Origin of the sequence: Galactobacillus timonensis (assembly GCF_900240265.1) — a bacterium.
Classification (GTDB): Bacteria; Bacillota_I; Bacilli_A; order Erysipelotrichales; family Erysipelotrichaceae; genus Bulleidia; species Bulleidia timonensis.
In genome coordinates, this window is sequence record NZ_LT964740.1 from 1 (window position 1) to 461,373 (window position 461,373).

At 48.2% G+C, this 461,373-nt stretch carries 452 protein-coding genes, 12 tRNA genes, 4 pseudogenes and 1 riboswitch (1 of these 469 only partly in view); of the genes and pseudogenes, 77 read left to right on the plus strand and 391 right to left on the minus strand.

Translation table 11 applies throughout. The features are described from left to right. The 14 genes from C1714_RS10450 to C1714_RS10515 all read right to left on the minus strand — a co-directional run. A partial coding sequence (locus tag C1714_RS10450; protein ID WP_135567932.1) for a metallophosphoesterase family protein occupies nucleotides 1-451 on the minus strand: 451 nt, incomplete at its 3' end. Between the two features lie 92 nt (nucleotides 452-543). Further along, on the minus strand, nucleotides 544-963 hold the full coding sequence (locus C1714_RS10455) for a hypothetical protein (protein ID WP_102343214.1): 420 nt from the start codon (nucleotides 961-963) through the stop codon (nucleotides 544-546). Nucleotides 964-1,242: 279 nt separating this feature from the next. Then, nucleotides 1,243-1,500 carry a transposase-like zinc-binding domain-containing protein gene (locus C1714_RS14705; protein WP_425349064.1) on the minus strand — a complete coding sequence of 86 codons (258 nt, stop codon included), beginning with the start codon at nucleotides 1,498-1,500 and terminating at the stop codon, nucleotides 1,243-1,245. A 660-nt stretch (nucleotides 1,501-2,160) separates the two neighbouring features. Beyond that, the gene (gene recD2 / locus C1714_RS10465) at nucleotides 2,161-4,365 is read right to left on the minus strand and encodes an SF1B family DNA helicase RecD2 (RefSeq protein ID WP_102343216.1); all 2,205 of its coding nucleotides are present in this window, start codon (nucleotides 4,363-4,365) and stop codon (nucleotides 2,161-2,163) included. Further along, nucleotides 4,362-5,501 (minus strand): tRNA 2-thiouridine(34) synthase MnmA, encoded by a 1,140-nt coding sequence (gene mnmA / locus C1714_RS10470; protein ID WP_102343217.1) that lies wholly within the window; start codon nucleotides 5,499-5,501, stop codon nucleotides 4,362-4,364. Before mnmA ends, recD2 begins: the two co-directional genes overlap by 4 nt. 35 nt (nucleotides 5,502-5,536) lie before the next feature. Beyond that, complete coding sequence (locus tag C1714_RS10475) at nucleotides 5,537-5,983, minus strand: Spx/MgsR family RNA polymerase-binding regulatory protein (RefSeq protein ID WP_102343218.1); 447 nt, start codon at nucleotides 5,981-5,983, stop codon at nucleotides 5,537-5,539. A 79-nt stretch (nucleotides 5,984-6,062) separates the two neighbouring features. After that, nucleotides 6,063-7,424, minus strand: coding sequence for a magnesium transporter (gene mgtE / locus C1714_RS10480; RefSeq protein ID WP_102343219.1), 1,362 nt, complete (start codon nucleotides 7,422-7,424; stop codon nucleotides 6,063-6,065). A gap of 167 nt (nucleotides 7,425-7,591) precedes the next feature. Further along, a complete protein-coding gene (locus tag C1714_RS10485; RefSeq protein ID WP_102343220.1) occupies nucleotides 7,592-8,464 on the minus strand; it encodes a YitT family protein in 873 nt (290 codons plus the stop codon). Then, nucleotides 8,461-8,913: a competence protein ComK gene (locus C1714_RS10490; protein WP_102343221.1), complete on the minus strand. Its 453-nt coding sequence runs from the start codon at nucleotides 8,911-8,913 to the stop codon at nucleotides 8,461-8,463. The genes C1714_RS10485 and C1714_RS10490 overlap by 4 nt, the downstream gene beginning before the upstream one ends. Next, on the minus strand, nucleotides 8,879-9,085 hold the full coding sequence (locus C1714_RS10495) for a hypothetical protein (protein WP_102343222.1): 207 nt from the start codon (nucleotides 9,083-9,085) through the stop codon (nucleotides 8,879-8,881). Before C1714_RS10495 ends, C1714_RS10490 begins: the two co-directional genes overlap by 35 nt. Nucleotides 9,086-9,120: 35 nt before the next feature. Next, a complete protein-coding gene (locus C1714_RS10500) occupies nucleotides 9,121-9,834 on the minus strand; it encodes a TIGR01906 family membrane protein (RefSeq protein ID WP_167850023.1) in 714 nt (237 codons plus the stop codon). Further along, complete coding sequence (gene rdgB / locus C1714_RS10505) at nucleotides 9,815-10,408, minus strand: RdgB/HAM1 family non-canonical purine NTP pyrophosphatase (protein ID WP_102343224.1); 594 nt, start codon at nucleotides 10,406-10,408, stop codon at nucleotides 9,815-9,817. The genes C1714_RS10500 and rdgB overlap by 20 nt, the downstream gene beginning before the upstream one ends. Before the next feature lie 2 nt (nucleotides 10,409-10,410). Then, nucleotides 10,411-11,394 (minus strand): HD domain-containing protein, encoded by a 984-nt coding sequence (locus C1714_RS10510; RefSeq protein ID WP_102343225.1) that lies wholly within the window; start codon nucleotides 11,392-11,394, stop codon nucleotides 10,411-10,413. A gap of 90 nt (nucleotides 11,395-11,484) precedes the next feature. Beyond that, nucleotides 11,485-11,560 (minus strand) — tRNA-Gln (locus C1714_RS10515). Nucleotides 11,561-11,724: 164 nt separating this feature from the next. Here C1714_RS10515 and gltX point away from each other — a divergent pair. After that, nucleotides 11,725-13,188, plus strand: a complete 1,464-nt coding sequence (gltX, locus tag C1714_RS10520; RefSeq protein WP_102343226.1) for a glutamate--tRNA ligase — start codon at nucleotides 11,725-11,727, stop codon at nucleotides 13,186-13,188. Nucleotides 13,189-13,266: 78 nt separating this feature from the next. On the opposite strand, the gene C1714_RS10525 is transcribed toward gltX, so the two are convergent. The 11 genes from C1714_RS10525 to truB form a co-directional block, all read right to left on the minus strand. Beyond that, the gene (locus C1714_RS10525; protein WP_167850024.1) at nucleotides 13,267-14,877 is read right to left on the minus strand and encodes an ATP-binding cassette domain-containing protein; all 1,611 of its coding nucleotides are present in this window, start codon (nucleotides 14,875-14,877) and stop codon (nucleotides 13,267-13,269) included. Nucleotides 14,878-15,150: 273 nt separating this feature from the next. Beyond that, nucleotides 15,151-16,371 (minus strand): IS110 family RNA-guided transposase, encoded by a 1,221-nt coding sequence (locus C1714_RS10530; RefSeq protein WP_102342365.1) that lies wholly within the window; start codon nucleotides 16,369-16,371, stop codon nucleotides 15,151-15,153. 379 nt (nucleotides 16,372-16,750) lie between these two features. Continuing rightward, a tRNA-Glu gene (locus C1714_RS10540) sits at nucleotides 16,751-16,828 on the minus strand. A 51-nt stretch (nucleotides 16,829-16,879) separates the two neighbouring features. Next, nucleotides 16,880-17,236 (minus strand): 50S ribosomal protein L20, encoded by a 357-nt coding sequence (gene rplT / locus C1714_RS10545; RefSeq protein WP_102343228.1) that lies wholly within the window; start codon nucleotides 17,234-17,236, stop codon nucleotides 16,880-16,882. A 16-nt stretch (nucleotides 17,237-17,252) separates the two neighbouring features. Continuing rightward, on the minus strand, nucleotides 17,253-17,477 hold the full coding sequence (gene rpmI / locus C1714_RS10550) for a 50S ribosomal protein L35 (protein WP_102343229.1): 225 nt from the start codon (nucleotides 17,475-17,477) through the stop codon (nucleotides 17,253-17,255). 19 nt (nucleotides 17,478-17,496) lie between these two features. Next, nucleotides 17,497-18,036, minus strand: coding sequence for a translation initiation factor IF-3 (gene infC / locus C1714_RS10555; RefSeq protein ID WP_102343230.1), 540 nt, complete (start codon nucleotides 18,034-18,036; stop codon nucleotides 17,497-17,499). Between the two features lie 193 nt (nucleotides 18,037-18,229). Further along, entirely contained in the window at nucleotides 18,230-18,553 is a 324-nt protein-coding gene (locus C1714_RS10560; RefSeq protein WP_102343231.1) for an Asp23/Gls24 family envelope stress response protein, read from the minus strand. Nucleotides 18,554-18,587: 34 nt separating this feature from the next. Next, nucleotides 18,588-19,958, minus strand: coding sequence for a nucleotidyltransferase family protein (locus tag C1714_RS10565; protein ID WP_167850025.1), 1,371 nt, complete (start codon nucleotides 19,956-19,958; stop codon nucleotides 18,588-18,590). An 11-nt stretch (nucleotides 19,959-19,969) separates the two neighbouring features. Next, a complete protein-coding gene (locus tag C1714_RS10570) occupies nucleotides 19,970-21,301 on the minus strand; it encodes an NOL1/NOP2/sun family putative RNA methylase (RefSeq protein WP_102343233.1) in 1,332 nt (443 codons plus the stop codon). Continuing rightward, nucleotides 21,298-22,209: a riboflavin biosynthesis protein RibF gene (gene ribF, locus C1714_RS10575; RefSeq protein WP_167850026.1), complete on the minus strand. Its 912-nt coding sequence runs from the start codon at nucleotides 22,207-22,209 to the stop codon at nucleotides 21,298-21,300. Before ribF ends, C1714_RS10570 begins: the two co-directional genes overlap by 4 nt. 14 nt (nucleotides 22,210-22,223) lie before the next feature. After that, a complete protein-coding gene (gene truB / locus C1714_RS10580; protein WP_102343235.1) occupies nucleotides 22,224-23,072 on the minus strand; it encodes a tRNA pseudouridine(55) synthase TruB in 849 nt (282 codons plus the stop codon). A gap of 48 nt (nucleotides 23,073-23,120) precedes the next feature. Between truB and C1714_RS10585 the strand changes: the two genes are divergently transcribed. From C1714_RS10585 to C1714_RS10600, 4 genes are all read left to right on the plus strand, one after another. After that, nucleotides 23,121-23,885, plus strand: a complete 765-nt coding sequence (locus C1714_RS10585) for a tRNA 2-thiocytidine biosynthesis TtcA family protein (RefSeq protein WP_342587475.1) — start codon at nucleotides 23,121-23,123, stop codon at nucleotides 23,883-23,885. Between the two features lie 360 nt (nucleotides 23,886-24,245). Further along, complete coding sequence (locus tag C1714_RS10590) at nucleotides 24,246-25,103, plus strand: transporter substrate-binding domain-containing protein (RefSeq protein ID WP_210115328.1); 858 nt, start codon at nucleotides 24,246-24,248, stop codon at nucleotides 25,101-25,103. Between the two features lie 2 nt (nucleotides 25,104-25,105). Beyond that, nucleotides 25,106-25,876, plus strand: a complete 771-nt coding sequence (locus tag C1714_RS10595) for an amino acid ABC transporter permease (protein ID WP_102343236.1) — start codon at nucleotides 25,106-25,108, stop codon at nucleotides 25,874-25,876. Beyond that, nucleotides 25,863-26,606 carry an amino acid ABC transporter ATP-binding protein gene (locus C1714_RS10600; RefSeq protein ID WP_102343237.1) on the plus strand — a complete coding sequence of 248 codons (744 nt, stop codon included), beginning with the start codon at nucleotides 25,863-25,865 and terminating at the stop codon, nucleotides 26,604-26,606. Before C1714_RS10595 ends, C1714_RS10600 begins: the two co-directional genes overlap by 14 nt. Nucleotides 26,607-26,707: 101 nt before the next feature. Here C1714_RS10600 and C1714_RS10605 read toward each other — a convergent pair whose 3' ends face one another. From C1714_RS10605 to C1714_RS10635, 8 genes are all read right to left on the minus strand, one after another. Next, a complete protein-coding gene (locus C1714_RS10605) occupies nucleotides 26,708-27,112 on the minus strand; it encodes a DUF2304 domain-containing protein (RefSeq protein WP_102343238.1) in 405 nt (134 codons plus the stop codon). Beyond that, nucleotides 27,112-27,807 (minus strand): glycosyltransferase family 2 protein, encoded by a 696-nt coding sequence (locus tag C1714_RS10610; RefSeq protein ID WP_102343239.1) that lies wholly within the window; start codon nucleotides 27,805-27,807, stop codon nucleotides 27,112-27,114. The genes C1714_RS10605 and C1714_RS10610 overlap by 1 nt, the downstream gene beginning before the upstream one ends. Nucleotides 27,808-27,900: 93 nt before the next feature. Further along, nucleotides 27,901-28,071, minus strand: a complete 171-nt coding sequence (locus C1714_RS14090; protein ID WP_167850027.1) for a hypothetical protein — start codon at nucleotides 28,069-28,071, stop codon at nucleotides 27,901-27,903. 119 nt (nucleotides 28,072-28,190) lie between these two features. Beyond that, the gene (locus C1714_RS10615) at nucleotides 28,191-28,370 is read right to left on the minus strand and encodes a hypothetical protein (RefSeq protein ID WP_135567933.1); all 180 of its coding nucleotides are present in this window, start codon (nucleotides 28,368-28,370) and stop codon (nucleotides 28,191-28,193) included. Further along, nucleotides 28,336-32,067, minus strand: a complete 3,732-nt coding sequence (locus C1714_RS10620) for a type VII secretion EssC family protein (RefSeq protein ID WP_102343241.1) — start codon at nucleotides 32,065-32,067, stop codon at nucleotides 28,336-28,338. The genes C1714_RS10615 and C1714_RS10620 overlap by 35 nt, the downstream gene beginning before the upstream one ends. Continuing rightward, the gene (locus tag C1714_RS10625) at nucleotides 32,064-34,067 is read right to left on the minus strand and encodes an Ig-like domain-containing protein (RefSeq protein ID WP_102343242.1); all 2,004 of its coding nucleotides are present in this window, start codon (nucleotides 34,065-34,067) and stop codon (nucleotides 32,064-32,066) included. Before C1714_RS10625 ends, C1714_RS10620 begins: the two co-directional genes overlap by 4 nt. Beyond that, nucleotides 34,045-34,344: a pore-forming ESAT-6 family protein gene (locus C1714_RS10630; RefSeq protein ID WP_102343243.1), complete on the minus strand. Its 300-nt coding sequence runs from the start codon at nucleotides 34,342-34,344 to the stop codon at nucleotides 34,045-34,047. The genes C1714_RS10625 and C1714_RS10630 overlap by 23 nt, the downstream gene beginning before the upstream one ends. Next, nucleotides 34,344-34,646, minus strand: a complete 303-nt coding sequence (locus tag C1714_RS10635; RefSeq protein ID WP_102343244.1) for a WXG100 family type VII secretion target — start codon at nucleotides 34,644-34,646, stop codon at nucleotides 34,344-34,346. Before C1714_RS10635 ends, C1714_RS10630 begins: the two co-directional genes overlap by 1 nt. A gap of 143 nt (nucleotides 34,647-34,789) precedes the next feature. On the opposite strand from C1714_RS10635, the gene C1714_RS10640 reads away from it, so the two are divergent. Continuing rightward, complete coding sequence (locus tag C1714_RS10640; protein WP_102343245.1) at nucleotides 34,790-36,331, plus strand: nucleotide sugar dehydrogenase; 1,542 nt, start codon at nucleotides 34,790-34,792, stop codon at nucleotides 36,329-36,331. A 130-nt stretch (nucleotides 36,332-36,461) separates the two neighbouring features. On the opposite strand, the gene tnpB (C1714_RS10645) is transcribed toward C1714_RS10640, so the two are convergent. The 18 genes from tnpB (C1714_RS10645) to C1714_RS10730 form a co-directional block, all read right to left on the minus strand. Then, nucleotides 36,462-37,622: an IS200/IS605 family element RNA-guided endonuclease TnpB gene (gene tnpB, locus C1714_RS10645; RefSeq protein WP_210115329.1), complete on the minus strand. Its 1,161-nt coding sequence runs from the start codon at nucleotides 37,620-37,622 to the stop codon at nucleotides 36,462-36,464. A 173-nt stretch (nucleotides 37,623-37,795) separates the two neighbouring features. Next, nucleotides 37,796-38,206, minus strand: a complete 411-nt coding sequence (gene rbfA, locus C1714_RS10650; RefSeq protein ID WP_102343247.1) for a 30S ribosome-binding factor RbfA — start codon at nucleotides 38,204-38,206, stop codon at nucleotides 37,796-37,798. Nucleotides 38,207-38,210: 4 nt separating this feature from the next. Continuing rightward, nucleotides 38,211-40,106 carry a translation initiation factor IF-2 gene (gene infB / locus C1714_RS10655; RefSeq protein ID WP_102343248.1) on the minus strand — a complete coding sequence of 632 codons (1,896 nt, stop codon included), beginning with the start codon at nucleotides 40,104-40,106 and terminating at the stop codon, nucleotides 38,211-38,213. Nucleotides 40,107-40,194: 88 nt separating this feature from the next. Further along, complete coding sequence (gene rnpM, locus C1714_RS10660; protein WP_102343249.1) at nucleotides 40,195-40,449, minus strand: RNase P modulator RnpM; 255 nt, start codon at nucleotides 40,447-40,449, stop codon at nucleotides 40,195-40,197. Further along, the gene (gene nusA, locus C1714_RS10665) at nucleotides 40,449-42,320 is read right to left on the minus strand and encodes a transcription termination factor NusA (protein ID WP_102343250.1); all 1,872 of its coding nucleotides are present in this window, start codon (nucleotides 42,318-42,320) and stop codon (nucleotides 40,449-40,451) included. The genes rnpM and nusA overlap by 1 nt, the downstream gene beginning before the upstream one ends. A gap of 23 nt (nucleotides 42,321-42,343) precedes the next feature. Further along, nucleotides 42,344-42,805 carry a ribosome maturation factor RimP gene (locus C1714_RS10670; protein WP_102343251.1) on the minus strand — a complete coding sequence of 154 codons (462 nt, stop codon included), beginning with the start codon at nucleotides 42,803-42,805 and terminating at the stop codon, nucleotides 42,344-42,346. Between the two features lie 194 nt (nucleotides 42,806-42,999). Beyond that, entirely contained in the window at nucleotides 43,000-47,382 is a 4,383-nt protein-coding gene (locus C1714_RS10675; RefSeq protein WP_102343252.1) for a PolC-type DNA polymerase III, read from the minus strand. A 241-nt stretch (nucleotides 47,383-47,623) separates the two neighbouring features. Continuing rightward, nucleotides 47,624-49,051: an ATP-binding protein gene (locus C1714_RS10680; protein WP_102343253.1), complete on the minus strand. Its 1,428-nt coding sequence runs from the start codon at nucleotides 49,049-49,051 to the stop codon at nucleotides 47,624-47,626. A 134-nt stretch (nucleotides 49,052-49,185) separates the two neighbouring features. Further along, nucleotides 49,186-50,463 carry a galactokinase gene (locus C1714_RS10685; protein WP_245305119.1) on the minus strand — a complete coding sequence of 426 codons (1,278 nt, stop codon included), beginning with the start codon at nucleotides 50,461-50,463 and terminating at the stop codon, nucleotides 49,186-49,188. 21 nt (nucleotides 50,464-50,484) lie between these two features. Beyond that, on the minus strand, nucleotides 50,485-51,165 hold the full coding sequence (gene rnc, locus C1714_RS10690) for a ribonuclease III (RefSeq protein WP_210115330.1): 681 nt from the start codon (nucleotides 51,163-51,165) through the stop codon (nucleotides 50,485-50,487). Between the two features lie 30 nt (nucleotides 51,166-51,195). Beyond that, nucleotides 51,196-53,139: an ATP-dependent DNA helicase RecG gene (locus C1714_RS10695; RefSeq protein WP_245305120.1), complete on the minus strand. Its 1,944-nt coding sequence runs from the start codon at nucleotides 53,137-53,139 to the stop codon at nucleotides 51,196-51,198. Between the two features lie 53 nt (nucleotides 53,140-53,192). Continuing rightward, a complete protein-coding gene (locus C1714_RS10700; RefSeq protein WP_102343254.1) occupies nucleotides 53,193-54,815 on the minus strand; it encodes a DAK2 domain-containing protein in 1,623 nt (540 codons plus the stop codon). A gap of 21 nt (nucleotides 54,816-54,836) precedes the next feature. After that, nucleotides 54,837-55,196, minus strand: coding sequence for an Asp23/Gls24 family envelope stress response protein (locus tag C1714_RS10705; protein ID WP_102343255.1), 360 nt, complete (start codon nucleotides 55,194-55,196; stop codon nucleotides 54,837-54,839). Nucleotides 55,197-55,273: 77 nt separating this feature from the next. Further along, nucleotides 55,274-56,416, minus strand: a complete 1,143-nt coding sequence (locus C1714_RS10710; RefSeq protein ID WP_102343256.1) for a cell division protein FtsQ/DivIB — start codon at nucleotides 56,414-56,416, stop codon at nucleotides 55,274-55,276. After that, entirely contained in the window at nucleotides 56,407-57,303 is an 897-nt protein-coding gene (murB, locus tag C1714_RS10715) for a UDP-N-acetylmuramate dehydrogenase (protein ID WP_102343257.1), read from the minus strand. Before murB ends, C1714_RS10710 begins: the two co-directional genes overlap by 10 nt. Continuing rightward, nucleotides 57,290-58,366: an undecaprenyldiphospho-muramoylpentapeptide beta-N-acetylglucosaminyltransferase gene (murG, locus tag C1714_RS10720; RefSeq protein WP_102343258.1), complete on the minus strand. Its 1,077-nt coding sequence runs from the start codon at nucleotides 58,364-58,366 to the stop codon at nucleotides 57,290-57,292. Before murG ends, murB begins: the two co-directional genes overlap by 14 nt. 36 nt (nucleotides 58,367-58,402) lie before the next feature. Next, nucleotides 58,403-60,700: a YfhO family protein gene (locus C1714_RS10725; RefSeq protein WP_102343259.1), complete on the minus strand. Its 2,298-nt coding sequence runs from the start codon at nucleotides 60,698-60,700 to the stop codon at nucleotides 58,403-58,405. Nucleotides 60,701-60,725: 25 nt separating this feature from the next. Then, nucleotides 60,726-61,736, minus strand: a complete 1,011-nt coding sequence (locus C1714_RS10730; RefSeq protein ID WP_102343260.1) for an acyltransferase family protein — start codon at nucleotides 61,734-61,736, stop codon at nucleotides 60,726-60,728. A 236-nt stretch (nucleotides 61,737-61,972) separates the two neighbouring features. Between C1714_RS10730 and C1714_RS10735 the strand changes: the two genes are divergently transcribed. Further along, nucleotides 61,973-62,965, plus strand: a complete 993-nt coding sequence (locus tag C1714_RS10735; RefSeq protein ID WP_102343261.1) for a DUF362 domain-containing protein — start codon at nucleotides 61,973-61,975, stop codon at nucleotides 62,963-62,965. Between the two features lie 596 nt (nucleotides 62,966-63,561). Here C1714_RS10735 and C1714_RS13870 read toward each other — a convergent pair. The 14 genes from C1714_RS13870 to C1714_RS10805 form a co-directional block, all read right to left on the minus strand. Continuing rightward, the gene (locus tag C1714_RS13870) at nucleotides 63,562-63,768 is read right to left on the minus strand and encodes a hypothetical protein (RefSeq protein ID WP_167850028.1); all 207 of its coding nucleotides are present in this window, start codon (nucleotides 63,766-63,768) and stop codon (nucleotides 63,562-63,564) included. Between the two features lie 542 nt (nucleotides 63,769-64,310). Then, nucleotides 64,311-64,916, minus strand: a complete 606-nt coding sequence (locus C1714_RS10745; protein WP_102343263.1) for a recombinase family protein — start codon at nucleotides 64,914-64,916, stop codon at nucleotides 64,311-64,313. 178 nt (nucleotides 64,917-65,094) lie between these two features. After that, the gene (locus tag C1714_RS10750; RefSeq protein ID WP_102343264.1) at nucleotides 65,095-66,447 is read right to left on the minus strand and encodes an ATP-binding protein; all 1,353 of its coding nucleotides are present in this window, start codon (nucleotides 66,445-66,447) and stop codon (nucleotides 65,095-65,097) included. 22 nt (nucleotides 66,448-66,469) lie between these two features. Then, nucleotides 66,470-66,700 (minus strand): helix-turn-helix domain-containing protein, encoded by a 231-nt coding sequence (locus tag C1714_RS10755; RefSeq protein ID WP_342587478.1) that lies wholly within the window; start codon nucleotides 66,698-66,700, stop codon nucleotides 66,470-66,472. Between the two features lie 100 nt (nucleotides 66,701-66,800). Beyond that, entirely contained in the window at nucleotides 66,801-67,022 is a 222-nt protein-coding gene (locus tag C1714_RS10760) for a hypothetical protein (RefSeq protein ID WP_210115331.1), read from the minus strand. 428 nt (nucleotides 67,023-67,450) lie between these two features. Beyond that, nucleotides 67,451-67,729 carry a hypothetical protein gene (locus tag C1714_RS10765; protein WP_102343265.1) on the minus strand — a complete coding sequence of 93 codons (279 nt, stop codon included), beginning with the start codon at nucleotides 67,727-67,729 and terminating at the stop codon, nucleotides 67,451-67,453. A gap of 176 nt (nucleotides 67,730-67,905) precedes the next feature. After that, entirely contained in the window at nucleotides 67,906-68,172 is a 267-nt protein-coding gene (locus tag C1714_RS10770; RefSeq protein WP_210115332.1) for a hypothetical protein, read from the minus strand. A 328-nt stretch (nucleotides 68,173-68,500) separates the two neighbouring features. Further along, complete coding sequence (locus C1714_RS10775; RefSeq protein ID WP_245305121.1) at nucleotides 68,501-70,168, minus strand: ABC transporter permease; 1,668 nt, start codon at nucleotides 70,166-70,168, stop codon at nucleotides 68,501-68,503. 4 nt (nucleotides 70,169-70,172) lie between these two features. Further along, nucleotides 70,173-71,303 carry an ABC transporter ATP-binding protein gene (locus C1714_RS10780; RefSeq protein ID WP_102343266.1) on the minus strand — a complete coding sequence of 377 codons (1,131 nt, stop codon included), beginning with the start codon at nucleotides 71,301-71,303 and terminating at the stop codon, nucleotides 70,173-70,175. Nucleotides 71,304-71,336: 33 nt separating this feature from the next. After that, nucleotides 71,337-72,419: an extracellular solute-binding protein gene (locus C1714_RS10785; RefSeq protein ID WP_102343267.1), complete on the minus strand. Its 1,083-nt coding sequence runs from the start codon at nucleotides 72,417-72,419 to the stop codon at nucleotides 71,337-71,339. Nucleotides 72,420-72,546: 127 nt separating this feature from the next. Then, nucleotides 72,547-73,137: a ribosome biogenesis GTP-binding protein YihA/YsxC gene (gene yihA, locus C1714_RS10790; protein ID WP_102343268.1), complete on the minus strand. Its 591-nt coding sequence runs from the start codon at nucleotides 73,135-73,137 to the stop codon at nucleotides 72,547-72,549. Then, complete coding sequence (gene lon, locus C1714_RS10795) at nucleotides 73,137-75,452, minus strand: endopeptidase La (protein WP_102343269.1); 2,316 nt, start codon at nucleotides 75,450-75,452, stop codon at nucleotides 73,137-73,139. Before lon ends, yihA begins: the two co-directional genes overlap by 1 nt. Nucleotides 75,453-75,533: 81 nt before the next feature. Then, nucleotides 75,534-76,826: a trigger factor gene (gene tig / locus C1714_RS10800; RefSeq protein WP_102343270.1), complete on the minus strand. Its 1,293-nt coding sequence runs from the start codon at nucleotides 76,824-76,826 to the stop codon at nucleotides 75,534-75,536. Between the two features lie 103 nt (nucleotides 76,827-76,929). Next, nucleotides 76,930-77,592, minus strand: a complete 663-nt coding sequence (locus C1714_RS10805; protein ID WP_102343271.1) for a DUF3196 domain-containing protein — start codon at nucleotides 77,590-77,592, stop codon at nucleotides 76,930-76,932. Nucleotides 77,593-77,700: 108 nt separating this feature from the next. Here C1714_RS10805 and C1714_RS10810 point away from each other — a divergent pair, with 108 nt between their 5' ends. Further along, nucleotides 77,701-80,064: an HAD-IC family P-type ATPase gene (locus C1714_RS10810; protein WP_102343272.1), complete on the plus strand. Its 2,364-nt coding sequence runs from the start codon at nucleotides 77,701-77,703 to the stop codon at nucleotides 80,062-80,064. Between the two features lie 107 nt (nucleotides 80,065-80,171). On the opposite strand, the gene C1714_RS10815 is transcribed toward C1714_RS10810, so the two are convergent. The 4 genes from C1714_RS10815 to C1714_RS14300 form a co-directional block, all read right to left on the minus strand. Beyond that, nucleotides 80,172-80,903, minus strand: coding sequence for an ABC transporter permease (locus C1714_RS10815; protein ID WP_102343273.1), 732 nt, complete (start codon nucleotides 80,901-80,903; stop codon nucleotides 80,172-80,174). Next, nucleotides 80,897-81,592 carry an ABC transporter ATP-binding protein gene (locus C1714_RS10820; RefSeq protein ID WP_102343274.1) on the minus strand — a complete coding sequence of 232 codons (696 nt, stop codon included), beginning with the start codon at nucleotides 81,590-81,592 and terminating at the stop codon, nucleotides 80,897-80,899. The genes C1714_RS10815 and C1714_RS10820 overlap by 7 nt, the downstream gene beginning before the upstream one ends. Further along, on the minus strand, nucleotides 81,589-81,963 hold the full coding sequence (locus C1714_RS10825) for a GntR family transcriptional regulator (RefSeq protein ID WP_102343275.1): 375 nt from the start codon (nucleotides 81,961-81,963) through the stop codon (nucleotides 81,589-81,591). Before C1714_RS10825 ends, C1714_RS10820 begins: the two co-directional genes overlap by 4 nt. A 73-nt stretch (nucleotides 81,964-82,036) precedes the next feature. Next, on the minus strand, nucleotides 82,037-82,174 hold the full coding sequence (locus tag C1714_RS14300; RefSeq protein WP_210115333.1) for a hypothetical protein: 138 nt from the start codon (nucleotides 82,172-82,174) through the stop codon (nucleotides 82,037-82,039). Nucleotides 82,175-82,204: 30 nt separating this feature from the next. Between C1714_RS14300 and C1714_RS10830 the strand changes: the two genes are divergently transcribed. Together C1714_RS10830 and C1714_RS10835 are read left to right on the plus strand one after the other, a co-directional pair. Further along, nucleotides 82,205-83,452, plus strand: coding sequence for an AAA family ATPase (locus C1714_RS10830; protein ID WP_102343276.1), 1,248 nt, complete (start codon nucleotides 82,205-82,207; stop codon nucleotides 83,450-83,452). Next, on the plus strand, nucleotides 83,430-84,059 hold the full coding sequence (locus C1714_RS10835) for an RloB domain-containing protein (protein ID WP_167850029.1): 630 nt from the start codon (nucleotides 83,430-83,432) through the stop codon (nucleotides 84,057-84,059). The genes C1714_RS10830 and C1714_RS10835 overlap by 23 nt, the downstream gene beginning before the upstream one ends. Before the next feature lie 41 nt (nucleotides 84,060-84,100). Here the strand turns inward: C1714_RS10835 and C1714_RS10840 are convergent, their stop codons facing one another. Further along, a complete protein-coding gene (locus C1714_RS10840) occupies nucleotides 84,101-84,733 on the minus strand; it encodes a plasmid pRiA4b ORF-3 family protein (protein WP_167850030.1) in 633 nt (210 codons plus the stop codon). 57 nt (nucleotides 84,734-84,790) lie between these two features. Continuing rightward, on the minus strand, nucleotides 84,791-85,069 hold the full coding sequence (locus tag C1714_RS10845) for an IS1096 element passenger TnpR family protein (protein WP_102343279.1): 279 nt from the start codon (nucleotides 85,067-85,069) through the stop codon (nucleotides 84,791-84,793). A 249-nt stretch (nucleotides 85,070-85,318) separates the two neighbouring features. Here C1714_RS10845 and C1714_RS14445 point away from each other — a divergent pair, with 249 nt between their 5' ends. Then, entirely contained in the window at nucleotides 85,319-86,740 is a 1,422-nt protein-coding gene (locus C1714_RS14445; RefSeq protein ID WP_102343280.1) for a helix-turn-helix domain-containing protein, read from the plus strand. Between the two features lie 228 nt (nucleotides 86,741-86,968). Here C1714_RS14445 and C1714_RS10855 read toward each other — a convergent pair whose 3' ends face one another. From C1714_RS10855 to C1714_RS10875, 5 genes are all read right to left on the minus strand, one after another. Continuing rightward, the gene (locus C1714_RS10855; RefSeq protein ID WP_102343281.1) at nucleotides 86,969-87,202 is read right to left on the minus strand and encodes a hypothetical protein; all 234 of its coding nucleotides are present in this window, start codon (nucleotides 87,200-87,202) and stop codon (nucleotides 86,969-86,971) included. After that, on the minus strand, nucleotides 87,199-89,391 hold the full coding sequence (locus C1714_RS10860) for an NUDIX hydrolase (RefSeq protein WP_102343282.1): 2,193 nt from the start codon (nucleotides 89,389-89,391) through the stop codon (nucleotides 87,199-87,201). Before C1714_RS10860 ends, C1714_RS10855 begins: the two co-directional genes overlap by 4 nt. Before the next feature lie 27 nt (nucleotides 89,392-89,418). Further along, nucleotides 89,419-90,498: a dTDP-glucose 4,6-dehydratase gene (gene rfbB, locus C1714_RS10865; protein ID WP_102343283.1), complete on the minus strand. Its 1,080-nt coding sequence runs from the start codon at nucleotides 90,496-90,498 to the stop codon at nucleotides 89,419-89,421. Between the two features lie 53 nt (nucleotides 90,499-90,551). Then, nucleotides 90,552-91,946, minus strand: a complete 1,395-nt coding sequence (locus C1714_RS10870; RefSeq protein WP_210115334.1) for a sugar transferase — start codon at nucleotides 91,944-91,946, stop codon at nucleotides 90,552-90,554. Between the two features lie 179 nt (nucleotides 91,947-92,125). Next, nucleotides 92,126-93,475, minus strand: coding sequence for an O-antigen ligase family protein (locus C1714_RS10875; protein WP_102343285.1), 1,350 nt, complete (start codon nucleotides 93,473-93,475; stop codon nucleotides 92,126-92,128). Nucleotides 93,476-93,719: 244 nt separating this feature from the next. On the opposite strand from C1714_RS10875, the gene C1714_RS10880 reads away from it, so the two are divergent. Together C1714_RS10880 and C1714_RS10885 are read left to right on the plus strand one after the other, a co-directional pair. Continuing rightward, nucleotides 93,720-95,006: a hypothetical protein gene (locus C1714_RS10880; protein ID WP_102343286.1), complete on the plus strand. Its 1,287-nt coding sequence runs from the start codon at nucleotides 93,720-93,722 to the stop codon at nucleotides 95,004-95,006. Nucleotides 95,007-95,153: 147 nt separating this feature from the next. Further along, nucleotides 95,154-96,641 carry an IS1182 family transposase gene (locus tag C1714_RS10885; protein ID WP_102341589.1) on the plus strand — a complete coding sequence of 496 codons (1,488 nt, stop codon included), beginning with the start codon at nucleotides 95,154-95,156 and terminating at the stop codon, nucleotides 96,639-96,641. 330 nt (nucleotides 96,642-96,971) lie between these two features. On the opposite strand, the gene C1714_RS10890 is transcribed toward C1714_RS10885, so the two are convergent. Beyond that, a complete protein-coding gene (locus tag C1714_RS10890; RefSeq protein WP_102343287.1) occupies nucleotides 96,972-97,229 on the minus strand; it encodes a helix-turn-helix domain-containing protein in 258 nt (85 codons plus the stop codon). 369 nt (nucleotides 97,230-97,598) lie between these two features. Here C1714_RS10890 and C1714_RS10895 point away from each other — a divergent pair, with 369 nt between their 5' ends. The 3 genes from C1714_RS10895 (at nucleotide 97,599) to C1714_RS10905 (ending at nucleotide 101,840) form a co-directional block, all read left to right on the plus strand. Further along, entirely contained in the window at nucleotides 97,599-99,149 is a 1,551-nt protein-coding gene (locus C1714_RS10895; protein WP_102343669.1) for a nucleotide sugar dehydrogenase, read from the plus strand. A gap of 17 nt (nucleotides 99,150-99,166) precedes the next feature. Next, on the plus strand, nucleotides 99,167-100,282 hold the full coding sequence (locus C1714_RS10900; protein ID WP_102343288.1) for an NAD-dependent epimerase/dehydratase family protein: 1,116 nt from the start codon (nucleotides 99,167-99,169) through the stop codon (nucleotides 100,280-100,282). Nucleotides 100,283-100,709: 427 nt separating this feature from the next. Next, nucleotides 100,710-101,840, plus strand: coding sequence for an IS110 family RNA-guided transposase (locus C1714_RS10905; protein ID WP_102342366.1), 1,131 nt, complete (start codon nucleotides 100,710-100,712; stop codon nucleotides 101,838-101,840). Between the two features lie 410 nt (nucleotides 101,841-102,250). On the opposite strand, the gene C1714_RS10915 is transcribed toward C1714_RS10905, so the two are convergent. From C1714_RS10915 to C1714_RS14450, 5 genes are all read right to left on the minus strand, one after another. Next, on the minus strand, nucleotides 102,251-102,658 hold the full coding sequence (locus C1714_RS10915) for an ATP-binding protein (RefSeq protein ID WP_102343289.1): 408 nt from the start codon (nucleotides 102,656-102,658) through the stop codon (nucleotides 102,251-102,253). A gap of 119 nt (nucleotides 102,659-102,777) precedes the next feature. Continuing rightward, entirely contained in the window at nucleotides 102,778-103,803 is a 1,026-nt protein-coding gene (locus C1714_RS10920) for a tyrosine-type recombinase/integrase (protein ID WP_102343290.1), read from the minus strand. Beyond that, nucleotides 103,793-104,746 (minus strand): tyrosine-type recombinase/integrase, encoded by a 954-nt coding sequence (locus C1714_RS10925; RefSeq protein WP_102343291.1) that lies wholly within the window; start codon nucleotides 104,744-104,746, stop codon nucleotides 103,793-103,795. Before C1714_RS10925 ends, C1714_RS10920 begins: the two co-directional genes overlap by 11 nt. Beyond that, entirely contained in the window at nucleotides 104,743-105,987 is a 1,245-nt protein-coding gene (locus C1714_RS10930) for a site-specific integrase (protein ID WP_102343292.1), read from the minus strand. Before C1714_RS10930 ends, C1714_RS10925 begins: the two co-directional genes overlap by 4 nt. A gap of 124 nt (nucleotides 105,988-106,111) precedes the next feature. Further along, nucleotides 106,112-106,516, minus strand: coding sequence for an ATP-binding protein (locus C1714_RS14450; protein WP_102343293.1), 405 nt, complete (start codon nucleotides 106,514-106,516; stop codon nucleotides 106,112-106,114). Nucleotides 106,517-106,788: 272 nt separating this feature from the next. Here C1714_RS14450 and istA (C1714_RS10940) point away from each other — a divergent pair, with 272 nt between their 5' ends. Both istA (C1714_RS10940) and C1714_RS10945 read left to right on the plus strand, forming a co-directional pair. Continuing rightward, nucleotides 106,789-108,393, plus strand: a complete 1,605-nt coding sequence (gene istA / locus C1714_RS10940) for an IS21 family transposase (RefSeq protein ID WP_102343294.1) — start codon at nucleotides 106,789-106,791, stop codon at nucleotides 108,391-108,393. Beyond that, nucleotides 108,368-108,667 (plus strand): hypothetical protein, encoded by a 300-nt coding sequence (locus tag C1714_RS10945; protein ID WP_102343295.1) that lies wholly within the window; start codon nucleotides 108,368-108,370, stop codon nucleotides 108,665-108,667. Before istA (C1714_RS10940) ends, C1714_RS10945 begins: the two co-directional genes overlap by 26 nt. 87 nt (nucleotides 108,668-108,754) lie before the next feature. On the opposite strand, the gene C1714_RS14100 is transcribed toward C1714_RS10945, so the two are convergent. Further along, complete coding sequence (locus C1714_RS14100) at nucleotides 108,755-108,916, minus strand: hypothetical protein (RefSeq protein ID WP_167850032.1); 162 nt, start codon at nucleotides 108,914-108,916, stop codon at nucleotides 108,755-108,757. A gap of 221 nt (nucleotides 108,917-109,137) precedes the next feature. Here C1714_RS14100 and C1714_RS10950 point away from each other — a divergent pair, with 221 nt between their 5' ends. Next, nucleotides 109,138-109,752: an ATP-binding protein gene (locus tag C1714_RS10950; protein ID WP_167850033.1), complete on the plus strand. Its 615-nt coding sequence runs from the start codon at nucleotides 109,138-109,140 to the stop codon at nucleotides 109,750-109,752. 131 nt (nucleotides 109,753-109,883) lie between these two features. Here C1714_RS10950 and C1714_RS10955 read toward each other — a convergent pair whose 3' ends face one another. The 11 genes from C1714_RS10955 to C1714_RS11005 all read right to left on the minus strand — a co-directional run bounded on the left by C1714_RS10955 (nucleotide 109,884) and on the right by C1714_RS11005 (nucleotide 118,307). After that, a complete protein-coding gene (locus tag C1714_RS10955) occupies nucleotides 109,884-110,687 on the minus strand; it encodes an acyltransferase family protein (RefSeq protein ID WP_102343297.1) in 804 nt (267 codons plus the stop codon). A 6-nt stretch (nucleotides 110,688-110,693) separates the two neighbouring features. Continuing rightward, complete coding sequence (locus C1714_RS14585; protein WP_135567935.1) at nucleotides 110,694-111,134, minus strand: Na+/H+ antiporter NhaC family protein; 441 nt, start codon at nucleotides 111,132-111,134, stop codon at nucleotides 110,694-110,696. After that, a complete protein-coding gene (locus C1714_RS14590) occupies nucleotides 111,119-111,379 on the minus strand; it encodes a Na+/H+ antiporter NhaC family protein (protein WP_102343299.1) in 261 nt (86 codons plus the stop codon). The genes C1714_RS14585 and C1714_RS14590 overlap by 16 nt, the downstream gene beginning before the upstream one ends. A gap of 71 nt (nucleotides 111,380-111,450) precedes the next feature. After that, entirely contained in the window at nucleotides 111,451-111,759 is a 309-nt protein-coding gene (locus tag C1714_RS14595; RefSeq protein ID WP_135567936.1) for a Na+/H+ antiporter NhaC family protein, read from the minus strand. Continuing rightward, entirely contained in the window at nucleotides 111,743-112,183 is a 441-nt protein-coding gene (locus C1714_RS10975; RefSeq protein WP_102343301.1) for a hypothetical protein, read from the minus strand. Before C1714_RS10975 ends, C1714_RS14595 begins: the two co-directional genes overlap by 17 nt. Continuing rightward, nucleotides 112,183-113,025 carry an ATP-grasp fold amidoligase family protein gene (locus C1714_RS10980; protein WP_102343302.1) on the minus strand — a complete coding sequence of 281 codons (843 nt, stop codon included), beginning with the start codon at nucleotides 113,023-113,025 and terminating at the stop codon, nucleotides 112,183-112,185. The genes C1714_RS10975 and C1714_RS10980 overlap by 1 nt, the downstream gene beginning before the upstream one ends. Before the next feature lie 17 nt (nucleotides 113,026-113,042). Beyond that, on the minus strand, nucleotides 113,043-113,606 hold the full coding sequence (locus C1714_RS10985) for an LbetaH domain-containing protein (RefSeq protein ID WP_102343303.1): 564 nt from the start codon (nucleotides 113,604-113,606) through the stop codon (nucleotides 113,043-113,045). Beyond that, the gene (locus C1714_RS10990; RefSeq protein WP_102343304.1) at nucleotides 113,603-114,517 is read right to left on the minus strand and encodes a glycosyltransferase family 2 protein; all 915 of its coding nucleotides are present in this window, start codon (nucleotides 114,515-114,517) and stop codon (nucleotides 113,603-113,605) included. Before C1714_RS10990 ends, C1714_RS10985 begins: the two co-directional genes overlap by 4 nt. Next, nucleotides 114,514-115,971, minus strand: a complete 1,458-nt coding sequence (locus C1714_RS10995) for an oligosaccharide flippase family protein (RefSeq protein WP_102343305.1) — start codon at nucleotides 115,969-115,971, stop codon at nucleotides 114,514-114,516. Before C1714_RS10995 ends, C1714_RS10990 begins: the two co-directional genes overlap by 4 nt. Nucleotides 115,972-115,979: 8 nt before the next feature. Beyond that, entirely contained in the window at nucleotides 115,980-116,915 is a 936-nt protein-coding gene (locus C1714_RS11000; protein ID WP_210115335.1) for an O-antigen ligase family protein, read from the minus strand. A gap of 300 nt (nucleotides 116,916-117,215) precedes the next feature. Next, complete coding sequence (locus tag C1714_RS11005; RefSeq protein WP_102343307.1) at nucleotides 117,216-118,307, minus strand: glycosyltransferase family 4 protein; 1,092 nt, start codon at nucleotides 118,305-118,307, stop codon at nucleotides 117,216-117,218. Nucleotides 118,308-118,555: 248 nt separating this feature from the next. Here C1714_RS11005 and C1714_RS11010 point away from each other — a divergent pair, with 248 nt between their 5' ends. Further along, entirely contained in the window at nucleotides 118,556-119,665 is a 1,110-nt protein-coding gene (locus C1714_RS11010) for an IS1595 family transposase (RefSeq protein ID WP_102343308.1), read from the plus strand. Between the two features lie 21 nt (nucleotides 119,666-119,686). On the opposite strand, the gene C1714_RS11015 is transcribed toward C1714_RS11010, so the two are convergent. The 11 genes from C1714_RS11015 to C1714_RS11065 form a co-directional block, all read right to left on the minus strand. Further along, the gene (locus tag C1714_RS11015; protein WP_102343309.1) at nucleotides 119,687-120,331 is read right to left on the minus strand and encodes a DUF1919 domain-containing protein; all 645 of its coding nucleotides are present in this window, start codon (nucleotides 120,329-120,331) and stop codon (nucleotides 119,687-119,689) included. Between the two features lie 2 nt (nucleotides 120,332-120,333). Continuing rightward, nucleotides 120,334-121,464 (minus strand): glycosyltransferase family 1 protein, encoded by a 1,131-nt coding sequence (locus C1714_RS11020; RefSeq protein WP_102343310.1) that lies wholly within the window; start codon nucleotides 121,462-121,464, stop codon nucleotides 120,334-120,336. 33 nt (nucleotides 121,465-121,497) lie between these two features. After that, nucleotides 121,498-122,664: a Coenzyme F420 hydrogenase/dehydrogenase, beta subunit C-terminal domain gene (locus C1714_RS11025; protein WP_102343311.1), complete on the minus strand. Its 1,167-nt coding sequence runs from the start codon at nucleotides 122,662-122,664 to the stop codon at nucleotides 121,498-121,500. Continuing rightward, complete coding sequence (locus tag C1714_RS11030) at nucleotides 122,655-123,764, minus strand: polysaccharide pyruvyl transferase family protein (RefSeq protein ID WP_102343312.1); 1,110 nt, start codon at nucleotides 123,762-123,764, stop codon at nucleotides 122,655-122,657. The genes C1714_RS11025 and C1714_RS11030 overlap by 10 nt, the downstream gene beginning before the upstream one ends. Continuing rightward, on the minus strand, nucleotides 123,764-124,273 hold the full coding sequence (locus tag C1714_RS11035) for a glycosyltransferase (protein ID WP_102343313.1): 510 nt from the start codon (nucleotides 124,271-124,273) through the stop codon (nucleotides 123,764-123,766). Before C1714_RS11035 ends, C1714_RS11030 begins: the two co-directional genes overlap by 1 nt. Nucleotides 124,274-124,426: 153 nt before the next feature. Beyond that, a complete protein-coding gene (gene pssD / locus C1714_RS11040) occupies nucleotides 124,427-124,915 on the minus strand; it encodes a PssD/Cps14F family polysaccharide biosynthesis glycosyltransferase (RefSeq protein ID WP_102343670.1) in 489 nt (162 codons plus the stop codon). Between the two features lie 319 nt (nucleotides 124,916-125,234). Next, complete coding sequence (locus C1714_RS11045) at nucleotides 125,235-126,071, minus strand: hypothetical protein (RefSeq protein WP_102343314.1); 837 nt, start codon at nucleotides 126,069-126,071, stop codon at nucleotides 125,235-125,237. A 920-nt stretch (nucleotides 126,072-126,991) separates the two neighbouring features. After that, nucleotides 126,992-127,519: a transcription termination/antitermination NusG family protein gene (locus C1714_RS11050; RefSeq protein ID WP_102343315.1), complete on the minus strand. Its 528-nt coding sequence runs from the start codon at nucleotides 127,517-127,519 to the stop codon at nucleotides 126,992-126,994. 35 nt (nucleotides 127,520-127,554) lie between these two features. Next, nucleotides 127,555-128,907, minus strand: coding sequence for a DDE-type integrase/transposase/recombinase (locus tag C1714_RS11055; protein WP_167850035.1), 1,353 nt, complete (start codon nucleotides 128,905-128,907; stop codon nucleotides 127,555-127,557). A 172-nt stretch (nucleotides 128,908-129,079) separates the two neighbouring features. Beyond that, nucleotides 129,080-129,156 (minus strand) — tRNA-Arg (locus C1714_RS11060). A 38-nt stretch (nucleotides 129,157-129,194) separates the two neighbouring features. After that, complete coding sequence (locus C1714_RS11065; RefSeq protein ID WP_102343317.1) at nucleotides 129,195-129,659, minus strand: metallophosphoesterase family protein; 465 nt, start codon at nucleotides 129,657-129,659, stop codon at nucleotides 129,195-129,197. Nucleotides 129,660-129,715: 56 nt separating this feature from the next. Between C1714_RS11065 and C1714_RS11070 the strand changes: the two genes are divergently transcribed. Further along, a complete protein-coding gene (locus tag C1714_RS11070; protein WP_102343318.1) occupies nucleotides 129,716-130,093 on the plus strand; it encodes a hypothetical protein in 378 nt (125 codons plus the stop codon). 81 nt (nucleotides 130,094-130,174) lie between these two features. On the opposite strand, the gene C1714_RS11075 is transcribed toward C1714_RS11070, so the two are convergent. Genes C1714_RS11075 through C1714_RS11090 form a run of 4 tightly spaced genes read right to left on the minus strand, consistent with a single transcriptional unit; the run spans nucleotide 130,175 to nucleotide 136,160 of the window. Further along, a complete protein-coding gene (locus tag C1714_RS11075; protein WP_167850036.1) occupies nucleotides 130,175-131,314 on the minus strand; it encodes a M15 family metallopeptidase in 1,140 nt (379 codons plus the stop codon). A 25-nt stretch (nucleotides 131,315-131,339) separates the two neighbouring features. After that, complete coding sequence (gene uvrC, locus C1714_RS11080) at nucleotides 131,340-133,124, minus strand: excinuclease ABC subunit UvrC (RefSeq protein ID WP_102343320.1); 1,785 nt, start codon at nucleotides 133,122-133,124, stop codon at nucleotides 131,340-131,342. Between the two features lie 10 nt (nucleotides 133,125-133,134). Next, entirely contained in the window at nucleotides 133,135-135,507 is a 2,373-nt protein-coding gene (locus C1714_RS11085) for an endonuclease MutS2 (protein ID WP_102343321.1), read from the minus strand. Continuing rightward, the gene (locus C1714_RS11090; RefSeq protein ID WP_102343322.1) at nucleotides 135,504-136,160 is read right to left on the minus strand and encodes a CvpA family protein; all 657 of its coding nucleotides are present in this window, start codon (nucleotides 136,158-136,160) and stop codon (nucleotides 135,504-135,506) included. The genes C1714_RS11085 and C1714_RS11090 overlap by 4 nt, the downstream gene beginning before the upstream one ends. A 52-nt stretch (nucleotides 136,161-136,212) precedes the next feature. Here C1714_RS11090 and rnhC point away from each other — a divergent pair, with 52 nt between their 5' ends. From rnhC to C1714_RS11110, 5 genes are all read left to right on the plus strand, one after another. Further along, a complete protein-coding gene (gene rnhC, locus C1714_RS11095; protein WP_102343323.1) occupies nucleotides 136,213-137,112 on the plus strand; it encodes a ribonuclease HIII in 900 nt (299 codons plus the stop codon). Between the two features lie 365 nt (nucleotides 137,113-137,477). Further along, nucleotides 137,478-139,064: an asparagine synthase B gene (gene asnB, locus C1714_RS11100; RefSeq protein WP_102343324.1), complete on the plus strand. Its 1,587-nt coding sequence runs from the start codon at nucleotides 137,478-137,480 to the stop codon at nucleotides 139,062-139,064. 94 nt (nucleotides 139,065-139,158) lie between these two features. Beyond that, nucleotides 139,159-139,243: transfer RNA gene (locus C1714_RS11105), tRNA-Leu, on the plus strand. Nucleotides 139,244-139,440: 197 nt separating this feature from the next. Next, nucleotides 139,441-139,617, plus strand: a complete 177-nt coding sequence (locus C1714_RS14105; protein ID WP_167850037.1) for a hypothetical protein — start codon at nucleotides 139,441-139,443, stop codon at nucleotides 139,615-139,617. Nucleotides 139,618-140,208: 591 nt separating this feature from the next. Then, nucleotides 140,209-140,949 (plus strand): DUF3800 domain-containing protein, encoded by a 741-nt coding sequence (locus C1714_RS11110; RefSeq protein WP_102343325.1) that lies wholly within the window; start codon nucleotides 140,209-140,211, stop codon nucleotides 140,947-140,949. A 250-nt stretch (nucleotides 140,950-141,199) separates the two neighbouring features. Here C1714_RS11110 and C1714_RS11115 read toward each other — a convergent pair whose 3' ends face one another. The 12 genes from C1714_RS11115 to surE form a co-directional block, all read right to left on the minus strand. Further along, nucleotides 141,200-141,691 carry an HAD domain-containing protein gene (locus C1714_RS11115; protein ID WP_102343326.1) on the minus strand — a complete coding sequence of 164 codons (492 nt, stop codon included), beginning with the start codon at nucleotides 141,689-141,691 and terminating at the stop codon, nucleotides 141,200-141,202. Beyond that, the gene (locus tag C1714_RS11120) at nucleotides 141,688-142,626 is read right to left on the minus strand and encodes a carbohydrate kinase family protein (RefSeq protein ID WP_102343327.1); all 939 of its coding nucleotides are present in this window, start codon (nucleotides 142,624-142,626) and stop codon (nucleotides 141,688-141,690) included. The genes C1714_RS11115 and C1714_RS11120 overlap by 4 nt, the downstream gene beginning before the upstream one ends. A 36-nt stretch (nucleotides 142,627-142,662) precedes the next feature. Then, complete coding sequence (locus C1714_RS11125) at nucleotides 142,663-143,001, minus strand: hypothetical protein (protein WP_102343328.1); 339 nt, start codon at nucleotides 142,999-143,001, stop codon at nucleotides 142,663-142,665. An 86-nt stretch (nucleotides 143,002-143,087) separates the two neighbouring features. Continuing rightward, nucleotides 143,088-143,163 (minus strand) — tRNA-Phe (locus C1714_RS11130). 1 nt (nucleotide 143,164) lies between these two features. Then, nucleotides 143,165-143,241 (minus strand) — tRNA-Met (locus tag C1714_RS11135). A 28-nt stretch (nucleotides 143,242-143,269) separates the two neighbouring features. Beyond that, a tRNA-Ser gene (locus C1714_RS11140) sits at nucleotides 143,270-143,360 on the minus strand. A 2-nt stretch (nucleotides 143,361-143,362) separates the two neighbouring features. Continuing rightward, nucleotides 143,363-143,439 (minus strand) — tRNA-Ile (locus tag C1714_RS11145). Nucleotides 143,440-143,468: 29 nt separating this feature from the next. Next, nucleotides 143,469-143,545 (minus strand) — tRNA-Met (locus tag C1714_RS11150). Between the two features lie 12 nt (nucleotides 143,546-143,557). Beyond that, a tRNA-Pro gene (locus tag C1714_RS11155) sits at nucleotides 143,558-143,634 on the minus strand. 9 nt (nucleotides 143,635-143,643) lie between these two features. Further along, a tRNA-Arg gene (locus tag C1714_RS11160) sits at nucleotides 143,644-143,720 on the minus strand. A 90-nt stretch (nucleotides 143,721-143,810) separates the two neighbouring features. After that, a complete protein-coding gene (locus tag C1714_RS11165) occupies nucleotides 143,811-146,363 on the minus strand; it encodes an LTA synthase family protein (RefSeq protein WP_167850038.1) in 2,553 nt (850 codons plus the stop codon). Nucleotides 146,364-146,411: 48 nt separating this feature from the next. Next, nucleotides 146,412-147,197, minus strand: coding sequence for a 5'/3'-nucleotidase SurE (surE, locus tag C1714_RS11170; RefSeq protein WP_102343330.1), 786 nt, complete (start codon nucleotides 147,195-147,197; stop codon nucleotides 146,412-146,414). A gap of 35 nt (nucleotides 147,198-147,232) precedes the next feature. Between surE and C1714_RS11175 the strand changes: the two genes are divergently transcribed. Continuing rightward, entirely contained in the window at nucleotides 147,233-148,255 is a 1,023-nt protein-coding gene (locus tag C1714_RS11175) for a hypothetical protein (RefSeq protein WP_102343331.1), read from the plus strand. Here C1714_RS11175 and C1714_RS11180 read toward each other — a convergent pair. The 15 genes from C1714_RS11180 to C1714_RS11250 all read right to left on the minus strand — a co-directional run bounded on the left by C1714_RS11180 (nucleotide 148,241) and on the right by C1714_RS11250 (nucleotide 168,076). Beyond that, nucleotides 148,241-149,836: a glycoside hydrolase family 36 protein gene (locus tag C1714_RS11180; protein ID WP_167850039.1), complete on the minus strand. Its 1,596-nt coding sequence runs from the start codon at nucleotides 149,834-149,836 to the stop codon at nucleotides 148,241-148,243. The genes C1714_RS11175 and C1714_RS11180 overlap by 15 nt on opposite strands. Continuing rightward, entirely contained in the window at nucleotides 149,805-151,190 is a 1,386-nt protein-coding gene (locus C1714_RS11185; protein WP_102343333.1) for a glycoside-pentoside-hexuronide (GPH):cation symporter, read from the minus strand. The genes C1714_RS11180 and C1714_RS11185 overlap by 32 nt, the downstream gene beginning before the upstream one ends. Before the next feature lie 2 nt (nucleotides 151,191-151,192). Continuing rightward, a complete protein-coding gene (locus C1714_RS11190) occupies nucleotides 151,193-153,556 on the minus strand; it encodes a glycoside hydrolase family 2 protein (protein WP_102343334.1) in 2,364 nt (787 codons plus the stop codon). Continuing rightward, complete coding sequence (locus C1714_RS11195; RefSeq protein ID WP_102343335.1) at nucleotides 153,534-154,112, minus strand: TetR/AcrR family transcriptional regulator; 579 nt, start codon at nucleotides 154,110-154,112, stop codon at nucleotides 153,534-153,536. Before C1714_RS11195 ends, C1714_RS11190 begins: the two co-directional genes overlap by 23 nt. 135 nt (nucleotides 154,113-154,247) lie before the next feature. Beyond that, the gene (locus C1714_RS11200; protein WP_102343336.1) at nucleotides 154,248-156,695 is read right to left on the minus strand and encodes an LCP family glycopolymer transferase; all 2,448 of its coding nucleotides are present in this window, start codon (nucleotides 156,693-156,695) and stop codon (nucleotides 154,248-154,250) included. A gap of 2 nt (nucleotides 156,696-156,697) precedes the next feature. Beyond that, nucleotides 156,698-157,501: a hypothetical protein gene (locus C1714_RS11205; protein WP_102343337.1), complete on the minus strand. Its 804-nt coding sequence runs from the start codon at nucleotides 157,499-157,501 to the stop codon at nucleotides 156,698-156,700. Nucleotides 157,502-157,513: 12 nt separating this feature from the next. Next, on the minus strand, nucleotides 157,514-158,437 hold the full coding sequence (locus tag C1714_RS11210; RefSeq protein ID WP_102343338.1) for a glycosyltransferase family 2 protein: 924 nt from the start codon (nucleotides 158,435-158,437) through the stop codon (nucleotides 157,514-157,516). 60 nt (nucleotides 158,438-158,497) lie between these two features. Then, nucleotides 158,498-159,472 carry a glycosyltransferase family 2 protein gene (locus tag C1714_RS11215; protein WP_102343339.1) on the minus strand — a complete coding sequence of 325 codons (975 nt, stop codon included), beginning with the start codon at nucleotides 159,470-159,472 and terminating at the stop codon, nucleotides 158,498-158,500. Continuing rightward, nucleotides 159,460-161,043 (minus strand): O-antigen ligase family protein, encoded by a 1,584-nt coding sequence (locus C1714_RS11220; RefSeq protein ID WP_102343340.1) that lies wholly within the window; start codon nucleotides 161,041-161,043, stop codon nucleotides 159,460-159,462. Before C1714_RS11220 ends, C1714_RS11215 begins: the two co-directional genes overlap by 13 nt. 12 nt (nucleotides 161,044-161,055) lie before the next feature. Continuing rightward, nucleotides 161,056-162,219 (minus strand): glycosyltransferase, encoded by a 1,164-nt coding sequence (locus tag C1714_RS11225; RefSeq protein WP_102343341.1) that lies wholly within the window; start codon nucleotides 162,217-162,219, stop codon nucleotides 161,056-161,058. After that, complete coding sequence (locus tag C1714_RS11230; protein WP_102343342.1) at nucleotides 162,209-163,180, minus strand: glycosyltransferase family 2 protein; 972 nt, start codon at nucleotides 163,178-163,180, stop codon at nucleotides 162,209-162,211. The genes C1714_RS11225 and C1714_RS11230 overlap by 11 nt, the downstream gene beginning before the upstream one ends. A 10-nt stretch (nucleotides 163,181-163,190) precedes the next feature. Next, nucleotides 163,191-164,645, minus strand: coding sequence for a hypothetical protein (locus C1714_RS11235; RefSeq protein WP_102343343.1), 1,455 nt, complete (start codon nucleotides 164,643-164,645; stop codon nucleotides 163,191-163,193). A gap of 1 nt (nucleotide 164,646) precedes the next feature. Continuing rightward, entirely contained in the window at nucleotides 164,647-166,020 is a 1,374-nt protein-coding gene (locus tag C1714_RS11240) for an MBOAT family O-acyltransferase (RefSeq protein WP_102343344.1), read from the minus strand. Continuing rightward, nucleotides 166,017-166,574: a haloacid dehalogenase-like hydrolase gene (locus C1714_RS11245; protein WP_102343345.1), complete on the minus strand. Its 558-nt coding sequence runs from the start codon at nucleotides 166,572-166,574 to the stop codon at nucleotides 166,017-166,019. Before C1714_RS11245 ends, C1714_RS11240 begins: the two co-directional genes overlap by 4 nt. Nucleotides 166,575-166,576: 2 nt before the next feature. After that, complete coding sequence (locus C1714_RS11250; RefSeq protein ID WP_102343346.1) at nucleotides 166,577-168,076, minus strand: DUF6056 family protein; 1,500 nt, start codon at nucleotides 168,074-168,076, stop codon at nucleotides 166,577-166,579. 70 nt (nucleotides 168,077-168,146) lie between these two features. Between C1714_RS11250 and C1714_RS11255 the strand changes: the two genes are divergently transcribed. After that, nucleotides 168,147-170,426, plus strand: a complete 2,280-nt coding sequence (locus C1714_RS11255) for a YfhO family protein (RefSeq protein WP_167850040.1) — start codon at nucleotides 168,147-168,149, stop codon at nucleotides 170,424-170,426. A 293-nt stretch (nucleotides 170,427-170,719) separates the two neighbouring features. Here C1714_RS11255 and C1714_RS14600 read toward each other — a convergent pair whose 3' ends face one another. From C1714_RS14600 to tnpB (C1714_RS14710), 3 genes are all read right to left on the minus strand, one after another. Further along, complete coding sequence (locus C1714_RS14600) at nucleotides 170,720-171,118, minus strand: IS66 family transposase (protein ID WP_102343348.1); 399 nt, start codon at nucleotides 171,116-171,118, stop codon at nucleotides 170,720-170,722. Then, on the minus strand, nucleotides 171,102-172,220 hold the full coding sequence (gene tnpC / locus C1714_RS11265) for an IS66 family transposase (RefSeq protein WP_102343349.1): 1,119 nt from the start codon (nucleotides 172,218-172,220) through the stop codon (nucleotides 171,102-171,104). The genes C1714_RS14600 and tnpC overlap by 17 nt, the downstream gene beginning before the upstream one ends. A gap of 327 nt (nucleotides 172,221-172,547) precedes the next feature. After that, complete coding sequence (gene tnpB, locus C1714_RS14710; protein WP_135567956.1) at nucleotides 172,548-172,820, minus strand: IS66 family insertion sequence element accessory protein TnpB; 273 nt, start codon at nucleotides 172,818-172,820, stop codon at nucleotides 172,548-172,550. A 109-nt stretch (nucleotides 172,821-172,929) separates the two neighbouring features. Here tnpB (C1714_RS14710) and C1714_RS11275 point away from each other — a divergent pair, with 109 nt between their 5' ends. The 5 genes from C1714_RS11275 to C1714_RS14115 all read left to right on the plus strand — a co-directional run bounded on the left by C1714_RS11275 (nucleotide 172,930) and on the right by C1714_RS14115 (nucleotide 177,793). After that, entirely contained in the window at nucleotides 172,930-174,060 is a 1,131-nt protein-coding gene (locus C1714_RS11275; protein WP_102342366.1) for an IS110 family RNA-guided transposase, read from the plus strand. A gap of 954 nt (nucleotides 174,061-175,014) precedes the next feature. Beyond that, nucleotides 175,015-175,488 (plus strand): DUF6431 domain-containing protein, encoded by a 474-nt coding sequence (locus tag C1714_RS11285; RefSeq protein ID WP_102342704.1) that lies wholly within the window; start codon nucleotides 175,015-175,017, stop codon nucleotides 175,486-175,488. 34 nt (nucleotides 175,489-175,522) lie between these two features. Further along, on the plus strand, nucleotides 175,523-176,938 hold the full coding sequence (locus C1714_RS11290) for an ISL3 family transposase (RefSeq protein WP_167849870.1): 1,416 nt from the start codon (nucleotides 175,523-175,525) through the stop codon (nucleotides 176,936-176,938). After that, nucleotides 176,935-177,234 (plus strand): hypothetical protein, encoded by a 300-nt coding sequence (locus tag C1714_RS11295; protein ID WP_102343350.1) that lies wholly within the window; start codon nucleotides 176,935-176,937, stop codon nucleotides 177,232-177,234. The genes C1714_RS11290 and C1714_RS11295 overlap by 4 nt, the downstream gene beginning before the upstream one ends. Nucleotides 177,235-177,646: 412 nt before the next feature. Next, entirely contained in the window at nucleotides 177,647-177,793 is a 147-nt protein-coding gene (locus C1714_RS14115; protein ID WP_167850042.1) for a hypothetical protein, read from the plus strand. A gap of 119 nt (nucleotides 177,794-177,912) precedes the next feature. Here the strand turns inward: C1714_RS14115 and tnpA (C1714_RS11300) are convergent, their stop codons facing one another. Next, a complete protein-coding gene (gene tnpA, locus C1714_RS11300; RefSeq protein ID WP_102343351.1) occupies nucleotides 177,913-178,239 on the minus strand; it encodes an IS66 family insertion sequence element accessory protein TnpA in 327 nt (108 codons plus the stop codon). Between the two features lie 117 nt (nucleotides 178,240-178,356). Here tnpA (C1714_RS11300) and C1714_RS14715 point away from each other — a divergent pair, with 117 nt between their 5' ends. Then, nucleotides 178,357-178,656: a helix-turn-helix domain-containing protein gene (locus C1714_RS14715; RefSeq protein ID WP_425349065.1), complete on the plus strand. Its 300-nt coding sequence runs from the start codon at nucleotides 178,357-178,359 to the stop codon at nucleotides 178,654-178,656. Between the two features lie 72 nt (nucleotides 178,657-178,728). Here the strand turns inward: C1714_RS14715 and C1714_RS11310 are convergent, their stop codons facing one another. The 9 genes from C1714_RS11310 to C1714_RS11350 all read right to left on the minus strand — a co-directional run bounded on the left by C1714_RS11310 (nucleotide 178,729) and on the right by C1714_RS11350 (nucleotide 190,428). Beyond that, nucleotides 178,729-180,936: an SLC5/6 family protein gene (locus tag C1714_RS11310; RefSeq protein WP_102343352.1), complete on the minus strand. Its 2,208-nt coding sequence runs from the start codon at nucleotides 180,934-180,936 to the stop codon at nucleotides 178,729-178,731. Between the two features lie 17 nt (nucleotides 180,937-180,953). Further along, nucleotides 180,954-182,123: an EpsG family protein gene (locus C1714_RS11315; protein WP_102343353.1), complete on the minus strand. Its 1,170-nt coding sequence runs from the start codon at nucleotides 182,121-182,123 to the stop codon at nucleotides 180,954-180,956. Then, nucleotides 182,120-183,319: a glycosyltransferase gene (locus C1714_RS11320; RefSeq protein WP_102343354.1), complete on the minus strand. Its 1,200-nt coding sequence runs from the start codon at nucleotides 183,317-183,319 to the stop codon at nucleotides 182,120-182,122. The genes C1714_RS11315 and C1714_RS11320 overlap by 4 nt, the downstream gene beginning before the upstream one ends. A 180-nt stretch (nucleotides 183,320-183,499) precedes the next feature. Continuing rightward, a complete protein-coding gene (locus C1714_RS11325; RefSeq protein WP_102343355.1) occupies nucleotides 183,500-183,943 on the minus strand; it encodes a GtrA family protein in 444 nt (147 codons plus the stop codon). Nucleotides 183,944-184,010: 67 nt separating this feature from the next. Continuing rightward, nucleotides 184,011-185,570 carry a lipopolysaccharide biosynthesis protein gene (locus C1714_RS11330; RefSeq protein ID WP_167850043.1) on the minus strand — a complete coding sequence of 520 codons (1,560 nt, stop codon included), beginning with the start codon at nucleotides 185,568-185,570 and terminating at the stop codon, nucleotides 184,011-184,013. Beyond that, on the minus strand, nucleotides 185,563-186,804 hold the full coding sequence (locus tag C1714_RS11335; RefSeq protein ID WP_102343357.1) for a glycosyltransferase family 4 protein: 1,242 nt from the start codon (nucleotides 186,802-186,804) through the stop codon (nucleotides 185,563-185,565). The genes C1714_RS11330 and C1714_RS11335 overlap by 8 nt, the downstream gene beginning before the upstream one ends. Next, the gene (locus C1714_RS11340; protein WP_102343358.1) at nucleotides 186,797-187,762 is read right to left on the minus strand and encodes a glycosyltransferase family 2 protein; all 966 of its coding nucleotides are present in this window, start codon (nucleotides 187,760-187,762) and stop codon (nucleotides 186,797-186,799) included. The genes C1714_RS11335 and C1714_RS11340 overlap by 8 nt, the downstream gene beginning before the upstream one ends. Nucleotides 187,763-187,769: 7 nt before the next feature. Beyond that, nucleotides 187,770-189,332 carry a glucosyltransferase domain-containing protein gene (locus C1714_RS11345; RefSeq protein WP_102343359.1) on the minus strand — a complete coding sequence of 521 codons (1,563 nt, stop codon included), beginning with the start codon at nucleotides 189,330-189,332 and terminating at the stop codon, nucleotides 187,770-187,772. A 16-nt stretch (nucleotides 189,333-189,348) separates the two neighbouring features. Continuing rightward, nucleotides 189,349-190,428, minus strand: a complete 1,080-nt coding sequence (locus C1714_RS11350; RefSeq protein ID WP_102343360.1) for an acyltransferase — start codon at nucleotides 190,426-190,428, stop codon at nucleotides 189,349-189,351. Nucleotides 190,429-190,778: 350 nt separating this feature from the next. Here C1714_RS11350 and C1714_RS11355 point away from each other — a divergent pair, with 350 nt between their 5' ends. Continuing rightward, nucleotides 190,779-191,711, plus strand: coding sequence for a glycosyltransferase family A protein (locus C1714_RS11355; RefSeq protein ID WP_102343361.1), 933 nt, complete (start codon nucleotides 190,779-190,781; stop codon nucleotides 191,709-191,711). Between the two features lie 33 nt (nucleotides 191,712-191,744). On the opposite strand, the gene C1714_RS11360 is transcribed toward C1714_RS11355, so the two are convergent. The 25 genes from C1714_RS11360 to istA (C1714_RS11480) form a co-directional block, all read right to left on the minus strand. Beyond that, entirely contained in the window at nucleotides 191,745-192,851 is a 1,107-nt protein-coding gene (locus C1714_RS11360) for a glycosyltransferase (protein WP_167850045.1), read from the minus strand. A gap of 141 nt (nucleotides 192,852-192,992) precedes the next feature. Next, entirely contained in the window at nucleotides 192,993-194,294 is a 1,302-nt protein-coding gene (locus C1714_RS11365) for a phenylacetate--CoA ligase family protein (protein ID WP_102343363.1), read from the minus strand. A 41-nt stretch (nucleotides 194,295-194,335) separates the two neighbouring features. Then, complete coding sequence (locus C1714_RS11370; protein ID WP_102343364.1) at nucleotides 194,336-195,397, minus strand: NAD-dependent epimerase/dehydratase family protein; 1,062 nt, start codon at nucleotides 195,395-195,397, stop codon at nucleotides 194,336-194,338. Between the two features lie 10 nt (nucleotides 195,398-195,407). Beyond that, the gene (locus C1714_RS11375; RefSeq protein WP_102343365.1) at nucleotides 195,408-196,403 is read right to left on the minus strand and encodes a glycosyltransferase; all 996 of its coding nucleotides are present in this window, start codon (nucleotides 196,401-196,403) and stop codon (nucleotides 195,408-195,410) included. A gap of 12 nt (nucleotides 196,404-196,415) precedes the next feature. Continuing rightward, nucleotides 196,416-197,228 (minus strand): glycosyltransferase family 32 protein, encoded by an 813-nt coding sequence (locus tag C1714_RS11380; protein ID WP_102343366.1) that lies wholly within the window; start codon nucleotides 197,226-197,228, stop codon nucleotides 196,416-196,418. Nucleotides 197,229-197,504: 276 nt separating this feature from the next. Next, entirely contained in the window at nucleotides 197,505-199,034 is a 1,530-nt protein-coding gene (locus tag C1714_RS11385; protein ID WP_167850046.1) for a lipopolysaccharide biosynthesis protein, read from the minus strand. Then, nucleotides 199,034-200,206 carry a CapA family protein gene (locus C1714_RS11390; protein WP_102343368.1) on the minus strand — a complete coding sequence of 391 codons (1,173 nt, stop codon included), beginning with the start codon at nucleotides 200,204-200,206 and terminating at the stop codon, nucleotides 199,034-199,036. The genes C1714_RS11385 and C1714_RS11390 overlap by 1 nt, the downstream gene beginning before the upstream one ends. A 277-nt stretch (nucleotides 200,207-200,483) precedes the next feature. After that, nucleotides 200,484-201,767 (minus strand): ATP-grasp fold amidoligase family protein, encoded by a 1,284-nt coding sequence (locus C1714_RS11395; protein ID WP_102343369.1) that lies wholly within the window; start codon nucleotides 201,765-201,767, stop codon nucleotides 200,484-200,486. A gap of 282 nt (nucleotides 201,768-202,049) precedes the next feature. Beyond that, nucleotides 202,050-202,307, minus strand: coding sequence for an SIS domain-containing protein (locus C1714_RS14720; RefSeq protein ID WP_425349066.1), 258 nt, complete (start codon nucleotides 202,305-202,307; stop codon nucleotides 202,050-202,052). After that, nucleotides 202,196-203,038 carry a glycosyltransferase gene (locus C1714_RS14315; protein ID WP_102343371.1) on the minus strand — a complete coding sequence of 281 codons (843 nt, stop codon included), beginning with the start codon at nucleotides 203,036-203,038 and terminating at the stop codon, nucleotides 202,196-202,198. Before C1714_RS14315 ends, C1714_RS14720 begins: the two co-directional genes overlap by 112 nt. A gap of 42 nt (nucleotides 203,039-203,080) precedes the next feature. After that, a complete protein-coding gene (locus tag C1714_RS11410; protein WP_102343372.1) occupies nucleotides 203,081-203,662 on the minus strand; it encodes an SIS domain-containing protein in 582 nt (193 codons plus the stop codon). Between the two features lie 4 nt (nucleotides 203,663-203,666). Beyond that, nucleotides 203,667-204,980, minus strand: a complete 1,314-nt coding sequence (locus tag C1714_RS11415; protein ID WP_102343373.1) for an HAD-IIIA family hydrolase — start codon at nucleotides 204,978-204,980, stop codon at nucleotides 203,667-203,669. A 1-nt stretch (nucleotide 204,981) separates the two neighbouring features. Next, complete coding sequence (locus C1714_RS11420) at nucleotides 204,982-205,932, minus strand: NAD-dependent epimerase/dehydratase family protein (protein ID WP_102343374.1); 951 nt, start codon at nucleotides 205,930-205,932, stop codon at nucleotides 204,982-204,984. Between the two features lie 7 nt (nucleotides 205,933-205,939). Then, complete coding sequence (locus C1714_RS14465) at nucleotides 205,940-206,152, minus strand: serine O-acetyltransferase (protein ID WP_245305122.1); 213 nt, start codon at nucleotides 206,150-206,152, stop codon at nucleotides 205,940-205,942. 272 nt (nucleotides 206,153-206,424) lie between these two features. Further along, on the minus strand, nucleotides 206,425-207,420 hold the full coding sequence (locus C1714_RS11430) for a GHMP family kinase ATP-binding protein (protein ID WP_102343376.1): 996 nt from the start codon (nucleotides 207,418-207,420) through the stop codon (nucleotides 206,425-206,427). Then, a complete protein-coding gene (locus tag C1714_RS11435) occupies nucleotides 207,417-208,238 on the minus strand; it encodes a glycosyltransferase (RefSeq protein WP_102343377.1) in 822 nt (273 codons plus the stop codon). The genes C1714_RS11430 and C1714_RS11435 overlap by 4 nt, the downstream gene beginning before the upstream one ends. Nucleotides 208,239-208,291: 53 nt before the next feature. Then, nucleotides 208,292-209,674 carry a sugar transferase gene (locus C1714_RS11440; protein WP_102343378.1) on the minus strand — a complete coding sequence of 461 codons (1,383 nt, stop codon included), beginning with the start codon at nucleotides 209,672-209,674 and terminating at the stop codon, nucleotides 208,292-208,294. Nucleotides 209,675-209,734: 60 nt separating this feature from the next. Further along, entirely contained in the window at nucleotides 209,735-210,907 is a 1,173-nt protein-coding gene (locus C1714_RS11445) for a glycosyltransferase family 4 protein (protein WP_102343379.1), read from the minus strand. Nucleotides 210,908-210,979: 72 nt separating this feature from the next. Continuing rightward, nucleotides 210,980-212,395 (minus strand): lipopolysaccharide biosynthesis protein, encoded by a 1,416-nt coding sequence (locus C1714_RS11450; protein ID WP_102343380.1) that lies wholly within the window; start codon nucleotides 212,393-212,395, stop codon nucleotides 210,980-210,982. Nucleotides 212,396-212,482: 87 nt separating this feature from the next. Next, the gene (gene groL, locus C1714_RS11455; RefSeq protein WP_102343381.1) at nucleotides 212,483-214,096 is read right to left on the minus strand and encodes a chaperonin GroEL; all 1,614 of its coding nucleotides are present in this window, start codon (nucleotides 214,094-214,096) and stop codon (nucleotides 212,483-212,485) included. Nucleotides 214,097-214,121: 25 nt separating this feature from the next. Continuing rightward, on the minus strand, nucleotides 214,122-214,409 hold the full coding sequence (locus C1714_RS11460) for a co-chaperone GroES (RefSeq protein ID WP_102343382.1): 288 nt from the start codon (nucleotides 214,407-214,409) through the stop codon (nucleotides 214,122-214,124). 130 nt (nucleotides 214,410-214,539) lie between these two features. Continuing rightward, on the minus strand, nucleotides 214,540-215,301 hold the full coding sequence (locus C1714_RS11465; RefSeq protein WP_102343383.1) for a glycosyltransferase: 762 nt from the start codon (nucleotides 215,299-215,301) through the stop codon (nucleotides 214,540-214,542). Between the two features lie 2 nt (nucleotides 215,302-215,303). Then, nucleotides 215,304-216,182 carry an AraC family transcriptional regulator gene (locus tag C1714_RS11470; protein WP_102343384.1) on the minus strand — a complete coding sequence of 293 codons (879 nt, stop codon included), beginning with the start codon at nucleotides 216,180-216,182 and terminating at the stop codon, nucleotides 215,304-215,306. Nucleotides 216,183-216,347: 165 nt separating this feature from the next. Continuing rightward, nucleotides 216,348-217,160: an ATP-binding protein gene (locus C1714_RS11475; protein WP_167849987.1), complete on the minus strand. Its 813-nt coding sequence runs from the start codon at nucleotides 217,158-217,160 to the stop codon at nucleotides 216,348-216,350. Next, on the minus strand, nucleotides 217,147-218,739 hold the full coding sequence (istA, locus tag C1714_RS11480) for an IS21 family transposase (protein ID WP_102342730.1): 1,593 nt from the start codon (nucleotides 218,737-218,739) through the stop codon (nucleotides 217,147-217,149). The genes C1714_RS11475 and istA (C1714_RS11480) overlap by 14 nt, the downstream gene beginning before the upstream one ends. 411 nt (nucleotides 218,740-219,150) lie before the next feature. Between istA (C1714_RS11480) and gmd the strand changes: the two genes are divergently transcribed. From gmd to C1714_RS11515, 7 genes are all read left to right on the plus strand, one after another. Beyond that, nucleotides 219,151-220,206 carry a GDP-mannose 4,6-dehydratase gene (gmd, locus tag C1714_RS11485; RefSeq protein WP_102343385.1) on the plus strand — a complete coding sequence of 352 codons (1,056 nt, stop codon included), beginning with the start codon at nucleotides 219,151-219,153 and terminating at the stop codon, nucleotides 220,204-220,206. 15 nt (nucleotides 220,207-220,221) lie between these two features. Beyond that, nucleotides 220,222-221,199, plus strand: a complete 978-nt coding sequence (locus C1714_RS11490; RefSeq protein WP_280952022.1) for a GDP-L-fucose synthase family protein — start codon at nucleotides 220,222-220,224, stop codon at nucleotides 221,197-221,199. A gap of 3 nt (nucleotides 221,200-221,202) precedes the next feature. Next, nucleotides 221,203-222,519 (plus strand): sugar phosphate nucleotidyltransferase, encoded by a 1,317-nt coding sequence (locus tag C1714_RS11495; protein WP_102343386.1) that lies wholly within the window; start codon nucleotides 221,203-221,205, stop codon nucleotides 222,517-222,519. After that, the gene (locus tag C1714_RS11500; RefSeq protein WP_210115337.1) at nucleotides 222,512-223,489 is read left to right on the plus strand and encodes a type I phosphomannose isomerase catalytic subunit; all 978 of its coding nucleotides are present in this window, start codon (nucleotides 222,512-222,514) and stop codon (nucleotides 223,487-223,489) included. The genes C1714_RS11495 and C1714_RS11500 overlap by 8 nt, the downstream gene beginning before the upstream one ends. A gap of 11 nt (nucleotides 223,490-223,500) precedes the next feature. Then, entirely contained in the window at nucleotides 223,501-225,183 is a 1,683-nt protein-coding gene (locus C1714_RS11505; protein ID WP_102343388.1) for a phospho-sugar mutase, read from the plus strand. Nucleotides 225,184-225,266: 83 nt separating this feature from the next. Then, a complete protein-coding gene (locus tag C1714_RS11510) occupies nucleotides 225,267-225,794 on the plus strand; it encodes a hypothetical protein (protein WP_102343389.1) in 528 nt (175 codons plus the stop codon). Nucleotides 225,795-225,926: 132 nt separating this feature from the next. After that, nucleotides 225,927-227,540: a transposase gene (locus C1714_RS11515; protein WP_102341520.1), complete on the plus strand. Its 1,614-nt coding sequence runs from the start codon at nucleotides 225,927-225,929 to the stop codon at nucleotides 227,538-227,540. 205 nt (nucleotides 227,541-227,745) lie between these two features. Here C1714_RS11515 and C1714_RS11520 read toward each other — a convergent pair whose 3' ends face one another. Genes C1714_RS11520 through parE form a run of 7 tightly spaced genes read right to left on the minus strand, consistent with a single transcriptional unit; the run spans nucleotide 227,746 to nucleotide 235,108 of the window. After that, nucleotides 227,746-228,165 carry a hypothetical protein gene (locus C1714_RS11520; RefSeq protein ID WP_102343390.1) on the minus strand — a complete coding sequence of 140 codons (420 nt, stop codon included), beginning with the start codon at nucleotides 228,163-228,165 and terminating at the stop codon, nucleotides 227,746-227,748. After that, entirely contained in the window at nucleotides 228,162-228,524 is a 363-nt protein-coding gene (gene rsfS, locus C1714_RS11525; protein WP_102343391.1) for a ribosome silencing factor, read from the minus strand. Before rsfS ends, C1714_RS11520 begins: the two co-directional genes overlap by 4 nt. A 4-nt stretch (nucleotides 228,525-228,528) precedes the next feature. Further along, nucleotides 228,529-229,335, minus strand: coding sequence for a bis(5'-nucleosyl)-tetraphosphatase (symmetrical) YqeK (gene yqeK, locus C1714_RS11530; RefSeq protein WP_102343392.1), 807 nt, complete (start codon nucleotides 229,333-229,335; stop codon nucleotides 228,529-228,531). Beyond that, complete coding sequence (gene yhbY / locus C1714_RS11535; protein WP_102343393.1) at nucleotides 229,332-229,622, minus strand: ribosome assembly RNA-binding protein YhbY; 291 nt, start codon at nucleotides 229,620-229,622, stop codon at nucleotides 229,332-229,334. Before yhbY ends, yqeK begins: the two co-directional genes overlap by 4 nt. Then, nucleotides 229,622-230,665, minus strand: a complete 1,044-nt coding sequence (locus tag C1714_RS11540; protein WP_102343394.1) for a GTPase — start codon at nucleotides 230,663-230,665, stop codon at nucleotides 229,622-229,624. The genes yhbY and C1714_RS11540 overlap by 1 nt, the downstream gene beginning before the upstream one ends. Then, nucleotides 230,658-233,180 carry a DNA topoisomerase IV subunit A gene (gene parC / locus C1714_RS11545; RefSeq protein WP_102343395.1) on the minus strand — a complete coding sequence of 841 codons (2,523 nt, stop codon included), beginning with the start codon at nucleotides 233,178-233,180 and terminating at the stop codon, nucleotides 230,658-230,660. The genes C1714_RS11540 and parC overlap by 8 nt, the downstream gene beginning before the upstream one ends. Further along, nucleotides 233,180-235,108 (minus strand): DNA topoisomerase IV subunit B, encoded by a 1,929-nt coding sequence (gene parE, locus C1714_RS11550; RefSeq protein ID WP_102343396.1) that lies wholly within the window; start codon nucleotides 235,106-235,108, stop codon nucleotides 233,180-233,182. Before parE ends, parC begins: the two co-directional genes overlap by 1 nt. Nucleotides 235,109-235,222: 114 nt before the next feature. Between parE and plsY the strand changes: the two genes are divergently transcribed. Genes plsY through C1714_RS11565 form a run of 3 tightly spaced genes read left to right on the plus strand, consistent with a single transcriptional unit; the run spans nucleotide 235,223 to nucleotide 237,843 of the window. Beyond that, nucleotides 235,223-235,852, plus strand: coding sequence for a glycerol-3-phosphate 1-O-acyltransferase PlsY (gene plsY, locus C1714_RS11555; protein WP_102343397.1), 630 nt, complete (start codon nucleotides 235,223-235,225; stop codon nucleotides 235,850-235,852). After that, nucleotides 235,839-236,633, plus strand: coding sequence for an alpha/beta hydrolase (locus C1714_RS11560; protein WP_102343398.1), 795 nt, complete (start codon nucleotides 235,839-235,841; stop codon nucleotides 236,631-236,633). The genes plsY and C1714_RS11560 overlap by 14 nt, the downstream gene beginning before the upstream one ends. Before the next feature lie 10 nt (nucleotides 236,634-236,643). Then, entirely contained in the window at nucleotides 236,644-237,843 is a 1,200-nt protein-coding gene (locus C1714_RS11565) for a hypothetical protein (protein WP_102343399.1), read from the plus strand. 170 nt (nucleotides 237,844-238,013) lie between these two features. Here C1714_RS11565 and C1714_RS11570 read toward each other — a convergent pair whose 3' ends face one another. The 5 genes from C1714_RS11570 to C1714_RS11590 are packed head-to-tail and all read right to left on the minus strand — an operon-like array spanning nucleotide 238,014 to nucleotide 243,566. Next, nucleotides 238,014-239,381: an aminopeptidase gene (locus tag C1714_RS11570; RefSeq protein WP_102343400.1), complete on the minus strand. Its 1,368-nt coding sequence runs from the start codon at nucleotides 239,379-239,381 to the stop codon at nucleotides 238,014-238,016. A 30-nt stretch (nucleotides 239,382-239,411) separates the two neighbouring features. Then, complete coding sequence (locus C1714_RS11575) at nucleotides 239,412-240,986, minus strand: amidohydrolase (protein ID WP_102343401.1); 1,575 nt, start codon at nucleotides 240,984-240,986, stop codon at nucleotides 239,412-239,414. After that, complete coding sequence (locus C1714_RS11580) at nucleotides 240,983-241,981, minus strand: Gfo/Idh/MocA family protein (protein ID WP_102343402.1); 999 nt, start codon at nucleotides 241,979-241,981, stop codon at nucleotides 240,983-240,985. Before C1714_RS11580 ends, C1714_RS11575 begins: the two co-directional genes overlap by 4 nt. Next, the gene (locus C1714_RS11585) at nucleotides 241,978-242,751 is read right to left on the minus strand and encodes a GNAT family N-acetyltransferase (protein WP_102343403.1); all 774 of its coding nucleotides are present in this window, start codon (nucleotides 242,749-242,751) and stop codon (nucleotides 241,978-241,980) included. Before C1714_RS11585 ends, C1714_RS11580 begins: the two co-directional genes overlap by 4 nt. Continuing rightward, nucleotides 242,751-243,566 carry an enhanced serine sensitivity protein SseB C-terminal domain-containing protein gene (locus C1714_RS11590; protein WP_102343404.1) on the minus strand — a complete coding sequence of 272 codons (816 nt, stop codon included), beginning with the start codon at nucleotides 243,564-243,566 and terminating at the stop codon, nucleotides 242,751-242,753. Before C1714_RS11590 ends, C1714_RS11585 begins: the two co-directional genes overlap by 1 nt. A gap of 74 nt (nucleotides 243,567-243,640) precedes the next feature. Here C1714_RS11590 and C1714_RS11595 point away from each other — a divergent pair, with 74 nt between their 5' ends. After that, nucleotides 243,641-244,210: a rhomboid family intramembrane serine protease gene (locus C1714_RS11595; protein ID WP_102343405.1), complete on the plus strand. Its 570-nt coding sequence runs from the start codon at nucleotides 243,641-243,643 to the stop codon at nucleotides 244,208-244,210. Between the two features lie 116 nt (nucleotides 244,211-244,326). Continuing rightward, nucleotides 244,327-245,787, plus strand: coding sequence for a S1C family serine protease (locus C1714_RS11600; RefSeq protein ID WP_245305123.1), 1,461 nt, complete (start codon nucleotides 244,327-244,329; stop codon nucleotides 245,785-245,787). A 155-nt stretch (nucleotides 245,788-245,942) separates the two neighbouring features. Here C1714_RS11600 and C1714_RS11605 read toward each other — a convergent pair whose 3' ends face one another. Next, nucleotides 245,943-247,412: an ArnT family glycosyltransferase gene (locus C1714_RS11605; protein WP_167850047.1), complete on the minus strand. Its 1,470-nt coding sequence runs from the start codon at nucleotides 247,410-247,412 to the stop codon at nucleotides 245,943-245,945. Nucleotides 247,413-247,514: 102 nt separating this feature from the next. Here C1714_RS11605 and C1714_RS11610 point away from each other — a divergent pair, with 102 nt between their 5' ends. Further along, nucleotides 247,515-248,228, plus strand: a complete 714-nt coding sequence (locus tag C1714_RS11610) for a glycosyltransferase family 2 protein (protein ID WP_102343407.1) — start codon at nucleotides 247,515-247,517, stop codon at nucleotides 248,226-248,228. On the opposite strand, the gene C1714_RS11615 is transcribed toward C1714_RS11610, so the two are convergent. Beyond that, nucleotides 248,229-249,767 carry a glucosyltransferase domain-containing protein gene (locus C1714_RS11615; protein ID WP_102343408.1) on the minus strand — a complete coding sequence of 513 codons (1,539 nt, stop codon included), beginning with the start codon at nucleotides 249,765-249,767 and terminating at the stop codon, nucleotides 248,229-248,231. Nucleotides 249,768-249,878: 111 nt separating this feature from the next. On the opposite strand from C1714_RS11615, the gene C1714_RS11620 reads away from it, so the two are divergent. Further along, a complete protein-coding gene (locus C1714_RS11620; RefSeq protein ID WP_102341427.1) occupies nucleotides 249,879-251,150 on the plus strand; it encodes a DDE-type integrase/transposase/recombinase in 1,272 nt (423 codons plus the stop codon). Between the two features lie 229 nt (nucleotides 251,151-251,379). On the opposite strand, the gene C1714_RS11625 is transcribed toward C1714_RS11620, so the two are convergent. The 7 genes from C1714_RS11625 to C1714_RS11655 all read right to left on the minus strand — a co-directional run bounded on the left by C1714_RS11625 (nucleotide 251,380) and on the right by C1714_RS11655 (nucleotide 260,351). Continuing rightward, complete coding sequence (locus C1714_RS11625) at nucleotides 251,380-252,264, minus strand: hypothetical protein (protein WP_135567938.1); 885 nt, start codon at nucleotides 252,262-252,264, stop codon at nucleotides 251,380-251,382. A 228-nt stretch (nucleotides 252,265-252,492) separates the two neighbouring features. Beyond that, the gene (locus C1714_RS11630; RefSeq protein ID WP_102343410.1) at nucleotides 252,493-253,917 is read right to left on the minus strand and encodes an MBOAT family O-acyltransferase; all 1,425 of its coding nucleotides are present in this window, start codon (nucleotides 253,915-253,917) and stop codon (nucleotides 252,493-252,495) included. 277 nt (nucleotides 253,918-254,194) lie between these two features. Continuing rightward, on the minus strand, nucleotides 254,195-255,754 hold the full coding sequence (locus C1714_RS11635; RefSeq protein ID WP_102343411.1) for a glycosyltransferase family 39 protein: 1,560 nt from the start codon (nucleotides 255,752-255,754) through the stop codon (nucleotides 254,195-254,197). Between the two features lie 104 nt (nucleotides 255,755-255,858). After that, a complete protein-coding gene (locus C1714_RS11640; RefSeq protein ID WP_102343412.1) occupies nucleotides 255,859-256,224 on the minus strand; it encodes a DUF1667 domain-containing protein in 366 nt (121 codons plus the stop codon). 1 nt (nucleotide 256,225) lies between these two features. Further along, nucleotides 256,226-257,482, minus strand: a complete 1,257-nt coding sequence (locus C1714_RS11645; protein ID WP_102343413.1) for an NAD(P)/FAD-dependent oxidoreductase — start codon at nucleotides 257,480-257,482, stop codon at nucleotides 256,226-256,228. A gap of 1 nt (nucleotide 257,483) precedes the next feature. Then, the gene (locus C1714_RS11650; RefSeq protein ID WP_102343414.1) at nucleotides 257,484-258,914 is read right to left on the minus strand and encodes an NAD(P)/FAD-dependent oxidoreductase; all 1,431 of its coding nucleotides are present in this window, start codon (nucleotides 258,912-258,914) and stop codon (nucleotides 257,484-257,486) included. 75 nt (nucleotides 258,915-258,989) lie between these two features. Further along, the gene (locus C1714_RS11655) at nucleotides 258,990-260,351 is read right to left on the minus strand and encodes an SGNH/GDSL hydrolase family protein (protein ID WP_102343415.1); all 1,362 of its coding nucleotides are present in this window, start codon (nucleotides 260,349-260,351) and stop codon (nucleotides 258,990-258,992) included. A 74-nt stretch (nucleotides 260,352-260,425) separates the two neighbouring features. Between C1714_RS11655 and C1714_RS11660 the strand changes: the two genes are divergently transcribed. Continuing rightward, complete coding sequence (locus C1714_RS11660; protein ID WP_167850048.1) at nucleotides 260,426-261,049, plus strand: tetratricopeptide repeat protein; 624 nt, start codon at nucleotides 260,426-260,428, stop codon at nucleotides 261,047-261,049. A gap of 170 nt (nucleotides 261,050-261,219) precedes the next feature. On the opposite strand, the gene C1714_RS11665 is transcribed toward C1714_RS11660, so the two are convergent. The 9 genes from C1714_RS11665 to C1714_RS13875 all read right to left on the minus strand — a co-directional run bounded on the left by C1714_RS11665 (nucleotide 261,220) and on the right by C1714_RS13875 (nucleotide 268,928). Next, nucleotides 261,220-261,310, minus strand: a tRNA-Ser gene (locus tag C1714_RS11665). 113 nt (nucleotides 261,311-261,423) lie between these two features. Continuing rightward, nucleotides 261,424-262,272, minus strand: coding sequence for an SAM hydrolase/SAM-dependent halogenase family protein (locus C1714_RS11670; RefSeq protein WP_102343417.1), 849 nt, complete (start codon nucleotides 262,270-262,272; stop codon nucleotides 261,424-261,426). Continuing rightward, nucleotides 262,269-263,129 carry an SAM hydrolase/SAM-dependent halogenase family protein gene (locus C1714_RS11675; protein WP_102343418.1) on the minus strand — a complete coding sequence of 287 codons (861 nt, stop codon included), beginning with the start codon at nucleotides 263,127-263,129 and terminating at the stop codon, nucleotides 262,269-262,271. Before C1714_RS11675 ends, C1714_RS11670 begins: the two co-directional genes overlap by 4 nt. 13 nt (nucleotides 263,130-263,142) lie before the next feature. Further along, entirely contained in the window at nucleotides 263,143-263,976 is an 834-nt protein-coding gene (locus C1714_RS11680) for an energy-coupling factor transporter transmembrane component T family protein (protein WP_102343419.1), read from the minus strand. Next, entirely contained in the window at nucleotides 263,973-265,679 is a 1,707-nt protein-coding gene (locus C1714_RS11685; RefSeq protein ID WP_102343420.1) for an ABC transporter ATP-binding protein, read from the minus strand. Before C1714_RS11685 ends, C1714_RS11680 begins: the two co-directional genes overlap by 4 nt. Nucleotides 265,680-265,782: 103 nt before the next feature. Further along, entirely contained in the window at nucleotides 265,783-266,343 is a 561-nt protein-coding gene (locus C1714_RS11690) for an ECF-type riboflavin transporter substrate-binding protein (RefSeq protein ID WP_102343421.1), read from the minus strand. Nucleotides 266,344-266,414: 71 nt separating this feature from the next. Further along, nucleotides 266,415-267,140: an SDR family NAD(P)-dependent oxidoreductase gene (locus C1714_RS11695; protein ID WP_102343422.1), complete on the minus strand. Its 726-nt coding sequence runs from the start codon at nucleotides 267,138-267,140 to the stop codon at nucleotides 266,415-266,417. Then, a complete protein-coding gene (locus C1714_RS11700) occupies nucleotides 267,137-268,153 on the minus strand; it encodes a spore photoproduct lyase family protein (RefSeq protein ID WP_102343423.1) in 1,017 nt (338 codons plus the stop codon). Before C1714_RS11700 ends, C1714_RS11695 begins: the two co-directional genes overlap by 4 nt. Continuing rightward, nucleotides 268,119-268,928 carry a hypothetical protein gene (locus C1714_RS13875; protein ID WP_167850049.1) on the minus strand — a complete coding sequence of 270 codons (810 nt, stop codon included), beginning with the start codon at nucleotides 268,926-268,928 and terminating at the stop codon, nucleotides 268,119-268,121. Before C1714_RS13875 ends, C1714_RS11700 begins: the two co-directional genes overlap by 35 nt. Before the next feature lie 39 nt (nucleotides 268,929-268,967). Between C1714_RS13875 and C1714_RS11710 the strand changes: the two genes are divergently transcribed. Further along, nucleotides 268,968-270,953 carry a phospholipid carrier-dependent glycosyltransferase gene (locus C1714_RS11710; protein WP_167850050.1) on the plus strand — a complete coding sequence of 662 codons (1,986 nt, stop codon included), beginning with the start codon at nucleotides 268,968-268,970 and terminating at the stop codon, nucleotides 270,951-270,953. Further along, complete coding sequence (locus tag C1714_RS11715; RefSeq protein WP_167850051.1) at nucleotides 270,950-272,653, plus strand: hypothetical protein; 1,704 nt, start codon at nucleotides 270,950-270,952, stop codon at nucleotides 272,651-272,653. The genes C1714_RS11710 and C1714_RS11715 overlap by 4 nt, the downstream gene beginning before the upstream one ends. Here the strand turns inward: C1714_RS11715 and C1714_RS11720 are convergent. The 6 genes from C1714_RS11720 to C1714_RS11745 form a co-directional block, all read right to left on the minus strand. Then, nucleotides 272,643-273,932, minus strand: coding sequence for a hypothetical protein (locus C1714_RS11720; RefSeq protein WP_135567940.1), 1,290 nt, complete (start codon nucleotides 273,930-273,932; stop codon nucleotides 272,643-272,645). The two genes, C1714_RS11715 and C1714_RS11720, sit on opposite strands and share 11 nt — an antisense overlap. A gap of 218 nt (nucleotides 273,933-274,150) precedes the next feature. Further along, on the minus strand, nucleotides 274,151-275,764 hold the full coding sequence (locus tag C1714_RS11725) for a transposase (RefSeq protein WP_102341520.1): 1,614 nt from the start codon (nucleotides 275,762-275,764) through the stop codon (nucleotides 274,151-274,153). Nucleotides 275,765-275,931: 167 nt separating this feature from the next. Further along, complete coding sequence (gene pheT, locus C1714_RS11730; RefSeq protein WP_102343428.1) at nucleotides 275,932-278,319, minus strand: phenylalanine--tRNA ligase subunit beta; 2,388 nt, start codon at nucleotides 278,317-278,319, stop codon at nucleotides 275,932-275,934. A gap of 17 nt (nucleotides 278,320-278,336) precedes the next feature. Next, complete coding sequence (gene pheS / locus C1714_RS11735) at nucleotides 278,337-279,368, minus strand: phenylalanine--tRNA ligase subunit alpha (protein ID WP_102343429.1); 1,032 nt, start codon at nucleotides 279,366-279,368, stop codon at nucleotides 278,337-278,339. A gap of 273 nt (nucleotides 279,369-279,641) precedes the next feature. Continuing rightward, nucleotides 279,642-280,550, minus strand: a complete 909-nt coding sequence (locus C1714_RS11740; RefSeq protein WP_102343430.1) for a diacylglycerol/lipid kinase family protein — start codon at nucleotides 280,548-280,550, stop codon at nucleotides 279,642-279,644. A gap of 34 nt (nucleotides 280,551-280,584) precedes the next feature. Next, nucleotides 280,585-281,271, minus strand: a complete 687-nt coding sequence (locus C1714_RS11745) for a type 1 glutamine amidotransferase family protein (RefSeq protein ID WP_102343431.1) — start codon at nucleotides 281,269-281,271, stop codon at nucleotides 280,585-280,587. 34 nt (nucleotides 281,272-281,305) lie between these two features. Here C1714_RS11745 and C1714_RS11750 point away from each other — a divergent pair, with 34 nt between their 5' ends. Beyond that, nucleotides 281,306-281,584, plus strand: a complete 279-nt coding sequence (locus C1714_RS11750) for an acylphosphatase (RefSeq protein ID WP_167850052.1) — start codon at nucleotides 281,306-281,308, stop codon at nucleotides 281,582-281,584. On the opposite strand, the gene C1714_RS11755 is transcribed toward C1714_RS11750, so the two are convergent. Beyond that, nucleotides 281,578-282,306 (minus strand): TrmH family RNA methyltransferase, encoded by a 729-nt coding sequence (locus C1714_RS11755; protein WP_245305124.1) that lies wholly within the window; start codon nucleotides 282,304-282,306, stop codon nucleotides 281,578-281,580. The genes C1714_RS11750 and C1714_RS11755 overlap by 7 nt on opposite strands. A gap of 43 nt (nucleotides 282,307-282,349) precedes the next feature. Between C1714_RS11755 and C1714_RS11760 the strand changes: the two genes are divergently transcribed. Continuing rightward, on the plus strand, nucleotides 282,350-282,604 hold the full coding sequence (locus C1714_RS11760; RefSeq protein WP_245305125.1) for a DUF1294 domain-containing protein: 255 nt from the start codon (nucleotides 282,350-282,352) through the stop codon (nucleotides 282,602-282,604). Nucleotides 282,605-282,656: 52 nt separating this feature from the next. Here the strand turns inward: C1714_RS11760 and C1714_RS11765 are convergent, their stop codons facing one another. Genes C1714_RS11765 through C1714_RS11780 form a run of 4 tightly spaced genes read right to left on the minus strand, consistent with a single transcriptional unit; the run spans nucleotide 282,657 to nucleotide 287,204 of the window. Continuing rightward, a complete protein-coding gene (locus tag C1714_RS11765) occupies nucleotides 282,657-284,381 on the minus strand; it encodes a phosphoenolpyruvate carboxykinase (ATP) (RefSeq protein WP_102343433.1) in 1,725 nt (574 codons plus the stop codon). Between the two features lie 30 nt (nucleotides 284,382-284,411). Next, nucleotides 284,412-285,140: a TrmH family RNA methyltransferase gene (locus C1714_RS11770; RefSeq protein WP_102343434.1), complete on the minus strand. Its 729-nt coding sequence runs from the start codon at nucleotides 285,138-285,140 to the stop codon at nucleotides 284,412-284,414. After that, nucleotides 285,137-286,366 carry a peptidase U32 family protein gene (locus tag C1714_RS11775; protein WP_102343435.1) on the minus strand — a complete coding sequence of 410 codons (1,230 nt, stop codon included), beginning with the start codon at nucleotides 286,364-286,366 and terminating at the stop codon, nucleotides 285,137-285,139. Before C1714_RS11775 ends, C1714_RS11770 begins: the two co-directional genes overlap by 4 nt. After that, a complete protein-coding gene (locus C1714_RS11780) occupies nucleotides 286,344-287,204 on the minus strand; it encodes a U32 family peptidase (RefSeq protein ID WP_167850053.1) in 861 nt (286 codons plus the stop codon). Before C1714_RS11780 ends, C1714_RS11775 begins: the two co-directional genes overlap by 23 nt. A 64-nt stretch (nucleotides 287,205-287,268) precedes the next feature. After that, a riboswitch (THF riboswitch) is annotated at nucleotides 287,269-287,369 on the plus strand. A 60-nt stretch (nucleotides 287,370-287,429) separates the two neighbouring features. On the opposite strand from C1714_RS11780, the gene C1714_RS11785 reads away from it, so the two are divergent. Then, entirely contained in the window at nucleotides 287,430-288,014 is a 585-nt protein-coding gene (locus C1714_RS11785) for a folate family ECF transporter S component (protein WP_167850054.1), read from the plus strand. A gap of 15 nt (nucleotides 288,015-288,029) precedes the next feature. On the opposite strand, the gene C1714_RS11790 is transcribed toward C1714_RS11785, so the two are convergent. Further along, a complete protein-coding gene (locus C1714_RS11790; RefSeq protein WP_102343437.1) occupies nucleotides 288,030-289,061 on the minus strand; it encodes a CapA family protein in 1,032 nt (343 codons plus the stop codon). Between the two features lie 59 nt (nucleotides 289,062-289,120). Between C1714_RS11790 and C1714_RS11795 the strand changes: the two genes are divergently transcribed. The 3 genes from C1714_RS11795 to C1714_RS11805 are packed head-to-tail and all read left to right on the plus strand — an operon-like array spanning nucleotide 289,121 to nucleotide 291,774. After that, nucleotides 289,121-290,356 (plus strand): pyridoxal phosphate-dependent aminotransferase, encoded by a 1,236-nt coding sequence (locus C1714_RS11795; RefSeq protein ID WP_102343438.1) that lies wholly within the window; start codon nucleotides 289,121-289,123, stop codon nucleotides 290,354-290,356. Next, nucleotides 290,356-290,904: an HD domain-containing protein gene (locus C1714_RS11800; RefSeq protein ID WP_102343439.1), complete on the plus strand. Its 549-nt coding sequence runs from the start codon at nucleotides 290,356-290,358 to the stop codon at nucleotides 290,902-290,904. Before C1714_RS11795 ends, C1714_RS11800 begins: the two co-directional genes overlap by 1 nt. Beyond that, nucleotides 290,905-291,774, plus strand: a complete 870-nt coding sequence (locus C1714_RS11805; RefSeq protein WP_102343440.1) for a zinc dependent phospholipase C family protein — start codon at nucleotides 290,905-290,907, stop codon at nucleotides 291,772-291,774. Here C1714_RS11805 and nrdG read toward each other — a convergent pair. From nrdG to C1714_RS11845, 8 genes are all read right to left on the minus strand, one after another. Next, entirely contained in the window at nucleotides 291,759-292,325 is a 567-nt protein-coding gene (gene nrdG / locus C1714_RS11810; RefSeq protein ID WP_102343441.1) for an anaerobic ribonucleoside-triphosphate reductase activating protein, read from the minus strand. The genes C1714_RS11805 and nrdG overlap by 16 nt on opposite strands. 239 nt (nucleotides 292,326-292,564) lie before the next feature. After that, nucleotides 292,565-294,763 carry an anaerobic ribonucleoside-triphosphate reductase gene (gene nrdD, locus C1714_RS11815; RefSeq protein ID WP_102343442.1) on the minus strand — a complete coding sequence of 733 codons (2,199 nt, stop codon included), beginning with the start codon at nucleotides 294,761-294,763 and terminating at the stop codon, nucleotides 292,565-292,567. 203 nt (nucleotides 294,764-294,966) lie between these two features. After that, nucleotides 294,967-297,423: an amidohydrolase family protein gene (locus C1714_RS11820; protein WP_102343443.1), complete on the minus strand. Its 2,457-nt coding sequence runs from the start codon at nucleotides 297,421-297,423 to the stop codon at nucleotides 294,967-294,969. Nucleotides 297,424-297,614: 191 nt separating this feature from the next. Beyond that, a complete protein-coding gene (locus tag C1714_RS11825; RefSeq protein WP_102343444.1) occupies nucleotides 297,615-297,959 on the minus strand; it encodes a hydrogenase maturation nickel metallochaperone HypA in 345 nt (114 codons plus the stop codon). Next, the gene (locus C1714_RS11830; protein WP_102343445.1) at nucleotides 297,952-300,840 is read right to left on the minus strand and encodes an FAD-dependent oxidoreductase; all 2,889 of its coding nucleotides are present in this window, start codon (nucleotides 300,838-300,840) and stop codon (nucleotides 297,952-297,954) included. Before C1714_RS11830 ends, C1714_RS11825 begins: the two co-directional genes overlap by 8 nt. 78 nt (nucleotides 300,841-300,918) lie before the next feature. Next, complete coding sequence (locus C1714_RS11835; protein WP_102343446.1) at nucleotides 300,919-302,298, minus strand: FAD-dependent oxidoreductase; 1,380 nt, start codon at nucleotides 302,296-302,298, stop codon at nucleotides 300,919-300,921. Nucleotides 302,299-302,564: 266 nt separating this feature from the next. After that, nucleotides 302,565-303,518: a DUF4349 domain-containing protein gene (locus C1714_RS11840; RefSeq protein WP_167850055.1), complete on the minus strand. Its 954-nt coding sequence runs from the start codon at nucleotides 303,516-303,518 to the stop codon at nucleotides 302,565-302,567. Beyond that, nucleotides 303,502-303,783: a DUF1653 domain-containing protein gene (locus tag C1714_RS11845; protein WP_245305126.1), complete on the minus strand. Its 282-nt coding sequence runs from the start codon at nucleotides 303,781-303,783 to the stop codon at nucleotides 303,502-303,504. The genes C1714_RS11840 and C1714_RS11845 overlap by 17 nt, the downstream gene beginning before the upstream one ends. Nucleotides 303,784-303,840: 57 nt before the next feature. Between C1714_RS11845 and C1714_RS11850 the strand changes: the two genes are divergently transcribed. Beyond that, on the plus strand, nucleotides 303,841-304,560 hold the full coding sequence (locus C1714_RS11850) for a TVP38/TMEM64 family protein (RefSeq protein WP_102343448.1): 720 nt from the start codon (nucleotides 303,841-303,843) through the stop codon (nucleotides 304,558-304,560). Nucleotides 304,561-304,602: 42 nt separating this feature from the next. On the opposite strand, the gene C1714_RS14120 is transcribed toward C1714_RS11850, so the two are convergent. Together C1714_RS14120 and C1714_RS11855 are read right to left on the minus strand one after the other, a co-directional pair. Beyond that, on the minus strand, nucleotides 304,603-304,752 hold the full coding sequence (locus C1714_RS14120) for a hypothetical protein (RefSeq protein WP_167850056.1): 150 nt from the start codon (nucleotides 304,750-304,752) through the stop codon (nucleotides 304,603-304,605). 126 nt (nucleotides 304,753-304,878) lie between these two features. After that, on the minus strand, nucleotides 304,879-305,661 hold the full coding sequence (locus tag C1714_RS11855) for a ZIP family metal transporter (protein ID WP_102343449.1): 783 nt from the start codon (nucleotides 305,659-305,661) through the stop codon (nucleotides 304,879-304,881). Between the two features lie 132 nt (nucleotides 305,662-305,793). On the opposite strand from C1714_RS11855, the gene C1714_RS11860 reads away from it, so the two are divergent. Continuing rightward, entirely contained in the window at nucleotides 305,794-306,726 is a 933-nt protein-coding gene (locus C1714_RS11860) for a DUF1848 domain-containing protein (RefSeq protein WP_102343450.1), read from the plus strand. A gap of 42 nt (nucleotides 306,727-306,768) precedes the next feature. On the opposite strand, the gene ygiD is transcribed toward C1714_RS11860, so the two are convergent. The 7 genes from ygiD to C1714_RS11895 all read right to left on the minus strand — a co-directional run bounded on the left by ygiD (nucleotide 306,769) and on the right by C1714_RS11895 (nucleotide 311,435). Then, on the minus strand, nucleotides 306,769-307,551 hold the full coding sequence (gene ygiD / locus C1714_RS11865; protein WP_102343451.1) for a 4,5-DOPA-extradiol-dioxygenase: 783 nt from the start codon (nucleotides 307,549-307,551) through the stop codon (nucleotides 306,769-306,771). 17 nt (nucleotides 307,552-307,568) lie between these two features. Then, on the minus strand, nucleotides 307,569-307,910 hold the full coding sequence (locus C1714_RS11870) for a phenolic acid decarboxylase (RefSeq protein WP_102343452.1): 342 nt from the start codon (nucleotides 307,908-307,910) through the stop codon (nucleotides 307,569-307,571). Nucleotides 307,911-307,924: 14 nt separating this feature from the next. Beyond that, on the minus strand, nucleotides 307,925-308,329 hold the full coding sequence (locus tag C1714_RS11875; protein ID WP_245305127.1) for a pyridoxamine 5'-phosphate oxidase family protein: 405 nt from the start codon (nucleotides 308,327-308,329) through the stop codon (nucleotides 307,925-307,927). Beyond that, nucleotides 308,316-308,789 (minus strand): Rrf2 family transcriptional regulator, encoded by a 474-nt coding sequence (locus tag C1714_RS11880; RefSeq protein WP_102343453.1) that lies wholly within the window; start codon nucleotides 308,787-308,789, stop codon nucleotides 308,316-308,318. The genes C1714_RS11875 and C1714_RS11880 overlap by 14 nt, the downstream gene beginning before the upstream one ends. Before the next feature lie 58 nt (nucleotides 308,790-308,847). Next, nucleotides 308,848-309,297, minus strand: coding sequence for a GNAT family N-acetyltransferase (locus C1714_RS11885; protein ID WP_102343454.1), 450 nt, complete (start codon nucleotides 309,295-309,297; stop codon nucleotides 308,848-308,850). A 32-nt stretch (nucleotides 309,298-309,329) separates the two neighbouring features. Next, complete coding sequence (locus tag C1714_RS11890) at nucleotides 309,330-310,355, minus strand: YdcF family protein (RefSeq protein WP_102343455.1); 1,026 nt, start codon at nucleotides 310,353-310,355, stop codon at nucleotides 309,330-309,332. A gap of 99 nt (nucleotides 310,356-310,454) precedes the next feature. Beyond that, nucleotides 310,455-311,435: an acyltransferase family protein gene (locus tag C1714_RS11895; protein WP_167850057.1), complete on the minus strand. Its 981-nt coding sequence runs from the start codon at nucleotides 311,433-311,435 to the stop codon at nucleotides 310,455-310,457. Nucleotides 311,436-311,617: 182 nt separating this feature from the next. Here C1714_RS11895 and C1714_RS11900 point away from each other — a divergent pair, with 182 nt between their 5' ends. Next, nucleotides 311,618-312,298: a beta/alpha barrel domain-containing protein gene (locus C1714_RS11900; RefSeq protein WP_102343457.1), complete on the plus strand. Its 681-nt coding sequence runs from the start codon at nucleotides 311,618-311,620 to the stop codon at nucleotides 312,296-312,298. A gap of 120 nt (nucleotides 312,299-312,418) precedes the next feature. Here C1714_RS11900 and C1714_RS11905 read toward each other — a convergent pair whose 3' ends face one another. Then, nucleotides 312,419-312,691 (minus strand): zinc ribbon domain-containing protein, encoded by a 273-nt coding sequence (locus C1714_RS11905; protein ID WP_342587482.1) that lies wholly within the window; start codon nucleotides 312,689-312,691, stop codon nucleotides 312,419-312,421. Between the two features lie 25 nt (nucleotides 312,692-312,716). On the opposite strand from C1714_RS11905, the gene C1714_RS11910 reads away from it, so the two are divergent. Then, a complete protein-coding gene (locus C1714_RS11910; protein WP_102343458.1) occupies nucleotides 312,717-312,980 on the plus strand; it encodes a YoaK family protein in 264 nt (87 codons plus the stop codon). A gap of 352 nt (nucleotides 312,981-313,332) precedes the next feature. Here the strand turns inward: C1714_RS11910 and C1714_RS11915 are convergent, their stop codons facing one another. Beyond that, entirely contained in the window at nucleotides 313,333-313,992 is a 660-nt protein-coding gene (locus C1714_RS11915; RefSeq protein ID WP_102343459.1) for an IS200/IS605 family accessory protein TnpB-related protein, read from the minus strand. Nucleotides 313,993-314,210: 218 nt separating this feature from the next. Between C1714_RS11915 and C1714_RS11920 the strand changes: the two genes are divergently transcribed. Further along, entirely contained in the window at nucleotides 314,211-315,419 is a 1,209-nt protein-coding gene (locus C1714_RS11920; RefSeq protein ID WP_102343460.1) for an IS110 family RNA-guided transposase, read from the plus strand. On the opposite strand, the gene C1714_RS11925 is transcribed toward C1714_RS11920, so the two are convergent. Continuing rightward, nucleotides 315,324-316,280 carry a hypothetical protein gene (locus C1714_RS11925; RefSeq protein WP_102343461.1) on the minus strand — a complete coding sequence of 319 codons (957 nt, stop codon included), beginning with the start codon at nucleotides 316,278-316,280 and terminating at the stop codon, nucleotides 315,324-315,326. The two genes, C1714_RS11920 and C1714_RS11925, sit on opposite strands and share 96 nt — an antisense overlap. Nucleotides 316,281-316,344: 64 nt before the next feature. Here C1714_RS11925 and tnpA (C1714_RS11930) point away from each other — a divergent pair, with 64 nt between their 5' ends. Then, nucleotides 316,345-316,953 (plus strand): IS200/IS605 family transposase, encoded by a 609-nt coding sequence (gene tnpA, locus C1714_RS11930; protein WP_167850058.1) that lies wholly within the window; start codon nucleotides 316,345-316,347, stop codon nucleotides 316,951-316,953. Here the strand turns inward: tnpA (C1714_RS11930) and C1714_RS11935 are convergent. Further along, the gene (locus C1714_RS11935; protein ID WP_102343462.1) at nucleotides 316,950-317,396 is read right to left on the minus strand and encodes a uracil-DNA glycosylase family protein; all 447 of its coding nucleotides are present in this window, start codon (nucleotides 317,394-317,396) and stop codon (nucleotides 316,950-316,952) included. The two genes, tnpA (C1714_RS11930) and C1714_RS11935, sit on opposite strands and share 4 nt — an antisense overlap. Before the next feature lie 182 nt (nucleotides 317,397-317,578). Here C1714_RS11935 and C1714_RS11940 point away from each other — a divergent pair, with 182 nt between their 5' ends. Together C1714_RS11940 and C1714_RS11945 are read left to right on the plus strand one after the other, a co-directional pair. Beyond that, nucleotides 317,579-318,073 carry a hypothetical protein gene (locus C1714_RS11940; protein WP_102343463.1) on the plus strand — a complete coding sequence of 165 codons (495 nt, stop codon included), beginning with the start codon at nucleotides 317,579-317,581 and terminating at the stop codon, nucleotides 318,071-318,073. After that, on the plus strand, nucleotides 318,070-318,279 hold the full coding sequence (locus C1714_RS11945; RefSeq protein ID WP_102343464.1) for a helix-turn-helix transcriptional regulator: 210 nt from the start codon (nucleotides 318,070-318,072) through the stop codon (nucleotides 318,277-318,279). The genes C1714_RS11940 and C1714_RS11945 overlap by 4 nt, the downstream gene beginning before the upstream one ends. Before the next feature lie 45 nt (nucleotides 318,280-318,324). Here the strand turns inward: C1714_RS11945 and gltS are convergent, their stop codons facing one another. The 22 genes and pseudogenes from gltS to C1714_RS12045 form a co-directional block, all read right to left on the minus strand. Then, the gene (gene gltS / locus C1714_RS11950) at nucleotides 318,325-319,497 is read right to left on the minus strand and encodes a sodium/glutamate symporter (protein WP_102343465.1); all 1,173 of its coding nucleotides are present in this window, start codon (nucleotides 319,495-319,497) and stop codon (nucleotides 318,325-318,327) included. Then, nucleotides 319,497-320,444 carry a TAXI family TRAP transporter solute-binding subunit gene (locus tag C1714_RS11955; RefSeq protein ID WP_167850059.1) on the minus strand — a complete coding sequence of 316 codons (948 nt, stop codon included), beginning with the start codon at nucleotides 320,442-320,444 and terminating at the stop codon, nucleotides 319,497-319,499. Before C1714_RS11955 ends, gltS begins: the two co-directional genes overlap by 1 nt. Nucleotides 320,445-321,531: 1,087 nt before the next feature. After that, complete coding sequence (locus tag C1714_RS11965; RefSeq protein ID WP_102343468.1) at nucleotides 321,532-321,855, minus strand: type II toxin-antitoxin system RelE/ParE family toxin; 324 nt, start codon at nucleotides 321,853-321,855, stop codon at nucleotides 321,532-321,534. Further along, nucleotides 321,848-322,108 carry a type II toxin-antitoxin system Phd/YefM family antitoxin gene (locus C1714_RS11970; RefSeq protein ID WP_102343469.1) on the minus strand — a complete coding sequence of 87 codons (261 nt, stop codon included), beginning with the start codon at nucleotides 322,106-322,108 and terminating at the stop codon, nucleotides 321,848-321,850. The genes C1714_RS11965 and C1714_RS11970 overlap by 8 nt, the downstream gene beginning before the upstream one ends. Nucleotides 322,109-322,687: 579 nt before the next feature. Continuing rightward, complete coding sequence (locus C1714_RS11975) at nucleotides 322,688-323,044, minus strand: type II toxin-antitoxin system RelE/ParE family toxin (protein ID WP_102343470.1); 357 nt, start codon at nucleotides 323,042-323,044, stop codon at nucleotides 322,688-322,690. Next, nucleotides 323,031-323,345: a type II toxin-antitoxin system RelB/DinJ family antitoxin gene (locus C1714_RS11980; protein ID WP_102343471.1), complete on the minus strand. Its 315-nt coding sequence runs from the start codon at nucleotides 323,343-323,345 to the stop codon at nucleotides 323,031-323,033. The genes C1714_RS11975 and C1714_RS11980 overlap by 14 nt, the downstream gene beginning before the upstream one ends. A gap of 642 nt (nucleotides 323,346-323,987) precedes the next feature. Further along, nucleotides 323,988-324,242: a helix-turn-helix domain-containing protein gene (locus C1714_RS11985; RefSeq protein WP_102343472.1), complete on the minus strand. Its 255-nt coding sequence runs from the start codon at nucleotides 324,240-324,242 to the stop codon at nucleotides 323,988-323,990. Continuing rightward, on the minus strand, nucleotides 324,242-324,643 hold the full coding sequence (locus C1714_RS13880; protein ID WP_135567943.1) for a hypothetical protein: 402 nt from the start codon (nucleotides 324,641-324,643) through the stop codon (nucleotides 324,242-324,244). Before C1714_RS13880 ends, C1714_RS11985 begins: the two co-directional genes overlap by 1 nt. After that, nucleotides 324,603-325,340, minus strand: coding sequence for a carboxymuconolactone decarboxylase family protein (locus C1714_RS11990; RefSeq protein ID WP_102343473.1), 738 nt, complete (start codon nucleotides 325,338-325,340; stop codon nucleotides 324,603-324,605). The genes C1714_RS13880 and C1714_RS11990 overlap by 41 nt, the downstream gene beginning before the upstream one ends. Nucleotides 325,341-325,364: 24 nt before the next feature. Then, entirely contained in the window at nucleotides 325,365-325,907 is a 543-nt protein-coding gene (locus tag C1714_RS11995; protein WP_102343474.1) for a flavodoxin family protein, read from the minus strand. Nucleotides 325,908-325,933: 26 nt separating this feature from the next. After that, nucleotides 325,934-326,431: a cyclophilin-like fold protein gene (locus C1714_RS12000; protein ID WP_245305146.1), complete on the minus strand. Its 498-nt coding sequence runs from the start codon at nucleotides 326,429-326,431 to the stop codon at nucleotides 325,934-325,936. Nucleotides 326,432-326,563: 132 nt separating this feature from the next. After that, nucleotides 326,564-327,469 carry an alpha/beta hydrolase gene (locus C1714_RS12005; protein WP_245305128.1) on the minus strand — a complete coding sequence of 302 codons (906 nt, stop codon included), beginning with the start codon at nucleotides 327,467-327,469 and terminating at the stop codon, nucleotides 326,564-326,566. Between the two features lie 19 nt (nucleotides 327,470-327,488). Next, nucleotides 327,489-328,652 (minus strand): iron-containing alcohol dehydrogenase, encoded by a 1,164-nt coding sequence (locus C1714_RS12010; protein ID WP_102343475.1) that lies wholly within the window; start codon nucleotides 328,650-328,652, stop codon nucleotides 327,489-327,491. 24 nt (nucleotides 328,653-328,676) lie between these two features. Then, nucleotides 328,677-329,519: an aldo/keto reductase gene (locus tag C1714_RS12015; protein ID WP_102343476.1), complete on the minus strand. Its 843-nt coding sequence runs from the start codon at nucleotides 329,517-329,519 to the stop codon at nucleotides 328,677-328,679. Between the two features lie 10 nt (nucleotides 329,520-329,529). Next, nucleotides 329,530-330,051 (minus strand): flavodoxin, encoded by a 522-nt coding sequence (locus C1714_RS12020; RefSeq protein ID WP_102343477.1) that lies wholly within the window; start codon nucleotides 330,049-330,051, stop codon nucleotides 329,530-329,532. Nucleotides 330,052-330,061: 10 nt separating this feature from the next. Beyond that, complete coding sequence (locus C1714_RS12025; RefSeq protein ID WP_102343681.1) at nucleotides 330,062-330,457, minus strand: MerR family transcriptional regulator; 396 nt, start codon at nucleotides 330,455-330,457, stop codon at nucleotides 330,062-330,064. A gap of 95 nt (nucleotides 330,458-330,552) precedes the next feature. Then, nucleotides 330,553-330,882, minus strand: a complete 330-nt coding sequence (locus C1714_RS14320) for a hypothetical protein (protein ID WP_210115339.1) — start codon at nucleotides 330,880-330,882, stop codon at nucleotides 330,553-330,555. A gap of 12 nt (nucleotides 330,883-330,894) precedes the next feature. Then, the gene (locus tag C1714_RS14325; protein WP_210115340.1) at nucleotides 330,895-331,527 is read right to left on the minus strand and encodes a hypothetical protein; all 633 of its coding nucleotides are present in this window, start codon (nucleotides 331,525-331,527) and stop codon (nucleotides 330,895-330,897) included. 236 nt (nucleotides 331,528-331,763) lie between these two features. Next, a complete protein-coding gene (locus C1714_RS12035; protein WP_102343478.1) occupies nucleotides 331,764-332,234 on the minus strand; it encodes a hypothetical protein in 471 nt (156 codons plus the stop codon). Then, complete coding sequence (locus C1714_RS14470; RefSeq protein ID WP_245305129.1) at nucleotides 332,231-332,494, minus strand: RNA polymerase sigma factor; 264 nt, start codon at nucleotides 332,492-332,494, stop codon at nucleotides 332,231-332,233. The genes C1714_RS12035 and C1714_RS14470 overlap by 4 nt, the downstream gene beginning before the upstream one ends. 24 nt (nucleotides 332,495-332,518) lie before the next feature. Next, a pseudogene (locus C1714_RS14630) lies at nucleotides 332,519-332,695 on the minus strand (sigma factor); the annotation flags it as partial. Nucleotides 332,696-332,807: 112 nt separating this feature from the next. Continuing rightward, entirely contained in the window at nucleotides 332,808-333,065 is a 258-nt protein-coding gene (locus C1714_RS12045; RefSeq protein WP_102343479.1) for a hypothetical protein, read from the minus strand. A gap of 169 nt (nucleotides 333,066-333,234) precedes the next feature. Between C1714_RS12045 and C1714_RS12050 the strand changes: the two genes are divergently transcribed. The 5 genes from C1714_RS12050 to C1714_RS13885 all read left to right on the plus strand — a co-directional run bounded on the left by C1714_RS12050 (nucleotide 333,235) and on the right by C1714_RS13885 (nucleotide 336,454). Beyond that, nucleotides 333,235-334,020, plus strand: a complete 786-nt coding sequence (locus C1714_RS12050; protein ID WP_102343480.1) for a class I SAM-dependent methyltransferase — start codon at nucleotides 333,235-333,237, stop codon at nucleotides 334,018-334,020. A gap of 10 nt (nucleotides 334,021-334,030) precedes the next feature. Further along, nucleotides 334,031-334,663 (plus strand): class I SAM-dependent methyltransferase, encoded by a 633-nt coding sequence (locus C1714_RS12055; RefSeq protein WP_425349061.1) that lies wholly within the window; start codon nucleotides 334,031-334,033, stop codon nucleotides 334,661-334,663. Next, nucleotides 334,660-334,968, plus strand: coding sequence for a hypothetical protein (locus C1714_RS12060; RefSeq protein ID WP_102343482.1), 309 nt, complete (start codon nucleotides 334,660-334,662; stop codon nucleotides 334,966-334,968). Before C1714_RS12055 ends, C1714_RS12060 begins: the two co-directional genes overlap by 4 nt. Further along, nucleotides 334,931-335,458, plus strand: a complete 528-nt coding sequence (locus C1714_RS12065; RefSeq protein WP_102343483.1) for a hypothetical protein — start codon at nucleotides 334,931-334,933, stop codon at nucleotides 335,456-335,458. Before C1714_RS12060 ends, C1714_RS12065 begins: the two co-directional genes overlap by 38 nt. Before the next feature lie 135 nt (nucleotides 335,459-335,593). Further along, nucleotides 335,594-336,454, plus strand: coding sequence for a hypothetical protein (locus tag C1714_RS13885; protein WP_135567944.1), 861 nt, complete (start codon nucleotides 335,594-335,596; stop codon nucleotides 336,452-336,454). 102 nt (nucleotides 336,455-336,556) lie between these two features. On the opposite strand, the gene C1714_RS12075 is transcribed toward C1714_RS13885, so the two are convergent. Together C1714_RS12075 and C1714_RS12080 are read right to left on the minus strand one after the other, a co-directional pair. Further along, entirely contained in the window at nucleotides 336,557-337,159 is a 603-nt protein-coding gene (locus C1714_RS12075) for a hypothetical protein (protein WP_135567945.1), read from the minus strand. Between the two features lie 64 nt (nucleotides 337,160-337,223). Beyond that, the gene (locus C1714_RS12080) at nucleotides 337,224-337,505 is read right to left on the minus strand and encodes an ATP-binding protein (protein ID WP_210115341.1); all 282 of its coding nucleotides are present in this window, start codon (nucleotides 337,503-337,505) and stop codon (nucleotides 337,224-337,226) included. Nucleotides 337,506-337,542: 37 nt separating this feature from the next. Between C1714_RS12080 and C1714_RS12085 the strand changes: the two genes are divergently transcribed. Beyond that, nucleotides 337,543-337,854: a hypothetical protein gene (locus tag C1714_RS12085; RefSeq protein ID WP_210115342.1), complete on the plus strand. Its 312-nt coding sequence runs from the start codon at nucleotides 337,543-337,545 to the stop codon at nucleotides 337,852-337,854. A gap of 51 nt (nucleotides 337,855-337,905) precedes the next feature. Here the strand turns inward: C1714_RS12085 and C1714_RS12090 are convergent, their stop codons facing one another. The 4 genes from C1714_RS12090 to C1714_RS12100 all read right to left on the minus strand — a co-directional run bounded on the left by C1714_RS12090 (nucleotide 337,906) and on the right by C1714_RS12100 (nucleotide 340,889). Further along, a complete protein-coding gene (locus C1714_RS12090; RefSeq protein ID WP_102343486.1) occupies nucleotides 337,906-338,346 on the minus strand; it encodes a helix-turn-helix domain-containing protein in 441 nt (146 codons plus the stop codon). A 7-nt stretch (nucleotides 338,347-338,353) separates the two neighbouring features. After that, a complete protein-coding gene (locus C1714_RS12095) occupies nucleotides 338,354-339,418 on the minus strand; it encodes an alpha/beta fold hydrolase (RefSeq protein WP_102343487.1) in 1,065 nt (354 codons plus the stop codon). Between the two features lie 481 nt (nucleotides 339,419-339,899). Continuing rightward, on the minus strand, nucleotides 339,900-340,025 hold the full coding sequence (locus C1714_RS14605; RefSeq protein WP_280952030.1) for a hypothetical protein: 126 nt from the start codon (nucleotides 340,023-340,025) through the stop codon (nucleotides 339,900-339,902). A gap of 9 nt (nucleotides 340,026-340,034) precedes the next feature. Next, entirely contained in the window at nucleotides 340,035-340,889 is an 855-nt protein-coding gene (locus C1714_RS12100) for an SIR2 family NAD-dependent protein deacylase (RefSeq protein WP_245305130.1), read from the minus strand. 173 nt (nucleotides 340,890-341,062) lie between these two features. Between C1714_RS12100 and C1714_RS12105 the strand changes: the two genes are divergently transcribed. Continuing rightward, nucleotides 341,063-342,037 (plus strand): IS1595 family transposase, encoded by a 975-nt coding sequence (locus C1714_RS12105; RefSeq protein WP_102343488.1) that lies wholly within the window; start codon nucleotides 341,063-341,065, stop codon nucleotides 342,035-342,037. On the opposite strand, the gene C1714_RS14475 is transcribed toward C1714_RS12105, so the two are convergent. The 4 genes and pseudogenes from C1714_RS14475 to C1714_RS12120 all read right to left on the minus strand — a co-directional run bounded on the left by C1714_RS14475 (nucleotide 342,034) and on the right by C1714_RS12120 (nucleotide 345,074). Continuing rightward, nucleotides 342,034-342,531, minus strand: coding sequence for a macro domain-containing protein (locus C1714_RS14475; protein WP_245305131.1), 498 nt, complete (start codon nucleotides 342,529-342,531; stop codon nucleotides 342,034-342,036). The genes C1714_RS12105 and C1714_RS14475 overlap by 4 nt on opposite strands. A 562-nt stretch (nucleotides 342,532-343,093) precedes the next feature. After that, nucleotides 343,094-344,332 (minus strand): annotated as a pseudogene (locus C1714_RS14480) (recombinase family protein); the annotation flags it as partial. 46 nt (nucleotides 344,333-344,378) lie between these two features. Further along, on the minus strand, nucleotides 344,379-344,549 hold the full coding sequence (locus C1714_RS14130) for a hypothetical protein (protein WP_167850060.1): 171 nt from the start codon (nucleotides 344,547-344,549) through the stop codon (nucleotides 344,379-344,381). A gap of 114 nt (nucleotides 344,550-344,663) precedes the next feature. After that, a complete protein-coding gene (locus C1714_RS12120; protein WP_245305132.1) occupies nucleotides 344,664-345,074 on the minus strand; it encodes a type II toxin-antitoxin system PemK/MazF family toxin in 411 nt (136 codons plus the stop codon). An 855-nt stretch (nucleotides 345,075-345,929) separates the two neighbouring features. Here C1714_RS12120 and istA (C1714_RS12125) point away from each other — a divergent pair. Both istA (C1714_RS12125) and istB read left to right on the plus strand, forming a co-directional pair. Continuing rightward, entirely contained in the window at nucleotides 345,930-347,471 is a 1,542-nt protein-coding gene (gene istA, locus C1714_RS12125; protein WP_167849950.1) for an IS21 family transposase, read from the plus strand. Then, nucleotides 347,452-348,207, plus strand: a complete 756-nt coding sequence (gene istB, locus C1714_RS12130) for an IS21-like element helper ATPase IstB (protein ID WP_102342368.1) — start codon at nucleotides 347,452-347,454, stop codon at nucleotides 348,205-348,207. The genes istA (C1714_RS12125) and istB overlap by 20 nt, the downstream gene beginning before the upstream one ends. Nucleotides 348,208-348,557: 350 nt before the next feature. Here istB and C1714_RS12135 read toward each other — a convergent pair whose 3' ends face one another. The 13 genes from C1714_RS12135 to C1714_RS12195 all read right to left on the minus strand — a co-directional run bounded on the left by C1714_RS12135 (nucleotide 348,558) and on the right by C1714_RS12195 (nucleotide 368,575). Continuing rightward, complete coding sequence (locus C1714_RS12135; protein WP_102343490.1) at nucleotides 348,558-348,725, minus strand: helix-turn-helix domain-containing protein; 168 nt, start codon at nucleotides 348,723-348,725, stop codon at nucleotides 348,558-348,560. Between the two features lie 179 nt (nucleotides 348,726-348,904). Next, nucleotides 348,905-350,272: an AfsR/SARP family transcriptional regulator gene (locus C1714_RS12140; protein ID WP_102343491.1), complete on the minus strand. Its 1,368-nt coding sequence runs from the start codon at nucleotides 350,270-350,272 to the stop codon at nucleotides 348,905-348,907. Nucleotides 350,273-350,502: 230 nt separating this feature from the next. Further along, nucleotides 350,503-350,880: a helix-turn-helix domain-containing protein gene (locus C1714_RS12145; protein ID WP_167850061.1), complete on the minus strand. Its 378-nt coding sequence runs from the start codon at nucleotides 350,878-350,880 to the stop codon at nucleotides 350,503-350,505. A gap of 130 nt (nucleotides 350,881-351,010) precedes the next feature. Continuing rightward, complete coding sequence (locus C1714_RS12150) at nucleotides 351,011-352,465, minus strand: ATP-binding protein (RefSeq protein ID WP_102343493.1); 1,455 nt, start codon at nucleotides 352,463-352,465, stop codon at nucleotides 351,011-351,013. After that, on the minus strand, nucleotides 352,462-353,634 hold the full coding sequence (locus tag C1714_RS12155; protein ID WP_102343494.1) for an SIR2 family protein: 1,173 nt from the start codon (nucleotides 353,632-353,634) through the stop codon (nucleotides 352,462-352,464). Before C1714_RS12155 ends, C1714_RS12150 begins: the two co-directional genes overlap by 4 nt. Beyond that, a complete protein-coding gene (brxL, locus tag C1714_RS12160) occupies nucleotides 353,635-355,695 on the minus strand; it encodes a protease Lon-related BREX system protein BrxL (RefSeq protein ID WP_102343495.1) in 2,061 nt (686 codons plus the stop codon). It lies immediately after the preceding gene. 26 nt (nucleotides 355,696-355,721) lie between these two features. Beyond that, nucleotides 355,722-358,244, minus strand: a complete 2,523-nt coding sequence (gene pglZ / locus C1714_RS12165; protein WP_102343496.1) for a BREX-1 system phosphatase PglZ type A — start codon at nucleotides 358,242-358,244, stop codon at nucleotides 355,722-355,724. Then, nucleotides 358,244-359,746: an ATP-binding protein gene (locus tag C1714_RS12170; RefSeq protein ID WP_102343497.1), complete on the minus strand. Its 1,503-nt coding sequence runs from the start codon at nucleotides 359,744-359,746 to the stop codon at nucleotides 358,244-358,246. Before C1714_RS12170 ends, pglZ begins: the two co-directional genes overlap by 1 nt. Before the next feature lie 13 nt (nucleotides 359,747-359,759). Continuing rightward, nucleotides 359,760-363,440, minus strand: a complete 3,681-nt coding sequence (gene pglX, locus C1714_RS12175) for a BREX-1 system adenine-specific DNA-methyltransferase PglX (protein WP_102343498.1) — start codon at nucleotides 363,438-363,440, stop codon at nucleotides 359,760-359,762. A gap of 25 nt (nucleotides 363,441-363,465) precedes the next feature. Next, nucleotides 363,466-367,092 (minus strand): BREX system P-loop protein BrxC, encoded by a 3,627-nt coding sequence (gene brxC / locus C1714_RS12180; protein ID WP_102343499.1) that lies wholly within the window; start codon nucleotides 367,090-367,092, stop codon nucleotides 363,466-363,468. An 18-nt stretch (nucleotides 367,093-367,110) separates the two neighbouring features. Next, entirely contained in the window at nucleotides 367,111-367,740 is a 630-nt protein-coding gene (locus tag C1714_RS12185) for a DUF1788 domain-containing protein (RefSeq protein WP_102343500.1), read from the minus strand. Between the two features lie 3 nt (nucleotides 367,741-367,743). Next, the gene (locus C1714_RS12190) at nucleotides 367,744-368,346 is read right to left on the minus strand and encodes a DUF1819 family protein (RefSeq protein ID WP_102343501.1); all 603 of its coding nucleotides are present in this window, start codon (nucleotides 368,344-368,346) and stop codon (nucleotides 367,744-367,746) included. Between the two features lie 13 nt (nucleotides 368,347-368,359). After that, nucleotides 368,360-368,575: a helix-turn-helix domain-containing protein gene (locus tag C1714_RS12195; protein WP_102343502.1), complete on the minus strand. Its 216-nt coding sequence runs from the start codon at nucleotides 368,573-368,575 to the stop codon at nucleotides 368,360-368,362. A gap of 325 nt (nucleotides 368,576-368,900) precedes the next feature. Between C1714_RS12195 and C1714_RS12200 the strand changes: the two genes are divergently transcribed. Further along, nucleotides 368,901-372,206, plus strand: a complete 3,306-nt coding sequence (locus C1714_RS12200) for a hypothetical protein (RefSeq protein ID WP_102343503.1) — start codon at nucleotides 368,901-368,903, stop codon at nucleotides 372,204-372,206. 25 nt (nucleotides 372,207-372,231) lie between these two features. Here the strand turns inward: C1714_RS12200 and C1714_RS12205 are convergent, their stop codons facing one another. The 61 genes and pseudogenes from C1714_RS12205 to C1714_RS12520 form a co-directional block, all read right to left on the minus strand. Continuing rightward, a complete protein-coding gene (locus C1714_RS12205) occupies nucleotides 372,232-373,620 on the minus strand; it encodes a relaxase/mobilization nuclease domain-containing protein (RefSeq protein ID WP_102343504.1) in 1,389 nt (462 codons plus the stop codon). Nucleotides 373,621-373,700: 80 nt separating this feature from the next. Next, nucleotides 373,701-373,994: a hypothetical protein gene (locus C1714_RS12210; RefSeq protein WP_102343505.1), complete on the minus strand. Its 294-nt coding sequence runs from the start codon at nucleotides 373,992-373,994 to the stop codon at nucleotides 373,701-373,703. Between the two features lie 76 nt (nucleotides 373,995-374,070). After that, nucleotides 374,071-374,418 carry a plasmid mobilization protein gene (locus C1714_RS12215; RefSeq protein ID WP_167850062.1) on the minus strand — a complete coding sequence of 116 codons (348 nt, stop codon included), beginning with the start codon at nucleotides 374,416-374,418 and terminating at the stop codon, nucleotides 374,071-374,073. After that, entirely contained in the window at nucleotides 374,415-374,618 is a 204-nt protein-coding gene (locus C1714_RS12220; RefSeq protein ID WP_102343506.1) for a transposon-transfer assisting family protein, read from the minus strand. The genes C1714_RS12215 and C1714_RS12220 overlap by 4 nt, the downstream gene beginning before the upstream one ends. A 9-nt stretch (nucleotides 374,619-374,627) precedes the next feature. Continuing rightward, entirely contained in the window at nucleotides 374,628-375,245 is a 618-nt protein-coding gene (locus C1714_RS12225; RefSeq protein WP_102343507.1) for a YodL domain-containing protein, read from the minus strand. 13 nt (nucleotides 375,246-375,258) lie between these two features. Continuing rightward, nucleotides 375,259-375,606 (minus strand): hypothetical protein, encoded by a 348-nt coding sequence (locus C1714_RS12230; protein WP_102343508.1) that lies wholly within the window; start codon nucleotides 375,604-375,606, stop codon nucleotides 375,259-375,261. 14 nt (nucleotides 375,607-375,620) lie between these two features. Further along, nucleotides 375,621-377,360 (minus strand): JAB domain-containing protein, encoded by a 1,740-nt coding sequence (locus C1714_RS12235; protein ID WP_167850063.1) that lies wholly within the window; start codon nucleotides 377,358-377,360, stop codon nucleotides 375,621-375,623. Further along, a complete protein-coding gene (locus tag C1714_RS14610; protein WP_280952032.1) occupies nucleotides 377,347-377,472 on the minus strand; it encodes a hypothetical protein in 126 nt (41 codons plus the stop codon). The genes C1714_RS12235 and C1714_RS14610 overlap by 14 nt, the downstream gene beginning before the upstream one ends. 64 nt (nucleotides 377,473-377,536) lie before the next feature. Then, complete coding sequence (locus C1714_RS12245; RefSeq protein ID WP_102343511.1) at nucleotides 377,537-378,235, minus strand: DUF4366 domain-containing protein; 699 nt, start codon at nucleotides 378,233-378,235, stop codon at nucleotides 377,537-377,539. Further along, a complete protein-coding gene (locus C1714_RS12250; protein WP_102343512.1) occupies nucleotides 378,225-378,479 on the minus strand; it encodes a DUF4315 family protein in 255 nt (84 codons plus the stop codon). The genes C1714_RS12245 and C1714_RS12250 overlap by 11 nt, the downstream gene beginning before the upstream one ends. Nucleotides 378,480-378,489: 10 nt before the next feature. After that, nucleotides 378,490-380,268 (minus strand): C40 family peptidase, encoded by a 1,779-nt coding sequence (locus C1714_RS12255; RefSeq protein WP_210115343.1) that lies wholly within the window; start codon nucleotides 380,266-380,268, stop codon nucleotides 378,490-378,492. Next, nucleotides 380,258-382,699, minus strand: coding sequence for a VirB4-like conjugal transfer ATPase, CD1110 family (locus C1714_RS12260; protein ID WP_425349062.1), 2,442 nt, complete (start codon nucleotides 382,697-382,699; stop codon nucleotides 380,258-380,260). The genes C1714_RS12255 and C1714_RS12260 overlap by 11 nt, the downstream gene beginning before the upstream one ends. Beyond that, nucleotides 382,629-383,054, minus strand: a complete 426-nt coding sequence (locus C1714_RS12265; RefSeq protein WP_102343685.1) for a PrgI family protein — start codon at nucleotides 383,052-383,054, stop codon at nucleotides 382,629-382,631. The genes C1714_RS12260 and C1714_RS12265 overlap by 71 nt, the downstream gene beginning before the upstream one ends. A gap of 12 nt (nucleotides 383,055-383,066) precedes the next feature. Next, nucleotides 383,067-383,933, minus strand: coding sequence for a VirB6/TrbL-like conjugal transfer protein, CD1112 family (locus C1714_RS12270; protein ID WP_102343514.1), 867 nt, complete (start codon nucleotides 383,931-383,933; stop codon nucleotides 383,067-383,069). A gap of 19 nt (nucleotides 383,934-383,952) precedes the next feature. Continuing rightward, entirely contained in the window at nucleotides 383,953-384,165 is a 213-nt protein-coding gene (locus tag C1714_RS12275) for a Maff2 family mobile element protein (protein ID WP_102343515.1), read from the minus strand. A 235-nt stretch (nucleotides 384,166-384,400) separates the two neighbouring features. Further along, nucleotides 384,401-384,757, minus strand: coding sequence for a hypothetical protein (locus tag C1714_RS12280; protein WP_102343516.1), 357 nt, complete (start codon nucleotides 384,755-384,757; stop codon nucleotides 384,401-384,403). 211 nt (nucleotides 384,758-384,968) lie between these two features. Continuing rightward, nucleotides 384,969-386,117 carry a glycosyltransferase gene (locus C1714_RS12285; protein WP_102343517.1) on the minus strand — a complete coding sequence of 383 codons (1,149 nt, stop codon included), beginning with the start codon at nucleotides 386,115-386,117 and terminating at the stop codon, nucleotides 384,969-384,971. 62 nt (nucleotides 386,118-386,179) lie between these two features. Next, nucleotides 386,180-387,991: a VirD4-like conjugal transfer protein, CD1115 family gene (locus C1714_RS12290; protein ID WP_102343518.1), complete on the minus strand. Its 1,812-nt coding sequence runs from the start codon at nucleotides 387,989-387,991 to the stop codon at nucleotides 386,180-386,182. Continuing rightward, a complete protein-coding gene (locus C1714_RS12295; RefSeq protein ID WP_102343519.1) occupies nucleotides 387,988-388,476 on the minus strand; it encodes a PcfB family protein in 489 nt (162 codons plus the stop codon). Before C1714_RS12295 ends, C1714_RS12290 begins: the two co-directional genes overlap by 4 nt. 14 nt (nucleotides 388,477-388,490) lie before the next feature. Further along, nucleotides 388,491-389,879, minus strand: coding sequence for a DUF5688 family protein (locus C1714_RS14485; RefSeq protein ID WP_245305133.1), 1,389 nt, complete (start codon nucleotides 389,877-389,879; stop codon nucleotides 388,491-388,493). A gap of 19 nt (nucleotides 389,880-389,898) precedes the next feature. Beyond that, the gene (locus C1714_RS12305; RefSeq protein WP_102343520.1) at nucleotides 389,899-390,435 is read right to left on the minus strand and encodes a hypothetical protein; all 537 of its coding nucleotides are present in this window, start codon (nucleotides 390,433-390,435) and stop codon (nucleotides 389,899-389,901) included. Between the two features lie 93 nt (nucleotides 390,436-390,528). Further along, a complete protein-coding gene (locus tag C1714_RS12310; protein WP_102343521.1) occupies nucleotides 390,529-391,446 on the minus strand; it encodes a ParB/RepB/Spo0J family partition protein in 918 nt (305 codons plus the stop codon). Then, the gene (locus C1714_RS12315) at nucleotides 391,403-392,230 is read right to left on the minus strand and encodes a ParA family protein (RefSeq protein ID WP_102343522.1); all 828 of its coding nucleotides are present in this window, start codon (nucleotides 392,228-392,230) and stop codon (nucleotides 391,403-391,405) included. Before C1714_RS12315 ends, C1714_RS12310 begins: the two co-directional genes overlap by 44 nt. Beyond that, nucleotides 392,227-393,087: an ATP-binding protein gene (locus C1714_RS12320; RefSeq protein ID WP_102343523.1), complete on the minus strand. Its 861-nt coding sequence runs from the start codon at nucleotides 393,085-393,087 to the stop codon at nucleotides 392,227-392,229. The genes C1714_RS12315 and C1714_RS12320 overlap by 4 nt, the downstream gene beginning before the upstream one ends. Next, a complete protein-coding gene (locus C1714_RS12325) occupies nucleotides 393,084-393,851 on the minus strand; it encodes a helix-turn-helix domain-containing protein (protein WP_210115345.1) in 768 nt (255 codons plus the stop codon). The genes C1714_RS12320 and C1714_RS12325 overlap by 4 nt, the downstream gene beginning before the upstream one ends. A gap of 107 nt (nucleotides 393,852-393,958) precedes the next feature. Next, nucleotides 393,959-394,720 carry a protein-ADP-ribose hydrolase gene (locus tag C1714_RS12330; protein WP_245305134.1) on the minus strand — a complete coding sequence of 254 codons (762 nt, stop codon included), beginning with the start codon at nucleotides 394,718-394,720 and terminating at the stop codon, nucleotides 393,959-393,961. Further along, on the minus strand, nucleotides 394,707-395,900 hold the full coding sequence (locus C1714_RS12335) for a helix-turn-helix domain-containing protein (protein ID WP_102343525.1): 1,194 nt from the start codon (nucleotides 395,898-395,900) through the stop codon (nucleotides 394,707-394,709). The genes C1714_RS12330 and C1714_RS12335 overlap by 14 nt, the downstream gene beginning before the upstream one ends. Before the next feature lie 65 nt (nucleotides 395,901-395,965). After that, complete coding sequence (locus C1714_RS12340; protein ID WP_210115346.1) at nucleotides 395,966-396,349, minus strand: macro domain-containing protein; 384 nt, start codon at nucleotides 396,347-396,349, stop codon at nucleotides 395,966-395,968. Nucleotides 396,350-396,353: 4 nt separating this feature from the next. Beyond that, nucleotides 396,354-396,974, minus strand: a complete 621-nt coding sequence (locus C1714_RS12345; RefSeq protein ID WP_102343526.1) for a 4Fe-4S binding protein — start codon at nucleotides 396,972-396,974, stop codon at nucleotides 396,354-396,356. Nucleotides 396,975-397,031: 57 nt separating this feature from the next. Continuing rightward, nucleotides 397,032-397,472, minus strand: coding sequence for an Rrf2 family transcriptional regulator (locus C1714_RS12350; RefSeq protein ID WP_102343527.1), 441 nt, complete (start codon nucleotides 397,470-397,472; stop codon nucleotides 397,032-397,034). Nucleotides 397,473-397,529: 57 nt separating this feature from the next. Then, nucleotides 397,530-398,303: a nuclear transport factor 2 family protein gene (locus C1714_RS12355; RefSeq protein ID WP_102343528.1), complete on the minus strand. Its 774-nt coding sequence runs from the start codon at nucleotides 398,301-398,303 to the stop codon at nucleotides 397,530-397,532. Between the two features lie 216 nt (nucleotides 398,304-398,519). Next, a complete protein-coding gene (locus C1714_RS12360; RefSeq protein ID WP_102343529.1) occupies nucleotides 398,520-399,323 on the minus strand; it encodes a CPBP family intramembrane glutamic endopeptidase in 804 nt (267 codons plus the stop codon). Between the two features lie 290 nt (nucleotides 399,324-399,613). Beyond that, a complete protein-coding gene (locus C1714_RS12365; RefSeq protein ID WP_245305135.1) occupies nucleotides 399,614-400,351 on the minus strand; it encodes a VirB6/TrbL-like conjugal transfer protein, CD1112 family in 738 nt (245 codons plus the stop codon). Between the two features lie 23 nt (nucleotides 400,352-400,374). Next, a pseudogene (locus C1714_RS14330) lies at nucleotides 400,375-400,458 on the minus strand (Maff2 family mobile element protein); the annotation flags it as partial. Between the two features lie 98 nt (nucleotides 400,459-400,556). Continuing rightward, entirely contained in the window at nucleotides 400,557-402,176 is a 1,620-nt protein-coding gene (locus tag C1714_RS12375; protein WP_002571010.1) for a recombinase family protein, read from the minus strand. 111 nt (nucleotides 402,177-402,287) lie between these two features. Then, the gene (locus C1714_RS12380) at nucleotides 402,288-402,476 is read right to left on the minus strand and encodes a transposon-encoded TnpW family protein (protein WP_002571011.1); all 189 of its coding nucleotides are present in this window, start codon (nucleotides 402,474-402,476) and stop codon (nucleotides 402,288-402,290) included. Between the two features lie 14 nt (nucleotides 402,477-402,490). Then, nucleotides 402,491-403,333: an ATP-binding protein gene (locus tag C1714_RS12385; RefSeq protein WP_074754404.1), complete on the minus strand. Its 843-nt coding sequence runs from the start codon at nucleotides 403,331-403,333 to the stop codon at nucleotides 402,491-402,493. Further along, a complete protein-coding gene (locus tag C1714_RS12390) occupies nucleotides 403,330-404,082 on the minus strand; it encodes a phage replisome organizer N-terminal domain-containing protein (protein ID WP_074754406.1) in 753 nt (250 codons plus the stop codon). The genes C1714_RS12385 and C1714_RS12390 overlap by 4 nt, the downstream gene beginning before the upstream one ends. Nucleotides 404,083-404,194: 112 nt before the next feature. Continuing rightward, the gene (locus tag C1714_RS12400; RefSeq protein ID WP_004452819.1) at nucleotides 404,195-404,581 is read right to left on the minus strand and encodes a cysteine-rich VLP domain-containing protein; all 387 of its coding nucleotides are present in this window, start codon (nucleotides 404,579-404,581) and stop codon (nucleotides 404,195-404,197) included. After that, a complete protein-coding gene (locus tag C1714_RS12405) occupies nucleotides 404,571-406,196 on the minus strand; it encodes a relaxase/mobilization nuclease domain-containing protein (RefSeq protein ID WP_102343530.1) in 1,626 nt (541 codons plus the stop codon). Before C1714_RS12405 ends, C1714_RS12400 begins: the two co-directional genes overlap by 11 nt. Further along, nucleotides 406,168-406,566, minus strand: coding sequence for a plasmid mobilization protein (locus tag C1714_RS12410; RefSeq protein WP_002584975.1), 399 nt, complete (start codon nucleotides 406,564-406,566; stop codon nucleotides 406,168-406,170). Before C1714_RS12410 ends, C1714_RS12405 begins: the two co-directional genes overlap by 29 nt. 613 nt (nucleotides 406,567-407,179) lie before the next feature. After that, the gene (locus C1714_RS12420) at nucleotides 407,180-407,470 is read right to left on the minus strand and encodes a hypothetical protein (RefSeq protein ID WP_102341881.1); all 291 of its coding nucleotides are present in this window, start codon (nucleotides 407,468-407,470) and stop codon (nucleotides 407,180-407,182) included. Further along, on the minus strand, nucleotides 407,467-408,882 hold the full coding sequence (locus C1714_RS12425; RefSeq protein WP_167849913.1) for an ISL3 family transposase: 1,416 nt from the start codon (nucleotides 408,880-408,882) through the stop codon (nucleotides 407,467-407,469). Before C1714_RS12425 ends, C1714_RS12420 begins: the two co-directional genes overlap by 4 nt. 34 nt (nucleotides 408,883-408,916) lie before the next feature. Beyond that, a complete protein-coding gene (locus tag C1714_RS12430; RefSeq protein ID WP_102342704.1) occupies nucleotides 408,917-409,390 on the minus strand; it encodes a DUF6431 domain-containing protein in 474 nt (157 codons plus the stop codon). Between the two features lie 336 nt (nucleotides 409,391-409,726). Then, the gene (locus tag C1714_RS12435; protein WP_002586615.1) at nucleotides 409,727-409,939 is read right to left on the minus strand and encodes a helix-turn-helix domain-containing protein; all 213 of its coding nucleotides are present in this window, start codon (nucleotides 409,937-409,939) and stop codon (nucleotides 409,727-409,729) included. Continuing rightward, nucleotides 409,932-410,096 carry a sigma-70 RNA polymerase sigma factor region 4 domain-containing protein gene (locus C1714_RS14725; RefSeq protein ID WP_425349063.1) on the minus strand — a complete coding sequence of 55 codons (165 nt, stop codon included), beginning with the start codon at nucleotides 410,094-410,096 and terminating at the stop codon, nucleotides 409,932-409,934. The genes C1714_RS12435 and C1714_RS14725 overlap by 8 nt, the downstream gene beginning before the upstream one ends. Beyond that, a complete protein-coding gene (locus C1714_RS12440) occupies nucleotides 410,033-410,353 on the minus strand; it encodes a hypothetical protein (protein WP_425349067.1) in 321 nt (106 codons plus the stop codon). The genes C1714_RS14725 and C1714_RS12440 overlap by 64 nt, the downstream gene beginning before the upstream one ends. A 171-nt stretch (nucleotides 410,354-410,524) precedes the next feature. Continuing rightward, nucleotides 410,525-411,292, minus strand: coding sequence for a class I SAM-dependent methyltransferase (locus C1714_RS12450; RefSeq protein WP_005876002.1), 768 nt, complete (start codon nucleotides 411,290-411,292; stop codon nucleotides 410,525-410,527). Between the two features lie 50 nt (nucleotides 411,293-411,342). After that, nucleotides 411,343-413,262 (minus strand): tetracycline resistance ribosomal protection protein Tet(W), encoded by a 1,920-nt coding sequence (gene tet(W) / locus C1714_RS12455; protein ID WP_102343532.1) that lies wholly within the window; start codon nucleotides 413,260-413,262, stop codon nucleotides 411,343-411,345. 641 nt (nucleotides 413,263-413,903) lie between these two features. Continuing rightward, nucleotides 413,904-414,044, minus strand: coding sequence for a Maff2 family mobile element protein (locus C1714_RS12465; RefSeq protein ID WP_102343534.1), 141 nt, complete (start codon nucleotides 414,042-414,044; stop codon nucleotides 413,904-413,906). 359 nt (nucleotides 414,045-414,403) lie between these two features. Beyond that, complete coding sequence (locus C1714_RS12470) at nucleotides 414,404-415,753, minus strand: YcxB family protein (protein ID WP_167850064.1); 1,350 nt, start codon at nucleotides 415,751-415,753, stop codon at nucleotides 414,404-414,406. A gap of 289 nt (nucleotides 415,754-416,042) precedes the next feature. After that, a complete protein-coding gene (locus C1714_RS14490; RefSeq protein ID WP_245305136.1) occupies nucleotides 416,043-416,465 on the minus strand; it encodes an ATP-binding protein in 423 nt (140 codons plus the stop codon). Next, nucleotides 416,465-416,971 carry an AlbA family DNA-binding domain-containing protein gene (locus C1714_RS14495; protein ID WP_245305137.1) on the minus strand — a complete coding sequence of 169 codons (507 nt, stop codon included), beginning with the start codon at nucleotides 416,969-416,971 and terminating at the stop codon, nucleotides 416,465-416,467. The genes C1714_RS14490 and C1714_RS14495 overlap by 1 nt, the downstream gene beginning before the upstream one ends. A gap of 267 nt (nucleotides 416,972-417,238) precedes the next feature. Then, complete coding sequence (locus tag C1714_RS12480; RefSeq protein ID WP_102343536.1) at nucleotides 417,239-419,071, minus strand: VirD4-like conjugal transfer protein, CD1115 family; 1,833 nt, start codon at nucleotides 419,069-419,071, stop codon at nucleotides 417,239-417,241. A 15-nt stretch (nucleotides 419,072-419,086) separates the two neighbouring features. Then, nucleotides 419,087-419,584: a PcfB family protein gene (locus C1714_RS12485; RefSeq protein ID WP_245305138.1), complete on the minus strand. Its 498-nt coding sequence runs from the start codon at nucleotides 419,582-419,584 to the stop codon at nucleotides 419,087-419,089. A 111-nt stretch (nucleotides 419,585-419,695) separates the two neighbouring features. Beyond that, nucleotides 419,696-419,908, minus strand: a complete 213-nt coding sequence (locus tag C1714_RS12490; protein ID WP_135567947.1) for a hypothetical protein — start codon at nucleotides 419,906-419,908, stop codon at nucleotides 419,696-419,698. A 14-nt stretch (nucleotides 419,909-419,922) separates the two neighbouring features. Then, the gene (locus tag C1714_RS12495; protein WP_102343539.1) at nucleotides 419,923-420,732 is read right to left on the minus strand and encodes a DUF5688 family protein; all 810 of its coding nucleotides are present in this window, start codon (nucleotides 420,730-420,732) and stop codon (nucleotides 419,923-419,925) included. 66 nt (nucleotides 420,733-420,798) lie between these two features. Further along, nucleotides 420,799-421,740 carry a ParB/RepB/Spo0J family partition protein gene (locus tag C1714_RS12500; RefSeq protein ID WP_102343540.1) on the minus strand — a complete coding sequence of 314 codons (942 nt, stop codon included), beginning with the start codon at nucleotides 421,738-421,740 and terminating at the stop codon, nucleotides 420,799-420,801. Then, a complete protein-coding gene (locus C1714_RS12505; RefSeq protein ID WP_102343541.1) occupies nucleotides 421,697-422,524 on the minus strand; it encodes a ParA family protein in 828 nt (275 codons plus the stop codon). The genes C1714_RS12500 and C1714_RS12505 overlap by 44 nt, the downstream gene beginning before the upstream one ends. 20 nt (nucleotides 422,525-422,544) lie before the next feature. Then, nucleotides 422,545-423,543 carry a DUF6017 domain-containing protein gene (locus C1714_RS12510; protein ID WP_102343542.1) on the minus strand — a complete coding sequence of 333 codons (999 nt, stop codon included), beginning with the start codon at nucleotides 423,541-423,543 and terminating at the stop codon, nucleotides 422,545-422,547. Between the two features lie 538 nt (nucleotides 423,544-424,081). Further along, nucleotides 424,082-424,372, minus strand: coding sequence for a hypothetical protein (locus tag C1714_RS12520; RefSeq protein ID WP_135567948.1), 291 nt, complete (start codon nucleotides 424,370-424,372; stop codon nucleotides 424,082-424,084). A gap of 334 nt (nucleotides 424,373-424,706) precedes the next feature. Here C1714_RS12520 and C1714_RS12525 point away from each other — a divergent pair, with 334 nt between their 5' ends. Next, nucleotides 424,707-425,381: a hypothetical protein gene (locus tag C1714_RS12525; RefSeq protein ID WP_135567949.1), complete on the plus strand. Its 675-nt coding sequence runs from the start codon at nucleotides 424,707-424,709 to the stop codon at nucleotides 425,379-425,381. A 344-nt stretch (nucleotides 425,382-425,725) separates the two neighbouring features. Here the strand turns inward: C1714_RS12525 and C1714_RS12535 are convergent, their stop codons facing one another. From C1714_RS12535 to C1714_RS12755, 48 genes and pseudogenes are all read right to left on the minus strand, one after another. Next, nucleotides 425,726-426,730 (minus strand): IS1595 family transposase, encoded by a 1,005-nt coding sequence (locus C1714_RS12535; RefSeq protein ID WP_102342037.1) that lies wholly within the window; start codon nucleotides 426,728-426,730, stop codon nucleotides 425,726-425,728. A gap of 300 nt (nucleotides 426,731-427,030) precedes the next feature. After that, nucleotides 427,031-427,312, minus strand: a complete 282-nt coding sequence (locus C1714_RS12540; RefSeq protein WP_102343547.1) for a hypothetical protein — start codon at nucleotides 427,310-427,312, stop codon at nucleotides 427,031-427,033. Continuing rightward, nucleotides 427,287-428,060, minus strand: coding sequence for a hypothetical protein (locus C1714_RS12545; RefSeq protein WP_102343548.1), 774 nt, complete (start codon nucleotides 428,058-428,060; stop codon nucleotides 427,287-427,289). Before C1714_RS12545 ends, C1714_RS12540 begins: the two co-directional genes overlap by 26 nt. 44 nt (nucleotides 428,061-428,104) lie before the next feature. Further along, nucleotides 428,105-428,290 (minus strand): CPCC family cysteine-rich protein, encoded by a 186-nt coding sequence (locus C1714_RS12550; protein ID WP_102343687.1) that lies wholly within the window; start codon nucleotides 428,288-428,290, stop codon nucleotides 428,105-428,107. A gap of 108 nt (nucleotides 428,291-428,398) precedes the next feature. Then, the gene (locus C1714_RS12555; RefSeq protein ID WP_102343549.1) at nucleotides 428,399-428,605 is read right to left on the minus strand and encodes a hypothetical protein; all 207 of its coding nucleotides are present in this window, start codon (nucleotides 428,603-428,605) and stop codon (nucleotides 428,399-428,401) included. Nucleotides 428,606-428,807: 202 nt separating this feature from the next. Then, a complete protein-coding gene (locus C1714_RS12560) occupies nucleotides 428,808-430,364 on the minus strand; it encodes a recombinase family protein (RefSeq protein WP_102343550.1) in 1,557 nt (518 codons plus the stop codon). Then, a complete protein-coding gene (locus tag C1714_RS12565; RefSeq protein WP_102343551.1) occupies nucleotides 430,357-430,782 on the minus strand; it encodes a serine integrase family protein in 426 nt (141 codons plus the stop codon). The genes C1714_RS12560 and C1714_RS12565 overlap by 8 nt, the downstream gene beginning before the upstream one ends. A gap of 1 nt (nucleotide 430,783) precedes the next feature. Further along, on the minus strand, nucleotides 430,784-432,346 hold the full coding sequence (locus C1714_RS12570) for a recombinase family protein (RefSeq protein WP_102343552.1): 1,563 nt from the start codon (nucleotides 432,344-432,346) through the stop codon (nucleotides 430,784-430,786). Nucleotides 432,347-432,406: 60 nt separating this feature from the next. Beyond that, on the minus strand, nucleotides 432,407-432,625 hold the full coding sequence (locus C1714_RS12575; RefSeq protein ID WP_102343553.1) for a hypothetical protein: 219 nt from the start codon (nucleotides 432,623-432,625) through the stop codon (nucleotides 432,407-432,409). Between the two features lie 139 nt (nucleotides 432,626-432,764). After that, nucleotides 432,765-433,103: a hypothetical protein gene (locus C1714_RS14135; RefSeq protein WP_167850065.1), complete on the minus strand. Its 339-nt coding sequence runs from the start codon at nucleotides 433,101-433,103 to the stop codon at nucleotides 432,765-432,767. Further along, nucleotides 433,100-433,384 (minus strand): hypothetical protein, encoded by a 285-nt coding sequence (locus C1714_RS12585; RefSeq protein WP_102343555.1) that lies wholly within the window; start codon nucleotides 433,382-433,384, stop codon nucleotides 433,100-433,102. The genes C1714_RS14135 and C1714_RS12585 overlap by 4 nt, the downstream gene beginning before the upstream one ends. Nucleotides 433,385-433,386: 2 nt before the next feature. Beyond that, entirely contained in the window at nucleotides 433,387-434,718 is a 1,332-nt protein-coding gene (locus tag C1714_RS14500) for a phosphodiester glycosidase family protein (RefSeq protein ID WP_245305139.1), read from the minus strand. Nucleotides 434,719-434,727: 9 nt separating this feature from the next. After that, nucleotides 434,728-435,387 carry a hypothetical protein gene (locus C1714_RS12595; RefSeq protein ID WP_102343556.1) on the minus strand — a complete coding sequence of 220 codons (660 nt, stop codon included), beginning with the start codon at nucleotides 435,385-435,387 and terminating at the stop codon, nucleotides 434,728-434,730. A 12-nt stretch (nucleotides 435,388-435,399) separates the two neighbouring features. Then, nucleotides 435,400-435,996: a hypothetical protein gene (locus C1714_RS12600; protein WP_102343557.1), complete on the minus strand. Its 597-nt coding sequence runs from the start codon at nucleotides 435,994-435,996 to the stop codon at nucleotides 435,400-435,402. 12 nt (nucleotides 435,997-436,008) lie between these two features. Beyond that, complete coding sequence (locus tag C1714_RS12605) at nucleotides 436,009-436,524, minus strand: hypothetical protein (RefSeq protein WP_102343558.1); 516 nt, start codon at nucleotides 436,522-436,524, stop codon at nucleotides 436,009-436,011. Beyond that, on the minus strand, nucleotides 436,521-436,688 hold the full coding sequence (locus C1714_RS14140; RefSeq protein ID WP_167850066.1) for a hypothetical protein: 168 nt from the start codon (nucleotides 436,686-436,688) through the stop codon (nucleotides 436,521-436,523). Before C1714_RS14140 ends, C1714_RS12605 begins: the two co-directional genes overlap by 4 nt. A gap of 19 nt (nucleotides 436,689-436,707) precedes the next feature. Continuing rightward, complete coding sequence (locus C1714_RS12610; RefSeq protein WP_102343559.1) at nucleotides 436,708-439,482, minus strand: phage tail spike protein; 2,775 nt, start codon at nucleotides 439,480-439,482, stop codon at nucleotides 436,708-436,710. After that, nucleotides 439,479-440,192: a hypothetical protein gene (locus tag C1714_RS12615; RefSeq protein ID WP_102343560.1), complete on the minus strand. Its 714-nt coding sequence runs from the start codon at nucleotides 440,190-440,192 to the stop codon at nucleotides 439,479-439,481. Before C1714_RS12615 ends, C1714_RS12610 begins: the two co-directional genes overlap by 4 nt. Next, entirely contained in the window at nucleotides 440,189-442,552 is a 2,364-nt protein-coding gene (locus C1714_RS12620) for a phage tail tape measure protein (protein ID WP_102343561.1), read from the minus strand. Before C1714_RS12620 ends, C1714_RS12615 begins: the two co-directional genes overlap by 4 nt. Next, a complete protein-coding gene (locus C1714_RS14615; protein ID WP_280952034.1) occupies nucleotides 442,552-442,683 on the minus strand; it encodes a hypothetical protein in 132 nt (43 codons plus the stop codon). The genes C1714_RS12620 and C1714_RS14615 overlap by 1 nt, the downstream gene beginning before the upstream one ends. Nucleotides 442,684-443,228: 545 nt before the next feature. Then, entirely contained in the window at nucleotides 443,229-443,393 is a 165-nt protein-coding gene (locus C1714_RS14145; protein WP_167850067.1) for a hypothetical protein, read from the minus strand. Continuing rightward, nucleotides 443,390-443,767, minus strand: a complete 378-nt coding sequence (locus C1714_RS12625) for a hypothetical protein (protein ID WP_102343562.1) — start codon at nucleotides 443,765-443,767, stop codon at nucleotides 443,390-443,392. The genes C1714_RS14145 and C1714_RS12625 overlap by 4 nt, the downstream gene beginning before the upstream one ends. Next, a complete protein-coding gene (locus tag C1714_RS12630; protein ID WP_102343563.1) occupies nucleotides 443,764-444,357 on the minus strand; it encodes a major tail protein in 594 nt (197 codons plus the stop codon). The genes C1714_RS12625 and C1714_RS12630 overlap by 4 nt, the downstream gene beginning before the upstream one ends. A 2-nt stretch (nucleotides 444,358-444,359) precedes the next feature. Then, entirely contained in the window at nucleotides 444,360-444,677 is a 318-nt protein-coding gene (locus tag C1714_RS12635; protein WP_102343564.1) for a hypothetical protein, read from the minus strand. Continuing rightward, nucleotides 444,667-445,056: an HK97 gp10 family phage protein gene (locus C1714_RS12640; RefSeq protein ID WP_102343565.1), complete on the minus strand. Its 390-nt coding sequence runs from the start codon at nucleotides 445,054-445,056 to the stop codon at nucleotides 444,667-444,669. The genes C1714_RS12635 and C1714_RS12640 overlap by 11 nt, the downstream gene beginning before the upstream one ends. Then, nucleotides 445,049-445,387: a phage head closure protein gene (locus C1714_RS12645; RefSeq protein ID WP_102343566.1), complete on the minus strand. Its 339-nt coding sequence runs from the start codon at nucleotides 445,385-445,387 to the stop codon at nucleotides 445,049-445,051. The genes C1714_RS12640 and C1714_RS12645 overlap by 8 nt, the downstream gene beginning before the upstream one ends. After that, complete coding sequence (locus C1714_RS12650; protein ID WP_102343567.1) at nucleotides 445,387-445,662, minus strand: head-tail connector protein; 276 nt, start codon at nucleotides 445,660-445,662, stop codon at nucleotides 445,387-445,389. The genes C1714_RS12645 and C1714_RS12650 overlap by 1 nt, the downstream gene beginning before the upstream one ends. Before the next feature lie 31 nt (nucleotides 445,663-445,693). Continuing rightward, nucleotides 445,694-446,887 (minus strand): annotated as a pseudogene (locus C1714_RS12655) (phage major capsid protein). An 18-nt stretch (nucleotides 446,888-446,905) separates the two neighbouring features. Next, nucleotides 446,906-447,742 carry a head maturation protease, ClpP-related gene (locus C1714_RS12660; RefSeq protein WP_102343568.1) on the minus strand — a complete coding sequence of 279 codons (837 nt, stop codon included), beginning with the start codon at nucleotides 447,740-447,742 and terminating at the stop codon, nucleotides 446,906-446,908. After that, nucleotides 447,666-449,000, minus strand: a complete 1,335-nt coding sequence (locus C1714_RS12665; RefSeq protein WP_102343569.1) for a phage portal protein — start codon at nucleotides 448,998-449,000, stop codon at nucleotides 447,666-447,668. The genes C1714_RS12660 and C1714_RS12665 overlap by 77 nt, the downstream gene beginning before the upstream one ends. A gap of 87 nt (nucleotides 449,001-449,087) precedes the next feature. Then, on the minus strand, nucleotides 449,088-449,282 hold the full coding sequence (locus tag C1714_RS12670; protein WP_102343570.1) for a hypothetical protein: 195 nt from the start codon (nucleotides 449,280-449,282) through the stop codon (nucleotides 449,088-449,090). Between the two features lie 319 nt (nucleotides 449,283-449,601). Continuing rightward, nucleotides 449,602-450,621, minus strand: coding sequence for an IS1/IS1595 family N-terminal zinc-binding domain-containing protein (locus C1714_RS12675; protein WP_102342984.1), 1,020 nt, complete (start codon nucleotides 450,619-450,621; stop codon nucleotides 449,602-449,604). A 225-nt stretch (nucleotides 450,622-450,846) separates the two neighbouring features. Then, on the minus strand, nucleotides 450,847-452,031 hold the full coding sequence (locus C1714_RS12680) for a hypothetical protein (RefSeq protein ID WP_102343571.1): 1,185 nt from the start codon (nucleotides 452,029-452,031) through the stop codon (nucleotides 450,847-450,849). Between the two features lie 228 nt (nucleotides 452,032-452,259). After that, the gene (locus C1714_RS12685; RefSeq protein WP_245305140.1) at nucleotides 452,260-453,867 is read right to left on the minus strand and encodes a terminase large subunit; all 1,608 of its coding nucleotides are present in this window, start codon (nucleotides 453,865-453,867) and stop codon (nucleotides 452,260-452,262) included. Nucleotides 453,868-453,928: 61 nt separating this feature from the next. Continuing rightward, on the minus strand, nucleotides 453,929-454,363 hold the full coding sequence (locus tag C1714_RS12690; protein WP_102343572.1) for a DUF7698 family protein: 435 nt from the start codon (nucleotides 454,361-454,363) through the stop codon (nucleotides 453,929-453,931). 104 nt (nucleotides 454,364-454,467) lie between these two features. Beyond that, a complete protein-coding gene (locus tag C1714_RS12695; protein WP_102343573.1) occupies nucleotides 454,468-454,653 on the minus strand; it encodes a DUF5049 domain-containing protein in 186 nt (61 codons plus the stop codon). A gap of 1 nt (nucleotide 454,654) precedes the next feature. After that, nucleotides 454,655-454,879, minus strand: coding sequence for a DUF4314 domain-containing protein (locus C1714_RS12700; RefSeq protein WP_102343574.1), 225 nt, complete (start codon nucleotides 454,877-454,879; stop codon nucleotides 454,655-454,657). Further along, entirely contained in the window at nucleotides 454,876-455,598 is a 723-nt protein-coding gene (locus tag C1714_RS12705; RefSeq protein ID WP_102343575.1) for a virulence protein, read from the minus strand. Before C1714_RS12705 ends, C1714_RS12700 begins: the two co-directional genes overlap by 4 nt. 88 nt (nucleotides 455,599-455,686) lie before the next feature. Next, nucleotides 455,687-455,974, minus strand: a complete 288-nt coding sequence (locus C1714_RS12710; RefSeq protein ID WP_102343576.1) for a hypothetical protein — start codon at nucleotides 455,972-455,974, stop codon at nucleotides 455,687-455,689. After that, entirely contained in the window at nucleotides 455,949-457,244 is a 1,296-nt protein-coding gene (locus C1714_RS12715; protein WP_102343577.1) for a site-specific DNA-methyltransferase, read from the minus strand. The genes C1714_RS12710 and C1714_RS12715 overlap by 26 nt, the downstream gene beginning before the upstream one ends. Continuing rightward, entirely contained in the window at nucleotides 457,245-457,826 is a 582-nt protein-coding gene (locus C1714_RS12720; protein WP_102343578.1) for a P27 family phage terminase small subunit, read from the minus strand. Between the two features lie 84 nt (nucleotides 457,827-457,910). Beyond that, on the minus strand, nucleotides 457,911-458,303 hold the full coding sequence (locus C1714_RS12725; RefSeq protein WP_102343579.1) for an HNH endonuclease: 393 nt from the start codon (nucleotides 458,301-458,303) through the stop codon (nucleotides 457,911-457,913). Between the two features lie 126 nt (nucleotides 458,304-458,429). Then, nucleotides 458,430-458,855 carry an RNA polymerase sigma factor sigma-70 region 4 domain-containing protein gene (locus tag C1714_RS14505; protein WP_102343580.1) on the minus strand — a complete coding sequence of 142 codons (426 nt, stop codon included), beginning with the start codon at nucleotides 458,853-458,855 and terminating at the stop codon, nucleotides 458,430-458,432. Then, complete coding sequence (locus tag C1714_RS12735; RefSeq protein ID WP_102343581.1) at nucleotides 458,852-459,088, minus strand: hypothetical protein; 237 nt, start codon at nucleotides 459,086-459,088, stop codon at nucleotides 458,852-458,854. Before C1714_RS12735 ends, C1714_RS14505 begins: the two co-directional genes overlap by 4 nt. 74 nt (nucleotides 459,089-459,162) lie before the next feature. Continuing rightward, on the minus strand, nucleotides 459,163-460,551 hold the full coding sequence (locus tag C1714_RS12740; RefSeq protein WP_102343582.1) for a DEAD/DEAH box helicase: 1,389 nt from the start codon (nucleotides 460,549-460,551) through the stop codon (nucleotides 459,163-459,165). Further along, nucleotides 460,548-460,892 (minus strand): hypothetical protein, encoded by a 345-nt coding sequence (locus C1714_RS12745; protein ID WP_102343583.1) that lies wholly within the window; start codon nucleotides 460,890-460,892, stop codon nucleotides 460,548-460,550. The genes C1714_RS12740 and C1714_RS12745 overlap by 4 nt, the downstream gene beginning before the upstream one ends. Further along, nucleotides 460,889-461,176, minus strand: coding sequence for a VRR-NUC domain-containing protein (locus C1714_RS12750; RefSeq protein ID WP_102343584.1), 288 nt, complete (start codon nucleotides 461,174-461,176; stop codon nucleotides 460,889-460,891). Before C1714_RS12750 ends, C1714_RS12745 begins: the two co-directional genes overlap by 4 nt. Nucleotides 461,177-461,304: 128 nt before the next feature. Next, nucleotides 461,305-461,373, minus strand: the 3' portion of a protein-coding gene (locus tag C1714_RS12755; RefSeq protein WP_210115347.1) for a phage/plasmid primase, P4 family. 2,220 nt of this gene lie beyond the right edge of the window; 69 of the gene's 2,289 nt are visible here — the last part of the coding sequence; its start codon lies beyond the right edge, outside the window; the stop codon is at nucleotides 461,305-461,307.

Sequence of the window (461,373 nt, forward strand, 5' to 3'; positions counted from 1 at the left end):
AGCTGTGAATGTTTTCATCCTGCAGAAGAACGCTGATGGCTTCCGGAAAAAGATACGGCATCAGCCAGAATGTCACTGGTCCTGCACCATCAGGATTTTCAAATCGCACATGAACCATTTCTTTCTGCAATGTTCCGGCAATATGCACATTCTGTTTCGCCAGCATTTCATGTGCAAATGCCAGCCGCTGCCCGGAATCATGATTTCCCGCAATCATCATTACAACAATTTTCATCTCAGACAAACTGGTCAGCAGATGGTCAAGCAGTTCCACCGCTGCACCGGAAGGTGTGCTGCGGTCATACACATCTCCTGCAATAACCACAGCATCCGGTCTTTCTTTTCTGCACATGTCCAGGAACTTCTCAACCCAGTTTTTCTGATCATCAATCATAGAAAGTCCGTAAATGTTTTTTCCAAAATGCAGATCCGCAACGTGAATGAATTTCATACTAACAATCTCCTGTAAATTAACACATATCAATAGGATTGCTTATATTTTAAGAAAAAATCGACATTTGCACCAGGGTGGTGACTGCAGGCTTATTCAGCGGAGATTTTAGACATTGCACTTCTATATTTCACCACATGTGGTGAAACTATTGCCCGTCTTATAAAAAGATCAACCTTTTCATATCGATTGCGCTGCCCTGATAAAATAAACCAGATCAGGTTCATCCAGTCCTGGAGATTGTCACGGTCATATCCGCCATGTGCTCTCATGTACCGCTTGGCCAGTGAATGAAGATTGTTGATCGGATCCAGCGGATTGTCTTTATCAGAAAGTCCTTTTGTCTCACTGGAAGTATAAACCTCCTCTGTCAGATTCAGCCGCTCGATCAGGACTGCATGGGAATTGTCGCCATCATGGATTAGTTTGGATCCTGGTTTGATATGATTCCCGAGCGCATCCCATGTAGTCTTCCGGGATGGCTTTGATGTTCTCTCTATGACAAGATACATATGCCCATGGTTATCATAAGCTGCTGCTACACAGATCTTGTTCGTGAAATGCCCCTGAGTTTCTTGCCGTTCACAATCTCAGTCTCGTGCTTGATGACCGGAAAGAACATCTCATCAAAATAGATGTTTCCTTCCAGCATTACATCAGATTGGATTCCTTCAAGTACAGCAAATACCTTGATCATCCAGTATCTGCCTGTGCTTTCTGCATTTCTGTTATCCCGTGCAGCTGTGCTGATCGAGTGAAATTCGAACAGGTAAAGAAGATATTCTATCCACTCAGAAATCGGGATCTTCCGGTCCTGAAAGATTGTCCCTGTAAGAATGCTGAACTTGCTGCCGCAGAAAAAAACAGCGGTAACACTGTGTCCCATCTTTGTAAAATCCGTACTTGATTATGTGTCTGGCTCCGCAGACCGGACAATGATCTGCCGGAAGAGAATTGAGAAACTGAACCTCTGATTTCTTAACTGCAGGATGCTTGGAATCATACCATTCATGTACGGTTTCTGAAATCAGCTTCTGAGAACTGGAAATGCTGGGATTCTTATCCCATGAAAGTGTGCGCAGGGAGTGACCCCACGCATCTTGATCATCATGATTCATTTACTGGCGGTTTGGAGCTTCCAGGAGCCGATTGACGAAACCGCCAAGTCAGCGCCAATCGGTTCCTGGAAACTTCCTGTTGTCCCTTTCTCGGACAGGAAAATTATAGCCGATTTCCGGGTATTCGATCAGAATTTACCATCCTGCTGCAAATGACGATTTTTTCTGAAAAATATGAAGCCGCTAAGATAATCTACAAGGGGGAAAAGCGTATCAGGATAATGGAACAACCAATTATTCTGAACTGGTGATTACAGCGTGAAAATAACTCAAGATTGATTCTATTGCTATTTGCGTATCTTGACATGGCTCGGAATAATCAGTTCTTCAACAATAAAAAGGATAACCGGTGGGGCCGCCTCCGCCATGTCTAAGCATGGCCATCCCACATACGCGGTAGGCGCAGCGAATTTTCCTACTTTGGTAATCCTCACCCACACTATAGATATCTTTATTGGAGTCGTCAATTTTTTCGTCTCACTTATCAAAATAGCAAGATGATTCAACTAGTACAGACGGAAAACGGAGCTGCACAGGAATAATATTTCATTCCTATATCCGATCTTCACGGTTACTGATCTGGTAACTGTCCTAATTGAATTTGTTGATTACGAAGTAGTCTTCAATCCGCTGCTGCAGCGTCGTAAGACGCTCGTGGCCTTCTCCGGTTTCAATGCCATACTGGAACGCATCCAGTTCCCCTAAGAGAATCAAGGAACTCCTGGCCCGGGTCACTCCGGTGTACAGGAGTTTTTTCTGCAGCATCACCCGAAACTGCCACGATACCGGCATGATGACAATCGGATATTCATTGCCCTGACTCTTGTGAATCGAAATGCAGTAGGCAAGCGAAATGTTGGCAAATGTTTCCGGATCATACTCCACGATCGCACCATCATCGAACTGAACAACGATCCTGGGCAGATGATCCTCTGTCTCGCTACGGTCAAAGATCTCGGAAACGACGCCGATATCGCCGTTATACACATCATCATCGGGCTGGTTTTTCAGCTGCAGCACCTTGTCCCCTTCTCTGAAAACCGTATAGCCCGCCTTGATTTCCTTTCGAAAGAGAGATGGCGGATTGAACTCCTGCTGCAGCGCATTGTTTAACACATCAATGCCGGCATTTCCCGAATACATCGGTGAAAGCACCTGGATATCGGAAAGTGTATACCCGCGGCCGATCGCCTCTTCCACGATCTTCAGCACATTGGCCTTGATCGATGTCCTCTGGCAGGGATAAAAGCGTACCGCATCCTGCACCGTCGTAAAGTCGACACTGCCACTGTGAATCTGCCGCGCCAGTGAAATGACGCCGCTGCCTTCCTTCTGACGGTAGATCTGTTCCAGACGGATGAACGGAAGCTGCTTCGACGCAATCAGATCCCGCAGCACGCAGCCAGGAGACACACTGGGCAGCTGATCCTCATCGCCGATCACGCAGATGCGCTGCACATTGGGGCATGCCAGCAGAAGATGATAGAACAGCCACGTATCAACCATTGAAAACTCATCGACAATCAACAGATCCGCCAGCAACGGATCATCCTGGTTCTTGCCGAAGGTATTCGATTCCAGGTCCCATTTCAGCAGCGCATGGATCGTTTCCGAGCGCGTACCGGTCACTTCAGCCAGATGCTTGGCGGCCCGTCCGGTCGGCGCGGCACAGATGACAGTGCTGCCGGGATGAAGCTTCTGCTGCAGGGCGACCATCGCCCGCACAACCGTCGTCTTTCCCGTTCCGGGTCCCCCAGTCAGGATCAGAAAGGACTGATCAAACAATGCCTTGATCGCCTGAATCTGAATCGCGTCATAGGAAATGCCGAATTCCTGTTCAAGATCGCTAATCAGCGGATCAAGATCCGGTTGTTCCTTTTCATCATGAAGCTGATGGGTTTGTTTGTACAGAAACGAAGCGATAAACTGTTCCGCATCATACTGCGTAACGGGATAGATGCGGTCTTCTTCCTGAACAAGGCTGCGCTTTTCCAAAGCCTCCTCGAGCATAGCGTCAAAGTTTCCTTCAACCCCTGCCGTTTCCTTTTCATAACGCTCCTGAAGACGCTGACGCAGAACATAGCTGTCGCCCCCAGCAACACAGAGATTCATGGCAAGCGCCACAAGCAACGCATAAAGCCGCCTTGGATCATCCGAAGAAAAGCCCAGAGCCATGGCAATCTTGTCCGCTGTCGCAAAGCCGAAGCCGTCGACTTCATCAATGACGCGGTAGGGATTTTCCTGAATCTTGTCGAGTGCCTCTTTACCATACGCATGCGAAAGACGGATCATGTTGCGGGTACCGATGCCATGGATGTTGAGAAACTGAACCAGTTCCCCCATGCCGTCTTCTTCTTTGGCAAGTCCCTGTTCGATGACCTTGATCTTGTCGGGACTGAGACCTTTGACCGATTTGAGAACAGAACTGTCCGCCCGGATCCTGGCGAGGCAGTCCTCCCCCAATGTATCGACGATGCGCTGGGCGGTTTTCGTACCGATGCCTTCAAACTGAACACCGGAAAGGTAGCGGATGATGCCTTCCCTCTGGGTCGGCAGCGGCCGCTCCATGGAATGGATTTCAAACTGCATGCCGTAGCGGGGATGTTCCACATATACGCCGAAAAAGCGATAGATCACATCCTTCTCTACCTGGGGAAGAATGCCGCGCATCGTAATGGTCTTTTCGCGGGCATCGTTGATACGTACCTTCAAAACGGTATACATCGTCTCTTCGTTGCGAAAGACGATATAGATCACTTTACCTGTCAGTTCTACCAGTTCCGGTGTTTCGCTCATGCCTTCTCCCGTATTTTCTGCATCAGATCCATGCCGTTCTGTTCGACGGTTTCGATGACACCGCCGCCGAGCATCTCATCGCCAAGATAGAACACGGCTTCCTGCCCCGGTGTCACGGAGCGAATGCCCTGCGGATAGGTCAGTGTAACAGTACTGTCAGAGGTACGGCTGAGATGGACGGGACAGTCCGGCTGCCGGTAGCGGAACTTGGCCATGCAGTCAAGCTCATCGGGAAAATCCGCAAGAACATTGACCTGTTCCACCCGGCAGGCATCGCTGATCAGCCATTCTGGATGGTCGCTGTCCGTGACATACAGTTCATTTTTGTAAATATCCTTGCCGACGCAGAAATACGGTCCCGTGCCGCCGATATCGAGTCCCTTGCGCTGACCGATCGTGTAATACAGAACACCCTGATGTTCGCCAAGCACACTGCCGTCGACGACGGAGATGATCTTCCCCGGCTTCATGGGCAGATAATTGCTCAGAAATTCGCGGAACCTGCGCTCACCGATAAAGCAGATGCCGGTGCTGTCCTTCTTGTGGGCAATGGAAAGATTGAGTTCCTCGGCGATCCGGCGTACTTCGGGCTTATCAATCGTGCCGAGAGGAAAGAGGATATGATCCAGACGCGGCCGTTTCACCTGACACAGAAAATAGGACTGATCCTTGTTGCGGTCATCGGCTTTGAGAATCGCTGATTTTGAGCTGAATGTGTCCGTTCCCATCTTGGCATAATGTCCCGTCGCAACCGTATCAAAGCCATGGCTGTTGGCAAAGTCGAAGAAGGAGTCAAACTTGATGTAGCGGTTGCAGAGGATATCCGGGTTGGGGGTTCTGCCCTTTTCGTACTCCTTCAGGAAGGTGGTAAAGACATCATTCCAGTATTCCTGAATAAAGTCGACTCTCAGCAGCGGAAGATTCAGCCGTTTTGCGACTGATTCGGCATCCGCCCAGTCGACTTCCTGGCTGCAGACGGGATTGGCAAGATCCGGGTTGCCGTTGATGTCGTCATTGGTCAGAGAATCCCAGTTGCGCATGAAGGCGCAGGTGACATCGTATCCCTGCTGTTTTAACAGATAGGCGGCGATCGCCGAATCAACGCCGCCGGACAGTCCTACAAGTACTTTCTTCATACCCCACCTCATTAAAAACAGGCATGAGCCATTGCTCACGCCCGCTGTGCATCATTGCAGCTGCGCACCTTGCCGCAGGCACCGAAATTCGGGCAGTCGCCGGTGCAGCCGGCTTCGGCAATCCGCCGCAGTTCCTGCGGAACAAAGACGCCGATCTCATCCGCATCGTAGCCGACCTGGAAATTGGTCTCGTTGAGGATAATCGGCCGCTTGAGGACGCTCGGATTCTGCTTGATGAACTGGATCAGCTGGTCCGTTGTCATCGCATCGATATCGATGTGCTGTTCCTGGATGATCTTGGAGCGCTTGGAGATGATATCATCCGTACCATTTTCGCTGCGCATCAGCAGATGCTTGATTTCATCATCATTCAGAAGAACCTTGAAGATATTCTTTTCAATAAACGGGAGATTGCGGTCTTTCAGCCACTGTTTCACTTTGCGGCAGGAGGCGCATCCCGGGGATGTGTAAACGACGATCATAAAACCTCCATTTGATTCTGAGATTATAGCATACGAAGTTGAAAACAAATATCAACAAGGAGAAATGTATCTCTCCCCGTCAGTGCAGATGCAGCATCTGGGTCGCAATCGTAAAGTAGATGATCAGGGAAAGAGCATCGATGATCGTTGTCAGCAGCGGCGAAGCGACGACCGCCGGATCCAGGTGCATCTTGTTGACAACCTGCACAAGAATCGATGCGATCAGTTTCGAGAAGAAGACGGCACAGATAATCGTCAGACTGACGGTGGCGGCCACATTGACCGGCTGTCCATCGAGGAAGCGGCATTTGACATACATCGCCGCCGCCAGCGTTCCTCCGCAGAGGACGCCGACCCGCATCTCTTTCCAGATGACCTTGAAGAAGTCGGAGAAATGAATCTGATCAAGCGAGAGGCCGCGCACAACTTCAACCGACGCCTGGGAGCCGGCATTTCCGCCCGTATCCATTAACATCGGGATATAGGAGCTCAGCACAATATAGCGGCTCAGGGCATCTTCAAAGCCCGTAATGATCCGTCCCGTAAAGGTTCCCGAAATCATCAGAAGCAGCAGCCACGGAAAACGCTTCTTCCAGGTCTCAACGACTGTCGTCTTAAGATACGGCTTGTCGTTCGGGATGATGGCGTTCATCTTATCGATATCTTCTGTCGCTTCCTGTTCCATGATGTCCATGACATCGTCGACTGTAATGATGCCGACCATGCGGTTTTCCTTGTCAACGACCGGCATGGAAGTCATGTCGTACTTCCCAAACAGCTGGGCAACCTTCTCCTGGTCTGTCGACGTGGTGACAGAGACGACATCTTCGTCCATGATGTCCGACACCATCTCCTCCGGCTTGGCAAGAATCAGGGTGCGCAGAGACACCGTTCCCAGCAGCAGTCGCTTGTCATTGAGTATGTAGCAGGTGTTGGCTGTTTCCGAGTCCATGCCGATGGAGCGGATGCGGTCAATGGCCTGGGTGACGTTCATGCTTGAGCGCAGATCGACGAATTCGACCGTCATCAAAGAGCCGGCGGAATCGTCGGGGTACTGAAGAAGATGATTGACGTCCTTGCGGGTATCGGGCGAGGCATTTGCCAGCAGCCGCTTTACGACATTGGCCGGCATTTCTTCCAGAAGGTCGGCCGCATCGTCGGCATACAGGTTATCGATGATGACGCCGGCCTCTTTTTCGGACAGTGAAGTGATGATGAACATCTGGCTGTCATCTTCGAGAAGTGCGAAGACATCAGCCGCAAGTTCCTTGGGAAACAGGCGGAACATCTTAAGCATGTCCTCGTCTTCCATCGCTTCCATGATGGAGGCGAGATGTGCCTCGTTCATATCCGCCGCTTTTCCGCGCAGTGCGGTGTACTGCTTGTTTTTCAGAAGGTTGCGAAAAGATTCCAGCTCCTTCTGCTGATTGATTTCTTCCATGGATCGAGGGTCCTTTCTGTGATTTTCATGGTTTCAATGCATAAGGGAACTGTACTTTGGCCGCTTTCGCTCATGAAAATCACCCCCTCTCCCCGGATCATTCTCCATTTATTTTCGTTACAGACGCAGGATGAGTCAATAGAAAAAAAGCGCTGGAGAGATCGTTTTCACTCCAGCGGTTTCTGATAGTAATTGCCGTAAATCTTTTCGACTTCGTTGATCGTAATAAAGGCATGCGGATCGGTGGCGCGGACAATTTCAATCACATCCTTGAGCTGATAGGTATTGACCGTGATCAGCAGCAGCCAGTGGTTCTTGTCCGTAAAACCCCCTTCGCAGGGCACCTTCGTAATGCCATGGCGGCAGGTATGGAAGACGGCGGAACATACTTCATCCGGCATATTGGTAACGACATCGATGCGCGACGACTTGTAGCGCTGATGCATCGCATTGACGACCTGCGTCGATACAAACTGGAAGATGATGGAGTAAAGCGCCTGATTCCATCCGAACAGGAGACCGGCAATGATCAGCACCACCGCATTGCCGGCAAGAATGTAGTTCCAGGTCGGCGTATTGAAGCGGATCGAAAGATAGATGGCGATGAAGTCGGTGCCGCCGGAGCTTGCGTTGTTGCGCAGCGTGATGCCGATGGCAAAGCCGTTGATGATACCGCCGAATACCGCCATCAGCAGCAGATCGCTGGTGATTTCCGTCCGGGGCAGAACAGCCGTAAACAGGGATGTCAGTGTATAGAACAGGATCGAGAGTAAAATGAAGCGATGACCGATCCGCTTCCAGACAAACAGCGTCGTAATTCCGTTCAGAATAAAGTACAGAACAGAGAAGGAAACCGGAAACGGCGTATAGGTGCGCAGAACTTCGGAAATCAGCCGTGAAAGACCGGCATAGCCGCCCGGAAAGAGATTGGCCGAGCTTACAAAGACATTGAAGCCGATGGAATAAATCAGGGCCCCTACAGCGACGGCCAGAATCTGATACCACAGACTATCATGCAGTTTTTGTTTGACGATTGTCATTCGAATGCCTCATGCAGTAATGAAAGATATTTCTGACAGCGTTTCAGCTGTCTTCCGACGGCTCTTGCGGACACATTGACCGTAACCTTCTGACCGCCATCCAGAAGGATTTCCGTGCCCTGCGCAGATTCTCGACCGATGCTCAGGACCGTGTTATAGCAGAGCCAGTAGTCGCCAAGCCGGACAAAAATACGGCCGCTGGTTTCGGAAATCAGCACGGGTGGCTTTTCGATCCGCCGGCCAAGATAATATCGTGCCGCATCCTGTCGGCCAGAGAGTGAGCTGCCGAATTTCAGGCACCAGCCACTGATCAACGCAAGCGCAGTCTCATCTGCTGGAATGCGTCTTCCGTCGTCTTTAAGAAGCGTGCAGCCCTGCGGTTTTGGTTCGATGGCAAGGATATGAAAGGGATCCTCATTCGTCATAGTCGGGGCTGCCGGGATTTTCATCGTCCTCCATGTCGCTCTCCATGCTTTCGTAGAGGCGGTAATAGCGGGCTTCTCTCCGCTTCTGTTCCTTTTCACGATGCCGCACGGACACCACAAAGAGGATGTAAATAAAATAAACTGCAATCGCTGCGGTAACCGCAAGCGCTAAAAAGTCACCAACTGTTTCTATCATCCGTCCTCGATTATACAGAAGCCTGTGGCGCTTGTCTAATTGCCCCGCGGTCTGGATCGGGCAGCGTTGTGCACAAGCAGGCGGCGCAGAATCAGCTCCGCCGCGATCTGCAGCAGAAACCATACGACCAGGGAAAGAACAATGACCTGAAACCAGTATCCTTCCGGGAACATATTGATCATAATCGAGATATTCGGATCCATGAGCCAATAGGTATTATTCGGGAAAAGAACAGTATGGATCCTATACCAGAAGGCATCAAAATCCACCAGGGCAAACAGGATGACAGCTATCAGAATACAGCCGTCGCTCAGGGCGCCGCGATGAAAGCCGGATAGCACCATAGATGTGCGATAGCCGTGTGCTGTGCGTACAAAGGCAGACCCCAGCAGAACAACGCCCGCCAGCAGAAAGGCAAAGAAAACGGCAGTGGAGCGCTGAAAGAGGACCTTTACATCGGCCATGTGAAGTTCTTCGCTCGGAAGATAGACTTCCTGTGTGTAGCCGTTGACTGCTTCGTAGACGGTGATGTCGTCGCGCTGGCCGCTCACATAATCGAGCAGTACTTCATAGGCCTCCACTCCGCTGTCAGTGCTCATTCCGGTATCTGCACTGAGATCGTGAGCTTCATAATAATGCCGGTACAGTGGGCTGCTGAAGAAGAAGGCAATGAGCAGCGCCGCAAGAGCCGCGGCGATTAACAGGCAGGTGCCGATCGTGGCCGAAATCTTAGCGCTCTTTGGAATCAAGATAGGCCTCCAGCTTGCGAAGTGCCTTGCCACGGTGCGAGATGGAGTTCTTTTCTTCCTTGGTCATCTCGGCCATCGTCTTATGCAGCGGCGGATAATAGACGATCGGATCGTAGCCGAAGCCGTTGCTGCCTTTGGGTTCCTGGGCAATCTCTGCCTCGACGATGTCTTCGAAGACGATCGGTTCCTTGCCAGGCTGTGTCCAGGCGATGGCGCATGTGTAGTGGCAGCCACGGTTGGTGACACCCTTCATCTTTTCGAGAACGATGCGGTTCTTTTCGGAATACGGTGTATCGTGACCGAGCCAGCGGGCGCTGTAAACGCCGGGCTTTCCGTCAAAGGCATCGATCGAAAGTCCGGAGTCATCCGCCAGGGCGGCGATATGGAACTGATCCGTTACAGCCTGAGCCTTGATAATGGCATTGTCATGGAAGGTGGTGCCGGTTTCTTCGGGTTCCCTGTACCCGTCGAGGTCCTTGATGGTGCGTATGGTATAGCCGTACGGTTCGAGCATCTCTTTAAATTCGCGGATTTTGCCGGCGTTGCCGCTGGCGATGACGATTTCTTTATTCATCCCTATTCTCCTTTGATGTAATAATCGCAGGTTTCGCTCAGATATTCCTGGAGACGTGCCTCATAGGCCGGCTCGAGTTCACGGATCCTGCCCTGCCCCTGCACCATCGGATCAATGTAACGGTGCTTGGCATTGATCTTATAATAGCCTTCCTGCGGCTGTCGTGCGCGAAGGATCCGGCTTAGACCTGTGAAATGATACCACGCGGAACGCAGCGGGCTGTCGATGATCCGCCGGATCGCTTCCTCTTCATTAAGGCTGTAGAAATCATCTTCGCTGAGAATCTCATTCCGGATCGCCGCCTTCAGCAGGCGGGCTAGATACTCCATCGCATAGCGGTCCGCATCCGATGTATAAACATGCGAACACTGCAGTGAAAGATAGGCAAAGGCAGCTGCCCTGTCCCGATGGCGAAAAACAAGTTCATCCTGAGTGTCATTGACGATGAGATCATCAAGGAAGCTGCGAACCGTATCAAAACCGGCAAATCCATAGTTCAGGATATTGCCGAGCGTATACTCGAGGCGGTCGCAGCTCAGACGCGGTGATGGATTGTCGGCGAGAGGATAGCGGTGATAGTCCGCCACATCTTCCGTTGAAAGACCGGAACGGCCGAGAATGATCTGCACATCCGGATCCTGCTGAATCATGGCAGCCGTTCTTTCTTCCGTACTTTCCTGAACCATATAATCGCCATGCAGAAAGTCAACGGAATGGGAAAAGACAGGCGTCGCACAATCATGAAAGAGACAGGCAGTGACAGCTGCCGGTGAAAGCCCGAAGTGCAGCGCCAGCCGGGCACAGGAAAGGCTGTGCTCTCCCCGCGAATACCAAGAAAGATCCGCAAACAGAGGAAAGGAAGTATAGTTGACGCCGCAGTTCATATCGATGCCGCAGATCCGCCGCAATAACGGTGTCTGATACAGATCCCAAAGATAAGCGGGAAGCGGCTCAGCATAAAGCCGGTTCTGGGTTTCAATGTCCATAGAGAAAGTATACTTCCGAAATCCCGGTATTCCCGTTCAACATCAAAAAACCACCCGCCGTATTTCCGGTGAGTGGCTGTCGATTCAACATGGCTGGGATAGAGAGATTCGAACTCCCGAAATGACTGGTTCAGAGCCAGTTGCCTTACCGCTTGGCTATATCCCAATGCGCAGATATTATTCTACCGCAACGTTTTTCTTTTGCAAGCGTATTTTATCTGATTCCGCGACAATTCGTGCCGGATTTTGCTTGAATCACAATACGGGAGCGTTCCGTTTCTTTTCCCTTTGCGGTAAAATTAGGGCCGTAAATCAAAGGAGTTTTTTAGTATGGCTATTCGAACACGCTTTGCCCCGAGTCCTACGGGGTATATGCATATCGGCAATCTGCGGACGGCTCTGTGGGCTTATCTGATTGCCAAGAAGGACCCGGAAGGAAAATTCATTCTGCGAATTGAGGATACGGACCAGAACCGCCTTGTCGAAGGTGCGACGGACATCATCTATCAGACACTTGCACAGTGCGACCTGAAACATGATGAGGGCCCGGATGTAGGCGGCCCCTATGGCCCCTATGTGCAGTCGGAGCGGGTCAAGAGCGGCATCTATATGAAGTATGCCAGGGAGCTGATCCGCATGGGTGGTGCCCACTACTGCTTCTGTGATGAGGATATGATCAATGCGCAGCGCGAAGTTCAGGAAGCCCGCGGCGAAAGCTTCAAGTACGATGATCCGTGCAAGAAGCTGACGATTGAGGAGGCTGAAGCACGCATTGCCAATGGCGAGAAGTTTGTCATTCGTCAGACGATTCCGGAAACCGGTACAACGTCGTTTGATGATGAAGTATTCGGTCACATCACTGTCGACAATGAGACGCTGGATGAACAGATCCTGATCAAGAGTGATGGTTTCCCTACCTACAACTTTGCCAATGTCATTGATGACCATTTCATGGACATTACCGATGTTGTCCGCGGCATGGAGTATCTCTCCTCGACGCCGAAGTATACGCTGATGTACAACGCCTTCGGATGGAAGGAGCCGCGCTACATCCACTGCCCGCCGGTCATGAAGGATGAGCACAACAAGCTGAGCAAGCGCAATGGCGATGCGTCATTCCAGGATCTGGTTGCCAAGGGCTATCTGCCTCAGGCGATTCTCAATTACATTGCAATGCTCGGCTGGTCGCCGGAAGACAACAAGGAAATCTTTACGCTTGATGAACTTGTGCAGGCCTTCAATGTGAAGCACATCGGCCAGTCCGGTGCGATCTTTGATCCGATGAAGCTCAAGAGCATCAACGGTATCTGGCTGCGCAATATGGATCTGGATTCGTATTACGAACTTGTGAAGCCTTATATTGATCAGGCCGTTAAGGGTGACTTCGATAAGAAGGCCATTGCAAAGGTTGTTCAGCAGCGTGCCGATACGCTTGTTGAAATTCCGGAAATGCTCGACTTCTTCGACACCTTCCCTGCCTATGATTCTTCTCTCTATGTAAACAAGAAGATGAAGACTGATGAGGCCATTGCCCTGGAATCCCTGAAGGCAGGGCGCGATGTTCTGGCAGGCTGCGATGACTGGTCTGAGGAACATCTTCATTCTGTACTGATGGAACTTCCTGCAAAGCTGGGGCGCAAGAACGGACAGGTTCTCTTCCCTCTTCGCCTGGCGATTACGGGCAAGCAGTTCACTCCGGGCGGAGCGATTGAGATTGCCGCAATTCTTGGCAAGGATGAGACGCTGCGTCGTCTGGATCTCTCCATTGCACAGCTTGAAAATAAAGCAGCGTAAAGAAACTCCGCAGCTGTATCCACAAAATGAAATCTCAGGATAGCGCAAAGTCTAATTCGCCTCCTGAGATTTTTTAAATCATCCGCTGACTCTGACCAGAGTTCCGTCTTTGATCTTCAATACCGTGTCATACGCCCTTCTGTCTTCTTCGCTGATCTTATGAGAGACCGAAATGACGATATCGCACTGAATGCTGGCAATTATCTGTTCCACGATCCGGGTATTCACCGGATCCAGGGAAGCCGATATTTCATCGAGCAGATAAACTTTTTTTTCGCGGTACAATCCTCTGGCCAGCGATATTCTTTGTTTTTCGCCGCCGGAAAGCGTAGCTTTGAGCCTGCCGGTTTCTGTATCCTTTTCCATCAGATAAGTAATGTGCAGCTGATCCGTAATCCGGGCCAGCTTTTCTTCTTCCGTCTTTGCATAGAAACAGATGTTTTCCTTCGCCGAGGCATCAAAGATATACGGCGTCTGCTCAATGTACTGAACATAGCGGGAAACAACATCCCGGTTCAGGGTGCGGATGTCAGTATCATTGATCAGGACACGTCCCGTATATCTGTCTTCGGCCATCGAAAGAATCCTCAGCAGCGTCGTTTTCCCGCTTCCGGAAGCACCTTCCAGTAAATACCGGTTCCCGGCTGTAAATTCATAATTCACATTGTCCAAGATGCAGTCGCTGCCGATGGTGAATGTCACGTTTTCCAGCCGGATGGAGTGGATCTTTTCAAAGCCCGGATCCATAGCGTCCGGCTCCGTTTCTTCGGCCAGATAGCGCTTCTGCAGCTTGTGCAGCACGGCTCTGGCGCCAAGGAGTCTGGAAATGTAATCCGAAATCTGATGAAGCGGAGTCGCCAGCGTATTGGTTAACTGGACAATAGCAACCATGTTCCCGTAGGAGATGGCATGAATCATAACCAGGTACGAGCCGAAGATGAAGCCCGCTGTCCCAAGCAGCGTAACTAACAGGTGCATCACTTCTTCCAGGCGGCTGCTGACAGTTTCAAAGCTCTCATTTTCCTGACAAAGATCCGCAGACAGATCCGTTGCCTTCTGAAGCATCGCTCCGGCTGCGCCATAACTTTTAGCCACATCAAAGCCGGAAAAATGATCTTCCAACGTGTTCATGAATTCCGCATTCTTTGCGGTAATATCCATCTGTTTTTTCTCGATGACCTTTTTCATCAGCGCCGGAAGAACCAGCACAAGAATGACAATGCCATAAATCACGAGAGTGACCGCCACATTCAGGCGGAACAATAAAATGGATGAAAGAACGATAGACACCAGACTGGAAAGAATGGAAGGAAGAATATCGCACAGGTTCTGTTTCACGGTCTGCAGATCATTGGTCAGAATGGAGATTTCTTCGGCCGGCTTCGGGATCCCCTTTCTTGCATAGTCATAGGCAAGAAACTGATCACGCATATATTGAACGGTACGGTTGGAATACCGGCTCAGCAGCCTCTTATAGAAATACGAAAGCAGCCTGACCGCCGCCACATAAAGAACGGACATCAGCGCAAATTTCAGATACACCTCACGATCATTAGCAGCGATACTGTCGACAAGACGCGACATCATCATCGCAAAATAAACCCAGAGAACCGTGGAAGCGACGCTGAAAAGCGAAGAAAGAAGCAGCTGCCATTTATATTTGAAAAGCCATTTTTGCGTGGTTTCCATACGTGTTTCCTGTTGATCCATACTGAGATAATGATGCGCCTTACACATCCATCTCTATGCTTTGTATGTATTGTACAGGATTTGCCGAAAAATATTATCACTGTCCGAACGAAAGACGGACCAAGACAGATAGAAACAAAAATTTGATAACTTAAATCAAGCCTTTTTTGGAGATTTCTTCGATAAATTCATAAGCTTCAGAATTTTTCTGATCGGGCACCACGAAAAGAGGAGACAGGCTCCCCGGTTTTGAAAATTTGTTCTATAATCTGCTCAGGAACGGAAAGTTGAGCCGTTCTTCATAAGCGAATAAATTACTACCAATAGTTTATCCGCCGCAGCGATATTGGCAGCTTTGGGCTTTAATGGAGATGCAGCCTGCTGCCTTTTCTTTTGGTTGAACTGATAAATAGAATCTCCCTTTTTCAGTCTGTAGTTGCACGTGACTGCCAGATAAAGAAGACACCTCAGATGTCTGTTCCCTTTCTTGGATATAGCCAGGTGGGTTCCATCCTTCTCACCTGACTGATTGATCTTCGGATTCAGTCCTGCATATGCTACGATGCCCCGTGCATTTCTGAAACGTGTGACATCGCCGATTTCCGCGATGATCCGTGCCGCGATGTTCCTGCCAATTCCAGGAATACTGAGCAGAATCGCAAAGGAAGGAAGCTTACTGGCATCTTCGATCAGTTCCTCAAGGTATGTATTGCAGAGCTCCATCTGCTCCATGAGTTCATTGATCATCTGAGGAAACTGCTGTACTTCCACACTGTCCGCATCCACGCCGGAATAACATTCCTCTGCACACTGATACATCTTGTGAACGATATTTTCAGTGAAGCCTTTCTTATGACCTGCGGGCTTCCGGATCGCTTTCACAATGGTTTCCTCCCTGTGCCTGAGAAGTAATGATGGATGCGGATATTTCTTCAGCACCTCCATCGGAACCGAATCGTAAAGGCTTGCATGCCCTTTGAAGCACTTATCCATGCGCGGATAGATCACATCCAGCATTGCCCGGAACGTGCATTTCCGCTGACGCAGGATCTTCAATTCGCTCTCATACATGCGATTCTTTGCCCGCAGACGTGCATATGTATCCGATTCATTCTGGTGGCACTGGAGATGTTCTTCCTGGTAATACACTTTGGCGATATGGGCACAATCCGCATTGTCTGTCTTATTGCCATGAAGGTTCGTCTTCCGATAAGCTGCAGACAGCAGTGGCGGAACGACAATGTAAGGATTTCCTATATCATCAAGATACTTCTGGAGACAGCGATGGTAGACGCCGGTCGCCTCGAATACTACCGGGACTGTATCAGCTTCGCTCTTCTCCTTCACCATCTCAATGGTTTCAGACAATGCTTCAAAGCCATCTTTCGTATCGTTCAGCACTTTCGGCTTCCGCAGGGAATGGCCTGCTGTCAGCCACGGCTGATAGTGGCAGTTGCCTTTTGAGACATCTACCGTGATAATTGGTCCGTCCATAAAAGAGCCTCCTCTGGCATAAATGTCTGCGGTAAAGCTTCCCTGAACCTTTGCGATAGCTGATTTTTCTGGATTAGATACGGCATGCCTGAATACTTCCGGCTGCACATTTTGATTAAGCTGGCTATATCACAAAAGGGAAGCAGGACGTTTTTTGTTACTGGCTTATCGTTCGATAGCTTAAAAAAAGCGGCGTCCTTACTTTTACCCAGACCTTTCCGGTATATGCCTATACGCAGGAAAGGCCAGGAATACATCCAGGTAATCCTGACCTTACCATTGTAGATTCATATGCTCATGACAGCTCAATCAGGACTGGATTCTTCCTGATTTCATAATAGAAAGAAAAAGCAGGCCTTTCGGCCTGCGGAATGTGCAATGGTGACGAGTACGGGATTCGGACCCGTGAAATGCTGCCTTGAGAGGGCAGTGTGTTAAGCCGCTTCACCAACTCGCCAGTCAGAACGTGTTCTTATCGAACGCGTTCTTAATAATACCCGATATTTAATTAAGCCGCAAGTGCTTTTTTAGCAGTCTCGGCAAGATCAGCGAATCCCTTTTCATCATGGATTGCCATCTCGGAGAGCATCTTACGGTTGATGTTAACGCCGGCCAGCTTCAGACCGTGCATCATCTGCGAATAGCTCAGTCCGTTGAGACGGGCACCCGCATTGATACGAGCGATCCAGAGGCGGCGCATATCGCGCTTGGTCTGCTTGCGTCCGATGTAGGAATACTTCATCGAATGCATGACCTGCTCATTGGCGGTTCTGTAGAGCAGATGCTTGCTGCCGAAATAGCCCTTGGCGAGCTTTAATACCTTCTTACGACGATTGCGCGTCGGTGTCGATCCTTTTACTCTCATCTTGTGCCTCCTCTAATTAACCCTGCAGCAGCTGGGAATCACGCTTTGCATCGGTCGCGTTGAGGAGCGTTGCCTTGCCGAGGTGCTTCTTCTGCTTGTGCGACTTGTTTGCCGCAAAATGCGAAACATAGTTGTGATGAACAGCAACCTTGCCGGAACCCGTAACCTTGGTACGCTTGGCATAGGTCTTCTTTGTCTTCATCTTGATCTTGTTCTTGGGCTTTCTTGCTTTTGCCTTCATAGTTGATTCCTCCTGTTCCTTACTTTCCTTTCTTCGGCGACAGCACGACAGACATCGTGTTGCCCTCCATGGCAGGCTTCTTGTCCACCTGCGCAATATCAGACATCTTGTCAATGAACTCGTTCATGACGCTTTCACCGACTTCCTTGCGGGTAATCATACGTCCGCGGAATTTCATGTCGATACGAACCTTCTGGCCGTCCTCGATCCATTCCCGCGCATGGCGGAGCTTCGTCTCGAAATCGCCGACATCAACGACCGGCGACAGACGCAGGGGTTTCACCTCCGTCACATGCTGATTGCGCTTGGCTTCCCTTGCCTTCTTCTGCTCGTTGAAATGGTACTTGCCATAATCCAGAATCTTGCATACGGGCGGCTGAGCATTCGGAGCGACGCAGAACAGATCCAGTCCCTCGTCGGCAGCCTTGTCCAGCGCCGCGCGGCGGCTCATGACGCCAAGTCTGTTTCCATCGGAGTCAATGACCATGACTTCGCGGAAGTGAATGTTCTCGTTGACCAGTTCTTCCGGGACATTCCGTTTCGGTTTGATATACCTCAAGTAAGACCTCCTGACTGTAAATAAAAGCAGGCACAGAATTCACCGCACCTGCTCATAAAAGATCATATTCACTGATCAATCGGCTGGCTGCCCAGGTCCCTGAGGTCCTCGGGTGAGAAGCGGTGGCTTCTGCTTTCCGTTTTCGTTACGCCAAATATATTAACAATATCCGGCTCAGTGTGCAATACAATTTTCAGATTTCGAAGCCAACAACGTTGACCGTAATATCCGATGTCTTGAATCCGGTCATAAACAGGATATTTTCATAGATGTGATTCTGAACCTGCGAGCTGACCGTACCCGCATTGGCACCATACTTCACACGTACATCGGCGGAAATCTTCAGTTTGTTATCCTCAATCGAAACGCCGACGCTCTTGGCAAAACGGCTCTCGACCGGAACGATATCCTCCACATCCTTGAGAGAAATCTCCGCAATCGACTGAAACACGGTCTTATTGATGGCGATGCGGCCCATTTCGCCGCTCTCTTTTAATACGACATATTCCTGTGCCATAAGTATTACCTCTTTGCCTCATTATAGCAGTCCGTTACGCCTGAAACAAACGCAGAACCGCATCCGAAAGATCGCTGCCAAGATCCTCCAGACGCGCCGAAAGCAGCGCATAGTCCGAATACATTGCACTGATGCGGTCCGCCTCATGACGGAACAGTTCCTTGACCTCATAGAGCTTTTCATCGTGAATCGTATCGATCGTATCGGCCCTGATCAGCGCATCCGCAAGACGCTCCAGCAGACTGTTGCGCACCCTGTCAGCCTCTTCTTTGCCAAACTGCGTAAACAGCGAAGCGTACCAGCCGGGCTGCACCAGCAGCAGCGCGATGACATGGGCAAAGTCCTGCACATCCTCCTTCAGGGATCCGGTCTGGATATTGAAGAGAACCGTGAAGAACGCATGCCACTCATAGTCGGAATTGATCTTCGAAAGCCAGTACGTAATAAGTCTCTGCTCCAGAACATTGCCGGAAGAAGGAAGTTCATCCAGCGGCAGCGCGCTGCGGAAATCGATGCCCCGCGCATTGAGTTCATTGAGATACTCCAGAAATTCGACCATCCGCGTCTCATTGTGCTCCCCGTTGAGGAAGTAGCGGATATAGATGTACTGGGAAAGAATCGAGGCATCCTTGCGGAAGTCCGACGTGTAGCCGATGCTGTCCTTCATCTTGGCGTTGACAAGCTCATTGATCGACGTCGCCACCAGCAGCTTGAAGCTGTGCTCGTTCATGCCGATGGATGCCTGACTGCTCGTATCGGAGAGCTTCGTATAGAGAATATCCATCTGATGATCCACGACATCCAGCGAGTCGCGTACCGAGCCGAGCATCTGCTGAACGAAGGAGTCGTTGACGATCAGCTCATTGTTCTTATAGACGATCTCGTGCTCGATTTCACTCCAGAAGCGGTGAACAAGTGACTTGATCTGCAGTTCAAAGGCAATCGGCCCCTCCGCTTCCATGATCGATCCGTCGATGCGGTAAATCGTATAGCCGTTGCGCTGCAGCTGCGGCTGCACCATGCGCAGATTCAGTTTCACTTCGGGATGCTGAATGCAGGAAAACATGTTCCCGTTGACTTCGAACCAGTGGAACAGGTTCTGATAGATCTCCGTCTCGCTGCGGATGAAGCGACACTCAATCGTAATACCGATCAGATCGTGCATGTTCTTCAAAGCATCTTCCGGCGACGAGAAATGCAGATAGTACTTATTGCGCAGCAGCTTCTCGCGCAGAGAGTCGCGGCTTTTGACCCTTGTATGCAACGCAATGACATCGTGCGAAGAAGAATCGACGATCTCGCTGAATACATTCTTCAGATCCTCCTCCGCCTTTTGATAGCGCGGCTGATGCGCATCATAGACAGTCAGCGTATCTTCAATAAAGTGAAACAGTTCCAGCTCCAAGACATTACCTCCTAACGGGTCCGAAGATTTTTCGGATATCTGTTTTTCAATATGGAACCATCCCCCTTGCCGAATCCGATCCGGTGCCCATGCCAGCTGACGGCTGCCCAGCCTTTGCTTCCTGTAGCACTCAGCGTCTCTCCCCTTAAGAAACGCGCCGTCTCTTCGTCGCTGACATCAACCGTTTTACCCTGATACGCAAACGGCGTCATATAGACTGCGTGCGCCGGTTCAAAGCGCCCATTCTTCATTTCCCCCAGCAGTACCTGATGGCGGATGATCCGGCATTTCCCCGGATCAATGAATGGAAAGCTGCCGCCATACACCGAATCCCCATGGCTGTAAACATAGGGAATCGAAGGAAACGTTTCCGAAAGAAATGCGAAAGCCTCCTTTTTGATCTGTTCCGTCTTCAAAAGAGGAACTTCAGCCTTTTGTTCCGATGTTCCGTCCTTGACAAACTTCGCCGCAAAATGACCTTCGCCGCCATCCATCGGATAAATCCGCCGGCAGAGATGCGTCCCGCAGCCAAGTTCCATACCGGGCCTGCCAAAGGAAACACCGGCATCCACCAGCTTCAGATCCGGATGCGCCTGCAGCAGCCATTGCACATTTTCTTCATTTTCAGCCAGTGCGAACGTGCAGGTACTGTATACCAGTGTCCCGCCGGACGCCAGACACTGATACGCCGCCTCAAGAATCGGTCTTTGCCGCTGGGCACAGAAATCTTCCGTATCTTCGTTCCATTGCCGGATCGCGTCGGGATCCTTGCGGAACATCCCTTCCCCGGAACATGGCGCATCGCAAAGCACCGCATCAAAGTATCCCGCAAACTGCTTGGCAACTACAGAAGGATCCGAATTCAGAATCAGACAGTTCGTCAGACCGAAGCGCTCCACATTTTCCTTAAGTACAGCAGCTCTACGGCCATTGATTTCATTTGCGACCAGCAGCCCCTGATTCTTCATCAGAGCACCGATCTGAGTTGTCTTGGAGCCGGGTGCCGCACAAAGATCAAGCACGCGCATGCCCGGTTTTGGATCGAGAATCGTCACGGCACAGGAAGCACTCGGCTCCTGCAGATAGAACATTCCCGCGGCATGCGCAGGTAGGGCCCCGACGCCGCCGATATCATCGATTAGATAATATCCATCCACGGCAAACGGCGACGGGGATGGCGTAAACGGCGTCAGTGAGAAGAATTCATCCCGATTTGTCTTTAACGGATTGATCCGGAAACCGCGGCAGGCAGGTACAGAAAACGATTCCAGATAGGAATCATATTCATCGCCCAGCAACGCTTTCATCTTCTGCCGGTAGGCTTCGGGAAGCTCGATGTTCATGCCAGCAGCTCCCGTACCGTTTCCTGATCCTTCTTCAGCTGCGCAATCAGATCATCGATACTGTCAAACGTCTTCTCGGGACGCAGGTACTTCTTGAACTGCAGTGATGCCTTCTGACCATAAAGATCGCCTTCAAAGTCAAGAATATTGGCCTCCAGCGACATATGGCTCTGCCAGACAACGGTAGGATTATGGCCGAAGTTGATCATCGCCTTGTACTTTTCACCATTATGAATAAAGTACCCTGCATAGACACCGCCCCTGGGGCGAACATATTCCACAGGACAGGAAAGATTGGCAGTCGGAAAGCCGAGTTTGTGTCCGTTGGCAAGGCCGTGGACAACGGTTCCTGCCGTTTCAAAGGGACGGCCCATCAGCTGTTCCGCCTTCTCCATTTCCCCTGCCTTGACCAGTTCGGTGATGCGTGTGGAGGAAATCTTGATCCCGTCTTCACTGACTTCGCCGACTTCGATGATCGCAAAGGGCGCGTTGGCCTTCAGATAGGCACCATCCCCCTTGCCGAAGGCACCAAAATGAAAATCATATCCGCAGACAAGACACTGCAGATTCAATTGTCCCAGAATCCGGCTCAGAAAATCATCCGGCGACAGGGTGGCCACCTTTTTGGAAAAGTCCAGAACAAACACCTTATCGATGCCGTATTCATGGGCAAGCGCGATTCTCTGCTGCATCGTGGTCAGATGTTCCTCTTCATTGGGCCGGATCCCCTTCAATGTAACCCAGGGATCTGGCGAAAAGGTAATCAGACCGGACGCGCAGCCGCGCTTCTTCGCTTCTTCAATCGTTGCATGGATCAGTGCCTGGTGTCCCTTGTGAAGCCCGTCAAAATATCCGATGCACGCAACCAAAGGCGTACGGTCTACCTGTTTACGATCCAGACTGATCATTCGAAATCCACCCGTCATCTAAGCCCCCGCTGACAATGAAAATGTCCATCTTCTCTTCTCTCATATGCCGCAGCCGGCACTTCCCCGTCCATCAGAATCACCCTGTCTTCCGGATAAGGAAGATCAACCGTCATTCCGTTATCAATCATTCTGCGAAGCGGCTCATCCAGCGGACAGGCATGCCAGCAGGGATCCATAACATCCCGAAACGGCACAAATACAGGCGTCTCTGCCATTTCTTCCAGCGTCTGTGCCCAGGCAAGATCCAGCGCTCCGATGCCAGTACGCACCAGTGACGTCATCAATGCCTCTTCCCCCAGCAGCTTTCCATAGTCGATGATCAGCGTACGGATATAAGTGCCGGAAGAGACGGACGCATCCATTGTAAAGCTGTTTTCACCGGTCTGATGCACGCGCAGGGAATCAATGACCGCATGACGCGGCTTGCGTTCCACGGTCTGTCCTTTACGGGCTAGTTCATACAGTTTCGTACCGTTGTAATGAATGGCGGAATACATGGGCGGCGTCTGCAGGATGTCACCCGTCAGCCTTGCGGCTGCCGCATCGAGCTGCTCTTGGGAATGTACACCATGTACCACGGTATCGGTGACCTTCCCCCAGATATCCTCCGTATCCGATACCTTGCCCAGACAAAACTCGGCATGGTAACGTTTGGGAGATGTGACAATATAGGGACCAAGCTTCGTCGCACTGCCCAGCAGCACGATCAAAAGACCCGTCGCATTGGGATCCAGCGTGCCGCAGTGGCCTGCCTTCTTTTCGCCAAAAAGATGGCGGACATGATTGGCCGCCTGAAAACTTGTCATGTTTTGTGCCTTGTTCAGAAGTACAATCGCATTCATAACAAACCCGAATTATTATACAAGAAAAGCAAATGGAGGACGTGCAGAGTGCTGAAAACAATCCTTGGAAAAATACATCAGGCCGATCTTGACTATCAGATGATCGAAGACGGCGATACGGTCGCCGTCGGCGTCTCCGGCGGCAAGGACAGCCTGCTTCTGCTGTATGCGCTCTACCGGTACCGTCACTTTGTGCAGGTTCATGATCACAGGGCCTTCAGAGTCATCGGCATTCATCTTGAGATGGGATTCGGTAATATGGATTTTGAACCTGTCCGCTCCTTCATGAAGAAGTATGACATCCCCTACTATGATGAGCCGACGCAGATCTATGACATCCTGAAGCTGTATCCGGAAAAAAACGGCGGCATTTCCTGTTCCCGCTGCTCGCAGTTGAAAAAAGGTGCCATGATCGAGGCGGCCAAGCGCTATGGCGCCACCAAGACTGCCTTCGCCCACCATGGGGATGATGCCGTTGAGACGCTGTGGATGAACATGATGTTCGGCGGAAGACTGAGCACCTTTGAACCGAAAATGTACCTGACCAAGTCACAGATGACGTTTATCCGTCCCCTCATCTACTGCTATGAGGATGAAATCCGGGATACGGCCGTCAATGAGCTGCATCTTCCGGTTGTCAAAAGCACCTGTCCCAACGACGGTTATACGAGACGTGCCGAGGCGAAGGCATTTCTCAATCAGCTGTACAACGAATATCCCACCGCGCACGCCAACTGTCTCAAGGCGCTGCATAACAAAGATCAGCTGAAGCTGTTCGATATTTCCGGCAAGGATCAGGGAAACAACGAATAAATAGAACAGACAAAAAGAAGAAGAAACAATATAAAAATTGTGAAAATGTTTTCATTATATTGACATTTCTTTCAATACAGATAGTATTAAAACCGTAAAACAAAACAAGTAGAGGTAGCTGTGCAGATGAGTACACCGCTGAGCCGGCAGGCGTTGAAGCGTGTGGAAAGGCAATCACAGCCGAACGGAGGGCTTCGGCGGAAGCGTTCCGTGGGGATACGGTAAACAGCCGTATCACTCCTTCAGTTTCTGAAGAGGCGCTATTGCTTATGGGAGAGGATGAACCCGTATGTAATAGGCATACGGGTTTTGTTTTATGACATTGGACACCGGTAAAACCGGTGAGGAAAGGAAAATGATATGAATTGCAATCCACGTTCCATTCTCTCTCTGACATTGGGGTTGTGCCTGCTGGCAGGCTGCGGCTCCTCTTCTTCCGCTGCTGCGACGGCAGCCGCATCTTCTGCATCAGCGACTGACTCTTCCCGGAAGACACTCCGCGTAGGCATGGAGTGCAACTACGCTCCGTTCAACTGGACGACAACAGAGTCTGGCGGAACCGCACAGCCGATCTCGGATGTTGACTATTGCGACGGCTACGATGTCGTCATCGCTGAAAAGGTAGCGGAAGCCAATGATATGGATGTTCAGATTGTGAAGCTGGACTGGGACAATCTGATCCTTTCGCTTCAGAACAATGAAATCGATGCTGTCATCGCGGGCATGACCGATACCCCGGAGCGTGAGCAGGAAGTAGACTTCACCTCCCCTTACTATGAGTCCGAGGAAGTCATGATCGTCAAGGCTGACAGCGATTATGTCAATGCCACGAGTATCCAGGATTTCGCCGGTGCCACGATTCAGGGCCAGATGAACACCGTCTATGATGAAGTCATCGATCAGATCAACAACGTTGTTCATCAGCCGGCGGCAGAAACCTTCCCGGCAGCGATTCAGGCTTTGGAATCCGGCGTCGTTGACGGCGTTGTTTCGGAGCTTCCGGTAGCCAACGGTGTTGTTGCGGCGAATCCGGATCTTGCGATTGTCCGTTTCGCGGAAGGTCAGGGATTTGACGCCGATACGACAGTTTCCATTGCTGTACGCAAGGGCGATGATGAGCTGAAGAACCAGCTGGAAACGGCTCTTGCCAACATTTCTACTGATGAGCGCAATCAGCTGATGGAAGAGGCGGTTGAACGTCAGCCGGCAGGCAACTGAGCATGTTCTTTACCAATATTGCCGATATCTTCAGCCGTTACAGTGCCAGTATCTGGCTGGGCATCCGTACAACTCTCTACGTATCCACAATCGGTACGGCCTGCGGCTTTGTGATCGGCCTGTTTGTCGGGGCGCTTCGGGCATCGAAGCCGGATACCAATGCCTCGAAAGCCTGGTGTATTACAAAGAAGATTCTCGATGTCATTGCCAATATCTACATTGCGATCTTCCGCGGTACGCCGATGATGGTTCAGGCTCTGTTTATCTACTACTCACTTGTCAATGTGATTCACTGGTCGAATATGGGTGCTGCCCTGTTCGTCATTTCCATCAATACCGGTGCCTATATGTCGGAGATTCTGCGGTCCGGCATCCAAGCCGTTGATCCGGGGCAGAATGAAGCCGCCCGTTCCCTTGGCATGACATCATCGCAGACGATGATGAGCGTCATTCTGCCGCAGGCGGTCAAGAATGCGTTCCCTGCCATCGGCAATGAATGGATCGTCAATATCAAGGATTCTTCGGTTCTGATGATCATTTCGATTACAGAGCTGATGTTCCAGTCCAAGAGTATCGCCGGTTCCACCTATCACTTTACGGAAATGTACTTTGTCGAGGCATTGATCTACTTCATCATGACAACGATTGCGTCCCTGATTCTCAATGCGATTGAAAAGAAGATGCGTCAGAAGAAGACCAGCCTTCCGCAGAGCGACACGGATCCGACCAGTATGTCATTGGCCCAGGGAGGAAACAGCGATGTCACTCGTTGAACTTGATCACATTGAAAAAAGCTTCGGATCCAATCATGTCCTCAAGGGTGTCAGCTTCCATGTTGAGGAAGGCGAAGTCGTTACCCTGATCGGTAAATCCGGTTCAGGAAAGAGTACCCTTCTTCGCTGCATCAACCTGCTTGAAACACCGGACAGCGGAACGATCCGCGTCTTCGGAGAAGATGTGCTGAAAATCCATGACATCAATGCCTATCGGGCAAAGGTCGGGATGTGCTTTCAGTCCTTCAACCTCTTTTCGAACATGAACGTACTGGCTAACTGCATCGTTCCTCAGCAGAAAGTACTTGGCCGCTCCAAAAATGAAGCACTTGGCACGGCGCTGCAGCTGTTGGACAAGGTCGGCATGAAGTCCTTTGCGGATGCCGATGTCAGTACCCTCTCAGGCGGCCAGAAGCAGCGTGTTGCCATTGCCCGTGCACTGTGCATGAATCCAAGACTGATGCTGTTTGATGAGCCGACGTCGGCACTGGATCCGGAAATGGTGCAGGAAGTTCTGCAGGTAATGAAGCAGCTGGCCGATGACGGTCTGACGATGATCATCGTGACGCATGAGATGAACTTTGCGCGCCATGTCAGTGACCGGATTGTCTTCATGGATCAGGGCGTCATTGAAGAAGAAGGCACACCGGAACAGATGTTCACCTCCCCTCGCTCGGAGCGTACCAAAGCGTTCCTGAAGGGCTATACCTATCAGATGGATGCGCAGTAATCATCGTAGCCATTCGTAACAAACCAATACAGCTATATAAGAATCAAAACAGCGTACGGATCTGCACAACTGCAGTCTGTACGCTGTCTTTGTTTTTCGATTCAATGTTGCTCGGAAGACTTCTCTGTGGAAGAGGTCTCCTTTTTTTCAAGATCATCTTTGGTCTTTAAGCCAAGAAAGGACTTGTCACGCAATGCCACTTCCTGTGCCAGCTCGTTGATCCTGCTTTCCAGAGCGGAAATCTTCAGCGAAGAGAAGAAGAGCTTCAATAACAGCAGGAAGATGACGATCAGGTAAACCATATTGATGGAGGAGATGAAACCAAGTTTCCTTGACAGCGAATAGATGATTTCAGGCCAGACACTGATGATGATGAAGAAAATCGACAGCAGCACCCAGGAGAATCCGTCAATCAGCCGCAGCTTTGCCTTGCGGATATTGCGGATAATGAACAGCAGCGTCAGCACGGACGCAAAAATCAGAAGAATACGAAGCGAATACGGCATCAGAGTTCCTCCTTTTTACGCACCCACTGCATAAACAGAATGGATGAACAGATCCGGGTCATGTAGGCAACGATCGAAGAAAAATGGAAATAGCTCTCGCCTGCCTTACGCGGACGCATCTGAACCTGCACTTCTTCTACCTTTGCGCCGCACCGAATCAGGAAGGCAATTGTATCTGGTTCCGGTTCAAAGTTGATGTATTTAGCAAACCAGGCCAATAGCCGCCTACCATACAGACGGAAGCCTGAGGTAGAGTCACATATCTTCTTTCCCGTCGTAAGACGGATAAAGAAGCTGATCAGAGAATTGCCGGCCGAACGCATGCCTGGTCCCTTTTTATGTTCCAGATAACGTGAGCCAATGACAATATCGGCACCGGTTTTATTCATCTGCTCCACCATGGCAGGAAGATAGCGTGGATCATGCTGACCGTCCGCATCAAACTGAACCGCACAGTCATAGCCATTACGGTAGGCAAACTTCATCCCGGTACGGAACGCGCCGGAAAGACCAAGGTTCAGAGGCAGCGAAATGAGATGAAACCCATGTTCCTTGCAGATGCGGGACGTACGATCCGAAGAGCCGTCATTAATGACGACATAATCATACTGAGGACACACCTGTTGCAGCTCAGTAACCGTAGAAACAATATTGTCCTGCTCGTTATAGGCAGGAATAATGATGAGAACTTTCATAACCTTACCTATTTTACACATACGTAAGGAATAAATCAGCCACAAAAAAGGTGCCGGCATGGGCACCCTTCATTACCTCAATGGAAACACCGCTTATGCGGCTTCGCGCAAAGGCTCGTAGTGATTCATGATTCTGACATTGCCAGACTCTTCCTGGGCCTGCAGACGTGCGAAATCGTCTGCACTCATAAATTCATGAACCACCGCCGAACCCTTGAGGTAATCGACCAGTACAATGGCCGTACGCTCAGAATTCTGATACATGTGATCCACCTTTCTATCGTCACTCTTTCTGTGACAATTGTATTCTAGCATATTAAGTATTCGATTCAACGGTTTCATGTGAACAGTTGATGAAATTTAACAAGCTAACCGGTTTCAATTCAATAGACAAGCAGCCGTGTACCTTCCACAAGATGCAGAAGACGGACCGGAAGTTCTGGATTCAGAAACATGTCCCGATCCAGGTCATAGACGGCGCACAACTGCTTTCCCAATAGATGAATGCTTTCGGATATCGTTGCCCTCTCATCCAGCCTGCATTCCAGCCAGCCTTCGTCCATTGGAAGAATCAGATGAACACGGACCATTGACAAGACGGATCACCTCCTTTCGTGTCCCCTGAAACAGTATGCCCTCGTGTTTTGTGAGCGGATGGCCCCGGTGCATACGGAAAACAAACTGTTCCTGGAAACCTTCGCCGACAAATAAAACAGGAATCGTTGACAATTGACGATCATTGCTTTTCTTCCGCTCATAGTCGAAGAAAGAAAGGAAACTGAAACAATCATTCTTAAGAATCGCTTTCAGGCTTTCCAGCTCCTCATCGTAGTAACCAAGTACGATCAGACTCTGTTCGCGGTTCCAGAACACTTTTTCCTGTGTTTTTAACGAGTAGCCAAGCAGAATCGAATCTCCGCTTTCTTCGCCGCAAATCACTTCCGGTATTTCTTCCAGAAGACACGTGCCCAGAGCGGCTTCTTCCATTGTCTCCAGCAGTACAAAGCGGCAGATCATGCCTGTTGTCCCGATCCGTACCAGGCCATCGGAATGCGCAGGCATACGATCCACAGCTCCCCCGATCATACGCATCGCCTGTTCACGATCATTGCGGCAGAACGAGATCCGCTCCAAAAGACGGGATGCGACCGCATGCGGAATGGCTTCGATCGTGTCTGTAAATACAATGGCCGCGGTATGATCCGACTCCTTCTGCAATAGATGCAGAAACAGTTCCCGGTTTGACTCATCCGCAAGAAAGGAACCGCCACAAATGACAATCAGCCAGAAAAAACGGGAGCGCTCCGATTGAACGATATCCACCAGCCATTCCATACGATCCGTATCTTCACTGCCGAGAGTCAAAAAATCGTGGCCAAATACGGATTGGCAATTCCTTTTATGATCTTCATCCCGAAACAGAACGATGACATCACTGGCTTCAGAATCTTTGCCAAGTACACTCAGCACAGTGTTCAGCACCTGTTTCCGGATCGATGCGTCTAGACTCTGCACCAGTGTTCCTTCCTTTTTCAGGCAGTACCATGGAAGACGGCAGTGATCAATGTCATCCAGCATCCCGATTCCTAATGGCGGCCGCTCCGGAGCACACAGCGGAACGGATGCCGGCATCTTTTTCCATAGGGGCCGTGGATAATAGCTGCCATCTTCCTCAAGGATCGCTTCAAGTACTTTCTTTGCCTGAAGAGGAAGAGGTGTGTGCGGTTCACGGATGGATTTCTTGATGTTCATTTCTTCATCAAGAATCAGGACTTCCTTCGGAAGAGTTCCATAAGGAGCACTGCTGTAGGCGGCTCTGCCTTTTTGAAGATGCTGATCGCAAAGAAAATAAAACTCACCCGGTCTCAGCAGATCTGCAGCGTCGGGATGCGAGAGCACCTCCAGACTGTCCGAGCGGCTTTGAACTTTGAGACAGATGCGGAAGCGGCAGTTGGACTGGATCTGCTCATCAATGATGCCTCCCGGTTTCTGGGTCGCCAGCAGTAAGTGGAGACCGAGCGACCGGCCCGTCCTGGCGAGTGACATCAGTTCATGCAGAAATTCCGGATGTTCCTTTTTGAGCTGAGCAAACTCATCCACAACAACAATAAGATACGGTAACGGCTCCATGCCGTATTCTTCTGCGATCTCGCGGTACATGCGCAGATGAAAGACCGGTTTCTGACTCAGGCGGCCAAGCTCCTGAAAACATTCCTCCCGATAGCGGCACTCCTGCGCAAGTCCTGCCAATGCCCTCTCCATTTCAGAGGTCTGCAGATTATCCAGCGCCGCCGCAATATGCGGGGCCCTCTGTTCACCCTTTTCCAGCATCTGCACCAGTCCGCCTCCCTTGAAGTCGATCAGCACAAACTGCAGATCCTTTGGCGAATGAGAAACCATCAGGGAAAGAATGATCGTCAGTAACAGTTCACTTTTTCCGGATCCTGTCATTCCTGCAATTAGACCGTGGGGCCCATGCCTGTCTTCACTGAGATCCAGCACCATCGTTTCACCTTCATGGTTCCAGCCAATCGGTGCCGAAAGAAGAGATGCCCTCTTCCGTATCTCGTTCAGGTTCAGATCCGGATACAGATCGAGAAACGATTCCCTAAGCACGTGCCGGTGTTCATGCAGATAGGGTTTCAGCCGCCGCATCCAGAGCCATGGATCCTGTGTCAGCTGATGGATCTCAAAGCGGCGCTGTCGGTCTGCTTCGATCAGAATGTACCCATCCGGATTCTTCTGAATCCGGAAAAAGGATGAGCAGGAATGGATGTCTTCCACCTTCAAAACGCTGACATGGTCAGTATTGATATCGATGCCGAAATTTCTGGACTCGATCAAAAGAAAGTGTTTCTCGGGATGGGCCGCAATCCGGTCTCGAACACGCCGGGCAGCCGCGTCATTGACAGCGATCAAACGCATCCCGTCCAGCCGGCACTGCGGCGCTTCGAGCAGCCAGCAATGATCATTCAGCCAATCTTGGCTCACAAGCAAAGCAATGCCTGCGTCCGAAGGTGAAAAATACCAGCAGTACTGCAGCACAATGGTTTCAAGAAGTGCATCATCCTCTGGAATTGAGATGCCGGAATGATCTTGAAGTGAAATCAATAGCGGCGTATCCCTGCGCTCGGCACAGTCCTCCTGCAGCGCCCTTGTTCGAAAGGCAAGCGAATCGCCATGGCGGAAGCGGAAGTGGTGCTGAAACTGAAGATCAAAGTATTCCGTGCCTCTTCCAATACATACAAACATCCAGTCACCATGATGGGACCCTTTCTGAAACGGCGGAAACGAAGAGCCGCTGCCGCTAAGAAACTGGGTCTCGGCAGATCTGGCATAGGCATCTTCAAAGTCGGTGATGTCTTTGCGAACGCTTGATAAATAGGCCGCATACTGCTGGTAACGGTGATTCATCTGCTTTTTCATACGGCGCTTGTCATACACCCGCTGCAATGGATGCCACAGCAGCGTACTGACAAGCATCGTCAACGGCAGTATCAGAGATGGCATCACCTGGATCCACGCTCTTCCGCTGTCCACTGCCTGCTGAACCGTCAGAATGCCGGCCGCACACGAAGCCAATGCCATGGTCAGTGCCGGTCCCATCTGAAACGCCAGCGGACTCATCGCCGGATCATGGACCTCTAACGGCTCTTCCAAAGGCACAACCATCGTTCTTGAAAACGATGCCATCCGTGCCTGCGGCACAGAAACAAGCGCCGCTATACCGGAATACTCTGCAGGATACGAAGGCAGTTCTCGCTTCAGGCGGCAATGAACGGCCGCTCCCTTTTTCAGAATCAGGAAATGATCCACAATACAAAAGCGGATGGCCGCAAACACGAACACATCGCGGCCCGAATACCGGCAGCTTTGATGGACGCGCTTTCCGTTTCTGCCAAGTATCGTTCCTTCCCGGAGGGAGATTTCATCCGCCTGAATCGAAATGCATGCCTGGGAAAGACGGCGGTCGATGATGTAAAGATCATCCTCAATCGAATTTCCAATTGTCATCACTGCCGGAAGATCAAACACCTCCACCGTATCAAAACCATCATCCATGCCGAATATCTGCAGCACGATCCGTTCCGTCAGCTGAACCGTCAGCCCTGGCGTTAACGGGACTTCTCTGTTTTGAAAGACAAGATCCGGCGGCTGCCCCTGCTTCAATGAAAAATGAATCCCTTCAAAGTCAAAGGAAGAACTGTGTCCGTCCTGAACCTGCAGAACATGTTCGCCGCCTGCCAGAACAAGAATCATGTACCACGCACAATCACGGAACAAACAGCCCGATACCGGCCATCCGCCGTTTCAAGACTCACGATGGCACTTCCCTCTGCAACTCCGGTCACTTCTCCGCCGGCCGATACGCGAACAGATGGCTGCGAAGAGCGGAAGCGCAGCTGATCAAGGCCTGTTCCCTCCGGCAGTGATACGATCGGCAGTTTCTTTGACTCACCGTTTCTCAGAAACAGAACATACTGTTCCAGCTGGATTGCACCATCATCGACCGCTTCGCGGTGGATGCCAGTGTCTCTTTCACCGCGTGTACACTTTGTCACCAGCATTCCGCTTTCCAGATGCCCCGTCAGAGCGTCGATTGTAATCTTTCCTTTCCCGCCCAACAGATCAAACGTTTTGGAAAAACCGAATTTTCCGGCGAGGGTGGAAGAAGAATTGATCACGGTCTTCAGAATTGTTTCTGCCGTAAGATCGGCACAGATCAGCTGACGCTCATTTTCTTCAAACAGTTCGCTGGAAACCGGCAGTGCCTGCGCCGAATGCCTTTGATTGGAATCATAGAGATGCAGCGTCGTTTTGCACTGGGTTTTGATGCCCGTATGCAGGGCAACATCTGCAAGTCTCTTTTTTCCCATGGCAAGAGCCGCATTCACCCCTCCGCTCAGCCAGGCATTTGCCCGTGCCTGCGCCTGAACCGTGCCTTCCGTACTGTTCAAAGAGCGCATCGATCCGTTGCGCACTTCAAAGCCAAGCGCATGATTCTGCGTCAGCACCAGTTCCGCCCGCCCATCCGCTCCCAGCTGCAGCTCCAGCCGCAGAACAAGATTCAGCCCCGGAATCTCAGGCAGAGGGATGCGCAGCGTCGCCAGCGGGATGGTCGTTTCCATGGCACTCTTCTTTTCGCTTAAAAACGAGCGGAGGTTTTCAGGCAGCTGCGAAAAGTCGCCGTAGCGCTTCACGGATGCCTTTGCCCCGACGCTTTCCGTCGTTGTAAAGCTGATCTTCATACAACTGTCATCGAGCTTTCCGCCCTTCATTTTCCAGCGGATCACGGGCCGGATATGATGAAGGCTGAACGCTGCAAACGTTCGGCCTCCCTTGTCATATTCCTTGTAAATCTCCGCCCGTACACCGGAGCTTTGAATGCTGGTGCGTACCTTCCAGTCCTCATAGGAAAAGGTATTGACCAGCGGGGTGAAGCCCCCTGGAACAAAACTCTGCTCCAGGGGTTCCACCTGCGCATTGCTGAGATCCAGCTCACCGGCATATTCGTAGTCGATATCGCCAAACACCTCATCTTCATCCAGCGCCCTGGCCTGCTGACCGTTTTCAATCCGGTAAAACGTATCATCCGGATAGGAATAGATCGTATCTCCCTCTTCATAGATCCGCTGATCCTGATAACTTCCATCTTCCTGAATCCGAAAGTCCTCACTGTAGAGAGGCTCTTCGCCATTGATCCATTCCACTTCGGCAGTGGTTTCCTCAGGTACCCAGGCATCCATCCAGGAAACAACCTGCTTTAATGCCGCCATGGCCTGCGCCGTGTCCATCGCTTCTTTCGGGTGAAAGCGGCTCTGTTCATCAAGATCAAGGAGTCCGATACGGACCGCATACTTCACTTCCTTTGGAAACAGGGAACGGGAAAGATCAACAATCGAAGAATCCGCAACATCCGGCAGATCCGCCTCCTTCAACCGGCTCAGGGTATAGGCGGCCCATTCCCTTGTCAGGATCTGATCGGGATCAAAGCCATCCGAAGGATCAAGGATACCCCAGTCCACAGCACTCTGCACCGCGGCATAACACGGCTGATCACCAGTGATGGAAAGGTAGTAGGGCGCCGTTTGATCGCTCTCTGCCAGACCGGCTTCTTCATAGATGTGCTGAATCCAGTCGCCAAGCTTCATCGTATTTTCAGCAGCACTCTGCTTTGGAGTGCATCCGCTGAGTACAATGACCGCCGCCAGAAGAAAGGCAAAGATCAGCCGGTAGTCAGGCCTGAATTCCTGCCGCATTGGAAATGATCGTTGACTCAAGCGAGTCGTAGCTTTCTACCGTACGTTCGAGAAACTGAGCATAGGATTCCATCATCTGCCGCTGATTTTCAAAGCGGCCGGCGAAGGTCTGGAAACGGGTACGGATCGCTTCTCCACCTTCCGAAATCCAGCTGCCCGAAGTAGCCGACACTTCTCTGCGCATCCGCTCCAGCGCATCGGCCATCACCTGGGAACAGGAGCGAATCTCACTGGCGCACTGGGAAACCTGAGACAGCGATATCTTCAGTCCTTCCATCACACACCTCCCAGCGTACCGGCTCTTGCCGCGAGATCTTCCTGCATCGCCCGATAGGAAGCTGCACTTGTACGCAGAAAATCGGCGTATTGCGCACACAGCGCCGCCATCTGACGGAAGTCTGTCTCAAACTGCGCGATCCGGCCGCTGAAGGCAAGATTGTCCTTCCCCTGCCAGCCGGCCTTCATCGCATCAACACTCTGGTAAAGACGGGAAACTGCCTGCAGATAGGTGTCATGAGCCTCGTTGATTCTTGTTGCAGCCGCTTCCAGCTGCTGGCAGGAAACCTGAATTGAACGCATATTCTTACGTCCTCCTTTCACCTTTCTTTAGACAGTGAAAACGGATATTCCCGAAGGCAGGTATAACATTTTTGTTGCTGTTGGTAACACACTATTTTAATTGTTCCAATGTCATGCCATAATGATGTTGCTCAGGAGAACATATGCAGACATTCAATCAGAATAAATTCGCGGAAGATGTAGCCGAATTCCGCAAAGCGAAACAGATGAACCAGCAGAAACTGGCTGATCAGGCGGGATTAAACCGCAGCGTCCTTTCCCATCTTGAACAGGGCATCTATCAACCTTCGCTGGATCAGTTTCTGAACCTTTGCGGCGTATGCGGACTTGTACCGTCGGATTATTTCTATGATCCCTCGCAAAAGACTGAAAAACCGGCGGTTCCACGTCAGAGAATCGTCGTCGCTGGTACGGGCTATGTAGGACTTTCGCTGGCTTCACTGCTGGCGGTGCATCACACGGTGACAGCGCTCGATATCATTGGCGAAAAGGTGGAAATGATCAACGCCCGCAGATCACCGATCCAGGATGAATGGATCGAAAAGTACTTCGCCGCCGACCTTGAAGGCAGCCAGAAACTCGATCTCAACGCAGTGCTCAACGATCAGACAAAGGCACCTTCCAACCCCTCCTGGAAGTATCTGCAGCAGGCGGATTATGTCATCATTGCCGCACCAACCAACTATGATTCTTCGAGAAACTTCTTTGATACAAGCGCTGTCGAGGAAGTCATTGAACTGACCCTTGCGGCAAATCAGGATGACACGCATCTTCCCTGGATCATCATCAAGAGCACGATCCCGGTCGGTTATACCGAAAGCGTACGCCGGAAGTACCATTGCGATCACATTCTGTTTGCGCCGGAATTTCTGCGTGAATCGAAGGCGCTCTATGACAACCTGTATCCTTCCCGCATCATCGTCGGAACAGATCTTTCCAACGCGGAAGAAAAACAGGCAGCAGAAACCTTTGCGGATATGCTCGATCAGGGTGCACGGAAGGAAAACATCCCGATTCTCTTCATGGGTTTTACGGAAGCCGAGGCCGTCAAGCTGTTTTCCAACACCTATCTCGCCCTGCGCGTTTCCTACTTCAATGAGCTTGATACCTATGCCGAAACGAAGAATCTCGACTCCCGCTCCATCATCGACGGCGTCTGCCTCGATCCGAGAATCGGAACCCATTACAACAATCCTTCCTTCGGCTATGGCGGCTATTGCCTGCCAAAGGATACGAAGCAGCTGCTGGCCAACTACCGGGATGTGCCGGAAAATCTGATTCAGGCCATCGTCGATTCCAATCGTACCCGCAAGGATTTCATCGCCGACCGTGTCCTTGAAAAAGCCGGCTACTACAACTATTCCGATGAGATTGACTACCAGCCGGAAGCGGAACACACGGTTACGATCGGGGTGTACCGTCTTACGATGAAGGCCAACAGTGACAACTTCCGCCAGAGCTCGATTCAGGGCGTCATGAAACGGATCAAGGCCAAAGGCGCCAATGTCATCATCTATGAACCGACACTCAATAACGGCGACACCTTCTATGGCTCCAGAGTCGTCAATAACCTCGATTCCTTCAAGAAACAAAGCGCCGTGATCCTTGCCAACCGCTACAGTGCCAAAGACCTCGACGACGTGAAGGACAAGGTCTATACCCGCGACCTGTTCCGCCGCGATTAATTGCCATATTGACACTCCCACGGCTAAAGCCTGTGGGATTCTTGCTTCGCTGAGAACTGCGGCATTGCGCCGTCTTACACTCTCTCCGCAAGCGTTACTTCCCGTGTGCCCCACGGTACGAATATTTATTTCAGATTACAGAAACTGCAGTCTGCGGTTCGTTGAAGATTCGAATCCCTTCTGAAAGAATATTCCGCGCAGCGTTCTGATCACGATCATGCACGGCTCCGCACTGAGAACAGATCCATTTCCGCACTTTCAGATCTTTCACAGCTGGGTTCTTATATCCGCACTCATGGCAGATCTGCGAGCTTGGATAGAACGTATCGACTTTGATCAGAAAGCCGTTACGTTCTTTTACTTTGTATTCCAGCATCTGAAAGAACGTACTCCAGCTCACATCGCTGATTGCCTTTGCCAGCTTGTGGTTTCTGACCATTCCGCGGATATTCAGATACTCGGCATAGATGATTTGGTTTTCATCAGCCAATGCCGTGCTCTGCTTCTGCAGAAAGTCGGTTCTGGTGTTGACAATACGTTCATGGATCTTTGCGACCTTGATCCGCTGCTTCTGATAATTACGGCACTCACGCAGGCGACGGCCTGCTTTCTTTGCGGCTTCATACATTCTCGAAAGCTTCCTCTGTTCCCGGGCAAGCTTCTTGCTTAGCTTTGCAAGAATACGTGGATTCTCGACAATGCGGCCCTTGGAATCTGTGTAGAACTCGGCCAGCCCTACGTCAATGGCAATCTCTCCGCCTGCGGATTTCTTTGAAACTGAAATTTCGTCCACGCAGAAAGAAACTTCATATTTGCCCGTCGCAGTCAGCGAGATTGCTGCATTCTTGATTACGCCATGCGGAAACCTTGAAATGCGGGCCCGGACAACGCCAAGCTTCGGAAGTTTTACATGGTGCTTATCAATAATCTGAATGCAGTTTTTCTGATTGCGTGTGCGATATGCAGACTTATACGCATGCTTCTTGGTCTTGAACTTCGGATACTTTGCACGTCCGGCAAAGAAATTCTGAAATGCTTCATCCAGATCTTTCAGCGCAGTCTGCAGTGCCATACTGTCAGCCTGCTTCAGCCACGGATATTCAGGGTCGAGCTTCAGATCCGTCAATAGTGAGCACATCATTGCATATGAAAGATGGATGCCTTCTGTCTGATATGCATACTCGTTCAGATCCAGAAAACGATTGTACACAAAACGAGCAGAATCCAGCGTTTCCTGAATCTGCTTCTTCTGTGTTTCGTTCGGTTCTAATCTGAACTTGTATCCCTTCATCACTGTGTTCCTATTATATGATACGCAACAGAAAGAGTGTTTCTGCTGTGCACGGTCCGGCTTTCATCCCAAGGCTGAAGCACTTGGGCTTTCTCGCCGGTTATTTGTAAAAAGCTGCGATCAGCGACGATTTATCATCGTCAGCGACCGCAGCCTTTTTTCTTTTCTACTGTTTACTGTTGTGGATCCGCACCGGTTTCTTCGGTATCTTCCGGCTGGTCAGCTTTCTTGAGCTCATCATCCTTATGAATCTCACGGATAATTTCATCAATGCGCTGACCGCGTTCCTCACTCTTGTCAATCTTGAAGATCAGCTCCGGGCAGCGGCGGATATCCAGCTGTGCGGCAAGCTGCGAACGAATGTATCCCTTTGCCCGCTCCAGTGCCTCCATGCCTTCCTTCTTCTGATAGCCCTTGCCGATGAAGGTGACATAGATCGTCGCATAGGAATGGTCATTGGATACCTTGACGTCCGTCACCGTAAGGAAACCGACATTGGGATCCTTGACATCATACTGAATGATCTCGGAAATATCGCGGCGGATGATCGCTTCCAGACGCTTCTGCTTAATGGATGAACTCATAGACTCAGTCCTGCTTTACTTCCTGTTCCACGTAGGCTTCAATCGTATCGCCGACTTTGATGTCGTTATAGTTCTCGATCATGATGCCGCATTCATAGCCCTGGTTCACTTCCTTGGCGTCGTCCTTGAAGCGCTTGAGCGAAGAAAGCTTCCCATTGTAGATGACGATGCCCTCACGGATCAGACGAACACCGCAGCCTGCCGTCAGCTTGCCATCCGTAACCATACAGCCGCCGACCGTACCCACCTTGGAAATCTTGTAGATCTGACGCACCTCGGCCTGACCGATGACGACTTCGGAGTATACCGGATCCAGCATACCCTTCATCGCGTGTTCCATTTCCTCGGTCACCTTGTAGATGATGTCGTGCAGACGGATCGTCACGCCGACTTCTTCCGCCTTGCGGCGGATGGCCGCATCCGGGCGAACGTTGAAGCCGATGATCATCGCCTTCGACGCATCTGCGAGCATGATATCGCCCTCATTGATGGCACCGGCTGTCGAATGAATGACATTGACCTTAACGCCTTCAACCTCGATCTTCTCGAGAGCAGACTTCACAGCTTCCGCAGAACCCTGCACATCGGCCTTGATGATGACCGGAATTTCCTTGATCTCACCGGCCGCAATTTCCTTCGAAAGATCTTCCAGCGTCATGGCCGAACTCTTGCGCCGGCCAAGCTCCACTGCCTTGCGCTTGCGGCGGTCCGCAATGGCACGGGCATCACGCTCATTATCATAGGCACGGAAATGATCGCCTGCCTGCGGCACATCATTGAGACCGATGATCTCAACCGGCGTCGAAGGCGGAGCCGCCTTCAGCTCATGACCGTCTTCATCGCTCATGCGGCGGATCTTGCCGAAGCAGTTGCCGACGACGACCGGATCCCCGTGATGCAGTGTACCGTTCTGAACCAGAACCGTCGCCACCGGGCCGCGGCCCTTATCAAGACGAGCCTCAATGACTGTACCGGTCGCCAGCTTCTTCGGATTTGCCTTGAGTTCAAGGACATCCGCAACCGTCAGAATTGTTTCGAGAAGTTCCGGAATGCCGGTTCCCTTCTTTGCCGAAATGTTGACGAAAATCGTATCGCCGCCCCATTCCTCCGGCATAATGCCCAGGTCAGCCAGCTCGCTGCGAACACGATCCGGATTGGCATCCGGCTTATCAATCTTATTGACCGCGATGATCATCGGAACCTTGGCGGCCCGCGCATGGTCAATCGCTTCCTTGGTCTGCGGCATCACACCGTCATCCGCCGCAACGACAATGACCGCAACATCGGTCACCGCGGCACCGCGGGCACGCATGGCCGTAAAGGCTTCGTGACCCGGCGTATCAAGGAATGTAATCTTGCGGCCGTTGACGGTGACCTGGTAGGCACCGATGGCCTGCGTAATACCGCCGGCTTCTCCGGAGGCGACCTTGGTCTTGCGGATCGAGTCGAGCAGCGTCGTCTTGCCATGGTCAACATGACCCATGACCGTCACGATCGGAGCACGCGGCTTCAGAAGTTTCGGATCATCCGGTTCCTCATCTTCGAGGGAATCTTCATCCTTCGGCTTTACCTTGGTCGGCTCAATGTCATATTCAAGGCAGATGGTATCGACCAGATCATCGTCCAGCGTACTGTTGATGGTCGCCATCTTTCCCTGCATGAACAGAACCTTGATCAGCTCCGAAGGAGTGCGGCCGCATTTCTTGGCAAGTTCACCAAGCGTAATGCCGTCGCTGTACTCGATCGCATGAATATCCGGCGCAGCCTTCTTGGCAGCAGCCGGGTTATTGAACGGGCGCTGATCCTGACGCTGCGGACCGCGGTTCTTATTCTGCGACCGGTTCTTGTTATTGTTGGAATTGCTGTTGTTGCGTTTTGCAGGAGCTTTTTTTCCTGGCATAGTTATCTTCTCCTTTCCTGGAAGTACGCCGTGCGTACTTTCGATTCAGCTGTTTCGGACATCACCTCTTTCCATTTTGTTTAACTGACTACTTCATTGCGTTGAGCACCTGATCCCAGAACTCGTCCGGGATCCTGGTTTCCAATGCCTTTTCAAGGGCCCGGTTTTTTTTGGCCACAGCAATCACAGCCGGATCTTTCTTCAAATAGGCGCCATGTCCATTCATCCGTCCCGTCAGGTCCACTTTCAGTTCTCCCTCCGGCGTACGGACAATGCGGAGCAGCTCCTTCTTGGGAAGCTGCTCACCTGTGGCCACACAGCGGCGCATCGGAATCTTACGCATCACTTCGTCTCGTCGTCCTTGTAGTAATCCTCATACTCATCGTAATCGATATCGTACTGGGATTCTTCATCGGCTTCCTGCTGCGCCTCAATTTCCGCAAGCTCTTCTTCCGTATAAACCGGCTTGACAGAATTGTCCTGCAGCGACTTGTTCTTTTCCGCAAGCTGCTTCATCAGCTCGGCATTGGTCAGCTTCACGCCCTCATCTTCGCTCTTGCGCTTGGAATACTTCTTCTTCGGACGCGTATCGCCATGCGGCTTCGACGTATCGGCAAGTTTCTCAAAGACAGACACATAATCATTCTTCTGTGCCATCTCTTCCAGATCCACCTTCCGCTTCTTCGAAGCGGCCTTAGTCTTCTGTTCTTCCTCGTTCATGACTGGCTGTGAGGTTTCCTCTTCTTCCGTTTCCTCAGATGCTGCGGTGTTTTCCTGTTCTACCGCTTCTTCGTTCACTTCCGGTTCCGCTGCTTCCTTGACATCTTCTGCTTCCGCAGGTGTTTCCTGGGCTGCCGCTTCTGCAGTTTCATCCTTCTTCGCTGCATCTGCCGGCTCCTCACTCGAGAACACTTCATCGCGAGCACGATCGCTCAGCGTTTCCTGCATTTCTTCCGGAATCAGCTCATCGCCAGCAGCTTCCAGAGCCTGCTTCGCCTGCTCACGGGCAGCCGCAAGTTTAGCCTGCGCCTTCTGTTCCTCTTCGCTGAGAACAGCTGTATCTTCAGCCTTCTTTTCGGCCTGACGCTTTGCCTTGGCAGCCGCCAGCTCAGCCCGCTTTTTGGCAGCCAGCTCAACCAGAGCATCATAGTCGACGCCGTTGGCAATCAGTTCCGCCTTGGTCTTGATATCAATCTTGCGACCCGTCAGCTTCACGGCAAGACGTGCATTCTTGCCCTTCTTGCCGATGGCAAGGGAAAGCTGATCCTCATCGACGACAACGATCAGACTCTTATCATCCTCGCCCGGCAGAACCTCTTTGATCTCAGCCGGAGCCAGTGCGTTCTTCACAAGTACCGAAACATCTTCGCTCCACTCAAAGATATCGATCTTCTCACCATGGAGTTCTTCAATGATCTGCTGCACACGCTGACCACGCTGACCGATGCAGGCACCGATCGGATCGACTTCCGGATTGTAGGACACAACCGCCATCTTGGTACGGTCACCCGGATCACGGGCAATGGCCTTGATCTCAACAATGCCCTGCGCAATCTCCGGGACTTCCTTCTCAAACAGACGCTTCACCAGCATCGGATCCCCGCGGCTCACAACAACCTGCGAACTCTTGGAATCCTTGTTCACTTCCGTAATCACGACACGGATCCGCTGACCCTCGACCAGCCGCTCACCGGGAATCTGCGCCGCCTTGGGCAGAAGAGCCGTCGTCTTGCCGAGGTTGATCAGCGCAAACGTCGACTTCACCGATTCAACAATACCGATCGTCATATCGTACAGCTGATCGATATAGGCGTTGTAGATCGCATCCTTCTCCGCCTCCCGGATCTTCTGGCGCAGAACATTGTGGGCCAGAGAAACGGCCGCACGCGTCATATCGTCAACATTGACATCGACCTTGCGGCGGACCTGATCATTGAGGATCGCATCACGCTTCCATTTGCGCGCCTCTTCCAGATCCATCTCAAGCTCATCGTCCTGCACATCTTCAACGACGTTGTAGATCTGATAGATGTCAAAGGTGCCTTTCTTCGGATTGAACTCCACTTCTACATTAATGTCATCGAGCCCCATCGTCTTCTTATATGCCTTGCCATAGGCATCTTTCAGCGCATCGATGATGATGTCCTCCGAAATACGGGTTTCATCTTCAACAGCACTGAGGGCTTCCGTTAACTGTTTTACATTGATTGGCATACTTAGAAACTTCTTTCTCCTTTTTAAAATTGAACTGCATAGCGGATGAAATCAATTTCAGTGTCCGCAAACGAAACATGTTTTTTGACTGCCTTATCCCGATAGCTCAGCGTCACTGTGCCGTCCTGGTAAGACTCCACCTGTCCGGTAAACTCAAGCAGATGCGATACCGGATGCTTGAGCCGCACGTAGACATACGGAAGAGAGGCAAGCTCCGAAAGATCACGGATCTTCCGCTCCGCACCCGGGCTGCATACTTCCAGCGTATAGGCCGACGCGATCACATTGGCACTGTCAAGCGCCTCGGACAATCGTTCACTCACCGCTGCACACGTATCCAGATCCATCGTCCCATCGTCCCGAATGATCGAAATCTGAAGCGTACGGTCTTTCCCGTTCTGTACCCACTCGATGTCATACAGATGTACGCCGCATTCTTCGATGACCGGCTCCGCAAGTGTTCTGATTTTCTCAGTATCTTCCATAGTCCTCCCGAACAAGCCTGAACAAGAATGAAGGAGTGCTTGCGCACTCCTTTGAACATCACAACTATAGCAAAGCAAAATCGCTGTTTCAAGCGATTTTTCATACTTCCAAGGCTGTTTCACTTGAGCCATATTTTATGTCGCCTAACCAATGATTGAAATACGTTGGCTTGCGGCGGCGGAAATTCTGTCAATCAGAACAGTGAAATCTGATTGGTTTCATCAAGGCCTTGCAGGCAGCCCATTGCCTCCAGCTTATGGATATGGGTATCACTCAGCTTCGTACGCTTCCTCAGATCTTCCTTGGAAAGGAACGGTCCCTGTTCGCGTGCCTCAATCACACTCTGGGCGACGGATGCACCAAGACCGTCAATGGCCGTAAACGGCGGAATGATCGTCTTCGTATCGGGCTTAACGACACGGAAGACGGTGGCTTCCGACTTGTACAGATCAACCGGCGCAATCGAATAGCCGCGGGCATACAGCTCCTCGCACACTTCGAGCGTATCGTAGAGAGACTTTTCCTTCGCGCTCGCCGGATTGGCGGCACCGCGTTCCATCCGCATACTGATGTCACTCATACGGGCACGTACCGCGGCGAGACCTTTGGTCATCGTCTCCAGCTCATATGCATCACAGCGCAGCGAAAAATACTGGATATAGAAGTTCCACGGTTCGTGGACCTTATACCAGGCAATGCGGACGGCCATCATGACGTAGGCAACGGCATGCGCCTTCGGGAACATGTACTTGATCTTCTTGCACGAATCAATGTACCAGTCCGGCACATCATGGGCCCGCATATCGGCTTCCTCTTCCTCCGTCAGGCCTTTGCCCTTACGGACATGTTCCATGATGTGGAAGGCATTGATCGGCTCCAGCTTCTTTTCCAGAAGGTAGGTCATGATATCGTCACGGCACGCGATCGTTTCCGACAGCGGATGCCCCGCCTGCACAAGTGCTTCCGCGTTGCCCGCCCAGACGTCCGTACCATGGGAAAGACCGGAGATCATCACGAGCTCCGAGAAATGATGGGGCCGCGTCTCTTCAAGAACGCGCCGCGTTGTGCGGGTACCGAATTCCGGAAGGCCAAGCGCCCCGGTCTCCTTCTTATAGACGCGGGGATCCGCTTTCAGCGCATCGTCGCAATAGAACAGCGACAGCGTCTCGGGATCATTCATCGGAAGCGTCATCGGCTTGCGGTCCGCAACTCTCTGCAATAAGCGCATGGCGGTCGGATCAACGTGGCCGAGAATATCGAACTTCAGGACATTGTCATGAATATCATGGAAGTCGTAGTGGGTTGTAAGCCAGTCTGCGGAAGGATCGTTGGCCGGATACTGCACCGGCGTAAAGTCCTCCGCCTCATAGCCGTCCGGAATAATGATGATGCCGCCGGGATGCTGACCGGTTGTACGCTTGACGTTCTGACAGTTCTTGGCAAGATAGTCGCGCATCGGCCGGCGCATGTCTGAAATTTCAAGCTTTTCGCAATAGCCTGACACATAGCCGTACGCGGTCTTTTCCGCAACGGTGCCGATCGTACCGGCACGGAAGGCGTGACGGTCGCCGAACACCTCCTTGATGAAGGCATGGGCGCGCCACTGGTATTCATTGGAAAAGTTCAGGTCGATATCCGGAACCTTGTCCGCATTGAAACCGAGAAAGGTCTGGAACGGAATGTTGTGTCCGTTGCCCTTCATCGTGGCGCCGCACTTGGGACATACCTTGTCCGGCAGATCGAAGCCCGACTTGATTTTGGGATCATCGAAAAATTCACTGTAATGGCATGACGGGCACAGATAATGCGGCGGCAGCGCGTTGACCTCCGTGATGCCTGACATCGTTGCGGTAAAGGAGGATCCGACGGATCCACGGGAACCGACGACGTAGCCGTCCATGTTGGACTTCTTGACGAGCAGATGGGCGATGTAGTAATGGACATCGAAGCCGTTGCGGATGATGTTCTCCAGCTCCTCTTCGAGACGGTTGTGAACAATGTCCGGCACCTTGCCTTCAAACTCATACATCGCATGTTCCGTCCGGTAGCAGATGTCACGCAGATGCTGGGCGGAATCTTCCAGCGACGGCGGAAAGGTTCCGGAAGGAACCGGACGGGTCTTCGGATCGAGCATCGCCATGATTTTTTCCGGATTTTCAAAGACAATTTCATGGACAAGAGCGGGATCGTTGAGCCACGCGAAATCCTCCACCATCTCATCGCCGAAACGGATGTGCTGGTCCGGGTTCTTCGTACGCATGCGCAGCGCATCATCGCGGATGTACAGCGGATGAGCGGCACCGCCGACGCCCTGGTTCATGATGTAGACGTCGCGGAAGATCTTCTGATCTTTGCTGCAGTAGTGGGCATCGCTGTCCGCCACGACCGGAATACCCAGCCGGCGCGCCATGGTGATCATGCGGCGCAGAACGCTCTTGAGGCGGTCGACGCTGGGCAGATTGCCCATGGCAATATAGGTCCCGTAGTTGCTCAGCGGCTGCACTTCGACATAGTCATAGAACATCATTGCCTTCATGAGGCGCTCATCGTCACCATTGCAGGCAAGTTCAAACACCTCATTGTTGAGGCAGCTTGTCCCGATCAAGAGATTCCTGCGGTCCTTTTCAATCTCGCAGCGGAGGACACGGGGCTCAGCGGTAATTTCGCCGCCGTCCTTTGAAGTCTTGCCCATGACCGCCAGTGTCTTTGTCATGGACTGAGAAACAAGCTGGTAGAGCCGCTTCATGCCTTCACGGTTGCGGGCCATGACAATAACATGGGAGCGGCGGACTTTCTTATAGGCCTGATCATTCTGCAGCGAATACTGCAGATCGGAAACGGTTTTGGCCCCCTTCCTGCCCGCATCACGCAGAAGGCACAGGAAAACCAGTGCCAGACACTCGGCATCGTAGTTGGCACGGTGGGCAGACTCTTCATCGTAGGCAACACGATAGTAACGGGCAATGTTGCCAAGACGATACGCCCGCCGATCCGGCATAAGTGCCCGGGCCATATCCAGGGTATCGATCGTGCAGTTCTTCAGTTTCGGGCGGCCGATGCGGCGCAGCTCCTCATTGAGGAAATTGTAGTCGAAGGTCGCATTATGGGCGACAAGCACAGCATCCCCGAGCCATGCCAGAAGTTCGTCGACGACTTCCGGAAACGTCTGCGCCTGGGCAACCATTTCATTGGAGATGTTGGTCTTCAGCGTAATGTAGGGAGGAATGGGATGCGGCGGTTTGACGAAAAACTGCTTCGTCTCCACGACTTCGCCATTGCGGATCCGGGCGCCGCCGAATTCAATGATCGAGTCATAGTATGCGGAAAGGCCGGTCGTCTCAAGGTCGAAGGCAATGTACTCTCCTTCCGACAGCAGGGTATCCACCGGGTTGCGCACAATGCACAGCCGGCTGTCGGCCATATTCATTTCACATCCGAATCCGACCTGGAACTTCCGCTCAGGATCGCTCTTCTTGAGTTTGGCTGCCGTGTTATAGGCCTTGACGAAGGACTGCACGTCGCAATGGTCCGTGATGCAGATGCCGGGCATGCCGAGATTCCATGCATATTTGACGACCTTCTCCGGTTCGCAGATGCCGTCCATTTCGCTCATGTTCGTATGCATGTGCAGTTCGATGCGCTTTTCCCTGGAAGGATCCGTGACGGAAACGGCTGGAAGCTTATCCAGATGATCAATCAGAAGAACAAGATCTTTGGCATAGGTATCCATACTGATGGATCCGGTAACGGCGACACGATCCCCTTCGCTGACTTCCCCCATTTCTTCGATCGTGCAGCGCTTGCCTTCGAAGCGCTTGGCCAGAATGGCCGAAGTGCCGTCATACAGCGAAAGTGTCTGAATATGGCGGCCGGTCTTGGTTTCGATCGTCTCAAGCGCAAAAACCGTGGCTTCAAAGCGCACGTTGTCAATCGGATCCTGAACATTCTTCAGCTCGACCGGCGTATAGTCTTCGGCTTTGCGTCCGGCGTATTTCCGCCTGGGATAGTCGCCGCCGCCATTGGAACCGTTGGCTTTGTTGAATGGATGTGCACTGGAAGAAGGAGCCGGTTCCGCGGCAGCCATGGCCGCCGCCGATGCCTTCACCGTTTCCACCTTGACACCGTCTTGCGCCAGGAGTTCCCCATGCATCGATACACCCGGCAGGCCGATGTCACTTAAAAACGGCGTCAGGGCATCAAAGGCTTCCGCAGAGGAGGCGATCAGCTGCTGACTGGCAAAGCGGAAGGTCAGATGCGTTTCATTTGCCTTATAGGATACCGTCGCATCCGCAAGAAACTGAAACCTGCCGTGCGAGGCACACCAGGCACCGATGTATTTCTGCAGTTCAAAGTCGCTGATGGCATTGGAAGCAGCTTCAATAATCAGCCGCACCGGAATGCCGCTCCACTGTTTCAGTCCCTGCAGCAGGTGCATGTAATCGCTGTATGTGAGAATAGATGGAGCCGCAAGCGTCACTTCCATCCGTTTATCGGCCCGATAAAAACGGACTCCTTTCAGAGTCAGCGAGGTACCGATGGAATTTTCTTCCTGCAGCAAATCGAGAATCGCTGTCATACGTGCGCATTGTAGCACGAAAAAGAAAGATATCAGCTCTTGACATCTTCATCCGAAGTGATGCCGGCCTTTTCCTCTTCGTCCTGTATCTGCGCCTGCTGACGTTTCAGAGCATACACAGCCAGATTCATGATCCGGATTTCCGAACCGTCCACAATAAATGTTACAGCAGGCCAAATCTCTGAAAGATGATCCACAGTCGCAAAGAATACAGGCTACCTGTTATTCCTTAACAGAGCAATTAGAAGTTTTGCCTGTATAAATCCGTCATGGAAACAAGCTCAAGAGAAGAATCCTCTGCCGCCTGAGCCATCACCCATTTCGTAAAACCATTCAGCGAAAACAGGAGAAAATGTTCAACATGATAAGGTGAAATCAATCTAGCACGTTCGTGAAGAGTTTCATATTCCTGACGGCCGACCGGCTCGTTTTTGAATTTGCATTCACCAATGACAGCCTTTTTTTCTGCATCACCGATTCCAACTACATCGATGTCTGTCTGTTCTTTCCGGACCGGATCTGAGCCGCGCCATTTTCCTACACGGTTAACGATGAAACCATAGCCGTTCGTCATTCCGCAGGCAGCCGTATAATCCTGACAGATCAGTTCAAATACCGGTCCCATATATTCATGGAGAAACGGCCGTACGGCATTTTCATAGTATTCTTTTCCAAATCCACGTTCGATCGTATTCAACCCTTTTGGAAGAAAACGGAACCAGAAGCGGAACATACCATCCTGAATGACATACTGGCTGAGCTTTCTGTTTTTTTCATTCAAAATCGGTATGTCTTTTCGAATGATCCGGACCACCTCCAGCTTCTGAAGAGCTTGAACCACCTTTTCGGAATTAAATCCGGTCTTGCTGGATATTTCATTTACCTGACAACTGCCGCTGCCAATGGCGTTAAGAATAGCAAAGTACAAAGAGATATCCCGGAACTCCTGACGAAGCATGTTCTGCGGCTCTTCATAGAAATAGCCTGAAGGATCGAAATACTGCTGACTCAGATTTTCATCCAACGACTTCTGCGGATCGAACATAGAGAGATACTTAGGTACGCCTCCTGTAACTCCATAAACGATCGCCTGATCCTCAGGAGGATACTCAGGAACAAACCGCGCAGATGTCAGATAGTCGAATGGCTTCAGATCCATCTGGCCCGTTCGCCTTCCATAAAGCGGCGATTTAGCCCCGAGAACTTCTTCTTCCATGAATGTAATGGAAGAGCCGCAGAGAACCAGCATGATATTCATGCGGCTCCAGTCATGATCAATAACTCTTTGAAGCATTGAGGATACTTCTTTTGCACCGGCAGCTATGTAAGGATATTCATCCAGAATGATCAGTTGTTTTCCGGCACCCTTTTTCTTTCCGATTTCGGCAGTCATATAGTCGAAAATATCACTAAAGGATGCGAAGCTCATTCCGGCGTCACTTCCGCTGAAATAGGAAAAAACAGTCCTTCCAAGCCCCTTCAGATTCTCATCATCCTTGCTTTCAACACCCGTGTAAAAGATCGGATTCTTATCTTTGGAAAATTCGTTCAGAAGCGTCGTTTTCCCAATCCTGCGCCGCCCATAAAGAATCAGCATTTGAAAATTCTCAGAAGCATACATCCTCTTCAGCGTACTCAACTCCCGCTCACGTCCGATGAACATTGTCATGATGTCCTCCTTTTTACTAATCTGTACATTACTAATCTATAGATTAGTATATATAAATTATTGGACCGGTCAATCCAGGGCAAAAAATGGGCCCTCCTGCTGTAGGAGAAGCCCTTTTCGATCACAGAAAACTATCAGGCGATTTTCACGCCGCCGCAGTCACGAATGCGCAGAACGTAGCAGCATCCTTCACCAAACGTATGTTCCATCGTTGCCTTGTAGATTTCAACAAGACTGTTTGGAACAAAGGCCTGAATCGTTCCGGCAAAGCCGCCGCCATGAACGCGCCATGCGCCGCCCTTCCCCTTGAGAAGCTCCTGGGACAGGGCAAGACCGACCGCAAGGCTCTCATGTTTCGAATCATTGGGCGGATACACGTTCTGCAGGAACATGAAGGAGGATTCGCCGCTTTCAATGACAAGCTGCAGGAAACGGTCCGTATCCTTTGCGGCCAAGGCTTCCTTTTCTTTCTTTGCCCGCTCGGTCTCATGGAAGAAATGGAAGGCTCTTAAGAAGGCACGGTCACCGCACTGCTCACGGATCGTCCTGGCATTGGCAATCAGATCCGCCAGACTGCACTGGGAAAGCACCTCGTGCCCCAGCACCTTCGCAACCGCCTTCATCTCGGCCGGCATTTTGGAATACTCATCCGAAAGCTCCGCATGCGACTGGCGGCAATCCGTCAATACAAGCGAAAGGCCGCTGGCATCAAAGTCAAAGTCCACCTTCTCTACGACCGGATTTTCTTTGTCCGCAAAGTCAATCGCCGCAAAGCCGCCGACTGCGCAGGCGGTCTGATCCATTAATCCGCTTGCCTTTCCGAAGTAGACATTCTCGGCATACTGGCCGATCTTGGCCTGCTCGACCGGATCGACTCTATCATCGTTGTAGAGGAGGCTGAAGATCTTGGCGATCAGAATCTCAAAGGCGGCCGAAGAGCTCATGCCCGATCCGGGCAGCACGTCGCTTTCTGCATAGGCCTTGAAGCCGCCGACTGCATAGCCCTTTTTCTTCAGGCCGTCGGCGATGCCGCGGATCAAAGCGGCCGAAGTATTGACTTCGCTGCTGCGAATCGCAAGATCATCGAGAACAACCGGCGCCACGGCAAAGGCATCCGCCGCATAGCTGACCGTATTGTCATCGGTTGGAACGACTACCGCCAGGGCATCCAGATCAATCGAAGCCGCCAGAACCCTTCCCAGCTGATGATCCGTATGGTTGCCGCCGACTTCGGTACGGCCCGGTGCCGAGACAAGAATTGCCTCAACATCGCCAAAGCGCGAGATCCCTTCCTGAAGGATCTTCTCATAGCGCTGTTTCTGCTGATCAAGGCGGTGCTCACCATAAAGGTGGAGCAGCGTCGAATCCAGTGTTCCGTCATGGAGCTTTGCGAGCATGGCTGAAATGATCATATTGTATTTTTCCCCCTGGTCTCATCGGACCATTTTTTCAAACGCATCCCTGGCGGCATTTTCCTCCGCCTGTTTCTTGGACGGGCCGACACCCGTTCCCATCACAAGATTGTCGACCACGGCATTCATCGTAAACTGCGGCGCATTGGAAGGGCCGACTTCTTTGACCAGCTCATACCGCACATTGCGGCGGCTGTCCGTCTGCACATATTCCTGCAGAAGGCTCTTGTAGTCTTTGAAGGCATTGGACTCCGAAGGATGAACGATGTCCGGCTTCATGATCGCAGTCAGCCAGCGGTCCACCGTGTCCCATCCTGAATCCAGATACAGTGCGCCAAGAACCGCTTCGAACATATCGCCGCAGATTGTATCCTTCATCCTTCCGCCGCTTTTCTCTTCTCCGCTGCCCAGCCTGAGCATCTGATTGAGACCGATTCTGCGCGCATAGGCGGCAAGTGTCTCCTCCCGTACCAGACGCGAGCGCAGACGGGTCATTTCACCTTCGGAAAGGGCCGGTTTCAGAGGATAGATTTCCTTTGAGCTCCAAAGCTGCAGCACCGCATCGCCCATGAACTCGAGCCGCTCATTGTCGTAGCCCGTATGATGTTCATTGGCATAGCTGGTATGGGTAAAGGCCTCCACAAGCAGCTGTTCATTATGTATTTCAACGCCATGCCGGCGGAACCATTCGGTAATTGTCACAGAAAAATTCTCCCCGTCCAAGATCTGTTTCTATTCTAACGAAGACACATGATACTCGGACTGTACATGCTCCAGAAGCGGCACATAATCCGGATTTTCCGGATCCAGAACAACCGTCTTTGCGTCCAGCCGCGCCTGCTCAAGAATCTTTGTGTCCTCCGCAAGCGAGCCGATGCTGAAGCCGGGCAGGCCGCTCTGCCTCGTTCCAAGTATATCACCCGGTCCGCGCAGCCGTAAATCCTCCATGGCAATCGCAAAGCCGCTCGTTTCACAGGCCAGAACGTTCAGTCGCTTACGGGCATTGGAATCCTTCGTATCACTTAAAAGCCAGCAGATTCCCTGCTCACTGCCGCGCTGGATGCGTCCCCGCAGCTGATGGAGCTGGGAAAGGCCGAAGCGGTCCGCATCATAGACGATCATGCCCGTCGCATTGGGCACATTGACACCGACCTCGACCACCGTCGTCGATACAAGAACCTGCACCTCATTGTGCAGAAAGCGCTCCATGACGGCATCCTTCTCTTCCGATTTCATTGAGCCGTGCATCGCGGCAACCGTATAGCCCGCAAACAGCTTCGTAAGATTCTTTTCAACGACGGAAACCGGACGGACTGGAAAATCATCGTTGGGATCAATCGAGGCACAGATGACATACAGCTGCCTGCCCGATGCAAGCAATGCCTGAACATCGCTCAGGACGCTGCGAAAGCTGTTTTCCTTCAGCACATAGGTCAGTACGGGCTTTCGTCCCGGGGGCATCGATTCGATCGTACTCACATCCATGTCGCCGAATAAGGCAGACGCAAGCGTTCTTGGAATCGGGGTAGCGCTCATCAGTAAGCAGTCGACCCCCTCCGCCTTCTTCCAGATTGCGCGCCGCTGTTCGACGCCGAAGCGCTGCTGCTCATCGATGACCAGAAGGCCCGGCTTTTTAAACTGCACCGTATCTGAAAGCAGCGAATGGGTTCCAATCAGAAGATCCACGGTTCCTTCCGCTGCTTCCTTTCTTACTTCCTCCTGCTCGTCTGCAGGCATGCCCGCATACAGGCAGCGGACATGAAAATCATCAAACAGAGCGCGGATCGTCTCCATGTGCTGGCGCACCAGCAGTTCCGTGGGTGCCAGCAGGATGCCCTGGCAGCCGGCAGTCATGCACGCATAAAGAGCGATGGCGGCGACCATCGTCTTTCCACATCCCACATCCCCCTGCAGCAAACGGTGCATCACATGGTTGCTTTCGATGTCCTTGAGAATGTCACGGACCGCTTTTGCCTGATCCCTGGTCAGCTCGTAGGGCAGCGATTTGAGCAGTTTCAGGACACGCTGTTCATCGACGTGACGCGGCGTCTTGTAGGCTCCGCCTCCGTTTTCATTCTTCATGAGCTCTGCGGTCGTAAAAAACTGCAGAAACTCCTGGTACTTGAGGGTGCGGGATGCGAGCTGTACATCCTGCATCGACTTCGGTTCATGGATCCGGTGCAGTGCCTGGCCGCGGGTCATGAGGCGGTAGGCGCGCTGAAAGCGGATGGGCGTTACATCGGGGATCTCTGTTTCCAGAGCTTTGTGGATGCAGGCACGGATCGTGCGCTGCTGGATCTCAGCTTTGGCGGAGTAGACCGGTGTTACCGCCTCCTGTTCCTCGAGAGGCTTATTGTTATAGGTCATGGCCGTTACTTTGTGACGGCCTTTGTAAATGCCGGTGACGGTGATCGGGGTGCCGTCAGACATGTTGGATGCCCATGGCCGGTTGAAAATCGTCACTTCTGCATAACCGTCCTGAAGCTGTACCTGGAAATGGGATACCAGCTGATTGCGGCCATAGCGAAAGGAGCGGACGGCGCCGGCCACATGGCCGAAAAACGTGATCCGCTCTCCTTCTTCCCATTCGTCCGGGTTTTTGGCATTGAGCACTTCGTAGCGAAGCGGATAATACGAAAGAAGCGATTCCGTATCGGTCAGCCCGAGTGCGTGCATCGCTTCGATTCTTTTTGGTGTAAGTTTCAGCCGAGGATCTTCCAGCCGCATGATCACTCGACACCGATCACAAAACTGTAAACCGGCTGATCGCCTTTTTCCGCGTCAATGTCGACGTCGTATTTGGACTCGATGTATTTCTGAACAGCTGCCATCTCTTCATCGCTTGCGTCTTTGCCCTGCAGGAGCGTGATGATTTCGCTGTCGTCATCGCACATGGCGTCGATCAGGCTGCAGGCAGCCTTGACCTTGTCCTTCTCGGTGAGAATGATGTTCTTGTCCAGGATGCCCATGAAGTCGCCCTGATGAATCTCACGTCCATCGACGACTGTATCCTTGATGGCATAGGTGACGGAACCCGACTTGACGTGTTCAATGGCCTCTTCCATCGCCGCGGTATTGTCAGATACCTCCGCTTCCGGATTGAAGACGATGCAGGCACTGAGACCCTGCGGAATACTCTTGGTCTCAAGGACGATGACATTCTTGCCTTCGGTAACTTCGGCCGCCTGCTTGGCTGCCATGATGATGTTGGAATTGTTGGGAAGAATGTAAATGTTCTCCGCATTCAGCTTTCCGACAGCCTTGACAAAGTCTTCCGTCGAAGGGTTCATCGTCTGGCCGCCGTTGACAACGATGTCAGCACGGTAAGACTGGAACAGCCTGCCAAGACCGTCGCCGGCGCATACGGTGATGATGCCGAACTTTTTGGCAGCCTGTGGCGCTGCGGGCTCTTCTTTGGCTTCTTCCTTTTCTTCAAGGATCGAATCCTTGAGATCAGTCATCAGATTCTCAATCTGGATTTTGTCAAATTCGCCATAGCGCTGGCCAAGGTTCAAAACTTCTCCCGGCTGCATCGCATTGACGCGGACCTTCACCAGATTGTCATCGTTGACGATCGTGATATGATCGCCCAGCTTGGCCAGCGAGTCACGGAAACGGCCGCTCTGGAACAGATGGACGCCCTGCTCGGAAAGACGGAGGATAAACTCGGTCCGGTAGCCCGAAACCTTGACTTCTTCACTCTTGTTTTCTTCTCCGCAACCTTCTACGATCGGTGCTCCTTCCAGATAGGCATGGAAACCGTCGAATACATTCTTGAGGCCGCAGCCGCCCGAGTCGACGACCCGTGCTTCCTTCAATACCGGTAACAGTTCCGGTGTACGGTCCAGGGAAGCCTTGGCTTCCTTGCACAGAATGTCAAAGTAGGCTTCAAAGGAGGTTCCAGCATGTTCCTTGACATAGATCGAAGCATATTCGCTCGATTCACGGGCAACCGTCAGAATGGTTCCCTCGACCGGGCGCATGACCGCCTTGTATGCCTTCATCGCACCCTGCAGAAGCGCATCTGCGAACTCTTCAACGCTCAGCTGCTGCTTATCGCCGACAGCACCGTTGAAGCCGCGGAAAATCTGAGAAAGGATGACGCCGGAATTGCCGCGTGCCCCCATCAACATGCCTCTGGCAAGGGTCTTGGCAACCGTCGGCAGATCTTCGCTGCCGCTCTTACGCACCTCGCTCATGCCGCTGGTAAAGGTCAGCGACATATTCGTTCCCGTGTCACCGTCCGGTACCGGGAATACATTCATCGCATCCACTTCCTTTCGGCGGTTGTTGAGATTGGCGCATCCGCTCTCAAGCATGCCGCGAAAGATCTTTCCATCAATCGTATCCATACCTGTTCCTACTGTCCTTCCTTACTCAATGACCTGAACGCCCTGTACATAGACGTTGACAGCTGCCACTTCGGTGGACAGCGATTTTTCAAGCACATACTTCACTTTCTTCTGTGCTTCCTGTACAACTTCGGAAATGCGAACGCCGAAGCTGACAATGATATACAGATCCACTTCCAGGCCGTTCTCCGTATTCCGTACGGCGACGCCGCGGGAGAAGTTTTCTCTTTTCAGAAGTTCCGCATACGTATCCTTGAACAGCTTCCGGGAAGCCATTCCCACGACGCCATAGCACTCGGTAATGACGCCGCCGGCCAGAGACGCCACTGCATCTTCGGTCACATTAATTGTGCCGTAATTGGTCTTTTTCGCAACTGTCATACTTAAAAACAGCTCCTTTATTTGCGCTTCAATTATACCGGATCAGGCTCCTTTTGCAAAGAAACTGGAAAACAGGCTCAGCCATTGCCGCCCGATGCAGCGTTACCGGCGTTGTCCTGCGTGCCGGTGTTATCCGTGGTCGTGTCATTGGCTGTGCTGCCGCCGGTATCGGTGCCGCTTTCGCCCGTATTCTCGTCGGGAATCACAAGCGTGCCGGTATCATAGTAGCCGGAGAGATAGTGGTCGAGGAAATCGGGATCCGGATCATCGGCGCCGGTAGTGTCAATCGGGATCAGAATCCAGTTGCCCGACTTATCGAGATAGTAGTTGCCGTTTTCATCCTGGTAGTAATGCTTGACGACGCGGTCGCCCCACTTGTTGGTGACATAGGTGCCGTCATCGTTCATCCAGTAATCGTAGCTGACGGTTTCCTGATCCCACGGGCAGGCGGCGGAATAGGCAACGCTTCCCCCTTCACTGGCATAAAGGCAGTAGCTCTTGTTAGTCAGATACGCCGCAAACTGATCATACTCATTGAGACAGGAAAGCGTGTAGTAGCTGGCAAACAGAATTCCTCCGTCGGCCATCCGTACTTCAAGCGCCTCATCATCGTAGCTGAGGGAATACTGCGACACTTCCGAGATGGAACTGATTGTCGAGGCGGAAAGGCTGGAAAAGGCATTCGCCAGAAGATGCGTCTGCTGGTCTTCATCAAAGCCCGTAACAAACGGGATCCGCGACAGCATTGACATGTAGTCACTGGTCAGATCCGCCGTCGTGCCATCGGTGCAGAGAATCACCGGCGTATCGCCGTCATAGCGGTAGCCGAAGGGCTGACGCTCGGTGACGGTGATCTCGATGACGTTGTCCTGTACCATCGAGACGGTGCAGTCGGAGATCAGCGGATCACTTTTGACCCTGGCGGCGATGCCGTCCGGAAACTGGAGATAGTAGAAGCTGTTCAGCGTTACGCCGGAGATGGAGCGGATGTAGTCAATGGAAAGATAGTTGTTGCCCTTGACTGAGATTGCCCGTACCCGCGACAGCGGCGAAAGGCCATAGAGCACAGCGATCAGAGCCAGTGCAGACAGGATGCCGAGCAGATACCATTTCTTCCAGCCGCGTTCAAAGTCGCGGTTGTCATTGATGGCCGCGCGCTCCTCAAACAGGCTGTCGACGCCTTCCATCGGATGGAGTTCTGTAGGATCGTTTACTTCCAATTGAATTTCTCCACTTCCATATGCAGGTCAATCTGATACTGGTCCCGCACCTTCTGCTGGATCTCTTCCACAAGCTGAAGGAAATCGTCTGCCGTCGCATTGCCGGCGTTGACGATGAAGTTGCTGTGCTTTTCGGATACCTGAGCGTCACCGCACCTGTGTCCCCGATACCCGATGCCGTCGACAAGCTTCCATGCCTGCAGGCTGTCCGGGTTGCGGAAGACGGAGCCGGCACTGGGCATATTGAGCGGCTGGGAAGCCATGCGGCGTTCACGTCTTGAATCCATGAGTTCATGAATTTCGGTCGGATCTTCGCTCTGCAGTACCATGCGTACGGCAATGATGACCCAGTCGGAATGCGACTGGAACAAAGATGTCCGATAAGCAAAGCCGCATTCGCTGGCCGGGATCCATTCAAAGCGTCCGTCACGGTATACAAATACGGCATCAAGAACGTGGCTCATGTCCGACCGGTAGGCACCGGCGTTCATGAACGCAGCGCCGCCGACGGTGCCGGGAATGCCGCTGGCAAATTCCAGGCCGCTGAGCCCCTTCTCCATCGCCTTGTAGCTGAGGGCGATGATGGAACAGCCGGCCTCGGCCAGGACACAGTTATGGACAAAGGAAAAGTTGTTGAATTTCTTGAGGCGGATCACGGCGCCATGAAACGGTTCATCGGAACACAGCAGATTGGAGCCGTTGCCGAAAATCTTGAAGGGAACACCGGCATGACGCAGAATCCGGATCACCGCATCGAGGGCAACCATGTTGTCAGGATAAATGACATAATCCGCAGGTCCGCCGATATGCAGGGTCGTTAACTCTGCCAGAGGCTTATCCACCTCTACGGTGGCAATCTGGGAAAGGATCTTCTCAAGCTCTTTCATGTGCTATCTCCATCAGCCAGTCGGCTGTCGTTTCGGCCGCAGCGGGGCGGGCCAGAGTCTTTGCCTTGAGGGACATGGCGGTACGTGCCGCTTCGTCCTTCATCAGGCGGTTGACGGCGTCAGCCAGACGTTCGCCGCTGAGATCCTTTTCTTCGATCATCTCGGCAGCGCCGGCATTGACGAATTCCCGGGCGTTATAGACCTGGTGGTTGTTGGGTACGTAGGGGGAAGGGATCAGGATCGCCGCTGTCCCGAGCGCAGACGCTTCGGCCAGCGTCGTCGCTCCCGCTCTCAATACGGCAAGGTCACACTGCCGAAGCATGGCGGAGCCGTTGACAAATTCAACGATGTGGACATTCGCATTCTGGGCATGGACAAAGTGATAATCATTTGCCTTGCCCGCTGCGATCAGCACCTGAAAATCCGGATCCAACAGACCCAGGGCATCATCGACAGCCGCCGAGACGGAATCCGAGCCAAGTGACCCCATCATGACAAACACAAAGGGCCGCAGCGGATTGAGGCCGTAGGCTTCAAGAAGCTCGGGATGAGGCGCCTGACGGACGGCATGCGTCGCCTGCGGGTTGCCAAGACACCTTGCCTTTGCAATGCCTTCGATGCTGGAGGGATAGGCCGCCTCCACGGCATCCGCATAGCGTACAAGATACCGGTTGGCTTTGCCCATGAACGAATTCTGTTCGCTGATCATCGTCGGAATATGAAGACGATGGGCGGCGGTGATCACGGGGACGCTGATGTAGTTGCCAAAGCCGACCACCGCATCGGGCTTTTCCTTCTGCAGGATGTCAGCACATTCCCTTTCCTCTTTGATCATGGAAACAGCACTTTCAACCTTGTTCCAGAGGCCGCCATAGGTGCTTTTGACTTCAATGCCGATGAAGCGGTAGCCTGCCGATGGGATCAGGGTCGCTTCCATGCGGGACGAGGAGCCGATGAATACGACTTCAAGCCCCGGATTCTTTTCAATCAGTACTTCGGCAAGGGCGAGACCGGGATAAATATGTCCGCCGGTTCCCCCTGCCGCAATCATTACCTTTTTCATAAGCACCGCAATTCTATCACACCGCCTGTGCCCTTATCAGTGCCTGGTTGCATGGGAATTGGTGCGGCGATGATGACATAAAACAAGGCCGGCAAGAACAATCCCGCTGCAGAAACTGATCACAACGCCTTCTTTGAACATTGGAACCGCATACTGAAACAAAATATCAGATGTACCGGCCGGCAATACGAGGCCGATGAAGCCGCCGTCGCTGACAATCGTTTGTGCCGCCTGCCCGTTGACGGCAACGCTCCAGCCCTGCGCTGCCGGTACGCTGAATACCCAGAAGGCATCCGCGTCATTGGTAATTGTAAATGACAGCGACGTACCGCTGTACGTTACCGGCGAAGCAGACATTGGTACCTCTGAACATGTGTCCAAAAGATCTTCATACATGTCATCCGGTACGACCGCTGTAGTTTCCAGCAGTGAAAGGATCCGTTCATGGTTTTCTTCGGGCTGCTCGGCAAGCTGGTCGAGAAGCGAAGCTCTGCTCAGATCCCTGACGCGGAATGCCATACCCTCTACACTGTCATTTTGATAGACGTTGAAGTGCTCGCTTGAAAAGAACGGCTCATCGCTTCGTACCGAAGAATACTTGGGTGAACAGATGGAATACTTCGTATCGAGCAATGCAAACTGGCCCGCATCCTGCAGATTGAACTGCCAGCTGACATCCGGATAGAGGCCATACCAGGAGAGATAATCATGCAGTGAGGGTTCATAGAGGCTGTCGTAGCTTGAAAGCGAAGGAATGCCATAGTACATGCCCGCATTGGCAAGGGCGTTCTGATCACTCTGAATACCGGTTTCAAGATCGACGCGGAAGAATGAGGAGTCCATCTCTTTCAGCTGCGTCATGATGAATTGAATCTCTTCATCATAGGCAAGATATTCGGCTTCACTTCCTTCGCTGATGGCACTGCGCATGGAATAATTTCCGAGTAACAGCGCTTCCGAAACAGCAAGAACCATGACAGCCTTCTTCCTTCCACGAATCAGAAGAACCGTTTCCAGGATCACAAAGACGGCCCCCGCCGCTAACATCAGCCGTTCCGGATAATGATCATGAAAAGAAATGCCGCTGCATGCCGGAATCACTACGCCAAGACATGCGATTATCAGCACCAGGACAGCAGCACTCCGTTTCAGCACAGCCGGCTCCAGCGCATTTTCAAAAGCTTCAGAGCCAAGCAGCACCAGGCAGAGTACCGCCATGAACGAATAGCGCAACGAATACGTCAGATGAAAGAACAGTCCGATCTGCGGAGAGGCAAACATGGCGAGTGTCACAGCGAAAATCATCCGGTTCCACTTCTTCCCCCTGAAAGCCTGAGGCACCAGCAGCAGAGAAAGCGTCCCGGCATAGGTACCGATCTGATAGAAGTAGTACCAGTAATCGTGATACAGGAGATTGCTGCCGCGGATCACCGGAATGAAAAAGCTCATCACAATGGCGCAGATATTGGTAAGGCTCCAGTGACTGTAATGATTCAGCGACGTGGAAAGACGCGGACTGTTGAGCATCGCGTGAAGAGTTGGAACGACAAGGAAGCCGGCAAGGCCGATGCCAAGCAGAATCAGAACCAGTGACTGCAAGGCAGTACCAACAAACGAGGAGGAAAAGCTCCCTGAACGAGTCTGTTTACTCTCTTTCCAGCGGACAATGAAGTAAAGGATGCCGAATACACCCAGCGGCCAGAGAAGATAGAAATTGATGCATGAAAGAAGAGCGCTCGCAAAGGCGAGCAGATAAGGCCGCCGTTTCTGGATCATGTCTTCCAGACCCGCCAGAAACAGCGGAAGGAAGGCATAGAAGCTCAGAAACTGAACCTGCTCAAGAAAGACATCACTCCAGCCGCTGAACATGAACAGGATGCTGAAAAGAGCGACGGAGCGATCCGAGCGGTGCAGGCGACGCAGCCATACAGAACAGCAGACACATGCCGTAAGCAGGCGCAGTCCGGTGAGAAGAAACTGTACCGTTGGAAGATAGGAAATCACCTGAAACAGCAGATAGCCAAACCAGGCAAACGGATCCCCGATCAGAAACAGAGCCTTTGAAGTATAGAACGAATTGCCGAGAAAGCTGTTCCAGCTCCAGAAGATCTGTCCGCTGTCGATCAGACGATAGAACTCACGGTAATACGGCAGCGACTGGCGCACATAGTCATAGGAAATCAGATACGTATCTTCCAGAGACAGACTCTGATGCCTCAAAAGCGAATATACAAGCTTCCAGCTGTACGGCAGAAAGTACACAAAAAGAAGGCAGACCGCCAGCAGCGCAAGCCGTAAATAAAAACGGGTCGAAGAATGATTCACATGTTTCATCGGTAAAATTCTAGCAGAATACACCTTATTTCGTTTTATCTTCTAATTTTTTGTTTTTCTGAATTGAAATATGATTTTTGCAATAGATATAAAGCCAACTGAAAATACTGCACATTAGGACTGTGAAAAGGAACGTCTGAATGATCTTTTCAGGAGAACTCCATAACGCATAAAAATACATATGGCTGTAATAAAACAGTCTGCTTGCTTTCCTTGCTGTGCTGGCAGATCTGACAGGCCTGGAGACGCTTAAGCTCCATGCAGAAATCCAGAGAATGGAAAAGTACGCCGGGAATGAAACGGTTGAATATCCGATGTGAAACACAAACGAAATCGTAATAGCGGCCGCAATCACAACTGCTCCATATGGCCATTTCTTTATGAGGGTATTGAGATTTTTATAAACCAGTCCGCCAAGCAACAGGTAAGCCGGGGCTGTGAACAGTCTGCCGTTCCGGATGGTATCGATCATGATCTGCTTATACGAAATCTGATTCAAATACGCCGCGAACACAAAGAAAAGAATGCTTGTGATTACCATCAAACTCTGCTTTTCACTGCCACTGTGCGTGCAAAAAAAGTGAAGAAAAATCAGGCCGTAAATCATCGCCAGAAGATACCACAGCTGCCATGAAAGATTCTGCTCACCGGCAAAGAGATAATTCCGAAGCACTAATAAAATGACGTCCGTCAAACTGGTCCCTGTTGAATACTTGAAAATCCAGCCTTTGATCGATAAGGGAAGATATATAACAGACAACAGAACATAAAGACGAAGAAATTTTTTCAGCTCATTAATAATCACCTGACGATTTCCTGTTTCATGGATCCTTTTGAAAATGAAAAAGCCGCTGAACGTAAAGAAAAAAGGAACAGCCAATGCTTCTAAATAAGCAAAAATGGTGATCGCCAGAGCAGACGAAAAGACTTTAATAAGGTCGGTATGGATTGCTATCACAAGAACTGCGGCAAGGAATTTGATCCAGTCCGCAATGTAGTATTGTCGCCGATTCAAATCTTCAATCTCCCCTTTCATTGTTTTCGTTTCATTCTCTTAAGTCCAGTAAAATAGAGTCAATTTGCCGCTTTATCGCTTTCTTCTTCACAAAGAAGGACCTTAACCCGAAAAAATTACGGACGGATCGAAGAATGATGCACGTGTTTCATCTGTAAAATTCTAGCACAGAGCCGCGAGAGACAATCCGGACGGGATTGTGTTTTCGCTTCCAAAAGCATATACATTGGTACAATAGTCATATAGGAGGTTTCATCATGTCAGAAACCAGAGACGGCAGTGTTTATGTTCCGTATGATCAGCGTACGGGCGGTGAATCCATCGTTTACTTTACGAGAGATCTTTCGGCAGCGGGGCTGAAGAAAGCCTATGAAAAGGTCAATTCGGTCATTCATGGAAAGATCGCGATCAAGCTCCACACCGGTGAGAAAAACGGTCCGAACATTCTTCCCCGTCCCTGGGTTGAGGAACTGATCAAGGATGATATTCCGGGCGGTACGATCGTTGAGACCAATACGTATTATGAAGGCGACCGCTATACAACTGAGCAGCACCGTGAAACCCTGAAGGTCAACGGATGGACCTTCTGTCCGGTCGACATCATGGATGCGGACGGTACGGCGGATCTTCCGGTCAAGGGCGGCAAGTGGTTCGACCACATGAGCGTCGGAAAAAATCTGTTGAACTATGATTCGCTTGTGGTTCTCACCCATTTCAAAGGTCATACCCAGGGCGGCTTCGGCGGCTCCAACAAGAACATCGGTATCGGCTGTGCTGACGGCCGCATTGGTAAAGCCATGATCCATACCTATCCGGGCAAAGATCAGTGGTCCATTGGTGAAGAAGAGTTCATGGAGCGGATCGCGGAATCCAGCAAGTCGGTCGTGGATCATTTCGCTCCTTCGATCTGCTTTGTCAATGTGATGCGCAACATGTCAGTTTCCTGCGATTGCGAAGGCCTCGCTGCCCAGCCAGTCGTAACACCAAACGTTGGTATCCTTGCCTCGCTGGATATCTGTGCCATTGACTCAGCAAGCGTCGACATGATCTTCGCAATGAGCGAGCGTGACAAGCACGACATGGTCGAGCGTATGGAAAGCCGTCACGGTCTGCGTCAGCTTTCTTACATGCATGAGCTTGGCATGGGCAACCGTAAGTATGTCCTGATCGATCTTGACAACAACGAGGTTCGCATCACCGCAAAAGATGCGGTCAAAGATGTGAAGCCATTCAAGGTGCGTCCGATCTGAGCATCGTTATTTACAGAAAACAGCTCCTGCATTTGCGGGGGCTGTTTCTTTTTTAAGAGATTTCATTAAACAAATCAGTTTCACAGGTTCTCACACCGAGCTAAAGCGGATGTTTTCTCTTGCAATGATGCACTGTAGAAATGCCGGTGTAGACTCACCCGTATCCTGGGCGCGTTGCAATATCCTTCCGAATGCCTGAAAAGTCTTGCATTGATTACCTGCTGCAAGAACAGTACAGCTTTCCCTTCCGCCACAGAAGCATTTCAATCCACTCTGCTAATATCAATTGCACTCAATGATTACAAACTACCAGGAGGACATCTGCGCCTTCAGCCTCCCGCGTGCTGAGCGACACAATGACAGAATAGTATACAGGCTGAATCCTTTGTCACGGTTTGTATTTGCAGTTTTATTCTGCTTTTCTGCGCCATTTTTCAAATGTACTTCTATCAAGTGATTCAGCTAACCGCTAGTCAGCAGATTCAATTGTACCTGAGGTACTTTCTTTTTCTTTACTGTTCCTGTTACTGGTGCCGGGGCTGTCACGAAAAAATTCACGGGAAACGTGACGACAGGAAGAATGAGATGGAATAAAGTCATGACAAAGAATCGAGAATACTGAGAAGAAGATCAATGTCTGTGGAAAACGGCAGCCGGTGCCCATTTGAGTAATCGTCGAGATATTTCTGGCATTCGGTTACAATGCGCTTTTCATTCTTATCAATCACAGTCTGAATCGTCGTGGCAAATACATTGCCTTCGGTCCGGTATCTGACGAGGTACTTCTTAGTAACTGGAAACATCTTGATGTAATGCAAACCGTGATGATTTCCCGCACGAGTTGTCGGCCTCGTTGGGAGCGCGAAATACTGGTCTTTCGGTGTGTTGGAAGAAATATTGGATCGCAGAGGAACAGCAAAGGACCTGTTCACGCCCTTATATTTTAAGCGGATGATTAGAACGCATGGGCGTGCTGTCTTCCTGAGCACCTCTGGGTCTTTTTGGAATTCCTTCAGCAGCGTCTGGTTGACCGTAACAATCTTCATAGCATTACCAATCCTTAAAAAATGGAAGCCTGCCAACAGGCAAGCTTCCTTACACGTAAACGATATTCTACGCCGAAGCACCCCGTCGTTTGCGGAGGCTGAACATACACGTTCATAATATTCTGGCCGTTATGACCGGCAAGCCATTGGCTCACCCATAAAATAGCACAGAAAGTAGCAAGACGCCAGCGCATTTTTCTTAGTAAGGGACATAAAATTCTAACGGCTTTACAAGATAAATTTGCCCTCTGTTATAAGCCTCCAAAAGTACACTTTTCCAAATTATTGACTGGTTTTCCTTAACCAGAGTTTTCGAATTTCCGAGCCTTTCCATAGAAGGTTCCTTCCGGCATTCCGCAGGCATCAGCAGCCTGTCGGAGTGTTATTTTTTTGTTTCGCCATGCCTGATGGATCTCATGAAAGTTTTCTGGAAGAGGGCGCGGCGGCCTGCCAAATTTCACTTCCTTGGCATTTGCTGCCGCTATACCTTCCTGCTGGCGTTTCTTGATGTTCTCGCGCTCAGACTGTGCCACAAATGATAGGATCTGCAATACCAGGTCCGCGATAAAGTTTCCCATCAGATCTTTACCGTTTCTGGTATCCAGGAGCGGCATGTCCAGAACGCAGATGTCAATCCCGATCTCTTTTGTCAGGATACGCCATTGATTCTGGATTTCTTCATAATTGCGGCCCAGACGGTCGATGCTGAGGATATAAAACAAATCTCCCGGTTTCAACTTTCTTACCAGCTTCTTGTACTGCGGTCTGTTGAAATCTTTGCCGGAGAGTTTATCCATATAGATGTTCTTCACCAGAACGTTCACCTTGCTTAAAGCCATTAGTTGCCGATCCTCATTCTGATCAACGCTGGACACCCTGACGTATCCATAAATCTTGTTTTCCATAATGCCTCCTCATTTTGCTCATTAACGCAAAAATGACCGAACTGGCGGCATTACTCCGTCATTCCGGTCATTTCTTAAGACAGAGAAAGCGCCGACAATAACGCCGACGCTTCCATCATCTTTAATATTCAGTTTTCGATGCTTATTACAAGCCGCAAATCAAACAGGGAATGCTTTCTCACTTTGTGATTCGCCAATACCCTTTACGGTCAGAACCGATTCTTTCAATCAATCCCTTTTCTTTTAAAGTCTTCAGGTATTTTGTCACAGAGACTCTGCTGACATTCAGTTTCTCCGCTATCTGCGGAGAAGTATAGCCAGGATCTTCTATAAGTATCTCAAGAGTTTTCTGCTCCTTTTCAGAAAGCTTTTCTGATAACTTTTCTGATAACTTTTCTGATAACCGGCCAGACACCCTGATTATACGATCCTCCGGGCCCGTGAACTTGATCATGATATCACCGGAATTTACTGTATACTCAGGCATCGGTAAGTTGTCAGCGTTCAGAGCATTACAGATCTTCTCAACTCCGCGTCCCCAGCTTTCAATGAATCCGGCAAGGTAAAAGACGTAAGCGATATTCGGGTTGTACGGCTTTGAGGTATGCTTGTTCATCAATTTCTCAAGCGTCCAGTCCTCCGGAAGGCTTCCGACATTAGCAACATATAGCCTGTCTTCATATACGCTGATCTGAACAGGGATTCCGGACTGGTACTGTTTATGGCATACCGCATTCAACAAGGCCTCGCGAAGCGCAGCTTCCGGCACAAAGTACCGCTCGATCCTCTGTATCCCCTCATAGGTTATCTTTGCCCGCATATACTTCAGATAAATCAGCTCGATTGCCTTGTCCACCTGCTCCAGAAGGGATCCATGAACTTCATCCTGGTAAAGAAGATCGGCATCCGTCTTAAAATAGCCGATCTTCAGGAAAGCCCCGAGTTGATACCTTTCCGGATCTTTGCTGAAAAGAAGCATCGCGGCATTGGTCAGATAGTCCCCGTTGATAAGATGCAGCCGGTCCAGCAGAACTTCCTTCGGTTCATCCAGCAGGCTTGAATCAATGCGGCCCTTCTTAGCTGCAAGCTTCTTGAATGCCGCAACAACATTATCATCGACATCATCCATTGTAAAAGCAGGCATCGGGGAGTTATCCCAGGTCGCTCCATGCTTTCTGAGAAGGAACGCTTCCAGCGCCGGACCGGTGAGGATCTGCTTTGTGCTGCCGCTACGATAATGATATACGCCCTTGCAGGAGATCCCGACCGGATAGGAAGGCACATCGATCTCAATATACTCTTTGCCGCCTTCCGTCAGAAGATTAACGCCTACGATGATTCCCATGGCATCACGAACCTTATTCGGGATGTCCTCTAAGAGCTTCTTGGAATTATCGATCCCGACAACATTGCCGTTATCATCACAGCCAATATAAAGCTTGCCTCCTTGCGCATTCGCAAAGCCGCAGATCCATTTCAGATATTCATCCCGCCAGGATTCTTTCCATTCGATATTCTGCTGTTCAGGCATAAGATACCACCTTCCAGTTTTATTATTTCGCTTCCTTTATCTCCGGAAGCTCATCGGTCAATTCGATAACATCTGTGATTTCACACTTCAGAGCTTCACAGATCTTCTCCAACGTTTCCATGCTGATACCTTTGTTCTTACCCATATTAGCAATCATGTTCGTGGTCAATCCAGCCGCAATTCGGAGATCTTCTTTTTTCATGTCTCGATCCAGAAGTGTGTGCCACAAGGGTTTATAGCTGATATGTCTCATAGATATCTCCATTTTCTTCGAGAAGCAAATCTTCCTATAGCACAGGAAACTTATCATAAATCTTGTTATTCAACAAGATTTCCTTGCTTATTTCTGGAGATTATACTGTGTTTTTTGCATATTCACTGGCCGCCTTGCGTCTGCCCTCACTACACGGTGCAAGAAGCGGGATCGAGACACGTGATTTCTGAATTGTATCAGAGACGCTGCCGTGTTCCTTGTTCTCTTCCTTCAGGCTGCAGAGATCCGGGTGCTGAGCTGCAAATATCTTCAGTCTGTTCTTAAGATCGGTATTGAAAGTATAGATATCCCCATGTGTCATCACCCTCTGATGTCAGAAGGATCGTTTCCCGTTCGTACTTGTTTAAGCGGTGCTTTCCCATTTTCGTTTCTCCCTTCATTTTTGCAGGTGAAAAGCCGTCCTTCTGCAACAGAGGGGCGGCTTTGATAATCTGTATCAATGGATACAGATTGTGTTTACTTATGGAAGCCTGCCAACAGGCAGGATTCCTTACACGTAAACGATATTCTACGCCGAAGCGCCCCGTCGTTTGCGGAGGCTGAACATACACGTTCATAATATTCTGGCCGTTATGACCGGCAAGCCATTGGCTCACTCATTAAATAGCACAGAAAGTAGCAAGACGCCAGCGCATTTTTCTTAGTGAGGGGCGGCCTGAATCTCTAAAACCGCTTGCCAAAAGACCGATGCCCCCTCACGCGTGCGTTTTTCTAAATTCAAACAGGGTATTAATCCCTTGCCGCCTGCGGAAAGGAAGTGTAAGTGTAGCAAAAGACGGAACCTACCGCGCGGCAGGTGACAACGCTCTTCATGTTGACTGTCAGAACAGCAGCCGGAACACCGAGTCTCAGGAATGCATGGATCATTCCGATGAACAGGTTCTCCTGCTTGGCATTCGGAAAAAACTCGATGTAGCGGGATCCGCAGTGATGGCACATCATCGCGAAGCACGCTGCGCGGTATGATCCTCCCTTATCACTTTCGACATTCACGAAGCCCCTGTCCATTTGGAACTGTTCACCTGGAGCAGACGTATAACGTTGCCCCCGGCTGCCCTGAGGAGCAACTGCCTTACGTTTTGCCGGAATAAGGTTTCTGTGGTCACTGATTTAGTTCTTAACTCTGGTAAGAACGCCCTTGTATCCATTCTCCTGCAGGCGTTCGAGGATGACATTGGAATTCGTCACTCCCTTACGGAGCAGGTTGTCGATGATCCCGTGTAGCCGATGAGGACCGCATTGCCTTTTTCCCGGCCTGTGTTCCCATGAGCGAAGATCCGGAGTCCATGCTTCTTTGCATTACGCAGTCTCTTGCGGCTGATGCCAGTCCTCCGGAAGAGTTCTGCAAGGTTGACCTTCTTCAAAGAGAACGTATCACCCCGCTCAGCTTTCATCTGTTGCAATGCTTTTGCTACAGTTTCATTGAGGTTATCGATTTCATTTGAACTCATAATCCTCCTTCCGGTATTGGTGTAGTGGTCAACATAACCTCTTATCATTCATTTACGCACGATTGGCCCTTTTAATCCGACTGAAAATGGCCCTTTCTTTCCGACTCGAGAGTGGCTCTTATTGCCCGACCCTAACATCCGTGCCTGTGATTGGCAGCTCCCTGTCACCCTGTAAATGTTACAGGAAATTGCATTTCACTCATTGCAAATCGATATTCGCCCATCGATTCCTTTCATCGCTGCAAAGGCGGGTGAAAAAAAAACGGCGTGACAACTTTCGTCAGGCCGTTTTACTGTAGTTTGAGCGCTGCGTATGACAGCAGCTGTGTTAGAAGGAAATCTCCTTGGTTTTCGAAAAACGCATAAACAACAGCAGCGAAATGATGGTTGTCGCCGTCAAGATGGTCGCATACGCCGCCGCGACACCATAACTTCCGCGCGTCACATTGATATAAACTTCGAGCGTCAGCGTCACGGTCTTGAGGTTGTAAAGAATAATTGCCGTGGACAGCTCCGTAATGATCGTAACCCAGGACAGGATCGCTCCCGAAAGAATTCCGTTTCCCATCATCGGAACAGTAATCTGGAAGAAGGCCTTCATCTTGGAAGAGCCAAGAGAAATCGCCGCCTCTTCAATCGACATCGGAATCTGCTGCAAAATCGCAACCGAAGAGCGGATCGTATACGGCATACGGCGGATCACAAGCGCAATCACCATGATCACGGCTGTTCCCGTCAATACTAACGGCTTCGAGCTGAAGGCAATGACCAGCGCAATACCAATGACCGAACCAGGAATAATATAAGGAACCATCGACAGCGTATCAATGACCTGGTTGGTCTTGTTTTTGCGGCGCACCACAAGGTAAGCGATCAAAATAGCGATCAGCACCGTAATCGCCAAAGCCTCCAGGCCAATGATGAACGTATTTGGAATCGCCCTGTCGACCGAAGCAAACGCTGTCCGGTAACTGTCAAGCGAATAGCCAGGCGCAAACAGCTTGCCCGACGTCTTGCGGAACGATGTATAGATCACATACACCTGCGGCATAAATGAAATTAACACCACCGCCCAGGCGAAGAAATTCATCCAGAAGCTCTTTGCCCCGGAGCATGGATGGCGCTCAATCGGATGCAGCGCATTCATCGTAAACTGAAACTTGCTGTTGGCATAATTCTGCAGCAGGAAGATCAGTGTCGTAATCACGATTGCAATCACGCTGACCGCAGCGCCGAAGCTGTGATTGGTCCCGACTTCCGAAAAATAGGCATTGTAAATAATGACCGGGAAGGTACGGTAGCCTTCACCGATTAATAGCGGCGTACCAAAATCAGCAAATGCACGCATAAATACCAGCAGCGCACTGGCCAGAATCGTCGGCATGCATAGCGGAATCACAACCGTAAAGAACCGCTTCGCACTGGTGCAGCCAAGATTTTCCGACGCCTCCAGCAGCGACTGATCCACATTCTTTAACCCGCCGCACACATACAGAAAAACAAGTGGAAACAGCTGTAATGCCTGCACAAGGAAGATGCCGCGGAACCCGTAGATCGTTGGCAGCGTAATACCGACTGCCTTAAACCAGCCCGTCACCAGACCATTGCGGCCAAGCAGAAGGATCCAGGAATAAGCACCGATAAACGGCGCCGACATACTGCAGAGAATAATTAATACCTGCAGCACACGCTTTGCCTTCAGATCATAGAGCGTATAAAAGTAGGCCAGCGGAACACCGATGACTAACGAAACAAGAGTCACCATAAAGCTGACCTTTAATGAATTCCAGATGGTGGAAGTATAGTATTTTTTCGCAAAGAACTGCCCAAAATACTCCAGCGTAAACTGCCCGTCCACATAGATTGCACTGAATAACAGGCGAACCAGCGGATACAGCAGAAACAGCCCGTACAAAGCCAGAATGCCCCAGGAGATCGCCTTCCAGATATCAAACGGGCTGCGGGCAGAAGAGGATTTCATTTCCATTGCCCTCATGAAACTATTCCCCCTTCTTCAGAAGATCAAGATCATTGACAACGCCCTTCATCAGGCTGCGGCTGCCGTCCTCGTTAAACAGATTCAGCTTCTCCGTCTTCAGCATCAGATGAACATCCGTCCCCTTTTCAATCATGGAGTCGATGCTGGACTCCTGAATAATGACCGCCTTCTCACCATCCGTGAAATGGACAAAGTACGTCGTATTCAAGCCCAGGAACACAGCGTCATCCACCACTGCCTCAACGCCCTTACCATCATTGGATGGATCAACGACCATTTCCTCCGGACGAATGGACGCAATCACATCGCGATCAAAGATTTCTTCCTCGCGGATTGTATCCATGGCCACTTCAAAACCAGCCTTCAGCTGAAGATATGGCACACCGTCCCGCACCGCCAGATGAGCTTTCATCATATTCGTGCGGCCGATAAAGTTCGCCACAAATTGGTTGGCAGGACGCTGATATAAAATCTTCGGCGTTCCCACCTGCTGAATATCCCCATGGTTCATGACGGCAATCCGGTCACTGACCGCCATCGCCTCCTCCTGATCATGGGTCACATAGACCGTCGTAATACCGACGCTGTGCTGAATCTCCTTGATGACCGAGCGCATCTCAACGCGCAGTTTCGCATCGAGATTGGAAAGCGGCTCATCCATCAACAGAACATCGGGCGTAATGGCAAGTGCCCTGGCCAGGGCAACGCGCTGCTGCTGACCACCGGAAAGACGTTCCGGCATCCGGTCCGCATACTGATCTATCTGCATCAGCTTCAGAAACTTCTGTGTCTTCTGTTGAATTTCCTCTTTCGGAAGCTTGCGCTGTTTCAAGCCGAAGGCAACATTTTTTTCAACAGTCATATTCGGAAAAACGGCATAGTTCTGAAATACCATGCCGATATTCCGCTTTGCCGGATCCATATCATTGATCCGGACATCATTAAAAAAGAAGTCACCGCCCTCAATGGAATTGAAGCCCGCAATCATCCTCAGCAGCGTCGTCTTACCGCACCCGGATGGACCAAGGAGGGTGAAGAACTCACCCTCCCTGATATCCAGCGATAAGTCGGAAATGATTGTATGATCACCGTATTTTTTGACGGCATCCTGAATCTTGATGTTTACACTCATATTCGACGATCCCCCGGAAAAACCTGAAGCAGCTTACTCAACGCTGCTCGTAAAGATATCTGTCCAGCGCTGCTGCCACTCAGCCTTGTGCTGTGCACAATAATCAATGTCCTCGTAAGCCACATTGATTTCCGAGAACGGTGTCATCAGATCCGTCGTATTCGAAATCTTCGTATTGGCCGGACGAGCCGTTGTCGTCGCAATGGCCTGCTGTCCCTCATCACTCAGCAGGAAGTCGATAAACTTCTTCGCATTTTCTTCATGCGGAGCGCCCTTGATGATCGCAACACCGGCAGGCAGCCAGACAGCACCTTCCGAAGGATAAACAAGCTTCAGATTCGTTGCCCCATCGACCAGAAGACCAACGCACGGATCCTCATAGGAAACGCCAACGGCATACTCACCATCCGCAACACCCTTATAGATCTTGGAAGAAGAATCCAGCATAATGCCATCCAGGTTCTTGGCAAAATCCTCAACAAACTTCCAGGCGTCTTCGTCATATTCGCCCGGTGTTCCCATCACCAGCAGCATATTCGTTAACTCTGCCCAGGCACTGGAAGAGTTTGCCGGATCACCCATGGCAATATGGCCCTTCAGTTCCGGCCACAGAAGATCTTCATACGAGGTGAAATCATCCGGATTCAAGCCGAGTTCCGCAAAGACATCCTTATTTACCAGCAAAGCCGCCGAACCATCGAGGCAGTAATGCGAAATGATGCCTTTATAAACCTGATACTGCTCAGGCAGCAGCTTATCATTCGGTGAAGTATATTCCTCAAAGTTGTCCGGATACTTTTCCAGCTGCGCAGGATTCATACCGCCGAACATGATATCGCCCTGCGGATTTTCCTTTTCTGAATCGATACGGGTCTGCAGATCCCCGGTTCCTGCCGAAATGACTTCAACCTTGATCCCGGTCTCCTTTTCAAACGCAGGAATCGTAGCATTGATCAAAGAATCCGTATTCGGAGAATAAACGACCAGCGTATTATCTCCCGCTGCCGCTGCGGCAGCCGTTGCACTGCCGGAAGATCCTGAAGCGGATGATGAGCCACATCCCGCCAGGCTTACCGCCATCGTAAGCCCAAGAGCGATACTGAAGATACGTTTCATTATCTTTTCCCTCCATCGCCTGCCTGTGCAAGCGCTTTCTATCTCTATTATCTCACGCTAGCATGGTGGTTTCAATAAATTCAGCATATCTGAAAAACAGCTCCCGCACACCGCAGGAGCCATTTCCTCATTCTTTATTCGTTACCGCCTGTAACAATGCCTTTTCAAAGGCCTCAATTCCGCTTTTTGCCGTATTCGATACCGGATACAGATGCGAAATCGGGATGCCTGTTTCAGCCGCAATCCTGCGCAGCTGGTTGTTGGCCTCATTCTTCGAAACTTTATCCGCCTTGGTGCAGGCAGCTAACACGGGAAGATGGGCCTTTTTCCCCGCCTCGATCATCGTCAGGTCATCGTCATTGGGAATGCGGCGAATATCCAGCACCAGCACCAGCGCCTTCAGCTGCTCACGCTGCTGAAAGTAAGGCTCCAGAAGCCCGCCGAAATCAACCGCCCGCTTCGTTCCGCCTTTGGCATAGCCATAGCCCGGAGCATCGGTATAAACCACCTTCTGATCGATCAGAAAGAAGTTGAGAAGCACCGTCTTGCCCGGTGTCTTGCCGGTCCAGGCGGCGTTCTTACGGTTGGTCAGCGCATTGATGAGACTGCTTTTGCCCGCATTCGAGCGTCCGCAGAACAGTATTTCCGGCACATCCGTCGCCGGCCACTGGGAGCGGTCGGCGGCAGATCCGAGAAATTCAACCTCATGGTACTGCATCAGTGCACCAGCGCTTCCTTCAGAACCTGGGAAACATTTTCCACCGGCGTAAAGGTCACGGCCTTGCGCACTGATTCCGGAACATCCTCAAGATCCTTGACGTTTTCCTTCGGAATCAGGATGTGATCGATGCCGGCACGGTTGGCTGCCAGCGACTTTTCACGCAGGCCGCCGATCGGAAGCACGTTGCCGCGCAGCGTTACTTCTCCTGTCATCGCAAGATCCGCATAGACAGGCGTCGAGGTCAAAGCCGAGACAATGGCTGTCGTCAGCGTGACACCGGCCGAAGGTCCGTCTTTCGGAACAGCGCCTTCCGGTACATGAATATGGATGTCGTGGGTCGAGAAGAACTTCGGATCGATGCCGAGCTCCTTGGCATGGGCCTTGACATAGTCCATGGCGATGGAGGCACTTTCCTTCATCACGTCGCCCAGCTTTCCGGTCAGGATCAGATGTCCCTGTCCCTTGAAGTAGTTGACTTCAATCTCCAGAACATCTCCACCGAACGAAGTATAGGCAAGACCCGTGACGCAGCCGATCTGGTTCTTCTTTTCCTTGACGCCGTAGTCAAACTTCTCGCGGCCGAGCCACTGGACGATCAGCTTGTTGGTGATGGTCACCGACTTGCGGCCGTCATTCAGAACGGCAAGCACCGTCTTGCGGCAGAGGCTTGCGATCAGACGTTCCAGCTGACGGACACCGGCCTCCCGCGTATAGTGACGGATCAGATACAGCACCTGCTCATCCTTGAGATGGAACTGGGACGGCTTCAGACCGTTTTCCTTCAGCTGCTTGGGAATCAGATGTTCCGCCGCAATATGCAGCTTGTCAACTTCGGTGTAGGACGGCAGCTCGATGATCTCGAGACGATCCTGCAGCGGAGCCGGAATGTTGTCGAGGTAGTTGGCCGTCGCAATGAACATGACCTTGGAGAGGTCATACGGCTCTTCAAGATAGTGGTCGGAGAAGAATTTGTTCTGTTCCGGATCCAGCACTTCGAGCAGCGCATCGCTCGGATCGCCCTTGTAGTCGGCGCCGAGCTTGTCGATTTCATCAATCAGGAAGACCGGATTGACGACGCCGGCCTTCTTCATGCCCTGGATGATGCGTCCCGGCATCGAGCCGATATAGGTACGGCGATGGCCGCGGATCTCTGCCTCATCCCGTACGCCGCCAAGGCTCATCTTGACAAACTTGCGGTCAAGGGCACGGGCAATGGAGCGGGCAAGCGACGTCTTGCCGACACCGGGAGGACCGACCAGGCACAGAATCGGAGCCGAAAGAGAACCGGTCATCTGCTTGACGGCGAGATATTCCATGATGCGGTCCTTGACCTTCTCGAGGCCGTAGTGGTCCTCATCAAGGATCTGACGCACCTTCTTGAGATCTTCTGAATCTTTGGTTTCCTGATACCAGGGAACCTTGAACATCCAGTCCAGATAGCTGTACTGGACATTGGCTTCAGCCGATCCCGGCTGCAGCATCTCATACCTTCTCAACTCCTCTGTGAGGCGGTCCTTGACGTGCTGCGGATACGGGTTGTCCTTGATCATCTGGCGCATCTTTTCGATGTCGCTGGCGTTGCCGGCAGTGTCGCCGAGTTCTTCCTGGATCGTCTTGATCTTTTCGCGCAGGAAGTATTCCTTCTGGCTTTCGTCGATGTGCTCCTTGACCTTCTGATTGATCGTGGAGTCGATCTCGGCCATGCGCTGCTGCTTTTCCAGCTCCGTGATGATCAGGATCATGCGCTCGTTGACATCGGCGGTCTCAAGGATCTTCTGCTTGGCAGGCACCGACATCGGGAAGTACTGGGCAAACTGATCCGTTAACATCTCGGCGGATACACCCTTCGTCAGACGGGCGACGACTTCCGGCGGGAAGGACGCCGAGAGATTGGACAGCTTCTCAAAGGAGCTGATGATCTGCTTGACAAGTGCCTCTTCCTCGACCGGATCCCCCAGCACGTCTTCCATCGGCTCGACGTCTGCCATCATGATGGCAGAGGTATCGTCGAGGTTCTTCAGGGTGGCGCGCTGAACGCCGGAGAACGTGACGCGCATGAAGCCTTCCTTGCGGCGGACGATCTTGATCGTGCTCAGGGTTCCTACCTTGTAGAGGTTGGCCTCGGTGGGGTTATCGACCATGATGTCGTTCTGGCATACGATCCAGACCTTGGAGTCATAGGACGCAGCTGCTTCGTTGACGGCATTGATGGACTTCTGACGGCCGACTTCGATCATCACGTCCTGTCCCGGAAATACGACGATTCCGCGGGTGCAGACAACGGGTACACGGGTCCAGTTTTCTTTGTTCATAAAACCTCCTTTTACTAAGGACAAAATAAGACGCACTTAGGAATAAGCCGCGTCTTATTGGATATTACTGCTTTTGTTAGCTTACTTGGCTTCTTCCACAGCGCCCTTGGCATTCTTCTTGACGAAGTCCATGGCCAGCTGGCTGCGGAGACCTTCCGTGATGTAGGACTTATCTACAAGCTTCTTGACGGTGTCGATATCCATCTGGTAGGCATCCGCAATGTTCTTGTATTCCTTCTCGTAATCCTCATCCGTCGGCTCGAGTTTCTCCAGCTCAGCGATCTTCTCAAGCGCCAGGCGCATACGAACCGTACGCTCCGCATCCGGGCGCAGGCTCTTCTTGAAGGCATCCAGATCGGAGCCGGTGTACTTAAGGTACATATCCAGCGTCAGACCCTGCTGCTTGAAGTAGTTCTCACGGTTGGAAACCATGTCTTCCACTTCGTTGTCAATCATGACTTCCGGAAGGTCAACCTTCTCAGCGGCGATCAGCTGATCGATGAGCTTCTCCTCCGCTTCATCTTCCGCCTTGGACTTCTTGCTCGAAGCGAGACGGTCCTTTACGAGCTTCTTGAGATCTTCCACATTCTCGACACCAGGGGCGTTGACATCCTTGGCAAAGTCATCATCGAGCTCCGGCAGAACTTCATGCTTCACTTCGTTGACATGTACCTTGAAAACAACGGACGCTCCGCGCAGATCCTCGTGGTAGTAGTCTTCCGGGAACGTCAGGTTCAGTTCCTTGTCTTCGCCGGCCTTGACACCGACCAGGCCCTCTTCGAAGCCCGGGATGAAGGAATGCGAACCAAGCGTCAGATTGTAGTTCTCTGCCTTGCCGCCTTCAAATGCGACGCCGTCACGGAAGCCTTCATAGTTGATGTTGACAGTGTCACCATCGGCTGCTTCGCCATCCTTGACTTCCATATCCGCATACTGCTTGCGCATACGGTCAAGCTCTGCATTGAGCTCATCATCGCTCACTTCGGAATCAGCAACCGTATAGTCGAGGCCCTTGTATTCGCCCATTTCAACTTCCGGACGAACCGCGAAGTCGTAGGTCACGGCAACATGGTCCGCGTCCATATCCTTGACATCGAGCATCGGGCGGGAAATCGGCTCGAGCTTCTTGTCATCGAGACCGGCGCGCAGCCATTCGTTGGCATTGTCATTGACAGCCTCGATCCAGCGCTCACGCTCCGGGATGATCTTTTCCAGCATCTTTGCCGGTACCTGTCCCTTGCGGAAGCCCTTGATCTCCGCCTTGGAGCCAAGCTTGCGGAATGCCTTATCAACGGCCTTCTTCCAGTCTTCACCATCAACGGTAACGGTCATCGTCCCCGTGGACTTTTCTTTTAATTCCCATTCGGTATTCATTTACGTACTCTCCTCTTTGGTCAATTCTTCGATAGTATAGCAGAAATCGGAATTTCGTGGGAATATTCGCTCTATCAACACCATTGACACAGCTTCGCCGCTGTCAATTCAGGTCATCATGCATGTGCATCAGGGTCTCCACTTCCTGGATGCATTGCTGCACCAGTTCTTCGCTCTCCTCTTCTTCATAGGAAAGCGGCAGATACAGATAGGCCTTCTGGATCATGAGACTCTTGGCCATCTGATAAAGAGACGGCTGATTGAGCAGCTCCTTCTGCAGAAGGCTCAACCCCTTCCGTAACCCGGCAGAAGATGCGACGGGCGTCACGCTGTCGCCGTAAAACGTATATTCGACGTCTCCTTTGCGGTAGACGAACTCTTCCTGAATTTCCTGCTGGGCGAGAGCGTCAATCACAAGAGCAGCCGCCATCGGTGCGGGAGAGGAGGAAAGATACTGTTGCAGAGGTACAACGGCTTCGCGCAGATTGGCATCGGCCAGCTCCCCTGCCGCAGCCAATTGATTCTCCGGGGTGCCATGGAGCCCTTTCAGAAGATGCTCAAGCGAGGGACGGGAATGGTCCCGGTCACTTTCCTGATCCCGTCTTTTTCCCTGCAGTGTGCGGGCAAGGCCATGGAGCTTCTCCTCCACTTCGGGCGGGATATACGGCATCGACAGTTCCCGTTTCAGCAGGTACTGTGCCTGCTCAAGATCGCCCTGATTGAGGCTGTCTTCAATTTCCTTCAGTATTTCGTCGTAGTAGTTCATCCGAATTCATTCTAGCAGATAACAAGCGCTGCCATCGAATAGCGGCCAATATACGATGCGGCGGATTAGTTTATTGATCTACCCCCGTTTTCCGCTATCATTTGTTACATGGATAAAACGGAAATTACAGGGTTGAGCGAAAAGGAAGTCAGGCAGAGAACGGCAAAGGGCCTTTCCAATCGAACCAGCGGCAGCGAGGAGAAGACGGCGAAGGACATCATCAAGGAAAATGTCCTGACCTACTTCAACCTGATCTTTCTGGTGCTCGGCATCCTGCTGATCATTGCCGGGGGCTATAACAATCTGACGTTTCTTCCGGTGGTGATCGCCAATACACTGATCGGTACGATCCAGGAACTGTCGGCCAAGAAGGTGCTGGACAAGCTGACCCTTCTCCATGCGCCGAGCGCAAGCGTGATCCGCGACGGCAGAGAGCAGTCGGTGGCGGTAGCGGATCTGGTGCAGGGCGATGTGATTCAGCTCAAGAGCGGCAGCGAGATCCCTGCCGATGCGACCGTTGTCTATGGCGAAGTGTCAGTCAACGAAGCGATGTTAACGGGTGAGACGGACGAGATCAAAAAGCCGGCAGAGGCAAAGCTGCTTTCGGGCAGCTTCGTGGTATCGGGCGAGTGCTGCGCGGTGCTGACGGCGGTCGGTGATAAGTCGTACGCTTCGCAGCTGGCCCGCAAGGCAAAGGATATGAAAAAAGCGGAGCAGTCGGAGATGATCCGCAGTATTGACCGTCTCGTCAAGATTGCGGGCATTCTGATCATTCCGGTGTTTGCGGGACTGATGTATGAGGAAATGGTCGTCAACGGTTCCCCGTTCAGCACAGCCATTACGGGCAGCGTTGCCGCGGTCATCGGCATGATTCCGGAAGGTCTCTACCTGCTGGTATCGGTGGCGTTAGCGATGAGTGCGATGCGGCTGGCAAAGAAAAACGTCATGCTGCATGACATGAAGTCGATCGAGACGCTGTCACGTGTCAACGTCATCTGCGTCGATAAGACCGGAACAGTCACGGAACCTGAGATGCACGTGGAGGAAGTTCACGCGGCCGCTGACGAGATCGATCAGAGAAATGCAGAGCTTCTATTAGGAGACTACATTCGTGCCGTAACGGATACCAACGAGACAATGAAGGCCCTGAGGCAGCACTTCGTTGATCATACGACACGGCACGCCCTGGTCATTTCGGCGTTTTCCTCTGCACTCAAGTACAGCCGGGTCAAGCTCAGTGACAATACGGTTTATGCGCTGGGGGCGCCGGAGATTCTGACAAAGAATGATCCCGCCTACCAGGAGCAGCTGAAGACCTGGGCGTCGGGTGGATACCGTGTTCTGCTCTTTGCTGAGACGCGTGATCGGGATGTCTATGAAGACGGTCTGCACGGGACGGTGAAACCGCTGTTATTTATTCTGTTGAAAAATCCGATTCGTAAGAATGCCCCTTCTACCTTCCGCTATTTCCGTAAGCGCAAAGTCGAGGTCAAGGTCATTTCGGGTGATAATCCGCTGACGGTGTCGCGGGTGGCACAGGCGGCGGGCATTGCGCATGCGAATCGCTACGTGGATTCAAGAACTTTGGCGACGGATACGCAGATTGCCTATGCCGTGACCCACTATGCGGTGTTTGGCCGCACGACTCCGGAGCAGAAACAGAAGATGGTGGAAGCGCTGAAGAAAGCCGGCAAGACGGTTGCGATGACGGGCGATGGCGTCAACGATATTCTGGCGATGAAGAAAGCGGACTGTTCGATTGCGATGGCTTCGGGAAGTGAAGCGGCGATGCAGGCGGCGCAGGTGGTGCTGCTGGATTCGGATTTCAGCCACATGAAGTCGATCATCTCTGAAGGCCGCCGCAACGTTAACAACATTGAGCGTTCCGCCTCCCTGTTCCTTGTGAAGAATATTTTCTCCTTGATGCTGGCGGTGTTTTCGATCATGAATGCGGTCAGCTATCCGCTGGAGCCTTCGCAGATTTCCCTGATCAGTATGTTCAATATCGGGATCCCTTCCTTCTTCCTGGCGATGGAGCCCAATGAGGAGCCGATCCGTAAAGGGTTCATGCGGCGGATCATTGCCAATGCCCTTCCCGGTGCTTTGACGGACTACTTCCTTGTGATGATGCTGGTCGTCTTTGCGCAGGAGTTCAAGATCTCAAACGCAGATGTATCGATTGTTTCGACGTATCTGATGGCGCTGGTCGGTTTCTATGTCGTTTACCGCATTTCGCGGCCGGCGAACCGGTTCCGTGTCTCGGTGCTGATCGGATGTATTGTTGGTTTCTCAATCGGTGTGCTGCGGTTCAGCTCCTTCTTCGGAATTGATCGTATCTCGGGACACGCGACGATGCTCGGTATGATCTTTATGTTTGCCTCGTTTACGGTGTTCTATCTGTTTGATCATCTGTTTGATCTCTTCGCGGATCTTTCTGCTTCGCTGCAGAAGCGTGCAAAGGTCAAAACATAATAAGATACAGCCGCAACAAATCATCAATATCAACATCCTTAGAAAAATAAAACGGGAATGGTCGGGGCCGTTAGGCATAGGCCATTCCTGTTTTTCCTGATTCGTGATCAATCCAGATTAAGGCTGCGATCAAGGATGAGCCATGTAATGAGGCCGTAGACGGCAATCTCAATGGTCATAGGCAGAAAGGAGCTGAGGCTGGGGTTGGCGGAAAAGAACCAGTCAGGAAACAGTGAGTCGCCGAAGGCGCTCGTTACCCAGGCTGTCAGAATCGAAAAGCCGATATAGGCGAGAAAGGCGCCAAGGATGCGGTGTGATGTCCAAAGGTGGCCGACGGAGATGGAGGCATAGATCTGTGTGATCTGGGCGGCGATGCCAAGAATCAATAACAGCAGCCAGCTGAAGAATGTGGCATAGTCGCTGCCGGTGAGATGGAGCTGTGACATGGCCTGAAAGATTGCGTTGAAGCCGCCGACTTCCGGGTCGAGGATCAAAATCAGAAACGATGCGAGGAAGATGACGAGGCTGCCAAGCAGTCCCCATACCAGGGCGAGCAGAACCTTTTCCAGGATGTGAGTGGATGTCGATACCGGAATCGTGAACATGAGATACCCTTCCGGTCCTAAAAGATTCTGATAGAAGCGCTGAATGACCAGGACAATCGTCAGAATGATGGCGACGGTGAACAGGGCGATGAAGATGCTCAGGATGGCCGGTGAGATGCTGCGGGAGGCACTTTGAGCCCCGAGCAGGACGCTAACCACAAGGAAGGCGCCGTAGATGGGTAATAAGATGCGGGCAATGGATTTGAAGTCATATTTGAGCAGTTTCCCTAGCATGCGTATACCTCCCGGAAATATTCGTCGACGCTTTTGCCGGTTTCCTGGCGGATTTCGTCGGTGCTCTTGTGCAGGAAGATCTGTCCCTGCTTGAGGAAGACGGCTTCGTCCAGGATGTTTTCGACATCGGCAATGAGATGGGTTGAAATCAGGATCAAAGCCTCCTGGTTGTAGCTGGCAAGGATCGTTTTAAGAATGTAGTCGCGCGCAGCGGGATCGACACCCGCAATCGGCTCATCGAGGAAGAATACCTTCGCGTTGCGGGACATGGTAACGATGAGCTGAACCTTTTCACGGTTGCCTTTGGACAGCTGCTTCAGGCGCATCGAGGGATCGATGGAAAGCTGAGAGAGCAGTGCTTCGGCGCGGCTGCGGTCAAAGTCTTCGAAGAAGTCCTGATAGAAACTGAGAACGTCGGACACTTTCATCCATTCCTGCAGAAAGTTGCGGTCCGGCAGATAGGCGACAATCTTTTTGGTGAGGGTATCGGGCGTTTCGCCGGCGATCCGGATTTCGCCGCTGGTTGGCTGCAGGATGCGGCAGGCAATCTTGATCAGTGTCGTTTTGCCGGAACCGTTGGGTCCGAGCAATCCGACGATGCGGCCGGATTCAATGTTGAGATTGACATGGTCCAGAGCGGTAACGTTTCCGTAACGTTTGGTCAGATCATGACATTCGAGTATGTTCATGCGTTTTTCTCCTCCTTTGCATAAGCGTCGCAGGCCCGTACGATATCATCTGTACTTAATCCCAGGCCCGAGAGACGGTCAAACAGCTCTTTGATGTATTTGCGACCAAGGCCGATCCGTAACGATGACAGCTTCTGGCGGTCTTCGGTTACGTAGCGGCCGGTGGTACGCTGGCTGTAGAGATAGCCTTCGCGCTCCAGCTCCGCAAAGGCGCGCTGGACCGTGTTGGGATTGACGCCCGCCTCCAGAGCCAGGTCACGGACCGATGGCATCTTTGAGCCCGGCGGATACGTCCCTGCCGCAATTGCATTCTTGAGCCGCTCGATAATCTGAAGATAGATGGGACTGCTTCCTTCAAATTTCCAGGTCATGTTCCCCCTTCCTGCCGTATTAGTGTATTACTTTCTTAATACACTAAGAGTATAAGAAAAAGGCTCGCTCTTGTCAATGATATGTTTTCTCTGCTGCCAGCTTCGGAAGAGCCTGGATGGATGCTGCAATCCACGTCCATTGTTTCAGCACAATATATTTTTGCAAAACTTGTATTTTTGCAATATTTTTGCAAAAATTCAGTTTTAACATTTATAATCACTGTACGGAGGATAAGGAAGTATGCTGCTGAGATTTTCTGTGGAGAATTATCAGTCTTTTCGGGATCAGGTGACTCTGGAGCTCACTCCGGGTACAGGCAGGGATCACCCGGATCATATCATCCACAGTACAGGAGATGGCAGCTCCGCTTTAAACTGCATTCTGATCTATGGCGCAAACGCATCTGGAAAGAGCGGTCTTTTTAAAGCAATGACTCAGGCGCTAAATATCCTGCGACGTTCTGGATCATTTCAATCCAATGAAAAACTACCATGGAATCCGTTTATGTTTAACAAGGGAAACAGAGATAAACCGACTTCGTTCGAATTCCAGTTTATTGCGGATAACGGAATCCGGTATGTCTATGGCTTTTCCTATTTGCCAGACCACATTACGGAGGAATACCTTCTTGCGTATTATTCGAACCGTGCTTCTACGGTCTTTGAATATAAAAATGGTTCGTTCCGATTTACTGCGAAGTATGCATCTTTATTTAATCCGTTGATCAAAATGAATGCCCGCAACCGTCTGTTTCTGGCGACGGCGGACGCCTGGAATGCGGAGCCGGTGAAAGCGGCTTATGACTGGCTGACGACGAAGATGAATACATTTACGGAGGTCCGGGATATTTCAAACCGTGCGCTGAGCGTGTACGAGGATGAGACGATGCATGGACAGCGCAGCAACGTTGATTTTGCTGTAAAGCTGATGAAGGAAACTGATATCAACATTACGGATATTGATCTGTCTTTTTCGAACATTTCCGTTTCAGAATCCGGTTCGAAACTGGCTACATATATGGTGAAGGCTCATCATCAGGCAGAAGGCAATGACTATCAGCTTCCCTTGGAGAATGAGTCACTTGGTACCCGGAACATTTTCTTTATTGCCCCTTTTCTTAAAGAAGTTTTTGAGAACAAAGGCGTTTTGGCAATTGACGAAATTGACAGAAGTCTGCACCCGATGCTTGTGAAATTTCTGATCGAAAAATTCAGTGCTCCGGAAAATAAAGGAGCACAGCTGATTGCGACGACACACGATGTTTTCCAGCTGGACCTGAATGAATTCCGAAGGGATCAGATTTACTTCACTGAAAAAAATCCTGACACAGGTGTTTCCGATCTGTATTCTCTTTGTGACTTTTCGCCCCGTATAAATGAAAAAGTCCGTAAAAATTACCTTCTGGGCAGATATGGGGCTATTCCCTGCGTTAACCAGGAAAGTTTTAGTGAGGAAGAAGCAAGCCATGAAAAGAAATCAGAAACGTAAGCGGATCAAACGGTTTCGTAAGCCTGTCATGCTTGTGATGGGGGAAGGGAATTACACTACGGAGCGAATATACCTGAGTCACTTTACCGGGAACGAATATTCATATTGTTTAAAATTTAGAAATTCGGGAGGATTTACGGATCCTGCCCATATATTCAGAGAACTGGAAAAAGCATTTCAAGAAGTGATTGGAGACACAGCGGAAGAAAGAGATTGTGCCTACGCCTTAGTGGATCTCGATTGCAGTAAAGAAAAAGCGGTTACAATCAAGGCGCTCACCAATCAGAGTGATCGCTGCGGAATCATTGTCTCAAATCCCTGTTTTGAAGTCTGGCTGATTGATCATTTCACAACTAAATGTCCGCAATACCCCAGTTCCCAACACGTGAAAAAAGCTCTGAAGCAACAATATTTGCGAGGGATTGTTACGGACTACAAAGAAAGCACCGATATCTATTCGCTGATTGCAGATAAGCTGGATTTTGCGATTGCAAACGAAGAAGAACGGCAAAAAAGATACAAAAACGATGATTCCTGGCCGAACCCGGATCACAACCCGCGTACGGATATGGTTTACCTAATAAAAAAACTCACCCAAAATCAATAAAGGGTACCATCTCCCTTTGGCACCCCTGCTTTATTCCAGGCTTAAAACATGTCTTTCGGTACCTGCAGCTTTTCCTTCCATCCAAAGGTCGATGCCCATTCAAGTGACGATTGATGATCCGTATACATTCCAAGTTCATCTTCATTCATTTGGACACCGTATTCATCAAAATACAAAGTATCGTTGGTTTCATACGTTTTCGCATCAATATGCAGCGACTTTAAAAAGCGGAAGTACCCATCCGTTCCACCGACATCATCAAGCAATGGCAATCCAACACGGCTGACGCAGACGGGGCGATACTCCTGGAAGGTGCGGGAAACCAATTCCTGATTAACTCCGTAGGGCCTCTGGATTTTGATTTCAATCTTCCAGCCATCTCCGAAATCGTAATTGTAGATGAAATCAGTACACCTCATTACCAGCAGTTCCTGAAGCGACAGACGTTCCAATAGTTCAAAGGGATTACCGGTAAATATGGCGAGATACCATTCTTCCGGGGAAAATTTTGAATCGACTTCGTTTGTTTTACATGCCTGATAGTAATATGCAACGATATCTGCAGCCTCTTTCTGGCAGCGTTCCTTTGTTTCCCATGGATTTTCGTGGATGTAAGGTCCTGTATATTTTTTTCGAAGCCAAAGACGGAAGCTGCCGCTTTGATAATCATCCATCCAGAAGCGACCCTCATCATCCATAGTTGGATAGCGGAACAGGATGCCGCACCTCTTCTACCAGTCTTCGATGGTTTCAGCAAGCTGCGCTTTCCTGTCAGACGGCAGAATAAAACTATGGAGATGGCTGTTTGTCCATCCATAAGCTCTCTGCAGAGCATAATGCAGAGCATAGAGCGTCATATCCGACGGAACCAAAATGTCGCGGATAATCGTTGTTTCACTGCCAAGCTGCGCATTCTGCTGAAAGATTCGAAGATCCTCCTCAGAAAAACCGTGTATAAGCCGGGTCTTCAACAACAGTACTCCCGGGACGGGTTGAAATTGTTTAACCATCGTCTCCCCCTCCTATAGAAATGACTGATACCAATATCTCATGAATATCATTAACTCCATTAGGAATCAAGAAGCGGCTTATCTGGATAGGCGGCTTTCATTTCGTTGTGAAGTGAAAAGTTAAATTCCACTTCAGGGAGTGCTAAGTGGAAGTATGTCTTTCACTAACTTCCAGTTGAATTTACTCTTTCATTCCTCTTGTATCATATTGGTAGGATCGACGGCTTCTTCTTGAAAGTAGGTTCCTATATGGAAGCCGCCAAAAAACAGTCGCATCTTACATTTGGTGATCGTCAGATCATTCAGAAAGGCATTGAAAACGGATCAAGCAAGAAAGCTATAGCGGATCTTCTCGGCAAGGATAAGTCTACAATCGGCAAAGAGATTGAGCGGCACAGAGAGCTTGCATACAAGTTCAAGCTGCCTCTGGAATGTGCCGCCTACCCTCACTGCAGGTTCAACAGGATCTGTACAACTAACTGTACGGATTTTGTTCAGTTTACCTGTGCGAGAAGAGACCGCTCTCCCGGGGCTTGCAACGGCTGCGGGAAGTATAGCAGCTGCCGGTTTAACAAGTTCAAATACTATGCCGATCATGCCAACTCTGCTTACCGGGATACTCTCGTGGAATCTCGTTCAGGAGTTAACGCTACAGTCAGTACGATAAGGAAACTTGGTGAACTGATTAAACCCCTGCTTGAGAAAGGACAGTCCGTCTACGCCATTCTGGAAGCACATCCGGAGATTGGCCTGAGCGAAAAGACCATTTACACCTATATCGAAACCGGCGTGTTTACGGAAGCAGGCGTTCCCATCAACTGTCTGGATCTGAAGATGCAGGTCCGCAGAACCCCTTCCAAAAAGCGGCAATTTAAGCCTCGCAGAGACCTTTCCTATACCAAAGGCCGGACCAGTAAGGAATACGACGAATACATGGCCGCAAATCCCAATGCCAGAGTCGTACAAATGGACACTGTATATAACGATTTCATGAATGGTCCCTTTATTCAGACATTCAAGTTCCTCCGGTACGATCTTCTGCTCTGCCTGTATCATGAAGAGAAAACCGCACTTGATATGCTTGCAGGCATCAATCTCCTTGATGAGATTCTCGGGCATGACTTGTTCAACAGGGAAGTAGAAGTCATTAAGACAGACAGAGGCTCAGAATTTACATGTGCGGACCAGGCCGAAGTCAGATCCGATGGAACACGCAGGACAAGGATGTTCTTCTGTGATCCGATGGCTTCATGGCAGAAAGGATCGATCGAAAACGTTCATCTCCTTCTTCGGGAAATCTGTCCCAAAGGCTGCGATCTTAAGGCAATCGGTCTTATTGACCAGCATGCATGCAATATCATCTCTGAAAACATCAACTCGTACCCAAAAGAAAAGCTGAACGGCAAGTCATCCTTTCAGCTTCTTGAATTTCTNATCTGTCCCAAAGGCTGCGATCTTAAGGCAATCGGTCTTATTGACCAGCATGCATGCAATATCATCTCTGAAAACATCAACTCGTACCCAAAAGAAAAGCTGAACGGCAAGTCATCCTTTCAGCTTCTTGAATTTCTTAGTCCCACCACGGCAAAGAAATTCTATGAATTCGGGCTCCAGAACATTTCAAATTCAGATGAAGTAATTCTGAAGCCATACGTGCCAAAGAGACGATAGTTTAACAAAAGCTGTCGATCCGCAAGTTGAAATAACTCTTTCACGGCAATGAACTGCTAAAAGTTCACTGGTTTTCAATGCGTCTCTTTAGATCTCTCGACACTATTATTCTGAGGTCGACAAGACAAAAACGCAAGCAAAAGGCGATGAACGAGAGCGAAATTATGCCCTGTTCATCGCTTCTGTACGACTTATTTCCACTTGCCTTCTAAAGTGGAATTTAACTTTTCACTTGAGCGCTTTCATTTCGTCTGCTTGCATCTTCTTTACAAATACATAGCTTAGTATCTCAGCAAGGTAGCCAGCTCCCCTGCTGAATGCAGTTTCATGATAAGGATCCGTAAAAATGCCGCGCTGCTCCAGCAGATCAATGTGACGGAAAAGGGCGTCAAAATAAAGGACCAGTACTGCTTGTAAATTCCTTTTTTCATGATGACCATATTTGCCGCTATCGAATATCATTGATCTTTCATCAATGAATAGTACGAAAATGCCGCAATCGTATATGCATCGTTGATCTTCCCCGTTCGGATCATTTCCTGCAGCTGATCCTTTGTGACTTCAATTGAAGAGATGACGCCTTCTTCTCCCGGGGTCATCCGGTAGCAGTCAACGGTAATTAGATATGCCTTGGTTTTTCTGGAGGTCAATCCGGAGTCAGGAGCTATCTCGCCAAGATAATGTGGAGCGCCAGATGGTACGGCATGCAGTTCTTCCATCAGTTCCCTGGCTGCTGCTTCTTCCCCATTTTCATTTTCCTCTGCATAGCCTCTCGGGAAACAAAACTGCGCCTGCTGCAAAGCGTGGCGATACTGATTCAGGAGGATGAATCTGTCGTGACACATAACAGCCATCACTACGCCGTCGCCGTTTGTTGGCAACACCCTTTCATAGGGATAAATATCATTTGCGGAGCCAATCATCGGATCAACGAGAAGAGTATTAAATCCGCTTTGGTATATTAAGCCATATCTGCGGTTTGAAGTTTCTTCCTGACGTACCAGGGCGCCAATAGTATCCTGCTTCGTTAAGTCAGCTTCTTCTTCGTAAATCGAGGAAACAATCAGAGGTGAATGATGCAGTGCTTCAAGTTTACGATACTGTTTTATCGGCTCCGGGATAATGAAGCGGATAGGCGCGCTGATATTGCGCTGCTCTGCTTTTTCATACTTGTTGTTTGTACTTTTCCGTGGAATCATCCAGAAAAGCGTATGGAAGGCATCGCCTAACAGATCTCCAATTTCCTTAATCGCGTCCGATAAGGAAAGGAAGCCTTCAAAATGCCTGGCGATCAGGCTGGTCAGTTCTTCCGACAGCCAGAGAAAGGCGATCGTCTCAAGAATAGAAACAGGCAGCGAATGTACCGGGATATGAAAGTCAAAGGTATCCTGCAGAACATTAAAAGTGATCTCAAGGCCTACCGCAATGGAAAAGCAGAGAACGGAAAACAGGACTCTCAGCAGGATTGTCCGCAGGATCTGATGTTTTTGATATTTCTGCTGCTGAAGGTCGCAATATTCATAACGCGGAACGGGATGGGTCAGCTTCGTGGTAATGGATATCTTTCCGCTTTTTTCATACTGGAGTAACCGGACTGCTTTTGAAAAATCCGGAAAACCGTGAGGCCTGCGGTAAGGAATAAATCCGTTTGTTTCTTTCTGGAGGAAGCGGTTGTCTGCATCAGATCCGTTGTTCCAGTAGTGATCAAGTCTCTGCTGAAAGTCCGTTTCAAAGGATGGCGCGGGATTGTCTGGATCCAGAAGTTCCTGTGGGTCGTAGCGCTTTGAGGTGCCGCAGATACTGATTTCACAGGCATAATTGAAACAAAGGTTAATGATCGCTTCTGCATACTGACAGGCCTGTTTCTCCTGCGCCCCTGTCTTTGCGGCTAAGTAGAGCTGCTGAAGATACGGGGAGCGGCGGTTATGAGCCTCATGATCTTTATAAGCGGGAAGTGAAGATATCGCCGCAATTGCAGAAGCCCAGAGTGGATAGGTACTTTTCATCCGGAGTACACGGGCAAGAATGTCGCAAAACCGCAGACTGCTGATTTCATTTGGATCCCTTGGTGGAATGTAGCTTCCATCCAGGGTACTAAGCTTCAAAATGATAGATAACAGGCTGCGAAGATGCGTAAGTGCCGCCTTCATATCGCCTTCGCTGAGCGAAGATGCCACCTCGGTACCATCGGGCTGTATTTCGATGAACAGATCCTTCAGCTCATCTTTGGAAAACAGGCTGCCGTCCAGATAGCCGCTGATCTCTGACAGGTCAGAGTAAACGAGGCTGCGGCGCATCAGGGCAAGAAGCCGGCGCTGCGAAAACTTAATCGGCAGCGCCGAATAAATAAACGGCTCCTGCTGCGACACAGAGTTAACAAGATATTGTGAGAGTGTGCGGACATCGCCATACTGCGAAAGAAAGATCCGCTTGTGTTCGAACAACTCAACAAAACTGTTGTAATAGGTGCCTTCCGGATCCGAAAACAGGCTGAAAAAAGCCCGTGAATCGACCAGCTGATTATAGGTAAGGACGACGCAGTTTCCGTGATGAACCAGCTCGTTATACAGTGTTTTCTGCCCTTCCAGAATTTCCTGGTCCGTCTTGCGTACAGAGTCGAGTTCAAACAGGTAAACAAGCTTTGGCTCCATGAAAGTTGGTCGTTCCTTTCTGCTAGTTCAGTCTAATTCCTTCTTTGCGCCATACATGGAGGCGTAATAGTTCTGGTAGTTGCCGCTGGTGATGTGGTCCATCCATTCTTCGTGGTTCAGATACCAGTCAATTGTGAGGACGATGCCCTTTTCAAACGGTGTTTCCGGATACCAGCCGAGGTCGTTCTTGATCTTGGTCGGATCGATGCCGTAGCGACGGTCATGGCCCAGACGGTCCGTGACGTGGTGAATCAGTGATTCATTGATTTCCTCATCCTGAAGACGGTCATGGAGCTGGGAAATGATCGTCTTGACGATGAAGATGTTGGGACGCTCATTATGGCCGCCAACGTTATATACTTCGCCAACCTTACCGTTCGAAGCGACCATATCAATGGCTTTGCAATGGTCCTCTACATAGAGCCAGTCACGGATCTGCATACCGTCCCCATAGACGGGCAGCTTCTGATGGTGCTTGACGTTGTTAATCATCAGCGGGATCAGCTTCTCCGGAAACTGATAGGGTCCATAGTTATTGGAGCAGCGTGTAATGTTAACTGGCATACCGTAGGTATCATGAAACGCCATCACAAAGAGATCTGCACTGGCCTTCGAAGAAGAATACGGAGAATGCGGCGAAAGCGGCGTCGTCTCAGTAAAATATCCGGTAGCTCCAAGGGCGCCATAGACTTCATCGGTCGATACCTGGAGGTATTTCTTTCCTTCTTTCCAGTTTCTTGTCTCTGTGTTGTACCAGGCATCTTTGCACCGTTGCAGCAGATTGACGGTGCCCATGACATTGGTCTCGACAAAGATTTCGGGATTGGCAATGGAACGGTCAACATGGGACTCGGCCGCAAAGTTAATGACGTAGTCCGGATCATACTTTTCCAGAAGCGATGCGACAAGATCTTTGTCACAGATATCGCCATGGACAAAGATATGGCGACCATCATTTTCAATATCCTTGAGATTTTCAAGGTTGCCGGCATAGGTCAGCTTATCGAGGTTGATGATACGGATATCGGAATATTTCCGTAACATGTAGTAGACAAAGTTTGTTCCAATGAAGCCGGCGCAGCCGGTAACGAGATAGGTTGTTGTCATTTGGTTTCCTCCCTGGTGCCGCTGCACTATATTCTACCTGAGAAAGCTGATTGTTATCTGGCTCCCTTATGCTTAAACACAACGGCTACGGTCTTAAACAGAATACGGGCATCAAGGCCTAAAGACCAGTTGTTGATATAACGCAGGTCCAGCTTTACGACATCATCAAAGTTGGTGATATCGCTGCGTCCCGATACCTGCCACAACCCCGTGATCCCGGGACGGATGGACAGGCGCTCGCGATAGTGTTCATTGTAATGCAGAAATTCATCTTCGGTTGGAGGACGCGTTCCTACCAGGGACATGTCCCCTTTCAATACGTTCCAAAACTGCGGAAACTCATCCAGAGATGTCTTGCGCATAAACTTACCGACTTTGGTGATGCGCGGATCATCTTCCATCTTGAACATGAGGCCGTTCATCTCGTTTTCTGCCATCAGGTTCTTCTTCCGCTCCTCCGCATCGATATACATCGAACGGAACTTATAGAACTTGAAACGCTTGCCGTTGCGTCCGATACGGATCTGGGAAAAGATCACGGGTCCCGGCGAATCCAGCTTAATGGCCGGTGCCGCAAAGATATAGATGATTCCACAGATCGCAAGTCCCACCAGAGCTCCGATGATATCAAAGATTCGTTTCACGGCTAGGGCGGCGCGGTTGAATTCATGTTTCGCATAATTGGCACAGAGATAATCCCCGCCGAAGACAGATACCGTCAATTGCTGATCCACGGGCTGAAACAGATCCAGCGCAACGTGTGCCTTTACGCCCATGCACGTAAACTTCTCCATCAGGGAATAGATAGTCTCCTGAGGAAGTGACGGCGCATTGATAAATACATCATCAAAGGCAGCCGTCACAAGTTCCTTGCTCAGATTCTCGAGCGGACAGGAAAAGGAGCAGTCATAGAGTGTTCCCTGCGCCGTATCCGTATTAATGACAAGCTTTCCGATGACGCAGAATACAAGTCCGTCATCAAACTCATCCTCCGCATGTGCCTGATCGGTAATGAGAATGATTTTGTTGCGGAACGTATCGGTGCCATAGACTTTGCGGGCCGCAAATTTGATTGTGCCCCGCTCCACGATCATGAGACCGAAGTTGATCAGCAGAAAATAGCCGAGCATCAGTCGTGAGATCCACGATATATTGTGCGCAAAGTAGTGGCCCGTAATTAATGCCAGACCAAGAACGGCCGTATGGAGAAAAACAGCGTAGATTTCATCAAACCAGCTGCGCCGCATAAAATTCTTATCCAGGTTCAGGCGGAATGCGATCACCGTCGAGATTAACGCAATGGAGAAATAAATATCAAGTACCGCAGTTGTTCCACTGCTTCCGGTGCCGAAGCGGATATGTACCGCAATCGCAAGCGAAAGAAGGCTCACGATCATATCAGCGAGCCACAGCGTCGATCTTCTCAGGCTTCGTACATGTATATTCACAACTTCCCCCCTCGTTGCCAGCTTATATATTATATCCAAATATACAGATACAGGCTGTGCATTTCTTTCTGCACAAATCAGTACCATAATGTGAACAGTTACCTCAGATTCAACTGCTTTCACCTCGCATTAATTATTAATATCGTCAAAAGGCCGCTCATCCATTGAGCGGCACACTATCAGGCCTGTACCGCAGCCTTTGAAACTGAGTCAGTCCCGTAATCCAGATAAATCAAATAGCCGTACGCAATCCAGAAGTAGATGGACTCGATATGCGAGTTTTCTCCCAGGATCCCCGGCTGCAGCATCGACTGGATCCACCCGCATAAAACCAGAATTAATAACCATCCCGACTTCGTCGAAGCAATCAGATGCCGGTTCCTCCAAAAGCGAACGATACTGGCAAAAAAGAACACAAGCAGAGAAATCAGGCCGGCAAAGCCGGAGAAGACAAATACGTTGACCAGAATATTGTGAAGTGAGATGCCAGCGTCATTGAACGTCATTTCAACAAGTTTTGCAGGCAGGTATGCCCAGCCCCAACCGAAGACCGGCTTCTCCATTCCGACTTGAATTCCTGCTTCCCACATCATAAAACGGCCATTGGTAATGGAATTCATCTGCGATTCGAATGCATAAACATCAGTAGTTCTTAAAACACGAAGCGTATACAGCTTTGGCCCAGTCTTGATTGCGATAGCTATAGCGCCCAGAACTAACAGGGAGAGAAGCACAGTTTTTGCAAATTTACGATTCTTCCATTTCTGCAAAACGAAAAAAATTCCGTAGAGCGCAATGGGAATCAGACATAACAAGCCGCTGCGTGCCTTCGCCAGCAGTAAATAGGAAACAGCAGTAACCAGATTCAGGTAATACAAAGCAGGCTTCAACTGCCTGCGCGAATATAGAAACAAGCCTAAAACAAGTGCGGTAACTGTTCGATAGGAACCGTCAGTCATCCATTCATACAGACCATAAAACTGGTATTGTCCATCGTGATTCGAAGTAGTGACCATGGAACTGTAAGCAAACACCCCCGGAAGATCCGGGAAGCCAAGCAGATGAAGAATCAGGATCAGTAAGGAAACAGTATTAATTGTGCAGAAGACGGCAATGCACCATTTTGAAATACGATAGAGAAACTTGTCCGTTTCCCCTTTTCCAAGTCTGGGAATCAGGATAAAGAAGAGATAGATCTTCATAAAGAGAAGAAACTCATAGATCCATGACTTGATCCATAGCCCTTCTCTGCGCATAGCTGTTCCAACAAACGTGATGGCAAAGAAGACCCATAACGTGTTCTGGATCGGTGAAGTAAGCAATTTCCGGTGCACTGCTTCATAAAGAAAAATGCACAGTGCAAATAAAGAAACAAATGCAGAAAAAGCATTCCAGACCGTACTCTGAATGCCGGAGAATAAGTAAAAGACATCCTGGATCAAGTCTCGTAATATGAGCATGCCCAGAATCTGGACAGAGATAATATACCGGTAATCGGTCAGGTATTTCTTTACTTTCTCTTTAAACATAATCTTCAGTTCCCGTTGTCAAGTATACCAAAATTAGCAAGTTGGATAGGACACCCGCACAATATCGTTGAAACAGGCATCTGTTCATCTTTTACCTCTCTGCCTGTATGTGATAAAGTGCTTGAGAGGTCATCACAAGCTGGCAGATATCACCAATATCTTTCGGTACAGTACAGAAGATAGGGACAATTCCAGTGGCCTTTACAGTAAAATATGACTTGCAGCGCAGGAAGAGGAGACAACTGTGAATACTGATACTGATGAAATTGAGATTGATCTTTTCGATCTCTTTAAAAATATTACCAAGAAGTGGAAACAAATCTTAATCATTACGGTGGCAGGCATTGCGGTCGCGGTGCCATCTGCCCTTCCCAAGAAGCAGGAGACTGTGGAGTCCTTGAAAGCTGCTCTGGAACCGGACAGAGTGGAATATGTTGAAGACATATATAGTGATTACAAAATAGCGTTCGATAACGAACAGATTGCTTCTACAAATCTTGCGGATTCCCCCATCATCAATATAAACGCGTTCAAGGCTCCTCGAACCGTCGGGACCTTTATCATTTCCTCCGACATTACAGAAGCTTGGAGACTTTTTGAACCTCTAACGCAGGATGAAAATTTCTGTGGTCAGGTTGCAACTATATTAAATTTGGAAGACGCTGCCCATGCGGCAGATATGATCTCCTTCACTGGATATTCTGATGAAGCGAATGCATTATATGAACAAACGCCGCTCAGCGTGATGAAAGTCACAGCATATGTTTATTCTTCTGACGAAGGGCCAAAAATGCAGCAGATGATCTCAGATTTCATCAAGGCAAAGTCGGAAGCTTTCAATGCCGAAGGAATAAACCTGACTGTACAGAATGTTGAGTGGACCTATGTAGAAAGATTTGACATAAACCTCCAAAAAAGGCAGCAGGAGCTGTATCAGAGCAAAAGCTTAGCCTATCAGGAGGTTACTGATTACGAAGAAGATGTAAAAGCCAAATTATCAGAAGAAGAAATCGCTTATTTCAACGCATTAGCAAGCTTATCTGAACCAGCCGAGGCAGAGCCAAAGAAAATAGTGATCGGTGCGTTTGTTGGCCTGTTCCTTGGGATGTTGTTCTATGCGCTGCGTTACATCATGGCTGGTGTTATCCATACGGAACATGATTCTGAAATCCTTTATAAAACAACAAGTTACGGCGTAGTCCACAAGGAAACCATTGAGCAGGATATTGCCATGATTACGGCACAGATCAATACACAGGTCAGCGTCGCAAAAGCAAGTACACTCTTTATCCAGACCGATGACGATAACAAAGATATTCTGAACAAGATAAAGAACAATATAAATAACGTAACTATCCATTCCGGCAATATCACAGATGATCCAGAATCCTATCAGTCATTTGTTTCAGCTGACATTGTCATCGCTCTTACAACGATCGGAAGAACAAAAACAAAGCAGATCGAAAAAATGAGACTGCTGAAAAAGTACGGTTATCGAATAACCGATTTTGCTTTAACATTTAACCTCTGAATGACCCGAGTGTGGATTTATGATTCACAATGATAAGCGCGTAATCTGCAGAAATGCGTCGATTATGCGCTTTTTCTTCATGTTTTGATTGAAACGCATGCATGGCGTATAATATAACTATACTCCGGAGGTGTCTTTATGCTAAGAATGATTGATATGCCCCAGTTGGATCTTGGCTCTTATAACGGGCTCTACGATATTCTGATCCCTAGAGATAACTTCTGGCGTCAGATGAACGAAACGATTGACTTCTCTTTTGTTGCAAAAGAAGTTCAGAAGAACTACAGCGACTGTATGGGCAGAACTGCAGCTGATCCGGTACTGCTGTTCAAATATCTGCTTCTTAAGACCGCACGCAAGCTCAGTGATCGTGATCTGATTGAAAGAGTCCGGTATGATATGGAAATGAAATACTTTCTGGGCTATAGGCCTGAGGAAACTGAATTCATTGATCCGAGCCTGCTTACCAAATTCCGCAGAACCAGACTCAAGGATACCGACCTGCTGGATGTGCTGATTGGCAAGACTGTTGAAATCGGGAAGAAGAAAGGAGTCATTCATGATCATGAAAAGATCATCGTCGATTCCACTCATACCAATGCACTCTACCAGCATATTTCTCCGCGTGAGGAACTGATCAGGCGGGCAAAGGAACTGAGAAAGTCTGTATATGCAGCGGATGAAACCATGAAGGGCAGAATGCCGAAGAAGCGGGAAAGCAGCGGTCTTCTGGAGGATGAAATCGAATACTGCAAGGAATTGCTGGATCTGATCGCTTCAGATGAACGGCTTCAGAAGATACCGGATATCCAGGAACGTCTCAATTACCTGAAAGAAGGAGTGGAAGACACGAGTGAACAGTTTGAATTCTCCAGAGATCCGGATGCGAAAGTGGGGCACAAAACTGCAGACACTTCCTTCTTCGGGTATAAGACGCATATTGCCATGACCACGGACAGAGTCATTGTGAGTGCGGCAGTGACAACCGGAGAGAAACATGACGGCAAGCAGGCTGCAGATCTGATTGAGAAAGCAGAAGACGCAGGAGTAACCGTGGACGCTCTGATTGGTGATGGTGCATATTCCGAGAAAGACAATATTGAATACACCTCAGAAAAAGGAATCAAGCTGGCATCAAAGCTGAGTGAGAATGTTCTACATGGAAGCCGGGAGAAAGAGTTTGAGTTCAACAAGGATGCCGGGATGTATGTATGCCCGGCAGGACATATGGCAGTCAGAAAAAGCAAAGGCGGTCAGGAGAAAGCAGCGAATGGTTCTGATACAAAAGTAGTTACCTATTTCTTCGATGTAGAGAAATGCAGAAACTGTCCTTTGCGAAACGGCTGTTACAAGGAAGGCGCGAAGTCAAAAACCTACTCGGTAAAGATCAAATCAGATACGCATATTGCTCAGATGGATTACATGAAGTCAGATGAATTCAGAGAACTATATGCTGAGCGATACAAGATCGAGGCTAAAAATGCGGAACTGAAGCAGACCCTCGATTATGGAAATGCCCATGCGTGCGGAATGAACGGAATGACGATACAGGCAGCAGTATCGATTTTTCTTGTGAACCTGAAGAGGATAAAAACACTGGAAACAAGCGTTAAGGGGGCACCAGATAAGGAATAATCCTCTCTTTTTCTCACTTACTCTTCCGAAAGGCAGAAAAATCCTGGCCGGTTCTGATACTGGCCAGGATTTTCATCAGTGATTAAGTTTTCAACCCCTACTTTGTCAGCAACCTCGAAAAAATCCGTTCTCTCGCTTCAATAGCCAAGAAAGAACTCACAGGAGTCATTGTTCTGGAAGATCTCTAATCTTACCCAGATGCTTGTGGGCAATAAGAATGTAATGCTTTATACACTGTTCCGGCCAGAGTAAAATATGGTAATCAGTTTTAGTGATACGGTAATTTTCTGTATCCGTTCAATGAAAGAAAGCAATCAATGATCACTATTATTAGGCTTCATGCAGTTCCAGAACTGAATTGTTACTTATTTCAATACCAACTAAATAATCTGTTGTCACCTGATAGCACTTTGCAATCTCTGCTAATATCTCCAGAGATGATTGACGACGACCAGATTCATAATCAGAAATTGTTCCTCTGGTAACACCAATCCGATCAGCCACTTGTTGTCTACCAATTCCACGCACCTTTCTTGCATAGGCAAGCATGAACGCTAAATCATATGTCTCTTCATCTTTCTCACTCATAACCAACAAGAATCAAAACAGACCAGCATCAAGAGACTTAAACTCCCAGTACTGGTCTGATATTTTTCAGCGTGAGCTCACACAGATTTTGCTTCATTTTCTTCACCACCTTCCACTCTTTTTCCGATCCGTACGACGTAAGTTACCTTACTAATTGGCTGATAGCAAGACCAAAAGGATTAAATTTTCATTGTAATTATTTATTACACAATAGAGCATCTGCAAACAGATTTTTATATTTTTATTCATCTATTCTTGTTACCGATTTCACGTTATTATATAATAACTCAGTTTTAGAGATTTCATGTATATGTAATCTTATATTACATGCATAAATGCCTCTGAATAGAAAGTATGTGGATGAATCTTATGAAAAAATTCAGCAAGAAACTCTTAGCAGAAACAATCGTAGACAAACGCAAGCAGCTTGGGCTCAACCAGCAGCAGGTTTCAGACAAGACTGGTATCAATCGCGTTATGCTGTCTCACATTGAGCAGGCCGACAATTCTTATATTCCTTCCATTGATCAGCTGGTAAGCCTTGGTAATTTATTGGGCTTTGATCCAACTGCTATGTTTACAGATGCTGGTGATGAATACAATCTTCCGAAGGCATCTCCGCTGAATGTTGCCGTTGCCGGCACAGGATATGTAGGTCTTTCTATTGCCACCCTGCTCTCCCAGCACAACCATGTAACAGCCATTGATATTATTAAGGAAAAGGTTGATGATCTGAACAACCGTGTATCGCCAATTCAGGATGATTGCATTGAAAAGTTCTTAAATGAAGACAAAGCAGGCACAAGACATCTGGATCTAACTGCTGTCCTCGATGATCAGACTGTCTCCCCTTCTAATCCTGCATGGGATGCATATAAGAATGCGGATTATGTTGTCATCGCAGCACCGACAAACTATGACAGCAAGAAGAACTATTTTGATACATCTTCTGTTGAAGCAGTCATTGAGTTAGTTCTTGCCGCAAATGAAGGAACAGGTCATCTGCCATACATGGTTATTAAATCCACCATCCCGGTCGGCTATACAAAGAGCGTCCGTGAGAAGTATCATACCGATCACATTCTGTTCAGTCCGGAATTTCTGCGTGAATCCAAAGCATTGTATGACAATCTTTATCCATCCCGCATCATCGTTGGAACGGATAAGAATGATCCGAACACTCTGAAAGCCAGCCAGACTTTTGCAGCACTTCTGCAGGCAGGTGCAGAAAAGGAAAACATTCCTACTCTGTTCATGGGATTTACCGAAGCAGAAGCAGTCAAGCTGTTTGCCAACACATATCTTGCACTTCGTGTTTCCTATTTCAATGAGCTGGATACTTATGCCGAAAGCAAAGGCTTATCCACCCGTGACATTATCGATGGCGTCTGCCTGGATCCACGTATTGGAACACATTACAACAACCCATCATTTGGTTATGGCGGATACTGCTTGCCAAAGGATACAAAGCAGTTACTAGCCAACTACGCTGATGTACCAGAAAATCTGATCCGTGCCATTGTCGACAGTAACCGGACAAGAAAGGATTACATAGCCGACAGAGTTCTCGAGATTGCAGGCGCCTATGGAAACAACGCTGCCTATGATGAAGCGGATGATGCCGAGAAAGTTAATGTCACGGTTGGCGTCTATCGTCTGACCATGAAGTCAAATTCCGATAACTTCCGTCAGAGCTCCATTCAGGGTGTTATGAAGAGAATCAAAGCCAAAGGAGCTAAAGTCATCATTTATGAACCCACCCTTAAGAATGACGATACCTTCTTTGGAAGTCTTGTTGTCAATGATCTGAAGAAGTTCAAGGAGAAGAGCCAGTGCATTCTTGCCAATCGTTACAACAGTAAGGATCTTGATGACGTAAAAGACAAGGTCTATACAAGAGATCTGTTCAGAAGAGACTAACCTGCAGGAGGAAAGAAATGAACAGCAATGAGAAAATCGCAAAGAACCCAGTCGATCTTAACAACGCCACAATTCTAGTTACCGGATCTGCAGGTTTCATTGGATCAAATCTGGTTAAGAAATTACTAAATACCGTTTCCGGATCTACAATTGTAGGCATCGACTGCTTAACGGATTACAATCCAATCCCATTGAAGAAATGGAGAATGGATCAGCTTGATGCTATTGCAGACTCCACAGGAAAAGATCGCCATAACACTTATACATTCGTTAAGGGTGATATTGCTGACAAAGGACTGCTTGATTATCTGTTTGATACATACCACTTCTCTGTCGTGGTAAATCTTGCGGCTCAGGCAGGAGTTCGTTATTCCATTGACCATCCGGATGTCTACATCCACAGCAACATCGTCGGTTTCTACAACATTCTGGAATGCTCCAGACATGATGATAAACTTGAGCATCTTGTCTATGCCTCCTCTTCATCTGTCTATGGCGGCAACAAGAAAGTTCCATTCTCCACAGATGACAAGGTTGATAATCCGGTAAGTCTTTATGCTGCTACCAAGAAATCAGATGAACTTCTTGCCCATGCATACAGCAAACTGTACAACATTCCTTCCACCGGTCTTCGTTTCTTCACAGTTTATGGTCCGGCCGGAAGAACAGATATGTTCTATTTCTCAGCTACCAACCGTCTGGTCAAGGGTGAAACCATCAGCATTTTCAACTATGGAAACTGCAAGCGTGACTTCACATATGTTGATGATATTGTTGAAGGCATCAGCAGAGTTATGGCCGGAGCACCAGAAAAGAAAACCGGTGAAGATAGTTTGCCGATTCCACCATATGCCGTATACAACATTGGCGGTGGTACACCAGAGAATCTGCTAAGCTACGTTAGCACGCTGCAGGAAGAATTAGTCAGAAGTGGCGTTCTTCCGGCAGATTATGATTTCGATGCTCACCGCAAACTTGTTCCGATGCAGGCAGGCGATGTTCCTGTTACATATGCAGACAGCACAGCACTGGAAAGAGATTATGGCTTCAGGCCAGGCATAAACATCAGAACCGGTCTCCGGAATTTTGCAGATTGGTATAAGAAATACTGGAATACCATCATGGGCGAATAGCTTCATCCTAAAAACAAAGGCAATACTGGCAACTTAGTGAACTGATGTTTGAGGCGCCCCAAATACGGTCTTAACACTGTATCAAGATCCGTCAGCCGCAGCCTAAAGAAAAATCAAATCGGGTGTCAAACGATTTCCGAGGCGAAGCGGAGTGAAGGCTATCGCTTGATTATTGCTGAATATCAGAATTCACTAACTTGCTAATATAGCCAAAACAAAATGCAGAATTCGGAAAAACGGAACGGTTGTTTCGCTTGCGCGGCATGCCGTTCCGCTTCAGCGGAACGCTCAGAGAGCTTGCTATTTGCTTAAGACAATATGTAATGGCCTCCCTCAACTTGTAGCACCGAGGATCATCCCAATATACTTATGTTGGTCTACAAAGCAGAGGGAAGTTGCACTCATACAAGAAAGGAAGGCCATTACAATGACAGTATACAACGTAGGAATCGACGCACACACCACCAATTTCACACTGGCTACCTGGGGGAAGGATGATCTCCGGGCCACTAACGTTAACACTTATTCCCCATCCGTTGAAAGCATCATCAAATACTGCAATGCGATCACTAAACAGCATGGGGATGATGCCAAAATCATTGTTGGATATGAAGCCGGATGCCTGGGATTCCAACTCTACAGGCAGCTGAAGGATCGTGGGATCGAGTGTGTAGTCATGGCTCCTTCAACAATTGTAGGTACCGAGGTCAATCGCCGCAGGAAAGTAAAGACGGATAAGCGTGACGCCATTGCGATCGCTGAGAGCCTTAAGAACAATCAATACAAAGCAGTATACGTTCCTGATGAAGAGGATGAAGCCGTCCGTGATTTCATCCGCATGAGAACAGATCACAAACAGGCATTGAAGAGAATCAAGCAGCAGATCTGTGCCCTCTGCCACAGGCATGGATATCACTATACGGAAGGCAGAAATTACTGGACGCAGAAACATCTGAATTGGCTGAATTCGCTGCCGCTCACAGGCGTGCTGAAGGAGACGCTGGATGAATATCTGCTGTCTTATGAGCACGCTGTAGAAAAGCTTACCCAGCTGGATGCGAGGATCGTCGAAATTGCAGAAACAGATAAGTACCGCGAGAAAGTACATAAGCTCATCTGCTTCAAAGGGATCAAAGAAATCACGGCACTGGCGCTGATCGTTGAGATTGGAGACTTCAGCAGATTCATTAAAGCAAAGGGATTTGCGTCATTCCTTGGACTGGTTTCCGGCCGGCTGGACAGTGGCGATCACAACACTGCTCTTCCGATCACCAGGCAGGGAAATACCTTTCTGCGGCGGCTTCTGGTCGAAGCGTCGCAATCATTCTCAAGGGCACGGCAAAGCAAATCCGCAGCACTGAAGAAACGCCAGGAAGGATGTGAAGAAGCCGTGATTGCCTACGCAGATAAAGCCAACGAGCGGCTGAGAAAGAGATATTACAAGCTTGTCCTCACCAATAAGAAATCTCACAATAAGGCAGTCACTGCGGTAGCGCGGGAACTTGCGTGTTTTATCTGGGGAATGATGACCGGGAACATTCACACAGCACTCGCATGATTACCTGCCTGCATGGATAAGGATTTGAGAAGCACAGTATATTGATTTCAGAAACAGGAAATAACCAGATACAGACGGGCATCGAGGGTATCGGGAAAGAGCCGCCGGAGCAACTGGACGGTTCAGCTATCTGCGATCTAACTTTTACGGCACAGATACTCCTTGTGAACCACGATTTAAGACAGCAGAGCTGGCGGCGAAACCATTGGCCTGTGGGGTGGGATGAGCAGCTGATCCCTGATACACGTATAACAGAATGGCTAAGTACCGCGAACTGTTACATTCGGAGCTCTTTCCCCGTGCCCTTGATCCGGTTGATTATCACTCCAGCCGCAAAAGAAGAATTAACAGAAGAGGATCGTTGATGATCAAGCATACCAACAGAAGTTTTTTCAGAGCACCTTAATTTATCACTTGACATCGGCCATTACATAACAGTTAGGATTACGCATGTTCTTGCCGTTGAACTCTAGACGGTATGCTTTACTGACCAGTCTGTCCAGGCAGGCATCTGCGTAGGTGTTGTCCTTGAAGATGCCGAACCAGTCTTTCAAAGGAAGCTGAGATATAACGATCGTCGATTTTCGTCCTTCTCTTGAGTCAATGAGTTCAAAGAGATTACGGCACACGTTTGGATCTAAAGGCATCAAACCAAAATCATCTAACACCAGCAGGTCCAGCTGAGAGGCAGAGGTGATGTATTCCAGATGTTGATTGTTCAGATCTGCTTTTTCTATCTCATAGAGAATATTGCTGGTCTTGACATAGCGAACGGTTTTGAATTGGCGAAGAGCGTTGATACAGAAGTCGTTCGAGATCCATGTCTTGCCATAATGTAAAGCTTTACATTAAGGAAATTATGCAAAGCAATTGATAATGTAAAGTAAATGCCGCAATCATCTGTGCTGATGCAGATAACTGCGACAATTACTTTACATTATTTCTTTGTGAGATTTTGAAGCCATCGCATTAGATCGACATCATCATTCCAATCTTTTGTGTCTTCAGGTGAGATTTCCTCATATGCGTTTTCTAGAGCTTTTCTTTTGCTTTGCTGGGAAACTCTTGCATATATCTCAGTGGTCTTCACACTGGCGTGTCCAAGAAAATCACGAATATATATCAATGGAACACCAGCTTCAAGCATGTGTACTGCCTTGGAATGCCGGAGAATATGAGGATGTGTTGGAATGCTGAAGGTAACTCCGGATTTATCTTCTGCCATTGCTGCATACTTTTTCAGAATATATGCTATTCCTGCACGAGTAAGCTGATGGTTCTGATTATTTGAAAAGAGGTATTCCTTTGTTGAATATTTCAGAGTATTCAGATTGTTTTCTTCAATATACTTCCGGAGAATCCCGGCTGTATTTCCCATGATAGGCACAAAGCGAGTCTTATTTCCTTTGCCTGTTATTCTGACTGTTTCCGGACTATTCAAGCGGATATCATCAACTTTCAAACTGCAGATCTCGCTAACTCTGGCACCAGTGTCATACATTACGGTCAATAAGACTTTATCTCTGCGACCTCTTGCAGTCTCTGTATCAGGTGCACCGAGAATTGCCTTTACTTCTTCTACTGTTAGATACGGGATAACCCCTGACGGACTCTTCTTATTCTTGATGGCAAGGATTTTCTGATATTCTTCAAAATGATCAATATCCTCCACCTGCACATATCTGATAAAGGAATGAATTGCTGATAATCTGATGTTTCGTGATGATTTCTTGATTCCTCTGCTTGCTTCCAGCCAGTCAAGAAAATGCAGAATATTGTTCCTTGTCAGTTCGGACAGAGTTACTTTTTCTGGCAGAAGATTCATCTCATCTCGAAAGAAAATCAACAGCAGCTTAAAGGTATCCCTGTAGGAACTGATCGTATTAGTGCTTAGATTCCTTTCTCCCGTCAGATACTTTGTAAAGAAACTGGTGACGTAGTAATCAAAGTCTTTATTCTTCATTTTTGGTGCCTTCAAAGTATCTTTCACACTTTGCAACTATCTCTGGATACAGTTCTGCTGTCAGGCGCAGATAATACTCCGTGCAGCGTGTATCTGAATGCCCCATGTAAGCACAAAGATATGGCATTAACGCATTGATATCCTGTCCTTCTTTGACCCAGTTGCGGAGACAATGAACGCAGTAAGTGTGACGAAAATCATGAATTCTTGGGCCTTTACTTCTGCCGCCATGGTGTATTCCTGCTTTCCATAGGCATCTTCGGAAATGGTGGTATACAGACGCATCGCTAAGACTTTTTCCCTTACCATTAGTGAAGAGGTATTCTTCCTCTGAAATGCCAGAACGATATTTTCTCTGATAGTCCTGCAGATAATCTAAAGTTACCTGGTGAACAGGTATCATCCGATCTTTATTGTTCTTTGCCTGCCGGATAAAGAAGGTGCCGGCTTCAAAATTAATGTCTTTGAATTTTAAATGCATCAATTCGTTTACACGCATACCTGTGCTGTAGAGAACTCGGAAAATAACGGCATACTGCTGATTGCACTCATTTTCGAGCCCTTCTTTATCCGCAGCTTGAAATATTGACGCAAGCTCCTGGTCAGTAAAAATGTGCGGGACATATTCTCTGGTGTAGCTTCCTGCAGGCAGAGGCGGACAAATATATGCTTCGTTTCCTGCTCTGGACATATAACTAGCTAATTCCCGGATGGCTCCGACCCGATTATTGCGTGTTTGCTTTGTTTCATTTGGCCTTTTTGTGACATAAAGGTTTACAACTTCTTTCGTTAAAGCCGGATCCTTTATACCAGCTCTGAAAAAGAATCCATCCATTTCATGGTATCTGCGCTCTGCAGTCTCGTATTTGTAGCCGAGTTTTCGCTTTTCCTGAATCAAGTCTTCCATGAAAGGGCCGAAGACACTTTTATATTCGAACTTCATGATTCAGACACCTCGTTCGGATTGATCATGCATGCTTTTAAACCGTTCATATCAATCTGTAAGTATATGCTGGTGGATTTCACACTCGTATGTCCGAGAATCTGACTGATCTGCGGCAGCGGAACCTGCTTTTCAAGCAGAACTCTGCCAAGAGTATGCCGCAAAGTATGCATTCCGCAGAATCCTTCCCGCGGAATTGGAACACCAGATAGGGACAGATATTTCCTGAAAATCGTGTTCAGCTCGGAGGATTCGGACAAACGCTTATACGGGGCGTTGGCAGTAATAAAAACTGCATTATCTGTTGTGACTGGTCTGCTATGGCGAATATAATCAATAAGAGCCCAGCCAATGTCAGTCAACAGTGGAAGATGAATGGTATTGCTGGTCTTTTGTTGTTTTATGATGATCTCTTTGGCTTCCCAATTGATATTCTCTAATTCCAGATTCCGGATATCTACCGATCGCAGCCCGTATTTGCAGGCAACCATCAGAATTGCATAGTCTCTTTTTCCAACAGGACTATCTCGGTCAACAGAGCCGAGTATTTTTTTGACATCTTCCGGCTTCCAGCTGATAGGCAGATTTGCTCTATGAGGTGCGGAGACTTTCCTTACGAACCTGCTTTTATCCTCAAATGAATATCCGTTGCTGAAACAGTAACGAAAGAAAAATCTCATTTCGCCACAACGTGCTGTCACAGACTTTGGTGCTTCATCAATAAATAAAGCAAGGATCTTCTCAACAATTTCCTGAGTGATTAAATTGCAGTCATGAATGCTATGCGCGCAAAAGTATTCAATAATGAATCGAATTGTCAGTTCCCGGTGCCTTATGGTAGATTTTCGAATGCCCTGGTCTATCTGTTCCTGCAGGAATCCTTGATAAATTGGTTTCCAATAGTCATCGGTGATTTCGGAATGATATCTTGAAAACCTCGTAACAAATACCTGGCTGGAGCTGTATACACTTAGCATTTTCTGCGCACGCAGATGGCAAAGCTTTGAACTGTTATAGGACGAACTTACTTCAAGCGATTGAAGAAAGATTCCATAGTGCTCAGCTAAAAATTCCAAACTGATCTGGTCACTGAAATAAATGTAGTTATATTTGCTGCAATACTTCTTAAATTGGTTGTAATGATGAGTGTAGAGGTTGATAGTTCCGTTGCTGAAATTACGCTGCCGCATGATCTCAAGTATTTGAAATATGCACTGTTCAATTGTCAACTTGTTCTCCATTTTGAGAACTCCTTTCTATGGGTACTCCCATAGAAGAAGTATTACCGGAATGGTAGGACAAGAAAATAATGTAAAGTGATTGCCGCAGTTATCTGCATCAGCACAGATGATTGCGGCATTTACTTTACATTATCAATTGCTTTGCATAATTTCCTCCTCCTGCCGGTCCTGTAATCAGAAGGTTTCTTCCTTCTTCAATCCATTTGCAGTCGGCAAGATGTTCGATGCTTTCCGTATCCAGCTGACGGTCTGCGTCATAAATGCTTTGATCTATATCGGCCTGTGGATAGCGTAAGGAAGCTTTCTTCAGATAGCGGCTGAACTTCTTTTGATACCGGAGATCCCATTCCGCTTCAATCAATTTTTCAATCCGTTCTTCTGCGGGTATAAGATCTGTGTTCGGTTCCTCCGCCTGCTTTTCCAATTGAATATACCGATGTGGCGAAGCCGGGTTTCCGGTGAAACCAAGGCCACCCTTTTGAAGGTTGGGATCATGTGATTCCGGACCTTCAAGGCCATCCTGACGCACCCCAAATTTTTGAGAAACCCTCTTTCTATAATGGCGGTGAGGCTTATCGCCTCACTTGTACGAAAGGAGGTTATTTTTTATGTCAAAGTACAAGGAAATCCTGCGGCTTCTATCAACCACAGGGCTCTCTGCAAATGCCGGCGAAATAAGACCACATCGTCCGGACCATAAGGCCAGCGCGTCCGGTTGTGAAAGACCACCACATCCGGAAATCTGATACCACATTGTCCGGTGAATCAAGTCCACCCTCTGTGTTCTATAGTGAATCTTGTATGGGAATTGAACATCCGGCAGTTCCCGTACTGGAAATGGAGGGCATGAATAATATGCCAAACTATATGGACGTCGCCAAGATGCGGCGTCAGGGCTGCAGTCAGAGAAAAATTGCCAGTTCCCTGCACATGGGACGTGACAAGATCTCTGACATTTTTTCTATCATGGATTCCAATCATCTTACTTACGATCAGATGAAGAAATTGCCACCGCAGGAACTGGAAGAACTGTTCAACCCCGGAAGTGCTGCCAACAGCGTTTATGTTCAGCCTGATTTCGAATCTCTTTCCAAAGAACTGGCTGCTCCGAACATGACGATAGCTCAGCTTTGGAGAGAATATACGGATACCTGTCTGCTGAATCATCAGGTTCCCTACAGGAGAACACAGTTCGAGTTCCTGCTCTCTGGGTATCTGAAGACACATAACTATTCCGAGATCATCCAGCACAAGGCAGGTGAACGTTGCGAACTGGACTGGGTCGGTGACCGTCCCACATGGATTGATCCGGAAACCGGCGAAGAAATCAAAGGTTATATTTTCGTAGGTGTTCTTCCGTTCAGTGACTTTGGTTATGCAGAAGCTACGCTGGACATGAAGGAACGTGCCTGGATCTATTGCAATGAGCACATGTTCGAGTACTTTGGCGGTGTTACTCCGCTGACCATGATCGATAACCTCAAGACAGGTGTGGTCAGTCATCCATGGGGTGATGAGGCCGAATTCAACAAGAGCTATATCGCAATGGCTGACTACTATGGCACATCTGTAATTGCGGGCAAGGTAAGGTCACCGCATGCAAAGCCTACAATCGAGAACTTCGTGAGGATGATCGAACGTGCCATGGCCGGGCTTCGCAACTGCCAGTTCTTCAGTGTCGAAGAGTATAACGAGCGCCTCCGGATTGAAGTGGACAGAATCAACGGCACACCCTTTACAAACAAAGCAGGAACCCGCAGGGAAAAGTTCCTTGAGTTTGAGAAAGACCTTCTCCTGCCTCTTCCTGCCAAGCCATATGAACCATTTGAAGCCGGACGTGCAAAGGTAAACAATTCCTATCACGTCAGTTCCGGAAGGAATTACTATTCGGTTCCCTATAAGATGTGCAATATCGGTGACTACGTATCTCTGCGCATTTATCAGGACCACATCGACATCTATACCGACAACAATGCACAGTTCCTGTGCACACACCGCAGATTCTCTTCAAAGGTGATCGGCCATTATGATACAGATCCTGCTCATATGCCGCCCGGAGGTTCCAGGGACTGGAATAAGGAACGTTTTCTCAGATGGTCGGATGATCTCGGACCGAATGTACATATGATGGTGCAGAAGATCTTCGAAGGCGGAAGACCGGAACAGGTCTATTACGACAAGGTTCATGCAATTCTGAAAACAGCAGACACATTCGGAGCCTCCAAACTCGACCGTGCCTGCCTTTGCTGTATGGAAAAATCAATCAATCCAACAGTCAAGAATATTAAAGCCTTGATGAAGGCAGATATACAAGCAGAAACAAACAATGTAAATATGGAACAGGATTCCCAGAGTGCATGGCTGAGAGGAGATGATTACTATGACACGCAGAAGCACGGCAGGTAATTCATTCCAGGAAGCCCTGCACCAGCTCAGGGATCTGAAGTTGAATGCCATGGCTGATGAACTGACGCTGATCCTGGCCGATCCAAAGTGCCAGGGACTGACATCAGATCAGCTTCTCTCACGCATAGTGGATGCAGAATACCAGCAGCACAATCATACCCGGGTCAAGGGACTAATCAAGCGTGCAGGATTCAAGGATCCTACTGCATCGCTTGATCAGATCGCAAACAGCGGACTTTTGGGGAGAAGTCGACGGCAATCAATGGAACCGTGACGACGGTAAATTGGTACCGCAGCGGCGGCAGTTTGGTACTAAAAAACAGAAAACCCAGCCATCATAAGAGGCTGAGCTTCTTTCTGACTATTTTATTGCCTGCGCTGCCAGGATGCGTTCGAGTTCAGCAGTAATGTCCATCTCCCGCATAGAATCCCCTTGTATTTCCAGGTCATATGCCTTGGAAACCAGTCTGTTGATGATTGCGTCTGCCAGGCTTGTGGATCTCACTCCCAGTCTTGTATACATTTCATCCTTCATCAGCTGGGAACAGATAATAAACGATCTCGGATGATTTCTGGACGGCCGCAGCGATTTTTTCCCTGCGGCAGTTGTCCTTTCTCAATGTACCGTGAAGCCTTCAGAGTTATTTATCCTATTTCTGGCACCTTCGACACTTGATACTATCTTTTTTATGAATGGGAAGCCGGATCATTGCTCTTTCATACAATTTCTCACTAGATTACACATTGAATTATCAGCAACGTCGCTTTGGTACCGTCGCAGTCTCCGTCGAGGCGGTTCCAAAAGTGCCGACGCCCCGCGTCCACAAATCCGCCGTTTGCGATCAGATCGATTACGATCCGGAAAGGAAGATCAATAAGGATGTGATCCAGCAGCTCAGGACGAATGCGTACATTCAGGGCCACAGGAATGTCGTCATCGGCGGTCCGACAGGTGCAGGAAAGTCCTTCATCAGTCAGGCGCTTGGAATCAATGCGTGCCAGGCGCAGTACCATGTGAGGTATATCGGTATGTATGATCTGATGACGGAGTTTGCAATCAGAGAAGCTTCCCCACAGTCTGTCATGGAATATTTGAAGAAGCTTACCAAGCCAGATGTGCTGATCATTGATGACTTCATGATGACTAACGTAACAAAGGATGCGCAGGACTTTATCCTCAAACTCATGGATTCACGCAACAAGAAGAACTCCACGATCGTCAGCTCTCAGCTTATGGAGGTTGAATGGAGGCGCAGATTCATTGACAGAGCGATTGGCGAAGCAGCTATAGACCGGCTGGTTCATAACGCATTTACGCTGAACATTGAAGGCAAGGATATGAGAGAGAAGTACATGTAACAGATAACAGCACTGGATACCGCCGGATGGGTATCCGTTCTTAGCTGAAGCAGGCCACCCTGAGGGGTGGCCTTACTTTACCGGACGGCATGGACTTGAACTACCGGATGACTGGTCTTGAACATCCGGATTCAGTGGCCTTGAATCTCCGGTTTTTGCATTAAACATACTACTATAAATTTTGACAACATTCCCTGCTCTGGAATCACATTTAGTAAAGCAAAAGTAGTGGTATGTAAGACTATCCAAGGCGCAGGCTTCAAAATTTTATTTTTACTAAAAAGACTATAACCAAGAATAAAAACTGGCACGTATTGAAATGCTGTCCATATTTGAAAATAATTTCGCAAAAAATGGGCTCCAACGATACTAATACAATACGACAGCGTTCCAACCACAATAGCTGTAGTATTATTTTTTTTAAATATATTTTCTGACAGCCAAGCTATAATAAATAAATCGAATAGCATGAGTAAAAACCAAAGCTGCGAAGGTGACGTTCCCAATAAATATTTAGTAATTAATGTAGATATAGGATAATGGTCAAAATATTGTGTAATCGGTATTACCCAAACTGTGCAAATAAAAAAATAAGGTATTATTAAACGTCTAAACTTTTTTTTTGCTAAATCATATATATTATTATAATGTTTTATACTTTGCAAATATGAGAAGATGAATCCACTTACCAATGTAAATCCCCAAATATGAAATGAGTTTAACCAACTTGGTATGACCTGAAAAAACTTTGAGGGTTGAACAATAGTTGCTTCAGTGAACCAATCTCCATGCCAAAAAACACATGAATGATAAATCACAACCAATAGCATTAGTAATACCTTCACAAAAGTACAATTGTCTAGCTCTTTATTAGAATACTTATAATTATTTTCCGGTCGCTTATACATATTTCTATATAATGAAGTGTCTTTCATATTTCTTTAATAGCCATAATATTTCTTCACTGCAAGCGCAAACACCAGCACTCCACAAATTCCAATAACTAATCCAACCAATGCATTATTGATCCAACCTGTAATCAAATAGCAACCCAATGTCATAATCGCCGCTACAGCACCATATTGCAATTGCGAAGATACATGATTTAAATGATTGCATTGAGCACCAGTCGAACTAAGAATCGTTGTATCAAAAATAGGACTCACATGATCTCCACATACACTTCCACCTAGAACTGCTGCTGTTGTAATAACGGTCAATGGAGTCATCAAATCACCAAATACAGCTGTGGTAATCGGAAGCATTATTGCAAATGTCCCCCATGAAGTTCCTGTTGAAAAAGCAAGAAGTAATGCAACAACGAAAAATACTGCCGGCATAAAATGTAAATTCATGTGATAAGTTTCTACAACATTTGCCACAAACCGCCAGCATTCAAATAATCCGCACCGCAAACGCCACTCAGAGTCCAAGCAAACACGAGAATAAGCGTTGCTGGAACCATATTTATTAATCCCTTGGCGAGCCCATCAAGGTACTGTTTTGGTGTCACGATTTTTCTTGGCAAATATAAAATGGCAACAAATACAACAGTATAAGTAGCCCCCATTGCAAGACCTGTAATCACATCACAGTTAGCAAATGCTGAGGCTACTGATACCCCCATTAAACAAACCACCTGTATAAAGCATAGAAACTATTGATGCAGTAATTAAGAAAACAATTGGTAAAATAAGATCAATTACTTTTTCCAGTATTGTTGCTTTCAATTTTAGTTTCTTCTATTTCTTCATACTTGTAATTTCCACTCTCGCAAGCTTTCTCATATTTCCGCATCTTACCAAAATCAGTAGCTAGTAAAGTTGTGAAGAAAATCATTGCAAGAGAAAACCATGTGTAGAAATTATATGGAATTGTTTTAAAAAATAATTGAATACCATCAATTTTTGATCCATCTGGCAACGAAGTGCTTACTGCAGCTGCCCATGATGATATTGGAGCAAGCATGCAGACTGGTGCTGCTGTATAATCAAATAATAAACGCAAGCTTTTCTCTTGAAACTTTGTTTTTATCTGTTATTGGCCTCATAACAGTGCCAACTGTAAGACAGTTAAAATAATCATCTACAAAAATAATGATTCCAAGTAATGTGGCTGCAATCAGACTCTGTTTCTTAGTTTTCAATTTTTTACTCACCCATTTTGCATATTCATGGGTAGCTCCACTTAAATTCATCAGATAAACAATCATACCCAAAAGGATGATGAATATAAGGACTCCCATATTTCCTTCAACTTTATTTGCCATAATGTCAAAGGTTGTTGTAACTGTAGTAAAAATATTAAAACCGCAAAAAAGTCCAGCTCCTACTATGATGCCGGCCAATAGCGAAGGATTGACCTCTTTGGTGATTAAAGAAATGATAATAGCTAAAATAGGTGGAATAAGAGCCCAAAAAGAATTCGCCATTATATATCACCCCTTATCAAATTCAAATTAATTTTATTTCCCCAATAGAGATCTGTCTTATAGGTTATTTCAGTATCAAACCCACCTTCATCAAATAAAGTTAATTCTCCAAAATATACCTTTCCTTCAACATTATATAAATCAACTCGTAACTGAGGAAACCCTTCTGAAAGTTTTTCTGCAATATTAATCATTTCCTCAAAATTATCAGGTTTGCTAACATCCCCTGCCGGTTCACACTCGGGCTTCATGTACATTAGTCTGTTCCAATCTCGGTCATAAAACCTATATTTTGCATGTCCATTCTTACGATCCGAACAAACCATCACGCTATCAAATTTGCCATTAAACATAAAAAATTTATAATCGTTAGGAGTTTCCTCAGAAATAATTTTTTCAGCAATTATTCTTGGCTTCAGATCTTTATATGGCCATTCTCTACATACATAAAAATAATTCGTATTTAGACTTTTTTGTATAACTGATTGCACGTTTGATAAGTCCATTTGGCTTTTGTTGTGAATGATCACAACCCCGCCTGAATCGTGGGTAGTCTTAAGAACAAATTCATCAGGTAACACGCCAAAATCTATTTCCTTAAATTCATTCCAAACTCCATACGTAGGAATAATATATTTACTATCAATGTATTTTGATACATATTCTTTTGCTTTATATTTATCAACCATATCGTGATAAATTTCCCTATGATCATGGATTTTTTGCCAATTCAATTTTTCGTTATAAGTTTTTGGTTTATAAAGATTAGGCCTATAACCTAAGTTCTTTTCAAATTTCAGCTTTATAAAGATTTTATTTGGTATATATTTTTTGAAATTCATAAATTACCTTAAGTTAATTATTTCCAGCTACTTTTCCCGTTATTAGAAATTTTATGTGCCGGAACTCCTGCAATTGCAATATTTCCTTCACTAAAAGATTTGTTTACCAATGCATTCGCTCCTACTGCAGTACCGTCTCCAATAAAAATATTGCCAATAAGTATCGCCCCAACTCCAATAACAACATTATTTCCAATTATAGGTGCCTGTTCAGATGTGCCTGATGCTGCAATAACAGTGTTTATATGAATACTGCAATTCTCTCCTATATGTGCGTGTCCATTAATTAGCACAGGACCGAGATGCATTATTTTTAATCCCTTTTCGCAGGTGTTTAAACCTATATGAATTCCAGATTTATTTTGAAGATGGTTTAACCTGATTTTACTTATATAAAAGCGGATCCTTTTATTACAATTCATATAATACTCTGTATATCGCAAACACTTTTGGACTTTCCATATTTCTGCTTTTTCAGATCCTGCCAATAATTTGATAAAATAATCACTAAAATGATCAAACCCAATCAGTTTTCTTTCGTATTTCAATATTTCTTCAAATTCTTTTTTCGTTGTTATCATAATTGTTTTTTATGAAAGAAAATCCATAAAGCAGAAATAGGATATCCAAATGTGACGAATACGCGCTTATACCATTTATTAATAGACTTCATTACTTCAAGGTATGATGTGTTTGTTAACATTGCACATCTTGAAACATTAACAACATAGTATGGCACCTGTCTGTTATAAAAAAATTCATCAAAAAGATAATTTACATAGAATAAACCTGCATAATAAAAAGTTCTATGCCTTGTATTCTTATGAATACCCTTATTTGTCAAGCCATCTGAAGAATCCGAATGATATATACCATAAATATCATTCACACACCATTGATCATAAGACCTGTTAATCTGTTCCCACACAACATTTTCTGTAACAAACTTAGTGTCTGGATATATAGGAAAAGGATATTGAATAAGTATTTCAGTTTTTCTACAGCAATGTTTCTCACCAGGATATTTCAATATTTCCTTTCTCAGTTTCTTACCCGTTAAATTGTTGATATTTTGCGGATAAGCTTTACCAATCATAGAATTATTTCTTGAGTCAATTTCTCTTCCTGATATACACCAACATTTATTATATTTTTCGATTGGTATTGACTCCCAAGTTTTTATCATTAATTCAATTGCATTTGAAGTAAGCTCATCATCCGAATCAAGTGTAACAACATACGGTGTATTTATATATTTATACGAATAATTTGCAGCAGTATGTCTTCCCCCATTTTCCTTCCAAAAATACCTAATAGGAAAGTCCGCTTTTTCTTTAAAGGAATTCACTATGGCCTCAGTGTTATCACTTGATCCATCGTCTATTATTAACCATTCAAAATCTTTTGAAGTCTGCTTTAATAAACTGTTAAATGCTCTAGGCAATTTATTGGCGCGGTTAAATGTTGCAGTGAATACTGTAATCTTTTTCATCTTTGTTTTCTTATTTTTTGTACAATTTTCAATGATAAAATTTCTGTTCTTGTCGATCTAAAACACATCACAACAGCAAAGTAAACAATTATACAAACGATGACAGATAAAATCTGCCAAACTATATCATCACTTATGTAATTCAATAGTGTAGCGGTTACACCCATTATTGCACTTGCAATGATACATGGAAATATATTTTGCAAAGATCTTTTTATTATTATATGAAATTTAAAATTTAAAACTAAAATGTCCAAAATTACCGGGAAGATGCGTATTAAACAGGACACGCTGCATAAAGAATTGAAACTCTGATGTGCACTATACCAAATCGATGGTATATAAACCATTAAATAAATAATCTGTAGTATTAATGAGATCTGTGGAAGTCCCTTGCTTCTATACACTTCGCTTGCTGGATTACTAAAAGTTATTGTAATTGCGCTCATAAGTGCCCATGTCCCAAGAAAATTTGCTATTGATAACCATTGTGTTCCCAATAAAATTTCAACCGCTAATTCCCGAAAAATAAATAGGCCAAGGCCCATCGGTAACATGAATAGTGCGATTATTCTTTGGAATTTAAAAAATAAGCCATTATACTTTGCTGCATCATTTTGATATCTTGATAAACCAGAAAAAAGCACAGGCGTGATTGAGGCAGTAATTACCCCCATATATGAATTAACAGTGGTCATCGCTGTCTTATAAAGACCAAGATAATATGAATTTAAAATTCTACCTACGATGAATATCCCAGCCTGGCCAGCAAACCAAATAGCTAAGGTTTCGAGTAGATTCCACATGCTGAAAGAAAACATCTGACGGAACAATTTAAAACTAAAGTAAAGCCTTGGCCTCCAATTAGATTGGATTGATAATGCAACTGCAGAATAAACTTGCTGTATTACCGTTCCAATAACCATGGCCCAATAGCTATGAAAAACAAATGCTAACGGAACAGTTACAATAAGTGGAATAAAAGCAGATGTTACACGTACAATAAAAAGAGGTCTGAATTTTAAATCACGTCTAAATCTTGCAGTTTGTGTACTTGAAAAAGAAGTACAAATTATAGATATTCCGGCAATTGCAAAAGCATTATACGCATCACTGGCTCCTACTGCGGTCGATAAAGGCTTCCGAAAGATAACTATTAAAAGATAGATAAATGACGAAACTACAAAATTCGCCCAAAATGCAACATTTGTTCCTCGATCAAGATTCGCATCACTCTCATATTCATGTTGAATAATGTATCTTTGAAAACCCGCATCTGTAAAAATATCTGCGAAGCTTGTAACTATGGTTATAGATGCAACAATTCCAAACGCTTCCGGGGAAAGAACTCTTGCCAAAACCATATTAACAATGGGAGAAGCAAGTTTTGAAAAGAGTTCGGCCATTGTAGACCATTTTGCTGCATCACCAATTTTACTGTTTATATTTTCCATTTCTTTTCTTAATTTGATCGGTAATAGCGAAATACATACCAAACAATGGCATATAATAATTGATCGAAAGTCGCATAATATGTCACGTTTCCATATTCGCAAATTAAAGCACCTATTAAATATCCAAACAATAATAGGAGCAATGGATCTTTATATTTAATTTTTCGTAATCCACGAATGATAGTACTAATATTAAGACTGTAATACATTAATGTTCCAATAATTCCAACATCCACTAATAATTCAATATAATTATTATGTGCATAATATTTAATTGTGCTGTTCAATGAATGAACTGTACTAAAATTGCCAAGCCCATAACCGATCCATGGTTTCCTTCTGAACATTTCAATGCCATCGCTAACAAGAACTGCTCGTGTTGCTGTACTCGAATCAGTTTCTCTACCATTAATAAAATTTAATAATGTAGCGACTCTTCTTCCAATGCTTTCATATAAAATTGGAACTTTCATAATTGCTAAATATACAATGAATATAAGCACTATTACCACAATGAAATTTCTTAATGTTTTTGCAATACCTTTAGATCTGAATATTAAGAAAAAGCTTATTGGAATTAGGAAATATAATAATGCTTTTCTTGAACCACTCAACAAAATAAAAACTATTGCGAATAAGAATCCTAAAAGCCATAACCATTTATCAGATGGTATTACATAATGATATTTTATTAGATAAAAACCAATTAATGCGGCAAATGCACAACACATACCATAACCATTTGTCTGCCCACCAAGTCTGCTTCCAGCCAATATAGCCCCTAAATTGTTTGAGAAAAAAATTGTAGATGTTATGACACAGCACCAAAAAATAGACTTGAATAAAAATAAAATACCATTCCATCCACTTTTTTTTAGATAAACAAGAATCGCATAATTGCAAACAAATACATAAATTAATGTTTTTGAGAATTGAATTGCCACATCTTTACTGTAGGCCCAATTAGCAGAAAGAAAAGAATATAGTATAAATATCAACGCCCATCTGCCATAGCCTAAGAGTGGTAATTTTTTTGAAAGAATTATATAACATATAAAAATTGCTATTAATATTATTCTAAAAACATTAATGAAAGTATTGCCCTCATTAAAAAAAAGAATTGAAAAAATATATAAAAATATCGCTAATTCATATATATTGTTGGAACTTATTCTCTTATTCGAATTGCTTGTTATATAACTTGAACGATTCAATTTATTCTCCATAGACTTTAAAGCTACTTACTATTTCACATTCGAAAACAGATACGAATACCACGAATGGAAAACATCTATATCGGTATAAACCTTCTTTAGCTTGACTGCTTCCATTGAAAAACCTTTTTGCTTTTTTGGATCACATATTATAGACATAGCGCTGGAAAGCTGCACAACATTCTTAGGTTCTACTAACAGGCCATTCTTGTTATTAATAATAAGTTCTCTAGGGCCACCAGACGGACAATCAGTACTTATAACTGGCATTCCCATACACATTGCTTCTATTAAAGCATTTGGCATTCCTTCATAGTCAGAAGATAAAACAAACATTGCATCCTCTCTTATGTCATCAAGTACATGAGAACTATGCCCTTTTAAAAAAGCAATATCATGAAGTCCATAATCATCAATTTTTTCTTGGAGATGTTTTTTCAAAGGCCCCTCTCCGTAAATGTTAAGTCGATAATCCGAATGCAAATCATGGAAATCTTTGAATGCGTCGAGTAGTAAATCGAAATTCTTTTGTGGCGCTAATCTTCCTACAGCAGCAATAACTTTCCTACGTTCTCCTACATAAGGTTCAGGAATTCTTGACGCATCTACTGGATTAGATAGAACAATGCTTTTTTTCTGTATGGATTTAGGGAAGAACGATTGTGCCATTTTTGTCTGAAAAATAATGCCTTTTGCAAAAGGATAAGACACTTTTCTCAAAAGTCTTGTAATCTTAACATCCGGCATAACCCATGGATTATTTCTTTCAGAAACATATACAGGAATATGGGTACCAATCAATGACAAAATCACATAAATTCCTGTGTCTTCAGGCATTGAAAGAACGACATCAGGTTGTTCTGCAATGATTTTTTTTCTTAATATGTTATATCTTTTTATTCGATCAATCGCTTTGCTATTTGACTGTTTACCAATATCATCTAGTTTTATTCTTCGATTTAATTGATATTCAACTTTTAATGATTCGGTTGTGATAATCTCACAAAAAATACCATCATTAGCGAAATAGTTAGCTAACTGCGCTATCACTCTTTCAGCGCCACCAGATGTCATTGAGCGCGTTACGATTACAATTTTTTTTGACATTTTTTCAGAGTTCATTTATAAAGCATTAATTAACTTGCTAAGATCTATATACTTATTATTACCAAATGGCTCATAACTTGCCAAAATAAAATCATTCTTTGGAAATTGGTTTATTTTTTCGGGGAGTAAACGAAACTGGGTATGGCAATAGAGATGTATTACAATAGAAAAGCCAAATATAAGAACATTTGAGCTGCCACTCGGCCTTATGTTTGGCGACATTCCTCGTCGGATGGCAGCTCAAATGTGATGAGGAATGTCGTATGCCGTCAAAAGCAGATCTTTTTGACTTTGTGTCGTCATTAAGCAGCGACGAGTTTCGTTATCTCCGGGATGTCGTTACATATAGGGTCAACCAGGAGAAGTATGGGTTTTCCACATTGGACGAAGCTGCCGAGTTCTATGGCAGACCTGCGCGATGCCCTGAATGTGGAAGTACTCACTGCATATCAATAGGGGCTTCTACTAGTGGAAATAAGCGATTTCAGTGTAAGAATTGTGGTCATAAGTTCAGCTATCTTTCGGGAACAGTATTCTATTCTGCCAAGAGAAAATTTGATGTATGGGAAAGATATATCAATTGTATGATTTACTGCCCAACGGAAATACTAGCCGAACATGTATGCGATATTTCACATCCTACTGCACATTTATGGAGGCATAAGATCTTTGCGACGGTTGATGGATACCAGGACCATCTGATTTTGTCAGATCGTATCTGGATTGATGAAACATATCTGAATGATGGCAGAATCATGCATGAATTCGGGGAGAAGAGGAAGAGAGGGCTTTCAAAAGACCAGATATGCATCATTGTGGCAGTTGATATCTACAAGAATGTGATAGCTATTGAATGCGGCAATGGCGCTCCGACAGCTCAGAGAGTAGAGGATGCGCTTATCAAACATATAAAATCAGGTTCAACGATTGTTCATGACGGGAATGCAGCTCATAATCAGTTAATTGCAAAAGCTGATTGTATTAGCGAAGTCTATATAGCAGACACTGACAATCCTGAGTATATAAAGCATATGCAGTTAGTTAATAACTTGTGCGGGTGGCTTCAGAGGTATCTATATAAAGTGATGGGAATGAAGATGGATAACCTTCAATCTTATTTAAATTGGTTCGTATATTTGTTTCGGATCAAGAGAGACGATGAAAAGTATCCTAAGGTAGAACGAGTCNTGTGCGGGTGGCTTCAGAGGTATCTATATAAAGTGATGGGAATGAAGATGGATAACCTTCAATCTTATTTAAATTGGTTCGTATATTTGTTTCGGATCAAGAGAGACGATGAAAAGTATCCTAAGGTTGAACGAGTCATACGCCATTTGCTGCTGACGGATACTTATTATGTTCGCCCGTACTGATTCAACTGCACCCAGTTTCGTTTACTCCCCGATTATTTTTACCAATAGCGTACTGTTAATATTTTTAACTCGATTTTTATACTGAAGATAATCCTGTAGAGATATACCTCCCCTATTCTCTAACGGCCAGTTTTTACACGTAAAAAAGATCTTATTCTTATAAGGAAGATTTAGAAATGTTTCCACATCTGCAATATCGCATCCATTCTGATCATTAAATTTAATCAACAATCTATTCCAGTTAATTCTTTGTATTCTTCTTGTCCACTTATCTCTTGCTTCTTCTTCATTTTTATAATGAAGGAAAAAGATTTCTATTGGCCCATTAATACCATCATTAAGAATACCTACAGGATAATGTCCAAACCTCTTGTCAGAGCAAACCCGATTCTTCCATTTACTATCCTGTGGATCAATAAACGATAGCTGGTTATTCAGATATCCTTGCAAATTGCTAAGAAACTTTATATAGTCACTAGCCATAAAGAAAAGACCTACCGTAGGAGATTCCTTTGGTAAGTCATAGGATTCATAGATCATTCCACCCCAGCAATTATTAGAAATAATTGTAAAGCTCGGATCAGTAATATGTTTGCGACGTTGCTTAGCAAACGCCAGTCTTCTCCATTTCAGGACTTTTAAGCGTAATCCTTCATATGTAGGCATCTTTATTCCTCAGTTTCGTAAATCAGTGAACTGTATATGTGATCTAATTGCTGAACTGTGTTTTTTATACTGTATTGTTTAATCTGATTTAGATGTTTATCATAATAGTTCTCTCTATCTATATCAGATCTAACGTTAAGATAATCAATTTTCTGACACCATGAATTTGGAGAGTCATCAATTGAAGCCCAAATCAATTCGCCGAAATCCACTTCTCGTGTGACTTTATCAGAAACTAAACAAGGCAACCCGGATATTTGAGCTTCTAGCAATACAACAGGCAAGCCTTCATATTTAGATGGTAAAACGAAAAGATCCATTGCCGAATATAAAGCTGCCGGATCATCAGTAACTCCATATAAAATAATTCTTTCTTTATATGGGCTATTATTCACTCTTTCTTTAATCTTTTCTTCATCTGGTCCATTTCCAACCAATAGGAGAACAGCATCTAAGCGCTTTTTAGCAACACTTTCAAACACATCAATAAGATAACTTTGATTCTTTTGATCATTTAATCTGCCCATATGACCAATAACAAACTTGTCTTCCAGGTTTAATTTTGCTCTTAACCTTTTCCGACTATTTTCTGAGAATATAAATTTTTCAGTTTCAAAACCGTTTGGTAATACTTCGAAGTTTCCTTTTCCGTATAGCCAGTCTCCAGCCATTTCACCGCAAGCAATTGCCTTTGTGTAAATCCTATTAAAATACGGATTTAATAGTTTATGTACTGTTTTATTAGGGCACCGCGTATTATGACAATGGGCAATTCTAATTTTAATACCGGCCATTTTTGCTAAAGTAAGTTCAATTGCCATCATTGAACTATTTCCATGATCATGGAAAATATCATAATGGTTCTTTTTTAATATCTTATATAGTTGTTTGTAATGATTGAAACTATCTTTATGCCTGGAAGGTAATGCAATTATATGAATTCCATTTCTAGAGCACTGTTCTTTATACTGATCTGCAATAGGAACTCCGGCAATTACAGTCAAGTCAAATTTATTATGGTCCAGTGCCAGACAATAATTCATGATTACTGAACCAATTCCAGTAACATCAAAATGTGTAGCAATCATTGCAACTTTGATTTTTTTATGAACATTCCGGCCGTTATACTTCATTATCCAAGTCCAATATTCCTTTGTTAAAGCGTGTTATCTAGCTTTATTTTTCAAAATTCTAATCAAGTCGGCGGGTAAAATTGCTTTAAGGCGTTCTTTTACTTTTAAACCTACTTGTATTTTTTCTATAAAATCAAGCTTATTAAGATCAGCATAAAACCTATCCCTCACTTTAGGTCTTTCGGCTGGATGCTCCAGATTACCTTGCTTAATAAGGCCCTCTTCAAGAGTTGCACTTTGTAAGAAAGCATCTTTTTTGATTCTTCCAAATAATTCTTTTCCTTTATCAGTGTTAATAAACACGCTAGAAACACCTTTTTCAGAGTAAAAAGCTGGATGTGACCTTCCAATTCCCCAGAAATCTCCTATCGTAATATCTCCAACTCGTTTGGTATTTGCGTATAGACACTGATAGCATGATTCTCTATAACAATCTGCCGCCATAAAATGGCATCCATATTTGTCTAAAGATAGTGTCTTTGTCTTTGTCTTTGTCTTTGTCTTTAGAAGATATTGTGTACCCCATCCTCTTTTAGCTTTTGAGCGAAAATTATAGTATATTGTCTTCCCGCCCATTTTCTTGTCTTGCCATTCCAAGTATTTCTTAAAAAAAAGCGGAGAAGGTACACCATGGCAAATAAGATCTATCGTATAAAGATTCTCATAATCTTTTCCAAGAAAGGCATAAAGACCAGCAATCTGGCATGGTGTTCCAGTAAACAAAACTTGTTTACCATTTTTTAAATTATCTTTTACTCTGGTATATACATTTTCAGTGTCAGACTGAACATACTTAGAAGATTGGATTTTCCATTTATCAGCAGGTTTAGTTATTTCAATATGATAGACCCTAAAGTTATCATCATAAGCTGCACCATAAACGATACCCCCGTCATTCAAGACATCGCTAGCTAATAAATCTGATGCACCACCTGAAGCCGAATTAAAAATGTCCTTATCATTCTTATTTCTCAATGCCCATACTTCTTTTGGTGTATTCCGATGAAGATCTTGGTTCTTTATCGGGCAATGAGTCATACAATTTCCGCAATGGATACATTTTTCCTCATTGATATTTGGATAAAGAAAACCCTCATTATTAGGCATTACCATGATGCATTTAACAGGGCAGGATTGCTCGCAACTTCTACAACCAACACATGCATTACCAATAATTGAAATATTATCTTTTAAAGCCATTTTTTCAAATACTCTCTGGTTTTTATTCTCTCATCACTGATGATTCGATCAGTAGTAGTATAATCAATGGATTTTCTTAAATATGCCTCAAGGTTATGAAGATCAGCTATTTGTCTGTCTTCCAATTTCAGTCTTCCTAATAGATCAACCAGCTTTTCACTATTTCCATACCCATTAGTTCTAATCAAAGATACAAACTGTCTGTGAGTGATAACGCTAAGAATTGTTCCATGGAACGTATCAGTTACCACGCAATCAGCATTTTTAAAATAACCAATGACCGTAAAAGGATCAGTATCAATGAACTTATCACAGCATCCCTGCACGCCACCAATACAGTAAATCTTTAATCCATGCTGCTTGGCAAAGTTTTTTATCAATTGGCATTCATCTTTGGTAAAACGATTATTGTAACCATAAAGCATCATGTAGTGACTATCTGCTACTGTTGGCACTTTGCCAGAAGAAGCAAAATCGTAGATCAGAACAGGATCCAGATTAATCTTACAGTTTTCTCCAGTCAGAGCTTCCACTAGATCATGACTATTTTTATCACGAACAGATAATGAATTAAATTGACTTAGCCATCTTCCAACTTCTATATCCACATGATACTTTTGCAGTTTGTTTAATGTGGTATTTCCAAAAGAAGCAGCATAGGAAATAAGCTTCTTCGCATGATTACTCTGTCCAAACAGCTCTGGGCTGAAGCCGACATTTGTATTATTTTGAACGCAATTGAAAACTTCATCAGATCCGATTATCAGAAGATCTAGATCCGGAGCATAATTCATCTCCTCAGTGATTCCAAGATAAGGATAATAATTACTGCCAAAATTGTTTTTATATTTAATGAAATCCAATTTTGCTTTCAGTGGCGCATTCCCCTGCAGAGCTTCAAATCCTTTGTTGATTTTGCGTCTCAAACCACTTTTTTCATCATCAGTTGGAACTAATGTGCTTCCAGGATGATAGTCAACAAATTGAACATCCGCTCCTAATTCTTCCAATATGCTCTTCAAGCCAAAAGCCTGGAGAAACGAGCCATAATTCTTTATTCTTTGCATTGAAAGAATTCCAACTTTTGGCTTATTTGTCATTATTTTTCTCCAACCAACTGATCTGCTATCTTCTCTAGCTCACTTACAAACTTTGCGTTATTACCTAAAGCTACAGCCTTGTCATCCATATCCGCAATTATTGAATCGTAATTCGTAATCACATCCCCTAAATCTTCTATATTCTCAACGACAATGATGTTTCCATACCGTTCTTTAACAGCTTCTGCAAACTCAACCTGATGATTGTTTACATGTTCGTAAAAATCTTTCTGACGAGGGACAACAATCGGAATCTTGCCAATCTGCAACGGCATAATAAAAGAAGATGGTCCTCCGTGCGTGATTACAATCCGCGCATCTTGAACCACCTGTTGCATTTCATTATATGGGTAGAGCTTAGAGTAAGTACAGTATTTTGGCTCATAGGTACTGAAGCCTATCTGCATAATCACATCTTCTGTGATCACTCCATCACGTTTAAGATCGTCTACTTTTTGTATTATCCGGTTAAACGGCTGCTCATGTGTTCCGACTGTTACAAATATCATTTTCTTATCCTATGACTTGATCTACTGCTCCACATTTTCAAAACATACCTATCGTTTACGGTAGGTATCTGATTTACTCGCTAGCTACTTATCGCCACAGAAAAAAAAAAAACAGCGTGCGGACATAGTTACAAGTAAGTAAATGCAGATTGTTCAAAAAATACTCCCCAAATTAATAGCCTTCTTATAAATCTTCTTCATCTCTTCCCATTCAACGATAAATTTGTCCGTAACTGGATAAACTAGCTTGCCAGTCACAGTTGGTTTATCAATACGGTCAAAGACTTCAATATAAATATTCTTCGTGTGGAAGAACAGCTTTCCTAACCAAAAAAAAGGTACGGCCACAGCGGCACCTGATGAAATTACCAGATCTGGCTTTTCTTTCTTCAAAACTTTCCAAGCCAGTTTTGTATTAATACATAAAGCCTTGAATGAACGATTTGTGGGATAGTAGCAAGGATACACCTTTTCGCCCTGCAGAATACTTCTTGCATCTTCCTTATCAAAAGTAACCCAGAAGCGATTATGCTTCTCCCAAAAGGGTTTAAGCATATAGAGATGAGTAAGATGGCCGCCTGAAGATCCTACCAAGCAAATTTTGTATGAAGTGCCATTTTCATTGTTCTGATTCTCACTCATCTTTGTTCTTTCACCTCTAAGCTCAATAGATATTTCAACAATAATAAGCATAGGTCTTTAGAGCCATAGACCTTTGCATCGTTAAGTTTTATTTTTAAAAATAGTTTTTCACTTTCTGATTAACTCACTGATACAGTTTCAGCAGCAGTGGTCATAAAAACTTTCCCAAGGCTCAAAATAAGACCTTGGAGATCAGGCCTTCTAAAATTCTTTGAAACATTATTTCTGACCTCCTTTCTATGCCTTGCGATCTAAAAACATCGCTTTGGCAACTATCATAATCATCCGCAGAATCTCCTGTGACAAAGAATTTTCATATTTAATAAAGCATTCTGATTGCAGTAACCTTCTCATCTCGTTTATTACGATCTAAGGCCAAGTAGCTTATCAAGCCAAGCTCATAAATAAGATCATATATCTTCTCTATAAGATCATCAGCAGACCTAGAAAGCTTCTCATGATACTTCTTACCTCCACAAGGATCAAAGTTGTTATGACGAATATTACAGTTATTTACAAGGTCAAAAAACTGGTGAGCTTCACCACATTTCAAGTCCTCTAACACTTTTTTCTGTGGTTCCAAATCATCTGCAATTATTTTAAGAAGCTCTTTCTTCCGACTAAGATCCCCTTTTAAAACATAGTGATTGTATTCCATCACTGCATCAGCAGCTGATGGCTTTATGTGTTCTACCACTACAGATGCTGCGGCATTCTTCTGGAGAACGTACCATTTTCCAAATACTTCCTTCAATTCATATCCAACCTTATCAATATCTACTTTTGCAATATCAGTAAATTCTCTTAACTTCTGGGACAGATTTCGCTGCGGTTTGTCTCTATGAGATAATAGTGAGAACGAAATATTGATTATCATTTCAACATAGGCAAAGAAATCATCCATTGTTATAAGCTTATTGTTAACAGCAAGAGGTCTATCAGAATAATCATACTGGATAGGAAAGCCCTCTTGTTCTCTTAACTCATCAAAGCTACTAAAATTTCCATGATCTTTCCACGAGCGAAAATTGTCAGAAATCCAATCATTGATGGTGTCATCATTGCCAGAAAAATCCTCATTACAAACGATACTTTCCAGTTTTTCATATTCTTTCTGGAAATCAATTTCATGCTCCATTCGTTCGAAGAAATTCATACTCAAGCAAATCTCCACACCAGCCAAATTGCACAGTCTAGCTTTCAATCAGATACTCATATGACCAGTCATCCAACGAGACCGTACAATTATCTTATTCTCGCTCTCCGCACAGATGAACTCATTCAGCTAGCTCGTCTTACATACTCATGTATCCATCTAGCTAGTGCTAACTCGATAACTGTCCTAACCTTCCGGACGTCAGTTTATGCAGCATTTCCGGCTTAGTTATGAGGTTTTCTGCATCTTTCATACAATGCGGATTATGAAACTTATCTGCCACCCAGCTAGTCTAGCCCTCTTCTACTACCTATCACCCGACTAGCACCTCTCCGCTAGCTTGTCAGGCACCACTGATAAAGGACGAGTACTAGCTCGGCAGGCTGGTATACTGGGAAGCAAGTGAATTTAGCCTCACTGTGGGTATTATAGTGCTGGCATAAGATACGAAAAAGCCTTTGTTTAACCCAAAATCAGGAACTTTTCTGGATCTCGTTCGTTGTCAAGGACGATTTTACACCTCTTCCTGACAACGAACGAGATTTTATGACTCTCAATTTTTGGCTTTGTTATGCGGTTTTATGAACCTGTGAACATTAAATGAACAAGATCATATTTAATGCTTTTATCTAGCATAAGTACCGCTTTATTGCTGTTGAACACGTTTATGAGCATGCGTTTTTTTTAGCCGATTTTCTCGCTCCTAGACAAGGAAACGTGTTCTTGAACTGTTTGTTTCAAAGAGTGATACCTATCTTAGTACATCTTTCTTTTCGCTTCACTTAAGCATTGCTTATAGATACACTCTCCCCCACCCATTGGGATGGTATGTGGTGGTGTGTTTAACACACCTTTCTGTCTCTTTCCTTCCCAATGTGCTTCTTATGTCCAAAGACTCCTCCCAGGTGGATACCCCTGCGCTAGAAGTGGATCTCCTTCGTTTCTAATAAGCCGGCCTGAATGTTGCGGTGCATGAACTGCTGCTTGAGATAGGCGACACCGTTCTTGCGGTCTACCTTCGTGATGTCGTCCCTGAGCTGTAGTAAGGGGCCACTGTAGACCAGCGTCCGGCTACCTTCACGGTAACCGTAGCTCATCTTCAGAAGGTAGTGATCATCGAAGAGAATGTGATAGAACTCTTTCTCTTCTTCCGTTAAGGCGGAGACACCCTGTTCCTTAAGCTCGCGGATGATACCGTTCTTTTCGTCATTCATCTGACGGATGGAAAGCGTAAAGTCTATCTGATCCAAATCTGACTCTACAAAGAGATACCCCGGAAACATCACCACATCGTCGACGATTTTGTCGATGCTGCGAAGATATTTCTCCATCCGCGGAATGTAAGAGACGAACCCCTGACGCCGTAAGACACGCTGCACCTGCTCCGTCTTATGCGTCACACAATATAGAATATAAATGTTTTCCGATATGGCAAGCCCTCCCTCCATATCTAAGATATTTTACCAAACTATCGTTTTCAGTGTTAAGATTTTTTGATTTTGTCACCTTTTGACAATTCCTTTCCATTTTTCACAAGCTTGTAATTGTTATCCTCAAGCTCGCTGAGATAACGCTGTATATCTTTCTCAGTTTCGGCCACATATACAGGGTTTCTCTTTCTTTCACCAACCTTCATGCATGTTAAATGCTTTCCGTATCGTTCTATGTAGATTTCACCTGTGAACGCATCAATGTAAACATTGACCTTTGTCTTCTGATTGAACTTTATCAGTTCACCATTCTCATTGAATGCACTGTACAGGACATTGCCCAGCGAGAATGTATTATTGTTCACTTCTCGGGAAAATTCACCACGGAATATCTTTGAAGGATCATAGTCTGGCGGCAGCTCTCTGAAAACGTCATGTGGATCCTTTACCGGGAAAGAAAACTTATCATTCAGATACCGGATATAGTATGCGTTAAACCAATTGTTCAACGTGTCATAGTCCTTTATCTGCTGATCCGGATGGTTATGATTCCAGCGGATAATGTCATTGGGCAGCCGATTCTGAGCCGTTCCGTTATATCGTTCAACTCTGCCTTTTGCTTGTGACGAGTTTGCAAAAATCATCTTGATATCAAGCTTCATAATCATTTTTGCAAACTTGGATGGCGCTCCATTCTTGACACTTCTGAAGACGGAATCCTTGTCTGAATAGAAGGCAAGGGGGATTCCCCACTTATCAAGAATCAGCCTGGTCATATGTGCATATCCCCTGGCACATTCCGTAGGCATAAACCATCCCGCAAGCACCTCTGTTCCTGCGTCATCCACTGCAAGGTGCAGGCAATATGTTCTGCCGTCTCCCAGCCAGTCGTATGGGGTCCCATCAATCTGTACCAATTCTCCCCTATGATCCCTTGGAGCCCTGATCGGATGCGTCTCTCTGCTGCCATCAGACCTGACAGGCTTTTCTGCAGGTGACTTCCAGCCTTCATGCATGTATAACTGTCGAAACCACGACTTGCTTCGGTCCTTGAGGCCAAAGCGCTGGACATCATCTCGCTTCTGTGGATCTCCGCTAAACAGGACATCTTCACGATAAAAATCTCTAAACTGTGCTATGGTAATCACCGGATATGTTTTCTTGAAATTCTCCATGTAACTGATCTCTTGGTCGGAGGCGGTCGTTACTGGCTTTCTGCCGGTATTGCCATGGGTAAGGATAGATGACATATCCTTTTCCTTTAGCTGCTCCGCCCACCGGATGATCTGTCGTTTGCTGAATCCGGTTTTGTCGGCAATCTGTCCGTATGTTAGATGAACATCAATTGCTTTCTGCATTAATAGCTTTAGAGCTTCTTCTTTTCGTTTTTCCTTCTCATTCTGCATGGAATGCCTCCAATGGGGCATTCTAATTTCTCCTACATCACAATTTCACAAAAGGTGACATTTTCAAAAAACCAGAGAAGGTGACATTTTCATTTAACTTTGACAAAACTATCGTTTTCAGATCATAAAAAAAGCCGCCGCACAGAGAATTCAACTGCGCAACGGTTTGTAATGGTGTCCTGGAAGGGATTCGAACCCTTGACCGTCCGCTTAGAAGGCGGGAGCTCTATCCAGCTGAGCTACCAGGACAGGCACAAGAAACATATTAACAATATTATACACCCTTTTCAAGGCTGATACGGGAGCCATTTAGCCTCAATCCGCTCATCATAGACGCTCAATACCATATATCCCGGTTCACTTCCGTCGCGGTTATAACGCAGGCTCCCGGGATTGATCAGTCGGATACCATCCGACATCTGATCCATCGGAACATGCGTATGACCATAACACACGACATCGCAGCCGTACTTCTTAGCAAGTGCCGGCAGCGTCCTGTCATAGGGATAGCCTGCCCGATCCCCATGTACCAGAAGGAAGGAATGCATCCCGATCTCAATCTTCAGCTGCGCAGGAAATTCAAAATAGTAATCGCAGTTTCCTTCCACCGTGGCCCATCCCGCCATCTCCTCTTTGCTCAGTTCACTGTCGCCGCAATGGAAAAAGTAATCCGCTTCCGGATATTTATTTTTGAGTGCTTCCCGGAAGTTGCGGAGACGATGTGAATCAGAAACGAGCACGACTTCTTTCATAACTTGATCTTACATCACTGTTTGTAAATTGCCACTGTTTGAATTAAAATGATGTCATGAATATCAATCTTTCGCCGTACAACTGGTACATCCTCTTTGGGGCTCTGGCGCTGCTGATTGTGTTTGTCATCCTTACCGCGGTTCATGCGATTCCGCTTGTAAAAGATCTCAAGGCTCATCAGCCAAAGATCAACAACATTAAAAAAAATGTGCAGCTCACCCAGATCAAGACCGGTGCACTGAAGGAAAAACAGGCAGAGTCCAAGAAGAATGACAAGGCACTGAACTCTCTGTTACTGCTATGGGCCATCCACAAGACCTATAAGGCAAAGGATGAGCGCGGTCCGCGGGCTTACGTGAATACCGCGGCAGAAGTCCTGCAGAAGCGCAAGGCCCGGGCAGATCTCTTCACCAGCCTTCGTAACGGTATCTGAATTGATTCATCATTGTTAACGATTGTTAACGGCGCATCCGATTACGAATGCGCCGTTGTTTTGTTATTCTCACTGTAATTGCTATTTTGCGATGGAAATGGCATCGATATCCTGATTCGCCTGATAGCGGAACAGGGTCAGACCATTGTCATGCAGCGTCTTGGCAAGATCGATGCCAACATAGCGATAGTGGTATGGTTCTGCGGCGATGCCGCTGAGCTCCTCGTCTTCTGCTGTATACGTCTGTACAAAGCCGTATTTCCACGCATTTTCCATCAGCCACTGAGCCTGCCATGTCTTTTCAAACATCGCATCGCTCAGTCCTTCGACCTCAAAGTCGACGCAGGTACCAAGCTGATGCTCATCCTGGCCCGGTTTGAAGGTTGATCTGCCGCTGTTATACAGATCTTCCTGTTCCTTATAGGAGATATAGGCAGCGCCGATTTTCAATCCGCTGCTGGCATCTTCCAGGGATGTGGTTTGTGATTGCGTCTGTGACTGCGTCTTTGACTGTAGCTGTTTCTGCACGTCTGCCTCGTAGGCCGCAAACAGATCCTTGAGCCCCGGCATCGTCTCTGCCGTCACCTGCAGACTGCTGTCATTAACCGGAATGCTGGAATCATCTGTTGCGATGTTCACGAGGTCCTGAGGTTCCCGCTTACTGATCGTAAGATCACCACTAAGAAAGGTGCTTGTGCCGTTGACGTTAATGAGCAGACGGGCATCGGGCGCATAGCTGTCCCCGTTTTCGATCCAGCCCTCAAACTCACTCCAGGTATAGTTGTAGTTGTCGTAGCTCAATAATGTCTGCAGCGTATCGGAATCCACCCTGCCCCAGGTATCTTCCACGATCCGTACAATATGTGCCGGTGTCTCTTGCCACAGCACCAGCGAAAGACGCTTGTATTCCGCCGCATGGTAGATGTTGAAGCCCGGCGCCTCAATAAAGGAGATGAACATGTTGGGCGCAATCGAATACTCAATGATGTAGTCAATCTCCTCATCATTGAGATATTCCTTGATCAGCCGCCGGCTTTCTTCATCACGGTACGGATAGCGGGCAAGCGAATCATAGTGATAGTTCATCACCGAAATCGAAATACCAAGAACCGCTGCCATGCACAGAAGAAAGATCCGCGTCCACTTCGTCTTCTGTTTCCCTTCGAGAGTCGTAATCTCCCCGTTATTCTGCTGTCTGTCTTTGAAAATGGTCTCTGTCATGTTCATGACTTTCTTCGTTCGCTGACTATTCTACCATTCCCTGGCTGTGCAGCGCCTCATAGACTTTCTGCGCCGTCTCTTTGGGAACGATCTTTGCAATATCCTCTACCGATGCCTCTTTCAGATTGCTGAAGGATCCAAACGACCTGAGAAGTGTCCGCTTCCGCTTGGGACCGATGCCCTCGATCTCATCCAGGATGGAACGGGTCTGCGCCTTGTCTCTTAATTTGCGGTGATAGCTGATCGCTACCCGGTGCACCTCATCCTGCATCCGCGTCAAAAGAAAGAACAGCGCACCGTTTTTATCAATCGGAATCTCTCTTCCATCCGTATCTACCAGAGCCCGTGTCGTATGCTTATCATCCTTGGCCAGGCCCATGATCTTGATCGTATTCTGCAGATCCAGCGACGTCAGAATCTCAAGCGCCGCATCGATCTGCGCCTTGCCGCCATCGACGAGAATCCCGTCCGGCATCCGCCCGTTTTCCTTTAACAGCCGGAAATAGCGCCTGTACAGCACTTCCTTCATACTGTCCACATCGCTGTTGGCCGTATGGAGCTTATAGAGACGATAATCCTTCCGCACCGGTTTACCATCCTCGTAGACAACACACGCAGCTACGGTAAAGGTACCCGAGATATGGGAGTTATCAAACAGCTCCACCCGGTTCATCGCATGATTTGACAGCTTCGACAGAAGGGCCACTGCCCCTTCCGTCTCACTCTCCTGACGCTCCATCGACTCAAACTTCAGATCCAGCTGCTTCTTCGCATTTTCAATGCAGAGATCCATCAGCTTCCTGCGGTAGCCCTTCTGCGGCTGCGAGATACGGATCTCCAGTACTTCCGCCAGTTCCTGCACAGTCTCCTGGCTCAGCGTCATCGGCACAAGAAGTTCCTTTGCCTTCGGATGTTCCTCATAGTACTGCACCAGGAAGTTGACAAACTCTTCCTCAGCTTCGCCATAGAGCGGATGCAGCTTCCATTCCTTGGCCAGAATCGTCCCATGGCGCACCAGGAACCCGTTCATCGCAATGTATCCCTTGTCAGCGTACCAGGCAAACACATCCGCATCCGAGCGGCTGTCCTGCTCAATGATCTGTTTGTCACTGGTGGCCTGGATGCTCTCAAGCATCTCCTTATACTGCTGAGCCTGCTCGAACTGCAGGTTCGCGGAGGCTTCCTGCATCTTCTTTGTCAACTCGTCCACGACTTCCTTCGTATCCCCGTTCAAAAAGCGCTCCACCTGATCCGCCATATCCTTGTAGATTTTGGGATCAATGTCATAGACACACGGCCCCTTGCACTGTCCCATATGGTAATACAGGCACAGCTTATCCCCCATATGCACACACCGCCGAAACGGATACAGACTCTGCAGCAGCTTCTGCGTCATCCGCGCCGCGCCCGCATCCGGAAACGGCCCGAAATACCGCGCCTTTTTGTCCTTCTTGCTGTCGCGCGCAATGGTCAGCCGCGGATAATCCTCATTCGTCAGCTTGATGTAGGGATAGGAAGAATCATCCATGAACTGGATGTTGTACTTCGGACGATACTTCTTGATCAGATTGATTTCCAGAACCAGAGCCTCCTTCTCGCTCCTGGTCACAATGAAATCAAAATCCTCAATATTGGAAACCATCTTGGTCGTCTTAAAATCATGGGCACCCGTGAAGTACTGATTCACACGGTTGTGCAGGTCCTTCGCCTTGCCCACGTAGATGATTTCACCATTCTTGTTTTTCATCTGGTAACTGCCCGGTTCATGGGGCAGATTCACCAGCTTCGATTTGATATATTCCCGATCCATTGTCCTTTATTCATTTTAACTTCACGACCGTAGCTCCGCTGCCGCCGTGCTCAGGACGTGCAAGCGTAAACGATTGCACATCCTTCATTGCGGATAACTGCTCATGCACCGCCTTACGAAGTGCTCCGCTGCCATCTCCGTGAATGATGCGGAACTCCTTGAGGCCGTGGATCTTCGCATCCGAGACATAGCTCTGCAGCTTCTCCACCGCTTCATCCACGTGCATACCAATCAGATTGCACTCAGGTGAGAAGGCTTCAAAGATACTGGCATGGGCAATATGTACCTCCGGATCCACCGTAATCTTCGGAATCACCTTGAGACTTGGCCGGATCGTATCCGGTTTCACCCGCATCTCACGTCCATTGAGATTGATGAGTATCTCCTTGCGTTCAATGCGCACCACCTTCGCCGCCTGCCCGTTGGCACGCAGCTCCACCGTATCCCCGACCTGAAAGGCAGGGGGCGCCTGTGTCTTTCTGGCATTGCCGCCCTGGGATATGTCCGGATTGTTATTTCTGCCCTGGCCGGTGCCGGATGAATTTTCACTCTCGCCGCCGGTCCGGTTCAGCTTCTGCCGCTCTGCAAGCACTTCATGGTATTTGGCATTCTGCTGCATCTTCCGCATACGCTTCAGGATGGCATCCGCCTGTTCCTTGGCCTCTTCCGTGATGGCTTCGGCTTCTTCGTCTGCGTGTGCCTTCCACTCATCCCGTTCCTTCTGGAACTCGATCTGCTGAGTCTTGAGCTGCTGCTGGTAGGTGCGGATCTCCTTGAGCTTGGCTTCCAGCTGCTCATTGGTGGCACGCTGCTTGCTCAGTTCCTTGTCCAGCTGTTCGAGAAGAACATCTTCCTGGCTTCTGGCCTGATCCTTCAGAAACCGTGCCTCTTTAATAACTGATTTTGGCAGACCGTACTTTCCCGCGATCTCCAGTGCATTGGAGGAACCCGTCGTCCCTTCCAGATACCGGTATGTCGGAGCCAGCTTCTCCATATCAAACTCAACGCTGGCCAGAAGGATATCAGGATGCCGCTTGCCATAGGATTTGAGGCGGCTGTAGTGTGTCGTGGCAACCGTCATCGTTCCCCGGATGCGCAGTTCATTCAAAATGGCAATCGCTAAAGCTTCGCCTTCCCTGGGATCGGTGCCGGAGCCGATTTCATCCAGAAGCACCAGAGACTGCGACGTCGCCGATGCCAGGGCCCTAGCCTGCTTTTCCACATGGGCAGAAAAGGAACTCAGCGAAGAAACGACGGACTGATCATCTCCGATGTCGGCATACACGGCATCAAAATAAGGAATGACAGCACTGTCACAGGGAATCGGAATGCCGCAGTAGCTCATCAGCGTAAAGAGACCGATGATCTTCATCGATACCGTCTTTCCGCCGGTATTGGGCCCCGTAATCAATAACATGTGCTGAGGATCTTCGAGGTGATAGTTATTGGCTACAACCTTCTTGGGATCAATCAGCGGGTGCCGCGCCTTTTCGAAGGAAAGTCTGCGCTCTTGCGTCAGTGTGGCAACGCATGCATCATGCGCCGCACCCCATTGTGCCCTGGCAAAAATTGCATCAAGGATCCCGGCCGTTTCCAGGTTTCCGATCTCTTCATCGGCAATTTTCCCAACTTCCTTTGTGCATTCGACAAGGATGCGGTGGATTTCCCGCGCCTCCTGTTCCTGCAGCTGGGCCTTGCGGTTGTTGGCGGCGATGACTTCCGGCGGCTCGATATAGGAAGCCTGTCCACTGGCGGAATCGCCATAGACAAAGCCATGAAAGCTGTTCTTGTCCGAAGCTTTTACAAGGATGACGGCACGGTCATTGCGGTAGGAAACGATCGAATCCACGATGCTGTCGGGATGCGCATGCATGAAGCGGGTCACGGCCGCCTGCACGTCGGCGTCCGCATGGCGAAGACTGGACCGGATATTTCTAAGATCGGCAGATGCGGAATCCCTGATCTCGCCATAGGCATCGATGCAGGATTCCAGCTTCGCTGCCGTATTCTTATGAATCGTGATCGTGGAAGTCAGATCCTTTAAGGCCGGATGATCCTCCTCAATCATTTTTTCATAGGCAGTGATATGGGATAGGCCGTGGATCAGATTGATTTCCTGACTCAGTTCCTGCGGCGTCAGGGTGCGTCCCTTCTTTGCATTCTGCAGGGACTGTTCAATATCCCTGATCCCGTCAAAGGGCATCGTCCCGTAATGAACCACGGCCGCAAGGGCTTCTCTGCTGCGCTCATTTTCCTGCCGCAGAACCAGCGGCTCATAGCTTGGCGTCAGTTCTTCGATCTTCTTCTGACCAAGGGAAAAGGAGGCGAAGTTCTTCACCTGTTCCTTGATTACATTCAGTTCCAGCTGCTGCTCAAGACTCATTGATTCTCCTCTTGCGGCGTATAGCCGTGTTCCTGGAGCCACTGCTCGATGGCCTGGGTATCTTCCCCTTCATTGTTTTTCAAAGACTGATACAGCTTCGAAAAGGTTTCCGTCTCATTCACCGGTACCGCCAGCTTTGAAAATACCGTGCCGGTTGTTTCGCTGATCGTGTGCAGAACCGTGTTCCGGTAAATATCGGCACCGTTGCTGAAAAGAGGCGTCTGCAGAAGGATGCAGAACACAAGCACCCACACCGTAGCCCCGACTGCCCCAAGCAGCGCACCAAGAAGGCCGCTGATCTGCTTCAGTACCGGAATATTCTCAATGCCCTTTGCCAGCTTATCCAGAAGCAGAAACAGAAGCCGCAGGACGATGAGCAGCACAAAGAACCACGCCATCTTGTTGAGCATCGCATACACCGTGTCGCCATAGAACGCATCCTTTGCCGGATTCCAGGACGAGGGCCAAAGGTGAATGTATTCCGCAAGGACGCCGCAATAGCGCCATGCCCCGAGAAATGACAGCACCGTACCGAGAAGACTCACAAGCTGCCTCAGAAATCCCCGGTGCGCCCCCAGAAACAGAAACGCAATGTAAAAGGCCGCAATGACGATATCAACAATGTAATAGGACGCCGGCGGAATCGTGATCATGCAATTTCCTTTCCTCTTTTCTGCACGCTATTTTACAATAGATGGGCAAATCATGCCGAAAACTGTAGTGACACTGACATTGAACGAACAGGCCGCAGAAGATCTGTATTCTGCATTTTCATCGTGCTCGGTACCTGTATCTTCGCCCTATATCCGTTATCAGCTGCGTCCGGAGGGCTGCGTCATCACCTGCTACAAGACCAACAAGGTCGTATTCCAGGGGACGGATGCCGAGAAATACAGTACGCCCTATCTCAATATGCCGGGAGCGGTTCCCTCCACGTCATCCCGGAGCTCTTCGTCCTCCGTCATTTTGCCGCAGGGCGGCAGTGACGAGGTCGGTACCGGAGACTATTTCGGTCCGGTGTGCGTCTGTGCAGCGATCGTGGCGGAGAAGGACTGGGATCTGATTCAAAGACTCGGCGTCCGCGATTCGAAGACGATCACGGACGTAGACATAAGGATGATGGCTCCGAAGCTGATGGAACAGATTCCCTATTCGCTGCTGATTGTTCCGCCGGCAAAATACAACGCGGTCCATGCCTCTACCAATCTCAATTCGATGAAGGCCATTCTTCATAATCAGGCCTATCTGAACCTGAGGAAGAAGGCAGCGCTGCCCGCCTTCCTTATGGTGGATCAGTTTGCGCCTGAGAAGCAGTACTACAGCTATCTGCGTAATGTGCCGGAAGTCGTGCGCGGACTCCATTTCGAGACGAAGTCGGAAAGCAGATATCCCGCCGTCGGCTGTGCATCGATCATTGCGCGCTATGCCTTTCTGAAGGCAATGGATCAGATGAGTCAGAAATATCAGATGACCTTTGCCAAAGGCGCCGGGACACCGGCGGATGACTGTGCCATGGCCTTTGTCGAGCGCTATGGAATGGATGAGCTCAAGAATGTTGCAAAGCTCCATTTCAAGAATACGGAGAAGATTCAGCGCACCCTCTAGAAAATGTAACAAATGTAAATGAAAGTTTTTATTGAAAACACATTGCATTTGTTCTGAAAAAAAGATATAACAATGCCATCAGCGAAGAAAAGGAAGCGAAACCCTTTTAGACCAGAAGAGAGAGCGGCGTACAGGTGAAAGTGCCGAGGGTCACTGAATGGCGGAACAACACCTTGGAGCTCCGGTCCCAAACGCAGATCACTGCGAAGTAGACGCCGGCGGACACAGACCGTTAGCACTGTGGATCTATGCTGGTAGATCAATGAGACCGGAAACATACGGTAAACACGGGTGGCACCACGAAGCGCAGTCCTTCGTCCCGATCAGGGGACGTGGACTGCTTTTATTTTCTAAGAGGAGCTGCTATGTGCGGAATACTTGTAACAACAGATGAATTAACGGATCCGAAGGCATTTGAGGCCGGACTTGCAAGTCTGGCAGACCGCGGACCCGATGATGGAAGAATTCTCTCCATCGGCCACGGAACGATGGGCTTCCGCCGCCTGGCCATTATGGGACTCAACGAAGAAGGAATGCAGCCGTTTGTAAGAGGCGGCTCTGCCGCCGTATGCAACGGCGAGCTGTATGGCTTCCGTCCCGTCAAGAAGAGACTCGAGGAAGAGGACCATTACACCTTCCGTTCGGACAGTGACTGCGAAATCATTCTGCCGCTCTATGAAAAGTTCGGTACCGGGATGTTTGCGAAACTCGATGCGGAATATGCGATGGTGATCTATGACGCGAAGGAAGGCAGCTGGATCGCTTCCCGCGACCCGATCGGGATCCGTCCCCTCTTCTACGGCTATACAAAGAACCACAGGATCTGCTTCGGATCGACGGCGGCATCTCTGATGCCGATTGCCGAAGACATTATGCCCTTCCCTCCCGGAACTTATTACAAGGACGGCGTCTTCACTGCCTATACGCATATTGAGCTGCCGGATGCCATGATCCATGACGATCTCGAGACGGTATGCAAAGGAATCCACGACCGCCTCGTCGAAGGTGTTTTGAAGCGGATGGACGCTGATGCGCCGGTCGGCTATCTGCTCAGCGGCGGCCTTGACAGTTCGCTGGTCTGCGCCATTGCGCAGCGCCACTCCAGGACGCCGATCCGTACCTTTGCCATCGGCATGGATACGGACGCCATCGATCTGAAGTATGCGCGCCAGGTTGCGGAATTCATCGGCTCCGACCATACCGAAGTCAAGATGACACGTCAGGAAGTCATCGATGCGCTCCCGGAAGTCATCAAGGCACTGGGAACCTGGGATATCACAACAATCCGCGCCTCCATGGGCATGTACCTGCTGTGCAAAGCAATTCATAAAGATACCGATGTCCATGTACTCTATACCGGAGAAATCTCGGATGAGCTCTTCGGATACAAGTATACGGACTTTGCCCCGGATGCCCAGAGCTTCCAGATCGAAGCCGAGAAGCGGATCCGTGAGCTGTATATGTACGATGTTCTGCGTGCTGACCGCTGCATCTCCGCAAACTCCATGGAGAGCCGCGTACCGTTCGGTGACCTTTCCTTTGTCCATTATGTAATGTCCATCGATCCTTCGATGAAGATGAACACCTACCATATGGGCAAATATCTGTTACGCCACGCATTCGAGAAGGACAACCTCCTGCCGCATTCGATCCTGTTCCGGGATAAAGCGGCCTTCTCGGATGCCGTCGGCCACTCTCTGGCCGACGATCTGAAGGCGTTAGCCGAAGAGAAGTACAGCGATCAGGACTTCAAAGCGGGCTGTGCGAAGTACACGTGGCACAGACCTTATACCAAGGAAAGCCTGATGTACCGGGATATTTTCGAATCCTATTACCCCGGCATGGACAGGATGATCAAGGACTACTGGCTGCCGAACCAGAGCTGGCAAGGATGCCAGGTCAGTGATCCTTCGGCACGTTACTTATCCAACTATGGAGCATCCGGGATCTGATCCCGGGTGCTTTTTGCGTGGATATTTTTTTTGCGGGAATGTAATTTTTTGCTGGACAAGGCCTGCAAACATTGGTATCTTATTACATGCACACGCGGATGTGGCGGAACTGGTAGACGCGCTGATTTCAGGGGTCAGTGGGGAGACTCGTGCAGATTCGAATTCTGTCATCCGCACCATAGATCAGAAGGTGGCTTAAATAAGCCACTTTTTCTTTTCATGGCCACATTTTGGGCACAATATCTTTGCCAATAGTTATTCGGAGTAAAACGATAGTCCGCCCTTCAACAGGAGAACGGGCTATCCTTAGCATTAGTCCAGCTTGAAGAACATAAATTTCAGCCAATATTGCAAAAGGATTGGAAGGAGAAGAAACATGAGTAATACGAAAGTAAGCCCGACTCAGAACATTGATTCCGAACTTCACCAGCAGGCAGCAGAGGAAAGGCCTAACAAGGTAACATTAGCAGCCATCGAATCCGCAGAAAACGACTTGGATCTTCATGGTCCTTTCTCCAGTATTGAAGAACTCATGAACGATCTCAATCTCTAAGAATTCAAAAAAATGCTATGATTTTAGTCACATCCCCGTTGTGAGGAATGGCTTTTTTAGTCACGAGAAATGAACCTGTTCGCAATCTTTTCTACGGAATCAACCAAATTTTCACTACTACATTAAGAACATCATTCTATATTTTTAACCACTGTGTGAATTTTTTGTAAGCGCTTTCAAACACGTTGCATTTATATCATATTCCTAATATCATGAAACAGTTCAAGGTTACCAGATGAGACTTGCTATCGAAGAATATTATGTTATTGAAACAATCATGTGCCCAATACATCGGTTGTCATAATGACGATTTTTGAAACATCAAACTTCAGGAGTACCTTCTAAACACCTTGCTTTACTGAAAAATATTGAGAAGAACTGGTTCGCACTACATTGCAAGTTAAATAAGTTATCCCGTAACATTTATTGACAGGAGAGTCTTTTAAAATCAGTGTTCACCTAATCGCTGATGCGTGCTTATGGTGTTATGTGAGGAGCCAAAATTGGTACCTGTCCTTTTCACTATTTCTCAATCCTATTTTTCATCTTCGATACACATATTTGTTAGGAAAGCGAATAGAAAGGGACAATATGACATCGAATAAAGATATTTCAACTGTATATATCGATGAATCTGGCGATTTAGGAATCAATAAAGGGACACAATGGTTCATTATTTCTGGTGCAATCATTTCTAAAGAGGATGAGAATAATTGTCTGAAAACTTTTCGGTCTATTCAAAATCAATTGAATATCAAGAAAATTCATCTCCGTGAAATCCGTGAATTTAACAAAAGAGCATTTGTTGTAAAGAAAACAAGCCTTGAAAACTTTACTTTCGTAAATGTAGTTATTGATACACGGAAGCTCACAATGACAGATTCTTCTCTAACATATAATTATGCCTGCAGATTGTTACTTGAAAGATGTTCATGGTATCTGAGAGACAACGCAAAAAAAGCTGATATTGTCCTTTCCTCTAGGGGAACCAGTCGAGACAATGAACTAATTAGATATATTCAACAGTCACTTATTGATACTGACAGTCCATCAATCAACATTGCAAGTGGTGTCTTCAACAGTGTATGTGCGATTTCCGCCGGTCAACGTACTATGCTTTCACTTCCGGACATATGTGCAACCAGCTTATTTGAAGCATATGAAAAGGACAGATTCGGATTTACATATCCTTGCTTCATCAAAATGTTGTCAGACAAAATGTACAAGTACAAAGGTGATTTAAAGAATTATGGAATCAAATATTTTAGTAGTGATATGGAACCGAATAATTCTCAAATCATTGGATGCAATCCGTGCTATCAAGGAAAATAAAAGAAGAGTCCCAGCATGACTACCATATCCAACAGGATACTGGCACAATGCCTTCATGTTTCCCTGGCGTTCCTCTTCTACTGAGAATATAGCATAGTTCTCAGTCAATAAATCAATTTTTTCAAACTGTGAGAAAAAATGCGAATTTCTATTTAACACTCTCAGCAGAAAATAGCTGCAAAAGCAGTGCTGTTCAGAAATTTTTTTATGACACCGTTTTACATGTGTGGTGTCACAGCGATGTCATTTCTTACCACCGGATCTTTTCAAGCACCTTCAAGGCTTCCTGGTCCAGTCCCCTTTCAAAATCGGTACGATAGGCAAATGGAGAGAGGAATTCCATCGGAAGATCATCAACGATCAGGAAACCGGTCAGATCTTTCTCCTTCGTGACATACTGAAGTATTTCTGAAGGTCTTCCCCTGGCTCCATTTTTCGGTGTCGTTCCAACGACTTCAATATCGCTGTCCAGACCGCCTTCCCGCAGATAGTTCTCGCAGCTCTTAAGCCCTTCATACCGCCACGAACTTGAAATGACAATCTTCAGATGCCGATCGTGGCACAGCTGATTGAGGTTCTTCATACACCTGCGGCTTGGCATCTGATAATCCGTCTTCAGCGCATCATCAAACGTATTGATGACACCATCAAAATCCAGGAACAGAAGATTGTCTTCCTTTCCCTTCTTCCGGTTCCATGCCATTTTTCTTCTGAGATAGAGAACGGTAAACTCTTCAATCATGAAAGATTCGCTTTCGGCTTCTTATGATCACTCATGATCCGCTCCACGAGCGCATCCTTGACAGCCTTCTTGTCCGCTTCCGTAAAGGCCCCATGGAACGCATGTGTCAGAAAGTCACGGCCAAAATAGACGCTGCCGGGCACGCTCAGCCCCGCAGCCCTTCCCGCCGCAAAAGCACCGCAGAACGTCTCAAAGGCTCCGGAGCCATCATCTGCCGGATTGATATCGATCGGAATGATACTGCCCTCATAGCCATCAAACAGATAAACTTCGCCGCTGTTCATTGTGACAAGCACCGCATTCTTCGTACGATCGGCTAACTTCTGTGCCCCGGCCTTAAGATCCTCTTCTTCCCCGGTCATCAACGACAGCTCTTCTTCTCTAAGAACAATAATCGGACACGCATCAAAGATCAGACCCAGCGTCCCCTTTTCCTGCACCGATCCCCGACCAAGCGGAATAAAGATCAGATTTTTGAGTTTCGAAAGACTGCTCAGCACATCGTCCCGCGTACTTCCATCGAGCATCGTACCGGCAACGATACTGCAGCGAACATCATCCGCCTTCAGATTTTTCAGACGCGCTATGGGAACCTCATATTCCGCCCCTGCCGCGCTCATTCCCGACACATTTCCTTTGCCATCAATGAATGTCCACGTACAGCCTGCCGTATCGCTGCTGCGCGAAGGAAGGGCAGTTCCAGCCGCTTTCAGAGCGTTATACACCGCATCTCCATATTCACCCGATCCAACGCAGCTCAGCCATTCCACCGGAAAATCCAGCACATGGAACACATTGGCAACCCACCAGCCAGCACCCGAGATCCGCGTCGAAGACGACTGAATGGCCGGCATATCTTCATTTCCCTTCGGAAGATGATCCACGTGCATCTCAAGATCAAGTTCTGTATCCGCAATCAACACTGTTTTCTTCATGTAAAAATTATACCCCTAACATCCTTTCCCTTCTGCTCAGGACATATCCCCAGCAGGCTTATTGATGCCTTTCGCCGCATCCGCGTAGTCCTGGATGTCTGCCGCATCATCATCCGTCGCCGCCTGTGCCTCATCCCTGATTGCGTAATAGGTTTCTTCAAACTGATCCCCAACAAGCTCTTCAATCTTCTCGGCAAAAAGTATATTCATATGAATATCAAAATCATGCTGCAGAAAGATATCAACGAGACAGCCAAGAACCGCATCCTGACCATCTTCCGATACACCTTCCCGCTCCATCACTTCCCGTATCTTCCGTATCCGATCCAGAACAACACGCTGCCCTTCACTGATCGGTGTAAGCTGCTTCGCCATAGAACCTCCTGCCTTCCCTTGACTATCTGAGTATATAAAAAACCTCTGATTTCTGTACATTCATACAGAGATCAGAGATTTCTTAATGGTGGCCCCAGGCAGGATTGAACTGCCGACACCGGCATTTTCAGTGCCGTGCTCTACCAACTGAGCTACAGGGCCATGGTTGCGAGGGAAGGATTTGAACCAACGACCTCCGGGTTATGGGCCCGACGAGCTACCAGGCTGCTCTACCTCGCGATAAGAAAGAAACATTTGAATCAAGATATGGCGGAGGAACTGGGATTCGAACCCAGGCGCCACTTGCATGACCTGCCGGTTTTCAAGACCGGTCCCTTCAACCACTTGGGTATTCCTCCACTGGTGGACCCTGAAGGACTCGAACCTTCGACCGGTCGGTTATGGGCCGACAGCTCTAACCGATTGAGCTAAGGGTCCAATCGATCTGATCTGGTTGCCAATAAAGATGGTAGCGAGGGTGAGACTCGAACTCACGATCTTCCGGGTATGAACCGACAGCTCTAGCCAACTGAGCTACCTCGCCATGTTCAATCACTGGTCGGGATGACAGGATTCGAACCTGCGACCCCTTGATCCCAAATCAAGTGCACTACCAAGCTGTGCCACATCCCGATAGAAATATGGTGCGCCGAACAGGAGTCGAACCCGCAACCTTTTGATTCGTAGTCAAATGCTCTATCCAGTTGAGCTATCGGCGCATCTGCACATCAAAATCAGTGCTTAATTATCCTAGCAAACCCACCTCCCATTTGCAAGGAGAAATTTCACTGATTCTGCGTGCACCGCAATCACGGATTTCCATACAGAATATTCTCGTTATAGAAGTCCGAATGCATTGAGAACTGATTGTCCATGTAGTCCTTGCCCTTCAGTTCCAGCAGCGTTTCCGTATCGGAATACAGATCCGTCCCAAGGCCGAGCCGGTTCCCTTCAATGTCCGCACCAAGCGCAGACAGCGTCGTCGGGAAGAGATCAATCGTCGCAAACGTACGTTTCTCCGCCGGTTTCTCCTTGGCACCGTTGATGATATTGACATAGGTCTTGCGCTGGTAGCCTTCCGGCATATCGGAATAATAGTTATCATCCATGCACAGATGATCCCCGCTCAGCACAATCACCGTATCCTTGCCCCAGGGCTGCTCCTGTACCCACTGCACAAATTCCGAAACCTTCTTGCTCGAACATGCAAGCACATTGCTGTACTGGTCCGCATACGTATCCGGGCAGTCCTCACACAGCCACCCGTTGGTAAAATGCGTATCCACCGTCAGAATCGTCAGATTGAACGGCTCGTCCTGCGAAGCCAGCTGCGTCGCATCATCCTTGGCAAATTCAAAGAGCTTCGCATCCTCATAGCCCCACCAGACAAAGTAGTTCCATGGGATCAGACCCTGATTCTTTGCATAGTAGTAGTCATGGATCGTAAAGTTGCCGTGCTGCTTAAAGTACTCGGCACGGTTGCCGAACTCCGCATCCGATCCAAGCAGGAATTCCTGGTTGTAGCCCTGCTCCTTCAGGATATCGCCCAGCGTCGTTGCGCCCGGCATGAATTCCGAAATGTTTCCGCGCTTGTTGGAGAAGGAATTGCTCAGCTTCAGCGGCAGACCGCTGGTCTGTGACACGATGCCGGCAATCGTCCAGGTACCGTTGGTCAGCGGGATACCGCCATTGAGCGTCGTACTGGAAGAGCCGTTGAAGCAGTTATTGGCCAGCGCCAGATCCGTCAACTCCGGAATCGCATTGAACGTCTTTCCGCCACCGACACTTTCATCCGCCGCCGAAATCTCCATCGACTCCATGAAGATATAGATCAGGTTCTTCTTCTCCTCGGGGAACGTGATGTTTGCCGTCGAGGGATCTACATAATACTCATCAAATACTTCCGCATTGATGTTCTGATTCGTCAGATAGTCGTAGACGCTGTAGCGCCACCAGAAGCTGTCAATCACAATGGCCCCGACCACAATGCCGGCAATGACCGTTGCCCAGCGCAGACCGTAGATCCACCGGATCCGTACCGTCCACTTCCCCTTTTCCGGATTTTTCTTGAGATGAATGAAGATCAGCAGCAGCACAATGCCAATGCCCAGCAGAATGCCGCCGACCATGCCCAGCTCAATGAAGAGATCCTTGAAATCGCCCCAGTTTGTACCGTTCAGATTGGTATTCATATGGAATGCCAGCTGATCAATGCTCACATCCGAAAATTCAGCGATCAGATACTGATAGCCAACCCACATCAGCCCAGGCAGAACCATAAAGAGAAGCACCGGGATCTGCTTCAGAACCAGCGTCCACGTCTTCATCGGCTTTCCGGAAGAAAGCACCCTGTCCATGTTTCTGAGATCCAGCCACAGCAGTATCAGAGCCTCCGCACCGGCAAGATACACCATCCGGAACACGGCCGCCACCTGGTCATAGCGCACCTGCAGCTGCTCCAGAAACGACGCATTGATGACGGTCGAATACACCGTATAGAACGCCTCATCATTGCGCGTCATCGTCACATCGGTGCTGTTGGTGTTGTAGGTGACCGAATCAATCAGCGTCCCCTCCTCAGGGTCATAAACCATGACATTGAGACCGTTGCGGTTGCCGCTGACATTCTTACCGTCAATCAGAATCGACGAACGGTTGCCATCATAGATGCCGGCACTGGTCATGTAGAAACGGTGCCCGTTGATTGACTCATAGTGCGTATCACTCTCACGGCCGACATAGGAATAGGTCTTGCCGTCATAGGCATAGGCCACATAGGAATCATTCACCTTGCCGTCCAGCGGCGTCGTCGTGATGCCGACCGACTTCAGCGCCGCATCCATCTCTTCCGTAAAGCCCGTCTTGCCATTGCCCTTAACGGAGAAGATGAGCATCTTGTCCGCATACTTCGCCACCAGCTGCGGCAGCGTCATATCGGTAAAGTATTCATTCTCCGGATGTGAAAACGACTTCTCCGCATAGGAAGAAAGGCTGTCCGTATCAAAGTACTTGATCCACTGCACACCCCAGTAGTAATAGGCACCAATCGATTCCTTTTCCGACGTCACCGTGACGCTGTCCGCCTGCTTCGAGCCAAGCGATACCTCGACGCATGCATCATTGGTAGCCGTTTTGCCCTCTTTGCCTGTACGCTCGGTGCCATCCATGTCCGCCGTCACCGAAAGGACACGGTCCGTATTGCCATAGCTCTGCGAACTCTCCGGGATAAAAAACTGCAGACGGCCGGGCCGCGGCACAAAGGCCAGCACCAGACACAGCGCAATCAGAACCCCAAGAACCAGATCCCGCACCCGGATCTCAACAGAGTGATTTTTCATAAACTTTTCATCAACTTTACTCACGTGCATTATCCTAATACGAAAAAAATCCGGAATCAAATCCGGATCCGATCACTGATAGTTCTTGAAGATATCGCGCCACAACTTCAACGCAAGCCCCGCCGTATCCCCGAACCGGTTCAGCGGCGTCACCGATACATAGTGGCGCCCAATGGCTGCAACATCACTGTCAATAGCGGCATCTTTCATATCCGGAACCGGCCCCAGCGGCCGCAGGATCGTGACAATTCCACCCTCTTCTTTTGTCTTGAGCTTTCTTCCATAATCGAAGATGCCGCCGACAACTGTTCCTTCGATCCCTTCAACTTTTCCCTTGGGAACATTGACATTTAGCAGATAGGAAGAACAGTCCGGATCCTGAAGATATGTATCCAAAAGCTTTTCAGCACACTGTGCCGCCGCACCGTAGTCCCCGTGTTCCATATCATAGTCATCCAGCGACACCGCCATCGCCGGCACACCGAGAAACAGCCCTTCCATCGCCGCCGCCACCGTCCCGCTGTAGGCAATGTCCGAAGCCGTATTCCAGCCCGCATTGATGCCGGACACGACGCAGTCAAATTTCACATCTGCAAACAGTCCGTTGATTCCGACATAGGTACAGTCCGCCGGCGTGCCGTCAACACGGTACGCCGCCCTGGTGCCGGCGAGCTCAGCGGGAAAGGCATGCAGATCCTTCAGGAAATAGGTCACCCGATGCGAGCTGGCGGAACGCTGCCGATCCGGAGCGCAGGCATAGACGTCAAAGGTTTTCCCCAGATGCCTGGCAAGAATCTGGATTCCCCGGGCATCCAGGCCATCATCGTTTACAAGCAATATCCGTTTTCTATTTTCCATGCGTAGATTCTAGCAGAGGGCGCTATAATCCAACCATGAAGATTATCAATACGCCGGAGATTTCCGCCTTCCTCAGCCGCTGCTGGAACAATCTCTACAAAGACAGCCAGAATTCCTTTCTTGATCGCAGAGTCACAGAGAAAAATGAAACCGCAGTCAAAAAAAAGCTGCAGGCCGCAGGTCAGCAGGAATTCAACGGCCCGATCGAACGCTGGCCGCATCTTTTGATCGACGCGAATGAATGGGAAAACAGTCCCTACCATCAGAGTGTTCATCTGGATCATATTTCGAGTCATTCGATTACCTATGAAGAAGAAACGATTCTTGGCGGACGGCTGTTCAATCTTGAGGCCATTCAGCCGGATCATAACCGGGAGCTGGCAGACTGGATGAAACTGCGTGCACTGAGCCATGACACAAAGGCGGTGTACCTGCTTCAAAACGGTGAAGACTGGATGCTCGATGCTCCGGGAGAAGCCGCAACCAACAATCCACCCGCAATGGCCGCCCACGGAAACGTACTGACGTTCGGGCTTGGCATCGGATATTTTCTTTTCATGGCAGCGAAAAATCCGAAGGTACATTCCATCACCGTCATTGAACGCGATCCGGATGTCATCGCTCTTTTTGAGAAAGATATTTTTCCGCAGATGAAGGATTCCGTTGCCGTTCCTGTTTCGATTGTACGGGGCAATGCCTTTGACTACTGGAACGAAACGTATCTGTCCTCCTTTGACTTTGTCTATACCGATATCTGGCGCAGCAGTGACGATGGCCTTGAAATCATGATGCACCTGCTGGAGCAGTACAATCCAACGGTTGAATCCTGGTTCTGGATCGAAGACAGCATCATTGAACCGGTACGGACAGCGATCTTCCTTCATTTCGTCGAACTCGCCGAGCACCGTACGATCCAGCCCGCTTCTGCCTATGCCTTATACACAAAAAAGGTACGGAACTACTTCCGTACCCGCAATGAAACAATTGATTCCGTCAATGCCTTAAAGGATCTTCTTTATGACCGCACAATTATGCGAAAGATCCTAGCCCAGCATTGAGTCGTGGTGGAACAGCAGCTCCGCCTGATCCTTTCCATCCAGGGAATAATGAATCAGGATTCCCTTCTTCAGCACCTGCACATCCTGGACTTCTGCCGCGGCAAGATGACGCAGTTCTTTTAATTGTGCCTTTGCCTCTTCGCTGTAGGAGCCGGGATCATCGGAAATCAGATGCACACTCCCCAGCAGCGCATCGGCCCTTGCCAGATCCCTCTTTCTGTCTGCCGCGATCCTGAGGTTGTCGCTGCGCAGATAGAACACATCGGGATCATTGCGGAAGAAGCGATCATTCAGTTCAAAGCGCGAGATCGTGTTCATCACCGAATGCCAGGTGGAATTGCGCTCCCGATGCATCGCATGCATGTACAGCGGATCGTCCCAGTCCAGGCTCACATCGCAGCCAATGCGGCAGTACGACGTAACGCCGAATGCCGGCATCAGCGGGACGCCGCAGCCGAGAATCGCATGATCCCCGCAGCACTCCTTCAGCAGGTTCATGGCCCGATACATTCTGCCGGCACGCGATTCTGTACCATAGCTGAACGGTGCCGCCGAGTACAGGAAATCCAGCTTCACCAGATCCACATCCCAGTCTTCAAATACGACGCGGAAGGTTTCCCTGATGAAGTCTCTTACTTCCGGCAGATCGATATTGAGACCATAGAAGCCGCCCCAGTTGCCACCGGCAAGCCAGGGACTGCCGTCTTCATTCTTCAGCACCCAGTCGGGATGAAGGCTGTACAGATCACTGTCTTTCTGGACAGAGAACGGAGCCAGCCAGAGACCCGCCGTAAAGCCGGCCGAGTGGATGTCATCCATCAGCCTGCGCATCCCGGAAGAAAAGGTATCCGGCTTTGGCTGCCAGTCACCAACGGCCCTCTCCCAGCCATCATCGACCTGAAACAGATCACCTTTTTCAAATACCTTCTCACAGCCACTGAGATCCTGGCGCATCGTCTCTTCACTGATGTTCTGATACCGGTTGTACCAGGAACTGTAGCCGAAGATCACCGGCGCCTGAAGCGGCGGAAGGTTCAGCTTCTGATGCCAGAGATCATAGACATTTGCCTTGTTTCCTTCCGCAAGCAGAAGATCCAGGAACGGATGTTCTCCCGCTTCACTCTGTGGCGCATAGTCCTTGGAAATCAGGATGCGGTTTGTTTCATTGTCATAGCGAATGACAGTGTAGCCGTTTTCTTCATTCAGCGATCCAACAAAAAGAACACTTCCATCCGCTTTCTGAACATAACCGAACGATTCGCCAGCGAACTGTCCACTCTTCGCATCGCGCTCCACAAAGGAATAATCCCCATAGGAAGAAAAGGCATACTTTCTCTCAAGAAACTTCGGAATCTGAGCGATCCCGTACTGCTTCGTACCGGGACGGGATAGGGGACACCAGCTCCAGCTCTGATAGCCGTTTAGAAATACGTATTCCGGCTGAAACGAAAGATCAATCTCCGCATAGAGAACAGCTGCCGCTCCCTCTTCGCTTACAGCCTTCAAATGAATTTCCTGCTCTTGGGTTTCCCCTGAAGAAAGGATGCGGTTATTCTGACGCAGAATCCACTTCAGTTTCATGCCTGCCCTCCTTAATCTCTTCACTGATTTGAGCCGCATAGTCATCGGTAAGACGGAATTTTTTCACGAAGAACAACAGCGCGACGAAGAGAAGAATGATCGGCCCAATCGTCATCAACAGACGCAGACCGATGATCGCATCCGTTGACTGCACCTTCTCGATGCCAATCGCATCGAGACCGATGCCGCAGATGAATACGGCAAAGCCGCTCGCCGCCTTGACGACGAATGTCTGCATCGAGAAGATGACCGACTCCTCGCGTCTGCCGCTTCTGTATTCGCCATAGTCAACGGTATTGGACAGGAAGACCGTCGTCAGAATCGTAAGAATTCCGTTTGCCGCAAACACCAGGAAGGCCGGAACCAGAAGTTCACCAACCTTAAGCTCAGCCACAACAAAGGTCGTCCCAAGAAGAATGCCATAGCCCGCAATCGCCGCCAAAAGACACAGCCGGAAGATCTGCGTATTGGACCACTTCTTTCGCAGAAGCGGGTACAGAATCATCATGCCGAGAATCTGACTCGCGCCGCCAACCGTCGAGAATACGGTATAGGCATTCTGCCAGTCCGAGCCGCCAAGATCATACTTGAAGAAATAAAGGATCAGGTTGCTCGTAATGTAGAGAGCCGAATTCACAAGGATGATCGTCAGTGCCGTCACCATCGCCTGATCATTATGGAACAGCGAATGGAACATGGAACGTACCGTAACGGCTTCGGACTTCTTTTCCTGCGCCGCTTCACCCTTGGGCAGACGGCGGACCAGAATCCATTCAAAGATCACAAACAGCACCGCAACGATCAGCGCATAGCGCCCAAAGCCCGTCCGCTCCGTGCCACTGCCGAGCATCTTGACGATCAAAGGCGTACCCACGGTCACGATCGCATTGCCCACACCGGCACACGTACGTCCAACGACGCTCATCTCTTCCCGATCCTTGCCCGAAACGGTCAGGGTCGGAATCAGGCTCCAGAACGGAATGTCCATCATCGTATAGGTCACGCCCCAAAGCACATAGACGATCGGAAAATATACCAGCAGACCGGCCGCCGAAAGATCCGGCGCCTTGAACAGCGCATAGAGCACAACTGCGTTCAGCACCGTCCCCGAAAAGATCCATGGCGCAAAGCGGCCCCATTTACTGTGGGTCTTCTGAACCAGAATCCCCATCAGCGGGTCGTTCAGCGCATCAAAGATACGCGCCGCCATCAGCACCGCACCGACAAACGTCGCCGACATGCCGAGAATGTCCTGGTAGTAATACAGCACATAGCCCGATGACAGTGCATAGACCATGTCCTTGCCTATGGCACCGATTCCAAACGCCGCCTTCAGCTTTGTTTCGTCCTTCATGATCAGTTCTCCTTCGTAACTTCCATATTCACCGTGACCGGCTCCAGTCCCGAAGCCCTCACAATGACTGCCGTACTGCCGCTGACGCCTGTTGTTTTAAGATAGCTGCCGCACATGCCGCCTTCGGCCGTAAAGGTAGAAGGTCCAATCACTTCCAGAACATTCGGATTCACGACAGTTACCGTGACCGGAAGCTGACAATAGGATGCGACTGTCCCGTATTCATCTTTGATCTGAATGCGAAGCGCACTGACATCGTATGTATCCCCTTCAATAAGATGGCTGCTCGAGCAGGTGACTTCCAGGTGCAGCTGATGACCGGGCCCCTTCTTCACCTGCTTGACGACCTTGCCATTTCGGATCGCATCAAAGCGCCAGATGATCGCATCGCTTCCCCAGCCGCCGGCATAGATGCCGTAGAGCCGTGCCGCTTCCTTCATGGTCATATGGTTGACCGCCATCAGCTTCGCTGCCTTTGCCTTGATGGAAAGCGGAAGCCGGTCCATGCCGTATTTCTGAAAAGCCAGGAGACAGGCGACCACGTCCTTTGCCACCGAAGGATCCATGCCTTCCTTTTCTTCCAGAAGATGGCCGATCGTATCATCGATCCGGATCGGCGGATGTTTCAGCCCCGCCGAAGGATCCGGATAGAACGACTTCACAAAGTCATCGTTGCGGTACAGCTTCACTTCATCCGCATTGGTGAAGGCATAAAAGTCACCGATATATCCCGCCGGATAATCACCGATATTCATCGACGAGCTGATCTCAAGCACCGGTTCCTCTTCCTGCTGCGAAGCATAGACAGCCGCCGCCAGTTTCGGGTTGCGGAAACTGTCAAGGACGCCATGGTAACAGATCCGGTCACCGGATCCGAAATCCTTGTGCGTCGCATAATCAAACATGCACCAGGCGATACATCCGATATGTGTATGATCCTTCATGGCCGCGTCAAGTACGCGGGCATGCCTTAGTGCATGTTCCTGACGATGGAGCGCGTCGTCCCAGCTCTTCGTCGGGAACATGTGGCCGTTGCATTCGGATATGAGCAATGGTGCTTCTTCCTTCGTCACTTCCTTCTTGGAAAGCGCACCTTTGCCGGTCCCGTTGTAGGAGAAATCATTGAAGGCATACACATCCTCCAGCAAATGGCTGTTCTGCAGATAGCGGACGCCGCTGGTCGGACGCGAAGGATCGAGGGAATGCGCGATCCGGTTGGTTACGGCATAGAAATCATCATCATCCTGCGACTCATTGATGCGCACGCCCCAGAGAATGATCGACGGATGGTTGCGGTACTGCTTCACCATTTCTTCGGTATTGGTCATCGCTGTCTGTTTCCAGGACTGATTGCCGATGTGCTGCCAGCCGGGGATTTCCGTAAACACAAGCAGACCGAGCCGGTCACAGGCATCGATAAAGTATTGGGACTGGGGATAGTGCGAGGTGCGTACCGTATTGACATGAAGCTCCTCTTTCAAAATCCGCGCATCCTCTTCCTGCATCGAAGATGGCATCGCATAGCCCACATATGGATAGGACTGGTGACGGTTCAGGCCGCGCAGGAAAACGCGCTCCTCATTGATGTAAATCCAGTCATCGTTCACATTGTCACTGCAGGCCCCCAGACGAATCGAGCGGAAGCCAAAGATATAGGTGCGCACATCTTCGCCATACATCACTTTCAGTGTGTACAGTTTTGGATGATCCGGGCTCCAAAGCTGTGCGTCCGGGACATTGAACTCCTGTATCGCTGCACCGGTATCATCTTTATGAAGCGCAAGGCATTGATTGGTCTGCGGATCCATGACCGCTAAGGAAAGCGGTTGTGTCCCTGTGCCTGCATAGGTTAACTCGACCCGCAGATGCCGATACATATCCGCCAGGATAAACGCATCCTGAACATGACTGAGGGGGCAGATCTCGAGCCACACATCCCGGTACAATCCCCCATAGCAGAGATAATCAATCACAAAGCCAAACGGCGGAATCGAGGGATCCTCCCGCGTATCCAGACGGATCGTCAACAGATTGTCCCCATCTTTAAGCGCCTTCGTAAGATCAATCGCAAAGGCCGTATAGCCGCAATGATGCGAGCCAAGCAGCGCCCCGTTGAGATAAACCTGTGCCTGATGCGCGGCACCGTCCACATGCAGGATGAAGCTCATCCCTTCTTCTTTATGAACATTTAATCGCCGCTGGTAAACGAATTCACCTGCATACATCGAAGGATCCGCATTGTGAAGAGGAACCTCTTTCACCGTATGCGGAAGACGGACCGGTGAAAGTGTCGCATCATACACCGTGCGGCACGAATCATCCCAGGTTCCAAAACGCCAGTCATTATTGAGCATTACTTTCTGCATCGTGTACCATCAATCCTTTCATAAAAATATCAACCATACTGTCCAGGGCTTCGTGATATTTCACCCCTGCCCGTTCCAGTTCATTGCTGGAAACAAAGTATTCAAGATCCGCCGTCGCAATCAGCCGGAACACCTTCAGGTTGACGGGGCGGATTTTTCCCTGGGCAACGCCTTCTTCCATCAGCGCAATGATCGGCTCCCAGCCGTCTTCCAGATGGCGCCGCAAATCCTGTGCAATCTTTGGATATTTTTCACCAAGTTCATTGAGCTTTGAAAAGTCCAGTTTCTGATACACATCCGGAAATGCGACCAGTACCTTGGCCAGCTTTTCTTCCAGCGGAAGATCACTCTTCAGGATTTCTTCCTTCGTATGCTGAATCTGCTCAAAGCCGTACGTCAATAACCCGCTCAGCAGATCCTCCTTCGAAGGATAAAAGCGGTAAATGGTCTTCTTCGCCCGATGAAGCTGAACAGCCACATCGTCCATCGTAAAATGAAGCCCTTTCTCATGAAACAGCTCCGTTGCGGCGGAAAGTATCTCTTCTCTTACATCCATGATGACCTCGTTAGGAAACTATCAAACCTATTACAGTTTCCATCATAGTCAAACGTAAGCGCTTACGCAAGCAAAATTAAAAGAAAAAGAGCCTTTACAGAAGAAATATTTCTTCCATAAAAGCTCTGATTCATATCAACCGTTTTGCGGTTCGCCACCAGTTCCGTCACCACCAGAATTATTGGTATCCCCGTTATTCGCGGTTTCACTGTTACTCTTAGCCTGGGAATCCCCCGTAGGCTGAGATTCTGTGGGCGGGGATTGAGAAGGCTGAGATTCTGAGGGTTGAGATTGTGAAGGCTGAGATTCTGAGGGCTGGGATTGCGAAGGCTGAGATTCTGAGGGTTGAGATTGCGAAGGCTGAGATTCTGAGGGCTGGGATTGCGAAGGCTGAGATTCTGAGGGCTGGGATTGCGAAGGCTGAGATTCTGAGGGCTGCGAAGCGGGTGGATCGGAAGGTGCAGAATACGTTACCGTATTTGACAAGCCCGTATCACTGTTGGTGTAGCCATCGCCATGAGCTGTGACCGCAACCGCATAGTTGGCCGATGCAGAAACCGTAAAGGTCGTCGATGTACCGGAGACCTCCTGGTTCTGTCCACCGCAGGAAACAGAGTATCCCGTCGCATGTTCAACACTGCTCCAGCTGGCGGTGATTGTTGCGCCATTGATCGAGATACTGACGCTTGGTGTTGCCAGTTTCTGTCCCGTCGGTTCAGCTGTAGCGGCCGAGGCATTTGCCACCGTGACATTGATCGCGGAGATCGAATCAATCGAAGTCCCCTCCGCAACATCCTGTGCCAGAATGGTGCCGGCGGCTACGCTTGTGTCTTCCTGGTACGTCACATAGACCGGAATATTGAAGCTGTCTGCCCATGCCTGCAGCGTCGTCAGTGAGCGGCCAACATAATTGCCGATCGTTGTCGGAGCCTCTGGCTGCACAACCGTCTCGTTATAGATTTCGCCCGAGATGGTTGGCTTCGAGAAGTCCCAGTTCACCGAATCCTGCACACTGCTCATCGGCGTAATCGTTGACTTCATATCGATATTGCGCTCAATCGCCTTCCGTGTATCCGCAATGGAACCATCCCACAAGCGATAGATATACAACGCACTCTGGGTCGCATCATTCCAAAGCGACGAACTGTAGCCCGTCACCCGCGAACCCTGAATATCAAACACATTCTCCGGATGGTCCTGATCATAGAAACGGTTCACCTTCTGCAGCGCATAGGACATGAAGCTCGTCATCTGATTCACCGTCAGGTTCGTCTGAATGTTGTTGCCGGCAGCGTCCAGAACCTTCAGGAACGTATTGATATCCCGCGTACGCAGAATTGTACGCACAATCGCCTGAATCACTTCCTGCTGATGCGCCTGACGCGCAAAGTCACCTGTCGCAAACAAATGCCGCTCACGTGCAAAAGCAAGCGCCTGCTCACCATTTAGAAGAACATCCTTGCCTGCCGGCACCCATACCGTATAGGAACCGCGCTCACTCGAAGCATTCTGGCCAACAAATTCCGCCGGCGAATCCACCACAATGCCTCCCAGCGCATCAACCACATCCACAACACCCTGGAAGTTTGTATCCACGTAATAATCAATATCCACACCGATCAGATTCTCAATCGTCTGAATCGTACAGTCAATGGATACCGCATGCGCCGCATTCAGCTTGCTCGAACCACCGTTATAACAGCTGATCGGAACATAGGAGTCACGCGCCAGCGACGTCATCGTCACCTTCATCGAAATCGGATTCACCGAGCAAAGAATCATCGTATCGCTCAATCCATCCGCATTTCCTACCAGCAACACCGTAAACGGCTCCTTCGTAATGTCCTTGTCGGATCCCGAAACATTCGTCACCGTCACCGTATCTGAGTAATCACCGATCGATTTCGTTCCCGCAAGGAAATCCGAGATGCCGCTCTCATTGGCAAACATCGTCCCGTAGTTGGAAGGCAGAATGGCCGCATCAATCTCGCCGCCGAATAATCCCAGCAGAAGGCTGCTGTAATCCTGATACTCCTTATAGGACACCGTCGCTCCGCTGGCATCAATGTTGGTCTTGCCAATGTCCGCCACACTCGTTCCTGTCGCAAAGCCGACCGTCTTGCCATCCAGCGCATTGACCGAGGAAACCGGCTCAGCCGAAGCATCCGCACTATAAACAACCACCGATGCATTGACCGAGGATGTTGTTGTCGTCGACGTAATCTTATTTACATTACGGTTAATGCGGGCCACCGCATACGTGCCATAGCCACCGATTACACCCAAAGCGCCAACCAGAACCAGCGAAATAATGTAGAAGTTACGCTGATGTTTCAAGATGGCACGACTAACAATAAAATTCATCACCCCGATCAGCACCAGAACAATGATATTGACCAGAATGAACTTTCCCTTCGAGAAGGAAGAGAACTGCGTCACATTGAACATCACAAAGATCACAAGCGCCGTCGCCGCAGCTGAGGCAATCGCAAGCGCCGTATTCAGCTTCGCACGCTTTGCGGGCGTCATGGCCTGTGGCTTTGAGGACCCGGATGACTTTTTATCTTTTTTCACCGTACTCATCTTCAGCCCTCACTCTCCGCACTTGCCGAAGCACTGGAACCGTTTGCCGCTTCCCATGCCCGTACCGAATCCATGTCGTAGAACTCGACGATTTCAAAGCGCCCATCATGATTCACAACCTGAAAGCGCATCTCATTTACAAAGTTGCTCGAAGGCACCGAGGAACCCATCGTGTAGGTCCATGACACCTGCACCTGATAGCATGGATAGCTGGTCTGCGGATCCATGGTCGCAACCAGGAAATCATCCGTCTGGAACGTCGCCACATCCGTATTGATCGAAGCTACGGCCGGCAGATTTTCACGCCCGTATTGCGAAATGTACAGATCAAGATCCTTATAGTAGTTGTAGCGTGACCAGTCTTCCATCGCCCCCGTCTTATCCGAGAACCAGTACTGCAGACCGCCGACTTCATAGTTGCCGTCCTTGTTCGACCACGTAAAATAATCACTCACAAAGTTATAGACCACCGCTTCCGCAATTTCTGCATCACTGCCGCCGGAAAGCGCATCGGTCAGTTTCTGGAAACATTCCTTCTCAAAGTCCGTCGGATTGTTCCCGATTTCATACTGATCATTCTTCATCGAGCGCTGCGTATCCACGGTCAGCGACGTTTCACTTCCGCTGCCCGTCGTCGTCCGCGCCACAAGAATCACATTGACCAGAAGCGCAACGGCCGCTGCCGCAGTCACGACCAGAAGAATACGAACCAGAAGACGATTGCGCTTCTTTTCCTTCCGTCGCTGCGGATCTATTTTCTTTTTGGGTTTTACTGACGTAACACCCGACTGTCCCTGCTGAGTCATTCTTCACCTCCATCAGTCCCGATACTCGTGCTTTACGATGTATGACGGCCGCTGGCGAACCTCATCGTATGTCTTCGCAAGGTACTCCCCAATGATACCTGCCGCAAGAAGAATAATTCCCCCCAGAAACAAAACAACGGAAATCAAAACCACCGACGACGACACACTGCCGACGATGCTCAGAATCAAAAGCACAATCAGCTCAATGCCCATCACCGCGCTCAATACGCCGCCAACCCAGGCAGCCGCCCGCAGCGGCGCATCCGTATACTCAATGATCCCGTCCAGCGCATAGCGGAACAGCTTCCAGAACGACCACTTCGACTCACCGGCCGCCCGTTCCACGTTCTCATATTCAAGATACTCACTCTTGAAGCCGACCCAGACAAACAGCCCCTTCGAAAAACGGTTGCGCTCCTTCAGAGAAAGAATCGCATCCACCACGGGCCGCTTCATCAGACGGAAATCACGCGCACCGTCCACAATCTCAACTTCCGTATACCTGTTGATCAGCTTATAGAACTTCCGCGCAAACCACGAACGCACCGGAGGCTCCCCTTTACGGTCCACCCGCCGCGTACCGACGATGTCATCGCCGTTTTTCTCCATCGTCTCCAGCATCTTCGGCAGCAGGCTCGGTGGATCCTGCAGATCCACGTCCATCACCGTCACAAGATCGCCTTTGCTTGCCCGAAGACCGGCAAGCAATCCGGCCTCCTTGCCGAAATTGCGGCTGAAATCAATGACCCGCACCGTATCCCGGTGCGCCTCATACAGCTTCAGCATCTCCTGCAGCGTACCGTCTCGGGAACCGTCATTGACAAAGATCAGCTCATAGGACAGCGGAAGCGTCTTTAATACATCCACCGCCGCTGTATAAAAAAGAGGAACACTTTTCTCCTCGTTATAGCAAGGCACAACGACACTCAATAACATCGAACAACCTCCAGCACGCTCAAAATTATAAAACAACTATGCACAGGAACACAAACCGCCCTATACATTGTCCCTTCCAAAATAATGAAAGAACCATGTCAGAAACCCGAGATTCCACCCGTGAACCATCGAAAAATAACGGTTCTTCAGGCCCCCGAGCGACTTCAGATACGGGTTTTTATGCCAGTTTGGAAACTCCCGGTTCAGCAGATCCCACCCGAGCCGTACTGTCGCCTTGCGATCGGACGCATCGTCAATCTTGCACGAGCGCAGGAAACTGTTGCCCAGAAAGGCTTTGATCGTAATGTATTCCAGCCCGTCCCGGTACGCATCATAGGTTCCGTGCTGCCGATACCAGGCCAGGATCCGCTCAAATACGTCGATCATGTTCTTGACCTGTTCATTGTTGTTGTGCGTAATACTGCCCGTATGCTGAAGGTAATGCACATACGGACGATCCACAAAGCCAAGACGCTCCACAAACATCGTCAGGCAATAGAGAAAATAGTTGTCCTCATAGCGATCGCCCCTGGGAAAACGGACGCCGCTTTTTCTTACAAATTCCGTATCGTAGAGCTTGTTCCAAAGCACCGCAAACAGGGACACCATCATGTCCTGCCCCGCCCCGTACGGCCCTTCCTTCTGTACCCGCTCCGCATCCGGCCGCGTCCAGTAAAAATCCGACACAACGACCTGCAGATGTTCCCCGGTCATCTTCGCATAGAGATCTGCGACCATTTCCGGCTCCGCAATATCATCACTGTCGAGAAAGCCGAAGTACGGCGTATTCACATGATCCAGTCCAAAGTTGCGGGCCTCGGCGATCCCTTCATTCTTCTTCGTAAAAAGAACCAGATCCATCTCCGGATGACTCTTCTGATATGCCAGAAGCACATCCCCCGTACGATCCGTGCTGCCGTCATTGATCGCCATGACCGTCAGGTCCTGGAAGGTCTGCATACGCAGACTTTCCAGAGTCTTTTCAACCGTCCCTTCGCAATTGAAGCATGGGACAACCATGGTTACCTGTGACATTTCTTCGCCTCCGCAATATGGTTCAGCAGAATTGCCGTCAACAATGCCGCAAACACCGTCGTCACAAACTGATCCAACATATGTCCGGAGAGATACGCCGAACCCATACCGGCACCCAGCGATACGGCAAGAATCACATTCTCCAGCGTCAGCATTTCCCGGTGATACTTCAAAAACATCACCACGCCATACAGGACCAGCGCCACCCACGGCCCCAGCAAAAGCAGTTCACCGGCATACCCCAGCAGATATACCTGCATCACAAAGTCACGCTCCAGAACGATGGAGCCGGCATTGAAGGTACTGTAGCCCATGCCGAGAATCTTTTCCGCCGAAGTCAGATTCTGATATTTGTACTTCGTGAAGATCGTCTCGATCTGACGGCCGTTGACACGGTCATAGACATCCATGTTCATGACATCGACCCAGAACTTCGGATCGTGCTGGTAGCTGTAGTACTTCGTATAGTACTGGCTCGGAACCGACTGGATATAGCGGCCATTGATGCCGTACGCCTCAAACATGAACACGTAGAAATTGATATATTCCGGCGTACCCGGAATCAGGTCCTTCGCCTCTTCCATGCGGGCAAGGCTCTCGGCCGCAATGCCGTTGTGCAGCAGCGCCGTATCATTCACCGCATCGACGTGCTGGTTCTCTACGGCCGGCGTCCTTGGCAGAAGCAGAGCGAACACTGCAAGCGCCGCAAGACATCCAATCACAACGTTCCCTGCCATCTTTGCCTTATGAGCGAAAAGATGATCCAGCGCATAAAGCACCAGGAACAGGCCAGGAACAACGACGGCGCCATACGTCGCCACCCGCGTTGCCAGCATCTGCATTGCAAAGCTCTGCACCACGATCAGGATAAAGATGTTCCGCTTCTCCTTCTTCGTTTCGGAAATGGAGAAGAAGTAGTACAGCAGCGGCAGAATCATGAACAGCAGAATGCCGATCGTATTGCCCTCATTGAAGAAGAACTTCGAAGCCAGGGTCCGCGGATGATACCACTGATAGATATCGTCAAACCACGTAAAGATATTGCCTACCGTATTTCCATAGTACGTACTGACACCGAACACATAGAGATCGCCAAGCACAATCGGAACCGAAATAATGCCGCTCTCAAAGAGCACCATGTTCTTCAGCTCCTTCATCGAGAAGTGCTCATGATAGATCGCGTAGATGAACACAACCGGCGCCAGCAGCGTCAGGCAGTATGTCAGCTCTCCCCAGCGGCTGTACTGAAAGTTATCTGTAAAGTCGAGCCGCTCTACCAGCCCCGCCGCCTGCTTGTCATGGAGATAAAAATAGACGGCAAAAAGAACGGCATAGATACCGGCCAGGATGCCGGTCCGCTTTTTGTTTTTGTCGTGGATAAAATAGGCCGCAATGATCAGCACCGGCAGAATCACAAAGCGCATCACGGTCGAAGGACGCGGAAGCCCGTACTGATTCAGCCAGTCATACACCAGATAATCCAGGTCAATCAGCGGCTGAATCGTAATCAGGATCAGGATCAGCCGATGAAGCCATGTCTCCTGTGTCGTAAATGTTTTTTCCTTATCCATTCCGTCACCATCCTAGAGCACATCCATGAACTGCTGCAGCACCTCATCGTTGGGATACGTATATCCCGCCAGTGCCTTCTTCATTTCTTTCAACCGGTCCGGATTGCTCAGAGCCTCAATCAGCCCGTTGTTCAGCCCTTCCTGACTGTTCTCCACAACCCAGCCCTCATCCGGCTTTGTAATCTGTTCCCGCGCACCCGACACATCCGTCGAAAGCACCGGCGTACCGACGATCAGCGATTCGCTGATCACGGTCGCAAACCCTTCGTAGAGACTTGGCAGAACAAACAGATCCGCCTTCCTCATCGCACCGTAGGGATTGGCCATATAGCCAAGAAAGACGACGTTGTCCATCTTCAAATCGGAAACGATCTTTCGAAGCTTTCCTTCCTCTTCGCCACCGCCCACAAGATATAGCGTATGCGCATAGCCGGCTTTGGTGGCCTCGTGGCTTGCATACAGCAAACGGTCCACCGCCTTCTGGGGATGAAAGCGGACCACCGAAATCAGATTCGGCGAAGAGGAATCCTGAATGGCTTTCCCATCCGGATCCTCAGCCAGCTTCCGCTCAATGGAAGCCGTATCCATCAGATTGTGGATCGTCACGCTGTTGCGCACCTTGAACACGGTGTTATAGGCGATCATCGCCTGCGTACTGTCCGCAATGTTCAGATCAATGCTGCGGAGGGCCTGCTTCACCAGAGGCATATGGTTTCTGGAATAGTTGCACACACTGTAGTCGGTCAAAACCCAGTTGATCTTCCGCCTGCTGTCGCCGCTTGCGGTAAAGATGGTACAGAAGCCTTCCTTCGCCGCCACTTCGACATCGTACTGCTTCGTCAGGATCTTTTTTCTTTCGCGGCGGATCTTGGGGATAATGAGCCGCGTCTTCATATAGAACAATAGACGCAGTTTCTTGAACAGCTCCTTCCAGTCTCTTGAGGCCCAGATCATGTCCAGCGACTCATCAACCGGCGTAAAAAAAGGTGTCCCTTCCAGCACATGTACCCCCTGGGGCACCTCTTCCAGCAGCATTCCACGCTTATGAAGAATCAGAAGATCAATCTCGTAGCGATCCTTCGGCAGCGCCGCCATCAGCGTATTTAAAACGCGGGCAACACCGCCCATCCGCATCTCATCGTTAACGAATAATATGGTCCTCTTCTCATTTTCCATAAAGCTTTAAAACCCGTTCGTATTTCCCCTTCGCAAGTTCCTTCCAGATCAGCTTCTTCTTGAAGCCGGCGTTGACATAATACGGATCCCGGCGATAGTCCGGATACACCTCCTTCAGACGCTTCATATTTTCTTCCAGCATCGCCAGCTGTGTCTTGCGATCGTCGCCATCCTTGATCTTGAGGGTAATCGCATCCAGCGCATGAATGATGTAAAGATGATTCAGCTCCTCGAGAATCTCCGCCTCATTGCCATGATCCTCCACATACTTCTTCACGCGGCCGATCGCATCATAAATATCAAAAAGCCCGTCGTTCAGCGTGTGGCGGATACTGCCCGAACGCTGCCGGTAATAATACAGCGGCTCATTGACCTTGGCCACACTTTCCGCCTTGTAGATAATGGCAGGCATCGTTGCCAGATCCTCATACAGCTTCCCGTCCGGAAACGGAAGATCCTCAAAGAGAGACTTCCGGCAGAGCTTGTTGCAGGCACTGTTATTGATCAATACCAGCTTCGGATAGACACGGGCACTGGTATGGCTGAAGGATCCGCCCGAAGAATCTTCCACATGTCCATCCTCATAGTGATATTCAAGATCACATACCGAAACGTCATAGTCCCCGCTCTCAAACGGCTTCTCCAGCTTCTCAAGAAATCCGGGTGCCACCGTATCGTCCCCATCGACACAGGCGATTAACTCACCCGTCGAAGCCGCAATGCCCGTATTGCGCGCATGGGCAAGGCCGCCGTTTTCTTCATGAATCACATGGATCCGGCTGTCCTTTTCGGCATATTCATCCAGAATCTTTCCGCTGCCATCCGTACTTCCATCATCGACAGCGACAATCTCAAAGCCGGACAGGGTCTGTGCCAGCAGACTATCCAGGCACTCTTTGACATAGAGTTCAACATTGTACACAGGTACAATGACACTGACCTTCTTCATCGCTTCACTCATTCTTCATCCTCTAATCCGCATAGCTGCAGTTCCAGCCATCGCAGCCGTTTTTCCAGAACCAGCGGCTCACATAGTCGATGCCGATGGCATTGGTCCAGGACAGATCGTCGCCCCCGAACACCAGTTGCATCTCGCCATTGGAATTAACTGCCGCACCATCCAACAGAATAGCATCTTCCGAAAAAGATAGCGAATGCCCGTTGAGCTCCATGTCAAACGGCTCATCGCTTTCCCTGACCAGTTGTCCATTCTGTACCACCGCATAATAACCGGTGCGATAGTCGTTGACAAAGTCCTTGGTAAAGCCGATCGCATTCAGGGCCGCCGCCTCATCTTCCGGTAGTCCATGACGCCGGTTGGCGCCAAAGCGCAGCAGCACCGTACATGGAAAGTACTTCGCATCATCCAGCAGCGTATAGACGTTGATATTGGTCTCATTCATCAGACTCCAGGCATTGGTCCGGTTCATCTGATACACAAGACCATCATAGACCGCATTGTACGCCGACGCCTTTACAATGTTATTGTCCAGCGCAAATTTGGCATAGTCACGGGTCACGATATCGGCTCCCCAGCTGTTGTTGTGGGCCGTATCTCCGTTCATATCGAGGAACCAGTGATTTTCAGAGTCCGCGATCTCATCGATGAAAGAGATTCCCTTCTGATCGAGATACTTCCATACCGCCGCCTTTTTATTGGTACTGTCCTGATCCATCAGAAACGGAGCGCAGGTAAATACCGGCACAGCACCGTTGGAGCGGCAGAGCGTAATGATATCATCGATTTCCTTCTTCTCCCGGCTGCTCAGCTCAACATTCTCTGTCACATCCAGAATTGCCAGCGGCGTATAGATGAGGTTCGTCGGCTCCATGCGTACATAGCCGAGTTCCCCGTTGATATCCGTCGATGGCTCTGCATTTTTTTCAATGGACTTGAGATCGAGAAGATCCATATCCCGCCAGCGGTCATGATTCATATACAGATCAAACCGGTACATGAGACGGGTCGTTTCATCGAGCTTTACGGCCCCTTTGAGCATCTCGTCCCGGTTGGCATCGGATAACATGTCGCCGGCAATATAGTAAACCTCGTTGGCGTAGCAGTTGGAGCTCTGCGGCAGAAGTGTATAGATATCGATGTAGACAAGCTTCGGCGACTGGTGTTCGAACGCTTCCTTAATGATCCAGTAACTTGCATCAAAGGGCTGACACACGCTGGCAAACACATAGGAATAGGCACCGGTCATTGCATAATAGACGCCCGGATTGAACGCATACTGCATATGCGAAGAGCCAACCGCAAGCACCTGTACCGTATCTGCCGGCAGATTGCGGAACGCGTCTCCCTGCGTATTGCGGTTGACACGGAAATACGGCGTCAGAAAGCACCAGCAGCTCACAAAGAGAGATGCCGCCAGCACCACATTCAACAGGAGATGGAGGATGTTCAAAATGACTTTCTTCATTCTAGAACCTCTCATAGACAAAGTCTGCCGGATGAACGCCGGGGCCGTAGTTTCCAAACACGATCGCAGCCGCAATCATTACCGCATACACCGCCCAGCGCAATACAATGTTCCACCGCATGAACTTTTCACTCATCTCAAAGAAATACCGCAGAACATCGGTCACAACAATGACGGCAATCAGTGCAAGACAGACAATTCCCTGCGCCGCACTGAGACCTGCCGCCTCAAAGGAAACCGCAAAGCCAGCGCCGTCAAATACCGTAGCCATCCGTGAAAACACATCGAGCGCCGAAGAAAAGAAGAATACCCAGAGCGCAAGAACCAGACCGTCGTTGATCACGATGCCGAGAAGCTTTCCAATAACGAGAACTGCCTTCGGCGCCTTCTGAAACAGCCAGGCGATCAGATTATCTATGACGCAGACGATGCCGCAGCCAAGCCCCCAGATCACAAACATCAGCGTATTGCCATGCCAGATTCCCGACACAAGGAATACGATCAGAATGTTCAGCTGCTTGCGAAGGAAGCCCTTCCGGCTGCCGCCGAGAGGAATATAGACGTAATCGCGCAGCCAGCTGCCAAGCGAAATGTGCCAGCGGCGCCAGAACTCGTTCATCGACGAAGAAAGATAGGGTGCACGGAAATTGGCATCCAGCCGGAATCCCAGCAGACGCGCCGTACCGATCGCGATGCTGGAGTAGGCATCAAAGTCCGAATAGAGATAAAGCCCGTACAGAACGACGCCGAACACCGTATTCCAGCCGCTCAGGGAAGGATCCAGAAACGCCGCATAATACTGGGCAAGCGTCCCGGAAATCACAAACTTCTCAAAGGCGCCGAAAAGAACCAGTGCAGCGCCCCGCATCGTATCACGGTACTCAAATACAAACGGCTGCGAAAGCGAATCGAAAAACGGCTGTGCCCGATGGATCGGACCTGCAGTAAATACCGGAAAAAAACAGAGATAGTCAAAGAGATAAACAGGATTGGCATGAAACTCCGCCTTCTTACCGATGTGATCCGCAAGATAGGACAGCGCCTTGAAGGTATAGAACGATATTCCCAATGGCATCAGGAATCCGACCGACGGCAGATAGTACTTGTAAAGCGCCAGTACCACAATCGCAAAGCCGATCCCGATGCCGTCAAACACCTTCCGCTTCTTTGTCTTTTCTGCAATCAGCGAACAAAGATAAACAACACCCGTCAGGATCAGTACATAAGCCCAGTCCTGTACCCTTGCCCGTAGAAGATAGAGAAAGACAGCGTTGCATGCCGCGATGAGATACGGCCGCGTACGCTTTGAAAAGACCCACGAAAACACCGAGGATCCAAGGATCAGTTCAAGATAAGGAAGCGAAAGAAGGTTCATGACCACGGATTCCTTTCATCGCCATGCACAAGATACGCATGTGCCGCAAGCCCTGCCAGCGGCGCATCCGAACGGGAGTCGCTGTAAAAGGAATCAATCGGCGCATCGCCATAGACTTCGCGATAGCGCCTGACCTTTTCTTCGCCATGGCAGTTGAGGCCGCTGTATTTTCCGTTCCCTGGATCAACGACCGAAGCCATGACATGATGAATGCCGATCTTGTCACAGAAGCTTTTGATCAGAAACTCAGGCGAAGCGGAGATGACAACGTCATCCTCCTTCTGCTGCTCGAGATACCACTTCTTAACATGATCGAGATGCGATGACGTATATTCATCCACAAAGCGGTCCATATCCCTGATGAAGACAAACATATGATAAAGATTCTGCTTGAATGTCAGCTTTTTCATCAGATGCAGGCCGTAAAGCAATCCGCACACAGCGGTGCGCGGAAGACTCAGCAGCGTCAGCGGCCGGTGGCCATAGGCATACAGCACCATTCCAAACGTGCTGTCGCCGCGGTAGATCGTATTGTCCCAGTCATATACATTCATCGCTAGTTCTCCGCAATTGATTGAGCTGAATAATCCTTGAGGTAATAGAAATGCAGGGTCGCATCCGGATTGAGACCGTAATAGGTCTTGAACGCCTCGTCATGGACCGTGTCCCCGTCCACAACATCGGCAGAATGAATCGAATCCTTCGGGAAGCCGAGAATCCATGCATCGCTCACGTCCGGATTGGCCGCGTAGTAAGTCAACTGTCCCTGCCGCTTCGTATTGATCATACCAACGGTGTGATAAAGCTGCAGATACTGAGCTCCTTCGACCGCACTCAAACAAAGCATCACCGCCAGCACAGCAGTATTCCCGCGCCGCGGGATCTCAATGCTGGAAAACAGGACCAGAATCAGCAGAATCCACAGATACACCGAATACAAGGAACTTCGGCTGTCAAAAATCGGCGACAGCAGCATCACAAGATCCGCTCCCAGGGCACAGAGAATCAAAAAGATGCAGCGATCAGAGAACGGTGCATCCTGCCGACGGAAATAAACCAGAAGAACAAGCCCATAGAGTACGCCAAGAAAATCCAGCAGGCCAAGATTCAGAATCATGCAGATCAGAAACGGAAGCGCAAGCGGAATGGAGCGAAGCCAGGAACCGGTCCTTTTTCCCCTCAACAAAACCACCAAAGCAGCCAGCAGAAACATGACCCGCATGATGACACTGTTATTGGAAAACGTGTGTTCAAGAAAATTCGGCCAGTTCACGGCAATCTTTTCACCGATTGAATAGGACGCAAATTCCGCATTCTCCGCCATCCGGGCATGGGCACCGGGTGACATCAGAATGATGAAGGCACCGATGACTGCAAAGACAAACGGAACAATGACCGCACGCCCAAGCCTTTGATCCTTTTTCATGACACTGTACAGCAGCAGTAAGAGATCCGCTCCAGCCATCAGGGCAGCGGCATTTTCCATGTACAGCGTGACCATCAGATTCAGCAGACACATCGCCGCATAGATCCAGCGACGGGATGACTGGGAATCCTTTGAAAGATAACGCCGCAGCAGAACAAGATCCATCAGAAACAGAAACAGCGGAACGACATAGGTCGTCCCCATCATCCAGGTATACGTCTGCATCCGCAGTCCTGCCGGCACCGAGAAAACCAGTGCAATCGCAAGAGCGGCGGATGCGGGAGGCAGGAAAGTGATTTCCGACTCTTTCGCATCCTCATTTCCCGTTGCAAGAACGAGGAGAAGAATCAGGATTCCGGTAAACAGAAGCGGATTAAGAATGTTCCACAGCCATTTGTGAGGCGCCACCGTAAAACCCCAGAATTCGCTTAAGATCCGGCCGGACCAGGAATGATACTGCTTGATGGTTAACAGAAACGGGTTGTTGCCGTTTCCGGAATTGGCATAAACCCAGTCGTCGCCAGCCACCGGTGTCCAGCGGGAAATCAGGACAAACACAAGAAAAAAAAGGAAGACAGCAATCCGGTCAGGAAATGGAGCGATGGATTTCCCTTTTGTTGTAGTACGCATGGCTTCATTATACCGTTTCCCGCCGTAAGCCGCTCAGGGAAAAGAACGGGGTTTTGCTATAATGGTGCAGATGAAAAAAGCGAAAAATCTTGGCGCCCTATGGGTGGCGTTATTCGTGACCGGCATCTGCGCCGTGATCATTGTTCCTTATCTGGAAACCGGTACGGCATTTATTCTTGGCTGGGATATGCGTACCATCTATTCGAGCAACTTCGAAAATCTCAGAACGATGCTCACTGCCTGGAAGGAAAACGGGACGATGCCCTTCTGGAGCTGGGTCAGCTTCCTTGGCAACGACTTCTATTCGAGCAAACTGTTCTACTTCAATGATTTCTGGGAATATATCTTTGCCTTTACGGATCTTCCCTATACGGATGCGATCATCTGGATGACGTATTTCCGTTTCCTGGTGACGGGGTTAAGCTTTTATGCCTATGCCCGCTATAACCGCTACAGTGAGCGTACGAGCATTCTCAGTTCCCTGTTATGGACGTTCAGCGCCTATCTTCTGCAGATTATGCGCGATCCGTTCTTCGCCAGTTTCATTTCCTTTCTGCCGCTGTATTTCCTGTCCGTTGACCGTTACATCGAGGAAGGAAAACACGGCTTCTTCATCTTCATGGTCTTCTTCATGTATTTCAACAGCTACTACCTCTTCTACATGACGTCGCTGTTTACGATTCTCTACTTCCTGTGGCGCTATGACCGGAAGAACGGGACATTGAAAGGCTCCATCCCTTCGGCACTGAAACTGATCGGCTACTACATCGTAGGCTTCATGATTTCGGGCATCATCGTTGTTCCGGAAGTTCTGAACATTCTGAACAATTCCAGAGTCGGCGAACGGTCGATGGTGTGGCTCTATACGAGCATCGTCCCCTATCTGGAATATCTGAGCGGTATCTTTACGCCCGTATCGATGCTGGCCTACCGGGGCACAGAAATATCGAATCTGTATCTGTGGAATACGCCGAATCATCAGATCATGGCCAACTATGTGTGGGCCGGATCTGCGACTGCCCTCCTTCTGCCGCAGTGCTTTACAAGGAAGAACTACCGGAAGATGAACGGCGTCATTGTGATTTCTTCGGCTTTGATCTCTTTGATTCCGATCTTCAGTTCCGTGATGCACGGCTTCTCGGAGCCAAGCTTCCGCTGGACTGCCAACCTTACCTTCCTGCTGGTGGCGATGATTCTGCCGCTGCTGGAGGATAAGGAAAAAATCAGCAAACAGCTGCTGAAGATTACGACCGTCGCTTTACCTGTTCTTCTTCTGGTTACGCCTTTGCTGTTTGCAAAGATCCTGAATGTGTCCTTCTTGGATATCCAGAGCGATTACCGTCTCGTTGTGATCGAGGCAATCCTGATGCTGGTCATCGGCATCTTCCTGATCAATGCCAGAAAGGCCATGGTATTTACGGTCAGTGCAGCGGAGCTTTGCTTCGTGTCGTATTACACCTACTTCGGCAACCCGACACAGTCCGCGATGAAAAAGACGGATGCGGACCGCATGACGAATGTCCTTGGAACCAAGGATGAATTCAACAACTGGATTCTGACGCTGGACGGCAAAAACTACAGCAGCTTCTATCGCATCTACGTCAATCCGCAGGATGTGTACTGGGGGCTCGGCACCAACTACAACATGGATGAAAACATCCGCGGCCTGATGATCTATGACAGTACCTACCTTGCCAGCATGAATGATCTGATCACGCTGGATCCGGACCATGTCATTGATTATCTGCCCTGGACGTTCGATATTGAAAATCCCGATATCATGACTCTGGTTTCGACGAAATACGCCGTTACCGGTCCGGACACTCCGTGTCCCTTCCAAAACGGTATCCTGCGGGCAACGTACGCCGCATCCTGGAACATCTACGAAAATCTTGATTACATCAATCTTGGAAAGACCTATACCGGCATCATGACCTATGATGATTACTCCAGCGATGAGTCCTCCGTGGTTACACAGAAAGTCATCTGCCATGCCGAAGATGAAGAGGAAATCAGGGCACTGCTGGGAAGCGAAGAAGTGCAGTTCACCGACGTCTCGGCAGAAGGCAATGACGTTTATGCCTCTATCACAACTTCGGAGGCAGGCTTCGCTGTTCTCTCTGTCCCCTATGATCAGGGATGGCGTGTGTATGTCAATGGCGCAGAGGTAAAAACCTACAAAGTCAATGGCGGTATGACCGGCATCGCTGTTCAGGCAGGAGAAAATGACATCCGCATGGAATTCATTCCCACCGGCCTGAAGGAAGGAAAATACATTTCTCTTGCCGGGATCGCCGCCCTGCTTGTAGTGATCGCCATGGATCTGCACAGGCGTAAAGCGGCGAAATAATCTGCAATCAGGAAACTTCCAGCTCCTGTGAAACACACAAAGGATCAAATAGCGTTATCTCATCTCTTCAGATAGCAAACAGTTGCCTGTCATCACATCACCTGCTTTGTTCATGGACATACTAGCAACTTAGTGAACTTAGGCTATCAACTTTAATAAGGCGATAGCCTTCGTCCTGCATCATTCTTCGAATTGTGTTAAGCGCTCAATAATCCGTACCTTTAAAGTGGGCCAATGATCTGGCACAGTTATCTCAGTCCATCAGGAAGGACTGGGAGGCGTTCCATGTGATGTTACTTTTTAAGAGAATCCGAGATCTTCGATGACCAAGGTAAAAGTTCATCTGGGATTGTTGTGATTCCTTCATTTGCTCTTTGAGCTATTGTCTCCAGCAGCCATGTCAGGTAAGGGTATGTCTTCAGGTTGTTTGCTTTTGCTGTTTCGACGATGCTGTAAATAATAGCGCTGGCCTCTGCGCCTTTCGGTGTATCGATCAGGACCCAGTTCTTTCTCCCGATCGTAAATGGATGAATGGCGATTTCTGCCGCATTATTATCCAGCAGCACGGTTGGATCATCCGGGAATGCTCGCAGGTACCTTTCCTGATTCAGGGCATAGGTAAAAGCCTCCCCCGATGGCGGAGGATGAGTCAACCAGATTACGTTTGCTGCGAATCTATTGGAAAAAGTCATCTACCAGCGGTTGAATGATCTCCTGCCTCTTCTGCAGATGTTCATCGGCCGGCAAATTTTCCAGCCGATACTCTTCATGGTAGATCTTTTGAATTTTCTTGACTGCCTTGTCAGCCAGAGTCCCTTTGTACTTCTTCTCGTCGGCTTTCAGGATCGTAGAGAACTTTCTCTTGCAATGGCCCCAGCAGCCGGCCACCCTGAATTTGCCTGGATGTTCCCGCTCTAACTGATGGTAGGCTCCATATCCGTCGCAAACCAGCGTCCCAGTGTATTCCTTCAGGAATTCCTCCGGATTCTGGTGGCCCCGGGTAGGACAGTATTCATAAAGGATTGCTTTCCCTCCCGCTGCTTTGGCGTCGGTTCGATACACCCACATATAGGATTTGGAGCCTGCCGGGCGCCCGTCACGGATCACTTCAAAAGGCGTTTCATCAGCGTGAAGAAGCGATTGCTTCATCATTTCCTGCTTGAGGGCATCGTAATAGTAGCGCAGATAGAGATCCGCGGACTGTATCATCCAGTTTGCCATCACGCCCCGGCTGATATTTACATCGTTCTGTCTATAAGCTGCTTCCAGACGATACAGCGGAATGGCATTGACATACTTTGCATTCATTATGCCGGCAACCAGCGATGGCGTCGCAATACTCTTCGAAAACAGTTGAAGCGGTTTCGGCGCTCTCACAATGGTCTGATTATCGTTTTTTGCATATACAGCGATATGGTAAGTGACCGCTTCAAAAGAAGCCGGATGATGCTCCAGCTGACAGACAATCTCATCCGGAAGACGTTTCCATTTGCCCTCGCCGTATTTCTCATTAAGTTCTTCTTCACTGAGCGTGATGTATTCTTCCCGGTGATTTGTGATCTTCTTCCAATCCTCTTTTTTCTTTCCTGCGACTTTTTTCTTTCTGGGTGCAGCCTCTTCCAGCTGAGGCTCTTCTTCCTTCTCTTCTGCCAGAACTTCTGCTTCGTTCAACCCCAGGTCTAACTGCAGTTGAAGCGGAGAAACAGCCGCTTCACTTTTCCGGCCATAAACACGCTGGTTCATGATTGCGATCTGCTCTTCAGCAATCGTCAGCTTCCGATTAACTCCTGACATGATTCATTCAGGCTCATTATGATCTGCACCAGTGTCGAAACCGGCATTGTTATCAGCTTGTCTTCACTCAGCTCTGTATCAACCATGCCATCGGTATACATGATATTAATGCGATGCGCAACGGTCCGAAATTGTTGTGGAGAACTCTTTGCGGATGATGGACTCGAAAGACGACCGTTTCCATACTTCAGGCCGTCTGTTTTGCGCCATTTCAGACCATCGGAAGAGCTGAATGTATCAGGCTGACATTTTTAATGTATCCGTCTGTTCAGGGCTTATTTCCGCTCTGCGGCGGCAGTTTCTGTTCTGCATTTTGTGGAAAAATTTTTATCCGGCATACCTGGCGGCAGATGGATGAATCGTCGATTCTATTGCGAATCCCGTCACCAGCCGTCTGTACTGGTCCGCATTCATTTGCCGCATCTCCACCTCGGATCGCGGCCACTGGTATCTTCCATTTGCCAGCCGTTTATAGATAAGAAGGAATCCGTCGCCTTCCCACAGCAGACCTTTGATGCGATCTTTTCTTCTTCCACAGAAGAGGAACAGCGTACCTTCATCAAAAGGATCAAGATGATAAATGCCCTGTATTAAGACAATATGTAATGGCCTCCCTCAACTTGTAGCACCGAGGATCATCCCAATATACTTATGTTGGTCTACAAAGCAGAGGGAAGTTGCACTCATACAAGAAAGGAAGGCCATTACAATGACAGTATACAACGTAGGAATCGACGCACACACCACCAATTTCACACTGGCTACCTGGGGGAAGGATGATCTCCGGGCCACTAACGTTAACACTTATTCCCCATCCGTTGAAAGCATCATCAAATACTGCAATGCGATCACTAAACAGCATGGGGATGATGCCAAAATCATTGTTGGATATGAAGCCGGATGCCTGGGATTCCAACTCTACAGGCAGCTGAAGGATCGTGGGATCGAGTGTGTAGTCATGGCTCCTTCAACAATTGTAGGTACCGAGGTCAATCGCCGCAGGAAAGTAAAGACGGATAAGCGTGACGCCATTGCGATCGCTGAGAGCCTTAAGAACAATCAATACAAAGCAGTATACGTTCCTGATGAAGAGGATGAAGCCGTCCGTGATTTCATCCGCATGAGAACAGATCACAAACAGGCATTGAAGAGAATCAAGCAGCAGATCTGTGCCCTCTGCCACAGGCATGGATATCACTATACGGAAGGCAGAAATTACTGGACGCAGAAACATCTGAATTGGCTGAATTCGCTGCCGCTCACAGGCGTGCTGAAGGAGACGCTGGATGAATATCTGCTGTCTTATGAGCACGCTGTAGAAAAGCTTACCCAGCTGGATGCGAGGATCGTCGAAATTGCAGAAACAGATAAGTACCGCGAGAAAGTACATAAGCTCATCTGCTTCAAAGGGATCAAAGAAATCACGGCACTGGCGCTGATCGTTGAGATTGGAGACTTCAGCAGATTCATTAAAGCAAAGGGATTTGCGTCATTCCTTGGACTGGTTTCCGGCCGGCTGGACAGTGGCGATCACAACACTGCTCTTCCGATCACCAGGCAGGGAAATACCTTTCTGCGGCGGCTTCTGGTCGAAGCGTCGCAATCATTCTCAAGGGCACGGCAAAGCAAATCCGCAGCACTGAAGAAACGCCAGGAAGGATGTGAAGAAGCCGTGATTGCCTACGCAGATAAAGCCAACGAGCGGCTGAGAAAGAGATATTACAAGCTTGTCCTCACCAATAAGAAATCTCACAATAAGGCAGTCACTGCGGTAGCGCGGGAACTTGCGTGTTTTATCTGGGGAATGATGACCGGGAACATTCACACAGCACTCGCATGATTACCTGCCTGCATGGATAAGGATTTGAGAAGCACAGTATATTGATTTCAGGAACAGGAAATAACCAGATACAGACGGGCATCGAGGGTATCGGGAAAGAGCCGCCGGAGCAACTGGACGGTTCAGCTATCTGCGATCTAACTTTTACGGCACAGATACTCCTTGTGAACCACGATTTAAGACAGCAGAGCTGGCGGCGAAACCATTGGCCTGTGGGGTGGGATGAGCAGCTGATCCCTGATACACGTATAACAGAATGGCTAAGTACCGCGAACTGTTACATTCGGAGCTCTTTCCCCGTGCCCTTGATCCGGTTGATTATCACTCCAGCCGCAAAAGAAGAATTAACAGAAGAGGATCGTTGATGATCAAGCATACCAACAGAAGTTTTTTCAGAGCACCTTAATTTATCACTTGACATCGGCCATTACATAACAGTTAGACAGCCCGTCAACGCCGTAACGAAGATCTGTATAGCCGCAGGCGATATAAATCATCCTGAACTCTGAGGGATCCTTAAACACGACCAAGTGTCCTCATCAGCTTGATCAACATCTGATCTGAAATATCATTGCTCAATTCTATGTTAGAGCCGGGCGGAATTGACCATTTTGGGCCGGGTGAAAATAGCCAAAAAACGGTCGCATAAAAACGACCATTGTATCAATAGAAATATCGACTATCTAAAAATAGATGGGGTCTCGGGGTGCCTCTAAGAAATCCTGGGGTTGACTATCCGGGAGAAGAAAAACAGCTCCAAACTTACATGGGGAGGCACTCAGGCCTTCTCTTTTTCGTATTTGCCGATTATTATGCGGTAAGACATCAACAGAAAGGAAAAGGTTCAGAGTCAAGCTTCCCAGCAACCTCTGAACCCACAACCAAAACCATGGTTAGTGTAACACATTCACAATACAAAATTGTTAAACATCCTAATCATCCGGGCGATTTTTGATGGAATGCAGCGATCCTGTTTTGGATCCTGAAACAGGCCTGTCAATGAATCACTGTGGAACAGCCAGAAGATGCGTTAAAACGCCAGAAGGTTCTTACTGGATCTGGATCCCTGTCGTCGTCTCTTCCAACGGACGACATCACCGTGTCCTCCCTGATTTCCTTGTCCCTTACAAGCACTACTCGGTGCAGACCATCGAATCGGCTCTGGACAATGATCTGGATCTTGATCGTTATTCGCTTCCTTCCGATTCTTCCGTTTACCGTTGGAACAAATGGCTCGATAAGCTCATTGTGCAGCTCCGGATTTTCCTGAAGCTGGTTGATCCGCCTGATTCGCTGCTTCAACAGCTTCGTGTTCTATTCCGGCGTGATGTCCGCCGGGCTCCGGAATATGATTCTTCCAGTGGCTGGGTGGCCGGAATCAATCTCTGCCTGAATGGGCCAAATGACTTTGACTTGGGCCTTTCCTGATCTTCCCCTATGCTGGGCTCAAAGGAGAAGATCTATGTCCGAACAATCTGATAAACAGGCCATTCTTGAATTCTTTAACCTCGATACAGGCAGTGTGGAGAATGTCATCTTCCATAATGACAATGGCAGTGCGTCTGTCCATGTTTTACTGCGGCCGGATCATCCGCCTTGTCCCGATTGCGGCTGTACCCTGCCAAGGGTTAAGGACTACATTGACAAGAAGATAAGCCACGGCGTCTTTACTGATCGTGAGTGCACCATCTTCTATCATGCCCGCAGGTACATCTGTCCTGTCTGTCATCGAACGTACTATGAGAACAATCCATTCTGTTTCAGGAAGCAGCACATCTCCGCCCTCACGGTTGAAAACATTCTGAACGATTTGAAGATTCAGACCGAGACCTTCGCTTCCGTCGCTAAGCGGTATCACATCTCTCCCACAACCGCTGCCTCCGTCTTCGATGCCCACGTAAAGGAGGCGCGAAGACCTCTGCCCACATTGATGTGCTGGGATGAGAACTACGCATTTTATCATCCGGGAGAGAACTCAAAATATGTGTTCGTTATTCTCGACTTTGAGTCACAGGAGCCGGTGGATATCCTGCCAAGCAGAAGAAAAGATTATCTGCTCAGCTACTTTCTCAAAATCCCAGTGGAAGAGCGAAAGCGCGTCAAAATGATTGCCACGGACATGTATAGTGAATACCGCGCCATCATACGTCAGCTGTTCCCTAAGGCCTATCATTCCGTTGACCATTATCATGTCAGCCAGGAGCTCTCCAGAAAGGCTGACAGCGTCCGGATCAGAGTAATGAAGCAGACTCCAAAATATATTGAAGGCACAAAAACACAAACCAACGAGTATTATCTGCTGAAGACATTCAACTGGATGATATTCAAGCGGCTGGACGCCAGAGACAAAGATGGTAAAAAGCTGTTCGATCCCGGCCATCCAAGGAAAATGAACCGCAAGCTGAACCGGTTCCTCAATTATTACGAAATTAAAGCCATGATCGAAGCCGTTCATCCCGATTTGAAAAAGGCATGGGACCTCAAGGATGACGTTGTGGACTTCTATGACAACTGCACTTACGATACTGCTCCCCAGGAGCTGAACAAACTGATTCAGTCCTTCGCAGCCAGTGGTATTCCGGAAATGAAAGAGTTCTCCCGCACCCTGATCAGCTGGAGAGAGGAGATTATCAACTCCTTCATTGTCGTAAAGCAGCGTCATACAGTCGATAAGGACACAGGCCAGGTGGTAGTGTCCGACATAAAACTGAATAACGGATTGATGGAGAACCGGAACTCAATCATCAAGACGATCAAGAAAGCAGCCAACGGATATACCAACTGGGACAGGTTCCGCAGCCGCTGCCTCTATGTGCTCAGAAAGAGCTCCAAGCCAATGTTGAATCCTGTCATTCCGCCAAAGAAGGTTAAGCAATGACTTCAACCAGCTTTCAGCCCCTGAGTCCCGAACAGGCATGGATCACTGCAGAAGGAGCCCGTTTGTATGGCAAAGAAGCAGAACAATATCTGCAGGCCAGCATTCGTTCCATGAACCGAATATGCCGCTCAGCACAGCGATTAATGCGCGGCATTGAATGTGAGCTGAAGCAGCGTAACCAAACGAGCAGTATGACTCTGTATGCCATGAACACAGACGAGATGCTTGCCCGCATCGCCATCTGTTGCGAGATGTTTCTGGACGAATACGAAGAACTTCAGGAGACGCAGCCTTAACGGGCCCGTCTCCTTTTCGTTTCCATAAGAAAAACCGCCTGTTTTACCAGACGGCTTCATGGCGGATAAACCTTTTTGGGGTGCCCCGAGACCCCAGGTTATTTCACTTCGATTTCGAGGCCTCCCCAGAAAAATTTAGATCGCCGAAATATCTTAAGTCTTTTTATCTTCGTTGCTGCTATCAGGAGATTGCCCGGCTTCTACTGCATATTACGCCTTAATGGCTTGCCCTTATCGGCAGTACCGGCACAGATCTTTCGGATAAGTGGCATGTGGTTTTTGCAATTACGGTATACCGTTTTTATTGTGCCTATGATGGTTGCGCAGTTTTTGAATGGAGAATTCTCATGCAGAACTACACAACGATTATTGGCGTCATTCTTATGAGGGAGAAACTCTCTTCCTGCGATGAATGCAGCGCAGCTATCAGATCGGCTCCAGTACATGTCAGCTGATCATGAAGCACTTCAAATCTATTGGCCTGTCTTCTCAGGATCTTCAAAAGATGGATGAGCAGAAGGTTGTCGATGCCTTCTACCTTCCGGATCAATGGCCTTGAAAGTCCATAACATTGGTCCAAGAATGCCCGGAATATTCAATTGAGGAAATAACAATTAGATTGGCTCTTTCTTTCCGACTGATTTTGGTCAATTCCTCCCGACGCTGGAGTGGTCACTTTCACCCGGCCCTAACATCTACCCGCAGACTTCCTTTCACAACCGTAGCAGCACAGTGGGACTCAGAGATAACAGAGACAGGTTTCATCTCAGAGAACTGCGGAATAACCCGACCAGCAGTATGAACGACTGGGACATTTTCGCATACCATATTTGCAGAAGCTGTTTGCGCAACACGATCCGAAAGCTTCTTCCACCAATGATAAAAGGTCTTCTCATTGATTCCGTTTTCCTGGCACCAGCCGCGCACGGACATACCGCTCGATAACTGGTTCCGGATGCGTTCCAGCCATGCCTGTGCACGTAACTCACTCGCTGTCATAATCATAGACTTATTCTCCGTTTCTAAAGGTTCTTTAGATACTGAGAAAAGTATGACTGATGCCTGTATGAATTTATAGGTACGGATTATTCAGCGCTTACTGTCGTCCTGATAAAGCAGTATCTGGATGAGCACTATCCAGAAAAAATCACCTTAAATAACCTTGCTGAAAAATTTATCATCAATAAATATTATCTGACTCGTTTATTTCGTAACCGGTACGACACAACAATCATCGAATACCTGTCTGCAGTCCGTATCAATGAAGCAAAGCGCCTTCTTCGTTTCTCGGATCTGACTATCGAAGATGTCGGGAAAAAAGTTGGAATAACGGATTCCAATTACATGAGCCGAATGTTTTCAAAAATTGAAGGTGTTTCACCAGCCCAATACCGGAAAGCATGGAAAGGAAGAGACGAATAGCGTATTCGTATTAATAATGTTATCTGTTTCGAATACGCTCAGCATTTGTGCATACATGGATGAACCATTTACTTAATTCTCCTGTACTTCTCCGCCTGTATTATCTGCCGCTTCACCTAAGTCCGTTTTATCCGGAGTATAATCCGGATTGACCCGAAGAATCACCCATTCATCATTTTCATATTCGATGCTGCACTGCCCTGAGTGAAGAACAGAGACATAGCACTTGTCAAACCATCCGCGTTCATCCCAGATTGCGACTGTATTGCGCATAATCACATAGTCAACATTCGGATAAGATGAAATTAATTCGCCTAATCGGCTGTAATCAGACACAACTTCATTCTGATCCGGATCAACAACCGGGTTAGCTCCCGTGAGACGATGCGGATACATTAAGGACATGACAAGATAATCCTTATTAAACTGGTCCTCTGATGACATGGCATCCCGAAATTTATTGGATCCGAAAACATTGACAATCCCTGGGACATATCCCCGGAGGCTCTCATCCTGCGACAGAAAATGCAGACGTGTATCCGAAGCAGGAACCAGTTTGCTGGTGATGTAATCATACATTTCTATGGTGTGATTCGTAACTTTGTATTCCCAGTTATAATCCTCTGAATCTGTCATGAAGGTTAGCGTTTTACTATAAGGGATCGTCAGATTAGATGCCGTCAATGTTACTGTGGCGGCCAGGGAGAGAATGGGAAGAAGGAGCCAGTTAATGTAGATTTTATTCAGCAGAGAATCAGTGTTCTTGATCAGGAAAGACAAAGTAAAGGGATTAGCTAATAGGTCAAAGGCCCGGCAATACGCCTCCTTCGTAAGGTATGTGGCAGCAAACGGTTCCACCAGTGGATTAAGAAACATTGCGCCAAGGAACATAAGAAACAGCTTATATGAACGGTTTACTTTTGAGTTGACAACCAGAAGAGCCACCATCGAATACATTACAATATTCCGCCAAAGCTCCATGGTGCTGACATGGCTGGTGAAATTATTACACATATCGTGATAACTTCCGGCATCGAAGAAATAGGCATAACCAAATTCCGAATTTCTGAGAGTGAAAGACCGTACAACTATAAAAGTCATAGTTATTGGAAATAAGACTTTGAAAACCATGGACAACCGTTCAATCTTTTTATGAAATAGCCAAACGATACCACAACAAAGAGCAGTAATACCAAGCGCAGCACCCAGACAGATTGCATAGCTGGGATATTCTGATGGGCTTATGGCAATTATCCCAAAATGAATCAGCCCAATACTGCTTGCTACAAGACCCATATAATCCTGCCAGACTGTCTTATCGGAAAATGCAAGGGTAAACAAGACAGCTGCAGCAAAGAAAACAAAAATAAACAGGCAGGATGAACTAACCATTATTCCAGCCAAATAAATGACCCCAAGCGGTATGAAAAGACGGCCATCGTGACTTCTCAGATAGCGATACACGATCAGCATCGCCCATCCAACGCATACGGTTCGAATCGTGTTGCCAAAAAAGCCAAGGGTTGTATTGAAATAATTGGTAAAAAACGGTGCCAGCAGAAAGACCGAAAGTACGGAAAACCATTTCCGTTTTTTATATAGAACATTGATGGAACTGATAAAGATACTTCCAAGTGACATGTAGTACAGTATCGAACCACCCCAGATATAAATGGGGATCAATGAAACCAAAGAAACATCAAAGGTTGTCTTTACCCATCGGAGAAGAACAGCCCAGAAATAGTAATATCCCTGATAATCGTGAAGGACTTCTACGAAGTCAAACGGCCCTTCTCCCTGGTAATAAAAGTATCCGCCCCACACTGGATGGTCTACGGATTCACCAACCTGAGAAAGATAATATACAGTATCAAAAAAGATATTATTTGTAGTAAGCTTTGCGGCTGCTCTTCCCAAGACAACTGCTATGGCGACCCCAGCCACAAAAGACGCAAGATGTTTCCAGGAAGGAATTACATTTGCCCGGAAGATCAAGCAAAGAATAGGCCCGGCCAGGACCAGCAGTTTCACAAGAGTTAATGCAAAAGTAGAATCACCACGAACTGAAACAATGTAGAAAACATAAATCTCAAAAATAGCAAAGATGGTAAAAATGCCTGGAAATGTACAATCAACATTCTTTAGAGAAGGAATGAACTTTTGATACAGGCGACCGTAAAAATAGCCCGAAGCCAGAAGGATCAGCACGAGAAGACAGCCGATAGAAACAACATCTGTATTCCAATTTTCAAAGAAATACGATAATGTAACTTCCTTCATTCAAATCCCCTTTCTCATTAATAATGGTCACTGATGATATCAGCGGCCGGATCCCATACAGAAATATATGAATTCACCGGCGCATTTACAATTTCGTATATCTTTTTTGTGTTCCCGATACGATAGGTTGTATCAGAATACAGTAGTACGAAATTCAGAGCAATGACGCCAAGAAAACCAAGTGCTTTTTTCTTTTTATCCGGGATAAGGCAAACCAGATTTGGAATAAGAATAACCTCAATGATCTGAATGAAATCCGCAACTCTCGATACCAGTTGAAATCCGGCAAAGCAAAAATAGAAAGGAACCGTCATCAAGAAGACTGCCGTCTGTTCTTTCAAAAAAAGGTCCTCAGGGTTACTCCATGAATACAAAATATACACTGCAATTCCAAGGCAGACTTGAAGAAGGAGGCCAATGATCGAAAAATCCGGATTCTGAATAAAATATGAAAATGCTATATAGCGCTGGAATGTCGGCATCGTTGCCAGATATGGAACAAGGGTCAGGTTCAGAATTCCGATTGCCGCCGAGATTACTAATATCCAGAAGTAAATCTTCTTGGCTTTTTTGGAATGTCGGTGATAAAGCTCTATAACAACCGGAACGAAGAAACCGATTCCTGCGCTTTCATGAAAAGTAAAAGCCAAAAGAATACAGAGTTCATAAGCTAGGTACTTTTTCTTTGGAATACAGAAATAGAAAGCCGCAAAAAAGATACACATAGCGAGAAATTCACGCCATGCACTGCCATAATACATCTCAAGAACACCGCACCCGATAAGAATCACCATCGAGAACAACGGCTGCCGACTCTGACGAAGAACAGGAATCATGAGCAAAGTCATAGTCAGAATGTTCAGTGCCAGGATGAATTCCGGATATGTACAGAATAAATGTTTCAATCCATAGACAAAAAATGTATAGCCAAGATTTCTTACAGAATAAAGGCTCCCGTATTGGAATGGATCTTTCATTACAGCAATAGCAGAATTAAAAATATTGTTGTAAATGTATTTGTAGTTAATAAAATCATTCCCGATTGTAAACCGGACGACATAAACAAGTGCAAGAACAATCGTTATGGTGAGCTGAACCTTTCTGGAACAGTGAAAACAGGAGATATACATAAAAAAGAGAAAGGCAGCTGCAACGGAATATATAACCAATGGATAGTAACTGCTCATCTTCCCCCTCCTTCGTTATACCGCTGCTCATATAGTGCAGCATACGATGCAAGCATCCGGGCACGCCCGTAACGTTGCCCTTTTTCTATACAGGCTTTTTTGTTCCAATGTGAGGTCCGTATTAGTGCGAGTGCTTCAGACATTGCGCCGCATTCCACAACTCCCCCTGTCTCTGAGGTCAGCACTTCCGGGCTCCCACCGGTTCGATATGTAACAACCGGGCAGCCGCAGGCGAGGGCCTCAAGATTCACCGTAGGGAATGTATCTCCATAGGTAGGATTGATCAAAACATCGGCTGAAGAATAGATTCCTGCAAGTTCCCCGCGGCTCGATGTACGGCGGATTCCGATTGCTCCGTGTGCCTCCAATTCTTTTTTTTGCCAGGAATTGACGCCAACCACGACAAGCCTTTCATCATTTTTCAGCAGGGAGCTAAGCAGCAGCAGGTCTGCATACCCTTTCTCCGCAGGCCATCCGGAAGATACAGCCAATATGATTTTACTGTTCTCAAGCTGATAATGTCTTCGAAAATCAGAACTGCTGGGGCGGAAAATCGAAAGATCGATCCCAGTCGGAATAACAGTGCAGTGCATTGACTTCAGAAAAGATTGAGCTACCTGTTCTTCAAGCCATTTGGAAGGAACAACCAGGCTTGTCTGATCAGCGATCGAAGTGAACAAAGCCTTTTTTCGTTCGAAGTTCAGTGAAGTATTCCTTCCATTCCATGTATATGGATACGTATTAAGAAGGGGGCACTTTGTACACTGTGTTTTCCATTGTGTGCATCCTGCGCTCTCATAATGAGCACAATGACCTGTAAATGTCCAGCAATCATGAAGCGTCCATACAATCGGGACCCCGCTTTCCTTCAAATACGAAAAAAGGACAGGCGCATCAAGATAATAACCATGCAGGTTATGCAAATGAATTATATCTGGACGAAACACCTTCAGATCTTCAACAAGTTTCCTTGTGTCACCAGCATTTGTCCATGCATGTTTGTCAAATAAATAAGTCTGTATTGCCTGATCAGCGTTTGCGAAAAAATTCGTAAATTTTACAGCAGTTGCATCCGTATTATTCGTCTTACGCCCAAAATAAATTCTTCCCTGAACTCCAGGGATCTTTGAAAGATCATAGACAATGCGTCCAACGCTTCCATATCCTACAACTGTGTTGATAAAAGCTATTTTCACAACAGATTACCCTTCTTCACTTCTCCTAAAGCCTCAAAGAGGCTATAGGTTTCTTACTTAGATGAATGATATCATAAGCCGTATCCACGATAGGACATGCAGAAAAAAGTCAGATCTACAACAAGTTAAGAATAAGTTTCCCTGCATAGATAAAAAAAGGAGGTGTAATGTATTCTTTCATCACCTTACTTCCGTCCCAGAAGAAGCATCTTTTTTTTCATTTCCCTTCGTACCGAATTTTCCAACAATAAAGGTCATAAAAAGAAAATTAACAGGAACATAGATAGGAACAGAAACCAACTTCGCATAGCGCTCAGGAACATCAAAGCCACGGCTAAGCAATTCAACAATCAAAAATGATATGATCCATCCCGGAACATAACTCACGGGGAATGTAACGAAACTCTTCCAAGAGTATTTTTGATGATATGTAAATTTAATATTCATCAAGTATGAAGGAATAAAAGCCAGCACATCCGCAAAAACACTTGCCATTCCGACCTCGATACCTAATGCAAGCATCCCTTTATTGATAAGTAAGGCAATCAGTGTATTAATTACACCAATTACGGCAAAAGTAATGAACTGCCGGTTAAGGAATTTCTCTTTAATTTTTTTCCACATATGCAAAATTGTATCTAAAGACAGACTATAAGTAAACGAGCCTATCTTTATCAAAGATCGTAATACATCATCTTCTTACCCGCAGCCGCTTGTACAGTTCTGTCAACCTCTTCATTTCGTCAGAGCTCCGGTATACTGTCCCAAAAATAACAATAGACATTGCTGAGCAAACAAGCAACCGAATCAGCAGATCTGTAATGCTTTTCTGTGGAATAAATCTTTCACAGATAAACCTGCAACTTAAAAGCAGAACAACATTCACTGTCGAATAAGCGGACAATCGTTTCAAATACAAGGAAAGGGAGTGTTTGAAGTAATTTCGGAATAATATTATCGTTTCCCAGGGAAGCTCAATACATGACAGACAAATAATGGACGAAATTACGGCCCCAATCACACCGATTCTCGGGATCAGGACGAGATCGAGAATAAAATCAAGTGCGATGGAAACATACGGCTTCCATCGATCGTCATACCACATGCCATTAGCATTTTTGAATGTAACAACTGTCTTACGGATCTGAGATAGATAAAAATACACACAAAGTAGAATGACCATATCCATTCCGAGCATCTGATCTCCCATCCAGACTCTAATAAAATTCTGATAAAGGCAAAGCATGCATGCTGTGGCCCAGCCAGTCAGAATCATGCTAAGCCAAAACAAGAAAAAAAAGCGATCATAATTCCCTTCTCTGCTTTCAACCGCTACCGCATTTCCAATGCCTGATTGCACGCCATTGTACAATGCGCTCAGCAGCATTGTGACTGCAACAAGAACATAATAATAATTCCCATAAACAGCAACAGCATTCAATCCAAGAAAGGAGGATATCATGACCGTATCAATGCTATTAAAAAACTTCTCGTCCAATTGATGACCGATCATGGCCCCGATCCTTTTCTTCGCATCAATGCGTTCTTGTTGATTCAATGATCCTTTGGGATGATAAGAAGAGTAATAACGACGCTTATAATAGAACCGAAGGAAGCCGATTACAGCTGCCTGAATGACTAGAGCAATAATATAATAAAGATAGCTTTTATAGACGAGCAAAGAAATAATTTGCAGACTATATCCGACCAGATTCGCGATTCCGTTGATTGCCGTATTATAATCGCTACGCTCACTCGCTTCGAATAAAGCCGTTGTATCCGGGAAAAAGAAATACTGAAGTGCATCTGAAAGAATATACAAACTAAACAATAAATAAATATTTGCGTCTACGGGAATATTCCCTGTCACAAAGAAAGGGAATAATGGGATCAGGCATAGACTGACCACAATAATAAATATTCCAATCCAGAAATAGATCTTGCGAAGTTCATGAAGATACGCTTCAACTTTCTCTTTCTCATCATATGCATAAGGGCGATAGAGAAAATACGTCATGACCGTTCCAATACCGAGTTCTGAAAAATTAATCATGCTAATGATTGACAGGAAAAGGTTATTGAGGCCAAGGTATTCGTATCCGATCGTTCGAGCCATTAAGGTACGCAGAAAAAAAGGTACAAGAGTCGTCTCAATCATATAAATAGAGCCGAGCACAGCATTTCTAACCGAATTGACGGCTCTCTTGTTCTTTAATTCTTCATAGTTGGATGGCTTCTGCTCACTACTCATGATTTGCAAATTCCGATTTTGAGATAAAAACATTCTTCTGAAGGTCCTCAATTGCCTTCTGCTGAACACTACTGTCCCAGAGATGTGGAAGAGAATAGGAAAAAGACGTTTCGACTATGTGCTGGTATTCGTCAGGGTCGGCCAAGATTCTGTTGATCTCAGCGGCAAATGCAGAGGGAGTTCTTTCCTTGCAGATATAGCCAGCTTTTCCGTAATTTACTGCATCACGACAGCCCGGTGCATCTGAAACAAGACTTGGAGTCTTTAGCAAAGCAGCTTCAGTAACAATAATACCCCACCCTTCACGGATTGACGGGAAAAGGAGAAGCCATGCAGACTTCATCAGCCGGTATTTTTGGCCTTCATCCACAAATCCCCAGATAACGATATCTGCTGTCTCCTGTGATTCTGCGATGAGGAATGAACCGCACCGGCTAATAAAAGCCTCTTGAGTTGACGAATTGACGAAATAAATTTTCAACTGATACTGCTGTAAAACAGGTACTAATGATTCACAGATATATTCAATATTCTCTTTCCCGACAATCCAAAGTTTGGCGTCATCATGTTGTTTATTGACATCCGCAAACGCCTGAATAGCAATGTCAATTCCTTTGTAAGACGCATAACGTCCAACATAAATCAATGTGGGGCTCTTCTGCTTAGGAATCGCTTCTTCCATGAATTGCTTGATTTCCGTATGGATTCCATTCGGAATAATAAATATTTGATGTGGATCAAACCCAAGAGAAACAAGGTCCTGCTTTGTGGATTCAGAGACAGTTATTGCCTTCCCCTTTCGATAAATTCGAAGCGACCAAGACTCAAGAGCATGTCCAATGACATTTAATGGGAATTTAGCACTGATATACCAGATTTCACGAGTCAGTTGATGAATAAACAAAATTCTTTTCTCTTTTGGTATATAGAAAGGGGTAAAGAAATGATGTGTATTACACTCATCAATCACATAATCAATATCACCTTTGTTCTTAAGATAGTAATATGCAGCATAAAAAATCACTGATCCGATGTTGCCGTGCCGAATATAGGAAACGCCGTCAATATTTTCTACTTTTTTTGCCCCGGGAAACATTGGCGAAAGATGAATAACCCGATAAATCTGCGGGTCAAGACGAGATAGCATCGCATGTGAAAGTACTTCTGCGCCGCCGCTCTTAGGAGCTTTGATATCTCGCCACGACAATGCTAGAATAACTGTTTTTTTATCCATGCTTCTGTACCTTTTCTTTCTGCAGATTGCTCTCACGGCAGATATAAATCGGCCGATTCTTCACCTCGAGATATACCCGTGCAATATATTCTCCGATAATGCCGAGAGTCGTAATAATAACTCCCGAAAAAAACAGAAGAAGAAGAATCAAAGTGATTGAATCCGTCCACTTTCGAAGTCCATTCGTCGTCTGATAGAGAACACGGAAAAAATATACCAGTGATGCGATCACAACAAATACGCCGAGCCAAATAATGCCCCGTAACGGCTCTACATTAAAAGCGATAATTCCACTTTTAGCATAGCCCCAAAGACCCTTGAAACTCCATTTTGTTTTTCCCACGGACCGTTCGACATTTTCATAATCGATCCATTTTGTCCGGAATCCAACCCAGGCATATATACCTTTAATGAAACGCTCATGCTCATGAAGAGACACAATAGCATCCACAACGTCACGCTTCATTAAGCGATAATCAGTCATACCGGGAACGAAATCCATTTTTGTAATATAGTGAATTACATAATAAAAGAGACTGGAAAACATACTCCGCACAGGTGCTTCCCCACATCGTGAAACTCTTCGAGCACCTGCACAGTCATATTCTCCGGATTCCAAACACTTTACCATCTTTGGCAGAAGACCAGGAGGATGCTGTAAATCGACATCCATTACTGCAATATAATCTGCAGTACTGTTTTCTAGACCAGCATAAATAGCAGCTTCTTTACCAAAATTGCGTGCAAAGGAAATATATGCAATCTGATTACTACCACGGGTTTCAGAAAGTGACTTTATTTTTTCCAAAGTATGATCAGAGCTTCCATCATCAACAAAAAGAATCCTCCAAGCGTAATTTGGAAGTTGCTTCGTAAAGACATCTGACACTGCTTGATAAAACAAATCGATACATTCTTCTTCATTAAAGCATGGAACAATAAGGTCAATTGCTTTCATCTCGAGCTCACTTTGCTAATATTACTACGATTTGTCCATCTATTTCTTGAATTGAGGAAGAATCGGGATAAGATTCCATCTCGGATAACAGTTTAAGATCGTTGGCAGATAAACTGATATTATTTTCTAAATCTTTTACGGATGAATACATTTCAAAGTGCAGCGGAGAACCGAGGATTCGATTCATAAACTCTGGAATCGATATCTGATAAAGTCCATTTAGCCGATCATCTTCTACATTCCATAACATATCCAGCATAGGAATGGGCGTAATCCCGGTGCGATTAAAATAGGCATCTGACTCTGTATCCCATACAATAGCAATATCCTCGCCCCCGTCGAAATCATCACATTGTTCTATGTGTGAAAGAAGACGGCTGCACATATTAAGCGTTTCAATATAATAATTATTCCATCGTATATAAACGGTATTTGATAATACAAAACCGTAATAAACCATTAGGGATAACAAAGCAATAATTGCCCTTTGGATCGCCTTGACTACATGCTTACCCTCAAGACTCTGATTGACAATTCCAACAGTATAGAAAAAAGGGACAGAAAAAGAATAAAACATCAAATAATGCCATGAATTAGAGATGATCTGAATAATATCCATTGCCGGGAAAATCAGAATGCCACAAATACAGAGCAAAATAAAATTGAGCTTCCGATCAATAGAATTGCGAAAAAACTGAAATAAAGTCAACAGAACAGCTAAACCGAGAATTATCCCATTAAGCCAGTGAATGCCAAACGGATACCAAAAATAATAATTTAATGATGCTTGATAAGAATGAAAAAATCGGTATAGCATTCCGGAAAAATCCATTGTCTGAACACTTGTAATCGAATCTTCGTTCAAATAACTATTTAGTTGCTGCCCGCTGATTGAAAGCAAAATCTTCAGGACTGTGTAAAACATTATAAGGCCGATGATTAGGCAAAGGACCTCCTGTACCCCGCGTTTAAATAATGTGGCAGCCCTTTCTTGCTGAAGAATGTTTAAAATCAAAAGAACAAGCATCAACGATACTGTCACCTGGACATAAGCACCGTATAAAGCTACTGAGCACATTATAAGAATAATACAGGCAAGACAATGGGAACACTGAAATTTCGTATCTTTATAAACACTATAGACAGCACCTACAGCGAAAAACAGGGCAAGATAATATATGTAAATATTTCCATACGTATTTGCCCCAATCAATGCAGGATTGGTTTGTGCTAAGCCTGCCATTAGCCAAATCCCCGCCCAATGGCGGAGCGAAAACATATTAACAAGCATCCAGATGACGCCAATCATCAGAAGCTGTCCAAGCATGCCGCTCAGCCACGGAAGATTCTGAAATAATGTAATAGCAAACCCAGGTCCGCTAAGCCATTTGGTTCCACCAAGGTTAAGCCAGCCAACATCTGAAGTGATATAAATCGCATCAAGACCATAGATAGCATTTGCATAAATAAAACCATGGGCAATCATTCCTGTAACAAGGGAAGCAATGACAGTTGTACGAAAAGAGCTCTGTTCCCAAAGATTAATTATTTTATTAGTGACTTTTTCCATAAATCATCCCCGTTTTTCAAATTACCCATCTTTTTAATATGGGAATGTGGCGAATCACGATTGAGATAAGAAGGCTTATTCCAAATACAGTGCCTGCAGCAAGCAACAGGCCTCCAATTGTATGAATACCGGGAAATGGATTTGCAAAATGATGTCGAAGCTCAAACAGGACAAGATGATGTACGAGATAAACCCCAAAAGTATGATCCGAAAGAAAACGCCATAGCCTTGATGGGCGGTTCCAATGATACTTTCCAAAAACAAACAGAGCAATCGCAGCCAGCATGGTCGGAAGGAAAAAATACCCATAATAATGGGTGACTATCCCGCCGGCAATATTAGAAAAGTAGGAAGTTAAAACCGGCACTGCTATCCAGCCAAACAGCCCAAGAAGATAAATGATCCACTGTTGACGCTTTGAAATCTCCTTGGATTCTAAAGCATATCCTATTAAGAAGTAAGATGTGTATCCAAGTGTAAAATGCCACGTGATATTACCAATTCCCGAAAAGGCAGTCGAGACAGCCTGCGACAAAAAAGGATTCTCCCCTGCCAAATCAGTCGTAATCAACTGAAGGCTGGGCAATAGAAATGTAAATATGGCCGAAAAAACAATAAAGCCATTCAGCAATTTTTGATCATGCGCAATCGGCCGTAGAAACGGAAGAAGGATGTACAGCCCAAACATCATGTAGAGAAACCAGAATGGAGGTGGCCCAAACAAAATCTCAGAGACCCTGTGTGCCCAAACATGATCCATATTCTCCAGTCGATAATAATCAGTAAGACAATATACAATTGACCAGAAGAAAAAAGAAGTAATCAGATGAAGTATATTTTTCTTCCAGATTTTTCTATAATCCTTCGTTCTATCCTCTCCCTGGGGGTTTTTGTTTAGAAACAGCGCCCCAGAAATCATCACAAAAATCGGAACACACCAACGGGATAGGCCATCAACTATATTCATTGCCTCCCATGCATCGCTTCCAACATCTACCGTAAAAATAAACTCAGCAGCAACATGTACTAAAATCACTGCGTACGCACCAAAAACACGCAAACGGTCTAAATAATGAATTCGCTGGGAACTCACCATATACTCTTTCCCCTTTATCTGTCCGCTATATTTTACCCTGTCTTTAATACCAAACGATAACCCTTTGATACCAAAATATTGATATCAGGTTCGAAATAAGCCTGTGGTGCACTGATTAAGAACCATACTAAAAGCACGGATTTAATTCATTACAGGATCAGAAATTAGAGTACCAGCCTCCAAAAACCATTCCAGGAGACATACCACCCAGGTGCTTTAACATTTGATTTACTCTTTTCTAAATATTGGCCGATACACCACTGATCCGGACAGAAATGTTATACCTTGTCATTCTGGTTGTTGAGTAGAAACTGAGAAGATAAAATTTACTAAGAGCGTGGTGAAAAGTGATGCTGGCATGGATATCTGAACGAATAAAGGGGACTCCCCTATTTTGCTTTCTAAAAAATATCGAATACTTTTTCTATCCTCTATATCTTTGGTTTCAACATATTGATGCACATAAGCCCAGGAAACCTGGCATACGCCCCAGATGCGGAGACGAGACGGAGGTGATCATTTCACTTACCTCCTTTCCGGCGCGCATACCTTACCTTCATCATTGCTTGTATTCCTTAATGAATCAGACTATTCATCCTCACCGAATCATTCTCTGGCTAGCCGAAGAACAGTTTCCTGACCGTTTAGATGATATTCCCGAAAAGATACGTGAACTTCAGCCACTGGGTTTGGAGATCAGATGGGTAAAACAGGATCTACGTTCATACAAAAAGCTTATTCCGGCATTAAATGCATTCCCTGAGGCAATAATTGTAACTGCAGATGATGACCTCTATTATCCTGATTACTGGCTTGAGCGTCTTATTAATGCGTATCAGAAGCATCCAGACAGCATTCATTGTCATCTTATCACCCGTCTAGGTATGGATTCACAAAAAATCATTGATCAGGTTCCACGTTCAAGACAAATGGTTGACTCATTTTCTTATTTCAATAAGCTTCTTGGTGGAAGCGGAACATTATATCCGCCACACATATTAAGCAAAAATGTATTCGACCTCAATGTCATGCGGCAGACTGCGCCATCAAGTGACGATGTTTGGTTCTGGGCGATGGCTGTTTTGAATCATAAAAAAATACACTGGATTCCAAACGGTATGCGCAACCTGGTTTATGTTGAATATACGCAGGAAGACACGCCGACTCTTTCCAGTGTTAATGATACAGATGATCAGGGGTTCAGAAAGCACATCAATGCAGTGGCAGATCATTATCATTTAAGAACAATCCTTACCACTGAGGTATCAGGAAGAAAAAAATAAATTCTTATGATTTTCATCTGCAAACGCTACTTTTTAGAGCATATGCGTTCTTTTCTGTAACATTTCGTAATAGGTTTTTGTTATCCGCTCTCCGGCCCCTTCTGCCGAAAAGATACTTGTGCGCAATTCTTTGTTATACGATCTACGATCAGGGATTGTAGTTATTTCTGATTGAAAACTCTCAACCCATTTATCCAGTGGATCAGAAAGGGAAACAAATTTTACGAGATCTGTATATACAATCTCAGATGTGACAGAGCTGGATATAATACAGGGCAGTCCATAAGCCTGCGCTTCAATTCCGGTCAACGGCAGTCCCTCAAAATGCGAAGGAAGAAAGAAAATGTCCATTGCCTGATATAAATCATTTACATCGTCTCTATTTCCAAGAAGTCGTATACTGTGGTCTAATTTGTTTTCTTTCACATAGTTTGCCAGTTCCTGATCCATCGGCCCGCTTCCTATCCACCAATATGTCAGTTTAGGAACTGTCTTTGCAAGCTGTTGGATAACCTTGAATGCAAAATAAGGATTCTTCTCTGGGGAAGTTCGGCCGACAGTTCCGACAACGATTCGATCGGCAACATTCATTTTTTTTCGGATTTCTTCTCTTTTTTTAAGATCCAGTGAATTATCATCTGGTGAGATCACATTAGGAATAACTGTGAAATCTTGCCCCATCAGAATAGATTCACCTGCAGCTCTCCCACACGCGCAGAAATCTGTACATTGATATTTTAATAGCGGGAAAAAAAGTTTCTCTATTTTTTCTTTCACGGGATTGCTGCTAAGTCTGGTGCTATGAATATGGAGGATTCTGACAGGGACATGCTGATGTTTAGCACAGATCATCATCGGCAGGGTTAACAGCAAGGAATTATCAGAAATCACTTCATACTTTCCTTGTTTTAATATTTCATTGCACCTATTAATATGAGCAACTGTATTTTTTAATGGTGGAAGTATATAAATATTTCCGCCTGCTTTTTGTATTTCTTGATAATAAGGGGTCGCTTGATTGCTCAGAAGAGCAAAGTCCATCTGTACCTCCTTATGATTCAACTGGCGGAAGTACGACATTACAAAACTTGATACACCTTGACCTTTATAAAGATTTGTAACAACCATTAATACTTTCACCAAAGATCATTCCTCCATCCATCACCCAACACAATCAATTTTTTTTGACAGAAATCTAAAGATAAATTTCATCTTCTATTCTCCAGTCTTTCCTATAAAAACCGGATCTACGAACGTCATTTTTCTTGCGGACAAATACATTTATTTACCACTTTCTGCCTGAGGGGAAATATGCTGAATTAGTAGTAAAGATTTCCCCCGGGAAGTAAGTGGAATCTCATCGACATAGGAAATGGAGGCATCTATATTTCCGTTTTCTTTAAAAAAGCGAATAATATAGTCTTCATCCGAATGAGAATATCCTTCCCTTTTTATTATGCGGATCTCTACCGTGCCTGGAATAGACTGCTCCAGCTGCCACTTTTCAATATGGTTATATGGCGTAAACTCATGCCCAGGAATCAAACCAGTCAGCGCTAGCGGTGTTCCTTCAGGGTCATAAAGATAGTCCTGCTTACGGCCAAGAATCTTTGTTAGTATTTGCTCCCCATTTTGTGGTTTTCCAACTACAGCATAATCACCAGTGCGATAACGGATAAATGGCATAACATCGTTATAAAAAGAAGTAACAATAATCTCTCCGGTTTCACCGGGCTCTGCTGGAGAACCATCTTCTTTCAGCACCTCTGTATATCCGTACAGAGGCTCCGTTTTATATGCGTACGTATTATCAAATGTATACCCGAACACAGAACATTCAGAATGACCATACTGAAAAACGATATGATCACATTGATAAGCTTCCTTGATCAGATCAATTTGATATTCATACCAGGCTTCTGAGGTGAGTTCAATACACCTTATCGGCTTTTTCAGTGTTACATGCTGAGAAATAATATACTGACCGAATAAATAAACAAACGAAGGATAACCTCTTATAAAATCCGGCGCTGCCTGCTGAAAAAGTTCCAGATATTTTTTTGAATTTTCATCTGTATAGTAAAGAGAAGAAAGGAAAAAACCACCATAAGGAAGTTGATCACTCATGTAAACTCGGCTTGGTTTACGGACACCTCCAAAATCTCCACGCTGCTGCTGCTCTGTTGTCAAAACTGTTCCATCCATCGCCAGAATTCTCTGGCCTCTTTTGTAGCCGCATCGTTTCCAAAGCTTGATCTGATAAAAGCCATCTGCCGCGTTGGACAGCAGAAAACGGAAAGGCTCTCCGGTTGTTCCGCCAGTCAATGCTTCATGATACAAAATGTGATCTTTTTTTCTGGATGTAAAAAGATCTGGATTTTTGCGAATCAACTGCTTATCAACAACAGGGAAAGAAGAAAGCTCTAATGAGCTATTTCCATGCGAACAAAATGAGGAGTAATAGGGAACATTTTCTGTAGCATACCTTAAAGTTCGTTGAATCAGTTTTTGCTGAATTTCCTGCTGATTATTATTAACTTTGGAATAATGCAACGCAAGTAAATCTGTACGTAAGTCCTTCAACCGATCCACCTCCCATCCAGTAATGCAAAGCCATGAGCATTTTAAAAATTATTGCCATAAAAGCTACAGTACCATTGTACGAACCTGTGCAGCCCTGTCTGCAGATCAGTTGATGGTTTGTAGCCAAAGTCTTTTTCAAGTTCACTGGTATCTGCGTAGGTTACAGCCACATCCCCGGGCTGCATAGCAACAAGTTCCATGTGCTGAGCAAGATCAAAATCATTTGGCAACAAACCAGCAAGAACCAATTCTTTTTCAAGAATCGCCACAAAATCCATTAGGTTTTCCGGATGAGAATTTCCAATATTATAAATTGCATAAGGAGGAATCGGCAACCCATCACGCCCATTCTTCTTTGCAGGAGCGCCCTGCATTACACGTACGATTCCTTCCACAATGTCATCAATGTAAGTAAAATCGCGCTGACATTTTCCATAATTGAAAATACGGATTTTATCTCCGCACAGCAGCTTGTTAGTAAATCCAAAATAAGCCATATCCGGTCTGCCTGCCGGACCATATACCGTAAAAAATCTTAAACCGGTACAAGGAATATTGAATAACTTAGCATATGCATGCGCCAGTAACTCATCAGATTTCTTTGTCGCAGCATAGAGCGATACTGGAGTATCTACCCGATCCTTTACTGAGAATGGGACTTTATCATTTCCTCCATAGACTGAAGAACTCGATGCATATACAAGATGTGCAATAGTGGAAGAATGGCGGCATGCCTCAAGAATGTTGAAGAAGCCAACAATATTAGATTGAATGTATGCATCAGGATTCTCGATCGAATAGCGCACCCCGGCCTGGGCCCCTAGGTTTACGACTACCTGAACAGGGTAGGAAGAAAAGATATTCTCTACAGTATCCTTATCCTCGAGATTGCCTTTAACAAAATGAAAATTGGGATACGATGATAATTGCTGAAGACGGTATTTCTTCAGATTAACGTCATAATATGAATTCAGATTATCCAGCCCGATTACCTGAATTCCAGGGAAAGATTCCAACAAGCGTTTTGCTAAAGCGCCTCCAATAAAACCTGCAGCACCTGTAATAAATACTGTTTTATTTTCCAGATTAATCGTTTCCTTCATTCCAATAACCTCACTTTTTCCCTAACACTTTATTATCAAAGCGGTTCATCCACTTTGCCAGCCAGTTGAGGAAAGCAAACTGCCGCCGTAAAGTTGCGTCATGGCTTTCATACAACTTTTTTGAAACAATAACCGCTGAAGTCTGAAATGCATCGTAATAAGATACAAGAGGCTCACACAGCAATTGCCGAGGCTCCTCAATCATCTTCTGTATATCCATTGGGATTTCATCACTGTCTTTGACCCGCTGCATAAGTTCCTCAGTCAGCAAAGGGATCCTTACAGCAAACGAAGAGCTATTTGAAACCTGTGTTGAAAAATAATGAATGATCAGTGGAAAGGCAAAGACCTGTTTAATGATCTGACAGTTGTAAACAGGCGGCAGCTCTCTAATGACATTTTGATATTTGATATTTGTCATATATAATCCAGGCTGATCAGTGCTCATCCCCTGTTTCATCGTCTCTATATAATACGATTGCCATGTCTGATAAAACTCGTGCGCCAGCTTAGTGTCCTTTGAATAAATGACTCCTCCATTATAAAACGATACCTCAGGAGAAATAGATCCGCCGAGCTTTGCAAGCCTCGCATTATAGGTGGCAACAAGTTCAGAATTCCATGATTCAACCGGTGAATGAAGGTCAAGAACAGCGCCTATATCCATCTGCATTTTATCCAGAGGGGAAAGATCACCGCAGATAATTGTGTCTGAATCCAAGTAGAGCATAGAACCGGAGATTTCATTTCTTGCAGATGTCTTTAATAAACGTGATTTTTGTGTATTCGTAAAGGATGAGGATACGGGGATTTCATGAACCTCATCTACATATTTCCAGATTTTTCCACGCTTCCCTTTTAACGTTTCTCTGGTTTTGTCATCCACAAGGAGACAGATCACAGAATTAGGGTTATGAAATCGTGCGGAATGCATGGAAAGAGCAGTTTCTTCTGAATAGATATCCTCATTTGTAGATGTCAGAATATACACAAGCTTTGTCTTCATATAAATGCCAGCTTATCGTCTCTTATTATTTAACAGTGATTTAACAATCTGAAGAGAGCCTTTGAACCCATTACGATAAAGAGAGCCAATGCAACGTACAATAGGATTATTGAACCAACGATTTGCACTTTCCGAACCGTGCTTTTGTGCAAACTGCACTCTATATTCCTGCCACTTTTTCTCCTTATCCGTTTTCCACGAAGCATCATAATGATGTATTGAACGTGTATTATCAGTAATCGTCAAAATTCCTGTACTGTAATCATATGGGCAGAACCAATCCGGAGGATAAATGGTAAATCCAGCAACCTGTTGAATGCTATTTTCATTTATAAAACCTTCTTTTTTCAGCAAGTTCGTCACAATACTCACAACTGTATTACGCGTCGACAAGTAACCATCCTCCCCTTCGAAATGGGAATGCTGATAATAATTCAGGATCTCAGCAATGAAAGGATTATTTATGTCAGCTGCCATTCCCAGTCCCGTAGCAACCGTACATTCATTTTGACCTTCCATTGCCATGAACGGTCCCTTCTCAATAAGATCATCAATGCTCCTAATCAATTCCACGTCCGTATCAAAATAAACGCCCCCATAGTGATAAAGAACGTCAAATCGAACATAGTCAGTTACAAATGCCCATTTTTTGTTTCGATAGGCCTCTTCTGCATAGGCACAGGAAGAGAGGGGAAAGGTCTTTTCATTCCATACCCGGATTTCATAATCCGGGCAGTATTTTTTCCAGCTATCAATGCATTTCTGCACCGTTGGGGGAAGCGGTTTTCCACCGAACCAGCAGTAATGAATAATTTTGGGGATCATCGTTGGAGCCCTCCATAATGTTTTTAATTATACCCCATAATTCATTTCACCTAGTTCCATGCGAAATACTCATTAAAGATTTACAGAAATGCAATTAGAAAAAGACGAAGGCAGCAAGTCAAAGATCCGGAGCGACCGATTATCAGCACTCGAAAGTGGAAAGATTTCTAGGCATTACATTACTTTCAGGTAGCAAAATAGCGTTTGATTTGGTTCCCTGACTTTTACCTGATCCCTGAATCATCTTTAAAGATCATTTTGAATCATTTAGAATGATTACCTCCCAAAAACTTTTCTATGAAATGTATTCAACATTTCTTTTGTCTCTCTGCTATAAAATACAAAAGAAATTAATAAACTTTCTGCAGTTGCTAAACTTAATACAATGATTGCTCCAACTATCCATGTACCAATTGTGTTGATATTCATCCACCCTACCAGTGGATTGCAAGTCAGTAAAATCAACATAATAGTCATTAGATCAACAATCATATGCTTAACGAAGAAAACAAAAGGCCTATTAATAATGTTGTCTTTCAAATACCATGCAAAGTATATTGTATGATAAAGCATTGCTACGAATGTTCCAATTGCGACTCCTATAAGGCCAAATCTTTTTACTGCCAGAACTGAAATTGCAATATTAATACATGGTTGAATCAAGCTTGCCCACTGCGTTTGCTTATAATGACCAGCCGCTTTAATCATTCTGAAATATGGAATCCTATAGCATTCGACAGCATAAGCAAAAGATAATAACATTCCAAATATAGGAGCATTGTAATTTGCATCGGTCACCCCTCTTGTATACCAAAGAACAAAGGGAGTAATAAGAATTGCCGTCACAGAAAATAATAGACTTACCAGAAAATGAACCATTGCTTCAACCGTTGAAAAAGATTTATTTAATGAGATAATTTCCTTGTTTGCAAGCATATTGCCCCACATAGCTTCTAGCCCTGTCATAGCAGTCATAATTATTTGCTCTATTCCATTTACAATAAGAAAATATATATTGTAGATAGAAACATTCGATAAAGTACTAGCAATGGTCAAAATGATAACATCAGTTCTACTGTTAACAACAGCTGCAAGATGCTGAGTGAAACCATTCCATTTTTGCTTAATTGGCTCCTCGGAATAGGTAATATGGAAGTCAATATCATAATGCTTATGGACATAGGTAGCTAAAAGACACGGCTTAATAACATAGATTATTGAAGTGACGCCTTTTACCCAGCGAATATCCTGACCATTCACTATTAAAAGAATGCAAATAATTGCATTAGCAAAAATACACATTGTCTGTACGGAGAGCTGAACCCATGCCAGTTGATCGGCATTCAGCAGTAACTGATATGTCATTCCAAAAAAATACTCAGCCAAAGTACTTAGTGATATTATCACTATCAATGAAACAGTAAATCCATAATCAAAATTTGAATTTACCAGTCGCGGGTAAAATACTATCAGGACAATAATATATATTATAAAAATGTATCCAATTTTCTTAAAAAACTTTGAAGCCGAAGCATAGATTTTGCTAATCATCTTATTATCTTTTTCGGCTAATGGTTTATACAAATTTGATTGTATTACAGGCCCGATTCCCATTTCTAGAAGGGTAATGAAATCCAGGAATTGAGTTATTGATGATATTAATCCATTAACATCAGAGCCATAATAAAGAAGAATAAATCTTGGTAAAATCAAGCCGGAAATAAGTGCTGCAATTTGCTTAATTAAAGCAGTTATTGTATTTAATTTAAACTTTTGATTCCTTGTAAGTTCTTTACTATTTCCCATCATCCCTGTTTATTTGAAAATAACTTATCATTAATCCCCTGGAGAAGTAATTCGTGATGTGCTTCGCATTCAATGTAATTTCTTACCCCAGTTAATGCGTTTTTGTCAAATCTCTTACTAATAACCAGTCTATTAAATTTATGCCCTGATAATTTATCTATTATGCGGAAAAGAAGACTCTTTTTCCCAGATACAGTAGATAAATAGTTATTAATCGAACTGTCCGCAAGCTCCTGATAATGCCGGTTGACGCATTCTGGATTTTTAATTTCTTGTGAACGCTCCCTGAAACCATTTAATATTTTAAAAGCTTCATCACCATCTGCCAGGCGAACTTTTTCTTTTTGCTTACAAAGCGGAATAAAATTAATGGACGATATAATATTTCCATTTTCCCTAGTAATATCCAAGTCAATCAACAAGCTTGTCATCCAAGAATCATCGTCACTGCCATCAAACAGAAAATTGCCTTGTCCATACACAATAGTGCCATTATTCCAATTTTCCATAGAACCAATACAATGGCTATGCTGGCAAACAACAAGATTAGCACCCTTGTCAATCAGTTTTCTACATACCTTCTGAAGATGAGGCGATGGGTACCGATAATTTTCTTTTCCCCCATGATATAAAACGATTACATAGTCAGTTTTATTCTTTAAATCATAAATATGATCAAGGCTATTTAACGGATCAAATGGATTAGCCCCTGAAGCGTTCTCATTTGCCGTAGTAAATTCATGTTCTGCACAGCAATAAATACCAATTCTTAATCCATTAATTTCAGTGATATATGGTAATGCCGCTTCAGCAACATTCCTGCCTGCGCCGGCGTGCGCAATATTAGCCTTATCAAGAACATCTACGGTACTTTTTAAACCTTCTGCCCCTTGGTCTAAAATGTGATTATTTGCCAAGTTAAAGAAGAAAGGATTAATTTCTTTCAATCCTTTGATATTATCTGTTGAAGCAATCAAATTTGGGCCAAATTTTAATATAGGGTTCCCATTATCAACAAGTGGCACTTCCAAATTAAAGATTGAAAAATCTGCAGATTTGATTTTTCTATATATTTTATCGCCAATCAACTCACTTACATTTCCATTCTTAAATAGGTAATGGTTACTATCAGTTGGGACGAGATCAGCACCAATTACAATTTTGACAGCCATAAATATGTACCTTTCATCAATACGCAAGATGAGCCTTATGCACTGGCCTTTCTATGCATAATGTTCATTGTATTTTATAATTCACCAAAGCCCAACTGAAACCTATTTTTTGAATAGCTCAAACAATTAATTCATCCAATATTAAAGTACAACATGCACCGTTTTGAGCACAGAAGATTCTCTCTGATATTCATTTCAAGACTGTTGTAATGCTGCCGCCACTAGATCATGAACTAAAACAATGACTGAATATCCGATTTCGCCAATAGTCTCTGTACTAGTTATTCATATCGAGTTTTACTTTCTTTCCCCAATAAACATCTGTGTCAAAAGATATATCAGTATCAAAACCACTCTGATTAAAAAAAGTCAACTCTCCAAAGTAGATTTTGCTATTAATATCATACAAATCAACACGTAATTGCGGATGCCCCTTCCCCAGCTTTTCCGAAATGCTTATTAATTCATTCAAATTTACTGGACGCTGTATATCCCCTTTTGGTTCTATTTCTGGTTTGTTATACATTAATCTGTTCCAATTTTTGTCATAAAAGCGAAACTTAGGTTTACCTTTTTCACGCTCAGTGCAAACCATCACACTGTCAACCACTCCATCAAAAGTAAAGACTTTATAATCATTTAAAGCCTTGTATTGTAATCGGACATAAATATCTTTTACTTTGGTTATCAATCCACCATTGATTGAAACCCAGTTTTCCATCAATTTGTTTGTTTTCTCCGATGCATACTTTTGGAAAGCAGACGCAGGATAGAATGATAATTCTCCGAAATATTTCTCCCCTTTTACATCATAAAAGTCTGCATTCAGAAAATTGTTAGATTGTGCTAATTCCTTAGCCAACTGTTCCACCTGACTAATGTATGTGTTGTTTAAAAAAAACATGTTATCAGAGACAGTTGGGAAATCAATTTCACTAAAGTCAAAAATATTATCTTTCGCATCGAAATAATTCGCTTGGCTTAATATGAACTTATCGAAGTCTGCTTTTAAGCACCTGGCAATTCCATGAAAACAAGAAAACTCAAAATCTTTCATACTATTTGAAGATGAATCTTGCATGTATTGTTCAGCAATTATTCGAGGCTTGACATCTTTATACGGCCATTCCCTTCCAACATAATAATAATTTCGTCTTAGAGAATTTTCCAATTTTCGCTTTGAAATATTAAATAACGTTTGATTGTTTAAAAATAATTGCTTATCTTTTACTATAATGATTCCACCAGAATCATGTGTCGTTTTTAATACAAATTGATTTGGAAGTTCATTAAAGTCAATATCATCAACAGAAGTCCATACTCCTAGAGTAGGAATAATATATTGAGAACCTATAATATTGCTTACATATCTTTTTGCCGCATATTTATCAACCATAGTTGTATAAATAGGTTTTCGGTCATGCAGCTTAAGCCACTGTAATTTCTCATTATAAGTTTGAGGATTTGATAAATTTAATTTCCTACCGAAAATCTTTTTATACCTGTATCTGAGGTATATTTCATCAGGAATAGCATTTTTTAAACCATCTTTTATATTCATATCAAAGGTTTTATTAGTTGTAAAAAAGACTTCTACTATCACTTAGCGAAGAAATAGAATCACTATGCTGATTTTGCTAACAATAATTGCATTTATAATCAAAAGATTGATTTTTTCAAGACTGCAGAAAAATCAGTTTTTTGTTTCGGGCTGGTAAGCACGACTTGATGTATTGAAATAAAGATGTCCTTATAAGCCCTAGTTCAAATACTATATCACCTTATCAGCAAGCTACTAGGTCAATATCAACAATATCATTCAATACAGCTGTGCGTTTGCTTTTCAATCTTTCTGTGAATTCATGTTCATTAATGTGTACATCATCAAATGATCCATTATCATATGGAGATCTTCAGAAATCTGCATGTTATTCACATTTACATGAATACAATAATCAGCTATTTTTTTGAGCTTACCACCCTCATATCCTACCAGGGCAATTGTCTTCGCTCCAATACTCTTTGCATATTCCATTCCATTAACAACATTTGCACTGTTTCCGGAGCTAGAAATCCCAAAGAAAATATCGCCATTATTAATTCTTTCTTTTTTACATATTCCCGGAGTTCTTCATCCATATCTCCGCTGCCGATCCACCAGTATTTTACATTCGGGATTTTCTTTGAAACCTGCTCAATCACATCCACTGCAAAGAATGGATTCTTTTCGCGCGAAATACGGCCTACCGATCCGATCACAATGCGATCACTCACGTTCATGGTCCGGCGGACTTCGTCTCTCTTCAAATGATCAAAGGCAGCGGTTTCGGAAGAAATCACATTTGGAACGACGGTAAACGGTTCCCTGCCGAAAAAGGATTCTCCCGCTTTGTTGCCGCAGGCGCAAAAGTCCGTGCACTGGTGTTTCAGAATCGGAAGAACTGCTTTTTCTATTTTTTCCTTTACTGGATTACTGCTGAGCCTTGTCGAGTGTGCATGCAGAATCCGGACCGGAACACCATACTTCCTGGCGCACTGCATCATTGGTATTGTTACTAGCAGAGAATTATCCGATACCACATCGTAGTTTCCTTCACGAAGGATCTCTTTGCATTTGTTAATATGAGCGGAAAAATTCTTCAAAGAAGGGAGGATATAGATCTTTCCTCCCGCCTTTTTTATTTCATCATAATAAGGAGTCGGAACATCATGAAGAAGAGCAAAATCCATGTGTACAGCATTGTGGTCAAGTTCCCTGAAATAGGACATCACAAAGCTGGATACCCCCTGCTCCTTATAAAGATTTACAACGACCATCAGTACTTTGATCATTACATCATCCCTGTTACACCTGAAAAATCTAAATCAGGATGATCACTTGTCACCCGGCCCCATATTCTTCAGTGTATACATCATAAGATGGTCCATAATCATATGGACGTCTTCGGCAATCTGCATATTGTTCACATTCACGTGAATGCAGTAGTCGGCAATCTGCTTCATCCTGCCGCCATCATAGCCAACCAGGGCAATCGTTTTGGCGCCGACGTTTTTAGCATATTCCATTCCATTGACAACATTGGCACTGTTGCCGGATCCTGAGATACCGAAGAAAATATCTCCCGCCTTGATTCTTCCCTTAATCTGATAGCGGAAGGTTTCTTCATAGCCGATATCATTACTGATGGCCATCATGATCGGTGTGTTGTCCGAAAGGCAGACGAAGTTGTACTGGGATGCTTCATCATTGAGTCCCTTATTGAAATCACATACAAAATGACTGGCCGTCGCCGCACTTCCACCATTGCCGCAGATATAGGTTGTTTTCCCCTGATCCTTGGCCTCTTCCAGCACATTCATCACGGTATTGATCTGATCCAGGTCAAGAGACTTCAACACCTCAATTTCCTTATTCAGATAATCCTGCAGCTTCGGTTTATAATCGACTGTATACATTGATTTACTCCTTTATGATCATTTTCACCGCATCAAGAAGGTTTTCGGCCGTAAATTCAGGCTTTGCCGGATATTGATCCAGGCGCTTGGCGGGATCGCCGGACGCAAGGAGAATTGTGTGCATTCCTGCATTGAAGCCGGTCTGAACATCAATACCGGTATCTCCGATAAACCATGAATTTTTCAGGTCCACATGATAATCCTGTTCCGCACGTTTCAGAAGCCCGATCTTCGGCTTCCGGCAGTCACAGACTATTTTCAGCTCCGCAACTTCATTCCTGTATCCCCGATCCGGATGGTGTGGACAGAAATACAGACCATCGAGATAAGCACCTTCAGTCCCAAGCTCTGTGTACATTCTATTATGAATTGCGTCCAGACGCTCAAATGACACTTCCCCTCTCGCGATGACGGGCTGATTAGTGATGACAATGCAAAGATATTCTGACGCATTGATCATCCGTACTGCCTCAGCGGCACCCGGCTCCAGCTTCATCTGGCCGGGATCCCGCAGATAACCAACGTACTGATTGATTGTCCCGTCCCGGTCAAGGAAAATACACTTCTGTATTTTTCTGAGATTGCGATGCTGCGGAATATGGTTTCTGATATCCTGCTCCGCTTTTGCCAGGCGCTCTGGCGTTCCGATATCCTTCACATATTCCGTGCTGTGATAGGCAAAGATCCGCTCATCCTGGATCAGGTTCGTAATGACATCCTTCTCAAGATCAATCTTGCGGCTGTTTTTTGATTCCTGAATGGTATGAGTGATGGATGCGATTCTTCGGTTCATCACATAGACACCGGCATTGGTGAGATTTGGAAAATTCTGAAGCCGCTCAGAGTTCTTAAAGCTCCAGCCGCTTACTCTTCCCTCGGGATCCGCAATGACAATATCGCTGTCATAGGGGTGGGAATTCGGATGTACAAAAAGGGTTATCAGTGCCTCATGATCCAGATGAAACTTCATAAAGCGCTGGTAATCAATATCGATAAAAAGGTCGCCGAAGACAAGAAAGAAATTTTCCTCCAGCCTGTCCTTCAACTCAGCAATGGCACCTGCCGTACCAAGAGGCGTCTCTTCCGTGAAATAAGTGATATTCACGCCAAAGCGCTGCCCATCACCGAAATAATTCCTGATGACATCGCCGCGATAGCCGATCACCAGGATGATGTCATTGACACCGCTGCTTTTCAGATTTTCGATCTGATGTTCCAGCAGCGGTTTTCCATTGATCGAAACCATGGGCTTGGGAATGTCCTGCGTCACCGACGCAAGTCGTGTTCCTTTGCCGCCGGCCATAATTACGGCCTGCATGTCAGCCTCTCATTGCGGCAAGAACATCTTTTACAGTCTGACGTACCGCCTCATCCGAAGTATGCTTCGGCTTCCAGCCGGTGCTCAGAACCTTGGAGATGTCATATTGAAACCGCGGAACGTCACCCTTCCAGCCGGTTTTCCCGCCGGTGTACTTGTAAGAGACATTGGAAAGCCCCATCTCTTCACAGATAATGTCAGCGATTCTGGTAACCGTTGTTCCTTCGGATTCCACAGAAATGTTATAGACTTCAGCGCCCGGTCTGAATTCCTTTGTCAAATCAATGATTGCCTCAACAAGGTCCAGAACATAGATATACGGTTTGCATTGCGTCCCATCACCGAGAATTTCAAGTTCCTTCGGGTTTTTCTGAAGCTTGTGGATAAAATCAAAAATCACGCCGTGTGTAAGACGCGGTCCGATGACATTCGGGAAACGGAAAATAACGACATTCATGTCGTTCATATTGGTATAGGAATAGATCAGTGCTTCCGAAGCAAGCTTGGCACCACCGTAATAGGAAGCCGGTTTCACGCCGCCGGTCTTTTCATCCAGAACCTGATCCTTCATATCGCCATAGATCGCAGACGTCGACGCAAAGAACAGATTTTTCACTCCATTCTTCCGCATCCCTTCAAGCAGCGCCCGTGTCGTCAGCAGAGTATCGTTAAAATCAATATCCGGCTGTCTTCCACCCTTCTGAATATCGGAATTTGCTGCCAGATGATACACTGCATCAATCCTGTTTTCCTCAAAGAGCCGTTCAACATTTTTCTGATCCGCAAGTTCCATCCTGTAAAACCGGAAATTCGGATTGCCCATCAGATGCTGAATGTTCTGATCTCCCATGATCAGCTTATCGGCACAGATGACTGTATTTCCGCTCTCCAGAAATTGATTCATCAAATGGCTTCCGATAAATCCAGCACCACCAGCTACCAGTATGTTCATATCTCTCTTACTCCTTCTTCATAATAATCCGGGCAGGCACCCCGACTGCTGTCGCACCAGGGGGAACATCGCCCAGGACAACAGCGTTTGCACCGATATGTGCACCATCACCGATGTGAACAGGCCCAAGAATGACAGCCCCGGCACCAATGACAACATCATCCCCAATCTCCGGTGCTCCATCCTCGGCCTGATCCGACCATCTGGCACCGATTGTCACATTGCATGCAATTCTGCAGTTCTTTCCAATCCTAGTATGCTGCAGGGTCACACACCCAAGGCCCCGGTGGTTAAAAACGGTTCCTTCACCAATTTCGGCATTTGCGGAAACAGCGTTATCCCCGAATTTAAATGATAAAAGTTCAAAAAACCGAGCAAAAGGGAAAAGCCACTTTGCTTTTCTTTGATACATCCGGTTTGCCATTCTCCAGCAAAGATTCATAACTTCATCTTCCCCTTGTACACTTACATTTGGATCAAAAAACGGAACGATTAATCGACGTTGTCATGCTCAACATGGATAATCGAAGATCCGCTGTTATCCATCCTGAATTGCATCTCACGAAGATCCGAGAGTGCATCCCTGACACTGTTCTGTCTGTTTTCCGGCACATAGAACAGCATGAATCCGGCACCTCCTGCGCCAAGCAGCTTTCCACCTTGTGCGCCGGCTTTCATTGCCTTCTCATAGGTTTCATCAATCAGCGGATTACTGATGCCGCTGGCAAGCGTCTTCTTCAATTTCCAGTTTTCATCCAGCAGTTCACCCATCGCATCGATGTTGTTCTTTTCCAGCTCTTCCTTCAGCTTTCTTGCAATCTCACACATCCTCAGCTGCGCTTCTGTTTTATCCGCCTCTTCCCTCTGCATGCTGCCGGACTGTTCTTTTAAGATCGCAGATGCCGAATGTTCGCCGCCAAGATAGAACATCAGCAGATTCTTCTGCAGCTGAAGATAGCTTTCCTGTTTCATGACGACGGGCTGCACATCGACATAACCGTTCGGTTTGAACTCAATGAAGTTTAAGCCTCCGAAGGCTGCCGCAAACTGATCCTGTTTACCGATCGGATTGCCGAGCTGATTGATCTCAACATCGCAGGCTTCCGAGGCGAGACTGTACTTGGAAACAAACTTTTCCCGATACGTATACAGCGCATGAAGCAGAGCAACCGTAAAGGTGCTTGAAGAGCCCAGACCGGTCCCTGAAGGAATGTCCGCCATCGAGGTGATTTCAACACCCTGAACGTTCATATTCTTAAGGACCTGACGGAAATAGTTATGCTTAATCTCATCATAGCTGTGAACGATTTCCGTCTGCGAATACTTCAGAACAATCTCATCCGGATGAAAGGACTGATGAAGCGCAATATACATATACTTGCGGATCGAGGTAGATAATACACATCCGCCGTGTTTTTCATAAAAGGAAGGAAGATCGCTTCCCCCGCCGCAGAAACTTACCCGAAAGGGTGCCCTAGTAATAATCATTGTTTGTTCTCTTTTCTGTACATCCTGTTGATGGTGCCGACCGGAACATGGTTGAATGCCCAGCCGCAGGCACTGGAAAGAATCGAGTGGAAAGGATGACGTCCGCTGAAGTTCCTGTCCCGCACATATGCCATATACTTCCGCTGCGTATCACTACTGCGCTTCGCAGTAAAATCACGCTGCACACGGTAATTCAAAATGACATCCGGTAAATTTGCAATATGATAGCCGTCATTCAGCAGACGCAGCCAGAAATCGAGATCTTCCGACATCTTCAGGCTTTCATCGTAATGATATCCCTGATCAATCAATGTCCTGCGCATCATGACGGTCGGATGGGCCATCGGATTTCTCGCACAGGAGAACAGATACAGCCGGATGCCTCCAAGCGGATATTTACGCCTGGAAATGATACGGTCATCCTCATCCATGATATTGATCTGCCCACCAACGACAGAAATATCCGGATGGCTTTCCAGGAACGTCACTTCCTTCCGGATCCGCTCTGGCAGAGCCATATCATCCCCATCCATCCGGGCGATGTAAGTCCCTTTAGCCGCTCTCAAACCCTGATTCAATGACTTTACGAAGCCAACGCGTTCCGGAGAACGAAACACCCGGACCCTTTCATCCTGACAGAAGGAATCGATTTTCTCCCTTGTGTCCGCATTTGTACTGTCATCAAAAATCAACAGTTCAATATTCCGGTAAGTCTGCCCAAGAATGCTTGCAATGGATTTGCCAACCAGATCCGGCTTTTCGTTGAATGTAGCCATCACAACGGACACAAGCGGATCATGCTGATCTGCTGAACTCATAACTTCTCTCCCCTGCTGCGAAACGCTTCAGCGGCATCTGACATGCCTGCTTATTACGGTCGATCGGATTCTTTTGACTCACCGGCAGTGATCTGTCCCTCGGCAACTCCCTCCGTCGATTCTTTCAGGAACAGAATTTTCAGTGTCATGAAGATGATCCGGATATCTTCAATCAGACTTGGATTGGAAATATACATCAGGTCCATCTGCAGCTTATCGTACGGCTTCGTATTGTATTTTCCGTAAACCTGGGCAAGACCGGTCAATCCGGCTTTCGCCTGCAGACGCAGGTTGAATTCCGGCAGCGTTTCCTGATACTCGGCAGCGATTTCCGGCCGCTCCGGTCTTGGGCCGACAATCGTCATATCACCCTTCAGAATATTGATCAGCTGTGGAAGTTCATCCAGCCGCACCTTGCGGATCCACTTTCCGATCGGCGTAATGCGGTCATCGTTTTCGCCGGTAGACAGGCGGGCAACACCGTCTTTCTCAGCATCCACGCGCATACTGCGGAACTTCAGAATTTCAAACGACCTGCCATCCTTGGTCAGCCGCTTCTGACGGTAAAAAGCCGGTCCGCCATCCCGCCGGATCAAAAGGGAAATGACAAGCATCAACGGAGACAGCAGAACCAGGAAGAACAAGGAGAAGATAATATCAAAGATCCGCTTCACCAGAAGATAATAAAAAGGAGGATGGTACCGCTGCACCCGCAGAATCTGCACATGAAACATATGGACACGCTTGGCACCGCTGAGAATAATATCCCCGATCCGAGGCATCACATAGGCAGTGATGTTATGTTCCACACAATACTTCAGAATCGCATTGCGATCATGACTGTGGACGCCGGCCAGGAACACCGTATCGCAACAGTCCAGCAGCGACAGGTTTTCAATGCACTGCTTTGTCTGATATTTACCGACAATCCGGTAATTGCGTTCCAGATGGTCATGGCGGATCTCATCCTCCAGATGATTTTCCTTTTCCCAGACGATGATTGTCGGATGCGCAGGAAATACACGAAAATACCATCCGCGGACAAAATAGGACCACGCAACGGAAATGCCAAGCTGGATCGGAATCAGAAGAAGCACCGGCCATGACACAGAAAAGCTCTGACCAAGCAGAGCGATCACAATGAACATCAGAAATTCCGTGATTCCCGCCGCCAGCATCTGACTGTAAACAAGCTCCGAAACCCTCGAATTCGAAACCCAGAACGCATCATAGGTGTTGGCAAACAGCGAATACATAATGACGTACAGCACAACCATTAGATAGTTGCCGCGCTGCCAGAACGGTGCCGCAATATGATGGTTGAAATAGGTATACCAGGCAATGGCAAAAGGAGCGCACATAAGCACTACATTCAGGACAAGGAAAAAATGATACAGAAACTGTTTCAACGATGAATGATTCTTTGCTTTTCCCATTTTCTTCCCTCCTTTACCTGAGCCGATTCTTATCTAGTATAGCTGAAAAGCGGACATTCCTCAGGCTTTTTCCATTCCCAGGGCTTTACGCGCAATGCTGGAATAAAGAAACAGATGCGCAGATGCCTGTGCCTTGTCCCGCATTGTCTGATAGATTTCCGCATGATTCAGCAATGAATCAAGGACCTGCTCAATTTCCTCGGCATTGTCCTGCTTCAGAAAAATAACATTGCCATCAACATCGACATGATGCGTACCCGGCCAGTCCTTGACGACTAACGGGATTCCCTGACCCGCCGTCTGTTCCCAGAGCACCGAATGACGACCGGGATAAACCGCAAGATCCGCACAGGCAATCAAATGATAGGTAGATCGGTTTTCCTGCCAGCCGATGTACTGAATATCCTTCCCGTCACAATAATCCAGTACCTTCGGCTTTAATTCTTCATCAATGGATCCAAACACCAGCAGCCTGACCCGCTTTTGGTGCGTCTGATTCCATTTTCCTACCGCCGCAAGAAGATTCAGCACCTGTGCCTTGTAGCGGTCAATCTTTCCACCGGTAACGATCAGAAAATCATCCTTGCCGATGTGATAGGTACTGCGAACCTGTGCGATCAGAGCTGGATCTCTGCTTTCCTCAACGAAATCATCATCAGCCCCCATGACAAGAAGATCGCATTTTTCCTTCGGAAACCCGTACATATCCATCAGAAAATCTACGCGGGCAGGCAGAACACCGAAAAACTTCTTCACATACGGCAATAGAAGCCGGCTGTAATGGCGCCAGATGATCTTATGAAGAATGTTTTTCGAAGCCCAGGTCATGGCCGTATTGGTAAAGTCAGAGTGATTATCCGCATAGGCAATGACATGAGGATGATTGCGCAGGTACCGGGCGATCACCTTTGTATCAAGAAACGCCACCCCGTGAATGAACAGGTAATCCGGATTTTCTTCCTCCATCGCCTCATACAGTCCGCGATACCGTTTGAAGACACGGCGGAACTGATCTTTTCCCTTGATCGCAAGACGACAGATATGGACATGATCCGCATTTACAAAGTCATCGCAGTCCGCCAGGACAAGTTTCCCATCTTTTCCCCATTGCCACCGGGAACAAAGAACAACCGTTTCCAGTCCCATTCGGGCATGGTATTTCGTCAGAAGATTTTCCTGATAATTCCATCCATCGGTGAACGGACCAATCAAACACAAATGAAGAACTTTCATAACACCCCGCCTGTCTGCCGTAATCATGATACACCCGGCCGAAAATCCGCCGAAACAGAACCGGTATGCGGATCATGCCCGGCGGTAGTTCTTCATGCCATCCAGCATGCCGCCAATCTCACTGCGGTAAAGGATCAAAAGAACAACAAAGATGATCAAAGAAACAAGATAATAGGTCAACGACTCATCCAGCACATAGAGCAGCCCGGTTTGAAGGCCCAGCAGCAGATAGGAAACAATCTGCCGAACGAGCGGAAGCTTCAGCTGAATATATTTGCCAATGCCGAGAATCCGGATCAGCCACACCACAAAATAGGAGAAGAATGTCGCAATTGCCGCCCCGATCGTTCCAAGCTTCAGAATCAGAATGAAATTCAGAATGATATTCGTAATCGAACCGGCCGCCGTCGTCACTGCCGCAACTTTCGACTCCTTTACCGACGTATAGATGCCGTTGAACACCTGGGCAAGTGCCCCGAACAGTGCACCCAGCGTCAGAAACGGAATGAAGATCCATGCCCCGTAGAAGTCATTGGCAAACAGGATCGACGAAATCCACCGCGAAAGAAGAATGACCAGTTCGCAGGCAAGCGTCATTACAACGTTGTACATGCCGTAGATATTCGAAAAGAAACCGTCCCTGTCCTGCGGATCAAATTCTTTGACTGAGGAAAGCACCCATGCCTGATTGAACAGCGACTGAACCGTATTCAGAACATTCGGAATTTTATAAGCAATGGAATAAATGCCGTTTTCAGCAACACCGCAGAACCATGTCACAAAGTAACGGTCCGAAGCGCTTGTGATCCACCAGCCGATCTGGCTCACAATCAGTGGAGCGCTGTATTCCTTCATCGATTTCTTCAGATCATTCCCGGTCGGCTCAAAGGTAAGATAGCTGCCGACGCTCGTGGAAAACGAAAGGTAAATCATGGGAATGATCCGGGAAAGGATGGTCGCAAGGAAATAACCGCGCAGCCCGAGATGCAGACCAACGAGGAAGAAAATATTCAGAACGAAAAACACCAGGGAACAGATCACGCCGGACCAGCCGACCTGCTTCACCTGGTTCAGCCCCTGGGCAAAATTCTGCATCACCTGATAGAAGGCAACACTCACATACATAAAGAAAAAATACAGCGGGTATGCGTTGATGATCTTTACAAAGGAAAATCTTGCGTTCAGCAGCAGAAACACGCCAACCGCCGCCGCCCCGATCAGAAGCAGACGCATGCTGTAGGAAAGCACCTGGCGATCACGGTCCTTCGAACCGTCCAGAGTAAAGCGCAGCACCGCATCCTGGATATCAATCGTCAAAACAGGAATCATCAGCGTAATCGTCGTTGTATAGAGATCATAGATTCCATACTCTTCCGTACTCAGAATGGATGTATATAACGGAACCAGAAAAAAAGCGAGCAGCTGCACACTGAAGTTGCTGATGGCAAGAATGCCGATATTGCGAAACAGGTATTTATATTTATTCATCACTGATGAAGATCATAGCATAAATAAAGGCCCGCAATGTTTCGATTGCGAGCCATACTTCCTATTCCTTTCCGTTCCTGTTCAGGATCAATAATCAGCCGGAGCAGGTGCAGCAGCAGGTGCCGGTTCCGGAATCGTCGTCACAGCAGCTTCCGTTGTGATGAACAGGCCGGAGATGCTTGCCGCATTCAGCAGAGCACTGCGGGTAACCTTGGTCGGATCCAGGATGCCGGCCTTGAACATGTCAACCCACTCGCCGTTCTTAGCATTGAAGCCAACGTTGCCCTTCTGAGCAAGCTGCTTCTCAAGGATTTCGTTGCCATCATAGCCAGCGTTCTCCGCAATCTGCATGATCGGCTCCTTGAGAGCATCCAGAACAACATTCATGCCCTTCTGGGTATCCGTAACATCGGACTTCAGAGAATCCTTAACGGACTTGTAAGCCTGCAGCAGAGCAAGACCGCCGCCGCATACAACACCCTCTTCAACTGCAGCCTTCGTTGCGTTCAGAGCATCTTCGATACGGAGCTTCTTATCCTTGAGTTCCGTCTCCGTCGTAGCACCGACCTTGATCAGAGCCACGCCATTGGTCATCTTGCCAAGGCGTTCCAGCAGCTTCTTCTTGTCATAGTCAGAAGTCGTATTCTCAATGGCAGCCTTGATCTCCTCAACGCGTGCCTCAATATCAGCCTTCTTGCCATGGCCGCCGATGATCGTGGTCTTATCCTTGCCAACGACAACCTTCTTAGCCGTGCCAAGATCAGCCATCGTCATATCAGCCAGATTCATGTTCAGATCCTTGGCATAGAACTTCGCACCCGTCATGCATGCGATATCAGCGAGCTGATTCTTGCCGTTGTCACCGAAGCCAGGAGACTTGGTAGCCACAACATTGAACGTGCCGCGCAGCTTGTTGATGATGAGAGTGGACATGACTTCGTTGTCATAATCATCCGCAATCAGCAGCAGCGCACGGTTTGCCTTCACGACTTCCTCGAGAACCGGCAGAATATCCTGAATCGTGTTGACCTTCTGATCCGTAACCATGATCAGCGGATTGTCGAGCTCAACTTCGTTCTTCTCATGATCGGAAACCATGTACGGAGAAACAAAGCCCTTGTCATACTGCAGACCTTCCGTCACTTCAAGCTCTGTCTCGAAGGACTTGGACTCATCGACATTGATGACACCATCGCGGCCAACCTTCTCCATTGCCTCAGCGATGATGGACCCAATCTCTTCACTGCCGGAAGAAATCGTCGCAATGTTCTTGATATCAGCAGAAGTCGAAACCTTCTTGGAGTTCTTCAGCAGCTCATCCGCAACAGCCTGGGCAGCCTTCTCCATGCCTTCCCGCATCAGAACAGGGTTCGAACCCTTATCAACAGCCTTCAGGCCATTGGTAATCATTGCCTGCGCCAGCAGTGTAGCCGTTGTCGTGCCATCACCAGCCTTCTCGTTGGTGTTGTTGGCAACTTCATAGACAAGCTTAGCGCCCATGTTCTCATACTTGTCCTTGAGCTCGATTTCCTTCGCAATTGTGACACCGTCATTGGTGATCAGCGGTGAACCATAGCTCTTCTCCAGAACAACGTTGCGGCCCTTCGGACCAAGCGTAACCTTTACCGCATCCGCCAGCTTGTTAACGCCAGCCAGCATCTTGACGCGGGCATCTTTTCCGTACTGAATATCCTTTGCCATACTCTTATTGATCTCCTCTCAATTCTCAGTCTTCGACAACGGCCAGAATATCATCGGCCGAAATCAGAAGATAATCTTCCTTCTTATAGGTAACATCCGTTCCCGAATACTTCTTGTAAATAACCTTCTCGCCCTTCTTGAGCTCGATCGAAATCAGCTTTCCATCTTCCGTCTTGCCCGGACCGACAGCGACTACTTTGCCCAGGGACGGCTCATCCTTGGCTTCCTTGGTCGTCAGAATGATGCCCGACTCTGTCTTGACTTCCTCTTTTACTTTTTCCAGAACAACATAATCATGTAACGGCTTTAACATACCTATTCACACCTCCATGTATCAGCACTTGAACTATTCGAGTGCTAACCAACAACCCCTATAGTATCCACCTCTTAGCACTATGTCAATATGAGTGCTAAAACTTTTTCAACCGAATTTTCACAGCAGATCAGGGCCGAACATGCATCTGGCGGACCAGGCGGATCGTTCTTCGAGCGTTGACCAGCCAGGGATGCGGAATGCCGTTGTGCTTCAGCGCCCGCGTCGCCTCCTGCAGCGACTTCCAGTAGCTGGATGCGGATGCCGTACTGGTTCCCCCGTAATACATGCTCACAATGACCTTCGGCACATAGGCAAGATCATCCGGATGATCCTTCAGAAAACGGATCATGAACTCATAGTCCGCCGCAATCCGGTAGTTGGCATCATAAAGACCGTACGTCTCATAAATCTGCCGCTTCAAATACAGCGTCGGATGGCCGGGCATCCATCCCTGTTCAATTCTGCCCCGGCCCATATGCCAATAGCGCTTCACTTCATCGCCCTGCGCATACACCAGATCCGCATGGGCCCCGACACAGGATGGCCCGCCTTCTGCAATGGCATGCACCATATCACTCACCACCTGTGGATAGGTCAGAAGATCGCTGCAGAAGGCAAGCACATCGCCATGTGAAAGTGCAAACCCCTGATTCATCGCATCATAAATGCCCTGATCCCCCGACTGGCGGACTATTACCCTGTGTGTGCTCGAATTCTGGAACGCCTGCAGCTTCTGCCAAGTGCCGTCTTTGGATCCACCGTCTTTGATAACAATTTCAAGCGAATCATAATCCTGCATCTCGACGGCCGCCAGCGTGCGATCGATCGTATCGGCGCAGTTATATGTCGTCATGATGATACTGACCAGTGGATGGTAAACTTCTGTCATCTTTATTGTTCTCCCCGCCACAGCCTGCGAAACTCACCCGGCGTCATATCCTCCGCCTTTCGGAAGCTGCGGATAAAATAATTGGCCTCACGGTATCCGCAGGCAAGAGCGATTTTCGAAATGCTCCAATCCGTAAACCGCAGATATTTCTTGGCGGTAGTAATGCGCAGATTGGCCAGATATCCGGTAATCGTCATGCCGGTTTCATCTTTGAATAAATGCTCCATGTACGAAGCATTTACAAAATGCTTTGCCGCAAGATCATCAATGCGGATCTCCTCGGTATAATGCGCATCCAGATATTCGCGCAGACGATTCAGATCCAGTTTTTTATGCACCGTTTTCTGATCTTCCGGATTCCAGCTGTAGCGCATCAGCTCCGTGATCAGCCGGCTGAGTTCCTCATTCAGTTCCACATCGCGGATATAGGAAGTGCCCTGGGCCGTCACATAGATATCGTTCAATACATTCAGAAATTTCTCAGGCTCTTCCGAATGAAAGCAGTTTTTTCCACCACGGCTGCAGTATTTTTCGTAGATGGCAGGCATATTGGGCCCATTGAAATGGACCCACGCCAGCTGCCAGAAATCTGGCGAAGATTCATGGCTGTAATCGTCCATGCAGTCAATGAAGGCACAATCCCCCTTCTTCATCTCATAGCACTTTTCATGGATTCGCAGGGTTCCGCTGCCCTTGAGCACCATAAAAAACAGATAGGAAGACAGCGAATTGCGGTGCGAAGCATGAACCTGCAGCGCCCTTAGCCTCCCGGTTTCCTGAAGATAGAGAAGATTGGCTCTTGCAAAGGAAGACGAAGTATTCAGAATGCGCCTGGAAGAAACAATGGTTTCATCCGGAAAAAAAGCCGTCGAAAATGCCATGGACACCTCAATGACCCCAGTGTAACGCAAACAGCGGACTTTTGGGGAGACGTCGACGGCAATCAATGGAACCGTGCCGGCGGTAAATTGGTACCGCAGCGACGGCAGTTTGGTACTAAAAAAATAGAAAACTCAGCCATCATTAGAGGCTGAGCTTCTTTCCGACTATTTTATTGTCTGCGCTGCCCTGATGCGTTCGAGTTCAGCAGTAATGTCCATCTCCCGCATAGAATCCCCTTGTATTTCCAGGTCATATGCCTTGGAAACCAGTCTGTTGATGATTGCGTCTGCCAGGCTTGTGGATCTCACTCCTAGTCTTGTATACATTTCATCCTTCATCAGCTGAGAACAGATAATAAACGATCTCGGATGATTTCTAAGAGGCTTGCTGTCGACAAGGCGATAAAGATATTCAACATCACGATCTGTTACGCTGGTTAACAGAAAGTCATCAATGATAATCAGATATGTATTTGCCAGTTGTCTCAGGAACTTGACATACTTTCCTCTGGCCTCCGCGATTCGAAATCCCTCCAGCAGTTCGGCCATTGTAAAATAACGAACCGTATATTGGTGTTCACATGCATTATTGCCAAGTGCGCACGCAAGGAATGTTTTTCCGCATCCCGTTGCTGAAGTGATCATTACGTTCCTGCTGTTATCAATATATTGATTGGTTGCCAGCTGATCCACCAGCGCCGCATTAATATGTCGGGAAGGAATATACAGCAGATCCTGCAAATCCGCCAGGGGAGAGTAAAGCTTTGCCTTCTTTTTATATCTTTCCGTTGTATTGTTCTGATTCTCAACACTTTGAAATGATATGAGCTGATCCAGGACTTCAAGGGGGCTTTTACTGGTGAGCTCGCCGCTTTTATCCATTTCTTTCAGCTGCTCCGCCATGGCGTCGAGATTCATCCGTTCCAGTTTCTCTATAACTGCCGTCAGGCTGGTATAGCTTTTCTTATTTCTTGGCATAATAAGCTGCTCCGCGGACATGCGATTTCTCTTCGCGCTGTTTGCCTGTGTCAGAATTCTGGTCCTGTATCTGCGCCTCTTTCAAGTCTTGTCCGGCATAAAGAATCGCTTTAATATTCCTATAGACTGGACGCTTGAAGTGTTTCAGTGCTAGCTGGCACGCCTGCTCAACTCTTGCCGGAGAATACAGATCTGCCAGTTTTAATATGGATCGGGCGCTGTTGTAGTATTTCTGCTCAGCGCCTCCGTATCGAAACAATTTGTCGATCACCTCATATGTATACGGGCCATAGTCTTCTGCCCATCTGTGGAAGCGGCTGCTGTTCCAATCACCATAGTTAGAACTATGAGGAGGAAAATGACTGTTGTCTGTCACGTATAAGCCCGTACGACCAACGATTAAGCCGTGGCTGCAGAGTTTTTCGTCCCCGGAATAGATATCAATATGATTGTGATAGATTCGCAGTATCACAGTACTGCCAATATACCGATAGGGTACGGAATAGAAATTCTTCGCATAACTGATACAGCAGTTGCTTTGGACCTTGGCAAGTTTCTTTTGATAGTACTCATACGGAACAGAAGGAAGTGGAATCATCTCTGTACGTTCATAATCGAGATATGAGCTCAGCCTGCTCCCTTCTTTTTTCTGGAATGGCTTCGCATTGAATTTATCCAGATATTTTCGAACTTCCGCATTGTATTCCCCAATGGAGAAGCACTGGAAATTCCGAAGCTTTGCAAGAATGTAACTCTCTAGATTACCAACAAGATTTTCAACCGTGCCTTTATCATTCGGTTTCTTAACACGCGCCGGCTCAACTACCATTCCATAGTAGTTGGCAAACGCTTCATAGTCTGTCTGGAGAATCACATCGCCGGTAACCGGATGCTTAATAACGCCGGTTTTAAGATTGTCACAGATAAGCACTCTGGTCGTGCCGCCAAAGTATTCATACATGTGTACATGCGCCATGATCCAGTTAGGAAGTTTCATGTCCGGGAACACTTCCGCATAACCGTATCCGCTGAATGGGAGCACTCCCACAAACAGCCATCCAGTTACCACTTCTCCAGTATCCGGATCATGCCAATGCGCCGGATCACCGGTCCAGTCCACCTCCGTTTCTTCCCCAGGTCTGTGATGGATGATCTCTGAAAATGATTTTGTCTGCAGATGCTCATTCATATGGACCTTAAACTGCGTCAGCTGAAGAGGCACCAGACCTGCGCGCCTGCAATCTTCAACATACTCTTCGTGAAGTGTCGCCTTGTTAACACCAGGTTTTAATAATTCCCGGCAAAGATACTCATAGTCAGGCTCTGCATATAAGATTTCTTTTTTTACTGCAGGCTCCGGAAGGTCTTTCCGTTTGAACACCTCCTTTCTCTGTTCCTCGCTCATGGATTCAACATCCTGTGATGTCCAGCCGTTCTCAGCCATTTTTCTCGCGATGATGGATACGTGGTTTTTTGAGATGTGGAGGGCCGCAGCGATTTTCCCCTGCGACAGTTGCCCTTTCTCAATGTACCGTGAGGCTTTCAGAATCTTTGATTCCTTTTCTGGTACCTTCGACATAGGTTGCCATCCTTTCTATGACGAAAAAGCTGCACGATTGCTCTTTCGTACAGCTTCATCATAGATTACATATTTACTTTTCAGCTACGCCGTTTTGGTACCGTCGCGGTCTCCGTCGAGGCGGTTCCAAAAGTGCCGACGCTCCGCGTCCGCAAATCCGCCGTTTGCGNCACGATTGCTCTTTCGTACAGCTTCATCATAGATTACATATTTACTTTTCAGCTACGCCGTTTTGGTACCGTCGCGGTCTCCGTCGAGGCGGTTCCAAAAGTGCCGACGCTCCGCGTCCGCAAATCCGCCGTTTGCGGTGTAACGCAAACAGCAGAATTGTGCTATTAATCGACAGGATAGTGATTTTTCTTTTTTTTTGCGGAAAAGTATCATTGATACTGACAATAAGGAGATACAAACATGAAAAAAGCAGTCATCACCGGCATCACCGGTCAAGATGGTTCCTATCTCGCCGAGTTTCTTCTCGAAAAAGGCTATGAAGTCCATGGCATCGTCCGCCGCTCTTCCATTTCCAACACCGGCCGCATCGATTCTCTGATCCGGCAGCACCGGATCATTCTTCATGACGGCGATCTGACCGACGGGTCCGGATTAATCCGGATCATCAACGAAGTCCGGCCCGATGAAATCTACAATCTCGCCGCCCAGTCCGATGTCCACGTCTCCTTCGACTCCTCCGAATATACCGGAAATGTTGATGCGCTTGGCGTTCTGCGTCTGTTGGAAGCGATCCGCATCTGCGGCCTGACAAAGACAACGCGCTTCTATCAGGCATCGACTTCCGAACTGTTCGGAAAGGTTGAAGAAGTTCCCCAGAAGGAAACCACCCCGTTCCATCCCTACAGTCCCTATGCAGTTGCAAAGCTGTACGGCTACTGGATCGTGAAGGAGTATCGGGAGGCATACGGCATGTTTGCCTGCAACGGCATCCTCTTTAACCACGAATCCGAACGTCGCGGCGAAAACTTTGTGACCAGAAAGATCACCCTGGCGGCCGGCCGGATTGCCGAGGGGCTTCAGGACCATCTGGAGCTTGGCAACATGGATTCCAGACGCGACTGGGGCTATGCCAAAGACTATGTCAAATGCCAGTGGCTCATCCTTCAGCAGGATCAACCGGATGACTATGTGATCGCTTCCGGTGAGCAGCATACGGTTCAGGACTTCACCGACAAAGCGTTCCGTGCCAACGGCATCGAACTGCGCTGGGAAGGCGAAGGAAAAGACAAGAAAGCCTATGATGCAAAGACCGGAAAGATGCTCGTCTGCACGAATGAAAAATGGTATCGTCCGACCGATGTCGTCAACCTGCTCGGAGATCCGACCAAGGCAAAGAACAGGCTTGGATGGAATCCTCAGGAAACACCGTATGAAGAGCTTGTCCGCATCATGGCGGAACATGACCGCCGACAGGCAAAGCTGGAAAAGGCATTGAAAGATTCCGCAGTTGATTAAGAAAGAAGGTAGAATATGATTCCGGAAGAATACAGAAGCAAACAGCCGCCAATGGCGAAGGACGCAAAGATCTATGTTGCCGGTCATCACGGCATGGTCGGCTCCGCCATTGTCAGAGAGCTGCAGAAACAGGGCTATACAAATATCGTCACACGTACACACAAGGAGCTGGATCTGACCCGTCAGGATGCCGTGGAACAGTTCTTTGCCAGCGAAAAGCCGGAGTATGTGTTCCTTGCGGCAGCCAAGGTTGGGGGCATTGTCGCCAACCAGGAGGCTCTGGCCGATTTCATGTATGAAAACATGATCCTGGAAATGAATGTGATCCACAGCGCCTGGCAGAACGGCGTCAGGAAGCTGGAGTTTCTCGGAAGCTCGTGCATTTATCCCCGCATGGCTCCCCAGCCGATGAAGGAAAGCTGCCTTCTCACCTCCGAGCTTGAAAAAACCAATGAAGCCTATGCGCTCGCCAAGATTTCGGGTCTCAAATACTGTGAATATCTGAACCGTCAGTACGGTACGGATTATATTTCCGTCATGCCGACAAATCTCTACGGTCCCAATGACAATTATCATCCGACGCACAGCCATGTACTTCCGGCTCTGATCCGCCGCTTCCATGAGGCAAAGGAACAGAATCTTCCCTACGTAACCTGCTGGGGTGACGGTTCGCCGCTGCGTGAATTTCTTTACGTGGATGATCTTGCGAATTTCTGTGTCTTTCTGATGAACAACTACAGCGGCAACGAAACCGTCAATGCCGGCACAGGCAAGGAACTGACCATCCGCGAGCTTACGGAAAAGGTCGCAAAGATCGTAGGCTATACGGGTGAAATCCGCTGGGACCCGTCCAAACCAAATGGAACGCCGCGGAAGCTTCTCGATATCAGTAAGTCCAAAGCCATGGGCTGGCAGCCGAAGACAAGTCTTGACGAAGGCATCCGCCTGACCTATCAGGACTTTCTGAACAACCCGGTGCGGGCCGAGAGGTAAGACATGAATCTTATTTTACTTTCCGGAGGGTCCGGCAAGCGTCTCTGGCCCCTTTCCAACGATGTACGCTCCAAACAGTTTCTGAAAATATTCAAGCGTCCGGGCGGAACCTACGAATCCATGGTTCAGAGAATCTTCCGCCAGGTCCACGAAGTGGAACCGCAGGCGCAGATTCTCATCACCACAAGCCGTTCCCAGGTATCAGCGCTGCACAATCAGCTTGGCGAACACGTAGACGTATGCATCGAGCCTTCCCGCCGCGACACCTTTGCGGCCATTGCGCTGGCCTGTTCCTATCTTCATGAAATCAGGAAGATGCCGCTGGATGAGGCGGTTGTCGTCTGCCCCGTTGATCCCTATGTGAACAACGACTATTTTGAGATGCTGCAGAAGATTTATCAGCGGGCAAAGGAATCGGAGCAGGGTCTTGTTCTGATGGGAATTGAACCGACTTATCCAAGCGAAAAATACGGATATATCATCCCGAAGACAAAGGATCCGGTTTCACTGGTCGAGTGCTTCAAGGAGAAGCCGGACGCTGAGACCGCTGCCGGCTATATTGCGCAGGGGGCTCTGTGGAACGGCGGCGTCTTCGGTTTCAAAATCGGACATGTCCTGCAGAAGGCGGAGGAACTGCTGTCCTTCTCGGGCTATCAGGATCTCTATGATCATTACGATGCTGTGCAGAAGATTTCCTTTGACTATGCCTTTGTCGAAAAGGAACCGCATATCGAAGTTCTCCGTTTTCAGGGCCAGTGGCTCGATGCCGGCACATGGAATACCTTAAGCAAAGTGATGACGGATCCGGTGATCGGCCAGGGCGAGCTCGATGAGACCTGTGAAGATACAACCGTCGTCAATGAGCTGAACCTGCCGATTCTGTGCATGGGATTGAAGAATGTTGTTGTTGCGGCAAGCCCCGATGGAATTCTGGTGGCGGACAAGGACCGCTCCAGCTATATGAAGCCCTATGTTGACAAACTGGAACAGCCGGCCCGGTTTGCCGAAAAATCGTGGGGCAGCTATGAGGTACTGGATGTTCAGAAGGCAAGCATGACGATTCTGGTAACCCTGAAGCCCGGCAGCCGGATGAACTATCACAGCCACGATCATCGCAATGAAATATGGGCGGTGCTCTCGGGCAACGGTGAGACAGTCGTTGACGGCATGAAACAGCCCGTAAAACCGGGGGATGTCATTACGATCGAAGCCGGCTGCCGCCATACGATCATTGCCCTCAGTGAGCTGAAGGTGATCGAAGTTCAGCTGGGAGAAGAAATCAGTGTTCATGACAAGCACAAATACTCGCTCGATGAATGATCCCTTTCTTCTGAAGCCTGCCGCAAAGGATTATCTGTGGGGCGGAAACCGTCTCAATACGGAATTCGGAAAGAAAATCGATCTCTCCCCTCTTGCGGAAACCTGGGAATGTTCCGTTCATCCGGCCGGTGAAAGCATCATTGCCAGCGGCCCCTTCAAAAACCGCACCCTGCGGTCCGTACTTGAGTCACATCCGGAATTCATGGGAACCAATGCGATCAGCCGCAGCGATCTGCCCGTTCTGGTGAAATTCATTGACGCCGATCAGGATCTTTCCATTCAGGTACATCCGGATGATGCCTACGCGCGATCGCATGAAAACGGACAGTCCGGAAAGACGGAACTGTGGTACATCCTTGACGCGGAGCCGGGAGCGACGATTGTTTACGGCCTCAAGTATCCCTTGAGCCGGAAAGAAGCGGAAGAAGAGCTGCTCCGCGGAGATTTTACAAAGTATCTGAACTACGTCCCTGTAAAGAAGGGCGATGTATTTCTGATCAAAGCCGGCACGATCCATGCCATCAACCATGGCGTTCTGGCGGCGGAAATTCAGGAAAGCTCCGATCTTACCTACCGCCTGTTCGATTACCACCGGCTGGATAAAAACGGAAAAGAGCGGCCGCTGAACATTTCGGGGGCTCTGGACGTGGCGGATCTTTCCGCGCTGCAGCCGCCTCAGCAGCCGATGCATGTTCTTCATTATCAGCGCGGTTTTGCGACCGAACGTCTGTGCCGGTGTCCGTATTTTCAGGTGGACCGTGTTCTATTGAATACAGCGGTCGTTCGCTCGATGGTTCCCATCCAGACAACAAACTATACCTTCCGTATTCTGCTGTGCATCGACGGATGCGGCGTAATGCGCACCGACGAAGATCTTTTCTTCTTCAAGGGTGACTGTATTTTCATTCCGGCCGGATCAAAGCCGGCACACCTGCACGGCAGCGCAAAGTTTCTTTCCATCGAATGCTGAGGAGGAAAAAAATGAATCATAAAATTGATGAACTTTACCGGTTATGGCTGAAAAAAGCAGACAGGGACCCCGATCTGCAGAAAGAACTCTCTGCCATTGAGAATTACGAGGACGCCATCGAAGATGCCTTTTATCAGGATCTGAAATTCGGAACCGGCGGACTGAGAGGAATCATCGGTGCCGGCACCAACCGCATGAATGTCTACACCGTAGCAAAAGCGACCCAGGGACTGGCCAATGGCCTCAAGAAAACAGCGGCATCTCCATCCGTCGCCATCAGCTATGATTCCCGCAGGAAGTCGAAGCTGTTTGCACAAACGGCTGCAGAAGTACTGTGTGCCAACGGCATCCGGGTATATCTCTATCCGCAGCTGATGCCCACTCCCTGCCTTTCGTATGCCGTGCGGTATTTTCATACTTCTGCCGGCATCATGATCACCGCATCCCACAACCCTGCCGAATATAACGGATACAAGGTATACGGAGCGGACGGCTGTCAGATTACCACGGAAGCCGCTTCAAGAATCCTGAAGGAAATTGAGCAGCTGGATCCGTTTGAAGATATTCTCTCTTCCTCCTATGAGGAAGATCTTTCTTCCGGAAAGATCCAGCTCATTGATGAAGCTGTTCTTTCCTGCTTCCTTGATACCGTCAGTCAGCAGTCGCAGCTGTTTGGCGACGATGCGGACCGCAGCCTTTCCATTGTTTATACGCCCCTGAACGGAACGGGCAGAGTACCTGTTCTGAAGATTCTGGAAAAACAGGGATTCCACAATGTAAGTGTCGTGCCTGAACAGGAAATGCCGGATGAAGATTTTCCGACCTGTCCCTATCCCAACCCGGAACTTGATGAGGCGCTGACACTGGGAAAACAGCTTGCTGAAAAGAAGCACGCAGATCTTTTGATTGCGACGGATCCGGATTGTGACCGTGTCGGTGTCATGGCACGGGATGGCGGGGCGTTGCTGAGACTCAGCGGCAATGAGGTCGGTCTTCTGCTGCTGGACTATATCTGTCAGCAGAAATCCAGACACCATACGATGCCTGCGGATCCGGTATTGATCAAAACGATCGTCACATCGGATCTGGCCGAAAAGATTGCGCAAAGCTTCGGCGTGCGGACAATCAATGTCCTGACAGGATTCAAGTACATTGGCGAACAGATCGGACTGCTGGAAAACAGCGGAAAGGCTGCTTCGTATGTGTTCGGCTTTGAAGAAAGCTGCGGCTATCTGAACGGCACCTATGTTCGGGATAAGGATGGCGTCGATGGCGTCATGCTGATTACGGAAACCGCCGCCTACTGGAAAGCACATGGCAAAACGCTGGTTCAGCGGTTGAACGAGATTTACGGCACCTATGGCTATATGCTGAATACGCTGCATTCATTCTCCTTTCCGGGCGAAAAAGGCATGCAGGAAATGGACGGCATCATGGACCGTCTGCGCGGCCCGGTTCAGGAGATTGCAGGCATGAATATTCTGGAGCGGAAAGATTACAGCAATGGCATTGATGGACTTCCGAAATCAAATGTCATGAAATTCTCCTTCAATGGTGGATCCCTTGTGATCCGTCCTTCCGGAACCGAGCCGAAGCTGAAGATCTATGCATCGATCCTGGATGAGGACAAGGAAAAAGCCGAAGCCGTGGAAAAAAAGCTGATCGGAGCGTTCAAAACAGAATATATCCAATAAGGCCGCTGCGCGATCCGCTTGACCTGTATGAAATCCATTCCAACCGAAAACAGGGAATGATAGAATACTAGGCAGGTGATTTTATGTTCAAGCGGATTATGCTTACTCTTCTGGCCTTACTGGCCATTTATTCCGGCGCCGTTGTTGTATATCTCGGCAACAAGCCGGAGCTGGCGGAAACCAGCGCCTTCGCCCAGAATAACGGCAGCACGCTTTACTATGACACGCTGCGCGACTATACGCTCAACAGCGGCGCTTCCGCGACACATTACTACTTCTTCTGCACCAGTGAAGATAACAACTGTGCATTCGTGGAAGATACGGTCATACGGGATACGGAACGGGAAACCGGTCTGACCCTGTCTTCGCTGATTGAATATGTTGATATTACGGATCTTGTGGAAAACATGGATTACAACCGCCTCTATACCGACTGGACGGTTTCTTCCTTCCCTGCCTTTGTTGCCGTGAAGAACGACAATGGCGAGATCAAGATTGAAAACACGCTGGAATGGACGGACGATAACCCGATCAGCAGTCAGACGCTGATCAGCTGGCTCGAGCTCAATAAGCTCTACAATGCCCCAGCTCCTACTTCCGCAGCTCAATAAAACGTTAATGAAAAGGGGCTGTAACAGTTGAATGACTGTTATGGCTCCTTTTTCGGCGGTCTGATGTTAAAGAAGTTCAAGAAAGTTGAAATCCATGTTGATTAAATACATGCTTGCATGTATAATTAAGGTATGAAAAATGCTGATCTTGTTTTCGAAGGACCCGATCAGCGCACTTATTATAACGCTGTTCAGCTGGCCCTGCCTCTTAATCTCTTTATCAAAGTGCCTCAGGATGACACCCTTTATTCGTTTCTCGGTGCGGTGAAAGGAGTGAACTTCAGCCGTTATGTGAAACCAATCCGTTCGAATAACTCCCGCAGTCATGACAGAGGTATGCTCGTTAAAGTCATTCTCTTTGCCTACATGAATCGCATTTATTCCCTGGAAGATATCGTCCAGCACTGTCGGACCGATATCCGGTTCATCTATCTCTCTAATCAGGAAATGCCCAGTAAAATGGCCTTTTCGCGTGTGATGAATCAGCTCACTGAATCCATTGACAGCCTCATGAAGGATCTCAACCTGGATATTATCAACGAGACTGGAATTGATCCGAACACTCAGTTCGTAGATGGCACGAAGATCGAGGCGAATGCGTACAAGAATTCCTTTGTTTATAAGAAACGAATTCTGAATGCACGTGCAGATCTCTTCCGCGATATTACCAAAGCGGTCACCTCACTGAATCTCGCTTATGGGTACTATTACGAAACCAAAGTGAGATACTCTGCTTTGGAAATATGGTTCATCGTTCAGTATCTGATGGATGTCATGGTTCATGAAAACATTCAAATTCAGTACGGAAAAGGAAAGCGCAAGTCAGACATTCAGAAGCGGTATGATCTTCTGCTTGGCTACGCAATACGGCTCAGCGGCTATGAGACCTGGCTTTCTATCATTGGTGACAGGAACAGCTGCTCAAAGACGGATCATGATGCGACCTTCATGGCTACCAAATGGGATTATTACAACCGTTCCGGTGTAACACGCCCCTGCTATAACTGCCAGATCGCCGTTTCAGAGGGATTCATTGTAAACAGCGATATCTATCAGACGCCTGGAGATACGGTCACCTGGGAACCATTTATGGAGCGATTCCACAGCTTATACGGTTATTATCCCAGGGATCCGACGGCTGATGCCGGATATGGAGGTTATGACAATTATCTGTATAACATCCGGCATGGAATAAATCTGGTTCAGAAGTTCCCGATGTACGGCAAGGAACACGACAGAATGTTCAGGAAGAATCACCCATTTAATACATTCAACTGGGGTGTTGATAAAGATGGCTATCGGATCTGTCCGAATGGAAGAAAGTTCGATCATTATGACGGAGACAGAAGTTCAATTTCACGGGCAGGAAATCTGACCATTCTGCAGAATTATTCAGAGCCAAAACATTGCGAAGGCTGTCCACTGAGAGACAAATGTATACCGAAGTACAACAAGCGTGGATATCGTCAGAACAGCGTGAATGTTGTGGGTGAAGAGCTGAAAGCGGAAGCCAGAAAACAGCTGGATTCAGAGAAAGGAATCGAACTGAAAACCAAGCGCAGCGAGCAGGCGGAAGGTGCCTTCGGAGTGATTAAGGAAGACATGAGATTTACCCGATTCCATAGAAGAGGAATGAAAAACGTAAAAATGGAATTTCTTCTGGTAATCATGGGATACAATCTCCGCAAATATCACCACTGGCGTCTGACTGTGAAGAAGCCAGAGCAGAATTCACTGATGAACTAAAGCGAAAGACAGTAAGAAATTTTCATGGAACTAACAAAGATGTTTTTAATGCGTGCTGATTTGATACCGTCAGCCGCTTTTTCATATTGCCGGAGAATGAATGCTCGAGCACTATCATTCACCATGCAAGAAAAGGGGCCGTAGCAGCCTGAGCAGATTCTAAATATGCTCAAACTGTTACAGTCCCTTTTTCCATATTGGTAACTCAGTGAACCGCAAACACCGACACCAGCAGGAATGCCATTCCCGCCGCTGACAGCAGAACCATAAACGCCGCCTTGTTCCGGCACGCTGTATAGCGTTCTTCATGATTCATAAAGCCCTGCTCCAGCTGCTTCGCCGACTGGCTTCCTGACATCACGGATCCAACCAGTCCCAGGGCCCCGGCCACAATCGCCGAGTACACAGGCAGAACCGCAGAAGGCTTCGTATACAGCAGCACTCCGGCCTCCACAATGCCGAAGAGTACATGAGCAAACACAAGGAAGTACAGCGTATTCAGCTGCTTCTTTTTCGTTGGTGTCTCGGCATTGTATACCGCCTGGTGCATCTGTCTGTAACCGACAACAAAGCCAACCAGCGGCAGCACAATCGTCACCAGCATCTCAATTGCGAGTGTATTCACGGCTGCACCTCATCTTTCTTCTTTCCTTCATAGACTTCCATCGGACGATCGCCCCACAGTTGTTCCAGCCGGTACTGCTGACGCGCCTGTTCCGTAAAGATGTGAACGATGCAGTCATAAAGATCGACCAGGATCCACGAACTGCCCTCCGCACCTTCTCTTTGACGCACATGGAAGCCGTTTTTCTCCGCTTCCTTCATCAGATCCTCGGCCAGTGCATTGGCATGGCGCGGATTCATTGCCGTACAGATCACGAAATGATCTGTAAAAGGGCTGACCCCCTTCATGTCAATGACCGTAATGTTTTCCGCCAGCTTCTCATCCAGCGTCTTTTCAACAAGATTCAATAATTCCTGCATGAATTTATTCTTTTCCCTCTCGTCCCTCGCGGTAAGACTCCGCTTCTTCATACACCAGCTGCGCCGCCGCCTTCAGATTCTTCTTTGCCAGGCCAAGCTCCTTGGAGCTGTCATAGCCCCGCGTCGGCTCGCACTTATCCGCAACGTACAGGATCCAGTCCAGCCTGGTTCGCCCGTGTCCCACCGTATGACAGTGAATGGCGGAAAGAATCCGTGGATCATACAGCCCCATTTCCTTCTTCAGCCAGTACACGGCCGTGTAGCTGTGCCAGATCTTCACATTCTGCGTCAGCTTGTCCGGTTCATAGACGGCAAGGATCTTTCTCCCCTCGTCGTCATTCATCCGTTTTGTTATATCATGCAGCATTCCGGTGCGCCAGGCAAGCAGCTCATCAACACCGTTTGCCCTGGCCAGATCTCTGCATACCCGGGCAACGGAGATGGAATGCGCTGCCCGGTGCGGACTGCACTGGGCATAAACGACCTCATTGAGATACCACCCGTTTTCAAGAAGCAGTGTCCTGGTACCCGCTGCCCCATAGCGGAAACAGCCGCTGCGGACTTTCTCTTCCATCGCCTGATCCGTGATATCAACGGTATCCTTTCCAACTGCATCTTTTTCTGCAATCGACACATGACGCCAGGGGGCGATCGCAGCCTTCAGCAGCTGAATGCGCGATGCCGGAGAAAGAATTCCTTCACCGCTAACTGCTACGAATACCTGGTATCCACGCTTGCGCCAGCCGGTGATCGTCTCCAGCTCGCTTTGCGTGATGGGATCGAATCTGCCCGTGAGAGTGACTGTCTTCATGGAAGAATGATACCCTGTTTATCCGGGTTACGGCGGTAGAGAACGATCGTTCTGCCGATGCGCTGCACCACTTCGCTTTCCGTATTCATGGCAAGATCAAAGGCGATCTCTTCCACATCTTCCGGCGCCGTCTTCAGCACCTTGATCTTGATCAGCTCTCTTGCCCGCAGCGCATTGTCAATCATCACGATGAAGTTGTCGCTCAGCGCGTCCTTGCCCACCTGAAACAGGGGTTTCAGATTCACCGCCTGCCCTGCCAGATATTTTTTCTGTTTCTTCGTCAACATCAAATCATTGCCTTTCTGAATGTAACATTCACCTGTTTTGGCGCATAGACACGCAGCGTACCGACATCTCCGGATACACACACCCACCCCAGGCCGTCAATCACCGCATCCATCTTGCGGCCCTCCTTGTGGACCGCATGCATGGTTCCGGGAAACTCATTGGGTATCGGCGAAAGAAGATCGCCATAGTGCTTCTGCCATAAGGCATCCGCCTGCGCCAGATTTCCCCGGTGCACGTTCAGCCTCTCGCTGCAGTAGAATACGGCGCTGCCGTTGGTCACATTGCTCAGATCAATTCGCACCAGTCCCCCGATCGCAAAGCTCTGCTCCTCATAGACCTGAAAGATCCGGGGACGAATGGAGCGCGAAGGAAGAAGCTGCTTCAGATTCTTCTCTGCCACGTCCATGACCATGGACTGTCCGACTTCAATGCCCGGTGTATCCGTCCATGTATACCCGTTGACTTCCATTTCATGAAAATCAATCGTCGTCCCGGGATAGCGCGAACTGGTCAGTACATCGGTATTCAGCAGGCGGTTGATCAGCGTACTCTTGCCGCTGTTGGCACGGCCGAAGAACACAACATCGCCATGTTCCTGGATCAGGCAGTTCCTGAGATTATCCAGCTGCTCATCCCCGTTCAGGGAAAGAAGATACATTTCCTTGATGGAAATGCCCTGCTCCTTCAGGCGCTCCTGCAGAAACTGACGCAGCTTGCCGTCACTCAGCGTATCCGGAAGAAGATCCCGCTTCGTTCCGGCAAGGATGATCTGTTTCGATCCAAACCGCCGCGCAAGACCTTCAATCATGCCGGCCTCGAAGTCAAAGAGATCCACAACCCACACAAAGAGGCCGTCCATCTTCTCCAGCCGGTTCAATACCCGTTCCGGATCAATGCCCCTGCGCATCGAAATGCCAAGATCATCGTAGTGGATCAGCCGGAAACATCGCTGGCAATAGCTGCTGCCCTCTTTGGGCGTGTAGCCGATACCGTTAGGATCCATTGTCTGAAGCTCTGCGCCGCAGCCGATGCATTTAGCCATTGCCTTCCTCCCCGTCAAACAGCGAAATTGTCTCCACTTCGTCGTGTTCCGTATCATCCGCATCCGCCGGCCGGTCAACGACGCGGCACTCATCAATGTCCTTCAGACGATACCATCCCGCGTTGAGCGTAATCGGCTCAGAGAATGTCGTCGCTGCCGTCTTCAGAGGAATGTCCACAACCGGAAGATCATGTTCCTCAGGATCAAAGAAGGAGACCGTTTCCCCCGAATGGACAGAGAGAATGTCCCTCATCACATACGGATGTGTTTTCAGCCGCTTCGCCGCAAGACAGCCTTTACTCGGGCGGTTGCTTTCGACGGTTTCTTCCACCTTGAGACGCTTCATCGCCGCACCGTCGGTAATCACAGTCAGCGCATTATCCTCCTTGTGAAGAACACATGCCGCCGCCAGACGATCACCTCTGGAAATATTGATGGCTTTCACGCCCCTTGCCTTTAAGCCCTGCACCGGAATCTGCGTAATCGGATATCGTGTAAGGAAGCCATCCCGCGTTAACAGCACCGCCTCATCTTCAGCGTATACAGCAAACGCCGCCAGCAGGCCGGCACCCGGGTTCAGGTTCATCGCCGTCATCACACGGGTATTGCGCTGCAGCTGGAAGTCGCGGACCGGCGTCCGCTTGATCTGTCCATTTTCCGATGCCGTCACGATCCACGCATAGGTATCGAAGGAAGGCACCAGCACCGCATTGACGATCTTGTCCGTACCTTCGATCCGTACATATTTATTCAGATGCGTACCGATATCGCGCCATTTGCCATCATCAACCTGCCATACCGGCAGATATGCAAAGTTGCCCTTCGTCGTAAACAGAAGAAGGACATTCAGCGTATCGCACTCGATCGTTCCGATCAGTGCGTCCCCTTCCTTGAGCCCCGTCAGCTTCGTACCGGCCTGCAAGGAAGCCTGATAGGACTTCATGCTGACACGCTTCACATAGCCATCGCGGGAAACCGTGACCATGACCCGCTCATTGGCAATCGTTGCCGCCTTATCGATGACAATCGCCGAAACATTTTCCTCAATCCGTGTACGGCGCGGATCGTCGTACTCCTTCTTCACGGCCCGCAGCTCTTTGACGATAACAGAACGCATCACGTTCTCGTTTTCAAGGATGTCGTTCACTTCTTCGATCTTGTTGGTCAGCTCGGCAAACTCGTTGCGCAAAGCCACAATATCCGTATTGGACAGACGGTACAGCCGCATCATGACGATAGCTTCCGCCTGTTTGTCATCAAAGCCGAAGGTCTCCATGAGGCCCTTCTTTGCGTCCGCTTTGTCCTTGGAGGCACGGATCAGGGCGATAACTTCATCCAGGATCGATACTGCCTTCATCAGACCTTCAATGATATGGCCCCGATCCTCCATCTGTTTCTTTTCAAACAGGGAACGGCGCCGCACAACCTCCTTGCGGAAATTGATGAACGCATCCAGAAGCCCGATCAGCCCGATCTGCACCGGCCGCTGATCCACGATTGTCACATTGTTGTAGTTGTAGTAGATCTGCAGATCCGTATTCTTGTACAGATAGTTGAGAATCGTCTGCGCATCCGCATCTTTGCGGACATCGACCACAACCTTCAGACCCATGCGGTCCGACTCATCCCGTACATCGAGCATGCCGTCGATGGAACGGTTGAGACGGATCTCATCAATGCGCTTGACCAGTTCCGACTTGATGACTTCATAGGGAACTTCGGTGATGATGATCTGATTGCATGTCCGCCCTTCGACGATATCTGCCCGTCCACGTACGACAATGCGGCCGTGTCCTGTCGCAAAGGCTTCACGGATGCCGTCGGCTCCCTGCACGATTCCGCCGGTCGGAAAATCAGGTCCCGGAATGATCTGCATCAGCTCATCGAGCGAACACTCCGGATTGTTGAGACGGTAAATCGTCGCATCAACGACTTCGCCCAGATTGTGCGGAGGCATATTGGTCGCATAGCCGGCCGCGATGCCGGTGGCGCCGTTGACAAGCATGACCGGGAAAGGAACCGGAAGAACCGTCGGCTCCAGCTCCGTATCGTCGAAGTTCGGAGCCATTTCAACCGTATCCTTGTCGAGATCGTTTTCCATGACCTCGGTCACCTTGGCCAGACGTGCTTCGGTATAACGCATCGCAGCGGCCGGATCGTCATCGATCGAACCGTTATTGCCGTGGACATCGATCAAAGGAAGCCGAACCTTCCAGCTTTGCGACATGCGGATCATCGCATCATAGACCGACGTATCACCATGGGGATGATAATTACCGATGACAAGACCGACCGTCTTTGCCGACTTGCGGTACGGATGGTCCCAGGTATTGCCATCGTGATACATCGCATACAGAATGCGCCGCTGCACCGGCTTGAGACCGTCGCGGGCATCCGGAAGCGCACGCTCCTGAATGATGTATTTGGCGTAGCGGCTGAACCGGTCCCCCATGATGTCTTCCAGAAGCTCGTTCTGATAGACGGTATGATCGATCACTTCATTCTTTTTCGCCATTACTTCGTCTCCACCTTAAAATCATCTTCCAGTGTGAAGGAGATGTTGTCTTCGATCCATTTCTTGCGCGGTTCCGCCTTCTCACCCATGAGAACCGAGACACGCTTCTCCGCCAGCACACCATCCTGAATGCCGACACGGATCAGCGTCCGGTGTTCCGGATCCATGGTCGTCTCCCAGAGCTGCGTCGCATTCATTTCACCAAGGCCTTTGTAACGCTGCACTTCCAGACGTCCGTACTTCTTCCTCTCGGCGTCCAGTTCATCATCCGTGTAGCAGTAGTCCACCTGCTTGCCATGTCCGACCCGATACAGCGGCGGCAGTGCAATATACACCATGCCGTGCTCAATCAGCGGCCGCATGTAACGGTAGAAGAACGTGAGCAGAAGAATCTGAATATGCGACCCATCATCATCGGCATCGGTCATGATGATGATCTTCGAATAGTTGCTTTCGGTATAGTCAAAATCACTGCCCAGACCTGCCCCGATCGCATGGGTCAGCGTATTGAGCTCAAGGTTCTTGGCAATGTCGTTCAGGGAACACTTCTCCGTATTCAATACCTTTCCACGCAGCGGCAGAATAGCCTGGAAATGAGAGTCTCTTCCCTGCTTCGCAGAGCCGCCTGCAGAATCACCCTCAACCAGGAACAGTTCCTTGATCCGCGCATCGCGGGAATTGGCCGGCGCCAGCTTTCCGGACAGCAGCTTCTCTGCCTTGGAGGCCTTGGTGCCCTTGCGGATTTCTTCCCGCGCCTTACGGGCAGCCTCCCTGGCCTGGGAAGCCTTCATCATCTTGCGGACCAGCGTGTCGGACAGTTCGCGGTTTTCTTCAAACCAGAAGGCAAGCTTATCTGAGACAACGGCAGAAACCGCAGGTCCCGCCTGTGGTGTTCCGAGCTTTCCCTTGGTCTGTCCTTCAAACTGCAGGATCTCCTCCGGAACGGAAACGGAGACGATCGAAGTCAGTCCTTCGCGGACATCGCTTCCTTCAAGATTCTTATCCTTTTCCTTCAGCAGTCCGTATTTGCGGGCATAGTCATTGACGGCCTTGGTAAAGGCGGTCTTGTAACCCTGTTCATGGCTGCCGCCGTCCGTCGTACGGACAAGATTGGCAAAGGAATAGGTATTTTCCTGATAATCGTCCGTATACTGGAAGGCAACATTGACCTGGATGCCCTGGCTTTCGCCGCTGAACTTTACAGGCGGCGAAATGACATTGCGATCCTCATTGAGATAGTTCAGAAAAGCGGTAGGACCATCCTGATAGCAGAATTCCTCTTTCTGAATATCCTTCCCGCGGGCATCGATGACAGTCATCGAGACGCCGGACAGCAGGAAGGCTTCCTCCCGCGCCCGCTCGCACACGGTATCGTACTTGAACGTGGTTGTTGTGAAAATTTCGGGGTCCGGTTTGAAGGTTACCTTGGAACCGCTGCGGTTGGTCGGACCGAGATCCTGCAGCTTGCCGATCTTCCTGTCGCCGTGCTCAAACCGCATGCGTACACGCTTGCCATCATGGCAGACTTCCACTTCGAGCCACTCGCTGAGAGCATTCACAACGGAGGCACCGACGCCATGGAGGCCGCCGGCTGTTTTATAGCCGCCTTCGGATGTGAACTTTCCGCCGGCATGAAGAACTGTAAAAATAACCTCCAGCGTATTGCGTCCGGAGGGATGCATTCCAATCGGCATGCCGCGGCCTTCATCTTCCACCGTGCAGGAGCCGTCCTTGTTCAGGGTAATGGTAATCTTCTTGCCGTAGCCGTTAAGCACCTCGTCAACAGAGTTATCGACGATCTCCCAGATCAGATGATGGAGACCATGGATATCCGTGGAGCCAATATACATTCCCGGCCGCTTGCGGACCGGATCAAGTCCCTTGAGAATCTGAATACTGTCGTCTTCGTATCTTCTTTTTTCTGGCATGCGTGTTCCTTTCCATGGTGCCGACCTATTATAGCAGAAAACGTAAATTTCCCGGCAGCCCCGTTCGGCAGGGATCCAGGTGCTAAAATGATCGTATTGCTAAGGAGACAGCAGATGAAAATCGTACTTGTTCTGGCAGTCAGCTATCTGTTTGGATCGGTGCCGTGGGCGCTGGTCATTGGAAAAGTGTTCTTTCATAAAGACATACGCAAAGAAGGCAGCGGAAACCTCGGTGCTTCCAATGCTGGCCGGGTTCTCGGCAAACCGGTAGCTGTCATCGTGACGCTGCTGGATGCGTTCAAGGCGTTTTTCTCGATGATGCTGGCGTTCTACGTCACGCCTTCGATCGTTCCGCTGGCCGGACTTGCCTGCTGCATCGGACATTGCTATCCGGTGTTTGCCGGCTTCCATGGCGGCAAGGCAGTGGCGACTTCGTACGGCTTTCTGCTGGGACTGGTCGTTTTCCTTCATCAGCCGGTGTTTTGGCAGTTCTTCTTCCCGATTTTCTGCTTCTTCGGGATCCTGTATCTGTGCCGGATGGTTTCGGTTTCCTCGATTCTTTCTCTGTTGATTGCGGTCATCGTCTGCTGGCTGAGCAATGCCCCGATTCAGGCAAGTCTTTCCCTCTCAGCACTCTGGTGTTTTGTAACGTACCGTCATCGCTCCAACATTGAGCGCATCAAGAACGGTACCGAAAATACGATCAAGTGGATGGGAGAAGTCAAGCACCATGGGCACCATTGAGACATTCACCCTTTCCGTTAAGCCGCTGACACAATCGCCGCGCCGCGTCTGGGTGTATCTTCCGAGCGGCTATGAAAAAGACAGCCGGAAGTATGATGTGCTCTATATGTTCGACGGGCACAATCTCTTTGATGATAATGTTGCGACCTACGGCCGCTCCTGGCGGCTGAAGGATACGCTGGATCGGATGAAGCTGCCGCTGGTGATCGTCGGACAGGATTGCAACCATACGGGAAACCGGAGGCTGGAAGAGTACTGCCCGGTTCCGCTGGACCCAAATGCAACCTTTGACAATCTCGTGGAAGCCAGAGGCCTCAAATCCAAAGGCACAGTCACGGCGAAATGGTTTGCCGAAAAGCTGAAGCCGTATTGCGAGGAGCACTACCGCATCTTCCGTGAGCGCAGCCACGTCGGCATCGGCGGCTCTTCGATGGGCGGCCTGATGTCGCTGTATATGATCGCGGCTTATAACGATGTGTACGGGAAAGCGCTCTGCTTTTCTTCGACGCTGGACATCACCTTCCAGCAGCTGCGGCCTGTTCTGGAACAGGCGCAAATGAATCCGGATACCCGCGTCTATCTCAACTTTGGTGAAAACGAAGGGAAAGGAAAACATTATCTCGCCGAAAATATCGAGACGATGTTAACGGCGAACCGCATCCTTCAGGAACATGGTGTCACTTCCACAGCCGATCTTCTGCTGTACGGGAAACATAATGAAGCCAGCTGGGACCGTGCCTTCCCGGATGCGGTCCGCTTCCTCTGGCCAGAATGTTCATAAGGAGAAATGCATGAAAAAAAGCAGAAGTCTTTTGAAGCCGGCCCAGTTACTATTCGGGACGGCACTTGTTCTTTTTTTGATTCAAGGTGTATTTAGGGATACTCTCCTGGTCTCAGCCGCCGACACGAATCGATATCTGGTGATTATTCGAATTCTATATCTTTTCTCTCTTGCTCTGTTGGCAGTAAAAATACTGTTCTTTCAGGATTTTCTCCACTCTTCTTTTTTTCACTCCATATATTTCTGGATTTTTACCATACTTCTAGCCATCAGTACATGGATCAGTCGCAATCCGGCACTTTTTAGTGTTTGGCTGTTTGCTTTAGCATCTGCAGATACAGATTACGATGCCATAGTTCGCATCACCTTCTTCATGGAAACCATCTTGATTTCTTCCATCGTCATTTTGAGTTTTGCCGGTATTCTGCCAACCGAAACCTATCCTCCTGCAACAGGCCATCCTTTTACCAGATATTCTTTTGGCTTTCTCCATCCGAACTCCATGGGACTGTATATCTTTCATGTTGCGTGCTGCTTTATTTATCTGCGTCGTAGGAAATCAGCGTTTCCTTCATTCCTGATTTTGACTGCTATTACATTATTCAATTATGTTGTTACAAGCAGTCGTACTTCTTGTATTGCTTCTACTCTTCTTTTAATTAGTCTTGCTCTGTACAAATATCTTTCAAGGGAAAGGGTAAAAAACCGCGAAAAAAAGCTGCATACTTTATCCTGTTTTCTTGTAGCTGGAGCAGGGCTTACCATTCTCGCAAGCATCATTATGTCCTTTTTCTATGATCACCCTTTCATTCAGAAAATTGACTTTCTATTCTCGGGTCGTTTTTTCTACATTTCAAAAGCATTTTCTGAAAATGGACTTTCCTGGTTTGGAAAAGCACCTTTTTCAATCGGAGGACCTTTCGATAACTCCTATATGTGGATTCTTCTGCATTATGGAATATTGACTTACATTTCTGTTTCAATCCTGTTCATTTTTCTTCTGTACTGTTTACGCAAAAACAAACAATGTCTTGAAGTCATTATTCTATTCGTATACTCCTGTTATGCAATGATGGAATCTGAAATATTTGTACCTAATAAATGTGTATTTGTGTTGTTGTTTGGTATCTTCTTTATAAACAACTTTTCAGTAACAGGAATACCAAAACCAGATTCAAAAGATACAATCGATCCTGCTAGGAGTGAATAACCAAAGGGAGAATACCACCCCAAAGAGATATATGTAGATTAATCAGTATCTTTCCAAGGAAGATCTGCATTCATCCCTTCATAAAACGCTCAAAAAAATGCGGACAGACATTTTGCTGCTTAAAACAGCATATCTCTCCGCATTTTTTTCACAATACCAACATAGAATGATTACTGAATCTTGTTCAGGAAGGTCTTGTAGGCACGATAGCCTTCATAGACATCAGCCTTGGAAACGATCTCGGCCGGCGAATGCATGCTCAGGACGGCAATGCCCGCATCCATGACATCCATGTTCAGATTGGCGAGGATATAGGCGATTGTTCCGCCGCCGCCCGCATCAACAGCACCGAGCTCGGCGGTCTGGAACTGGACATTGTCCTCATCCATGACGCGGCGCACCTGGGCAATGAATTCCGGATCCGTATCATTGGAACCCGACTTGCCGCGGGAGCCGGTGTATTTGTTGAAGACGATACCGTTGCCAAGAACAGCGGTGTTCTTCTTTTCAAACACCGATTCATAAAGCGGGTCGAGCCCTGCCGAAACATCGGAGCTTAACATGCAGGAATTTGTGAAGGTGTCATTGAGATCTGTCAGAGCCGTTTTGCCCTGCAGCGCCAGCAGCTTTGCAATGCTGTATTCGAAGAAGCGGCTGTGCATGCCGGTTGCGCCGACGGAACCGATTTCTTCCTTGTCCACAAGAATGCAGCAGGAAGTGCGTCTCGGCTTTTTCATCTCAAGAATCGCCCGCAGCGACGTATAAGCGCAGACACGGTCATCATGGCCGTATCCCATGATCATGGAACGATCGAGGCCGAAGTCACGTGCCTCGCCGGCCGGAACAACCTCCAGCTCGGCAGAGATGAAATCATCCTCTTCAATGTCGTACTGTTTCTTGAGAAGCTTCAACAGTGCCGTCTTGACCGGATCCTTTTCAATTCCCTTTTCCGGAATTGATGCCGCCAGCACATCCAGAGCCTCACCTTCAACAACCGTCTTGCCCGGCTTCTCCATCTGCTGCGCCGCAAGATGGACGAGGATCTCACTGATGCCGACCACCGGTTCATCCGCCTTTTCACCGATCGAAATCAGCTGACGGGAGCCGTCCTTGCGGCAGACAATGCCATGCAGTGCCATCGGACGCGTTGTCCACTGATACTTCTTGATGCCGCCATAATAATGTGTATCGAATAATGCGAGTCCATCGCTCTCATACAGCGGGTGCTGCTTGAGATCCAGACGCGGAGAATCGATATGTGCACCCAGTACGTTCATGCCCTCGGTCAGAGGTTCTTCACCGATCACGAAGAGGCAGATATTCTTGCCGCGGTTGCTCGTGTAAACGCGGTCTCCGGCCTTCAGCGGACGGTTGATCAGCTTCAGATTCTGAAAGCCGGCTTCTTCCATCATCTTCTTGGCTTCGTGGACAAATTCCCTCTCCGTCTTGGCACGGCTGAGAAACTGCCGATAATCTTCGCCAAAGGCCATGATGTCCTTCATGCCCTGTGCATCCTGTTTTTCCCAAACTGTTTTCATAGTGTTTTTTCCTCCTGTTAAATCGTTGTTTTATCGTTCCGGCGCATTAGCGTCATAGACGACTTCGCCGTTCATAATCGTTAACAGAACTTTGTCCTGCCCGATTTCGGTTTTCTCAAGCGTACGGGGATCCGTTTCAAGAACCACAAGATCGCCCTTCTTCCCAACCGCAATCTCTCCGATATCCATCTGCAGTGCCTTTGCCCCGCGGGACGTATACGAAGCCAGTGCCTCATCAATCGTCAGGCATTCCTTCGGATTCATGGCGGATTTCCCATCCATTGTCTTCCGTGTCACTGCCAGCTGGATGCCCTTCATCACATCCGGTTCCGTTACCGGAGCGTCGGATCCGTTGCTGGTATTGACGCTGCGAAACAGCGTCGCATACGGATACGAAGTATCCGCCCTAGTCTTTTCGACGCGGCTTTCCAGGATCGGGGCATCATCTTCGATGAAGGCACTTTGAATATAGCAGTTCAGATTCATCTCCTGAATCTGTTTGATCTGATCCGGGCGCATGATCTGACAGTGAACGAGGCCGTGTTCCAGCGGATTGCCCGGAAGATTGACTTTTTTCAGGTTCTTCAGTACCTGATCGACTGCGCGATCGCCAATGGCGTGGCAGATCGTGGGCATATTGAACTGGACCGCCAGCTTCATCAGAACCAGCATCTCTTCATCGTCATACAGAAGGATGCCTTTTTCATCCTTTTTGTCCCTGTACGGTTCGCTCATCGCTGCCGTATGGGCACCCAGCGATCCGTCACAGACAAGCTTCAATGGACCGATCATGAAGAAATCGTCACCGATGCCGGTGCTGTAGCCTTCATCAAGAAACGACGCAAAGCTTTCCGGACTTTCAAATTCGCACTGCTGGCTGACGCGGACCGTCATCCGCTGCTGATAGCTGAGCTGACTGTAGGCGTCCATAACGGTCTTCCAGTCGGCACCGGTGCTCATGAAGTCATCCGATCCGCAGGCCGTGACGCCATAACGGTTCATCTGCTTCATGGCCTTCAGCAGCCATTCCTTCACCTGATTGAGATCGGGCTTCGGTTCCGCATCATGAACAACATTAATGGCGTTTTCATAAAGACGTCCGTTCTGAAAGTCGATGGTTCCACCGGCGATCATCGTATCGCCGTCAATCCCAGCGGCTGCCATCGCTTTCGAGTTGACAAGCATCTGATGGCCACACGCCCTCGTTAGTGCTACCGAATGCTTTCCGCTGACGGCATTGAGTGCTTCCAGGGATGGAAGTTCTGCCACATCGAACTGTTCTTCGTTGAAGCCGCGGCCGATGATCCAGCTGTCTTCTGAGGTTTCGTTTTTCACTGCCGCCTCGACACGGGCAAGCAGAGCTTCACGGCTATGCACATTAAAAAGATTCAGCTGGGAAAGAAACTGGCCGTATTCCAGCAGATGCATATGCGAATCAATGAAGCCCGGCGACACATAGGCACCATGGACATCGATCACTTCGGCATCAGGCAGAGCGGAAAGTTCCCGGCTGCCGGCAACCTTTGTGATTACTCCGTCTTCCATCAGAACGCTGTCGAAGGATGTTCCTTCAATTCTGGCATTGCAAACAACAAGACGGCTCATAGCGTTTCACCTTCGGTTTCACCGGCATAGCGGATCCCTGCCTTATAACGGCACAGATCCAGGGTATGAAGAATTGAAAGCGTCAGCGCATGCGGTACGATCTGTGATTCTGTTCTTCCTTCTTTGATGTTTTCGAGAAAATCATGGATCTCGGCCGCCATCGGATACGTACACGGTTCCGCAAGCTCCTTCTCTTCTTTCGTGACACGGTCAATACGAACGATCGAGGTAAGAATACCGGGGTTATTGATACGGATCGTACCATCCTCCCCCTCAATCTCCGAATCAAAAGCGCTCGTACTGATCTTGGAAGCCATCACAATGCCATCAAAATCCGGATAGCTGACAATGGCACTCGACGTCCCATCGACACCACTGGCAAGCTTGACGGCATGGGACTGAATGAATTCGGGTTCGCCAAACAGGCTCACCAGATCCGCGAGGCAATAAACGCCGAGATCCATGAATGTTCCGTTGCACAGTTCATAGCGGAACGTCGTCGGATTCTTCCCTGCCCGATAGGCATCATAGCGGCTTGAGTAGCGGGAATAGTTGAAGAAGACGCGGCGGATCGTACCAATCGTACCGATCGCCTGCTTCAGAATCTGAAGATTCTTCGTATAGAGAGGAACGATCGCATCCTGCACAAGGACATTGTTCTTTGCGGCAAACGCAAAGACAGCCGCCGCCTCCTTCTCGTTGACCGCAAACGGCTTCTCCGTCAATACGGGCACACGGTGCTCAACGCACAGCTTCGTCATCGGAACATGCAGCGCATTGGGCGAAGCAATGTAGACTGCATCCACGACTTTCGCATCCAGCATTTCATCCAGTGAATCATAGACGGATGGAATGTTATATTTCTGCGCAAACTTTTCCGCATTCTCCCGATGACCGCTGGCCACCGCCTGCAGGGTCAGATCCTTTTCTTTACTTGTGCTGGCGACAAAGGTATCGGAAATAAAGTTGGTGCCAACAATGCCAAGACGGATCATTTCGTTTCCTCCTCATCTGCCCAGAGTATCTGTGTATCGTAGTACTGCTCCTCAAAGGCGATGGAACGGATCACATCTTCCTTTGAAAGGTGATTGTCCTTTGCAACGATCAGGGCATAGCCATCCGCATTGCGGCGATAGATGATCCCGATGACTGTTCCCGTAAAGCTGTCCAGCGGCTCTTCCACTCCGACAACATAGGCGCTCAGATAATCGCCCTCGCCAACGCTTTCCTCGACGCTGCCCTTGTTGGCCGTCACTTCCTCATCCGGATACAGGGGATGATAGCTTCCATACGGAAGCTCCACCGTCACATGAACCGTTTGATTCAGCCAGCGGCGTCCCAGCAGATACTCCATCTGCACATAGAGGACACCGTCTTCCTCTTCTTCTTCGCCTTCCGTCACAAAGCCGAACGAACGGTACAGCGGAACAAGGGAGCGCAGCGTACGGACACGCAGCCGCGTCTCGTTGTGCTTTTCGGCATCGGCGGCTGCTGCCTGCAAAAGCTTTGTGGCGATGCCTTTGCCCTGTACCTCCGGTCGAACCGCCAACAGGGTCATTTCATTTCCTTCCCGTACTGCAAAGCCGGAAAGGTCGCGTTCAAATGCCCCGATGGCCGTCCCCTTCTTCAGATGATCCGGAATCGAGGTGAGATACGCAGCGGCGCTTTCCTTTTTCAGATGAAACTGGTCTGCCGCAAAAAAAGCTTCCCGCGCAAGATTTTCCGCATCCGGAAAATCTTCGAAGGTCAGCTGACGGATCCGCATCAAAGGCCAAGCTCCCGGTCATAGAGAGGGACGCTGTCCTTCAATACCTTCTCATCGTAAGCCTTTGTCCACTTGAGAACCGTGACATCTACACCTTTGGCATGGGGAACAGCGGCTTCCCTGAGCGCATTCATCGTCTCTTCCGAAAGCTTGTCCTCATCGCACTTCACAAACAGTGCAAAGCTGATTGCCGCTCCGGCAATCAGCTGCTTGAAGAATACCTGCTCCACTTCCGGCAGCTTCTCCGCCTCATCATGGACTGCATTGACCAGAGCCGTCGGATAGATGCGCGGCTCCATGAATGTCACCTGCATTCCTGCCGGAATCTTTCCGCTGGCAAGTGCCTTTTCATTTTCACGTGCCTGCTGATGTGCTTGGGCCAGAGAAATGACCAGCTTCTTGGGCAGTACGATGTTGGCATTGAACGGATCAATGACAACGCCTTCCGCCTGATTGCGTGCATCACTCAGAAACGGCGCAAACTCAAGCACCGTACGGACAATGAACTGTCCCTTTGAAGCTTCCGGGCGCTGCAGCTTCTTCGATTCTTCTTCATCCGTAAAAGCCGGGAAGAATGTCTTTCCGTCATTGGTATGAACAAGGACAAACGAGATCTGCATATTCTTCGCAGATGCTCCCTTGATTGATACCGGAACCAGAAGACGCGCCTTCTCCAGCTGGCGGATCATCTTCTGCTCATTTTCCTGTGTGCGTTCTTTCTTTAATTCCGCGAGGGCTGCCTTGAGCTCCGGGTTCTTGATATCCGAAGCCTTGACCTCACGAAGGTTAATCTTCTTTGCGTTATTTTCTGCCATGAGTTTACTGTTTCTCCCGCTGATTATTATACCGTTGTTCCGGCCATTCTCAATGTGACTGCTATAATGGCGGAATGAAGAAAATCACCTGGAATTCCCCTGTTGTTCTGACGTTTGCATTGATTTCGCTGCTGGCGCTTGTTTTGAACGGAGTGACCGGCGGCGCTAGCAACCGTCTGCTGTTTTCGGTCTATCGCAGCTCGTGGAGCGATCCGCTGAGCTATGTCCGTCTTTTTACGCATGTGCTCGGTCATGCGTCGTGGCAGCACTATGCGGGCAATATGCTCTTGTTTCTGCTGACCGGCCCACTGCTGGAGGAGAAATACGGCAGTAAGCGTCTTCTGCAGCTAATTGCGATCACGGCACTTGCCACGGGCCTGGTACATATCCTTCTGTTTCCAAATACGGGACTGCTGGGAGCCAGCGGCATCGACTTTGCCTTCATTCTTCTGGCCTCAATCACGGGATCACGGCGCAGCGGCGAAATTCCGCTGACGCTGATTCTGGTCGCTGTCATCTATTGCGGACAGCAGGTATATGACGGTCTGTTCACGGCGGACAATGTTTCTCAGCTTTCGCATCTGATCGGCGGCGCCATCGGTACAATCTTCGGGCTGCGCATGTCTTCGAAACGGCGGTACTGATCTATACAAAGAAACGGAAATGTCACAATTCAGATCCGGTTCAGTGAAAATTCACATTCAGTTCACATTAACCGCCTATAGTAACAGTGTTCCAGAAAAAAGGAGGTGTTCATTCTATGAGTGAGATGAATAACACGGAAAATAAAAATATTCAGGATGCGGAGATCGTATCCTGGAAGTGCCCGACCTGCGGCACCGAAAATACCGGCAACTTCTGCACACAGTGCGGAACCCGCAAACCTGCTCCGAAGGAAGAGCCGAAGAAGGAAGAAACCGTAAATGCGGCTTCCACAGCAGAAACCGCATCTGCAGCAGGTACAGCTTCTGCTGATGCGGCAAAGGCAGCAGCACCTTCGACCCCTGTCTATAAGGACAACAAGCCGAAGAAGGAAAAGAAGCAGTCTTCCCGCGGACTGAACCTTGCGCTGGCAGCAATCCTTGGTGCCGGCTGCGGATTCGGCGGCGGCTATCTTGCGACGCGTACCGGCGGCTCCTCGTCCGGCACAACTGTCGTTTATACGACAGCTCCGGATTCGACAAGTGCCGATTCCAGCAGTGACTCCAATGTCGTCTCTACTTCCAGCGGCGACCTGACGATTCAGGAGATCGCAGCCAAGGCACAGCCGAGCGTCGTTGAGATCCAGACGGAAATCACACAGCAGAGCTACAGCATCTTCGGCGGAACCTATACCGCGGAAGCAGCGGGCTCGGGCGTCATCATCTCCAATGATGGCTATATCATCACCAACAACCATGTCATTGAGGATGCCAACTCCATCTCGGTTACAACCTACGACGGTCAGACCTACGATGCGACGCTGGTCGGCACCGATGAGAAGTCGGATATTGCCGTAATCAAGATCAATGTGAGCGGCCTGACGGCTGCTACGATCGGTGATTCCTCCAAGATTGCCGTCGGCGATACGGCCGTCGTCATCGGCAATCCGCTGGGAACTCTGGGCGGAACCGTCACCAACGGCATTATCTCCGCAACCGATCGTGAGATCACCATCAACAACGAAGCAATGAATCTGATCCAGACAAATGCGGCCATCAACTCCGGCAACTCCGGCGGCGGCCTGTTCGATGGTCAGGGTAATCTGATCGGCATCGTCAATGCCAAGGACTCCGGCACAACATCTTCCGGCGCAACGATTGAAGGTCTCGGCTTCGCCATTCCGATCAACGATGCGATGGATGTTGCGACACAGCTGATTGAAAACGGCTATGTCACCAACCGTGCAACGATCGGTGTCACGCTGCAGACGCTGACCCAAGATTATCAGAACTATCCGGCCGGTCTCTACATCGCTTCCGTCATGAGCGGATCTGGCGCTGAAGCTGCAGGCCTGCAGCCGTATGACCGCATCACGGCGGCGGATGGTACCGCGGTATCCAGCTACACAGATCTCTCCAAGATCCTGAAGACAAAGAGCGTCGGCGACACCATCACCTTAACGATTGTCCGTGACGGTCAGACGATGGATGTCGATGTGACGCTGACCGGTGTTCTGCAGAATAGCTCCTCTTCCAGCAGCTCTTCAACAACGACGCCGGACACACCGTTCCGTCCTTAACTGAAAAGTTATTGTTCAGCCTGCGTACACCTGGTGCGCGGGCCTTTTTGTTCATCAGTAATCACAGGATATTTGAGGCTGGCTGGCATCAAACCTGATTTCAGTTTTCTTCAGTTTTCTTATGACGATTTCATTTTATATTCAGCAGGGATTTCTTATTGCTTGCCCAAAACATAAACTGAAAGATCGCCAGATTCTCCTGCCTTCTCATAAGAATGAACATTCAGAAACAAATACATGCGTTCATAATCATCCTTACGCAAAGATGATTCCGAACTAACCACAACAACGTTTGGAACGTTCATTTCCAATTCCTCAAAATACGAGTCCATTATTGAGGGGTCTATCATTCCAATCGGACTTTGATAAGAATACCTGGAAGCTGATTGACGCTCACTGGCAATATATATTAGATCATCATTTCCGAAGACAGTAATTGGGTCGGAAACATGTGTACTTTGTTTCACCATTTGAACAACCTTATCTGTATCTTCTGATAGCCCCGTATGAGAAATCTGTGTCCGGATCTGCATCGCACTCTGTACCAGCAATGGAATAAAGAGAGCTGTCCATACAGCAGCAAAGAAAGGTCGATAGTTTACTGCATCGGCCTGTACCCCTTGCTCATTTATCAAAGCAAGAGGATAGATAAAGGACGGAACCAGTGTAATTCCATAGTGCAAAAAATACTTGCCGCTGATTGAAATGAAGATCAGATTCAAACACAGTGTCAGAAGCCAGACCAGATCAATAACTCTTTTTTTTATTTTTATTTGAAAAGCTAAATAACATATGCATAGCAAAACGACTGAATTCAGAGTAAATCTGGCTAATGTTTCAAGCTTTCCATAATAAGAAGAACTGTCCGCCGTATAGCTGCTATTAAAGATCAGATAATCCTTTATAAAATCATCAAATGCATTTCCCATGTACAACCACTGGAAAACCGGTATAACAACGGCCAGCGTTCCGGCGATAAAACCGAGCAAGTATTTCCCCAATGATTGAAATTCCCTGTTTCGGATACACTGGACCAAGACTCCAAGACACATGATTACCCATAATCCGGCAATATTCGGCCGGATCAATAGCACAACGCCAAAAGTAAAACCACAGATTATCAGACGAATGAAGGAGATGCGCTGATTAAGATAATAATCCGTAAAAATATAACCGGCGATGGCAAGGAACGGTAACGCATAATCTTCAACCATTTCTCCTCCCTGCTGATATACCGCCGAATACATCAGCATTGACGAGATTGTCGCAAGCAGAGCTGATTTTTTTCCCGCAGCAAGTCTGGCGGTTTTATAAAAGAAAATAACCGCAACAAGCAGCAGCAGGAAACTGATTACCCATATTCCTTTCCAATAGGAAAGTTTCATTCCTAGTGCGTCAAGAAGATATACTACCGGCCCTTTATGATCAAAGGAATCCCGATACGGCATTCCCCCGCCCAGAATAACCGATCCCATATAGCGAAAAACAGATGCGTCCGTTAATGGTTCGCCTCCCAGAAAAGTAACTGCATTCTGCATGGAGCATAAAAAAGCCGTTAATATAAGTAAAACTGCAGTAGACAAAAACGTCTTTCCTTGAACAACTGATTTCATCTGAAACTCCATTATTTTGAGATTATAGCGCAGATTCGAAAACATAACGTCTGACCTTTCAGAAATTGTGCTACCATGCTATTGTTTTGATATTAGAATATCCTGTGGAATCATATGGAACATTTTTTCTTGATTATGCCTGCTTATAACGAAGCAGAAAATATCTCAATTACAGTAAATGAATGGTATCCCGTAATAGAGAAATTAAATAAAGAAGGGGTACAAGCAAACTTAGTTGTAATTAATGACGGGAGTAAAGATACTACATATTCAAGACTGCTTGAGCTTCGTAAAAGCCATCCAGCCATGATTCCCCTAACGAAGCCGAATGAAGGCCATGGACCTACATTATTGTTCGGATATCACTATGCATTAGATCATGGAGCGGATTATGTTTTTCAAACGGACTCTGATGGCCAGACAAACCCCAAAGAATTTCAGCAGTTTTGGGATCTCCGGCATCAATACGATGCAATTTTCGGCAATCGTGTTGTCCGTGGTGATGGGAAACAGCGTGCGTTTGTTGAGAAGACGCTCTGCCACCTTCTGAAGCATTATTTTGATGTTGCTATCCCCGATGCGAACGCCCCCTTCCGGCTCATGACAGCTTCGTTTCTTAAAGATTATCTTTCAAAAATGCCAGCGAATTATAATCTTCCTAATGTAATGCTTACAACTTTCGGCACCTATTACCATCGAAATATTCATTTTATTGAAATAACATTCAAGCCGCGGCAGGCAGGTGTCAATTCCATTAACATTAAAAAAATAATTAGAATCGGGTGGCAGGCCTTGAAGGATTTTAAAAATTTCAAAAAAGAAATGTAACTAGCTGCTCAATTTCACGATAAGGCTCCCTTCAACCCACCGAACCGCAGCTGGATCCGGAAAAGACGGCATCTCTGCAATGTCTTCTTGGTTCTGGATATCCTTTTCTGTAGCAACTACATTGATCGGTCTTTGAAGAACATTTTTAAAATATTCCTTGTAATACGTATTTGATGCGCTATGATAATTGCCGCCCGTAATACGATAGAGATTTTCAAACCCAGGGATTGAATCCAGCAAAGCATCTGGATGCCCCACAAAAATGACCGGTGTCTCGCCCGGTTTATAATCATCCATCGTTTCAATCCGATCAGCAATCCTTGTAAACAACGACAACGTAGCTTTCGTTTCTAGATCTTTTTTTACATAAAATCCATTCGATGTCATGACGTTGCCTAAAAGGATTAGAGACACAATGCAATATGAAATGTATGTAAGAATTGGTTTCCCTCCCACTTTACCGGATTTATATAACCCTATCAGAACAATCAAAAATATCAGGAAGAAACAATGAGCATAGTGCATCAGATCATGGCTGAACCCCGCAAGAACAAAAGATACATCCACTCCAATCGGAATCAAAAGTACAAGGATCCATGCAAGCAGTTTCTGTTTTTGATTCAACAAGCCTGTATGTAAATACCTAAGAAATAAAAATGCACACAAGCAGCATACAGCTGCATTAAGCCCCATGGACAGCCATGATTCATAAAGAGATGGTGTTCGAATAAAAGAAGAAAAGGTGTATGCCCATCCAAAGACGATGTTACGAAGGATTCCTGATACAGAATTATTTAAAGGTGCAGTTAAGGAATTATATGAATTCTCAATAAGAGACACGCCCGTAATCAGGTTTGCGCCTTTCAACCAGAGAATGTAAAGCAATCCACCGCATACAAGCATAGTCATAGCACGCAGACCAGAATGGATAATCAATCTTTCATCTTTTTTCTGAAACACTTCCACAAGCATCACCATAAGAATAAGCGTTACTGCCACCGAAAGATAGCTTTGGTACAAGCCAAGAGAAGCACTAAGCAGAACTGTACTTAACAGCCAGCTCCCTCTTCCCTTGTTTCGTTTCCAGAATCTGACTGCAGATACTGCCAGAAGCAAAGCAAGCATATCGCAATCAAGGTCACTCAGATATGAGCCTGTCAGAGCAATTACACACTCATTTGTGACCATGGCTCCGGCAATCAAAAAGATATCCTTTTTTGATTTTATTGAAAATATAGAACAAACGATAATAACTGATAAAAACAGCCAGGTCAGAGCGTACATACCAACCAGCCAAGGTATTGTCAGGTTTCTGCGCATCAGCCACACATAGAACGGGACGAATACTCTTCCCAGTGAATAACGCCAGGTTCCGCCTGCGGTATAAAACTGTCCCAAAGAGTCATGGGATAGATCCCATTGCATAAACATAAACCCATGCGCTGCTATTCCCCAAAACAGAACAGAAATGAAGCATATCTTCAGGAAATCCTTATGATCTTCGATCCATGATACTAACAGATTCATTTTGTTTGTCATGTCACTCTCCTGTCATAGTTAAATGAAAATGTCCCACACGTGATCAAATGAAAATGTCCCATTGATTTCAAGGCATTCGGGGACTAATGCATTCATCTGGAGGTGATCCAGATGAAGAAAGAAAAAGATAAAGTTAAAGCTCTAAAACTACTGGAACAAAGGGATTCGAACCCTAAGATTACTTGTCAATGGATAGCTGATCAATGTGGATACAGCCGGAAGCAGATTGAGCGATTGTCAGCCGAGAGAAAGATAAAAGATACGTCTGCTATTCTCACTCACGGCAATACCGGAAGAAAGCCGGTAACCACTGCCTCCGACCAAGAGATCAGGTACCTTGAGGATTTAAAGAAGACGTATCCGTCAATCACCATAGCACAGTTCAGAGACATCTATCTTGAAGATGTCATTACAAACAAAGACAAGGAAGCCGATGTTGTGAGGTATGGATTGAAGAACCGCAGCAAGACCTGGTTCCGCGATCTGTTTGTAAGGGAAGGATGGACGTCTCCTGTAGAGAAGCCAGGCCGGACAGATGGTACACGCGTCACGCATTCAACAAGAGCCCCGAGAGACCATATGGGAGAGCTGGTGCAGATTGATGGAACGCCCTACGACTGGTTCAATGATGGCAGAGCTTACGCCCTTCATCTTGCGGTTGACGATGCCAGTACCGAGGTTCTTGCGGGATACTTCATGGCTGAAGAATGTGCGCGTGGATACGCCCGTATGATGAAGCTTGTTCTGGAGAATTACGGCATTCCGGAAGCACTGTATTCAGACAAGTTCTCAGTCTTCCGCAGCGTCAAAGCCGGAACACCAACGCAGTTTGCCAGCATGATGAATAAGCTTGGCATCACTATGATCTTCGCAAATTCAGCTCAGGCCAAGGGACGCGTTGAACGTTATAACGGTACGGCACAGATGCGGCTTCCGAATGACCTGATCCGATGGAAGGTACCCCACAACTATGATTACCTCAATGACTGGTTCAACAAGAAATACAGGCTTTACCTGAATGCGAAATTCTCATATCCGGTAAAGGATCCACATGAGCTGTTCACTCCGGTACCCTTTGATTTCAACTATTCAGAAGTCTTCAGAGCAGAATATCAGAGGCAGATCAGGAACGATGTGTTCTCCATGGGGAACTGCTTATATACCCCGGTGACAAGCAATGGAGAGATTGTTCACCTCAGCCAGAAGCAGAACATTACTGTTTACATAGACGCAATTACAGATGAGATCTACATCGAAAGATACGGAAAACATTACACATGCATGAAGGTTGGAGAACGGAAGCGTGACAATTACTACACGGTAAGTAACGAGAAGGAACTTCAGAAGGTACTCAATGAAATGAACGCGAATAAAAACAAATGATTGTTACGTTTCAGAAGTTTCTAACAAGATGGGACATTTTCAAAAAATCTTAACANGCGTGACAATTACTACACGGTAAGTAACGAGAAGGAACTTCAGAAGGTACTCAATGAAATGAACGCGAATAAAAACAAATGATTGTTACGTTTCAGAAGTTTCTAACAAGATGGGACATTTTCAAAAAATCTTAACATGTCATGTCACTCTCCCAAAAAAACATGTAGTTTTCTTAGTTTGCCTGATCAAAAAGCTTATTGTAATCAAAGGTGCTGTACAGCCTGTATTCTTCATCCAGATAGGAGGAATAATTTTCAATTGTCAGTTCTCCCACTCCATCATGCATATACTGAAGCATCAAAGAATTCACTTCCTCTCTGTAATGGTGATCATCCGTATAATTGTTCAAATCACAGGTAATTTCAGTATTCGTGTTCCATGAAAAGAGATGAATATTAGAAACCTGGAGAATCAATTCGATGATTTCTCGTTCTGCATCATTCCATTTCTTAACGAGCCCGCTCTGATAGATATTCCCCCACCATACGGCACTGCAAGGCGTAATGAAATAATAGAACTGTATATCCGGATTCTCCTGGGCAACTGAAATGACATTCTGCGTGATATTCTCCCGGATTCGCTCGTGTTCCTTCTGCGTCAGTTCAGCTTCCTGAACAGGGTCGGTAAAGGGTTCGTGGCCTGCAAGCACATTTTTTCCTCCGAACGTTTTCGAATTCTGCCAGTTAAGATACTCGTCAAATGAGGTGACTCCGGCCGCTTTTCCTTCCACCTTTTCCTTTATCATACTCAGACAGGTGGAAATAGCACTACTGTTCAGCAGGTAGTTCACATCATTCAGCGGATTATTATCATATAAATATTCAGGATAGGTAGAAAGAGCAAGGTTAAACATATCATCCGGGCCATCAAGAAAGTTGAACGGATCAAGTCCGCGAAACACCGCTTTCAGATGGCCGGTTTTCACTGCTCGTACAATTTCACGATTAGTTTCCAGAAAAGTCGCACCGGAAAAAGGTGTCTTTATAAACTTCATTCCAAACAATTTTTCTGCTTCCGAAGTTTTGAAGTTCTCCGTCATGGAAGTGCCAATGATCATTGCATCATAATTGAAATGACGGATAATTCCATCATTCTGATCCCGTTGATCATTTAATTCATAGTAAAACCTGGGATTTGGTCCATGAAAATGAAACCAGGGATCAATATAGGATACCATCGCACCCAAAAGGACACATATTGAGAGTACACAGATGCAGAATAAACGCACCCATTCATTCTTGTTTATTTCACATTTTCTGAAAATAGTCATCGCATTGTCAGCCTGTTAGAAATTGTTATAAATAAAATTTGTTGCCCCGTTCAAATTCACAAGGCAAAGAATAAACAAAGATACCGAAACAATTAGTGAAAAGACATTTTCAAAATATTTCCTTCGATAATTATTGTTTACTGTTAAACAGAAACCATATCCTGCAACAGGAACAGCAAGCCAGCCAAAGATATATTTCCAATCCGCAAAGGAACCATACGGGATACCCATCAACAATTGAATTGTTGCATAGTAGATACTTCCAGAGCATCCGATCCCCATCCCCTTCAGGGTAAAGAGTGCTGTTAACATCTCCCACCATTGCCCGACTGATTCAGAGCGGAACAAAAGCCATAACAGATCAACCAGAAACATTGTAACCAGCCAGCGGATTGCTTTAGGAATATGTGACTGCTGACGTACAGTCATTCGATCGAGCACAGAAAGGAGCCCATGCAAGAGTCCCCAGAGAATAAAGGTCCAGTTCGCACCATGCCAGAATCCACTGATCAGAAAAACGATGATCACATTGAGACAGGTACGGAATTTCCCTTTTTGATTTCCTCCAAGTGGAATATAAAGGTATTTCGTTAGAAAACTGGTCAAGGAAATATGCCAGCGTTTCCAAAAATCTCGAATTGATACAGCACGATACGGAGAATCAAAATTGATTGGCAAGGGAATATTTAGCATACAGGAAACGCCTGAAGCCATGTCTGTATAACCACTAAAGTCAAAATATATTTGTAAAGAATACAGAATCATAAGAAAAACTATGTCTGAAGCAGTCATCAAACGTGTGTTTTCATAACCCTGTGCAACATAATTGGCCAGTTTATCCGCAACCCACATTTTCTTGAACATTCCGAAACAAAATATCTGAATTCCTTTTGAAATGTTGGCCGCATCCGGAGTTAACCGCTTCGGATTACGAATTGACGAAACAAAATCAGCCGGCTCGATGAGGGGACCCATCAGGATTTTTGGAAAATACAAAATATAAAGAAGATACTCTGATATCGAGAAAGAATCTGTCTTTCCATTTTTTGTATCTATAATCCAGGCGATCTGCTGAAACGTAAAAAAGCTGATTCCTAAAGGTAGAACAATTGACTTGTTAACGGGAACATTAGCTATACCGGCGAAAAAACCGGCATATTTAAAGAAGCCCAGCAGGACAACTTGAAAAACAATGCCGGCAGTCATCCAGGCAGCCGCATGGAATCTGTATGACTTTATTCTATATGAAACATACAGCGTTCCAACAATACTAACGAGAAGCACTACAGATGCTTTCCATCCATTTGTACAATAAAAAGCAACGGAGATAATTATCAAAAAGATTGTATTAACCTTCTGTCCAAATTTAGCACTTATAAAGTAAAAGATGACAGAGATTGGAAGAAAGTAAACCAGGAAAGCAAAAGAATTAAATAACATATCATTTACCTGTATCAGACACAGAAATCATCGCATGACAGTGACTATCATACCATCCATCTCTTTTGTAGTGAGTCTGTCATCCTTTGAACGGATCGAAAGCAATCATCGAGAGAGTCGTTTTAAAATTACCGTGAAATCTGAAAAAAGGATTCCCCTGCTCGGCCTGCCTGATGCTACCTCGTGAAGAATTCGGTTTCTTTTTGATTTGTTTGTCAGATGCGGTCCATGGAACGGGACGCAATCAGATCGGCGCCGGTCCCACTGCTGAGCGGCCTTATCCCCTGCGCAGTTTTCCGCAAAGTATAAGGAGTTCTTCCGCAGCCATCGGCACCAGCAGCACAAAAAACGGCATGCAGTATCTCGGCTTCGCTTCCCAGAAAAACTGAAAGATAAATCCGCCGATGAAATAAATCAACGGGAGGACCTGCACCATGGACAGACAATGGCGGCGGACCTGTTTCAGTGCCCGGATCATCCAGAGAACGGAAAGAACCTCGACAGCGCTCAAAACCGCCATCAGGAATCCGTCCAGATGCTCAAGGATTCCGGAACTGCAGAACGCCGTCAGCGCCGCTGACCTTCCTTCGCCGGTGTAGTTCAGATAATTCGTAATCCCGTGAAACCAGGGATCACACCATTCATAGACCAGCTTCTTTTCAAATACAAACAGATTGCGGACATCCGCAAAGTAATAGTTTGTCAACCGGTTCATGATTTCCTGCACCGCAGCCCGGTCTGCCAAAGCCGTGGAGCCGGAAAACTGATCATAGAAGCGAAAGTTCGTCGCATCGAAGCTGCCGGGACCGCCCGTAATACCGGGCCACCAGTTCAGCCCCATCAGGACATAGGCAGAAACCGGAATCCCCTGACTCAGATCAATGCCGCGTACCGCGGAAACATGGCTAACAACCGCCCTCTCCACAACCGTATATCCGCCCCATACCAGAAGACAGAACGCGGCTGCCAGCAGGAATTTTTCAGTCTTCCCTGTGTCACGATCATCGAAGGCAAGCGAAAGAATCACGATCATCATACCGGCGACCGAAGCGATGCGCGTTGTCTGATATAGAAGATTATCAAAAACAAGAAGACAGCCGCTCAGGCCCAGGCCAAGCCAGCGCCTCCACCCGTGCTTCTTCAGGCTCACCAGCAGTCCCCAGAATACGAAGACACTGAGACCCAGTGTAACGGTCGTCGGATAGAAAAGATTGGTATAAAGCGATGTCGAGGGCCAGAGAGCCACAAAGCCCGCGGAAAGAAGACCCGCACTCCGCTTTCCGCAAACCGCCGTTGTCAGTAAATACATGCCAATCACAAGCAGCGCAGCCATGAACGAGTTCATAACCCGAAACGCTGCATAATCATCCGGTCCGATTTGAAAAAGGCGCACAATCAGGGAACATACCCAGGCGATCCCTGCCTGATGCGGAGCACAGCTCCAGTAATAGGGATCCGGCGCATCTCCCGGAACTCCGGAGAGAAACTTTGTCATATTCCAGATATGAATTGAATCCGAGTACAGACCAACGTTGTTGATGTGATTCAGATACAGACTTACACAAAGGGTATAGCAGGCAAGGACGGCAGTAATCAGCGCCGCCGTCTTTCTGTCCGGTTCGGTCTTCTTCCGCTGCAAAAGACGCAGAACAATCATCAGAACACCTATCAGCAGAGCGGTTTTCAATATCTGCAGCAACGGATTCAGATTCGTCTGCGTAAGAAGTTCACTGTAATAGGTGAAGTCAGAAACTGCTTCAAAAGACAGACTGAGATACAGCAGCTCTGCCGCAAATACGATCCCGAGCCCGAGTATGATTCTCTGAAAAATGCGCATGAAAACGGATCCCCTCCCCACTGCTTCTGTTCACACACGAAAAAGAGTTCCACTGAAAGAATCCGGAGCGTTGTACCGTCCGTTTCCAACAGGAACCCGTTTTTTTATGCCCGATTCATTGATCTTGAAGCGATCAGATCGGCTCCCGTTCCCAGAAAGTCCTTAACAATGACCTGGTCCATTTGAACCGGGGCCTCGATCGTAATCTTTCGGATTTCGTCCATCGCCTGATCACAGAGATCCAGCGGAATCTCCTTATTTGTAATCACAGGGAGAACCCGCAGCGTACCATGTTCGATCCGCACCGTCGATGTCAGCACACGCATCGGACGAATCGTCTCCTGGGCCGCATAATTCTTACCCTTGTCACAGCTGTAGCCCTTCATATCGATCACATTACCGTCATCGACCGTGACCGTGATGCGACAGCCCTTCGGACAGTTGACGCAGACCAGTTCCTTCGTTTCCATCTCAGTTTTCCTCCACGACTTCAACGGTAATGTCGCCCGCAGCGTTTTCCAGCTGCTTTCCAGCGATCAGTACCTGTTCCATTTCGGAAGGAATCAGATGTTCCTTGGCAATGGAACGGATCACATTCTCACCATTTCGGATCCGGATCGTTCCCTTCGCAATCGGTTTGCGGACCCGAAAATAGAACTCCACCAGAGCCGGAAGATCACTCGTATGCAGCGTACCCGGTACCACGTAACCGACATTCTGTCCGGGGATCGTCGGGATTTCGCCACCTGTATTTTTCCCCTTCGTAAGATACCGGGCGGCACCTTCTGCGGCCTTCGCCGCCTGATGCACCACATAGTCGGCAAGATCGTGCACATGCAGACCGTTGCCTGCCGCAAAGATGCCATCGACGCTGCTCATGTAGTTTTCATCGACACGCGGCCCTTTGATATGCGGATCCATTTCGATGCCGCAGGCGTCGCCAAGATGATTCTCCGGAATCAGTCCGCACGACAGCAGCAGCGTATCGACGTCAAAGTACATTTCGCTGCCCTTGATGGGCTTGCGGTCAGGCCCGACTTCGCTGAGCTCAATGCGCTCCAGACGCTCATGACCGTAGACGTTGGTCACGGTATGCGAAAGGTAGAGAGGAATATTGAAATCCTCCAGGCACTGCTTCATGTTGCGGGGGAGGCCGTTGGAATACGGCATCAGCTCTGCTACGCCGAGAACCTTTGCGCCTTCCAGCGTCATGCGCCGTGCCATGATCAGACCGATGTCTCCTGAGCCAAGAATGAAGACGCGCTTGCCGACAAGGTAGCCGTCGATATTGAGATAGCGCTGTGCCTGCCCTGCCGTATAGATGCCGGCCGGACGCTCGCCCGGGATGCCCAGGGCGCCGCGGGAGCGTTCATAGCAGCCGACGCAGAGGATGATTGCATCCGCAGAAATGGTTGTATAGCCCTCTTCGGAATTGACATAGGTAATATGACGGTCCCGGGTAATTTCCATGACCATCGTATTGAATTTCATTTCCACGTTCTGCTGGCGGGCCTCGACGGCCAGCCGTTCCGCATACTCGGGTCCGGAGAGCTGTTCGTGGTACGTCTGCAGGCCGAATCCGTTGTGAATGCACTGGAGCAGGATTCCTCCCGGCTCACTGTCCTTTTCAATCAGAAGAATATCTTCGATGCCTTTTTTCTTCAGGTTCGCTGCGGCCGAAAGACCGGCGCACCCGGCTCCGATAATGACTGCCTGATAGTTGCGCATATTAACGGTTCTCCTGTTCCAGAATCTTTGATTCAAGGCCATCGAGGACGATTGCGGTCGGATCCCTGTGCAGCTCACGGGCAAGGATGCCGACGACACGCGGCTCACAGAAGCCGCCCTGACAGCGGCCCATCCCCGGACGCACGCGTTTCTTTACGCCCTTGACGGTTGTGGCGCCGCAGGTGCGGTGGATGCAGTCGACGATTTCTCCTTCGCTTACTTCTTCGCAGCGGCAGATGATCTTTCCATAGAGGGGATTGGCCTTGATGGCAGCCGCCTTTTCTTCGTCACTGAGCTCATTCATGACGAGGGGACGTTTCCTTGTCATGACGGCATCCGGATTTTCCGTAAAGTCAAGCTTGCCCTTGAGCAGTTCACCGGTCACATATTCGGCAATGGCCGGGGCACTGGCAAGGCCCGGAGACTCGATGGACGCAACATTGATGAAGTTGGGCGCATCCTTGGCTTCTTCAATGATGAAATCAGAACTGGAGGAAGACGGACGGAGTCCGGCAAAGTTGCGGATGCTGTACTGCAGAGGAACGCTGCGCATCGTCTTTGTAATCATGGAGCGAACGTAATCCATTCCCTGGAAGGTGGATCCGGTATCCGTCGTGCTGGCGATATAGTCACTGTTCGGACCGATCAGGGTATTCTTATAGACCGTCGGAACCGCCAGGACGCCCTTTCCTTTCGCACCCGGCACCGGGAAGATGACATGGTGCACGAATTCAATATTATGGTCGATGACGAAGTATTCGCCCTTCTTCGGTGTCATTGTAAAGCCGGGATCGGTGGATACCATGCGCGCAATCTGATCGGCGCATACACCTGCCGCATTGATGACAACCGTCGCCTCAAACTCCTTGTCACCGGAGTAAACGGTGTAGCTGCCGAAATGGCTTTCGATAGCCGTGACCGGCGTATTCAGATGGAGTTCGACGCCGTTGTTAACGGCATTCTCCATGGCCGCAATTGCCACTTCCCATGGATAGATAATCGCTGTTGTAGGGAAGGAAAGAACCCTGGTTACGGAATCGTTGAGGTTGGGTTCTTCGAGTCTTGCCTCGTCGCCGCTCAGCCATTCATAGGGTATCTTCCTGCGCTCGGCACGGTCTGCCAGCACTTTGAGGTGTTCCTCTTCTTCGGGGCTCGTTGCGGCAATATAGGCACCGACGACCTGATATTTACAGCCGAGATTCTTGCAGAGATCGGGATACAGACGGGCGCCGCGGACATTCATCTTTGCCTTCATCGTGCCGTCTTCGGGATCGTAGCCGGTATGGACGATGGCGGAATTGGCCATGGTCGCCCCATCGGCAATGTCATTCTCCTTCTCCAGAACGGCAACTTTCAGCTGAAAGCGCGACAGGCTGCGGGCAATCAGGGACCCCGTAATCCCTGCGCCGATTATCACTGCGTCATATCTCATGATGTGCTCTCCTAAAATTGCTGCGTAAATTATAGCGCTTACATTCGTTCATGGAAACAGAATCGAAACCGGTTCTCATTGAATCGTTTCCGCAGCAGAGACAGAAGCGGAGGGAGCTGTTTCTGCCGCATCCTCCGCTGTAACTGTAGTTCCCTTCGCACCGGCGGCTTGGGCAGGTTCGGAAGCTGCGGGACTGCTCGTCGGTGCTGCCGGAGATTCCGTACTGGCTGGCGAAGTTGTTTCCGTCGGCGCCGTTGAATCCGCTGGCGAGGATGATGCCGGCTGCGAAGGCGGCGGTGAGGTCGGTGTTGTATTTTCTGTTGTTGAGTTATCCGAAGCGGCCGTTGAAGATGCCGCGGTTGACTGTGCCGTTGGTTCGGCTGTTGCAGATGGAGTCGGCGTCGGCCAGGTGCAGGTCGATGTGGTCGCGTCCCAGGTTCCATATGCACCGAGACACCCGCTTTCGGTAGAGGTATCCCCTTCGGTTGCCGGATTTTCCGTAAAGTCTTCATTGGTCAAAGGATCGGTACGGATCAGACCGTCCGGTACGCCGACAATCGTCGGAATCGCGGCCAGAGGCTTAGGCCGGTCGTCCTCCGTGATCCAGGCATGGGTGCGGATGTAGGTGAAAAGAGCCGTCAGCCCCTGGGTCGAAAGATGGAGACCGTCCGATATGGTATACCCTTCCTTTGCATAGCCGCTGGAAGAATCCTTCAGGGTTTCAGCGCTGTTCAGATATTTCCAGCCCTTGTCCTGGCACATGGTGGCGATCGCCTTGTTGTAGGCATCGATCTGCGTCATTGTGACATTGGTATAGGTACGGTTTTTCGCAACCGGAGGAATGCTGTTGACGATGATGTCGAGTGAAGGATAGGCATCTTCGATTTTCTGAATCTGCGCCGAATAGCGGTCGATAAACGAGGTGGCATCGGTAGACGAGCCGCTGAGATTATTGGTTCCAAACGTGATGATGACACGCTGCGGCTGAAGGATCTTCACGGCATCCGGCATCGTAAAAGTGCCGGTTGAAAACTGCATACACTTGAGTGTGGAAATGGCATCAATGCCCATGCCCACGACTCCGATCGTATTGTTCTTGGTGGTGAAGGTGGAACCGTCTTCGCCTGTGATCCGCATGAAACGGGCCGTATTGGAATCTCCCAGGAATAAGGTGGAGTCAATGTAGTCCTGACCCGCATCCTGGGTTTCGGCAAGAATGGTTCCTTCATATTTCGTGACATCGATGACATTCGCCGCCGCATCATAGGTTGCCTCGGCCGTAGACTGTGCAGGCTTGGCCATTGAGGCACGGGAACGGTTCACGATTGGCAGAAGAATCAGGCACACGGCAATGACAAGAACAGCAACCAGGAGGATTACGCCTGCCGGCTGCACCTTGTAGCGGTGTCCCTTCCAATGAAAGTAGAATGGTTTCATATACCATTGATTATACGCATTCGCCTGCTTCTGCCGCAATCGGAAGAAGCGGGCGCCCGTGCTACAATGGCAATATGGATAATAACGAAGAAGTAAAACGGAATGAGGATGAGACTCTGACGGCGATCGGCGAAGCGTTTTATCGCGGAATCGGTGTCAAAGTTGATTATAAAGAGGCATTTCAGTATTTTCAGAAAGCCGCATCTATGGGCAATGTGCGGGCAAAGACGTGTCTTGGCCGCTGCTATGAGCTTGGGCGCGGGACAAAACGAAGCTATGAAACGGCTCTTGACTGCTATGAAGATGCGTCGGCGCAGGGCAACATTCTTGCGACGCTGAAGATCGGCGATTTCTATCAGAAAGGAATCGACGGCCTTGTGCCGAAGAATTCCATTACGGCAAGCCAGTACTATCTTCAGGCGCTCAATCTTCTTCAGATGTCGCCCGATGCCTGGGAGGCAGCCGGTGTTTATCTCCGGGTCGGAGACTGTCTGTTCAATGGGATTGGTGTCGCCAGGGATATCAAGACTGCCTACAAATGTTACAGCCTTGCGGCAGACGGATTCTTTGACCGCATGAATAACGCCGGCGACGCAGAATGTGCAAAGGATCTGGACAGAGCCGAAAAAGGTGAGAAGCGCTGCAGCAAACTTCTGCACCTTCCCAAACCTGTGGATGAGCCGCCGTTTGATGCCTGATCACCCGATAGAGAAGAACGTTCATACATGATGGACGTTTTTTATAATTCTAAATAACACGCTAATAACCATTTCCAAAACAGACAGCGAAGTGATGCAAACGCTAAGTGCCGGGAAAAATGGTGCCAGGAAAATAAAAAAACCGCATTGTTATGCGGCTTCTTTACATATGGCGCAGGAACAGGGATTTGAACCCTGGCACCGTGTTACCGATCTACAAGCTTTCCAAGCCTGCCCCTTCAACCACTTGGGTATTCCTGCACGTGGTCTCAAAAGTGATCCTGATTTTTGACGCTTTTTAATGATATCACAAACCCTTTGAAGATCAAGGAGGATTTCCCGGCACATAAAAATGGAGGCAATGCCTCCATTGATTATTCCGCCTTCTTCAGAATGGCTGTCCAGTCTTTCCCCGTATCGATGCCATAGGCATCCATGAAGCTGGCACTGTTCAGATCCAGGCTCAGATACATCGAGGAGCCACAGTAGAGAACCGGATCCCCCTTTGCGACAAAGCCGAAGCTTTTCTCATAGGGAACAGCCTGATGGAAAAAAGTCTTACCCTTGTTTGCGATGGTAATTTCCACGCGATCGCCGAGCTGAAAGCCAGTTGTGCCCCACTCTTGGTTTGTGATGTTGAATTCGACGCCGCCGAAATGTTTGACTCCCGTCATCAGGAAACCTTCCGCATAATGGTCACGGATCACGGGCCTCATCGAATACTCTTCGCACTCAACGGTTTCCTCGACCGGATACTGCGGCCCGACGCCTTCAAAGTCAATGATGCCCGAAGCCAGCTTCGCTGCACAATAACCGAAGAGATCGCGGCCATGGAAGACTGACACGTTTTCCCGCGCATGATAACGGTTCACTGTCTCATCAATCTCACGTACAGCGGCAATGCCAACGTTATGTTTCACATGCGTCAGAGTTCCGTTGTCCGGTGTCACGACATAGCTACCATCCTTCAGCAGGGCGACACAGGCACGTCTCGACGTACCGACACCCGGATCAACCACCGACACGAACACCGTTCCCTTCGGCCAGTATGGCTCGATCGCATCCAGGGCAAGCGAAGCCTCCCAGGGATCAAAGCACTTGATCTCGTGGCAGCTGTCCTCCACCTCAAGTTCGCGGTCCACGATCTTGATGACGCCCTTCATCTCGGAAACGGCGCCCCAGGTCTCGGAAAAATCCGTCTGCAGAACAATGATCGGTTTCATTTCTCAACGAGCTCCACACGCCAGTCCGGACCGAAACCGACATGATACTTCTCTACAAACGATCCGCGGCATACAGCCAGCGAAGCCTTCATCAGCTCATTGTTGTAGAGCACAGGTTCACCGACCTTAACATCTCCAAACGTTTTTTCAAACGGAATGTCTTCCTCAAATGCCGTGATGCCGTGGCTGATTCTGACATGAACCGTTTCTCCATAGCCAAAGCCGTGGGAAAGCATCTGCTTTGTCGGAATATTGGTAAAGAGATTGCCGAAGTTGGTGTCATCGATTTCGATGATGCCTTCCGCTTTTCCGTCTGTTACGCTCGCTTCCGGAATAACAAATGTCACAACATCCTTCGGATCATAGGCAGGTCCCACTTCTTCAAAGGTGATCTTTCCCGCCGCCAGTTTAGCTGCACAATAACCGAAGAGATCCCTGCCATGGAACACACTGGTCTCATCGGTGCCGAAGCCGTGAAGACGGTTGACTGTCTCATCGATCTCACGCACTGCGACGATGCCGCTGTCACGGGCAACATGTGTCAGGGAGCCGTTGTCCGGCGTCACGACATAATGCCCGTCTCCTGTATAGGCGACACAGGCTTTGCGCGCCGTCCCTACGCCCGGATCAACAACCGACACAAAGATCGTACCTTTCGGCCAGAAGCGGATCGACTGAAACAGCCGGTATGATGCGCTCCAGATATCAAACGGCGGCAGCTCATGGGTGCTGTCGATCAGCTCCAGAGATCTGTCCACGCACTTGGCAACACCGTACATAGCGGAGACGGATGTCTCCTTATATCCGAAATCGGTCTGAAAGACCAGCATTCCCTTTAACGGCTTAATGATTTCCATCGGAATATCCTCCTTAGATAAACGGGTTGTAATAGAACGAATGGTTGACGGCGAAACGAATATACAGCGAAATCGCAAGGACCAGCGCACACACAGCGATCGACACGTAATCCGCCTTGCCAAGCGGCCGGCGCGCATACCAGGTACGCGTCTTTGACTTTCCAAAGCCCCGCAGATCCATGGCATTGGAAATCAGATCGACACGGTCCATCGTCGTAAACAGCAGCGGCGCCAGAATGGCACTCGTATTCTTGAGACGGCTCGAGACACTCGCCTTCTTTGACATATCGAGACCGCGTGCCTCCTGGGCCAGCCGGATTGCCTGAAAGTCATCCGCCACATCCGGAAAATACCGCAGCGTCAGCGACAGTGACATTCCCACCTTATAGCTGATTCCGATGCCATTGAGCGAAGAGGCGAATTCACTCGGATTCGTTGTAAGAATGAAAATGATGCCGAGCGGAATCACGGACAGATACTTGGAAAACTTCGTGATCTGATAGAACAGCTGCTCCTGCGTCAGAATGTAACGGCCACCGAAGGTAAACAGATCATGTTCCGTACCATAGATTTCCGTACCGTATCTCGGATTGAACAGAAACGTCAGGATGAAGTTCGCAATCAGGAAGATAAAGACATAGACAAACATCAGACGCACCTGCGAAAAGCGGATCCTGGCAATGCGCATCAGAATGTAGGAAAACACCATGATGCCGATGATCACACGGATATCGTAGGTAAACATGACGGCACTCGTCATCAGAAGAAAGCAGATCAGCTTCGTCACACCGCTCAGCCGGTGGATGAACGTATCCAGCTGCGCAAAGGAAAATGTCTTCAGTTTCATAAGCTCTCCTTGCGAACATTCTCATCGTAATGAATGAAGCACTCAACAAAGCGGCGCGGATCCTCAATGCCCGCCTTCTCAGCCAGTTCAAACAGCGAAGTGATCTTGAGATTTGCCCTCTCCGTCAGCACGCGGTCCGAAAGCACTTCATAGGATTTCTCATCCGCAGCCACCTGACCGTCGCACAGCACAATCGCCCGCTCCGTATACTCAAGCATCAGGTGCATATCGTGGGTAATCAGAAGAATGGTCTGTCCCTTCTCGTTCAGCGACTTGAGGAACTCCATGATCTCCGAATAATGACGATAATCCTGTCCCGCCGTAGGTTCATCGAGAATCAGAATTTTTGGATTCAGAACCAGGATTGACGCAATCGTAACCCGTTTCTTCTGTCCGTAGCTGAGTGCCGAAATCGGCCAGTCCTTGAAGGAAATGAGTCCGCAGATCTTCATCACCTCGCTGACGCGGCGGTCTACTTCTGCTTCGTCGATGCCTCGCACACGCAGACCGAAGGCGATTTCATCAAAGATCTTCGACTTGGAAATCATCTGATTCGGATTCTGAAGAACGATGCCGATCTTCTCTGCACGCTCACTGACAGTCAGGACAGAAAGGTCTTCGCCGTTCATCAGTACCTTTCCGGAATCTTCCTTGATGAAGCCGGTCAGGATCTTGGAAAGCGTCGACTTGCCCGCACCGTTCTTGCCAACGATACTAAGCATTTCACCTTCATGAATCGTCGCCGAAATATGGGAAAGAACAGGTTTCACACCGTCATAGCTGTACGAAACGTCCTGAATCTCGAGCAGCGGCTTCTCGTTGACAGGCGCCGGGCGAACCTGATTGGCATCGTACCATTCCTGCAGCGGCCTGCGCACCGCATTCACGTCCATCTCATCCAGGCTTTCCGGATGCATCTCCGGTTCAATCTTCACGCCGGCATACTTGCATGCCGTAAGATACAGCGGCTCACGGATCCCGTGATCAATCAGAAGATTGCTGGAGAGCACCCTGTCCGGCGTATCGTCCATGATGATCCGGCCATCATTGACCAGAACGATCCGGTCCACATGGCGATGAAGAACATCTTCCAGACGATGTTCAATGATGATCACGGTCTTGCCATCGCCGCACAGATCATCAATCAGCTCAATCGCCACTTTGCCTGTCGATGGATCCAGATTGGCCAGCGGCTCATCAAACAGAAGAATATCAACATCATCGACCATGACACCGGCAAGCGAGCAGCGCTGCTTCTGTCCACCGGAAAGTTCATGCGGATTCTGGCCGATCAGATCCGAAAGCCCGACCATCTTCGCAATTCGATCTACCCGCCGCTTCATTTCGCCCTGTTCAACGTTGTCATTTTCCAGCGCAAAGGCAATATCCTCGCCAACACTGAGACCGATGAACTGACCGTCCGAGTCCTGAAGCACCGTACCTACCTTGCGCGAAAGTTCAAACAGCGACGCAGGTGCCTTGATGCCGTCCACGATCAGCTCCCCTGTCATTTCTCCGCGGTAGGAATTTGGAATCAGACCATTGATGCAGTGGCCAAGCGTCGATTTGCCGGATCCCGAAGGTCCCGCAATCAGAATTTTTTCGCCACGATGAATGGTCAGGTTGATGTCGTAAAGCGTCGGCTCCGCCTGGGCATAATACTGAAAGCCGAAGTGACGGAACTCAATTACAGGTTCATCCATAGGTACCCCTTTTTGTGAACGGTACTATTATAACGGTCATTGCCGCCGGGAACATAAAAAGCGGGCACAAAGCCCGCCTGTTACAGCAATAATGCTCTGAACGTCAGTCCTTCTTGGACAGCGTTCCCTTGCCGACCTTGGTCGAAGCGTAAGCCTTCAGCAGCAGCAGACCAACGACAGCAGCGGTAATGACATCGAAAACGAAGGCAACCGCACCCTGCGTGAATACAAGGTTTGCCGCCTCGCCGTAAATAACGATATCAAGCACCGGCGCAACAACGAGCCAGGCAACCGCATGACCGATCACAGTCCAGAGAAGGAAGCCCTTTGTTTCAGCTGCACCGAATCTGCCATCCTCAACAGCCGGCGCAACCTTCTTATAGCAGAAGCCAGTGAACAGAGCGCTCAGGCCGGACGCAATGATCCAGCTCCACCATGGCGAACCGTAGGAGATGAAGTCGTTCAGCGCATGGCCGATGAACGCAACCAGGAAGCCGCACACAGGGCCATAGAGAGCTGCGAAGAAACCGGAAATACCATATGCGATCTGCAGATTTGTCTCAGGAACCGGTGAAGGAATCTTGACAAACATGAACAGAACCAGAAACAGTGCCGCACCGAGACCGGTCGCAACGATGGTACGTGTCGAAGAACCATTCTTCATAAATGTTTACCCCCTTTTGTAAACATCGTGATTATACCACCGCATTGTCGGCTTCCATCTCTTTGCGCCATCTAAAGCGCTTTCTTTTTGACAATCTGTGCCATCTGCGGCTGTAACTCGATACATTTCACGACAGATCCTTCTCTTGCATGAAGAACCGTATGCACCGCGTCCGCCACATCCGACGGCTTCAAGGACCCGACGGCTGGTTCAAAATCCGCATTCCGGTACAGCTCCCCTGCCGTAAGATCCGGAAGGATACAGCTGACGCGCAGACCGCTTTTTCGATATTCCTCAAAAAGACTGCGGCTGAACTGGAGAAGTCCCGCCTTGCATGCACCGTAGACAGCCCCTTTGACAGCCGGCCCCAGGGCACAGGCCGAGGAGATATTGATCAGCCAGCCATGACGCTGCGCCAGAGCACTGACATATCTTCTACTTATCAGCATCGGCACTTCAAGATCGACGCGCACCATGGCATCAATCTGTTCGTCCCTGATCTGTTCATGCATGCCATAGTATGCGCAGCCGGCATTATTGATGATCAGGCATATCGGAACCCCGGACACAAACGCATCCACCCGTCTCATCGCATCCTCATCCAACAGGTCAATCGAACGATAATGAAAACGGGAAGAAACGAAGGATTCATCAAGGGGAGGAAGCTCTTCCCTTCTGCCGGTCCCGTATACCTGCCAGCCATCCTTCAGCAGCATCTCAACAATTGCCTGACCAATCGATCCGGAGGCACCGGTGACGAGGGCATATTTTTCATCTGTTTTCTGCGTTGTGCTCATTCTTCATTATTCTCCAGAAATATCTTCTCTTGGGGTATGTATGGCGCTAGACGCTCTACCATCCAGTCTTCCATCGCAGCTCTCATTTGTTTGGGGAGTCTTGCATAGCCGTTGACGCTTTCATAGGGATACTGCAGCAGAGCGCTGGATGGATTCTGTGCACGCATGCGGTGCAGATAGGAAAGCGAGATCCGGAAGGTTCCAAGGCTGATGTCGCGGACATGGGAAAGATCAATCATGGACACGATTGAATCAAGCATGGAGCCATAGGCTTTCTGCCAGTCGGGGACATAAAGCAGCGGATCCAGACACAGTCGCACGTTGTAGCCCCGCTCCATGCAGAAGCCAACCGCCGAAAGCCGCTGCGAAAGTGACGGCGTACCATGTTCGTACGCCAAGATCACTTCATCCGGCGAAAGAGTAAAGGCAGGAATCAGGTTCTCCTGTGCCTCAAGATGGTCCCACACGGCGGTTGAAGCAGCCTTTGTCCGGATTTCGATCCAAAGATCCGGATGATCTTTGGCAAACGACGCCCAGGCTTCGATACAGCCAAGCCATGGCTCCAAGGGAACAAGGTCACACTGATAGGCAAGTGAAAGATACAGCGGCGACGTTGATAGCAAAGTCTCTGCTTCCTGAAAGAAGTCTTCCCAGTTAACAAAAACAACGAGATAGGCGGAATCAAACATCCCCTTGAGCCAGCAGTAGTCGCAGTCAAAGACACAGTTCAGCACACAGGAACAAACCTGAAATGCGTGGCCGAAATCCTGGCAGACGGGAGCGGAGGGATAGAGCCGTGTCCCCTTCTTTTCCGCAAGGATCAGAGCCTGACTGTTCTGCTGGACGCGGCGGTTTTGATGAGGGCGGTTGAAGACATCGGTATAGGCAGAAACGGGAATGATTTCGGCATCGGGAAAACGGGACAGGATCTTTCCGGTCCTTGGATGGCAGGCAATCCCCTGCTCCACATAAATAGTCTTAAATCTTGGCCGCAAGCCGGTCACTGAGCTCATGGAGCATCTCCTTTCCTTCGGCACGGTCCTTTGCCTGCAAATTTTCAAATGAAGAGAGATCCTGATGGGAGGCACGGGCATAGATCAACAGCTGATGAAGCCGCCGGCGCATCGTGATGCTGGCATGAAGATGATCGGCAAGCTGATCTTCGAGGCGCTGGTCCTCTTTGGTCCAGAGGATGGAAGATTCTACGGAAGTCACCAGAGGCACAAGGGCATCCATGGCATCGATGAAAGTACCGGCATAGCTAGATGAAACATCCTGCAGCATCTTTGGAGATATTTCTTCCTTTCCCGTATCGCTGACAAACCGCAGCAGCAGCCGGTGCGAATCATCCGCAAACAATGAAAACGCCTGCAGGATGCCGTCGCTTTCCATGTCATAAAGATCGCTGGATATTCCTTCCCTGTTGTCTTTCAGGACCGTTGATCCGCAGGTCACGGATGCGGAGGGAAGATCGAGATAAAGTGACGGATAATAGTCGCGCCCGCTGTCAAGAGAGCGGATGCGGTTCAGCTGGTAAATGCCATCGTCGCGTGTGATACCGGCGGCACTTCCATAGAGAAAATACCAGTCACGTTCCGTGGCAGCGGACTGGCCGAGAAAGGCGGAAACCGACGCCGCAGCCTCGAGAGATCCGTATCCGCATAAAAACAGGCGGATATCTTCACCCTCATAGACCGGATGGCGTACACAGGTTCCGGCCGGTCTAAGCTGCATCCGTTCAATCAAAGGTGCCGCTTCCTGGTACAGAGGACAGATCACAAATCGCATGGTTTCAGTATAATACTTTGGTACAAAGAGGAAGGATTTATGGATTCGTTCAGCTATACGTATTTGAAGGACAGCGAGCTGTTGAAGCTGCTGCTGGTGTTGGCGGGGGCGGCTGTTGCTGTCTTTGTTGTGTTCCGCTTCATTCCTTCACATTCCAAAAAAGCAGAGAAAAAAGAAGAGTCTGTGGAATATCCGCATCTTCCCTGGTTCCGTCCATCTATAAGGAAGGAACGCTATACGAAGCGGGATGCGTTCTGGATTGTTCTTCTGATGGTGCTCTATGGCATCGTCAGCTTCTGGCAGCTTGGTACGATGGTTTTTCCTTCAACGACTTGGCAGCCGGCTTCCACTCCCGAGACGATTATTTTCGAGCTGACGGAGGGCACCCATTTTGACAGCATCTATTCGATCTATGGTGAAGGTGATAACAATGCGAACCTGTCGTCGCTGCAGATCGGTACCCATAACATCGTGATTGAAGGTTCCAACGATCTCAGTACATGGACCATTCTTGAGACACTCAGCGACGGGTCGATTTATCAGTATCATATCGAGAGCGGTGACTGGGATTACCGCTATATCCGTCTCACGTCCGTTGACGCAAATGATACGCTTACGGAGATCGGCTTCAAGGCCTATGGGGAAGAGAAACTTCTTCCGGTTTCGGTCTATGAGGATCCGGGAAAAGACAGTGCCTACCCTGCAACGCTCTTGATTGATGAGCAGAACAAGGTGGCGCTTGATCCGGACTATCGCTATGAGAGCTATTTCGATGAGGTATATCATCCGCGCAATGCGTGGGAGATCGCAAACCAGGAATTCATGTATGCGACGGTGCATCCGCTGCTGGGAACGAGTCTGATCGCTCTGAGCATTCATTTCCTTGGCATGAACCCGTTTGCATGGCGTCTTCCGGGCGTAATTACAGGCATCCTTCTTCTGCCGCTGTTCTATGCGCTGGTAAAGAATACGTTCCATGAACGCCGTTCCGCGGTGATCGGTACCCTGCTGTTAAGTGTAGAGTTCATGCATCTGACGACGTCGCGGATTGCGACGCTGGAGCCGTTCTCAGTGTTCTGGATTCTGGCCATGTTCCTGTTCATGGTCCGCTACTATCAGACAAACTTCTACGATACGCCGTTAACGAAGACGTGGAAGCTGCTGTTCCTTTCCGGCCTTTGCATGGGACTGGGCATTGCGACCAAGTGGACCGCCTGCTACAGCGCCATCGGTCTTGCGATTCTTCTGTTTACGAATCTGATCCGCCGCTGGTATGAGTACCGTCAGGCGGCAAAGGCAAGTCTGAGCGACCGGAATCAATGGAGCCAGGAAGAAAAGAATCTGGCTGATCATATTCTTCAAAGCTGGCGCAGAAGTTTCTGGAAAACGATCGGGATCTGTTTCGTGTTCTTCATCTTCATTCCGGCAGTCATCTACTGGGTTTCCTATATGTGGTGCCCGGTATGGCGCGATGGCTGGAGTATTGCCAATGTCATTTCACAGAACAGCTACATGTACCATTACCACATCAATCTGAAGGCGACGCATCCCTACCAGTCCTACTGGTATCAGTGGATTCTTGATATCCGGCCGATCTGGTACTATGGCCGTCTGTCGCGCAACGGTGTGTATCATTCCATTTCCTGCTTCACCAATCCGGCGATCAGCTGGTTCGGCTTCGTGTGTGTCCCGATCGTGTTCTATGATGCGATCCGCAAGCGTACACCAAGTGCCTGGATCATTTCAATCGGCTATCTGACAGCGCTGCTGCCATGGGTGCTGTTTGTGAACCGCTGCGTCTTCTCCTATCATTTCTATCCGACGAGCTTCTTCATGCTGATGGCGATTGTATATGTAATCCGCAGCCAGCTGAAGAAGAGCCGCAGCAGTTATGCATGGGTGCTGCTGTATCTTGCCGTATGCATCGTTCTCTTCTTCCTCTTCCTGCCGGCAACCGCAGGATTCGGAGCTCCGCAGAGCTATATGAAATTCCTTGAATGGCTGCCTTCCTGGTACTTCGGATGAGGCATGAAAAGCGTTTTCTGATCATCGGATCCCTGATTACAGCGGTCATCTTTACGATGCCCTATCTTGCCAAAGATGCTGTGGGCATCGAGATGGACACCTTCTTTCATCTTGCCCGGATTCAGAGTATGAGTGAAAGCATCAGGGAAGGCAACCTTTATCCCCTGATTTTTCCAGACCAGAACGGAGGCTACGGCTATGGCAGTCCGCTGTTCTACTGCAACCTGTTCCTGTGGCCGTTTGCGCTTCTTCATGTACTGGGACTGCCGCTTTCCTATTGCTGGGTGGCACTGATCCTTTGTTCTTCGTGGCTGACCTGCCGGACGATGGCGGGATTTCTGAATCACATCACAAAGAACCCTGTCGCTTCCCTTCTTGCCGCAGCCGTCTACATTCTTGCCAGTTACCGGATGACGGATGTCTATGTACGGGGCGCGCTTGGCGAAGTGCTTGCGATGGCCTTTCTGCCGGTTCTTTTGCAGGGTATTTATGAAATACTCTTTGAAAAGAACGACTCTATCGCCGCTTTTACGATCGGGCTTTGCGGCCTGGTGTTTTCCCATAATCTGGCTTTCGCCATGGGCGTTGTCCTGTTTCTATTGATCTGCATCATCTTCCATCGCCGCCTGACGGAACGGTCTGTATCCGCATTTGCAAGGGCAGCTGTCCTCGCCTTTCTTTTGAGTGCATGGTTTACTCTGCCAATGCTCGAACAGCTGAAGGCAGATGACTACTATCTCGACTACTATGCATCATCGATGAACCTTGCGTCTTCTGCACTGACGCTGCCTGAGTTTCTGCAGTATGGACTGAAGTTTGGTGTCGGAGGTTACGGGATGGCTTCGGGACAGCAGATGACGCTGAATCCGGGCTATCTGTTAATGGTCCTGCCGCTGCTTAGTCTGCTGCCCATCGGGAAGAAGGCAGGAACGGATTTTTCGTTTCTGCGTTTTTCTTTGATCGCAGGCTATGCAGGGATGTTACTGCCGCTGGAAATTGCCCCTTGGGACCATATGCAGTTTCTCGGCATCCTTCAGTTCCCATGGCGTCTTGAAATGCTGGCCTGTGCATTGCTTGCCATCCCCTGTGCCATCGGAATTGACCGGATTCTCTCCATCCCTCATGAAAGGACAGCATCATTGATTCTGACACTGCTGATCGCCATCGATGGCAGCGTACGTCTTTCCGGCGTCTATTCCCGTGTCTTTACGATTCATTCCTATACTCGGGACAGCTTTCTGATCGACGGAACGATGATTGATCCGTATTACAGTGCAACCTACATGCGCACACAGCTTGCGGGCGGCGATTATCTGCCGATCTCCTCCGTGGATTTTAGAAGCTATGTTCCCGAAGCCACCCTTGAAAAAACGGCAGAAGGAAAACAGTTTGAAATAACCTCCGCAGATGCCGGAACCTTGACCATTGTGCCCATCACCTGGTACAAAGGCTATCGCGTTTATTATCTTGACGGGGATCAACGCAGCGAAGTTCCTGTTTCTGAGATTCAGGGCATGATCGCCGCCAGAACCGACAAGCCCGGTACCTATCTTGTGGTTTATCAGGGCACTCTGCTGCAGAAAGTATCTTTTGGCATCAGCGTTGCAGCATTCATCTATAGCCTCGTTCAAGCGGTAATGAAAAAAAAGAAAAGCCGGCGGATATCCACCGGCGAAGGAACAGCAGGTATTACTGGTTGAGCTGGCAGCTGTAGCCTTCACAGCCCCGCTTCCACAGTCCGTCTTCCGTCATACGGGCCTGCACAGAACGGATCAGAGGATCGCTGCCGGCCGAATCATTGTCGAGAAACACGACCTGCAGACCGTTCTGAGGATTATCCAGTGCATCATCGTTCAGCATAATCTGAAGTGATTCGAAGTCAATCGACCAACCAAGGTAATTCGCCGAAAACGGCTGCGGGGATGACTGCACCACATTGCCGTGATCAACAATTGCAAACAGGCTTGCCGTACGTGAAAAATCCAGCCCCAGCTTAGTAAACAGCCACTCCTCATCTTCCGGAAGGGAGGACAGAGAGCTGGCGTTATAGCGCACCAGTGTAATCACCGGATAGCGCTCCGCATACTCCAGCATCCGGTTCACATCCGGATTGTCTTCCGAAAACAAAACCTTCTCCGTCTTGTCCACAAGACGACTGAGCCGCTCTTCCAGAAGCGAATTGGACTTATGATTCTCTACCAGATCCGCTGTCTGTTCCACGATGGCATTCGTCATAATCTCGGCGCCCCAGGTATTGGAAATATAGCGTGAACCATCGAGATTGATCTGATAGCCTGTGGATTCCGCCAGCGTATTGCAGTCGATGAACGTCAGATGCCTGCGCAGAATATAGTCACTGATCGCACTCAGCCAGTTGGAGTCATTCTCTGTCTGATCATAGGGAGGATTGACAAAAACCGGCGTAATCTGATTCTGCTCGCACAGCCCCTGAATTTCAAGAATAAAACCGGTCTGCGAACTGCTCAGGGTCGGCATCGTTTCAAGCGAATACGTATTGATTTCCTTGGGATCAAAGCTGCCGGGATCACGGAAGATATAACCCATATCCTCACCGTAATCCTGATAGGTCACCGAATGATCGCCGACAACACAGGCACTGGTCTGCTGCAGCATCGGCGTCACATCAATCAGCACCACCGACGGATGCTGGGTGCGCAACGCCTCCTCCAGTACCAGATACGTTTCCGCCATCGTCTCACAGTCCGCATGCAGAATATAGCTGTAATAGCCCGATGCCGTATAATAGGACGCCGGATTGAACATCGTCTGCATCCGCTGGGAGCCGATCGCCAGAACGTCAAGGCTGTTTTCAGGAAGATCATGAAAGTCCTGACTCGTATACAGCCATTCCGTCTCAGCCTGCTTCGCTCTCAGCAGCCATGCGACAAGCACAGCCGCCGCGGCAAGGCTTGTCAGCAGAATTTTCCCCTTGAATTTATGCTGTTTCGTAGTTGTCACGCCGCTCATTTTACTGTTTCTTTACGAAAAAGGGACTGTAACAGTTTGAGCATATTTAGAATCTGCTCAGGCTGCTACGGCCCCTTTTCTTGCATGGTGAATGATAGTGCTCGAGCATTCATTCTCCGGCAATATGAAAAAGCGGCTGACGGTATCAAATCAGCACGCATTAAAAACATCTTTGTTAGTTCCATGAAAATTTCTTACTGTCTTTCGCTTTAGTTCATCAGTGAATTCTGCTCTGGCTTCTTCACAGTCAGACGCCAGTGGTGATATTTGCGGAGATTGTATCCCATGATTACCAGAAGAAATTCCATTTTTACGTTTTTCATTCCTCTTCTATGGAATCGGGTAAATCTCATGTCTTCCTTAATCACTCCGAAGGCACCTTCCGCCTGCTCGCTGCGCTTGGTTTTCAGTTCGATTCCTTTCTCTGAATCCAGCTGTTTTCTGGCTTCCGCTTTCAGCTCTTCACCCACAACATTCACGCTGTTCTGACGATATCCACGCTTGTTGTACTTCGGTATACATTTGTCTCTCAGTGGACAGCCTTCGCAATGTTTTGGCTCTGAATAATTCTGCAGAATGGTCAGATTTCCTGCCCGTGAAATTGAACTTCTGTCTCCGTCATAATGATCGAACTTTCTTCCATTCGGACAGATCCGATAGCCATCTTTATCAACACCCCAGTTGAATGTATTAAATGGGTGATTCTTCCTGAACATTCTGTCGTGTTCCTTGCCGTACATCGGGAACTTCTGAACCAGATTTATTCCATGCCGGATGTTATACAGATAATTGTCATAACCTCCATATCCGGCATCAGCCGTCGGATCCCTGGGATAATAACCGTATAAGCTGTGGAATCGCTCCATAAATGGTTCCCAGGTGACCGTATCTCCAGGCGTCTGATAGATATCGCTGTTTACAATGAATCCCTCTGAAACGGCGATCTGGCAGTTATAGCAGGGGCGTGTTACACCGGAACGGTTGTAATAATCCCATTTGGTAGCCATGAAGGTCGCATCATGATCCGTCTTTGAGCAGCTGTTCCTGTCACCAATGATAGAAAGCCAGGTCTCATAGCCGCTGAGCCGTATTGCGTAGCCAAGCAGAAGATCATACCGCTTCTGAATGTCTGACTTGCGCTTTCCTTTTCCGTACTGAATTTGAATGTTTTCATGAACCATGACATCCATCAGATACTGAACGATGAACCATATTTCCAAAGCAGAGTATCTCACTTTGGTTTCGTAATAGTACCCATAAGCGAGATTCAGTGAGGTGACCGCTTTGGTAATATCGCGGAAGAGATCTGCACGTGCATTCAGAATTCGTTTCTTATAAACAAAGGAATTCTTGTACGCATTCGCCTCGATCTTCGTGCCATCTACGAACTGAGTGTTCGGATCAATTCCAGTCTCGTTGATAATATCCAGGTTGAGATCCTTCATGAGGCTGTCAATGGATTCAGTGAGCTGATTCATCACACGCGAAAAGGCCATTTTACTGGGCATTTCCTGATTAGAGAGATAGATGAACCGGATATCGGTCCGACAGTGCTGGACGATATCTTCCAGGGAATAAATGCGATTCATGTAGGCAAAGAGAATGACTTTAACGAGCATACCTCTGTCATGACTGCGGGAGTTATTCGAACGGATTGGTTTCACATAACGGCTGAAGTTCACTCCTTTCACCGCACCGAGAAACGAATAAAGGGTGTCATCCTGAGGCACTTTGATAAAGAGATTAAGAGGCAGGGCCAGCTGAACAGCGTTATAATAAGTGCGCTGATCGGGTCCTTCGAAAACAAGATCAGCATTTTTCATACCTTAATTATACATGCAAGCATGTATTTAATCAACATGGATTTCAACTTTCTTGAACTTCTTTAACATCAGACCGCCGAAAAAGGAGCCATAACAGTCATTCAACTGTTACAGCCCCTTTTTTCTGAATTCGTACTGTGAACGGGTTTATCCCATTTTCCCGGGTATCAGGCCCGCAGCTGAGCACCCAGATCCTTCTTCAGACGCTCAACGATCGCCGAATGGACGGCATCGATTTCCGCATCCCGCAGCGTATGATCCGCCTGATATACCACATGGAGAGCGACCGACTTCATGCCTTCCGGAAGATTTGCGCCCTCATAGATATCGAAGATTTCTGCCGAAGCAACCATCTTCTTTCCTTCTTTGCGGATCGAGTTGAGCAGCTCTTCAGCCGTTGTCTTACGATCAACGACAACCGCAATATCACGCTCCACGCCCGGGAACTTCGGCAGCGCAGCGTACCGTACGTGGCCGACTTTGGCATTGTAGATCGCCTCCAGGCTCACCTCCGCGTATACCACCCGCTTCAGATCAAACTGCGCCGCATAGGTCGGATGAACTTCGCCGAAAAGGCCGATGAACTGATGATCCAGCCACAGTTCTGCACTGCGGTATGGATGATAGTGAACCGTATCCTTCCCATTGGGCTTAACGTCAAGACGGGCACCCGCAATGCCGAATCCCTGCAACAGATCCAGAAGAATCCCCTTGAGACTGTAGAAATCGCCATTGCGATCCAGATGATGCAGCGGATCATTCAGCACCTTTCCATCCAGAACGATAGCCAGACGCTCATCCCTTCTGCCCTTGGCATGGACCGTGGAAATCTCATAGAAATTATTGTCCGTATTGCCATGCGCCTCATTGTACTGCACGCACTCCAGAACGGAATTCATCAGTCCCGTACGAATCGTTGTCCGTGCCTCGCTCATCGGCATCGCAAGATCAATTGCTTCACCAAGCGGATTGGAAGTATCCTTTGCATACTTCTTTGATACAAGCGTATAGGTCACGATTTCATTCAGACCGTAAGCCATCGCCACGGAACGTACCTTGCGGCGCGCACGCTGCGCAGGCGAAAGCTGACCAACCGTCGCCGTCAGCTGCGGCAGCGTATAGCCCAGCGAATCAAAGCCGAGCAGACGGATGACTTCCTCATCCACATCGGCCGGCCCTTCCATGTCAATGCGCCAGCTTGGAATGTGGCAGGTAACCGTATCGCCATCCACTTCCGGCTTGAAATGCAGCCATTTCAGCGTTTCCGCCATCTGATCCATCGTAAAGGATGTCCCGAGCAGGCCGTTGCAATGCGACAGCGTCTCCTTGATGACAAGCGGCCTGTAATCACAATGACCCGCTTCCACCGTTTCCTCAATACCGTCGGCGCCGCCGTATTCTTTCAGCAGCTGAACGGCACGATCCATCGCACGCTGGCAGGCGGTCATATCGATTTCCTTCGTGAAGCGCGCTGCCGCTTCCGTGATCAGGTTCAGCCGAATCGACGTATGACGAATCGAGGCATGATCGAAATGCGCCGCCTCCAGGAAAAGACCGCTCGTATTTTCATCGATCATCGATTCTTCGCCGCCCATGACGCCGGCGATTCCGGTCGGCTCATCGCCGTTGAGAATCAAGAGATCGCCTTTCTTGATTTCAAACTGTGCACCATCGAGAGCCGTCATCGTCAGCTCACGATCATCGGCCACCGTGATTTCATGAACCGGCAGCTTGGCAAGATCATAGAAATGCATCGGCTGCCCGGTCTCAAGCATCACAAAGTTGGAGATATCAACCAGATTGTTGATGGAATTCATGCCTGCCGCACGCAGACAGTCAGCCATCCATTTCGGGCTCGGTCCAACCTTGACATGGTTGATGACCTTGCCGAGATACCAGGAGCACTTGTCCGTCTTTGTGGCAACCTTGAAATCCGAAGGCGAACCTTCCTTCGCCGCCCCTTTGCACTGCGGCAGCGTTACATTGCGGTGAAGAATGGCGCCGATTTCCACGGCCATGTTCCACATCGCCGAGCAGTCGGCACGGTTCGGCGTCAAAGACACATCGAGAATCACATCATCGAGGCCGAGATACTTCAGAACATCCTTTTCACCTACCGGTGCATCGGCAGGCAGCTCTTCAATGCCGTCGATCTGTTCCTGACGCAGCGTCTTCCTGTCAACGCCAAGCTCAAACAGAGCACACAACATGCCGTTGGATTCGATGCCGTGAAGCGGACGCGCCTCAATCACGCCGCCCGGAAGACGTGCCCCCGGCGTGGCGACGATGACCTTCAATCCCCGGCGGCAGTTGGGTGCGCCGCAGACAATCTGCAGCGTCTGCGTATCCGAAATTCTGACCTGCGTCTTATGGAGATGGGTACCTTCCACATCTTCGCATTCCATGACCTCGCCGATGACAAGACCGTCCGCATCTGCCAGACGTTCAATGCCTTCCACTTCCAGGCCGGCATTGGTCATGCGTTCAGCCAGCTGCTCGGGCGTGACACCGTTGAGATCTACATATTTGGAAATCCAGTTATAACTCAGTTTCATGTCAGTCCACCTCCCGCTCAGTCAAACCGGTTGAAATTCTTCAGGAAACGCTTGTCATCGGTATAGAAGCTGCGGATATCATCGATGCCGTATTTGAGCATGGCAACACGCTCCAGACCTACGCCGAAGGCGAAGCCGGAACATTTTGCAGGATCAAAGCCGTTCATCTCGAGCACATGCGGATGTACCATGCCGGCGCCGAGGATTTCGATCCATCCCGAACCCTTGCAGATGGAGCAGCCCTTGCCACCGCAGAACGGACAGGAAACATCGACTTCCACCGACGGTTCCGTGAACGGGAAGTAGGAAGGACGGAAACGGATCTGGCGACCTTCACCGAACATGCGGTCCGCCATGAACTTGAGCGTTCCCTTGAGATCCGCCAGCGTCACATGTTCGCCAACGACCAGACCTTCACACTGCATGAACTGATGCGAATGGGTCGCGTCATCGTCGTCGCGGCGGTACACCTTGCCCGGGCAGATCAGCTTGATCGGCAGCTGACCGTGCGCCGCTTCGAGCTCACGCATCTGAATGGCTGTCGTATGCGTACGCAGCAGCGTATTGGGATCAATGTAGAAGGTATCCTGCATATCGCGTGCCGGGTGGTCCTTCGGAATGTTGGCAAGCTCAAAGTTATAATAATCCTGTTCCACTTCCGGACCTTCGGCAACCTTGTAGCCCATGCCGATGAACAGATCCTCAAGCTCCTGCTGGATCATCATCAGCGGATGCATCGTTCCGTACGTGCGCTGATCGCCAGCCAGCGTAATGTCGATCTTCTCTTCTTCCAGGCGTTTATTGAGCTCAAGGACGCTCAATGCCTTCTGACGCTCGTCCAGAGCGCCTGCGATCGCCTGCTTGCACACATTGACCTTCTGGCCATAGGCAGGCTTCTCTTCCTTGGGAAGCTCGCGCATCGCATTCATCAGATCCTGGACAAGGCCCTTCTTGCCAAGATATTTGATGCGGATGTTCTTGAGATCTTCCAGATTTCCGGCAGCTTCGATTTCCCTGACTGCCTGTGACTGCAATTCTTCTGTCGTCATACCTTCCTCCAATAAAAAACGTTCCCGAATCATATCCAGGAACGTCAGTAACGCGGTACCATCCTGGTTCACGCAGCAGCGCGTGCACCTTGATTTTGATTCTGTAACGGAAATCGCCCGGAGAGGATTAATCCCGCTGGAAGAGTGAAACCATTCCGTTATCCCGGCAGGATTCTTTCACCATCCGAATCCCTCTCTCATCCGTTTTCACGGCGGCATGTCTCTTCGTGATCGCTTTTACGCCACAATTCTAGCAAATCCTGCCAGAGGTGGCTATTTGTTTTTGAACATAACGGCAATTGCCCCGGCTTCCACATTGATATCCGCCCGGGTAACCTTTCCGCCATCTTCGCCATCCAGCGTCCAGGCGACATCCTGATCAAAGACAAAGCGGAAATGCGATCCCTGATACAGATGCACATGCGGATTGCTTGTATCGCCCCGCCGCAGTCCGGCAACAACCTCGTTGAGCTCAAAGATATCGTTCGGCGCATCGATAAGAATCAGTTCAAACTTTCCATCCGTCAGCAGTGCATCCGCAAGCCATGGCGTCTGTACGCCACCGACCGAGCGGGAGTTGCAGATGCCGCCGAAGGCATAGTCCCCTTCAACCGTTCCCTCATCACAGGTCACACTTGCATGAAGACGGGTCGAAAGGCCATTGGGCAAAGTACCAAGCGCATTCAAAACATAGGCGCCATAGCCGAACACATTCTTCAGATCCTGACGCGTCGTGTAGCTGACATCCGTAAAGGCGCCAAACGCTGCCACATAGTTGAAGTACTGCTCGTTGAAACGGCCGATGTCGTAGAAAAAAGGAGAACCGGAAGTGACGGCACCAATGATGTCCGCGACCGTCGGATCCGCTCCGCCATACAGGCTTTTCGAAAAATCGTTGCAGCTGCCAAGCGGAATGAAGGCATAGGGAACGCGGTGGGAAAGTGCCATCATGCCGTTGATCATATGGTTCAATGTTCCATCCCCACCGATGCACAGCACCGTGTCAAAGCGTCCCTCCGTTTTCCTCAGGATCTCTTCGGCATTGAGATGTGCCTCGGGATTGATCGGATATACCGTCACTTCGCAGTTCCTTGACGCCAATCCGTTCAGCACTTCCGGCAGCAGCGAGGCAGCCCTCCCCGTACCTGCAACGAGGTTAACCATAATGAGCACTTTCTTCATACAACGTTTCCTTTACATCGGAATCATAGCAGAATCAGCCGATCATGCTTTGATACAAACTGTAGATTTCGTTTAAATCCGGGACATCTGCCACAAAGGCATCCCCGAGAAGATCAAAATGGTCGCCATCCAGAATCACCGCCCCGTTCTCCGGAAGAATGATCTGGGGACGTCCCGCATCCTCAAGACGCCGGATGATGGCCCCAAGATGCCAAGCATCTTCTTCATAATGAGTCATGATATCGACGCCATGGAACAGATCAAGACCGGTATGAAACTCGTAGCTTTCTTCCTCCAGCAGCGGAAAAAAGCTGTCGCACAGGATTTCGGCACCGGCCGAGATTCCGATGACAAGACCCTGATAGTTCCTGACAATCTCTTCCAGACCCTGATCAAAGATCGCATTCATGCAGGCATCCGGATCGTCGCCGATCAGGCACAGAGCGTCAAAATCACTGACACCACCGATCAGACCATCATGAAAGTCGAGCATCGTCAGGGCCGAAGAAGGAATGCCATAGGCATGAAACGGGCGCCTGATATCTTCCAGATATTCGTTATCCGAGGAAAAACGGTCGCGGTAGGCCATGGCATCCGAGGCCCATCCCTCATCCTCACTCAGCGGAAGGATGCCGACCTTCATGCCGGGATACAGCAGTTCACCGACCGAATCCTGTGCCCAGCTCTGATCAAAATTTGTTTTATTTGCCAGCAGAAACATGCTATTTCATCTCCAATCCTGCTACAGTGATGCTATGAAGAAACGCTATCGTATGCTTGCGCAGGGACGGGTTCAGGGTGTCGGTTTCCGGGGCACCTGTGCCATGTACGCAAGACAGTTCAATCTGACCGGAAGTGTTGAGAACCTTGAAACCGGTGATGTCGAAATCTATGTGCAGGGAGAAGCGATTGACATCGAACGCTTCAAGGCCGCCATTCAGTCCGAAAACCGCTGGATCCGCATCGACCATCTGATCGAAGAACAGCTGCCCCTCGATCCCGACGAACGAAGGTTCGAATATAAATTCTACTGAACCCGGAAGCGGTACATCACGATGCCGCCGGCAACGGCAACATTCAGCGACTCAAAGCCCTGCATCTCGATGCGGATGCGCTGATCCGCAAGCTTCTGAAGCCTGGGATGAACGCCCTGTCCTTCATTGCCAAGGATGAATGCCATCTGACTGCCTTCCTGAACTTCACCAAAGGGAATCGAAGCGTCCAAAGCCGTTGCATAGACAGTTACGCCGGCATCCTGAAGCCTGGAAACCGCATCTTCAAGATCCGTTCGAACAAAGGGAATCGTAAAAAGAGCCCCCTGCGTCGAGCGGATCGTTTTTTCGTTGTAGACATCGCAGCAGTCAGGCGAAAGATAAATGCCGTTAAAGGAAAACGAAACAGCGGTCCGGATCAGCGTGCCAAGGTTTCCGGGGTCCTGAATCCCGTCCAGCAGCAGAAGACGATGATTGTTCACGATCGCCTGTTCATTCATCCGGCATACAGCCATATGATGAACCGCCGATACATTGCGGCTCAGCTTCTTCATGACCGCCGCGGATACAGATACGGTATGGGGAAAACGAAAATCAGCGTCATCGTCCGTGATGATCGTCTCCACGACACCCGCCTTCATGGCTTCCGTGATCAGATGGTCTCCTTCCACAAGAAAACGGCCGGCTTCGTCGCGGCCCTTTTTTTCATGAAGCCTGTTCCAGCGGATTACGTTCCGGTTGGTCAACGATTCTATGCGTTCCACGGCTCGATTTTAGCACAGCGTGCAATGTGCTATGATGCTGTTCATGCGAATCTATCTTGTGATCGTCAATATCGCTGCCCTGATTCTGTTCGGGGTCGACAAGTCGCGGGCGGTACATCATCGCTGGCGCATTCCGGAAGCCACCCTGTTTCTCAGTGCCCTGATCGGCGGCGGGATCGGTGCCTGGGTGGGTATGTACCTGTTTCACCACAAAACCCGGAAATGGTACTTTGTGGTCGGCATTCCGGCGATCGTCATTGTTGAAGCTGTTCTGTTGAGAAATCTTATCCTTGAATGATGAAGTAAAAAGACACCGATCGGCGTCATGCCGGTCGGTGTTTTATCAACAGTTATTTTTTTGATTCTTCGGTTTTTCCAAGCAGTGCGAAGTTCACGAGGGCTTCCGCTGCTTTTTCAATGCCGTGATCGCCCTTGTCCGGAAGACCGAGGCACGTATAGATTTCGCCGACCGGAATGCCCTGATCAAACAGAGCCGAGAAGATGCGGTCAATCAGGACGCGGCACTTCTCCTGTTTCTGCATCGGGCCGAACGGATTGGCAAAGAAGGTTGTTGACAGCCCCTTCTCCTGCGTCGTACCGAGGGCGAAGCGCTTGCCCTGAATGAAGACCGGCTCCGCCTCCTCCTTCGTTGTAAACAGGTGCATGCCCCGCTTGTCCGTATAGTTGTTGGCGTACAGGAAGATATCGACCTTCTGGTCCGTCGTCACAACATCATAGCCGCTGGCCGGAAGAACGACACGGGCATTGGACTTTTCCGGATTGAAGAAGATGGAACGGTCCATGTCCTTGTAGGCAGTGCCCTTGTCCAGATCATCGAGACGGACGAAGGCGCCGACTTCCGTACCCTGGGCACGGATGTGACCATCCTTGTCCAGATGCAGCGTTCCCATGTCATCGAAGACCGTCTCCTGATGATCGATCAGATCGTCAGCCATATTGGAAAGAGCTTCGATCGTCTCCGACTTTCCGGCGCCGGAATCGCCCATGAACATGAGACCGCGCTTGGTCCCGTCCTTGAGATAGATATTGACCATGGCGCCGTGAATCGGCAGCCAGCCGCGCTCGATCATCGCCAGGTTGTGCAGCGTGAGCAGCGCCTTCTTGGTATAGCCGAAGTAATCGATCTCCGGGGCTGCAGACACTTTGCCGACCCAGATCTGATTTACATCATCGTGATAGAAGACGGTATCCTTCGTTCCATCCTCGACGCCGAACAGTTCAATGGCATCCGGCTTTTTGCCCATCGCTTCGGCCGGCGAAGCAAGTTCGAACAGGTTCGCCATGGCAACTGCAGAGGAAATATAGTTGCGATGGAAATAGGCAAACACCAGCAGCTCACCGATCCGTGCCGGATAGCAGATCCACTCTTCCCCCGGATCCGTGAATCCGATCGCCGGATTGACATTGGTTTCCGTGAAGGTATTGGTACGCTTGTTGGACTTTGGATGCAGAATCAACGGCGTACGGATCAAAGCCTGGGTAATGAACGGAATCGACCTGAGTCCTTCATAGCCCTGCGGAATCTGCCAGTCATAGTACTGCAGCAGCAGCGAGGCATTGGTGCCGGCCTGCAGCTGACGGTACACCTTGTTTACAGAGCCGCGGACACGCTCCTCGGCGGTACGGTAAACCTCGAGGACGAGATCGTTCTGGCGGTTGTCCGCCTCAAGGAAATTCTGCAGCTGGTAGCCGCGCTCATTGTGTGTAAACAGAAGCGATACACGCTGCAGCTTGCGCCAGAAGTTGTAGGCCTCTTCGATGGTCTGCAGGAACTCAGCTCTGTTTTCCAGCAGATAATCATGAACTTCGGAAGGATCCACGACCATCAGGAAGCGCATGACCTTGACGATTTCATCTTCCAGCTCCCCTTCAGTTTTCTTTTGGGCATGGAGCCATTTATACAGCTCGTAGTGAGCCTTTTCCAGGTACTGCAGGTAGAGGGTCAGAAACTCCCGGAACATCGGGGAACCGATCAGTTCACTGGTCTTGCGATAGTAGACCATCGAGTAATTCATAATTACCGTATCATCGTGGAAATAGTACGCTTCTTTCATTGCCTTCTCTGCCTTTCTGTCTTGACTGTCCTATTTTATATCGTTTACGCTGCGCTGACGAAGCACTTCAAAGCCGATCACTGCGGCTGCGGCCGAAGCATTGAGCGCATTGCGGAAATCACTGCCGTAGGGAATATAGATGTTCTGATCCGACTGCTTCAGCACGGCCTGACTCAGTCCGCGCATTTCGCCGCCGATGCATAACAGCACCGGCTTACAGTAATCGGCTTCGGTATATGGTATTGCATTCTTGCGCATCGCGGCATATACCGTTAGACCACATTCTCTGCATTGGCTGACGGCCTCTTCCGGGTCCATCAGCACCACATTGAGCCATGCGGCGGCGCCGGCCGAACTTTTGAGAATTGTCGCTTCGCATTGCGACCAGTCACGCGGACGCAGGATAAGACCATCGCACCCGGCACAGTACAACGCCCGCATCAGATAGCCAAGATTGAACGGATCTTCCACGCCTTCGGCCAGTGCCACAAAGGGAGCCGGCTTCTTTAGACAATCCGGAAGCTGCTGGTAACTGCGGTGATCGGCGCTGGCAGCGATTCCGCCATGGGTCCTGCCGGTCGTCATCCCGTCAATCTCGCGGCGGCTGACCCGCTGAACGGGGATTTGAGCCTCATTGCAGGCACGGATCAGAAACGCCGTATCATGGTCCCGCTTGTCCTTGTCGATATACACTGCTTCGATCGCGTAGTGCTTCGAAAGGACAGCGGCCTTGACGGCAATCATTCCTTCGAGAATCATTCGTCCCTCCTCAGGTAGTCCCCCGGATGTACGGCAAAGGGAATGCGGATGCCGATGGCGGCCATCGGTACCCTGGAATAACCGACGGGGATTCCGTTTTCATCAAAAAGTTCTTCCAGAACGAAGCTTTGATTATCGGCACCGGCCGCCATAATCTCCACCCTGTCACCCGCATCAAAGGGGTTGCGTGTCTCGATCCAGGCGATGTGCTTCTCAGGATCATACGATGTTACTGTGCCCAGAAACGAGTGATTGACGCTGTCGTTGTTCATGGGATGCGTGATGATGCCGGCACCTTCCACGCCCTGATAGAAGCCGGGACAGGTTTCGCGGTTGACGGTCTTGAGAATTTCACCTGTGTGGTAGGCAAGACGTTGACGGGGCAATGGACGGTCGCTGTTCAGAATTTCGTCAATCAGATGCCGATAGGCAGACACGATACCGGCGACGTAATATTCCGTTTTCATGCGGCCTTCAATCTTGAAGGATGCGACTCCGGCAGCGATCAGCTGTTCGATCTCTTCGGCAGCCATCAGATCCTTCGACCCCATGGTCATCAGGGGATGTCCGTCACTGAGACAGGCATTTCCCTCCATCAGACGATAGCTCCAGCGGCACGACTGGGCGCAGCCGCCGCGGTTGGCGTCGCGAAGCGTCATCCGGTTGCTCAGCGTGCAGCGGCCGGAATAGTTGACACACATGCCGCCATGAATGAAGGCTTCCGTCGGGACAGGACACGAAGCCGTAATGACGCGCACATCGTCCAGCGTACATTCCCTGGCCAGCACGACGCGATCCACCCGGGCAGAGTGGACCAGATAGCGTGCGGCGGCGGAATTGGTGACGCTGAGCTGGGTGCTGCAGTGCACCTCAAGACGCGGGGCGACACGTTTGGAAAGAGCCATGATGGAAGGGCTGGCAACAATAATTGCCCTGACGCCGGCATCCTGCAGCTGGATCAGATAGTCTTCGAGGCCTTCGAAATCCTCTTCATGAGGAATTTCATTGACCGTCACATGAATGCTGGCATGATGGTCCCTGGCAAAGGCACACGCTTCGCGGATTTCATCCATCGTAAAGTTGGATGCCCGCGAACGCAGCGAGTAATGCTGACCGCCAAGGTACACCGCATCTGCGCCGAAGCGGATCGCTGTCTTTGCCCGCGCAAGATCGCCAGCCGGCGCCAATAGTTCCACGGAATGTTCAGAGTATTGTTTTCTGTCCATAGAACCCCCCGGTATAGTGTGTGGCGGCAAACGCATCCTTCAGCGCCTGCGCTGCCCTGGCTGCGTCAGCGCCCTGAAGAACCGCTTGATAGGCATCCAGAGCGGATACGGTTTCTTCATGTGATAAACGAACACTGTCAATGAAGAAGCGGTCTGCTCCATCGGCAGCAAACTTTACGACATCGCCGAGGCTTTCCTGTACAAAATCGCTGTAGATGAACGTGCCACAGCCGTTTTCATAAATGCCAAGTTCATAATCCCTCTTCTCTTCTTTCAGTGAGAGGTCATTGTGTCCAGTGATCTGCGGATCCAGCCCCGCTTCTTCGGCATACAGAGACAAAAGCAGGCGGCGGGAGGCGGAAAGAAGAAGATGTCCATGGATGGTTACTTCGCAATCCGGGCACTTTTTCAGGATGTCTTCGACTTCATTGATTGTAAGAACAGGCGAAACAGATACGCCGCCGATGCCCTGTTCCATCCACCAGCGTGCGTCCAGCGCGTTGGTGGCCAGTGTTTCGGGGCGATACAGGAGTCTTGGCTTCAGCTGTTCATCCGCAAGTTCAACAACGGCCGGATCCGAGAAATAGACATGGCGGATCTCTGTTTCCGTGATGGCGTCAAGCAGCCGTTTCAGCTGTTCCAATTGGTCCTGCGGAAAAAGACGGGTGCATAAAATGGAGCAGTGATCAAGATTCTGTACCTGGTCCAGATCAAACCCGCAGAGGCCGCTGAATGCGCAGCCGTTAAGGGCATAGACAACTTCATCAGCGCCGTGTTCCAGCAGCGTTTGATGAAAATCAATATCTTCATTTGTAACTGCAAATGCGATTTTTTTCATTCCATTGAAAATTATATCACAGAAGACTGTGCCATCGTTGACCATGGCAAAAGACTATGTTATTTTCAAGAAAGGATCTGCGGCGTTAAGTGCTCTCGGGCATTAGAGGAGTCTGAGGGACGAAAGGCAAGGTCGTTGTCTGCGGTCGCTGATTCTGCCCCTGAACGTGCATGCAGGCGTCTTTCCATTCACGCAGCGGGTGAATCGAGAAAGGAGCTTTTTTCTATGGATTTTCGTATGATGTTTCATTCTTCTGCGGCCAAACTGCGGCAGACGCGGTATCTTGCGCTGATGGCGGTGATGATCGCTCTGAAGGTTGTTGTAGGCAATTTCTACATCCCTCTGAGCGAGAATCTGCACCTTTCGATCACCTTCCTTCTAGTCGGACTGGAGGCGATGATGATCGGTCCCGCTGCGGGAATGGTATCGGGAGCCGTGACGGATATCGTCGGGTTCCTGCTGTTTCCCTCCGGTCCGTGGTTTCCCGGCTATACGCTGACCGCCATGGCGGGTGAACTGGTGTACGGCCTCTTCTTCTACGGGCAGCGGGTCGGCTGGGGAAGGATCACGGCTGCCAAGATCATTTCCAACTATGGAATCAATGTTCTGATGGGGTCGCTCTGGTCGGCCATGCTTTATTCCAAGGGCTACTACTATTACTTTGTACGCAGCCTGATCAAGAATACGATCTATCTTCCCTTCCAGATTGTAATGTTTGCGGCCCTGTTTTCACTGCTTGGACCTGTGCTGAAAGAAAAAGGACTGATTCCGGGAGAAATCGTCCTCAAGAAGAAGCCATCGAAAAATTGATTACGTGAATCGCAGCTATTCCAGACCGCCGATCCGCGTACTGTCATCCATCGAAAGGATTACGGAACTGTAACGGTTGTTCAGTTCCGTTTTCTTTTCGTCGCTCAGACTGCTTTGCGATACAAGAACCGGTCCCGCCTCTGACCCGGTGATGAAATCGGCCTTGGGATTGGTAAGCTCGATCCGTGATTTCATACCCGTCGTAATCTTGGTAATCGTAACGACGCCAAGAGCACCGGCATCACCTTCTTCCGGGCAGAAACTTCCAAGACCGTAGTACACCAGCGTATCGTCAATCCAGGAAACCGGCTGAATGCCGCCGCTGTTGCCGATGATGATTGATGCGCCGGCCGATGCCAGCGCATTTGCGATCGTCTGCTGGCGCTGGGTAGGCATCGCACCGTCTGCCCCGCTCCATGTCATATAAACAACGATCACATCCGCCTGGCCCGCCGCCTTGGCAACCTGCAGCGGCGTCTTTTCATCGTCATAGACATTGACCAGATAGGATTCGGCATCGGGAATGATTTCATTCACCCCGTCCGTATAGCTGAGAAAAGCGATATCAATACCGTTATACGAGACGGTATACAGCTGATTCTGACGCGATGTCGAAACATTCATGCCGGCATAGCCGATGCCCTTGTCATCCAGCGATGAAAGAAGCGTCGGAAGCTGTTGAACATTGAAGTCGGGCTGGGCAAGTGAAAGCAGCGAAAGACCGCTGCCCGAAGCTGTTTCAATAAAATTGGTGCCGCCGCTTGAAAGATCTGCGGAATAGGCGGAAAGATCATAGTTGGAGAGAAACGGCAGACCGCCCAGCTGCTCCGTACTGTTTCCGGGCGCACTTCCTGCCGCAAGAAAAGCGATGCTGGCAGCCTGTTCCTGCGGGACCCAGTATTCGCTCTCCGGCGTCTCGATGCCGGCCTGCTGTTCAACACGCATTGAAAGCAGGTTCATCGTCAGCGAAGTTCCGCCGATCACCAGAGCCAGAACGATCAGAAATTTAAACAGAGATGAGAGTCCGTTTTTCTCATTTTCAGGCATAATCGAATTATAGCATCCGGTGCTATAATTTCAGGCAAAAGAGAATGGAGGCCGAACATATGTCATTTGTTCGAAAGAGTACCTCACTGAAGCCGATTAAAGATACCGTTTTCGTCGTCGCCGCTGCCGCCGCAAAGGATCAGGATCCTTCGACCTGCAACGCAACGATCGGTTCCCTCTATGATGAGAACGGTCAGCTTGTCGCATATGATAGTGTCTATGATCACTACGATTCGATTTCCCATATTCATAAGGCAAAATACGCCGCCAGCTTTACGGGCAACAATGATTTCCGCAAGGCTGTCGCTTCCTGGGTGTTCCAGGGAACGGAAATGCACCTGCCACATACCGTCATCGCGACACCGGGCGGATCCGGCGCCGACTTCATGGCTATCCGCAATACGCTGGAAGAAGGCGATACCCTTCTGATTCCGGATATCTGCTGGGGTTCCTACTCCCTGATGGCGGCCATGAACAACATCTCCATCCGCCGCTATACGATGTTTGAAAGCGATCACTTCAACCTCGCCAGCGTCAAAGAAGAGATTGAAGCCATTCAGAAGACACAGGACCATGTGACCCTCGTTGTCAATGACCCCTGCCACAATCCGACCGGCTACTCGATGAGCGACCAGGAGTGGAAGGATCTGATCGCCCTTCTTAATGAAGAAGGAAAGAAGACGCCGATCGTTCTGATCGATGATATTGCCTACATTGACTATGCCTACAACCCGAAGATGCGGGCCTATATGAATCACTTCAATGAGATCTCGGGTAACGTGATGATCGTCGTTGCCTTCTCCTGCTCGAAGACGATGACGGCATATGGTCTGCGGTGTGGTGCCGCTGTTGCCGTTGCAAAGAATGAGGCAGATGTCCGTGCCATGGAGATCGTCATGGAAAAGACGGCCCGGGCAACCTGGTCTTCCATTCCCAATGCGGCCATGGAAGAATTCGTCTGGCTCACAAGCGAGGGACTGGATGCCTATCTGAAGGAGAAGCAGGGTTATATTGATCTTCTGCGTGAACGGTCCGGCATCTTCCTTCAGGAAGCAAAAGAATGCAATCTTCCCTGCTGGCCCTATAAGGAAGGCTTCTTCGTGACAGTAAAGGTAGAGAATCCTGAGGATCTTGATCCGGTTCATGATGCATTGATGAATGCCCACATTTATACTGTCGAAGTAAACAAGGGCATCCGCGTCGCCGTATGTTCCCTGCCGGTTAAGAAGGTAAAAGGACTGGCGGCCCGGATGAAGGCAGTATTTGATGCCTATTACGGCAGAAAAGGAAAGTAATGACAAGAATTGTAGGCTCGCGTAACACGCTGCTGGATGTTTCCGATGAAGACGCAATGGAGTTTCTGGATATCGTTCAGGATATCGTTCAGAATACGGAGTTCCAGAAGCTGAAGCATTACCGTCACCATATGTTTTCGACGCGCTACCAGCATTGTCTGAATGTGGCGTGGTATTCCTATTGCATGTCAAAGCGGCGGAAGCTGAACTATGTTTCCTGTACGCGGGGTGCTCTGCTCCATGATTTCTATCTTTATGATTCGCACCGTGAAAAGGCTCCGATTCCGGGGCGCCACAGCGTCGTTCATCCCCAGGTAGCCCTGGCCAACGCAAAGCACTGGTTCCCTGTCGATGATGTGATGGAAGACTGCATCGCCAACCACATGTTTCCGACGGCACCGACCCTTCCGCGTACACGGGAAGGCTGGATCGTTTCGCGGGCGGACAAATACTGTGCAAGCCTCGAGTGGAGTGAGCATTATTCCAAGATTCTGGAAACCATCTTCAAATATTCGCTGGGACCTTTGTTCCAGGTAAGGGAGAATTGAATGCCGGCTGCGACGACACACATCGAATTTGCCCGTGACGTGCTGCGCAATCTGCCAAGAGATTTTGAGATTGCGGACCGCCCCGCCTTTTTCCTGGGATCGCAAGGCCCGGACCTTCTGTTCTATACAAGCTTCAGCATACTTCCCGGGACCCTCAAGAAATACGGCAATCTGCTCCATGACGCCCGTCCACTGCCCTATATGACCTGGATGCGGGACCATGCCGATGACGATATTCTGCGCAGCTATCTGTACGGGTTCTATTGTCATTATGCGATGGATTCCATCTGTCATCCGATCATTGAAGCCTTCGCGGAAAAAATGTCCAAAGAAGAAGGTGAGCCGCATGGCGTGTGGCATGTGCGCATTGAGTCACAGCTTGATGTCTATACACTTGCCAAAGAACACCGGACGATTGAAGACTTTGATGCGGACCACTGGCTGAAGGCACCGAAAAAAGATGCCGATGAGATCGGCACCTGTCTTCACAATATGTTTCTGGAGATCTTCCATCTGGATCTGCCGCTGAAGAAACTGCAGAAGGCGGCGCCGGATACTGCACGCAGTATGGCGATGCTGCGGCCTTCCAATGCCAAGTACCGCTTTGCAGGAAGTATGGAAAAGCTCCTGCGGCAGCCCCATGGACTGACGGCACTGATGCTCAATGACAAGAATGACTGCGTAATCCTGAATACGGATCATCAGCCGTATACAAATCTCATCGATCCAAACGGCATCGATACAAGCAGCTATGAGGAACTGTATGCGCAAAGCCTTCAGAAAGCGGTCCGTCTGATTACGGACTACGACCCCAGTGACATCAGTGTCAACTTCCTCGGTATCCCGGTGACAGATCAGCCGGCGGTGTGATTGTCGTACTTCGCTTTCACCGCCGCAAGATCATCAATATAAAGAGCGACCTTCCCTTCGCGGAGGGTCTTTTTCATGTCAATGACACGCTGGTTTTCAGACCCGCGGAAGGCAAGTGAAATATTCTTCTTTTCAAGCACAAACGGACCATCAACCAGAACATCGAGATAACCGAGCATTTCATCGGTCACACCGGTATAGCGCCGGCCGCCCGGCACAAGATCCTGATCATAGACAAAACCGGTATAGGACCAGATGGTCTTATCCGGATATACTTCATGAATCCTGCGGAACAAACCGACGAGGACCTCCTGATTCGATGGCTCAAACGGTTCTCCGCCCAGCGATGTGAAGCCGGCAATCCAGGGATGGTCCATGGCAGCGAGAATCTCCTGCTCCGTTTCTTCCGTGTACGGCTTTCCATAGCAGAAGTCCCATGTTTCCGGCTGAAAGCAGCCTTTGCATGCATTCGTACAGCCGCTGACAAACAGAGAGACGCGTACCCCCTCACCGTCTGCGATATCGTCCTTCTTGATGTTTCCGTAATACATACGATCAGCCTCCTGAGTTGTTATTCCATCGTACTGCAGTAATCTTTCCATGTTTGCACCGTACAGGCTACTGGATGCCCGCAGTTTTCGGGAAAAGAAACGTCTTCAGTCCAAGAAACCTCCTGCAATCCCGAAAGATGACAGGAGGTTTCAATGAAATTTGAACAAGATTTTTGAATCCCCGGTCTTCTGGAACCTGTCTTTTTCAGGTCGGGATTTCAGAGACCGGAATTGCAGTCTTACAGATGCAGGACGCGGTCCCGGATCTCAGCCGTACGGCCCTGGTTCCAGAACTGGGTGCCGATGTAGCCGCAGGTACGTCGTGCGACATTCATCTTCGACTGATCGGTATTGCCGCAGTTCGGGCACCTCCAGATCAGCTTGTGGTTCTCATCTTCGACGATCTGGATTTCGCCATCGTAGCCGCACACCTGGCAGTAGTCGGACTTCGTATTCAGTTCCGCATACATGATCGTATTGTAGATATGCTTCATCAGAGCGAGAACTGCCTGAATGTTGTTCTGCATATTCGGAACTTCGACATAGGAAATCGCTCCGCCCGGAGAAAGCTGCTGGAACGCTGCCTCCTTTGTCAGCTTATCGAAGGCATTGATCTCTTCCTGCACATGGATGTGATAGGAATTGGTGATGTAGTTCTTGTCGGTTACACCCGGAATGATGCCGAAGCGCTTCTGCAGACACTTGGCAAACTTATAGGTTGTCGACTCCATCGGCGTACCGTAGACGGAGAAGTCGATGTTCGTCTCAGCCTTCCACTTTGCGCAGGCATCGTTCAGATGCTGCATAACGGCGAGACCGAACTTTCCGCCTTCCGGAGTCGTGTGGGAAAGGCCCGTCATATAACGGACGCACTCACAGAGACCGCCATAGCCCAGGGAAATCGTCGAATAACCGTTGTAGAGAAGCTTATCGATCGTCTCACCCTTGGCAAGACGGGCAATGGCACCATACTGCCACAGAATCGGAGCCACATCGGATGGCGTCCCGAGAAGACGGTTGTGGCGGATCATCAGTGCCCTGTAGCACAGATCAAGACGCTCATCAAAGATCTTCCAGAACTTGTCCATATCCTTGCCAGACGAGCATGCGACATCAACGAGGTTGATCGTCACAACGCCCTGGTTGAAGCGGCCATAGTATTTGTGTTTGCCATTGGAATTGAGGGCATGTTCCTCATTCTTCCAGCCATTGTCCGTAAAGCGGTCCGGAGTCAGGAAGGAACGGCATCCCATGCACGGATACACATCGCCCTTCAGCTGACGCATGATCTTTGCCGAAATATAGTCCGGAACCATGCGCTTCGCAGTGCACTCAGCCGCCAGCTTCGTCAGATAGTAATACCTGCTGTTTTCATGAATGTTGTCTTCATCCAGAACATAGATCAGCTTCGGGAACGCCGGCGTAATCCAGACGCCCTTCTCGTTCTTAACACCCTGATAGCGCTGACGCAGCATCTCTTCGATGATCGTTGCAAGATCTTCCCGCGTCTGTCCTTCCGGAACTTCATCCAGGTACATGAACACGGTCACAAACGGCGCCTGTCCATTGGTCGTCATCAGCGTAATGATCTGATACTGAATCGTCTGAACACCGGTCGTTATTTCTTTACGGACGCGCTGCTCCGCAATTGCGTTGATCTTATCCGTATCCACTTCAACGCCAGCTTCCGCCATTTCCTGCGCCACTGCCTTGCGGTACTTCTGACGCGAAATGTCAACGAACGGTGCCAGATGGCTCAGGGTAATTGTCTGGCCGCCGTACTGGTTGGAAGCGACCTGGGCAATGATCTGCGTCGCAATGTTGCAGGCTGTCGCAAAGCTGTGCGGCTTCTCAATCTTGGTGCCGGAGATGACCGTACCGTTCTGGAGCATATCCTCAAGATTTACCAGGCAGCAGTTATACATCGGCTGCGCAAAGTAGTCCGCATCATGAAAATGAATGATGCCTTTCTCATGGGCATCCAGAATGTCCTGCGGCAGAAGGAAGCGGCGCGTTATGTCCTTCGACACTTCGCCGGCCATATAGTCACGCTGCGTCGAATTGACAGTCGGATTCTTGTTGGAATTCTCCTGCTTCGCCTCTTCGTTGGTGCGTCCGATCAGGGACATGATCTTCTCATCCGTCGTATTGGCCTTGCGCACCAGCGCACGCTCATAACGATAGGTAATGTAATTATGGGCGACCTGATAAGCGCCTTCAGCCATGATCGCTTCTTCGACCATATCCTGAATCTCTTCGACCGCGACCGCACGGTCCAGCGCCGCACACTCACCGCTCACCTTGTCCGTGATCCGCTGAATCTGCTCCGGCTTCATCTGCTTGTCGATGACTGTCGCTTCATTTGCCTTATGGACGGCGTTGTAGATTTTCTGTGCATCAAAAACAACTTCTTCGCCGCTTCTCTTAATTACATTCATGATTCAACCCTTCCCCAGCTTCATCCCCAAAATAGTTGGATATCCAACAATTTCGGGCTGCACTATGATCATACGATGCTGAGGGAGGAAATACAAGCGAAAAGAGAGGACGGATTTGATGAAAATTCACACCTGAAAACGGTCGACTGAAAACCCGTGTTCCAATGCCGCTTTCAGATTTTTGTTTCAATGAGAAAAGTTTCTCAATGTCGTTCCGTATATTTCAGAATGTCCGGCACAATGGCATCCGAATCAAACAGCGTCACATACCCCTGCAGCGAAGCCGCCTTGGAGCGAAGGCTTCTCGCCCTGGCATTGACGAAGATCCGCGTCTCATACTTGGCGTTGCGGGCTTCCTGAATCAGGTTCTCTCCCGCCGCATTGCCCTCAAAGGCGATCAGAATCGAGCTGCGATGCTTGAACACCTCATAGGCAATGCTCTTATAGAGACCCATCGCACTCGCCTCCGTACCAACGCGGATATACGCACCGCAGCCGGCCAGCTTTCTTGCCAGAGAACCTGAAATCAGCTTCGGCACAAAGGCATAGATTTCAAAGCGTCCCCCCGCATGATCCAGCAGATACTTTTCGTAGCCGTTGAGCTGATCGCCGATGATGAAGCACACCCGCCGCGGATCCGCCTCCGCCAGCAGCCGGTCAATGACCGCACACTCCGGGGCATGGGTACGCACCCGTGAAAAATCATTGTTAAAGCTGCCTCCGCAGATGACAATCGGCTTCTTGTCAAAAGGCAGCGGATGTACATGATCCCCAAGCACCGTCGCCGCATCCAGAAGCTTCACCGGCGACGAAGATTTCATCGCCGCCCGCTGCGCCTCATTTTCCCGATACGTGTAGAAAAGCCGAAGCGAACGATGTCCCTTCGTCTTCTGATACAGCGCCGTCTTTTCTGTAAAAGCCCGCTCGCTGAACGCCAGCACGGCTTCTTCCGCCGCACACATCTGCTTCTGCTCATCCACGCTCAATCCCAGCAGCGTCGCCAGTGCCAGCTGTTCATCGAGCGAATCGGTGCCATAGATGGCACCGCCGTCCGTACCCTGTACGCACGGAATGCCGGCTTTGAGATACTGCTTCAGAGGATGATGCTTCACGGAGCTGAGATTATTGAGACGCACGTTGGAAGTGATCTGAAACTCCACGGTCACCGGATTATCCTTCAATAGCGCCAGCAGTTCCTTTCCCTTTTGGCTGTTGAGACCGGGCGTATAGAGACCATGACCAATGCGGATATGGGGCATCTTCTGCCCCGGTGCCAATGCCTTCTGAACGCAGCGCACACTGTTGCCCACATTGTCATGAAGACTGTCATTTTCGCCAGCGTGGATGCGGATCACAAAGTACGGATCATCCTTCGCAATGGCTGTCAGGTCCGCAATCACATCGCTGAGATCACGGATATCATTGATCTCCTCGCCGACAATATCACTGCCTGCCACATACGGATCAACCGCCACCGCCTTCAGCGTCTTCAGGCTCATCACCATATAATCCGGAGCCGCTTTCTGATCCTTCACGATCGTTAACGGAATCCGCCGAAGCGCCGCTAGAAAGCGGATGCGAACACCCGTCTCCTTATAGATGGCCGGCATTACGGCATGTACCTCGCCAAGCATATCGATCGCTTCCTTCGGCTTCACCAAGGTCGTATCCGACATTTCTACATAACGGATGCCGGTATGCTGGTAGTTGCGCGCCGTCCAGAGCATCTTGTCCTGGAACAGCGTATTGTGCCGGTAGGCGCGGGTCTGATGGTCCGCCAGCATCTGCTTCACTGTACCGGCAATATCCGGATCCGGAATCCGGTCAATATCATGCAGAGGGATCCAATCACTGCTGCTAACACCCTTGGCAAACACATAGCGGTACAGATACACCTTCTCCAGATTGGTGAACACCGCCTGGCTGTCCTTCATGATCGCCAGCGAAGCACGGATGCGCGGAATGTTGTATTCTGCATTTTCCAGATTGTTCAGAATCAGATCCGCAAAATTAATGAACACATTGTCATTGATCTTACGGTCTTTATATTTGCCCGTCAGCGTACTGCCGCTGGCAAGAAACTGCGCTTCCGCATCCGTACGCAGAATCCGCAGCACCTGTTCCTGTTCCGGGCGAAGGCGCAGATGCAGCTTGCGGATGTAGTAGAGCGAATAGCGGATCTGATGCACAATCCCGAGCGCAATCAGCTGGTCCGGCGAAAGAGTCGCATTCATATGCGTATGAAGATCGGTACGGAACTTGCATTCCGCCGGAATACGGGTGCGTACAATGGTTTTCGCAAACGACAGCTGATAGTCCCGCGTCTGCGACATCAGGGTTTTGGCAATGGCCGGTATCTGTACATAGAGATGAACGTGACCATCGCTCTCGATCCGGGCCGCCTCCCGGTCTCCGAGCGAAAACAGGTAAAACAGACGGCAGTTGCCATCATAGTAAGCAGGCACAATCCCCTGAATAATGAAATAACCTTCCGCTGAGCGGGTCAGAGGCAGATTACAAAGCGCCGCCAGATTGCGGATCAGATTGCCGGTACTGTGATTGGGCGTCGTCAACACATAGGCCATCTGTCCCTCTTCATTGCGGTCCATGGTGACGCAGATATCTTTTTCCTTATCCAGATAAAAACGGGCGAAGGTCATTATTCCTCCTGTTTTACCTAGTGTAGTACGAAATGGCAAATCGGTGAAGACAGGTAACCGCTTGGCCTGGATATAAAACAGACTTCGTTCTGAAGCAGTCGTTCTTCGCCCTTCAAGTGCCAGATAAAAAGGCCGGTTCAGTTTCTCCATCAGGATTAGCTGAAACCGACCTTCTGCTGCTTGTTTTTCTGTTACACTGCCTGAATGTCCCGGATTACAACATCCCTTCCCGTCACAAGATACGTGTGCGAACTGCCGCAATAAGGGCACGTACGACCGTATTTGGTTGTTTTGTAGGTCTGCTTACAATCCTGGCAATAGGATTTTCCCTCAATGATGATGATGTTGAGAACACAACCCTGCAGATACTTCGTCTTCTTGACGGCCCACTTGAAGCAGTCACGGAAGTAGTCAGGTACCACGGTGCTCACTTCGCCGACTTCCAGATCCAGCTGCGTCACCTTTTCTACCTGGTTTTCTTCCGCCGTCTTTTCGGCCATATCAACGATACGCATCACGATGCCAAGCTCATGCATTGTTGGAATTTCCTGTGTACGGGTTCTTCTTATTGAATTCCTTATGCGTACGGTTGTACTCCTTACGCTTCGCCCGCATCATCTTCGCCTCTTCCGAGCCGGCATTGGCCAGAATCCGGAAGGCACGCTTCACCGCATAACCGGCAAGACCGCCAACCTTGTCTTCTGCAAACCGCATATCCGTCATTTCCGGATGATCACGATACAGATGGATAGCGTCAAACTGGCAGCGCGTCGTGCAGATGCCGCAGCCGATGCACTTATTCGGATCAACAACCGAAGCACCACAGCTCAGGCAGCGTGACGTTTCCGTATGTACCTGCTCCTCACTCAGTGTACGGTGAATATCCTTGAACGGATTGACGTCTGCCGGATCCATTCCCTCTTCCTGACGACCGGAGGTGTCATAGGAATCAACAAGAATATCATCCTTGTTCAGCTCCACGTAGTCATGACGGTCACGGCCGATGGTCATGCTCGCATTCCAACGCACCGCACGATGCAGCGACTCTGCCGCATAGTGTCCTGCCGCAATCGCATCAATGACAAACTTCGGACCCGTCAGCACATCGCCGCCAACAAAGATTTCCGGATCATCCGTCTGATACGTCAGGCTGTCAGCCATCGGGTAATTGCCATGATGGAACTTCACCGTTCTTCCTTCCAGAAGACTGCCCCAGTCAATGCTCTGACCAATGGCGAAGACAACCGCATCACACGGAATGGTCATCGTCTCATTTTCATCATACTTCGGCGCAAAACGCTTCGTTTCCGGATCAATGACCTGCGTGCACTTCTTGAAGACGATACCGGTCACGTGATTTGCCTCATCGACCAGAACCTCCTTGGGACCCCAGCCGTTAATCACATCAACACCGTCTTCCAGCGTCTCCTGAATCTCCGCATTAGTTGCCGGCATCGCATCTCTCTGCTCCAGAGAAACCATGGAAACCTGATCAGCTTTGCGGCGCTTCGCATTACGCGCACAGTCAACCGCAACGTTGCCACCACCGACAACAACAACTCTGCCGCTCAGATCCGGATTGCCCTTGGCAAAGGATTCCTGCAGATAATGGACCGCAATATCCGTACCGATTGCATCATCATGGGCAACGCCCGGACGACGGCCGCCCTGGCAGCCGATGGCAATATAGAACGCCTTGTAACCCTGTTCCTTCAGCTGGGCAAGTGTCACATCTTTACCTACTTCGACGCCGCATTTGATTTCGACACCCTGTTCACGGATGATATCGATTTCCTTCTGCAGCACATCCTTCTCCAGCTTGTAGGTCGGGATGCCGTACATCATCATGCCGCCGGGCTGTTCGTGTTTCTCAAAGACGGTCGGATGATAGCCCATCATCGCCAGGTAGAACGCACACGACAGTCCCGCAGGACCAGCGCCGATGATCGCAATCTTATCATCGAAATCGCCATGCAGATTCGGAACAACCTTCTTGGGAAGCAGATGTTCCACACTGTTCAGATCAAAGTCAGCGACAAATTTCTTAACCGCATCAATCGATACCGGCGCATCAATCGTCCCGCGTGTGCAGGCATCTTCGCAGCGCTTATTGCAGATACGTCCGCAGACCGCCGGGAACGGATTCTGGGTACGGATCAGTTCCGCCGCCTCCTGGTACTTGCCTTCCTTAGCCTTGGCAAGATATGCCTGGACCGGAACATGGGCAGGGCACGCCGCCTTGCAGGGGGCCGATCCCGAAGGATAGGTGTTATGCATACGGGCCGTATCACGATAATTTTCATCCCATGCATACTTGCCCCACTTGATCGCATCCGGAAGCACCGCCTTCGGATAGGTCTGCTCACTGCCATCCTTATGGCACAGCTTCTGTCCAAGCTTAACAGCACCGGCCGGACAGCTTTCAACACAAAGACCGCAGGCAACACACTTGGAAGGATCCGTCTTCGCCGTAAAGGAGCTGCGGGAAAGATTCGGCGTATTAAACAGCATGCTGGTACGCAGCGCATTGCAGATCTTCACATCACAGTTGCAGATATCAAAGATATGCTCCGCACCATCGATATTGGTAATCTGGTGAACGAAGCCGTTATCCTCTGCTTTCTGCAGAATATCCAGCGCCTCTTCCGTCGTAACATAATGGGCGCGGCCGGTTTCGACGGCGTAATCCGCCATGTCGCCAACCTGAATGCACCAGTCATCCGGATCATCGCCGCAGCCTTCGCCCAGCATCGAGCGGGAATAACGGCAGGAACAGATTCCGGCAGAAAGATGACCCTCATATTTCTTCAGCCAATAAGAGATATGCTCCAGATCCACGGACTCATTATTAAAGTTCACTTCCTTTTCTACCGGAATGACATGCATGCCAACGCCATCTCCTCCCGGAGGAATCATCTGCGTAATACCAGCCAGCGGAACAAATGTCATCCGCTCAAAGAAGTTAGCAACCGCGGGATTCTTATCAACACGATCCTTGCTCGAGTTGAAGAGTTCCGCCGATCCAGGCACAAAATAGGATACGCGCCAGCGCTTGGTATGGGGCTTGTCCGGAAGCGGGTGATTATGGTCATAGCAGTCGCTGTAATCGTACTCCAGAATACCGATCCAGCTCATCTGGTCCAACAGTTCCTGCAGGTGCGCCGGCTCAATATCCGGTGCCAGCTTCATCATCTCTTCAAAGGTATAGAACTTACGCAGCTTCATGCGGTTGGCCAGGGCAACCTGCTCATCATTCAATACTTCGCGCAGACCCCAGTATTCCGGATCATCCGTCTTAATGCCGGTAATCTTATGCGGAACAACATCCGTAATTTTACGGCCAAGCTTTGCGAATGCTTTGTTGCGCTCTTTTTCATTCTGGTAGATGGAGCGCGGCTTTTTAAACTGTTCAGGCATGTTTTCTATCCTTTCCTATATACGGTCAAAGCCGGGACGGGTATTCCATCCCGGTTACTGCCAGTTTGATCACTCTGATTAATCAGCGAAGAAGCGGCTGACGATATCGCGGCTGTATTCTGCCGTTTCCTCCATGTCGCCGAAGGACATAACCTCCCCGGCATAGAAGGTATTTTTCTGACCCTGCATCGCTTCAACCTTGTCGTACCAGCCATCCGCATAATCCTTGCTGGAAACATGCGGGAAATAGTACCAGTCATCGATACGCTCCGTTTTCACAACCGGAAGACCCGAAATCTCCATATCCTTCAGTGTCGTATCGCGTGCAATTTCAAACGGAACATCTTCCCGCTTCTCATGATTGCGAAGCGTGAAGGTAACTAACGGCTGCGGACCGCAATCCGGCCAGCGATGATAGAAAACCATCAGATGACCGAGTGTTTCCGGCGTCATATTATCGAAATAGTAGTAAGAAATATCCGGCGACTTGGCATCTTCTGTACGCACTGCCATCGTAAAGTATTCCTTGGAAACAATCTTCGAGAACAGCTTCGTCTCATCCTCCGTCGGATCACCATACTTCAGGAACATCTCCAGCGGCGTGCAGATGATCAGCTTATCGAATACCTCCGTATCTTTTCCGTTCAGCGTGACATAGACTTTGTCATCTTTACGCTCAATGCCGGTTACTTCTGTATTCAGAACTGCCGGATGCTTGAGATGGCTGTTGACACCTTCCCAGATGGACTGTGTACCGTTTTTCCATGTCCACAGTTTTCCGGTCGAAAGAAACTGACGAACCGTGAACGCATCAAGATACTTCAAAACATAGGCTGCCGGAATTTCATCAAAATAGCCGTAGCCAAAGGCTGTGAACGGTCCCTTCCATACCATGGCCGCATCCTCGCACTTGTTCAGCTTCAGGAATTCGGAAAACGGCATCGAAAGATCCTTCAGATTCGGGTTTTCACCTTCGATATGTGCAAGCTTCTTGTCCGGCGACGGGCACTGACCCTCATAGCGTCCCTGCGCAACGCCACGGTGACCATTGACGTCATAGCCCACATACTTCGTGTTCAGAATCTTGGTGAGCTTATTCAGCTTCATCAGTTTCTTGAGCATAGCGAGCTTCGAAGTCTTCAGCGGCGTACCGTCGACGTTGGTAAAGCGGCGTCCCATTTCCGGCCCGTCTTCGTGGCTCGTTCCGCCGAACTCTTCACATTCATGAACCGCAAAGTAGGTTCCGCAGCCCATGACAGCACCCATTTCAATCGTCCGCTGTTCCGTCTTACCGTCTTTGGTTTTCACTTCCATCAGCGGTGAAAATGCTTTTCCGCCGACGCGGCCGCTCTTCTCGTAAATGACGTAATTGTTGTACCCGTGCTTTTCGAGGTACATGGCCATTGATGTGCCGGCCGGTCCCCCGCCGACGATGCAGATGCGTGTGTTCTTGTCCATAAAATCCACTCCCCCTTTTTCCTTCTTTGATTCGTTGCTATGTCGAAACGGTCTCGTTGAAACCGTAATCGCCGGATTCGGAAACTAAATCTCCTTTTCACGTTTCCACTTTTGGAATTAAAAGCAGAACTTTGTGCTCTATTTCACTAGTTGGGATTATAACAAATACCCAGCATCGTGTCACGAAGTTTGTGAATCATTTTGCAAAAGAAAGCCTTAGAAAACCAGCGGTATTACCGCTGGCCTGATCTTTGATCAATACTGCTTCATTTCTGATCGGATGGATTCTTTGGCTGTGACTTGCGGTGGAAGAAACGGATCTTCTTCCCGCTCAGCTTCTCAATCAGCCGGATCACCAGAACAATCAGCGCAATGACTGCCGCATACGGAATCAGATTCACAAGCAGCAGCACTGCTTCCTGCAGCAGCCACACAAACGTGACGCCGACAGAGCTGAAGGCTTCCTTCAGACGGGCTGCGAAATCGGAAATATCCTTTCCCGTTCCGGAGCGGTAGCGCGTTACTTCCTGAATCGTGACATAGACCGTAGAGTATTCGATATCGGTATCCATCGAGCTCTGTTCGCTCTTCTTCTGGTTCAGTTCCGTTTCCACTTCGCTGAGCCGCTGTTCAATGGCAACCATGTCTTCAATGGTTTCCGCCTGATCCATCATTTCAAGCAGACGACTCTGCTGCTTTTCAAGAGCTTCGATCTCGGCCGAGTTGTCGTTGTACTGCTTCGTGATGTTCTCTACGTCGCTGCTGCGGTACGTCACGCGGCCGTCCCCTTCCAGATCATTGAGGAAGGCATCAAAGCTCCCGGTCGGAATGCGTACGGTCAGACTCATACTGCGCATCCCGGTGCGCACACCGTTGTTTTCATACCAGCCGGTATCGCTGTCATACGATTCCTGATGTTCCAGGATGCCGCTGCAGGCCTTGATATGGTCATTGACTGCCGTCACGGTATCTTCATAGTTCAGCGTCTCGATCGTCATCGATCCGGTGTAGACAAGCTTGTCACCGGTGATTTCTGTCGAAGTACCGGAGGATGAAGATGCAGAATCCGCCTCGTTCACACTGCCGCTCACCGCATACGAATCACCTGCTGCGATACCGTCGGACTCGGCCAGAGCATAGCTGGCGGAAGAAGAACTTCCACAGCCGGCCAGAATCATTGCCGCAAAGACAAGAGGAACAATTCTATTTATTCTTTTCATCAACGAGCTCTCCTTCATACGGTTCAAAACGCCAGTTCTGCTGCGCAAGCGGATACTTGTCATGGTCCACTTCGCTCATGAACATCGCAAGCGGACGGGCATACAGTTTCCTGTCTCCGTACAGTGCCTGATACACCATCAGCTGCTCCCCCGTTTCCGTATGCTGGGCGATGCCGACGATGCGGTAAAGATAGGTGTTCCCTTCCGAATTGAACTGCCGCTTGAAATGCTGCACAATCATGCCGCTGGTAAATGTTCTATCCATGCAAAGAGCCTCCTCTGTATCTGGAATTCTCATTCACAATCACTATAATCACGAGGTATGAAACGAAGAGAATGGTTTGGCATTGTCTATGTCGTTCTGCTGGTGGTGCTTTATGTCTTCTACCGGCGCAGCGGCATCGATCTGGAGGATCTTGTGGAAGCTGCACCGGAGCGTATCGTTCCGGCTGTCTTTACAGTGCTTGTGTTTTATGCGCTGAAGTCGCTGACCGTCTTTTTCCCTCTGCCTCTATTATACCTGCTGAGTGCTGATATATTCCCGCAGTCGGCGGCAATTGTCGTCAACGCGGCGGGCCTGGTTGTTGCGGCAACGGTCCCGTGGCTCATCGGAAAAAGAAGCGACTCCGGCACCCTCGATCAGCACATGGACCCGCAGACCGCTGAAGTGATTCACAATCTGAAGATGGACAATCCCTTCCTCTATACATTTGCCCTGCGCGCGACGCATCTCGCCTATGATCCGATTTCGATGTATCTGGGGAATCAGGGGATTCCGTGGCATTTTCTCGCCCTGGGCACGCTTGCCGGAACCGGGCCCGCAATGGCAGCGATCACGATCATCGGCGAAAATGTCTTTTCTCCGGATTCCGGCATGTTCTGGCCCGCAATGGGACTGCTGATCGGAGTTGTTGCCCTCTCATTTTTTCTTCTCTATCATACGCTGCACAGGAAGTGCCCGGCACAGTACGCCTATCTTAAGGAACTGCTGCGGAAGCGGATCGATGAATTTTTCCATAAGCGTAAAGACTCAACGGCATAAAAAAATGCAGCAAAGCCACCTCTGCTGCATTTTTCTTCGGTCTCAGGCGCCTTGGGGATTGATCCGGTTCTTATCCTGGGATTCAGCGATCCGGATCAGATATTTCTTCAGCCTTCCTAAAGCGATGATAGCTGCGAATGTCAGTGCCAGAGCAGCCAGATCCGAAACAGAAATACCAGTAAGGTTGATCATAGAAGTTGCTCCTTTCATGTGCCAGTTAGGTTTTTCTAACTATTTCTAAGTTAATTTTATCTAACTGAAGAAAGAAGTAAACAGGAATGCTCCAGATGATCAAATGCGAATGTTATTTTTTCCGGTTCAGCCCAGCGCCACATCCAGAATCATCATGATGCAGAAGCCGGCTGCAAAGGCAAGTACACCGGCATGGGAATGTTCACCCTGTGACATTTCCGGAACCAGCTCCTCCACCACGACATACAGCATCGCTCCGGCCGCAAAGCTCAGAAGATACGGCATCAGCGGAACGACATGCTTCGAAAATAGAATCGTCAGAAAGCCCGCAACCGGCTCCACGGCACCGGACAGTACGCCATAGAGAAACGACTTGTTTTTGCTGTGGCCTTCGCCATACATCGGCATCGCAATGATGGCACCTTCCGGGAAATTCTGAATTGCAATGCCAAGTGACAGGGCCAGAGCACCCGACGCACTCATACCGGTAACAGAATACAGAAATGCAGCATAAACGACGCCGACCGCCATCCCTTCAGGAATGTTGTGAATCGTTACCGCCAGCATCATCAGCGTCTGATTTTTCAGAGAGCTGTGCGGACCTTCCGGAGCCGTTTCATGTACATGCAGATGGGGCGTCAGATGATCAATTGCCAGCAGAAACAGAATGCCGAGCCAGAAACCGATCGCTGCCGGCATAAACGAAAGACGGCCGAGATTCGCCGCTTCTTCCAGAGCCGGAATCAGAAGGCTCCAGATGGAGGCAGCGACCATGACACCGGCCGCAAAACCCGTTAACATCCGCTCCACTTTTTCAGACACATTTTCTTTCAGAATATATACACATGCAGCCCCGAGAGATGTTCCAAGAAACGGAATCATCAGACCAAAGAAAACTTCCTTTGTCATAAGAACCTCCAGCATTGTACAGCTGTACGTTGAATTACCGCATCAATCATATCACTCTGCCCTTATCTTCCACTGTCATATGATCCAGATCCCTTACGCTTTCTAAATTTCAAAGGTATGATGAGAGGACTTATGATACTGAATACCGGACAAAGAACAGATATCCCCGCCTTCTACAGCGACTGGTTTCTTCAGCGTGTACGGGAGGGGTTTGTCCTGGTGCGCAGCCCCTATGATCCTCATCTTGTGACACGCTATTTGATTAATCCGTCGGTTGTAGATGCGATCGCTTTCTGTACGAAGAATCCTCTCCCGATGCTCGATCATCTCAGTGAACTTTCGGCGTACCGCATGTTCTGGTTTGTAACGATCACGCCGTATGGAAAGGACATCGAGCCCCGTCTTCCTGACAAGCGCCGTATCGTTGAAGGATTCCGGAAGCTGTCCGGGATTGTCGGAGCAGATCATACGGCACTGCGCTATGATCCAGTGTTCATTAATGAAACCTATCCGATCGAGAAACATATCCGTGCCTTTGAGCGTCTTTGCACGCTGCTGGAGGGTTCGACGCACATGGCAGTCATCAGCTTCCTTGATCTCTATGAGAAAACAAAGCGGAATTTTCCGGAAGGAAAAGAGGCGTCCGAACAAGAACGTCTCATGATCGGCGAAGCATTCGCCAGATCCTGTCAGAACCATGGCATTCGTCCGTATACGTGCCTGGAAGGAACGGATCTTGCCCGCTTTGGCTTCGACTGTTCCGGCTGTATGTCGAAGGCCGTCCTGGAACATGCGCTGAATATCGATCTTTCCGTTCCTTCTTCCAAGGCTTCGATCCGCCCGGGCTGCACGTGTCTCATCGGCAGTGATATCGGTGCCTATAATTCCTGCGGACATGGATGCCGCTATTGCTATGCCAACGAAAGTGAGGCGGCAGTGCGCCGCACAATGGCACAGCACGATCCGTCGTCGCCTCTTCTGATCGGTCATCTGCAACCGGAAGACCGTGTTCATGATGCGCTGCAGAAGTCCTGGATCAACCTGCAGCTGCACCTGGATCTATAAAAAATGCAGACGGGAATATTCCTGTCTGCCTGAAGATCAAAGTTATTTTTCACTGCTCCACAGGAATCCGGTCATTGCCATGGATCCCAGGTTGCAGACGTTGTTGAACACCCGGACGCTGTCATCCCCTGCTGCACCAAGGCAGTAAACCAGCGGAAGATAGTGATCCGGCGTCGGGACGGCATAGGATGCTTCCGGTCCTTCGGTATAGTGAATGACCTTTTCGTTCTGCTTTGCTGTTACGGCGTTGATGATGTAGTCATTAAAGGCATGCGTCATTTCCGTTCCATCCGGATTATCCCATTCGACGCGGCGCAGATTATGTACAATGTTACCGCTGCCGAAGATCAGATATCCTTCGTCCCGCAGGGACGCCAGTTTCTTTCCCGTTTCAAAGCACTGCTCTGGCGTCAGGGTGCCGTCGACAGAAAGCTGGACGACGGGGATGTCCGCCTTTGGAAACATGTGGACAAGAACGGTCCAGGTCCCGTGATCAATGCCCCAGGAATCATCAATCGAAACCTGACTACCAAGAAGAGAGACGATCTGATCCGTCAGCTCACGGTTTCCACTGACAGGATACTTGACCCGGTACAGTTCTTCCGGAAAGCCATACATGTCATAAATCTGACTGGGATGGGCTGCGCTCTGTGTGAAGGTACCTCTCGTGTACCAGTGGGCGGAAACGGCAAGAATTGCCTTCGGCTTTCCATACGTGTCGATCACATGCCTGCCGACTGCTTCCATGCCGGAAGTAATTTCATTGTGTTCCAGGGCAATCATCGGGCTGCCGTGGCCAGAGAAAATAACCGGTGTACGCATCATTCAATTCTCCGTTCTGCTCAGTCAACAACCGTGAGAACGCCCTTGTGAAGCAGCTGCGCACGCTTGCCGCGGCCGTTTTCATCGGGCCAGGTCATGAAGGCAAATACCTTCCCCCGGTTGAAATCGTCGATCTGTGAAACAACGATTCCGGACTCTTCAATCCAGTTCAGAAAATAGACGCCTTCCGAAATCTCCATGGAAGAAACCGGTTCCTCTTCCTGCTTCGGTGCCCCTTCCGCGGTCTTGGACAGGGCATACCAGCGAATGGTGCTGTCGTTCAGAAATTCAATCTGGAAGTGATAGCCTGTCTCATAATTGACATCCATCTTCTTCCCGTTCAGTCGTTCTCTGATTGTCATATTTCATATTCTCCTTAAAATTTCAGCACTTCCGGCTCATGGGTAAATGAGCTGATCGTTGCCGTTCCGTGTTCGAAATAGAAAACTGCCGTGTTGCCATCGGCACCTGTGGTGTACATCTTGCGAAGATCAGGATAGGCATCCAGCATGGATTCCTCTGCCTCAACGCATTCATCCGCAACAACCTTCCCGCAGACACGGATCCATTCGCCTTTGTACATGGCGCAGATTTCCACTTTTCCATTGGCAATCATCTGACGGTATACGTCTTTTCCTTTGCCGGTTTGAATGTACAGTTTGTTTTCAAAGATATGGGCAGTGCCGAAGGGACGGACGCGGGGCTGATCCCCTTCCATCGTGGCAAGATAATAGGTTCCTGCGTCCGTCAGAAAACTGCATACTTTTTCAATCGCTTCCATTTTGTTTCTCCTTGGGGCTGTGCAGATTTTCCTGTTGAAGCTGCCGGTGCATGTCGTCCTGCATCTGCTGCAGCGTCATGTGTTCCATTTCGTCGTGCATCAAATGTTCAAGGATCCTGATCCGTGCATCCATGACGCCATAGATCGATCTTCCGACGGGACAGTTCTGATTCGGATTGCCATGCATCGGGAACAGTCGTTCATCCTTGTTCTCGACCGCATCGAAAATATCCGCCAGCGTGATGTCCGCCGGCTTACGCGTGAGATAGGTTCCTCCGACACCGGGACGCACTTCAATCAGATCCGCAGCCTTGAGCAGGCACAGTGTCTTGCGTATGTTGACGGCATTGACGCCTGTGGTTGCGGAAAGAACTTCGGATGTCACTTTCTGCCTGTCCTGATATTCTGCCAAATACAGCAGGATATGCGAGGCAAGGTTCAATCGGCTGGAAAACTGCATTTTCTCCTTTCCGTTGTAGCGGCTACGACTACAACTATAGAGATATATCAGATATTCGTCAATGAGATTGCTTCGAAGGAAGAATCAGCTCCATCTGCCGGTGCGGAATGCCGTCTTCCAGAAACTCGTCGGACGTGATCTGAAACCCTTCGCGCCCGTAGAAGCCGGTCGCATAGCTCTGCGCTTCCAGGTAAATCTTCCGGCACGGCATATGATCTTCAATTTCCAGCAGTGACCGATGAAGAATCTTTCCGCCAAGGCCGGCACCTCTTTTCATTGTCAGGACGCGGCCGATCTGCACAACATCCGGCTCCTTGTAAAAAGCGCGAAGATATGCGGCAATGTCATTGCCATCACGAAAGTACATATGTATGCTGCGGTAATCGAGTTCATCGATATCCTGGTATGGGCATTTCTGTTCAACGACAAAGACTGCGGATCTGACCTGCAGAATCTCATACAGCTCCGTCGTCGTTAACTCGTCAAATGTCTTCACAATGAATTCCATAAGGTTCTCCTTCTGTCACAGATGAATCGGACCTAGGAACCTGTGATGACAATCAGCAGTACCGGCACAAGCATCAAAAGATATCCAAGCAGATAGATGATCAAATGTTTCTTTTCTCTGTGAACCGCAATGAATTCGCGGATCAGGGCGCTGGGAAAATAATAGGAAGCGGTCCGTGAACCGATGCCTACCGCTTTCAGCTGCGCCGTCCGGGCATAGCGCATGGCACGGTAGACGTGATAGTTGCTTGTGACAAGGGCTGTGTGTTTTCTACCCTCTCTTGCGTCAATGATGGCTTTGCTGTTGCGGATGTTTTCCATCGTCGTCGTGGATTGATCCTCCATCAGGATATGATCAGCAGGAATTCCCTTTTCCAGCAGATAGCGTTTCATCGCCTCGGCCTCGCTGCACACCTCGTCTTTGCCCTGTCCGCCAGAAGGAATCAGATACGGCGGCGTAGGATCGCGGCGGTAGATTTCTATCGCCTTGTCACAGCGGTCCGCCAGAAGCTTCGTCACCGTCCCGTCGTTCCGGATGCCGGAGCCATGAATAATGACGTAGTCAAAGTCGCGCTTCACCGGAATGATCTGCAGAAACAGGCAGTAAAAAAGAAATGACAGAAACGTCAGCGACACATAGATCCACGTCACGATCAGAAACAGAAGAAACGGCGAAAGATTGGCCAGCACGTTCATCCGGTCGCTGTAGATACCGGTAAACCACATGACCAGTGCCACTTCTCCTGCCAGCAATACCAGCCCCAGAAGCAGCGACAGCAGATTGGCAAGGCTCTTTCCTTCCTTGCGCATCATCACAAAACCGTTATGAATCAGAAAGGTTGGAAGAATCAGAAAGGCAAGCAGAAACAGAAAGGCGAGCACCATCATCACAATACCGACCGCCTGCCCGAATATGGAAAGAAGAAGAACGAACACGGAACCTGCCGCAAGCAGAAGAAGGATGATATTACGATAACGGCTGCGATCCCGGTGCATTGAAAATGCGAATATGCCGCACCACAGTAAAGCCCATACGGCGCTGAATACTGTTTCTTTCATCTTTATGCCATGTCCCTTTCCCGTCTCCGTGGTGCCTCCATCTTACCGCCTTTTCCAACTGATCCGGACATGTGGAAGAAAAGGAGCGGCGCTGAGACATTAGTCCACGGGAATGGCAAACAGGGACAGGAGACTGGTCTTCCCGTGTTTTGCGAACCATTGCAGGATGCGGATGCCAAGCAATGTGATTACTACGCAGACAATTCCGCGAAATGGATACAGCCATCCGGTAGGATCGAAATGATAGACAGCGCCGGCGACCGGCATATGCAGCAGATAGACTGCATAAGAATATTTTCCCCAGCACTCAAGAATCATATTCAGCCGGTTCCAGTGGATGGCTTTCATGGCAGAATAAACCAGTCCCACTTTCAGCAACTGGATCACCGCTTCCATTGCGACCGGCAATGGATGATGAATCCGCAGGAAAAAGCAGACAGCCAGAAGAAACAGTTCGAGACACAGCAGCTTTCGCCGGGAGATCGGTCTGCCAGCGTCCCTTTCATGTGAGACGTAATACCGGACACCCACGCCGCACTCAAAGTAGATGAGAGAAGACGGTGCGAAAAGATACGAAGTCATCCAGTCCCAGAACGAAGTGATGCCTGCAAAATCACTGAATCCAAGGAGCACCAGCAGCGTCAGGGATGGAATTCTTATGGACGGGAAATGCTGAAAGAGAAATTCAAGGATGAAAAGAATCACAATCTGCCGCATGAAATGAAGATAGGATCCGTAGCCGAGAAGAAATTTCCATAATGGCATAAATGCCGCGACAGACCGGAAATGGAACATCTCAGCAATCCATACTAGAGTTCCAGCAACAATCCAGGGGATGATTAGATGCCTGAGCCGCTTGCACCAGAAGTCCTTCGCAGACTTCCTGTGATCAAGAAAGCCGGCAAGAAGGAAGAAAATCGGTACACCCAGGTCAGAAAACACAGGAAGAACATTGTGCCAGAATACTGCCCAGCTGTTAGAAGCAGCCTGCTTTGACAAAGTTGCCGCATGGATTACGGCGACGCCCCAAATGGCAAATCCCTTCATTCGATAAATCAGCAGGTTTTCTCTTTTCTCCATGATTGATACCAGTCTTCTGATATGTTTTACCATGCAATTCGATGTGAGCAGGTCATGAAATCAATCCGTTAATTTATGTGCCGTCACAATTTCGTGTTGACCGGGCAATGCAGAAAAATACGGTTTTGAAAGCATGACAGGAACGTATCATACTTATTAAGAAATATATTGGAGAAAAACGCATGACAAATGAAAAGAAAACACGCCCGGTCATAGAAACAAGGCTGCAGCACAATATCCTCTGCATACCGGAAGAGGCGCGGCGTGCGTCGGGCATTGTTGTCTTCGGGCGCCGTATCAAGACACTCGTCTTTACAACGGATCTGGCCATTATCCGCAACTGTGATGCGGATGCTGTATTTGCAGTCTATCCTTTTACTCCCCAGACTGCGATCAGCGATGCCATCATCAAGTATTCGTACATTCCGGTCTTCTGTGGTGTCGGCGGCGGTACGACGCATGGTGTGCGTACCATCGGTCTTGCGCGTGACATGGAAAGCAGCGGGGCCATGGGCGTTGTTCTTAACAGCCCAATCACCAACCTCAATCTTGCGGCGGTTGCCAAGACGGTCGATATTCCGGTCATCATTACGGTCACAAGTGCCGATACCGATATTCAGAAACGTCTCGATGCAGGTGCCTCGATCCTGAACGTTGCCGGCGGTACAAAGACGCCTGAAATCATCACAAAAATCCGTGCCGGTTTTCCTGATGTACCCATCATCGCCAGCGGCGGCAGTACTTCGGAAAGCATTCTGGCTACGGTTGCGGCGGGAGCCAATGCCATCACCTATACGCCGCCCAGCACTGCTAATCTGTTCGCAGCCATGATGGCTCAGTATCGTGGCGAAGAAGAGAATTGACACTCCCCCCGGCTAAAGCCTGTGGGATTCTTGCTTCGCTGAGAACTGCGGCATTGTGCTGTCTTACGCTCTCTTTTGCAAGCGTCACTTCCTGTGGGCACCACGGTACGTATAAGTGTTTCAGGCTGCGGAAACTGCAGCCTGCGGTTCATTAAAGATGCGGATGCTTTCTGACAGAATGTTCAGCGCAGCGCTCTGATCCCGATCATGCGCTGCTCCGCACTGTGGACAGATCCACTTCCGCGCTTTTAGATCTTTCACTGCCGGGTTTTTATACCCGCACGTATGACAGTTCTGCGAGCTTATATAGAACGTATCGACTTTGATCAGAAAGCCGTTACGTTCTATTACTTTATATTCCAGCATCCGAAATTGCCTTTGCCAGCCTGTGATTTTTGATCATTCCGCAAATGTTCAAATGCTCGGCATAGATGATTTGGTTTCATCAGCCAATGCCATGCTCTGCTTCTGCAGAAAGTCGTTTCTGGTGTTGGCAATGCATTCATGGATCTTTGCGACTTTGATCCGCTGCCTGCACTATTTTTGCGTCATTCTGATCTTCGCTCTCGGAGCAGGAATCGGCAGTTACCTTTCTTCATCCCTGCACAGGTCGATGATCTGGATTTGCAGCATCTTTCTCTGCGTCGCCTTTGTATTGATGCTCAAGCCGGCAGATTACTGATTCTCCAAAGCCTCTTTCACTCTCCTTTGCAATGTGGGAACCACCTCTTCTTCAAACCACGGATGCATCTTGCGCCAGCGGATATTCAGCGGACTGGGATGAACAATCGGAAAACATGCAGGAAGATAATTCTGATACGCAGCTACGGTACCCGTCAGGTTCTCTTTCTTACTGTCCCGCAGATAGTAGTGAACCTCCCCGCCTAAGTGCTAACGTACTATAGACGGGGCTTCCAAGGGCTTGTGTGCCCTCAGACTTCCGCCTGCACAAACGATACGGTAACAGCACAGCACACAAGCCGAAGCTTATGCGCCCATCTGTACTAACGTTTCTCAGACTTATGTCGGGATCGTCAGACTGCCGCTGGAAGCAGAGGGTACAAGACCCTGTTGATCTTCCATAGGTCAGCTAACGTCCTTTGGGTTCCACTCCCGATCCCAGAGACTTTTGTCATAAGATCGGGTGATTCCATTAACAGCCCGCGGATAAAATAACGGGCACCGATGTTGTAGCTGGCGGAAAGGTCGCAATTGTAGATCTTTCCGCTTTTGAATACACAGACGTCATAAGGCGTGTCTTCGGACACTTCTCTTCCCCGTCTGACACGTCCGGTTCCGTCATACGCAAGACGGCTGGTTCCCCGTGCATTGATGCGTGAGATGCGAATCCCATAATGATGGGCAAGGCTTTCTACGGTTTTCTGAATGTCAGCGTGCTTCCACATGGCAAGTTTCTGCTTCTTACTGCCGCGCTTTTTACCTTTCGTATCAAGATGCTCCATGACAATAGCATCGCACTCATTCGCAATGGCAAAGTTCACAATCTCCCGTGCAATCTGATGTGCAAGATTCCTGTTTCTCCGCTTTGCGATATTCCAGAGCCGTCCGGAGTCATGTGATCCATGCAGAGACTGGAATACAGACACCCGATGCAGGGCATTGCTCAAAGAGTCTTTTAGTACGGTATAAGCGTAGTCGGTAAAACCATCACCCAGATGGTCAGCCAGCTGCACTTATTTTAGGATAAGGGAGTAGTAATTCGGTCTGGCGTGAGTCTTTTGGAGAAACAGCGTCCGTAGAGAAAACTGCCAGCCGTTCCCTTATCCTAATACATTCGTTTACGCGAGTTGAGTCTGAAATAACACTCTGGTATCTTACTAAAATGCTTGAAGAATAAGTGTGAGCGGTCGCCGATTACTGCATATTACTGCGCAGAAAGGAGACCGTTTTTATGATTGGCGTGGGAATCGATGTTTCAAAGCTGAAAAGTACGATCTGTATCACGAATGAATACGGAGAAGTGCTGAAGGCTCCGTATGAGATCTCACATACGGAAATGGATCTGAAGGAATTAACAAAGCAAATCAAAGGTTACGGTGGAAAGAATGATGTTCGGGTCGTCATGGAAGCCACCGGGTCCTACAGCAGACCAGTCCTGTATTACCTGCTGGATGAAGGCATCTTCGTGTCCGAGATCAATCCGCTTGCGATGAAGAAATACCGGGCTGACATCAACTTCAGAGGAGTTAAGAATGACAGTATAGATGCGATGGCAATCGCACAGTACACAATCGAGAAATGGAATAAGTTGAAGGAGTATCAGCGTGCTGACAAAGAGTATGCGGCCATGAAGGCATTATCCAGACAATATCTCAGTTATATGAAGCCACATGTGGCGCTGGTCCAGAATCTGGACCACCTGATCGATCAGGTAATGCCGGGAATCAAAAAAGAATTCGATGGATATGATCCGGTAACCGGTAAAGACCGGCTGGCAGACTTCCTGGAGGAGTTCCGTCACTATGATTACATCACATCGCTCGGGCCAAAGAAATTTGATGAACGCTTCACTAAATGGGCGAAGAAAAAAGGATACCGTCCGCGTCAGAATAAATCCGACAAGATTTATTCGCTGGCAAAGGAAGGCATCCCTACACTGGCATATGATCCGACGAGCCGGCTGCTTGTAGAACAAGCTGTAGCGGCACTGAAAGGTCTGAATCAAGTGCTCTGTCAAATACTAACACAGATCAGAGAACTTGCGGAGAAGCGGCCGGAATATGAAGCAGTTCGTGCAATGAGCGGTGTCGGAGATGTTCTGGCACCACTGCTTGTGGCGGAGGTAGGCGATCCAAGAAGATACCATTCCGGAGATGCCCTGATCGCCTGTATCGGAATCGATGTCCCGCCTTATGACAGCGGCCAGTTCAAAGCATCCGACCGGAAGATCACCCGAAAAGGATCCAAGCAGCTGAGAAAGCTTGGATATCTCTTGGTAAAGAATCTCAGAAAGATCAAACCCGTAAAAGATACAGCTGTCTATGATTACTATTTGAAGAAGAAATCAGAAGGCAAGAAAGACAAGCAGGCTATCGTTGCGGCAATGAATAAGTTCTTCCGAATCTACTACGCAAGGTCCATGGAAGCTTACAGAAGCTGATTCATAATCATGACAACCAGCCCGAAAGAAAACCCGTCCTGTACAGAACGGATTTTCATGGTGTGCATTCGTTTCATTAGTGCATTTACTGTTGACAACCCTTAGCGAGTTTTCTCTTCCGCGCATAATGAACTTACGCGCCAGGACAGTACCCTTCGAGTCCATGATACTGCATACCGCATCTGTACGAATCCCCAGGTCGACAGCACAGATCTTCTGCTCCGATACAGGTTTTGCGGACAATTCTACAGTTTCCGTTACTGCAAATCTCAGCTTCCAGCATCCGTGCTTCTTCTCCAGCACGGGAGCAGAGATATCTCCGTTTCTGCCTCTCTTGTCAAGGTAGTCAACATCCGTCTTAGATAGGCGAACGGTATCCCATACCCAATCGTTTTTGCGGAGCACCTTGATCTTTGCCGCATAAGGCAGCACTTTGCCTGTCTGTTCATCGATCACAGGCTTATAAGTGTTGCCGCGATACAGTGCAGGCATCCGGTGCTTACAGGAATCCAGCTTTGGTGGTTCTCCCGTACAGCCGTTCGCCTTCCAGTTCTTCAGAGATGACTGATAAGCAGAAACGATACCAAGAGCCTGCATAATAGCGGCTCTGCGATAATAGGAAGGAAATTTTGGAAACTTCTGATCGAAGGCGTCAGATGAAGAGAAACCCTTAGCAGAATGGATCATGCGCTCAAGCATTCTCTGCCGCATTTGTGCTCCCCCAGCTTCGCATAAGGCATCCCAGTTTTCAAGTGCAGGGCGGACAAGATGGGCGACGGCATCTGAAAAGAGATCCGCTGTTCTTTTCAGCGCATCATGGCTGTCTCGAATGCGTATACCATAGCTTCCAACAACCTGCATTTCCTATCTCCTAAATACAGTATAACATTTTTAGTGGTACGATTAAATAGAAGGAGGTATTGATATGGACTATTACGCTGAATATCATAGAAACAGACATTCTATTTATAAGCTTCAGTACCATTTGGTTGTAGTCACTAAATACAGACATCCGGTGCTTACAGGGGAGCTCGCCAATCGGCTGATTCAGATCAGTCGCGAAGTGATAGAAGGCGACTGGAAGTGCCGAATTCTGGAGATTACTACTGACAAAGATCATGTGCATCTTCTTTTCGAAGCCTCTCCACAGACGCAGCTCTCTAAACTGGTGAACAATTATAAAACGGTTACTTCCCGGCTGCTGAGGAAAGAGTTTTCTTCTGCATTGGAAAAGTATTACTGGAAAGACCTTTTCTGGTCTGACAGCTACTTCCTGAGCACCGTATCTGAAACCACCGAAGAGGCTGTCAGAATCTATATCCAGGAACAGGGAAAACGCGATAACGAAGGATATCGCCGNGCATTGGAAAAGTATTACTGGAAAGACCTTTTCTGGTCTGACAGCTACTTCCTGAGCACCGTATCTGAAACCACCGAAGAGGCTGTCAGAATCTATATCCAGGAACAGGGAAAACGCGATAACGAAGGATATCGCCGTCAGGCAGGAAGAAGAAAGGCGGCTAACCCCGCCTAAACAGCTTGAGCTGCTATAGACGGGGTATGCGCCGCCACTAAATCAACGCTGTATTTCCCGATCAGCACCTTCAGCGTAATCTCCGGCATCAACGACAGCAGCCGCGCATGATATTCAGGCGCAACAAACTTCCTCGGCGGCAGGTCGCCGCTCTTCCCCTTTCCGGGATAGTAGAAATCCATCGGCATGATCGCAACCGCTTCCGAATAGAAAACGGTGCTGTCAATGCCGAGCCACTGCATCAGCCGGTCACCGGACTGGTCATGAAACGGAATTCCGGACTCCTCCACCTTGCGTCCCGGCGCCTGGCCGACGATCAGGATCTTTGCATGTTCATGAATCTGCCAGATGGGCGGGATACCGCGGGACGTATATGCAAGATTGCGGGGATCCTGCATGATTGTTTCCTGAATGTTCTTAAGAGCCTCTGAAAAATCTGTCATAGGTCTGCCTTTCCGGGATTTACCTGCTCATGGGCAGGGGTGTATGTAAATCAGTATACGCCAACGCCTCAGTTCCTTCCCTGTTGCTGACCGAGCCGAAAAATGTAAAATATATTTGACACTCCGAAATACAGCGTCTATTCTGTAGTTGTCAACTATATTTGACACATTGGAGGACTGTCATGAAATATCTTGCCGGCTTTGCACTACCGTTTGTGATCATCCTGTTTCTGATGTATTTTATGCGCGGCCAGAAACCGGTCACGTATGATGAGCGGCAAACGTTTGTTCGCTCAACTGCCTATAAGTATGCACTGATTACCGGTGTACTTACCGGGTTTGCGGCGTCATTTCTGCTTGATCTGCGCCTTCTTCCGATGGACGGCAGTTTTGCCCTGATTGCGGTCAGTTCTTTGATGATCTGTATCTACGTCGTCTATTCCATCTGGAAAGGTGTCTTCTTCGGCATTTCCGGAAGCTGGAAAAGATGGGCACTCGTCATATGCATCATCGGCGTCACCAATTTCTTCATCGGAATTACTAAGATTCTTCAGGAAGGGCTTCCGGAAGGAATCCTCACCAGCAACAACACCGATATCATCATGGGGACACTGTTTCTCATCATCTTTGCCGCAACAATTCTTTCCAGCAGAAAAATGAATGACGAGGATCAATGAAAAACCTAAGACTTAAATCCGCAAGGACAGAAAAAAATCTATCCCAGCAGCAGCTGGCCGATCTTGTCGGCGTATCCAGGCAGACTATCAATGCCATCGAACAGGGCGACTATAACCCTACGATCCGGCTGTGCATCTCCATCTGTAAAGCTCTGGACAAAACACTGGACGATCTTTTCTGGGACCCGGATTCACGACGTTCCTAGCCTTTCTTTCAGCAACGAGATAAATTCAGGAACATCCCCCTGTTTTCAGAACAGGTTTATGAACACGGTAATAACAAGAGAATTGATAAAATCCGCAAACAGACTGCCCACAATCGGAATCAGAAGATAGGCCTTGATCGAATTGCCATAGCGGTTGGTAATGGCAGACATGTTTGCCATCGCATTCGGCGTTGCGCCCATGCCGAAGCCGCAGATGCCCGCCACAATGACAGCTGCATCATAATCGCCGCCCATGAGCCGGAATACGACAAAACGTGTATATACAAACATGAATACGGTCTGACAGCCCAGCAGCAGTACGAGCGGTCCCGCAAGATCCGCCAGCTGCCAGAATTTCAGCGTAATCATCGCGATGCCCAGAAACAGCGACAGACACAGGCTGCCGAATTCATTGATCTCATCCATATGAATGTTGAACGAATGCGTGTATTCACTGATGTTGCGGAACACTGCCGCCGCAATCATAGCACCGATATACACCGGAAAGGTCATCCCCGTCCTGGAAAGCAGCCACGAAAGAACCGTTCCGATGCCTGCCGCAAGAATAATCTGGTAAACCGCCGGCGCATAGTCGGAAAGGGAAAGCTTTTCTTCCTTCTTCACCTGTTCACCTTCCTCCGTTTTCGGCGAAAGATGGTTCTTCTGAATCAGCGCATTGCCTAACGGCCCGCCCATGGAGGAACCTGCAATCAGGCCGAAGGTTGCGGCCGCTGTACACATCGTGGTCGCGCCGCTGACGCCAAAGTCTTCCAGCACCGGTCCGAAGGCACCGGCCGTCCCATGGCCGCCGACCATCGGAATGGATCCGGTCGTCAGGCCGATCAATGGTGACAGTCCCATGGCGGAAGCAGCGCCTACCGCAATCACATTCTGAAGCACAATCAGGAAGATCACCAGAATCAGGAACACAGCCAGATCTTTCCCACCCTGCTTCAGCACCTTGAGATTTGCCTGAAAGCCGACCGATGTAAAAAAGAACACCATCGCAACTTCCCGCAGCGAATCATCAAAATCAATATCCATCAGATTCGTCACATGCAGAATGGTCGTAAGAATCGCAAACACAAAGCCGCCCGCAACCGGAGCCGGAATGCAGAACGTCTTCAGAAACCTCACACGATTGCACAGCCATTGTCCGAAGAACAGCACCACCACCGCAACGGCAAGCGTCTGATACTGATCGAGAGGAACCGACATCACTCATTTCCCCCAAGAGAGATACCGTTCTCTTTGTAATACCTCTCGGCACCGGAATGGAACGGGATCGTAATTCCTTCCACCGCCGTCTCTTTCGTGATTTCTTCGCGCAGCCCGATCTGTTTTCCGATGTCATCAATACTGTCAAACAGCACGCGGCACATGCCGTATACCGCATCTTCCGGTGCCTCATCGGACGCCAGCAGAACTGCCTTTACACCCAGGGTTCTGACCTCGGATATCCCTTCATAGGTGCCGGCGGGAACCGTCGCTTCCACATAACCGTCGAAGGTGTTGCGGATGCGTTCGATTTCGTCATCGGACAGCGACAGGAGGCGAATCGCAGAAGCATTGTCCGCATAGATCTGTACCGGGGCTCCGGCAGTGATGAACATCGCGTCAATACTTCCATCGAGAAGATGACTCATTGCGTCGCTGTAATCATAATTTTCCATCTGGATATTGCCGCTCTGCAGACCGACGGATGACAGAATCTGTCTGGCGTTGCGCTCGGTTCCGCTGTCTTCCTGTCCGATGGATATCGTCCTATTTTCGAGATCATCGAGACTCTCGATATCGGAATTCTTCAGAACAGCGATCTGCACATCCTCCGTCCATAACGATGCGACAGCGGAATATCCCTGATAGGCATTGTCAGAGTCCCCCGTCAGCTCTTCTCCGTAATACATCTCATTGGTGACATCGCTCTGGGCAATTCCCACCTGGATATAGCCTTCGGAAAGAAGACGGATATTGGCCGCACTGCCTGACGTCTCCTTGACCTGGAGCGTATAGTTTTTGTCATTTTCATTGGCAGCTTCACTCAGCAGCGTACCAAAAACGTAATAAAGTCCGCTTGAATCCGCCGTCCCAAAGCGAATGGTCTGCCTACTGACACAGCCTGTCAGTAAAGAAGCCAGCAATACTGCTGTGATCCATCGTTTCATCTTCATTCCCCCCGCTATCTCTTATATATTATCCCAGACAACCGTTGTCTAAGGGCCGGTATCGTTTCCTCGAGAAACCACGGATTGCTTCTGCGCCAGCCCTGATTCAGGGGGCTTGGATGCGTAATGGGGAAAAAACGTGAAAGATAGTCCACATAATGCCGCACCGTTTCCTTAAGATTCTGTTTCTGTCTGTCCTTGTGATAAACCAAAGCTTTTTATCCTTTCCTGATCATTCATTTCTGATACGGAGAAAACCATCTCAGGACCATATTTCCAAAACAGAACTGGCAGCCCTTTTCATAATTCTTCGGCGGCATCCATCCGTAACAGAAATTATAGGTTCTGCGGATAATACATGCGCCGGATCATGTGTCAGATCCACATCCAAAACAGCCCAACATACAAACACGGATGCGCATCCGCGTATCCGTGTGGTCAAACTTTCAGAACCTTCTTGTTGGGGCCCTTTCTGCCCGCCGCTAACAAGGGTTTCGGACTTATCCAGCGCAACAACCTGATAGGCTGACATAATAAACACGGTTTTTGACCAGCCTCAGAGGTTTTATCTGCGAGATAAAAAGGGTCTCTGAGTTTTTTTCCTTTCTAGCTGCAGACATTATAAAAAGCAGATCAGGGACACTCAATCTGATCTGCCAATGACAATTTCATATGAGCGTAACAGGAGGATCCTCGGGGTTGCTTCTTAAACATGATTCCCTCAAATAACGAACTCAAACATACTGCCGCAGAACATCCTCATGGCCCTGCACAGTTAGTATCCACATCGGACGAACTTCATGAAATGTTACTGTTACAGGAAGCTGTCTTTGCAGTGATAGAGATACAGCGGCAGACCGACGAAACTTTGGAAAAATCTCAAACGCATGCATCGGCTTCCGAAATCTGCATGATTGACCTTTCATTTACTGCCTTGCCGGAACTCGAGTAGCCCATATAGAACTGATAAGATTCACCAGCCAGGCCGTTATTCAAAGAAGCACACCTTCATGCAAAATGTGAAGGATCTCTCAAGAAGCTTTACTTTCCATCAATAAACAGGCATTGATACCGGTGGTAACTGCAGTCATAAATAATTGGATCTGTTCTGAAAGTCATGTAGAAATCTGCGAACTTCCATGACGGGACCATCTTCAGTGTCATAAACGACATAATAAACTCCGTATTTTTCAACCTGGATTTTATAGTACGGATGCTTTCTATCATGTCTGGAAGGAAACTTCTGATATGCACCAGGCAGGGATTCAGATCTATTGAGAATTGCTTTCTCAGTCTTATCAACAAGACGATCTGCAGCCTCCGGATTGTTTAGAACAGTCGATATATACACTGCTGCATTCCGAAGGTCTTCCTGAAATAGCGGGAGATAAATCAACCTGTATTTACTCATGCAGAGATTTCCTTACACTGCTGAATGCCTCATCATGTGTCAAGCGTTGATCCGTTGTCTCTGCCTGATGATCCGCTTCATCCAATGCATATTCAATCGGGTCAGTAAGTCTGGAGTATTCTTCGATACTCATTACGACCATTGTTCCGTAGCCATTTTTTGTCAGAAAGACAGGGTTGCCGGCATTTACAGTTTTTTCAATATCGGAGAATTTATTTCTTAAATCAGATACAGGTCTAATATCAAGAGGCATAATTTCGATCTCCTTTGTGAAGTTATTTTATCATAATTACGCCATAATGCAGTGGTACAACAATAGATTCAGCTTACCCAGAGAGTAGTCCGGGCAGTTTTCCCTGTTCATCAGTTACTGTGCATCCAGGGTCCCGTTCGTATGGTAGAACGGTGAATATACAAAATCAGTAGAATCAAGAAATACTCCGGTCAGAGTTCCCTGCGCAGGATGAACAAGATAAGGAAAATCAAGCACCGGGCTGCACAGCAGAAATATGATTGCGAAACCCTCTTACCGTTGCATCGATCGCTTCTCTCAGGTGCTTCTGTTTCTGTGCCAGAAGATCTGCATTGCCCGGATCCATCTTCAGGAGCGTGTTCACGTCCTTAAGATGGACTGAGTATCCCGGATCTCCTTGTTCACACCTTTCAAGGCGTTGGAGAGCTTAGTCGTATCGCCATCCAGCTCGATTGTGATTTCTTTAATACGATCTGCCATAGACTGCCCCCTTCATGGCATGAAAAAACCAGAGCACCACGCAAATGGATGTTCTGGTCCACGGAAAATATGCTTCTATCTATTTGCTTCTATCTATTCTCAGGTATTCGTTTCGGGATTTTCTTCTTCGTAATCTCCCTCACTCAAACCTTTTTGCTGATCTCGTCCCTGATAGATGATGTCAAGAACAGAAACCTCTTTTCTATCTTCATATATTATGAAGTAGATGTAATAGTTCTTGACACTGATCCGGCGAAATCCCATTTCTCCCCAAGGGTTCTCCGGAATTGTTTTCACAGTTGCTGCTCTGTAGGAAAGCTCTTCAATCGCGTTCAGGGATGCTTCTACATGTCCCTCTGCCGCCGATACATTCATAATATTCCGGGCAATATATAAGGCAATATCACGCATTGATTCTTCTGCTTGTTTTGTAATATTAACCTTATAAGAGTCCATGCAGCTCCCCCATTATCCTCTTGCGAACATCCTCTACAGACGAAACTTCTCCATGATCTGCCTGGCGAAGGCCTTCTGCCATTCTTGCGTTGAACTCTTCACGTGACATCTCGCTCAGTGCCTTCGGAGCCTGCACATTCCTTGATGGTTGAAATGGAAGGCCGTTGTCCGTAATGATCTGTCTGTAGAACATGTTGATCGCTACAGAGGAGGGGATACCCATACCTTTTAAAATATTTTCTGCCTTTTCTTTGACATCAGGTTCTACCCTTGCAATAACATTCGCCGTTCTTGTTGCCATACGATCAACCTCCTTACATTCTTTCTATGAGGATAATAACGTATTGTATATCGCTTCGCAATCGCTTTGAATGCATTTGTCAGAACGAATCGAAGTCCTCCTGTGTCGCCACCTGCCGGTACTCCTCGTCGCAAAGGTCATTCCCAGGCTCAATGATCATATCCACTTCGGGACAGCCCGGTAAGTCACTGCAACTCCTTTTGCGTCACAGACGGACTATTAGCAATTGCATTGCGGATCTTATCTGTATTGGCCAGTTCCGTTTCCGAAACGTCATTATGATTCATTTCATGGCTGGCATTGTATGGTTCTTGGTTAGTTTCTTGGCTAGTTTCTTGGCTGGTTTCTTGGCTAGTCTCTCCATCCTGGCGATTCGTATTATTGTTATGACCCCATTTTAATTTTCAGACACATCATCTTGACAGACCAGATAGTGATTATTCGAATCTCTTCGCGATCCACCAATTGATGCAGAGCATGGCATTTCATTCTATGGCTGAAGTTTTCAAGAATTTGCTGCCTGATTTCCTGCGAAAAGGGCGTGTTATAAGGATCTGTCCTTCCACAAGCATACTGATCTCTTTGCGAAATTCCGGGAACCAGAATACATGTTTTACTCCGCGGTACTATATGGTAGGTTCTTCATGGACGCACCTCATTCTGACCGGAAGGCGTATTAGAATTAACATTCTTCTTCGGAGAAACAAACTCCATAATGTCACCGATGTCGCACTGCAGATACGTGCAAATCCTGTCCAGAATCTCCAGTGAGATATAGTCGTTCTTCCCCAGCTTTGCCAGTGAGTTCGTGCTCATATCGACAGCATCGCGAAGTTCTGTACGCTTCATGCCCTTATCAATTAACATTTTCCAGAGTTTGTTATAGCTTACAGCCATTATCGTATTTCCATCATGAATTCGTACTTTGCAGAACAAAATACATTCTTTTCCTTTTTATCAATATAACACCTGTGATGTATCCTCACATTACAAAGATTTGTATTTGCAAATCCAGAATCATCGAGATGGCACTCATCATCGCCTCTCACAAACTTCAGCCAAACAATTACTTGAGTTACTGTGCGAGCAGTGTCTTTGTAATACAAAGCCAATTTTTGCTCGTTGCGGAAGCACCCCCAATCCCCTTGAACATCTCCTGCGGAGATGGCTGCGCGTTCCTTCGAACGCAAAAAAGGGTGATGCCAGTTACCCGGTATCACTCCAATATCGTTATTGAATAGTGCTGCTGATTCCGTATTATTTCGATGCTTCCAGCCACTCTGTGGATGTTTCTTCACCCGGAACTTCTATTGCCAGATGCGAGAACCAGCTGTCCTCTGCTGCGCCATGCCAATGCTTCACGCCAACAGGAATGTTTACGCAGTCACCCGGCTTCATCGCAACCGGTTCCTTGCCCCATTCCTGATACCATCCTCTGCCCCCGACACAGATCAGAATCTGGCCGCCGACGCTTTTGGCATGATGGATATGCCAGTTGTTCTGACAGCCCGGTTCAAAGGTAACATTGTAGATTCCGATCTGCGAAGCAGAAATCGGTGCCAGAAAACTTCTGCCAGAAAAATAACGGGCATAAGCATCATTGGGCTCACCAATCGGGAAGAACAGGGACTTCTGATATTTTTCCATCTCCGTTGCCTCTGCAGGAGCTTCTTCTTTCCAGACTTCCTTCGCCTGATTAAACGCAGCCCAGGCTTTCGGCCATCCCGCATAAAAAGCCACATGCGTCAGGATCGCGGCGATTTCACTTTTCGTCACACCGTGTTCCTTAGCATTTTGAAGATGATACGTCAGTGACGAATCTGTAATACCGGATGACACCAGTGCAACTACTGTGATTATGCACCGGGTTTTCAGATCAAGATCCGGATTATTCCAGTTCTCTCCAAACAACACATCATCATTGAAATGGGCAAACTCCGGAGCAAATTCTCCCAGTCTGTCTCTTCCCGCCGTCTGAACAATCTTACGGTCCATGCTTTTGTTCCTTCTTTTCTTTCTTTAAATAACTGCCTTGCCAAACTGGTAAGCCTTCTCCTGAATATCAGAATTCTCCGCTGCCTCTGCCGCATCGTTCAAGCCGCCGCAGAATAAAGTTCCGGCAAGACGCGCCTTAGGAAAGCAGTCAATCCATCCCTGCAGACCGCTGACTGCCCTCTTTGGTGTACTGGATTCATCTTCTGCCGCGACGGTTAACAGATAAACATTCCGGAACTGATAATCGGAAGGATACAGCGGATTCATCCGATCAAGCAGCGTCTTCATCTGCCCGCTCAAGCCGTAATAATAAATCGGCGTTGAAAATACCAGTGTATCTGCCATCTTTACCTTTTCCGCGATCCAGACCGCATCATCATTCAGAACGCATTTCTGCGTCTTCTGACAGACGAGGCAGCCGGTGCAGAACTTCAGGTTTTTACCTTTGAGACTGATTGTTTCCACTTCATGGCCAGCTTCCCGGATACCCTCTGTCATTTTTTCGGTTAGAAATTCTGAATTACTATGACTCCTTAGACTGGTTGAAATTACAAGTATTTTACTCATGGATTGGTTCCTTTCTGATGTTGTTCTCAATCTGTCTGTATCGTTATCGTTACATCACCTTTGCCAAGCAGTTCAGACAGATCTTCCTTCGTTTTGTCCGTAATTCTGCCCAGTCTTGTATAAGCCCATGAATTGGACCCATAGAAAACTACCAGCTGATTTCCAGAGTAAAGAACAATATCTCCAGCAGATGTCGTTGTCTCTGCATCATCTCTTGGAAGCGATGTCCCGATCGGTCCAACCTGCTCAAAGCCGCCATACATTGACATGTGGATCTGAATTGGTTCTTTCCGCGCAAGTTTTCTCAAAGCTGTTACGGATTCATTGTCTTCCCATGTAACCTGGACCGGTGAGTTTTCTATTGTCATCCTTAAAGCCGCAGATTCCTCCGGCATTGATTCATCCATATTATTTTCCATCTCATCTCCAGTATTGCTTTCCGATGGAGGATCTGTTTCCTTGATGGTTTCCTCCGCAGCCATTCTGAAGCCGCACCCTGAGATAAGTAACATTAAACTGAGCATTCCGGCCAATACAAACCTGTTCATTTCGTTCCGTGCGCTTCTTTTCACTCAATCGGGCTGCTTGCCATTCATCACTTTAACGATTCTTTGAAGAAATTCTCCAGCTTGTCAAACGGAATCTTATCCACTTGATCATAAAGATCGATATGCTCCGCATCCGGAACAATATACAGTTCTTTCGGCTCTGCCGCCTTCTCGTACGCCTTTTCTGAGAATGAGCGAGAATGAGCATGATCGCCTGCTACAACCTGCTACAAAGAGAATCGGACGCGGCGAAATTTCATCAATATAATCAAGGCACTTAAACTGCATCATGGCCAGATTGGAGGTAGTAGTAAAACCGCCTCTCGCGTTGGGATGATGGCCCCGCGGAACTGCATAGAAGCGATTCCATTCATTGGTGATCAGATCCGTTTCCGGCAGAGCTTCCACGGAAGGATATGGCGTTTCCGGAAAACTGGGAATATATTCCGGCTGACCTTGTTCAAAGTCCGACCATCTCTGTTCAGCAAGCTGATGCTTCATCTGATCGATCTGTTCCTTCGTCAGGTTCATCATGCCGCGAACGTCGGAAATATCATACATGGAAGTCGTAGCAACCGCTTTGATACGTACATCAACTGAAGCCGCAGAGAGTGCAAATCCGCCCGATCCACAGATGCCGATCACACCGATCTTCTCCCGATCCACATAGGGAACCTTCACGCCAAGATAATCGACCGCTGCACTGAACGACTCTGCAAACAGATCCGGCGAAGAAACATTCCTTGGCTCTCCTGCGGATTCTCCCATATGTACCTGATCAAACGTCAGAACCACAAACCCGCGCTGCGCCAGTTCATTTGCATAAACACAGGGTCCCTGTTCTTTCACGCCGCCATAGGGTGCGCCGACAATCAGCGCCGGATATTTTCCGGATTCATCCAGATTCTTTGCCCGGTAAATATCTGCCGCAATAGCAATCCCATAGCGGTCATTGAAACGAACATGTTCCCTTATGACGTGTTCACTCAGTTTTGCAATATATCCGTATGCCATTTTTAATCTCCTTTGTCATTTATAAGGATGCTCTGAAAATGTCTGCAATATCCTTCTCTGTCAGCGGCGCCCATGCATTTTCAAGTCCTTCATTTTCTGCTACATGATGTGCCATCTCATCAATACGGCTCTCATCAATACCCACTTCCTTAAGATGCATCGGGATACCGATCGATGCGAAGAACTGGTACGTTTCTTCAATCGCCCGATCTGCGATGTCAAACCGATCCAGATTCGGATCAATTCCAAAGACATTGACACCGTATTTGACAAACCGATCTACAGTCTTTTCGCTTAAGATATGCTTCATCCACCGTGGGGTAATGATCGCAAGTCCCTCCCCATGCGTAATGTCATAGTATGCGGAAAGCGCATGCTCCATACCGTGGCAGGGCCAGCCAGAACCACTGTTTCCAAGCGAATAAATCCCGTTGCATCCATAGGTGCAGTCAAGCATCATTTCCGCTCTTGCCGTATAGTCTTCCGGATTCTCGAGACACTTCTTTGCATTCACCATAAGGCTCTTAAGCGCCGCTTCCATAAATCCATCGTTAAGAAGCGTGGAATCCTCGCAGAAATACTGCTCCATAATGTGATTCATTGCATCTGCGCAGCCGGCAGCCGTCTGTTTTCTGGATACCGTAAATGTGTAAGTCGGATCAAGGAACGAAACCGCAGGATAAAGAAGCGGATCCACATAGCCGATTTTATCGTTTGTCTCGGTTCTGGAAATCACTCCGCCGCAGTCATACTCGCTGCCCGTAGCGGCCAGCGTAATAATATCTACAATCGGAAGTGCTGCCTGTGCCTTTACCTTATAGGAAATCAAATCCCACGGATCCCCATCATACTTTGCTCCAGCTGCGATTGCCTTCGAACAGTCGAGTACGCTGCCTCCGCCAACCGACAGGATCACATCCACATCATGTTCCTTGCAAAGCCTTACGCCGTCCAGGACACTCGGATCATACTTGGGATTCGGCTGAATGCCGGACAGCTCCACGATTTCAAAATCACTGAGAAGCTCCTTTACCTTGTCATAAAGACCAATCTTCTTGATACTTCCGCCGCCGTAGGTCAGAAGAATTCTTCTTCCATATTGACGCATTACTTCGGGCAGCTGTTCCACTACCCCCTTTCCAAAAATCAGTCTGGTTGGTGTAACATAATCAAAATTCTGCATATTCATCCTCCATAAATGCATTACTTACGCTTTTTCAAATTCCGGTTTCCACTGTGCAAACTGCATAAGCTGAGCATCGGTCCTGTGATAATATCTCTCGCCCTTATCCAGCTTTGCAATCTCCACCATTTCCTCATTCGTAAGTTTGAAATCGAAAATACTAAGATTGTCTCTGATATGGTCTACATTTTTGCTTCCAGGGATGACAACAAAGCCCATCTGTGTATGCCAGCGAAGGATTACCTGTGCGGGTGTCTTTCCGTACTTTTTTCCAAGTTTGGCGAAAACTGGTTCATTGATGAGGGATTGATCTCCGTGTCCCAGCGGATACCAGCTCATAAGCCTGATGTTATATTTATCGAGCGTCTTACACAGCTCTTTCTGTGTAAAGTAAGGGTGCGCCTCCACCTGAACAAACTGGGGAACTACTTCCCACTTCGTCTGAAGTTCTTCTATGTACTTTCCTTCAAAATTGGAGATGCCGATGGCTTTTGCTTTGCCTTCACGGTATGCTTTTTCAAGCTTACGGTATCCGGCAAGCCAGTTGCCTGCAGGCTGATGGATGTAAAGGAGATCCACATAGTCCACACCAAGGCGTTCAAGCGTCTCATCAACTGCGTTGTCATTTTCATACTCGCTTGGCCAGAGCTTGGTGGAGAGGAAGATCTCCCCACGCGATACACCACTATCGCGCATTCCGCGTCCGACAGCACGCTCATTGACATAAGCGTTTGCTGTATCAACCAGCCGATAACCCATCTTCAGGGCTTCCCGGACACTGTTTTCTGCCTCAGCAGGTGATAACATAAATGTCCCGATTCCTACGACCGGACATTCCAGTTTGTTGTTCAGAATAATATTCTCCATATGTAACCTCCTACATCAAACCGTTGGACTTCAGCCAGCTCTTAATCTGAGCGTCAGCTTTATTTGCACTGCTTCCGTTGATTGACAGTCCACGTTTCACATCTGCGCCCGGACAAAGCTTTCTGATATCTGATTCACTGGACCCCATTCCACTCCCCTCGTTTGTACAAAGAGGAAGAATTGTCTTTCCTGAAAAATCAAACGCTTCAAGGAAAGTAAATACTGCCATTGGCATTGTTCCCCAATAATTTGGATAACCGAGAATCACCGTGTCATACGCATCAATACTTGTCGGAAGAGACTTGAGTTCAGGTCTTGCATCCTGCTTTTGGTGTTCCTTTGCCTCAACAATGCAGGTGTTATAATCCTTCGCATATGGTGTCTTCATTTCAATTTTGAAGAGATCTGCCCCAATCAGATCTTTGATTTTACGAGCCACAACTTCCGTGTTGCCAACCTCTATATATCTCATAGAACCGCCAAAATAATTTTCATCCGCTCTTGAAAAGAATGCCATTAACGTCTTGGCCATAGTATCTATCTCAATCTTTCTTAATATTCTCAGCATCCCATGAAAGGACACCGGTCTTCACGGCTTCTTCATACCGGGAAATCTTGTAATTGAGCCTGTCCATAGTGGCCTGATACATATCTAAATTCTTCTGTACCTCCGCACGCGCTTCCATCAAAAGATCCCGTCTTGCTGCGATCGTAGAATCACCCTGCTGGAAAAGCTTTACATACTCAATCAGCATTTCTACTGGAACCCCGGCATTTCTCATGCAGACAGCATTCTCTACCCATTTCAGATCTTCATCGGAATAATCTCTGATGCCACCTTTCGTTCTTCTGACTTCCGGAATTACACCTACGCGCTCGTAGTAGCGCAGCGTGTCCGGAGAAAGATTGAATTTTTCGCAAACTTCTTTTATCGTCATCGTCATCACCCTCTTTACAGTTTGCCTCTTACTTTGTCATCTGTAACTGGACTATACTCCTTGGAGTTAACTCCAGGTCAAGTATTATTTTGGAATTAATTCAGTTGTCCTCGCAAAATCATCTCCGCATTTCTTCTAGCATTGGCAAGATCTCTCATCCGTTCCCGCTCCGTGCGGTACTGGGCATACTCCGCATTCTTTTCCTTGGCAAGACGGTTGAACTCCTCATTCAGCTCCGCAGCTCTTGGAATCTTCTTAAGTCCCGGCTGATCAAAGGCATCCTTCGCTGCCTTGTGCAGTGTGATCTCTTTCCTATGGGCTTCAAAGAAATTCCTGCTGTATCCTTCCTTCCGGTATGCCGTGTAGATGTCGCGTGTCTTGCTGTAGTTGATGATATGCATCCGCAGCTCCCGGATCTCCTGCATCCGTACATCTTTCTATTGGATGTCGGAAAGCAGATGATCCGTCTGCGCTGCCGCTTCCTTTGCAAGCCGCTTCAACTGCTCATAATCGTGGATATCGTTCTCCTGCAGAAACAGCAGAACCTTTGCCCAGCGCTGATAACCTGCTCCCTTGCCTTCCTGAATCTTTTTCTGCAGATCAATCAGCAGGTCGATCCTCTGGCGTTTGCCCGATGTGTGCTGCACAGAAGGCGACTGCTGTGGGTTCTCCAAGATCTGCATTAGGTCCTGTGTTTTGAAGCCCACATGCAGCGAGTCCAGGCGAATGAATCGCTTCTGCGCCCTGCCCTTTACAGCGATGTGTTTTCCGCGCTTAATTTCGTATCCTTCCTGACGGAGCAGGTCCAGAAATGTCTCCAGATCTTTCGGCTTCTTCTTCAGAATCTCTGCGATCACGGCTTCTAATTCGCTGCGGATCGTGTGCCGCTTGGGATAGACTGTTCTCTTGTTTTGCTCTGCATAGGGCTTTCTTTGAATGATGCTGTAACAATGTTCAAAGAAGAGGATATCCGAAAGACGCTGCAGCGCGATGCCGGTGATCTCCTGATACTGCCGTCTTGCAAGCAGGAATTCTTCTGCAGCCGTCTCCGGCTGGCATGCATATGCCATGATCAGCTCTCCGTCTTTTCCGGGTTCTGTGAATATTCAATCCGCTCATTCATGCTTGCAGATGCACCTTTACTCTTGTTCACATGCAGAGCGATCAGTCTTGTCGCTGCCATTATTCCTCCTGATAAGCATAAAAAAGCTTCCTTATTCGATTTATCAAACCGAATTGAAATTCTTATAAGATGGAAAAAGAGCAGTCGATTTCCTCGGCTGCCCCTATTTCATAAAATAGTGGATTATTTTTTTTCTTCTAAGGGGATAATCTCGTAAACGGCAATCACGCCATTACTGATATCACTATCTTCTTTCAGATAGCAAACTTTGATTGTATCTCCGATTTGCGCTCTTTTTACATACTCAACTGTATTAAGTTCCCCTAAATCCTCTGTGTCAATGGCAATACTTTCCGTTAGCTCACGCTCTGGTGTTCCCTCTATTGGCTCTACTATCAAAGCGCCGTTCTGAACTTCCAACACCTTAGCTTCAAAAGCCATTTTAGTTGCAATAACATTTGTGGTCGTATCGTCTTGTGGGGAATTTAGGATATGCGAAACACTAATCGCTGCAACCACAAGGCACAAACAAGCTGCAACAGCTCCCCACTTTACCCAAATGGGCTTTTTAGATTTCTTCTTGTAATTGAGAGCTTCATCAACATATTTTGTATCAAGTTCGCTCATAGCGTCAGAAAGCTTTTTTGAGTTCATACGAATACCTCTCTTTCAATCAAGTATTGTTTCATCTTCTCGCGGATACGGGTCCGGCAGGACAGAGATATTTTCTCTGAAAGCCCTACAAACCCGGCTATATCCTTGTAGCTATCAGAGAACCAATAGCGGCGTATAAAGATAACGCGGTTTTCGGTAGTCAGCGTATCCAAAAAGTTTTCAATGATACCGGCTAATTCTCTGGCTTCAATTTCCTCTAAAGCAATCGTGTAATGGCTGCTTCGTTTGGCTGCTTCCATTCTCCAATAGATTTTGAGCGAAATGTTCCGAACGATTTTCAAAAGATAAGACACCAGCGGGTTAGGTCGTGCCGGGGGAATGGCGTTCCATGCGCCTAAATAAGCGTCGTTTACACATTCCTCCGCGCCACGCCGACTCCCTACTATATGGCAGGAAAGATTATGGCAGACTTTTCCGTATTTTATGTCCAGTTCCCCTATGCCCTGTTCTCAACGCTCGAAAAACATTTCTATGATTCTTTCATCGTCTATCATCACACCGCCTCATTTCCGGCTTCACCTATATACTACGGTTTAAGCGGCGAATACTGCATCAAATCTCAAACCTTTTCAAAAAATTCCTGCCGTACCCTGCCTTTGGGTATGCCGTGTAGATGTCGCGTGTCTTGCTGTAATTGATGATATGCATCCGCAGCTCCCGGATCTCCTGCATCCGTATCTCTTTCTGTTTAATGTCGGAAAGCAGATGATCCATCTGCGCTGTCGCTTCCTTTGCAAGCCGCTCATGCATGCTTGCAGATGTGCCCTTACTCTTGTTCACATGCAGAGCGATCAGTCTTGTCGCTGTCATTTTCTCCTCCTGATAAGTATAAAAAACGGAGACCATCCCACCAAAAGAAGCGGAATAGTCCCCGGAAAAACATGATTTTCTGTGAGTCTTCTGCAGTGAATATGATATAGTTAGTTCATACTAACCTATAAGAATATACATGCTTTCCTATATGCGAAAAGGAGATCTAATGAAACCTGATTATAAAAACTGGATGCCAGAAGGATTGGTCATATCTGCGATCGCAGCCTTTGCCATCTGCATGATCTGCTCTGTCCTGTCATCACTGTACATAGCTCCTGGCAGCCTGAAGTCAATCGTATTGACCATACTGCTATTACTTTCCATTGTATTTGCATATCTTTCCTTGAAGGCTGTCATGATGTTCCGTGCTTTTTCCTACAATGGCAGACGGAAGCTGTCGAAAGAAGTGATTGATGGCATTGCTGCACGGATTTCTCTTTCCAAAGGACAGAAAGGACTGGATGTCGGATGTGGCAGCGGTGCGCTTGTCATTGCCTGTGCCAGAAGAAATCCCGATGCGGCATTTGTTGGCATTGACCGCTGGGGAAAGGAATATGCCTCTTTCAGCAAGTCATTATGTCAGCGCAATGCAAAAGCAGAAGGTGTATCCAATGTCACCTTCTGGCAGGGTAATGCAGTCAAGCTGCCTTTTGAGGATGAATGTTTTGATGCTGTTTTCAGCAACTATGTGTATCACAATATTCCTTCTCATGACCGGCAGGAAATTCTGATGGAAACACTGCGGGTATTGAAAAAAGGCGGCACCTTTGCCATTCATGACATCTTTACCAAAGGCAAATATGGTGACATGCAGGCATTCGTAAAGAAGCTGAAGGATATGGGTTATGAAAAAGTAGAATTGATAGATACGACAAATGGTCTGTTTATGACCAGAAAGGAAGCAGGAAGACTGATGTTAACAGGCTCAGCACTTCTGACAGGATGGAAATAACCATATGGATTTGATCAAAAACTATCTCCAGCAGACGCAGAAGCCAGATGGGCTCCTCGGCAGTCTGATGATTTCCAGCATGAACCGTCACCATGCAAAACTGGCAGACTGGGGCATGTCCCATCTTGTCAATATATCTCCAGATACCATTGAAGAACTGGGCTGCGGCGGTGGGAGAAATGTGAAAGCCCTGCTGAAAAAGTACCCGGACGCAAAGATCTCTGCGCTGGACTATTCCGCACTGAGTGTGCGCAAGACCATGCAGACTAACCACCGAGCCATCATGGCAAAGCGATGCACGGTAGTACAGGGCAGTGTAGCAAAACTTCCCTTTTCATCAGAAAGCATGGACCTTGCAACTGCCTTTGAGACCATCTACTTCTGGCCTGATCTGGCAGAATGCTTCAAGGAGGTTTACCGCACCCTGAAACCAGCTGGCTTTTTCCTCATCTGCAATGAATCGGATGGCACAGATGAGATGGGCAAAAAATGTGAAACCATTATTGATGGCATGAAATGCTATACGCAAGATCAGATTACAGCATGTCTGAAACAGGCAGGTTTTGCCTCGGTTGAAGTGATTTACCATGAAAGAAAACCATGGCTGACAGTGATCGCAATAAAAGGAGACGCTGTCAAATGAAATTTGAAACACTTGGAGAAGAGGACCATCCTGCCATATTGATGTTTCCGGGGATGCTTTGCTCCTCAAAAAGCATGATGCCAATCGCAGAAAGGATGTCCAGACAGTATGATGTCATTCTGGCTGTTTACGATGGCTATGACGGCACAGGATCCGTGTATCATCATGCCCAAGAAGAAGCAGAACGGACACTGCAGTGGCTGAAAGAGCATGATATTTCATCACTTGCAATGGCGCATGGCACTTCCATGGGGGGCAGAGGTTCTGATGGCATTTGTACAGCTGGCCCAGCAGCAGAATTATGAAGTAAAACACTGCTTCTTTGACGGCGGTCCCTTCTTCCGCTTTTCATCCCTGCACAGGAAAATCATGTATACAGTCTTTCGAATGATCGCAGGAAAAGTAAAAGGCCATGACAATGAAGCAGGCGTTCAGAAGTTCCTGCACAGCAGAAAGATGCAGAATGTACCAGATAAAGAAGCGTATCATGACATGATTGCCGATATGTTCCATAATGCACAGAATGTCAAGCCGGAGTCGCTCAAAGCAATGACCGAAACCTGCTATCATTTCACTTTTGAGCAGCTTCCCGAACAAATACAGAAGAAATGCACCTTTCTGTGGGGTGAAAATGAATCTGCCAGAAAGTCAGAACATGATATACGAAAAGCATATCCGCATGCATCCGTAATAATTAAGGAAGAATACAGGCACTGTGGCTATCAGGTCCTGGATCCAGATGATTATGTCAGAATGATGATGAATATCATGAAGAATATGATTAGGAAAATCTAGGATACAGATCATCAATCCAAATGAAAGGCGAATACAGCTGTGAAAACTGCCTGATCCATCGATGATTAAGGCCAGCTTCATCCAAATATACAGAGCTATTTGGATTGTGCTGACCAAGTTTGTCCTCCTCTATATTTGAGCTCAGATATCGCCATCTATTTCAAGGCCGATTCAAGAAGTTCTTCTGCGGCCTCAGGGTTAATCACTCGCATCACATTATCTTCTGCATCTTCTTTGCCAAGAAAATTAATACTTCCATACCACAATATTTTTGTAGGTACGTTACGAGCGGATGAATCCTCCGATGCCCTCCCCTGCAGGCTCCAGCAGAGCAATGATTACAGCTGCCGCAAAGATCACGAGGAAGCCGGCCACTGCCATCCCTGTCAGGATCAGGCATTGCGTCCATTCCTGCGCGAACATGAATCAGATATCCCAGCCGATGATAAAGAACATCAGCGATCCGATGACATAGCTCGAAAGATTGGTCAAAAACTTAAACAGAAGCTCGACAGTCCCGACAATCAGGAACAGCGGAACTGCGAGGATTATGAAAATAATACGAATCGCCAGCATGGTTTCTCTGCCTCCTTTTCCATTTCTGATTTCAGTAAAACAGAGCAATCTGGTGATCGCAAGGATGCCGATGCAAAATTACCGCACCGCAGAGAGCGCCTCGAGAATTCCCTTTTCCCGCCTCCAGGATCCTGCCAAACTGTTCCCGCAGATCCCAAGCGCATTGGCATAGGCCTGCATGCTGGCACCTCTCATCTCTTCAAACTTCATCATCACATTACTCTTTTCCTTCCGTGCCTGCAGGGCGGATGGTCTTTCCGTCTGCCGTTCTGCTTTTCTTACATCGTACTTCTCCGCCAGCTCAAGCACTCTGTCCTTGCCTTCATTGCAACAGACATGATCGGAGCGCTGATCTTCCAAGCTGACTGCGGCTGCGGATTCTTAATGCATTGCTCATATACGTTTGCCTCCTGTTCTTGAGCATAAAAAATCAGCCTCTCACTGGATGTGAAAGACTGATATGTATCATCAGCCAGGATTGTTTCAGTTCTGCAAACGGGAATTTGTATAAAAGTTCTCTTATTACGTCCGATCCAATAAAACTCTGGCTAAGGATATGCCATTCTTTTTACAGTAAAAAGCTGCTTTGATCAGACTTGTAGCACGATCTCTGTTTACTTCCATTACTGATAACTTCATTGGTTCATCAGTCAGTAACAGTTTGTTATCTTTTCCGAGCAATAGAAGATTATACTCATCTTCTTCAACCTGTATTTCCCATACAGGAATGCTTGTATCAAGTCCAGCTCTTTTCAATAAGGCGGCTGCATCTTCTCTGATTCCATCTGCATGAATGGAATCATGAATTTCTTCATCCATAAACTTTGAAGTCATTTCTGTCAGACGTTGATCCAGTGTTGAAAAGTCTACACCTACTTTTTTATAAACAACACCCATGAAATCTGTCATGAATTCTTCACCAGCGATTTCATTCAGCAGGCTTTCATATCTGTCCAGATCATCCAATGTGTATTCATCCAGATTGAGCATAAAACGCAGAATGATCTGTCCAAAGAAGGGAAGCGCGATATACTCTTCAAATGAAAGCGCATGATCAGACATTAATTCTGTTCTTTGGGAGATTTCTCGAATTCTGTTTACAAGCAGCTCGTTTGTTAGATACATCTTTCTTCCTCGCAAACTCCGATTTGCTTAATTCCATCACTCTCTTGCTGCCTTTATTCAATCTTCAGCAGCCAGTCTGATAAATTGTGAATCCTGATGCCTTCATAGTCATAGGTCTCATGCCTGGTGTTGGCCAGAATAAGCTTGGGATACGCATCTTTGATCTTAAGCAGGGATCATACTCACGTTTAAAGGTCTCAGGCCGCGATATATCGTCACTTAGCTGAATATACATCTTTTCATCGCCGCGGACTGCAACAAAATCCACTTCTTTCTGATACATCTTTCCAACATAAACCTCGAAGCCACGCCGCATCAGTTTGATGCAGACAATATTTTCATACATCCGGCCATAATCTAAGCAGAGGATACTTGATTCCATTATGCCTTATAGTTTCCATGTCCGGCAGATGCAGGAGAACATTGCAAAAGCTATCATACCCGCCGACACGATGCGCCCGGGCGGTATTCAGGCCAGGCTCGATAAGCTGCAGAAGGAGCTCATCCGAAAGGCTAACAGCAAGCAGGACTACGATGCCATCGCCGAGCTGCAGGACCTCATCGGAGGTCAGCAATCCGAAATCGCCGAATTCGACGAAAGCCTCGTCCGAAAGCTGATCCGGCAGATCACCGTTTACGACGACCAGTTCACCGTGGAATTCAAGTCCGGCCTCACAATTGACATCGAAGCATAAAAAGGCTCCTCGCCGCCGACGCATTTGCCGGCAGTGAGGAGCCTTGGTCTGTTATTCCTCTGATTTGGAAGATGCCCACTCCATTGCTTTTTTCATTCTTTCTTCAAATATCTCTGCCGGGACGAGAGCTATGCCTTCCTCATCGTCACTGAGCACAATTAATCTTTGTCCTCCGGTAAGACTGAATTTTTCGCGAGCGGCTTTGGGAATTACGAGTTGTCCGCGCTCGTTTATTGTCACTGACCCCCATATATTTCTTCCGTTTGGCGCGGGTGGAATGCTCTCTTTTCCATCTATTGTTTCTGTTTTTATCAGGCTATCAATCGTAATACCATAGATATCTGCAAGACGCTTGCATTTTTCAATATCCGGAACGGTTGCGCCGCTCTCCCATTTTGCATAGGCCTGACGAGAGATATCTATTTTTTCGGCAATTTCTTCCTGAGAAAAACCATGCATATTACGAAGCATAACAAGATTTTCTTTTAGCATAATGTCCTCATTTTGATTGCAGAGAGTTTACCGCTTCAATATAGAACGCACTATGCGCAGTATGAATCACATGATCACTGTCTTCGGTCTCGACCAGCAGGCAATTGTCACCTATACAGGCTGCTGCTCTCACAGCCTGCTCGCGGGATGCCGCACACAGATATGTTCCGTTCTCGTGAACATTCTCCTTCGCATGAATATAAACACAGGGAACTTCTATTGCAGATAGTATTTCCTCATGCGTCAGAGCGTGATTCCAACTTAGGTCATAGAATCGTTCGCCATACCTAAAATCATATTTTTTGACATATTCAAAAACATACCAGATCGAAGACGGTAGGAAACCTATCTGAACAGCCGCGTCAGGTTTTTTCTGATGCTGCTTTTGTGCATAGTCTGCAATTTTCGGCATTGCAGCAGCCATGTATAGCTGTCCCCAGTAACAATGTCGCAAATAGTAGCTTTCCCAACACTCCACTTTCTCTGACTGATTCCAATCATGCAAAGGCTTATAGGTATCAAGATATGCAAAGCTCTCTTCCCAGCCTTCTCCTTCAGTAGAGAATACGGGAGGATCTTCCAGCACTACTCCGGCTATGTTTTGACCGCCGTATGCTGCAATATAGGCAGCAGTAATAGCTCCGTTCGAATGACCTGCTACAACTGTGGGTCCGCCAATAACATGATCGACAAACCAAATGAGATCATCCCCGTTTACATCAAGATAATACAGGCTTTCATCATGTGTTGATTCTCCATGGCCGTAAACATCGACTGCGTAGATATGCCAATTTTTACTAAGCTCCGGTAACACAAGAGCATAGTCTTCCCAAATGCTCATCTGCCCGTGAATTAGCAGAAGTGCGGGCTTTTCATTGCTCACTTCACCATAGTTTATTACATTACCGTTCGGAAGAGTGACCTGTTTTTCTTCAGCACCCGCCGTCTTCAGTGCTTTTTCATATTTGTCAAACCAGTGCGTATTATGATGCCAATAAAGTCCGAAAGCGACAGCGGCAACAACAATTATGGCCAATAAGACGATTCCAAAAATGATCATAACGTTTTTCATGAGAACCTCCGTGTTTGATTCTTATGAAAACTGTAATGAAAGGTTGCTCGATTCTCTACCAATCAAAGATGTCGGAAACTATCAATTTCTGTTATGTTTAGTTGCGTAATCGCCCACAAAAGCCCTGACTTCCGCCCTGACATCTATCTCGCAGCCACAACTCCCCAGCATCTAACTCGGCAACGCAACATAGTGACATCTATCGTGGCAGCTCAACTCTCACACTATTTGACCTGATTTGCCTTTAGATAAGTTACTGTGAAGTGTTTAGTCTGCCTGATATCAAATTTGCCCGTTGCCCGAAAACCGCAGTAGTACTGGGCTTTCATGGCTATTTCCCTTCGACATTTGACATCAATACTACCGTCTCGACGTGGAATTCAAGTCCGGGATCACAATCGACATCGAAGCATAAAACAAGGCTCCCTTACTACCAATGATGGCAGTTTTGGAGCCTGTTTTTTCTTTTATAGACCTGTTGTTATTTCATCTTCGCAAACACATCACCAATATCCCCATCGATGCAGATGCTTCTGTTTGCAATTTTGCCCGGACAAAATGCCTCGCCATAATTGATACAAGCATACACCGCCTTTTCATTTTCCATCGTCATTTGCTAGAACGGATACTTCACAATGACAGGTGTATTAGCTCCTACGCCAAGCTCCAGATAAAGCACATGAAGGCGCTCATGTCTGCGCAGGAAGTCCGCATATGCCGCCGATGCCCTGTGCCAGCCTTCATCCTCGACAAATGAATCATCCGCGCGAAGATTCATGGTAACATCAGCCCCATCATCCGGACATTTTGGAATGAGCGATACCGGAATCTTCATTTTCAGTTCACCACTTTCCGGAACCTGAAACACCGCATTCTCGTCCCTTATGAACCCCTGAGCCTCCATTGCTTTCATTACCCATTCTTCATTATCATAGGTTTTCTGTATGGATGAATTGGCGCTCTGGAAAAGTCCATAGTCTCCTTGGGTGTAGAACAGACGCCTTTTATCGAATCCTGCTCTCTGAAACTGGTGATCTACGTTCGTTGTAACAACAAAATAATCCTTATCCTTCACAAGTGTGAGCAGTTCCCTATAGACAGGATTCGGCGCATCAATATATCGGTTGTAGTAGATATGCCTTGCCCACCATGCCCAGCGTGTTTCTTCATCGGGGAAGGGATAGAAACCGCCGGAATACATATCCCGGATGCCGTACTTCCTTGCAAAGTCAAAGAAGTACCTTTCAAATCTCTCTCCGCTATAGGTCAGTCCGGCGGAAGTAGAAAGTCCGGCACCCGCTCCAACCACAATAGCATCTGCCTCTTCGATCTCTTTCTTTAATCTGGCAATTTGTTCCGCCTTAGAACCTGTTTCGAATGTCATATTTTTGCTGAAATACCGCACCGCACTGAGTCCCTTCTGAATGCTCTTCTGATAGCCGTTCGGCATTTCATCGTATGAGTTCTTCATAGTATTTTTTGTCCTCGTCCTTAAAAACATTTCGAACAGTAAACAATTTTGTGGATGAATAAAAAGGGGTCTACAATGATAGCTGCCAAATATAGAAACACTTAAGCAGCTATCTAGCTCTATGTTTGGCGACATCTCTGTTAGATGGCTGCTTAAGTGGTGGAGATGTCGCCATGAATACCATTGATAATCCCTATGTGGATCGTGTTTTTTCATTGTCAGAAGAACAGTTTGCGCAATTACAGACAGCTGTCTCTCTTCGTAAAAACAAGGAAAAGTACGGTGTTACTACCTTTGAGCAGCTGGCTGATAGATACCGGAAGAAGCCCGTGTGTCCTCGATGCGGAAGCTATGACTGCTCATTTAACGGTCATACACCAGATGGTAAGCAAAGATACATTTGCCATGTATGCGGTCGGCCATTCACTATCCTTTCCAAAACCATATTCCATTCCTCAAACAAAGACTTTGATACATGGGCCAGATACCTGGTCATGATGACGTTCAATGTTCCACTGGAGATGATGGAAGAAACACTGAATATTTCGCATCCTACTGCGCTTCTATGGAGGCACAAGGTATTCGCTACTGTTTCTGACTATCAGGAAAGGCTTGTACTGCATGGACGGGTCTGGATTGACGAGACATACATCTTCGACAGCACAGTTCTGCATGAGGATGGATACAAACGGAAACGTGGTCTTTCAAAAGATCTGATCTGCATCGTTGTTGCGATCGATACAGAAGGAAATGCGTACGCGGAGATCTGCGGTCATGGAAAGCCTTCGGGTTCCAGAATATATAACGCACTTAGGAAACACATCGATCCGAAGGCGACGATTATTCACGACGGAGAGAAAGCACACAGCAAGCTGATTGCAGAGCTGGGATGTTCCAGTGAAGCTTACATAGCAGATAACTCTCCGAAGTACCTGAAGCAGATGGCCCTGATTAACAACATGTGTGCATGGCTGAAGCGTTATCTCTTCCGCTTTATAGGAATGGACCTTGGTTACTTACAGGATTATCTGAACTGGTTTGTTTATCTATATCGTGTAAAGCAGGCGGCAGATAAATGGCCAAAAGTTCAGCGGATTCTAAGGCATTTGATTCTAACTGAGGCAACTCACAAGCGAGGAAAGCCTTAATGACGCAAAATGCTATCCACAAAATTGTTTACTGTTCGAAAAACATTAAAGATCACCCTTTTCATACTACCCGGATGCTGTGAAAGCCAGCTGTCCACGGTGCTGACGGCGATCTGAGCCGCCCGCTTGTTCGGAAAATGAAATACACCGGTAGAAATGCAGCAGAATGCCACGCTTTTCAAATCTTTATCAAGACACATATCCAAGGTATTCAGGTAGCAGTCCGCCAGATCCTTCTCAAGTTCCGGCGTCAGCTCATATTGCACAATCGGGCCTACAATATGAATGACCTTTTTTGCCGGAAGGTTGTATGCGTCCGTCAGCATCGGAACAGCGGTAGGCTGCTCGTAATCTCTGCCGTATCTTTCCCGCAGCAGGTTCATCTGCCTGCTGCATTCTGCTCGAAGCTGGACCCCGGCAAAGGTGTGAATGCAGTTCCCGATTCTGGTCTGCGCTCGACATTTGTGTATGTGTGGCTTCCAGTCCAGAATCAATTTGATCCTGATTCATACACAGATCAACTTTTAAGACACCTGTTCCATCAAACGGTATGTAACCAACTGTATCAAAGAAGCTGGTATAGTCATCCTTGATACAACCTTTCAAAAATATGTGGGCAACCGGTTCCTCGTCTTCGTAGAGAACATATACTCTTTCAACGACTGCCTGGATCATCGACACCAACTCTTCCGGTGTTGCCGTTTTCCATGATTCCTTGAAATTCAGCAATTTCTTTTTAACCTGCGAGAGGTCGTCGATACTCTGTGAATTGTTATCACGCTCCGCTTCTAACCGCAGCAGCATTGCTTCTTTCCGCTGCAGATCAGCGGACATTGCCGTCACATCGTCCTGGATGAATTTCTTCAGGACATCATCTGCTTCCCGTAAATTCCGGATCTGCGTTGCAATGTCCTCTTTAATCTTCTCAACTTCTTTCTTCGTTTCCTGATATTCGCGTTCAGCGGCATCTGACCTGGCAAACTCTCTGATCTTTGCTTCAATCAGCTTGAAGTACATATCCTTCTGATCATCAACCAGTGACGCAAGCTGTCTGACGACCTGATCATCCAGCTTAACACCATCAACCGCAAGAAAATCGCATTCCTTTTTCCGAAATCCAGGACAGACATATTTGAAACGAGGTCTTCCTCTGGTCCAGCGGCCGGGTTCCGATACCACATTCAGCTTTTTACCGCATTTCGGACAGATCATCAGTCCCGCAAGCAAGGCATTCGTCTTGCGATGAGGCCGGTTGTACTGATCCTCTATTGCCTTCATCAGCTGCTGCGCAGTAATCCAGTCTTCAGAAGAAACAAAAGGTTCATGCTTCCCGACAGATATAATCCATTCATTCAAGGGTTTCCGCAAACAAAGCTGTGTAAACTTCGGATTGAAGAACGTTGAGTCTTCATGTTCATCTTTTACGTGATCGGTTTTATTATAACCGCTCAGTGCATGTTTTCCATCATAGGCTTCGATGTTTCCCGCGACGTTTGCCCCATTGTCAAGGAAGTACTGATAGGAAGTCTGATCAGCTGTACAATACACCGGATTATGCAGAATATCGCTGATCGCCCGCAGGCGGTACGGAAGACCATTCTTTGTCACATACCCGTTTTCATTCATATAATCCTTTGTCCGGTTATATGACCGTGTCTCCAGAAACTTTTTAAAGATCAGCTGAACCTGTTCTTTCTGTTCCGGGATCGTGACAAGAAAACTGACTGCACTTTTGTTTTTGCCGCTGCCAGTTGCAACCCTTTCTTTATCAAATCCGGTCGGTGTCTGACCGCCCATCCAGCGTCCATCTTTGGAAAGCTCCATGAGATTGTCCTGAATGCGCTCCGTCAGGATATCACGCTCAAATTCAGCGATGATCGCAAGCACCTGAATAATGATCTTGGATGTGCTGATCTGTGTATTGATATTGTTGGAGCAGACAAGAAGAATAACATCATTCTTCTCGAGATACTCCAGCAGTCTCATCAGATCAGAGGTCTTACGGCTGATACGATCCAGTTTATAGCAGGCGACTGCCCTGATCTTGCCCGCATCGATATCATGCAGCATTCTCTGGAAATCCGGTCGGTCGGCATAATAACCGCTCAAACCTTTATCACTATACTGTGCGAATTCATAGTCCTCCGGCAGCTTCAGCTGGTTGACTGCATATTCCGCACTCTGCTTCATCTGAACACCGATACTGTCACCCTTGTTTGTAATGACCGATTTTCTGGTGTAGATAGCTACCTTCCGGGTATCTTCACCCATAACGGTCGTTTTATGTCTTCGCATTTCTGGTTACCTCCTTCAATCGGAGGCTTCAATACCTCCGTAACTGTCAGGCGGCCCTTTTTGCTGAAGGGCCGTCTTTCTGCCATTCGGCAAGAAGGGCTTTCAGCTGTGCCGGCTGCCAGTCTTCTATGATCTTTGTTGCAAGATCAACTCTTTTCTGAACGAGGAGCTTGATGTATGGATCACTCTCTGCTCCCACGTGAATAATGGCTTGCATTTCATACCTCCATCTGCCAGAACAGGCGGAGGTAAGATTGCTCACCTGCCGCCAGTTTATTTCTCTTTGCTTGAATTGTTTAGGATGCCGATTTTGGAATCGAGGATGTTTCCTCTACGAAGCATGATCATATTCCGGGTCAGTCACTATCCCAAGACTTCTTCTGATTCCTTTATCAACCAATGCCATCTGTAAAGGTGATAATCTTCCGATATAACGATGCAGACGGGATTTATCGATCGTCCGGATCTGCTCCAGAGCAACCATAGAAGGACTTTTCAGGTCTCCGGTGCATCTGATATAGACATGCGTGGGAAGATCGATCCTTTTGATCTCCTTGGTCATAGGCGCCACAATCAATGTCGGACTATATAGGTTTCCGATGTTGTTCTGTAGGACAAGAACCGGACGGATTCCGCCCTGTTCAGCACCTGTGTATGGATTTAAGTTCGCTATGTAAATATCTCCCCGTTGATATATCCAGTCGGAGGATATTCTCTGATTCATTTCAACTATATTTCCCATTCGGTTCCTCCTGTTTTCATAAAGAAGTGTCCGGATCCGCGCTGCATGTACAGTACGGATCCGAACTCTTGAATCGTTTTGGTTTTAATACTTTGATCTCTTTTGCAGTATAGACTGCCCTCGCTGGGCATCACAGGCATCTCAGCCTCCGGCGGTTCTGTCACCGGCCGCACCCACAGCTTGCGGAGTTATTCCTTTCACTCAAGCCATGGCCATACGGGAGTATCATTATCGGCAGAGAAGTCATCGCTGCAGTCTTTGCTGAAGACTGCTGCAGGATCCTGGTGTTGATCGCTCTCCTTGCGGGTCATGGCGCATCAGCCTGCCGGCTCTTCCTCTGCGTAACGTTTTGAACTGCTATGACTGCGTCTGGTTCTGACGCGGTATTTGTCAAGGTGCACATAAGCAGAGGTGACACGCTGTGATACCTTCCGCTTATGCTTAAATTTTAGGTTCCGGATCCCGGCATGTCGTCAGACTGCCGGTCCTGCTTCGTAGGCCTGTGAGTCTACAGATCAGATCTTGCGGACAATCACCGTAAGATCTCCGATGACCTTGAGCAGATCGGAACGGATCTGAAAGCTGTCGCATGCTTCGCCGAAGATCAGATAATCCATACTGACGTTGAAATATCCGGCAAGTTCGGCAAGAAGATCGAGTGACGGACAGCGGCGGTTATTCTCTGCAATTCCCGCCTAAGTGAGGCCAATCGTTCCGGACTTGGGACCCACTAATTCCGGTTGTGAGAGGCCATCACAACCGGCAGGTGAGTCCACCCTCTTGTCATTGAACTATAGTGAGTGTCGTATGGAATGCCCATGCGGCATTTTCATACTAGACAGGAGGGCATGCAAAATGCCGTATTATCTTGAGATCGCAAGACTGCGGTCTCTCAACTACTCCCAGAGGAAGATTGCCTCGACAATCCATTGTCGCCGCGATTCTGTCTCTGGCGTTTTCAAGACCATGGATGCCTATCAACTCACTTATGAGAAGATGAAGAACATCCCTACTGAACAGCTGGAGGATCTGTTTAACCCTCGTGCAAAGAGTAAGACTGTATATGCGCAGCCGGATTACGAAGCTCTTTCCAAGGAGCTTGTCGCACCGGGTATGACGGTTAAACAGCTGTGGAAGGAGTACAGTGACAGCTGTCTTCTGCAGCACCAGGTGCCTTATCAGCACACGCAGTTTGAACTGTATTTCTCCAAATACCTTGCAGAGAACAACTATTCCGAAATCATCCAGCATAAAGCCGGAGAACGTTGTGAACTCGACTGGGTTGGTGACCGCCCCTCATGGACTGATCCAGAAACCGGTGAGATCATCAAAGGCTATATCTTCGTCGGCGTACTGACATTCAGCGACTACGGATATGCCGAAGCCACCTCAGACATGAAGGAAAGCACTTGGATCCGCTGTGTTGAGCACATGTTTGAGTACTTTGGTGGAGTAACACCGCTTACCGTGATCGACAATCTGAAGACCGGCGTTATCTCTCACCCCTGGGGTGATGAGGCTGTTCTGAACAAGAGCTTCACAGCCATGGCTGATTACTACGGTACTTCCATCTTTGCGGGGAAGGTAAAGTCGCCTCATGCGAAGCCTTCCGTAGAATCATTCGTACGGATGATTGAACGCACAATGTTCAAGATGAGGAACTACCAATTCTTCAGTCCCGAGGACTACAACATTCAGCTCCGCAAGGAACTGGATGAAATCAACACAAACCCGTTCACCAATAAATCCGGAAGCCGTGCAGAGCTGTTCGATAAGTTTGAAAAGCCGCTTCTTCTCACGCTTCCATCCAAGCCCTATGAACCGTTCGAGTACGCAAAGGCTAAGGTGAACAACAACTACCATGTCAGCCATGGCAGGAACTATTACTCCGTTCCATACAAGATGTGTAAGATCGGCGATACGGTAACGCTCAGGATTTACCCCGACAGGATTGAGATCTTTGACAAGGATGACAAGCAGCAGTTCTGTGTCCACAGGCGCTTCAGGAAGAATCAGATCGGTCAGTATGACACTGATCCCGCCCATATGCCACCCAGCAGAACAGGAGACTGGAATAAGGAAAGATTCCTCAGATGGTCATGGACTCTTGGACCGAATGTCCATGAGCTGGTTCAGCAGATCTTCAATGGTGGACGACCGGAACAGGTATATTACGATAAGGTTCACGCGATACTAAAAATAGCAGACACTACTGAAGCCGCCAAACTTGATCGTGCCTGCCGCCGCTGTATAGATAAGTCCATCAATCCAACGACTAGGAATATTAAAGCGTTAATTGAAGCAGATGTAAAAGAGGAAGAGCTTAAAGCCAAGAATAATGCCGATGAAAATGCATGGCTGAGAGGAGACAGCTACTATGCCGAGAAGAAGCAGTGATCCAATGATTACGGATACGCTTCACCAGCTCCGTTCCCTCAAGCTCAATGCCATGGCTGATGAGCTGACACATATCATTGCAAGCCCTGGCAATCAGAACATCACCACTTCTGAGCTTCTCAGCAGGATCGTTGACGCTGAATATCGGAAGAAAAGTGAAACCAGAATCAAGGGTTTGATTAAGCGAGCAGGCTTCAATAACCCATCGGCTTCATTGGATCAGATCGATTACGACCAGGACAGGAAAATCAATAGGAATATCATCGATCAGCTCCATACCAATGAGTACATCCAACAGCACAGGAACGTGATCATTGAGGGCCCTACCGGAGCAGGAAAGTCCTTTATCAGCCAGGCATTGGGTGTCAATGCATGCCAGTCTGGCTATCATGTCAGGTACTACGGTATGTTCGATCTTATGACGGACCTGTCAATCAATGAAGAATCAGCTGAGAAGATGAAGTTGTTTATTAAGTCATTGGCCAAGCCAGATGTACTGATCATCGATGACTTCATGATGACTAATATCTTCACAGAAGCACAGGATTATCTTCTGAAGATCCTTGATCAGCGTAGCCAGCGTAAGACAACTATCGTAAGCTCACAGCTGATGGAGGTTTCCTGGAAGCACCGCTTGACTGATCAGGCAATCGGCGAGGCCATCATTGACCGTCTTGTGCATAATGCATTCAAGCTGAATATCGAAGGCAAGGATATGCGTGAGAAGTATAACTGAGCCTATGGGGACATCAGTAAGGAAGTCATGATATAGCGGTTCCGTCTCATCTCAGGCCTGCGGCCTTCGGGCTTCGGCTTTCCCACAATTGTGTCCACAGCCGGAAAGCACGGCTATGGACAAAATATGGAAAAGCTCGCTGCGCGACCCCTATTCGCAGAATGCAACCCAACAAGGAATCGCAACTGAACTGGGAATACATATGAAAGGGATGATAGTTGGACAATAAAGAAGCTACCGTTAAAAGCAACGATTACTGAACAGAGTAGAAATATGAGATGATACGGGCCACCTTCACAGGTGGCCCCACATGTCGGAATCACTGGTTCCGAAATTCCGGATCGGTGGACTCAAGCTACCGGATTATCCGGCCTCAAACGTCCGGCATTTGCATTCTCCACTTTGCTCAGATGATCGCGGCTGCAATGCAATTCCTCAGCAAGCGTACTGAGGGTAAGATGACGATCGGTCCGGAGCTGATGCACACGCTCGCCGATCTCCTGTGTATTGATATTCATATAAAAAAACTCCCTTGGATTCAGATTGCAATCGCGATTACGATTACAAGCCTACTCCAGGGGAGTCGTCATTCCGGTCGCTGACTCAGTCGCATATTAATCGCATGCAGATATTGCGTCTGCATAGCGTCGCATGTCCGGTCGCTTTACCGTCGCAAAGTGATCAGAGGTTCTTCCAGTTACTTTTTCTCTTCTTCAAGATCCCGAAGAAGCAGTTGATACTCAAACCAATCCAGTGCAAGCTGCGCTTTTTTCAGTGTGTCAGGCACCAGCTCTGTTCTGTCCCTTGCCTTCATAGAACGAATCAGCCAGTAATACAGTTTCCTTGAATGCGGGATGTGGTCCAATCCAGCCAGTGCCTGCTCTCCGCATCGAGCATAGTCCCCTTGATCGAAAAGAAGTTCGCAGAGGGAAATGGAAACCTCCAGATATTTTTGTGTATAATGCAGCGCAGTGGCCATCATCCAGTGCTCAGACGAAATTTCCGGAAGCATGTCCCCCTTGTAGAACTTCGCCGCCTGCCGCAGCAGAAAAGTCTTTCGTGGGATATCCTGCTCGTTCTTCGCTTCCTTCAACAATGTATCAAAGAGGATGCAGTCTGTTGTAACATTCAGATTTGGATCCAACTGATATCCGGAAGGCTGCGTGCTGATCAGTTTGCTGTCTTCGCCAAAGAGAATTCCGTAATCTTTCCGGAAGTGATAAACGAGATTCTTGATCTTACCGATACTGCTGTCCGGATCTTCGCTCGGATAAAGTTCTCTGGCAAGCTGAAGCGATGATACGGCTTTTTCAGGCCGTAGTGCAAGATAAGCAAGAATTCTCCCGATACCTTCCAGTGAGATCTGATTCTCCTTGATTGTGCCGTAATAGCTGGAGATCGTCATGCCTCCCAGCATGTTGATGATGACATCCTTTTTATCCCTGATCCCTTCACTGGTGATCTGATTCTTATTTGCCAATAGCAGCCGGATATCGTTCGTCTCTGCAGCAACAATATAAGAAGTCATCACCAGCGGCGTCAGCTGGAAGAAGTATCTCTTCGGATTACGGACAATCAGGAAACCTGTGGATCCTTTATAGTACGGCACTCCCAGAACGCTTCGGACCTCCAGCCGCTGATAATTTGCATATTCTTCCGGATCCATTTCCTTAACGACTTCTGTGTCTTTCACTCTGATCGGAAGATTGTTTTTCAATGCATCCACCCAATTTGCGTAATTGGACGGGATCTCAAATTCATGGAAAAGCGTCGGTGCCTGGAATCCTTCCACTGCATCTACCCACCATACCGGTGTCCAGATGCCGACCTCCAGGTCTGCATTGATTGCGCCGCACCAGTCCGCATCATAATATGCAAGCAGCATCCGCATGCATCTTTCCAGCACCCGCTCAGGATAACCGTCCTCCAGTAAAATCTTCTGAACGGTTTCCAGCGCTGTCCCGGAATCATGCAGATAGGCAAAGAATTCATCATCACTTTCAAACTGGTCTCTGTGCATCTCCAGAGCCATCATAGAGTGATCTGATTTTCCGTTCACCATCATAATGGTCACTCTCCTCCCCGTATTGGGCAAAATCGATGAGCAGCCTGATCGCCTTCAACAATTTGCCCAGCATCATAGTTTCTTTTCTCGTGAAGTTCTTATGATGCAAAAAGTCCACAGAACACCATGATGGAATATCCTGGCATCTGTGGACTCTATATTTGTATTTTCAGCTACCAGGCATTCCTTATTGCATGCTTCGATAGCTCTATGTCTCGGGATTGAAGGCATTAATTCTTGTTTTGATTCTTCTTAACGCTTTTTACGATGTCTTTCAACATTCTTAGGATCATCTTGTGATCATCTTCCTTTATACCTTTCGCCTCCGGAACATAGAACAATGTTTCTCCGGAAATCGATTCTCCATTTATTTCATCGGTTCCTCTAATGAGGAACTGAACACTCACTTCCAGCTTATCGCTGATTGCTATCAGAAGAGGAAGAGACGGAAGAGAAATGCCGCGTTCAATCTCACTCAGATATTTCGTGTCGAGACCAAGATCATCTGACAATGTTTTCTGCGTCAGCTTCCTGCTTTCCCGAGCTGTGCGAATGTAGGAGCCTATCGATTTCGGATCAACATTATCGTAATAATATTGCATCGGCATCGCCCTCCTTTCATGTTCCATTCCCACTTTTATTGTAGAAAATCGGGTTTGGAGCACGAACAAGGGCATATACGGACTATTTTAATAATCGTGTTTTATGTACGAACCAGCTAGCGATATTAAATACCTTCTATCCAATTATCGGATCATTGCTCATCGGTAACGGATATGCATCGTGAATTCTTACTAATGTATCATTTGAAAATGCCTCACCACATACAATTGCATATTGCTTTTCAAGAGCACTCATTTGTAAATAAAACGTATCATTTGAAACTCGCAATACTCCACGCAAAAATTCCATATCTCTTCGGCTAGTTATCTTATGCATAATCACAGAATTACATTGACTTACTACATCATACGCAAGCATTGATGGAACCTGTGACGAAATTATTAGCCCAATTCCAAATTTTCTGCCTTCTCGGGAAAGCTTATCAATATAATAACTACCTAGTTTGCTTTCTTCTGTATTCTGATTTATATATCGGTGAGCTTCTTCAAGTACCAGACAAATATGGCTTGCGCTACGATGAAAGGTTTTATACTGATAAACTGCTTTAAAAAAGAGATAGACCACAATGTCCAGTGAATCTGTTGATACTTGCAAGTCGAGAATAGAAACCTTTTTATTACTTTTTAATATTCGTCCAATAGTTTCATCCCCATCGTCTGAATTTATTACTTTCATTAAATCTTCATCATTGAGTATTCCATCTATTCTGAACAACATGGTCCGAAGGTATCCGTTAATTTGGTTCTTATTAAAAATATCTTTCTTTCCATACTTATCAAGTGCTGTATTTGTATCAATCCAACTATTTATCGCCACTGGCAAATCTCTAAGATCCCATTTCGAACATTCTGTAGAAAGCTCTTCAATGCACTCCTTCATTGCTGGATATTGTATTCCCTCTGCGGCGCGGAATAGTCGGCCATATTCAGTATTGCTCAATTCTGAATGATGGAATCTTAATTGATCAAATGGAATATAATCTGCTTCATCATCTTTGAATGCAGTTTTATATTCACCATTTACGTCAAGAATAATAAACTTGATGTTGCTATTCGGATTGTTTCTAATATACCGTTGAATCACAGATACTACAGTGCAAGTTTTTCCACTGCCTGTATTTCCGAACACACCAAGATGTTTACCAAATAACACATTAGGATCATAGCTAACAGGGACATTTGGATCATATGCATAAGTTCCAATTGAAGCCATGTTTGAATGACAATTATTAAATGAAAATATATCTGCTAAAACCTTGCTATCTATCCTATATACTTGCTCGCCTATTAGTGGATATGAGTTAGTTCCAAATGAAAAATCATTGCTAACGTTATCATATATTCCGCTTACTGAAGTAGTCACATATATTTTTGATTCATTGTCATAAACCTCTTCAACTGTTAGAACTAACGTTCTTCCATCCACAAGGTTTGTTCCTATAAAAGATCCTATGGAAATATAATTGGAAATAAATCCATCCACCGTTACTTCGTTAATACACGACACATTTTCGGCCAAAACAAGGATTTTGGACCCTGTTATTTTAATGATTTTTCCAATTCTATTCATCTCTCCAAAACCTTTTGCAACAATTCGAGTGCCCTTTCTTCATCAGTTTTCTCAGGGGTTGCCGGCATTAAATATTTCACAAAGGTATCGAATGAAGCCAAAATTTTACCCGATATTATATTGATGTTTGGCATATCGTCTGCCAGCGAGCTTACATCATGAATGAATTCACAATTTTCCGGGTTGCCATAAATAAAAAAGTAAAAAATGTTATTTGGATTTTTGAGCGCTTTATAAAGAATTTCATTAATGTGATCATCTCCATATTTATATCCAAGCACTATTAATGTATTTTTCCCGCTCTCCAATTCATTCAGCATATGTCGCATCAATTCACTGTATGGGGTTGAGTATGTTTGATATAACTTATTCGATGTCGGATAAATAAGTACAGGTTGAGTATCATTAACCACTACTTTCCCATTTTCAAATTTTGGTTGCATTTCTTTTATATGTCCATCTTCGTATATCCAATTTACTGAACCATGCACTTTTACCAAAGAAGTTTTATTATTTTCAACAAGCGTTCGAGGATCGAATAAGCGATTCACAAAGCCAGAAAATCCATCATTATATTCTATTCCTAATGCGTCTAACGAATATTCAAACGCTAAGTCATAATTAGGGGTATATATCTGCGTTTTGTTCAAGCATCCAAATGAGCGCAACTTTCGCAAAAGAACTTCATGCCAGATCAATTTTCTATAATCAATAGAATTTACAAAGCTATTGATAAGATCCTTTTTAATCATGTTGATGAGAGTAGATATTGCAACTTCCCTTCGATCTTTTACGATTTCATAATATGCTCGAATGGTTATTAGTGCATTTAATTGTTCTTCGATTCCAAGTCCATTGATATTTTGTAATACATCTTTGATTTCACAAAATTCCTCCATCTCAGAAAAATTCTGGAGAGTAAACTCTTTTGTATCTCGCGAACCAGCGTAGATAGATGCACCGTTACCAAAAAGGAACATAACATTATCAAGCTTCATATGTTCACCTATTCGCAAACGGATCTCTTTGAAATCAGCAATGAGAGCTTCCTCTGATATTTCCCGGTTTTTTACAAGTTCAAAGTAATCTTCTTCGGAAGACACACTAGATGTCATACCTTTATTGTCATTGTTTAATTTTTCGATAATATATGAAGAATCAATTTTCATTTATTCCACCCCCAGTGCCTTATACACAGCGTCTTCCGCACTGCTATAGAAGATGATATTGAAGCTTCCCATCAGTTCCGGCGGCACGGTTCCAAGATCTGCCGCAGATAAAATCGGCAACAATACTTTCTTCGCACCGGAATCCAGGCACACCTGCAAGGCATCTGCAAGGTTCTCTACCTTTACAAGTGTTCCACTGATGGTTGTCTCTCCGAGCACAGCCAGTGAACTGAGGGCAGGCTTTTGCAGCGCGATCGAACAGATGGCGATCAGCGTCGGCAGTGCCAGGGTTTTCGTCATTCCGATACCCTGCAGATCCTGATAATTGATGATGTAGTCTTTTGTTGTAGTGCTGATGCTTCCACTGATACGGTTGCCGTTTGCTTTCAGAAAATTGAATGCGGTATCGGCAGCTTCCTTGCAGTCACGATCAGATCCGAGTCCGGTACGCTCAAACTTGCCGGATCCCGGCAACATCTGACTTTCAAGGCGGAATACACCGATCATACCGTTCTTACCCCTGGAAATGGTATAGATCTGTCCCGGATTGCAGATACCTTCCGGGATCAGCTTTCCGCCTCCCTGCTCAGGCACAGAGATGTATTTCTCTTCAAACGTTTCATTATCGATATAAGAAAAATTAACGTCGTAGAATTCCATACCGCCCAGCTTCTTCAGCTGTTCTTTTACGCGGCGTCGCATCTCCAGGGATACCTGCATGATCTCCTCGATGTCTTCCTTCGTATAATTACCATCCGGATACAGCAGTTTTACATATCCATCGACCATTTTTCGGACCGCTATAGTGTCTCGCTGATTCAGGTTCCGGCCAAGACGGAAATACTTATCTAGTGAATCTCCGTACTGCTCCTTCCGCAACTCCCGCATAACTTCGGAAAGATAGTCGGAAATGAAGCCGTAATCATTGGTAAAATGTTCCGGGCGGAACTTTGGTACCTCCCAACCCGGATTGTAGCAATGAATCCGGTCCAAGAATGCCGTATCGGTTCCCATTTCTGGAGGAAACGGATCAAATAAGCTGGATGTCTTCAGAAGGACTTCCACAGACTGATTGATGTTGCCGACAAAGACCATGGAAGCAGATGCTGCCTTCTCCTCTTTGCCGCGTGCAAAGGATCCAGAAGCCATGTAATCCTTCATGATCTGGATGCCGTCATTATCCTTGAACTTGATTCCGGCGACCTCATCAAAAGCAACCACATCCCAGAGGCCGACCAATCCCATAGATTTTCGTCCCATGTTGTAGAAAAGGTTTGCCACGGTCGTCTGTCCGCCGGACACCAGGATGCTGTTCGGTGAAATCTCTTTATAGATATGGGATTTACCGGTGCTGCGCGGGCCAAGCTCACAGAGGTTGAAATTATTTACGACAAACGGCAGCATTCTGGTGATCAGCAACCACTTCTGCCGGTAGGTCAGGGCATCCGGTTCCATACCGGTGGAACGTAGAAGCACATCCATCCACTCTTCTTTGGTAAATGCTTTTCTTCCTGCACGGTATTCATCCATATCCACATGTGGCATCTGGATCGGTGTCAGCTTGCGGATAGAGATCGGGGACCCCTTCTTGTCCTCTTCATTGAAGTCATAATCCAGCTGGACGATACACCAGATTCCGCCGATCAGCAGACGGTCATACTTTTCCGGATATTCATCTGTGATCGGAACCGTCTTCAGTCCCAGATTGGAGAATTCCGCCTCATACTGATTGGTCTTGATATTCAGGCGGACAGTGATCATGTCAATGACTGTATGAGATCCGTTGTGCCGTAGCAGCGAGAGGATTTTCTGTGCCTCATCCGGACGGACATAGTTATCCGACAGGATCTTCTTCACATTCTCCACGCCTTGCTGTATGATCTCCTCATCGTCAGAGCTGCAATACTGCCCGAGAAGGAATTCCAGGACATAGACCGGAACATTCGCGCCTTCTTTGATCTTCTTCGTCAGATCCTTGCGGACAATTTTACCGTCATAGTTCTGCCGGAGTTTGATCCGCAGTTCCTGCCGGAGATCATTTTTTTCATCAAATTTGTCCATACCTGTATCCTCCCCGTGATCACCAATCAGAGTCCGAAGCCGAAGTCATCAGCAAAGGCAAGATCCATGGTGATCGAATGGCGGAATGCTTCCATACCGCTCACTGTATCAATAGCAACGAGATAATACTGTGCGTTGCGATCGTATTTCTGATTCTTGAATGTAAACTTCAGACGGAATACACGCTTTGCGGATTCCGTATCCCGCTTGTCTGCGACGATCATCGCCTCATTGGAGATCGTCTGTCCCTTGTCATCGATGAAGCAAACTTTATAGGTTGCGGGCTTCACCACGTCGCTGACCGGTTCTGTCTGGATGAAATCCAGTGTTGTAATCAGGTTTGTAATCTTATGCATGAGACTAACCAGCATGATCTGTGCAGGTGTCGTTTCTGCCTTGCCTTTCTCCATCTTCACTTCAACGACCGGTACCAGCATCTCTTCCGGAGAAGATCCGCCGTGCACATAGTTCTGACCGCCGCTTCCCTGCGTCTTGAACACATTGGTCCCGACCGGGAAGGAAACGATCTTGTCATCATCATTGCCAAGGATATAGCCCAACGACAGACTGCAGACGCCGTCTTCCTGTACCGGCTGATGGGAAACGACATATCTTCGCTTCACGATCGGATTACCGCTCATGCCGCCGATCTTGTCACTCTCCTGCACCTTATTCCGCTTGTAGATAAATCCATGATCTGAAGTCACGATGAAGTGATGCGTATTCGCACTGTTATGAACCTTCAGGATAAATGCCTGAATCTCCTCCACAGCTTCTTTACATGCATTGAATACCTCGTCTTCTGTATGTTCGCCTCTGACATCGATCTGATCATGATAAACATAGACCACCCGCATGCCGGTAAAGATCTTCCGGAAGTCCGTCGTATTCAGGTTTTTCACTGCATCAAACTGCACGCAGCAGCTCTCCGGCTGTCGGGATTGCAGTACCTTCTCACGGGAAGCAAGATCGATACAGTAATTCCCGTCGACCAGTTCCTGCCCGTCATCACTTAACTCTAACTTCTGATGCGGAAGTAGAGCCGACATTCCAAGCCGTGTGTAGGACGGCACCGTGCTGAGCATCGGCTTAATGGATACTGTGCTCTTCGGATCATCTGCTAACCGGGTAAAGAGTTCCTGTCCCACCTCATAGCGCATCGCATCGGAAATGATGACCACCACACGGTCATTCTGACTACCGACATTATTCGTATAGAAATTCCGTTGCAGAGGGATCACCCGCTGCGCATCTTTCTCCATCATGCCGGCATTCCACTTCGGAAGAAGCCTGCCAAGGAAATCATTGGTGTAGATATTCTCGACAAGAACCCGCAGATCCTCGAAAGCCGAACCGTTCTCTAGATGATCCAAATGGTAGTAGAAGAACCGGTAGTTCTGATCGACCTTGTATCCGTCTTTCTGGTACTGACTGATGATGTTCTTAAACCCATCCGCAGGCTGGAAATGAGCAGATTGTACAACATAATAAGCACAGGTAAGCATCTCCCAGGCATGCAGATACCGGGATCCGAAATGCATCTTCTTCCGCTTCTCAGAGAGAGCCGGAATGTCAAGGTCACCGAGCTTTGCACCGATATCTTCATTCTGCAGGCGGTCTCTCACCCATTTAAGCAGGATCTCGTCAATCACTGCAAAGCTGTCGCAACCGGCCAAAGCTTCCGGCGCATAACCCTTCAGTGTCTCAGAGACATGCAGGCCATTCGCCACATAACCGGACAACTCATCATATCTCTTCCGGTAGAGCACACTGTTCATCAGGCTGTCCAGAAAGGCGATATCATTGCCCGGCTTGGAGGAAAGGAACGGTTTCCATGACTCCGGAACCGAATCCGTGATATACCGTTCCGCATATGTCACAAACAGCGTCACTACCAGTTTCTGCAGCGTCGGTTCCGGATCGGCATATCCGTATTCCTGGCTAATCAGCGTCCAGAAATCGGAAAGAAGATCATATTTCTGAAATTCCTCCAGATATTTGCTTTCTGCAAGGTTATTCTCTGTCAGCAATACCCGCAACACTTCATCGAGGGAACAGATCCGGGTCCGGCATATGGCGCTCATCATACCGATTAGGAAGTTCTCTCTCGTGTAGTGTTCAATCTCCAGATCATAGAATCGCTTTGTGCGGTCCTTATTGGCAAAGAAGGAGATATGCTTCTCCACAACTGGCTTCAGATCCTCACTCATATGAAGATCCACCATGAGTAATGAAGCACGGTCAGCATAGAACCGCTTGGAATACAGCAGGATATCCTCCAGATGATTCTGCTTCACATCTGGTTTTGGAAACGGTGCATAGATCAGATAATTTGTCTCCGTATCCTGTCGCTCCAGAAAGTACTTCATCTCAAACTGATGGTTTTCCTGTAGCTTTCGGATCTTCGCGTTCTCCAGTTCCATGGAATCAATATCTTCCAGAAACTCTGCTCGATCGTCATACCAGAAGACCAGCTTCCGATGGCCGGAGATGGATGCAAATTCCTCATTCAACCGATCTGTAATCTGTTTTAAATTCAGTTCTGCCATCAAAGCACCTTCCACTTCCCATAACGGTCGCCGCCGATCCTTGCCAGTACACCCTTCTTCTGCAGCGCCGGAAGCATTCGTTTGACCGTTGAAAGAGATACTCCAAGTACCTCTGCCAGTTCTTTCTGTGTCATATCAGGATGCTCTGCAAGCACGGAGAGAGCATTCTTTTCCGCATCTGACAGAGAAACAGACGGTTCTTTCGTTCCCAAGTCCGTCCTATCAGTCTCATTGACAGTCTCTACAGTCTCATGATTTGTGCCTACAGTCTCGTTCTCAGTCTCTGCAGTCTCATTTTTGGGTTCTACAGTCTCAGCGTCAGAGTTCTTTGTACGGTACAGGTTCACACGAAATGCCGTTTCCATATCGATGAATTCCGGTTCCTGCAACTCCTGTTCCTGCATTTCCCGGATCAGTTTCGGAATACCGCTTCCCCACTCCTCGATCATGTTCATATAGAGAAATGCATGCGCAAGCGCCTTGTTGCGGATCTTGGAAAATCCTTCCTTCATCCGCTCGATTGTCACACCCGGCATCAAACCACCAGGCGAAGTGATCTCCAGCCTGTCATCGTAAATCGCTACCTGAATATGTGAGGAGGACAGGAAACTTGTATTCATCACGGCATTAATGATCAGCTCCCGGATGCTGTCGGGTGGAAGCTCATAGATATCTTCCCGGTAAATCCCGTTGAGTCTGCTTCCCAGATGAATATTCCGAAGTACAAACTGAAAGGCATCTTCCACCTGTTTCCACAGTGGGCCTGTGTATTCCCGCTTATCTACGAAGACCGCTCGGGTCGTTCCCTTGAACATGCCGCACTGGATCATGGAATAGAATGTATCCTGCCCTGTCAGATAGATATAGCCGTTGGTTGGACGTATGATGCCGTCTTCCGTCTCCGCAAGCAGCCCCCAGCTCAGCAGCTGATTCTTTGTCACATCGCGAACCTGCTGTTTTGCGGCTTCCGTTCTTGCATTCTGCAGGGCCACTTCTTTCATACTATGGGAGAGCGCATTGATCTCTTCATCGGAAACTGTCAGATCCTTGCGAACCGCCATGTCAAAGGAACGGCCTTCATCTTCGTAATACATCTCTGCGGACATGTCACGATCCGCGTGACGGGTCGTTCCTGCGACACGAACATAGACACCTTCTGTGATGCCTTTGCTCTTCAGATAGTACGGACGCTGCCGTCCGGCACTGATTTCAACTACAATGATGGATTTATCATCAATCGTCTGCAGATAAACATCCGGAACAATCGTCGGTTCACAGCTGTCCGAAATCGACTCTGTGATCGCGTCCATCTCCCGGAATACATTCTCTTTATCAATCCCGGTTACTTCATGAGTCTTGTCGTCTATTCCAAAGACCAATGTGCCGCCTTTTCCATTGGCAAATGCAACCACCGTCTTCAGGTATTTGCTGCTGTCCGCCGGGCGCTGCACCTTGAATTCGACATTTTCAGACTCGCCCTTTAACAATTCTTCTTTCGTCATCCGATGTCTCCTTCTACTGTTTGCTCATGATGTTCTTCGAATCCGCAAGAACTTCATAGAACTTGCCGTCGCTGCCGGTCTGGACTTTACGGTAATTGACCTTCACACCGTCATCGAGATCGATCGCGATCCGATCCAATGCCAGATGTGCGATCTTTTCGTCGTAATCCCGGCATTCCTTCAGCTGCTTCTGCAGCTTCTCCTTCCGCTTGGAAGCAACCGATACATCATGCGCGGACTTGCTGTGGTCCATCATGTCCTGCATCCGGTCGATCTCATTCGTATAAATCTGCTCCATGCGGTGCAGATACTTCACGCGAACGACACCGGTCGTATCTTCATTGTACCGATGCATGTAAATCAAAGCCTTGAACCCGTTCTGCTTTCCGGAATCATAGAGCCAATAAATCGGTCGTTTCCCGGATCCCGTTACAGAATATGTCTGACAATGATCCTTGAAGAAATCCGTCAGGAAATAATTCCGGATGATCTCACGACTGGTATTGCCCTTGTTGCCCAGTGCTTTGGCAATGAAGTCGAGATTCTCCTCCAGCGTATCTTCCCCGTACACCTTCTTCAGCCACTGGATCAGCAGACCTACAATATCGTCATCCAGATACTCTTCATCTGTGATCGGGATCACGTTGTCAGCATCCGGCATGAAAGTGGAATACTTGCTGGCATCCCAGTCCCCACCAGCATATGCAAGACCGTCAACATCAAGAGAATAGCGGCCGAACATGCAACCTACAGCGTAGGAAATCAAGGAGCGAATGTCACGAGAAAAATCTGCTTTCCTAACGGTTACTTCTGCATCTGATTCATTCGGCGAAAGTTCGTCTTGAAGCCCATAGATGTTAATAAAAATACTATTGAGTTCCTCTTCGTTCTTTTTTAATGCTGTAAACCGTTGATTACTAACTTCCTTCCAATCAGAAAATGAATCTGAAATCAAGCCTGACAAATTGTAAGCAATCAAGGGATGACGTTTAAAATTCCATGATGTTTCAACAGAATCCCAATTCAAAACGCATAAATGGACATTTTCACTGGCCAATGAATCTATCCTGCTTTTATATTCACCAGACATTGTAAATGGTATTAGGCTTACGTCACCTACGTTAGTTGTGACTGATGGATTTATCATGTTGAGCAATTCTACCCCTATATAGCTATTTAGAAGAGCTAACACATAAAAATAATTACTGTCCACAGTAAAACCACTTGCACCTTTAATACTAAAAATGAAGCCTTCACTGCACGCTCTCGCTGCAAAAGTTTGTCCGCAGATATCAGACCATGTAATACACTTTTTAAAATAATATTGTCTATTAATTACTCTGCCGTTAGATTTGACTCTAGAACTGGTAGAATTGTCAATGTATTCACATACGGCCTTTCCCTTATCCTGAAAATTCACCACATAATCATTATTGCCATACCACTTTTGAAATCCTCCACCTTTATTGAAAGGATACCATTTATATTTATCAGATACTGTTTCTTCTTCAGATTTACAGTTAAAGTTAATTCTATCAATTTCTACTTCGTACCAAAGTCTAAGAAATAGATCATTATTAGTTGTTGCCATTCCCTGTTTCGTGGCACATACCGATCCTAAATTTTCAGAATTTGCTAATATAGATAACATATGTTTACTTGGCCAGAATAAATATCTATACCCTGGAAGCAGCTTAAATGTTTTCATATTTGATACGAATAGATGTTTTTTATCATCGCCCGAAGCCACTAATTTCACTACCTCGGCTTGTCTTTGGGGATCTTTTACATCCGATATTTTAATAAAACTGCCATTATAGCTTAGTAATCCCTTGCGCAAAACAAGAGTACAAATAGAGACAGCTGCATCAGAAAACGAACTAGGATGTGGCTGACAATAACAAACAATTGAATTTAAAGATGCTACTTCTTCTCGAAATTTTTCATATGATCCCATTGTTAGCCACACAAATGGACTCATCATTGAAAGCAAACCATTTGCTTGCGTAAAGATACGTAATCGAAGGATGAATGCAGCAAACAAATCCATCTTTCCATTTTGGTAATTTAAATCAAGGAATTCTGAAATCTTTGAATTCATCCCTTTTCTTCCCATATATGGCGGATTCGTGATAGTTACCAAATATTTCTTCTCTAATAGTTCCGAAACATCGATAATTTTATTAAGTTCTTCTACCGTATCCAATAAGCCAAATGTTTCCAACGATAACTGTCTATCAGTTTCGGTTTCATGTACATATTCTCTCAGCGAATCAAAGTCATAGTTTTCCACCTTGATTATGGAACCATAGATCTTCGCATCATGGAACTGATCCAGCAGACGCACTAAATCCTTCTGATTTTTCTTCCGAGTCTCTTCATCCTGCAGATTGCCCAGGAATTTCAGATGCTCACGATTGATGTCATTGCTCTCCTCGATGGCATAGACATGCGGTTCAATTCCTCTGGTCAGAATACGCCGGTCATATTGCCTGCCTTTCATCATGACGGCAAAATACGCCAGCTGAAAAGCACGCTCGTCGATATCTAGACCATAGAGATTGTTCTTTAGGATAGACTGTGCCGCATCCCGCTCGGAATAACCGACAGAGGTATAGATCTGCATCAATACATCAAATCCGTAGACTAGGATATGGCCGCTGCCCATAGAGGGATCCATGAGTGTCAGATCTTCCGGTTTCAGCTTTTTATACTCTTCCCGCTCTTCGGCAAGCTTTGCTTCTACTTCTGGTTCCTGCTTGGCTTCATCGATGTAATAGATCCAGTTCTTCTTCAGTTCATCGTTCGGATGGCCATTCAGCCAGACTCTGCCCAGAGAGTTCTCTACCATATAACGGACGATCCAGTCCGGGGTGAAGAGCTGCGTTGCAGACGGGATCCGTTCCTTCGTGATCTTTTTATTCTTCTTCAGAAGCGCAAAGGTCTCATCTTTCAGCTCGGCATTGTAGTACTGATACAGCCAGCCGATGATCTCCACCTGTCCGGTCGGCCTGCCGTCTTCACCGATGTTATTGATATCGAAGTCCTGTTCCTCGATGTCATGGACGAGATGATAGACGACACCATCTTTATCCGTGACGGAAACATTGAGCAAGAGCTCTGTATAATCTGAAGTCTTCTCAAACAGCCGCGGTAGGTACTGGTTCAGAGAATTGCATTCCTTGATGAAAAGGATCTGGAACAGTTCATCGACCGCGTTGTCATTTTTCAGCTGGATGATCTGCTGTTTCTCTTTTTCTGTAAATTCCAGTTCTGTATCAAACGGTGTAGTCACCATATCCGGTTCCAGCTTGGATCCGTTCTCGGAAGACAGCACGCGGATATGATCCGGCATGTAGTCATTGACCTCCATAAACCGGATGGCGATCAGACGGTTGAACCATGTATAAGCGACTTCTTCCACCACACTGTTAAAAGCAGCCTGATAATCAGAACCTTTTGCCCGGTCATTGATCAGCCTGGCAAGATGCGCTCTCTGTCGTACAGCATCCCCGGAGATCACATACGGCTCCTTCGTGCCGATGTCATATGCTTCTTCTCCCGGCATGGACTGCGGAAGGGCAGACTTGATCCCCTGATTCGTAATTCCCATCAGACTGGCTTTATAGGTAATATCTGCAATAAGCTTCTTTCTTGCCCATGTTGCAAAGTTTTTGATCGCTGTCTTATTCATAGCGTACCGTCCTTACATTCTCCGATCAGAACTCAATGTTCACGATCGTGTCATCTTCAAGCTGCTTCTCAAGCTGTTTCTTCAGATCTGCCACAAAGGCATCAATATCCGCCTGTGATTTCACGCGAAGAGATCCCATACCGGTGACATCCTTGATGGTCAGGTTCTTCGTTTTCACTACATGCGGCTTTGGTACCGTAACTACCGGCGGCTTCTCACCCTTTTTCTCTGCTTCTTCTCTGGCACGTCTCTGTTCTTCTTCAATCCGCTTTCTTTCCAGATCCTGATCGATCTTATCCATCTCATTCAGGAGACGGATCTTCTGAGCATCGGCTTTGTCCGCAAAGCTCCGGAGGGAAGAGACATTGTTGCAATGCTCTGCCTGATCATAGAGATCTGAGAAGTACTGATGATATCTTGCTTCCTTCTCTGCCTTATATGGCTTTTCGGAAAGCACTTCGATGACTCGCTTCTCCGCATCCCGGATAGCGGCCAGCACTGGCGCTTCCTGAGTATCCAGGATTGCATTGTACAGATTCATGAAAGTTTCCAGCAGTTCCGGAAGCCTCGGGATATTATTATATGGTTCCTGCTGGTTCAGAATACTTTCGATGGAATGGACATTCTCTTCCAATTTCTCATCGGCGATATAGGTCTTGCTGTCCTCATAAATATTCATAAGGCGAAGCGCACGGTCAAAGATCTGCTTCTGTTCGCCTTTGAAGAAACTGCGGACCGGCTCATAGTAATCAGCGAAATCCAGGAAATCGTCCTGATAGCGCTGTATATTCTTATAAAATTCCGTTGTGGATTCCGACTGAGAGATCATAGTCAGAAGACGCTTACCGTCACTGACAGTCTTCTTGCCAGGGTATTTTGCATAGTCGTACTGCACGAGCAGACGATCCAGTTCTCCCATCATGGTCTGTGCATTGCGGATGAATGCCTGCATCATCTGATCTTCATCATCGAAATCTGTAGAGACATGGAAAAGCTCCTTCATGACATTCTTGCAGATCTTCTTCTCCCGATCAGAGATCCGGGTCCGCTGCTCCATCATGAGCTTTTCCTGATGCTGCTTCTTCGTGATATAGGAGATGATCTCGTCTTTCGTCTTATTGATGAGACTGATCTGGGCACCATTCATATAGAAGGTCAGATCTCCCCTGCGGAACAGCTTTGCGATCAGCCAGTCCACGTCATCCTCGACAAAACCATACGGAGCTTTCATGAAGTAATCCTTTACGGTCTTCATGGAAGTCTTCATATGCATCTGAGTCTGACGCTGGATATACTGCAGGACATCATCCAGAGCATGGACATTCGCTTCTCCCTGATCACCGAGCTTCAGACTCATCTGGCTGCTGGTATCGAACAGCTTTCTGATATCGGATTCGCTGAAGGCAGCATCGATATAAGAGAGCTTGTGATAAACCGTGTCCACCAGACGTCCGACAGCTTCATTGATCCGGCTGCTGACATCCTTGGCTTTGATATTCGCTTTATCACCATTCACATAGATAGCAGCTTCTTTTAATGCTTCGGTGAGATACACTTTCGCATTGGAGGAACGATCCCGCATTTCCAGACGCTTTGCATCCTTGATGGATTCATATTTCGTAAGTGCAGATGTTGTGTTGCGTCGGAGGAACTTCTCGATCTTCAGATACGTCTGGATCTCATCCATGAAACTCCGGTCATTTGGAAGAACAACCAGCACTTCCTTCCCCTGTCCGGACATCATACGGAGAGTGATCTCATCTTCAATATCCGCTGCCGGCGTGATAATGTGCACACCGATGTCATTATTCTGATTGGCCTTATATGGGCGGTCATCCACCGTCTGATTGAAGCGGAACGCATAGCGGCCATTGAACTTCGGATACTGATAACGGTTATCCTTCAGGATATCATCAAAGATCATCTCCGAAATCTTATTGATGACTTCGGCATTGTCCACCTGTTCTTCTTCGATCTCACGGTTGATTTCCTGCTCTTCATCGGTCAGGAAGACATAAACATCACCATTCTTCTGAACCAGCATCTGACGTTGCAGAACAGTCAGCGCATCCTGCACTCGTTCCTTCAGGGTAATCCGGTCCTCATCAATGCTTGTCATCATGAGTGTTGTGATGTTATCGATATTTGCCTGGATATCCTCAACATACTTGATGAGGAACAGTGTCTTCAGCACGTCGATGGCAAAGACATCCCCATCTTTATGTTCCGGATTGATCTTGCCATTGTCATAGGCTTTGATAATCACACTTCGATGGCTATGATCCAGGAAGTTCTCCATCGGGGCATAGAAGGCATAGAACGGGATCAGAGTTCCTTCCGGCATGCCTCCCCATGCAGCCGCAGACTCCTTGAACATCGCCAGCATGGAACGCTCACCTTCCGACAGATGCTTTCCGGATGCGCCATGCGTACGAATCGCTGTTAATACAGAAGCGAGTAAGTTGAACTGATACGGAATAAACGGATAGACATCCGCAAAATCCTGCGCAGAAGAATAGAGCTTCCGTTCCACAGATCCGGAGAACACAATCCGGTTTTCTATAATCGTTTGCTTCTGTCCATAGAGAAGCCGCAGCATCTGTGCTGCCGTATCCTTCTTTTCCAGAATTCTCTTCTTAATGACGGCATCGACGTTTGCGGAGGACAGAGAAAGTCTCGTATCGAAGCGTCCCTGAATCTTGGAGAAGTCATTGCCGATGACCTTTACGATGGAGTCAATATCCTGCTGGGAAGTCACGATGATCCACGCCTTGCCCATGCACTCCCGGCCAAGATCTTCTTCCAGAGTCTGCAGGTTCAGCATCAGGGCACGGTTGTCTCCAATATACTGTCCTACCTCATCCACAGCAAAGACAACATGATGGTTGTTGCCCTTGCTGTCGATGTATTTCTTTACACGCTTGGCAAAGTCTTCAATGCTGATCTGATAGGTGCCGGAAGCTTTCTCACACCAGTTTCTTGCCGCATCTTCACTCATGAAGCCCATGTCTGAAAGAACGTCCACGATATCATCCTGAATGAAGTCAAAGTCATTGCGGGCATTTACCCAGGAATCGCCGTAGGCTTTCTCAAACTTCTGCTTGAACTCTTCATATCTTCCCTTGTCGGAGAGCTGCTTTTCCAGATCCGCCAGATACGGGATGGATCCGCAGAAGCCCTGCATCTCGTTGAAAACCTTCAGAAAGACATTGACGATCGCATCCTTGTTTTCCTTACCGTTAGACTCGCTCTTGGAATCAATATTGAAGAGCACAACATCCGTCGGTGTCTGCGCTGCCAATTGCATATCCGCCAATACTGCTGCATCGGAAATCTTGTTGTCATCGATAAAGTAATCGATCGCATGCTTGCCGGCGATCTCTTTGTTTTCCAGAAGGTAGGAAAGAATCTTCAAGAGGTGTGATTTACCGGATCCGAAGAAGCCGGAGATCCAGACACCGGTCTTCGTTGTATTTCCGATGATGCCCTGTTTATAGGCGGAGAAGAAATCCGCGAAATGTTTCTGCAGTTCCCTGGTAACGACATACTCTTCCAGTTCCTGTTTCACATTCGCATTTTCATCCTGACCGACGATAATGACGCCCTGAAGATCACGGTCGATATTCTTCAGGAACATATCTCTGATCTGCATACTCTCTCTTCCCCCTCGTTACCTTGCGATCCGGAATGCCCGGTAATAATTGTCTTCCTTGCGCTCGTCAAACACGACAAGCTCCTGCTCCGTATAGGTTCCCGGATAGAACAGAACCATCGGCGTGGAAGCAAATTCCTTCGGCATGTTGTAGAACACTTTGTTGAAGACTTCCGGTGCCTCCAGAAGCGGATAGCACTTGCCAATTCCTGTGATGAATACAACCGCATTCTCCGGTGTGTGGTCCACGATATACTGCACCAGGTAGTTATCCTTATCCGTGATGCGGAGAGTCCGCTGAACCGCTTTCACTACACGATCAAGCCCGTTCCGTTCTTCCATCTTTTCGGTCTTTTCGATGAAGTTCTTGGATTCCAGATAGTCGATGATGATGTCATAGAGATCGAAAACGATCAGCTGAAATCCTTCCGTTCCTTTTTCATTGCGCTTCTTCATCTGGTTAATACGGTCACGAACCTGCAGCTCCGCTTCCGGTTCATAATCAAAGACCCAATAATTCACTTCATTGGCCTTACCGTCTGCACGGCGGAAAGTCGGCCGGTGAATCTTCTCATCCATTTCATCCAGACGGACATTCAGGTTACGCCGCGAGGAACGCAGGCGGCGCACTCTTTCTTCCTCTGCCATCGCTTATGCCTCCCCCGTCAAAGCTTTTACGATCGGTGCCATCTCATGATCTGAAAGCCAATGCTCGAATGACGGATCCAGAATTGGTTTCAATATCTTCCGCTCCGTCTTACCATTGTCAGTAATACCAGCCTCACAAAGATAAGCCTTATAGGTCCGTCCAAGCCGGTTCAGTGTTTGATCCGTCCACTTCGCCGCTGTCTCATCCTGAACCTGCTTGTTATGGAAGAAGATCCGGATGTCCGCGTCTGTGAAGGTGTTGCTCCCGATCAGCATCTTCTCCCTAATCACTTCATAGACAAAATCGAAGAACAGGGTATCGCTTGCCATGATACTGGACAGAACAAACAGCTTCTGTGTTGCGATGTCCGACTCCAGATACAGGTCATAGAAATCATCGCCAAGGGCTTTGATTCGCTTTGTCACGGTGTTATAGATCAGTCTCGATCTGGCCGGTGTCTGCGTGCCAAACAGGTTTCCTTCTGAGCTGAGATTCTTAATCTCTTCAAAAGATTTTCCCTCCTGCAGAAGTTCCACTTCCTTCCGGAATTCCTGGAACCAGAAGGCAAATTTCACGGCACCGGCGCTATATGCATTTCTCTTCATTCCGTTGCCTCCGTTACGCTTCTGCTTTATCAGGAAGGACCTCCAGAATATCTCCGATATCGCAGTTCAGCGCTCCGCAGATCTTCATCAGAACCTCCAGGGATACGACTTCATTCTTGCCCATCCTGGCTACAGTATTCGCACTGATCCTCGTCGCCTCACGAAGATCCTTCTTCTTCATTCCCTTGTCGATCAGGAGTTTCCAAAGCTTGTTGTAACTAAGTCTCATAGTCTTATCCCTCAATGTTTTGGTGCCATCATGAAAAACTGTAAAAATGAAAAATCCACTGATACCATGATAGCATCAGTAGACTCTCCTCACAAGAAATACTTGCAGATGTTGCACTTCTTATTTTTCGAAAATGATATTCTATAACGCTTGATGCAACAAAAGCGTCACGATATACTATTATCAAAGCAGGTCAAAAAACGTAATTCATTACTATGCAAGCAGTGTCTTCGTGTCACGAAGGACCTAAGCTTGTTGGGGAAGCGCCCCAATCCCCTTGAACTTTGCCTGCGGCAAAGAGCTGTTAACAGGAGGAATTCAAAATATGATGACTCCAAGAGAGTTTTATAAAGAGCGGTACCCTGAAGAATTTTCCGATAGTGTTGTAATTCGTGTAAGCAAATTGGACCAGGACTTTTTTGCATATTACTTGGACACTTTAACCAGTAATAACAAGGAAAATGAATTTGAAGATTTCTGCAGGCGCATTGCCCAAAGCGAAATATGTCCAAATCTAATTCCCCATACTGGTCCGACCGGCGGTGGAGATAGTAAGGTGGATTCTGAAACATATCCTGTTTCTGAGTATATTTCCGAGAAATGGTATTGTGGTTCTCCCTCTGCAGGAAAAGAAAGATGGGCATTCGCTATCAGTGCAAAACGTGATTGGAAACCAAAAATAAAGTCTGACGTAACAAAAATCATAAAAGTCAATGCAGATCAAGGAAGAAATTATACAAAGATTTTCTTCATGTCTAATCAATTCATTCCTGACAAAAAAAGAGCTGAAGCCGAGGATGAGCTACGTAAAGAATTCAGTATTGATGTAAGGATACTTGATCGAAGTTGGTTTATTGACAAGGTAATTGGCAATCGTGATAACACTCGTATTGCAGTTGAAACTTTGCACTTATCCGAAAACTTTTTAGATGAAATCAAAACAGGTGCAAAAGATGCTGTTAGACAGCAACAATTTGAAGCTAACGAACAAAGAATGCAAGCGTCTGATGTCAAATCATCGGAACTTGTCAAATTAAGTCTTGAAAATGTTACGCTCGCTAGAGAATTGGAATACCCATACGAAAAAGTAAAAGGATTAATTCGTCGGAGTGAAAGAATAGCGAATACATATGGATTAACCATTGATAAAGCATCCGCAATTTATGAAGCATCCCGTACAGTATTTTGGTGGTATGACGATCCAGACGAATATGTTCGGTTCTATGAAGAATATGAACGATTAGCAACATCAACCAAAAACATCCATCTCTTCCAAAACCTTATTACAATGTGGATGAATTTATATAGGCTGTCTGCCGATAAGGTATTGGCAAAGATGAACACCGATGTTGATTCTTCCCAGCGATATGACAACGATCCATTAGCGTTAGCGTCTTTCTATAATGCAAGAGAACATTTAAAAGTCATACAAGAAGAATACAATCATTATATTTCTGATGCCTCAAAGCCTAACACAATCCTTGAAGCCAATGCAGCATATTTTCCCATAAGGGTTTTTACAGGTGATCCACTGGATGAAATTATTGACGACTTAATAAAACTACTTGACCAAAGTGATCTTCATATTGACCTAAACCTCGAAAACATTTTCAAAATGATCGTTGAAGTGCCTATCTTTTCAGCGAGCAATAAATACGATGCTCTATTTGAGAAGGCAGTTTCTGTAGCTTCCGCAAAAAAAGAAAAGCAATCTGCTGCCATAATGTTGGTGAAGCGTGCTGAAACCATAGAAAATGAACAGCCGTATAAAGCAATTTCTTATTACAGCAGAACCCTAATAAGTCTATACAACAATGAAAATAAGGACCTGCTTATCAAGGTCATATTCCATCTTGCTAAACTATTTGAAAGCGAAAATTTATTATGGGCTGCAAGGAACTTTTATATATTTGATTTCTGCCTTTGCATGAATCAATATATGAAATACGGCGAAATGTCTCCTGCCATGATTGCCAGTGCTAGCGCGTTAAAGTATGTTGAACTACAGCTTGGTCATGTTATTAACTCGTTAATATTTGATCGATTTCTTGGAATAACAAAATCTTTGTACCCACAAGAAATTCCTAATACTGAAAATGAAGATAGGCACTATGACGCTTTACTCGGTATTCAAATTTTTAGAACGCCTCACGAAACGGAAACATATTTGCTCCAGCTACCAGAATATCTTAAAAACAATGGCTATATCTTCTCCAATATTGCCTTAAACTACGATTTTGGTCATTACAATGAAGTTCTGCTTCAAGAGTATGGCGGAAGCAAGGATAATGTAGATAGCTTTATTGGCAAGTGGCAAAATCAACCTGCTCTTGAGCAAATGAAAGCACAACCTTGGTATGGTGTAGAAGGCTCCTTGGAGTTTGAAACTTCAGTTTTAGGATGCCACATATATGTAGACGCAGATGGCCCATTTTCGCATGGTGAACTTGAAATCAGCAGTTCAGTCTTAGCATGCATTGAAAGTTTCTTTGGAACCGCAGTCTCTCAACAGTTGGTATCTATTACCGGAAAAATTACTGTACATCTGCAACATGTTCCAGGGCAACAGCCATTTGCCCTTTGTGAAGTAGGGCCCGTAAGCAATTACATCACCATGAAATTTGGAGACTATGATTCTTCTGCTATTCTTAAACAACAAGAGGATTTCTCAAATTGCATTTTGTCTTTGATTGCCTCAATATGCGATTTAATGTTTAATGACGATAATAGCATCGAAAAGTTCAAAGCACTGGTAGAATCAGATGAAATATTTCAAAGAACTGAGTCGTTTGCCAACAGTGTGTTTATTGCTATAGAAACTTTAGGAATAAATGTATTCTCATATGAGAAACTGGTTGAGGATTGCGATGTCACGTCAATGCTCCTAGACCACAAACCTATGTATTCTTCAGAAAACGAAAAATCCGAAGCCACTACTAACCATACTACTGTAGAGCATTCCAAAATAATCTTTGAGAAAATACCGGACGCTATCAGGCAAGATATCTCCTCAAATTCAGAGATACAAACTTCTTCAGTAATTAACCTTGGCGCCTGGGATCAAAGTCATTGGCGTGGCTTGTTATTCCTTAACCCAAGCTACATACATGGAATAGCTTTGCTTTTTGAAAATGAATCCTGTCAATACATATTTCAAGAGTGGATCCGCGATATAGGCACATATGATAAAGAGGATATTATCGGAATACGAGTGATAAAGAAATATGATAAATTGCATCCATATTGGTACCGAGTAGCAATCGGTGATCAAAGAATGCCAGATGGTAAAGGTCTTAAACTATTTATGAGCCCTGTTCGTTTCCAAAATATGGAGGCTGAGAACAGCAATAATATCGACATGTATGAATCGGTATCTTCAAATTGGAAACAATTTAAACTATTCCCAGCAATAATCGATAAGAAAACCGGGCAGCCTAAATTATTCTATGAACTTGCTATAACTAAGAATATATCAAGCATTAGAATAGAAAATGAATGGGATATTTCAGAACCAGACTTAATTGAAATATCCGCAGTGCTTCCTTCAGATGACCCGGTTGTACTTACCGATAATAAATCTCACATCCTTGATATTATTGAGACGAAGAAACAAATGCAGAATAAACCATAAACGAATAATGAGGGACCATAGTCATTTAAAGGCTGTGATCCCTATTGTTCTTCTTGAACGTTTTCCGTTCCCGTTCATCTTCCAGGACGATCTCAGCATTCTTCAGTGCAATCTGCAGTTCCTTCGCTTTATTCCTGGCTGTGCGGTATTCCGCATAAACCTTTTTCTTTTCTCCTACAATCTGGCTGTATTCTTCGTTCAGTTCCTTTACCTTTGGGATCTTCTTATCCGGCAGCTGATCAAAGGCAGCCTTGGCAGCTTCATGCTTGAGGATGTCTTTTTCATGCTCTGTGAGGAAGGTCGGATCATATCCGGACCTCCTGTATTCCTCATAAACATACTTGGTCCGGGAGTAATTGAAAATGTGATTCTTCAGCTGTCGGATCTCTTCCAGCCGATCATCCATGGACCGGATCTTTTCATGTAAATCATCCGCTCCTCTGGATGCTTCCGAGGCAAGCCGGCGCAGTTCCTTCATATCATGGATATTGTTTTGCTGCAGAAAGAGCAGTACCTTTGCCATCTGCTTGACATTGAACTTTGCTGCCCAGCGCTGATAGCCTTTGCCTTTTCCCGACAGGATCTTATCCTGCAGATTGATCAGGAGATCCAGCTGTTCATCTTTCTTACGGACCGGACGTTTCTCTGTATTGCCTTGGATGTATTGCTCAATGTCCTGCTGGGAGAATCCTTCGCCCAGGGAATCCAGACGGATGAATCGCTTCTGCCCATGTCCTTTAACGGCGATATGCTTTCCTCGCTTTATCTCATACCCGGATTGCTCCAATGAAGAAAGAAATGCATCCATGGACTTCGGTTTCTTCTGAAGCTCATAACTGATCTGCCCCCGAAGTTCATCGCGGAATGAATGCCGTTTGGGATATGTTTTCCGCTTCTTCCGCTGCCCGACCGGCAGTTTCTGAATGATGGATTTTCCGTGTTCCAGACAGATGATATCGCTCAGCGTCTGCAGAGCCAGTCCGCAAAAGAAGAAATTCTTGAACTTTTTCGTACAGTCCAAGGCAACGGAGTTGAAGATGATGTGATTATGGATATGCCTGCGGTCCGTATGCGTCGATACGACAAAGGCATGTTCCCCTTTGGTAAAACGCATCGCTGTCTCATAACCGATCTTATTTGCTTCTTCCGGCGTGATCTCACCGGGTTTGAAGGACTGTCGGATCTGATAAGCCAGGATATCTCCCTTGTAGACTCTACCTGTGATCCGCAGGTATTCTTCCTTGGAAAGTGCGAATTCCTGAGCTGCGGATTCCGGTCGGCAGGCATAGGAAGAAATGTATTTGCCATCCTCCGTCTTGTCCGGATTCTCCGAGTAATCGATCCGGTCCTGCAGGCTCTGAACTGAACTCTTCCCTTTTGTCTTATGCATGGAAATCAATTTGGTCGCTGCCATATTACCTCCCTATAAAAAATCCGGAGACCATCTGACATGCAGACGATCCCCGGAAGGTGATTCTCGATTTTATTCTGTTTTTACGAATGCAGGAAACCGGTCAGGCCGTCTCTGGCATCATCCATCAATCCAATCAGGATACCGGCACAAAGATAAATCACGAAGAGTGCCGCACCGATCAGCGTCAGCAGGAACACATCCCGCCAGCTCTGCCTGACCAGACTGTAGATATCGCAGATGGCAATGAAGATCAGGAACGGTCCGGTCACATAGGCAGAAAGATTTGTCAGAAGCTTCAGGATCGCACCGACAAACGCCGTAATCACAATCAGCGGCAGAGAGAATATTTTCAGAATCATTCGGATCATAAACATTGCGGCACCTCCTTCTGTCTGCAGAATATAAGATCAGATCACAAGCCGCAAGGATGTCGTTTTGCTTTCTGAGAAATCACGCCAGAGCCTTCAGCTCATTCACGATCGTATGACCTGCCTCAAACAGTTCATTGAAGCGGACCTGCAGATCCTCGATATCCTCCCGGTAAATGCTCCCGTCCGTATTTGCCCTTCTCGCATACTGATTCAGGTTGTTACTGCAGATGCCGAGCAGCCGGACAAGCTCGTGCATTTCTGAGAAATCCAGCTTGATGCAGTATCCGTCCAGTGCCATCTTCCGGATATAGGCACTGCGGTTATGCATGCCGGCTTCCTCCATCTTCTGCTGAATCCGCTCAACCTCATCCGGATCCAGCCGCAGAGAAATAAACGTATCGCGCTTTGCTTCCGTACTTTCACTCACAGACAGGAATCCAGGATCTGATCGTAATCTTTATCCGAGATCTGATTAAGCTTCGGCAGAAGGCCGTTCATCATTTTCTTCAGATCCTTGTCCTCCCTCGTCAGCATTCCCCGTATTCTCGAAAGTTCTTTGATCAGTCCGGTGCGCGATCCCGGATTGTAGAGCATCATCAGCATTTTCTCATCCTTCGTAAATTTCACTTCATCACCTCACTCTCTGATCTTTTCGAGCAGCTTCTCCGCCAGGTCCTTCGGAGGTTCCGGTGCAGATTCCTTCAGGTCCTTCAGCTGATCGAGTACGGATTCTTTTTTAACCTCACACTTGCATGGCTGCGGTTCCTCCGGAAGATTATTGATGATTCCGTCCAGTTGATTATCATTCTGCTCCATCATATCCTCAAGGGTGCGGATATGGTTCCTGCCGGAGAAGAACCCAGGCAGTTCCTGAAAGCCGATCGTATCCACGTAGTGTGCTGAGAGCACACCGTTCTGCCGGATGGCAATCACATCACTGACCGACAGGCTGTGCCCGTGAAAATCTTCCGGGCGGGCTATGTTGAATCTCCGGTAGAGATCCTCCAGCATCGTTTCCTGATCCGCATAAGGAATCAGCGGAGCCGCATACACCATTTCATAATGATCAACGTCAGGTTCGGTCTGTTTCCTGTGCAGCGCGCTGTAAGACATGAACCGTTCTTCATCCGTTTCCGGTTCATGCCGCAACTGCAGAATTGCATAGGTATCAGTGGTGTCTGTCAGAAAAGCTTCTACACGTTCCTGTTCGGATCCCTGACCGTTGACCTCATCCCATTTAAATACTTTTGACACTGCCCTCCTCCTTTCAGCGTTCCGGTTCGAGTGCCATCTTATTATTATCTGCTGTCCGGATACTGCTCATTCCTTCTGCCTGCCGAATGGAATCCAAAACAGATGCTCTCCGATCTGAACGTTCATAGGATTCCAGTTCGTTCAGCAGAGAAGATGCCTCTCCAAATAATTCATCATCCGGTTCCATGTCCTCTATTGCTTCGTGCAGAAATGATTGAATCCCTTTTGCATCCCCTTGCAGAAGATCTGCTTTGATCTGTTCAAATCCTGCCTCCCGGTCATCCATAGAATCCATGTAACCGTAAGGATCGAAATCATATGCAAACTGATCCAGGCGCCGTGCCAGTTCGTCTGTCTTCATTGGATCACCTCCCTCTAGCGCTCCGGATCTCTGACTTCCCGCTTCATGCTTTTTACCGGATCCAGTTCAAAGCTCTTCAGTTCTTTCTCTGTCAGCGGACGATTGTATACCACATCGCCATATCTGCCGGATCCTTCATCATCGCAATACTCCAGCCCTTCTCTGGGCACGGCACCGGGTCCCGGCGGACGATGATTGCATTGATAGCGGTACTCTTTCGGCTTCTCTGTATTTTCAGCGACGGATAACTGCTGCAAGGCCCCAAGGACAGACGGCTGCTCAGCTGTCTGCTGAATATCAGCCTCACGCTCCTTCATCAATGCTTCCAGCTGTGCATCGATTCTGGTGATCAGATCACTTGCGGTGCTGCGGATCGTCTCCAGAGACGCTTTCAGCTCGGCTGTTTCCTTCCCCGAAGACCAGCCTGCGATATAGGCAAAGGAATAATCGGAAGTATCGATTCCATAGTGCTGGCAGATGGTATAAGCGACGCTCTCCGCCTCTACTTCTTTGGTCTGACTGTTCTTCTCTTTCCCGTCTGCTTTCATCTTTTCCAGGGAATGCAGGGTGGCGTGCGTCATCTCGTGGATCGCCGTCTTTACAGTCTGCGTTTCGCTCATTCCTTCCTGAATGGCAATCCTCTGATCGACTACCTGGTAATAGCCCTTTGCTCCGCCGGCGATTTCTTCAAAAACAATCGGTACCGGCGAAGTCCTCTTCAATGCTTCAAAGAACAGATCAAAGTCCTTCACCTGACCGGAAAGCTCATCCACGCCAAGTGTCTGCAGCTCTTTGCCTTCTGTCTGACTGACATCAAAGACGGTTGCCACACGGAAGGCTGGTCGTTCAATCTCGACCGTTTCCTTGACCGGTTGGCCGTTGGCATCCAGAATCGGTTTTCCGGTTGCCGGATCTTTCTTCTCCTGTTCTGCCTTCACCTTATATGGCGATGGTGCAATGATCCGGATCCCCTTCTCTCCCTTGCGGACCTGCCGACCGAAGTTCCGCTTCCATGACTGATATCCGGCTACCGAGGTGGCATCCGGTCTCTGCATGGCAATCAGGATCGTATTGTTCAGCGAATAGTGATGGAACTTGGACATCGTAGAGAGCCATTCTTTGTATTTGTCACTCTCAAAGATCTCCTGCACGCCCTTTTCCAGCTGATCCGTAATCTCCTCGATCGGCTTCTTCTTTGCCGGTGCAGCCTCCTGCTTCAAAGCTGTAAATCCTGCCGACGGTTCGGCAACTCCCTTCAGATCGATGTCATCCAGAGAAACTCTTTCCGGTGCGGGCGGAATCTTCAGGATGTCATGTTCCATGAAGGAGAAATACCGGTCATCATTGCCTATGATGATGTGGTCCTGTACCGGCGTTCCCAGCAGATCACAGATCTTCTGCAATCTGGCTGTCACATCGATATCCTCCTGGGAGGGCATCAGGTTCCCGCTTGGATGGTTATGGAAAAGCATGACCGATGACGCATTGGACAGGATTGTGCTCTTCAGAATTTCTCTTGGATGAGCAAGGGAAGCAGTCAGCGTACCGACTGACACAACATTGACGTTGATCGGCTTCATGTCATTGCGCAGATTGACAACGCAGAAGACTTCCCGATCATACTTCTTCAGGGTCTCTACAATGATCCGGACGGCATCCTGCGGACTGGTGATCGGCTCTGAAGAATACAGAGGCGGTTCCTTCACCATGCGGATTCCTACCTGTTCCAGCTTGTATTCTTTAGCTGAACGCATCGGCATCACCTCCGATCGGGATCACCAGGATCACAGATTCTTCTGTCATAGGAAGATCGTCGCGGATTGTACCGGTTGTCGAGAATTCAATCAGTTCATCATCTTCATTCATAGGATCTCCTTTCTCCTGTCCTGAAGGAAAGACAACGGGCGGTCCAACAACCGCCCGCATCTTCTTATTCATCCTCTTTGGATTCTTCATCTGCGCCATCATCTGTTTCCTCCGGAAGATCATATCCGTCATCGTCTTCGTTATAGTCCGCGTCCGGATCCGGCTGCTGTTCTGTCTTCTGTGTTTTCTTCTTCATTCGAATAGCAAAGAATCCGACAACACCGATCCCTGCCAGCATGACGCAGACAGCTGCCGGGATCCAGTTGATCGGTTTCTTCTCCTGTACTGTCGGCGTTGTTTCCGATTGACTCGCCGCTTCAGCAGCCTCCTTCTCTGCCTGTTCTTTAGCGGCTTGTTCTGCCGCTGTCTTCTCTGCCTCTTCCTGGGCTTCCGCGTCCAGAATTGCCTGAGCATCCTTATCATCCATCAGCGCCAGCAGATCCGATTCATCGACTGTATTCAGGAAATGAACCGTGTTTTCTCCCTGATCATCGCGGTCGATGATGATGTAGAAATAGTTGCCGTTCTTACTGACAACAGTGATGAACTGCTTGCCGGTCTTTTCGGAAGTAATGTCATCCACCAGCGTCATATTTCCTTCCGGTGTCAGGGGAGGAAGGCTTTCGTCTTCCTCCGGCTGTGTTTCTTCGGTAGTACCGGTATCCGCAGATTCATTGGTCTGCGCATAAGCGGGGATTGAGGTGCAGCTCATCATTAATGCGCTGCAGCATAATAAGGTACTCAGCATTCGCTTAATCTTCATTCTGCTTACCCTCCATGACATCTTCCGGAATCGCTCCCTGCGGGATCGGATCCTCCGCCATCTTCGCCAGCAGTCTTTGCAGCTGGTCCGGTGTCAGATTCGCCGCATGGACGATATCACTGATTTCGGATTTTTCCTGTTCCGCATACTGTGCTTCCAGTTCCTGAATTCTTCTTCCATATTCTTCATAGCGGGCTCTGGTCTTCTCCAGATCCTCGCCGATCTTGTCTAATTTCCTGCTCATTTTTTCCTCCTTACTCACTTGGTAATCGACCGTAACAATAAAAGTGCGCTCTGAAATACGATGAATTAACGGATGCATACTGAATCGGATTGCCGCAGTGGATCATCATGCCGTCACCGACATAGATGCCGACATGACTGGCACCCGACGTATCGTAGGTCCCCTGGAAAAAGATGATGTCCCCGGGTTTCGCTTCGCTTGCCGGAATGATCCGCAGCATCTGCCTCAGTCCCTCCGCCGTGGTTCTGCCGACGTTCCAGCCATTGCCGCTGTGGTTGATCACCCAGCAGACAAAACCGGAACAGTCAAAGCTGGTGGAAGGTGACGATCCGCCCCAGACATAAGGGTATCCAAGATACTTGGTCGCTTCCCGCATCATGTTGGCAAACTTCACATCGGACAACGCTTCCGTGTTCAGCGTGTAGTTCAGTCCCGGCGTATCGCTTGCATAGATATCGTCTTCAAAGAGATAGGAGCGATTGCCCTTCGTCTGCATCAGGATCTGATACCGTTCCTGCTGATCGTCCGTAAGCCTCGAATTAGCAACGACCATCTCCAGGCTGTTATTCGTCAGCTTGACATGCAGAATCTTGTACTCATACGGAACCTGAACCTCATATTCGTACTCTTCCTCTTCTTCCGTAATCTCTCCGGTTTCCGGATCTTTGTGTTTCTTTGTTCTGGTTCCGGTTCTGGTTTCTGTCCGGTAACGGATCTGCACCTCTTCCCGTGTGGTCAGCTTATACTGGGCATCGAAGATCTCTCGCAGTTTTGCCTGAACCTCATCTCTGGTGTAATCCTCAAAAAGGACCGTCAGATAGGAAGTCAGAACATACGGATTGTGATTGATCTCCGCCAGATCATACTGGTATTCGTCATAACCGGGATAATCCGATTCGATCCGTCCGATCTGCGCCTGCAGGTCTGCCTCCATCGCTTTGTAATCGTTATTTGCTCCACGGATATCCTCATCTGTCGCGGTATAACTGGTAGCCAGGATCGTCGCTCCCGGATTGCCGGAGAGCGCGGTACAGGATGAGAACGTGCTGGTCACAAACATCAATACCAATGCCAGCAGTCCGCAGGTAAGAAACGCTCCCGGATGTTCCGACAGAGTTTCAGCCGCCGATCCGAACAGTTCCCTGATCTTTTCCGTAAATGTTTTTGTGCTCTGTACTGTGGCTGCCAATCCGGTCTTCTCACCGGTTCTGGCAGCCTGATACTCCGCTTTAATGGACTGCCTCTGCCGCCAGCGGGAGAACCAGTTTGCTGTATTCTCCTTCGGCTGCTTTGTAGTTTCTCTCCTCTCATGAAGTCGGGAAGCATATCCGCTGGTCACCGGATTCTGAGTTGTTTTACCAGCTGCACCAGCGGTCTCCACTGTTGCTTCTGCATTTTCAGCAGCCTTTTGCGCTGTTTTCTCTGCAGCACTTGCTTCTTTCTTTGAAGCATGGAGCTTCTGACCATACCGGACACGGCTGACCGTATCCCGAAGTGCATAGGATCCTTCTTCAGCCATCTCTGTACTGCGGTTGACGGCTTCCGTACCAATATTGTCATCCTGGTCCTGCTTTTCGATCTCTGCATGCATGCGCTGCGTCAGCACTGCCGAAGATACATGGGAAGTCTTCTTCGGTTCCGATTCTTTTTTCTTTCCGAAACGCAGCTTATTTCCTTTGGGATCTGTACCTTTAAATCTGCTTTTCTTTCTGGTATAGCCGGATTCATTCGGAAGAATGTCCGGCTGATCCGGAGCTGCATTCTCCGGATTGATCTTCTTATCCGGCAATCGCATCACCTTCCTTTTCTATTTCATTTGGTTTGGTCGTCATGATCCGGTACAGTTCCAGATCCTGCGGGAAGTGATCAACAAACGGCAGAATCACGTTTCCGTAGAACAGCAGTCCTTCGCCTTCACCGGAATGCGTCACATAGGAAAGCTGATGCGGTGAAATATTGAGCTGCTTGGCCAGGATCTGCCTGTCACCCTGCGCCTGGTTCAGCATGTAGATGAAATCCGAGTTCTCAAAGATATTTTCTACCTCCCGGCTGGAAAGCAGGTCCTTTACGTTCTGCGTAATGCCGGTCGGAATGCCGCCCCATTTGCGGAATCTCTTCCAGATCTCGACGGAATAGCTGGCTGTCTGCTCTTCCTTAAGCAGCAGATGAAACTCGTCCATGTAGTAGCGGGTTGCTTTTCCAGCTTCCCGGTTGGCAGTGACTCTGCCCCATACCTGATCCTGTACAATGAGCATGCCCAGTTTTTTCAGCTGTTTACCCAGTTCCTTGATGTCGTAGCAGACCAGGCGGTTATTGATATCGACATTGGTACGGTGATTGAAGAGGTTCAGTGAACCTTTGACATAGATTTCCAAAGCCGTAGCGACATGTCTGGCTTCTTTCTCTTCCTGACGGAGCAGGACGTCATACAGATCCTCCAGAACCGGCATATTCTCAGGTGACGGGTTATCGAAATATTTCTGATAGACCTGATGGACACAGCGGTCGATGACCGTCTTCTCCACCGGCTGCAGACCTTCCTTGCCGCCTACGATCAGCTCGCAGAGAGACAGTATGAAGTCCGCCTTGAGTGCCAGCGGATTGTCTTCTTCCGAATAATTGCTGTTGATATCCATGGGATTGATGTACTGGGAACTGGAAGGACTGATCTTGATGACCTGCCCTTTCAGACGGTTGACCAGCGGAGAATATTCCGCTTCCGGATCACAGATGATGATGTCGTCATCCGTCACCAGAAAAGCATTGGTGATCTCACGCTTGGCGCTGAAGGACTTGCCGGATCCCGGTGTGCCGAGGATCAGCCCGTTAGGATTCTTCAGCATCTTGCGATCTACCATGATCAGGTTATTGGACAAAGCATTCAGTCCGTAATAAAGAGATTCTTTCCCATCCTGGAAGAGTTCCTGCGTGGTAAACGGTACGAAGATCGCCGTGGAGCTGGTCGTCATGCCTCGTTCGATCTCGATCTGATTCATGGCCAGCGGCAGGGAACTCATCAATGCCTGTTCCTGCTGGAAGTCCAGCCGGCGCAGGTTGCAGTTGTGCTTCTGAGCAATGGAGGATGCCTGGAAAATGTTATTGTCCAGCTCCTGTTTTGACATCCCGGTATTCATGATCAAGAAGGTAAGCAGGAACATACGCTCATTCTGACTCTGCAGTTCCTGCAGCAAGGCTTTCGCGTCTTTGCCATACGTCGCCAGATCCGAAGGAATGATGTCCATGTCATACCCCGAACGCACTGCTTTCTTCTGTTCTTCGATCTTGGACCGATCCAGTTCCGTGATCGTATGCTTGACGGTCTTGATCGCCTCATTCTGATCTACTGAGCGGATATGCATGGATACAACCTGACTGGATTCCATATCGAGAAGATCCTTCAGCAGCTGATCGGAGAGATCCGATGCCGTGATAGAGAGATACGACATTGCTCCATAGAGCGGTCCCATGCGGAATGTCCTGCCGCCTGGGAATGAGAAGGACGTCGGTGCAATGAAGTCCTTGACCGAAAGACCGGATTCAACCAGCCATTTCCACTCAAATGCAAATCGGTCCTTATCGCCCATGTGGAACATGTCATGCATGACCTTCAGGCGTTCCTTTCCATCCAGAACGGTTGCCGTCACGCCGAGCCGGCGGAAGTTATTAAGCAGATCCGTCTGGATATGGATCAGCCGCGGCTTTGCCTGCTTGATGGATTCTGCCTCGATGCCGAAAGTCAGATACTTTGTCTTGGTCAGACCGTTGTTGCCCTGTGCCAGCTGGGTCCGCAGCATTCTGGAATACTCCTCACGGACATCATCGAACCCGTCTTTCCTGAACGGAATCCGGATGCTTTTCTCAAAGCTCGCAGCATCCGTCGCCATATTCATGAAGGAAAGCTGGAAGTGCACGGAGCTGTCGAAGAAGTTCAGGAAGGAACACCATTCCTCAAAGATGGCTGTCTTGTCCTCCTGCTGTGCCAGCTGATAATTGATGTCCTGAAACTGTATGGTTTTTGTGTAGTAGTTCTGTCCGCACCGGCAGATACCGTCCTGGAACATCCGGTCGATCGGGATAGTCTGCTGAGCGGTTTGCGGGATCCCGTCATCCTTTTTCGCACGGGCTATGATCTTTTCGACCTGTTTACGGTCACTTGCACTCAGGCTTTCCGGCAGCTTTACCGTCGCCTTTTCTCTTTTTCGCTTCTGCACGAAGAACAATCGCGTTCACCTCCTGTTCCGCCTCTGCCATGCGCTGCAGGGCTGCGTAGTAGTTATCTGTCTGATACGGTCTGTCTTTGGGTCTGACGAACTTGGCTTCGATGAAATGCTGCAGGATGACCTCCAGCGGCATACCGTCCCTTTCATACATGGCCAGAAAGAAGAACGGAAGCATGATGAGGATCATGCACATGGCCGCAAAGCTCATGTTCCCGGTCTTTCGAAGCAGGAAGTATGCCGGAACGCCGATCGCCGCAGCGATGGAAAAACAGATCAGCTGCCGCTTCGTCAAATTGAAAAATATCTTGGATTTGACCTTGGTCAGGTCTCTTGGTACGGAAATGTAAGCTGACAAATTCATTCCTCCTTAATGCGCGTTGAACACCGATTTTGCCAGGCTTCCGGTCTTGAAGAGGGTGAAGCAGAGCAGAACCGTATACCCCATGACTCCCCAGATAGATGCCACGATGTCATTTGAGAATGAAATTCCCTGGATCAGCACTGCATAGATGCCGACGCAGATCATGATCAGAAAGCCCTGGAATCCCAGAGCAAACAACGATCGCAGATAGTTCTGCCCGATCTGGCTCTGCTCCCTGTTCCCGAATGTTGAGAACGGGATCGGCGCCAGACTTGTCATGAGGTAGATCTCAATCATGCGTCCGTAAATAATGATGAATATGATCAGAGACATGATCCGCATACCGAAGTTCAGCAGAAATGTCTGCAGATAAACGCCCAGAAGCGGACCGATTTCCATGGCTTCCAGCGTGTCCTGCATGCCTTCCAGTGCCGAACTGTCCACCGCAGTGCTGCCGCTGATGATTCCTCCGGCAGATGAGATAACATGCTGCGATACATCAAAGACTGCCATCGTGATCGTGAAGCAGTTTGTGATCATCATGACTGCCACAAACGTCTTGAAAATCCATTTGAAGAAGATCCATGTCTCGAAATTGGCCAGATTGTTATGGTCGATGATCAGCTGAATCAGCTCGTAGCAGGCAATGAACGTCAGGATAATGCCGGCGATCGGCACGATCACCGATTCCGATACTCCTCGAATTAAGGAAAAGACACCCGGCGAGAAACTCGCCGGGGTCGTCCCCACCTGTGCCGCGGCATCTCCAACCTGCTGGTTCACAGCATCGAAGATACCGGTCAGGCTGCTCATAATTCCGCCCACGAGCATTTCTTTCAGCCAATCCGTGATTTGCTGAAAGATCGTGTCCACTTAGAAGATCACCTCCCGATCAGAACAGTCCTGCGAGAAGCGGTACCAGGGTAGTGCCGATCAGCGCAACACCTCCGCCGGCCATCAGCTGTTTCATGCCCTGGGACTTGGCGCCAGGGTTGTCATTGCCATATCCTTCCATGAGGTTGACTGCACCCCAGATGCCAAGACCTGCACCGAGTGCGATTACAAGTGTCTGCAGTACTCCTACTGCGCTGGTGAAAAATGCCATATTCGTTTTCCTCCTTTTGCCGTCTCCTGCGGCCATAAAATATATTCCTGAATTCCAGCTCTGCCGGTGTCTCTCCGACCTCATATCTTTCTGTTGGTTTTGTCCGGTGACCGGTTCTCTGCTGAAACTGAGGACGAACTTGATGGGCAGTTATTTCTGCCCGGAAACAAAAATGCAGCCGAACCTTTTTTCTGTTCCGACTGCTTCTACATGAAATATTCTGCTGTACTATGCTTCATCTTTCGTTTTCTTTAGGCTTCTTTCTGTAGAATTCCACCATTTCCTTCAGCTGATGGTTACTGACGGTGGTCCGGGTATTCTCCCAGAGACTTCTCCCATCCGGTCCTGTACCGGTTCTGTGGGATTTTGTGACCGTCGTCTCGCCGTCCTCCGGAAGATCCACACATACCGCCTTGCCGTTCTGACTGTCATAGACAGAACCAGCCGGCACCACGAAGCTTGCCCATGGAGAACGGTCCTCCGGATCCTCATTTGGGATTTTTACCCGAACCAGTTCATTGCCGTTCCTGGCAGTAAACTCATCACCCAGAAGACCTCTTGCAAATTTGATCGTAATAACACTTTCGCTCATTGTTTTTCATCCTTTCTGATTTCATGAAATGTCTGATTCAAAGCCGTATGTCACATTCCTGTTATTCGAAGCGTCATTTCTCGATACGCACCACCTCCCTTCAGGGCAAAAAAAGATCCCGAACCATTTACGGTACGAGATCTTATTCAAAACATATGCAATCGTATGAGTGAAAAACTGTAAATGAATTGCATCTGAACCCAACATCTGCTCAGATCAAGTTCTTTAATAGCTTTTTCATCTTCTGCGTAACACTCAAGCTAGGAACTGGATTATCCTTTTTAAACTGAATATACTTCTTAGGATCATTCTCAACTAGTAGTCTTGCCGCATCCCAATTTTCAATTTTTCTATTCTTCCAATACGAACGAGCAGATTCAAATGCATCTAGTTGTAACATTGCATCGATCTTTTCTTCTAAACTCTTATAATCAGTTTCTGATTTTATTGGAAATTCGCGAACCCATGCTAACGACCAACCTACCAGTTCTGTATACATCATACTTTTTGCTGTTGGATACCACTCCTTATCTCGATATTTTTCGAGATTTTCAGCTTGATATACTTTAATGATATTTAGCTCATTCATGGCATTTATTCGGAATTTATTAGTTCCTCCGGTTGTCTCTTGATAAACGTACAAGCAATCTGGAACCACGACTGCATAAGTACATTTAGAGAGAAGATACATGTTTAATATCTCATCCTCACCCATAAAGGTTTTCGGAGGATTAAGTCCATCTAAATTCCTGATTAGTCCTTTGCTATAGAGCTTATTCCACACGTTAAGTGTCATTACACTTTTATCAAAATAACTACACAGGTATATAGGATATTGAGTTTCAACAAACTCTTCACCTTGTATTATTTTTACAGGGCCTTTAATGTGTTGGGGAACCCGTACATGGTTGTATTTTCGGTAGTATCCAAATTGAACTAGGTCAATATTTCTACCAGAGCTGTTATACCTTTCCAGATATGAAACAAGTTGTTCTATAGCGTGAGAGGTTGAATAGTAATCATCCGCATCACAAAGTAGAAAATATTCTCCTTTTGAACGCTTAATGCCATTGATTCGGGCACGAAGTGGGCCATTGTTTTCTTGTCTAACAATACATATTCGGTTATCTTCCTTACACATCTGCTCACATATCGCAGATGTAGCATCCGTTGAACCATCATCAACAACGATCACTTCAATGTCTTTATACGTTTGTCTTGTAATAGAGCGCAAACACTTCTCTATATTTTTTTCAGCATTGTATGCGGCAATCACTATAGAAATCAGCATAAATCTTTCACCATCACAAATTATTTTATTGCAGAAAAGCAGATAGACCAACTTTGTTTTACTATACATACCGCATAACGATATATGCAACAGAATCTTTCCGAAAATCGATAATGCTCTAAAATAATTAATTATCCGACATTTACAACTACATACTGATCATTCGGATGCAATTTTAATCCATGCTTCAGATGCTTCTCGATATCGAACATCAGCTTCTTATCGTAATCTCCGGTCAGCTTGTAATTGGGATGCTGCGTCAGGTCATATTTGTCTGACAGGAACGGCCGCACGCCGCGCAGCTGCAGGATGCACTTGTTGCCTTCCAGTACTGCCAGCTCATCAACAGACAGAAGATCATGACCAAGCTTCTGGTAATTCAGGGAATGCGATTCTTCCCGTCCCCGGCTCTCGCCGGTGTTGTACATGTCGATCGTCTCCTTGCCGAGCGACTGATTCAGCTCCTTCAATGTCGTCGGTTCGGTACCGCCGAGGAAGATCCTACTGTCCATATTTCCTATGATCGTATCCGCGTTGTCCTTGTAGATTGCCTTCAGCTGTGACTGCGCCTGCAGAAAGAGACAGGCGGAGATCTCGCGGCTTCGGATCGTCGCTACCAGCTTTTCTAGGTTCGGGATCTGACCGATATTCGCTGCCTCATCGATCAGGCACCGGACATGGACCGGAAGTCTTCCGCCGTAAACATCATCTGCCTTCTCGCACAGCAGGTTGAACATCTGCGTATAGATCATTGCAATCAGGAAATTAAAGGTAGTATCCGTATCCGACATGATGAGAAATAGAGCTGTCTTCCGATCGCCCAAGGTATCCAGTTCCAGTTCATCGCACATTGTGATGTCCCGGACCTCCTGGATATCAAAGGGAGCCAGCCTGGCACCGCAGCTTACAAGGATTGACTTCAGGGTCTTGCCGGCAGCGAGCTTAAACTTGCTGTACTGCCTCACCGCGAAATGATTCGGGTTCTTCTTTTTCAGATTGGCAAAGAGGATATCGACTGGATTCATGTAATCCTCATCGTCCTCCCGAACTTCCATGGAATTCAGCATCTCCAGCAGTGTCGCAAAGTTCTGTTCTTCCTTTGGAGCCTCATAATGGATATATCCGATCAAGGCACAATAGAGAAGTGTTTCCGACTTGGTCCAGAATTCATCACCTTCCTTCCCGTCTCCCTTAGTATTTGCGATCAGAGCCGTAACCATCTTCAGAATATCTTTTTCCGAGTGAATATAAGCAAAGGGATTATATCGCATCGATTTCCTGAAATTGATGGTATTGAAGACCTTGATCCGGTATGGTTCGTAGACGATCTTCCCCTGCTTATCTCTAATCGGTTTCCCCTTGTCATCCAGCTTCGGAGCGCCTCTTTTCAGGGCATTGCCGCATTCTGTCAGAACAGATCCCTTCGGATCAGTGACGACATAGGAAGAATGCATCTGAAGAAGGTTAGGTTTCAGCCAGAATCTTGTCTTACCGGAACCGGATCCGCCGATGATCAGGCAGTTCTTATTCCTGGCGTTGCCGGGATTCTTCGGCCGGTTGGACATCATCAGGCGCTCTGTCTTTGTCAGAATAATGTTGTTCTGAAAAACCGGATCTTCAAACGGCTCAATATCCTTCTGTGTTCCCCATCTGGCAGATCCGTATTCCGTGTTATGCCTGTACTTCTTCGCATTCTTCCCTTTGAGGTAGACCGCCAGCCGGAATGCTGCGGCACACAAAGCACCGATCAGCAGGTCAAACGGTGCAAAGCTGGGAAGCGGATTCGAGAATGCCGTCTGCAGTGTAGTCATCAGGCTCAGGACTTTCTCTGACGCATTCGCTCCTTCCGCCAGTCTCCATGCTTCTCCAAAATTCGTTGCAAGCAAACCTGCGATCACATAGGGAAGATTCAGGATCAACGCCTTCTTTGTTTTATTGCTCATAGGCTGTGTTCCTGTTCGTGGTGATGGACCTTTGCCGGTATTGCCGCAGCCTTTTCAACTAGCTTATGCAGCTGCTGCAGAAGACTTGGCGTCTTCTCCTTATTCAGCTGTTTTGCCGTCAAATCCTTCATGATCGCTGTCAACGCATCGGTATCCCTTGCTTTAAAGAAGACTGTGTATTTTGCCGGAATCTCCGATTTGTCCTTTACGACGGCGAAATCCACACCATACTTCTGTGCTGCCCGGCTGAAATCTTTGATCCGTACATCATCCAGAGGAATACTGGTAACGCCCTGATTCTGTCCGATCAGCTCTTTTACGGTCTGCTCTCCCTGAATGTGATCCGGCTTCGCTGCCTGTTTCATGCTCTTCACCCGATTGTGATGAGCCAGATACATGCGCAGACCGCTCAGGATTGCTCTGGCGCCTAGCCGTGTGGTTGTAATGGCAAGATTTACGGTTCTGTTCTCAATTTCCTCCTGCAATCACCTCACCTCCTTCAGCGGTCATCGATCTCCGGTGCAGGTTTCGTCTTCGGCTTATAGGACTCTTCCCGTTCATGAACCGCATCCTCCGGCACCTGAACTGCCATAATGCTGTGACCCAGCCGAATGAAAACTTCCGGTGAATAGAACTGATCCTCGAAATCCGAAAGCTGCTGATCCGTCAGAGAGCAGAAGTCATCTTCCGTGAGACCTGCAATCAGGAACGGTCCGGCAATAACATCTGAGATATTGCCATGGTCATCGTAGAGTGCGCGGTTCCATTCCAACCCGTTGAGCTTCCCTTCTTCATTGCAGATCAGCCCGACATTTTCGTCGAAGGGATACGTCACTTCAATATCCCCGCCGACTGCTTTCTGCAGATCTTCCAGATCCGTTCCGATCTGAATGTGCTGCGGATATTTCCCCGGTTCCACAAGAAGCACATCAATGGTTTCAGCAGCCTTCTGGACTCCCGTGTGTTCTGCAGCAATACGTTCTTCATAACCATGAGCTGTTTCAAAGATCCGTGCGTCTGCATCGTAGTGATAGGCATTATCCGTAAGACGATCCTCCGGTTCTACCTGTGTGGCATTGACTGTTTTGACCATATCTACCAGCCCATCAACATCCACTTCCGAAGTATCCTTCATGATCAGAACTTCGTGGATCGATGACGGCAGGAGATAGAAGCTCCCGCCCATCTTCTCAGCAGCCTGGTCCATGAAATCCGGATAAGTAATGACGCCGGCGCCGTTTACCGCTTTTTCATTCGTTACGACATAGAGCTTTTGTTGCCCGTCCGGATCGATGCTTTCCTCTTCCGGAATGCCGAAGAGCACGCTCTCCATGCTGTGGATGCTAGCCGGATGCATCAATGGTGCAAATGTCATCGCGTCATCATGAAGCTGTTCCGCCGTGATCCCGTAATTCCGCAGCATCTGATTGGTAACCAGGATGGTTGCGTTGCCATTAGACGTCTCTCCCAGATCGAACCGATAGACCATGGACATATCTTCCATTTCCTGATGCGGTACTCTGGAAAGCATTTCCTGATTCTTCTCTGTTGAGACGATCTGCACGGAGAGGCTGTGTTTCATCTCGTCGTAATTTATCAGTTTTCCGATATCCATATCCATCGAAAGCGACCGATCGAGAGCTTCGGATACGGCATCTCTGGCATCCAGCATCACATCATGATAAGGAACTCCGTTCTCCATCTCTGCAAAGAAGTTATGCATATCCATGTTGAAGCCGACATTTGTTCCGTCTCTTGTAAATTGCAGACCGTGGTAGGATTCACCCTGCATCTTCTGAATATCCGCAGTATCGACCGTTACTCCGGCTTCAGAATAATAATTCTGCAAATCATCTTTCAGCTTCTTCAGAAATTCTTCGTACTCCATCTGTTAACTCCTTCCTTATTTATTTGAGCCGATATACGTCTTTCTTCGCTGATCCGCAGAGAATCGTCCTTTTAACACAATTCAGATAATCGAGGAGCTTCTGGAAATCCTTCTCCTGGAATGCACGCAGCTCAGCACTTGGATCCATAAGGACAACCAACCCCTGCCCGAACAGATATTGGTGACCGCCGATCTCGATCAGATCCCCGATGCTGCAGGAAACCGCCATATCCGTATCGGGAATTTCAAAAATAACTTCATCGTTCTCCGTGAATGTTTCGTATTCCTCGAGTCTGCTGATCGGAACTTTCTCCGGCTGTTTTGCCGGATCGATAGAGATGGCAAAGATTTCATCCGGCGCCGGTACTTTATGCGACGGGGATAATAGTCTATCCAGATATGCTTCGCCATCGGGATCGTCTTCCTCAAAGTAATTACGGATGTCCCGGTCCTTTATTACATCGAGTAGCTCCTCTAATGTTTCAGCGATCCGGTAAAGCTGAACTGCGATATCAGCCTCCGGCGACAGGCCTGGTTTTGTATTCTGATTCATCATTTTCAAAATCTCCTTTCTGCATTTGGGTAAAAAATAAGCAGCATCCCTTGTGTGAGATAGCTGCGTGTTTCAAACCATATTCACTTGTCTGTTTCAGCGTTCCATATCTCTTTGCTGCTTGCGCTGCCATTGCTCCAGCAGCTGGATGATCTTTTCCTGCATCTGCTTTGTCGTATAGGACTTAGGGAAATACTTCCGGATCTGGCTCTGATCAAACACCACCCGATCCAGTGGTGCTTTCTTGTCCTCCGACAGCATGTCCTCCATCGTTTCCTGGGTCAGCTGCCCCTGCTGGCTCATCTTCTTCATGCGCTGGGCCTGGGAAAGAGAAGGTGCGATCTGTGAAGCTTCCATAGCCTCAACAAACATCTCCTGTTCTTCCGGCTTCAGGTAAGAAAGTTCAACAGCAGGATTGAAGGAAATCTTCTTCTCATCGACCATGTCCTGAAGTTCAGGGATAAGGTTAGTCAAGCGGATGTATCGTCTGACTGATTCACGGCTGACTCCATCATCCTCACCCACTTTTTCAGCAGCCAACTTCGACACAACTTGTGTAGAAGTTAAATCTGATCGCTCTCCCTGATGTTTCAAAGCCTCCAGCTTCATTTTGTAAGCTTTAGCCCTCTCACTCGGCAGGATTTCCTCACGCTGCAGGTTAGAATCGACCATCAGAATCGTTGCAGCATCGTCATCCATATCACGGACAATGACCGGCATTGTTTCTTTACCCGCCAGTTCCGAAGCATGGTGCCTTCGGTGCCCGGAGATCAGTTCATAGCCGCCTTCCGGTCTTGGTCTGGCAATCGCAGGAGTCAGGACTCCGTACTCCCGGATGCTTTCAACAGTTTTCTGCATTGCTTCATCATCCAGTACCTTGAACGGATGATCTTTGAAGGGATGCAGCTCGGAAAGCGGGATTTCCTGCACATGCTCTGTCGTATCTCTTTCTTCCTGTGTGGAGAAAAGGTCATCGACACTCTTCAAGCTCACGTTTGCGCCTTTTCTCTGCATTTATCATCACCTCCTTCGTGAGTTTTCCGTATGCATCGGCGACTTTTCCTTTCGGGTCATAGGCAAAGATGCTTTTCCCTTCGGCAGAAATCTCCGCAGCCCTGACCGATCTTGGGATTTCGGTCTGGAAGATCCTGATATGGCCTCCGTACGTATGCCGGATCAGCGAACTGATCTCTCTGTTGTAATTGGTCCGGTTGTCCACCATCGTCAGCAGCACGCCCTCAATCTTCAGCTTCGGATTGATCTGGCGCTTGACCTTGTTGATGGTTCCAAGAAGCTGTTCCAGCCCTTTTGCTGACAGATAATTTGGCTGCACCGGGATCAAGGCGCTGGTAGAAGAAGCCAGAGCATTGACCGTCATCAGGCCTAGCGACGGCATACAGTCCAGCAGAATATAGTCGTAATTGGACTTAATCCGATCCAGCAGCTGCTTCAGGATCCGCTCGCGGTTCATGGTATTGACCAGAGAAACCTCCAGACCTGCCAGTGAAATATTTGCCGGAATCAGATCAATACCTTCTTCGTGGTGAAGAATACCGGCTTCCGGATCGATCAGCGTCTCATCCATTGTGTAATTCATAAGCTCCGTCAGAGTGACCGGCAGATCATCCGGATTCGGGTGGCCTAGAGCAATGGTTAAAGACGCCTGAGGATCCGTATCAACCAGAAGGACTCGTTTTCCTTCCCTTGCCAGGCCAATACCAAGATTCTCCGCAGTGGTGGTTTTGGCTGTTCCCCCTTTCTGATTGACGATCGCAATAATTTCTGTACTGCTCTTCATCGGCGCACCTCGCTTTCAAACAGCATCTGCTTTGCCAGATCGATCTTCGCATCCCCGACTTTCTGCCGGCGGTCCGATCCTCTGATCTGGACCGGAGCACACATCTCCAGAAGACGGCTGTAGATTCTGGCATCGGCAACATCCTTCGGGCTGCTCAGTTCATCGATCGTCAGATTGGTCGTCACGATCAGTGGCAGGTTTGCTTTATACCGCTCATCGATGATGGCAAAGATCTGTTCACGGACATATTCGGTGCTCCTCTCCACACCCAGGTCATCAATGATCAGCAGCGGAAACTTGGAGAAATCCGAGATGTATTTGTATCTGTCTTCGGAGTACAGCGTGCCCATCTGGTTCAGCACCTTGGAAAAGTTCGTCATCAGCACCGGCACCTTCTGTTCGATCAGGGCATTGGCAATGCACGCTGCGATATAAGTCTTGCCGGTCCCGACTCCTCCCCAAAGAATCAGACCAAGATTTTTCTCTCTGACCTGATCCCATTGGTCCACGTACCGCTTCGCCATCCGGATGTCGTTGTTCTGTTCGGCATTCTCGAATGTCCAGGAGTAGAAATGCTGCTCCTGGATGCCATTCGCCTTTAACGAGGCAATGTACATGCGCTCCCGCTGTTGTCTTTCTTCCTCCTCTTCCCGTTTCAGCCGTTCCTCATCGCACCGGCACATACAGCGAACAAGGCGGACTCTGCCGCAAAACTCAAGCCGATGCTGCACCGGCTGTTTACAGACCTTGCAGTGAAGCAGGCCATCCTCGGCTTTATAGGTGCCCTCGGGGATCTCCTCCGGTTCCATCTTGTTTTGCTCTGCCATCGCTCCCAGAATCGCGTTTACCTCTGTCATAAGCTTCTCCTTTTCGTCGTTTCATATCTGTCCGGGCTATACGCAGGAGAAGCGGACTGTCGATAAGCCGGCTTCCTGCCGATATCCCTCCTGGACCATCTCCGGATCGTGACCAGATGATTTTTGTAAGACCTGCCGGTCGATGCCATGTATTCCGACAGATTGTCGATTCTTTCTGAGTAATCATCCGGGAATTCCGTCTTCAGCTTTTCCAGATCGTCATCACTCAGAAGGACATTTTCATACTGCCCATATCTGTGACGGGCGCTTTCTCTTCTCTCTTTCTTTGATTGATCCGTATTTGATGGATCAGTATTTGATTTTTCTGTACTTACTTCGTCTTTCTTTATTCCTGTCGGGTCCTCCAATACAGGTTCCGCCTGTACTGGATTTTCCTCCACAGGTGATTCCTCCACAGATGCAGCCTGAGCAGGAGAAGCTGGATTTGTATCGTCACCGTCGTCGTCACGCTGCGGTGTCTCATAGATCAGATATTCCGCGTCACCGAGCTGTCCATTCTCCCTGCGGGTGCGTCTGCGCCTCAGATACCCTGCCGCTTCCAGTTCCTTCAGGACGCTTCGGATGCAGTCAGGACCTTCCTGGCAGATCTCGGCAAGACCTTTGACGGAGTAATGCCATTCGTCCGGAAGGCTCAGGAAAATCGAGAGCATTCCTTTTGCCTTGAGAGACAGGTTCTTGTCACGGAGATGGATGTTGCACATTGTGGTAAAGTTTTTGTTTTTCTTCACCCGGAAGACTGCCATGAGTCATTCCTCCTTCCTTTGTCAGTATGTTTGGCAATAAAAAAACGGCCCCGAACCTTTTGCAGCTCGAGACCGTCTATCCCAAAATATTCAGTTACTTACTTTGCTTATTCACCCAGATAGTATTTATAGAACATCAAGTCAACATCTTTGAATACATTGAAGATGACCTTTATTTGGCTTCCGGATTCAGCCAGATATTTACGAACAGTTTCTACAGCGATCTCCGCTGCTCTCTGATTCGGGAACATGAATACGCCGGTAGAAATACAACATAATGCCAATGTCCTGATGTCGTTCTGATCGGCCAATTCCAGAATGGATCTGTAACAGGATGCCAACATCCGTTCATTTTCTTTTGTCAGCTTCCCCTGAACGATAGGACCTACCGTATGGATGATATACTTGCTCGGAAGATTAAATCCCGGCGTGATCTTTGCCTGTCCGGTCGGTTCCGGATATCCCTGTTCAGTAATCATTTTGTTTGTATAAAGCCTCAGCTCTACTCCGGCTTTCGAGCCAAGAATGTTATCCAAACAGTTGTGCAACCATTGGTAGCATCCGGTAAATCCAGAATTCGCCGGCAGCGTCACTGCATCGATTGCCAGTCTGGACATATCGCCTTGCCAGATATAGATCCTGTTGTCAGCCTTGATTGGTGTCAGATCTTCAATTCTTACGACACCTTCCGAAAGATTTTCTGCTGTCAGGTATTCATCCTGTATCTTCAGAAATTTATCAGAAATCGGATCCGGCATGCGGATATTCATAAGTCCTCTGAGCAGATCTTTTTGACCCTGTTCATCACCTGGTATCTCTACACCTGCAGCATCCGTTCTCTCATTCAAAAGATATTTAATCAGCCACACTCTCTGTTCTCCATGTGTCATAGATATCAATTCCTTTCATGACCGCTATTTCAACGATCTTGTCAAAGGATCGTCTTCCCGGTTTCCGGCATTTCTTATCGGTTTCCCATTGCCATACGGCTGTTGTGCTTACCCCGACGTATCGTGCAAAATCCTCGATTGTAAGCCCGCTCTCTTTTCGGATTCTTCTTACCCATTCAGCAGAATCTTGCTTCTGAATCAGTTCCGTAAATGGATCTTTATAGATTTCCGGATGTCCGTTAAGACTGTCCAGATCAATTCCGACCTGTTCGGCAGCTTTCTTGATCTCCGGAAACCAGACCTTTGTTGGGATACTGCCGCCAGTCTCCCATTGGCCGACAGTGCTGCCGGCGACGCCAATCATTTCACCGAACTGCTCCATATATAAGTCATGTTTCAGCCGAATGTACCTGATCTTATCACCGCAGTCCGTCTCGATAAACTCAGCATATTCATCCCTGTAGAAATCGGGATCTTCGTTGAGCTTGTTCATATCGATACCGACCGCAACTGCCGCATCTCGCAATTTGTAGAAGGTCTTCCGCAATGGTTTGCCTTTTCCGGACTCCCATTGACTGACTGCGCTTCCGGAATCAATGCATCCGAGCATCTTTGCGAAGTCATGCTGGAACATGCCATAAGCAGAACGGATATTCCGGACTTTCTTCGGAATGTCCGCCTTTATGAACCGCTCATAATCATCGATGCAGTATTCCTCATCATCGATCAGCTTCTGAAAGTCAATTGACTTATCTTCCGCCAGTTTTTTGAGTTTCAGGAAGCTGCTGTACTCCGGATGAATGTTGTGATACTCACATTCCCATACTGCAATATGGGCACGCTCCGTATCTGCCATTTCAGAGAATTCCGCCTGCGTGGCCTGATATTCATGCCGGATCCGCTTGATCCTTGCTCCGTAGCCGGGCTTGCAGAATCTTGTGTATTCGGTAAGCAGGTCTTCCGGATCAATGTTCAGAACTTCGGCCAATCTCACGGCATCCTCATAGAAAATCGGATTGAATCCCTTTTCCAGATTGACAATATACCAGAGATTGTCATGTCCGAGCTTTCGGCTCAGTTCCTCCTGGCTCATCTGCTTCAACTCGCGATAGTACCGCAGCTTTTCGCCGGGGCTTGCATGAACGGATGGTCCTGGCATTGAAATCACTAACTCCACCAAGGTCCGTATGTCTCTCTTTATAATATTTATACAAAGTGTGTGATTCAGTTCAGTATCGGGTTGTCAATGCAGGTATGCATCGGAACGAAACAGCCCAGCATCTGCGAATTGGCTGCGTTCACGATGGCATCCACGGCAAGCCGCGTAATATCACCCTGCCAGATAGAAAGCCCGTCCCGTATCACAGGAATGTCTGAAAGCTCCACGACCCCGTTTTCATGGATGCGTTCTTTCAGGTAATCGTCCTGAACACGGAGGACGGATTCGTCCATTCTTCGCGGCATACGGATATTCATCAACGAACGGAGAACGCGCCGTTTCCCATTCGTATCGCTTGGCGTCTGCAAATCTTTATATTCATCAGAATCGGCTTTGAATTGCTCCACCAGGTAGGCAAGCCGCTGATCCTGTGTCATTTTCTCATTCATGCTGTCACCTTTTTTCCACCGCATCTACAGGACAAGCCGTCATACAGTTACCACAATGCAGACAGTGTTCCTGTTCAATCACAAACGGTATTTTGTCAGGAATGATGCAATTCTGCGGGCAAACTGCTGCACAGCTTCCACAGCCAATACATGTGTCAGTAATAAAATATCCCTCTGCCTTTTTCATCACGCCTCCAAAGGTAAAAGAGTCACGCTCTATCGGTCTCTTTGAAAGATCGAACCACTCACCGCTGCCCTCATAAATCTGGAACACCGTCAGAGCCTGCATTGACTCCTCTGTGGGATATATCTTGCGCATATATGGATTTTTCTCAAACAGTTCCGGGATCTTATCCTGTCCAAGCTCCCGAACCTTTCCACGGATAGACACAGCCACACTGCTCATGGTATCCTCACCCTTCATTGCAGTCAGGGCAAGAAACTCTCGTTTCTTCAGCCTGTCATAAAAGCCTTTGCCCTTTGCTGTGAGGAAATACAAACTCGTTTCATCACTGTCCATCATATCGATTGCTGCAGTCACAGGAAGACCTTCGTCATCAACGGTTGCTACAATCGTTCGATGTATTTCATTTACTATATAGTCAAGATAGTCTTTTGCTTCCATATCAAATGCCTCCTTATAAAAGGACCCCGAAGCTGTCTGCCCCGGAGTCCCGTTTTGTCAGGCTTCTTTTGCGAGAATATCCTGCAATCCCGTCCTTAAATCCGCTATTGTGTATTTTTTCATTTCATTTTCCATAGCGTTTTGAATGTCTTTCAGCTTGTCATCCAAAAGGGCATGAATGTTTCGTCCTACCGGACACTGTGGACTTGGATTCTCATGGAACCGGAACAAGTTCCCGCCCTCTACAGGCTCTATGGCCTGATATACATCATAGAAGGATATATCCGACAGCGCTCTTGTTGGCGAAATTCCACCGGTTCCTCTTGCTACTGTTATAAGCCCTGCACTTTGCAGCTGCGTGAGTATTTTTCGAATGATAACCGGATTCGTTCCTATGCTTCTTGCAAGAAAATCACTCGTAACCTTATATTCATCCTTAAACGTATCCACACATGTGAAGATATGCAAAGCTACGGTAAATCTGCTCGATATCTGCATAGAAACCACCTCCGGCCACCATATTACATCATGCGCGATGTAATTTCAATGGTTACATTAGAACTTGCCGTTCTGGTTCTGCCAGGTCTCTTTGTCAGCAATGGTTTCCATAACATCCCAATGCTCTGCCACCTTGCCGTTCTCAATTCTCCACAGATCGTAGTACGAGGTAGGAGCTCCGCCAAAGGTACCTTCGGAAACAGCCAGCACATAATTGCCCTGTGCAAGAACCTGATGCACGGTATCGTAAATCATCTGAATGCCCTGCTTTCCAAGTGCCTCCAGAGCAGCGCCGAGACCGGAAAGGCCATCCGCAATTCCTGTGTTGTGCTGAATATAGGTATCGCCGTCAAAGTAGGAAGGTGTCTTTTCAGGAGCCTTGCCCTGCATTACATCATGAAGGAAGTTCTTGATGATATCACGGTTTTCCTCCGTCTTATCGAGGTCTTCCAACGAGTCGTACCCGTCAACCTGTGTATGACCGGACGGATTCGGAGCTGCCTTGGCTGCGAGATTGTCCCAATGCTCTGCAATCTTGCCGTCATCATCGAAACGGAAGATGTCAAAAGCGACCTGCTCGCCAGCTCCTGCAAAGTTGTAGATCGTCTGCAGGAAGACCTTGTCTCCGTCCTCAAAAGCCCGGATATTATTGACTGTGGTCTTTACAGGAGCAGATGCAAGGTAAGCAACGCTGCCCACGAAAGCCTCAGCGCCCGTGCCATAAGCGAGGTTGTGCTGAATGTAACCAGGAGCAAGGAGCTCCTTAGCTTTTGCGGTATCACCGCTTGCGAATGTGCCGATGAGAGCCAGTGCTTTTTCTTTGTTTGCCATGATGGTATCCTCCTTAGATTTTCACTAATTATTTATCAGTTGTAACCTTTGCGGTTTCATCTGACGGCAAGAATATAGCATCTCAAAGATGTAACGTCAATGATTACATCAACATTTTTTTCAAATAAAAATTCCGGACGCCTTTTGTGCATTCGGAATTAATTGTGAACCTCCCCACCGATGAGGGCAGTGTGTAGGAGCCTTAGGGTGTCATATTTATTGTCCCTGCAGCCCGAAATTTTTAGTCTTCCGGTATCGAACAAAAAATATCCCCATTAAGACCACATTCAAAATCGTCACTACGATACTTGCTTCTATTTTGTACTCTCCTCCTGACAGGAGCTTATTTGCAGAAGCTGTCATGATCAAAATACTCGGATAATCATCGGCAAGACTAACCCCTCCGAGAATCAATGCCCCGATGATATTCCATATGGAATGCGCCATTATGGGTGCAAGAATTGTCTTCTCTGACTCATATAGTGCCGTAGTAAAAAGACACATCGTAACAACGTTTATGACAGGAATAACTCCCGCTTCAAATGCTCCGCCATGCATAAACGTAAATATCGCGGTTGTAACAATAACGGCTGCGGGAAGATTGAATCTTTCTTTCAAAAGCTGATATATATATCCTCTTACAAGGAGTTCCTGCATGATAACATTAAGAAACGCCGAAAGAATCCAAAGCCATAAGAGCGAGATTTCATTCTTACCGATAATTTCCAGTTGTTTAGAAAAAATAAGAATGGCCGCAGCTGCTCCAATCCAGATGATACCTATTACAATTCCTGACAGTGCCCCTTTTCCTATGTTTTCTTTTATTGGTATGTTTATGGTTTTCTTCTCGAACAGCCAGAAAGCCACTGTGAACAGTATCATGACAGCCAATGGGATCAGCTCCGCGAAAAATCTCCATACAGCGGGATTGTCGCTTGGAATATCAATGATTCCGGACAGCACAGCCCATCCTATAAAGAAAACCACGATCTTCACAATTGTAATCAATAATTTCTTCAAAAAGCCTGTTCCTCCTGATATAACGTGTAATTATTGTATTTTAGCATCACCACTATTCCGACATCTATCTCACAGCCACACCCCCAACATCTAACCCGGCTGCTCAAGAGAGTGACATCTATCGTGGCAACTCAACCACCTGCACTATTTGACCTGATTTGCCTTTAGATAAGTTAGCGAGAAGCGTTTTTCCTGCCCGATGTTAAATTCCTCCGATTGTCCGAAAACCGCAGTATTTATGCGGTTTCTGACCACTTTCCTATGATTTCTTAGTGAGCAGTACTACTGTCTCAACGTGCATAGATGCCGACACAGATCATGATCAGGAATCCCTGAAAGCCCAGCGCACAGATGGAACGGAAATAGTTCTGACCGATCTGACTCTGTTCCCGGTTCGCAAAGGTCGCAAACGGAATCGGGGCAAGGCTTGTCATCAGGTAGATCTCGATCATGCGTCCGTAAATGATGACAAAGATAATGATCGACATGATCCACATGGCAACATGCAGCAAGAGTGACTGCATAAAGATACCCAGTAACGGTCCAGGTTTCAACGCCATCAGCGTATCTTCCATCTGCGAGAGCGCATCGCTGCTGACCGCTGTAGAGCCGGAGATTATGCCGGCACTGCTTGCAATGACCTGCTGGGCCACATCAAATACCGCCATTACGATATTGAACGTGTTCGTGATCAGCATGACCGCCACGAAGGTCTTGAAGATCCACTTGAAGAAAATCCATGTTTCAAAGTTTGCCAGATTGTTGTGATCGATAATCAGCTGAATCAGCTCGTAACAGGCAATGAAGGTCAGGATCATCCCCGCGATGGGGATGATCACCGACTCTGATACATTCCGGATCATAGAAAAGACGCCCGGAGAGAAATTCGCGGGCGTCGTCCCTACCTGTGAAGCGATACTGCCAACCTGCTGATTGACAGAATCGAAGATACCGGTGAAGTTGTTCATGATCCCGCCCACGAGCATTTTCTTCAGCCAATCTGCGATCTGCTGAAGGATCGTGTCCATCTAGCGGTCTCCTCCCTCCTGTCTCAGTCAAACAGCCCGGTAAGAAGCGGAACAAGAATCGTCCCGATCAGGGCGACACCGCCGCCTGCCATCAGCTGTTTCATGCCCTGAGACTTTGCTTATGTGTGATAAAGAAGTAATAGAAGTGTAAAAAATTTTGCCGTTCCTATCCGGCACTTGGCCATTGTGTCGGATAGGTCGGGCGTTAGGCTTCGGGCAAGTCAATCTTGCCGACAAAGCTGTAATAAATCTCAATGTCCTGCCTGCGGGTGCCGTTCTCGTCATAGCTACACTCATGCACGACGATTTTCTCAATCATTTCCCGCAAGAGGGTGGGGGTAAGTTCCTCAAAGGCAAGGTGCTTTCGGACGATACCCATAAACTTTTCCGCGTTGACGGTGGCGGCCTGCGACTTGTCCAGTTCGGCCTGCAAAGCGGCGGCGCGGTCTTTCAGTTCCCGCTGTTCCTGCTCATAGTCTGCCGACAGTTCCATGAAACGCTCGTCGCTGATTTTGCCGTTCACATTGTCCTCATACAGCCGCTTGATAATGCGGCTCACTTCGGCAATGCGCTCCTGCGCCTGTTCAAGCTGCTTGGTGGCTGCGGCGGTCTTTCTCTTGCCGCCGATCTCGTTCTGCTGGATAAGCAGCTTCACAAAGCGGCTCTCGTGCTTGGCGGCGTATTCGGTCACTTGCCGGAGATTGGAGAGGACACCGGCGGTCAACAGGTCGGTGCGGATAAAGTGCGCCGTACAGTCGCGGGTGCGCTTCTTGTAGCTGCCGCAGATGTAACAGTCCTGCTTGCGGTTCTTGTTCTGATACCGCTGCTGGTACATCACATGACCGCAGTCGGCGCAGAACAGCATACCGGAGAACAGCCCCACTTCATCATAGCGGTTCGGGCGTTTGCGCTGCTTGCGTAACTCCTGCACGCGCTCCCATGTTTCCCGGTCTATGATAGGCTCATGGTGGTTCTCAAAAATGGCCTGCTTCTCTACGGGGTTCTCTACACTGTGCTTGACCTTGTAAGAGGGCTTCTCCGTCTTGAAGTTTACCAGACAGCCGGTGTACTCCCGGTTTTCGAGGATATGAACAACGGTGTTCGTCGCCCATTTGCACTCATAGCCGGGGTGGTAGCGGCGGGTGCTGCCCGTCCTGCGGTATTCCAGCGTTCCCGGCGTAGGGATTTGCTGCTCCGTAAGCATACGGGCAATCTTGGTCGGGCCATTCCCGGCAAGGCAAAGCTGGTATATCTGCTGGACAACCGGCGCGGTTTCCTCGTCAACGAGATAGTTCTCGTCCTCGTCCATGAGATAGCCATAGACCGGCTTGCTGGTAACGGGCTTGCCGCTCATGCCTTTTGCTCGTTTTACTGCTTTGATTTTCTTGCTCGTATCTCTCACCAGCCATTCGTTGAACAGATTTCGCAGAGGGGTAAAATCGTTGTCCATGCCGCCGTTTGCGCTGTCCACATTGTCGTTGACAGCGATAAAACGCACTCCCTTTTGAGGGAACAGCATTTCCGTGTAAAACCCTACCTGCAAGTAGTTTCGCCCTAACCGGCTCATGTCCTTGACGATGACCGTACCCACTTTCCCGGCTTCAATGTCTGCAAGCATGGCTTGAAAACCGGGGCGCTGGAAGTTCGCGCCGGAAAAGCCGTCGTCGGTGTACCAGCGCAGGTTGGTAAAGCCATTCTGTTTTGCAAAGGCTTCGAGTATCCTTTTTTGGTTCGATATGGAATTACTCTCACCTTGCAATTCGTCCTCATGGGACAATCTCGGATAAAGGGCGGTAATGAGGTTTTGGGTGGCTTGTCTTAACATAAAATCCTCCGTTTCCGACAGCCAGCCCCACTATTCCGTAGCTTTATTGTACCACGGAATAGCGGGGGCTGTATAGCGGCAAAAGTGTAAAATCTGCTTCTTTATGGTTTGTCAAATTGCCGGTTTTTGTGTAGCAGCGGCTTCCGCTTCCAGTACCCGCGCCATTTTGTCGGCGGCGGTGGTGGTAGTGTCTTTCTTGAAATAGCCGGACACGACAAGGACGGAATTGCCCATGCGGATTTCCGTCACGCAGTCGGGGCGGCGGGCGGTGCGGGTGTCGTGCTGCTTGTTATCTGTCATAGGCAATACTCCTTTCAGTCGGTAATCAGTTTCTTCATGCTCTCCATTTTCCGCTTGGCGGTTTCCTGCCGGAAGTTGTCGCCGGTAAAGCGTACCGGGACGCACATGGAAAGCAGCCGGTCATAAATCCGGGAATGGGCGGTGTCCTCCGGGTTTCGCAGGTCGTCCAGCGTGAGGTTGGTCGTGACGATCAGCGGCTTGCCGCTGCGGTAACGGCTGTCAATCACATTGAAAACCTGTTCCAGCCCGTAGTCGGTGCCGCGTTCCATGCCAAAGTCGTCAAGGATCAGCAGCGGATAGCGGCAAAGGCGGGAAATGTACTCGTTGCGCCCCTCAAAGCTGGCGGCAAGGTCATTGAGGATCAGGGCAAAGTTCGTCATGTGGACGGGGATTTCTTTCTCCATGAGGGCGTTTGCGATACAGCCCGCAAGGTAGCTTTTCCCGGTTCCTACGCCGCCCCAGAACAGGCAGCCGATATTGTCTGTCCGCATATCCTCCCAATGCTCCACATACCGGCGGGCAAGCCCGGCCTGCGGGTTCCTGCCGTTGTCATTCTCGAAAGTCCAGTCCCGCATGGCGGGGTCGGTAAAGCCCCGGCGTTTCAGTTCTTCCACGGTGTCAAGGTGCCTGCGCCGCTTTTCGGCGGCTTCCCGTTCCTCGCGGGCGGTTTTCTGGCAGTCGCACTCTGCCGGGTGGCGGTCGCGCCCGAAGATAGCGGCCTTATCCGGCGCAAAATAGGCTTCTTTCGGCTTGCGGCACTTGCCGCAGTACAGCAAACCGTCCTCGCCGGTGTAGTCCTCCGGCTCCGGGGTGGTGGCCGTCATATTCTCCAAAACAGCGTTGATTTCGTTCTTCATAAACTCTCGCCCTCCTTGCATGAGTAGTCTGGTATGCCCTTTTTCGGGGCTTTCTTAGTTGCGTCCTCCTGCGCCCATTTGTAGATGGTGGCGGCATGGCTCTTGTATCGCTTGCCGCTGGACGCGATATGGCAGGATAGCCGGTCAATGTAATAGTCCCATTTGCCGGGCAGGTCTGCTTTCAGCCCGTCCAGTTCCGATTGCGAAAGAAAAACATTTTCATACCGGCCATAGGCGGCGCGGGCGGGTTGTCCCGTATCTAACTCTCGCTCTCTCTCTTTTTCTATCTCTTTCTCTATCTCTATCTCTGGCGGACAAATGTCCGCTTGATATGGTGGACATTTGTCCGCCCCGGCCTTTGGCAAGGCTTTCTGCTCCTGCAAAGCCAGCCTTGCCCGCCGTTTTCGCTCCCCCTCGGTAGAGGATTGGCCGATCAGTAGTTCAATGTTGCTCATATACAGTGCGCCGTTCTGTAACGGCTCCACAAGCCCCAGCTTCATAAAAATCTGCAAGGCCCGTTCTACGGTGCCGACTTGCTGACGGGTAATGGTGGCAATCATCTGCGCGGTGTAGGGGATATTTTCATCAAGCTGCAACTTCCCGCCGTTTTTCAGCGATTTCAGGTACAGTTTCAAGAGGATGTTGGAATAGAGGATACCGTCCTGCATACTTTCCAGCAGCACAATGGCGTCCTCGTCAAAGTAATTCTCTTTCAGCTTGAGGTAGTAGTATTTTCGGTTGTCTGACATGGTTCCTCCTTTGGGTGGATTTGGGGTGTTTGTACGCATTTAGAACGCCGTTTCCGGGGGAAAAGGATAAATGTATCGCGTACCCTTTGACACCCACGAAAAAAGCCTTGATTTATGCGGGTTTGAAAGGCTCTAAAGCGTGACATCTCTGCCTTTGTTTCCGCTTTCTCTCGGCGGCGCGGATTTTCTTCATGCGCCCGGCGCAGTCGGGGCAGTATTTCCCCCGGTTGGATTTGGGGACAAAGGCCGCTCCGCAGACGGCACACCGTTTCCGGCTCCCCCGGTATAAGAGGGCTGCGGACAGCTCCCCGTCAAGGGGCAGGACAGCCACACGGAACCAGCGGCACATGAGGGAAAGGGAAATGCTCTGGACGCACACGCAAGGCTCCCCGTCGTCTAACAGCAGGCAGTTCCCCTCGTCGTAGTTACAGCACTCATGTACCAGCCGCCGCGCCCGCCGGTGCTGGCGGTAGTCCATGCGGGGCAGGTTATCGCTCATGGCTCTGCTCCTTTCTGCGGTGCGGCTCGTCCCGGCGCAAAATCTGGTTGATATTCCGCTTGACGGTCTGCAACTCCTTGAACCGCTGCTTCTGTTCGTGATAGGTGTTATACAGGCCGTCTTTCTCGGAGATAAGCTGCTCGATCTCGGCCTGCAACGCTTTCCGGGCGGGCAGCTTGGTAATGCCATGCGCCTTGAAATACCGGGCGGCTGCGTCGGCTATGATAAAATCGCTCTCATGGGCCTGCCGGTATGCGGCGCGGGCTTTCTCGGATTTCTGCGCTTTCAACCCGTCGCGGGCGGGCTTGGTCTGGGCGTAGGCCAACACCTGCCGCTGCAACTCCTTTTTCCCTTGCAGCTTCGTTTCCAGTGCTTTCAGTTCGCCGCTGGTCTGGCGCATTTTCTGATAGGCGGTGTCAACGGCGGCTTCTAACTGCTCCGGGGAAGTAAAGCCGTATTGCTGGTAGACGGACAGCGTTTTGGCGGCCTGCTTCAGATTGTGTATCTTCGCCCAGCGTTCATAGCCCCGGCCTTTGCCCTCGGCCATTTTCTGCTCAATGTCCACAAGCCGCTGCACTCCGTCCTGTTTCGGGGCGGCTATCTCGGCTCTGGCAACCTGCAAGCGGTCTTTTATGGTGCGTGGGGGATCGGGGGATCTGGCTGGCGCTTCGGCTGCTCTGGCGGCATTCTGCTCCAAAACGGCAAGGACGGCGGTGCGGTCAAAATCGTCGCCCAGCTTCCGGGCGGTGATGGGCTTTGTCCTGTCCGGCGTGAGATAGGACAGCCGCCCCCGGCTCTCCTTGACGGTCACACCCTCCCGCAGCAGCAGAGAGGAAAACTCGTCAAAGCTGGCGGCGGTGGCAAGGGCTTTCCGTATGGTCTGCCGCAGCTTTTCCTTGTTCGTTTCAAACTTGGTCTGCCGGGGCGTGATACCATCGGCAATCATGGGGGCGTTCTGCTTGTCCAGCGCGGCTTGTCCCTTTTTCTGCGCCCAATACTCCCGGTCGGTGATGCGGTTCTTGCTGCCGTTCAAGAGGTCGATTTGGTAAAGCCCCTCCCGGTGGCACATCTCCATGACTTCGGATTTGAAGTAGCGCAGGGCAGCGTCGGTACATCGGTGCTTGCAGCCGGCTTTCGTGTCGGCTGGCCTGTCCATGTAGGGCAGGAACGGCACTTCCTCAATCCGCAGGCTGTTTATGACGATATGCACATGAATGTTGCCGCTGTGGTTATGCCCGTCCGGGTGGGTGCAGACAAGGGCTTGGTGGCCGGGGAAATGTTCTTTACAGAATTGCTCCCCCAACGCCTGCGCCCGGTCTACGGTCAGGCCGTTGTCCGGCCCGTCCCGCGGGTCAAAGCTGATGATGTAGTGGTGGCTTTTCACATCTTCCCGCCGCTGGTTTTTCTCATAGCGGAGATTGGCCCGCATACACGCAACGGCAAAATCCTCCCCGCCGCAGTTCAGCGTAGACAGCCGGTAGTCCTCGCGGGGGATAAGCCTGCCGGTTTCATCAAGGACGGGCTTCATGGTAAATTCGTCATGCTCAAAGAGCAGGTATTGTTCGGCGGCTCCGTAGTCGGCGTTTTTAGAGTTGATATGTTTGAGTGTTGCCAACCGCGTCACCTACTTTCTTTAAGACTTCATACTTGAGGGCGGCAAGGTCGGCTATGGCGGCGCGTACCTCGCCGGACAACGCATGATAGGGCGCGCCGTACTCGTTCAGATACCGGGCAATCTGGTTGAGGTTGCCGCCGATCCTGCCGTACTCGGCTGCGAGCTTCCCGACAGCGGAGAGCAGTTCGTCATTGACCGACGACACATGGAGTACGGGGCGTATGGTGGTACGCCGGATCGCCTGCCGGAGAAATTCCGACTGGCTGATACCATAGGGCGCAAGCCGCGCTGTGAAGTCGGCGTATTCATCTTCGGTCAGCCGGGTTTTCACAACGCGGCTGCGGTGGGGTGTGTTGTATTTTTTTCGCATGGTCGTGACCTCCTTTCTTGCCGCATGAGCGCGGCGGGGATAAGCGGCGCAAGCCGCATAGCAGGGTTTGGGGAAGGCACTCCCCAACAAGTTTCCCGCGAGGGGCAAAACCGCAGAATTGCGGATTTTGGCACCGTGGTAGAAACTTGCTCTCCGTGACTGCAAACTTTCTCTCACTTCCGTCCGCCACTTTTTTGGAAAACTGCAACCACAAAAGTTTGTTTCTCTTTTTCTGCTACTACTAATCCTGTAAAGGGCATTCCTGCCCGCTTTCGCTAAAATGACACCGGACGCAGTGGTTTCTACCCGGTGTTGGAGAAATCCTTTCTCTTTGCCCTCTACTACGGGTAAATGCTCCAAATGCCAAACACCAGGGCAGAAAAATTCCCTCCTCGCTTACTACTACAACCGGCAGGGGGCAAAATGGCCGGGAGCGGAGCCGGACAACAAAAAGCAGTAAATCTTTTTGGCGATCTAAATTTTTCTGGGGAGGCCTCGAAATCGAAGTGAAATAACCTGGGGTCTCGGGGCACCCCAAAAAGGTTTATCCGCCATGAAGCCGTCTGGTAAAACAGGCGGTTTTTCTTATGGAAACGAAAAGGAGACGGGCCCGTTAAGGCTGCGTCTCCAGCAGTTCTTCGTATTCGTCCAGAAACATCTCGCAACAGATGGCGATGTGGGCAAGCATCTCGTCTGTACTCAAGGCATACAGGATCCTGTTGTTCGTATGGTCGTGCTGCTTCAGATCACTTTCAATGCCGCGCATTAATCGCTGCGCTGAGCGGCACATTCGGTTCAGGGAACGGATGCGGGGCTGCAGATATAGTTCTGCTTCTTTGCCATACAAACGGGCTCCTTCTGCCGTGATCCACACCTGGTCGTATGTTAATCCGTTTGTTGTCATTGCTTAACCTTCTTTGGCGGAATGACAGGGTTCAACAATGGCCGGGAGCTCTTCCTGAGCACATAGAGGCAGCGGTTGCGGAATCTGTCCCAGTTGGTATATCCGTTGGCTGCTTTTTTGATCGTCTTGATGATTGAGTTCCGGTTCTCCATCAATCCGTTATTCAGTTTTATGTCGGACACTACCACCTGGCCTGTGTCCTTATCGACTGTATGACGCTGCTTTACGACAATGAAGGAGTTGATAATCTCCTCTCTCCAGCTGATCAGGGTGCGGGAGAACTCTTTCATTTCCGGAATACCACTGGCTGCGAAGGACTGAATCAGTTTGTTCAGCTCCTGGGGAGCAGTATCGTAAGTGCAGTTGTCATAGAAGTCCACAACGTCATCCTTGAGGTCCCATGCCTTTTTCAAATCGGGATGAACGGCTTCGATCATGGCTTTAATTTCGTAATAATTGAGGAACCGGTTCAGCTTGCGGTTCATTTTCCTTGGATGGCCGGGATCGAACAGCTTTTTACCATCTTTGTCTCTGGCGTCCAGCCGCTTGAATATCATCCAGTTGAATGTCTTCAGCAGATAATACTCGTTGGTTTGTGTTTTTGTGCCTTCAATATATTTTGGAGTCTGCTTCATTACTCTGATCCGGACGCTGTCAGCCTTTCTGGAGAGCTCCTGGCTGACATGATAATGGTCAACGGAATGATAGGCCTTAGGGAACAGCTGACGTATGATGGCGCGGTATTCACTATACATGTCCGTGGCAATCATTTTGACGCGCTTTCGCTCTTCCACTGGGATTTTGAGAAAGTAGCTGAGCAGATAATCTTTTCTTCTGCTTGGCAGGATATCCACCGGCTCCTGTGACTCAAAGTCGAGAATAACGAACACATATTTTGAGTTCTCTCCCGGATGATAAAATGCGTAGTTCTCATCCCAGCACATCAATGTGGGCAGAGGTCTTCGCGCCTCCTTTACGTGGGCATCGAAGACGGAGGCAGCGGTTGTGGGAGAGATGTGATACCGCTTAGCGACGGAAGCGAAGGTCTCGGTCTGAATCTTCAAATCGTTCAGAATGTTTTCAACCGTGAGGGCGGAGATGTGCTGCTTCCTGAAACAGAATGGATTGTTCTCATAGTACGTTCGATGACAGACAGGACAGATGTACCTGCGGGCATGATAGAAGATGGTGCACTCACGATCAGTAAAGACGCCGTGGCTTATCTTCTTGTCAATGTAGTCCTTAACCCTTGGCAGGGTACAGCCGCAATCGGGACAAGGCGGATGATCCGGCCGCAGTAAAACATGGACAGACGCACTGCCATTGTCATTATGGAAGATGACATTCTCCACACTGCCTGTATCGAGGTTAAAGAATTCAAGAATGGCCTGTTTATCAGATTGTTCGGACATAGATCTTCTCCTTTGAGCCCAGCATAGGGGAAGATCAGGAAAGGCCCAAGTCAAAGTCATTTGGCCCATTCAGGCAGAGATTGATTCCGGCCACCCAGCCACTGGAAGAATCATATTCCGGAGCCCGGCGGACATCACGCCGGAATAGAACACGAAGCTGTTGAAGCAGCGAATCAGGCGGATCAACCAGCTTCAGGAAAATCCGGAGCTGCACAATGAGCTTATCGAGCCATTTGTTCCAACGGTAAACGGAAGAATCGGAAGGAAGCGAATAACGATCAAGATCCAGATCATTGTCCAGAGCCGATTCGATGGTCTGCACCGAGTAGTGCTTGTAAGGGACAAGGAAATCAGGGAGGACACGGTGATGTCGTCCGTTGGAAGAGACGACGACAGGGATCCAGATCCAGTAAGAACCTTCTGGCGTTTTAACGCATCTTCTGGCTGTTCCACAGTGATTCATTGACAGGCCTGTTTCAGGATCCAAAACAGGATCGCTGCATTCCATCAAAAATCGCCCGGATGATTAGGATGTTTAACAATTTTGTATTGTGAATGTGTTACACTAACCATGGTTTTGGTTGTGGGTTCAGAGGTTGCTGGGAAGCTTGACTCTGAACCTTTTCCTTTCTGTTGATGTCTTACCGCATAATAATCGGCAAATACGAAAAAGAGAAGGCCTGAGTGCCTCCCCATGTAAGTTTGGAGCTGTTTTTCTTCTCCCGGATAGTCAACCCCAGGATTTCTTAGAGGCACCCCGAGACCCCATCTATTTTTAGATAGTCATCTTTTTCAAGACTTACTGCTTTCGCTGGCCGCGTCGGTGGCGGCTGGTATTCAGTTTTTATGACTTGTCCGGTGGTTCGTCAAGCCGGAACTTGAATTGACAGTCAATTAACCGCTGCTTTACATAGTCCTCCACCTCGGCGTTGACCTGCCCGTTCACTTTTGAGAAATAGCGGATATATCCGGCGTAGTGGAGCAGGACAGCGTTCACGGCTTCTGGGTCGCCCTCACGGGCTTTGAGGATTGTTTCATAGGGGAGAAGTCTACTCATACCGGCTCACCCCCATTTCTTCGCGTAGCCGCTGCAAGGCAAGCTGGATATGCCGCCCCGCTGTGCTGCGTGACCGGCCAATACACGCGCCGATCACGCGCTGCGGCTGGCGCAGAAAGTAATAGCGCAGGATTTCTTCCCGCGTCTGCTCCGGCAAAACAGAGATCGCGTCGGCAAGGGCGGCGTTGCAGAGCAGGACGGTCTGACCGCAGACGGTAATGGGTATTCCTCGTCCGGCTCCGACGCGGCAAACTGGACAAACTTCTCGTTCATCAGATAGTCAAGGGAAACTTGCCGTTCCCATTGCCGTTTAAGCTTCAAAATCTTGTCCAAGGCGGCACAGCGGATAACAGTCTTGCAAAAGGCGTTGTACCTGCGCTGGATATATTCTTGATAGGCTATCTGGTCGGTCATGGAAATTCCCCTTTCTGAATAATAGTGCGGGGCGGTGGCACTTCTTGCTGTCGCCCCTTGATTGCCTACCAGCAAAGGCGGGCGGGGCTGTCAACGGCTGCGCATATGCGCCGTTCATCTTGACCGTTGACTGGCTCGGCTGGGTTTGCTATTTACCCGACAAACTTGAATTTATTTTAAGCTATCACGTTTTACCTTCTTAAGCCTTACTATCATTACCATAGGAATTTCTTTGTTGGTTTTAAAACATTCTTCATAAAATCCATCAATGACAAATCCAGCTCTAAAACAAAGGTTAAAAATATCTTGTATGGAACGATGATAATAAATCTGCTCTTTCGGTTGCCCTTCAATCGCTATATCATAGTAACTGTGCGGTGTCATATATTTTTCAGTCAACGTGACAAAACAAGGGTGTTGCGTTGCAAAGACAAAAATTCCGCTTTCCTGCAACAGTTCATAAACAGCCATAAGAAGTGGTTCAATATCCGTAATATCCATAATTGCCATATTAGAAACTGCTTTCGTAAAGGCTCGATTTCTTTTTAATTCTAATATACTTTTTCTATCGGTCGCATCCGCCACACAAAATTCAATTTGTTTTGCATATTGTGATTGCCGTCTTTTAGCCAATTCTATCATTTTTTTGCTGTAATCAAAAGCGACAACCGAAGCGCCTCTTTGTGCAAGATACGAAGAATAATTTCCATTGCCACACGCAATATCCAAAATATAATCCGCAGGATTAGGAGATAGAAGTTCCGTTACTTTGGGACGCACTACCTCTCTGTGAAATTCATTAGATTCGTCACCCATTGCATTATCCCAAAATTGTGCGTTCTCCTCCCAGATTTTTTTACTTTCCTCTGTTCCCATGTTCTCTCCCACTCCCAAAATTTGCTTTTTTGCTTCCATTAAATCTTCCTTACGATATTCCATTGTTACCCTCCATAACTTCTGATTGTTGCCGTCTTGACGATTATGTATCTTTACATTACCTTCTGAAACATATGGCGCACCTTGTCCAGGCGGTTGTTTGGACGGCGGGGCTGGATGACCGGCTGGCCGACAGCGGCCTGATACCCTTTCAGCTCTGTAAGGCATACGCTCTGCCCGTTGGTGTAAGAGGCCAGATCAGTACGGTATGCCTGTATACAGCGGGCGGGAATCTCGCCAGTAAAGACAACTTCATCCTTTTTTACCTGGGCCGTTTCGATGGTGGCACAGTATTTCGGTGCATCATGATAAGCCCTGGAAAGGTATTCCTGGGGCGCATAGAGGGTGAAGGAGAGATAAGGTTCCAGCAGCTGCGTCCCCGATTCCTTCAATGCCTGTTCCAATACAATCGGGGCCAATGAGCGGAAGTCCGCCGGCGTGCTGACTGGACTGTAATAAAGCCCGTATTCAAAGCAAATCTTACAGTCCGTTACGTTCCAGCCGAACAAGCCCTGCTCCAGCCCGTAACGGATACCATCCCTGACAGCGTTTTGAAAACTCTGGTTCAAGTATCCCAGCGAAACCCGGCTCTCGTATTGTACGCCGGAGCCAAGCGGGAGTGGTGTAACAGACAGTCCGATAGATGCCCAAAACGGGTTGGGCGGCACCTCGATATGGATGGTGTGGCTGGCTGCTTTGAGCGGCCGCTCCATATAAATGACGGTGGGTTCCTTTACCACTGTTTCAAGCTTGTATTTTTCCGACAGCAAAGCGGAAACGACCTCCAACTGCACCCGGCCCAAAAAAGAAAGAATGATCTCATGGGTGATGGAATCCACCTCGCAGCGCAAAAGCGGGTCAGTATCCGCAAGTTGCGTAAGAGCGTCCAGCAGCCGTTCTCTTTGCGCTGCCGTTTTCGGCGCAATCGACGTCCGCAGCATGGGGAGGGGGTCCTCACGCCACCTTTTACGAGGGAGCCGGGTTGGGTCCCCTAATACATCGTTTAACCTCACGCTGTCGCTGGGAAGGATAACAATTTCACCCGGATAAGCGGTGTCTGTCCGAACAATTTCCCCTTTGGATGGAATACGCATCTCTGTGATTTTCAGCTTTTCTCTCCCGGCCAGGGCCACCGTATCCCGCAGGCGCAGCGTTCCGCTGTATAGCCGTAGATAGACACGCCGCTGGCCGCAATCTGTATACTCCACCTTGAAAACGCTGCCGCATAGGGCGGCGCTCCCCTGTTCCCCAATCGGTTGGAACAGCCCTGTCACCGCATCCATCAACGGTTGAATGCCAAGGCCCTTTTTGGCGCTGCCATAATAGACCGGGAACAGGGAGGCGTCTTGAACCCGCCGCTGTTCCTCCCGCGCAAGTTTTTCCTGGCTGATTGGTTCTCCTGCGATATACTTTTCCAATAATGCATCGTTATTTTCGATGACCGCATCCCATGCTTCTATGTCGGTATTTTCCTCCAGGACTATTTCCGGGGACAGCGACACCGTCTGCTTGATGATAATATCGGCGGAGAGCTTATCCCGAACAGACTGAACCACGCTCTGCAAATCAACGCCAGCCTGGTCGATCTTGTTGATAAAGATAACGGTGGGAATGTTCATTTTCCGCAGGGCATGGAACAGAATACGGGTCTGGGCCTGCACGCCATCTTTCGCGGAGATCACCAAGATGGCCCCATCTAAAACAGCCAAAGAGCGGTACACCTCCGCCAAAAAATCCATGTGGCCGGGCGTATCCACAATGTTGACTTTACATCTGTGCCACTGGAAGGAAGTGACTGCCGCTTGAATGGTAATCCCACGCTGCCGCTCCAAAAACATGGTGTCCGTCCTCGTTGTCCCTTTTTCGACGCTCCCCGGTTCTGAAATGGCTCCGCTGGCATATAGCAGGCTCTCCGTCAAGGTCGTCTTTCCAGCGTCTACATGGGCAAGAATTCCAATATTGATTATTTTCATGTGATTGTCCTCCCTTTACTGCCCCGAAGGGCATAAAAATCCCCAGCAGTAAAATACTTTTACCACTGGGGATGATAATTTGCGGACATACATATATACAGCATACACCTGTTTGTGAGTGCTGTTTTTGGGGATATGTCAAAATTGATAAGGCAAAAGTATTCTTAAATTGGGTACAAAAAACTAAGCCCCTACAAAAGGGACTATCATAATCCTTTGTTCCCACTATTTGATTATAGTTTTATTTAAGAATACCTTGCCGCATATTTTTTACTCCTTTTCTGGACTTGAATTATTATATCACATCAGTTTTAGGAAAACAAGTATCTAAAAGAAATTTTTCTTCCCCTTATATGTAACAATCATACCGGCTTCCTAACGTTCAGAATGGTTTCTACTGTCTGCTGCGGTGTTTGGTTGGAATTGTCCAGCCAAAAGCCGATCCGTGGTGTTGTCTGCATTTTACTAAATACAAATTCAATGTATACAGAAAGATATAAGGAGTGGGAGGGATTCCGCCGTAGTTGGCATTGTAGGAAAATCCAAAAGTTTAGATTTTCCCACAATGCTTATCTTTTGGTCTTTGGTTCGGAATAGTGTAGTGCTGGCGGTCTATCTCTTGTTTTCGGTTGCTTGCTTCCTTACCGTACATGAGCATTTGCGCCGGGGTTGTCATTGCCGTATCCTTCCATGAGATTAATGACACCCCAGATACCAAGACCTGCACCAAGAGCAATCACGAGTGTCTGAAGTACGCCTACTGCTGAGTTGAAAAATTCCATAAGTTCCTCCTTTGATCTGTGCCTTTTTGGCAATGCATATGGATGTGATTCTCTGTTTTCTGTCTCTGGTGATGCAAAGGATTTTTATCCTCTCGTGCGTCTGCACCATTCCTGATCACCCAGATCCTGAAAACAAAACAAGCAGCCAGATGCCTTCACAGGTGACGTCTGACTGCCATGTATTCCGCATCTGATGATGCGGTATCGATATGTGTCCAATATTTTCGGGTAATAAGAAACCGGAGAACGCTTCTTAGAGTGATCTCCGGTCAGTAAAAGCTATATATTTATGTGCGACAAACTGGAATTTGTCTGGCGCAGATCTGGCTGTATAACGGGAATCTCCCGGTAGATGAACATTACTCTCCCGTCAGCGCCTTGTACTCCTCGCTTCCCACATCAGCCCATGCGGTTTTACCGCTGTCGGCAATGATTCCGGTAGAATACTCATAGGCATACATATCCAGAATCGCAGCGTCCAAAGAAGACCAGCTTCCGTCGGAGCCTTTATCAGCCTCGTAACAGACATAGAGTCCGCATCTGCCATTCTTCGAATCTCTGTCATACATGAGATAGCGGATTGATGAAGAGTCTTCACTTAAGACAACATAGGAATTGGCTTTTGCATCATATTCCTTCTCGAAACTGTCACCCTGCGCTGCAAAATACGCATTGTAGATCATGCGGTATCCGGTCTCGATCTGCTGCGCAGCGATGTCTTCGGAACTTGAAATGCCATCGGATAAAGCACCATCTCCAGATGAATCTTCCCATGAAGTATCTGATCCGGAATTGTTATCCGGTTCCTGATTGTCCGCTTCCCGCGCTGTCTTCCATTCCTCTTCGCTGATATTGGGATTCGTATCCTCCCCGTCTGTCATCGGCCGCAGGTAATGCAGATAAAAGGGACCTGCGCCTTCATAAAGAAACAAAGTCTCAGTTCCCGCATACGAAGTCACCGAAACCGTATACGTACCATTATCATTTCTGACAAGGTTCGGAACAGTAAAAAGATAAGCCAATGTTACATATCCGATCGCTAGCGTCCCCAGCAGCGCAGCCGTTACCGTCACAATATTCAGGATGACCTTCACGGCCCGCTTTCTGCCGCCTTCGTTCGTTCGGTAAATTCTTAAAATCACGGCGTAGATCAGAATCACAAGCCACAGAATGGCGGTGATATAATACAGATCATTCACCCATGTCCTTAAAACATAAGCGCCGTCCATAACATCTCCAAACAGAGCACCGTCATCAGGTTTATGATAGTCGACGAACACGAATGCCGTCGTCAGCGCTGTTGCGATCATCAACAACACGAAGAGACCGGTCGATGCAGCACTTTTCTGCTTCGTCACATACTGCCTCAGAAACGCATTCAGCTCTGTATTGTCCTTATTGATAATAAATGCCTGTGTATTGGAAATGAAAAGATAGAAAGAGTTCTCTTCCTCAATCACACGATACAACTCGTCATACCGGATCCGGTGATCGGATTTTGCGCTGTGTTCTTCGAAGTAATCTTCATAAAATATAAAATGCCGGGTCAGTCCTCTGGAGATACTTTTTTCATACGCGCTTCTACCTCCATACCTGACTCTGAGCCATAGTAGAAGCGGGATAAGCACCGCCACTGCTATCAGCAAATATCCGGCAATACTATTTGCAATAACAAGGACAGCTTCCGAGATCAGCAGAAGAACTGCCATGATCACAAAACAGCTCCTTGCGACGGCTTTGCCGTTCACTTCGCGGTTCATGGTTTTTACAGCATCCCAGGTAACGGTGCTCTCAGAGGTGAATAAATGCTGTTTATCGTTTTTTTTAGATAACAGTTGGGTATCCGTTAAATCATTCATACACATTTTTTCAAATTGGCTCCCAAAATTCTGATTTATTTTGAACAAACGGACTTTCTTCTTCTGGCGTTTTCGCATCTACATACCGCCACATGATCATATTCAGATCATAATGATGCGTTCTGGCTGCCGCCCACACTCATTTCACTTCCCAGTGACCATATCGTTTCCCACCGACACGCACTATGCGACCAGAATCCGAAAGTATTTTCATAGCTCTTTTTACGGATGGAACGGATACTTTAACACTTTCTGCCAGTTCTTCCTGTGTTAAGGCAGGACTTTCAGTCAACAAAGCAATAATCTTATCAGCCAAAGTATCAGCCAAAGTATCTCTCTGATACTTTGGATCTTTAGTCTGATCTATTAACGCGCTCTGCAAAGCATTAAAATGCAGTCGTATGCCATTTCCGAGCACCTCATACCTTGGAAGATCAGCCCCTATTGCAATACATTCATCGCAAATCTTCTGAATACCACGTCCCCAGCTTTCGATATATCCCATCCGATAGAATACATTTGCAATATCAGGGTTATAAGGAATCGAATCATGCGGCTCCATCAAAGTTTCGGATGTCCAGCCATCCGGCAGGATACATCGATCCTGCCGCTTTTGAATGCCTCTCTGCGAAAAATCTTGAAACTTTCCTCATCCAGATCATCTGCAGAAAGGTTATCGACCGTGACATCTTCCCAGCGGAATCCAGTTTTTCGCATAATAAATTCTGACAATGCAATGCCTGTCAGCTGCTGTTTTGTAGCCCCGCTTCTGTAATGGTATTCGCCATGATAACTTATAGGAAAGCTACTGGGCTCAACCTTTATCTCAATATAATCCAGTCCGTTCTTTGTATGCATGTTAACGTCAGCAATAATGCCTAATCCCGTCTGGATTTTGTTCGGGATATCCTCAAGAAGTTTCTTGGCGTTCTTAACCCCCACAATGCTTCCATCATCGCGGACTCCGATAAAGATCGTTCCTCCCTGCGCATTGGCAAATCCGCATATCCATTTCAGATACTCATCACGCCAAGACTCTTTGTATTCTATATTCTGGCTTTCTGCCATGCGTTTCCTCCTCTGTTAATCAGATACAATGTATCCTGACTGTCCTTCTTAATTCTATCCATCTGCTAAGCTCCATGTTTGAAGATTCCCCACAGATGATCACACCAGTGCCAGATAATCTGAGCTGTACAGCCTGAAAATCTCCTTCTCTGGTTTTGAAATTGATATCTCAGCAAAACCGATACTCGCTTAAGAAATCCAGCCCGCATGGTGTATATTTTTCGATTTTAACGTATCACAGATTCTGCTTCTTCAAAACCCCTAATATCAAATTGCTTTTACATCAGCATTTACCACTACATATTCATCTTCCGGTTTCAATTTCATTTTCCGGTTGAGATATTTCTCAATGTCGAACGTATTTTTCTTGTCATAGTCAGCGGTAAGGCAATAGTTCGGATGCTTTGTCAGATCGTACTTTTCAGACAGGAAAGGCCGGACACCACGTAGCTGCAGAATGCATTTAGACCCATCCAGCACCGCAAGCTCATCGACGGAAAGAAGATCATGTCCCAGCTTCTGGTAATTCAAGCTATGGGATTCCTCACGTCCTCTGCTCTCACCGGTGTTGTAGGTATCAATCGTCTCCTTACCAAGTGCCTGATTCAGCTCCTTCAGTGTCGTCGGTTCTGTTCCACCAAGGAAGATACGGGAATCCATGTTGCCAATGATCGTATCAGCATTATCTTTGTAGATAGCCTTCAGCTGTGACTGTGCCTGCAACACCAGACAAGCTGAGATCTCACGGCTGCGGATCGTTGCCACAAGCTTTTCCAGATTCGGGATCTGACCAATGTTGGCAGCCTCATCAATGAGACACCGCACATGCACCGGCAGGCGTCCTCCGTAGACATCATCCGCCTTCTCACAGAGCAGGTTGAACATCTGCGTGTAGATCATAGCGATCAGAAAGTTAAATGTGGCATCGGTATCCGACATGATCAGAAAAAGAGCCGTTTTCCTATCCCCCAGCGTATCCAGTTTCAGTTCGTCATACATGGTAATATCCCGGACTTCCTGAATGTCAAACGGAGCAAGTCTTGCACCACAGCTGACAAGTATACTTTTCAGTGTCTTGCCGGCAGCCATCTTGAACTTCACATACTGTCTTACTGCAAAATGATTTGGGTTCTTCTCTTTCAGCCGCTCAAAAAGGATATCCACCGGGTTCTGGTACTCTTCATCATCTTCCCGGACATCCATCGAATTGAGCATCTCCAGAAGTGTCGCAAAATTCTGTTCTTCTTCCGGTGCCTCGTAATGAATGTATCCGATCAATGCCGTGTAGAGCAGCGTCTCCGCCTTGGTCCAGAACTCATCCCCGGCTTTCCCTTCTCCTTTCGTATTGGCGATCAGCGCTGTAACGAGCTTCAGGATGTCCTTCTCCGAGTGAATATAGGCAAAGGGATTGTATTTCATCGATTTCCTAAAATTGATCGTATTGAAGACCTTGATGATATACGGTTCCCGGATCACCCTGCCATTCTTATCCTTCAGGGGATTGCCTTTCTCATCCAGCTTCGGCGCACCGTGCAGGAGTGCATTCCCGCATTCCACCAAAACACTGCCTTTCGGATCTGTGATCACATAAGAGCTATGCATCTGGAGAAGATTCGGTTTCAGCCAGAACCGTGTCTTGCCACTTCCAGAACCGCCAACGATCAGGACGTTCTTGTTCCGGGCATTTCCGGGATTCTTCGGGCGGTTGCTCATCATGAGCAGCTCCGTTTTCGTCAGAATTACATTGTTCTGAAAAACCGGATCTTCAAACGGTGCAATATCCTGATGCGTTCCCCACCTTGCCGAGCCATATTCTATATTGTGACGGTACTTCTTCGCGTTCTTACCTCTCATATAGACGGCAAACCGGAACAGACAGGCACAGCAGAGACCTATCAAAAGATCAAGCGGATGCACGCTGGGAAGTGGATTTTCAAATGCCATTCCAAGTGTCGTCATCAATGACGCTGCCCTTTCAGATGCATCCGCTCCCTCCGCAAGCCGCCATGCTTCGCCAAAGTTTGTGCAGATGAGTCCAAAGATGAGATAGGGAATGATCAGGATCAGTTTTTTCCTGCGGTCACCAGCGTTCAATTCCATTCGCCTCCTTCCTGCTCACAGGGAATGCTCCTGTTCCTTGTTTCTCACCTTGTTCGGAATCGCCGCAGCGATTGCCTTCAGCTTCGACAGTTGCTTCAGCAGAGATGGCCTCTCCTTCCGGCGCAGCTGCTTCTGCGTATAATCCTCTACAATCGCTGTCAGCGCATCGGCGTCCTTAGCCTTAAAGAATATTGTGTACTTCGGAGGAATCTGGTTTTTATCCTTGGTCACAGCAAAATCTACGCCGTACTTTCTTGCTGACCGCTCAAAATCCCGGATCCGGCTGTCATCCAGCGGGATAGAGCTGACTCCCTGTTCCTTGCCGATCAGTTCCTTCACCGTCATCTTGCCATGGGGTCCCTCGGCAGCCTTTGACAGGTTCTGACTCTTCGCCTTTGCCCTGTGATTCAGATAGGTTCTGATTCCGGCAATGATGGTATGCCCTGCCAAACGAGTCGTCGTGATCGCAAGGTTAATGGTTCTGTTTTCGATCTCTTCCTGCACTCTGATCACCCCTCCCCGCACGACTGTTTTCCTTCCTGCTCAGCAGCAATGCATATTGATGGAGCCTTGCCCTGTTTCTAATTCTGCTTAGTTCCTCAGCGTACATCTGCAGGTGTCTTTTCATATATCCTCTTCATCCTCCTCAAACTCCTGCAGCATTCGTATTCTGCTGCACAGCTCATCTCCGACATACAGTGAAAGCTGGCTGTATGCGATCATAAGCTCCTCAAAATCATCCGTCATCTGCTCTAGGAGTTCTACGCACCGCTCGGCCGCATCGCGTCTTGCTTCGGCTGCCCTGCTTCTGTTCTGAAAAAACTCTGAAGTTTTCACCTGCATCTCCTCCTTCACAATTCCATTTCGCTTTTATTCCGCAATGCTTTCTCCGGTGGTGCCTTTATGGCCGACTTGTTCGAAGACAGCTCTGTGAGAACGGAGTGTTTGTCTTCTTTCTCACGCAGCTTACGTTCCTTGAACTTTTCTCCAATCTCCAGCTTCCGTTGTGAAGCGTCGAAGTGATAAACGTTATCCGAAAGAAAATCTTCATGGGAAACCTCGGACCGGTTCACGGAACGGACGATCTCCTTCATATCCTCCAGTGCAATAGCCCCGTCATCTTTCAGAAGCAGTACCTCATGAACCGATGAAGGAATCACATAGAAATCACCGCCAAGCTCCTGTGCTGCCTTCCCCATAAAATGGGGATAGAGGATGACGCCTGCACCATTAGCCATGTCCGGCATGGATGCGACGTAGAGATCTGTCGCAGCTCCTTCCTCAACGCCCAGAAAGGAACTGAGCCTCGCCATGCCTGCAGGATAGTTTCTCTCCGATGCAGCAATGGCATCTTTCATGAATTGTTCTCTGTCAATTTCCATTGCATTAAGGGCATTAGCCGTAACAACAAGATTCTTGGTTATCCCTTCGCTCTGCGGCACGAATGCATGTACGATCACGGAGAGATCTTCAACCTCCTTATGGACTGCGGTCTTCAGTAATTCTCTATGTGCTTCCGTCGGTACAAGTGCTATCCGAAGCTGACTCATCAAGCGGCTATATTGTTCTTCACTAACCACTCTTTGCGATGCATTCATTTCTCCGCTATTAGCGCTGATTGTCTGATCTTCGCTATGATTCTTCATATCTTTTGCCTTCATTCATTTTTTCCTTTAAAAAAGAAGCCTCACCCTGAAGGTAAAGCGTCTGTACTAAAAAGTGATGTATTATCGCTCCATGCTGCGATCTCGTTTTTTCATCCACTGATCCAGCAGTTTGAAAATCGTGTCCTCCATTTGCCTTGGCGTGTAGGATTTCGGAAAATATTTCCGAATCTCACTTCCATTTAGAACCAAACGATCCGCAGGATTCTTTTTTTCCTCATCCATCACACTGCGCATGGTGGCCAGGGTGCATTTTCCTTCCTGGCTTGCCTTCTTCAGCCTCTGTGCCTGAGAGAGCGATGGTGAGGTCTGTGCTTCCTCCATCGCCTGCACAAACTCCCTCTGCTCTTCCTTTGGCAGGTAGGAAAGCTCAACGGCAGGATTGAAAGCAATCTTTTTGTCATCGACCAGATCCAGAATCTCCGGGATCAGGTTGTTCAGGCGCATATAGCGCTGAACCTGACGCCCGCTTTCCCCTGTTTCTTTTCCAATCGCATCCGCAACTTTTAACTTGTCGACAACTTGTCGACAAGTTCCATCCTCACCTTTCTGAAGATCCTTCCGCTCTCCCTGATGTTTCAACGCCTCCATCTTCATCTGGTAGGCTTTAGCCCGCTCGCTTGGAAGAATATGTTCTCGCTGGAGGTTGGAATCCACCATGAGAATCGTTGCGGTGTCATCATCCATCTCCCGGATGATCACCGGCATGGTCTCTTTCCCGGCAAGCATGGATGCATACCTTCTGCGATGACCGGAGATCATTTCATACTCACCGTTCTCCATTGGCCGTACAATCGCCGGGACTAGAACACCGTATTCCCGGATACTGTCTGCTGTCTTGCGCATGTCCTCATCGTCAGTCACCTTGAACGGATGATTTTTGAACGGATGGATCTTCTCCAGATTCATCATAATGACATGCTCGCCTGTATCATTTCTGGCTTCATCGGTCTTGAAGATGTCATCGTAGCTGTTCAAGCTGATGTTTGCGCCTTTTCTCGGCATTTCTCAGTACCTCCTTTATCGTCTCCTGATAGGCTTCCGCTACCTTGCCCTTGGGATCATAGGCAAATATGCTTTTTCCTTCTGCACTGATCTCCGCAGCCCGGATGGAACGCGGAATCTCAGAATTAAAGATTCGGATTTTGGATCCATAGGTTGCCCGGATCAGGCTGCTGATGTCCTTTGCGTAATTCGTCCTGCCATCCACCATCGTCAGAAGAATCCCCTCGATCCGCAGCTTCGGATTGATCTGTCTTTTTACCTTGTTGATCGTCTGCAGAAGCTGCTCAAGGCCCTTGGCAGACAGGTAGTTGGCCTGTACCGGGATCAGTGCAGAATCCGCAGCGACGAGCGAATTCACTGTCAGCATCCCCAGACTCGGCATGCAGTCCAGCAGCACATAGTCGTATCTGCCCTTGATCGGTTCAAGAAACTGTTTCAAAACCCTCTCCCGGTTCATCGCATTGACCAGAGCCACCTCCAGTCCTGCCATCGCAATGTTGGATGGGATCAGGTCTACTCCTTCCTGCTGGTGAAGAATGCCCTTTGATATGTCTACGTAGTTGTCATTGATCAGCGACGCAAGCATATCGGCCAATGTCATCTCCAGATCATCCGGCTTCGGATAGCCGAGACAGATCGTCAGCGATGCCTGCGGATCAACATCCACAAGCAGCACCTTCTTCCCGCATCTGGCAAGTCCGATCCCGAGATTCTCCACCGTTGTAGTTTTTGCTGTGCCACCCTTCTGATTGACGACAGCCATTACTGTAGTTTTGTCTTTCATCTGCCTTTCTCGCTTTCTTATCACGTCCCGTACAAATCGTGATTGACCTGTGCCCGGTAGTAGTGGTCAATCGTCAGCGGTGCGTTATACAGCATCGTCAGCATATATGCCCTGATATTGCGGATATCTGAGGTCTGATCACGAAAGCAGTTCAAAATGTATTCCATGTGACTGTAATCCAGCTTCATGATCTGGCTTTTTACCAAAGCTGCCGGCTTATCCTCCCGGTTCACCCGGATTACAGGACTGGTACTGCACATGATGTCCACGCACATGTCTAGTAGCTCGTCCACGGTCTGCGTCTCAAACTGACGATTCTGCTTCAGACTTTCAATTTCCAGCTTTTCCCGGAAGTAATCCTGATATTCCTTTCTCGTTTGCAAAGAATCATGTGATATCCCATCGATCTCATCGTTTCCTGTTCCGTATTGCTCCACAGGTTCCTCGCGCGGGGTAGTATCTGGATAGATAGGATTGATAGGATTCATATTATTAATTTCAGTCTGGTTATTATCAGTCTTATTAGTGTGTGATTCGCACACTTCCAGAGATGTGATATTCACACCCGCAGAAATGTGATTTTCACACTTCTGGACCTCCTCATTTGCTTCAGAAGTGTGATTTTCACACTTCTTGAAATGTGATTCTGAAGTATGGTCTGAACTGCCTGTGGAAAACTTCAGAACATAGGTCAGAGACGGCTTTCCAAGTCCCTGCCGCTTGCGCCTGATCAGTCCTGCCTTTTTCTCCAGCTCACTCAGCAGCTTCACTGCTTTCTGGTTGCCGCACTGCAGATCGCTCATGATGTCTTCCACTGTGTAAATGATGTATGCTCTGTTCTGATCATCAAACCATCCATTTTTCATCGACAGGGACAGGCGATCCAGCATCAGCCCGTATAAAAGTTTTGCTTCAACGGAAACTTCGCGGAATTCTTCGCCGGTGATCAATGTCTTCGGGATCCGGTAGAACAGAAACTGCTCCGCATCTTCCTGTCCGTAGAAATAATCGAATGCCATCGTCTTTCCCTCCTTTCCTGAATTTCTGCAAAGAAAAAGGACGCCAATCTACTGGAAATGCCAGTAAACTAACGTCCTCTAATGACTATGTATATTTGTCTGTTCTGAATCTGGTTTTACATTGCTACTGTAACGAGGTCTAAAGCTATCACCACTGTGATGTACTTTTCCACCCGTTTTCCGCGGTCAGACCAAGCCGTTTTGTCGAAGGTGAAATGTTCGAAAAAGTGCTTGAATTCAGCGATTTCTACGAGTTGGTGCGTGATAGCAACACAATGGTCTCCACGTGGAACGATTTGTATGCATGAATGTCTTAGGCACGGTGTTTATGATAATAGCCCAACATCTGCCTTCTAAAATACATCTCTCGGAAATACTACTTGTAGTGTATTATTCTTTTTCCATTGCGGAGCGGATAGCAGACAGGATGCATGCCTGGGTTGACATGCCATGCGCAGCTGCGTAGTCTTTGATCGCCTGCGCTTCTTCCTTGCGTGGCTGAATTACAATTCGTGTATAGTTTTTCTTGTTCCAATTATCAACCTGTTTCCAATGCTTTTTTCTTTTTTCTTCTTCGTTCGCCATATCTTTTACCCTCAATTGAATTAAAGGTGTACATACCCTCATCGACAAATGTTTTTGAACGATTGTTTTCTAAAGCATTTGAGGTGAATTTATCAACAATTCCAAAATTTTCAGGCGGGTAAAGATAATCCTCACCACTGTCATCAATCAATCTATACCAGCCCTTTTCTATAGAAAGTACCGTATATTCTTTGCCATTTGTTAACGCAAGAAATTCAGTTTTCCCTTTCCATATTACTTTCATACCTTCATTTTTCCATACACCTTGTTGAAAAAGCAAAAAAAATGAGAAGTGTTCTCCGTCCTCCTAATCGAGCTCTCACGAGCGATACCGGTATATGGCAAGGGCGAATAACTTCTCGAAAATCACTATATAGCATCTCAAAAAAAATCAATAAAGGGATTGCTCACCATTGCGCGCGAGCTTTTCGATTGCGTCCCCTTCACGATGTTAAAAGGACCGGAACAAGGAAGCATCGAACAGGAGGCCGGCAAGAAGACTAGAAAGAAATAGCGAATAGAAAACAACCGCCTGCGGAAACGCGGGCGGTTTTCTGATGGATGGAAGGGAGGACAAGATGGGATTCGATGATCCTAGTAAAGGTGTATGGAGATGGATTAATGGGCATGCAGTGTTCATCAAAAACAAAGAGTCAAACCTTAAGAGCGCACTGGAAGAAAAGTACAAACCCAAACACATGGTAATGAGCGGGGTTGACGTGGAGAGCGTAAAAGAGGAGTACCTCAGAAATGCCACTCCGGGAAAAGGAAGATTCATCCGCCAGAGCGGATCGCAGATGTTCACATTCAAGAAACGTAAAAGGGACGAAATCAGCACAGAAACTAAACATGCATTCTGGCTGATCAATACGTTTGGTGGAGATGTCATGCTTCTGAGAGAAAACAAGAGCAAAAAGAATATATACATTTACCCTCCCGGAGCGAAGATGCCAGATCTGCTGTGGCGATTTAATGGAGAAGACGGCTATTGGGATATAAAAGAGCCGACAAAACCAAACAGTGGTGAAGACATTTTCAGACACGGGCTGAAGCAGATTATGGTCCCTTATGGGCAGGCAGGCGGACACCCCGGAGGTTTGCTTATTGACCTTCAAAAAGTAAATGGCGAGAAGTCAATCGAGGGAACAGCCAAATTGGTTGCAAACCAGTTCAGACAGACAAACCTTGAATCGTTAGACGTCATCATCAAAGAGAGCGACTCAGAATTTGAAGTGTTCAGATTCAAGAAATAAAAAATGGTAGCTTTCGTCCCCGAATTTGGTGCTCTTGGAATGGAGGCGTCAACTACCGACACCAACTATATACCATCGTCCAACAAAGAATTCAAGTATCAGATGAGCTCGCCAGCAGGCGGGCTTTTCGATTGCGTCCTCAGCATGACGTTAAAAGGCCTAGAACCAGAAGCATCGAGCAGGAGGACAGTGAAAAACCTGTACTCGCTCGTGCCCATACAGAACAGCTGCGGATGGCCAGTGAAAAACCTGAACAGACAGCCGGAAAAATGATTCAGTGAAGCTCGCAATGACTTCATCTGCATCATTTAAAATTGGCTTAATTTGCAGGTTGGTGATCTAGCCTAATAGGCAAATAGGTCAGTAGTCTTCATATCGCAGATCCTGAAGAAGTCAGAAACGTCATTGAGCACTGTTTTGACCTTCAGCAGTACCTCATCGGCATGCATTCCTGCATACTTCCTTACCATTACCAATAGTGCAGCATATCTGTTGATGTACTTCGTTGCCACTCCTCTGTACCCACGGTTCCATTCATCAATCTTGGAATGGAAGGAGTTAACATTGTTCAGGTGGTCGATGGAAGTATAGGACTTGTGATCACCGAGAACTCGGAATTCGCAGTTCTTCCAAGCAAGTACTTTCTGATAGGCAGTCTTGCCATCAATCCATACAAAGCTATGCTCTGCAAAGTTTGGGCCGATCTTGGCAATGTCTTCTTCCTTCGGAGTAGCCATGTTGGTAGCTCTCAGTACTGCATCTCCTTCTCTCTGGACAGCAGTGACGAGGCATACCTGTTCATCGGAAAGGCCACGCTTTGAGGCTTTCTCTCCTCTGTGGCGCGGCTTAACATCTTCTCGTTTCTCGCCTTTATGGCTGTTCAGAATGTACTTCTCGTCCATCTCTATCTCGTTTGAAACCACTGTTTCGCTGGCAATGGATTCCAGAGCGTGCAGGAACTTCATCCGCATTCTCCAGACAGTATAGGTACTGATGCCAAGATTCTGAGCAGTCGTATGAACCGGAACCTGCTGAAGAGTATCCTTGATCAGCTGATCCCATTTGGAACGATCCTGCTGGGAATAGTAGGTAAGCTGTCCATAGTCGACTACAGTTCTGTGATTGCAGGAATGACATAGAAGCATCTGCTTTCCGGAATTGGCTCTGCCTCCTCTGGTCCAGTTCGGAGTCTCAGAACCGCACTTAGGGCATACCTTGATGCAGTAACTCTGAGAAGTTTTATTCAGGATGGCACAGTTTTCCAGATCAGACAGGAGCTTATCCTTCTGATACTGGTACAGACTTGAGTACATGCTGGTTATTTTCTGAAGATCTTCGGTATCTGACATGGTTTTCTGCCTCTCTCTAAGAGTAGTCTAAGCCGATACCCCATAAGCACTGTACTTATTCTGGTACAGTGCTCAAGAAAATCACCAAGTCGCTAATTAAGCCNTGGTTATTTTCTGAAGATCTTCGGTATCTGACATGGTTTTCTGCCTCTCTCTAAGAGTAGTCTAAGCCGATACCCCATAAGCACTGTACTTATTCTGGTACAGTGCTCAAGAAAATCACCAAGTCGCTAATTAAGCCTTAAAATTTGAACCGTTTTCATTTCATCCTCCAAATGAAAAGCACCCGAAGGTGCTCATTTATACAGCAGGCTCAATTTCGTCGATTTCAGCTTCCAACTGTTTAACCAGCGTGTCCACTGAATCTTTGTCCCAGAAACTTGCGCCAGGATCGTAGTCATATGTGTCTGCCCATTCTTCTTTAGGGCAATATTCAGCACAAATCAGTTCCAATCCAGGTACGTGAACAATATGGAAAACAGCCCCATATTTGTTCTTAAATGTTTTCTCCCCGGTTGCAACATGAATGCGAGGATATTTTTTCTCTAGCCTCTCATTAATCTGGCTCAATATATCCGCCATAATCGACTCCATTCAAATTGTACCATTTCTTAACACCTTGTTTTGTTAATTTGTAGTACGCTCCTCCGTGATGTGAATGCTCTTTTGGATGATAGCGGAATGAGCCGTCGCCGCTAAATAGGACACGAAACACATCATTAGACTCATCAGGATTTTTTTTGTAATACCCCTGCCCTGCACTCGAAAGTACGGTGTATCCTTTGTCGACAAAAATCTGCTTTAACTCCTGAGGACGATAATATTTCAAAACATCATGGTTTTCAATAATTGCAAGATGCAAATTGTTTTTCCCGTATTGATCAATGGATGCTTCAAATATTTTTTGCTCAGGCCTTTTTTCGTAAGGAATTTCATTACTGAAAGCAATAATTTTTTCAGCCTCGTTGTTTGCTGCTTCTCTCCAAACGCCATCTTTCCCTTGCACGGTTAACTTACCTTTCTTTGATTGATAAGTAATTATGCAGCCGCATCCCGGATGGCGTTCGAACATGCCACGTTCGTAAGCAAGCTTGTACGGTACATTGGTTCCACATCTTGCAAGGCACCACTGGCATACTTCCCCTCCGTCCTTATCCGTTGTATGCACTCCTACATCGTCATACTCTCTGGAAACAAGTACTTCAACGCCTGAATTGCTGGCAAAGTCTGCACTTCTGCGTTCGCTGTCATCTGCGTAGCGCTGTGATTGAAGAACAATGTCATACTTCAGCGCATTTAGTCCATCCTTAACATCTTCGTACCCACTCAACCTGCTTGCAAAAAAAGCCGCACTACTTACGTATGCAGCTTTGCTTACTCTACCTTTTTTCCTGTCGCGTAGGCATCGATTGCCTCATGCAAACTCATTTTATTTGCCCCGCCAGTCAGATCGGGATGATCCATTTGTATAGGATCATTTTCCCATCCGCAAACAGGGCAAATGTCATACTCAAACAAGACTGTTTTACCGCATACAGGACATTTATTTGTTTCTTTCATAACCGCCATTATCATTCTCATGAATAAAAGGTTTACTGATAGAACAATCTAGATTTAAAACTTCAGGTTATTTTCTCGAAGAACCAGAGCGAAAGTACATATTGCTAATTATTTAGATTCTTTATGACTGTCTCGATAATCCCGCAGGCATTGTTTTAGAAACTCTGCTTTGTTCGGTATTGAGTGCCAAACTTCAATCAGCTCAGCGCTTTCCGGGTTTGTGTCGTAGAACACAACAGACAATGTTTTTTGATGTGTTGCGTTATATTTTTTGTTGTACTTTGCCTGACTTGGCGGGTATTTTTTATCGGACATTTTTTTCTATCTGCCTCCTTAGATACAGTGCTTCTCTCCATTCCTTGTTTGATTTTAATTTAATTTCTGACGGATAATAACCGGTTTCCAACATTCTATACGCAACGTTTGACAATCTGCAGGTGAAATTTTTCAATTCATCACGGCTAAGGGACGTTTTTTAGTAAATAGGCGTTTTTTTCAGTTCAACGTTACTTTCGGCTCACACCGTCACCTTTGTTCCGGACTTAAATTCAACAATGAATGAACTTTCTGTCTGGACATATACATTCTTGATCAACCGTCTGACCATTACATCATCATATTCATGTACTAATCCCTCCTGTGTCATCAAGAAGCTGATCAAGTCCTGCATGCAGATTTCCTTCCCTTTCACTTCTGCTGACGCCAGCTGCATAGCATTCTTCTGTTCCCTGAGTCGAATGATCTCATTTGCTAGATCATCATAAATTTGGTTGCTCGTATTTCGTTTGAGCAATTCCTGCTGTAACTCCATTAACTTTGCATCAACCTCCGTTGTATCCGCTACCGCACTGGATAGGGTATCCTTTGCGCACTCTTGGAGTTTTGGAATTACCTCTGATTTCTGACCAAGCGTCTGATTGATAGCCTGTACCACCGCAGCCTTCAGCACTTCTTCTTTCACCGTTGGCGCATCACAAGCCACGGGGCCGTGCTCTACCCGAGTGACGCAACGCCAAACGATTGAACGCCTACCATGAATGCTCCATGACATTCTTCGATAGATGTCACCACACTTCGGACAAATCACAATGCTTGAGAGGGCATACTTACTGCTATATACTCGCTTAGATCTTGATTTCCCACTGGACATGTTTACCCGGCGTGCGATCTCTTCCTGAACCATCATGAAGATCTCTTTGGAGATAATTGCAGGTTGGCTTCCCTCGACATAGTACTGTGGAGCAATTCCATTATTTGAAACGCGTTTCTTAGTCAAAAAGTCAACGGTAACAGTTTTTTGGAGAAGGGCATCACCGATATATTTTTCATTTGTGAGCATCTTCTTTACCGTTGAAGGAACCCATTTTTTCTTATGCGCTCCTGTCAAAATCCCATCCGCCATCAGACTGTTGCAGATATCAAGGAGAGAAGATCCTTCAAGGTATTCACGAAATATCCGTTTCACAACCTCCGCCTCAGTCGGGTTGATTACAAGGTTTCCATCTTTATCTTTGTCATATCCAAGGAAGCGGTTTGTGCAAACCTGCACCTTGCCCTGCTGATAACGATACTGAATGCCAAGTCGAACATTCTGCGAAAGCGATTGACTTTCCTGCTGGGCAAGCGAAGCCATGATGGTAAGCAGCACCTCGCCTTTTGCATCCATTGTGTTGATGTTTTCCTTCTCAAAATAAACCGGAATACTCTTTTCCTTCAGCTGCCGGATGTATTTCAGACAATCCAGAGTGTTCCGGGCAAAACGGCTGATTGACTTTGTTATGACCATTTCAATTCTTCCGGCCATACAGTCTTCAATCATACGATTGAATTCTTCTCTCTTTTTGGTGTTCGTACCAGAAATTCCATCATCTGCATAGATACCAGCGAATTCCCAATCCGGATTCTTCTGAATATATTCCGTATAGTGTTCAACCTGTGCCTCATAGGAGGTCGCCTGTTCATCCGTATCGGTAGAAACTCGACAGTATGCAGCTACCTTGAGTCTGGGCTTTTCAGGTTGGTCGGCAGAATGTCGTAGCTGCTTCCTTGCAGGTATTACTGTGATATTAGGCATTTTCTTTCACCGCGCTCCTCACTAAGCTATAGACATATTCGGCCTGTTGGAATGGGTCATCAAAATGCTCTGATCCTTCCTCAATCAAGAAAGCAGTTGGTATCTCACATTTTCTGATCCGTTTCTTCACTTTGGCTTTATTGAGCAGTACATTCCGGCGTTTGTTCTCGTTGGTAATACATTGATATATTTCCTGACTCAAAATCTGCGGATAGTAATCCGTCCCTAAATACTTTTTATTTGTGATCATCCTGCGAACGGAAGAATGTGTCATCTTCAATCCAGCCTCTTTAGCAGCGTTCTCAAGAGATTCACCAGACAGATAGCAGGCACAGATGTATCGGAGCTGTTCTGCTTCTTTTTCATCAATCACCGCTTTCCCATTTTCAATGCGGTATCCAAATGGCGTATGTTTCATATCACACCAGCCTTTCCGTCAATGTCAGTCCGCACTTTAATACAAACTGGGCTTCATCCCGCCTCGGGATAATTACCTTTTCAACGTATTCGCTAAAAGCCTCATTGCTAAATTCTTTGATCATTTCTGATTGTTCCGTGTATTGGATTAGCAAACGCAATTCAGTGACACGATCCATACCATCTCGCACGTTGTGTGTAAGCCGGTCCTGCTCATCAGCGATCTGTTTTGCTTCCTGGATCAACGCATTATTTTCCCGGGCATAGACCGCAGGCTCGAGCAGTCCCTTTGACAGGAGCTGAACCATAGATTGTCTTCGCTGGGTGTTTTTATCCATTCGTTTTTCCAGGGCATCCAGTCGCACAAGCGTTTGCTTGTACTCTGTATTCATCTGCGCTTCCAGAAGCGGATCCAGAATCTGTTCATGCGCAAAAATCAATTTATTCATCATTATGACAAATGCCGCTTTCAGGCTATCCTCCCGGATAAATAACATTGAGCATTTATTCTTTTCTTTCAGATGCGTACTGCAGCACCACGCGATGTACTGACAGGAAGAATCGGAATAATGGATTCTTCGTTTAAACGTGTCTCCGCAGTAACCGCAGATTATTTTTCCGGAAAACACATAGTGATTAAGGAACTTTTCGGTATTACCTTTGAGTCCTTTCTCAGAAGCATTTTCGTCTACAACAGCATTCGCTGCTTTAAACTCTTCATGACTAACGATGGCTTCGTGATGATTTTCCATAAAGAACTGATCTTTTTCACCATGGTTTCTCCGGCGAGTAAAAGTACTATCTGTATACGTTTTCTGGAATAACACGTCGCCTGTATATTTTTCATTCCGAAGGATTGCCAGGATAGTAGAAGAATTCCATATCCCTCCCCTTTTTGTCGGAATACCTTCCGTTTGTAATTCCTGTGCAATTTCAGATGTTGATTTTCCTTGGAGCGTTTCCCGAAAAATACGTTTCACAACACTCGCCTGTTCAGAATTCATCACCATTTTTTCGTCTTTCCAGTCATAGCCGTATGGTGGCGAACTAATTTTGAACTTTCCGTTCATGAATCGATTCCTCACTGACCATTTACTGTTCTGTGAAATGGAAAACGATTCGTCTTCCGCAAGGCTGCTGAGAATACTTAGAAGCAACTCACTTTCCATCGAAGATGTATCGATGTTTTCCTTCTCGAAGTAAATCGGGATGTTCATGCTCTGAAGCTTTCTGACAAGTTCAAGGCAATCTGCGGTGTTTCGGCTAAAACGGCTGATGGATTTCGTGACCACCATGTCTATTTTCCCGTTTTCACAATCTGTGATCATCCGCATCAGAGCCGGCCGCTTCTCTTTATTCAGTCCTGAAATACCTTCGTCGTAATACACTTCGACAAGTTCCCAATCCGGATTCTTGCTGATGAAATCCTTATAGTGGTTTTTCTGCATTTCCAAGCTCACAAGCTGTGCTTCCTGTGCAGTCGATACTCGGCAATAAGCAGCCACACGTTTCTTCCTAACGGCCTTCACCGAGGGATTCTCATCGATCTTTGTTATCTTTTTCATCGTCTCGTACCTCCTTTCGCATGGTCATATTCCCGTAGGTTTCAACACATAGCAACTGATTTACGGCAATAAATCCGCTAAGAACGTGGAGAATTCTTTAGCAAGACTTCTGCGTATTTTGTTCACTTTTTGCTTTGGAATGATTCCTATTCCCGCCATTTTCCCAATCAGTTTGTCGGCAATCATAAAATCGTACTCATGTTGCAGCTGCTCGTCCGTCATCGGTTTTATTTCCGGACATTTCTCTACCACTGGGCCATTGATTTTTTTAACCTGCATATTTACTTTCCTTTCGAGGTTACTCGGCATATTCCCTCTAAATCCCAGTCAAGAAAACGTAATGATTGTTAACTCCAAGTTCAGCGCAAGCATAAAAAAAACTGTCAGAATCCCGAACTGAGATTCCAACAGCCTTATTTCATCGTTCCTCCGACTGTAACGGTTTTGTCTTGAGCAGATCATATAACCGCGTACCGGTTCCGTTACCGCCCAAAGCGTGGTAGGCATGGTACATCTGCTCGATCTCGGACCATGTCTTGGACGGAATCGACTCCGCAGATTCATACTGGGTGTAAAAGGAAAAAAGACGGTCATGCAGCAGTGCCCGCACCCCGTCTTCTAATGCCTTTAACTGCTTGTCGCTTTCCTGTTCCTTCCGATGCTGGGATTCCGCCATCGCGCGAAGGGACGCAATCAGCCATCCGGCAAATCCGGAAATCAGCGCCGTCAGAAACGTCTGCCAAAGTGCTTCCATCACTCACCGGCTTTCCAGTCCGATAACCGGGAATAGAACTCATAGAAGTAGTTCGTACCACGGCTCAGGGCGATTGCAGTGATGGCCATACCGACCATCGGATAGCTTTCTTCCAGGCCTGCCGCCCCCAGAACGTTCAGCTGAAGGTCGAAAACCAGCAGAAAACTGCAGGCGAGAGAGATGATCACGGGCCACTGAATCTGCTTGTCTGTGATGACGGTTCTTCCCCAGCTGATGATGCCCTCAATGGCGATTGCCGCCGCAAGATAACTCTGAATGTTCATGTTCAATTTCCTCCTTTTAAGAGCTCGTTCACTCTTTCCTGAACCAGTGCATAAGAAAAGCCGGCGGTTGTCAGGCGCTGCTTGCGTTCCGCGCCATTGCCCCATTTGCCGGCGATCACCTTTCTGGCGATCAAATCAATATCATTGTTCTCTTGTTCGTATCCTTTCCATCGCAGTGCGCCAAGCACCCCGGTAAAGGGAATCCGCTTCAGTTCGAAGACGTGGGTTTTGCTGCCCTGACGCATACCGAAGCATTTGCCATGATAGTACATGGCAATGTGGCTGCTGGGGCAGGGCTGTTTTCCATCCTTTGGCCAGATCACCCAGTCGCCATCCTGAAACTGCGCCGGATCGGTGATGAAGTCGAATTCCTTTGCATGTTCTTTCCGGTAGTACCAGTAGCCATCTGCCCAGCCGTTTTTCGTCGGCCATTCATAGCCAAGCACCTCATGGCACCATTGCTTGAAGGCATCGACGCACCAGAACCCGTTTCCATCCCGGTCGATCCGTTTCCCGTTCCACTCCGCATAGAACTGGTCCGGGGTCACTTTTACTTTGGAAATGGAGCTGCCAGCACTCTGTTCTTCACCGGTATATGGATCGTCGATCCAGAAGTGCGTACTGCCGCCGCCATCAAGATCAAAGGCGGTATACGCTCCAAGATCCCGCATCAGATAGGCTCGTGTCAGATGGTCCAGACCCTTGCCGGTGTTCACTGCAAGCAGCCAGTCGCCATCCTTGGTGATACCGAGCATCGCCACGCATTCCTTCTGGTGATACCGGCCGTTTTCCGCACCGACCGAGCAATCCACCTGCCCGTCCAGCATCAGTGACTGGCCAGCGCCTAAGGCCCAGTACATCGAACCAAGCAGCGGTAAAAACTCGTCCTGCCATGCGTCCTTCCAGTGCAGGGAGTAACCGTCAGAATAAATCGTCGGATAACCTTTGCCTTTGGCGGGGTAACAGATATAACCACGGTGGCGTTCCCAGTCCTTTGACCAGTTATGTAAGAGAGCCCCAACCGGACGGCCATAGGTGAGAGCTGACGGATGGTTGTCGAAGTAACCGCCGGAAAGCTGAACAGCAATCGAGAATCCCTGCTCCACAAACCAGCTGTTGCGGATATCCGTCAGAAACTGCGGTTTGTCACCGGCGTAATCCAGCGTGAGAACCGTGTCGGCACTGGGGTGGACCAAAGCGTAATGCACCGTGCTTCCAGCGTATTCCAAAGTTCCATACCGGATATCCGGCTTTGTGCCGCTGCGTACATAGACATTGAAGGCATCCGTGATCTTACGCAGACACGAATGCCCGTTGTTCTGATTGATTAACATCTTCTTCTCCTAACTTTTGATCACGACGACGGTTACCGGAACCGCGGTTGACGGCTTTGACTTGGCATAGATAGTGACCGTCCCGGAGCCGGCAATCGGCGTGGGATAGAAAATATCGCTGGTTGCGTAGTCCACGGTTGCGCCGCTCATCCAGTTTGTGAACTTGCCATATCGTACGATCACAAACTCCGAACCGGTAACGTCAGTTGCGCTGACTTCCGCCTTCCACGTATATCCGGTATAGGGCGTTGAAGACTGCTCTGCCCATGAGGACGGGTAGATACTTGTAGAAACGATGGAAGGCTTGACCGCGAAAACGGACTTCAGCTTCGAAATCAGGTGCTTTAAGCCGATCCGGTCAAGATAGAGCACCTCGCCCGTTGGAATCAGATTCACGGTGACATTAAATGTGTAAATGCCCTGCATGTAATCGTAGCTGGATGAATCCGATTCCTGTAAAACCACGGCTTTCAATGCGTCCGCCGTATAGGTTTTGTTGTTGTAGAGAAAGGACTCCAGCTGATATCCCGGCTCCGGGGTGATGGTAGGAATGCACTTCTCTAACGTATCACCGATCGTTGCATAGAAAGCTTTGCTGGAAAGAACAGCCGCATCATCCGGAGAGACCGTCCATTTGACATAAGCCTGATTTGAGGATCCTTCAGCCATCCGGGCACCTCCTTATCCAACCAGCGAGTCGATATCCGAGTTGGTAATCGCCTTCAGGTCCGCCGCAAGCAGATAACCAGACAGGTCGATGTCGGTATTGCCGATCTTTTCAAACGCATCGGAATACCAGATGTATTCGTCAAAAACATCCTGTGTTCCATGGTTGTGCGCAACAAGATAAATCACGCCAGTGCTTCCGGTTGCGGGAAGTGTGTCCACTTTCTGATAGCTGAGCTGGGTCAGGCCGCCGATCGCGGTCTGGATCGCCTGATTCGTCTCTGTCTTTGTGTAGGCATCCGTGATTCCGTAACCAGAAAGCGAGGATGAAGTAATATTGACTGCTTTCGATGCGTCTGGGTTAAGAGTAGTACCGTTCAGTTTGATCACTTCGATTGTATTCGGCTGGCCTCCTTCAGCACTCAGCGCCTGCACCTGTGTCACCGCCTGATCATAGGATGCCTTCAACGAGTCCGTCAGGTCGTTGGCGGACAGTCCCTTGCCGCTCACCTTATCCACCTTGGAATCAAGATCGGTTTTCAATGCAAAAAGGGACCGGATCTTCTGCCAGACATACAGCAGTCCGTCCTTATCGAGATATTCTTTTGCCATTGGTTCCTCCTGTTATTTCAGAATGTGTTCGAGGGTAATGTTGCTGATGGAATTAAGTTCAAGATCCGGATTGCCCGAGAGATAGTCCTTCATCGCTTCTTCCGCCATCGCGGGTACCCGTTTGACCTTTTCTTCGAGTGTCGCCCGAAACTGCTCAAACTCCGTCGGTACAAAGTCCTCTGTCAGCTCCTGCGCGTTGATGGAATCCCTCACCTGCACGGGCAGGGTATTGGACTTTACGATCACTTCCGATTCCCGGTACAGCACAACCTGAAGGCGCGTGGTTCCCGCTTTTCCAAGCATCCCGGCGGTGACGGAAAGAGTCAGTGCTTTCGCCGCCGGATCACTGGTTAATAACGCCTGACTTCGCTTTCCGTCCTGCTCGATGTCGAGATAATAGGTACTATCTGCCTGTAACGATTCGCAACGGATCGTTACCACAGCCGCCTTGTTTTCCGCTTCATACCCAAATAGCGGATACAACTCGCTGGAAGAAAGCACGAAGTCCTTGGAAAGATCCAGAATCATTTCGTTTCCTCGTCCGGCGGGACAGTCTGCTCTTCGGCGGCACGCAGCGAGGCTGTTAAACCGTTCAGGATCAGCTCCAGAACAACCGGCGGCAGACCGCTCTCATTCAATACTTCGATCAGTTTGCTTTCCGTTTCCCGGACGCGTTTGGTTACTTCATCCATATTGTTTTTCTCCTGTTTGTTATTGGGCGGCGATGCCGAGCTTTCCCAGAATGTCGACGCCATTGATAAACACATGCGTTGCACCGCTGATGCGGAACTGACGATCGTTTCCGGTAAACGTAAAATTGTGCCAGTTCTGGCACTGATAGGTGATGGAATCCGAAATGGTAATCTGTCCGTTGGTTACACTGGGATTGCTGTACTGGAAGTTCTGCAGCTGCAACGAATTGCCGCCCGAGGAACTGGCCAGCAGAATGCGGTTGGCAATCCCAAGGCTGGAATCGTTCTTGTAGTTTTCCAGATAAAACGCGTTATAGCCGCTGTTGGTGCTGAACCAGTAGAGCGTATTGGCCCAGTTAGCAGGATTGTTCAGCTGCTGGTTGCTGATGCGGATCCAGTTGTTAGAGCCTCCGGCAGAGAAATTCAGGCTGTTACCTCCCTGACCATCCGGCTTCAGGTTATTGAAGTTCAGATAATCGGTGGATGCGCCGGTTCCCAGAACCACGCTGTTTAAGACTGTACTGGCGGAATTCCGGTTGTACATCCCCATGTAGGGTGTTCCGGAGTTGTAATTCATGTACAGGTTGTTGGCCGTCTTTCCGGCAGTGGAGTAGTTCTCAAAATCCAGCGTGTTGTTGTCGTTGCTGAAGGAAAGATACAGGCCGTTGGACATTGTTCCACTCAGGTTCCGGTTTAAAATGCTCAGCTTGTTCTGTTTTGTTGAGCTTTCCAGATGGATGCCGTTGGCATCTTTGGTGGAATCGATATTCCGGTTGGCCAGCCAGATGCTGTAGTTCACGGACTTGTCGGATGCTGTTCCCTGATACAGCCACAGGAAATTGGCGGCTTTCCCGTTGTAGTTGTTCTGCAGATAGGAATAGCCTTTATCCGCTGCCGAATAGAGATCGAGATAGTTATTCAACTGTCCGTTGGAGATAAAAGAATAGTTGCGGATCACGGCCTTGTTGAACGTCTCTGTCCGATTGAAATGCAGCTCGTTGGAACGGAACACATTTCCATCCTCGTCCTTCAGGCCGCCGAAAATATAGTTCTGTAACCGGATCTCATGCTGGCCGCTGACCGCGTTCATGAACAGCCGGTTGGCTGCCTGATTGTCAAAACGGTTGCCGATGTAGTATTGCGAACCTGCCGCAGTTCCGGACATATTGTTGTAGTTGGTCTGAACCCCGTTGAAGTAGTTGTTATTGCTTAACGTGGAACTCTCCGCGGTGTTGGCAGCAGCGATCGCATTGGCCGCTTTCCCTGACGCATCGTTATTCCGTACCGAGAACGCCCCATTGGTGGAGAAGTTGATGGTACCTGCACCTTCAAAGATGCCGCCGGTATTTTCATCATTGGTCCGCAATGTGACGGTATTGGGTTCGGTGCCAAAGATCAACTGGGAACCAAGGATCAGTACTGCCTGTAACTGTTTACCGGTCAGATACCAGGCGTTAAAAGTTCCGTCGATTCCCCAGCCGCTGACATACGGCCCGTCATAACCGCTGTTAGAGAAAGCGATGCCGGCTTTGTTCATGCGAATGACATTCGTAGCGGTTGTTTTGTCATTGGTGTCCATGATCAGGATTTCTTCGATCGCGTTATCCGCGTTTCTTCCGAACACAACATAACCGCCTGCGCCGCCTGTAATCAGAGACGTCATATGGGCCACTGCCTGCTCTGTGAAGGAATAGGCTCTGGCCTCGACACCATCGTTTTTCTTTTCAATCTCAGTGATGGTTTCCGAAAGCGAGGACTTCGCATCTCCGATTTCGAGCTCCTTGTAGCGCTCCTTCAACACGTCATAAACCGTCTTTATAACTTTGGCGGATGCCGTAATACCAAGACGCGGAAACTCGACATGAACCGTATCACAGAGATTCACCCTCTCGAGTGGCGCAAGGTTCTTATACTGTTCGGTCTGATGCAGTGGCGTAAAGCGAACCGTGATACTGACAGAGGGCGTGTTCAGCTCATGGGAGCTGACATACTCCGCCGCAAGCGCATCGATCTTTTCTTTGGAGATCACCGAATCCGAATCCCGGAACGAATCCGAGAGATCGAGATTGAACACCCGCGGGTAGGTCGCATCGCTGAGGGTAATCAGGGTTCCGACCGTTGTGGTTCCGTTGGTGTCGCTGGCATAGGGAAGGACGGCATTGAAGCACTTCTCCAGATTTTCCTCCTGCCGGATATCCGTTAAATTCTTGCCATAACGGATCGTCACATTGCGATCCTGTCCCCGCTTGGCATGCAGATGCACCTGCAGGTTATCCCATTCGTATTCCCCGCCAAAGGTGTCAAGGAGAGACCCTTCGTATCCGCCAAGACAACCGCGGAACGACTTCGGTGCCTTTAATTCAAATACGGAGGTTGTGTTTTCGATATCCGTATCGATCGTAAAGGGTGTGGAAACGGCGAGATTTGCCAGTAACTTCGCACAGGTGTTCACAGCACCCGTGGACGTGAAGGGAAGCACTGATGCTTTGGAAAGATCGTAGCTGATATGCCGGCATTGAAAGGTAACAATGCCGTTCAGCGGCTTGGAACAGGCGTAGATACGGAAGATCTGGCTGTGATCGCTGTCACCGGCTTTTAAACGAAGCAGGCCGCCGAGATGCAGGTCCTTGTAGTGGCGGGCATTCACCGGTACCTTCAATTCCGCCTCATAGAGTCCGTTGCGTTCTTCGCTCACCGTACAGGACACACATTCTTTCAGCCGCCCTAAGCCGTTGGTATGATCATCCACGAGTAATTTGAGGTCTTTGGAATCATCGAGAATCATTGGAATCATAGCGTGTACCACCTTCCCTGAATTGTGACTTCCATGCCTTCCGGTTTGACGATGCCGTTCTCTCCGGGATGAAGAAGGGGAAATTCCCCCGAGGCCAGAATCACGCAACTGTTCCGGTTTTCTGTTCCTTCGTAGACATCCTCCATCCCGCTGTCGATCGTCAGCGTGCCGGAATTGGACTGAATCGTGATTGTGTCCGATCCGATTTTCAGCTCGCCATTTCCTTTGACCGTGATTAACGGACGGGATGAAAACAGGGTCGGATTGGTGAGCGTTAAAGTGGTAGCTGTGGAAGAAATCGTTATGCTGTTCTCCCCACTGAGCAGCCAGCGCTCAGGCTGACATGCAAAGACAAGTGTGAACCGGGCCGCCTTGTTTCCAGACGTAACATCCGGTTCCAATCCTCCGGCGTAAGCTGCCATCCGATATTCACTGGGATGGTAGGAATCTGTTAAACGGTGCTCACCGAAATCGGACAAAAGAAAAGCGCGCAGGGCGCTCAGATTTGAATCGAGATTCTTAACGATCGATGCCGGATAGGAAACACAGATTGGCTTGAAGCGGTGATTGCTGACAAGAAGCGATCCGTTTCGGCCCGGAACTTCAATTTCCTCATAGTCCACTTCCGGTGCTCCAAAGGTCCCGGTTCCCGAGATCCGAACCCCGAAGTCCAGCGAAGACCGTCCGTTATAGGTGAAATAATGGATCATTCAAACACCGCCTTTCTCTGCCCGATGCTGCGATTGAAACGGGACTCAACTTCCTGCGCCAGCTCCTGCACGCTCTGGCCCTCTGCTCCATAAACGTTGATATTCACATCGCCATAGGTATAGCTGATTCTCTCGGAATTGCCGGAAACTGGTCCGGCTGCTGCCATTGCCTGCGTGGATCGAAGCGAAGGAGAAACAACCATTTCGCTGGTAAGGGCCGCCATTGCATCGGTCACGACATCTTTGGAGCTGTTGATGCTTTCGGCCAGCCCGTTCATGAAGTCCGGCATCCATGTCATGTAATTGCGCAGCGGACCGACATCCGGACGGGAAAAATGCAGCCACGAGGTGATCGTCGAAGCGACGGAACTGACCGCCGACGTGACGGAACCGATCGCGTTCCGGATGCCATTGGCAATGCCGTGGATGATGTCGGAACCCCAGTGGAGAGCTTCGGAAGGAAGGCTCTTCACATAGTCAAATGCATGCATGAAACCGGTTTTGATCGTGTCCGCGATGGAAGATACCGTATTGCGGATGCCGTCTTTGATATTCGTGAAGATTTTCGAAACCGACGATCGCAATGAAGAGAGAATCGAAGTCACAGAGGACAGGATTCCATTCCAGATCGAGGAAAAGGTATCCGAAATTCCGGAAAGCACACCACTGAAGAAGGAACTCAGGGAATTCCACACGTTCTCAGCCGCTGCTTTGATGGAATCCCAGTTGTTGATCAGAAGCGCTCCAATGGCAATTGCACCTGCCACGGCTGCGATCACGATGCCAATCGGGCCGGTGAGTGCCGTGAACACTGTTCCCAGCGCCGGTAAGAATCCTGCCAGTTTTGAGCCGATCGAAAGAAAGCTCCCGATCCCGGAAGAAATCGATCCGACTGCGGTAACGACATTTCCAATCGCAACGAGCATGGGTCCGACCAGTGCAGCGATCAGAGCGATCCTGACGATCAGATCCTGCATTTCCGGCAAGAGGCTGTTCCACCACGTGTTGAGGTCTTTCAATAACTGCGCCAGTTTCTCCAGCCCGGGAGCGAGTACCGTCATCAAAGAATTGCCGATATCGGCACCGGTCACTTTGAGCTGATTCATGGTCAGGGTGAACTGGTCAATTGGATCGAGTGTCGATTCAAAGGTTGAAGTGACACTTCCGGCATAGCCATCCAGCGAAGCCGTCATTTCCGTCAGATCCAGATTCCCGTCTTTGATCAGCTTGTAGACTGCTGCGCCGCTTTTTCCAAACAGATCATACGCAGCGTTCAGACCTTCTGTTTCACTGGAGGCTCCTGCAATCTGATTCTGCAGATTTGCCAGCGCATCCCCGAGTGATACCCCATCGCCAGCTGCGTTTTTTAACGCCCGTGTCAGGCTGCTCATGACGGAAGATGAATCAGCGCCGGACATTTCCAGCTTTCCCAGAAAACCTGCCGCCTGATCAATCCCGATTCCCAATTCATCGAAGGTTGCTGCATTGGTGATCAGAGCGGATTCCAGGGCGTCCATGGAGATGCCGGTCTGCTGACCGGTCAGATTCAAAACGTCGAGAACATCGCCTGCATCTGTAGCGGACAGGTTGAAGGCCTCCAGAATCTTCTGGGTCTGATCGATGGAAGTAGAAACATCGGTTCCGTTGATGGCCGCAAACTGAATGAATTGCGCCGAAAGGTCCTTGCAGGCCTGACCGGTTAAGCCAAGACGCGTATTGACTTCACCAACCGCTGCACCTGCCGTTTCAAAGTCCGTTGGAATCTCTAAGGCAAGCTCCTTCGCTGAATTCTGGAGGTCCTCTAACGCTGCTCCGGTCGCTCCGGTTTTGGTGACAACGATATCCATCCCGGCATCAACTTCGTTAAATGCGGCAAGTGACGCCGCGCCAACGGCTGCGATCGGGGCCGTTATCGATTTCGAGAGAGTTGATCCGGCATCGGTGATCTTTCCGCCGAGGTCCTTTAGTTTCTGCCCTGCGGCCTGAAACTGCTGGGAGGCGACGGAGCCGAAGGAATCTGCCTGTTTCTCCAGATCCTTTAACTTCTCTTTCGTCTCGATTACTTCCCGCTTTAAGGCGTTCATCTTATCGGTTGGAAAGTTCTTATCTTCCGCAGCCGCCTTTAACGCTTCTTCTTCCTGCTTCAGCTTTTCCTTGGTCTCTGCAATCGCATCATTCAGAAAGGATTGTTTCTGCTGCAGCAGTTCGGTATTGCCCGGGTCGAGTTTCAGCAGGCGGTTGACATCTTTTAATTCCGACTGGGTGTAGCTGATCTTCTTGTTAACATCCTGCAGGGCTTTCTGCAGGTTGAGCGTATCACCGCCAATCTCGACGGTAATCCCCTTGATCCTGTCTGCCATTAGTGACTCTCCTTTCTTCCGGGAATGAAAAAGCCCGCCGGATTGACGAGCGTAAGTCCGATCGTATTAACATAAGCCATTCGATGTGACTTCCTTGCATGCAGCGAATCGGAAAGTGTTTCATTCGCCATTCTATTGACCGGATATGGAAAATATGCTATATATTCTTTATAGGAAGAAGGGCGGTGGACTTCCCGATGAGGGGCTCTGGTAAAACAGAGTGATCTGCTTGCTCTTCTTCCTCATTTTTTTCTCTATGACGTGTCGAACGCCGTAGCGGAGAAAAAAATCTGCACGTATCATAAATATGGATCCTGCATAGGCCTGTATTTTAATGACAAATCAAGTATGATTTGATCATCTCCCGTACAGAAAGGATCATCATGTCAGGAAAGAAAACATTCTTCATTACTGTCATTGCCTTCCTTGTGGCGTGGTTTGTCATAAATGGCATTCTGTTAGCTGCAACCGGAAGAACCGGTGCTCAATGGATAGCCTCAATCATCCAGAGTATGAGAAGCTAGAAACAATTGCCAAAAGCTGTGTGCCAGCAGGCCGACCATGCCTTGCTTGCATTCAGCTTTTTGCGTGTTGCCTCATAGAAGGTTATTACATCCCTGACGTAGGTTCCTCCCTAAGTCTGACGGGATGAATCTTTTTCACCCTTTTGTTTCTCCTAGAATTTGTCCATATCGTCCTGCGAAGCGACAGCAGGATAGTCGTAGTCATCATTGTTCTTCTCGCAGTACATGTCGTTGACCATTCCAATGGTCAGAAGGTCAAGATCCGACAGGGAAAGGCCAAGCTCCACGCACCGCAGCAGAAACAGCGGGGTTGTCATTTCACGAGAAATGCTGTGCTGTTTTTTTTAGCTTCCACCTGGGTTTCTACATTCAGTCCCCACAGCTCGATCAACTGCGGCAGGATCTCGTAAATGGAAAACGTGCTGAACTGATCCAGCCAGTCTTCTACCGAACCTGGGACCGCAGGATCGGCATGGCGGGCCATGATGTAGGCGATATTCTCGAACACCTCAAGGGATGGAAGATCCAGTCCGGAATGCTCGGGTTTGGATTTTTTCATCGCTTTGTCCAAAGAAGCGATGTCCCGGTAGATATCGCGGCCAAACTGAATCCGGTAAAGGCGCGGGATGGCGGCAGAGGCTTTGAACTTCACCACTTTGCCGTCAATCGTGATTGTCTTTTCGAGACTCATGCGCCGGCACCTTCAGAAGTGTATGCTTCCGTGATCTTGGGAAGATACACGGATTTGTACCAGCTGGTATACGTAGCTTCTGCCGTGTCTGCCGTGGTCTTTGTCTTTACAAGGCCATCGGCTAACGGGCGCGCCTTCAGGGAGAGCGTTTCGGTTTTGACTTCCTTGGTCTCAGTATTGGTTGCGCCTTCAATGTTGGGACGCGATGCAGAACAGTTGTAGAGAACATGGCGAATCTTCTTCTGATCACCATCGAACTCAAACAGGAGTGCAAAGCTGCCGGTTTCGGCGTTGCTGTTCTCCACCAGCACACCATTGCTGTCCTTGACTTCCTTCAGGATCTCCGCGCGAAACTCATCCGGAATTAACGCGATCTCCAGATCACCGTCGTATCCCATCGAGTTATTCACAACGTAATACTGCACGCCATCCGCATAAAACGGATCCGGTTCCCCGTTGGGGCTGAGCGTTAACGACACCGCACCCGGCAGGGGATTCACAGTGCCATAGGTTGGCGTGCCATCCTCTCCAACGGTTAACGCTGCCCAGTGACAGTTGCAGAGGTTGTATTTGACTTTATTCGAACTCATGTTCAATCCTCCATTTGATAAAGCACTTCGTACAGAAGTTCCTCAGCGATCCATACTTCGCTTTTCTGATAAAAAAGGCCGTGCTTATTCAGCAGGGCCTCGATTGCAGATTCGGACTCCGGATCTTTCCGGTTTGTGTAGAGCTCCAGATGCACTTCGTCGATCGGATAGTACACAATCCCATCTGCTGCGAAGTTATCGGAGCCATTGAAGCGGTAAATCAGAAACGGCGGATCAGGTGTTTCACCTTCCGCAAAGTGGTCATACGCGGAAGGAAAACCTGTTTCTTCCGCCAGCGCCTTCAGGTCTTCAGCTTTCATTCCGGACTTTCTCCTTTAATGATTCCACCAGTTTCTTCTTGCCGGCTTCTTCTGCCGGCTGGATATGCGGCTTTCCTTCAACCCGTCCGCCATTACGTTTCGCGTGACCAAACTCCAGAAGGTGCGTTAACTGGTAGCGGTTTTTGGAGTGAACCACCAGATCCAGACTGGTACTGTTTTCGGCGATCTTCTTTACAGCCCAGCTCTTTTTATACCTGCCGGTACGAACAGGTGCGTTACGCGAGATGTCTTTGCGGCTTTCCTTTGCCGACTCCCGAAGGCTGTCTTTCATGTCCTTGGTGACGGAACCGGTGTATTTTTGAAGCTGTTCGTTGATCGCCTGATCCATTTCATCGATCGAAACCTTCCAGTTACCCATGGGAAGGCTCCTTCTCACAATGGAACTTCACTGCGTGTTTCCGGTAGTTCAGATGATCGACACCAAGGATGTTATACGGCGTGCCGTTTACAACGATCCGGTAATGGTCACTTGTCACCTGGGATGTCAGCGAATACCAGCGGACGGTCACAGAGAACGTATCACTTGGGATGGTCTGACCGGCGGTGTCCTTTTCGGTTCCGCTTTCCGATCCGATTGTTGCCCAGCAGGTAAAGGCATCATCCCAGAAGGTTCGATGATTGCCGTTCTTATCTGTGACAATATGAGCCTTCTGGAATGTAACGCGCTGATTTAAAGCGGCGATATCCATCAGAACACCGCCTTTCTCTCACCAAACAGCACCGCACGTAACATCAAAACTAACTGATGGTAGTCTGGGTCCTCACGGTTTTCAAAGAGATAGGCGACGGTGTACATGACGGCTGCACGGACCGCAGGAGTGTCTGCTAACACGCCATCGGTATCGGACCGCAGGATATCACCGCACAGAGCTTCCGCGCTTTGGATCATTGACGCGATCAGCGCATCTTCTTCATCTCCATCCACCCGCAAGTAGGTCTTCATTTCATCCAGTGAAACCGTCATTCCACCGCCTCCTTTCTATGCGATTCAATGCTCAGGCCGTTTTAACGCCAAGAAGCTGGACAGCCTCTGGCAGCACCAGCTTGCCATCAACGCGCTCCTTGGCCACGTAGCCCACCATTCCGTTACCGGCAAACAGCTCACGGAGTTCCTGCAGGGAGCGTACACCACGGTCGCCAATGTTGTAGTAAGAGAAGTCGCCAAAGGCGATACAGTTCTTACCGGCTTCCAGCCCGGGGCAGTAGGCCGACGTCAGAACCTCGTAGCCGCACAGGCGATCCGGTTCTCCTGCCGTATAAGAAGGCTGCCAGATATATGCCTGATTGGCATCCTTCAGCTTGCGAAGCACGGCAAGCGTCTGATCGTTCAGGATGAACTTTGCGCTCTTGCGGTACGGACGCTTCAGGGAGTAGATCAGTGTCAGGATGTCGTCGGTTGAAATCTTCGCCGTATCCAGCGTGACGGCCTTCTGTCCACCGCCGTTGGCAGCGAAAATACCCAGCGGCTTGCCTTTGCCATCGCCATTGAGGAAGGCATCTTCTTCCGCGTTACCGATTGCCTTGCCAAACTGATCGATGATTTAGCTTTCCAGATTGAAGGCGTTATCGTAGAGCAGTTCTTCGGTGATCTTGATTGCCACATGGAGCTTGTGCGCATCGAGGACGATCTGATCGAAGGTGGCTTCGCCAAACGTCAGCGCCTGTCCTTCTTCAATCCATGCCGCAGCAGGCTTCGTTGCGGCAATGTTGATCTTATGCTCGCCAGAGGTCGTGATGGTCGTCGCAAGGCCACGGAAGATATTTTCTTCGCCCAGCTTGTCAATCAGACGGGAGTCCCATTCCTCCGGGACCAAATAGCCGCCATTGGCGTCGTTGCCTTCTTCCAGCACGTCGGATACCTGACGGAATCCGGTACGCATGGAAGTCAGCATGGCTGTGGCATACGCGTGCGAAGCGCGACCTTTCTTTTCCAGTGCGGCATGCACATCCACGCAGGGCTTGCCAGTTAACGGGGACGAGGTCGGTTTCGACAGCTGATCGTCTATGGCTGCCTGCCGGTTCAGACGGTCGATCTCTGTCGTGTAATCGGTGATTTCCTTCTCCATGCGATCGTAGGTTTCACCATCTTCTGTGGAAAGAAGGCCATCGCTGTTGCGGTGCGCGTCGAGGAAGGCCTTGGCTGCTTCCCACGCCTTTGCGCGCTTGTTGATAAGTTCCTGTACGTTCATTGTCTTTTCCTCCTTGTGTTAAATGAACTGTTTCATCAGATCGAGACGCTTTTCGAGATCCTCGATACGGTATTTCGTTTGGATTGGTTCTGGAGCAGACGGGTGCTCTTTGACGTAATCACACAGCTTCCGGTTGATCGCCGCTGCGATCTGATAGCGGGAGAACAGCATACCGACAGCGGATTCGCTCTCCTGTCCGTTCGTGTTCTGGTCGCTGTCCTGATCACCGTTGGAATCTGGTTCACTTTTTGGTGACGGAGCAGAGCCATACAGCTCGTCCCGGCTGATCACGCCGTCTGCGAAATGAAGCTCTACCGCCTTGCCGGCGTTCATCCATGTTTCCTCATCCATCAGCTTCGAGAGCTTGTTGCGCGACAGGCCGGTTTTGGTCTGATAGGCATTGATGATGGATTCCTTAACTTCATCCAGCATCCGGATCGCTTTCTGCATTTCTGCACTGTCTCCCATGGCGATGGTGCTCGGATTGTGGATCATGAGCATCGAGACAGGCGAAACAAGCACTTCATCCCCGGCCATCGCGATGACCGATGCCGCGCTCGCCGCAAGGCCATCGACCTTGACCGTGACCTTTCCTTTGTAGTTCCGCAGCATGTTGTAGATTTCTGCGGCCGCAAAGCAATCCCCGCCGGGACTGTTGATCCAGACGGTGATGTCGCCGCTTCCACTTTCCAGATCCGATCGAAAAAGAGCCGGGCTGACCTCATCGTCAAACCACGACTCTTCCGCGATTGTTCCATTCAGAAATAACGTCCTTTCTTCACTTGTTTCTTCCGGCTTTCCCGGAACGGGTACTTCGTTTGTTACCCATTTCCAGAACTTCCTGTTCGGATTCATCTGAGTTCTCCTTTCCTGATTCTGTGTTTCTCATATAAGCGGAGCCGGCATCGGCCAGCTTCACCACGTTGCCGTTGAGAATATGGAGATTGCCTCCTTCTTCTTCCGACAATAAGTCCATGTTCTCCAAACCGCGGACATCGTTGATGGAATAGATACCGTTCTGGATACCGGTCGCATAGCCGCTCATCCGGCTATTGTAATCACCCCGTAAGAGTCCATCCACGTTGAAGCGGATGAAGTAGTTCGCTTTCTCCTGCGGCAATAGAAGCGTCCGCTGCATCGACTGTTCCCAGCGGATGATCCACGGCTCCAGTGTGTAGGTGACAAACTCCAATGACTGCTCCTCAATGTTTGAGAAAGTTGCGTGCTCGAGATCCCCAATCAGATGTGGCGGAATTCGGAAGATGCGGGCGATTTCATCCAGCTGAAATTTGCGTGTCTCCAGAAACTGCGCCTGCTCGGGGGAAATGGAGATCGGGGTATAGGTCATTCCTTCTTCAAGAATGGCTACCTTGTTCGCCCGCTTACTGCCTCCAAAGCCTGCCTCCCACGAGGAACGGATCTTCTCCGGATCCTTGACGGTTCCGGGCATTGAAAGAACACCCGAAGGGTTCGCTCCGTTTTTGAAAAAGGACGCTCCGTATTCTTCCGTTGCCATGGCCATGCCAATGGAGTTCTTTGCCATCGCAATGGGGGAGTAGCCGACCAGACCGTCAAAGCCAAGTCCGGGGATGTGCAGCACCTCACCCGGTTTCAGTCGGACCGTTCCCGGCTTCATCGTCGGAGCGTCAGATGTGCTCATCTGGTACTCGTAATAGATGCGGCCATTGGCATCACGATCTACTTTCATCCGGTTTGCCATCAGGGGATAGAGACTGACCACATCCCCGCGCCCGTTGCGAATCACCTGTGCATAGGCGTTGCCCCATAACAGCAGGTGCGTCATCATCGTCTCCCGGAAGATGTACGAGGTCATTTCCTCATTCGGTTCATCGTGCAGGATCGGGTAGAGAGGATGCTTCAGCGCTTTTGTCTTACTTCCGTCAGCCTCGTATTCATAAAGGTGAAGCGGCAGACTGGCAATCGCTTCCGAGAGAACCCGGACACAGGCATACACCGCGGATATCTGCATGGCGGAGCGCTCTGTTACGGTATTTCCCGAGGATGTTCCACCGAAGAAATAGCGATAGCCTGAGCCGTTGGTTGAATCTGCCGGCCTATCCCGTGGTCCAAACAGCTTTGAAAAGACGCTCATGTGATGTTCTCCTTTCGAGTAAAAAGAAAGGCATGGCGGATTGTGCCATACCTGTGATACATATTGACGCTGAGATGCCGTCCGGTTTCAGCTCAGCGGTAGAACGGAGTTGTTGAGAATGGATCTGATTTTTTTCTCCGGAACGCCGGCATCTATTGCACGGTTGATGGCATCGGATACTTCAAAAACCACGCTGATCGCTTCTTCCAGTGTTTCTGCTTCGCCATCTTCGAGCATTCGTATTACCATTTCCGCTGCCTGTGATCCTGTGATTCTGTTCATGGGTGATACCTCCACAAGTATTGTGGCAGATTGAGCAGGAGGGAAGAGTCTCAAAACTGTCCAGCTTTTATAACGGTATCAGCTCATGTTCAGCTGGCTTTCTCCACAATTCCGATTAGCTTTCCACAATGCCATGGAAAACTTCAGATGAACAGAATTGTGCCTTGGCTGTAACCTGATTTGCTGTCATCTTGTATGACATGCCAATGGCTACCCAGGGAAGACTAGTCTTCTTTCTGCAAGGCTGCAAAAGCATTACGAGTTTTTCTTTTTAAAATCCCTTTTTGCACAGTGTTGGTAAACCTGAGTCTAGAACCGCTTAGTCATGCGGTTCTACGGAATAGTAATCTCGATATCTGAGCGTTTCTGGGATATATAGTGAGCTCACCAGCAGCACTTTGACCTTTTCCAGCGGTTCTGCAGGCGGATTCATCAGAAATGCAAACAGATCAAGATATCCCTGCAGTTCATCACGTTCAAAACCGGAATGTGATCTTAGGAAAGCTTTCAGCAGAGCACATGCATGGTTCACTTCTCTGAGAGGATTGTCCTTATCGTCCAGTCTGATCAGATCTCGTGAATTATATTTCTGTTCTTTAAGGTTCAGATCCGATACCAGAATTGAATGTGAACGCTCACTGTCATGGATCAGTACTGAACCTTCCTGAATATGCTGGTTGAAGGCATTCCAGGTACTCTCTTTCGTAGGCTTTCCTTGATGGTTTTCGTAGATTGTAATTGTCTGCGTGCCATCAGTTCCAATTGCGATACACATCTTGTTTCTGGATATGCCTCTGTATTGTTTGCCGTCAATCAGCTGCCTGTGCTTTTTTCCCAGATCCCAGTATGTTTCATCGATCTGAACATTTCCGAACAGCACAATGTTCTCCTGATAGTTATCCAGGATTCTGAACAGCTTCGCGTCCCAGTACTTCGTTGTTGTGAAGGAATTACGGCCATTCTTTGAGGCAAGACTCATACTTTCATAACCGATAATTCTCAGAAGCTGCTCAACCCATTCTGTGTACGGTATTTTATGATCTTCAAAAATGGTCCCGGTTGTGATGGTGAATGTCCTTCCACAATCTTTGCAAAGATACCTGTTTACGCCATTTGAAGTATGACCGTACTTGATGAAGTTTTCTGATCCGCAATGCCTGCATTGAAAGACCTGAAATGCATTCAGAAACTCTGCTTCTCCGGATTCTATCAGGCTCTGATGCCTGCGATCAAAGACTTCCACATACTGATCCTTAATGAACTGCTCGTACGGCGAAAGACTCTCCTTATAATCCCAGGGCGTACGTCGCCTGGAGGAGGTAAGCGATTGATTATACATCGGTGGTAGACCTCAATGCTTAAGTAAGCAGTCATGAGGAGGCCTACCACAGCTAACTCAGAACCACTTACCAAAGCGTTTTAGCTTTCTAGCCCCGTCGGGCTATCCAAATTATAGGTTCTTCACCAACACTGTGCAAAAAGGGATTTTTNNNNCTTAAGTAAGCAGTCATGAGGAGGCCTACCACAGCTAACTCAGAACCACTTACCAAAGCGTTTTAGCTTTCTAGCCCCGTCGGGCTATCCAAATTATAGGTTCTTCACCAACACTGTGCAAAAAGGGATTTTTTCTTTTTTCCTTTTCCAGTAAATACTGCGTTTTACTTAATTCATCTCTTAATTTGTCGTTGTCCAACGCAATTGTTGAATATGTATTCGCGTCTTCCCGATAAATATCTCTTAGATCTCTAATATCAGCCTTAATCTTCTCAAGATCATCTTCCATTTCCATGGCTTTGTGCCAGGTCATTTCGAACCCTTTAAAACAGTGGTCAGAATTTCTTTCAATGTACGTTTTAATGGCACTCTCAGTCTTGAGAATCCTTGTATATAAGTAATTTGAATGAATGAAATTGAATGTTAATAAAGCATTGCTAGCATAATTCCTGCCACAATAATATTTTTCAACAAGAAGTGTAGTGATGTTAGTGACCAATTCCGTATTAAAGTGATCTCGGCCAGCCTTCTCTAAATCAAGATTGATCTGGTCAGTTGTATATACAACTCGATAAGAATTCTGTTCAATAGCGATCAAAGAATTTTGAAAAATCTTATTCCTGGGATTGCAGTCAAATACCACCGATGCCAATCCGGAGAGTGCAATGGAGAGCAATTCAAGGAAGAAGTAGTAATCTTTTTCATCGATGAAGTAGTGGGCTATATTCTTTGAAATATAAACAATTACTGGATAGGAAACATTGTCCGCATCGAATTGATCACGTGTCCAACCACTAATATCTTTAAAGAGTTCGTTAATATCATTGTTGTACGCAATTGGCTGATCGGAGTACTTTATAAGAAAATCCATGCGGGAAAGCGTATTAAATAATGCGGGCGGCATTGAAAATGTGAGATCGCGCTTAGTTGTGTTAGCAGGATCGTCAAGTATTTCCACGTTCATTGTGATATAAGCATCATCTGTTTCAAGGTCCGAAGCGACAAAGTCGAATCGCCAAACTCCTGCTGAAGTTGGAATTTCGAGGCGCGTGGCGATGCAATTCATAAATTCGGTACCTCGAAAACGATACTCACTATTAACATAATCAAACGGCGGGGCAAGGACTACATCATCTCCAATATCTTCACAGAGCGGAAGGTCCGGGAGATCTTCAGCCCAGTTGGTAAGAAATTCCAAATATTTTTCCTTCGTTAGATTTTTACTTAAGAATTCGCCATCTAAGAATTTCCGCATACTGCTTCCCTGCTGCCGTCCCTTGCTTCCTACCTCTGTTAGAAACTATCGAATGAATTTCCTGTAAGTAAAAAGTCATGGCCTGCGCATTCCTCTATAGACTTCATTATAAGCGAGCTTCATATGGAAAACTGTATGTTATATGTGCCATGTTTGTACGAGGCCCATCAATTTGATAAACATCTGCAGAGGTCAATATTATTCAACTCGGCTTTTCTGTAGACAATTTCAGATGAACAGAATTCCACGGTCGTCATATACCGAAGCACCATCGTCATTTCCTCCCCGTACTGCCCGGTCCAAGGCCATGATCATCGCAACCGCACCGTCAATCTTCTCCGTGGATTTCTCTTTATCGGCTTTAATGTTGCCCGCCGGATCACGACGGATATAGATGTTATCCATCATCCAGCGCAGCACCGGGTGGCCGCCATGGGCGATTCGCTTTTCCAGAACCAGCTTCATCAGCTCTTTGGTTGGCGGGGACATGTCCTTAAATCCCTGTCCGAAGGGAACCACGGTAAACCCCATGCCTTCAAGATTCTGCACCATCTGGACGGCGCCCCAGCGGTCGAAGGCGATCTCACGGATGTTATAGATTTCTCCAAGGTGCTCAATGAACTTTTCGATGAAGCCATAATGTATTACGTTTCCTTCCGTTGTTTCCAGATAGCCTTCCTTTTCCCATAAATCGTAGGGAACGTGATCCCGTCGGACACGAAGATCCACGTTGTCCTCAGGAATCCAGAAGTAGGGTAAAACCACATAGCAGTCGGTTTCATCCCTGGGTGGAAAGACGAGGACAAAGGCTGTAATGTCGGTTGTACTCGACAGGTCCAGGCCACCATAGCAGACGCGGCCTTCCAGATCCTCGGGATCAACGGAAAATGCACAGGCATCCCATTTTTCCATTGGCATCCATCGGATGGCTTGTTTAACCCATTGGTTTAGTCGCAGTTGACGGAAGGCATTTTCCTCACCGGGATTTTGTCTGGCTGAGTTACAGGCATCCTGTACCTTATCGATACTCACAGTAATTCCAAGCGAGGGATTCGCTTTTTTCCAGACTGCGGGGTCCGTCCAGTCGTCTGACTCATCTGCCCCATAGATCACCGGATAGAACGTGGGATCGATCTTACGGCCTTCGATGATATCAAGGGCTTTCTGATGAATCTCATAACAGATACTGTTGGTATCCGTTCCTGCCGTTGTAATCAGAAAGTACAGCGGCTGGGTCCGGGCATCACCGGATCCCTTCGTCATAACATCGTAGAGCTTTCGATTCGGCTGGGTGTGAAGCTCATCAAAGATCACACCCGAAGTGTTAAATCCATGCTTGTTTGCTACATCGGCGGAGAGCACCTGATAGGTACTGTTGGTCGGAAGGTAGATCAGCTTTTTCTGGGATTCCAGAATCTTCACACGCTTATCAAGAGCGGGGCAGAGGCGCACCATATCAACCGCAACGTCATAGACAATTTTTGCCTGATTGCGGTCCGCAGCGCAGCCATAAACCTCAGCGCGTTCCTCGCCATCACCGCAGGTAAGAAGAAGAGCGACCGCAGCGGCCAGTTCTGACTTTCCCTGTTTCTTTGGAATTTCGATATAGGCCGTGTTGAACTGTCGGTATCCGTTAGGCTTGAGGATTCCAAACACATCCCGAATAATCTGCTCCTGCCAGTCGATTAACTCGAACGGTTTTCGATACCAGCTGCCCTTGGTATGCCGCAGGCTTTCGATAAATAAGACGGCATAGTCAGCGGCGTCCTTGTTGTAGGAGGACGTCTCTGCCATGAAGCGTGTCGGTTGATAGTTTTTCAGTTTTCGCATTGCCATTCGGCGATCCTCCTTTCTTTACAGAATAAAAGAGCCTTGCGGCTCCTTGATTTCGGCTTCTTCAGTTCAGAATCATCTTGAAGGCGTGCCCTGTTTCGTAACCCTTGCCGCTGAAACCTTTGCGAAGGTTGACTTCAACAATCTCGCCAATCGTGCATCCGGATTCCTTGAACAGCCAGAGTGTTTCAACTGCATCCGTTGCCCGGCAGGAGTAGGTGAAGGAGTGAATGCCGTTTTCCTTCATGCAGGTGGTCAGGGCTTTCACATCGCGATCCCAGATGATGTCATCAAAGTTCAGAATCGGGTTCTCGTTTTCCTTTGATTTCCGGTAAGCTCTCCAGATCGTGCAGGCAATGTCGCCCATCTCGACAATGGCATCCTCAGCCTGCTCCATCATCTCTCTTGCGGCGTCTCTGCCTTCTGCTGTGGTGGCTTCCTTGTAGGCTTTCTTTGCGGTCTGAACTGCGTTGTAGGTTTTCTCGAATGTGTTCGTCATGGCTTTATTCCTCCTGGCTTTGTGTGCCTTTCCTTTGGCATGTGTATTAATCACTCTGTGTCGGGAATATAGCAAGCAATATCAGCGGATCATTCGCAGAAATATCAGGAGGATTCGTTGTCGCCATGAAGGATAAAGTCGATGTATTCTTCCCGGTGGTCTTCGAGAAAGAGCACCAGTTCGAAGTAGTTTCGTTCGAAGGCGAGCCGCTGAACGGTAGGTAGGTCGAACATGTTCGTCAGCCCGGTATCGTGGATTGCCATGATCTGTTCTTTGACCTTTGCGTCCATATCAGTCAACCACCTTCTGAACGATGTCCTCACCGAAGATTGCGTTCAGCCCACAGCCATTGTCCCAGTCAACAAGAAGGGAGCCGGTATCGTCAACACCATAGACTGTTCCTTTTGTGCCGATCGGTGGAGCCTGCACGTCATCCATTTGAACCAGCTCGACCCGGGTGCCCTCTGGAAATTTGGCTCGCAAAGCAGCCAGTACTTTATCAGTGACTATCCTCATGCCTGTACCTCCTTTACCGGAGCACCATTGCGGAAGGCAGCGCTGCCGGTCAGGTTCTGAAGCAGGACCTTACGATCTTCCTTGTAGTCTGCGCCGATAAATCCAAGCCGCAGAAGGAAGCAGCGGAAGGCGTACTTTTCGTTATCTGTTTCAACCGGCCGGCTGCTTGCGTGCTTTAGTTCTTTCGAGAGCTTGCAGAGCAGGGAAAGGAATGTGGTGTAGGCGTGGACTTCCTCTGGAGAAAGCTCCCGCTCAAACCATGGAAATTCAATCTTTTCTTCCGTTACGTTGATGCGTGTATCTGTAATGCCAAGCGCTTTTTTGATCAGGCTTTCCTTTGCATTGATCATGTTTGTCAGCGTTCCAACATTCGCGGATGCAAGTGGAAGGGAGATCGTATACTCCGTAATTCCAGATTCATCGGTTTCAGGTTCCGCTGGATCTTCCGTCGTTTCAGCCTCTGGCTCCTGTTCGGCTGTTGTTTCACCATTGTCACTCTCGATCAGCTTGTAGCCCATGGCGCTGAGCGCTGCAAGCACGGAGCTGAGGTCCCTGTCATCCGGTGCGGTTACTGTTGCGTCCCGGTTGACGGTGAGATCGCCGATTGCGTAAGCATAAGTCGGCGTGAACTGGTAGACCGCCTTGTTTCCGGTAATCTCCGCGAGGACATTTACAAATGCTTTCTTGGTTTCTTTTGTTACGTTGAATGTGAGTTTCATGGTATGTGCCTCCTTTGTTTTGGTAGTACATACATCACTCTGTACGCTTCAAATAGCAACAAGATTCGAGTGAAATAATTAGAAGCAATCACGTTTCTGAAACGGCATGAATGTCTACATCTTCAAGCCGATTAAGAATGATTGGCGCATCTTCGCCCATGTAAGGAAGTGCCCGTATGGTGTTGTAGTTGATCCATTCGGTCGCATCTTCCATGGGCCAGTTCTCTTTTTCCATTAACCAATGAATCATCAGATCGTAATCATAGACGGCTCTGTTATCGTCGGTTACACCGATAAGAGCATCGTCATAGCTATAATCCGTTAAGTATTTCACGTCTTCATAGCCGTTTTCAAGAAGCCGTTCCTCCGCGTTCACAGTTCCTCTCCTGCTCCTTTTCCATGAGTTCTATTGCCTGCCCGTAAGATATTTGTTTCCCGTTGCGGATCAGGTACACATCCGTATCGGATCCATCCTTCAACTGGATGTATCTGTTCACCGCTACATCGATGAACTTCGCCTCCAGCTCCACGCCATAGCAGACGCGTCCCAGCTGCTCGCAGGCAATCAGAGTTGAGGCAGAACCCAGAAACCCGTCCAGCACCAGACCGTTCGTCTGGGTGCACTGCCTGATCAGATAAGCGATCAATGGTACCGGCTTGCTTGAAGGATGTCCGAATCCGTCCTCTTTGCTGTTCTTGATGCGGTCGAACTGAAAAACGGTGACCTGTTTCTGATCACCGTACCATTGATGCTTTCCGTCTTTTCGCCAGCCCCATATGATGGGCTCATGGATGTATTTCCAATCTGTCCGGGTAAGTACCAGCCGGTCCTTCTTCCAGACCAGACCGGCCCCAACCTTAAATCCTGCATCTTCATAGGCATCGTGGAAGATGCGCGCCTTAGCTGTAGCGTAGAACACATAAATCGATGCGTCCTTTGCCATTACATCATGGAAACAGCAGAAGGCCTTTTTTAAGAACTCGTAGCCGTCCTTATCGTTCAGATCGTCATTTTTGATCTTGCCGGATGTACTTTCAAGGTTCACGAGGTAGGGAGGATCGGTGCAGACAAGATTTACACTGTTTCCTTCCAGCAGATGTGTGTATGTGTCTGGATTGGTGGAGTCACCGCAGATCACAGTATGTCTTCCCAGATGCCAGATATCACCGGCTTTGGAAAAACATGGCTTTGCAAGTTCCGTGTCTACATCGAAATCGTCCTGCTCAGCATCTTCATCATCCGGATTGAGATACTTTTCAAGATCGGATTCCTCAAAGCCCAGAAGGGAGAGATCAAACGAGTCGTTCTTCAGATCCGATAATTCGACCGAAAGCATGTCCTCGTCCCATCCCGCGTTTAGCGCCAGCTGGTTGTCGGCGAGAATGTACGCTTTTTTCTGGGCCTCCGTCAGGTTCTCTGCAAACACACAGGGAACCGTTTTATATCCTTCCTCACGGGCCGCCTGAATTCGTCCATGACCCACAAGGATGTTGTAGCCACTATCAATCACGGCAGGAGAAACAAAGCCGAACTCCCGCAGCGATGCGCGAAGCTGAGCGATCTGTTCTTTACTGTGTGTCCGGGCGTTTCTGGCATATGGCACCAGTTTCTCAATCGGGACCTGTTCAAGTTTTACTGTATCCATTTATCGTTCTCTCCTTGAGCGAAGTAACTGCTCCATCGTGTCATTCGGATTTCCTTCGTCATATTCTTCTGTGCAGTTCTGTTTCACAATGTCGAATATCTCCATCCATATCAAATTTGCCGCACGCTGGAACTGGCTTGCCATCTGAACAAACGGTGATGTCACCACGCCTCCGGTAGTCGGGTGCTTACCCAGCAGTCCATACGTGCTGATCGCGTCCTCACATTGGATATAGCGGGCAAAGTTCTGTGCGTAGGATTCAATGAGACGGGGATTGACGAGGTTCTCGCAATGCCGCCGTTTCAGCCATAACCATGTTTCACGGTAAATTTCATCCGCGCCGAGCGGCTTTCCGTTCTTCTGCTTTGCGGACAGGTACTCGCCGGGCTTAGGCATGTCGTTTCCTTCCAGCACTGCGCCTTCCGGAAGATCGACGGCATCGAGCTCGTTGGGATCAAGATCCGGAATGTCGTTGCTCATGACCTGAGCTGTTTTCCCGTTTGCGATCTTTTCCGCTGCCGGTGTGGGCTTACCTCCGGCTTTGATTCTTCGCCCGCCGCGGTAGGTTCCATCTTTTGCCATCGTTTCACTTCCTTTCTAGAGTTGGCGGGGTTTATCCCCCGTTTGAACCCGAAAAAACGCACGCGTGAGGGGACGCCGGTGTTTTCAGAAAGCGCTTTCAGAGATTTTCACCGCCCCTGGGGGCCTGCGGTCGCCAATCTTCTGATGCATCTTCTCGTGACAGGAACGGCAGAGCGACATCAGGTTGCTTTCATCGTTCGTCCCGCCTGCCGAGAGCGGAACGATGTGGTGAACTTCCTCGACTGCGACATAGCGCCCTTGCTTCAGACACTCCTCACAGAAGGGATGTTTCTGAACATACCGCGCGCGAACTGTTCGCCACCGGCTGCCATAGCGCTTGGAACCGTCATAGCCGCGCGTGAAGCTGTCGTAGTGCTCGTCCATCTGCTTCTGATGCTCTGGGCAGTATTGCTTCCCATCCTCACAGAGCTTTCCGCATCCGGGCCAGCGGCATGGTCGTTTTGGTTTCATCGGCATCGCTCCACCTCCTCGTGCATAACAAAAGCCCCGGGGGTTTTGACCTTCGAGGCTTCACTCTATCTTTCTTGCGACTATACCATATCATATATGGCACCCGGACATTTCCGGACATTTCCGGCGCATTTATATAATTGTAGGGTTTTCCGGAACTTTTACATGGGACAACGCGCTGCTGTGCCATCTGCGTATCGTGCGTTCATCAGCAGAAAGCTCATCGCCTATTCGCATCCATGTATAATTCTTCAAATAACGATACGTTAGAATCAACCGTTCATCCATATTGACTACCTGTCCAATTACAGACTCGATCTCGTCCTTAAGCTGCAGGAGAAGACAGAGTTCATCATTTACTCTCTCTTCCTTTTCCCAGATGCGATTTAGCGTTTGTACAAAGGACGCATCATTTGGATGATTTTGATTGTAATGCTCCTCAAAGCCAGGACTGCCAACAGATGCGGCCATTGCTTTCAGATTTTCCAGTTCTTCCGCATCCAGACGGATTCTCTGCTCCAAGCGATACGCCTGATTGAGATAGGACTTTGGCGTCATGCTGCCACCTTCTCCTTTAACCGCTGAATCAAATAATCTGAATCAACACTTGTCAGATCATTGTACAAACTGGAATGGAAGAAACTCTCAAGCCGTATGGCATCTTCCATAGCCATAGCATTACCCGGATTTTTCTTTAGTCTCTTCAGCGCAGACAGGTAATCTTTTGCTGCCTGCGCCACAATGGCAGTCGCAAGATCCTCATATGGATCAAACCCGTGGTTCTTGTTCATATGCAGCCTCCTTGAAATTCTTTTTCGCAACCATGGATTGGCATATGTTTGGCATTAATTTACTCTGATTGTTATTAGGAAAGCCGTGCTTTCACTGCCCGGATCAGATTCTCCTGTGTGGCGTTCTTATCTTCCAGTGCCTTCAGCACGTCTTCATCAATCGTGTCCTTCGTCACGATGTTATGAATGGTTACAACCTCGGTCTGGCCTTGACGGTTGAGTCTCGCGTCTGTTTGCTGCCGCATCTCCAAAGACCAGCAGAGGGAGAACCAGACTAGAATATGACCGCCACGCTGCAGGTTTAAGCCGTGTCCGGCAGATGCAGGAGAAATCAGAGCGACTGGTATCTTTCCTGCATTCCAATCGGCAACATCCTCTGATGATTTAAGGTCCCGTACAGCAATCCCCTTCTCTTTCAGATAATCAATGATGCGCAGGCGATCATGCTGATACCAGTATGCAACCAAGACATTCTGCCCGACCGCTTCTTCAATGAGATCAGTTAACATCTCAAGCTTTCGATCATGAATCCGCATCACATCATGGTTCTCGTTGTAAACAGCACCATTAGCCATTTCAAGTAGTCTGCCGGAAAGAACAGCTGCATTGGCAGCATCAACTTCATTCTCATCAATCGTAAGAACAAGCTCTTTCTTCAATTCCTCGTAGAGTTTCTTTTCTTCCGGGTTCATCTCGACCATGTGATCTACTGTCACGCACTTCGGCAGATCCGGAAGAAAGTCTCTTGCCTTCATAGAAACTGAAATGTCACTAATCTTCTGATAAATCGCATCCTCTGCACCGGGCAACGGAACATAGGTATAGACCACTCCGGTGTAAGGATTCATACTTCCTGCCTTAAAATATGATTCCCGGTACCTGCCGATGAATCTCCCAAGGCGTTTACCCTGATCAATGATGGCCACTTCTCCCCAGAGATCCAGAAGACCGTTACTTGCCGGCGTTCCGGTAAGTCCCCAGATCCGCTTAATGTACGGACGGACTTTGCGGAGTGCCTTATATCGCTGACTCTTGTAGTTCTTGAAGGAACTGAGTTCATCCACCACAACGCAATCGAATGGCCACGGGATTTTGTGTAATTCCAGAAAATCAGTTAGCCACTTCACATTTTCCCGATTAATCACGTAGATATCAGCATCTGCTCTGAGTGCCTTGACTCGCTCTTTACTGCTGCCAATAATCACTGACATCCGCAGATCCTGTGTGTGAAACCAGAGATTCTTTTCTTCTGGCCAGACGTCACGACTAACACGGAGTGGTGCAATCACCAAAGTCTTCCTGACCTCAAAGGAATCAAACATCAGATCTGCAATAGCCGTTAGGCTGATCACTGTTTTTCCAAGTCCCATCTCGAGAATCAACAGGGCTTCCGGATGGTTCTCGACAAACTTCACACAGTATTTTTGATAATCATGCAGGTCTGATCTTGAAAGTTCATTCATCGGCGCTCCCTTCTGATGATTTTCCGTAGTTTTCCTGCAACTTCAGAGATAGCTTTCCGGTCCTGCGCCGGCTCTGCAATGAGAGTCGCAAGCACAGCAGAAACCTCATCCATCTCCTTCATCATCTCTTTATGGTGTGCACGGTCTTCACTGATCAGTTCGTTCAGCTCGTGGATGCATTCTTCGTCGTCACCATGCGCCAATTCAACTTCATTCACCCATTGGATGACGGCCTCCTTCATCTCCCGCCCCATATGTTCTTCGATGAGACGTATCAGATCTTCTTCGTTAAAGATCGTCTCCAGTGATCCATCCTTCAGTTTTATAATCGTACCCATCATCGTTTACCTTCCTTGATCGCAGAAATGATGCCGGGTATCTCTTCCGGATCGTCTAGAACGAATAACTGGAAGCCAAGATTTTGAAGGAGGACATGCCTTCTCAATTGCAACTTTCTAGGCTTTTTGCCGGGTGTCTTTACTTCGACAAATCCGATCATCCCACCCGGCATCAAAACGATACGATCTGGCATGCCAGCCATGCCCGGCGAAACAAACTTTGGTGCCATTCCACCCGCCCTCTCTACCATCACAACTAAGCGATGTTCAATGCTTTTTTCACTCATACCTTCTCCTAAAAGCAGAAAGGTGCAGGTCTCGAAGGTCAACCCTTAAAACCTCTATATAAATATTTTTATGAAAATCCTCTATAGGGACTTTTATATATAGACCTTCTCGACCTGCACCTTTTGATTTAATTCAGAAAATCCTGACCTGATTTGAGCCTCAGCCCATAGATGAGAATCCCGGATTTTGTCTTTTT

Excerpts from the sequence above, each read along its gene's own strand:
- C1714_RS10455 (WP_102343214.1), bottom strand. The coding sequence starts at position 963 with ATGTATCTTGTCATAGAGAGAACATCAAAGCCATCCCGGAAGACTACA.
- recD2 (WP_102343216.1), bottom strand. The coding sequence starts at position 4,365 with ATGAGCGAAACACCGGAACTGGTAGAACTGACAGGTAAAGTGATCTAT.
- mnmA (WP_102343217.1), bottom strand. The coding sequence starts at position 5,501 with ATGAAGAAAGTACTTGTAGGACTGTCCGGCGGCGTTGATTCGGCGATC.
- C1714_RS10475 (WP_102343218.1), bottom strand. The coding sequence starts at position 5,983 with ATGATCGTCGTTTACACATCCCCGGGATGCGCCTCCTGCCGCAAAGTG.
- mgtE (WP_102343219.1), bottom strand. The coding sequence starts at position 7,424 with ATGGAAGAAATCAATCAGCAGAAGGAGCTGGAATCTTTTCGCAACCTT.
- C1714_RS10485 (WP_102343220.1), bottom strand. The coding sequence starts at position 8,464 with ATGACAATCGTCAAACAAAAACTGCATGATAGTCTGTGGTATCAGATT.
- C1714_RS10490 (WP_102343221.1), bottom strand. The coding sequence starts at position 8,913 with ATGAAAATCCCGGCAGCCCCGACTATGACGAATGAGGATCCCTTTCAT.
- C1714_RS10495 (WP_102343222.1), bottom strand. The coding sequence starts at position 9,085 with ATGATAGAAACAGTTGGTGACTTTTTAGCGCTTGCGGTTACCGCAGCG.
- rdgB (WP_102343224.1), bottom strand. The coding sequence starts at position 10,408 with ATGAATAAAGAAATCGTCATCGCCAGCGGCAACGCCGGCAAAATCCGC.
- C1714_RS10510 (WP_102343225.1), bottom strand. The coding sequence starts at position 11,394 with ATGGACATTGAAACCCAGAACCGGCTTTATGCTGAGCCGCTTCCCGCT.
- gltX (WP_102343226.1), top strand. The coding sequence starts at position 11,725 with ATGGCTATTCGAACACGCTTTGCCCCGAGTCCTACGGGGTATATGCAT.
- C1714_RS10525 (WP_167850024.1), bottom strand. The coding sequence starts at position 14,877 with ATGGAAACCACGCAAAAATGGCTTTTCAAATATAAATGGCAGCTGCTT.
- C1714_RS10530 (WP_102342365.1), bottom strand. The coding sequence starts at position 16,371 with ATGGACGGACCAATTATCACGGTAGATGTCTCAAAAGGCAACTGCCAC.
- rplT (WP_102343228.1), bottom strand. The coding sequence starts at position 17,236 with ATGAGAGTAAAAGGATCGACACCGACGCGCAATCGTCGTAAGAAGGTA.
- rpmI (WP_102343229.1), bottom strand. The coding sequence starts at position 17,477 with ATGAAGGCAAAAGCAAGAAAGCCCAAGAACAAGATCAAGATGAAGACA.
- C1714_RS10560 (WP_102343231.1), bottom strand. The coding sequence starts at position 18,553 with ATGGCACAGGAATATGTCGTATTAAAAGAGAGCGGCGAAATGGGCCGC.
- C1714_RS10570 (WP_102343233.1), bottom strand. The coding sequence starts at position 21,301 with ATGAACATCGAGCTTCCCGAAGCCTACCGGCAGAAGATGAAAGCGTTG.
- ribF (WP_167850026.1), bottom strand. The coding sequence starts at position 22,209 with ATGATCAGTCTGGATCGTAAACAGGTAGACCGTACGCCTTTGGTTGCG.
- truB (WP_102343235.1), bottom strand. The coding sequence starts at position 23,072 with ATGAATGCGATTGTACTTCTGAACAAGGCACAAAACATGACAAGTTTT.
- C1714_RS10590 (WP_210115328.1), top strand. The coding sequence starts at position 24,246 with ATGAATTGCAATCCACGTTCCATTCTCTCTCTGACATTGGGGTTGTGC.
- C1714_RS10595 (WP_102343236.1), top strand. The coding sequence starts at position 25,106 with ATGTTCTTTACCAATATTGCCGATATCTTCAGCCGTTACAGTGCCAGT.
- C1714_RS10600 (WP_102343237.1), top strand. The coding sequence starts at position 25,863 with ATGTCACTCGTTGAACTTGATCACATTGAAAAAAGCTTCGGATCCAAT.
- C1714_RS10605 (WP_102343238.1), bottom strand. The coding sequence starts at position 27,112 with ATGCCGTATTCGCTTCGTATTCTTCTGATTTTTGCGTCCGTGCTGACG.
- C1714_RS10610 (WP_102343239.1), bottom strand. The coding sequence starts at position 27,807 with ATGAAAGTTCTCATCATTATTCCTGCCTATAACGAGCAGGACAATATT.
- C1714_RS14090 (WP_167850027.1), bottom strand. The coding sequence starts at position 28,071 with ATGTATCAGAATTCTGAGCGTACGGCCATTGTACTGGTCGATTACCTC.
- C1714_RS10615 (WP_135567933.1), bottom strand. The coding sequence starts at position 28,370 with ATGGACGAAGGCTGGCTGGAATGCAGGCTGGATGAGAGGGCAACGATA.
- C1714_RS10620 (WP_102343241.1), bottom strand. The coding sequence starts at position 32,067 with ATGATTCTTGTTCTGGCAGGCGGCGAACATGTTCTGCAGGTTCAGGAC.
- C1714_RS10625 (WP_102343242.1), bottom strand. The coding sequence starts at position 34,067 with ATGCGGCAGGAATTCAGGCCTGACTACCGGCTGATCTTTGCCTTTCTT.
- C1714_RS10630 (WP_102343243.1), bottom strand. The coding sequence starts at position 34,344 with ATGGAAGGACTGAAGATATCGCTGTCTCAGGTTTCCCAGTGCGCCAGT.
- C1714_RS10635 (WP_102343244.1), bottom strand. The coding sequence starts at position 34,646 with ATGCGTTCAATTCAGGTTTCCTGCCAGCAGCTGGAAGCGGCTGCAACA.
- C1714_RS10640 (WP_102343245.1), top strand. The coding sequence starts at position 34,790 with ATGCAGACATTCAATCAGAATAAATTCGCGGAAGATGTAGCCGAATTC.
- tnpB (WP_210115329.1), bottom strand. The coding sequence starts at position 37,622 with ATGAAGGGATACAAGTTCAGATTAGAACCGAACGAAACACAGAAGAAG.
- rbfA (WP_102343247.1), bottom strand. The coding sequence starts at position 38,206 with ATGAGTTCATCCATTAAGCAGAAGCGTCTGGAAGCGATCATCCGCCGC.
- infB (WP_102343248.1), bottom strand. The coding sequence starts at position 40,106 with ATGCCAGGAAAAAAAGCTCCTGCAAAACGCAACAACAGCAATTCCAAC.
- rnpM (WP_102343249.1), bottom strand. The coding sequence starts at position 40,449 with ATGCGTAAGATTCCGATGCGCCGCTGTGTGGCCACAGGTGAGCAGCTT.
- nusA (WP_102343250.1), bottom strand. The coding sequence starts at position 42,320 with ATGCCAATCAATGTAAAACAGTTAACGGAAGCCCTCAGTGCTGTTGAA.
- C1714_RS10670 (WP_102343251.1), bottom strand. The coding sequence starts at position 42,805 with ATGGAAGATACTGAGAAAATCAGAACACTTGCGGAGCCGGTCATCGAA.
- C1714_RS10675 (WP_102343252.1), bottom strand. The coding sequence starts at position 47,382 with ATGACAGCGATTCTCGATTTGCTGCAGGAAGAAAATTCCATCGGTACC.
- C1714_RS10680 (WP_102343253.1), bottom strand. The coding sequence starts at position 49,051 with ATGACAATGTTCATCGGACGTGAGCGGGAGTTGAGTACGCTGAAGAGG.
- C1714_RS10685 (WP_245305119.1), bottom strand. The coding sequence starts at position 50,463 with ATGATCATTTCAGCCATGCTCGCAAAGCTCCATGACGGAACACTGGAT.
- C1714_RS10695 (WP_245305120.1), bottom strand. The coding sequence starts at position 53,139 with ATGCACGCACTCGGGCTGACCGATACGGAATCGCTTCTTTCGTATTAT.
- C1714_RS10700 (WP_102343254.1), bottom strand. The coding sequence starts at position 54,815 with ATGGATACGATTGATGGAAAGATCTTTCGCGGCATGCTTGAGAGCGGA.
- C1714_RS10705 (WP_102343255.1), bottom strand. The coding sequence starts at position 55,196 with ATGACAGTTGCGAAAAAGACCAATTACGGCACAATTAATGTGACCGAA.
- murB (WP_102343257.1), bottom strand. The coding sequence starts at position 57,303 with ATGAAAGAGCTTGAGAAGATCCTTTCCCAGATTGCCACCGTAGAGGTG.
- murG (WP_102343258.1), bottom strand. The coding sequence starts at position 58,366 with ATGAAAAAGGTAATGATTGCGGCAGGGGGAACCGGCGGACATATTTAT.
- C1714_RS10725 (WP_102343259.1), bottom strand. The coding sequence starts at position 60,700 with ATGAAACATGTGAATCATTCTTCGACCCGTTTTTATTTACGGCTTGCG.
- C1714_RS10730 (WP_102343260.1), bottom strand. The coding sequence starts at position 61,736 with ATGAAAGGGGAGATTGAAGATTTGAATCGGCGACAATACTACATTGCG.
- C1714_RS10735 (WP_102343261.1), top strand. The coding sequence starts at position 61,973 with ATGTCAGAAACCAGAGACGGCAGTGTTTATGTTCCGTATGATCAGCGT.
- C1714_RS13870 (WP_167850028.1), bottom strand. The coding sequence starts at position 63,768 with ATGTTTCCAGTTACTAAGAAGTACCTCGTCAGATACCGGACCGAAGGC.
- C1714_RS10745 (WP_102343263.1), bottom strand. The coding sequence starts at position 64,916 with ATGGAAAACAAGATTTATGGATACGTCAGGGTGTCCAGCGTTGATCAG.
- C1714_RS10750 (WP_102343264.1), bottom strand. The coding sequence starts at position 66,447 with ATGCCTGAACAGCAGAATATCGAATGGAAAGAATCCTGGCGGGATGAA.
- C1714_RS10755 (WP_342587478.1), bottom strand. The coding sequence starts at position 66,700 with ATGAGACATATCAGCTATAAACCCTTGTGGCACACACTTCTGGATCGA.
- C1714_RS10760 (WP_210115331.1), bottom strand. The coding sequence starts at position 67,022 with ATGACACATGGGGATATCTATACTTTCAATACCGATCTTAAGAACAGA.
- C1714_RS10765 (WP_102343265.1), bottom strand. The coding sequence starts at position 67,729 with ATGGACAGGGGCTTCGTGAATGTCGAAAGTGATAAGGGAGGATCATAC.
- C1714_RS10770 (WP_210115332.1), bottom strand. The coding sequence starts at position 68,172 with ATGAGTTCAAATGAAATCGATAACCTCAATGAAACTGTAGCAAAAGCA.
- C1714_RS10775 (WP_245305121.1), bottom strand. The coding sequence starts at position 70,168 with ATGAGGGCAATGGAAATGAAATCCTCTTCTGCCCGCAGCCCGTTTGAT.
- C1714_RS10780 (WP_102343266.1), bottom strand. The coding sequence starts at position 71,303 with ATGAGTGTAAACATCAAGATTCAGGATGCCGTCAAAAAATACGGTGAT.
- C1714_RS10785 (WP_102343267.1), bottom strand. The coding sequence starts at position 72,419 with ATGAAACGTATCTTCAGTATCGCTCTTGGGCTTACGATGGCGGTAAGC.
- yihA (WP_102343268.1), bottom strand. The coding sequence starts at position 73,137 with ATGCAGTACCATGAGGTTGAATTTCTCGGATCTGCCGCCGACCGCTCC.
- lon (WP_102343269.1), bottom strand. The coding sequence starts at position 75,452 with ATGAACAAAGAAAACTGGACCCGTGTACCCGTTGTCTGCACCCGCGGA.
- tig (WP_102343270.1), bottom strand. The coding sequence starts at position 76,826 with ATGAATACCGAATGGGAATTAAAAGAAAAGTCCACGGGGACGATGACC.
- C1714_RS10805 (WP_102343271.1), bottom strand. The coding sequence starts at position 77,592 with ATGAACTACTACGACGAAATACTGAAGGAAATTGAAGACAGCCTCAAT.
- C1714_RS10810 (WP_102343272.1), top strand. The coding sequence starts at position 77,701 with ATGGATAAAACGGAAATTACAGGGTTGAGCGAAAAGGAAGTCAGGCAG.
- C1714_RS10815 (WP_102343273.1), bottom strand. The coding sequence starts at position 80,903 with ATGCTAGGGAAACTGCTCAAATATGACTTCAAATCCATTGCCCGCATC.
- C1714_RS10820 (WP_102343274.1), bottom strand. The coding sequence starts at position 81,592 with ATGAACATACTCGAATGTCATGATCTGACCAAACGTTACGGAAACGTT.
- C1714_RS10825 (WP_102343275.1), bottom strand. The coding sequence starts at position 81,963 with ATGACCTGGAAATTTGAAGGAAGCAGTCCCATCTATCTTCAGATTATC.
- C1714_RS14300 (WP_210115333.1), bottom strand. The coding sequence starts at position 82,174 with ATGTTAAAACTGAATTTTTGCAAAAATATTGCAAAAATACAAGTTTTG.
- C1714_RS10830 (WP_102343276.1), top strand. The coding sequence starts at position 82,205 with ATGCTGCTGAGATTTTCTGTGGAGAATTATCAGTCTTTTCGGGATCAG.
- C1714_RS10835 (WP_167850029.1), top strand. The coding sequence starts at position 83,430 with ATGAAAAGAAATCAGAAACGTAAGCGGATCAAACGGTTTCGTAAGCCT.
- C1714_RS10840 (WP_167850030.1), bottom strand. The coding sequence starts at position 84,733 with ATGGATGATTATCAAAGCGGCAGCTTCCGTCTTTGGCTTCGAAAAAAA.
- C1714_RS10845 (WP_102343279.1), bottom strand. The coding sequence starts at position 85,069 with ATGGTTAAACAATTTCAACCCGTCCCGGGAGTACTGTTGTTGAAGACC.
- C1714_RS10855 (WP_102343281.1), bottom strand. The coding sequence starts at position 87,202 with ATGATATTCGATAGCGGCAAATATGGTCATCATGAAAAAAGGAATTTA.
- C1714_RS10860 (WP_102343282.1), bottom strand. The coding sequence starts at position 89,391 with ATGGAGCCAAAGCTTGTTTACCTGTTTGAACTCGACTCTGTACGCAAG.
- rfbB (WP_102343283.1), bottom strand. The coding sequence starts at position 90,498 with ATGACAACAACCTATCTCGTTACCGGCTGCGCCGGCTTCATTGGAACA.
- C1714_RS10875 (WP_102343285.1), bottom strand. The coding sequence starts at position 93,475 with ATGTTTAAAGAGAAAGTAAAGAAATACCTGACCGATTACCGGTATATT.
- C1714_RS10885 (WP_102341589.1), top strand. The coding sequence starts at position 95,154 with ATGATTGATATGCCCCAGTTGGATCTTGGCTCTTATAACGGGCTCTAC.
- C1714_RS10890 (WP_102343287.1), bottom strand. The coding sequence starts at position 97,229 with ATGAGTGAGAAAGATGAAGAGACATATGATTTAGCGTTCATGCTTGCC.
- C1714_RS10895 (WP_102343669.1), top strand. The coding sequence starts at position 97,599 with ATGAAAAAATTCAGCAAGAAACTCTTAGCAGAAACAATCGTAGACAAA.
- C1714_RS10900 (WP_102343288.1), top strand. The coding sequence starts at position 99,167 with ATGAACAGCAATGAGAAAATCGCAAAGAACCCAGTCGATCTTAACAAC.
- C1714_RS10905 (WP_102342366.1), top strand. The coding sequence starts at position 100,710 with ATGACAGTATACAACGTAGGAATCGACGCACACACCACCAATTTCACA.
- C1714_RS10920 (WP_102343290.1), bottom strand. The coding sequence starts at position 103,803 with ATGAAGAATAAAGACTTTGATTACTACGTCACCAGTTTCTTTACAAAG.
- C1714_RS10925 (WP_102343291.1), bottom strand. The coding sequence starts at position 104,746 with ATGAAGTTCGAATATAAAAGTGTCTTCGGCCCTTTCATGGAAGACTTG.
- C1714_RS10930 (WP_102343292.1), bottom strand. The coding sequence starts at position 105,987 with ATGGAGAACAAGTTGACAATTGAACAGTGCATATTTCAAATACTTGAG.
- istA (WP_102343294.1), top strand. The coding sequence starts at position 106,789 with ATGGGAATTGAACATCCGGCAGTTCCCGTACTGGAAATGGAGGGCATG.
- C1714_RS10945 (WP_102343295.1), top strand. The coding sequence starts at position 108,368 with ATGACACGCAGAAGCACGGCAGGTAATTCATTCCAGGAAGCCCTGCAC.
- C1714_RS14100 (WP_167850032.1), bottom strand. The coding sequence starts at position 108,916 with ATGTATACAAGACTGGGAGTGAGATCCACAAGCCTGGCAGACGCAATC.
- C1714_RS10955 (WP_102343297.1), bottom strand. The coding sequence starts at position 110,687 with ATGAAAGACACTTCATTATATAGAAATATGTATAAGCGACCGGAAAAT.
- C1714_RS14590 (WP_102343299.1), bottom strand. The coding sequence starts at position 111,379 with ATGGGGGTATCAGTAGCCTCAGCATTTGCTAACTGTGATGTGATTACA.
- C1714_RS10975 (WP_102343301.1), bottom strand. The coding sequence starts at position 112,183 with ATGGCGAATTCTTTTTGGGCTCTTATTCCACCTATTTTAGCTATTATC.
- C1714_RS10980 (WP_102343302.1), bottom strand. The coding sequence starts at position 113,025 with ATGAATTTCAAAAAATATATACCAAATAAAATCTTTATAAAGCTGAAA.
- C1714_RS10985 (WP_102343303.1), bottom strand. The coding sequence starts at position 113,606 with ATGATAACAACGAAAAAAGAATTTGAAGAAATATTGAAATACGAAAGA.
- C1714_RS10990 (WP_102343304.1), bottom strand. The coding sequence starts at position 114,517 with ATGAAAAAGATTACAGTATTCACTGCAACATTTAACCGCGCCAATAAA.
- C1714_RS10995 (WP_102343305.1), bottom strand. The coding sequence starts at position 115,971 with ATGGAAAATATAAACAGTAAAATTGGTGATGCAGCAAAATGGTCTACA.
- C1714_RS11005 (WP_102343307.1), bottom strand. The coding sequence starts at position 118,307 with ATGAACTCTGAAAAAATGTCAAAAAAAATTGTAATCGTAACGCGCTCA.
- C1714_RS11015 (WP_102343309.1), bottom strand. The coding sequence starts at position 120,331 with ATGCCTACATATGAAGGATTACGCTTAAAAGTCCTGAAATGGAGAAGA.
- C1714_RS11020 (WP_102343310.1), bottom strand. The coding sequence starts at position 121,464 with ATGAAGTATAACGGCCGGAATGTTCATAAAAAAATCAAAGTTGCAATG.
- C1714_RS11025 (WP_102343311.1), bottom strand. The coding sequence starts at position 122,664 with ATGGCTTTAAAAGATAATATTTCAATTATTGGTAATGCATGTGTTGGT.
- C1714_RS11030 (WP_102343312.1), bottom strand. The coding sequence starts at position 123,764 with ATGACAAATAAGCCAAAAGTTGGAATTCTTTCAATGCAAAGAATAAAG.
- C1714_RS11035 (WP_102343313.1), bottom strand. The coding sequence starts at position 124,273 with ATGATATTTGTAACAGTCGGAACACATGAGCAGCCGTTTAACCGGATA.
- pssD (WP_102343670.1), bottom strand. The coding sequence starts at position 124,915 with ATGAGTGAGAATCAGAACAATGAAAATGGCACTTCATACAAAATTTGC.
- C1714_RS11045 (WP_102343314.1), bottom strand. The coding sequence starts at position 126,071 with ATGAATTTCTTCGAACGAATGGAGCATGAAATTGATTTCCAGAAAGAA.
- C1714_RS11050 (WP_102343315.1), bottom strand. The coding sequence starts at position 127,519 with ATGGAGGGAGGGCTTGCCATATCGGAAAACATTTATATTCTATATTGT.
- C1714_RS11055 (WP_167850035.1), bottom strand. The coding sequence starts at position 128,907 with ATGCAGAATGAGAAGGAAAAACGAAAAGAAGAAGCTCTAAAGCTATTA.
- C1714_RS11065 (WP_102343317.1), bottom strand. The coding sequence starts at position 129,659 with ATGAAAGAAGTCGTGCTCGTTTCTGATTCACATCGTCTCCGCAACTTC.
- C1714_RS11070 (WP_102343318.1), top strand. The coding sequence starts at position 129,716 with ATGAATATCAATCTTTCGCCGTACAACTGGTACATCCTCTTTGGGGCT.
- C1714_RS11075 (WP_167850036.1), bottom strand. The coding sequence starts at position 131,314 with ATGACAGAGACCATTTTCAAAGACAGACAGCAGAATAACGGGGAGATT.
- uvrC (WP_102343320.1), bottom strand. The coding sequence starts at position 133,124 with ATGGATCGGGAATATATCAAATCGAAGCTGGTGAATCTGCCCCATGAA.
- C1714_RS11085 (WP_102343321.1), bottom strand. The coding sequence starts at position 135,507 with ATGAGTCTTGAGCAGCAGCTGGAACTGAATGTAATCAAGGAACAGGTG.
- C1714_RS11090 (WP_102343322.1), bottom strand. The coding sequence starts at position 136,160 with ATGATCACGATTCCGCCGGCGTCCTATTACATTGTTGATATCGTCATT.
- rnhC (WP_102343323.1), top strand. The coding sequence starts at position 136,213 with ATGCCGAAAACTGTAGTGACACTGACATTGAACGAACAGGCCGCAGAA.
- asnB (WP_102343324.1), top strand. The coding sequence starts at position 137,478 with ATGTGCGGAATACTTGTAACAACAGATGAATTAACGGATCCGAAGGCA.
- C1714_RS14105 (WP_167850037.1), top strand. The coding sequence starts at position 139,441 with ATGAGTAATACGAAAGTAAGCCCGACTCAGAACATTGATTCCGAACTT.
- C1714_RS11110 (WP_102343325.1), top strand. The coding sequence starts at position 140,209 with ATGACATCGAATAAAGATATTTCAACTGTATATATCGATGAATCTGGC.
- C1714_RS11115 (WP_102343326.1), bottom strand. The coding sequence starts at position 141,691 with ATGATTGAAGAGTTTACCGTTCTCTATCTCAGAAGAAAAATGGCATGG.
- C1714_RS11120 (WP_102343327.1), bottom strand. The coding sequence starts at position 142,626 with ATGAAGAAAACAGTGTTGATTGCGGATACAGAACTTGATCTTGAGATG.
- C1714_RS11125 (WP_102343328.1), bottom strand. The coding sequence starts at position 143,001 with ATGGCGAAGCAGCTTACACCGATCAGTGAAGGGCAGCGTGTTGTTCTG.
- surE (WP_102343330.1), bottom strand. The coding sequence starts at position 147,197 with ATGGAAAATAGAAAACGGATATTGCTTGTAAACGATGATGGCCTGGAT.
- C1714_RS11175 (WP_102343331.1), top strand. The coding sequence starts at position 147,233 with ATGAAGATTATCAATACGCCGGAGATTTCCGCCTTCCTCAGCCGCTGC.
- C1714_RS11180 (WP_167850039.1), bottom strand. The coding sequence starts at position 149,836 with ATGAAACTGAAGTGGATTCTGCGTCAGAATAACCGCATCCTTTCTTCA.
- C1714_RS11185 (WP_102343333.1), bottom strand. The coding sequence starts at position 151,190 with ATGAAGGACGAAACAAAGCTGAAGGCGGCGTTTGGAATCGGTGCCATA.
- C1714_RS11190 (WP_102343334.1), bottom strand. The coding sequence starts at position 153,556 with ATGCAGAAAGTAATGCTCAATAATGACTGGCGTTTTGGAACCTGGGAT.
- C1714_RS11195 (WP_102343335.1), bottom strand. The coding sequence starts at position 154,112 with ATGGATGTAAGAGAAGAGATACTTTCCGCCGCAACGGAGCTGTTTCAT.
- C1714_RS11200 (WP_102343336.1), bottom strand. The coding sequence starts at position 156,695 with ATGAGTACGGTGAAAAAAGATAAAAAGTCATCCGGGTCCTCAAAGCCA.
- C1714_RS11205 (WP_102343337.1), bottom strand. The coding sequence starts at position 157,501 with ATGACTCAGCAGGGACAGTCGGGTGTTACGTCAGTAAAACCCAAAAAG.
- C1714_RS11210 (WP_102343338.1), bottom strand. The coding sequence starts at position 158,437 with ATGTTATTGAGTGTCGTTGTGCCTTGCTATAACGAGGAGAAAAGTGTT.
- C1714_RS11215 (WP_102343339.1), bottom strand. The coding sequence starts at position 159,472 with ATGTCACAGGTAACCATGGTTGTCCCATGCTTCAATTGCGAAGGGACG.
- C1714_RS11220 (WP_102343340.1), bottom strand. The coding sequence starts at position 161,043 with ATGGATAAGGAAAAAACATTTACGACACAGGAGACATGGCTTCATCGG.
- C1714_RS11225 (WP_102343341.1), bottom strand. The coding sequence starts at position 162,219 with ATGGAAAATGAGAAGAGGACCATATTATTCGTTAACGATGAGATGCGG.
- C1714_RS11230 (WP_102343342.1), bottom strand. The coding sequence starts at position 163,180 with ATGAGTGAAGCGATGAAGAAGGTCAGTGTCATTGTACCTGTGTACAAT.
- C1714_RS11235 (WP_102343343.1), bottom strand. The coding sequence starts at position 164,645 with ATGAAGAAAGTCATTTTGAACATCCTCCATCTCCTGTTGAATGTGGTG.
- C1714_RS11240 (WP_102343344.1), bottom strand. The coding sequence starts at position 166,020 with ATGAACCTTCTTTCGCTTCCTTATCTTGAACTGATCCTTGGATCCTCG.
- C1714_RS11245 (WP_102343345.1), bottom strand. The coding sequence starts at position 166,574 with ATGAATGTATATGACTGGGACAATACGATCTACCGCGGCGACAGCACG.
- C1714_RS11250 (WP_102343346.1), bottom strand. The coding sequence starts at position 168,076 with ATGCGTACTACAACAAAAGGGAAATCCATCGCTCCATTTCCTGACCGG.
- C1714_RS11255 (WP_167850040.1), top strand. The coding sequence starts at position 168,147 with ATGAAAAAAGCGAAAAATCTTGGCGCCCTATGGGTGGCGTTATTCGTG.
- C1714_RS14600 (WP_102343348.1), bottom strand. The coding sequence starts at position 171,118 with ATGACTTTTTCCAATAGATTCGCAGCAAACGTAATCTGGTTGACTCAT.
- tnpC (WP_102343349.1), bottom strand. The coding sequence starts at position 172,220 with ATGTCAGGAGTTAATCGGAAGCTGACGATTGCTGAAGAGCAGATCGCA.
- C1714_RS11275 (WP_102342366.1), top strand. The coding sequence starts at position 172,930 with ATGACAGTATACAACGTAGGAATCGACGCACACACCACCAATTTCACA.
- C1714_RS11285 (WP_102342704.1), top strand. The coding sequence starts at position 175,015 with ATGGAATGCAGCGATCCTGTTTTGGATCCTGAAACAGGCCTGTCAATG.
- C1714_RS11290 (WP_167849870.1), top strand. The coding sequence starts at position 175,523 with ATGTCCGAACAATCTGATAAACAGGCCATTCTTGAATTCTTTAACCTC.
- C1714_RS11295 (WP_102343350.1), top strand. The coding sequence starts at position 176,935 with ATGACTTCAACCAGCTTTCAGCCCCTGAGTCCCGAACAGGCATGGATC.
- C1714_RS14115 (WP_167850042.1), top strand. The coding sequence starts at position 177,647 with ATGCAGCGCAGCTATCAGATCGGCTCCAGTACATGTCAGCTGATCATG.
- tnpA (WP_102343351.1), bottom strand. The coding sequence starts at position 178,239 with ATGATTATGACAGCGAGTGAGTTACGTGCACAGGCATGGCTGGAACGC.
- C1714_RS11310 (WP_102343352.1), bottom strand. The coding sequence starts at position 180,936 with ATGAAGGAAGTTACATTATCGTATTTCTTTGAAAATTGGAATACAGAT.
- C1714_RS11315 (WP_102343353.1), bottom strand. The coding sequence starts at position 182,123 with ATGAGCAGTTACTATCCATTGGTTATATATTCCGTTGCAGCTGCCTTT.
- C1714_RS11325 (WP_102343355.1), bottom strand. The coding sequence starts at position 183,943 with ATGTGGAAAAAAATTAAAGAGAAATTCCTTAACCGGCAGTTCATTACT.
- C1714_RS11330 (WP_167850043.1), bottom strand. The coding sequence starts at position 185,570 with ATGAGTAGTGAGCAGAAGCCATCCAACTATGAAGAATTAAAGAACAAG.
- C1714_RS11335 (WP_102343357.1), bottom strand. The coding sequence starts at position 186,804 with ATGGATAAAAAAACAGTTATTCTAGCATTGTCGTGGCGAGATATCAAA.
- C1714_RS11340 (WP_102343358.1), bottom strand. The coding sequence starts at position 187,762 with ATGAAAGCAATTGACCTTATTGTTCCATGCTTTAATGAAGAAGAATGT.
- C1714_RS11345 (WP_102343359.1), bottom strand. The coding sequence starts at position 189,332 with ATGGAAAAAGTCACTAATAAAATAATTAATCTTTGGGAACAGAGCTCT.
- C1714_RS11350 (WP_102343360.1), bottom strand. The coding sequence starts at position 190,428 with ATGGTGAGTTCCCAGCGAATTCATTATTTAGACCGTTTGCGTGTTTTT.
- C1714_RS11355 (WP_102343361.1), top strand. The coding sequence starts at position 190,779 with ATGCTGGCATGGATATCTGAACGAATAAAGGGGACTCCCCTATTTTGC.
- C1714_RS11370 (WP_102343364.1), bottom strand. The coding sequence starts at position 195,397 with ATGAAGGAAACGATTAATCTGGAAAATAAAACAGTATTTATTACAGGT.
- C1714_RS11375 (WP_102343365.1), bottom strand. The coding sequence starts at position 196,403 with ATGAAGACAAAGCTTGTGTATATTCTGACATCTACAAATGAGGATATC.
- C1714_RS11380 (WP_102343366.1), bottom strand. The coding sequence starts at position 197,228 with ATGATCCCCAAAATTATTCATTACTGCTGGTTCGGTGGAAAACCGCTT.
- C1714_RS11385 (WP_167850046.1), bottom strand. The coding sequence starts at position 199,034 with ATGGGAAATAGTAAAGAACTTACAAGGAATCAAAAGTTTAAATTAAAT.
- C1714_RS11390 (WP_102343368.1), bottom strand. The coding sequence starts at position 200,206 with ATGGCTGTCAAAATTGTAATTGGTGCTGATCTCGTCCCAACTGATAGT.
- C1714_RS11395 (WP_102343369.1), bottom strand. The coding sequence starts at position 201,767 with ATGAATATAAAAGATGGTTTAAAAAATGCTATTCCTGATGAAATATAC.
- C1714_RS14315 (WP_102343371.1), bottom strand. The coding sequence starts at position 203,038 with ATGATCAAAGTACTGATGGTCGTTGTAAATCTTTATAAGGAGCAGGGG.
- C1714_RS11410 (WP_102343372.1), bottom strand. The coding sequence starts at position 203,662 with ATGTATACAGTCGATTATAAACCGAAGCTGCAGGATTATCTGAATAAG.
- C1714_RS11415 (WP_102343373.1), bottom strand. The coding sequence starts at position 204,980 with ATGCAGGCCGTAATTATGGCCGGCGGCAAAGGAACACGACTTGCGTCG.
- C1714_RS11420 (WP_102343374.1), bottom strand. The coding sequence starts at position 205,932 with ATGAACATACTGGTAGCTGGTGGTGCTGGATTTATCGGAAGCCATTTG.
- C1714_RS11430 (WP_102343376.1), bottom strand. The coding sequence starts at position 207,420 with ATGATTATTACTAGGGCACCCTTTCGGGTAAGTTTCTGCGGCGGGGGA.
- C1714_RS11435 (WP_102343377.1), bottom strand. The coding sequence starts at position 208,238 with ATGAGTTCAGCAGATCAGCATGATCCGCTTGTGTCCGTTGTGATGGCT.
- C1714_RS11440 (WP_102343378.1), bottom strand. The coding sequence starts at position 209,674 with ATGGGAAAAGCAAAGAATCATTCATCGTTGAAACAGTTTCTGTATCAT.
- C1714_RS11445 (WP_102343379.1), bottom strand. The coding sequence starts at position 210,907 with ATGAAAGTTCTTCATTTGTGTTTGATTGGTCCGTTCACCGATGGATGG.
- C1714_RS11450 (WP_102343380.1), bottom strand. The coding sequence starts at position 212,395 with ATGAATAAATATAAATACCTGTTTCGCAATATCGGCATTCTTGCCATC.
- groL (WP_102343381.1), bottom strand. The coding sequence starts at position 214,096 with ATGGCAAAGGATATTCAGTACGGAAAAGATGCCCGCGTCAAGATGCTG.
- C1714_RS11460 (WP_102343382.1), bottom strand. The coding sequence starts at position 214,409 with ATGTTAAAGCCGTTACATGATTATGTTGTTCTGGAAAAAGTAAAAGAG.
- C1714_RS11465 (WP_102343383.1), bottom strand. The coding sequence starts at position 215,301 with ATGACAGAAGTTTACCATCCACTGGTCAGTATCATCATGACGACATAT.
- C1714_RS11470 (WP_102343384.1), bottom strand. The coding sequence starts at position 216,182 with ATGGCATTTTCGACGGCTTTTTTTCCGGATGAAACCATTGTTTCTTCC.
- C1714_RS11475 (WP_167849987.1), bottom strand. The coding sequence starts at position 217,160 with ATGCCAAGAAATAAGAAAAGCTATACCAGCCTGACGGCAGTTATAGAG.
- istA (WP_102342730.1), bottom strand. The coding sequence starts at position 218,739 with ATGTCGAAGGTACCAGAAAAGGAATCAAAGATTCTGAAAGCCTCACGG.
- gmd (WP_102343385.1), top strand. The coding sequence starts at position 219,151 with ATGAAAAAAGCAGTCATCACCGGCATCACCGGTCAAGATGGTTCCTAT.
- C1714_RS11490 (WP_280952022.1), top strand. The coding sequence starts at position 220,222 with ATGATTCCGGAAGAATACAGAAGCAAACAGCCGCCAATGGCGAAGGAC.
- C1714_RS11495 (WP_102343386.1), top strand. The coding sequence starts at position 221,203 with ATGAATCTTATTTTACTTTCCGGAGGGTCCGGCAAGCGTCTCTGGCCC.
- C1714_RS11500 (WP_210115337.1), top strand. The coding sequence starts at position 222,512 with ATGAATGATCCCTTTCTTCTGAAGCCTGCCGCAAAGGATTATCTGTGG.
- C1714_RS11505 (WP_102343388.1), top strand. The coding sequence starts at position 223,501 with ATGAATCATAAAATTGATGAACTTTACCGGTTATGGCTGAAAAAAGCA.
- C1714_RS11510 (WP_102343389.1), top strand. The coding sequence starts at position 225,267 with ATGTTCAAGCGGATTATGCTTACTCTTCTGGCCTTACTGGCCATTTAT.
- C1714_RS11515 (WP_102341520.1), top strand. The coding sequence starts at position 225,927 with ATGAAAAATGCTGATCTTGTTTTCGAAGGACCCGATCAGCGCACTTAT.
- rsfS (WP_102343391.1), bottom strand. The coding sequence starts at position 228,524 with ATGCAGGAATTATTGAATCTTGTTGAAAAGACGCTGGATGAGAAGCTG.
- yqeK (WP_102343392.1), bottom strand. The coding sequence starts at position 229,335 with ATGAAGACAGTCACTCTCACGGGCAGATTCGATCCCATCACGCAAAGC.
- yhbY (WP_102343393.1), bottom strand. The coding sequence starts at position 229,622 with ATGTTGACGAAGAAACAGAAAAAATATCTGGCAGGGCAGGCGGTGAAT.
- C1714_RS11540 (WP_102343394.1), bottom strand. The coding sequence starts at position 230,665 with ATGGCTAAATGCATCGGCTGCGGCGCAGAGCTTCAGACAATGGATCCT.
- parC (WP_102343395.1), bottom strand. The coding sequence starts at position 233,180 with ATGGCGAAAAAGAATGAAGTGATCGATCATACCGTCTATCAGAACGAG.
- parE (WP_102343396.1), bottom strand. The coding sequence starts at position 235,108 with ATGCCAGAAAAAAGAAGATACGAAGACGACAGTATTCAGATTCTCAAG.
- plsY (WP_102343397.1), top strand. The coding sequence starts at position 235,223 with ATGAAAATCGTACTTGTTCTGGCAGTCAGCTATCTGTTTGGATCGGTG.
- C1714_RS11560 (WP_102343398.1), top strand. The coding sequence starts at position 235,839 with ATGGGCACCATTGAGACATTCACCCTTTCCGTTAAGCCGCTGACACAA.
- C1714_RS11565 (WP_102343399.1), top strand. The coding sequence starts at position 236,644 with ATGAAAAAAAGCAGAAGTCTTTTGAAGCCGGCCCAGTTACTATTCGGG.
- C1714_RS11570 (WP_102343400.1), bottom strand. The coding sequence starts at position 239,381 with ATGAAAACAGTTTGGGAAAAACAGGATGCACAGGGCATGAAGGACATC.
- C1714_RS11575 (WP_102343401.1), bottom strand. The coding sequence starts at position 240,986 with ATGAGCCGTCTTGTTGTTTGCAATGCCAGAATTGAAGGAACATCCTTC.
- C1714_RS11580 (WP_102343402.1), bottom strand. The coding sequence starts at position 241,981 with ATGATCCGTCTTGGCATTGTTGGCACCAACTTTATTTCCGATACCTTT.
- C1714_RS11585 (WP_102343403.1), bottom strand. The coding sequence starts at position 242,751 with ATGCGGATCCGTCAGCTGACCTTCGAAGATTTTCCGGATGCGGAAAAT.
- C1714_RS11590 (WP_102343404.1), bottom strand. The coding sequence starts at position 243,566 with ATGGCAGAAAATAACGCAAAGAAGATTAACCTTCGTGAGGTCAAGGCT.
- C1714_RS11595 (WP_102343405.1), top strand. The coding sequence starts at position 243,641 with ATGAAGAAAATCACCTGGAATTCCCCTGTTGTTCTGACGTTTGCATTG.
- C1714_RS11600 (WP_245305123.1), top strand. The coding sequence starts at position 244,327 with ATGAGTGAGATGAATAACACGGAAAATAAAAATATTCAGGATGCGGAG.
- C1714_RS11605 (WP_167850047.1), bottom strand. The coding sequence starts at position 247,412 with ATGGAGTTTCAGATGAAATCAGTTGTTCAAGGAAAGACGTTTTTGTCT.
- C1714_RS11610 (WP_102343407.1), top strand. The coding sequence starts at position 247,515 with ATGGAACATTTTTTCTTGATTATGCCTGCTTATAACGAAGCAGAAAAT.
- C1714_RS11615 (WP_102343408.1), bottom strand. The coding sequence starts at position 249,767 with ATGACAAACAAAATGAATCTGTTAGTATCATGGATCGAAGATCATAAG.
- C1714_RS11620 (WP_102341427.1), top strand. The coding sequence starts at position 249,879 with ATGAAGAAAGAAAAAGATAAAGTTAAAGCTCTAAAACTACTGGAACAA.
- C1714_RS11625 (WP_135567938.1), bottom strand. The coding sequence starts at position 252,264 with ATGATCATTGGCACTTCCATGACGGAGAACTTCAAAACTTCGGAAGCA.
- C1714_RS11630 (WP_102343410.1), bottom strand. The coding sequence starts at position 253,917 with ATGTTATTTAATTCTTTTGCTTTCCTGGTTTACTTTCTTCCAATCTCT.
- C1714_RS11635 (WP_102343411.1), bottom strand. The coding sequence starts at position 255,754 with ATGCGCATTTTTCAGAGAATCATACTCGGGCTCGGGATCGTATTTGCG.
- C1714_RS11640 (WP_102343412.1), bottom strand. The coding sequence starts at position 256,224 with ATGGAAACGAAGGAACTGGTCTGCGTCAACTGTCCGAAGGGCTGTCGC.
- C1714_RS11645 (WP_102343413.1), bottom strand. The coding sequence starts at position 257,482 with ATGCGCAACTATCAGGCAGTCATTATCGGAGCCGGGTGCGCCGGTCTT.
- C1714_RS11650 (WP_102343414.1), bottom strand. The coding sequence starts at position 258,914 with ATGAGATATGACGCAGTGATAATCGGCGCAGGGATTACGGGGTCCCTG.
- C1714_RS11655 (WP_102343415.1), bottom strand. The coding sequence starts at position 260,351 with ATGAAACCATTCTACTTTCATTGGAAGGGACACCGCTACAAGGTGCAG.
- C1714_RS11660 (WP_167850048.1), top strand. The coding sequence starts at position 260,426 with ATGGATAATAACGAAGAAGTAAAACGGAATGAGGATGAGACTCTGACG.
- C1714_RS11670 (WP_102343417.1), bottom strand. The coding sequence starts at position 262,272 with ATGAAACCGATCATTGTTCTGCAGACGGATTTTTCCGAGACCTGGGGC.
- C1714_RS11675 (WP_102343418.1), bottom strand. The coding sequence starts at position 263,129 with ATGGAAATCATTAAGCCGTTAAAGGGAATGCTGGTCTTTCAGACCGAT.
- C1714_RS11680 (WP_102343419.1), bottom strand. The coding sequence starts at position 263,976 with ATGAAACTGAAGACATTTTCCTTTGCGCAGCTGGATACGTTCATCCAC.
- C1714_RS11685 (WP_102343420.1), bottom strand. The coding sequence starts at position 265,679 with ATGGATGAACCTGTAATTGAGTTCCGTCACTTCGGCTTTCAGTATTAT.
- C1714_RS11690 (WP_102343421.1), bottom strand. The coding sequence starts at position 266,343 with ATGAAGAATGGTTCTTCGACACGTACCATCGTTGCGACCGGTCTCGGT.
- C1714_RS11695 (WP_102343422.1), bottom strand. The coding sequence starts at position 267,140 with ATGAGCACAACGCAGAAAACAGATGAAAAATATGCCCTCGTCACCGGT.
- C1714_RS11700 (WP_102343423.1), bottom strand. The coding sequence starts at position 268,153 with ATGAGCTCAGTGACCGGCTTGCGGCCAAGATTTAAGACTATTTATGTG.
- C1714_RS13875 (WP_167850049.1), bottom strand. The coding sequence starts at position 268,928 with ATGCGATTTGTGATCTGTCCTCTGTACCAGGAAGCGGCACCTTTGATT.
- C1714_RS11710 (WP_167850050.1), top strand. The coding sequence starts at position 268,968 with ATGGATTCGTTCAGCTATACGTATTTGAAGGACAGCGAGCTGTTGAAG.
- C1714_RS11715 (WP_167850051.1), top strand. The coding sequence starts at position 270,950 with ATGAGGCATGAAAAGCGTTTTCTGATCATCGGATCCCTGATTACAGCG.
- C1714_RS11725 (WP_102341520.1), bottom strand. The coding sequence starts at position 275,764 with ATGAAAAATGCTGATCTTGTTTTCGAAGGACCCGATCAGCGCACTTAT.
- pheT (WP_102343428.1), bottom strand. The coding sequence starts at position 278,319 with ATGAAACTGAGTTATAACTGGATTTCCAAATATGTAGATCTCAACGGT.
- pheS (WP_102343429.1), bottom strand. The coding sequence starts at position 279,368 with ATGACGACAGAAGAATTGCAGTCACAGGCAGTCAGGGAAATCGAAGCT.
- C1714_RS11740 (WP_102343430.1), bottom strand. The coding sequence starts at position 280,550 with ATGAAGAAAGTGCTCATTATGGTTAACCTCGTTGCAGGTACGGGGAGG.
- C1714_RS11745 (WP_102343431.1), bottom strand. The coding sequence starts at position 281,271 with ATGTTTCTGCTGGCAAATAAAACAAATTTTGATCAGAGCTGGGCACAG.
- C1714_RS11750 (WP_167850052.1), top strand. The coding sequence starts at position 281,306 with ATGAAGAAACGCTATCGTATGCTTGCGCAGGGACGGGTTCAGGGTGTC.
- C1714_RS11760 (WP_245305125.1), top strand. The coding sequence starts at position 282,350 with ATGCGAATCTATCTTGTGATCGTCAATATCGCTGCCCTGATTCTGTTC.
- C1714_RS11765 (WP_102343433.1), bottom strand. The coding sequence starts at position 284,381 with ATGAAAGAAGCGTACTATTTCCACGATGATACGGTAATTATGAATTAC.
- C1714_RS11770 (WP_102343434.1), bottom strand. The coding sequence starts at position 285,140 with ATGATTCTCGAAGGAATGATTGCCGTCAAGGCCGCTGTCCTTTCGAAG.
- C1714_RS11775 (WP_102343435.1), bottom strand. The coding sequence starts at position 286,366 with ATGGACAGAAAACAATACTCTGAACATTCCGTGGAACTATTGGCGCCG.
- C1714_RS11780 (WP_167850053.1), bottom strand. The coding sequence starts at position 287,204 with ATGAAAAAAATCGCATTTGCAGTTACAAATGAAGATATTGATTTTCAT.
- C1714_RS11785 (WP_167850054.1), top strand. The coding sequence starts at position 287,430 with ATGGATTTTCGTATGATGTTTCATTCTTCTGCGGCCAAACTGCGGCAG.
- C1714_RS11790 (WP_102343437.1), bottom strand. The coding sequence starts at position 289,061 with ATGCCTGAAAATGAGAAAAACGGACTCTCATCTCTGTTTAAATTTCTG.
- C1714_RS11795 (WP_102343438.1), top strand. The coding sequence starts at position 289,121 with ATGTCATTTGTTCGAAAGAGTACCTCACTGAAGCCGATTAAAGATACC.
- C1714_RS11800 (WP_102343439.1), top strand. The coding sequence starts at position 290,356 with ATGACAAGAATTGTAGGCTCGCGTAACACGCTGCTGGATGTTTCCGAT.
- C1714_RS11805 (WP_102343440.1), top strand. The coding sequence starts at position 290,905 with ATGCCGGCTGCGACGACACACATCGAATTTGCCCGTGACGTGCTGCGC.
- nrdG (WP_102343441.1), bottom strand. The coding sequence starts at position 292,325 with ATGTATTACGGAAACATCAAGAAGGACGATATCGCAGACGGTGAGGGG.
- nrdD (WP_102343442.1), bottom strand. The coding sequence starts at position 294,763 with ATGAATGTAATTAAGAGAAGCGGCGAAGAAGTTGTTTTTGATGCACAG.
- C1714_RS11820 (WP_102343443.1), bottom strand. The coding sequence starts at position 297,423 with ATGACCTTCGCCCGTTTTTATCTGGATAAGGAAAAAGATATCTGCGTC.
- C1714_RS11825 (WP_102343444.1), bottom strand. The coding sequence starts at position 297,959 with ATGCATGAGCTTGGCATCGTGATGCGTATCGTTGATATGGCCGAAAAG.
- C1714_RS11830 (WP_102343445.1), bottom strand. The coding sequence starts at position 300,840 with ATGCCTGAACAGTTTAAAAAGCCGCGCTCCATCTACCAGAATGAAAAA.
- C1714_RS11835 (WP_102343446.1), bottom strand. The coding sequence starts at position 302,298 with ATGGACAAGAACACACGCATCTGCATCGTCGGCGGGGGACCGGCCGGC.
- C1714_RS11840 (WP_167850055.1), bottom strand. The coding sequence starts at position 303,518 with ATGAAAAGAATAAATAGAATTGTTCCTCTTGTCTTTGCGGCAATGATT.
- C1714_RS11845 (WP_245305126.1), bottom strand. The coding sequence starts at position 303,783 with ATGGATAGAACATTTACCAGCGGCATGATTGTGCAGCATTTCAAGCGG.
- C1714_RS11850 (WP_102343448.1), top strand. The coding sequence starts at position 303,841 with ATGAAACGAAGAGAATGGTTTGGCATTGTCTATGTCGTTCTGCTGGTG.
- C1714_RS14120 (WP_167850056.1), bottom strand. The coding sequence starts at position 304,752 with ATGATCAACCTTACTGGTATTTCTGTTTCGGATCTGGCTGCTCTGGCA.
- C1714_RS11855 (WP_102343449.1), bottom strand. The coding sequence starts at position 305,661 with ATGACAAAGGAAGTTTTCTTTGGTCTGATGATTCCGTTTCTTGGAACA.
- C1714_RS11860 (WP_102343450.1), top strand. The coding sequence starts at position 305,794 with ATGATACTGAATACCGGACAAAGAACAGATATCCCCGCCTTCTACAGC.
- ygiD (WP_102343451.1), bottom strand. The coding sequence starts at position 307,551 with ATGATGCGTACACCGGTTATTTTCTCTGGCCACGGCAGCCCGATGATT.
- C1714_RS11870 (WP_102343452.1), bottom strand. The coding sequence starts at position 307,910 with ATGACAATCAGAGAACGACTGAACGGGAAGAAGATGGATGTCAATTAT.
- C1714_RS11875 (WP_245305127.1), bottom strand. The coding sequence starts at position 308,329 with ATGGAAGCGATTGAAAAAGTATGCAGTTTTCTGACGGACGCAGGAACC.
- C1714_RS11880 (WP_102343453.1), bottom strand. The coding sequence starts at position 308,789 with ATGCAGTTTTCCAGCCGATTGAACCTTGCCTCGCATATCCTGCTGTAT.
- C1714_RS11885 (WP_102343454.1), bottom strand. The coding sequence starts at position 309,297 with ATGGAATTCATTGTGAAGACATTTGACGAGTTAACGACGACGGAGCTG.
- C1714_RS11890 (WP_102343455.1), bottom strand. The coding sequence starts at position 310,355 with ATGAAAGAAACAGTATTCAGCGCCGTATGGGCTTTACTGTGGTGCGGC.
- C1714_RS11895 (WP_167850057.1), bottom strand. The coding sequence starts at position 311,435 with ATGGAGAAAAGAGAAAACCTGCTGATTTATCGAATGAAGGGATTTGCC.
- C1714_RS11900 (WP_102343457.1), top strand. The coding sequence starts at position 311,618 with ATGACAAATGAAAAGAAAACACGCCCGGTCATAGAAACAAGGCTGCAG.
- C1714_RS11910 (WP_102343458.1), top strand. The coding sequence starts at position 312,717 with ATGCTCGGCATAGATGATTTGGTTTCATCAGCCAATGCCATGCTCTGC.
- C1714_RS11920 (WP_102343460.1), top strand. The coding sequence starts at position 314,211 with ATGATTGGCGTGGGAATCGATGTTTCAAAGCTGAAAAGTACGATCTGT.
- C1714_RS11925 (WP_102343461.1), bottom strand. The coding sequence starts at position 316,280 with ATGCAGGTTGTTGGAAGCTATGGTATACGCATTCGAGACAGCCATGAT.
- C1714_RS11935 (WP_102343462.1), bottom strand. The coding sequence starts at position 317,396 with ATGACAGATTTTTCAGAGGCTCTTAAGAACATTCAGGAAACAATCATG.
- C1714_RS11940 (WP_102343463.1), top strand. The coding sequence starts at position 317,579 with ATGAAATATCTTGCCGGCTTTGCACTACCGTTTGTGATCATCCTGTTT.
- C1714_RS11945 (WP_102343464.1), top strand. The coding sequence starts at position 318,070 with ATGAAAAACCTAAGACTTAAATCCGCAAGGACAGAAAAAAATCTATCC.
- gltS (WP_102343465.1), bottom strand. The coding sequence starts at position 319,497 with ATGTCGGTTCCTCTCGATCAGTATCAGACGCTTGCCGTTGCGGTGGTG.
- C1714_RS11955 (WP_167850059.1), bottom strand. The coding sequence starts at position 320,444 with ATGAAACGATGGATCACAGCAGTATTGCTGGCTTCTTTACTGACAGGC.
- C1714_RS11965 (WP_102343468.1), bottom strand. The coding sequence starts at position 321,855 with ATGAGTAAATACAGGTTGATTTATCTCCCGCTATTTCAGGAAGACCTT.
- C1714_RS11970 (WP_102343469.1), bottom strand. The coding sequence starts at position 322,108 with ATGCCTCTTGATATTAGACCTGTATCTGATTTAAGAAATAAATTCTCC.
- C1714_RS11975 (WP_102343470.1), bottom strand. The coding sequence starts at position 323,044 with ATGGACTCTTATAAGGTTAATATTACAAAACAAGCAGAAGAATCAATG.
- C1714_RS11980 (WP_102343471.1), bottom strand. The coding sequence starts at position 323,345 with ATGGCAACAAGAACGGCGAATGTTATTGCAAGGGTAGAACCTGATGTC.
- C1714_RS11985 (WP_102343472.1), bottom strand. The coding sequence starts at position 324,242 with ATGGCTGTAAGCTATAACAAACTCTGGAAAATGTTAATTGATAAGGGC.
- C1714_RS11990 (WP_102343473.1), bottom strand. The coding sequence starts at position 325,340 with ATGGACCGTAAGATTGTTCAGACGGCGGGAAGAGACAGACTGGGAGAA.
- C1714_RS11995 (WP_102343474.1), bottom strand. The coding sequence starts at position 325,907 with ATGAGTAAAATACTTGTAATTTCAACCAGTCTAAGGAGTCATAGTAAT.
- C1714_RS12000 (WP_245305146.1), bottom strand. The coding sequence starts at position 326,431 with ATGCTCAGTTTAATGTTACTTATCTCAGGGTGCGGCTTCAGAATGGCT.
- C1714_RS12005 (WP_245305128.1), bottom strand. The coding sequence starts at position 327,469 with ATGGCATACGGATATATTGCAAAACTGAGTGAACACGTCATAAGGGAA.
- C1714_RS12010 (WP_102343475.1), bottom strand. The coding sequence starts at position 328,652 with ATGCAGAATTTTGATTATGTTACACCAACCAGACTGATTTTTGGAAAG.
- C1714_RS12015 (WP_102343476.1), bottom strand. The coding sequence starts at position 329,519 with ATGGAGAATATTATTCTGAACAACAAACTGGAATGTCCGGTCGTAGGA.
- C1714_RS12020 (WP_102343477.1), bottom strand. The coding sequence starts at position 330,051 with ATGGCCAAGACGTTAATGGCATTCTTTTCAAGAGCGGATGAAAATTAT.
- C1714_RS12025 (WP_102343681.1), bottom strand. The coding sequence starts at position 330,457 with ATGACGATAAAAGAAGTTTGCGAAAAATTCAATCTTTCTCCGGACACG.
- C1714_RS14320 (WP_210115339.1), bottom strand. The coding sequence starts at position 330,882 with ATGCAGGAGATCCGGGAGCTGCGGATGCATATCATCAACTACAGCAAG.
- C1714_RS14325 (WP_210115340.1), bottom strand. The coding sequence starts at position 331,527 with ATGGCATATGCATGCCAGCCGGAGACGGCTGCAGAAGAATTCCTGCTT.
- C1714_RS12035 (WP_102343478.1), bottom strand. The coding sequence starts at position 332,234 with ATGAACTCAAAAAAGCTTTCTGACGCTATGAGCGAACTTGATACAAAA.
- C1714_RS14470 (WP_245305129.1), bottom strand. The coding sequence starts at position 332,494 with ATGGAAGCAGCCAAACGAAGCAGCCATTACACGATTGCTTTAGAGGAA.
- C1714_RS12045 (WP_102343479.1), bottom strand. The coding sequence starts at position 333,065 with ATGACAGCGACAAGACTGATCGCTCTGCATGTGAACAAGAGTAAGGGC.
- C1714_RS12050 (WP_102343480.1), top strand. The coding sequence starts at position 333,235 with ATGAAACCTGATTATAAAAACTGGATGCCAGAAGGATTGGTCATATCT.
- C1714_RS12060 (WP_102343482.1), top strand. The coding sequence starts at position 334,660 with ATGAAATTTGAAACACTTGGAGAAGAGGACCATCCTGCCATATTGATG.
- C1714_RS12065 (WP_102343483.1), top strand. The coding sequence starts at position 334,931 with ATGGCATTTGTACAGCTGGCCCAGCAGCAGAATTATGAAGTAAAACAC.
- C1714_RS12075 (WP_135567945.1), bottom strand. The coding sequence starts at position 337,159 with ATGTATCTAACAAACGAGCTGCTTGTAAACAGAATTCGAGAAATCTCC.
- C1714_RS12080 (WP_210115341.1), bottom strand. The coding sequence starts at position 337,505 with ATGTATGAAAATATTGTCTGCATCAAACTGATGCGGCGTGGCTTCGAG.
- C1714_RS12085 (WP_210115342.1), top strand. The coding sequence starts at position 337,543 with ATGCCTTATAGTTTCCATGTCCGGCAGATGCAGGAGAACATTGCAAAA.
- C1714_RS12090 (WP_102343486.1), bottom strand. The coding sequence starts at position 338,346 with ATGCTAAAAGAAAATCTTGTTATGCTTCGTAATATGCATGGTTTTTCT.
- C1714_RS12095 (WP_102343487.1), bottom strand. The coding sequence starts at position 339,418 with ATGAAAAACGTTATGATCATTTTTGGAATCGTCTTATTGGCCATAATT.
- C1714_RS14605 (WP_280952030.1), bottom strand. The coding sequence starts at position 340,025 with ATGGAAAATGAAAAGGCGGTGTATGCTTGTATCAATTATGGCGAGGCA.
- C1714_RS12100 (WP_245305130.1), bottom strand. The coding sequence starts at position 340,889 with ATGAAGAACTCATACGATGAAATGCCGAACGGCTATCAGAAGAGCATT.
- C1714_RS12105 (WP_102343488.1), top strand. The coding sequence starts at position 341,063 with ATGAATACCATTGATAATCCCTATGTGGATCGTGTTTTTTCATTGTCA.
- C1714_RS14130 (WP_167850060.1), bottom strand. The coding sequence starts at position 344,549 with ATGCAAGCCATTATTCACGTGGGAGCAGAGAGTGATCCATACATCAAG.
- C1714_RS12120 (WP_245305132.1), bottom strand. The coding sequence starts at position 345,074 with ATGGGAAATATAGTTGAAATGAATCAGAGAATATCCTCCGACTGGATA.
- istA (WP_167849950.1), top strand. The coding sequence starts at position 345,930 with ATGCCGTATTATCTTGAGATCGCAAGACTGCGGTCTCTCAACTACTCC.
- istB (WP_102342368.1), top strand. The coding sequence starts at position 347,452 with ATGCCGAGAAGAAGCAGTGATCCAATGATTACGGATACGCTTCACCAG.
- C1714_RS12135 (WP_102343490.1), bottom strand. The coding sequence starts at position 348,725 with ATGAATATCAATACACAGGAGATCGGCGAGCGTGTGCATCAGCTCCGG.
- C1714_RS12140 (WP_102343491.1), bottom strand. The coding sequence starts at position 350,272 with ATGATGGTGAACGGAAAATCAGATCACTCTATGATGGCTCTGGAGATG.
- C1714_RS12145 (WP_167850061.1), bottom strand. The coding sequence starts at position 350,880 with ATGCCGATGCAATATTATTACGATAATGTTGATCCGAAATCGATAGGC.
- C1714_RS12150 (WP_102343493.1), bottom strand. The coding sequence starts at position 352,465 with ATGAATAGAATTGGAAAAATCATTAAAATAACAGGGTCCAAAATCCTT.
- C1714_RS12155 (WP_102343494.1), bottom strand. The coding sequence starts at position 353,634 with ATGAAAATTGATTCTTCATATATTATCGAAAAATTAAACAATGACAAT.
- brxL (WP_102343495.1), bottom strand. The coding sequence starts at position 355,695 with ATGGACAAATTTGATGAAAAAAATGATCTCCGGCAGGAACTGCGGATC.
- pglZ (WP_102343496.1), bottom strand. The coding sequence starts at position 358,244 with ATGGCAGAACTGAATTTAAAACAGATTACAGATCGGTTGAATGAGGAA.
- C1714_RS12170 (WP_102343497.1), bottom strand. The coding sequence starts at position 359,746 with ATGACGAAAGAAGAATTGTTAAAGGGCGAGTCTGAAAATGTCGAATTC.
- pglX (WP_102343498.1), bottom strand. The coding sequence starts at position 363,440 with ATGAATAAGACAGCGATCAAAAACTTTGCAACATGGGCAAGAAAGAAG.
- brxC (WP_102343499.1), bottom strand. The coding sequence starts at position 367,092 with ATGCAGATCAGAGATATGTTCCTGAAGAATATCGACCGTGATCTTCAG.
- C1714_RS12185 (WP_102343500.1), bottom strand. The coding sequence starts at position 367,740 with ATGGCAGAGGAAGAAAGAGTGCGCCGCCTGCGTTCCTCGCGGCGTAAC.
- C1714_RS12190 (WP_102343501.1), bottom strand. The coding sequence starts at position 368,346 with ATGAAGAGAAATGCATATAGCGCCGGTGCCGTGAAATTTGCCTTCTGG.
- C1714_RS12195 (WP_102343502.1), bottom strand. The coding sequence starts at position 368,575 with ATGAGACTTAGTTACAACAAGCTTTGGAAACTCCTGATCGACAAGGGA.
- C1714_RS12200 (WP_102343503.1), top strand. The coding sequence starts at position 368,901 with ATGATGACTCCAAGAGAGTTTTATAAAGAGCGGTACCCTGAAGAATTT.
- C1714_RS12205 (WP_102343504.1), bottom strand. The coding sequence starts at position 373,620 with ATGGCAGCGACCAAATTGATTTCCATGCATAAGACAAAAGGGAAGAGT.
- C1714_RS12210 (WP_102343505.1), bottom strand. The coding sequence starts at position 373,994 with ATGTTTATGATCCGAATGATTCTGAAAATATTCTCTCTGCCGCTGATT.
- C1714_RS12230 (WP_102343508.1), bottom strand. The coding sequence starts at position 375,606 with ATGAAGACAGACGAACTGGCACGGCGCCTGGATCAGTTTGCATATGAT.
- C1714_RS12235 (WP_167850063.1), bottom strand. The coding sequence starts at position 377,360 with ATGCGTTCAGCTAAAGAATACAAGCTGGAACAGGTAGGAATCCGCATG.
- C1714_RS14610 (WP_280952032.1), bottom strand. The coding sequence starts at position 377,472 with ATGAATGAAGATGATGAACTGATTGAATTCTCGACAACCGGTACAATC.
- C1714_RS12245 (WP_102343511.1), bottom strand. The coding sequence starts at position 378,235 with ATGAAGATTAAGCGAATGCTGAGTACCTTATTATGCTGCAGCGCATTA.
- C1714_RS12250 (WP_102343512.1), bottom strand. The coding sequence starts at position 378,479 with ATGAGCAGGAAATTAGACAAGATCGGCGAGGATCTGGAGAAGACCAGA.
- C1714_RS12275 (WP_102343515.1), bottom strand. The coding sequence starts at position 384,165 with ATGGCATTTTTCACCAGCGCAGTAGGAGTACTGCAGACACTTGTAATC.
- C1714_RS12280 (WP_102343516.1), bottom strand. The coding sequence starts at position 384,757 with ATGAGCGAAAGTGTTATTACGATCAAATTTGCAAGAGGTCTTCTGGGT.
- C1714_RS12285 (WP_102343517.1), bottom strand. The coding sequence starts at position 386,117 with ATGTATAGTAAAACAAAGTTGGTCTATCTGCTTTTCTGCAATAAAATA.
- C1714_RS12290 (WP_102343518.1), bottom strand. The coding sequence starts at position 387,991 with ATGAGCAATAAAACAAAGAAGGCGTTGATCCTGAATCTTCCCTATGTG.
- C1714_RS14485 (WP_245305133.1), bottom strand. The coding sequence starts at position 389,879 with ATGGAGTACGAAGAATTTCTGAAGAAGCTGAAAGATGATTTGCAGAAT.
- C1714_RS12305 (WP_102343520.1), bottom strand. The coding sequence starts at position 390,435 with ATGATGAATCAGAATACAAAACCAGGCCTGTCGCCGGAGGCTGATATC.
- C1714_RS12310 (WP_102343521.1), bottom strand. The coding sequence starts at position 391,446 with ATGCAGAGAAAAGGCGCAAACGTGAGCTTGAAGAGTGTCGATGACCTT.
- C1714_RS12315 (WP_102343522.1), bottom strand. The coding sequence starts at position 392,230 with ATGAAGAGCAGTACAGAAATTATTGCGATCGTCAATCAGAAAGGGGGA.
- C1714_RS12320 (WP_102343523.1), bottom strand. The coding sequence starts at position 393,087 with ATGACAGAGGTAAACGCGATTCTGGGAGCGATGGCAGAGCAAAACAAG.
- C1714_RS12325 (WP_210115345.1), bottom strand. The coding sequence starts at position 393,851 with ATGGCAGTCTTCCGGGTGAAGAAAAACAAAAACTTTACCACAATGTGC.
- C1714_RS12335 (WP_102343525.1), bottom strand. The coding sequence starts at position 395,900 with ATGCCAGGACCATCCGTTCATGCAAGCCCCGGCGAAAAGCTGCGGTAC.
- C1714_RS12340 (WP_210115346.1), bottom strand. The coding sequence starts at position 396,349 with ATGAATGAGAAAATGACACAGGATCAGCGGCTTGCCTACCTGGTGGAG.
- C1714_RS12345 (WP_102343526.1), bottom strand. The coding sequence starts at position 396,974 with ATGGAAGCAAAAGACTATCTTGACTATATAGTAAATGAAATACATCGA.
- C1714_RS12350 (WP_102343527.1), bottom strand. The coding sequence starts at position 397,472 with ATGCAGATATCGAGCAGATTTACCGTAGCTTTGCATATCTTCACATGT.
- C1714_RS12355 (WP_102343528.1), bottom strand. The coding sequence starts at position 398,303 with ATGGCAAACAAAGAAAAAGCACTGGCTCTCATCGGCACATTCGCAAGC.
- C1714_RS12365 (WP_245305135.1), bottom strand. The coding sequence starts at position 400,351 with ATGGACACGATCCTTCAGCAGATCGCAGATTGGCTGAAGAAAATGCTC.
- C1714_RS12375 (WP_002571010.1), bottom strand. The coding sequence starts at position 402,176 with ATGTTAAGACAAGCCACCCAAAACCTCATTACCGCCCTTTATCCGAGA.
- C1714_RS12380 (WP_002571011.1), bottom strand. The coding sequence starts at position 402,476 with ATGACAGATAACAAGCAGCACGACACCCGCACCGCCCGCCGCCCCGAC.
- C1714_RS12385 (WP_074754404.1), bottom strand. The coding sequence starts at position 403,333 with ATGAAGAACGAAATCAACGCTGTTTTGGAGAATATGACGGCCACCACC.
- C1714_RS12390 (WP_074754406.1), bottom strand. The coding sequence starts at position 404,082 with ATGTCAGACAACCGAAAATACTACTACCTCAAGCTGAAAGAGAATTAC.
- C1714_RS12400 (WP_004452819.1), bottom strand. The coding sequence starts at position 404,581 with ATGAGCGATAACCTGCCCCGCATGGACTACCGCCAGCACCGGCGGGCG.
- C1714_RS12410 (WP_002584975.1), bottom strand. The coding sequence starts at position 406,566 with ATGCGAAAAAAATACAACACACCCCACCGCAGCCGCGTTGTGAAAACC.
- C1714_RS12420 (WP_102341881.1), bottom strand. The coding sequence starts at position 407,470 with ATGACAACAAACGGATTAACATACGACCAGGTGTGGATCACGGCAGAA.
- C1714_RS12425 (WP_167849913.1), bottom strand. The coding sequence starts at position 408,882 with ATGTCCGAACAATCTGATAAACAGGCCATTCTTGAATTCTTTAACCTC.
- C1714_RS12430 (WP_102342704.1), bottom strand. The coding sequence starts at position 409,390 with ATGGAATGCAGCGATCCTGTTTTGGATCCTGAAACAGGCCTGTCAATG.
- C1714_RS12435 (WP_002586615.1), bottom strand. The coding sequence starts at position 409,939 with ATGAGTAGACTTCTCCCCTATGAAACAATCCTCAAAGCCCGTGAGGGC.
- C1714_RS12440 (WP_425349067.1), bottom strand. The coding sequence starts at position 410,353 with ATGACCGACCAGATAGCCTATCAAGAATATATCCAGCGCAGGTACAAC.
- C1714_RS12450 (WP_005876002.1), bottom strand. The coding sequence starts at position 411,292 with ATGGAATATCGTAAGGAAGATTTAATGGAAGCAAAAAAGCAAATTTTG.
- C1714_RS12465 (WP_102343534.1), bottom strand. The coding sequence starts at position 414,044 with ATGGAATTTTTCAACTCAGCAGTAGGCGTACTTCAGACACTCGTGATT.
- C1714_RS12470 (WP_167850064.1), bottom strand. The coding sequence starts at position 415,753 with ATGGCAGTTCTTCTGCTGATCTCGGAAGCTGTCCTTGTTATTGCAAAT.
- C1714_RS14490 (WP_245305136.1), bottom strand. The coding sequence starts at position 416,465 with ATGGAGCCGCATGATTCGATTCCTTATAACCCTGATATTGCAAATGTA.
- C1714_RS14495 (WP_245305137.1), bottom strand. The coding sequence starts at position 416,971 with ATGGCAGAAAGCCAGAATATAGAATACAAAGAGTCTTGGCGTGATGAG.
- C1714_RS12480 (WP_102343536.1), bottom strand. The coding sequence starts at position 419,071 with ATGGAATTGAACGCTGGTGACCGCAGGAAAAAACTGATCCTGATCATT.
- C1714_RS12495 (WP_102343539.1), bottom strand. The coding sequence starts at position 420,732 with ATGAAGGCAAAAGATATGAAGAATCATAGCGAAGATCAGACAATCAGC.
- C1714_RS12500 (WP_102343540.1), bottom strand. The coding sequence starts at position 421,740 with ATGCCGAGAAAAGGCGCAAACATCAGCTTGAACAGCTACGATGACATC.
- C1714_RS12505 (WP_102343541.1), bottom strand. The coding sequence starts at position 422,524 with ATGAAAGACAAAACTACAGTAATGGCTGTCGTCAATCAGAAGGGTGGC.
- C1714_RS12510 (WP_102343542.1), bottom strand. The coding sequence starts at position 423,543 with ATGGCATTCGATTATTTCTACGGACAGGAAGATGCGGAGCAGTTTCTG.
- C1714_RS12520 (WP_135567948.1), bottom strand. The coding sequence starts at position 424,372 with ATGAAAGTAATATGGAAAGGGAAAACTGAATTTCTTGCGTTAACAAAT.
- C1714_RS12525 (WP_135567949.1), top strand. The coding sequence starts at position 424,707 with ATGGGATTCGATGATCCTAGTAAAGGTGTATGGAGATGGATTAATGGG.
- C1714_RS12535 (WP_102342037.1), bottom strand. The coding sequence starts at position 426,730 with ATGTCAGATACCGAAGATCTTCAGAAAATAACCAGCATGTACTCAAGT.
- C1714_RS12540 (WP_102343547.1), bottom strand. The coding sequence starts at position 427,312 with ATGGCGGATATATTGAGCCAGATTAATGAGAGGCTAGAGAAAAAATAT.
- C1714_RS12550 (WP_102343687.1), bottom strand. The coding sequence starts at position 428,290 with ATGAAAGAAACAAATAAATGTCCTGTATGCGGTAAAACAGTCTTGTTT.
- C1714_RS12555 (WP_102343549.1), bottom strand. The coding sequence starts at position 428,605 with ATGTCCGATAAAAAATACCCGCCAAGTCAGGCAAAGTACAACAAAAAA.
- C1714_RS12560 (WP_102343550.1), bottom strand. The coding sequence starts at position 430,364 with ATGCCTAATATCACAGTAATACCTGCAAGGAAGCAGCTACGACATTCT.
- C1714_RS12565 (WP_102343551.1), bottom strand. The coding sequence starts at position 430,782 with ATGAAACATACGCCATTTGGATACCGCATTGAAAATGGGAAAGCGGTG.
- C1714_RS12570 (WP_102343552.1), bottom strand. The coding sequence starts at position 432,346 with ATGAAAAAGATAACAAAGATCGATGAGAATCCCTCGGTGAAGGCCGTT.
- C1714_RS12575 (WP_102343553.1), bottom strand. The coding sequence starts at position 432,625 with ATGCAGGTTAAAAAAATCAATGGCCCAGTGGTAGAGAAATGTCCGGAA.
- C1714_RS12585 (WP_102343555.1), bottom strand. The coding sequence starts at position 433,384 with ATGAACATTCAGAGTTATCTTGCGGCGGCAATCGCCATTGAGGGCATC.
- C1714_RS14500 (WP_245305139.1), bottom strand. The coding sequence starts at position 434,718 with ATGTTAATCAATCAGAACAACGGGCATTCGTGTCTGCGTAAGATCACG.
- C1714_RS12595 (WP_102343556.1), bottom strand. The coding sequence starts at position 435,387 with ATGGCTGAAGGATCCTCAAATCAGGCTTATGTCAAATGGACGGTCTCT.
- C1714_RS12600 (WP_102343557.1), bottom strand. The coding sequence starts at position 435,996 with ATGGCAAAAGAATATCTCGATAAGGACGGACTGCTGTATGTCTGGCAG.
- C1714_RS12605 (WP_102343558.1), bottom strand. The coding sequence starts at position 436,524 with ATGATTCTGGATCTTTCCAAGGACTTCGTGCTTTCTTCCAGCGAGTTG.
- C1714_RS14140 (WP_167850066.1), bottom strand. The coding sequence starts at position 436,688 with ATGGATGAAGTAACCAAACGCGTCCGGGAAACGGAAAGCAAACTGATC.
- C1714_RS12610 (WP_102343559.1), bottom strand. The coding sequence starts at position 439,482 with ATGATTCCAATGATTCTCGATGATTCCAAAGACCTCAAATTACTCGTG.
- C1714_RS12615 (WP_102343560.1), bottom strand. The coding sequence starts at position 440,192 with ATGATCCATTATTTCACCTATAACGGACGGTCTTCGCTGGACTTCGGG.
- C1714_RS12620 (WP_102343561.1), bottom strand. The coding sequence starts at position 442,552 with ATGGCAGACAGGATCAAGGGGATTACCGTCGAGATTGGCGGTGATACG.
- C1714_RS14615 (WP_280952034.1), bottom strand. The coding sequence starts at position 442,683 with ATGGCGAATGAAACACTTTCCGATTCGCTGCATGCAAGGAAGTCACAT.
- C1714_RS14145 (WP_167850067.1), bottom strand. The coding sequence starts at position 443,393 with ATGACAACCCCGCTGTTTCTGCTGCGGTGCGTGGAGCTTGGCCTTTCC.
- C1714_RS12625 (WP_102343562.1), bottom strand. The coding sequence starts at position 443,767 with ATGAGTCTCGAAAAGACAATCACGATTGACGGCAAAGTGGTGAAGTTC.
- C1714_RS12630 (WP_102343563.1), bottom strand. The coding sequence starts at position 444,357 with ATGAGTTCGAATAAAGTCAAATACAACCTCTGCAACTGTCACTGGGCA.
- C1714_RS12635 (WP_102343564.1), bottom strand. The coding sequence starts at position 444,677 with ATGAAAGCTGAAGACCTGAAGGCGCTGGCGGAAGAAACAGGTTTTCCT.
- C1714_RS12640 (WP_102343565.1), bottom strand. The coding sequence starts at position 445,056 with ATGGGTAACTGGAAGGTTTCGATCGATGAAATGGATCAGGCGATCAAC.
- C1714_RS12645 (WP_102343566.1), bottom strand. The coding sequence starts at position 445,387 with ATGGATATCGCCGCTTTAAATCAGCGCGTTACATTCCAGAAGGCTCAT.
- C1714_RS12650 (WP_102343567.1), bottom strand. The coding sequence starts at position 445,662 with ATGACGGTTTCACTGGATGAAATGAAGACCTACTTGCGGGTGGATGGA.
- C1714_RS12660 (WP_102343568.1), bottom strand. The coding sequence starts at position 447,742 with ATGAATCCGAACAGGAAGTTCTGGAAATGGGTAACAAACGAAGTACCC.
- C1714_RS12665 (WP_102343569.1), bottom strand. The coding sequence starts at position 449,000 with ATGAGCGTCTTTTCAAAGCTGTTTGGACCACGGGATAGGCCGGCAGAT.
- C1714_RS12670 (WP_102343570.1), bottom strand. The coding sequence starts at position 449,282 with ATGAACAGAATCACAGGATCACAGGCAGCGGAAATGGTAATACGAATG.
- C1714_RS12675 (WP_102342984.1), bottom strand. The coding sequence starts at position 450,621 with ATGTATAATCAATCGCTTACCTCCTCCAGGCGACGTACGCCCTGGGAT.
- C1714_RS12680 (WP_102343571.1), bottom strand. The coding sequence starts at position 452,031 with ATGCGGAAATTCTTAGATGGCGAATTCTTAAGTAAAAATCTAACGAAG.
- C1714_RS12685 (WP_245305140.1), bottom strand. The coding sequence starts at position 453,867 with ATGGCAATGCGAAAACTGAAAAACTATCAACCGACACGCTTCATGGCA.
- C1714_RS12690 (WP_102343572.1), bottom strand. The coding sequence starts at position 454,363 with ATGACGAACACATTCGAGAAAACCTACAACGCAGTTCAGACCGCAAAG.
- C1714_RS12695 (WP_102343573.1), bottom strand. The coding sequence starts at position 454,653 with ATGGACGCAAAGGTCAAAGAACAGATCATGGCAATCCACGATACCGGG.
- C1714_RS12700 (WP_102343574.1), bottom strand. The coding sequence starts at position 454,879 with ATGAGGATAGTCACTGATAAAGTACTGGCTGCTTTGCGAGCCAAATTT.
- C1714_RS12705 (WP_102343575.1), bottom strand. The coding sequence starts at position 455,598 with ATGAAACTCACATTCAACGTAACAAAAGAAACCAAGAAAGCATTTGTA.
- C1714_RS12715 (WP_102343577.1), bottom strand. The coding sequence starts at position 457,244 with ATGGATACAGTAAAACTTGAACAGGTCCCGATTGAGAAACTGGTGCCA.
- C1714_RS12720 (WP_102343578.1), bottom strand. The coding sequence starts at position 457,826 with ATGGCAAAAGATGGAACCTACCGCGGCGGGCGAAGAATCAAAGCCGGA.
- C1714_RS12725 (WP_102343579.1), bottom strand. The coding sequence starts at position 458,303 with ATGCCGATGAAACCAAAACGACCATGCCGCTGGCCCGGATGCGGAAAG.
- C1714_RS14505 (WP_102343580.1), bottom strand. The coding sequence starts at position 458,855 with ATGACGCCAAAGTCCTATCTCAATCAGGCGTATCGCTTGGAGCAGAGA.
- C1714_RS12735 (WP_102343581.1), bottom strand. The coding sequence starts at position 459,088 with ATGAACAAGAACCACGGGTTTGATCCATATGAGGATCTTGCGACTGCC.
- C1714_RS12740 (WP_102343582.1), bottom strand. The coding sequence starts at position 460,551 with ATGAATGAACTTTCAAGATCAGACCTGCATGATTATCAAAAATACTGT.
- C1714_RS12745 (WP_102343583.1), bottom strand. The coding sequence starts at position 460,892 with ATGATGGGTACGATTATAAAACTGAAGGATGGATCACTGGAGACGATC.
- C1714_RS12750 (WP_102343584.1), bottom strand. The coding sequence starts at position 461,176 with ATGAGTGAAAAAAGCATTGAACATCGCTTAGTTGTGATGGTAGAGAGG.